398 protein-coding genes, 6 pseudogenes and 3 riboswitches (2 of these 407 cut by a window edge) are annotated in these 459015 nt (G+C 75.2%); of the genes and pseudogenes, 185 read left to right on the top strand and 219 right to left on the bottom strand.

Annotation, left to right across the window (positions count from 1 at the left end; genetic code table 11):
• A protein-coding gene (locus NRO40_RS02700) for a universal stress protein (protein ID WP_079046779.1) crosses the window boundary here: on the top strand, window positions 1–497 show its 3' portion. It extends 427 nt beyond the left edge of the window; 497 of the gene's 924 nt are visible here — the last part of the coding sequence; its start codon lies beyond the left edge, outside the window; the stop codon is at window positions 495–497.
• 64 nt (window positions 498–561) lie between these two features.
• On the opposite strand, the gene NRO40_RS02695 is transcribed toward NRO40_RS02700, so the two are convergent.
• From NRO40_RS02695 to NRO40_RS02670, 6 genes are all read right to left on the bottom strand, one after another.
• Window positions 562–1116, bottom strand: coding sequence for a DUF488 domain-containing protein (locus NRO40_RS02695; RefSeq protein WP_058940343.1), 555 nt, complete (start codon window positions 1114–1116; stop codon window positions 562–564).
• A gap of 510 nt (window positions 1117–1626) precedes the next feature.
• Complete coding sequence (locus tag NRO40_RS02690) at window positions 1627–2139, bottom strand: gluconokinase (protein WP_058940342.1); 513 nt, start codon at window positions 2137–2139, stop codon at window positions 1627–1629.
• Between the two features lie 169 nt (window positions 2140–2308).
• Window positions 2309–3232 (bottom strand): hypothetical protein, encoded by a 924-nt coding sequence (locus NRO40_RS02685; protein ID WP_058940341.1) that lies wholly within the window; start codon window positions 3230–3232, stop codon window positions 2309–2311.
• 216 nt (window positions 3233–3448) lie between these two features.
• Entirely contained in the window at window positions 3449–4495 is a 1047-nt protein-coding gene (locus tag NRO40_RS02680) for a glucose 1-dehydrogenase (RefSeq protein ID WP_058940340.1), read from the bottom strand.
• 307 nt (window positions 4496–4802) lie between these two features.
• Window positions 4803–6059: a cation:proton antiporter gene (locus NRO40_RS02675; protein WP_058940338.1), complete on the bottom strand. Its 1257-nt coding sequence runs from the start codon at window positions 6057–6059 to the stop codon at window positions 4803–4805.
• 331 nt (window positions 6060–6390) lie between these two features.
• Window positions 6391–8421, bottom strand: coding sequence for a potassium channel family protein (locus NRO40_RS02670; protein WP_058940337.1), 2031 nt, complete (start codon window positions 8419–8421; stop codon window positions 6391–6393).
• A 556-nt stretch (window positions 8422–8977) separates the two neighbouring features.
• Here NRO40_RS02670 and NRO40_RS02665 point away from each other — a divergent pair.
• The gene (locus NRO40_RS02665) at window positions 8978–9991 is read left to right on the top strand and encodes a 2-hydroxyacid dehydrogenase (protein ID WP_058940336.1); all 1014 of its coding nucleotides are present in this window, start codon (window positions 8978–8980) and stop codon (window positions 9989–9991) included.
• Window positions 9992–10426: 435 nt separating this feature from the next.
• Here NRO40_RS02665 and NRO40_RS02660 read toward each other — a convergent pair whose 3' ends face one another.
• From NRO40_RS02660 to rhaI, 6 genes are all read right to left on the bottom strand, one after another.
• On the bottom strand, window positions 10427–11083 hold the full coding sequence (locus tag NRO40_RS02660) for a LutC/YkgG family protein (protein WP_058940335.1): 657 nt from the start codon (window positions 11081–11083) through the stop codon (window positions 10427–10429).
• Complete coding sequence (locus tag NRO40_RS02655) at window positions 11080–12549, bottom strand: lactate utilization protein B (RefSeq protein WP_058940334.1); 1470 nt, start codon at window positions 12547–12549, stop codon at window positions 11080–11082. The genes NRO40_RS02660 and NRO40_RS02655 overlap by 4 nt, the downstream gene beginning before the upstream one ends.
• Entirely contained in the window at window positions 12546–13301 is a 756-nt protein-coding gene (locus NRO40_RS02650; protein ID WP_058940333.1) for a (Fe-S)-binding protein, read from the bottom strand. The genes NRO40_RS02655 and NRO40_RS02650 overlap by 4 nt, the downstream gene beginning before the upstream one ends.
• 73 nt (window positions 13302–13374) lie before the next feature.
• Window positions 13375–14775, bottom strand: a complete 1401-nt coding sequence (locus tag NRO40_RS02645) for a rhamnulokinase (RefSeq protein ID WP_058940417.1) — start codon at window positions 14773–14775, stop codon at window positions 13375–13377.
• Window positions 14776–14831: 56 nt separating this feature from the next.
• Window positions 14832–16883, bottom strand: a complete 2052-nt coding sequence (locus tag NRO40_RS02640; RefSeq protein WP_058940332.1) for a bifunctional rhamnulose-1-phosphate aldolase/short-chain dehydrogenase — start codon at window positions 16881–16883, stop codon at window positions 14832–14834.
• A gap of 279 nt (window positions 16884–17162) precedes the next feature.
• A complete protein-coding gene (rhaI, locus tag NRO40_RS02635; protein WP_058940331.1) occupies window positions 17163–18332 on the bottom strand; it encodes an L-rhamnose isomerase in 1170 nt (389 codons plus the stop codon).
• Window positions 18333–18476: 144 nt separating this feature from the next.
• Here rhaI and NRO40_RS02630 point away from each other — a divergent pair, with 144 nt between their 5' ends.
• The 4 genes from NRO40_RS02630 (at window position 18477) to NRO40_RS02615 (ending at window position 24428) form a co-directional block, all read left to right on the top strand.
• Window positions 18477–19523, top strand: coding sequence for a LacI family DNA-binding transcriptional regulator (locus NRO40_RS02630; protein WP_232790930.1), 1047 nt, complete (start codon window positions 18477–18479; stop codon window positions 19521–19523).
• Between the two features lie 246 nt (window positions 19524–19769).
• Entirely contained in the window at window positions 19770–21194 is a 1425-nt protein-coding gene (locus NRO40_RS02625; RefSeq protein WP_257375319.1) for a DEAD/DEAH box helicase, read from the top strand.
• Window positions 21195–21504: 310 nt separating this feature from the next.
• Entirely contained in the window at window positions 21505–22785 is a 1281-nt protein-coding gene (locus tag NRO40_RS02620) for a glycoside hydrolase family 16 protein (RefSeq protein WP_058940329.1), read from the top strand.
• Between the two features lie 572 nt (window positions 22786–23357).
• A complete protein-coding gene (locus NRO40_RS02615) occupies window positions 23358–24428 on the top strand; it encodes a glycoside hydrolase family 43 protein (protein ID WP_058940328.1) in 1071 nt (356 codons plus the stop codon).
• A 557-nt stretch (window positions 24429–24985) separates the two neighbouring features.
• Here the strand turns inward: NRO40_RS02615 and NRO40_RS02610 are convergent.
• The gene (locus tag NRO40_RS02610) at window positions 24986–26308 is read right to left on the bottom strand and encodes an ROK family protein (protein WP_058940326.1); all 1323 of its coding nucleotides are present in this window, start codon (window positions 26306–26308) and stop codon (window positions 24986–24988) included.
• 660 nt (window positions 26309–26968) lie between these two features.
• Between NRO40_RS02610 and NRO40_RS02605 the strand changes: the two genes are divergently transcribed.
• Window positions 26969–28105 (top strand): trypsin-like serine protease, encoded by a 1137-nt coding sequence (locus NRO40_RS02605; protein ID WP_058940415.1) that lies wholly within the window; start codon window positions 26969–26971, stop codon window positions 28103–28105.
• Between the two features lie 168 nt (window positions 28106–28273).
• On the opposite strand, the gene NRO40_RS02600 is transcribed toward NRO40_RS02605, so the two are convergent.
• The gene (locus tag NRO40_RS02600; RefSeq protein WP_058940325.1) at window positions 28274–28630 is read right to left on the bottom strand and encodes an STAS domain-containing protein; all 357 of its coding nucleotides are present in this window, start codon (window positions 28628–28630) and stop codon (window positions 28274–28276) included.
• 267 nt (window positions 28631–28897) lie between these two features.
• Here NRO40_RS02600 and NRO40_RS02595 point away from each other — a divergent pair, with 267 nt between their 5' ends.
• The 4 genes from NRO40_RS02595 (at window position 28898) to NRO40_RS02580 (ending at window position 35509) form a co-directional block, all read left to right on the top strand.
• The gene (locus tag NRO40_RS02595) at window positions 28898–33214 is read left to right on the top strand and encodes a SpoIIE family protein phosphatase (RefSeq protein ID WP_058940324.1); all 4317 of its coding nucleotides are present in this window, start codon (window positions 28898–28900) and stop codon (window positions 33212–33214) included.
• Window positions 33214–33501: an STAS domain-containing protein gene (locus NRO40_RS02590; protein ID WP_058940323.1), complete on the top strand. Its 288-nt coding sequence runs from the start codon at window positions 33214–33216 to the stop codon at window positions 33499–33501. The genes NRO40_RS02595 and NRO40_RS02590 overlap by 1 nt, the downstream gene beginning before the upstream one ends.
• Window positions 33502–33731: 230 nt before the next feature.
• Window positions 33732–34559: an MEDS domain-containing protein gene (locus NRO40_RS02585; protein ID WP_232790929.1), complete on the top strand. Its 828-nt coding sequence runs from the start codon at window positions 33732–33734 to the stop codon at window positions 34557–34559.
• Window positions 34556–35509, top strand: coding sequence for a sensor histidine kinase (locus NRO40_RS02580; protein ID WP_058940321.1), 954 nt, complete (start codon window positions 34556–34558; stop codon window positions 35507–35509). The genes NRO40_RS02585 and NRO40_RS02580 overlap by 4 nt, the downstream gene beginning before the upstream one ends.
• Before the next feature lie 335 nt (window positions 35510–35844).
• Here NRO40_RS02580 and NRO40_RS02575 read toward each other — a convergent pair whose 3' ends face one another.
• Entirely contained in the window at window positions 35845–36105 is a 261-nt protein-coding gene (locus NRO40_RS02575) for a GlsB/YeaQ/YmgE family stress response membrane protein (RefSeq protein WP_058940320.1), read from the bottom strand.
• Window positions 36106–36376: 271 nt separating this feature from the next.
• Between NRO40_RS02575 and NRO40_RS02570 the strand changes: the two genes are divergently transcribed.
• The 4 genes from NRO40_RS02570 (at window position 36377) to NRO40_RS02555 (ending at window position 42025) form a co-directional block, all read left to right on the top strand.
• Window positions 36377–38296 carry a CASTOR/POLLUX-related putative ion channel gene (locus tag NRO40_RS02570; RefSeq protein WP_058940414.1) on the top strand — a complete coding sequence of 640 codons (1920 nt, stop codon included), beginning with the start codon at window positions 36377–36379 and terminating at the stop codon, window positions 38294–38296.
• Between the two features lie 108 nt (window positions 38297–38404).
• Window positions 38405–40438 carry a flavin monoamine oxidase family protein gene (locus NRO40_RS02565; protein WP_058940319.1) on the top strand — a complete coding sequence of 678 codons (2034 nt, stop codon included), beginning with the start codon at window positions 38405–38407 and terminating at the stop codon, window positions 40436–40438.
• 265 nt (window positions 40439–40703) lie between these two features.
• Entirely contained in the window at window positions 40704–41441 is a 738-nt protein-coding gene (locus NRO40_RS02560) for a hypothetical protein (protein ID WP_058940318.1), read from the top strand.
• A 77-nt stretch (window positions 41442–41518) separates the two neighbouring features.
• Window positions 41519–42025 carry an SPW repeat domain-containing protein gene (locus NRO40_RS02555; RefSeq protein WP_107114981.1) on the top strand — a complete coding sequence of 169 codons (507 nt, stop codon included), beginning with the start codon at window positions 41519–41521 and terminating at the stop codon, window positions 42023–42025.
• 158 nt (window positions 42026–42183) lie between these two features.
• Here the strand turns inward: NRO40_RS02555 and NRO40_RS02550 are convergent, their stop codons facing one another.
• Window positions 42184–42789, bottom strand: a complete 606-nt coding sequence (locus tag NRO40_RS02550) for a hemerythrin domain-containing protein (RefSeq protein WP_058940316.1) — start codon at window positions 42787–42789, stop codon at window positions 42184–42186.
• A gap of 9 nt (window positions 42790–42798) precedes the next feature.
• Window positions 42799–43998: a hypothetical protein gene (locus NRO40_RS02545; RefSeq protein WP_058940315.1), complete on the bottom strand. Its 1200-nt coding sequence runs from the start codon at window positions 43996–43998 to the stop codon at window positions 42799–42801.
• A gap of 282 nt (window positions 43999–44280) precedes the next feature.
• On the opposite strand from NRO40_RS02545, the gene NRO40_RS02540 reads away from it, so the two are divergent.
• The 5 genes from NRO40_RS02540 (at window position 44281) to NRO40_RS02520 (ending at window position 48662) form a co-directional block, all read left to right on the top strand.
• Window positions 44281–44820, top strand: a complete 540-nt coding sequence (locus NRO40_RS02540; RefSeq protein ID WP_079046776.1) for a DUF2243 domain-containing protein — start codon at window positions 44281–44283, stop codon at window positions 44818–44820.
• The gene (locus NRO40_RS02535; RefSeq protein ID WP_232790928.1) at window positions 44817–45653 is read left to right on the top strand and encodes a cytochrome c oxidase assembly protein; all 837 of its coding nucleotides are present in this window, start codon (window positions 44817–44819) and stop codon (window positions 45651–45653) included. Before NRO40_RS02540 ends, NRO40_RS02535 begins: the two co-directional genes overlap by 4 nt.
• Before the next feature lie 142 nt (window positions 45654–45795).
• A complete protein-coding gene (gene ctaD, locus NRO40_RS02530; protein ID WP_058940314.1) occupies window positions 45796–47529 on the top strand; it encodes an aa3-type cytochrome oxidase subunit I in 1734 nt (577 codons plus the stop codon).
• A complete protein-coding gene (locus NRO40_RS02525) occupies window positions 47526–47852 on the top strand; it encodes a hypothetical protein (RefSeq protein ID WP_058940313.1) in 327 nt (108 codons plus the stop codon). Before ctaD ends, NRO40_RS02525 begins: the two co-directional genes overlap by 4 nt.
• A 309-nt stretch (window positions 47853–48161) precedes the next feature.
• The gene (locus NRO40_RS02520) at window positions 48162–48662 is read left to right on the top strand and encodes a DUF1360 domain-containing protein (protein WP_232790927.1); all 501 of its coding nucleotides are present in this window, start codon (window positions 48162–48164) and stop codon (window positions 48660–48662) included.
• A 130-nt stretch (window positions 48663–48792) separates the two neighbouring features.
• Here the strand turns inward: NRO40_RS02520 and NRO40_RS02515 are convergent, their stop codons facing one another.
• The 5 genes from NRO40_RS02515 to NRO40_RS02495 all read right to left on the bottom strand — a co-directional run bounded on the left by NRO40_RS02515 (window position 48793) and on the right by NRO40_RS02495 (window position 54185).
• The gene (locus tag NRO40_RS02515; protein ID WP_058940311.1) at window positions 48793–49632 is read right to left on the bottom strand and encodes a DUF1206 domain-containing protein; all 840 of its coding nucleotides are present in this window, start codon (window positions 49630–49632) and stop codon (window positions 48793–48795) included.
• Between the two features lie 55 nt (window positions 49633–49687).
• Window positions 49688–50782 (bottom strand): magnesium and cobalt transport protein CorA, encoded by a 1095-nt coding sequence (locus NRO40_RS02510; protein ID WP_058940310.1) that lies wholly within the window; start codon window positions 50780–50782, stop codon window positions 49688–49690.
• Window positions 50783–51190: 408 nt separating this feature from the next.
• A complete protein-coding gene (locus NRO40_RS02505) occupies window positions 51191–52021 on the bottom strand; it encodes an ABC transporter ATP-binding protein (RefSeq protein WP_058940309.1) in 831 nt (276 codons plus the stop codon).
• The gene (locus NRO40_RS02500) at window positions 52018–53142 is read right to left on the bottom strand and encodes a FecCD family ABC transporter permease (protein WP_058940308.1); all 1125 of its coding nucleotides are present in this window, start codon (window positions 53140–53142) and stop codon (window positions 52018–52020) included. The genes NRO40_RS02505 and NRO40_RS02500 overlap by 4 nt, the downstream gene beginning before the upstream one ends.
• Window positions 53139–54185, bottom strand: coding sequence for an ABC transporter substrate-binding protein (locus NRO40_RS02495; RefSeq protein WP_058940307.1), 1047 nt, complete (start codon window positions 54183–54185; stop codon window positions 53139–53141). The genes NRO40_RS02500 and NRO40_RS02495 overlap by 4 nt, the downstream gene beginning before the upstream one ends.
• A gap of 30 nt (window positions 54186–54215) precedes the next feature.
• A riboswitch (cobalamin riboswitch) is annotated at window positions 54216–54394 on the bottom strand.
• A gap of 397 nt (window positions 54395–54791) precedes the next feature.
• On the opposite strand from NRO40_RS02495, the gene NRO40_RS02490 reads away from it, so the two are divergent.
• Window positions 54792–55142 carry an SH3 domain-containing protein gene (locus NRO40_RS02490; protein WP_058940306.1) on the top strand — a complete coding sequence of 117 codons (351 nt, stop codon included), beginning with the start codon at window positions 54792–54794 and terminating at the stop codon, window positions 55140–55142.
• A 252-nt stretch (window positions 55143–55394) separates the two neighbouring features.
• Window positions 55395–56129 carry a restriction endonuclease gene (locus NRO40_RS02485; RefSeq protein ID WP_232790926.1) on the top strand — a complete coding sequence of 245 codons (735 nt, stop codon included), beginning with the start codon at window positions 55395–55397 and terminating at the stop codon, window positions 56127–56129.
• 226 nt (window positions 56130–56355) lie between these two features.
• Here the strand turns inward: NRO40_RS02485 and NRO40_RS02480 are convergent, their stop codons facing one another.
• From NRO40_RS02480 to NRO40_RS02435, 11 genes are all read right to left on the bottom strand, one after another.
• Window positions 56356–58608 carry a S8 family serine peptidase gene (locus NRO40_RS02480; RefSeq protein ID WP_058940305.1) on the bottom strand — a complete coding sequence of 751 codons (2253 nt, stop codon included), beginning with the start codon at window positions 58606–58608 and terminating at the stop codon, window positions 56356–56358.
• 453 nt (window positions 58609–59061) lie between these two features.
• Window positions 59062–60507, bottom strand: a complete 1446-nt coding sequence (locus NRO40_RS02475) for a glyceraldehyde-3-phosphate dehydrogenase (protein ID WP_058940304.1) — start codon at window positions 60505–60507, stop codon at window positions 59062–59064.
• A gap of 58 nt (window positions 60508–60565) precedes the next feature.
• The gene (locus NRO40_RS30505) at window positions 60566–61174 is read right to left on the bottom strand and encodes an ATP-binding cassette domain-containing protein (RefSeq protein WP_306674851.1); all 609 of its coding nucleotides are present in this window, start codon (window positions 61172–61174) and stop codon (window positions 60566–60568) included.
• Window positions 61077–62000 carry an ABC transporter transmembrane domain-containing protein gene (locus NRO40_RS02470; protein WP_306674898.1) on the bottom strand — a complete coding sequence of 308 codons (924 nt, stop codon included), beginning with the start codon at window positions 61998–62000 and terminating at the stop codon, window positions 61077–61079. Before NRO40_RS02470 ends, NRO40_RS30505 begins: the two co-directional genes overlap by 98 nt.
• Window positions 62001–62181: 181 nt before the next feature.
• Window positions 62182–62619: a lasso peptide biosynthesis B2 protein gene (locus NRO40_RS02465; RefSeq protein ID WP_058940301.1), complete on the bottom strand. Its 438-nt coding sequence runs from the start codon at window positions 62617–62619 to the stop codon at window positions 62182–62184.
• Window positions 62616–62870: a lasso peptide biosynthesis PqqD family chaperone gene (locus NRO40_RS02460; RefSeq protein ID WP_058940300.1), complete on the bottom strand. Its 255-nt coding sequence runs from the start codon at window positions 62868–62870 to the stop codon at window positions 62616–62618. The genes NRO40_RS02465 and NRO40_RS02460 overlap by 4 nt, the downstream gene beginning before the upstream one ends.
• Window positions 62871–63020: 150 nt before the next feature.
• Window positions 63021–64877, bottom strand: coding sequence for a lasso peptide isopeptide bond-forming cyclase (locus NRO40_RS02455; RefSeq protein ID WP_058940299.1), 1857 nt, complete (start codon window positions 64875–64877; stop codon window positions 63021–63023).
• A gap of 18 nt (window positions 64878–64895) precedes the next feature.
• Window positions 64896–65006, bottom strand: coding sequence for a keywimysin-related RiPP (locus tag NRO40_RS02450; protein ID WP_107114980.1), 111 nt, complete (start codon window positions 65004–65006; stop codon window positions 64896–64898).
• A 625-nt stretch (window positions 65007–65631) separates the two neighbouring features.
• A complete protein-coding gene (locus NRO40_RS02445) occupies window positions 65632–66195 on the bottom strand; it encodes a hypothetical protein (protein WP_058940298.1) in 564 nt (187 codons plus the stop codon).
• A gap of 286 nt (window positions 66196–66481) precedes the next feature.
• On the bottom strand, window positions 66482–67573 hold the full coding sequence (locus NRO40_RS02440; RefSeq protein ID WP_058940297.1) for a glutamate--cysteine ligase 2: 1092 nt from the start codon (window positions 67571–67573) through the stop codon (window positions 66482–66484).
• Window positions 67574–67711: 138 nt separating this feature from the next.
• Window positions 67712–68299: a DUF6328 family protein gene (locus tag NRO40_RS02435; protein WP_058940411.1), complete on the bottom strand. Its 588-nt coding sequence runs from the start codon at window positions 68297–68299 to the stop codon at window positions 67712–67714.
• A gap of 201 nt (window positions 68300–68500) precedes the next feature.
• Here NRO40_RS02435 and NRO40_RS02430 point away from each other — a divergent pair, with 201 nt between their 5' ends.
• The 3 genes from NRO40_RS02430 to NRO40_RS02420 all read left to right on the top strand — a co-directional run bounded on the left by NRO40_RS02430 (window position 68501) and on the right by NRO40_RS02420 (window position 70231).
• Entirely contained in the window at window positions 68501–68917 is a 417-nt protein-coding gene (locus tag NRO40_RS02430) for a CBS domain-containing protein (RefSeq protein WP_058940296.1), read from the top strand.
• Window positions 68918–69080: 163 nt separating this feature from the next.
• Window positions 69081–69299 (top strand): DUF5133 domain-containing protein, encoded by a 219-nt coding sequence (locus tag NRO40_RS02425; protein WP_306674897.1) that lies wholly within the window; start codon window positions 69081–69083, stop codon window positions 69297–69299.
• Window positions 69300–69379: 80 nt separating this feature from the next.
• Window positions 69380–70231, top strand: a complete 852-nt coding sequence (locus NRO40_RS02420; protein WP_058940294.1) for an RNA polymerase sigma factor SigF — start codon at window positions 69380–69382, stop codon at window positions 70229–70231.
• A 396-nt stretch (window positions 70232–70627) separates the two neighbouring features.
• Here the strand turns inward: NRO40_RS02420 and NRO40_RS02415 are convergent, their stop codons facing one another.
• The 3 genes from NRO40_RS02415 to NRO40_RS02405 form a co-directional block, all read right to left on the bottom strand.
• Window positions 70628–72961 (bottom strand): SpoIIE family protein phosphatase, encoded by a 2334-nt coding sequence (locus NRO40_RS02415; protein WP_058940293.1) that lies wholly within the window; start codon window positions 72959–72961, stop codon window positions 70628–70630.
• Window positions 72958–76986, bottom strand: a complete 4029-nt coding sequence (locus NRO40_RS02410) for a HAMP domain-containing protein (protein ID WP_058940292.1) — start codon at window positions 76984–76986, stop codon at window positions 72958–72960. Before NRO40_RS02410 ends, NRO40_RS02415 begins: the two co-directional genes overlap by 4 nt.
• 206 nt (window positions 76987–77192) lie before the next feature.
• On the bottom strand, window positions 77193–77570 hold the full coding sequence (locus NRO40_RS02405; protein ID WP_058940291.1) for an STAS domain-containing protein: 378 nt from the start codon (window positions 77568–77570) through the stop codon (window positions 77193–77195).
• A gap of 202 nt (window positions 77571–77772) precedes the next feature.
• Here NRO40_RS02405 and NRO40_RS02400 point away from each other — a divergent pair, with 202 nt between their 5' ends.
• Window positions 77773–78945 carry a PP2C family protein-serine/threonine phosphatase gene (locus tag NRO40_RS02400; protein ID WP_058940410.1) on the top strand — a complete coding sequence of 391 codons (1173 nt, stop codon included), beginning with the start codon at window positions 77773–77775 and terminating at the stop codon, window positions 78943–78945.
• A gap of 162 nt (window positions 78946–79107) precedes the next feature.
• On the opposite strand, the gene NRO40_RS02395 is transcribed toward NRO40_RS02400, so the two are convergent.
• Window positions 79108–79614: a MarR family winged helix-turn-helix transcriptional regulator gene (locus NRO40_RS02395; protein WP_058940290.1), complete on the bottom strand. Its 507-nt coding sequence runs from the start codon at window positions 79612–79614 to the stop codon at window positions 79108–79110.
• 788 nt (window positions 79615–80402) lie between these two features.
• Between NRO40_RS02395 and NRO40_RS02390 the strand changes: the two are divergent.
• Window positions 80403–81355 (top strand): annotated as a pseudogene (locus NRO40_RS02390) (anti-sigma factor RsbA family regulatory protein).
• 212 nt (window positions 81356–81567) lie between these two features.
• Here NRO40_RS02390 and NRO40_RS02385 read toward each other — a convergent pair.
• Together NRO40_RS02385 and NRO40_RS02380 are read right to left on the bottom strand one after the other, a co-directional pair.
• Window positions 81568–81972, bottom strand: a complete 405-nt coding sequence (locus tag NRO40_RS02385) for a hypothetical protein (RefSeq protein ID WP_058940289.1) — start codon at window positions 81970–81972, stop codon at window positions 81568–81570.
• Window positions 81973–82021: 49 nt separating this feature from the next.
• Window positions 82022–82219, bottom strand: a complete 198-nt coding sequence (locus NRO40_RS02380) for a hypothetical protein (RefSeq protein WP_157901778.1) — start codon at window positions 82217–82219, stop codon at window positions 82022–82024.
• 852 nt (window positions 82220–83071) lie between these two features.
• Here NRO40_RS02380 and arfA point away from each other — a divergent pair.
• From arfA to NRO40_RS02335, 9 genes are all read left to right on the top strand, one after another.
• On the top strand, window positions 83072–84601 hold the full coding sequence (gene arfA / locus NRO40_RS02375; RefSeq protein ID WP_058940287.1) for an arabinosylfuranosidase ArfA: 1530 nt from the start codon (window positions 83072–83074) through the stop codon (window positions 84599–84601).
• Between the two features lie 147 nt (window positions 84602–84748).
• A complete protein-coding gene (locus NRO40_RS02370; protein WP_058940286.1) occupies window positions 84749–86092 on the top strand; it encodes an extracellular solute-binding protein in 1344 nt (447 codons plus the stop codon).
• The gene (locus tag NRO40_RS02365) at window positions 86089–87051 is read left to right on the top strand and encodes a carbohydrate ABC transporter permease (protein WP_058940285.1); all 963 of its coding nucleotides are present in this window, start codon (window positions 86089–86091) and stop codon (window positions 87049–87051) included. Before NRO40_RS02370 ends, NRO40_RS02365 begins: the two co-directional genes overlap by 4 nt.
• Window positions 87048–87941, top strand: a complete 894-nt coding sequence (locus NRO40_RS02360; RefSeq protein WP_058940284.1) for a carbohydrate ABC transporter permease — start codon at window positions 87048–87050, stop codon at window positions 87939–87941. The genes NRO40_RS02365 and NRO40_RS02360 overlap by 4 nt, the downstream gene beginning before the upstream one ends.
• Window positions 87942–88061: 120 nt before the next feature.
• Window positions 88062–88997, top strand: coding sequence for a DUF72 domain-containing protein (locus NRO40_RS02355; protein WP_058940409.1), 936 nt, complete (start codon window positions 88062–88064; stop codon window positions 88995–88997).
• 43 nt (window positions 88998–89040) lie between these two features.
• On the top strand, window positions 89041–89391 hold the full coding sequence (locus NRO40_RS02350) for a PRC domain containing protein (RefSeq protein ID WP_079046772.1): 351 nt from the start codon (window positions 89041–89043) through the stop codon (window positions 89389–89391).
• Window positions 89392–89508: 117 nt separating this feature from the next.
• Window positions 89509–89652 (top strand): hypothetical protein, encoded by a 144-nt coding sequence (locus NRO40_RS02345; protein ID WP_198549246.1) that lies wholly within the window; start codon window positions 89509–89511, stop codon window positions 89650–89652.
• A 443-nt stretch (window positions 89653–90095) separates the two neighbouring features.
• Window positions 90096–91274, top strand: a complete 1179-nt coding sequence (locus tag NRO40_RS02340) for a serine hydrolase domain-containing protein (RefSeq protein WP_058940283.1) — start codon at window positions 90096–90098, stop codon at window positions 91272–91274.
• Window positions 91275–91362: 88 nt separating this feature from the next.
• Entirely contained in the window at window positions 91363–91758 is a 396-nt protein-coding gene (locus NRO40_RS02335) for a VOC family protein (protein WP_058940282.1), read from the top strand.
• A gap of 33 nt (window positions 91759–91791) precedes the next feature.
• Here NRO40_RS02335 and NRO40_RS02330 read toward each other — a convergent pair whose 3' ends face one another.
• Window positions 91792–94668 (bottom strand): helix-turn-helix transcriptional regulator, encoded by a 2877-nt coding sequence (locus NRO40_RS02330; protein ID WP_257375318.1) that lies wholly within the window; start codon window positions 94666–94668, stop codon window positions 91792–91794.
• 232 nt (window positions 94669–94900) lie between these two features.
• The gene (gene bdeA / locus NRO40_RS02325; protein ID WP_058945048.1) at window positions 94901–95803 is read right to left on the bottom strand and encodes a bis(hydroxyethyl) terephthalate hydrolase; all 903 of its coding nucleotides are present in this window, start codon (window positions 95801–95803) and stop codon (window positions 94901–94903) included.
• Between the two features lie 382 nt (window positions 95804–96185).
• Here bdeA and NRO40_RS02320 point away from each other — a divergent pair, with 382 nt between their 5' ends.
• Window positions 96186–96668 (top strand): cysteine dioxygenase, encoded by a 483-nt coding sequence (locus tag NRO40_RS02320; protein ID WP_058945046.1) that lies wholly within the window; start codon window positions 96186–96188, stop codon window positions 96666–96668.
• Window positions 96665–97075: a rhodanese-like domain-containing protein gene (locus tag NRO40_RS02315; protein ID WP_058945045.1), complete on the top strand. Its 411-nt coding sequence runs from the start codon at window positions 96665–96667 to the stop codon at window positions 97073–97075. Before NRO40_RS02320 ends, NRO40_RS02315 begins: the two co-directional genes overlap by 4 nt.
• A gap of 135 nt (window positions 97076–97210) precedes the next feature.
• Here the strand turns inward: NRO40_RS02315 and NRO40_RS02310 are convergent, their stop codons facing one another.
• Window positions 97211–97384, bottom strand: coding sequence for a hypothetical protein (locus NRO40_RS02310; protein WP_198549466.1), 174 nt, complete (start codon window positions 97382–97384; stop codon window positions 97211–97213).
• Between the two features lie 403 nt (window positions 97385–97787).
• Here NRO40_RS02310 and NRO40_RS02305 point away from each other — a divergent pair, with 403 nt between their 5' ends.
• From NRO40_RS02305 to NRO40_RS02295, 3 genes and pseudogenes are all read left to right on the top strand, one after another.
• The gene (locus NRO40_RS02305) at window positions 97788–98066 is read left to right on the top strand and encodes a hypothetical protein (protein ID WP_058945044.1); all 279 of its coding nucleotides are present in this window, start codon (window positions 97788–97790) and stop codon (window positions 98064–98066) included.
• Between the two features lie 271 nt (window positions 98067–98337).
• Window positions 98338–98451, top strand: a pseudogene (locus tag NRO40_RS02300) (ATP-binding cassette domain-containing protein); the annotation flags it as partial.
• 485 nt (window positions 98452–98936) lie between these two features.
• Window positions 98937–100268 (top strand): MFS transporter, encoded by a 1332-nt coding sequence (locus NRO40_RS02295; RefSeq protein ID WP_232791260.1) that lies wholly within the window; start codon window positions 98937–98939, stop codon window positions 100266–100268.
• A gap of 26 nt (window positions 100269–100294) precedes the next feature.
• Here the strand turns inward: NRO40_RS02295 and NRO40_RS02290 are convergent, their stop codons facing one another.
• Both NRO40_RS02290 and NRO40_RS02285 read right to left on the bottom strand, forming a co-directional pair.
• Window positions 100295–103369 (bottom strand): glycoside hydrolase family 3 protein, encoded by a 3075-nt coding sequence (locus NRO40_RS02290; protein WP_058945042.1) that lies wholly within the window; start codon window positions 103367–103369, stop codon window positions 100295–100297.
• Between the two features lie 165 nt (window positions 103370–103534).
• Window positions 103535–103747: an RICIN domain-containing protein gene (locus tag NRO40_RS02285; RefSeq protein ID WP_107115247.1), complete on the bottom strand. Its 213-nt coding sequence runs from the start codon at window positions 103745–103747 to the stop codon at window positions 103535–103537.
• 876 nt (window positions 103748–104623) lie between these two features.
• Here NRO40_RS02285 and NRO40_RS02280 point away from each other — a divergent pair.
• Window positions 104624–104983: a hypothetical protein gene (locus NRO40_RS02280; protein WP_408056970.1), complete on the top strand. Its 360-nt coding sequence runs from the start codon at window positions 104624–104626 to the stop codon at window positions 104981–104983.
• A 38-nt stretch (window positions 104984–105021) separates the two neighbouring features.
• Here the strand turns inward: NRO40_RS02280 and NRO40_RS02275 are convergent, their stop codons facing one another.
• Together NRO40_RS02275 and NRO40_RS02270 are read right to left on the bottom strand one after the other, a co-directional pair.
• On the bottom strand, window positions 105022–105807 hold the full coding sequence (locus tag NRO40_RS02275) for a DUF72 domain-containing protein (protein ID WP_058945041.1): 786 nt from the start codon (window positions 105805–105807) through the stop codon (window positions 105022–105024).
• Between the two features lie 63 nt (window positions 105808–105870).
• Window positions 105871–106656, bottom strand: coding sequence for a LysR family substrate-binding domain-containing protein (locus NRO40_RS02270; protein WP_257375317.1), 786 nt, complete (start codon window positions 106654–106656; stop codon window positions 105871–105873).
• A gap of 57 nt (window positions 106657–106713) precedes the next feature.
• Here NRO40_RS02270 and NRO40_RS02265 point away from each other — a divergent pair, with 57 nt between their 5' ends.
• Entirely contained in the window at window positions 106714–107106 is a 393-nt protein-coding gene (locus tag NRO40_RS02265) for a DUF5997 family protein (protein WP_058945040.1), read from the top strand.
• A gap of 216 nt (window positions 107107–107322) precedes the next feature.
• Here NRO40_RS02265 and NRO40_RS02260 read toward each other — a convergent pair whose 3' ends face one another.
• Both NRO40_RS02260 and NRO40_RS02255 read right to left on the bottom strand, forming a co-directional pair.
• Complete coding sequence (locus tag NRO40_RS02260) at window positions 107323–107769, bottom strand: DUF6083 domain-containing protein (RefSeq protein ID WP_058945039.1); 447 nt, start codon at window positions 107767–107769, stop codon at window positions 107323–107325.
• Between the two features lie 166 nt (window positions 107770–107935).
• A complete protein-coding gene (locus NRO40_RS02255) occupies window positions 107936–109291 on the bottom strand; it encodes a helix-turn-helix domain-containing protein (RefSeq protein WP_058945038.1) in 1356 nt (451 codons plus the stop codon).
• A gap of 138 nt (window positions 109292–109429) precedes the next feature.
• On the opposite strand from NRO40_RS02255, the gene NRO40_RS02250 reads away from it, so the two are divergent.
• Window positions 109430–110797, top strand: a complete 1368-nt coding sequence (locus tag NRO40_RS02250; RefSeq protein WP_232791259.1) for a M64 family metallopeptidase — start codon at window positions 109430–109432, stop codon at window positions 110795–110797.
• Window positions 110798–110894: 97 nt separating this feature from the next.
• Here NRO40_RS02250 and NRO40_RS02245 read toward each other — a convergent pair whose 3' ends face one another.
• A complete protein-coding gene (locus NRO40_RS02245; protein WP_257375316.1) occupies window positions 110895–111509 on the bottom strand; it encodes a hypothetical protein in 615 nt (204 codons plus the stop codon).
• A 243-nt stretch (window positions 111510–111752) separates the two neighbouring features.
• Window positions 111753–113837: an elongation factor G gene (gene fusA / locus NRO40_RS02240; RefSeq protein WP_058942776.1), complete on the bottom strand. Its 2085-nt coding sequence runs from the start codon at window positions 113835–113837 to the stop codon at window positions 111753–111755.
• A gap of 578 nt (window positions 113838–114415) precedes the next feature.
• Between fusA and NRO40_RS02235 the strand changes: the two genes are divergently transcribed.
• On the top strand, window positions 114416–116104 hold the full coding sequence (locus tag NRO40_RS02235; protein ID WP_079047146.1) for a serine/threonine-protein kinase: 1689 nt from the start codon (window positions 114416–114418) through the stop codon (window positions 116102–116104).
• 320 nt (window positions 116105–116424) lie between these two features.
• Here the strand turns inward: NRO40_RS02235 and NRO40_RS02230 are convergent, their stop codons facing one another.
• Window positions 116425–116613 (bottom strand): hypothetical protein, encoded by a 189-nt coding sequence (locus NRO40_RS02230; protein WP_157901881.1) that lies wholly within the window; start codon window positions 116611–116613, stop codon window positions 116425–116427.
• On the opposite strand from NRO40_RS02230, the gene NRO40_RS02225 reads away from it, so the two are divergent.
• Entirely contained in the window at window positions 116612–118204 is a 1593-nt protein-coding gene (locus tag NRO40_RS02225) for an alpha/beta hydrolase (protein ID WP_058942819.1), read from the top strand. The genes NRO40_RS02230 and NRO40_RS02225 overlap by 2 nt on opposite strands.
• Before the next feature lie 120 nt (window positions 118205–118324).
• On the opposite strand, the gene NRO40_RS02220 is transcribed toward NRO40_RS02225, so the two are convergent.
• Window positions 118325–119056, bottom strand: coding sequence for a polyamine aminopropyltransferase (locus tag NRO40_RS02220; RefSeq protein WP_058942777.1), 732 nt, complete (start codon window positions 119054–119056; stop codon window positions 118325–118327).
• Window positions 119057–119182: 126 nt separating this feature from the next.
• Between NRO40_RS02220 and NRO40_RS02215 the strand changes: the two genes are divergently transcribed.
• Window positions 119183–120199: a GerMN domain-containing protein gene (locus tag NRO40_RS02215; protein ID WP_058942778.1), complete on the top strand. Its 1017-nt coding sequence runs from the start codon at window positions 119183–119185 to the stop codon at window positions 120197–120199.
• A gap of 305 nt (window positions 120200–120504) precedes the next feature.
• Here the strand turns inward: NRO40_RS02215 and NRO40_RS02210 are convergent, their stop codons facing one another.
• Window positions 120505–121185 carry a hypothetical protein gene (locus NRO40_RS02210; RefSeq protein WP_058942779.1) on the bottom strand — a complete coding sequence of 227 codons (681 nt, stop codon included), beginning with the start codon at window positions 121183–121185 and terminating at the stop codon, window positions 120505–120507.
• 170 nt (window positions 121186–121355) lie between these two features.
• Between NRO40_RS02210 and NRO40_RS02205 the strand changes: the two genes are divergently transcribed.
• The 4 genes from NRO40_RS02205 to NRO40_RS02190 all read left to right on the top strand — a co-directional run bounded on the left by NRO40_RS02205 (window position 121356) and on the right by NRO40_RS02190 (window position 123589).
• On the top strand, window positions 121356–121793 hold the full coding sequence (locus NRO40_RS02205) for an Hsp20/alpha crystallin family protein (RefSeq protein WP_058942820.1): 438 nt from the start codon (window positions 121356–121358) through the stop codon (window positions 121791–121793).
• A 70-nt stretch (window positions 121794–121863) separates the two neighbouring features.
• On the top strand, window positions 121864–122259 hold the full coding sequence (locus tag NRO40_RS02200) for a DUF2267 domain-containing protein (RefSeq protein WP_058942780.1): 396 nt from the start codon (window positions 121864–121866) through the stop codon (window positions 122257–122259).
• A 74-nt stretch (window positions 122260–122333) separates the two neighbouring features.
• Complete coding sequence (locus NRO40_RS02195) at window positions 122334–122759, top strand: DUF2267 domain-containing protein (protein ID WP_058942781.1); 426 nt, start codon at window positions 122334–122336, stop codon at window positions 122757–122759.
• A gap of 176 nt (window positions 122760–122935) precedes the next feature.
• Window positions 122936–123589 (top strand): ATP-dependent endonuclease, encoded by a 654-nt coding sequence (locus NRO40_RS02190; protein WP_058942782.1) that lies wholly within the window; start codon window positions 122936–122938, stop codon window positions 123587–123589.
• Between the two features lie 216 nt (window positions 123590–123805).
• Here NRO40_RS02190 and NRO40_RS02185 read toward each other — a convergent pair whose 3' ends face one another.
• Entirely contained in the window at window positions 123806–125635 is a 1830-nt protein-coding gene (locus NRO40_RS02185) for a rhamnogalacturonan lyase (RefSeq protein WP_456243088.1), read from the bottom strand.
• A gap of 763 nt (window positions 125636–126398) precedes the next feature.
• On the opposite strand from NRO40_RS02185, the gene NRO40_RS02180 reads away from it, so the two are divergent.
• The 7 genes from NRO40_RS02180 (at window position 126399) to NRO40_RS02150 (ending at window position 133563) form a co-directional block, all read left to right on the top strand.
• Entirely contained in the window at window positions 126399–127454 is a 1056-nt protein-coding gene (locus NRO40_RS02180; RefSeq protein ID WP_058942783.1) for a glycosyl hydrolase 53 family protein, read from the top strand.
• 85 nt (window positions 127455–127539) lie between these two features.
• Entirely contained in the window at window positions 127540–128619 is a 1080-nt protein-coding gene (locus tag NRO40_RS02175) for a rhamnogalacturonan acetylesterase (RefSeq protein ID WP_058942784.1), read from the top strand.
• A gap of 38 nt (window positions 128620–128657) precedes the next feature.
• The gene (locus NRO40_RS02170) at window positions 128658–129671 is read left to right on the top strand and encodes an SGNH/GDSL hydrolase family protein (RefSeq protein ID WP_232791106.1); all 1014 of its coding nucleotides are present in this window, start codon (window positions 128658–128660) and stop codon (window positions 129669–129671) included.
• A 205-nt stretch (window positions 129672–129876) separates the two neighbouring features.
• Window positions 129877–130674 carry a DUF2382 domain-containing protein gene (locus NRO40_RS02165; protein ID WP_058942785.1) on the top strand — a complete coding sequence of 266 codons (798 nt, stop codon included), beginning with the start codon at window positions 129877–129879 and terminating at the stop codon, window positions 130672–130674.
• A 98-nt stretch (window positions 130675–130772) separates the two neighbouring features.
• Window positions 130773–131042, top strand: coding sequence for a hypothetical protein (locus NRO40_RS02160; protein WP_058942786.1), 270 nt, complete (start codon window positions 130773–130775; stop codon window positions 131040–131042).
• A gap of 277 nt (window positions 131043–131319) precedes the next feature.
• Window positions 131320–131622, top strand: a complete 303-nt coding sequence (locus NRO40_RS02155) for a hypothetical protein (protein WP_058942787.1) — start codon at window positions 131320–131322, stop codon at window positions 131620–131622.
• A gap of 1018 nt (window positions 131623–132640) precedes the next feature.
• Window positions 132641–132796: riboswitch (cyclic di-AMP (ydaO/yuaA leader) on the top strand.
• Window positions 132797–132801: 5 nt separating this feature from the next.
• Window positions 132802–133563, top strand: a complete 762-nt coding sequence (locus NRO40_RS02150) for a transglycosylase SLT domain-containing protein (RefSeq protein WP_058942788.1) — start codon at window positions 132802–132804, stop codon at window positions 133561–133563.
• Here NRO40_RS02150 and NRO40_RS02145 read toward each other — a convergent pair.
• From NRO40_RS02145 to NRO40_RS02135, 3 genes are all read right to left on the bottom strand, one after another.
• Complete coding sequence (locus NRO40_RS02145) at window positions 133547–134026, bottom strand: hypothetical protein (protein ID WP_058942789.1); 480 nt, start codon at window positions 134024–134026, stop codon at window positions 133547–133549. The two genes, NRO40_RS02150 and NRO40_RS02145, sit on opposite strands and share 17 nt — an antisense overlap.
• A 70-nt stretch (window positions 134027–134096) precedes the next feature.
• Window positions 134097–135116 (bottom strand): Gfo/Idh/MocA family protein, encoded by a 1020-nt coding sequence (locus NRO40_RS02140; protein WP_058942790.1) that lies wholly within the window; start codon window positions 135114–135116, stop codon window positions 134097–134099.
• A gap of 36 nt (window positions 135117–135152) precedes the next feature.
• Window positions 135153–136088, bottom strand: a complete 936-nt coding sequence (locus NRO40_RS02135; RefSeq protein WP_058942791.1) for a sugar phosphate isomerase/epimerase family protein — start codon at window positions 136086–136088, stop codon at window positions 135153–135155.
• 295 nt (window positions 136089–136383) lie between these two features.
• Here NRO40_RS02135 and iolC point away from each other — a divergent pair, with 295 nt between their 5' ends.
• The 3 genes from iolC (at window position 136384) to iolD (ending at window position 140431) form a co-directional block, all read left to right on the top strand.
• Window positions 136384–137379 (top strand): 5-dehydro-2-deoxygluconokinase, encoded by a 996-nt coding sequence (gene iolC / locus NRO40_RS02130; RefSeq protein ID WP_058942792.1) that lies wholly within the window; start codon window positions 136384–136386, stop codon window positions 137377–137379.
• A gap of 282 nt (window positions 137380–137661) precedes the next feature.
• Window positions 137662–138546, top strand: coding sequence for a 5-deoxy-glucuronate isomerase (gene iolB / locus NRO40_RS02125; protein ID WP_058942793.1), 885 nt, complete (start codon window positions 137662–137664; stop codon window positions 138544–138546).
• Window positions 138547–138553: 7 nt separating this feature from the next.
• Window positions 138554–140431 (top strand): 3D-(3,5/4)-trihydroxycyclohexane-1,2-dione acylhydrolase (decyclizing), encoded by a 1878-nt coding sequence (gene iolD, locus NRO40_RS02120; RefSeq protein WP_058942794.1) that lies wholly within the window; start codon window positions 138554–138556, stop codon window positions 140429–140431.
• Window positions 140432–140474: 43 nt separating this feature from the next.
• On the opposite strand, the gene NRO40_RS02115 is transcribed toward iolD, so the two are convergent.
• Window positions 140475–143186, bottom strand: coding sequence for a SpoIIE family protein phosphatase/ATP-binding protein (locus NRO40_RS02115; RefSeq protein ID WP_058942795.1), 2712 nt, complete (start codon window positions 143184–143186; stop codon window positions 140475–140477).
• Between the two features lie 186 nt (window positions 143187–143372).
• Between NRO40_RS02115 and NRO40_RS02110 the strand changes: the two genes are divergently transcribed.
• The 5 genes from NRO40_RS02110 (at window position 143373) to NRO40_RS02090 (ending at window position 151508) form a co-directional block, all read left to right on the top strand.
• Window positions 143373–145142 carry a serine/threonine-protein kinase gene (locus NRO40_RS02110; protein ID WP_058942796.1) on the top strand — a complete coding sequence of 590 codons (1770 nt, stop codon included), beginning with the start codon at window positions 143373–143375 and terminating at the stop codon, window positions 145140–145142.
• On the top strand, window positions 145139–146017 hold the full coding sequence (locus tag NRO40_RS02105) for a hypothetical protein (protein WP_058942797.1): 879 nt from the start codon (window positions 145139–145141) through the stop codon (window positions 146015–146017). Before NRO40_RS02110 ends, NRO40_RS02105 begins: the two co-directional genes overlap by 4 nt.
• A 98-nt stretch (window positions 146018–146115) precedes the next feature.
• Window positions 146116–147735 (top strand): MFS transporter, encoded by a 1620-nt coding sequence (locus NRO40_RS02100; RefSeq protein ID WP_058942823.1) that lies wholly within the window; start codon window positions 146116–146118, stop codon window positions 147733–147735.
• 84 nt (window positions 147736–147819) lie between these two features.
• Window positions 147820–150069, top strand: a complete 2250-nt coding sequence (locus NRO40_RS02095) for a cellulase family glycosylhydrolase (protein WP_058942798.1) — start codon at window positions 147820–147822, stop codon at window positions 150067–150069.
• A gap of 212 nt (window positions 150070–150281) precedes the next feature.
• Window positions 150282–151508, top strand: coding sequence for an ABC transporter substrate-binding protein (locus NRO40_RS02090; RefSeq protein WP_058942799.1), 1227 nt, complete (start codon window positions 150282–150284; stop codon window positions 151506–151508).
• Between the two features lie 118 nt (window positions 151509–151626).
• Here NRO40_RS02090 and NRO40_RS02085 read toward each other — a convergent pair whose 3' ends face one another.
• The 4 genes from NRO40_RS02085 to NRO40_RS02065 form a co-directional block, all read right to left on the bottom strand.
• Entirely contained in the window at window positions 151627–152550 is a 924-nt protein-coding gene (locus tag NRO40_RS02085) for a S1 family peptidase (protein ID WP_058942800.1), read from the bottom strand.
• A 601-nt stretch (window positions 152551–153151) separates the two neighbouring features.
• Window positions 153152–154381 (bottom strand): cytochrome P450, encoded by a 1230-nt coding sequence (locus NRO40_RS02080; protein WP_058942801.1) that lies wholly within the window; start codon window positions 154379–154381, stop codon window positions 153152–153154.
• Window positions 154382–155427: 1046 nt separating this feature from the next.
• Window positions 155428–156609, bottom strand: coding sequence for an anhydro-N-acetylmuramic acid kinase (locus NRO40_RS02070; RefSeq protein WP_058942802.1), 1182 nt, complete (start codon window positions 156607–156609; stop codon window positions 155428–155430).
• Window positions 156610–156743: 134 nt separating this feature from the next.
• Window positions 156744–158057 (bottom strand): MFS transporter, encoded by a 1314-nt coding sequence (locus NRO40_RS02065; protein ID WP_058942803.1) that lies wholly within the window; start codon window positions 158055–158057, stop codon window positions 156744–156746.
• A 386-nt stretch (window positions 158058–158443) separates the two neighbouring features.
• Between NRO40_RS02065 and NRO40_RS02060 the strand changes: the two genes are divergently transcribed.
• From NRO40_RS02060 to NRO40_RS02025, 9 genes and pseudogenes are all read left to right on the top strand, one after another.
• Window positions 158444–159943 (top strand): sensor histidine kinase, encoded by a 1500-nt coding sequence (locus NRO40_RS02060; RefSeq protein WP_058942804.1) that lies wholly within the window; start codon window positions 158444–158446, stop codon window positions 159941–159943.
• Entirely contained in the window at window positions 159940–160350 is a 411-nt protein-coding gene (locus NRO40_RS02055) for a roadblock/LC7 domain-containing protein (RefSeq protein WP_058942805.1), read from the top strand. Before NRO40_RS02060 ends, NRO40_RS02055 begins: the two co-directional genes overlap by 4 nt.
• On the top strand, window positions 160347–160709 hold the full coding sequence (locus NRO40_RS02050) for a DUF742 domain-containing protein (RefSeq protein WP_058942806.1): 363 nt from the start codon (window positions 160347–160349) through the stop codon (window positions 160707–160709). The genes NRO40_RS02055 and NRO40_RS02050 overlap by 4 nt, the downstream gene beginning before the upstream one ends.
• Window positions 160690–161340 carry a GTP-binding protein gene (locus NRO40_RS02045; RefSeq protein WP_058942807.1) on the top strand — a complete coding sequence of 217 codons (651 nt, stop codon included), beginning with the start codon at window positions 160690–160692 and terminating at the stop codon, window positions 161338–161340. The genes NRO40_RS02050 and NRO40_RS02045 overlap by 20 nt, the downstream gene beginning before the upstream one ends.
• Window positions 161337–162773 (top strand): cytochrome P450, encoded by a 1437-nt coding sequence (locus tag NRO40_RS02040; protein ID WP_058942808.1) that lies wholly within the window; start codon window positions 161337–161339, stop codon window positions 162771–162773. The genes NRO40_RS02045 and NRO40_RS02040 overlap by 4 nt, the downstream gene beginning before the upstream one ends.
• Before the next feature lie 163 nt (window positions 162774–162936).
• A complete protein-coding gene (locus tag NRO40_RS02035) occupies window positions 162937–164052 on the top strand; it encodes a selina-4(15),7(11)-diene synthase (protein WP_058942809.1) in 1116 nt (371 codons plus the stop codon).
• 460 nt (window positions 164053–164512) lie between these two features.
• Window positions 164513–165880, top strand: a pseudogene (locus tag NRO40_RS02030) (rhodanese-like domain-containing protein); the annotation flags it as partial.
• Entirely contained in the window at window positions 165878–166234 is a 357-nt protein-coding gene (locus NRO40_RS30500; protein ID WP_306674896.1) for a rhodanese-like domain-containing protein, read from the top strand. The pseudogene NRO40_RS02030 and the gene NRO40_RS30500, both read left to right, overlap by 3 nt.
• Window positions 166231–167052, top strand: coding sequence for a sulfite exporter TauE/SafE family protein (locus NRO40_RS02025; RefSeq protein WP_058942811.1), 822 nt, complete (start codon window positions 166231–166233; stop codon window positions 167050–167052). Before NRO40_RS30500 ends, NRO40_RS02025 begins: the two co-directional genes overlap by 4 nt.
• Before the next feature lie 41 nt (window positions 167053–167093).
• Here NRO40_RS02025 and NRO40_RS02020 read toward each other — a convergent pair whose 3' ends face one another.
• Window positions 167094–167375: a metal-sensitive transcriptional regulator gene (locus NRO40_RS02020; protein ID WP_058942812.1), complete on the bottom strand. Its 282-nt coding sequence runs from the start codon at window positions 167373–167375 to the stop codon at window positions 167094–167096.
• 268 nt (window positions 167376–167643) lie between these two features.
• On the opposite strand from NRO40_RS02020, the gene NRO40_RS02015 reads away from it, so the two are divergent.
• Both NRO40_RS02015 and NRO40_RS02010 read left to right on the top strand, forming a co-directional pair.
• Window positions 167644–169026: a cytochrome P450 gene (locus tag NRO40_RS02015; protein WP_058942813.1), complete on the top strand. Its 1383-nt coding sequence runs from the start codon at window positions 167644–167646 to the stop codon at window positions 169024–169026.
• Between the two features lie 54 nt (window positions 169027–169080).
• Window positions 169081–169359, top strand: coding sequence for a hypothetical protein (locus NRO40_RS02010; protein ID WP_058942814.1), 279 nt, complete (start codon window positions 169081–169083; stop codon window positions 169357–169359).
• Window positions 169360–169429: 70 nt separating this feature from the next.
• Here NRO40_RS02010 and NRO40_RS02005 read toward each other — a convergent pair whose 3' ends face one another.
• Window positions 169430–170578 carry a PEP/pyruvate-binding domain-containing protein gene (locus NRO40_RS02005; protein WP_079047149.1) on the bottom strand — a complete coding sequence of 383 codons (1149 nt, stop codon included), beginning with the start codon at window positions 170576–170578 and terminating at the stop codon, window positions 169430–169432.
• 132 nt (window positions 170579–170710) lie between these two features.
• A complete protein-coding gene (locus tag NRO40_RS02000; protein ID WP_058942815.1) occupies window positions 170711–171604 on the bottom strand; it encodes a universal stress protein in 894 nt (297 codons plus the stop codon).
• 257 nt (window positions 171605–171861) lie between these two features.
• Here NRO40_RS02000 and NRO40_RS01995 point away from each other — a divergent pair, with 257 nt between their 5' ends.
• A complete protein-coding gene (locus NRO40_RS01995; RefSeq protein WP_058942816.1) occupies window positions 171862–172164 on the top strand; it encodes a DUF1876 domain-containing protein in 303 nt (100 codons plus the stop codon).
• A 374-nt stretch (window positions 172165–172538) separates the two neighbouring features.
• On the opposite strand, the gene NRO40_RS01990 is transcribed toward NRO40_RS01995, so the two are convergent.
• Both NRO40_RS01990 and NRO40_RS01985 read right to left on the bottom strand, forming a co-directional pair.
• Entirely contained in the window at window positions 172539–173174 is a 636-nt protein-coding gene (locus NRO40_RS01990) for a CBS domain-containing protein (RefSeq protein WP_058942817.1), read from the bottom strand.
• A gap of 126 nt (window positions 173175–173300) precedes the next feature.
• Entirely contained in the window at window positions 173301–173759 is a 459-nt protein-coding gene (locus NRO40_RS01985; protein WP_257375315.1) for a Crp/Fnr family transcriptional regulator, read from the bottom strand.
• Between the two features lie 417 nt (window positions 173760–174176).
• Here NRO40_RS01985 and NRO40_RS01980 point away from each other — a divergent pair, with 417 nt between their 5' ends.
• The 3 genes from NRO40_RS01980 (at window position 174177) to NRO40_RS01970 (ending at window position 175833) form a co-directional block, all read left to right on the top strand.
• On the top strand, window positions 174177–174860 hold the full coding sequence (locus NRO40_RS01980; protein ID WP_058941933.1) for a helix-turn-helix domain-containing protein: 684 nt from the start codon (window positions 174177–174179) through the stop codon (window positions 174858–174860).
• Between the two features lie 120 nt (window positions 174861–174980).
• Complete coding sequence (locus NRO40_RS01975) at window positions 174981–175322, top strand: DUF3040 domain-containing protein (RefSeq protein ID WP_107115072.1); 342 nt, start codon at window positions 174981–174983, stop codon at window positions 175320–175322.
• Between the two features lie 19 nt (window positions 175323–175341).
• On the top strand, window positions 175342–175833 hold the full coding sequence (locus tag NRO40_RS01970; RefSeq protein WP_058941931.1) for a hypothetical protein: 492 nt from the start codon (window positions 175342–175344) through the stop codon (window positions 175831–175833).
• Between the two features lie 84 nt (window positions 175834–175917).
• On the opposite strand, the gene NRO40_RS01965 is transcribed toward NRO40_RS01970, so the two are convergent.
• From NRO40_RS01965 to NRO40_RS01955, 3 genes are all read right to left on the bottom strand, one after another.
• Window positions 175918–176139: a hypothetical protein gene (locus NRO40_RS01965; RefSeq protein WP_232791047.1), complete on the bottom strand. Its 222-nt coding sequence runs from the start codon at window positions 176137–176139 to the stop codon at window positions 175918–175920.
• A gap of 59 nt (window positions 176140–176198) precedes the next feature.
• Window positions 176199–176618 (bottom strand): DUF6193 family natural product biosynthesis protein, encoded by a 420-nt coding sequence (locus NRO40_RS01960; protein ID WP_058941930.1) that lies wholly within the window; start codon window positions 176616–176618, stop codon window positions 176199–176201.
• Window positions 176619–176909: 291 nt separating this feature from the next.
• Window positions 176910–177173 (bottom strand): hypothetical protein, encoded by a 264-nt coding sequence (locus tag NRO40_RS01955; protein WP_058941929.1) that lies wholly within the window; start codon window positions 177171–177173, stop codon window positions 176910–176912.
• Between the two features lie 343 nt (window positions 177174–177516).
• Here NRO40_RS01955 and NRO40_RS01950 point away from each other — a divergent pair, with 343 nt between their 5' ends.
• Entirely contained in the window at window positions 177517–177723 is a 207-nt protein-coding gene (locus NRO40_RS01950; protein WP_058941928.1) for a hypothetical protein, read from the top strand.
• A gap of 100 nt (window positions 177724–177823) precedes the next feature.
• Here the strand turns inward: NRO40_RS01950 and NRO40_RS01945 are convergent, their stop codons facing one another.
• Complete coding sequence (locus tag NRO40_RS01945; RefSeq protein WP_058941927.1) at window positions 177824–178108, bottom strand: hypothetical protein; 285 nt, start codon at window positions 178106–178108, stop codon at window positions 177824–177826.
• 215 nt (window positions 178109–178323) lie between these two features.
• On the opposite strand from NRO40_RS01945, the gene NRO40_RS01940 reads away from it, so the two are divergent.
• Both NRO40_RS01940 and NRO40_RS01935 read left to right on the top strand, forming a co-directional pair.
• The gene (locus tag NRO40_RS01940) at window positions 178324–181095 is read left to right on the top strand and encodes a SpoIIE family protein phosphatase/ATP-binding protein (RefSeq protein WP_079047015.1); all 2772 of its coding nucleotides are present in this window, start codon (window positions 178324–178326) and stop codon (window positions 181093–181095) included.
• Between the two features lie 378 nt (window positions 181096–181473).
• A complete protein-coding gene (locus tag NRO40_RS01935; protein ID WP_058941925.1) occupies window positions 181474–182205 on the top strand; it encodes a class I SAM-dependent methyltransferase in 732 nt (243 codons plus the stop codon).
• Window positions 182206–182239: 34 nt separating this feature from the next.
• On the opposite strand, the gene NRO40_RS01930 is transcribed toward NRO40_RS01935, so the two are convergent.
• Window positions 182240–182431, bottom strand: coding sequence for a DUF2795 domain-containing protein (locus NRO40_RS01930; RefSeq protein WP_058941924.1), 192 nt, complete (start codon window positions 182429–182431; stop codon window positions 182240–182242).
• Window positions 182432–182665: 234 nt separating this feature from the next.
• On the opposite strand from NRO40_RS01930, the gene NRO40_RS01925 reads away from it, so the two are divergent.
• The gene (locus tag NRO40_RS01925; RefSeq protein ID WP_058941940.1) at window positions 182666–182875 is read left to right on the top strand and encodes a DUF5133 domain-containing protein; all 210 of its coding nucleotides are present in this window, start codon (window positions 182666–182668) and stop codon (window positions 182873–182875) included.
• A gap of 333 nt (window positions 182876–183208) precedes the next feature.
• Here NRO40_RS01925 and NRO40_RS01920 read toward each other — a convergent pair whose 3' ends face one another.
• Entirely contained in the window at window positions 183209–184132 is a 924-nt protein-coding gene (locus tag NRO40_RS01920; protein WP_058941923.1) for a MurR/RpiR family transcriptional regulator, read from the bottom strand.
• Between the two features lie 129 nt (window positions 184133–184261).
• Here NRO40_RS01920 and NRO40_RS01915 point away from each other — a divergent pair, with 129 nt between their 5' ends.
• From NRO40_RS01915 to NRO40_RS01905, 3 genes are all read left to right on the top strand, one after another.
• A complete protein-coding gene (locus NRO40_RS01915; protein WP_079047014.1) occupies window positions 184262–186937 on the top strand; it encodes a SpoIIE family protein phosphatase in 2676 nt (891 codons plus the stop codon).
• A gap of 100 nt (window positions 186938–187037) precedes the next feature.
• Window positions 187038–189611 carry a SpoIIE family protein phosphatase gene (locus tag NRO40_RS01910; protein WP_058941922.1) on the top strand — a complete coding sequence of 858 codons (2574 nt, stop codon included), beginning with the start codon at window positions 187038–187040 and terminating at the stop codon, window positions 189609–189611.
• Window positions 189612–189801: 190 nt separating this feature from the next.
• Entirely contained in the window at window positions 189802–190833 is a 1032-nt protein-coding gene (locus NRO40_RS01905; protein WP_058941921.1) for a DNA topoisomerase IB, read from the top strand.
• Between the two features lie 32 nt (window positions 190834–190865).
• On the opposite strand, the gene NRO40_RS01900 is transcribed toward NRO40_RS01905, so the two are convergent.
• Complete coding sequence (locus NRO40_RS01900; RefSeq protein ID WP_058941920.1) at window positions 190866–191615, bottom strand: SDR family oxidoreductase; 750 nt, start codon at window positions 191613–191615, stop codon at window positions 190866–190868.
• 383 nt (window positions 191616–191998) lie between these two features.
• On the opposite strand from NRO40_RS01900, the gene NRO40_RS01895 reads away from it, so the two are divergent.
• A complete protein-coding gene (locus tag NRO40_RS01895; protein ID WP_058941939.1) occupies window positions 191999–193294 on the top strand; it encodes an MFS transporter in 1296 nt (431 codons plus the stop codon).
• Window positions 193295–193518: 224 nt separating this feature from the next.
• On the opposite strand, the gene rfaE2 is transcribed toward NRO40_RS01895, so the two are convergent.
• The 11 genes from rfaE2 to NRO40_RS01835 all read right to left on the bottom strand — a co-directional run bounded on the left by rfaE2 (window position 193519) and on the right by NRO40_RS01835 (window position 206027).
• Window positions 193519–194931: a D-glycero-beta-D-manno-heptose 1-phosphate adenylyltransferase gene (gene rfaE2 / locus NRO40_RS01890; protein ID WP_058941919.1), complete on the bottom strand. Its 1413-nt coding sequence runs from the start codon at window positions 194929–194931 to the stop codon at window positions 193519–193521.
• Window positions 194928–195605, bottom strand: a complete 678-nt coding sequence (locus tag NRO40_RS01885; protein ID WP_058941918.1) for a D-sedoheptulose-7-phosphate isomerase — start codon at window positions 195603–195605, stop codon at window positions 194928–194930. The genes rfaE2 and NRO40_RS01885 overlap by 4 nt, the downstream gene beginning before the upstream one ends.
• Before the next feature lie 85 nt (window positions 195606–195690).
• Complete coding sequence (locus tag NRO40_RS01880) at window positions 195691–196932, bottom strand: glycosyltransferase (protein WP_058941917.1); 1242 nt, start codon at window positions 196930–196932, stop codon at window positions 195691–195693.
• Window positions 196929–197894: a glycosyltransferase gene (locus NRO40_RS01875; RefSeq protein WP_058941916.1), complete on the bottom strand. Its 966-nt coding sequence runs from the start codon at window positions 197892–197894 to the stop codon at window positions 196929–196931. The genes NRO40_RS01880 and NRO40_RS01875 overlap by 4 nt, the downstream gene beginning before the upstream one ends.
• A complete protein-coding gene (locus NRO40_RS01870; RefSeq protein WP_058941915.1) occupies window positions 197891–199579 on the bottom strand; it encodes a carbamoyltransferase family protein in 1689 nt (562 codons plus the stop codon). The genes NRO40_RS01875 and NRO40_RS01870 overlap by 4 nt, the downstream gene beginning before the upstream one ends.
• Before the next feature lie 163 nt (window positions 199580–199742).
• A complete protein-coding gene (locus NRO40_RS01865) occupies window positions 199743–200717 on the bottom strand; it encodes a UDP-glucuronic acid decarboxylase family protein (RefSeq protein ID WP_058941914.1) in 975 nt (324 codons plus the stop codon).
• A gap of 174 nt (window positions 200718–200891) precedes the next feature.
• Window positions 200892–201986, bottom strand: a complete 1095-nt coding sequence (locus NRO40_RS01860; protein ID WP_058941913.1) for a carboxylate-amine ligase — start codon at window positions 201984–201986, stop codon at window positions 200892–200894.
• A gap of 300 nt (window positions 201987–202286) precedes the next feature.
• Entirely contained in the window at window positions 202287–203240 is a 954-nt protein-coding gene (locus NRO40_RS01855) for a glycosyltransferase family 9 protein (protein ID WP_257375314.1), read from the bottom strand.
• Window positions 203237–204247, bottom strand: coding sequence for a glycosyltransferase family 9 protein (locus tag NRO40_RS01850; RefSeq protein WP_058941912.1), 1011 nt, complete (start codon window positions 204245–204247; stop codon window positions 203237–203239). The genes NRO40_RS01855 and NRO40_RS01850 overlap by 4 nt, the downstream gene beginning before the upstream one ends.
• Window positions 204244–204834 carry a D-glycero-alpha-D-manno-heptose-1,7-bisphosphate 7-phosphatase gene (locus NRO40_RS01845; protein WP_058941938.1) on the bottom strand — a complete coding sequence of 197 codons (591 nt, stop codon included), beginning with the start codon at window positions 204832–204834 and terminating at the stop codon, window positions 204244–204246. The genes NRO40_RS01850 and NRO40_RS01845 overlap by 4 nt, the downstream gene beginning before the upstream one ends.
• 173 nt (window positions 204835–205007) lie before the next feature.
• Window positions 205008–206027, bottom strand: coding sequence for a glycosyltransferase family 2 protein (locus NRO40_RS01835; protein WP_058941911.1), 1020 nt, complete (start codon window positions 206025–206027; stop codon window positions 205008–205010).
• Between the two features lie 401 nt (window positions 206028–206428).
• On the opposite strand from NRO40_RS01835, the gene NRO40_RS01830 reads away from it, so the two are divergent.
• The 3 genes from NRO40_RS01830 to gap all read left to right on the top strand — a co-directional run bounded on the left by NRO40_RS01830 (window position 206429) and on the right by gap (window position 209215).
• A complete protein-coding gene (locus NRO40_RS01830) occupies window positions 206429–206842 on the top strand; it encodes an SRPBCC family protein (RefSeq protein ID WP_058941910.1) in 414 nt (137 codons plus the stop codon).
• A 309-nt stretch (window positions 206843–207151) separates the two neighbouring features.
• Window positions 207152–208108 carry a GlxA family transcriptional regulator gene (locus NRO40_RS01825; protein ID WP_058941909.1) on the top strand — a complete coding sequence of 319 codons (957 nt, stop codon included), beginning with the start codon at window positions 207152–207154 and terminating at the stop codon, window positions 208106–208108.
• 108 nt (window positions 208109–208216) lie between these two features.
• Window positions 208217–209215 (top strand): type I glyceraldehyde-3-phosphate dehydrogenase, encoded by a 999-nt coding sequence (gene gap / locus NRO40_RS01820; RefSeq protein WP_058941908.1) that lies wholly within the window; start codon window positions 208217–208219, stop codon window positions 209213–209215.
• A gap of 199 nt (window positions 209216–209414) precedes the next feature.
• On the opposite strand, the gene NRO40_RS01815 is transcribed toward gap, so the two are convergent.
• On the bottom strand, window positions 209415–210659 hold the full coding sequence (locus NRO40_RS01815) for an FUSC family protein (RefSeq protein ID WP_058941907.1): 1245 nt from the start codon (window positions 210657–210659) through the stop codon (window positions 209415–209417).
• A 139-nt stretch (window positions 210660–210798) separates the two neighbouring features.
• Between NRO40_RS01815 and NRO40_RS01810 the strand changes: the two genes are divergently transcribed.
• The gene (locus tag NRO40_RS01810; protein ID WP_058941906.1) at window positions 210799–211596 is read left to right on the top strand and encodes an SDR family oxidoreductase; all 798 of its coding nucleotides are present in this window, start codon (window positions 210799–210801) and stop codon (window positions 211594–211596) included.
• Window positions 211597–211675: 79 nt separating this feature from the next.
• Here NRO40_RS01810 and NRO40_RS01805 read toward each other — a convergent pair whose 3' ends face one another.
• The 7 genes from NRO40_RS01805 to NRO40_RS01775 form a co-directional block, all read right to left on the bottom strand.
• A complete protein-coding gene (locus NRO40_RS01805; protein WP_198549318.1) occupies window positions 211676–213307 on the bottom strand; it encodes a catalase in 1632 nt (543 codons plus the stop codon).
• An 84-nt stretch (window positions 213308–213391) separates the two neighbouring features.
• On the bottom strand, window positions 213392–214189 hold the full coding sequence (locus NRO40_RS01800) for a metallophosphoesterase family protein (protein ID WP_058941904.1): 798 nt from the start codon (window positions 214187–214189) through the stop codon (window positions 213392–213394).
• On the bottom strand, window positions 214186–214440 hold the full coding sequence (locus NRO40_RS01795) for a hypothetical protein (RefSeq protein ID WP_058941903.1): 255 nt from the start codon (window positions 214438–214440) through the stop codon (window positions 214186–214188). Before NRO40_RS01795 ends, NRO40_RS01800 begins: the two co-directional genes overlap by 4 nt.
• Window positions 214437–215090: a nucleotidyltransferase family protein gene (locus NRO40_RS01790; protein WP_058941902.1), complete on the bottom strand. Its 654-nt coding sequence runs from the start codon at window positions 215088–215090 to the stop codon at window positions 214437–214439. Before NRO40_RS01790 ends, NRO40_RS01795 begins: the two co-directional genes overlap by 4 nt.
• 191 nt (window positions 215091–215281) lie before the next feature.
• Window positions 215282–216091, bottom strand: a complete 810-nt coding sequence (locus NRO40_RS01785; protein WP_107115070.1) for an amino acid ABC transporter ATP-binding protein — start codon at window positions 216089–216091, stop codon at window positions 215282–215284.
• A gap of 11 nt (window positions 216092–216102) precedes the next feature.
• Window positions 216103–216933, bottom strand: coding sequence for an amino acid ABC transporter permease (locus NRO40_RS01780; protein WP_198549317.1), 831 nt, complete (start codon window positions 216931–216933; stop codon window positions 216103–216105).
• Window positions 216900–217733, bottom strand: coding sequence for an ABC transporter substrate-binding protein (locus NRO40_RS01775; RefSeq protein WP_257375313.1), 834 nt, complete (start codon window positions 217731–217733; stop codon window positions 216900–216902). The genes NRO40_RS01780 and NRO40_RS01775 overlap by 34 nt, the downstream gene beginning before the upstream one ends.
• A gap of 313 nt (window positions 217734–218046) precedes the next feature.
• On the opposite strand from NRO40_RS01775, the gene NRO40_RS01770 reads away from it, so the two are divergent.
• The gene (locus NRO40_RS01770; protein ID WP_058941899.1) at window positions 218047–220020 is read left to right on the top strand and encodes an NAD-binding protein; all 1974 of its coding nucleotides are present in this window, start codon (window positions 218047–218049) and stop codon (window positions 220018–220020) included.
• A gap of 179 nt (window positions 220021–220199) precedes the next feature.
• Here the strand turns inward: NRO40_RS01770 and NRO40_RS01765 are convergent, their stop codons facing one another.
• Both NRO40_RS01765 and NRO40_RS01760 read right to left on the bottom strand, forming a co-directional pair.
• Entirely contained in the window at window positions 220200–220487 is a 288-nt protein-coding gene (locus NRO40_RS01765; protein ID WP_232791046.1) for a hypothetical protein, read from the bottom strand.
• A 56-nt stretch (window positions 220488–220543) separates the two neighbouring features.
• Window positions 220544–221023 carry an NUDIX domain-containing protein gene (locus tag NRO40_RS01760; RefSeq protein WP_058941898.1) on the bottom strand — a complete coding sequence of 160 codons (480 nt, stop codon included), beginning with the start codon at window positions 221021–221023 and terminating at the stop codon, window positions 220544–220546.
• A 51-nt stretch (window positions 221024–221074) separates the two neighbouring features.
• On the opposite strand from NRO40_RS01760, the gene NRO40_RS01755 reads away from it, so the two are divergent.
• On the top strand, window positions 221075–221944 hold the full coding sequence (locus NRO40_RS01755) for a uracil-DNA glycosylase (protein ID WP_079047012.1): 870 nt from the start codon (window positions 221075–221077) through the stop codon (window positions 221942–221944).
• A gap of 103 nt (window positions 221945–222047) precedes the next feature.
• Here the strand turns inward: NRO40_RS01755 and NRO40_RS01750 are convergent, their stop codons facing one another.
• Window positions 222048–222785 carry a GntR family transcriptional regulator gene (locus NRO40_RS01750; RefSeq protein WP_058941897.1) on the bottom strand — a complete coding sequence of 246 codons (738 nt, stop codon included), beginning with the start codon at window positions 222783–222785 and terminating at the stop codon, window positions 222048–222050.
• Window positions 222786–222993: 208 nt separating this feature from the next.
• On the opposite strand from NRO40_RS01750, the gene NRO40_RS01745 reads away from it, so the two are divergent.
• The gene (locus NRO40_RS01745) at window positions 222994–224184 is read left to right on the top strand and encodes a zinc-dependent alcohol dehydrogenase (protein ID WP_058941896.1); all 1191 of its coding nucleotides are present in this window, start codon (window positions 222994–222996) and stop codon (window positions 224182–224184) included.
• 30 nt (window positions 224185–224214) lie between these two features.
• Here the strand turns inward: NRO40_RS01745 and NRO40_RS01740 are convergent, their stop codons facing one another.
• From NRO40_RS01740 to NRO40_RS01675, 14 genes and pseudogenes are all read right to left on the bottom strand, one after another.
• Window positions 224215–225630, bottom strand: a complete 1416-nt coding sequence (locus NRO40_RS01740) for an NAD(P)/FAD-dependent oxidoreductase (protein WP_058941895.1) — start codon at window positions 225628–225630, stop codon at window positions 224215–224217.
• Between the two features lie 224 nt (window positions 225631–225854).
• A pseudogene (locus tag NRO40_RS01735) lies at window positions 225855–226370 on the bottom strand (PadR family transcriptional regulator); the annotation flags it as partial.
• Window positions 226371–226564: 194 nt separating this feature from the next.
• Window positions 226565–228598, bottom strand: a complete 2034-nt coding sequence (locus tag NRO40_RS01730) for an oxidoreductase (protein ID WP_058941894.1) — start codon at window positions 228596–228598, stop codon at window positions 226565–226567.
• 135 nt (window positions 228599–228733) lie between these two features.
• Window positions 228734–229621, bottom strand: coding sequence for an energy-coupling factor ABC transporter ATP-binding protein (locus NRO40_RS01725; RefSeq protein WP_058941893.1), 888 nt, complete (start codon window positions 229619–229621; stop codon window positions 228734–228736).
• On the bottom strand, window positions 229621–230367 hold the full coding sequence (gene cbiQ / locus NRO40_RS01720) for a cobalt ECF transporter T component CbiQ (RefSeq protein ID WP_058941892.1): 747 nt from the start codon (window positions 230365–230367) through the stop codon (window positions 229621–229623). Before cbiQ ends, NRO40_RS01725 begins: the two co-directional genes overlap by 1 nt.
• 5 nt (window positions 230368–230372) lie before the next feature.
• A complete protein-coding gene (locus NRO40_RS01715) occupies window positions 230373–230720 on the bottom strand; it encodes an energy-coupling factor ABC transporter substrate-binding protein (RefSeq protein ID WP_058941891.1) in 348 nt (115 codons plus the stop codon).
• On the bottom strand, window positions 230717–231409 hold the full coding sequence (locus NRO40_RS01710) for an energy-coupling factor ABC transporter permease (protein WP_058941890.1): 693 nt from the start codon (window positions 231407–231409) through the stop codon (window positions 230717–230719). The genes NRO40_RS01715 and NRO40_RS01710 overlap by 4 nt, the downstream gene beginning before the upstream one ends.
• A 29-nt stretch (window positions 231410–231438) precedes the next feature.
• Window positions 231439–231640: riboswitch (cobalamin riboswitch) on the bottom strand.
• Window positions 231641–231720: 80 nt separating this feature from the next.
• Complete coding sequence (locus NRO40_RS01705) at window positions 231721–232134, bottom strand: PTS-dependent dihydroxyacetone kinase phosphotransferase subunit DhaM (protein ID WP_058941889.1); 414 nt, start codon at window positions 232132–232134, stop codon at window positions 231721–231723.
• The gene (gene dhaL / locus NRO40_RS01700) at window positions 232131–232748 is read right to left on the bottom strand and encodes a dihydroxyacetone kinase subunit DhaL (protein ID WP_058941935.1); all 618 of its coding nucleotides are present in this window, start codon (window positions 232746–232748) and stop codon (window positions 232131–232133) included. The genes NRO40_RS01705 and dhaL overlap by 4 nt, the downstream gene beginning before the upstream one ends.
• Before the next feature lie 5 nt (window positions 232749–232753).
• A complete protein-coding gene (gene dhaK, locus NRO40_RS01695) occupies window positions 232754–233746 on the bottom strand; it encodes a dihydroxyacetone kinase subunit DhaK (protein WP_058941888.1) in 993 nt (330 codons plus the stop codon).
• Window positions 233747–233798: 52 nt separating this feature from the next.
• On the bottom strand, window positions 233799–235400 hold the full coding sequence (locus tag NRO40_RS01690) for a polyamine aminopropyltransferase (protein WP_058941887.1): 1602 nt from the start codon (window positions 235398–235400) through the stop codon (window positions 233799–233801).
• Window positions 235401–235410: 10 nt separating this feature from the next.
• Window positions 235411–235848 carry a DUF350 domain-containing protein gene (locus NRO40_RS01685; protein WP_058941886.1) on the bottom strand — a complete coding sequence of 146 codons (438 nt, stop codon included), beginning with the start codon at window positions 235846–235848 and terminating at the stop codon, window positions 235411–235413.
• A 57-nt stretch (window positions 235849–235905) separates the two neighbouring features.
• A complete protein-coding gene (locus NRO40_RS01680; protein ID WP_058941885.1) occupies window positions 235906–236316 on the bottom strand; it encodes a DUF4247 domain-containing protein in 411 nt (136 codons plus the stop codon).
• Window positions 236313–236810: a DUF2617 family protein gene (locus NRO40_RS01675; RefSeq protein ID WP_058941884.1), complete on the bottom strand. Its 498-nt coding sequence runs from the start codon at window positions 236808–236810 to the stop codon at window positions 236313–236315. The genes NRO40_RS01680 and NRO40_RS01675 overlap by 4 nt, the downstream gene beginning before the upstream one ends.
• A 1596-nt stretch (window positions 236811–238406) precedes the next feature.
• On the opposite strand from NRO40_RS01675, the gene NRO40_RS01670 reads away from it, so the two are divergent.
• Together NRO40_RS01670 and NRO40_RS01665 are read left to right on the top strand one after the other, a co-directional pair.
• On the top strand, window positions 238407–240224 hold the full coding sequence (locus NRO40_RS01670) for a S8 family peptidase (protein WP_198549316.1): 1818 nt from the start codon (window positions 238407–238409) through the stop codon (window positions 240222–240224).
• Between the two features lie 206 nt (window positions 240225–240430).
• Window positions 240431–243319: a helix-turn-helix transcriptional regulator gene (locus tag NRO40_RS01665; RefSeq protein WP_058941882.1), complete on the top strand. Its 2889-nt coding sequence runs from the start codon at window positions 240431–240433 to the stop codon at window positions 243317–243319.
• Window positions 243320–243395: 76 nt separating this feature from the next.
• Here NRO40_RS01665 and NRO40_RS01660 read toward each other — a convergent pair whose 3' ends face one another.
• The 3 genes from NRO40_RS01660 to NRO40_RS01650 all read right to left on the bottom strand — a co-directional run bounded on the left by NRO40_RS01660 (window position 243396) and on the right by NRO40_RS01650 (window position 247538).
• Window positions 243396–243611, bottom strand: a complete 216-nt coding sequence (locus NRO40_RS01660; RefSeq protein ID WP_058941881.1) for a hypothetical protein — start codon at window positions 243609–243611, stop codon at window positions 243396–243398.
• A gap of 211 nt (window positions 243612–243822) precedes the next feature.
• Complete coding sequence (locus NRO40_RS01655) at window positions 243823–245382, bottom strand: glycoside hydrolase family 53 protein (protein WP_058941880.1); 1560 nt, start codon at window positions 245380–245382, stop codon at window positions 243823–243825.
• 110 nt (window positions 245383–245492) lie between these two features.
• Entirely contained in the window at window positions 245493–247538 is a 2046-nt protein-coding gene (locus NRO40_RS01650; protein WP_058941879.1) for a beta-galactosidase, read from the bottom strand.
• A gap of 187 nt (window positions 247539–247725) precedes the next feature.
• Here NRO40_RS01650 and NRO40_RS01645 point away from each other — a divergent pair, with 187 nt between their 5' ends.
• Genes NRO40_RS01645 through NRO40_RS01630 form a run of 4 tightly spaced genes read left to right on the top strand, consistent with a single transcriptional unit; the run spans window position 247726 to window position 251961 of the window.
• Window positions 247726–249048, top strand: a complete 1323-nt coding sequence (locus NRO40_RS01645; RefSeq protein ID WP_257375312.1) for an ABC transporter substrate-binding protein — start codon at window positions 247726–247728, stop codon at window positions 249046–249048.
• On the top strand, window positions 249045–250010 hold the full coding sequence (locus tag NRO40_RS01640; protein ID WP_058941878.1) for a carbohydrate ABC transporter permease: 966 nt from the start codon (window positions 249045–249047) through the stop codon (window positions 250008–250010). The genes NRO40_RS01645 and NRO40_RS01640 overlap by 4 nt, the downstream gene beginning before the upstream one ends.
• Window positions 250007–250933, top strand: coding sequence for a carbohydrate ABC transporter permease (locus NRO40_RS01635; protein ID WP_058941877.1), 927 nt, complete (start codon window positions 250007–250009; stop codon window positions 250931–250933). The genes NRO40_RS01640 and NRO40_RS01635 overlap by 4 nt, the downstream gene beginning before the upstream one ends.
• Window positions 250930–251961 carry a LacI family DNA-binding transcriptional regulator gene (locus NRO40_RS01630; RefSeq protein ID WP_058941876.1) on the top strand — a complete coding sequence of 344 codons (1032 nt, stop codon included), beginning with the start codon at window positions 250930–250932 and terminating at the stop codon, window positions 251959–251961. The genes NRO40_RS01635 and NRO40_RS01630 overlap by 4 nt, the downstream gene beginning before the upstream one ends.
• A 265-nt stretch (window positions 251962–252226) precedes the next feature.
• On the opposite strand, the gene NRO40_RS01625 is transcribed toward NRO40_RS01630, so the two are convergent.
• Window positions 252227–253294, bottom strand: a complete 1068-nt coding sequence (locus NRO40_RS01625) for a DUF6777 domain-containing protein (RefSeq protein WP_257375311.1) — start codon at window positions 253292–253294, stop codon at window positions 252227–252229.
• A 325-nt stretch (window positions 253295–253619) separates the two neighbouring features.
• On the opposite strand from NRO40_RS01625, the gene NRO40_RS01620 reads away from it, so the two are divergent.
• Window positions 253620–254927: a streptophobe family protein gene (locus NRO40_RS01620; RefSeq protein WP_058945523.1), complete on the top strand. Its 1308-nt coding sequence runs from the start codon at window positions 253620–253622 to the stop codon at window positions 254925–254927.
• A 150-nt stretch (window positions 254928–255077) separates the two neighbouring features.
• On the opposite strand, the gene NRO40_RS01615 is transcribed toward NRO40_RS01620, so the two are convergent.
• The 3 genes from NRO40_RS01615 to NRO40_RS01605 are packed head-to-tail and all read right to left on the bottom strand — an operon-like array spanning window position 255078 to window position 259670.
• A complete protein-coding gene (locus NRO40_RS01615; RefSeq protein ID WP_257375310.1) occupies window positions 255078–256088 on the bottom strand; it encodes a serine/threonine-protein kinase in 1011 nt (336 codons plus the stop codon).
• Entirely contained in the window at window positions 256088–257113 is a 1026-nt protein-coding gene (locus tag NRO40_RS30730; RefSeq protein ID WP_198549473.1) for a hypothetical protein, read from the bottom strand. Before NRO40_RS30730 ends, NRO40_RS01615 begins: the two co-directional genes overlap by 1 nt.
• Window positions 257114–257120: 7 nt before the next feature.
• The gene (locus tag NRO40_RS01605; protein ID WP_058945108.1) at window positions 257121–259670 is read right to left on the bottom strand and encodes an FHA domain-containing protein; all 2550 of its coding nucleotides are present in this window, start codon (window positions 259668–259670) and stop codon (window positions 257121–257123) included.
• A 106-nt stretch (window positions 259671–259776) separates the two neighbouring features.
• On the opposite strand from NRO40_RS01605, the gene NRO40_RS01600 reads away from it, so the two are divergent.
• The gene (locus NRO40_RS01600; protein WP_058945109.1) at window positions 259777–260667 is read left to right on the top strand and encodes an SDR family oxidoreductase; all 891 of its coding nucleotides are present in this window, start codon (window positions 259777–259779) and stop codon (window positions 260665–260667) included.
• A 145-nt stretch (window positions 260668–260812) separates the two neighbouring features.
• Here NRO40_RS01600 and NRO40_RS01595 read toward each other — a convergent pair whose 3' ends face one another.
• Window positions 260813–261871, bottom strand: coding sequence for a YihY/virulence factor BrkB family protein (locus NRO40_RS01595; protein ID WP_079047512.1), 1059 nt, complete (start codon window positions 261869–261871; stop codon window positions 260813–260815).
• 80 nt (window positions 261872–261951) lie between these two features.
• Here NRO40_RS01595 and NRO40_RS01590 point away from each other — a divergent pair, with 80 nt between their 5' ends.
• Complete coding sequence (locus tag NRO40_RS01590; RefSeq protein WP_058945110.1) at window positions 261952–263343, top strand: NADP-dependent succinic semialdehyde dehydrogenase; 1392 nt, start codon at window positions 261952–261954, stop codon at window positions 263341–263343.
• A gap of 149 nt (window positions 263344–263492) precedes the next feature.
• On the opposite strand, the pseudogene NRO40_RS01585 reads toward NRO40_RS01590, so the two are convergent.
• Together NRO40_RS01585 and NRO40_RS01580 are read right to left on the bottom strand one after the other, a co-directional pair.
• A pseudogene (locus NRO40_RS01585) lies at window positions 263493–264475 on the bottom strand (glutathione S-transferase family protein).
• Window positions 264476–264777: 302 nt separating this feature from the next.
• The gene (locus NRO40_RS01580; RefSeq protein WP_079047514.1) at window positions 264778–265602 is read right to left on the bottom strand and encodes an MmyB family transcriptional regulator; all 825 of its coding nucleotides are present in this window, start codon (window positions 265600–265602) and stop codon (window positions 264778–264780) included.
• 486 nt (window positions 265603–266088) lie between these two features.
• Here NRO40_RS01580 and NRO40_RS01575 point away from each other — a divergent pair, with 486 nt between their 5' ends.
• Window positions 266089–267009, top strand: coding sequence for a TrmB family transcriptional regulator sugar-binding domain-containing protein (locus tag NRO40_RS01575; protein WP_157901948.1), 921 nt, complete (start codon window positions 266089–266091; stop codon window positions 267007–267009).
• Window positions 267010–267385: 376 nt separating this feature from the next.
• On the opposite strand, the gene NRO40_RS01570 is transcribed toward NRO40_RS01575, so the two are convergent.
• The 3 genes from NRO40_RS01570 to NRO40_RS01560 all read right to left on the bottom strand — a co-directional run bounded on the left by NRO40_RS01570 (window position 267386) and on the right by NRO40_RS01560 (window position 272398).
• Window positions 267386–268405, bottom strand: coding sequence for a PHP domain-containing protein (locus NRO40_RS01570; RefSeq protein WP_058945115.1), 1020 nt, complete (start codon window positions 268403–268405; stop codon window positions 267386–267388).
• 8 nt (window positions 268406–268413) lie between these two features.
• Window positions 268414–270507: a SpoIIE family protein phosphatase gene (locus NRO40_RS01565; protein WP_058945112.1), complete on the bottom strand. Its 2094-nt coding sequence runs from the start codon at window positions 270505–270507 to the stop codon at window positions 268414–268416.
• Between the two features lie 193 nt (window positions 270508–270700).
• Entirely contained in the window at window positions 270701–272398 is a 1698-nt protein-coding gene (locus NRO40_RS01560; RefSeq protein WP_257375309.1) for a transcriptional regulator, read from the bottom strand.
• A gap of 330 nt (window positions 272399–272728) precedes the next feature.
• Between NRO40_RS01560 and NRO40_RS01555 the strand changes: the two genes are divergently transcribed.
• Entirely contained in the window at window positions 272729–275275 is a 2547-nt protein-coding gene (locus tag NRO40_RS01555) for an alpha-L-arabinofuranosidase C-terminal domain-containing protein (RefSeq protein ID WP_058940699.1), read from the top strand.
• A 243-nt stretch (window positions 275276–275518) separates the two neighbouring features.
• Complete coding sequence (locus NRO40_RS01550) at window positions 275519–276544, top strand: LacI family DNA-binding transcriptional regulator (protein ID WP_058940700.1); 1026 nt, start codon at window positions 275519–275521, stop codon at window positions 276542–276544.
• Between the two features lie 51 nt (window positions 276545–276595).
• On the opposite strand, the gene NRO40_RS01545 is transcribed toward NRO40_RS01550, so the two are convergent.
• From NRO40_RS01545 to NRO40_RS01510, 8 genes are all read right to left on the bottom strand, one after another.
• Entirely contained in the window at window positions 276596–277342 is a 747-nt protein-coding gene (locus tag NRO40_RS01545; protein WP_058940701.1) for a tyrosine-protein phosphatase, read from the bottom strand.
• Window positions 277343–277477: 135 nt separating this feature from the next.
• Window positions 277478–278209, bottom strand: coding sequence for a GH12 family glycosyl hydrolase domain-containing protein (locus NRO40_RS01540; RefSeq protein WP_058940702.1), 732 nt, complete (start codon window positions 278207–278209; stop codon window positions 277478–277480).
• A gap of 41 nt (window positions 278210–278250) precedes the next feature.
• On the bottom strand, window positions 278251–280524 hold the full coding sequence (locus tag NRO40_RS01535; RefSeq protein ID WP_058940795.1) for a glycosyl hydrolase family 95 catalytic domain-containing protein: 2274 nt from the start codon (window positions 280522–280524) through the stop codon (window positions 278251–278253).
• A gap of 62 nt (window positions 280525–280586) precedes the next feature.
• Window positions 280587–282560, bottom strand: a complete 1974-nt coding sequence (locus NRO40_RS01530) for a beta-galactosidase (protein WP_058940703.1) — start codon at window positions 282558–282560, stop codon at window positions 280587–280589.
• Window positions 282560–284791, bottom strand: a complete 2232-nt coding sequence (locus tag NRO40_RS01525; RefSeq protein WP_058940704.1) for a WD40/YVTN/BNR-like repeat-containing protein — start codon at window positions 284789–284791, stop codon at window positions 282560–282562. Before NRO40_RS01525 ends, NRO40_RS01530 begins: the two co-directional genes overlap by 1 nt.
• 112 nt (window positions 284792–284903) lie before the next feature.
• Window positions 284904–285818 (bottom strand): carbohydrate ABC transporter permease, encoded by a 915-nt coding sequence (locus tag NRO40_RS01520; RefSeq protein ID WP_058940705.1) that lies wholly within the window; start codon window positions 285816–285818, stop codon window positions 284904–284906.
• Entirely contained in the window at window positions 285818–286792 is a 975-nt protein-coding gene (locus NRO40_RS01515; RefSeq protein ID WP_058940796.1) for an ABC transporter permease, read from the bottom strand. The genes NRO40_RS01520 and NRO40_RS01515 overlap by 1 nt, the downstream gene beginning before the upstream one ends.
• Before the next feature lie 246 nt (window positions 286793–287038).
• Window positions 287039–288730: a type 2 periplasmic-binding domain-containing protein gene (locus NRO40_RS01510; RefSeq protein ID WP_058940706.1), complete on the bottom strand. Its 1692-nt coding sequence runs from the start codon at window positions 288728–288730 to the stop codon at window positions 287039–287041.
• A 353-nt stretch (window positions 288731–289083) separates the two neighbouring features.
• Between NRO40_RS01510 and NRO40_RS01505 the strand changes: the two genes are divergently transcribed.
• Window positions 289084–291954, top strand: a complete 2871-nt coding sequence (locus tag NRO40_RS01505; protein ID WP_058940707.1) for a glycoside hydrolase family 3 C-terminal domain-containing protein — start codon at window positions 289084–289086, stop codon at window positions 291952–291954.
• Between the two features lie 194 nt (window positions 291955–292148).
• Complete coding sequence (locus NRO40_RS01500; protein ID WP_058940708.1) at window positions 292149–294275, top strand: SpoIIE family protein phosphatase; 2127 nt, start codon at window positions 292149–292151, stop codon at window positions 294273–294275.
• A gap of 159 nt (window positions 294276–294434) precedes the next feature.
• Here the strand turns inward: NRO40_RS01500 and NRO40_RS01495 are convergent, their stop codons facing one another.
• From NRO40_RS01495 to NRO40_RS01465, 7 genes are all read right to left on the bottom strand, one after another.
• On the bottom strand, window positions 294435–295595 hold the full coding sequence (locus NRO40_RS01495) for an aldose epimerase family protein (RefSeq protein ID WP_058940709.1): 1161 nt from the start codon (window positions 295593–295595) through the stop codon (window positions 294435–294437).
• Between the two features lie 78 nt (window positions 295596–295673).
• A complete protein-coding gene (gene mmsB / locus NRO40_RS01490) occupies window positions 295674–296906 on the bottom strand; it encodes a multiple monosaccharide ABC transporter permease (RefSeq protein WP_058940710.1) in 1233 nt (410 codons plus the stop codon).
• A 9-nt stretch (window positions 296907–296915) separates the two neighbouring features.
• Window positions 296916–298451: a multiple monosaccharide ABC transporter ATP-binding protein gene (gene mmsA, locus NRO40_RS01485; protein ID WP_058940797.1), complete on the bottom strand. Its 1536-nt coding sequence runs from the start codon at window positions 298449–298451 to the stop codon at window positions 296916–296918.
• 38 nt (window positions 298452–298489) lie between these two features.
• The gene (chvE, locus tag NRO40_RS01480; protein WP_058940711.1) at window positions 298490–299605 is read right to left on the bottom strand and encodes a multiple monosaccharide ABC transporter substrate-binding protein; all 1116 of its coding nucleotides are present in this window, start codon (window positions 299603–299605) and stop codon (window positions 298490–298492) included.
• A 3-nt stretch (window positions 299606–299608) separates the two neighbouring features.
• Window positions 299609–300577, bottom strand: a complete 969-nt coding sequence (locus NRO40_RS01475; protein WP_058940712.1) for a hypothetical protein — start codon at window positions 300575–300577, stop codon at window positions 299609–299611.
• Between the two features lie 235 nt (window positions 300578–300812).
• Window positions 300813–301859 (bottom strand): zinc-dependent alcohol dehydrogenase, encoded by a 1047-nt coding sequence (locus NRO40_RS01470; RefSeq protein WP_058940713.1) that lies wholly within the window; start codon window positions 301857–301859, stop codon window positions 300813–300815.
• Window positions 301856–303019, bottom strand: coding sequence for a mandelate racemase/muconate lactonizing enzyme family protein (locus NRO40_RS01465; protein ID WP_058940714.1), 1164 nt, complete (start codon window positions 303017–303019; stop codon window positions 301856–301858). Before NRO40_RS01465 ends, NRO40_RS01470 begins: the two co-directional genes overlap by 4 nt.
• A 291-nt stretch (window positions 303020–303310) precedes the next feature.
• Here NRO40_RS01465 and NRO40_RS01460 point away from each other — a divergent pair, with 291 nt between their 5' ends.
• From NRO40_RS01460 to NRO40_RS01440, 5 genes are all read left to right on the top strand, one after another.
• Entirely contained in the window at window positions 303311–304081 is a 771-nt protein-coding gene (locus NRO40_RS01460; protein WP_058940715.1) for an IclR family transcriptional regulator, read from the top strand.
• A complete protein-coding gene (locus NRO40_RS01455; protein ID WP_058940716.1) occupies window positions 304078–304929 on the top strand; it encodes an SMP-30/gluconolactonase/LRE family protein in 852 nt (283 codons plus the stop codon). The genes NRO40_RS01460 and NRO40_RS01455 overlap by 4 nt, the downstream gene beginning before the upstream one ends.
• Window positions 304930–305102: 173 nt before the next feature.
• Complete coding sequence (locus NRO40_RS01450; protein ID WP_058940717.1) at window positions 305103–305636, top strand: SigE family RNA polymerase sigma factor; 534 nt, start codon at window positions 305103–305105, stop codon at window positions 305634–305636.
• Window positions 305636–306343, top strand: coding sequence for a hypothetical protein (locus tag NRO40_RS01445; protein WP_058940718.1), 708 nt, complete (start codon window positions 305636–305638; stop codon window positions 306341–306343). The genes NRO40_RS01450 and NRO40_RS01445 overlap by 1 nt, the downstream gene beginning before the upstream one ends.
• Window positions 306344–306449: 106 nt before the next feature.
• The gene (locus NRO40_RS01440) at window positions 306450–306656 is read left to right on the top strand and encodes a hypothetical protein (protein ID WP_058940719.1); all 207 of its coding nucleotides are present in this window, start codon (window positions 306450–306452) and stop codon (window positions 306654–306656) included.
• A gap of 285 nt (window positions 306657–306941) precedes the next feature.
• On the opposite strand, the gene NRO40_RS01435 is transcribed toward NRO40_RS01440, so the two are convergent.
• Complete coding sequence (locus NRO40_RS01435; RefSeq protein WP_058940720.1) at window positions 306942–308510, bottom strand: FAD-dependent oxidoreductase; 1569 nt, start codon at window positions 308508–308510, stop codon at window positions 306942–306944.
• Between the two features lie 103 nt (window positions 308511–308613).
• Here NRO40_RS01435 and NRO40_RS01430 point away from each other — a divergent pair, with 103 nt between their 5' ends.
• Both NRO40_RS01430 and NRO40_RS01425 read left to right on the top strand, forming a co-directional pair.
• Window positions 308614–308847, top strand: coding sequence for a DUF6480 family protein (locus NRO40_RS01430; RefSeq protein ID WP_058940721.1), 234 nt, complete (start codon window positions 308614–308616; stop codon window positions 308845–308847).
• Between the two features lie 278 nt (window positions 308848–309125).
• Window positions 309126–311468, top strand: coding sequence for a serine/threonine-protein kinase (locus NRO40_RS01425; protein ID WP_058940722.1), 2343 nt, complete (start codon window positions 309126–309128; stop codon window positions 311466–311468).
• A 118-nt stretch (window positions 311469–311586) separates the two neighbouring features.
• On the opposite strand, the gene NRO40_RS01420 is transcribed toward NRO40_RS01425, so the two are convergent.
• The 3 genes from NRO40_RS01420 to NRO40_RS01410 all read right to left on the bottom strand — a co-directional run bounded on the left by NRO40_RS01420 (window position 311587) and on the right by NRO40_RS01410 (window position 314103).
• Window positions 311587–311763 carry a hypothetical protein gene (locus tag NRO40_RS01420; RefSeq protein ID WP_157901785.1) on the bottom strand — a complete coding sequence of 59 codons (177 nt, stop codon included), beginning with the start codon at window positions 311761–311763 and terminating at the stop codon, window positions 311587–311589.
• A gap of 165 nt (window positions 311764–311928) precedes the next feature.
• Window positions 311929–312129 carry an antitoxin gene (locus NRO40_RS01415; RefSeq protein WP_058940723.1) on the bottom strand — a complete coding sequence of 67 codons (201 nt, stop codon included), beginning with the start codon at window positions 312127–312129 and terminating at the stop codon, window positions 311929–311931.
• Between the two features lie 147 nt (window positions 312130–312276).
• On the bottom strand, window positions 312277–314103 hold the full coding sequence (locus NRO40_RS01410) for a serine hydrolase (protein ID WP_058940724.1): 1827 nt from the start codon (window positions 314101–314103) through the stop codon (window positions 312277–312279).
• 265 nt (window positions 314104–314368) lie between these two features.
• Between NRO40_RS01410 and NRO40_RS01405 the strand changes: the two genes are divergently transcribed.
• Window positions 314369–315520, top strand: a complete 1152-nt coding sequence (locus NRO40_RS01405; RefSeq protein WP_079046827.1) for a calcium:proton antiporter — start codon at window positions 314369–314371, stop codon at window positions 315518–315520.
• Window positions 315521–315523: 3 nt separating this feature from the next.
• On the opposite strand, the gene NRO40_RS01400 is transcribed toward NRO40_RS01405, so the two are convergent.
• Together NRO40_RS01400 and paaK are read right to left on the bottom strand one after the other, a co-directional pair.
• A complete protein-coding gene (locus tag NRO40_RS01400; protein WP_058940725.1) occupies window positions 315524–317944 on the bottom strand; it encodes a penicillin acylase family protein in 2421 nt (806 codons plus the stop codon).
• Between the two features lie 50 nt (window positions 317945–317994).
• Window positions 317995–319290 carry a phenylacetate--CoA ligase PaaK gene (paaK, locus tag NRO40_RS01395; RefSeq protein WP_058940726.1) on the bottom strand — a complete coding sequence of 432 codons (1296 nt, stop codon included), beginning with the start codon at window positions 319288–319290 and terminating at the stop codon, window positions 317995–317997.
• 563 nt (window positions 319291–319853) lie between these two features.
• On the opposite strand from paaK, the gene NRO40_RS01390 reads away from it, so the two are divergent.
• Complete coding sequence (locus NRO40_RS01390; protein ID WP_058940799.1) at window positions 319854–320354, top strand: hypothetical protein; 501 nt, start codon at window positions 319854–319856, stop codon at window positions 320352–320354.
• Window positions 320355–320374: 20 nt separating this feature from the next.
• Window positions 320375–320773 carry an RNA-binding S4 domain-containing protein gene (locus NRO40_RS01385; RefSeq protein WP_058940727.1) on the top strand — a complete coding sequence of 133 codons (399 nt, stop codon included), beginning with the start codon at window positions 320375–320377 and terminating at the stop codon, window positions 320771–320773.
• Window positions 320774–320979: 206 nt separating this feature from the next.
• On the opposite strand, the gene NRO40_RS01380 is transcribed toward NRO40_RS01385, so the two are convergent.
• Window positions 320980–323199 carry a terpene synthase family protein gene (locus NRO40_RS01380; RefSeq protein ID WP_058940728.1) on the bottom strand — a complete coding sequence of 740 codons (2220 nt, stop codon included), beginning with the start codon at window positions 323197–323199 and terminating at the stop codon, window positions 320980–320982.
• A gap of 283 nt (window positions 323200–323482) precedes the next feature.
• Window positions 323483–324598 carry an aminoglycoside phosphotransferase family protein gene (locus NRO40_RS01375; protein ID WP_058940729.1) on the bottom strand — a complete coding sequence of 372 codons (1116 nt, stop codon included), beginning with the start codon at window positions 324596–324598 and terminating at the stop codon, window positions 323483–323485.
• Between the two features lie 231 nt (window positions 324599–324829).
• Here NRO40_RS01375 and NRO40_RS01370 point away from each other — a divergent pair, with 231 nt between their 5' ends.
• Window positions 324830–326326 (top strand): DNA-binding protein NsdB, encoded by a 1497-nt coding sequence (locus tag NRO40_RS01370; protein ID WP_058940730.1) that lies wholly within the window; start codon window positions 324830–324832, stop codon window positions 326324–326326.
• A 105-nt stretch (window positions 326327–326431) separates the two neighbouring features.
• Here the strand turns inward: NRO40_RS01370 and NRO40_RS01365 are convergent, their stop codons facing one another.
• Window positions 326432–327901 (bottom strand): PP2C family protein-serine/threonine phosphatase, encoded by a 1470-nt coding sequence (locus NRO40_RS01365; protein ID WP_058940731.1) that lies wholly within the window; start codon window positions 327899–327901, stop codon window positions 326432–326434.
• A 313-nt stretch (window positions 327902–328214) separates the two neighbouring features.
• On the opposite strand from NRO40_RS01365, the gene NRO40_RS01360 reads away from it, so the two are divergent.
• A complete protein-coding gene (locus NRO40_RS01360; protein ID WP_058940732.1) occupies window positions 328215–329249 on the top strand; it encodes an NAD-dependent epimerase/dehydratase family protein in 1035 nt (344 codons plus the stop codon).
• A gap of 159 nt (window positions 329250–329408) precedes the next feature.
• On the opposite strand, the gene NRO40_RS01355 is transcribed toward NRO40_RS01360, so the two are convergent.
• Window positions 329409–330218 carry a VOC family protein gene (locus tag NRO40_RS01355; RefSeq protein WP_058940733.1) on the bottom strand — a complete coding sequence of 270 codons (810 nt, stop codon included), beginning with the start codon at window positions 330216–330218 and terminating at the stop codon, window positions 329409–329411.
• Between the two features lie 222 nt (window positions 330219–330440).
• Here NRO40_RS01355 and NRO40_RS01350 point away from each other — a divergent pair, with 222 nt between their 5' ends.
• Complete coding sequence (locus tag NRO40_RS01350; protein WP_058940734.1) at window positions 330441–331940, top strand: DUF6056 family protein; 1500 nt, start codon at window positions 330441–330443, stop codon at window positions 331938–331940.
• A 66-nt stretch (window positions 331941–332006) separates the two neighbouring features.
• On the opposite strand, the gene NRO40_RS01345 is transcribed toward NRO40_RS01350, so the two are convergent.
• From NRO40_RS01345 to NRO40_RS01335, 3 genes are all read right to left on the bottom strand, one after another.
• Window positions 332007–332981: a glycosyltransferase family 2 protein gene (locus NRO40_RS01345; protein WP_058940735.1), complete on the bottom strand. Its 975-nt coding sequence runs from the start codon at window positions 332979–332981 to the stop codon at window positions 332007–332009.
• Window positions 332982–333285: 304 nt separating this feature from the next.
• On the bottom strand, window positions 333286–333495 hold the full coding sequence (locus NRO40_RS01340; protein ID WP_058940736.1) for a hypothetical protein: 210 nt from the start codon (window positions 333493–333495) through the stop codon (window positions 333286–333288).
• A gap of 354 nt (window positions 333496–333849) precedes the next feature.
• The gene (locus NRO40_RS01335; RefSeq protein ID WP_058940737.1) at window positions 333850–334119 is read right to left on the bottom strand and encodes a hypothetical protein; all 270 of its coding nucleotides are present in this window, start codon (window positions 334117–334119) and stop codon (window positions 333850–333852) included.
• A gap of 212 nt (window positions 334120–334331) precedes the next feature.
• Here NRO40_RS01335 and NRO40_RS01330 point away from each other — a divergent pair, with 212 nt between their 5' ends.
• Window positions 334332–335165, top strand: a complete 834-nt coding sequence (locus tag NRO40_RS01330; RefSeq protein WP_079046828.1) for a lytic polysaccharide monooxygenase auxiliary activity family 9 protein — start codon at window positions 334332–334334, stop codon at window positions 335163–335165.
• A 100-nt stretch (window positions 335166–335265) separates the two neighbouring features.
• Here the strand turns inward: NRO40_RS01330 and NRO40_RS01325 are convergent, their stop codons facing one another.
• Entirely contained in the window at window positions 335266–336042 is a 777-nt protein-coding gene (locus NRO40_RS01325) for an NIPSNAP family protein (protein WP_306674850.1), read from the bottom strand.
• Between the two features lie 89 nt (window positions 336043–336131).
• On the opposite strand from NRO40_RS01325, the gene NRO40_RS01320 reads away from it, so the two are divergent.
• Window positions 336132–337193, top strand: coding sequence for a helix-turn-helix transcriptional regulator (locus NRO40_RS01320; protein WP_079046829.1), 1062 nt, complete (start codon window positions 336132–336134; stop codon window positions 337191–337193).
• Window positions 337194–337200: 7 nt separating this feature from the next.
• Here the strand turns inward: NRO40_RS01320 and NRO40_RS01315 are convergent, their stop codons facing one another.
• The 4 genes from NRO40_RS01315 to NRO40_RS01300 all read right to left on the bottom strand — a co-directional run bounded on the left by NRO40_RS01315 (window position 337201) and on the right by NRO40_RS01300 (window position 344526).
• On the bottom strand, window positions 337201–339654 hold the full coding sequence (locus tag NRO40_RS01315; protein ID WP_058940801.1) for a SpoIIE family protein phosphatase: 2454 nt from the start codon (window positions 339652–339654) through the stop codon (window positions 337201–337203).
• A 111-nt stretch (window positions 339655–339765) separates the two neighbouring features.
• Window positions 339766–340560 (bottom strand): VOC family protein, encoded by a 795-nt coding sequence (locus tag NRO40_RS01310; protein WP_058940738.1) that lies wholly within the window; start codon window positions 340558–340560, stop codon window positions 339766–339768.
• A 124-nt stretch (window positions 340561–340684) separates the two neighbouring features.
• Window positions 340685–342364: an FAD-binding oxidoreductase gene (locus NRO40_RS01305; protein WP_079046830.1), complete on the bottom strand. Its 1680-nt coding sequence runs from the start codon at window positions 342362–342364 to the stop codon at window positions 340685–340687.
• 110 nt (window positions 342365–342474) lie between these two features.
• On the bottom strand, window positions 342475–344526 hold the full coding sequence (locus NRO40_RS01300) for an FUSC family protein (protein ID WP_058940740.1): 2052 nt from the start codon (window positions 344524–344526) through the stop codon (window positions 342475–342477).
• 123 nt (window positions 344527–344649) lie between these two features.
• Here NRO40_RS01300 and NRO40_RS01295 point away from each other — a divergent pair, with 123 nt between their 5' ends.
• Together NRO40_RS01295 and NRO40_RS01290 are read left to right on the top strand one after the other, a co-directional pair.
• Window positions 344650–344901 (top strand): hypothetical protein, encoded by a 252-nt coding sequence (locus tag NRO40_RS01295; RefSeq protein WP_079046831.1) that lies wholly within the window; start codon window positions 344650–344652, stop codon window positions 344899–344901.
• 82 nt (window positions 344902–344983) lie between these two features.
• Entirely contained in the window at window positions 344984–345721 is a 738-nt protein-coding gene (locus tag NRO40_RS01290) for a hypothetical protein (RefSeq protein ID WP_058940741.1), read from the top strand.
• 43 nt (window positions 345722–345764) lie between these two features.
• Here NRO40_RS01290 and NRO40_RS01285 read toward each other — a convergent pair whose 3' ends face one another.
• From NRO40_RS01285 to NRO40_RS01240, 10 genes are all read right to left on the bottom strand, one after another.
• Window positions 345765–346442 (bottom strand): hypothetical protein, encoded by a 678-nt coding sequence (locus NRO40_RS01285; protein ID WP_058940742.1) that lies wholly within the window; start codon window positions 346440–346442, stop codon window positions 345765–345767.
• Between the two features lie 142 nt (window positions 346443–346584).
• The gene (locus NRO40_RS01280) at window positions 346585–346866 is read right to left on the bottom strand and encodes a gas vesicle protein K (RefSeq protein ID WP_058940803.1); all 282 of its coding nucleotides are present in this window, start codon (window positions 346864–346866) and stop codon (window positions 346585–346587) included.
• On the bottom strand, window positions 346863–347048 hold the full coding sequence (locus tag NRO40_RS01275) for a gas vesicle protein (protein WP_058940743.1): 186 nt from the start codon (window positions 347046–347048) through the stop codon (window positions 346863–346865). The genes NRO40_RS01280 and NRO40_RS01275 overlap by 4 nt, the downstream gene beginning before the upstream one ends.
• Entirely contained in the window at window positions 347045–347851 is an 807-nt protein-coding gene (locus NRO40_RS01270; protein WP_058940744.1) for a GvpL/GvpF family gas vesicle protein, read from the bottom strand. Before NRO40_RS01270 ends, NRO40_RS01275 begins: the two co-directional genes overlap by 4 nt.
• Complete coding sequence (locus NRO40_RS01265) at window positions 347848–348165, bottom strand: gas vesicle protein (protein ID WP_058940745.1); 318 nt, start codon at window positions 348163–348165, stop codon at window positions 347848–347850. Before NRO40_RS01265 ends, NRO40_RS01270 begins: the two co-directional genes overlap by 4 nt.
• A complete protein-coding gene (locus tag NRO40_RS01260; protein WP_058940746.1) occupies window positions 348162–348398 on the bottom strand; it encodes a gas vesicle protein GvpG in 237 nt (78 codons plus the stop codon). Before NRO40_RS01260 ends, NRO40_RS01265 begins: the two co-directional genes overlap by 4 nt.
• Before the next feature lie 5 nt (window positions 348399–348403).
• Complete coding sequence (locus NRO40_RS01255; RefSeq protein ID WP_058940747.1) at window positions 348404–349117, bottom strand: GvpL/GvpF family gas vesicle protein; 714 nt, start codon at window positions 349115–349117, stop codon at window positions 348404–348406.
• A complete protein-coding gene (gene gvpJ / locus NRO40_RS01250) occupies window positions 349114–349515 on the bottom strand; it encodes a gas vesicle protein GvpJ (RefSeq protein ID WP_058940748.1) in 402 nt (133 codons plus the stop codon). Before gvpJ ends, NRO40_RS01255 begins: the two co-directional genes overlap by 4 nt.
• A 26-nt stretch (window positions 349516–349541) precedes the next feature.
• Window positions 349542–349805 (bottom strand): gas vesicle protein GvpO, encoded by a 264-nt coding sequence (locus NRO40_RS01245; RefSeq protein ID WP_257375308.1) that lies wholly within the window; start codon window positions 349803–349805, stop codon window positions 349542–349544.
• Window positions 349806–349904: 99 nt separating this feature from the next.
• Complete coding sequence (locus NRO40_RS01240; RefSeq protein ID WP_058940750.1) at window positions 349905–350183, bottom strand: GlsB/YeaQ/YmgE family stress response membrane protein; 279 nt, start codon at window positions 350181–350183, stop codon at window positions 349905–349907.
• A 242-nt stretch (window positions 350184–350425) separates the two neighbouring features.
• Between NRO40_RS01240 and NRO40_RS01235 the strand changes: the two genes are divergently transcribed.
• Window positions 350426–350683 (top strand): WhiB family transcriptional regulator, encoded by a 258-nt coding sequence (locus tag NRO40_RS01235; protein WP_058940751.1) that lies wholly within the window; start codon window positions 350426–350428, stop codon window positions 350681–350683.
• Between the two features lie 160 nt (window positions 350684–350843).
• Here NRO40_RS01235 and NRO40_RS01230 read toward each other — a convergent pair whose 3' ends face one another.
• The 3 genes from NRO40_RS01230 to pepN all read right to left on the bottom strand — a co-directional run bounded on the left by NRO40_RS01230 (window position 350844) and on the right by pepN (window position 355288).
• Entirely contained in the window at window positions 350844–352088 is a 1245-nt protein-coding gene (locus NRO40_RS01230; RefSeq protein WP_058940752.1) for a cation:proton antiporter, read from the bottom strand.
• 4 nt (window positions 352089–352092) lie between these two features.
• Window positions 352093–352563 (bottom strand): cation:proton antiporter regulatory subunit, encoded by a 471-nt coding sequence (locus NRO40_RS01225; protein ID WP_058940753.1) that lies wholly within the window; start codon window positions 352561–352563, stop codon window positions 352093–352095.
• 253 nt (window positions 352564–352816) lie between these two features.
• Window positions 352817–355288 (bottom strand): aminopeptidase N, encoded by a 2472-nt coding sequence (gene pepN, locus NRO40_RS01220; protein WP_058940754.1) that lies wholly within the window; start codon window positions 355286–355288, stop codon window positions 352817–352819.
• A gap of 173 nt (window positions 355289–355461) precedes the next feature.
• Here pepN and NRO40_RS01215 point away from each other — a divergent pair, with 173 nt between their 5' ends.
• Complete coding sequence (locus NRO40_RS01215; RefSeq protein WP_058940755.1) at window positions 355462–356082, top strand: L-threonylcarbamoyladenylate synthase; 621 nt, start codon at window positions 355462–355464, stop codon at window positions 356080–356082.
• A gap of 28 nt (window positions 356083–356110) precedes the next feature.
• On the opposite strand, the gene NRO40_RS01210 is transcribed toward NRO40_RS01215, so the two are convergent.
• The 10 genes from NRO40_RS01210 to NRO40_RS01165 all read right to left on the bottom strand — a co-directional run bounded on the left by NRO40_RS01210 (window position 356111) and on the right by NRO40_RS01165 (window position 367013).
• A complete protein-coding gene (locus tag NRO40_RS01210; RefSeq protein ID WP_058940756.1) occupies window positions 356111–356476 on the bottom strand; it encodes an MmcQ/YjbR family DNA-binding protein in 366 nt (121 codons plus the stop codon).
• Window positions 356477–356584: 108 nt separating this feature from the next.
• Window positions 356585–356920, bottom strand: coding sequence for an STAS domain-containing protein (locus NRO40_RS01205; RefSeq protein WP_058940757.1), 336 nt, complete (start codon window positions 356918–356920; stop codon window positions 356585–356587).
• Window position 356921: 1 nt separating this feature from the next.
• Window positions 356922–358163, bottom strand: a complete 1242-nt coding sequence (locus NRO40_RS01200) for a PP2C family protein-serine/threonine phosphatase (protein ID WP_058940804.1) — start codon at window positions 358161–358163, stop codon at window positions 356922–356924.
• Window positions 358164–358306: 143 nt separating this feature from the next.
• On the bottom strand, window positions 358307–359110 hold the full coding sequence (locus NRO40_RS01195) for an alpha/beta fold hydrolase (protein ID WP_058940805.1): 804 nt from the start codon (window positions 359108–359110) through the stop codon (window positions 358307–358309).
• Window positions 359111–359417: 307 nt separating this feature from the next.
• The gene (locus tag NRO40_RS01190) at window positions 359418–361541 is read right to left on the bottom strand and encodes a pectinesterase family protein (RefSeq protein ID WP_257375307.1); all 2124 of its coding nucleotides are present in this window, start codon (window positions 361539–361541) and stop codon (window positions 359418–359420) included.
• 93 nt (window positions 361542–361634) lie between these two features.
• On the bottom strand, window positions 361635–363560 hold the full coding sequence (locus NRO40_RS01185) for an ABC transporter permease (RefSeq protein WP_257375306.1): 1926 nt from the start codon (window positions 363558–363560) through the stop codon (window positions 361635–361637).
• Between the two features lie 161 nt (window positions 363561–363721).
• Window positions 363722–364543, bottom strand: a complete 822-nt coding sequence (gene modA, locus NRO40_RS01180; RefSeq protein WP_058940758.1) for a molybdate ABC transporter substrate-binding protein — start codon at window positions 364541–364543, stop codon at window positions 363722–363724.
• Between the two features lie 101 nt (window positions 364544–364644).
• Window positions 364645–365040: a TOBE domain-containing protein gene (locus tag NRO40_RS01175; RefSeq protein WP_058940806.1), complete on the bottom strand. Its 396-nt coding sequence runs from the start codon at window positions 365038–365040 to the stop codon at window positions 364645–364647.
• 151 nt (window positions 365041–365191) lie between these two features.
• Entirely contained in the window at window positions 365192–365917 is a 726-nt protein-coding gene (locus NRO40_RS01170) for a class I SAM-dependent methyltransferase (protein ID WP_058940759.1), read from the bottom strand.
• A 331-nt stretch (window positions 365918–366248) separates the two neighbouring features.
• Window positions 366249–367013 carry an SAM-dependent methyltransferase gene (locus NRO40_RS01165; RefSeq protein WP_058940760.1) on the bottom strand — a complete coding sequence of 255 codons (765 nt, stop codon included), beginning with the start codon at window positions 367011–367013 and terminating at the stop codon, window positions 366249–366251.
• Window positions 367014–367162: 149 nt separating this feature from the next.
• Between NRO40_RS01165 and NRO40_RS01160 the strand changes: the two genes are divergently transcribed.
• Entirely contained in the window at window positions 367163–368101 is a 939-nt protein-coding gene (locus NRO40_RS01160; protein ID WP_058940761.1) for a hypothetical protein, read from the top strand.
• Window positions 368102–368336: 235 nt separating this feature from the next.
• A complete protein-coding gene (locus NRO40_RS01155) occupies window positions 368337–368945 on the top strand; it encodes a response regulator transcription factor (RefSeq protein WP_198549264.1) in 609 nt (202 codons plus the stop codon).
• Window positions 368946–369039: 94 nt separating this feature from the next.
• Here NRO40_RS01155 and NRO40_RS01150 read toward each other — a convergent pair whose 3' ends face one another.
• From NRO40_RS01150 to lanKC, 4 genes are all read right to left on the bottom strand, one after another.
• On the bottom strand, window positions 369040–371172 hold the full coding sequence (locus NRO40_RS01150) for an ABC transporter ATP-binding protein (RefSeq protein ID WP_232790962.1): 2133 nt from the start codon (window positions 371170–371172) through the stop codon (window positions 369040–369042).
• A complete protein-coding gene (locus NRO40_RS01145) occupies window positions 371169–373166 on the bottom strand; it encodes an ATP-binding cassette domain-containing protein (protein ID WP_079046832.1) in 1998 nt (665 codons plus the stop codon). Before NRO40_RS01145 ends, NRO40_RS01150 begins: the two co-directional genes overlap by 4 nt.
• 326 nt (window positions 373167–373492) lie before the next feature.
• Complete coding sequence (gene ramS / locus NRO40_RS01140; RefSeq protein ID WP_058940762.1) at window positions 373493–373621, bottom strand: mycelium formation morphogenetic lantipeptide SapB; 129 nt, start codon at window positions 373619–373621, stop codon at window positions 373493–373495.
• A complete protein-coding gene (gene lanKC, locus NRO40_RS01135) occupies window positions 373618–376215 on the bottom strand; it encodes a class III lanthionine synthetase LanKC (RefSeq protein ID WP_058940763.1) in 2598 nt (865 codons plus the stop codon). Before lanKC ends, ramS begins: the two co-directional genes overlap by 4 nt.
• Window positions 376216–376570: 355 nt before the next feature.
• On the opposite strand from lanKC, the gene NRO40_RS01130 reads away from it, so the two are divergent.
• Both NRO40_RS01130 and NRO40_RS01125 read left to right on the top strand, forming a co-directional pair.
• Complete coding sequence (locus NRO40_RS01130) at window positions 376571–378073, top strand: MFS transporter (protein WP_058940764.1); 1503 nt, start codon at window positions 376571–376573, stop codon at window positions 378071–378073.
• A 540-nt stretch (window positions 378074–378613) separates the two neighbouring features.
• Window positions 378614–379570: a GNAT family N-acetyltransferase gene (locus NRO40_RS01125; RefSeq protein WP_058940765.1), complete on the top strand. Its 957-nt coding sequence runs from the start codon at window positions 378614–378616 to the stop codon at window positions 379568–379570.
• A gap of 79 nt (window positions 379571–379649) precedes the next feature.
• On the opposite strand, the gene NRO40_RS01120 is transcribed toward NRO40_RS01125, so the two are convergent.
• The 3 genes from NRO40_RS01120 to NRO40_RS01110 form a co-directional block, all read right to left on the bottom strand.
• Window positions 379650–380747 (bottom strand): chitinase, encoded by a 1098-nt coding sequence (locus NRO40_RS01120; protein ID WP_257375305.1) that lies wholly within the window; start codon window positions 380745–380747, stop codon window positions 379650–379652.
• Between the two features lie 167 nt (window positions 380748–380914).
• Complete coding sequence (locus tag NRO40_RS01115) at window positions 380915–381340, bottom strand: DUF5955 family protein (RefSeq protein ID WP_058940767.1); 426 nt, start codon at window positions 381338–381340, stop codon at window positions 380915–380917.
• Window positions 381337–383733: a hypothetical protein gene (locus tag NRO40_RS01110; protein WP_257375304.1), complete on the bottom strand. Its 2397-nt coding sequence runs from the start codon at window positions 383731–383733 to the stop codon at window positions 381337–381339. Before NRO40_RS01110 ends, NRO40_RS01115 begins: the two co-directional genes overlap by 4 nt.
• A 395-nt stretch (window positions 383734–384128) precedes the next feature.
• Here NRO40_RS01110 and NRO40_RS01105 point away from each other — a divergent pair, with 395 nt between their 5' ends.
• The 3 genes from NRO40_RS01105 (at window position 384129) to NRO40_RS01095 (ending at window position 386046) form a co-directional block, all read left to right on the top strand.
• Window positions 384129–384467 carry an STAS domain-containing protein gene (locus tag NRO40_RS01105; RefSeq protein ID WP_058940768.1) on the top strand — a complete coding sequence of 113 codons (339 nt, stop codon included), beginning with the start codon at window positions 384129–384131 and terminating at the stop codon, window positions 384465–384467.
• Between the two features lie 481 nt (window positions 384468–384948).
• A complete protein-coding gene (locus NRO40_RS01100) occupies window positions 384949–385335 on the top strand; it encodes a hypothetical protein (protein ID WP_058940769.1) in 387 nt (128 codons plus the stop codon).
• A 144-nt stretch (window positions 385336–385479) separates the two neighbouring features.
• Window positions 385480–386046, top strand: a complete 567-nt coding sequence (locus NRO40_RS01095; protein WP_157901787.1) for a hypothetical protein — start codon at window positions 385480–385482, stop codon at window positions 386044–386046.
• Between the two features lie 88 nt (window positions 386047–386134).
• Here NRO40_RS01095 and NRO40_RS01090 read toward each other — a convergent pair whose 3' ends face one another.
• The 3 genes from NRO40_RS01090 to NRO40_RS01080 are packed head-to-tail and all read right to left on the bottom strand — an operon-like array spanning window position 386135 to window position 388012.
• Window positions 386135–386347 (bottom strand): CDGSH iron-sulfur domain-containing protein, encoded by a 213-nt coding sequence (locus NRO40_RS01090; protein ID WP_058940771.1) that lies wholly within the window; start codon window positions 386345–386347, stop codon window positions 386135–386137.
• The gene (locus NRO40_RS01085; RefSeq protein WP_058940772.1) at window positions 386334–386981 is read right to left on the bottom strand and encodes a HemK2/MTQ2 family protein methyltransferase; all 648 of its coding nucleotides are present in this window, start codon (window positions 386979–386981) and stop codon (window positions 386334–386336) included. The genes NRO40_RS01090 and NRO40_RS01085 overlap by 14 nt, the downstream gene beginning before the upstream one ends.
• 23 nt (window positions 386982–387004) lie before the next feature.
• Window positions 387005–388012 (bottom strand): iron-containing redox enzyme family protein, encoded by a 1008-nt coding sequence (locus NRO40_RS01080; RefSeq protein WP_058940773.1) that lies wholly within the window; start codon window positions 388010–388012, stop codon window positions 387005–387007.
• Window positions 388013–388358: 346 nt separating this feature from the next.
• Here NRO40_RS01080 and NRO40_RS01075 point away from each other — a divergent pair, with 346 nt between their 5' ends.
• A complete protein-coding gene (locus NRO40_RS01075; RefSeq protein ID WP_058940774.1) occupies window positions 388359–389564 on the top strand; it encodes an FAD-dependent monooxygenase in 1206 nt (401 codons plus the stop codon).
• Between the two features lie 99 nt (window positions 389565–389663).
• Here NRO40_RS01075 and NRO40_RS01070 read toward each other — a convergent pair whose 3' ends face one another.
• Window positions 389664–390281 carry a TetR/AcrR family transcriptional regulator gene (locus tag NRO40_RS01070; RefSeq protein ID WP_058940775.1) on the bottom strand — a complete coding sequence of 206 codons (618 nt, stop codon included), beginning with the start codon at window positions 390279–390281 and terminating at the stop codon, window positions 389664–389666.
• 311 nt (window positions 390282–390592) lie between these two features.
• On the opposite strand from NRO40_RS01070, the gene NRO40_RS01065 reads away from it, so the two are divergent.
• Together NRO40_RS01065 and NRO40_RS01060 are read left to right on the top strand one after the other, a co-directional pair.
• Window positions 390593–391786 carry a cytochrome P450 gene (locus tag NRO40_RS01065; protein WP_058940776.1) on the top strand — a complete coding sequence of 398 codons (1194 nt, stop codon included), beginning with the start codon at window positions 390593–390595 and terminating at the stop codon, window positions 391784–391786.
• A gap of 4 nt (window positions 391787–391790) precedes the next feature.
• Entirely contained in the window at window positions 391791–392006 is a 216-nt protein-coding gene (locus NRO40_RS01060; RefSeq protein ID WP_079046835.1) for a ferredoxin, read from the top strand.
• A gap of 86 nt (window positions 392007–392092) precedes the next feature.
• On the opposite strand, the gene NRO40_RS01055 is transcribed toward NRO40_RS01060, so the two are convergent.
• The 3 genes from NRO40_RS01055 to NRO40_RS01045 form a co-directional block, all read right to left on the bottom strand.
• A complete protein-coding gene (locus tag NRO40_RS01055) occupies window positions 392093–393280 on the bottom strand; it encodes a GDSL-type esterase/lipase family protein (protein ID WP_058940777.1) in 1188 nt (395 codons plus the stop codon).
• Between the two features lie 244 nt (window positions 393281–393524).
• Window positions 393525–394094 (bottom strand): TetR/AcrR family transcriptional regulator, encoded by a 570-nt coding sequence (locus NRO40_RS01050; protein WP_058940778.1) that lies wholly within the window; start codon window positions 394092–394094, stop codon window positions 393525–393527.
• Between the two features lie 341 nt (window positions 394095–394435).
• On the bottom strand, window positions 394436–394918 hold the full coding sequence (locus NRO40_RS01045; protein WP_408056968.1) for a VanZ family protein: 483 nt from the start codon (window positions 394916–394918) through the stop codon (window positions 394436–394438).
• Between the two features lie 844 nt (window positions 394919–395762).
• Here NRO40_RS01045 and NRO40_RS01040 point away from each other — a divergent pair.
• The 3 genes from NRO40_RS01040 to NRO40_RS01030 all read left to right on the top strand — a co-directional run bounded on the left by NRO40_RS01040 (window position 395763) and on the right by NRO40_RS01030 (window position 399008).
• On the top strand, window positions 395763–397112 hold the full coding sequence (locus NRO40_RS01040; protein WP_058940780.1) for a hemolysin family protein: 1350 nt from the start codon (window positions 395763–395765) through the stop codon (window positions 397110–397112).
• A complete protein-coding gene (locus tag NRO40_RS01035) occupies window positions 397109–398131 on the top strand; it encodes a hemolysin family protein (RefSeq protein WP_058940781.1) in 1023 nt (340 codons plus the stop codon). Before NRO40_RS01040 ends, NRO40_RS01035 begins: the two co-directional genes overlap by 4 nt.
• Window positions 398132–398324: 193 nt before the next feature.
• Window positions 398325–399008 carry an adenosylcobinamide amidohydrolase gene (locus NRO40_RS01030; protein WP_058940782.1) on the top strand — a complete coding sequence of 228 codons (684 nt, stop codon included), beginning with the start codon at window positions 398325–398327 and terminating at the stop codon, window positions 399006–399008.
• Window positions 399009–399080: 72 nt separating this feature from the next.
• On the opposite strand, the gene NRO40_RS01025 is transcribed toward NRO40_RS01030, so the two are convergent.
• The gene (locus NRO40_RS01025; RefSeq protein ID WP_157901788.1) at window positions 399081–399230 is read right to left on the bottom strand and encodes a hypothetical protein; all 150 of its coding nucleotides are present in this window, start codon (window positions 399228–399230) and stop codon (window positions 399081–399083) included.
• A gap of 167 nt (window positions 399231–399397) precedes the next feature.
• Between NRO40_RS01025 and NRO40_RS01020 the strand changes: the two genes are divergently transcribed.
• From NRO40_RS01020 to NRO40_RS00985, 8 genes are all read left to right on the top strand, one after another.
• On the top strand, window positions 399398–399904 hold the full coding sequence (locus NRO40_RS01020; RefSeq protein WP_058940783.1) for a GNAT family N-acetyltransferase: 507 nt from the start codon (window positions 399398–399400) through the stop codon (window positions 399902–399904).
• 207 nt (window positions 399905–400111) lie between these two features.
• On the top strand, window positions 400112–400657 hold the full coding sequence (locus tag NRO40_RS01015; RefSeq protein ID WP_058940784.1) for a cytochrome b: 546 nt from the start codon (window positions 400112–400114) through the stop codon (window positions 400655–400657).
• Between the two features lie 340 nt (window positions 400658–400997).
• Window positions 400998–401348, top strand: a complete 351-nt coding sequence (locus NRO40_RS01010; protein ID WP_058940785.1) for a tetratricopeptide repeat protein — start codon at window positions 400998–401000, stop codon at window positions 401346–401348.
• Window positions 401349–401488: 140 nt separating this feature from the next.
• Complete coding sequence (locus tag NRO40_RS01005; RefSeq protein ID WP_058940810.1) at window positions 401489–401992, top strand: metallophosphoesterase family protein; 504 nt, start codon at window positions 401489–401491, stop codon at window positions 401990–401992.
• Between the two features lie 97 nt (window positions 401993–402089).
• On the top strand, window positions 402090–402755 hold the full coding sequence (locus NRO40_RS01000; protein WP_058940786.1) for a helix-turn-helix domain-containing protein: 666 nt from the start codon (window positions 402090–402092) through the stop codon (window positions 402753–402755).
• A complete protein-coding gene (locus NRO40_RS00995; RefSeq protein ID WP_198549267.1) occupies window positions 402745–402888 on the top strand; it encodes a DUF6126 family protein in 144 nt (47 codons plus the stop codon). The genes NRO40_RS01000 and NRO40_RS00995 overlap by 11 nt, the downstream gene beginning before the upstream one ends.
• Before the next feature lie 346 nt (window positions 402889–403234).
• Window positions 403235–404038 carry a pectate lyase gene (locus NRO40_RS00990; protein WP_058940787.1) on the top strand — a complete coding sequence of 268 codons (804 nt, stop codon included), beginning with the start codon at window positions 403235–403237 and terminating at the stop codon, window positions 404036–404038.
• Between the two features lie 400 nt (window positions 404039–404438).
• Window positions 404439–405014, top strand: coding sequence for a GNAT family N-acetyltransferase (locus tag NRO40_RS00985; RefSeq protein WP_058940788.1), 576 nt, complete (start codon window positions 404439–404441; stop codon window positions 405012–405014).
• A gap of 175 nt (window positions 405015–405189) precedes the next feature.
• Here NRO40_RS00985 and NRO40_RS00980 read toward each other — a convergent pair whose 3' ends face one another.
• Window positions 405190–405957: an SDR family NAD(P)-dependent oxidoreductase gene (locus NRO40_RS00980; RefSeq protein WP_058940811.1), complete on the bottom strand. Its 768-nt coding sequence runs from the start codon at window positions 405955–405957 to the stop codon at window positions 405190–405192.
• A gap of 492 nt (window positions 405958–406449) precedes the next feature.
• Between NRO40_RS00980 and NRO40_RS00975 the strand changes: the two genes are divergently transcribed.
• The 3 genes from NRO40_RS00975 (at window position 406450) to srmL (ending at window position 410310) form a co-directional block, all read left to right on the top strand.
• Window positions 406450–407622: an FUSC family protein gene (locus NRO40_RS00975; protein WP_079046836.1), complete on the top strand. Its 1173-nt coding sequence runs from the start codon at window positions 406450–406452 to the stop codon at window positions 407620–407622.
• 555 nt (window positions 407623–408177) lie between these two features.
• Complete coding sequence (locus tag NRO40_RS00970; RefSeq protein ID WP_058940790.1) at window positions 408178–408741, top strand: DUF3291 domain-containing protein; 564 nt, start codon at window positions 408178–408180, stop codon at window positions 408739–408741.
• Between the two features lie 447 nt (window positions 408742–409188).
• A complete protein-coding gene (gene srmL / locus NRO40_RS00965; RefSeq protein ID WP_058940791.1) occupies window positions 409189–410310 on the top strand; it encodes a PheS-related mystery ligase SrmL in 1122 nt (373 codons plus the stop codon).
• Window positions 410311–410470: 160 nt separating this feature from the next.
• Here the strand turns inward: srmL and NRO40_RS00960 are convergent, their stop codons facing one another.
• The 4 genes from NRO40_RS00960 to NRO40_RS00945 form a co-directional block, all read right to left on the bottom strand.
• On the bottom strand, window positions 410471–411121 hold the full coding sequence (locus NRO40_RS00960; RefSeq protein ID WP_157901789.1) for a helix-turn-helix domain-containing protein: 651 nt from the start codon (window positions 411119–411121) through the stop codon (window positions 410471–410473).
• Window positions 411122–411166: 45 nt separating this feature from the next.
• Window positions 411167–411493, bottom strand: a complete 327-nt coding sequence (locus tag NRO40_RS00955; RefSeq protein ID WP_157901790.1) for a hypothetical protein — start codon at window positions 411491–411493, stop codon at window positions 411167–411169.
• A 343-nt stretch (window positions 411494–411836) separates the two neighbouring features.
• Window positions 411837–412760, bottom strand: a complete 924-nt coding sequence (locus NRO40_RS00950; RefSeq protein WP_058940794.1) for a S41 family peptidase — start codon at window positions 412758–412760, stop codon at window positions 411837–411839.
• Window positions 412761–412976: 216 nt separating this feature from the next.
• Window positions 412977–414140 carry a S8 family peptidase gene (locus NRO40_RS00945; protein WP_058939976.1) on the bottom strand — a complete coding sequence of 388 codons (1164 nt, stop codon included), beginning with the start codon at window positions 414138–414140 and terminating at the stop codon, window positions 412977–412979.
• 440 nt (window positions 414141–414580) lie between these two features.
• Here NRO40_RS00945 and NRO40_RS00940 point away from each other — a divergent pair, with 440 nt between their 5' ends.
• Window positions 414581–415963 (top strand): helix-turn-helix transcriptional regulator, encoded by a 1383-nt coding sequence (locus NRO40_RS00940; protein WP_232790906.1) that lies wholly within the window; start codon window positions 414581–414583, stop codon window positions 415961–415963.
• Between the two features lie 9 nt (window positions 415964–415972).
• On the opposite strand, the gene NRO40_RS00935 is transcribed toward NRO40_RS00940, so the two are convergent.
• Both NRO40_RS00935 and NRO40_RS00930 read right to left on the bottom strand, forming a co-directional pair.
• Complete coding sequence (locus tag NRO40_RS00935) at window positions 415973–417367, bottom strand: RNA polymerase sigma factor (protein WP_079046718.1); 1395 nt, start codon at window positions 417365–417367, stop codon at window positions 415973–415975.
• Window positions 417368–417372: 5 nt separating this feature from the next.
• Window positions 417373–417723, bottom strand: a complete 351-nt coding sequence (locus NRO40_RS00930; protein ID WP_058939977.1) for a YciI family protein — start codon at window positions 417721–417723, stop codon at window positions 417373–417375.
• A gap of 265 nt (window positions 417724–417988) precedes the next feature.
• On the opposite strand from NRO40_RS00930, the gene NRO40_RS00925 reads away from it, so the two are divergent.
• The 3 genes from NRO40_RS00925 (at window position 417989) to NRO40_RS00915 (ending at window position 419673) form a co-directional block, all read left to right on the top strand.
• Window positions 417989–418159, top strand: a complete 171-nt coding sequence (locus NRO40_RS00925) for a hypothetical protein (RefSeq protein ID WP_058939978.1) — start codon at window positions 417989–417991, stop codon at window positions 418157–418159.
• Between the two features lie 428 nt (window positions 418160–418587).
• Entirely contained in the window at window positions 418588–418764 is a 177-nt protein-coding gene (locus NRO40_RS00920; RefSeq protein WP_198549232.1) for a hypothetical protein, read from the top strand.
• Window positions 418765–419013: 249 nt separating this feature from the next.
• Window positions 419014–419673 carry a DedA family protein gene (locus tag NRO40_RS00915; RefSeq protein ID WP_058939979.1) on the top strand — a complete coding sequence of 220 codons (660 nt, stop codon included), beginning with the start codon at window positions 419014–419016 and terminating at the stop codon, window positions 419671–419673.
• Between the two features lie 75 nt (window positions 419674–419748).
• On the opposite strand, the gene NRO40_RS00910 is transcribed toward NRO40_RS00915, so the two are convergent.
• On the bottom strand, window positions 419749–420624 hold the full coding sequence (locus NRO40_RS00910) for an alpha/beta fold hydrolase (protein WP_058939980.1): 876 nt from the start codon (window positions 420622–420624) through the stop codon (window positions 419749–419751).
• 461 nt (window positions 420625–421085) lie between these two features.
• Here NRO40_RS00910 and NRO40_RS00905 point away from each other — a divergent pair, with 461 nt between their 5' ends.
• The 7 genes from NRO40_RS00905 (at window position 421086) to NRO40_RS00875 (ending at window position 425203) form a co-directional block, all read left to right on the top strand.
• Window positions 421086–422390, top strand: coding sequence for a pectate lyase family protein (locus NRO40_RS00905; RefSeq protein WP_058939981.1), 1305 nt, complete (start codon window positions 421086–421088; stop codon window positions 422388–422390).
• 149 nt (window positions 422391–422539) lie between these two features.
• Window positions 422540–423037, top strand: a complete 498-nt coding sequence (locus NRO40_RS00900) for a DUF2975 domain-containing protein (protein WP_058939982.1) — start codon at window positions 422540–422542, stop codon at window positions 423035–423037.
• Window positions 423037–423270, top strand: coding sequence for a helix-turn-helix domain-containing protein (locus NRO40_RS00895; protein WP_058939983.1), 234 nt, complete (start codon window positions 423037–423039; stop codon window positions 423268–423270). Before NRO40_RS00900 ends, NRO40_RS00895 begins: the two co-directional genes overlap by 1 nt.
• Window positions 423271–423366: 96 nt before the next feature.
• Complete coding sequence (locus NRO40_RS00890) at window positions 423367–423843, top strand: hypothetical protein (protein ID WP_058939984.1); 477 nt, start codon at window positions 423367–423369, stop codon at window positions 423841–423843.
• Window positions 423840–424148: a transcriptional regulator gene (locus tag NRO40_RS00885; protein ID WP_058939985.1), complete on the top strand. Its 309-nt coding sequence runs from the start codon at window positions 423840–423842 to the stop codon at window positions 424146–424148. Before NRO40_RS00890 ends, NRO40_RS00885 begins: the two co-directional genes overlap by 4 nt.
• A gap of 104 nt (window positions 424149–424252) precedes the next feature.
• The gene (locus NRO40_RS00880) at window positions 424253–424522 is read left to right on the top strand and encodes a hypothetical protein (RefSeq protein WP_058939986.1); all 270 of its coding nucleotides are present in this window, start codon (window positions 424253–424255) and stop codon (window positions 424520–424522) included.
• Between the two features lie 309 nt (window positions 424523–424831).
• A complete protein-coding gene (locus NRO40_RS00875) occupies window positions 424832–425203 on the top strand; it encodes a phage holin family protein (protein WP_058939987.1) in 372 nt (123 codons plus the stop codon).
• Between the two features lie 97 nt (window positions 425204–425300).
• On the opposite strand, the gene NRO40_RS00870 is transcribed toward NRO40_RS00875, so the two are convergent.
• Complete coding sequence (locus tag NRO40_RS00870) at window positions 425301–425705, bottom strand: hypothetical protein (RefSeq protein ID WP_058939988.1); 405 nt, start codon at window positions 425703–425705, stop codon at window positions 425301–425303.
• Window positions 425706–426062: 357 nt separating this feature from the next.
• Between NRO40_RS00870 and NRO40_RS00865 the strand changes: the two genes are divergently transcribed.
• Complete coding sequence (locus NRO40_RS00865; protein ID WP_232790915.1) at window positions 426063–426659, top strand: DUF4230 domain-containing protein; 597 nt, start codon at window positions 426063–426065, stop codon at window positions 426657–426659.
• On the opposite strand, the gene NRO40_RS00860 is transcribed toward NRO40_RS00865, so the two are convergent.
• Window positions 426621–427616, bottom strand: a complete 996-nt coding sequence (locus NRO40_RS00860) for a helix-turn-helix domain-containing protein (RefSeq protein WP_058939990.1) — start codon at window positions 427614–427616, stop codon at window positions 426621–426623. The two genes, NRO40_RS00865 and NRO40_RS00860, sit on opposite strands and share 39 nt — an antisense overlap.
• 100 nt (window positions 427617–427716) lie before the next feature.
• Between NRO40_RS00860 and NRO40_RS00855 the strand changes: the two genes are divergently transcribed.
• Complete coding sequence (locus NRO40_RS00855; protein ID WP_058939991.1) at window positions 427717–428748, top strand: saccharopine dehydrogenase family protein; 1032 nt, start codon at window positions 427717–427719, stop codon at window positions 428746–428748.
• Between the two features lie 43 nt (window positions 428749–428791).
• Here NRO40_RS00855 and NRO40_RS00850 read toward each other — a convergent pair whose 3' ends face one another.
• On the bottom strand, window positions 428792–429028 hold the full coding sequence (locus NRO40_RS00850) for a hypothetical protein (protein ID WP_058939992.1): 237 nt from the start codon (window positions 429026–429028) through the stop codon (window positions 428792–428794).
• Window positions 429029–429222: 194 nt separating this feature from the next.
• Window positions 429223–430035 carry an ammonia-dependent NAD(+) synthetase gene (gene nadE, locus NRO40_RS00845; RefSeq protein ID WP_198549237.1) on the bottom strand — a complete coding sequence of 271 codons (813 nt, stop codon included), beginning with the start codon at window positions 430033–430035 and terminating at the stop codon, window positions 429223–429225.
• Window positions 430036–430228: 193 nt separating this feature from the next.
• Here nadE and NRO40_RS00840 point away from each other — a divergent pair, with 193 nt between their 5' ends.
• Together NRO40_RS00840 and NRO40_RS00835 are read left to right on the top strand one after the other, a co-directional pair.
• Window positions 430229–430543, top strand: coding sequence for a hypothetical protein (locus NRO40_RS00840; RefSeq protein WP_058939994.1), 315 nt, complete (start codon window positions 430229–430231; stop codon window positions 430541–430543).
• A gap of 86 nt (window positions 430544–430629) precedes the next feature.
• Complete coding sequence (locus tag NRO40_RS00835; protein WP_157901766.1) at window positions 430630–430989, top strand: hypothetical protein; 360 nt, start codon at window positions 430630–430632, stop codon at window positions 430987–430989.
• A 134-nt stretch (window positions 430990–431123) separates the two neighbouring features.
• Here NRO40_RS00835 and NRO40_RS00830 read toward each other — a convergent pair whose 3' ends face one another.
• The 3 genes from NRO40_RS00830 to NRO40_RS00820 all read right to left on the bottom strand — a co-directional run bounded on the left by NRO40_RS00830 (window position 431124) and on the right by NRO40_RS00820 (window position 432768).
• Complete coding sequence (locus NRO40_RS00830; RefSeq protein ID WP_058939996.1) at window positions 431124–431768, bottom strand: DUF305 domain-containing protein; 645 nt, start codon at window positions 431766–431768, stop codon at window positions 431124–431126.
• Window positions 431769–431890: 122 nt separating this feature from the next.
• A complete protein-coding gene (locus NRO40_RS00825; protein ID WP_058939997.1) occupies window positions 431891–432295 on the bottom strand; it encodes a DUF6153 family protein in 405 nt (134 codons plus the stop codon).
• Complete coding sequence (locus NRO40_RS00820; RefSeq protein ID WP_232790907.1) at window positions 432274–432768, bottom strand: NUDIX hydrolase; 495 nt, start codon at window positions 432766–432768, stop codon at window positions 432274–432276. Before NRO40_RS00820 ends, NRO40_RS00825 begins: the two co-directional genes overlap by 22 nt.
• Before the next feature lie 625 nt (window positions 432769–433393).
• On the opposite strand from NRO40_RS00820, the gene NRO40_RS00815 reads away from it, so the two are divergent.
• Window positions 433394–433846: a VOC family protein gene (locus tag NRO40_RS00815; RefSeq protein WP_058939998.1), complete on the top strand. Its 453-nt coding sequence runs from the start codon at window positions 433394–433396 to the stop codon at window positions 433844–433846.
• Between the two features lie 163 nt (window positions 433847–434009).
• On the opposite strand, the gene NRO40_RS00810 is transcribed toward NRO40_RS00815, so the two are convergent.
• The gene (locus tag NRO40_RS00810) at window positions 434010–434330 is read right to left on the bottom strand and encodes a hypothetical protein (RefSeq protein ID WP_058939999.1); all 321 of its coding nucleotides are present in this window, start codon (window positions 434328–434330) and stop codon (window positions 434010–434012) included.
• Between the two features lie 75 nt (window positions 434331–434405).
• Window positions 434406–435545 carry an alkene reductase gene (locus NRO40_RS00805; RefSeq protein ID WP_058940000.1) on the bottom strand — a complete coding sequence of 380 codons (1140 nt, stop codon included), beginning with the start codon at window positions 435543–435545 and terminating at the stop codon, window positions 434406–434408.
• A gap of 66 nt (window positions 435546–435611) precedes the next feature.
• Between NRO40_RS00805 and NRO40_RS00800 the strand changes: the two genes are divergently transcribed.
• On the top strand, window positions 435612–436007 hold the full coding sequence (locus NRO40_RS00800) for a MerR family transcriptional regulator (RefSeq protein ID WP_058940001.1): 396 nt from the start codon (window positions 435612–435614) through the stop codon (window positions 436005–436007).
• Window positions 436008–436043: 36 nt separating this feature from the next.
• Here the strand turns inward: NRO40_RS00800 and NRO40_RS00795 are convergent, their stop codons facing one another.
• Window positions 436044–436664, bottom strand: coding sequence for a tryptophan 2,3-dioxygenase family protein (locus NRO40_RS00795; RefSeq protein WP_058940002.1), 621 nt, complete (start codon window positions 436662–436664; stop codon window positions 436044–436046).
• A gap of 268 nt (window positions 436665–436932) precedes the next feature.
• Here NRO40_RS00795 and NRO40_RS00790 point away from each other — a divergent pair, with 268 nt between their 5' ends.
• Entirely contained in the window at window positions 436933–437451 is a 519-nt protein-coding gene (locus NRO40_RS00790) for a GNAT family N-acetyltransferase (RefSeq protein ID WP_058940003.1), read from the top strand.
• A gap of 174 nt (window positions 437452–437625) precedes the next feature.
• Here the strand turns inward: NRO40_RS00790 and NRO40_RS00785 are convergent, their stop codons facing one another.
• Window positions 437626–438135, bottom strand: coding sequence for a hypothetical protein (locus tag NRO40_RS00785; protein WP_058940004.1), 510 nt, complete (start codon window positions 438133–438135; stop codon window positions 437626–437628).
• On the bottom strand, window positions 438132–438884 hold the full coding sequence (locus NRO40_RS00780) for an alpha/beta fold hydrolase (protein WP_058940116.1): 753 nt from the start codon (window positions 438882–438884) through the stop codon (window positions 438132–438134). Before NRO40_RS00780 ends, NRO40_RS00785 begins: the two co-directional genes overlap by 4 nt.
• A 543-nt stretch (window positions 438885–439427) precedes the next feature.
• On the opposite strand from NRO40_RS00780, the pseudogene NRO40_RS00775 reads away from it, so the two are divergent.
• A pseudogene (locus tag NRO40_RS00775) lies at window positions 439428–440656 on the top strand (PP2C family protein-serine/threonine phosphatase).
• Between the two features lie 407 nt (window positions 440657–441063).
• Window positions 441064–442134, top strand: coding sequence for a right-handed parallel beta-helix repeat-containing protein (locus NRO40_RS00770; protein WP_157901767.1), 1071 nt, complete (start codon window positions 441064–441066; stop codon window positions 442132–442134).
• Window positions 442135–442454: 320 nt separating this feature from the next.
• Here the strand turns inward: NRO40_RS00770 and NRO40_RS00765 are convergent, their stop codons facing one another.
• Window positions 442455–443483: a hypothetical protein gene (locus NRO40_RS00765; RefSeq protein ID WP_058940006.1), complete on the bottom strand. Its 1029-nt coding sequence runs from the start codon at window positions 443481–443483 to the stop codon at window positions 442455–442457.
• 528 nt (window positions 443484–444011) lie between these two features.
• Between NRO40_RS00765 and NRO40_RS00760 the strand changes: the two genes are divergently transcribed.
• The 5 genes from NRO40_RS00760 (at window position 444012) to NRO40_RS00735 (ending at window position 450145) form a co-directional block, all read left to right on the top strand.
• Complete coding sequence (locus NRO40_RS00760; RefSeq protein ID WP_058940007.1) at window positions 444012–444227, top strand: hypothetical protein; 216 nt, start codon at window positions 444012–444014, stop codon at window positions 444225–444227.
• Between the two features lie 224 nt (window positions 444228–444451).
• Window positions 444452–446926 (top strand): aminotransferase class III-fold pyridoxal phosphate-dependent enzyme, encoded by a 2475-nt coding sequence (locus NRO40_RS30495; RefSeq protein ID WP_306674849.1) that lies wholly within the window; start codon window positions 444452–444454, stop codon window positions 446924–446926.
• 1 nt (window position 446927) lies between these two features.
• Window positions 446928–448355, top strand: coding sequence for an aldehyde dehydrogenase family protein (locus NRO40_RS00745; protein WP_079046723.1), 1428 nt, complete (start codon window positions 446928–446930; stop codon window positions 448353–448355).
• Between the two features lie 190 nt (window positions 448356–448545).
• Window positions 448546–449022 (top strand): carboxymuconolactone decarboxylase family protein, encoded by a 477-nt coding sequence (locus tag NRO40_RS00740; protein ID WP_058940008.1) that lies wholly within the window; start codon window positions 448546–448548, stop codon window positions 449020–449022.
• A gap of 184 nt (window positions 449023–449206) precedes the next feature.
• Window positions 449207–450145 carry an RNA polymerase sigma-70 factor gene (locus NRO40_RS00735; protein ID WP_058940009.1) on the top strand — a complete coding sequence of 313 codons (939 nt, stop codon included), beginning with the start codon at window positions 449207–449209 and terminating at the stop codon, window positions 450143–450145.
• A 63-nt stretch (window positions 450146–450208) separates the two neighbouring features.
• Here the strand turns inward: NRO40_RS00735 and NRO40_RS00730 are convergent, their stop codons facing one another.
• Complete coding sequence (locus tag NRO40_RS00730; RefSeq protein WP_058940010.1) at window positions 450209–450697, bottom strand: MarR family transcriptional regulator; 489 nt, start codon at window positions 450695–450697, stop codon at window positions 450209–450211.
• 88 nt (window positions 450698–450785) lie between these two features.
• On the opposite strand from NRO40_RS00730, the gene NRO40_RS00725 reads away from it, so the two are divergent.
• Window positions 450786–451157, top strand: a complete 372-nt coding sequence (locus tag NRO40_RS00725) for an HGxxPAAW family protein (protein ID WP_058940011.1) — start codon at window positions 450786–450788, stop codon at window positions 451155–451157.
• 76 nt (window positions 451158–451233) lie between these two features.
• Entirely contained in the window at window positions 451234–451467 is a 234-nt protein-coding gene (locus tag NRO40_RS00720; RefSeq protein ID WP_058940012.1) for a helix-turn-helix domain-containing protein, read from the top strand.
• A 140-nt stretch (window positions 451468–451607) separates the two neighbouring features.
• Here NRO40_RS00720 and NRO40_RS00715 read toward each other — a convergent pair whose 3' ends face one another.
• Window positions 451608–452474, bottom strand: a complete 867-nt coding sequence (locus NRO40_RS00715; protein WP_058940013.1) for an AraC family transcriptional regulator — start codon at window positions 452472–452474, stop codon at window positions 451608–451610.
• Between the two features lie 215 nt (window positions 452475–452689).
• Here NRO40_RS00715 and NRO40_RS00710 point away from each other — a divergent pair, with 215 nt between their 5' ends.
• Window positions 452690–453157, top strand: coding sequence for a hypothetical protein (locus NRO40_RS00710; protein ID WP_058940014.1), 468 nt, complete (start codon window positions 452690–452692; stop codon window positions 453155–453157).
• A 52-nt stretch (window positions 453158–453209) separates the two neighbouring features.
• Here the strand turns inward: NRO40_RS00710 and NRO40_RS00705 are convergent, their stop codons facing one another.
• Together NRO40_RS00705 and NRO40_RS00700 are read right to left on the bottom strand one after the other, a co-directional pair.
• Window positions 453210–454055 (bottom strand): PaaX family transcriptional regulator C-terminal domain-containing protein, encoded by an 846-nt coding sequence (locus tag NRO40_RS00705; protein WP_058940117.1) that lies wholly within the window; start codon window positions 454053–454055, stop codon window positions 453210–453212.
• 35 nt (window positions 454056–454090) lie between these two features.
• A complete protein-coding gene (locus tag NRO40_RS00700) occupies window positions 454091–454732 on the bottom strand; it encodes a GNAT family N-acetyltransferase (protein ID WP_058940015.1) in 642 nt (213 codons plus the stop codon).
• A 133-nt stretch (window positions 454733–454865) separates the two neighbouring features.
• On the opposite strand from NRO40_RS00700, the gene NRO40_RS00695 reads away from it, so the two are divergent.
• The 4 genes from NRO40_RS00695 to NRO40_RS00680 all read left to right on the top strand — a co-directional run.
• Window positions 454866–455993 (top strand): alpha/beta hydrolase family protein, encoded by a 1128-nt coding sequence (locus tag NRO40_RS00695; RefSeq protein ID WP_079046724.1) that lies wholly within the window; start codon window positions 454866–454868, stop codon window positions 455991–455993.
• Window positions 455994–456753: 760 nt separating this feature from the next.
• Complete coding sequence (locus tag NRO40_RS00690) at window positions 456754–458049, top strand: acyltransferase family protein (RefSeq protein WP_157901768.1); 1296 nt, start codon at window positions 456754–456756, stop codon at window positions 458047–458049.
• A 110-nt stretch (window positions 458050–458159) separates the two neighbouring features.
• On the top strand, window positions 458160–458489 hold the full coding sequence (locus tag NRO40_RS00685; RefSeq protein ID WP_058940017.1) for a hypothetical protein: 330 nt from the start codon (window positions 458160–458162) through the stop codon (window positions 458487–458489).
• Between the two features lie 117 nt (window positions 458490–458606).
• Window positions 458607–459015: the 5' portion of a 2'-5' RNA ligase family protein gene (locus tag NRO40_RS00680; protein ID WP_058940018.1), read on the top strand. 140 nt of this gene lie beyond the right edge of the window; the window shows 409 of its 549 coding nt (coding positions 1–409); its start codon is at window positions 458607–458609; its stop codon lies off the right edge, out of view.

Raw genomic sequence — 459015 nt, 5'->3', positions numbered from 1 at the left:
GACGGACCGCCCACCAGCCGCACGACCGCGTGGTGATCGGGGTGGACGTCGACGACGTCCGCGACGAGGCGCTGGACCTCGGCTACGCGGCGGCCGACCGCCGCGGGGCCCATGTGGACCTCGTGTACGCGCAGGACGCGCGCTTCCCGCCTCCCGCTCCGGTCGGCGTGGTGCCGCCGGTCTTCGGCCTGCTGCCTCCCGGTCCGATCGAACCGCTGCCGGAGGCCGGGGCCGGGCACGACGCGGCGTGCCACCTCCTCCACCGGGAGGTCTCCCGGTTCGGGAGCCGGTACCCGCGGGTGGACGCGGACGCCCACATGGTGCCGGGCCGGCCCGCGGACGTCCTGGTCGAGTGGGCGCGCGACGCGACGCTGCTCGTGGTCGGCTCGCGCGGCCTCACGGGCTTGCGCCGCCTCCTGCTCGGCTCGGTCAGCGCCGAGGTGCTGCACACGGCCGAGTGCCCCGTGGCCGTCGTCCCCGCTCCCGCACGGGACTGACGGTCCCGGCCACCGGGACCGCGGGGCGTGCGGCCACCACGACCGTGACGGTTCAGCCCCCCCGTCACGAACCGCCATGGTCGTCGCGCGGGCCGTCCTCGACGTCGTAGACGAGGAGGCCGTCCGTGCGCAGGCGCACCCCCGGCGTGGGGGAGTGCGGACTCAGCCGGCCGTCGTGCATGAGGTGGCCGACGGGGACGCCGCGTGCCAGGACGGCGAAGTCGGCGATGAGGCGCCGGTGGCACCGCCACCACACCGCTTCGCTGCACATCACCGCCGTGCGGTCCCGCTCCGCCTGCCGCAGCACCCGCTCCACGGCGGCGACGAACTCCGGTGTGCGGGTGTGCCCGGCGTAGCCCCGGAAGGAGGCGTTGCGCCAGACCGTGTCGGGCGAGTCCGGCGACGGCCTGCGGAATCCCCCCAGGTCCGGCTCCCACCGGTACGCGATGCCCTCCTCGGGCAGCCACTCGGCGAGCCGCTGCCGCGACACGTCCGGGTCCCGGCGGCTGCCCGGGGCCGTTCTGACGTCCACCACGGCCGTGACGCCGGCCCGACGCAGCAGCTCCGTCAGCACCGGCCGGCCGGCCGTGCTGTGACCGAAGGTGATCAGCTGCGCCATGGGTCTCCTCCCGGGTGCCGCGTACCGGTCCCGCGGTCGCCGCCGCGGCCGACGCGGCGGAGCGCCGGCCGGCCCCTGACGGGTATCACCGCTCGGACCGGCGCAAACGGAGGGGGGTGCTCGGACCGGCGGACCTCCCCGAGCGCACCACCGGCACCGGCACCGGCACACGGAGTACGGCTCCGACCGGGGTCGCGGGGTCGCCGGGGTCACCGGGGTCGCGGGCGGAGTCCTCGGCGCCGGGGTGGGACCGGCGGGCAGTGTCGTGGAGCGCCGAGGGGACGGGTGACGTGACGGGCGGCTTTCGAGCACGGGGCCACGCGTGAGCGTCTGAGACAGGAGCTGCCGGACCGGCTCACCCCGGTGACGAGCGGCCTCGGCCCGCCGCTCCCGCTCGTCGTCGTCGGCGAGCGCGTAACCGGGCCCGGAACGCCGCTGCACACCGCCTCGGAGGCGACGACGCCCCCGCGGCGGAGGGCCGCGTGGACCGCCCCGGCGCCTGACGCCGTTCTACGCCCCGCGTACGGCGGCGAGGGCCTCTCGCGTGGTCTCTTCGGCGCTGCCGCTGATGGGGACGCGAGCCCCCCGCTCGTCGGCGGCCAGGGGCTCCAGGGTGTCCAGCTGCGAGCGGAGCAGCGACACCGGCATGAAGTGGCCCCGGCGTGCCGCCATGCGTTCGGCGATGAGCTCCGCCGAGCCGTGCAGGTGGACGAAGAACACCGACGGCGCCGCCGACACGAGACGGTCGCGGTAGCGCCGCTTGAGCGCCGAGCAGGTGATGACCCCGCCTCGTTCGCGCTGCTCGTGCAGCCACTGGGCGATGGTGTCGAGCCACGGCCCCCGGTCGGCGTCGTCCAGGGCGACCCCGGCCCGCATCTTGGCCACGTTCTCCGGCGGGTGGAAGTCGTCCGCTTCCGCGAACGGCACCTCCAGGGACCGCGCCAGGGACTGCCCGACCGTCGTCTTGCCGGAGCCCGACACACCCATCACCACGACCAGCGGAGCAATCTCGTCCCACACCATCACCTCAGGCTAACGCAGCATCACGAACCGACGGCCGGCCGGGCCGTGACGACGGACGACCGGAGGGAAGAACTGAGGGACGAACTGAGGGACGACTGGAGGGGCCTGGCGACGATCGCCACGGGGGAGAGGACGAGGAGGCGGAGGGGGAACCCGGGGCGAGCGCGACTCAGAACCGGTACCCGATCTTCTTCTCCCGCATCAGCTCCTCCAGCTCCCTGTCCGTCAGCGGGTGCAGGGAGTCCAGGAAGCGGCGTAGCCCGGCTTCGTCGAGGGTCTGGCTGGTGACCTCGGCCTCCGCGTTCCGGTGGCGGCGCGTGAGGGTGACCGCGCGGGTGCCGCCCGGGAGGTCGCGGACCGTGCGCATCTCGCCGTGCGCGTCCACCGCGCAGGACACGCCCGGCTCCGGGAACTCGGGGCAGCGGAGTGCCGGCGTGAGCGCCGGGCGCATCGCCAGGGACACGTACGCGAACACGTCCTGCCGGACGGCGCGGTACTCGACGCCGAAGTACGCGGAGCCGGCCTCGGCGCGGGAGACCTGCATGCCGGGCGGTGCGGTGCCCAGGTGCATCAGCTCCGGGTTCTCCCGGAACCGCGCGACGTCGGCCTCGTGCCGGTGCCGCTCCGACTGCGCCGGACCGACGAAGCCTCCGTAGGCCACTGCGGCCGCCAACGCCGCCACCGCCCCCGGCCGCAGCCACCGGTCCGGCACGAAGAGCGCCGCGGCCACGGCGTACGGCACCCCCGTCAGCGCGATCCGGGTACCGGCGCTCCCCAGGTCGACGCCCTCGTCGTAGGCGGCCAGCCCTGCCAGGACGCCGAGGGTGCCGAGGACGAAGACCAGTACCGCCCACCCGAGCCGCCGCGGCACGGAGCCGCACAGCGGCACCACGGTCCGCGCCGGTGTGCCCGCCGCGGCCAGCAGGCCGACCGCCGCCGGCACGCCCAGCGCGAGGACCGGCACCGCCGCACCGGCCCCACCGCCCCAGGCCGCCCCCAGCACACCCAGGCCGAGCATCGGCACCGCGGCCGTCATCGCCGCCCACACCAGGAAGAGGTGCAGAACCGTCAGTGTCCTTCCAGCGCTCGTCATGTCGCGGATCCTGTCAGCCGGCGTCCCCGGGCACATGAGTTCCCGTACTCACTGCCGCGTCCGCTTGCCCGGGGCGCGTACCGCGGCGACGAGAACCGGGTACGCCAGTGCCGCCGTGACCGGGACGCGGGCGAGTTCGGTCCGGGGCCGAGGAACACGCACCGGCCGGTGCCCCGCGCGAGCGGTCCTCCCCGTCGGAGGATCCCGGGCCGGCCCCTACAGGTCGATCACGACCTTGACGTCGTCCGGCTGCCGCCGGAACGCGTCGGGGGCGCTTTCGAGCGGCACCCGCCTGGTGATCAGGCGTTCCAGCCAGACCAAATCGGCCTTCACCAGGGCGTCGGCGGCTTGCCGGTAGTGCCGCAGGTTCGCGTTGACGGACCCGACCACGGCGTCGTTCTCCAGCACGATGTCCCGGTTGATCGAGCCGGCGTCCACGGTGACGCGGCGGCCGGCGGGCGACACGCCGGTCAGGCACACCACCCCGTAGGAGGCGGTCCCGGTCAGCGCGGCGAGGACCAGGCCGCCGGCTCCGGTGGCTTCGATGATGACGTCCGGGCAGACCTTCTCGATCACCTGTGTGGCGTCCTCGGTGTGGTACACGGCACCCAGGTCCCGCACCAGCGCGGGCTTCGGCCCGTCGGTCACGCGGTCCAGGACGTGTACCTCCAGTCCGCGCTGCGTACCGAGCAGGGCGGCCAGCAGGCCGATCGGGCCGGCGCCGGTGACCAGGGCCCGCCGCGGCTCGAACCAGGAGCGCCGACCGACGCGCTCCACCTGCTCCCACGCCTTGGCCACGACGGAGGTGGGTTCCATCAGCACCCCGACGGGCTCCAGGTGCGGTTCGAGCCGTACCGCGTAGTCGCTCTCGACGCACCACAGCTGGGAGCCGCAGCCGTCGATCTCCTTGATGCCGCGCTCCGTGTAGCGGCCGTTGCGGCACATGTCGAACTCGCCGTGCGCGCAGGCGCCGCACGGTACCGGATCCGGTCGGCGCACCACCCCGGCCACCAGGTCACCGGCCGCGAAGCCGCTGCCGGGGGCGGCCCGCTCCACGCGGCCCAGTGACTCGTGCCCGAGGACGAGCCGGTCGCGTCCCGGCGGTGCCCATCCGTACCGGCCGTCCGCGATCTCGTGGTCCGTGCCGCAGACACCCATCGCCAGGCCGCGGACGAGGAGCTCCCCGTCCGCGGGGGAGGGGTCGGGGACCTGCCGCACCTCCAACGAGTCCTTCCGGCCGGGCCGTACGGTCAAGGCGCGCATGGGTCGTCCGCCTCCCTCTCCACTCGCTCGTCGTGTCCGTCCGTGCCGATCACGGCCGTCCGGCGCGGCGCTGCCGCCCCACGACCGGCCGTCCGCGAGTCCGGTCGGTCCGGCGGCGGGTGAGCGGCACGCCCAGCGGGACGTGTACCTGTTTCGGCGCCGAGTACGCACGCGCGCGGCGCCGGACGGCTGCCAGGCCCGTGCGCACCGGCTGCGGTTCGACCAGCGAACGTCCCACGGGGGACCCTGCTCCTGCCGCTCCTGCCGCTCCTGCCGCTCCTGCCGCTCCTGAGGCGGGGCCCGGGGCTCAGCGCCACCGGGTGGCGGCGTCGGCGTCGTGGTCGGTCCCCGTCCGCTCGGCCGGCGCGTCGTCCTCACCACCCGGAATGCCGGCGAGGTCGTCGACCTCGAAGAGCCGCGCGATGGGGACATCGGTGCTGCTGTGGGCGACGATCGAGAAGGCGATGCAGACCGCGATCAGGGTGTACGCCTCCTCGCCCTGCGGGATGCCCGCCTGGAGCACCAGCAGCCCGTACACGACGGACGCGAAGCCCTTGGGCCCGAACCAGGCGGCCACGAGCCGCTCGCGGCGGTCGAACGCCGTACCGATGAGCGACAGCAGGAGCGACGCCGGGCGGATGAGCACGATCGCCAGGACCACCGCGACGTACCCGCCCACGGAGAGGTTCCCGAAGAGGTGTGGCGTCAGCAACGCACCGAAGACCAGCAGGGCGGCGAACTTCGCCAGCTCCGCCAGTGCCTCGCCGAGGGGCTCGAACGCCGCCTTCGCCTCGGGCGACACGGCGACGATCACGGCGCCCGCGGAGAACGCCGCCAGGTACGGGTTGGCGTGGGTCAGGTGGCACAGGGCGTACAGGAGGATCCCGGTGGCCAGCGGAAGCATCGGCTGCAGCTTCGGCTCCGCGCCGAGCAGGCGGAACCGTACGAGCCCGTTGACCAGCAGCGGCAGCAGCACGCCGAAAGCCAGCCCCAGTCCGAGCTCCAGGGCGATCATCCCGAAGGACGTCTCGGCGTCGCCGTTGCTCGGGCCGGCCGCGGCGATGAGGACCAGGACGACCGGGAGCGCCAGTCCGTCGTTGATGCCGCTCTCCACGTTCAGCAGCTGCCGCAGCTTCGGGGGCACCTCCTTGCGACCCACGATCGCGGAGGCGAACACCGGGTCCGTCGGTGCCAGGACGGCGCCGACGAGGAAGGACGTCGTCCAGTCCAGGCCGACCAGGTAGTGGGTCACCAGCGCCATGCCGAGGAAGGCCAGCGGCATCCCGAGTCCCAGGGCCCGGGCCGGGCTCTTCCAGCCGGACCGCAGCTTGGGGAACGACACGTGCATGCCGTCGGTGAACAGCACCGCGAACAGGGCGAGGTCAGCGGTGACCGCGACGATGCCACTGTCCGGCGTGATGTGGATCAGTCCGAGGAACCCGTCGCTGACGAGCGCGCCGCCGACGAGGAAGAGGAAGGACGTGGACAGCACCGTCCGGGCCGCGAGCCCGGAGAGCAGCACCGCGACGAGCAGAGCGGCGCCGAAGACGGCTACGAGCACCATGCGAGAGACTCCCGTTCCAGCGAGGACAGCTGTTCCCTGTTCGCCGACCAGCCTTGCCGCCGGCACTCCGCCGCGGACCCTTCCCGTTCCTCACGCGTCCCTGACAGGGGGTCCGGCGTACGCCCGGCCCGGCCACGCCGCCGGCCCTCGGCAACGACCGCGCGCCTACCCGCTGACGGCCGGCTCATGAGAAGACCGGGACGACCGGGAAGACGGGGCCGGTCGGGGACGACCGGGAAGACCGGCCGAACACGCGGCACGCCACCGCGGGCACCGGAGAGGCGTGCCGTACCCCCGGACGACCCAGGCGGTATCCGCCGCTCCCCGCGACTCATGCCCCGGCCCCGGTCGGGGCCACCGGCGCGTCCCCCTGCCGGGGTGGCGCCGGCCGTCGCCGCGGACCGGTGGGCGTCCCGCGCGGCGCGGTGCCCCGGCCGAGGAGATCGGCGAGGCCGCCCCGCGTCGCGGCGACGACGACCCGGTCCTCGGGGCGCAACACGTAGCCCGGGTGGAGGTCCCACAGCAGCTGGGGGCGCTCACCGTCGCGGTGCGCCGAGGCGAGGTCGGGGCGGCGGGCGGCGGGGGCGGCCGTGTCGAGGGCGACGATCCGCCAGGCACCCGGCCGGAACGCCTCGGCGACCGTGCGGCCTTCGAGCCGGGGCTGCCCGGCCACGAGCAGGGCGGCGAAGACGAGGACCTTCCGTTCGACGGGGATCGCGCCCAGGACCTGGCGGCCCATCATGGCGCCGGCGAACGCGGGCGCGGCGAGGTGGGTGACGCTGCGGCTGCGGGTGAGCGCGTCGGGGTGCGCGGCGCGCAGGGTGCGGTGCACGGCGGTGGCGAAGTCGTCGTCGTACAGGCGGAGCGCCACCCGCAGGTCGGTCCTGAGGGTGCGTGCGGAGAGGGTGGCTTCGAGGTTCGTCGTGTCCGAGCTGGTGAGCGCGAGCAGCGCGTGCGCGCGGTGGACCTTGGCGGCCTCCAGGACGCCTTCCTCGGTGACGTCGCCGAGCACGACCGGTACGCCGAGGCGGCGGGCGAGCGGCAGACCGCGGGCGTCGGGGTCCTCCTCGACGCAGACGACGGGGATGTCGAGTTCCCGGAGGCGGGTGAGGACGCGGGCGCCGACCTTGCCCAGGCCGAGGAGCACGACGTGGCCGGACAGGCCGCGCGGCGGCCGGCGCAGCGCGCCCGTGGCGCGGAACGTGCCGAGCGCTTCGAGGGCGCCGGCGACGAGGAGGGGGAGCAGGGCGAGGCCGACGAGCCCGGCCAGCAGCTGGAGGACCTGACGGGTGACCGGCTCGTCGACGGCGGGGTCATTGATCGAGAACAGGTCGAGCAGAGTGAGGTAGGCGGCGTGCACGGGGTCGGCGTCGGTGAGCACGGTGGTGGTGACCGTCAGGGCGAGCACCGAGGCGACGATGCCCGCGAGCGCCCATCGCAGCCGGGCCGAGAACAGCTCGCCGAACCGGGCGCCACTCCGGGAGAGGCGGCGTGGCGGACGGACGGGGGCGGCGTGGCGGACGGTCTCCAGGACGACGGTGCCGCGCCCGGCGGCGGCCCGCACGGCCCGGTCGTCGGGCAGCAGCAGCGGTCCCTGGGAGCCGCTCGCGTCGGACCCCTCGGCGCCGGCGGGGTCGGACGTCGTCGACGACAGCAGAGCCAGCGTGCACAGGCCGGGGTCCGGCACCTCGCCCTGCCCGGGAGGGGTCCGTTCCGCCGCGCACAGGAGGAGGCCGTCGGCCTGGACGACCTTGCTCGTCCCGGCGACGGCGGTGGCGGCGAGCGCGGGAGCGGCGGTGTCCGCGTCGGAGAGCACCGTCGTGGAGGCCGCCAGGGCCGCCCGGTCCATGCCGGGCTCGGCCAGGAGGGCCGCCTGGTCGAGGAGTTCCTCCATATGCTGCCCGAGCTTGCGGTTGTACATGCGGACCACCAACCGGAGGCCCGGGCTGAGGCGGCGGGCGGCGAGCGCCGCGCGCAGGTTGGTCTCGTCGTCCTCGTACAAGAGGGCCAGGGCCGCGGCACGGTCGACCCCGGCGTGCAGGAGGGCCGCGTCCGTGGGGGAGTCGGCCGGCACCTCCCGGATCGGCGGGACGTGCCCGCCGTTCGCGTCGTCGGCGGCGGTGCCGACGGACCTCCTGGTCGCCGGGCCGGTCCGGCCCATCGGACCGGCCGCGTGCGACAGGACGCAGGGCTGCCCCTCCAGGCGGACTTCGGCGCCACCGCCGGGGACGACCAGGACGACCGGTTCGCGGTAGACGTCCCACAGTTCGCTGGCCAGACGCCGGGCGAGCCCGTCGTCCCCGCAGACGACCATGTGACCGGTCGGGTGTCCGCCCTGGTCCCGTCGCGGCGGCAGCGCCATGTCTCCCCCTTCGTGTCGGTGTCCCCCCGGACCCGGCCCCCGGACCCCCCGGACCCGGCCCCCGGACCCCCCGGACCCGGCCCCCGGACCCCCCGGACCCGGCCCGCGGCCTGGGGCCCGGTTTGCGGGCCCGGCGGAGTGGGCGAGTGGGCTCGTCGGTACGGCGATGCCCACCGGAGCGGGCGTTCGCGGCGCTCGGGAGGCGCTGCCGGCCGCTGTGGCGTGTGCCGTCCGGGGATCGTCCCACCTGGGTGGGTGGCAGGACACTGCCGGACCCCGGCAGTCTTGCCGCGCGCCCCATGCCGCTGCCGTGCGCCCGAGGGCCGCGCCCGGCCGGGGCGACCGCCCGGGGACCGGCAGGAAGGGAGCGGGCGCTCCGCGCCACCGGTGGCGGCCGGTGCCCCGCGTGCCGTAGGAAGGGACAGTGGGCGGTCGTCCGGGCTGTGGCCCGCCCAGCGGGTCCCGGCCGCCGGAGGCCCCACGCGACGCGCACCGGCACGGGCAGGGCCATGGGCAGGGGCTTGGGCCCGGGAACGCTCGGAAGAGGAGCAGGGGCATGGTCGAGGTCGTCGCGTACGGGGTGGTGCCCGACGAGCGTCCACTGCTGGAGGCGGCGCTCGCCGACCGGCACCGGGTACGGTGCCTCGACTTCTTCCTCGACGGGGACACCGCGTCGACGGCCGCCGGGTACGAGGTCGTCTGCAGCAGTGTGAACGACGTCCTGGACGCGACCGTCCTCGGGGCCCTCCGCGAGGGGGGCACGCGGATGGTCGTCCAGCGCTCCACCGGATACAACAACATCGACGTCGACGCGGCCCGCAGGATCGGCATCGGTGTGGCCCGGGTGTCGTCCTACTCGCCGTACTCGGTGGCCGAGTTCGCCTGGGCGCTGGCCCTCGCGGTGGACCGCCGGCTGGTCCGGGCGACCGGGCGGACCCGGGAGTTCGACTTTCGCCTGACCGGTCTGATGGGCCGGGACCTGCACGGCCGGACCGTCGGCGTCCTCGGCACCGGCAAGATCGGCACGGCGTTCGCACGGATCGCCCACGGCTTCGGCATGCGGTCGCTCGGCTGGGACGTGACGGAGAACCCCGAGTGTCGGGAGCTGGGCATGGAGTACGTGGAGCGAGACCACCTCTTCGCGGAGTCCGACCTGGTCAGCCTGCACGTACCGCTCGTCCCGCAGACCCACCACCTCGTGGACGCCGCCGCCCTCGCGCTCATGAAGCGGGACGCCATCCTGGTCAACACCAGCCGCGGCGGCCTCATCGACGCCCGCGCCCTGGTGGAGACCCTGCGCGACGGACGCCTCGACGGCGTCGGGCTGGACGTCTACGAGGAGGAGGCGGGGGTCTTCTTCCTCGACAAGTCGCTGGAGGTGATGACCGACGACGTTCTCGCCCGCCTGATGACCTTCCGGAACGTGCTGATCACCTCCCACCAGGCGTACTTCACCCGGGACGCCGTCGGGCAGATCGTCGACACCACCGCCCGCAACATCGACGACTACCTCGCCGGGCGCACCGGCGACGACGTCCTGGTACCGCCGGGACCCTCCGGCCGCCGGTGACCGCGGCCCCCGGTGACGGAGCCGGGTCCGTGCCGGTCGGGAGGTCCTACCGGTCGTCAGGTCCGTACCGGTCAGGCCCGTCCCCGTCGGGGGTCCGTGCCGGCCGGGCGGTCGGCGACGGGCCCGCCGGCGCGCACGGTCCGGATTCCCGGTCGACGTCCAGGACGTCCGACAGGGGCCGTCGCGGGCTCGCCGGGGTCTGCGGCCCGTAGCCGAGGCGGATCAGCGTCTGCGGGTAACCCGTCCCCGACACCGGATCGCGCAGGACCCAGCGCAGCTTCGGCCACTCGACGGCCTTCGAGTCGAGGGACGTGGAGAGCCCCTCCCGCGTCGCCCGCAGCAGCGTGGCGGGACCGGCCCGCCCCGACGGACGGGCCCGCGGGCCCGCGGGCCCGCCAAGGCCGACCGTCCCGTGGGGGCCGGCCGTCGGACCGGTCAGCCGTCCCGGTCCCCCGTGACCAGCACGACGTCCAGACGGCGCGGGCCGTGGACGCCCTCGACGCGGTCGAGCTCGATGTCGCTGGTGGCCGACGGCCCGGAGATCCAGGTCAGCGGACGCGTCGGATCGAGGCGGGCGAGGGCCTGCGACACGGAGGAGACGACCTGGTCGGGGACGCGGACCACGCAGACGTGGTGGTCGGGGACGAGCGTGATGCGCCGCCTGCCCTGGTCGGGCCCGCCGTCGAGGACGATCGTGCCCGTCTCCGCGACGGCCAGCGCGCACCCGGTGACCACGCTGTCCACGGCGTCCGACTCCCGTGCCGTCGCCTCCTCCCGGTCGTGCACCCGGGTCGCGTCCACCGCCGCCAGCCAGGAGGCCGGCAGCGCCGGCGGCACCAGCACCGACGCCGCGCCCCGGGCCGCGAGGAGCCCCGCCAGCAGCTCCGGCAGGCCGTCCCGCGCGACACGGTGCACGACCGCCCGGTACTCGGCGAGGTTGCGGGCCAGCAGGTCGACGGTCTCCTCGCCCCGCTCGCCGTGCACCCGCGCGTACGCGCGCTCCACCGGCACGTCCTCCGGCCGCTCGCCGCGCGGCACGTCGGCCAGGGCGCGGCGCACCCGGGCCAGGACCCGTTCCCTGTCGCCGTTCATCGCGTGCCTCCCCGCGTCCGCTGCCACCAGTCCCGGAACGACTCCGCCGGCACGTCGGGCAGCGCGCGGCTGTCCGTCCACGCCCGCCCGGGGCCCGGCAGCCGCCGGGGGTGCCACCGCCGGGTGCGGGCGGCCAGACGCTGCCCGGCGCGCAGGGCCGCCGGGTGGTCGAACACCCAGCGCGCGGCGCGCATCGCGGCCCGTTCCGCCGCGTGGCCCTTCGCCGGCCGCAGGGTGACCCGTACGCCGCGCCGTGTCGTCTCGCCGCCCTCGACGACCCGTTCACGCAGGTGCACCAGGACCTCGGGGATGTCGATGGCGACGGGGCAGACGTCGTAGCAGGCGCCGCAGAGGGTGGAGGCGTACGGGAGGGAGGCGTCGAGCGGCGTGGTCGTGCCGCGGAGTTGGGGGGTGAGGATCGCGCCGATGGGGCCCGGGTAGGTCGAGCCGTAGGCGTGGCCGCCGGCGCGTTCGTAGACGGGGCAGACGTTGAGGCAGGCGGAGCAGCGGATGCAGCGCAGGGCCTGGCGGCCGACGGTGTCGGCGAGGGCGTCGGTGCGGCCGTTGTCGAGGAGGACGAGGTGGAAGGCGCGGGGGCCGTCGCCGTCGCTGGTGCCGGTCCAGGTGCTGGTGTAGGGGTTCATGCGCTCGGCGGTGGAGGAGCGGGGGAGGAGCTGGAGGAAGACCTCCAGGTCCTGCCAGGTGGGGACGGTCTTCTCGATGCCGACGACGGAGATGAGGGTCTCGGGGAGGGTCAGGCACATGCGGCCGTTGCCCTCGGACTCGACGACGACGAGGGTGCCGGTCTCGGCGACCATGAAGTTGGCGCCCGAGACGGCGACCTTGGCGCGGAGGAACTTCTCGCGCAGGTGGAGGCGGGCGGCTTCGGCGAGGTCGGCGGGGGCGTCGGTGAGGTCGCCGGGCGCGGGACGGCCCCAGTCGGCCATGTGCCGGGTGAAGATGTCGCGGATCTCGGTGCGGTTGCGGTGGATGGCGGGGACGAGGATGTGGGACGGACGGTCGTCGCCGAGCTGCACGATGAGTTCGGCGAGGTCGGTCTCGTAGGCGCGGATGCCCGCCGCGGCGAGCGCTTCGTTGAGGCCGATCTCCTGCGTGACCATCGACTTGACCTTGACGACCTCGGTCTCGCCGGTCGCCCTCACCAGGTCGGTGACGATGCGGTTCGCCGCGGCGGCGTCGGCCGCCCAGTGCACCGTCCCGCCCGCCGCGGTGACGGCCTGCTCCAGCTGGACCAGGTAGTGGTCGAGGTGGCGCAGGGTGCGGTCCTTGATCTGCTTTCCGGCCTCGCGGAGTTCGGCCCAGTCGTCGAGTTCGGCGACGGCGGCGGCGCGCTTGTCGCGAATGGTGCGGGTGGCGTGCCGCAGGTTCCCGCGCAGGGTCTCGTCGCGCACCGCCTGCCGCGCCGCCTGCGGGAACGACGGCATGCCGAGGTACGTACCGCTCATGCGCGGGCCTCCTCTGCGGTGCTCGCGAGGATCTCGGCGATGTGCACCGGCCGGACCCCTGCCCCCATGCGGCGGATCATGCCACCGAGGTGCAGCAGACAGGAGTTGTCGGCCGCGCACAGGGCGTCTGCGCCGGTGGAGGCGGCGTGGCGCACCTTGTCCGCGCCCATCGCCGCGGAGACGTCGGCGTTCTTCACGGCGAACGTGCCGCCGAAGCCGCAGCACTCCTCGGCACCGGGCAGTTCCACGAGCCGCAGCCCCCGCACGGCCCGGAGCAGCCGGTACGGCCGGTCCCCGAGGCCGAGACCGCGCAACCCGTGGCACGTCGGGTGGTAGGTCACGGTGTGCGGGTAGTACGCGCCCACGTCCGTGACGCCCAGGACGTCCACGAGGAACTCCGTCAGTTCGTACGTCTTCGGGACGACGGGCGCGACGGCGAGGGCGAGCCCGTCCCCGCGGCCCTCCGCCCGTGCCCGCTCGCCCATGCGCGGGTACAGCTCGCGCACCATGGCCCCGCAGGAGCCGGACGGGGTGACCACCGCGTCGTAGCCGCCGAACACCTCGGCGAACCGGCGGGCGAGCGGCTCCGCCTGGCGCCGGTACCCGGTGTTGTACTGCGGCTGCCCGCAACACGTCTGCGCCGAGGGGAAGTCCACGTCGACGCCCAGGCGGGCCAGGAGTCTCACCACGGCACGGCCCGTGCCCGGATGGAGCGCGTCGTTGACACAGGTGAGGAAGAGGGCGACACGCATCGCGGCTCCTTCGGTCTCGATCGGTGGGGCTCCGGGTGGGCACGGTGTCAGGAGTCGTACCCACCCGGAGGTATCACGGCCGGGTCCGCCCGGCGACCCGTCGGGCCGCCGCGTCCCACGCGGCCCCGTCACCCGAGGGCTCGTACCGGCGCAGCGGCTGCGTGCGGGCGACGAGCCCGCGCATGGCGGCCCGGTCGCCGACGAGGCCGTGCGCGCGCGCCTGGACGAGGACGTTGCCGAGCGCGGCCGCTTCGGCCGGGCCCGCGACGACGGGCAGTCCGCACGCGTCGGCCGTGAGCCGGCACAGCAGGGCGTTGCGGGCGGCGCCGCCGACCACGTACACCACGTCGACCGGGTGGTCGGCGAGCCGCTGCGCCTCCTCGACCGCCCGGCGGTGTGCCAGCGCGAGCGAGTCGAGGACGCAGCGGGTCGTCTCCCCGCGCGTCGAGGGGACCGGCTGGCCCGTGGACCGGCACGCGTCGGCGATCCGCTCCGGCATCCGGCCCGGCGGGAGGAACGCGGGGTCCGACGCGTCCACCACCGACCGCAGGCCCGGCACCGCGGCCGCCTCCCGCAGGAGGGCCCCGACGTCGTCCTCGGCCCAGGCACGCATGCATTCCTGGAGCAGCCACAGGCCCGTGATGTTGCGCAGGTAGCGGACGGTGCCGTCGAGCCCGAGTTCGTTGGTGAAGTTCGCGGCCCTGCTCGCCGCCGTCAGGACCGGCGCGTCGAGTTCCAGCCCGACCAGCGACCAGGTGCCCGTGCAGATGTAGGCGAAGCGTTCGCCGTCGCGGGCCGGTACGGCGACCACGGCGGAGGCGGTGTCGTGCGACGCCACGGTCGTGACCGGTACGGGGTCCGCCCGGCCGAGGTGCTCCCGCACGTGCGGCAGGAGCGTCCCGGCCGGATCGCCCGGGTGCCGGAACGGCGCGAACAGGCCGAGGTCGATGCCGAACGCCTCCGCCACGTCGGCCGCCCAACGGCCCGTGCGGGGGTCGAGCAGCTGGGTCGTCGACGCGTTGGTCACCTCCGTGCCCGCCTCGCCCGTCAGCCAGTACGTGATCAGGTCGGGCACCAGCAGCAGGCGCCGCGCGGCGGTGAACTGGGCGCTGTCCCGGGCGGCCAGCAGCTGGTGCAGGGTGTTGAACGGGGCGTCCTGGACGCCCGTCCGGGCGTACAGCCGCTCCGCCGGGACCGTCCGCCGGGCCCGCGCCGCCACGCCCTCGGTACGGGCGTCCCGGTAGTGCGCCGGGGGGCCGAGGAGGTGCCCGTCGGCGTCGAGCAGGCCGTAGTCGACGGCCCAGCCGTCGATGCCGACGGACGCCACCGGACCGGCGGCGCGCAGCCCGTCCAGGACGCCCGCGTACAGGGCGAGGACGTCCCAGCGCAGCCCCTCGGGCAGCCGGGCCGGCCGGTTGGCGAACCGCAGGACCTCGGCGAGGTCCAGGTCGTCGGGTGTGACGCTGCCGACCATGACGCGTCCGCTGCTCGCTCCGAGGTCGACCGCGGCGAACGCCGCCGCGCCCCCGCTCACCGCAGGAACGCGGCGGCGACGCCGGCGTCGACGGGCACGTGCAGCCCGGTGGTGTGGGTGAGGTCGCCGCCGGTCAGGGCGAACACCGCGTTCGCCACGTGCTCGGGCAGCACCTCGCGCTTCAGGAGGGTGCGCCGGGCGTAGAACGCGCCGAGCTCCTCCTCCTCGATGCCGTACGTCGCGGCGCGCCGGGCGCCCCAGCCGCCGGCGAAGATGCCGGAACCGCGCACGACCCCGTCGGGGTTGACGCCGTTGACGCGGATGCCGTGCTCGCCCAACTCGGCGGCGAGCAGCCGGACCTGGTGCGCCTGGTCGGCCTTGGTGGCGGAGTAGGCGACGTTGTTCGGGCCGGCGACGACGGCGTTCTTGGAGACGACGTAGACGATGTCGCCCCCCAGGCCCTGCGCGGTCATGATCCGGGCGGCCTCCCGCGAGACGAGGAAGGAGCCCCGTGCCATGACGGCGTGCTGGACGTCCCAGTCCCGCGCCGTCGTCTCCAGGAGCGGCTTGGAGATCGAGATCCCGGCGTTGTTGACGACGAGGTCCACGCCGCCGAAGGCGAGCACCGCGCTCTCGAACGCCGCTCCGACCGCCTCCTCGTCGGTGACGTCGACCGTGACCGGCACGGCGGTGTCGGGGCCGCCGAGCTCCTCGGCGACGGCCGCGGCGCTGCGGGCGTCGACGTCGGCGACGACCACGCACGCGCCCTCGGCGGCCAGCCGGTGGGCGACGGCCCTGCCGATGCCGCTGCCGGCGCCCGTCACCAGGGCGACCCGCGTCGCCAGGGGCCTGGGCTCCGGCATGCGCCGGAGCTTGGCCTCCTCCAACTCCCAGTACTCGATGCGGAACTTCTCCGCCTCCTCGATCGGCGCGTACGTCGACACCGCCTCGGCCCCGCGCATCACGTTGATCGCGTTGACGTAGAACTCGCCCGCCACCCGCGCCGTCTGCTTGTCCCGGCCGAAGGAGAACATGCCGACGCCGGGGACGAGGACGATCGCCGGGTCGGCGCCGCGCATCGCGGGGGAGTCGGGGGCGGCGTGCCGGGTGTAGTAGGCCGTGTACTCGTCGCGGTACGCGGCGTGCAGTTCCGCCAGCCGGCCGACCGTGGCCTCCAGGGGAGCCGTGGCGGGGAGGTCCAGGACCAGGGGTCGCACCTTGGTCCGCAGGAAGTGGTCGGGGCAGGAGGTGCCGAGCGCCGCCAGGCGCGGGTGCCCGGCCCGGGAGAGGAAGTCCAGGACGACGTCCGTGTCGGTGAAGTGGCCGACCTGGGGCCGGTCGTGGGAGGCGAGCGCCCGGACGTACGGGGCGAGCGCGGCCGCCCGCGCCCACCGCTCGGCCGCCGGGAGCGCCTCGTACCCCTGGAGGACCGGGCCGAAGGGCTCGGGGCGGCCGCGCTCGGCGAGGAACGCCTCGGCGGTGCGGATGATGTACAGGGAGTTCGCCTCGCATTCCTCCGAGGTGTCGCCCCAGGCCGTGATGCCGTGGCCGCCGAGGACGCACCCCACGGCCTGCGGGTGGGCCTCCTTGACCGCGGCGATGTCCAGGCCGAGCTGGAAGCCGGGCCGGCGCCACGGCACCCACACGACGCGGTCGCCGAAGCACGCGGTGGTCAGCTCCTCCCCGTCGGCCGCGCAGGCCAGGGCGATGCCGGAGTCCGGGTGCAGGTGGTCGACGTGCGCCGCCTCGACCAGGCCGTGCATCGCGGTGTCGATCGACGGGGCGGCGCCGCCCCTGCCGTGGAGGCAGTGGTCGAAGGCGGCGACCATCTCGTCCTCCCGCTCGACCCCGGGGTAGGTGTCCCGCAGCGACCGCAGCCGGTCGAGCCGCAGCACCGCGAGGCCGGACGCGGTGAGCGTGGCGAGGTCACCGCCCGACCCCTTCACCCACAGCAGGTCGACGTCCGTACCGGTCACGGGGTCCGTGCCGGTGCCCTTCGCCGAGGTGTTGCCGCCGGCGTGGTTGGTGTTGCGCGGATCCGCGCCCAGGCGGTGCGAACGGGCCAGGAGGGCGGCCGGCGCGGGAGGCGGGGGGAGAGCGGAAGACATGCATCGTCCTTCGAGACGTGGCGAACGCGGGGGAGGAGGGAGTCGAACCGGTCGCGAGCGGGGCGGAGCCGTGGGCGGGGCGCGGCCGTGGGCGGGGCGTGGGCGGTACCGGGGTCGGGGTGGGGCGCCGCCGTGAGCGGGGCGGTGCCGGGGTCGGGGTGAGGCGCCGCCGTGAGCGGGGTGGCGGTACCGGGGGCGGGAGGGGGTCGAGGTGGGACGGGCCGCGGGGAGGGGGCCGCGCACGGAGGGCGCGGGCGCGGGGGACGGCGTGGGGCGCGGTCAGGCGCCCCAGCCCGCCGGAGTGCCGCCGACCCGCTCCTCGACGATCCTGCGGGCCCAGCCCGAGCGGGCGTAGGCGGCGAGGGGGTCGGGGTCGAGGCCGCACTCCTCGCGGACCTCGGCGAGCAGCGGGCGCACGTCCGTGGCGTAGGCGTCCATCAGCACGGCGTTCGCCCCGAGGACGTCGCCGTCCCGCTGGGCGGCCGCGAGTGCCCCGCGGTCCACCAGCAGCGCCTTCGCGGTGGCCTCCTGGACGTTCATCACGGAGCGGATGACCGCGGGGATCTTCGCCTCCACGTTGTGGCACTGGTCGAGCATGAAGGCCACGCCGGCCGCCGGCTCAAGACCGCCGCCCCGGACCACCTCGTACATGATCCGGAACAGCTGGAAGGGGTCCGCCGCGCCTGCCATCAGGTCGTCGTCGGCGTAGAAGCGCGAGTTGAAGTCGAAGCCGCCGAGCCTCCCCTCGCGCAGCAGCGTGGCGACGATGAACTCGATGTTCGTGCCGGGCGCGTGGTGCCCGGTGTCCACCACGACCCGGGCCCGGGGGCCCAGCTTCAGGCAGTGGGCGTAGGCGGTGCCCCAGTCGGGGACGTCCGTGGCGTAGAAGGCGGGCTCGAAGAACTTGTACTCCAGGAGCATCCGCTGCGCCCCGCCCAGCCGGTCGTACACCTCCCGCAGCGCGTCGGCCAGCCGGTCCTGGCGCGCGCGGACGTCGTCCTGGCCGGGGTAGTTGGTGCCGTCCGCGAACCACAGCTTCAGGTCCCGGGAGCCCGTCGCGTCCATGACGTCGACGCAGGCCAGGAGGTGGTCCACGGCTTTGCGACGGACCTTCGCGTCAGGGTGGCAGACGCTGCCGAGCCGGTAGTCGTCGTCCTGGAACGTGTTGGAGTTGACGGTGCCGAGGCGCAGGCCGCGCTCCCGGGCGTACGCGGCGAGGGCCGCGTAGTCCTCCACCCGGTCCCACGGGATGTGCAGGGCCACCGTGGGCGCGACGCCGGTGAACTCCTGCACCTTCGCCGCGTCGTCCAGCTTCTCCCGGGGCGTCCGGGGGACGCCGGGCTGGGCGAAGACCTTGAACCGGGTGCCGGAGTCGCCGTAGGCCCAGGAGGGCGTCTCGACGGTCTGGGCCTTCAGGGCGGCCTTCACGGCCTGCCGCACATCAGTCATGAGCCACCTCGGGGGCGCGCCGCGACCACGGCTGAATGAATCGTTTCACTGACCGTAGGGCCGGGGTCTGTCGACCGTCAAGAGGTTCCACCGGCCCTGTAGTGAAAGGATTCAGGTAGGCCGACGGCGTGCGGCCCGCTTAGGATGACGGCCGCGGACACCGGAGCGGACGGGGCGGACATGGCGGCGGGCATCAAGGACGTGGCACGGGAGGCGGGGGTCTCCGTGGGCACGGTGTCGAACGTGATCAACCGGCCGGACCGCGTGTCCGACGAGGTCAGGGCGCGCGTGCACGCCGCGATCCGGAGCCTCGGGTACGTGCGCAGCGAGTCGGCCCGCCAGCTCCGGGCCGGCCGGAGCCGCATGCTGGGACTGCTCGTCATGGACACCGCCAACCCGTTCTTCGCGGCGCTGGCGCGTGGCGCCGAGGACGTGGCGCGACGGGCGGACCTCGGGGTCATGGTGTGCAACAGCGCGGAGGACGTCTCCGCCGAGGAGTCCTACGTGTCCCTCTTCGCGGAACAGCGGGTCAGGGGCGCCCTGCTGGCCACCACCGACCCGCGCGGAACCCCCTGGCGCCTGCTCGGCCGGCAGGGCATCCCGTTCGTCCTGGTGGACCGCGTGGTGGACGAGGCCGAGGCGTGCTCCGTGGCGGTGGACGACGTCGCGGGCGGCCTCCTCGCCGGGCGGCACCTCCTCGACGCCGGGCACCGGCGTGTCGCGTACGTCCGCGGCCCCGACCGCCTGCAGCAGGTGCGGGACCGGCGCACGGGCCTCGTCCGCGCCCTGGAGGAGGCGGGCGGCGCCGCGGACGACCTCGTCGAGCTGGACGTCGACCGTCTCGACGTCGGCGCCGGCCGGGACGCGGGCGCGCGGCTCCTCGGACTCGCGCCCCGCCCCACCGCCGTCTTCTGCGCCAACGACCTCCTGGCGCTCGGCCTCCTCCAGACGGTCCACGCGGCGGGGGTCAGGGTCCCCGAGGATCTCGCGGTCGTCGGGTACGACGACATCGAGTTCGCCGAGGCGTCCCTGATCCCGCTCACCTCCGTCCGGCAGCCCGCCGCCGAGATGGGCCGCCTGGCGACGGAGCTGCTGCTGGAGGAGAGCGGGGCCGCGCCGGAGGAACACCGGCACCGCCGGATCGTCCTCCAGCCGGAGCTTGTGGTGCGCCGCTCCAGCCTCGGCCGCTGACCCCCGCCCCTCGGTGCGCCCCGCGCCGGGTCCCGCCGATTCCCGGGTCCCGTGGTGCCCCGCGTGCGGCTGTCCCCGGGCCGCGCTGCGGACCCGGCCGCGCTGCGGACCGGTACGGCGGCCGTGAGCCCGCCCGGCCGCCCGGGGCCCGCTGGTAAAATAGGGGCACGCTTCGCACCGCCGGGGCCCGTACCGAGGGGTACGGGCCCCGGCGCGTTCCGGGCGCCCCACCGAGGAAGGTCCCCCATGAACGCGAAGCCCCCGACCCCCGACCCCTCCCGCGCGGACGAGCCGCGGCGGGCGACCGCGCCGCGCGGCGGGGCCACCGTCCCGGACGCCGTGGACCCGACCTCGCCCCCGACGCCCGCCGCGTCCTTCGACGGGTTCGGGCTGCCGCCCGAACTGCTCCGGGCGATGACCGGCCTCGGGGTGTCGGAGCCCTTCCCGGTCCAGGCGGCGACCCTGCCCGACGCGCTGGCCGGCCGGGACGTCCTCGGCCGCGCCCGGACCGGCAGCGGCAAGACGCTCGCCTTCGGGCTGCCGCTGCTCGTCCGGACGGCGGGCCTGCGCGCGGACGCGAAGCGACCGCTCGGCCTGGTCCTCGTACCGACCCGCGAACTCGCCCAGCAGGTGGGCGAGGCGCTGGAGCCGTACGCGCGGGTGCTGGGCGTGCGCATGGCGACCGTCGTGGGCGGCCTGTCGATCAACCGGCAGCAGGCGCAGCTGCGGGCCGGGACCGATGTCGTCGTCGCGACCCCGGGGCGGCTGGCCGACCTCGTGTCGCGGCGCGACTGCCACCTCGACCAGGTGCGCACGACCGTGCTCGACGAGGCGGACCGCATGTGCGACCTCGGGTTCCTGCCGCAGGTGACGGACGTCCTGGACCGGGTGCGCCCCGGCGGGCAGCGGCTGCTGTTCTCGGCCACGCTCGACGGTGACGTCGACCAGCTCGTGCGTCAGTACCTCCACGATCCGGTGCGCGTGTCCGTCGACGGGGCGCCCGGCGAGGTGGGCACGATGGAGCACCACGTCCTCAACGTCCACCCCGCCGACAAGTACGCGGTCGCGACGGAGATCGCCGCCCGGGACGGCCGGGTGCTGATGTTCCTGGACACCAAGGCCGGCGTGGACCGGTTCACCCGCCACCTGCGCGCCGCCGGCGTACGGGCCGCCGCCCTGCACAGCGGGAAGTCGCAGCCGCAGCGCACGCACACCCTCGCCCAGTTCAAGGAGGGCGCGGTCACGGTCCTGGTGGCCACCGACGTCGCGGCGCGGGGCATCCACGTCGACGCGCTCGACCTCGTCGTCAACGTCGACCCGCCGGCCGACGCCAAGGACTACCTGCACCGCGGCGGGCGCACGGCGCGCGCGGGGGAGTCGGGGAGCGTGGTCACCCTGGTCACGCCCGGCGAGCGGCGCGACGTGAACCGGCTGATGTCCGACGCCCGGATCCGGCCGACGGTCACCCAGGTCCGCTCCGGCGAGCAGCAGTTGACCGTCATCACCGGCGCGAAGCGCCCGCCGACCGCGACGAAGCCCGCCGTGGGCAACGCCCCCTTCCGCGGCCTCGGCACCCGTACCGGCCGCCCCGCGAAGGAGTCCCGCAAGACCGCCGAGGCCCGCAAGGCCGCGGAGGCCCGCGCGGCGGCCCGCGTGCGCCGGGGCCGCTGACCCCCGACCTCACCTGCGCAAGGCGCGCGAACGACGGGGGATCCGACCGGGGGATCCGACCGGGGGAGCGCTGCGGCGGCGGTGCGGAAACGGGCCGCGTCCCGGTCCCGCTTCCCGCCGCGCTCTTGACACCGTGATCGGTCACTTCTTAAATCACGTACTGAACTAAGCGGCGCCCCGGCCCCGTTCCCGGCGCCCCCACCTGTCGGCGAAGCGGTCGGCCGGCCGCACCCACGCCGCTGCATGTCATGCGCATGCCATTACGCCCAGGCAGTCCCCCCGTCCCGACGTGCCCCACGAAGGGAGAGTCATGGACTCCCCGCGCTCACTCCGGCGTCTGCTGCTCCCGCTCGTCCCGCTCCTCGCCCTCACCGCCCTGGCCACCGGACCGGCCCTGGCGTCCCCACCCGCGGCGGCCCCCGCCCCGCGCACCGCGCCCGCCCCGGCCGCCGCCCCCGCCGCCGTCACCTTCTCCGACGACTTCGACGGGCCCGCGGGCTCCACCGTCGACGGCGCCAAGTGGCAGATCGAGACGGGCGACAACGTCAACAACCACGAGCGGCAGTACTACACCGCGGGCAACCGCAACGCCGCCCTGGACGGCCGGGGCAACCTGGTCATCACCGCCCGCCGCGAGAACCCCGGCAACTACCAGTGCTGGTACGGGCGGTGCGAGTACACCTCGGCGCGGCTCAACACGGCCGGACGGTTCACCACCACGTACGGCCGGGTCGAGGCCCGGATGAAGGTCCCGCGCGGGCAGGGCATGTGGCCCGCCTTCTGGATGCTCGGCAACGACATCGGCCAGGTCGGCTGGCCGGCCTCCGGCGAGATCGACGTGATGGAGAACGTCGGCTTCGAGCCGTCCACCGTCCACGGCACCCTGCACGGCCCCGGCTACTCCGGCGCCGGGGGCATCGGCGCCGGGTACACCCTGCCCGGCGGCCAGGCGTTCGCCGACGCCTTCCACACCTTCGCCGTCGACTGGAGCCCGGGCGCCGTCACCTGGTCCGTCGACGGCACGGTCTACCAGCGGCGCACCCCCGCCGACCTCGGCGGCCGGCAGTGGGTCTTCGACAAGCCCTTCTTCCTCATCCTCAACCTCGCCGTCGGCGGCTACTGGCCCGGGGACCCCGACGGCAGCACCGTCTTCCCCCAGCAGCTCCTGGTCGACTACGTCCGCGTCACCAGCGGCGGCGCCCAGCCGGCCGGCGGACCCATCACGGGCATCGGCGGCAAGTGCGTGGACGTGGCGGGGGCCGACACCGCCAACGGCACCCCCGTACAGCTCCACGACTGCAACGGCACCGCCGCGCAGCGGTGGACCGTCGGCTCCGACGGGACGGTCCGCGCGCTCGGCAAGTGCCTCGACGTGGCGTCGGGCGGTACGGCGGACGGGACCCCCGTGCAGCTGTGGGAGTGCAACGGCACCGCCGCCCAGCAGTGGGCCCTCCCCGCCGCCCGGGACATCGTCAACCCCCGCGCGGACAAGTGCCTCGACGCCACCGGCGGCGCCCCCGCCAACGGCACCCGCCTCCAGATCTGGACCTGCACCGGCGCGGCCCACCAGAAGTGGACGGCCACCCGCTGATCCCACCCCTCGGCGGGGACCGGCCGCACGAGGCCCGGCCGTACGAGGTCCGGCGGCCGGGCGGCCCCGCGGCTCGGCGCTGCACCGCTTCGCCGCCTCACCGGGAGGCGCTGAGGGGGCGCGTCCCCCAGGGCGGCCGGCAGGTCCGGCCGCTCCTCGACTCCCACCGCGAGGAGGGGGCCGGCCGGGTTCGCGACCGGCGTACGTGTGACCACGGCGGTCCCGGCGCACCAGGGGCCGCCGTGAACGTGTGCCCGGTGCGCCGTGATCACCGGTGACTCCGCCCTGGTCACGTACCGTCCATGGCTGCGCGTTCCGGGGCGCTCGTCGGCGTTTTCCGACCGGTCCGTGGCGCCATGTGGCCGGCGTGCGTGGCGCGTTGACAGGCTCCGGCGGGCGTCAGCAGGCTGTCGGGTGCGTTCCGCCGATGCGGACGCCGGTGGGAGCCGTGGTGTGTGCCGTCCGGGTCCCGCCGCTGCCTCCGCGCCGCCGCCCCCGACCGTACGCCGCCCTCCCGTCGGTGTTCCCCCGTCGCCCGGTGTCGTGGCGGAGGACCGACCAGGGAAGGGACCATGAAGCTTCCTCGCCGCCTGTCCGGCGCCGCCGCCCTCGTGCTGGCCGGCCTCCTCGCCACCGCGATGTCCCTGTCGTCCACCGGGTCCGCCCGCGCGGGCCAGACCGGCCTCCGTGCCGCCGACCCGAGCGTGCTCCGGGTCGGCGGCACCTACGTCGCGGTGCAGTCCGTCGGTACGGGCATCGTCGTGCGGCAGGCGTCGTCGCCGGCCGCCCTCGCCTCCGCGCCCGCCCGGCAGGTCTGGTCGGACACCCACGACCTCGGCGACGTCTGGGCCCCGGAGATCGTGCGGGACGGCGGCCGGTACCACATCTACTTCACGGCCGGCCGGAAGGCGGCCCACCGGATGTACGTCATCAGCTCCGCCAGCCCGGACAGCGGGTACGGCGCCGCGACGCGGATGGCCCTGCCGGACGACACGTGGGCCATCGACGGCACGATGTTCACCTTCGAGGGGCAGCGCTGGTTCGTCTGGTCGGGCTGGGCCGGCGACACCGACGGCGAACAGAACCTCTACATCGCCCGGATGAGCAGCCCCAGCACGACCACCGGCCCCCGGTACGTGATCTCGCAGCCGCGCGAGAGCTGGGAGCGGATCGTCGGCCACCCGTTCGTCAACGAGGGGCCCGAGCCGATCAAGGACCCGAACGGGCAGCTGCACATCGTCTACTCCGCCAACGGCAGCTGGAGCGACCAGTACTGCCTGGCCGACCTGCGACTGCGGGCCGGGGGCGACCCGACGCACGTGTGGGACTGGTACAAGTCGAACGGCTGCCTCTTCGGCTCCGACAGGGCCTCGATGATGCGCGGTTGGGACCCGACCCGGCACGTCAACGGGCCCGGCCACCACACCTTCGTGCTCCTCGACGGCGACATCGCCACGAGCCCTCCCGCCGGTCCGACGTTCCCGCTGATGTACCACGCGGTGCCCAAGGGGCAGCCGTACACGTGGGACAACCGCTACTGGTACACCGGCACGTTCGGCTGGTGGGGCGACACCACCTACAGCCGGTCCGGCGTCCCCGGCGCCGGGACCGACACCGGGTGGGGCCTGAAGTTCCTCGAGTAGACGGGCGGCCCGGCGGCCGTGGCACACCCGCGACAGCTCCATCGGTGGATGAGCCGACTCGGCGGGGAACCGGGCACCTGGTCCTCCCCGCATCGAGGCCGCCCCGGCCCCGGGATCGCCGCCCAGCCGCGCCCCCTGGACACCCTCCCGGTCCCGGCCGTCCGGCGGGCGGGCGAGCACTCCGCTCGTACGCGGCATACGTGCCGGGCCCCGCCTGACCGGGTCCGGCGGGGCCCTTCCTCGGCGGTCGCCGCGAGGCACGTGCCGTTCGCGTCAGCGCGGACGGGCGGGGGAGAACGGGGCCAGACCGCCCCCGGCGTCGTGACGCCCCGCCTCCGGCCACGACGTGACGAGCCCTGCCGTGAGCGGTTCCCGCACGCGTACCCGGACGGGAAGGGCGGGCAGGCCCTCCCCGGCGTGGAGCACGGCCGGGCCCCGGTCGTCGTGGAGCACGGCCGGGTGCAGGTCGTCGTGGCCGCCGACCTGCCGCCGTCAGCCCGGCAGGGTCACGGACGCGCACGTTGCCGTCTCGGCCTCGTGGCCGCTGTCCGGGCCTCTCACCGCGCCGCGCGGCCGCGCAGGCTCGCGCGCCAGGCCGGGTCGGGTTCCTCCGTCTCCGCGTCCTCCCGCCGGCCGCCGCGGGCGAAGAAGTCGGCGAGCGGCAGGATCGCGGCGCCGACGGTGACGGCGTCCGGGCCGAGGGTCCCGAGGTCGATCCGGACGCGGGCGGCCGGGTAGGCGAGCGAGTACGCGGTGGCGTGGGTCCGTACCGCGTCGAGGAAGCGCCGGCCGAGCTGGAGCCCCGCCCAGCCGCCGACGAGGATGCGCTCCGGCTGGAAGAGGTTGATCAGGTCGGAGAAACCCGCGCCCAGGTACTCGGCGGTCTCCTCCAGGACGGCCAGCGCCGTGGCGTCGGCCGCCGGGACCGTGCCGTCGGGGGAGGCGGCCGGGTAGGCGGCGTCGATCATCGCGCTCAGCGCGGTCTCCTCGTCGGCCCCGGCGGGCGGCCGGCCACCCGCCTCCGCCCAGCGCTCCAGCAGCGCCTCCGCCCCCGCGTACGCCTCCAGGCAGCCCTGGGCGCCGCAGCGGCAGCGGCGGCCGCGCACCCGCACGGTCAGGTGCCCCCATTCCACGGCCCGGCCGGGGCGCGTGTCGTCGGTGACGACGCAGGCGCCCACGCCGGAGCCGAAGAGGACCACCGCCGCGCTCTGCGCGCCCCGCCCGGCACCGAACCACATCTCCGCCTGGCCGAGCGTCTTGGCGCCGTTGTCGATGGCGTACGGCACCGTGTCGGGCAGGAGTCGCGACTCGCGCAGCAACCGCTCCAGGGGGACCGCGTCCCAGCCGATGGTCTGCCCGTGCACGACGGCGCCGTCCTCGGCGGTCCTGGCGACGATCCCGGGCACGCCGATCCCGACGCCGAGCAGCCGCTCCGCCGCGATGCCGGCCCGGTCCAGCACCTCCGGGATGCCCTCGCGCAGGTGGCCGACGACGACGCCGACGTCGTACCGGTCGACGCGGCGCGGGCCGGCCTCCGCCAGGGGCCTCTCGACCCGGGCGAGTTCGGTGAGGGTCAGGTCGAAGAGCTCGATCCGCACCCGCGTCTCACCGATGTCGACACCGATCATGTAGCCGCTGTTCGCGCTGATCCGCAGGAGCGTGCGGGGGCGGCCCCCGGCCGAGTCGACGCTCCCGGCCTCCTCCACCAGGCCCTCGGCGACCAGCTCGGACACGACGTTGCTGACCGAGCCGGAGCTCAGGCCGGTCGCCGGACCGAGCGAGAAGCGGCTCAGCGGCCCGTCGAAGTACAACCGTTGCAATACCGCGCTGCGGTTCTCCCGCCGCAGGTCACGCACCGTACGACCGCCGCGCACCTTCACCCTGCCCCCTCGCCTCGTGTTCCTCTCCGCAACCTACAGGGGACGGGGCCTTGACGCGACCTTCGCTTGGGCTTTAACTCATCCTCTAAATTAAGCCGGAGCGCTTCCGGGGCCGCGTGCCGGGCGCCGCGCCGTCCCGCACCGGCCTCGCATCGGCCCCCTCCCGGGCCGCTTCGTGCGGTCCGCGCACGCCTGATCATGGCCGCACTCCACTCCGGCCCGGGGCCGTGCCCACCCCGGGGCCGTGCCCACCCCGGGTCCGTGCCCACCCCGGGTCCGTGCCCACCCCGGGTCCGTGCCCGGCCGGGCCGCGCGGCAGCCGCCGGGGTGCCGCGCTCGCCGGCCGTGGGCGTCCGTGTTCCGGCTCGGTTCGAGGGGCTCTCGTCGCAGGGCTGATTTTGGTATGGACCTGACAATGACTGGTCGCTACGCTAGCCCTGCTGAGAGCGCTCTCAAGCAGCTCCCCGCCATCATCCGGGCCACCCGCGAAGGGCGCCGCGTCCGGGGCCTTCCCCGGACGCGGCGCCCTGACCGGCAACGGCCCGGCCGGACCGACGAAAGGTCTCCGCCGTGCGTCGTACCCCCGCCCCCCGCCCGCCCGCCCCACGCCCTGCCCCGCGCGCCCGTGCCCCCCGACCCCGGGCCCCCCGCCTCACCGCCCTGCGGGCCGCCCTGTCCGCGCTGCTCCTCGCCGGCGCCCTCCACGGCACCGCGCCGTCCGCCGCGACCGCCGCACCTGCCCCGACGCCGTCACCGTCGCGGGCGCCCGCGTCCCCCGGGATGGTCGAGGCCATGCAGCGCGACCTCGGTCTGACGAGAGGTCAGGCCGAGGCGCGCCTCGCCGCCGAACGCACCGCGACGGCCGTGGAGCCGGCGGCCCGCGAGGCCGCCGGGCAGGAGTACGCGGGCTCCTGGTTCGACCCCGCCCGGGGCCGGCTCACCGTCGCCGTGACCAGCCGCGCCAAGGCCTCCGCCGTGGCGGCCACGGGCGCCGACATCCGGCTCGTGCGCCACAGCGCCGCGCACCTCGACCGCGTCAAGGCGCGCGTCGACGCCCTGCCCGCGCCCGCCGGGATCGCCGGCTGGCACGTCGACCCCCGCCTCAACCGCGTCGTCGTCACCGTGGTGAGCGCCGCGCGCGACGAACCCGCCGTGCGGAACTTCCTCGCTCGGGCCCGCGCGGCCGGCCCGGTCACGGTCGCCGAACGCGCCGGGGTCCCCACCCCGTACGCCGCCGGGACCGTCGGCGGCGACCCGTACTACACCGGCAACGTCCGCTGCTCCATCGGCTTCTCCGTGCACGGCGGCTTCGTCACCGCGGGCCACTGCGGGCGTGCCGGGGCGGCCGTGCGGGGGTGGGACGGATCGGCGATGGGCACGTTCCAGGGATCGTCGTTCCCCGGGGACGACTACGCGTACGTGAGCGTCCACAGCGGCTGGTGGACGGTTCCGGTCGTCCTCGGCTGGGGCACGGTCCCGGACCAGTTGGTACGCGGCTCGGCCGTGGCACCGGTCGGGGCCTCCGTCTGCCGCTCCGGCTCCACCACGCGCTGGCACTGCGGGACCGTCCTGGCGAAGAACGAGACGGTCAACTACAGCCAGGGCGCCGTCCACCAGATGACCAAGACGAGCGTGTGCGCCGAGGGCGGTGACTCGGGCGGCTCCTTCCTCAGCGGCGACCAGGCGCAGGGCGTGACCTCCGGAGGCTGGGGCGACTGCCGCGGCGGCGGCGAGACCTGGTTCCAGCCGGTCAACGAGATCCTCGGGCGCTACGGGCTGCGGCTCCACACCGCCTGACACCACCCGGCCCCGCGACCGGCACCGCTCACCGCGCCACGGTCCCCGACTCCGCGCCCCGCCACCCCGTGCGGAGCCCGCCACCCCGTGCCGCACCCCGCCATCAGTGGTGCGGGCAACGGCCCCCGTCCTCCGGGCGGGGGCCCGACGGTGGTCACGCGTCCCGCGTCAGGCGCGCAGTGCCGCCACCGCGGCGTCGGTCGTGGGCCGCAGCGTGAACACCTGGTCGAGGCCGATGGTGTGGAAGACCCGGGTCAGGTCGTCACCGAGACCGGACAGGACGAGGGGGCAGCCGACGGCCCCGGCACGGTGGTAGGTGGTGACGAGCACCGTGATGCCGGTCGAGTCGCAGTAGGTGAGCCCGGACAGGTCGATCACCAGACCCCTGGTGGCGGACGACGGGACCCCGTCGAGCGCCTCGGTGAGCCGGGGGGCGGTGTGGTGGTCCAGCTCGCCGACCACCCTCAGCACGACGGGCCCGTCCCGGTGGATCTGCTGGTCGACGGTCAGGACGGGCTGGGTCACCGGTTCTCCTGTGGGGCGATGCGGGCGGTACGGGGTCGGCAGGGGCGGTGCCGTTCGCCGGTTCCCGGACCCGGCCCGTCGGGAGGCTCACCAACCCCGTGTGCGCCACGGCGGCCGGCACACCCTGCCGGATGTCGGCGCCCTGGCCGGGGACCTATCCTACGTAGGGATCGGCACGGGTGGGGAGCCGGCGGACCGCCGGGGGGACGGGTGCGCGGGCCGCGCCCGTTCCGCCCGGTCGCACGGGCGTGGAGGAAAGGGTTACCTGTGGCGCGTTCCGCGGACGCCGAGCACCGGCCGTCCACCGCGGCGGGGAGCGGCGTCTTCGCCGCCGACGAGGAGGTCGGACGCGACCTGGCCGCGGTCGACTGGGCCGCGACCCCCCTCGGACCGCCGGCCGACTGGCCGCAGAGCCTGCGGACGGCGGTGAGCATCCTGCTGTCGTCCCGGTTCCCCATGTGGATGGCGTGGGGCCCGGACCTGACGTTCTTCTGCAACGCCGCCTACCGCCGGGACACCCTGGGGCAGAAGTACCCCTGGGCGCTGGGCCGCCCGGCCGACGAGGTGTGGGCGGAGATCTGGGACGACATCGGCCCGCGCATCGACGCCGTGCTCGCCACGGGCCGGGCCACCTGGGACGAGGCGCTGCTGCTGTTCCTGAAGAGGTCGGGGTACCCGGAGGAGACCTACCACACCTTCTCCTACAGCCCGCTGCGCGACGACACCGGCGCGGTCGTCGGGATGCTCTGCGTCGTCAGCGAGGAGACCGAGCGGGTCATCGGCGAACGGCGCATGGCCACGCTCCGCGACCTCGGCTCGGACCCCAGCGTGGTGCGGACCGAGGAGGAGATGCTCGCCTTCGCCGGCCGGCAGCTCGGCCGCAACCCCCGCGACCTGCCGTTCACCCTCACGTACCTCTTCCAGCCGGACGGCACCGCGCGGCTCGCCGCCTCCACGGGGCTGCCCGCCGGCCACCCGGCGGCGCCCACCGTCCTGGCGGCCGGCGACGGGGCCGCGCCCTGGCCGGCCGCCGCCGCGGCCCGCGGCGAGAGCGCCGTACTGGCGCTCGACGGTGCCCCGTTCGGCGACCTGCCCGCCGGGGTGTGGCCGCAACCGCCCCTCCACGCCCTCGTCGTGCCCCTGCTGCGGCAGGGCGGAGACCCGTACGGCTTCCTGGTGGCCGGGCTCAACCGGTACCGGGTCCTCGACGCGGGCCACCGCGGCTTCGTCGAGCTGGTCGCCGGGCACCTCGCGGCCGGCGTCGCCAGCGCGCGCAGCTACGAGGCACAGCAGCGGCGGGCCGAGGAACTGGCCGAACTGGACCGGGCGAAGACCACCTTCTTCTCCAACATCAGCCACGAGTTCCGCACGCCGCTCACCCTGATCATGGGCCCGGTCGAGGAACTGCGCTCGCGGCTGGGCCGCGACGCCGACCCCCGCGTGCGCGAGGAGCTGGAGGCCGTCCACCGCAACGGCCTGCGGCTGGGCAAGCTCGTCAACAGCCTGCTGGACTTCTCCCGCATCGAGGCCGGGCGGATGCGCGCCAGGTACGAGCCGGTGGAGCTCGCGGCGGCCACGGCCGAACTCGCCAGCGTCTTCCGCTCCGCCGTGGACCGGGCCGGTCTCGCCTTCGACGTCGACTGCCCCGCGCTGGACGAGCCGGTGTACGTCGACCGGGGCATGTGGGAGAAGGTCGTCCTCAACCTGCTCAGCAACGCGGTGAAGTTCACCTTCGAGGGCTCCATCCGCGTCGCGGTCCGCGCCGACGGCGACCACGCCGTGGTCACCGTCGCCGACACCGGCGTCGGCGTGCCCGCCGGGGAGATGCCCCGGCTCTTCGAACGCTTCCACCGCATCGAGAACACCCGCTCCCGCTCCAACGAGGGCAGCGGCATCGGTCTCGCCCTCGTCAAGGAGCTCATCGGGCTGCACGGCGGGACGATCACGGCGGAGAGCGAGCCGGGCGAGGGCACGTGCTTCACCGTCCGGCTGCCCTTCGGCTCGGACCACCTGCCCGCCGACGCCCTCGGCCCGTCGGAGCCCGCCGCGTCCGTCGGGGCCGCACCGCCCGCCGCGTCGCCGCCGTCTGCGGCACCGCCCGCGGCCGCGCCCCCCGCGACGCCCTCCGGCGGGCTCCCGGCCTCCGCGGAGCCGTACGTCATGGAGGTGCGGCGCTGGCTGCCGGACCCGCCGTCCGACCTGGACGCCCCCGTGGCCCCCGTCCCCGCCGCCGCGCCCGCCACCGGCACGCGCACCGGGACCACCGCGCCCGGCACCGGCACCGGGCAGCGTCCCGGCGCCGAGGGTGGCGCCGCCGGGACCGTCACGCCGGCGCGCGTACTGATCGCCGACGACAACGCCGACATGCGCGAGTACCTCACCCGGATCCTCGGCGGCGCCGGCCACCACGTCGAGGCGGTCGGCGACGGCCGGGCGGCACTGGACGCGGTGCGCGCCCACGCCCCCGACCTCGTGGTCAGCGACGTCATGATGCCGGTCCTCGACGGACTGTCCCTCGTGCGGGAGCTGCGCGCGGACCCGCGCACCGCCGCCGTGCCCGTGCTGCTGCTCTCCGCCCGCGCCGGCCAGGAAGCCTCCATCGAGGGCCTGCAGGCCGGAGCCGACGACTACCTGGTCAAGCCGTTCGCGGCGGCGGAGCTCCTGGCCCGCGTGCGCGCCAACGTGGAGCTCTCCCGCATCCGCACCCACCACGCCCGCTGGCGCGCCGCGCTGATCGAGTCCCTCCAGGAGGCGTTCTACGTCTGCGACGAGGACGGCGCCGTCATCGAGATCAACACCGCGTTCGCCGACATCCTCGGCTACGGCCCCGACGGCCTGCCGTACGTGCCGATCCACCCCTGGTGGCCCGCCGCCGACACCGACCCCGAGGCGCACCGGCAGGTCGGCGAGGTGTTCAGCAAGCTCCTGCGGCACGGCCACGGCCGCCACACCATCCCCGTCACCCACCGCGACGGGCACCGGCTGTGGATCGACGTCGCCTTCAACCAGGCGCGGGACCCCGGCACCGGGCGCCGCGTCACCGTCGGCACCTTCCGGGACGTCACCGCGGAGCACTACGCCGTCCAGCGCGACGGCGCCCTCGCCGCGCTCGGCCTGCGGCTGTCGGGCGCCACCAGCCTGGACGAGGCCCTCACCGGCGCCCTGGACGAGCTGAAGGAGCTGTGGCGCGCCCGCCAGGTCCTGGCCGTCGTCTTCGGCCACCACGACGAGCCCGCACTCACGGCGACCGACGGCGCACCGCAGTGGCGGGAACTGCCCGCCGACCGCCGCGACGCGCTCGCCGCGCTGCGCGAACACGCCCCGCTGACCCCGGTCGGCGACCACTCCGGCGTGGGCGTCACCCTCGGACACCCCGACGGGTCGATGGTCCTGTGGGTGGACCTGGGCGAGAGGCGGCCCTTCACGGACGAGGACCAGCTGCTGCTGTCGCTGCTCGCCGGGCACCTCGCGCAGGGCCTGGTCCGCGCCCACCAGATCGACCAGCAGCGCGAGACCGCCATCACCCTGCAGCGGGCCATCCTCGGCCCCTCGCACCTGCCCGACGGCTTCGCCGTCCGCTACGAACCCGCCACCGAGCCGCTGGAAGTGGGCGGCGACTGGTACGACACGGTCACCCTGCCCGACGGGCGCATCGGCATCGTCGTCGGCGACTGCGTCGGCCGCGGCCTGGCGGCGGCCACCGTCATGGGCCAGCTGCGCAGCGCCTGCCGCGCCCTGCTGCTGCAGGACTCCAGCCCGTCCCGGACCCTGATGGCGCTGGACCACTTCGCGGCCGGCGTCCCCGGGGCGCTGTGCACCACCGTCTTCTGCGGGGTCCTCGACCCGGAGACCGGCCGGATGACCTACTCCAGCGCCGGACACCCGCCCGGCATCCTCGCCGACCGCGACGGCACGACCCGCCTCCTGGAGGACGGGCGGTCCGTCCCCCTCGCCGTCCGGCCCGGCAGGGAGCGCCCGGAGGCGGAGTGCACCATCCCCGCCCGCGCCACCCTGCTCCTCTACACCGACGGGCTCGTCGAGCGCCGCCGCCGCCCGCTGAGCGTCGGCATCGACCGCGCCGGCGAGGCCGTGCAGGACGGCAGGGACGCCGCCGTCGACGACCTCGCGACGCGGGTGATGTCCCGCCTGGCGCCCGCGAACGGCTACGACGACGACGTCGCCCTGCTCCTCTACCGCCACCCCGGCCCGCTGGAGGTCACCTTCCCCGCCGAGTCCTCGCAGCTCGCGCCGGTCCGCAATGCCCTGCGCACCTGGCTCGAACGGTGCGGTCTGCCCCGGCAGACCGCGCAGAACGTCCTCGTCGCGGCGGGCGAGGCATGCGCCAACGCCATCGAGCACGGCCACCGCCACAACCCGGGCCAACCCGTCGTGCTGCGCGCCGAGGCCCGCGTCGACGACCTGTGGCTGACCGTCTCCGACAGCGGCGAGTGGAGGACCCCCCAACCCGAGGCCAACGCCCACCGCGGCCGTGGCCTGACGTTGATGAAGGCCATGATGCAGCAGGTGACCGTCGTCCCCGGCGCCTCCGGAACCACCGTCCAGATGCACACGAGGATCGCGTGATGACCACTCCGCTCAGCCTGGCCCCGGGCCGGCGGCCCGACGGCACCGCCCTGCTCACGGCCGTCGGCGAGATCGACATGAGCAACGCCGACGCCCTGGCGGCGGCGCTGGACACCGCGCACGGCCCGGTCGTCCTCGACCTCACGGAGGTCGGGTACCTGGACAGCGCCGGTCTCAACGTGCTGTTCTCCCGGGCCGACCGGCTCGAACTGGTCACCGGCCCGCTGCTCGCCCCGGTACTGGCCGTCTCGGGACTCGCCGAGCTCACGATCGTCCGACAGGCGTAGGGGGCGCCTCGCCGGGCGGCTCCCGGCCGGCCACGCCGGGGTCGCCATGCACGGCGCCGAGGCCGGCGGTACCGCCGGCCGGGTGGCAGTAGGCTGGTCGCGCAGGTCGGCGAGCGCCGCGGCCTGGTGTGTTTCCATGGAGAGGCAAGCAGGCAGGCCGGACAGGACGAGGGGCGGGCAGCGTGGCGATGGTGCCTGAGGTGGCCGTACCCCCCGTGCGAGGGCCGGCCGTGGGACGCCACTCCAGCGTCGTCTACTCCGACGACCGGGCGTGGGCGCGCCACCTGTGCGCGTTCGTCCGCGACGGGCTGGAGCGGGACGAGCGGATCGAGTACTTCGCCGACGCCACGGACCCCGAGCGGGTGCTGCGCACCCTCGCCGACGACGGCATCGACGCCGCGGCGGCCGTGACCCGCGGACAGCTGTCCGTGGCGACCGCCGCGCGGACGTACCTCGCCGACACCGGCTTCGACCCGGACGCGATGGTCGGGCTCTGGCACGACGCGTTCGAGGCCGCCTCGGCGCGGGGGCACCGGGGACTGCGCGCGATCGGCGAGATGTCCTGGGGCACGCGCGACGTCGCCGGCGCCGACCGGCTGCTCGAGTACGAGCTGCGCGTCCACCACGAGGTCGTGGACCGGCTGCCGGTCACCGCCTGGTGCTTCTACGACCGGCGCCTGCTCCCCGACGCGTACGTGGACGTCCTGGCGGGCGCCCACCTGACGCACCGCGGCGACCCCTCCGCCAGGCCCGCGCTGCGGGTGGCCCCGCTCGTCGACCGCCCCGGTCTGGTGATGGCGGGCTCCGCCGGCCACGACACGCGTGACGTCGTCGCCGCCGCGGCCGCCGCCGTCAGAAGCGCGCCGGCACACCGGGTGGAGCTGGACCTGTCGGCCCTGCGCCACCTCGACGCCGCCTCGCTGGCCACCCTGGCCGGCGCGGCCACCGGCCGGCCGGACGGCGTGCCCCTGCGCGTCCGGCAGGCACCGCCGCACCTGCGGCGGCTCCTGGAACTCTTCCCCGAACTCGGCTCCGCCGTGGAGGTCGTGGGCCGATGACGTACACGCGAACAGCAGACGGGACCGACCGGCTCGCCGGCTTCCACCACCCGGCACTCTTCTACTCCACGGACGACGAGTACCGCGCCGGCGTCGGCGCCTTCGTCCGGGACGCCCTCGACGACGGGCACACCACCCTGGTGGCCGTCCCCGGCCCGCAACTGGCGCTGCTGCGGGACGCCGTCGGCGCCGACCACCACCGCGTCACATGGGTGGACATGACCGACGCCGGGCGCAACCCGGGGCGGATCCTGTCGATGCTGCAGGACTTCGCCGACCGCCACGAGGACACCGCGCCCGTGTCGATCGTGGGGGAGCCCATCTGGGTCGGGCGCACCCCCGCGGAGGCGTGGGAGGCGACCCGGCACGAGGCGCTGATCAACCTCGCGTTCGAGGGTCGCCGGGCCGCCATCCTCTGTCCCTACGACACGGCCCTGCCGGCCGAGGTCCTGACCCACGCGTACCGCACCCACCCGGTCGTCGGCGAGCCCGGCGCCTACCGCGCCAGCCACCGCTACACCGACCCGCACGAGGTCTGCCGCGACTGCGACGTCCCGCTGCCGGAACCGGTGGACGCGGTCGTCGTCGCCTTCGGCGAGTGGGACCTGGCGCGGACCCGGGACGAGGCCGACCGCTGGGCAGCGGCCGAAGGACTGCCGCAGGACCGCCGCACGGACTGGCTGCTCGCCGTCGCCGAGGCGATCAGCAACTCCGTGCGTCACGGCGGCGGCCGCGGGACCCTGCGGATGTGGCGCGCGGACGGCGGACTCGTCGCGGAGATCAGCGACCGGGGCCGGCTCGGCGACCCGCTCACCGGCCGCCGCCGGCCCGACCCCCTCGCCCCGACCGGCGGCCGCGGCGTGTGGATGATGCACCAGCTGTGCGACCTGGTCGAGATCCGGGCAGCCGCGCGGGGACTCGTCCTGCGCCTGCACATGGGGCTGAAGTGAGGACCGCGGTCGGGCACGCGGGGCGTCCCGCTCCGGTCCGCTGAAGACGGCGGGCCCGCCACCGGGACGACGGGCGCGCCCCGCCCGGGCCTGCGGCCCGCTGCGGGCCGCCTCCCTCGTGGAGGACACGGTCGCCCTGCTGGAGGCGTTTCCCGACGGGGCGGGGGACGACGTCGCCGTGCTGGCCCTGTCCGTTCCCGCCGACGCCACCGGTCGCGCCGGGGGGACTTCCCGAAGGGCCATGGACACGTGAGAAGCCCCGGCGGCCCGAAGGCCGCGGGGGCTTCTCACGTGTCCCGGCGCGGGGTGTCCGCGCGGGGTGTCCTGGTACCGGGTCAGGCGTGTCGTCGCGCCCACATCGGGCTGATGACGCCGATGAGGACGGCTGCCACACCGATCTGGAAGATGTGACGGATCCAGTCGATGCCGCCGGTGTCGCGCACGCCGACGGCGGAGGCGAGCGCGTTTCCCACGACGGCGCCGGCGATGCCGAGCAGCACCGTCATCCACAGCGGGATGGGCTGACGGCCGGGGAGGACGAGCTTGGCCAGAAGACCGATGATCAGCCCCGCGATGATGGCCCAGAGGAACGACACGACGACTCCTAACGTTGCTTGCCCGACCTTCGGGTAGTACTCCGCGTGCCCGCCGGACGCCGCCGTATGCGTCGCGTTCTCCGCGGTGCCGTCCCGGGGTCGCGGCGCGGCGCGGGGCCGTGGCTCGAAGGGATGAATCCCGGCCTTCCGGCGATCAGCGGGCGGGGCGGGGGACCACGCTGCTGGTGTGCAGAAGACGAGTGACGGATCCGGTGGTCGGTCGGAACCGGTGGCGGGCCACCGGCACGGGGGCGGTGCGCGCGGCGCCGCGGTGGAGGAGGGCGGAGGAGCGCCGGCGGGATCGGGGGGACGGTGGCCGTGGGCGCAGCGCGCGGTCTACTGGTTCGACAACACGCTCGCCGGAGGGACGTACGTCCTGGTCGGCTGGCTCGTCGTCGCCTGCCTGAGCGTGGTCCTCCCGGTGAGCGCCGTGCTGGTGTGGACGGACGGCCGGGCACCCGCCTCGCTGTCGGGGAAGCTCGCGGAGGTGTGGCGGAGCACCGGCCAGACGCTCCGGCTGGGCGGCGAGGTCGGACCCGCACCGCGCATCGCGCTGTCGGTGCTGCTCGCCCTCGTCACCCTGCTGTACGTCTCGACCCTGGTCAGCCTGATCACGACCGGGATCAGCGAACGGCTGCTGGCCCTGCGCAGGGGGCGCTCCCCGGTGCTGGAGCGGCGGCACGCGGTCGTACTGGGCTGGTCGGAGCAGGTGTTCACCGTCGTCTCCGAACTGGTCAGGGCCAACGCCAACCAGCGGCGTGCCGCCGTGGCGGTCCTCGCCGACCGCGGCAAGACGGAGATGCAGGACGCCCTCGACGCCAAGGTCGGCCCGACCGGGCGGACCCGGCTGATCTGCCGCAGCGGTCGCCTCACCGACCCCGACGACCTGACCCGCGTGGGCCCGGCGACCGCCGACTCCGTGATCGTGCTGCCGCGTGACAGTCCGTCAGAGGACGGGGAGGTCGTCAAGACGCTGCTCGCGCTGCGCGCGGCGGTGGGCGACGACAGCGGGGTGCGCGTCGTCGCCGCGGTCCGCGACGACCGCTACCGGCTGGCCGCGACGCTCGCGGCGGGGCCGGACGCGGCGGTGCTGGAGATCGACGACATCACCGCCCGGCTCGTCGCGCGGGCCGCGCGCCAGCCGGGCCTGTCCCTGGTGCACCAGGAGCTGCTCGACTTCGAGGGGGTCGAGTTCTACACGGTCGACGAACCGGCCCTGCTCGGCCGCCCGTTCGGGGAGACGCTGCTCGCCCACGCCTCGTCCTGCGTCGTCGGCCTCGTCCGGGACGGCGGGGCCCTCGCGCTCAACCCGTCGCCCGACACGGTGCTCGGCCCCGGCGACCGGCTCGTCGTCATCGCCGAGGACGACGACACCACCGTCCTGTCCGACGTGTGCGCGGCCGTCGACCCGGCGGTCATCGTCGACCGGCCCCCGGTCACCGCCCGTCCCGAGCGGATCCTGCTCCTGGGGTGGAACCGCCGCGCCACCCGCATCGTCACCCAGCTCGCCCGCTACACCCCGCCCGGTTCCGTCCTCGACGTCGTCGCGGACGGCGGGAAGCCGACCGCCGCGGCCGTCCGGTCGGCCGCGGCCGAGGCCGCCCCGTCCCTCGCGGTCCTCCTCCGCCGGGGGGACCCGACCAGGCCCGAGACGCTGGACGGCGTCGACGCCGCCTCCTACGACAGCGTCATCGTGCTCGGCCCCGACCACCGGCCCGGTCACGACGAACCTGACGACCGCACGCTCGTCACGCTGCTGCTCCTGCGCGCCATCGAGCGGGCGTCGGGCCGGGAGATCCCCGTGGTGACGGAGATGACCGACGACCGCAACCGGGTGCTCGCCCCCGTCAGCGCCGGCTCCGACTTCATCGTGAGCGGGAAGCTGGTCGGACTGCTGATGTCGCAGATCTCGCAGAACCGGCATCTGGCCGGTGTGTTCGAGGAGTTGTTCTCCCCGGACGGCAACGGCCTCCACCTGCGGCCCGCCGGGCACTACGTCCGCCCGGGGTGCGAGACCGCCTTCGCCACGGTCGTCGAGTCGGCCCGGCGGCGCGGCGAATGCGCCGTCGGGTACCGCAGCGCCCCGGACCGGCGGACGGGCGACGACCACGGGGTGCGCGTCAACCCCGCCAAGACGGCGGTGCGGCGGTGGACCGCGCACGACGAGGTCATCGTGCTCGCCGCGGACTGACTCCCGCCCCCGGAAAGGGAGTCAACCCTGCGCCGTGGCGTTCCCCTATCAGGATGATGCCCACGCATGGCTCCGTGTCCCGGCGCGCGGAACCACTAGGAAGGGCGCATGACTGAAGATCAACTCCAGGGGCGCCCGTCCGACGCCTCCCTGTCGCGGCGCCGGTTCACCACGGTGGCCGGGGCCGTCGCCGCGGCGGCGCCCCTCGCCGCCACCGCCGCCGGACCCGCGTCGGCGCTCACCCAGGCCGGCCCGGCCGCGCCGCCGGCTCCCGCGGCCCGGCCCCCCGCCGCACGCGGCGCGGACTTCGACCGCTGCCTGGCCGTGGCCCGCGCGCTGCTCGTCGTGGACGAACAGGACCGGCCCCTGGTGCCCCACTACCAGCGCGTCCTGCGCGACGGCCTGCCCCGGCGCCGCTCCGGCACGGGCCGGAAGGTCCTCGTCATCGGCGCCGGTCCGGCCGGACTGGTCGCGGCCTGGCTGCTGCTGCGCGCCGGGCACGACGTGACGCTCCTGGAGGCCAACGGCAACCGCGCCGGCGGGCGCATCAAGACGTTCCGCACCGGTGGCCACGAGGGGGCGGAGCAGCCGTTCGCCGACCCCCGCCAGTACGCCGAGGCGGGCGCCATGCGCATCCCCGGCAGCCACCCGCTCGTCATGGACCTCATCGACCGGCTGGAGCTGGCGAAGCGGCGGTTCCACTACGTGGACGTCGACGGGGACGGCCGCCCGGCCAACCGCACCTGGATCCACGTCAACGGCGTCCGCGTGCGCCGCGCCGACTACGCCCGCGCCCCCCGCCGCGTCAACCGCTCGTTCGGCGTGCCGCAGGCGTACTGGGACACGCCCGCGGGCGCCATCCTGCGCGGCGTGCTGGACCCGGTGCGCGACGAGTTCAGCACCGTCGGCCCGGACGGCAAGCGCGTCGACAAGCCGCTCCCGGAGCGGGTGCAGGGATGGGCGCGGGTCATCCAGCGCTTCGGCGACTGGTCCATGTTCCGCTTCCTCACCGAGCACGCCGGCCTCGACGAACGCACCGTCGACCTCATCGGCACCCTGGAGAACCTCACCTCCCGGCTGCCCCTCTCCTTCCTCCACAGCTTCACCGGCTCCTCGCTCATCAGCCCCGACACCACGTTCTGGGAGCTGGCCGGAGGCACCGCAGTCCTGCCCGACGCCCTGCTGCGGCTCGTCCGCGACAGCGTGCGCTTCGACCGCCGGGTGACGCGCATCGAGTACCTCCACCCCGACCGGCCCGCCGGCGACCTCCACCACGTCCGACCCGGCGGCCCCCGCGTGTGGGTGGACACGGTCTCCGAGGGCCGCGACGGCCCCCCGACCCGCCGGCAGTTCACCGCCGACGCGGCCGTCGTCACGGTCCCCTTCTCCGGTCTGCGGCACGTGCAGGTCGCCCCGCCGATGTCGTACACCAAGCGCCGCGCCGTCGCCGAACTCCACTACGACTGCGCCACCAAGGTCCTGCTGGAGTTCAGCCGCCGCTGGTGGGAGTTCACCGAGGCCGACTGGAAGCGCGAACTCGACCGCATCGACCCCGGGCTGTACGACGCGTACCGCACGGGCGGCGCCGCCACCGACGGCAGCCTCCTCGGCGCCCACCCCTCCGTGCCCCGCGGGTACCTCACCCCGGCGCAGCGGGTGCACTACGCCGCCAACCGGCACGCCGCCCGCGACCAGCCCGAGGCGGCCGGGGTGATCGGCGGCGGGTCGGTGTCGGACAACGCCAACCGGTTCATGTTCAACCCCTCCCACCCCGTTCCCGGCAGTGACGGCGGCGTGGTCCTGGCCTCGTACAGCTGGGCCGACGACGCCCTGCGCTGGGACTCCCTGCCCGACGAGGCCCGCTACCCGCACGCCCTCGGCGGACTGCAGCAGGTCTACGGACAGCGCGTCGAGGTCTTCTACACCGGCGCCGGCCGCACCCAGAGCTGGCTGCGCGACCCGTACGCGTACGGCGAGGCGTCCGTCCTGCTGCCCGGCCAGCACACGGAGCTCCTCCCCGCCATCCCCGAGCCGGAGGGCCCCCTGCACTTCGCCGGGGACCACACCTCCGTGAAGCCCGCCTGGATCGAGGGCGCCCTGGAGTCGGCCGTACGCGCCGCCCTGGAGGTCCACACCGGCTGACGCGGCCCGGCGGCCTGTCCGGGGCCGGGCCGGGTACCCGTGGCGCCATGAGGCAACGAGCACGCCGGCAGGGGCTCCCCGCCGGCCCCGCCGGACCCGTCGTCACGACACCGGCCGAGGGAAGCGTCGGCACCGGCCCCGGACGGCGCCACGCCGCGCTCCGGCCCGGGCGCGGCCCGGACGCCGGACCGCCGCACCGCGGCGGGCCGGCGCCCGACCGTCCGCCGCCCCGCGGCGCGGAGTGCGGCCGGTGAGGGGGCGGCGCGTGCGACGACTCCCCGCACCCCCGGCCGCCAGGGACGCCGCGGCGGCGGCGTCGCTCCGGCTCGCGCAGGCCGCGGCCCGGAACCTCGCACGGCTGCGGCGCGCCCCCGCGCTGCACCCGGACGGCCTCGTCTGCTCCGCCGTCCTGACGGTCCCCGGCTCGCCCCACCGCGCGTGGGGCGTGCCGCTCCTCGACGACCCGGGCACGTACGAGGTGACCGCCCGCTGGTCGCGCGCGCTCGGCCTGCCGCAGGCCCTCCCCGACGGCTTCGGCCTGGCGCTGCGCGTGGAGGACGCGGGCGGCCCGGGACGGCCGTGGGACCTGCTGCTCACCACCAGCGGCGGCGGGCGGCTGCTGCGTCACGTCCCCCTCCCACGCCGCCGTCCGCTGGCCGGGCCGTACGGGACGCTCACCGCCTACCGGGTCGGCCCCCGCACCTGCTGGCTGGCCGCCGTGCCCCGCGATCCGCACCACGCGGTGCGCGGCGGGCTGCCGGCCCTGCGACGGCACCTGCTCCGCACCGACGTGGTCCTCGACCTGTGCGTCGCCGCGCGCGGCCAGCCGTGGCGGCCGGTCGGCGTCCTCGTCCTCACCCCGCGCCTGCCCTGGACGGGCACGTCCCCCGGCTACGACCCCTACCGGCACACCGCCCCGGGACTCCGCCCGAGCGCCCGCCTGGGCCCGCTGCGGCAGGCCGCCTACGCCGGGTCCCGCGCCGGACGCCACCGGGCCGCCTGAGCGGGCCCGGGGCCGCCCGGCAGGGCCCCGGCGGGGAGGGGTGTTTCCCCGCCGCGGGAAGGGCTACCCGGTGCGGCATGGAACGCAAAGCGGCAGCAACGGTGGCGGCGACGTCGACGCGGACGCCGACGCCGGCTTCGGCCGCGGGAGGCCGGCAGCCCTCGGCGCCGGCCGCCCGCCGGATACTGCGGGAAGGGCAGCGCGACCAGATCATCAGCCTGCTGATGGGGCTCGTCGCGATCGCCCTGTTCGTCGCCCCCTGGGTGGCCGGCGAACCCGACACCGCCAAGGACGCCCACCGCAACGAGCTGGCGGTCGGCATGGTCGTCGTCTTCGTGGCGATGGCCCGTCTCCGGTGGCACCTCGGCCGCTGGTCCGACCTGGCGATGCTGGCGGCCGGCGCCTGGCTGATCGGCTCGCCCTGGCTGCTGGCCCTGCAGGACACCGTCGTCTTCGCCGACGGCGCGCACGTCTTCGACGTGGCGGCCGGGACGGTCCTGGTCGTCCTGTCCGTCGTCTCCCTCCTGCTGTACCGCCCGGCGGTCGGGGACGACCCCGAGCCGGACCAGCAGCGGGAGCACTGAGCCGGCCGGCCGCCCCACGCGCGGCGGCCACGGACCGGTGCACGCCAAGGACGCCGGTCCGTGGCGGAACCCGGGGTTCCGCCACGGACCGGCGCCCTCTTCGCGTACGGCGTCCGCCCGAGGTTCGCGCACGACGTCCGCCCGAGGCGTCCGGCGGGTCAGCCCTGCTTGCCGCCGTCCTTGCCCATGGCCGCGCGCACCGCGTCCCTCGTCCGGTCCATCACCGCGGCGACCGGGCCGAGCGCCATATTCGCCGCGGCCGACTGCACCCCCGGGTGCGGCCGGGTGGGCGCCATGGCCTCCGCGGCCTTGACCCCCTTCGCCATGGAGGCCAGCGCCGCCGCGTCCGCGCCGCGCCGGATGTGCGTGAACTCGTACCGCTCCTCCGACCGCGCGTGCTCCTGCACGTCGCGGCGCAGTTCCAGGAGCCGCGGCAGGAACTTCGGGTCGTCGGTGTCCATGTCGTCCAGCGCGGACAGCGTCTCCTTGGCCGCCCGCTCCTCGGCGAGCCGGTCCTCCACGACCTCCTCGCCGCCCGGGAGGTTGCGGCGCGCGAAGGGGTGCACGACCTCCTCCTCCGCGGTCTCGTGCACCGCGAGGAGGCGCACCAGCCGGCGGAACGCGTCGCGCCGCTCGTCGCCGTCGGTCCGCTCGACCTCGTCGAAGAGGTTGCGGATGTCCCCGTGCTGCCGCATCAGCAGGGACACCACGTCGTCGTCGACGGCGTGGTCGTCCCCGGCGTGCGGGGTCTCGATCCGGTCCATGCCGGCCTCCTACTTCTCGCGCATCGCGGGGTCGGGGTGCTCGCCCTCCGTCTGGACGCGGTACTCACGACCGAACATCTCGTCGTGCTGCGTGATGACCCGCTCGCTCGGCGGCTCCTCGCCGCCGTGGATCCCCGCCTGCATCTGCTCGAACCGCTCGTGCGCCTCCCGGACGTAGCCGGCGCCCAGCGTCGTCAGGTCCATCTGGGTGTCGAGCAGCTCGCGCAGGTACGCCTTGTTCGGTTCGAACGTCAGGACGTTCGGCAGCTCCGGCGCCAGCACCGACTCCGGGTCGCGCCCGTCGTGGCGGCGCATCAGGTCGCACGCCAGGTGCAGGTGCTCCAGCTCCATGTTGAGGTGCAGCTCCCAGATGGCCTTGACCTTCGGGTCGCTCTCCTGCTCCATGAACGAGTAGTACAGGTAGCACTCGTTGTACTCGTGGTTGACCAGCTGCTCCCACCACGTCTCGCCCGGGTCCACCAGGGACTCGTAGTGCGTGACGTGCTCCTCCTCGATGAGCCCGATCTCCTGGTACAGCTGGCGGGCGATGGGCTCCATGTAGGTGGGGCCGGTGTTCATGTAGAAGTTCATCGTCTGCTGCTCGGCCGACAGGATCGTCAGGGCGTGCAGCTTCGACAGCGGGCTGGTGGCCTCTCGGTCGTAGGGGTCGCGCACGTTGTCGAACGGGTGGCGGTGGTGGTACTTCGTCGGCCGGCCCGGGATGACCTCGGTGAGGCCGTCGACGATCGACTCGGCCTTGCGGTGCTCGATCATCTCGTACAGGTTCGCGTACCGGTACAGGTGGTCGAAGTCCTCCAGGACACCGAACTGGTACGCCTGCTTCAGGTACGGGTCCGGCTCCATCCGGGCCACCCACGCGGTGAGGTCCACGGCGACCTGCTCGTACGCGATGGTCGTCTCCAGCACCGACGACACACCGGGCAGGAGCCAGTTCACCACCTTCTGCTGCTGCGCCTCGATGTAGCGGGTCCGCGCCAACTGGCGCTTGACCTCCGGGTCGACGGTGTTGCGCGCCAGCTGGTGGCTGAAGAGGATCGCCTCGACCTCGATCCCGTTCATCGTGATGATGCGGCACCGCGTGTACGGGTCGCAGTGGTCGGGGTCGATGGGGCTCACGTTCAGCTCCCGCCAGTTCCGCAGCTGGCGGTCCAGCGGGATACCACGCTGTTGCAGGGGATTGAACGTCATCCACGCCTCCTCGTCGGGGGTTCACGGCTGGGTACCCCGAAACGCGCCGGCGGAACAGCACAGACGCCGGGGCATGACGATCCCTAGCCACCCGCGTGCCGTGCGCCCCGGCGGGCCGCCGCGTGCCACCCGGACGGCCGCACACCCGGGCCGGCGACCGCCCCGGGCACGGCCGCGCACGGCCACCGCTCGAACGGTTCCCGGCCGGGTACATGCCCCGGGGCACACGCCCCTCCCCGCCCGTCCGGCGCGCCCCACCGGGCAGACAGAAAGGCAGGCTCCATGAGCCGGCAGGTCCCTTCCCCCGCCACCCGCCGGGAGCCCCCGCGGCCCCGCGCGTCGACGGCCGTCTGCGCGGTCGTCGGAGCGGCCGTCATGGCGGCCGTGGACGAGATCGTCTTCCACCAGATCCTGGCCTGGCACCACTTCTACGACCGCTCCACGCCCCGGATCGGCCTGCTCTCCGACGGACTGCTCCACACGGCGGAACTGCTCGCCCTCGTCGCGGGCTTCTTCCTCCTCGCCGACCTGCGCCGCCGCGGCGCGCTGGCCCGCCCGTACGCCTGGTCCGGGTTCTTCCTCGGCCTGGGCGGATTCCAACTGTTCGACGGGATCGTGGACCACAAGGTGCTGCGCGTGCACCAGATCCGCTACGGCGTGGACACCGCCCCCTACGACTGGGCCTGGAACCTCGGCGGCCTGCTCCTGCTCCTGGTCGGCGCCGGCCTCGCCCTCCGCGCCCGCCGCCTCGACCACCGTCTCGACCGTCACCCGGACGGCGGCGCGGACGGCGGCGCGGACCGTAGGGGAGGGGGCGCGTGACGCCGCTGCACGGCCACACCGGTCCGGTCGCCGTCCACGCCGGCCCCGGCCTCGCGGAGCAGCTGACGGCCGCCGCCGCGGTGCTGGCCACCGTCGCGTACCTGTGGGCCGCCGCCCGGTTGCGGCGCCGCGGGGATGCCTGGCCTCGGGCGCGGGACGCGTGGTTCGCCTGCGGCGGCGCCGCCCTCGCGTGGGCGGCCGTGGGCGGCCTGCCGGGCGGTCCGTTCACGGCCCACATGACCCAGCACCTGGTCGTCGGGATGGCGGCCCCGCTGCTGTTCGTCCTCGCCCGTCCCTTCACGCTCGCCCTGCGCGTCCTGCCGCCGGGCCCGGCCCGGCGCCGCCTGCTCGCCCTGCTCCACTCGGGGCCGGCCGGCCTGCTGCTCCTCCCCCCGGCGACGGCCCTCCTGGACGTCGGCGGACTGTGGGTGCTCTACCGCACGGACCTGTTCGCCACCACCCAGCGCGAGACGCTGCCGCACGTCCTCGTGCACGTCCACGTCCTGGCGGCCGGGATGCTGTTCACGCTGGCCGTCTGCCGGCTCGAACCGGTACGCCGCCCCTGGGGCCTCGCCCTGCGCGGCGGCACGCTGCTGGCCGCCGGCGGCGCCCACGCGGTGCTCGCCAAGAGCCTGTACGCCGCCCCGCCGCCCGGTACCGCCTACGCCCTGGCGGACCTGCGCACCGGGGCGCAGCTCATGTACTACGGCGGCGACCTGGTCGAGGTGGCCCTCGCCGTCACCCTCGCGGTCCAGTGGTACACCGCCACCGGCCGGGCCAGGGCGAGGGCCCTTCGCAGGGAGCGGTCCGCCCGCATCCGTGCAGTCGCATGAGATGTCTTGTGCCCGAAACGGCTCGTCCACCGCGCCGGGGAGGGCGATGGTCCGTAACTTGTCCCTGGCGCGCCCCGTCGGAGACGGCCCCGCGTCCCGCGTCCCGTGCCCCGCCCCCGCCCCCGCCCGGATGAGGTCCCGCATGACCATGACCACCGAGCCCACCACGCTGGTCCCCGTGAAGGGGAGGGGGTGGGGGCGCGTCGTCGTGGACTGGCTGACGACGACCGACCACAAGAAGATCGGTCACCTCTACCTGATCACGTCGTTCGCGTTCTTCCTCTTCGGCGGCCTGCTGGCTCTGGTGCTGCGCGCGGAGCTGGCGCGCCCGGGTCTGCAGCTCGTCTCGGCGGAGCAGTACAACCAGGCGTTCACGCTGCACGGCACGGTCATGCTGCTGCTGTTCGCGACGCCGACCTTCGCCGGCTTCGCCAACGCGATCATGCCGCTGCAGATCGGGTCGCCCGACGTCGCCTTCCCGCGGCTCAACATGTTCTCGTACTGGCTGTTCCTCTTCGGCGGCCTCATCGTCGTCGCCGGTCTCCTCACCCCCCAGGGCACGGCGGACTTCGGCTGGACCGCCTACACCCCGCTGAGCGGCGGGGAGCGCACGCCGTACGTGGGCGGCGACATGTGGATCATGGGTCTCGCCCTGGCCGGCTTCGGCACGATCCTGGGCGCGGTCAACTTCATGACGACGATCATCTGCATGCGGGCGCCCGGCATGACGATGTTCCGGATGCCGATCTTCACCTGGAACGTCCTGCTCACGTCGGTCCTCGTGCTGCTGGCCTTCCCCGTCCTCGCCGCCGCGCTGTTCGCCCTGGAGGCGGACCGGCGGTTCGGGGCGCAGGTGTTCGACCCGGAGAACGGCGGGGCGCTGCTGTGGCAGCACCTGTTCTGGTTCTTCGGGCACCCGGAGGTGTACATCCTGGCGCTGCCGTTCTTCGGCGTGGTCAGCGAGGTCATCCCGGTCTTCTGCCGCAAGCCGCTGTTCGGCTACATCGGGCTGGTGGGGGCCACCATCGCCATCACGGGCCTCTCGGCGACGGTGTGGGCGCACCACATGTTCGCCACCGGTGCGGTGCTGCTGCCGTTCTTCTCCTTCATGACGTTCCTCATCGCGGTCCCCACGGGGGTGAAGTTCTTCAACTGGATCGGCACCATGTGGAAGGGGTCACTCAGCTTCGAGACACCGATGCTGTGGTCGGTGGGCTTCCTCGTCACGTTCCTCTTCGGCGGCCTGACGGGTGTCATCCTCGGCTCCCCGCCCCTGGACTGGCACGTCACGGACTCGTACTTCGTGGTGGCGCACTTCCACTACGTCCTCTTCGGGACGATCGTGTTCGCGATGTTCGCGGGCTTCCACTTCTGGTGGCCGAAGATGACCGGCACGATGCTCGACGAACGCCTCGGCAAGATCCACTTCTGGACCCTGTTCATCGGCTTCCACCTCACCTTCCTCGTGCAGCACTGGCTCGGCGCGGAGGGCATGCCCCGCCGGTACGCCGACTACCTCGCCGCCGACGGCTTCACCGCCCTCAACACCCTGTCGTCCGTCGGCGCGTTCCTCCTCGGCCTCTCCACGCTGCCGTTCCTCTACAACGTGTGGAAGACCGCCAAGGTCGGCAAGCGGATCGACGTCGACGACCCCTGGGGATACGGCCGCTCCCTCGAATGGGCCACCTCCTGCCCGCCACCGCGCCACAACTTCGTCACCATCCCGCAGATCCGCTCCGAGTCCCCCGCCTTCGACCTGCACCACCCGGCGATCTCCCAGCTGGTGAAGGCCGACACCGGCGGACGCCGGGACGTCGTCGAACCGGGGATGGGCGTGGCGCCCCTGACCGACGACGACCGCGACGAACGGCCGTGACCGCACACCGGGCCGCGCGCCGCGCAGGCCGCCCGCTCCACCGGACGCACTCGCGGGAGGCCCGCGCGGAGGGCGAGGCGTTCGCGCGCCGCATGCCGTGGCTGACCGCCGCCCAGCACGAGGAGGTCGCCCGGCTCTACGCCGAGGACCGCGTCGAGTCGTCGGCCCGGCTGCTGGGGAGGACCACCGCCCGCTGCGGGGAGCTGCGCGAGGAGTACGCCGCGCACTACGACCGCCTGCGCCGGCGCCTCCTGTGCGCCGGCGCCGCCACCCTCCTCACCGCCGCCGCCCTCTGCGCGGGGACCTGGTCGGCCCTCCGCTGACCCGGCGCCGGCGACGGCGACGGCCCGAAGGTCGCCCCTCCCCGGAGCCGCCCAGCGGGGACGGCGTGGCCGTCGCGGTCACGCCCTGGGGGGACGGGCGCACCGGTTCCGTTTGTGCCCGGGCGCCATGGGCACCGGGGAGGGGCAGGCGGCGTACCGCTTCCCGTCCCGTCCCCGTCCGGACCGTGTCCGTGCCGGGGGCGCGGGGGTGCGGGCCGGGCCGCCGTCCGTACCGGTCCGTGACGGGCCGGGACGAGCACGGAGAGGGCGCGCGGACAACCCGCCGCCCGAACGAGGAGAGGGGCGCTGGTGGGAGCAGACGAAGGCATCCGGGAGACCTACGAGGGAGACGCCGAGCGGCCGCTCGGCGGATACGCGGCCGCGATGGCCGGCTACGCGGCGTACGCCGGGGCATGGGCCGCGCTGATCCGGTGCCGCGGCCGGCTGCCCGAGCGGCACGACGCCATGGACGTCGCCCTGACCGCGGTCGCCACGTTCCGGTTCAGCAGGCTGGTGACGAAGGGGGCGGTCACCAGTCCGCTGCGAGCGCCGTTCACCACCTACCAGGGCCCGCAGGGGCCCGCCGAGGTGAGCGAGGAGTCGCGCGAGGGGCACCGGCACACCGTGGGGGAGCTGCTGACCTGCCCGTTCTGCATGAGCCTGTGGGTCGGTACCGCGCTCACCGCCGGCCGCTGCGTGTGGCCGCGGGCGACCCGCACCGTCACGGCCGTCATGGCGTCCCTGGCCGGCGCGGACGCCCTGCAGCTGGCCTACAGCGGGCTGATGGACAAGGTCACGGGCGGGGAGTGAGCCCGGCCCGCCGCGCCAGGGCGGGGGGCGGGGGACGGGTCAGGGGCCCGGCCGTATCGACGGCCGGGCCCCTGACCCACGCGGCGCACGCGGTGCCACGTGCGGTGTCGTGTGCGGCGTGGACCGCGGGTCACACGCGGCGCCACCGCGCCATCGCGAAGGAGAACAGCCCGAACAGCGTGAGCCCCGACGCGACCAGTACCAGCAGCCACGGGCCGACCGGAGTCGCGGCGAAGGACCGCAACGCGTCGTCCAGCCCCTTCGCCTCGTCCGGCTCGTAGGTCAGGGCGGCGCGCACCACGAAGACGCCGACCACCGCGAACACGGCGCCGCGCGCGACACCGCCGCCCACCCCGGTCACGTCCGTGAACTGACGGGCCCGCCGCGACATCGTGCCGACCTTCAGGTGCTTGCGGTACTTGCGCAGCGCCGCCCGGACGGCCATCCAGACGCCGACGACGACGATACCGACCCCGACCAGGCCCACGATCCACCGGCCGCCGGGCAGCTCCATCGCCCGCGCGGTGACGTCCTCGGACTGCTGGTCGCCCGAGCCGCTCCCGCTGCCGCCCTCCCCACCGGCGAACGCCAGCACCGAGTAGGCGACGAACCCGTAGAAGACGCAGCGGACGGCGGACATGAGGCGTTTGCGCGCCTTGTGCCCGCCTTCGCCCGCGGCGCCGAACAGGGCCTCCGAGAGCCGCCACAGCGCCATGCCCACCAGGCCGATGCCGACGGCCCACAGCAGCGGCGAGCCCATGGGCTGCTTCGACAGCTCGGCGAGCGCACCACCCCGGTCCGCCTGCTGGTCACCCTCGCCGAACGCGATCCGCACGGCGAGCAGCCCTATGAGTACGTAGAGAACACCCCTGGCGGCGAGCCCCCACCGCGCCGCGACACCGACCGCCGAACTGTTCGCCGCGCCGCGCGCCGACATGCGGCCGGGCAGCGAGAACATGCGTGTGTTCATTTCATCCTCCCGGGGTCGCCTGCCCCCGCCGGCGGCGCGGAAACGGGCACCGGTGTCACAGCCAGCCGTTGCGCCGGAAACCGCGGTGGATGAGGACGCAGGCCGCCGTGATCACGGCGAGCGTCAGGGGGTAGCCGAACCGCCAGCGCAGCTCCGGCATGTGCGTGAAGTTCATCCCGTACACCCCGCAGACCATGGTGGGGACGGCGATGATCGCGGCCCAGGCGGTGATCCTGCGCATGTCCTCGTTCTGCGCGACGGTCACCTGCGCGAGGTGCGCCTGGAGGATGGAGTCGACCAGGCCGTCGAAGCCCTGGATCTGCTCGGTGACGCGGGCCAGGTGGTCCGCGACGTCACGGAAGTACGCGCGTATCTCCGGGTCGACCACCCGGCTCGTGCCCGTCGACAGCAGGTGCAGCGGACGGCCGAGGGGGACCACGGCCCGCTTCAGCTCCAGCAGTTCCCGCTTCAGCTGGTAGATGCGGCCCGGGTCGACGGGCTTCGACCCGCGCGGCGCGAACACGTCGATCTCCACCTGGTCGATGTCGCTCTGCACGGCGTCGGCGGTGGCCAGGTACTCGTCGACGACGTGGTCCGCGATCGCGTGCAGCACCGCCGAAGGCCCCTTGGCCAGCTGCTCGGGGAGGGCCTCCAGGGTCTCGCGCAGCGGCCCCAGCGAGCCGTGGCGGCCGTGCCGGACCGTGACGACGAAATCGGGGCCCGTGAAGACCATGAGCTCGCCCGTGTCGACCACCTCGCTCACGGCGCTGAGCGCCTCGTGCTCGACGTAGGTGACGGTCTTGAAGACGGCGAACAGCACGTCCTCGTACTGCTCCACCTTGGGCCGCTGGTGGGCGTGCACGGCGTCCTCGACGGCGAGCGGGTGCAGGCCGAACAGCTCGGCGACGTCCGCGATCTGCTCCGTGGTCGGTTCGTGCAGACCCAGCCACACGAATCCGTCACCCTGCTTCCGCACCCGCCGTACGGCCTCCCCGACGCCCTCCGCGCACTCCTGCCGCACCCCGCCCCGGTAGACGACGCAGTTGACGACGCTGCTGCCGAGCGGCGACCGGGCGGGGTGGCTGAGGTCGACTCGCCGCCCGCCGCGGGCGAGGCGGGCGACCTTGCGCAGGCTGCCGACCATGGACATGCGGTTCTCCTTCGCCGGGACCCGCACAGTGTGCCACCGCCGGCCCCCCGCGCGCCTCCGTCCGGCCGACCGCCGGGGCCGGCGCCGGTGCGCGCGCCCGGGTCGTGCGTTCGCGGCGTGCGCCCGGGGCGCTCCCGGATCCGGTCGGGAAGGACACGCCCGGCCTCATCGAGGTGCCCGGTCGTCGACGCCGGACAGCCGGCTGCGGGCCGTCGCGACCACGGGCCCGTGACCGTGGCGCCCGGCTCCCACACCGCGCCGTCCCTGTCGGCGCGGTACCCGCCGGCGGCCCGCTGCCTACGCCCGGTACGGCCGTCGGCGGTGCGGCGGCCCTTTCCTGTCCGGGGCGGGCCGCACGTCCCCGCACCGGCCCCCCAGTGACCCGGACGGCGCCCCCGCGGGCGGGCCTCACGACCCGGCGTGCTCCCGTACGGGTGCCGCCGGTGCCGCCGGTGCCGGTGGTGCGTCCGGGAGGAAGGTCACGTGCGGCGCCCCCGTGCGCGGATGGACCTCGACCTCGGCGCTCACGCCGTACACCTCGGCCAGCAGGTGCGGCGTGAGCACGTCGACCGGTGTTCCGGCGGCGGTGACCTCGCCGTCGCGCAGCACGTACAGGCGGTCGCAGTGGTACGCGGCGAGGTTCAGGTCGTGCAGGGCCACCAGGACCGTCGCGGGCAGCCGCCTGAGCAGGCCGAGCACGTCCAACTGGTGCCGGACGTCGAGGTGGTTGGTGGGCTCGTCGAGGACCAGCAGGGACGGCTGCTGGGCCAGGGCCCGCGCGATCAGCACCCGCTGGCGCTCACCGCCCGACAGCCGGTCGAAGGACCGGTCGGCGAAGTCGACGGCGTCCACCGCCGCGAGCGCCGCCTCGACCAGCCGGACGTCCTCGGCGTCGTCGCCGTCGAGCAGCCGCTTGTGCGGGGTCCTCCCCATCGCGACGACGTCCCGCACGGACAGGTCGAAGTCCGCGGCGGACTGCTGCACGACGGCCGCCAGCGTCCGGGCGAGGCGCCGGGGCGGCAGGCGCCAGGCGTCGGCGCCGTCGACGCGGACCAGTCCCGCGTCGGGGCGCAGGACCCGGTAGACGGCCCGCAGCAGGCTGGACTTGCCGCTGCCGTTGGGGCCGACCAGCCCGACCACCTCGCCCGGGCGGGCCGTGAGGGAGACGTCCCGCACGAGCCGGTGGGCGCCGGCGGTGAGCGTGACTCCCTCGACGGAGAGCTCTGTCGCGGTGGTCATCCCACCACTCCCCGGTCGCTGGCGCGCCGGGCGTCGCGCCGCATCAGCCACAGGAAGAACGGCCCGCCGCACAGGGCCGTGAGGATGCCGACGGGGATCTCCATGGGCGCGGCCACGGTCCGCGCCGCGATGTCCGCCCAGACGAGGAAGACCGCCCCGCCCAGCGCGGCCGTCGGCAGGACCCGGCGGTGGTCGCCGCCGACGAGGACCCGCACCATGTGCGGCAGCATCAGCCCGACGAAGCCGATCGGTCCGGTCGCCGCCACCATGACCCCCGTCACCAGGGAGAGCAGCACGAACATCCGGGCCCGGAACCGGGCCACGTCCAGGCCCATCGTCGCGGCGGCCTCCTCGCCCGACAGCAGCAGGTTCAGCGACCGCGCCTGGACCAGCAGCACGCCGATCCCCAGCAGCAGCGCCGCCGCGGGCAGCCACAGGCCGGCCCACCGGACGCCGCCGAGCCCGCCGAGCGTCCAGGCGAGGACCGCGCGGGCCTGGTCGCCGGTGCCGGAGGTGAGCAGCAGCAGGTCCACGACCGCCGTGAGGACCGCGGCGACGGCCACGCCGGACAGCACCAGCCGCACGGAGGTGATCCGCCCGCCCGCGCGGGCGGTGGCGTACACGACGAGCAGGGCGAGCAGGGCGCCGGCGAAGGCGGCGACCGACAGGGACAGCGCCCCGAAGACGCCGAGGCCGAGGACGATGACGCTGACGGCGCCGAGCGCCGCCCCGGACGACACGCCCAGCAGGTACGGCTCGGCGAGCGGGTTGCGCACCAGTGCCTGCAGGGCGGCGCCCACCACCGCGAGACCCGCGCCCGTGACCACGCCGAGCAGTACGCGTGGCGCCCGCACGTCGAGCACGATCGTCTCGCGCGCCCGCGACCACGTCGGCTCGGACCAGTCCGCGCCCAGCGCGTGCGTCACGATGCCCCACACCTCGCCCGGCGGCACGCGCACCGAGCCGATGGCCATGCCCGCCGTCGCGGAGACCACCAGCAGGACGCCGAGGAGGACGAGGGTGAAGGCGAACGAGGCACGGCGGGGCCCGCCGCCGCCCGCCCGGCCCCGGGGGCCGGGGTCGGTGCGGTCGGCGGGGGCGGCGGGGGCGGTGGCCGTCACCGGAACCGCTCGGGGTGCAGGGCCTTGGCCAGGTCCCCGACCGCGTACGGCGGGCGGACGCCGACGAGCGTCGCCGTCAGCGGCAGCACCACGAACCGCTTGTTCCTGATCGCGGGCACGTCGGCGAGCGCCGGTTGCGCCAGCAGGAACCGCTTCTTCTGCTCGACGCCGCCCGCGCCCGCGTAGTCGTAGATCGCGATGACCTCGGGCTTGCGCGCGACGACCTGCTCCCACGACACGTCGCCGAAGACCTCGTCGAGGTCCGCGAAGACGTTCCGGCCGCCGGCCAGCCGGATGATCTCGGTGCCGAGCCCCTTGCCGCCGGCCGTGAACGCCGCCTTGTCGCCGCTGTCGTAGACGAACACCGGGACCTGCGGGGCGCCCTTCACCGCCCGCGTCGCCTCGTCGATGCGCGAGCGGAGGTCGGCGACGAGCGCGTCGGCCCGCTCCGGCACGCCGAAGATCGAGCCGAGGGTACGGATCTCCTCGTACGTGTCCCGCATGGACACGCTCCTGCCGCCGCAGTACTCGCGGTTCAGGTACGTGTCGATCCCCGCGTCCCGGAACGCCGCCCGGGAGCGGCCCGCCTTGTCGTCGAACGCGCTGGCGTAGCCGCCGTACACGAGGTCCGGTTCGGCGTCGAGGACCGTCTCGAAGGACGGCTCCTTCTCCGCGAGTCGGGGGACGGCCGCGAAGTCCTTCCGGTACTGGGGCAGGACCGCCGAGTCGGGGAAGGCGGTGCCCACCATGCGGTCCTTCAGACCGAGGGCCAGCAGCAGTTCGGCCGGGTGCTGGTGGATGGTGACCACCCGCTCCGGCGGCCTGTCGTACGTCGTGCGCGTGCCGCAGTTGTCGACGGTGACGGGGAAGCCCTTCGCGGGCCGCGCCGCCGCGGACGGGCGGCCGTCGTCCGCGCCGCGCGAGGTGCCGCAGCCGGACAGCAGGGTCGCGGAGAGGACGGCGGCCAGGGCCGCCGCGCCCAGGGCGCGCCCGCGCGCCCGGGCAGGGGTGGGGAAGGGGGGACGGGACGAGCCGTCGTACACGTGAAGCCTCCTGCGGAGTCCGCGCTCCTCGGATCGGGCCCGCGACAGGCCAGTGTCCTGACTCCCGGATCGACGTTCCCCCGGCCTTCCCGCGCGTGCGCAGTGGCCTTCCGGTGGGGTCCACTCCCCGGTCACAGTGGCGGGACCGTGCCGGAATCGCACCGGCTTCCTGTCTCCCGTCGCGGTGATGACCAGATGATCCTACGATTCGCCACGTCAGGGACGAAAGGGCGCACGGCCGGAACCGTGCGCCCCGCCGATCCGTCAGCCTGCCCGCACCGCACCACGAGCCGCTCGGCGTCCTGGTCGTAGGGCCGGCCGTCGAAGCCGCCGAAGAAGTTCGACCCGGGCGAACCCCGCCCCCTCCAGCAGTCGGCGCAGCTCCGCCGCGCTGCGGACGAACCGGACCAGGGTGGCCCGGGACACCCGCTCGCCGCGCACCAGCGCCCAGTCCCGCCGCGCCGGCCCGCCGCTCGGCCGTACGGAGTTGTACGGACCGCCGTACGGACCCGTCCGACCTGCGGGTCTCCCCTTCCCGAGTGCCCCACCCGGGTGACTTCCTGATGGGGCGCCACCGGGGCGCACACCGATCGGAAGGACACCACCATGCGGACACCCACCCTCCTGCGGACCCGTGCCGGACTGGCCACGGCGGCGGCCGTCGCCCTGACAGCCCTCACCGTCGGCGCGGGTACGGCCGAAGCGGCCGGCAGCCACATCTCCTCCAACAGCGGCGGCGCCAACCTCCGCACCTGCGCCTCCACCTCCTGCGGCTCCCTCGGCTACCTCACCAACGGCACCGGCGTGTCCATGCAGTGCTGGCTCGACAGCCAGTGGGTCTACCCGCCCAGCGCGAACTACGCGTCGAACCGCTGGTTCCGGGTGAGCAGCCACAAGGGCACCGGCTACGTCCACTCGTCGCTCGTGGCCAACCAGACGGCCGTCGGTCACTGCTGACCCGTCCCGCGCTCCTCGCCGGGCCGCCGTCCTCGCGACGGCGGCCCGGCGCACGCGTGTCGGTGCCCGCGGGCCGCCGGGCCGGAGCCGGTCCGGGCGGGAGCCGGTTCGGGCCGCGGGGTTTGGCGCCGGGCGGCGGGGCCAGACGGGGTGTCAGGGAGGGGGTGCCGCGTGACCGTACCGCAGAGGACGACGAGGGCGCCGAGGGCGCCGAGAGCCCAGAGGGTGCCGAGAGCGCGGAGGGCGCCGAGGGTGCCGGGGGCACGGCGGGCCGGCTGGCGGGACGTGGTGCTCGCCCTGGGGCTGGTCGGGGTGGCCGTCGGCGGGCTGGCGTTGCTGGTGCGCACCGTGTGGCACGTGCCCGACGGGGCGTTCGGCCCCGTCCTGCTGCTCGTCATGGTGGTCCTCGCGGCCGTCGTGGCGGGCCGGGCCGCCACGCGCCGCGCCCCCGGCCGGGCGGCGATCCCGGCGCAGGCCCCGCCCCCGGGCCCCGACGAGGTCACGGCGGTGCTCCCCGTCGAAGGCGCCGCGCCGGCCCCGCCGGTACCCCGGCTGGACGGCGACAGCGTCGACCACGAGGAGGTCGACGCGTACGGCTTCGAGCACACGGTGGCCGCGCTGTGCGTACGGGACGGCTGCACGCGGACGGAGGTGTCCGGCGGCCCGGGCGACCTGGGTGCCGACGTCGTGGCGACGGCACCCGACGGCCGCCGGCTGATCGTCCAGTGCAAGCAGTACGCCGCCGACAATCCCGTCGGCTCGCAGGACCTCCAGCGCTTCGGTGGCACCTGCTTCGCCGTCCACGGGGCGGAGGTCGCGGTCGTCGTGACGACCAGCACGTTCACGGCGCCGGCCGTCGAGTACGCCGAGACGATCGGCATCGTCTGCGTGGACGGGGAGGCCCTCGCCGCCTGGACCGACGGCCGCACGCCCCCGCCCTGGGAGGACCCGGCGGCGGCACCGGAACCACCCGACGAGGCGGGCTGAAACGGCGGGGGCTCCGGCCCCTGCCCCCGGGGGCCCGGCGCCGTCGCTTCCGCCCCGGGACCGGGTGCCCCGAGCGCCCGCACCCCGTGGCCCGCACCCTGTAGCCGGTGCCCCGTGGCCGGTGCCCCGGGACGGGCGGGACGGGCGGGACGGCGTTGGCGGGGCGCACGGGCGCGCCGCGATCGCGCCCGGTCCCCGGCCACCCGCTCGCCGTCCAGGACGCGGTTCAGCCGGTCGTGCGCCGCAGGGGGCCGGTCAGCCTGCCCGTCACCACCAGGGCGAAGTCCTGCGGGCCCTCCAGCAGATTGCGGGCGAACACCTGGATCAGGTACCGGCCCTGCGGGGCGTCCGGGAGGCGGACGACCTCGACGTTGTTCGTGCTGTCCGTCTGCAGAAGCCGGTTGGGCAGGGTGTCGTTCCCGGCGTGCCGGACGCCGTCGGGCGTCTCCACCAGCACGCTGAGGTCGTTCTGCAGGGACCGGCCCGGCAGGTCCGTGTACGCCAGGCAGAGCCGCAGGGGTGCGCCGGCCGCCACCTCCACCGTGAAGCGGCTGACGTCACCGGTCCGGGCGAGCTGCCGTGCGGGGGTCTGCCAGGTGTCGGCGAAGTCGAGCACCAGGTCCGGGACGGCCGGGTTCGGCAGGGTGGACGGCAGGTGCACCGCGCCGAACCCCTGGTGGAAGTGGGGGTCCGGGGCCGTGGCGTCCGGCGCGGTGAGCCGCCGGGCGCCGTTGATCAGCGTGGCCTTCACCAGGGCGGCGCTGGGGCTGGTGCCCCGCTCCCGCACGTAGTACTCGCGCACCAGCGCGGCGCAGCCCGCGACGAGCGGGGTGGCCATGCTGGTGCCGCCCATGAAGGCGTACCGGGGGTTGTCGTGGAGGCCCCAGAAGCTCTGCCGGGGGGCGCCGGCGGCGCGCGTCGACAGGATGTCCGTGCCGGGCGCCACCACGTCGGGCTTCACGCGCCAGTCGTCGCACGGGCCGCGGCTGCTGAACGCGGCCAGCGCCTCGGGGTCGCCCGAGACCCGCTCGCCGGCGATCGGGTCGTCGGGGAAGGGCGTGCCCCGGTCCCATTCGCCCCAGGTGAGGTCCCCACCGGGCCCGTCGGCGCGGCTGGTGCGCGCGGCGCCGACCGTCAGGGCGTTCTTGCTCGACCCGGGCGAGCCCAGCGACAGCCAGTCGACGAACCCCTCCTGCGCGTGGAGGCGGGCCGCCGCCGTGCCCTCGTTCCCCGCGGCGATCACGACGAGCATGTCGGGCCGCCGCCGCACGTAGGCGTCGACGTCGTCGGAGTTGGCGGTGTACGCGGCCTCGGTGGCGGCGCCCCAACTGTCGTTGTGGACGCGGGCCCCGGCCTGGTAGGCGGGCTCGAACAGGTCCTCCAGCGAGGCCGGCAGACCGCCGAGGCCGCCGTGCCGGTCCTGCACCGACTGGAAGTACAGCTTCGCCTCCGGCGCGACGCCCCGGAAGGCGCCCTGGGAGGCGCTGCCGTCGCCGAGGACGGACCCCGCCACGTGCGTGCCGTGTCCGTGGGGGTCGGAGGAGTCGCCGGGGCGGCCCAGGGCGGCCGTGCCGACCACGCGGCCGTCGAAGTCGGGGTGCGTGGTGTCGAAGCCGGTGTCGGCCACGGCGACGACCTCGCCCCGGCCCGTCAGCGGCAGGCCGCCCGCCGCCTCCGCCGGCGTCACGCCGAGCAGTGCGCGGGCGACGTCGTTGAAGAGCTTCGGCTCCACGTACTCGGTCACGGCCAGGACTCCCGGGACCCGGGCGACCTCCTCCTCCAGCGGCGATCCGGCGGGGAGCCGGACGCGCAGGCGGCGCCCGCCCTCGGCGACGATCTCCGGTCCGTGCGCGTCGGCGCGCGCCAGCAGCCAGGCGCGTACGCCCGCGCGGGCGTCGGCGTCGGCCGTCACCAGGTCCCAGGTGCGCAGGGCCGTCGTGCCGTGACCTTCCGTCTCCACCTCGGTGAGCTCCCCGGCCGACAACCGCAGCGGGGCCGCCGCGTCGGGGTCGTGGTGCCGTACGGATCTGACGTAGGGCAGGTTCAGGACGTCCTCGGCCTGCTCGGGGGTGGCCGTGACGAGGTAGGCGCCGCCGGGCAGGGCGCGCAGCAGGACCACGCCCTGGCTGACGATCCCGGCGCGGTACTCCTCCAGCAGCGGTTCGCCCAGGTGCAGCACCCACTGCGCGGACACCCCGGGCTCCGGGGGGAGCGGTTCGGGTCCACTGCCCTCCCGCGCGTCGGCCCCGGCCCCGGTTCCGGTGTCGTGGGCGCGGAGCGTGGCGCGGGCGGGGGAGGGCGGTACGGCAGCGGGGCCCGGGTCGAGCGGGTCGACCAGCAGGCCTGCCGCGGCGAGCCGCGGCAGGTCGTCCGCGTCGGCGTCGCCGACGACGAAACCGCTGGTGACCGAGGTGTTGCGGAGCACGCGCACGGCCTCGGCGGCCTCCCCCTCGTGCAGGTAATAGGCGATGACACGCATGGCGTTCGCCCCTTCCGGAGCAGGGCATGTCGGGTGAGCGTCCACGAGAGGGGCCCGTGGGGCCGGGCGGGCGCGGGGCGTGCGCACGGTCGCACTGCCAAGGTAACTCCGGCGCGGCAGGTCCGCCGCTCGGCCCGGCACCCGCCCCGCCCGGCCCGGCACCCGCCCCGCCCGGCCCGGCACCCGCCCGGCACGGGCAGCGCCGCTCGGAGCCGCCGTGCCGGGGCCGCCGCCGCACGCGGCCGCCGTCACGCAGGCCCCGCCGCGCTCGGGCCGTCGGGTCCGGAAGGCCGCGCTCGGGCCCCCGCCGGCTCGGGCCGTCCGCTCGGGTCGGCACGCCGACGGCCCGCGCCGAGCGGGCGGGGCGGGGGAGTGGGGGGAGCCGGGTCGACCGGCCGCCGCCCCACCGCCGCCCCGGCCGCGCGACGCGGGCCGGGAGGTGGTGACGCCGTGTCAGACTGCGGGCGCCGGGTACGTCGGGTACTCCACCCCGGAGACGTGCTGCACGACGCGGATCACCTGGCACGAGTAGCCGAACTCGTTGTCGTACCACAGGTAGAGGATGGCGTTGTCGCCGTCGACCTTGGTGGCGCCGGCGTCGACGATCGAGGCGTGGCGCGATCCGATGAAGTCGCTCGACACCGCGTCGGGGGCGGTGGTGAAGTCGATCTGACGCTTCAGCGGCGACGTCAGCGAGACGTTGCGGAGGTAGTCGAGGACCTCCTCGCGGGTGGTCTCGCGGCCCAGCCGGAGGCTGAGGATGGCGATCGACACGTCCGGCACCGGGACGCGGATGGAGCTGCCGGTGATCGGCGCCTTCAGCTCCGGCAGCGCCTTGGCGACGGCGGAGGCGGCGCCGGTCTCGGTGATGACCATGTTGAGCGGCGCGGAGCGGCCCCGGCGGTCCGCCTTGTGGTAGTTGTCCAGCAGGTTCTGGTCGTTGGTGAACGAGTGGACGGTCTCCACGTGCCCGCGCAGGACGCCGTACTCGTCCGCCATCGCCTTGAGCGGCGGGACGATCGCGTTGGTGGTGCAGGAGGCGCAGGACAGGACCTGCTCGTCCGGCTTGATGGTGTCGTGGTTGACGCCGTGGACGATGTTCGGGACGTCGCCCTTGCCCGGGGCGGTCAGGACGACCTTGTCGATGCCGGGTCGCAGGTGCTGCGACAGGCCCTCGCGGTCGCGCCACTTGCCGGTGTTGTCGATGAGGATGGCGTTCTTGATGCCGTACGCCGTGTAGTCGATCTCCGACGGGTCGCCCGCGTAGATCACCTTGATGGCGTTGCCGTTGGCGACGATCGTGCTGTTCGCCTCGTCGACGGTGATCGTGCCCTGGAACTGGCCGTGGATCGAGTCGCGCCGCAGCAGCGAGGCGCGCTTGACGATGTCCTGCTCGCCGCCCCGGCGGACCACGATGGCGCGCAGGCGCAGGCCGTTGCCGGAGCCGGCCTTCTCGATGAGGAGGCGCGCGACGAGGCGGCCGATGCGGCCGAAGCCGTAGAGGACCACGTCGCGGGGCTCGCTGCGCTCGATCTTGTCGGCGCCGGTCGCGCCGGCCACGGCCTCGGCGGTGAACTCCTCGACGGACAGGCCGCGGTCGTCGGTCCGGTAGGTCGCCGCGAGCATGCCGATGTCGATCTGGGACGGGCCGAGGTCGAGCGTGGTGAGGGCCCGCAGGAAGGGCATCGTCTCGGTGACCGAGAGCTCCTCACCGGCGATCTGCCGGGCGAACCGGTGGGTCTTGAGGATGCTGACCACCGACTTGTTCACCAGGGAGCGGCTGTGGAGCAGGACCGTGACGTCCCGCTCCCTGTGCAGCTTCCCGATGATCGGGATCATCGACTCCGCGATCTCCTCGCGGTTCTTCCAGCTGGTGAACGAGTCCTCATTGACAGTCACAGGTTCATCTTTCGAGCTAGGCGGTGCTCATATGCTAACCCGACAGCACTTTGACCTTTCAAGCGGTGCCCACCTGAGCGGACACCCAGCTCGAATGGGAGGAAAAAGCGCCTGTTTCGCCCTGTTTCGCTACGCGATGGCGCCCCTTTAGGGGCGCAATGAACGGAAGTCGCCTGTTCCGCCCCGGCCGGTGGGGGTACCGAGGGAGGCGCCCGCCACCACCGCCGGTCGGAGCACCTGCGCGGCAAGAGCAGGAGGGGCGCGTGAGCAGCGCCCGCGCGAGGGCGACGCGTTGGCGCTCGCCCCCCGACAGGGTCGCGCCGCGCTCGCCGACCGCTCCGCGCAGACCGCCGGGGAGCCGCTCGACGACGGCACCGAGCCGGGCCAGGTCGACGACGCGGCGGACCTCGGCCTCGCCGGCGTCGGGGGCGCCGTACGTGATGTTGTCCCACAGGGTGCCGTGGACCACGCGGGTGTTCTGGTCGACGACCGCGATGCGCGCGCGGCAGTCGGATCGGCCCAGCTCCGCCGCGGGCACACCGTCGAACGACAGGGTCCCCGCGTCCGGCTCATAGAACCGCGCCACCAGGGCGAACAGGGTGCTCTTGCCCGCACCCGAGGTACCGACCAGGGCCACCTGGCGCCGGGACGGCACCGTCAGCGACACCCCGCGCAGGACGGGCCGGCCCGACGTGTACGCGAAGTGCACGTCGTGCAGGGCGAGTACGGGTGCCGCCGCACCGGTAGCGTCCGCCCGCCGGGCGGAGGCGGGGACGCGGGGGGCGGCGGACGCCGTGGCGGGCGTGGCACCGGGACCGTGAGTGGCCGCCGTGGCCGTGGCGGGGGCAGGGGCGGCGTCGAGGACCTGGGCGGGGGGGTCCGGTGGCTCCGCCGGCAGGCCCAGGGCCTGCCGTACCCGCGCGTGGGCGCCGGCACCGCGCTGGAGTCCCGATGGCGGCCGCCTCGCGCTCCTCGGCACGGTGCACCCGCACCAGGGGCAGGGCACCCAGGGCCCGTTCCAGTTCCGCGGCGACCGCGCCGACCGAGTCCTGTGTGTGCGCCGACGCCGCGCGGATCCCCTTCAGCATCGAGGCGACCAGCATCGAGGCCACCACCACCGTCAACGCCACGAGGAGCAGCAGCGGGTCGAGCCACGCCATGAGCGCGATGGCCCCGGCCGCGACCAGTGCCCCCGTGACCAGGTCGACGAGCGCCTGCGAGACGACCTCGCGCAGGACGGTCGTGTCGGCGGTGACGCGGGAGGTCAGGTCACCGGCGCGGTGCCGGTGGTACTCGCGCACCTCCAGCCGCAGGAACCGGTCGACCAGCCCGTGGCGCAGCCGGCGGACCACGCCCTCGCCCGTGCGCTCCAGGAGGTAGCGGCCGACGGCGCCCGTCGAGGCCTCCGCGGCGAACACGGCGGCCAGGAGCAGCAGGACCGACCCGAACGCCCGCCCCCCGGCACCCCGTTCGACGGCCTCCCGGGCGAGCAGCGGCTGGGTGAGTCCGAGGGCCGCCGCCGCGAGGCTGAGGACGACAGCCAGGGCGATGGCGCGGCGGTGCCCGACCGTGAGGCCGTACAGGGTGGCGATGGACGTCCACGTGGACGTCGCCCCCGCGGCCGTCGCCGTCGCCCCTGTGGTGCCGTCGGGGTCGCGGGGCCGTGCGCGGCGCTCACCGGCGGGGCGGCCGGGGGGCGGGACCGATCGCCATCAGACGCGTGAAGTAGTCGTCCGGCGCGTCCTCGCCCACGGGACGCCCCTCCGCCTCGACCCAGGCGTGGGCCGTGAACGGGGGGACGACGCGCACACCGGTGCACCACGTGGGCCACGTGCCGCCGAGCCGGCAGAGCAGCGCCGCGCCGAGGGACCGCGGCAGGCAGCCCTTGGGGCCGGCGCAGCGCAGGCTCACCGCGCACACCGCGTCACGGGCGTCCGCCGCCTGCGCCGCGCTCGCCGGCGCGGCGCCCCGCCGCAACAGGTCGAGGACGCCGCGGATCCGGCGGGGCGGCAGGAGGGAGAGGGCGAGGGCGGGCAGCAGCACCAGCCGGGCGGCGCACCGCCGGGCGAACGGTACGCCCTCGGGCCGTTCGAGCGCGGACGGTGTCGTCATGCGGCCAGCCCCGCGGCCCGCAGCTCCCCGACGAGGGCCGCGACGTCCCGCGCGGCGCCCTGCGGATCGACGTCGAACTCCGCGACCAGCGCCGCCGCGGCGGCGTCCTCGTCACCACCCGACATCAGGACGCCGACCACCAGGGTCGCGCTCGGGTTCAGCTCCCAGTACTCACCGCCGCGTTCGTCCAGGAGGACGGTGCCGTAGTCCGTCTTCGCGGTGGACACGTCCGCCGAGAACCGCAGTGCCATGCGAGGGTCCTTTCTGGTGGTGGGCGCCGGGCGGCGCCGGAAGGGCCGGGCGCCGGGGGTGGCCGGGGCGGGCTGGGCCGGCGGGGCCGATCGGAGGGGGAGATGCGGGGGGAGCCGGCCGGGGGAGAGCCGGCCGGGGGTGGGAAGGGGTCAGGGGCGGGCGGGGGCCGTGCCGTCGCGGGCCGGTTCGAGGCCGCGGAGCCACACCTCCGCCGCGATGGTCGGGTAGAGGACCCCGTCGTGCAGCTCCGGCGTGGAGGGACGCTGGGCGAGACGGCGCAGGGCCACGCCGTCGACGAGCCCCAGCCGCTCCAGCCGGGAGTCCTCCCACAGGGCCATGAGGTCGGCGCGGTGCTCCCGCAGCCCGTCCGCCGCGTCCATGGAGGCGGCGGCCTTGTCGGTGCGCCGCAGGCACTCCTCCGGCACGATCCCGCGCATCGCCGCGGTGAGCAGGGGCTTGTACCGCCACGGGGAGACCCGCTCGGCGGGGCGCACCGCGAGGCAGGCCTCGATGACCCGGTCGTCCAGGAAGGGGGACGCCATGGGCAGCCCCGTCCGGGCGGCCATGTGGTCCCACTGGCGGATGATGCGGGTGCAGCCGCGGATCTGCTCCAGGTCGGTGTGGAGACCGCGGTCCGGGTGCAGGGGCCGGGCCCCGGCGGCCGCGTCGCGCAGTGCCCGCCCCGCCAGCTCCGCGGCGTCCGACGTGACCCAGTCGAACAGGCGGGGAGGCATGCCCCAGCCGAGGCTGGTGGTGACGGTGGCGGGCCGCGCCCCGCGCAGGTCGACCGTGCAGTCGCGGAGCCACCTGCCGTACGGCCGGTTGTCGGCCAGCGCCCGCAGTGTCCCGCCGAGCGGCCACTGCCACAGGGCGCGGAAGCCGCGCAGCTGCCGCAGGGCGAACAACGGCCGTGTCCGGGCGAGCCGGTGATAGTACGCCTCCGAGCACCAGGCGACGTGGTCCCCGCCGATGCCCGTCAGGTGGATGCGGCTGCCCCGGCGCGCCATGCCGGGCAGGTGGTGCAGGACGCGCGACCGGTCCATGACCCCGATCGTCGGCTCGTCCAGGAGATCGTCGATGCCGAGCAGGTCGTCGTAGACGAGTGGCGAGGCGTCGGCGTCCCACACGACGTGCTCCACGTCGGGCAGGGCGCGGGCGGCCCGGCGGGCCCACTCCAGGTCGGTGTCGGCAGGGTCGCGGCCCGGCCAGGTGCTCGCCACCACACGGGCCGGTGACCGGTCGGCGAGGAAGCAGACGGAGGTGGAGTCCAGCCCGCCCGACAGGTCGCAGCTGACGACGCCGCCGCCCCGGGTGCGGGCGTCCACGGCCTCGGCGAGGGCCTGTCGTACCCGCGGGGCCCCCTCCGCCAGGGCCTGGACCGGCTCCGGGGGCATCCACCACCGCGAGCGGCGCACCCCGCGCCCGTCCGCCGCGACGACGAGCGCCTCGTCCGGCGGGACCGCGTGGACCCCCTCCCAGAGGGAGGCCTCGGACAGTGGGTGCGGCACCGGCCACAGCAGCCGTACGGCCAGCTGCGCGCGGTCGGGCGCGCGGCCCAGGGCGGCGGCGAGCCAGTCGGCGCGGGTGGCGGCGACCGTCACCCCGCCGAGGTCGGCGTGGTGGACGAGGCGGAGGCCGGACGCGGTGCCCTGCACCCTGGTCCGGCCGTCGAGCGCGGCGACCAGGTGGAAGCTGCCGGGCAGGGACCGTACCCAGGCGTCCAGGTCGGCCAGGTCGCGCAGGCGGCCGGCGACCCGGCGCACCTCGGCGGCGTCGACGGGGCAGGTGCCGACCAGGGCGAGCGCGGCGGAGCCGGCGCGGGCGGTGACGAGTTCGTCGTCGTCCCACCGGCCGATCAGCCAGGGCCTCCCGGAGGCGTGGGCCAGGACGCGGGTCCCGGGGCGTCGGAAGGAGCGGGCCGCGGCGGCCGCGTCCGCGCGGTCGGTGAAGACCGCGAAGTGCGCGCCGCCGTGGCCCGTCCCCGCACTTTCGTGCAGTTCCGTCATGACGTCAGGTCGGGAGCGTCAGTTCTTGCTGAAGATCAGCCGGTCGTTGCCGGAGCGCTGCAGGAGCCCCGTCGTCTTGCGGAAGCTGCCCAGCCGGGCCAGGGTCGGAGCCTCGTACGCCTTCTTCATGACTATTCCTCCGGTCGGTTCGCCACCCACCCGGGCGGGGGGTGGCGGCTGTGCCGTGGGGGCCGACCCGGTGGTGGGCCCATCAGGCTCCACGACCGGGGTGGTCGCCCCGACCACCAGCTATCCGCACGGTCAGGCGGAATCACAACCCTGCAAGGCCTAGTCGGACTATCGGGCCAATCGGTCTTCCTTCGGTGGCCACTTGGGACTCGACTCGGTTGTGATCGACCGAGTGTGGCCACCGCTTCCCTGCTGAAACGATTCGACCTGCACCGGGATGGCCCGCGCCCTCCCTGAGCCCCGTCCGCCCGGCTGGAGACGACGAGCGGCGCCCGGCGCACCGCGTCCCCTCCGCGCGCCGTCCACGGGCAACCGCCCCACCCAAGTGAGCCGGTCGATTCTCGGGCACCGACCGGCTCCACCCGGGTCGCCGTCGACGCGAGGGGGCCGCTTCGCGCGTCCCCGCGCGGCGGTCGCGGTCGCCGGGACCCCGCACCGGGACCCCGCACCGGCATGCCCTGATCGGACGTGACCGGTGTACGGCGGGGCCGCCGTACACCGGACGCCGCCGGTGGTGTTCCGGGCGGTCAGGTGCCGGAAGGCGGCCGGGCCGGTGCGCGCCGGGTCACTGCCCCGCCGCGGCCCCGTCGGCCGACCTGCCGCGCGCCTGCCCGGCCCGCCGCGCCTGCCCGGCCGACGGAGGGATGGCCTGCGCGGGTACGGCCCGTGGTGGTGCCGGCTCGGTCGGCGCGGGGATCCCGGCCGCCCCGACCCGCGGGGGCGCGGCTGCGGCCGCCGCCTCGGCCTCGCGGAGGAGGGCCCTCGCCTTGCCCTCCGCCGCGTCGTAGCGGTCCGGGTGCGCCGACCGCTGCACCTCCTGGGCGGTGCGGCCGGCGGACAGGCCGGGTGACCGCCGCTCGACGCCCATCGCGCCGCGGAAGAACCGCTCGGCCGCGTAGGGCACGTCCCTGATCTGCTCGGGCGTGCCCCACCCCTGGCTGGGGCGCTGCTGGAAGACGCCGAGCGAGTCCTTGTCGCCGCAGTCCAGGTTGTTCATGTGCGACTCGACCCAGCCGGCTTCGAACGCGGCCAGCATGACCTTGTCCGACACGCCGAGGGTGAGGCCGACCCGGTGGACGGTCCTGATGACGTCGGGGTCGTGGTCCGGGGGGATACGGCAGGGCGTCAAGACGGCACCTCCTCGATGACGGGCGGGCGGCCGGCACGCCGCCCGCGCCGGGGCGGGGCACCCGACCACGCGCGGGCGGGGCACCCGACGACGGGCGCCCGGGAACCAGCGTCCGTACCGTCGGGTGGCCGTCACAAGGGAGCGCCGCGCCCGTCGCCCGAAAGGGGAGCGGTCGCGGTAGACCGGGCTCCGCCGCAGGTCGGCCGTCTCCCGTACGCACGGATCGGCCGGTCGCCGTAGGGCGACCGGCCGATCCGTCACGCCGCGGGGGGCGCGGTGCGGGGCGTCAGGCGAGCGTGCGGCGCACGCACTCCGCCACGACCTCCTGCAGGCTCCCGGTGCGGTGCAGCAGCGTCCGCTGGACGCGGGCGCCGTTGCCCGTGGCGAGCAGTCCGGCGAGGGCGTCCTGCGCGCCGAGGAGGTCGCCGTTCTCCTCCAGCGCGTCGCGCACGTGGTCGAAGAGCGCCCGCACCACGGCCTCGGCGGGCGCGGGGCGCATCGTGACGGGGTGGATCAGCTGGTCCTCCAGACCGGACCGGGCGGCCCGCCAGGACGCCAGGCGCAGCAGGGCGACGCCGTGCCGCGTGGGCGGCACCCCGTCGCGCCACTCCCGGGCCGCCGTGTCGACCAGGCCCCGGATCAGCGTGGCGATCAGGGCCGTGGTGGACGGGTCGAGGCAGACGTCCGCGACCCGGATCTCCACGGTGGGGTACGAGCGGGAGAGGCGGGCGTCGAAGTACACCATGCCCTCGTCCTTGAGGGCGCCGCTGGCCACCATGTCGGCGACCTGCTCGTGGTACCGGTCCGCCGAGCCGAACACCTCCACGGGACCGGCCGAGGGCCAGCGGCCCCACACGCGGTTGCGGTAGCTGGCGTACCCGCTGTCCTCGCCCTGCCAGAACGGCGAGTTGGCGCTCATGGCGAGCAGGGCGGGCAGCCAGGGGCGGATGCGGTCCAGGACCGCGACGCCCTCGTCGTCGGAGTCGACCGACACGTGGACGTGACAGCCGCACGTCAGCTGCTCCTGCGCCGTGAGGCCGAAGTGCTCCTTGAGCCACTGGTGGCGCTCGTCGTTCCCGATGGTCGGGCTCACCTCCAGCGGGGACGTCGCCAGCGCGGCGACCGAGGCGTCGACCCCTTCGGCGTGCCGGGCGGCCTCCGCCCGCCAGCGTCGGATCTCCTCCTCCAGATCCCGCATGTCCGTCTGCGGCTTCGTCGCGAACTCCAGCTGCTGGCGCTGCAGCTCGCTCTCGAAGACCTCCTCGTTGCCCTGCGGGTCCCGGGAGGCCGCCGCGAGGACCGCCGCGGACAAGGCACGCGGCTCCCCGGTACGGCCGTCCACCAGGAGCAGCTCCTCCTCCACACCCACACTCCGCACGTCACTCACCCTTCCTCGGCGCTGGGGTCCAGCCCGCCTGCCCCGATCGTCGGCTCCCACTCCTGCTCCGGCCCGCGCGGCGCCCGCCGCCCGACCCCGGCCCGTACGCGCCCTCGTGCGACCCGTACGCGCCGCCGCTCATCCGCGTGCCGCCGGGTCGTCGTCCCCGCGGCGGCCCGACCGGTGCCGCAGCCACAGGGGCAGGGCGTACCAGCACAGCGCGAACCACAGCATCACCCCGCCCACCAGGAGCTCCGCGAGCAGGCCCGGGACCACCACGTGGAGGATGAGCAGCAGGGTGCAGCCGATCGTCAGGGCGAGCAGCACCATGCCGCACATCATCAGCTTGTGCGCGGTCCCGACCAGCTCGTCCTTCATGCGCTGGCCGGACAGGAACCGGTGCAGGGAGACCGGGGCTATGAGGGCCGCGGTGGCGGACGCCCCGGTCACCACCGTCACGACGTAGACCGCCCGGTCGAACGTCCCCAGGTCACGGAAGACGGGGGTGAAGGCGACGCTCAGCAGGAAGCCGAAGAGGATCTGGACGCCCGTCTGGGCCACCCGGGTCTCCTGCAGGATCTCCTGCCACCTGCGGTTCACCCGGTCCCGGGCCGACTCCGGCCGGTCGTCGGGGGTGACGTCGTCGCGGGTGACGGAGTCGTCCCCCGTACGGCAGGCAGGGGGAGTTCTCGTGCCCCGGTCGACCGGCGGCTCTGTCATGGTCATGGCGTCCTCCACACTCGGGGGACGATCGTGTGCCCGTTACTCGTACATGCATGCCCATGCCGCCCTCCGGTTGCGGATCGGGGGAAACGGGGTTAGTCGGGCCGGATGGCGGGGGACCCGTCGTTCCGTCGGAACACCGGCCGCCGCGACCCACGGGACGGCGCGCGGTCGGGAGGTCATCGAAGGAGGGAAGGCCAGACCATGACGACGGCACGAGAGATCATGACCGAGGGCGCCGAGTGTGTCGGGGAGAACGAGAGCGTGCTCGACGCCGCCAGGAAGATGACGGACCTCGGAGTCGGTGCCCTGCCCATCTGCGGCGCGGACGACAAGCTCAAGGGCATGCTGACCGACCGCGACATCGTCGTGAAGGTGCTCGGCGCCGGCAAGGACCCGGCGAGCTGCAAGGCCGGCGAACTGGCCCAGGGCGAGGTCGTGACGATCGGCGCGGACGACGACGCGGACGAGATCCTGCGGACCATGACGAGCCACAAGGTGCGCCGCCTGCCGGTCATCGACGGCCACGAACTGGTCGGCATGGTCGCCCAGGCCGACGTGGCGCGGGCGCTGCCGGAGCCGAAGGTCGGCGACCTGCTGGAGGCGCTGTCCACGGACTGACGCCCCCTCAGCGACGGGCCCCGACCGAAACGATTCGGCCGAGGCCCGCGCTTTTGCGTCGAACCGGGGCACCGCACCGGCATGGGCGCGGGGGTCGGGGGTAGCAGCGCTTCCAGGCGAGGCGTAGGACGCCCGCCGGAGCGAGAGGAGACGAGCCGTGTTGATGGCCCACCCCGCCGTGCTGAGCAAGCTGGCAGAGGAGTACGCGTCGTTGGAGGCCCGGCGCGCGCAGGCCGACGGCCCCGAGGTGCGGCGCCGCATGGAGGACGTCGCGTACACGCTGTGCGTCTCGACCGGCACCCGTGACGTCGAGGACGCGCTCGCCGCGGTCCGACGCCGGCTCGCCGAGGTCCACGGGAACGACCCGGTCCTCGCGCTCTGACCGGCCGCCGGGCCCGGCCCGGCCCCGACCACCCACACGCGCGCCGGCACGGCGGGCACGACGGCAGAATCGGAGGGGACATGACGGTGATCGCGGCGGGGACGTCGACGGCGGCGGATCGCGAGGGGCGCATCCCTGGGGACGTCGAGCCGCAGCGGCTCTCCCCCCAGGACGCGCGTGAACTCTCCAGGACGTTCTTCGACCGGCTGGCGACGCTGGAGGAGGGCACCCACGACCACCAGTACGTGCGCAACACGCTCATCGAGATGAACATGTCGCTCGTCCGCTTCGCCGCGCGGCGCTTCCGCGGGCCGGGCAGCGACATGGACGACATCGTCCAGGTGGGCATGATCGGCCTCATCAAGGCGATCGACCGGTTCGACCTGTCCCGCGAGGTGGAGTTCACCACCTTCGCCATGCCCTGCATCCTCGGAGAGATCAAGCGGTTCTTCCGGGACACCTCGTGGGCCGTGCACGTCCCGCGCCGCCTCCAGGAGGCGCGTCAGGAACTGGTGCGCGCGACGGACGAACTCACCTCCCGGCTCGGCCGCGACCCGAAGGTCTCCGAACTCGCCGACCTGACGGGCATGACCGAGGACGAGGTCCGCAAGGCCCAGGTCGCCGCCGCCGGGTACAGCTCGGCCTCGCTCGACGCCGCCGTGCGCGGCGACTCACCGGACGGCGAGGCCGTGCTCGCCGACTTCATCGGCGTCGAGGAGCACGCCCTCGAACTCATCGAGGACTTCCACTCCCTCGCCCCCCTCGTCGCGGAACTCGACGAGCGGGACCGCACCATCCTGCACCTGCGGTTCGTCGAGGAGCGGACGCAGGCGCAGATCGCCGAGGTGCTCGGGGTGTCGCAGATGCACGTGTCGCGCCTGCTCGCCCGCACCGTGCGGCGCCTGCGGGAGGGCCTCCTGGCGACCTCCTGAGGCGCCGGGGGAGCCGGGACGCCAGGAGGGGGCCCGGGGAGGCCGGGATGTCGGGACGCCGGAGGGGACCGACCTGCCCGGCGAACCAGTGACCCAGTCCTGGCCCGCGCGGCCCCGACCGCTCGGGAGACCGCCCGGATTCGCCGGGCCCCGACCCGCCCGGCAAGGCTGCCGAGGCCCGCTCGGCCCCGGCCGCCGGGGCCCGCTCAGCCCCCGCTCGCCCGGATCCACCCGGCATCGCTCACCCGGCCCCTCAGCGGGCCCGCTCAGCCCCCGTCCGCCCGCAGTCCGCCCAGCCCCGACCCGCTCGGCAGGGCCGCCCAGGCCCGCTCGGCCCCAGCCCGCCGAGCTCCGCAACGGCCCCGGCCGCCCGGCCACGGCCCTCAGCCGGCCCGCTCAGCCGACCTGCACGCCGATCAGACACGTGTCGTCGTCCGTGTCGGACCGGCTGTGCGTCAGGAGCAGGTCCAGGTGCTCGCCCAGGTCGCGGGTGCTCTGCCCGGCGATGGGCAGCAGCTGCTGGAGCGAGTGCTCCACCGAACGGTCCCGCCGCTCGATCAGACCGTCGGTGTACATGAACAGCCGGTCGCCCAGTTCCATCGGCAGCCGGTGCTCCTCGTACTCCGCGTCCGGTATGGCACCCAGCAGCAGACCGCGCGGCAGCGGCAGCGTGAACGCCTCGCCGTCACGCACCAGCACCGGCGGCGGGTGTCCCGCCCTCGCCCAGCGCAGCACCCGCGTCTCCGGGTCGTACACCCCGCAGACGGCCGTGGCGGTCACGTGCTCCGTGAGGTGGTGCGCCACCGTGTTGAGCCAGCCGAGCAGCTGCGCGGGACCCGAACCGGTCGCCGCCAGTCCGCGCAGGGCGTTGCGCAGGACCACCATCCCGGTCGCCGCCTCGATGCCGTGCCCCGCCACGTCGCCGACGACGAGCAGCACCTTCTTCGTGGGCAGCAGCACGGCGTCGTACCAGTCGCCCCCGACGAGGTGCCCCTCCTCCGCCGGCCGGTAGCGCACCGCGACCCGCAGGTCGGCGAGATCCACCGGCGCCGACGTCGGCGGCATGATCGCCTGCTGGAGCTGGAGGGCGAGGCGGTTCCGCTCGGCCACGCGCTGCTCGGAGTCGGCGAGCCGGTCCCGGGTCGCGGCGAGCGCCACCTCCGTCCAGTGCTGCGCCGACACGTCCTGGTAGGCACCCCTGACGGCCAGCAGCGCGCCGTCCGGACCCGTCACCGGCTCCGCCACGATGCGGATGTGGCGCACCACGCCGTCGGCGCGCTGGAGCCGGACGGCCGTGGACGCCGCGTGCCGGTGGTACAGGACGGCCCGCAGGAACCGACCGATGGCCACGGCGTCGTCCGGGTGCGCGTGGTGGTGCAGCCGCTCCAGCGGCACGGGCGAGGAGCCCTGCGGCAGCCCGAAGAGCGCGAACAGCTGGCTGTTCCAGGTGATCTCGCCGCTGACGACGTTCTCCTCGAAGCCGCCGATCCGGCCCAGCCGCTGCGCGTGCTGGAGCAGCGCGGCGAGCCGGGTGGCCTCGTCCTCCAGCCGCCACGTGAGCAGCACCGAATCGCCGTACCGGCCGATGCCGACGGCCGCCACCGACGTGAGGGGCACCTCGCCGACCAGGGCGCTCAGCGCCATCCGCTCGGCGTGGAACGCCTCGCCCGTGGCGTGGACGCGCAGCACGTACTCGTACAGCCCGCCCTCGCGGGCGGTCAGCGGGTACGCCTCCAGCAGCCTCATGCCGATCAGCGTCGACCGGGCGCGGCCGGCGATGTCGCTGAAGCGCTCGTTGGCGTACGCGATGGTGAAGTCGGTGACCTGGTCCCGGTCGTCGAGCACGGGCCGCAGCACCATCGTCGGGTCGAGCAGGCTGTCGGCCAACTCCACCAGCGGGCCCGCGGGGTTGTCCGGGGTGCGCGGCTCGGCGAGGGCCGCCTCGGAGCCGGGCAGGGTGTGGGCGCACAGGTCGGCGAGGGCGTCGAGCTGCCGGGCCGCCATGCCGGACAGCGGCGGCTGGGTGTGCGGCCAGCACACCTCCAGGACACCCATGACGCGGCCGGACACCTCGGCGGGCAGCACGGCCCGGGCACCGGTGGTGCCGCGCCGCTGCCCGATGCCCGGCACGTCGGTGGGCAGGTCGCCGAACCACAGCGGCCGGCGCTCGGCGACGGCCCGCTGGGCGAGCGTGCCCACACCGGGCGGTACGTAGTGCCAGCGCTGCGCCTCGCCGTGGACGAAGCCGGCGTGCGCGGCCAGGACGAGCGCGCCGCCCGGGATCGCCGCCCACAGCGCGGCGGCCTTCGCCCCCAGTGGCGCGAGCGCCTGGTCGAGCATGGAGTCCACGACGGCCTGCGCGTCGCCGGTCAACGACCCGGCCTCGGCGGTGCGCATCCGCAGCACCTCGCCGGGGCCGGACTGTTCGGGGGCGAGGACCTGCCGCGCCGCCGCGGTCGCCACCGGCGCCGCCGCGGCGACATCGTCGCCCGCCGCGCCGTTGACGATGTCGGCGGCCAGCTCCAGCAGCGGCAGCCGCGCCGCCTGGGCCAGTTCCTCCAGGTGCCGGAAGGACTCCATCGGCCCGCCGTGGCCCCGCTCGACGAGGATGCCGGTCGCGATGCCGATCAGGGCCCGGGCGTCGGCCGACTGCTGCGCGAGGTCGAGGTCGCGCCGCAGCTGCTCGACGGTGCCGGCCAGGGCCTCCACCCGCTGTTCGTCGCCGCTCATCGGCGCAGCCAGCGACGCATGCGGTCCACGAGCGCGGCCGCGTCGACGGGCTTGGTGATGTAGTCGTTGGCCCCCGCCGCGAGGACCTTCTCGCGGTCACCGGCCATGGCCTTGGCGGTCACCGCGATGATCGGCAGATCGGCGTGGTCGGGCATGGCGCGGATGGCGGCGGTGGCGGCGTACCCGTCCATCTCCGGCATCATCACGTCCATCAGGATCAGCTCGACGTCCGGGTTGTTCGTGAGCATCTCCAGCCCCTGGCGGCCGTTCTCGGCGTGCAGGACGCGCATGCCGTGCATCTCCAGCATGCCGGTCAGCGCGTACACGTTGCGGGCGTCGTCGTCGACGACCAGGACCACCCGGCCCGCGAGGTCGCTGTCGCCCGGGGCCCCGGCGCCGTCCACCGCGGCGGCCGCCGGGCCGTGCACGCGGGGCAGCACGTCCGCCGGGTGGTCGGCCGTCAGGTGCAGGGCGATGCGCTCGCGCAGCTCGTCCAGGCTGGGCAGCAGCTCCCAGGGCTTGTCCGTCGCCCAGGTCTCCAGCTGGCGCTTCTGGTCCTCCTCCAGCCGCCGGGTGTGGTGGGCGAGCACCGGCACCTGGCGCAGCGCGGGGTCCCCGCCGACGGCCGCGAGGAAGCGCATGGCGGCGCCGTCGGGCATGTCGAGCCCGAGCACCACGCAGTGGCACGGCTCGGCGGCGAGCGCCGCGGCCGCCTCCTCGGGGCCGACGGCCGTGCGCACGTGGGCGCCGGGCAGGGAGTCGGCGACGCCGGTGTTGTCGGCCAGCTCGGCGACGGCGCTCTCGGCGACGAGCGACAGCAGTCCCCGTGGCCGGTCCTCGATGACGAGGACGCGGCGGCGGCCCGGCAGCCGGCCGGGCGCGCCGGACGACGCGTCCTGCCCGGACCGGGCGGCCTGCTGCGTGATCTGCGGCTGGTCCTTGTCCGACGGGCCGGCGGGGGCGTAGCGGGCGACCGGCAGGTAGAAGGTGAAGGTGCTGCCCTCGCCGAGGGCGCTCGTGGCGTGCACGGCGCCGCCGAGGAGGTGGGCGATCTCCCGGCTGATGGAGAGCCCGAGGCCCGTCCCGCCGTACTTGCGGCTCGTGGTGCCGTCCGCCTGCTGGAACGCCCCGAAGATGGACTCCAGCTGGTGTTCGGCGATGCCGATGCCGGTGTCGGTGACGTGGAAGGCGAGGGCCGGGCCGTGGTCCCGCATCTGCTCGGGCAGTTCGTCCTCGGTCGCCGGCGCGATGCGCAGCTCCACGGCGCCGGCCTCGGTGAACTTCACCGCGTTCGACAGGAGGTTGCGCAGCACCTGCCGCATGCGGGTGTCGTCCGTGACCAGCTCGTCGGGGACCCCCGGCGCGACGCTGACCAGGAACTCCAACCCCTTCTGCGTGGTCATCGGGCGGAACGTCGCCTCGACGTAGTCGAGGAGGCGCCGCAGCGGGACCTGCTCGGGGGAGATGTCCATCTTCCCGGCCTCGACCTTGGACAGGTCGAGGATGTCGTTGATCAGCTGGAGCAGGTCGGAGCCCGCGGAGTGGATGACCCCCGCGTACTCGACCTGCTTGGGCGTGAGGTTGCGGGTGGGGTTCTGCGCGAGGAGCTGGGCGAGGATCAGCAGGCTGTTCAGCGGGGTGCGCAGCTCGTGGCTCATGTTGGCCAGGAACTCCGACTTGTACTTCGACGCCAGCGACAGCTGCCGGGCGCGGTCCTCCAGCTCCTGGCGGGCCTGCTCGATCTCCTGCGTCTTCGCCTCGATGTCCCGGTTCTGCGCCGCGAGCAGCGCGGCCTTCTCCTCCAGGTCCGCGTTGGACTTGCGCAGCTCCTGCTGCTGCTCCTGGAGCTCCTCGGAGCGCGCCTGGAGTTCGGCGGTCAGCCGCTGCGACTCCTCCAGCAGCTCGTCGGTGCGGGCGTTGGCGACGATGGTGTTGACGTTGACGCCGATCGTCGCCATCAGCTGGTTGAGGAAGGTGCGGTGGACGTGCGTGAACGTGCCGAGCGTGGCCAGCTCGATCACGCCGAGCACCTGCTCCTCGACGACGATGGGCAGCACGATCAGGCTGGACGGCTCGGCCGTCCCGAGCCCGGAGGAGATGCTGACGTACCCGGCGGGCAGGTCGTCGATGGCGATCGTCCGCCGGCTGCGGGCGGCCTGGCCGACGAGGGACTCGCCCAGCCGGAAGCGGGCCGGCCGGTCGGAGCCGGCGACGGGCATGCCGTACGAGGCGATGAGGGACAGATCGATGCCGTCCCGGGCCTCCTGGGCCAGGTAGAAGCCGCCGTACTGGGCGCCGACGAGCGGGGTCAGCTCGTCCATGATCAGCTCGGCGACGACCGTGAGGTCGCGCTGGCCCTGCATGAGGCCGGACATCAGCGCGAGATTGGTCTTGAGCCAGTCCTGCTCCTGGTTCGCCCGGGTCGTCTCGCGCAGGGACTCCACCATGGCGTTGATGTTGTCCTTGAGCTCCGACACCTCGCCGGAGGCGTCGACGGAGATCGACCGGGTGAGGTCGCCCTCGGCGACGGCGCTGGTGACCTCGGCGATGGCGCGGACCTGCCGGGTGAGGTTTCCGGCCAGCCCGTTGACGTTCTCGGTGAGGCGCTTCCAGGTGCCGGAGACGCCCTCCACCTCGGCCTGGCCGCCGAGGCGACCCTCCTTGCCGACCTCGCGGGCGACGCGGGTGACCTCGGCGGCGAAGGAGGAGAGCTGGTCGACCATCGTGTTGATGGTGGTCTTCAGCTCCAGGATCTCGCCGCGGGCGTCGACGTCGATCTTCCGGGTGAGGTCGCCCTGCGCGACGGCGGTGGTGACCTGGGCGATGTTGCGCACCTGGTTGGTCAGGTTCTTCGCCATGGAGTTGACGTTGTCGGTGAGGTCCTTCCACGTGCCGGCCACGTTCGGGACGTGCGCCTGCCCGCCGAGGATGCCCTCGGTGCCGACCTCGCGGGCCACGCGGGTGACCTCGTCGGCGAACGCGGACAGCGTCGTCACCATGGTGTTGATGGCCCCCGCCAGCGCGGCCACCTCGCCCTTCGCCTCCACGGTGATCTTCTGGGAGAGGTCGCCGCGCGCGACGGCGGTGGCGACCTGGGCGATGGAGCGCACCTGACCGGTGAGGTTCGACGCCATCACGTTGACGTTGTCGGTGAGGTCCTTCCACGTGCCGGACACCCCGCGCACGGTGGCCTGGCCGCCGAGGTTGCCCTCGGTGCCGACCTCGCGGGCGACGCGGGTGACCTCGTCGGCGAAGGCGGACAGCTGGTCGACCATCGTGTTGATGGTGGTCTTCAGCTCCAGGATCTCGCCCCGGGCGTCGACGTCGATCTTGCGCGTGAGGTCGCCCTGCGCCACGGCGGTGGCGACCTGGGCGATCGACCGCACCTGCGCGGTGAGGTTGCCGGCCATGAAGTTCACGGAGTCGGTCAGGTCGCGCCAGGTACCGCCGACACCCGGCACCTGCGCCTGGCCGCCGAGGCGGCCCTCGGTGCCCACCTCGCGCGCGACGCGGGTGACCTCGTCGGCGAACGCGGACAGCTCGTCGACCATCGTGTTGATGGTCTTCTTCAGCTCGTGGATCTCGCCCTGGGCGTCGACGGTGATCTTCTGCGAGAGGTCGCCCCGCGCGACGGCGGTGGCGACCTGGGCGATGTCGCGCACCTGGGTCGTCAGGTTGCCGGCCATGGCGTTGACCGAGTCCGTCAGGTCCTTCCACGTGCCGTCCACGCCCGGCACGCGGGCCTGGCCGCCGAGGCGGCCCTCGGTGCCCACCTCGCGCGCGACGCGGGTCACCTCGGAGGTGAACAGGGACAGCTGGTCGACCATTCCGTTGAAGACCGACGCGATCTCGCCGAGCAGCCCGTCGTGGTCGTCCGGCAGCCGCGTGCGGAAATCACCGTCCCGCACCGCCGTCAGACCGGCGAGGAGCTGCCGGAGGTCTCGCTCCGGCACGGCGCCGGCGCGCTCGCCGTCGCTCTCGTGCTCCACCACCGTGCGCTCCTCCGTGCCCGGGCCCACAGTCATGGTTCCCGCCCCTCGTTTCGGTCCGGACGTGCCGTCGACCCCGGTGGCCGGCGGCTTCCTGGTCGGTGGCCGGACAGATGATCAGCCATCGCGTCGACTCATATTGCCATAGTTGTCGAGTGGCAAAGGTTGGTGACTGAAACCAGACAATAGGGCCATTGCGGTGCCGCCGCGCCAGGCGGGCCCCGGATGCCCGCCGGACCCGCTCAGGCCCCGGGTTCCGGGCTGTCGGAGGCCTCCTCGGGCCGCCGCCCCAGGGCTTCCTCCAGGGTGTCCGTCAACGTCAGGACCCGGTCCGTCTCCGTGATGCGCAACACGTGCCGCATGCTGCGCGGAGGGTCGGCCAGGACCAGCGGCACCCCGGCCCGGGACGTCACCGCCCGCAGCCGCAGCAGTGTGTTCAGGCCACTGGAGTCGCAGAAGCTCACCTGCCGGCAGTCCAGTACCAGCCGGTCCCACCCCTGCTCCACGGCGTCCTCGGCGGCGCACGCCAGCCACGGCCCGGCCTCGATGTCCAGCTCGCCGCGCAGGACCAGCACGCGGTCCGCCCCCACGGACTCGATCATGAAGCGACTGGTGGACACTGGCACTCACCTCACGAAGACCGTCGATACCCGTACATCCGGGGCCTTCCAGGTGACCCGGCTCGGCGTTCATCTATACCAACTGCCCGCCGTGGAGCGTAGAAGGTCCTTGCCGTCCGGCAACTGTTGTCGCCCCGGACATAGAATGCGCGTGATCGTCACGACCCGGACGGACCAGCCGGGCCTCCCAGAACAGGACGACGTGAACAAGATCACTAGTGTCGAGCGCGCCCTGCGCGCCGCGGAACCGCACCTGCTGCTCAACGTCGTCCGCATGGCCCTCACCGAGGAGTACGGCGCCGGACGGGTCGAGCTGCGCATGGCCGACTACGGGCTCAAGAACCTCCAGCCGGTCCAGGCGTCCGAGGGCGCCGCCGAGGCGGTGCCCCTCCACGACAGCCCCGAGGGCCGCGCCTTCGGCGCGCAGGAGCCGCACGTCGTCCACCGCGACGCGGCGGGCGTGGTGGACGTGCACCTGCCGGTCACCATCCGCGGCGACCGCCTGGGGGTGCTCTCCGTCCGGCTTCCCGTCGACCGCTACGCCCCCGCGGTCGTCGCCGACCTGGAGCACATCTGCCAGGCCCTGGGGCACGAGATCCTCGTCGCGGAGCGGGACACCGACCTCTACCTGATGGCCCGGCGCGCCGCCCGGCTGACGCTGGCCGCCGAGATGCAGTGGCAGCTCCTGCCCGGCCGCTCGTGCACGCGCGCCGAGTTCTCCCTCGGGGCGCAGCTGGAGCCCGCGTACGCCATCTACGGCGACAACTTCGATTGGTCGGCGTCCTCGGAGCACCTCACGGTCACCGTGACGAACGGCATGGGCCAGGGCATCGAGGCGGCCCTGCTGACGAACCTCGCCGTCAACGCCCTGCGCAACGCCCGCCGCGCCGGACTGCCCCTCGCCGACCAGGCGAGCCTGGCCGACCAGGCCGTGTACGCGCAGTACGGCGGCCGCGCCCACGTCGCGGTGCTCCTCATGCGGTTCGAGCTCGCCACGGGCGAGGTCGAGGTCGTCGAGGCCGGCTCGCCCCGCGTGTGGCGCAGGCGCGGACGCCAGGTGGAGGAACTCACCTTCGACGCCCAACTGCCCCTCGGCATGTTCGACGAGACCGTCTACGTCCCGGAGCGCTTCCGGGTCGAGCCCGGCGACCGCCTCCTGTTCGCCAGCGACGGCGTGTACGAGAGCGTCTCGCCGAGCCAGGAGCTGTTCACCGAACGGGCGCTCGCCCGGGCGCTCGCGGCGACGGGCCTGCTGCCCGCGGCGCAGGTCCCCGGAGCGGTCCTGCGGGCGGTCGCCGACCACCGGGGGGATTCGCCGCTCGGCGACGACGCGCTGGTGCTGTGCCTCGACTGGCGCGGCCGGCCCGCGACCTGAACCCGGCGGACGCCCGGCCGAAAGATCATTGCTATTTGACAACAGTGTCCCTGGGGCAACAGTCTTGGACTGTCAACCGCCGCCCGGGGGCCGGGAGGTGGCCATGGCGGGGGCGGTCGGCAGGATCACCGTTCCCCCTGTGCCCCGTCGGGGTGGAGCGGGTCAGGCGGATCTCGCCTCGTCGTCGGACCCGTCGGCCCGCCGTGCGGGCAGCTTGGTCCCGATGGCGTCGCGGAAGCCCCGCAGTCCCTTGGACAGCGCCTCGCGCGCCGTCGGCGTCATGCCCGCGATGGAGGAGAGCAGGACCTCCTCGCGCCGCGCCCGCAGTTCGCGCAGGTACGCCTTGCCGTGGCCCGTCAGGCGCAGCTCCAGCTCCCGGCGGCTGACGGGGCTCGGTCCGCGCTCGACGAAGCCCAGCGCCTCCAGCCGGTCGCAGAGCCGACTCACCGAGGAGGGCGCGGAGCCGAGCAGCTCACCCAACGTGCGGAGGTTGATGCCCTCTTCGCGGTCCAGGCTGTAGAGCACCCGCAGCTGCGAGGCCGACACGGGAGAGGATGAGACGGCGTCCCGGCCCCGCTCCCACAGCACCTCCAGCAACTCGATGACCTCGCATGCGGCCTCGGCGGCCGCCCGGGACCCGTCGTGAGAGGGTGCCGGATTCACTCCCATAACAGTGACACTCCGAATCAGCGCTGTCGGACCTCGTCGCCCGGCCCCGCGCGCCACGCCTCGATCCCGGGTCCCCGCCGAGCGATCGTGGACGGTGGGGCCGCGGGCCGTCGTACACCGCGCCCTGTGGGAAGCACCACCTCACGGTCTGCCGCACTCCCTCCGTGCCATCGTCGCCGAGCGTCTCCCGTCGCCCGCCCGCGAGCCGCCCCGGGCCGACGGACGGACCTTTCCACGCGGCGGCCGCCACCTCTCGGTGGCCCGTCGGTTCCATGTACGGCGCCCCGGCCGGGCCGTCCCGGGGTCACAACCATATCCCCGAGCCGCGCCGTGCCGGCCAGGCGTCGGCGGGGCGCCGCCCATGCCGTCCGCCCACGCCGTCCGGATGTGCCGCCGGCCACACTACCGGCCGCGCGGGCCCGCTCCCGGCCGCCGACCGGGGCGCCCTGCCTGCGGGTTTCCCCCTCACGCCGGTGTCGTGAGGTCGGTGGATCCTTTTTGGCATGACCTCGGCCGAACGGGAAACACGCTCCCGGTAGGCTCCGGGCGTCCGGAGGAGGGGCGTCGCCCACGCGACGGCGGAGCGGGAGCTGTATCGTCCGGTGCACGGGGATGGTGACACAGGTACGGAGCGGCCGGCGGCCGACCCCGCCGCCCGGCGGCGGACCGGGGCAGGGGCGGCACCGGTCGGGGGCGACGGGTGCCACGGAGCCCACGGGCGCGTCCACCACACCCGCGCCCTCCGGCACCGCCGGACCGGACAGGCCGAGGAACGGGGTGAGCCCGCGATGAACACCCGAAACGGGATGGACCCCTTCGTCCATCCCGCGCTCTTCTACCGTGACGACGCCGCCTACCTGGCGGGGACCGTACCGTTCGTCCTGGACGGGCTCGCGAAGGACGAGCCGGTGGCCGTCGCGGTCCCCGGCGACCGGCTGCGGCTGCTGCGCGGCGAACTCGGCACCGCCGCCGAACGTGTCCGTCTCCTCGACATGGCCGAGGTCGGACGCAACCCCGGGCGCATCATCCCCGGCGTCCTCATGGCCTTCGCCGACCGCTTCCCCACCGGCCGCGTCCGCATCATCGGCGAACCGATCTGGGCCTCCCGCAGCGAGGAGGAGTACCCGGCCTGCGTCCAGCACGAGGCCCTCATCAACCTCGCGTTCCGCGGCCGGTCCGTCACCGTCCTCTGCCCGTACGACGCCGCGGGCCTCGACGCCGACGTCCTCGCCGACGCGCACGCCACGCACCCCGTCGTCATCGACGACGGGATCGAGACCGCCAGCGCCGCCTACACGCCCGAGCGGGGCATCGCCGCCGGCAACCGCCCGCTGCCCGCGCCGGCCACCGCCACGTCCCTCGACTTCGACGAGACCACCCTCCCCGACGCCCGCTACTTCGCGGTCTCGGTCGCTCGCGGGTTCGGCCTCGCCGACCGCCCCCTCGACGACTTCGCCCTCGCCGTCGCCGAGCTGACCACCAACAGCGTCCTGCACGGAGGCGGTCGCGGCACCGTGCGGCTCTGGCACCACGACGAGCGGGTGTACTGCCAGGTGGAGGACGCCGGCCGACTCGGCGACCCGCTCGCGGGGCCCTCGCGCGCCGCCCCGAACAGATCGGCGGCCGCGGCCTCCTGGTGGTCAACCAGGTGTCCGAACTGGTCCGCGCCCACACGGCCGACACCGGCACGACCATCCGCTTCCGCCTGTCGCTCCGATCCGGCGGCGAAGTCACGGGATGACGGCGCGGCCGAACGGCCGCGCGCGGGGGCCGTCCGGCCGACGGGTCACCGTCGCGTCGATACGGGCCCCCGCCCCGGGCCGCGGGGGTCCGGGCGAGGGGGTGGGTGGGCCGGCCGGAGCCGCCTCACCCCGGGTCGTTCGGCTTCGGCCCGGCCTCAGAAGAACGGTCGGAACGCCTGACTGCATCCCGACCGCCCCAACGGCGTCAGCCTCAGGCGTCGGGGTTCTCGCCCTCCATGGTCTTCTTGAGGCGGTCGACCTGGAGCCTGGCGAGTTCGCCGTAGGGCTCGTTCTCCTTCAGCTGCATGCTCTCCATGCGGATCAGAGCGCCTCCGAGACGCATCATGACCTCGGTGTGCTCGCCGGTGAAGGCATCAGTCTCGTCCGCGCCTGCCGAGATCTTCAGCGGCTTCACATCGGCCCATCCCTGTCGCTGTTCGGCTGCCATGCCCTTCAGCGCGACCTTCGCATCGTCCGTCGACCGGAACGACAGGATGGTGAACCTGATCATCGGGGTCTTCGATGCCCCGCCATCGTCTTCGAGAACCAGCAGCGTCGACCCGATCGTGACGAACCCGCCGCAGTTCGTCCCCGTCTGCTCCTCGCAGTCTCGCATCCTGTCGCCGGCGTCCTCGTCGATTCTGGCGTCTTGCCGGCGCCAACCCTCACGGGGCCGTGGCCTTGCTGATGAGGGCTGTGCGGATCATGTCCTCGGTCACGACGACCTGGGCCTCGTCCTGGCCGCCGCCGGTGTCGCCGGCAGCACCCGCTGCGCCGCCGTCACCGGCGCCGCCGCTTCCGCATGCCGTCAGCGCGCCTGTCAGCACTGTTCCCCCTGCAAGCCCCCGTACCAGCTTGAGCACCCTCAACCCCTCCGACTCCTGCAGTACTTGACGTGCACACTCAATCGCATCGCGACATCGCGTGCCCACGGGTCCGAGTCGCGGACGGTGCCTCATGGCGGGACCCGCGAGGCGGAGCCGGATGGGGACACCCTGTAGCGGTGGCTCCTCCGTCTTGCCCCTGGGCCACAGACGGAAGCCAGAGCCGTACGCACTGGCGGGCCTGGCCGGTGCTCCAGGGGGTGCTCGGCATGGGAATGGGGCGAGAATCCGAAGACATCGAAGCGTGGCTCGAACGAGAGTCCACGAACCGCTTCGGCCGAACCGGTTCCTCTCCATGCGTCACGCGCCCGACAAGCGGATCACCGTCTGAACCGCGTGGACGGGTCCGCGCCCCTGGACGGGTCCCGCGACCTCGGCCGGGGTTCGGGTGCGCCGGGTCACGAGGACACTCCTGTTCTGTATGTCGAACAATGGTCGTTCATTCGGACGGACCGTAGAGTCGATCGCCTTGCGCGTCACCTCCCCCAGGGTGGCGGCAGTGGCGCGGACGCTGCGAGTGCCCCTCTCGGTGAGCTCTCCGTTCGACAGATCGGACATCGTCCGTGATCTCGGTGAAAGTCATTGACGGTTCATCGACCCACGTCTACGGTCCCGTTCGAAGTAGCGTGCGGCTGACGGTATGTCGAACGATTCGCGGCCGCTCCCTTCCGTCCCGCCGAGCGAAGGAGCCGCCCTTCATGGACGCCGCGCGATCAGGACGGCCCGGCGGGCGACGGCCGGCGACCAGCCCGGTCCCGGCCCCCTGCCCCCGTTCGGTGACGGCCGGTCCGGTCGTCACCCCCCGACACCCCCGCCTCCCGGAAGGACACCATGCCCGACAGCATCGCCCGTTTCACGCTCGATCCGGCCTTCACCGTGGGAGAGGTGAACGCCCGTCTCTTCGGCTCCTTCGTCGAGCACCTGGGCCGCTGCGTGTACACCGGGATCCACGAACCCGGCCATCCGGCCGCCGACGAGGCCGGACTGCGGACCGACGTGCTGGAACTGATCCGCGAGCTCGGCGTCACGGTGATCCGCTACCCCGGCGGCAACTTCGTCTCCGGGTACCGGTGGGAGGACTCCGTCGGCCCCGTGGGGGAGCGGCCGCGCCGCCTGGACCTCGCCTGGCGGTCCACCGAGACCAACCGGTTCGGACTGAGCGAGTTCATCGCCTTCCTGAAGAAGATCGGCCCGCACGCCGAACCCATGATGGCGGTCAACCTCGGCACACGGGGCGTGGCCGACGCGGTCCGGCTCCTGGAGTACGCCAACCACCCGGCCGGCACCGAGCTGTCCGACCGGCGCGTCGCCCACGGCGACGAGGAGCCGTTCGGCATCCGCCTGTGGTGCCTCGGCAACGAGATGGACGGCCCCTGGCAGACCGGCCACAAGACGGCCGAGGAGTACGGCAGGCTGGCGGCGGAGACGGCCCGCGCGATGCGCCAGATCGACGGCGGCCTGGAACTCGTGGCCTGCGGCAGCTCCAGCCAGGCCATGCCCACCTTCGCCGCCTGGGAGGCCACCGTCCTGACGGAGGCGTACGACCTGGTCGACCACGTCTCGCTGCACGCCTACTACGAGGAAGTCGACGGCGACCGCGACTCGTTCCTCGCGTCGGCCGTCGACATGGAGTCCTTCATCGAGAACGTCGTCGCCACCTGCGACCACGTCGGCGCCCGGCTCAAGTCGAAGAAGAGGATCCAGCTCTCCTTCGACGAGTGGAACGTCTGGTACCAGAGGCGCTTCCAGGCGGAGGCCGAGGAGAACCCGCTGGACTGGCCCGAGGCGCCGCGGCTGCTGGAGGACCAGTACAGCGTCACCGACGCCGTCGTCTTCGGCTCGCTGCTGATCGCCCTGCTGCGCCACGCCGACCGGGTCACCGTCGCGTGCCTGGCCCAGCTCGTCAACGTGATAGCCCCGATCATGACCGAACCGGGCGGTCCCGCCTGGCGGCAGACGACCTTCTACCCCTTCGCCCAGGCATCCCGGTACGGACGCGGCGTCGTCCTCGACGTACGGGCCGAGTCGCCCACGTACCGGACCGCCGCCTACGGCGAGGTGCCGCTGCTGCACGCCACCGCCGTACGAGACCCGCAGAGCGGCACCGTCACCGTCTTCGCCGTCAACCGCGACCGGAGCCGGCCGCTGCCGCTGCGCGTGGCGCTGCCCGGACTGGACGTGAGCCGGATCGTGGAGCACAGCGTCCTCAGCGACGCCGACCCGGACGCGCGCAACACCCTGGCCGAACCGGACCGCGTCGTACCGCACGCCGGCCACGGCGCCCGGCTCGACGCGGGCACCCTCGACGTCGCCCTCGAACCGCTGTCGTGGAACGTGATCCGGCTGGCCCCCGACGCCTGACCCCCCGTCCGCCCGGTCCCGGCACGACCCGCCGCCCGCCCCCGGCCCCCCGGCCGCCCGCAAGGCCCGGGGGAGGACGGCGGGCAGCTCCGACGCACCCCGCCGCGCCCCCGGCCGGCGACCGAACCCCCGCAGAGACGAGCCACCATGCACCCTTCCCTCCCCACCCGGCGCCGGGCCCTCGCCGGCGGCATCGGCGCGGCCCTCGGCGGCGCCGCCACCCTCGGTGCCCTGTCCGGTTGCGCCGCCCCGTCCGCCACCGCCGGCCCCGGACAGACCCGCCTGCGGTTCTGGCACCTGTTCGGCGGCGGCGACGGAGTCAACATGCAGGGCATGCTGGACGACTTCCGCGCCCGGCACACGGACGTGGCACTGGAGGCCGTGACCCTCCAGTGGGGCGCCCCCTACTACACGAAGCTCGGCATGGCCGGCGCCGGCGGACGCGCTCCGGAACTGGCCGTGCTGCACCTGGCCAGACTCGCCGGATTCGCCCCCGGGCGGCTCCTGGACCCCTTCGACCTGGACCTGCTCGCCGACCTCGGGGTGCGCGAGCAGGACTTCCCGCCGGACATCTGGCGACGCGGCCGGATGGCCGGCGGACAGTACGCCGTGCCGCTCGACACCCACCCCATGGTGCTCTACTACCAGACCGACGTCTGCGAGAAGGCCGGGCTCATGGCGGGCGGTCGGCTCAAGCCCATCGTGGGGGCCGACCAGTTCGCCGACGCGCTGCGCGCAGCGAAGAAGGCGACCGGGCTGCCCGGCCTGGTGACGGAGACCCTCGGCCCCGACTGCATCACCCCCTGGCGGTTGTTCGCCACCTTCTACGCCCAGACCGGCGGCAAGGTCCTCTCCGACGACGGCCGGCGCCTCGCCCTGGACGACACGAAGGCGCTGCGGGTGCTGACGTACATGGCCAGGCTCGCGGAGGAGGGCCTGATGGTGCGCCGCGTCGACTACGGCGCCTCCGTCGGGGTCTTCAACGGCGGGAAGACCGCCTTCCACCTCAACGGCGAATGGGAGATCAGCACCTTCCGCACGGCCGGCATCCCCTTCTCCATGACCCGCGTGCCCGCCCTCTTCGGCGGCGCCGGCGCCCAGGCCGACTGCCACGCCTTCGTCCTGCCGCACCAGGCCGGCCGCGGCGGTGCCGCGAACCTCGCCGCCCACACCCTCGTCGCCTGGATGCTGCGCAACTCCGTCGCCTGGGCCGAGGGCGGCCACGTGCCCGCGTACCTGCCCGTCCTGCGGGATCCCGCCTACCTCGCGCTGAAGCCGCAGTCCGAGTACCGCGACGTCATCGACGACGTGGCGCTCGACGAGCCCGCGTGGTTCGCCGGCTCCGCCTCCCGCATGTGGATCGAGCTCGGCGCCGTCTTCTCCGGTGTCCTCACCGGCTCCCGCAGCCCCCGGGGGGCCCTGACCGAGGCCAAGGCCCGCCTCAGGAACCTCCTCGACACCCGCAATCCGCTTCCCGGAGTCGCGTCATGACCACCACCACCGCGGCACCCCCGCCACCGGTGACCGCGCGGCACACCGCCGCCGGCCGCGCGCCGGTCCGCTCCGTCCACCGCAGGTGGACCGAGCACGGCCTGGTGTTCGTCGCCCCCTTCCTGCTCCTGTACGCCATGTTCCTGCTGTGGCCCCTGGTGTCCGGTGTCGGCATGAGCCTGACGAGCGAGAACATCACCGGGACCGGGGGCGAGTTCGTCGGCCTCGCCAACTACGCCGAGGCCGTCCGCGACCCGGACGTCTGGTCCTCGCTGTGGAACACCGTCTGGTTCACCGTGCTCTCCACCGTCCCCCTCGTCCTGGTGGGCCTGGGGCTGGCGCTGCTCTCCCACCAGCTGCGGGTGGTGCAGTGGCTGTGGCGGCTCAGCTGGTTCGCCCCGTTCCTGCTGCCGTCCGGAGTGGTCTGCCTGCTCTTCGCGCAGATGATCTTCCCGTCCGGCTTCGGCCTCGCCGACCAGACGCTCGCCGCCGCGGGACTGGAGCCTGGCATCGGCTGGCTCAGCGAGGAGCGCTACGCGATGCTCTCCATCGTGGCGACCACCGTCTGGTGGACCGTCGGCTTCAACTTCCTGCTCTACCTCGCCGCGCTGCAGGCCATCCCGGTGCACCTCCACGAGGCCGCCGAACTGGACGGGGCCGGGGCGTGGCACCGGCTGCTCCACATCACGCTGCCGATGCTGCGCCGCACCACCGCACTGGTGGTGGTCCTCCAGGTCCTGGCCTCGCTCAAGATCTTCGACCAGGTGTACATCATGACCGGCGGCGGTCCCGACGAGTCCACCCGGCCGATCCTGCAGTACGTGTACCAGCAGGGGTTCACCGGATACCGCATCGGCTACGCCTCGGCCGTCTCCTACCTCTTCTTCGCCCTGATACTGATCGTCTCCCTGGTGCGGCCCGCGCTGTCCCGACGCCGAGCCGAGGAGGCCGCGAAGTGAGTGGTTCCGCCACCGTGAAGACCCCCTCCGTACGGCCGGCCGCCACCGGCGCCGGCGGCCGGAGGGCCCGCTGGACCGGGGGGAGGGCCGCCCTGCTGGTGCTGGCCCTGATCCTGGCGGCCGCCTGGCTCGTCCCGCTGGCCTGGGCCGTCGCGACCTCGCTGAAGCCCGAGGCGGAGACGACGAGCACCCCGCTCGCGTGGATCGGCTCACGCGTCACGTTCGACGCCTACGCCAAGGTGTGGGAGTCAGGCGACCTGACGCGCTGGATGCTGAACTCCGTGTTCACCTCCCTGATGACGACCGTGCTGACCGTCCTGACGTGCGCGATGGCCGCCTACGGCTTCACCCGCACCGACTTCCGCGGCCGCAGAACGCTGTACGGGCTGGTCCTCGCGGGCATCATGGTGCCGCCGCAGGTCCTGATCGCGCCGCTGTTCACCGAGATGGTGCAACTGGGCCTGGTGGACACCTACTGGGGCGTGATCCTGCCCCAGGTGGCCGTACCGGCCATGGTCTTCATCCTGGTGAAGTTCTTCGAAGGGGTCCCGCGGGAACTGGAGGAAGCGGCCTTCGTCGACGGCGCGGGACGCTGGCGGGTCTTCTGGACGATCGTGATGCCGCTGTCCCGGCCGGTGCTCGCCGCCGTGGCGATCTTCACCTTCATCTCGACCTGGAACAACTTCCTGTGGCCGTTCCTGGTGACCACCGACCCCGCCGGCATGACGCTGCCCGTCGGCCTGGTCAACGTCCAGTCGTCGTTCGGCGTGCGGTACGCGCAGATCATGGCGGCGCTGGTGATCGCCGGACTGCCCCTGCTGATCGTCTTCATGCTGTTCCAGCGGCAGATCGTGCGCGGCATCGCGCACACGGGCCTCGCCGGGCAGTGACCGCCCGTCGAGGGCCGGGCGGCGCGGACCGGTGCGCTTCCCGGCACCCCCGGCCGGGGAACGTCCCGAACCCGGGCTCTCGACCGCCCGGCAGCGGGTATGCGCGGCCGCATGGGTGACATCGGTGACATCAGGATCGGAACGTGCTCGTGGACGGACCCCGCGCTCGTCTCCAGCGGCTGGTACCCGTCGGGGAAACGGGACGCGGAGGGACGGCTGCGGCACTACGCCGAACGGTTCCCCGTCGTCGAGGTCGACTCGACCTACTACGGCCTGCCGAGCGCCCGCAACAGCCGGCTGTGGGCCGAGCGGACGCCGGACGGCTTCCGCTTCGACGTGAAGGCGTTCTCCCTGCTGACCGGCCACCCCACCAGGCCCACCGCGGTCCCCGCCGACCTGCGGCCCGCCGTGGCGCGGTACGGCGGCGGGTACCGCGGCGTGCCCGACCCGGGCCTCCTGGACGAGGTGTGGCGGCGGTTCGGCGAAGCGCTGCTGCCGCTGCGCGAGGCCGGCCGTGTGGGCGCGCTGCTCTTCCAGCTGCCGCCCTGGGCCGGGCCCGGTCCGACCGCACGCGGGTTCCTGGAGCAGTGCCGCGCCAGGACCGCCGGCTGGCGGCTGGCGGTCGAGTTCCGCCACCCGGACTGGTGGCGGCCGGAGGCGCGCGCCTCCACCGCGGCGCTGCTGCGGGAACTGGGGGCGGCGGCCGTGGCGGTGGACACGGCGCAGGGCCTCACCGGCTCCATCCCGCCGGAGGCCCCGGTCACCTCCCCCGACCTCGCCGTCGTCCGCTTCCACGGACGCAGCGCCGCCTGGGGGACCGGCAGCAAGGAGGACCGCTTCCGGCACGGCTACACGGCGGACGAGCTGCGCGAGTGGCTGCCCCGGGTGCGGGCGATGGCCGAGCGGGCCGCCGAGGTCCACGTCCTGTTCAACAACTGCTGCGGGGACGCCGCCGTACGCGCCGCCGCCTGCCTGCGGGAGCTCCTCGCCGGTGGCGCCCCGCAGGAGGCACGCGCGGGGGGACATGGGAACGCCGCGGCGGGGAAGACGGGGTGACATGCAGCCCCCCGCACGGGGCACCGGACCAGAGGAGTTCACTGTGCACGCGGACATGTGGTCGTGTCCCGACACGACCGGTTACGTGACCGGCACCGACCTGACCGGCTTCACGGTCGAGGCGACGGACGGATCCGTCGGCAAGGTCGGCAAGCACTCCGCGGACGCGGGCGCCTGCTACCTGGTGGTCGACACCGGCCCGTGGATCTTCGGCCGGGAGGTGCTGCTCCCCGCGGGGATCATCACCGCCGTCGACATCGAGCAGCGGAGCGTGCACGTGGGCCGCACCAAGGACGAGATCGAGAGCGCCCCCGAGTACGTGCCCGACAGGCACGACCGGGACGACTCCCAGCGGATGGAGTTCGCGGACTACTACCTCGCCTTCTTCCGCTGACGCGACCGCCACCGTGACCGACGTCAGGCGCCGGGTCCCGGTCCACACGGACGCGGGCACCGGCGGGGACACCGGCACGAACACGAACACGGAACACCGAGACACACAGGAGGCGTCATGTCCCAGCTGATCTCGCGCATCAGGAAGTTCGGCCGCAGCCCGCAGGGGCGCAGGCTCATCGACTCGGCGCGGCGGGCCGCCACCGACCCGCGGCGGCGCACGCAGAGCCGCAGCCTCCTCGGCCGGCTCCGCCGCCACTGACGGTACGGCGGCACCGACACCGTGGTCCCCGCCGGGCGCCCGCCCGGCGGGGACCACGCGCGTCCGGCGGGCGACACCCGCCGGCGGCGCCGTCTGACATATGTCATGGCTCCCCGGTGACCAAGGTCGTTCGCCTGGAGGAGAGTTGAGTGCACGTCAGGACGTGAGGATGGGAGTACGGGGGCGCACACGGCGCCCCGCACCGGACTCCAGGAGCATCCCATGCACCCCTCCCCGCGTGCCGCCCGTCGCCGCCTCCACCACGCCGCCCTGACATCGAGCGCCGTCCTGCTCGCGCTGGCCGCCGGCGCGCTGCCCGCCCAGGCGGCGCCCGCGGCCCCCGCCGCCCCGCCCGCCGCGACGGCCGCGCGACGGCCACCACCGGCCGGGGCCTCGACCGGGCGGCGCTGCGTGCCTCGCTGGAAGCCGTCCACGAGGCCGGCATGTACGGCACCTTCTCGGCCGTCCGCGACGGCTCGTCGCAGTGGCGGGGCGCCGCCGGCGTCGCCGACGTCGACACCCGGCGTCCCGTCCGGCCCGGCTTCCGGCACCGGGTCGGCAGCATCACCAAGTCGTTCGCCGCCGTCGCCGTGCTCCAGCAGGTCCGCGCGGGCCGCGTCGACCTCGACGCCCCGATCGGCCGCTACCTGCCCGAGCTGGTCCCCGGCGAGCGCGGCCAGGCCATCACCGTACGCATGCTGCTCAACCACACCAGCGGCATCGGCGACCACATACTCCCCGCCTTCCCCGGTCTCCTGGAGGACCCGGGCAAGGCACTCGACGCGGGCCGCTTCCGCCACCACGCCCCCGAGGAACTCGTCCGCCTCGGGCTCGCCGCGCCCCCCCGGGCGCCGCGCGGCACCTACGCCTACTCGAACACCAACTACGTCATCATCGGGCTGCTGCTCCGCGAGGTCACCGGCCAGGAGCCCGAGGATTACATCACCGACAACGTCATCCGCAAGGCGGGGCTGCGGCACACGTACTTCCCGCGCACCCCCCACCTCATCGGCCCGCACGCGAAGATGTACGAGTCGATGTACGGCACCATCGCGCCCGCCCGGGACTACAGCGTCTACGACATGTCGTGGGGCGGTATCGCCGGCTCGCTCGTCTCCACCACCGAGGACCTCAACTCCTTCTACCGGCAGCTGCTCGGCGGCAGGCTCCTCGGCCCCGCCGAACTGCGCGCCATGAAGACCACCGTCCCGGCCCACCCGGTCGAGCCGGGCGAGGAGGCCGTCATGCGCTACGGCCTCGGCCTGTCGGCGGTGCGGATGGCCGACGGCCGCTGGTACTGGGGCCACGACGGTGCCGTATTCGGCGCGGGCACGCTGGCGCTCTCCTCCGAGGACGGCCGCCGGCAGCTCGCGGTGGCCCTGAACCTGATGAAGTACCAGCACGTCAACGAGGACGGCACGATCGACCCGCACCCCATCGACCTGGCCCTCAACCGGCACATCGAGACCGCCCTCGGCATCACCCGGCCGGCCGCCCCCGCCGCGCCCTTCGCCGCCCCGGACGTCGCCGCCCCGGGAGCCGGCGCCCCCGCCGCGCCCGCGCCGGCGGCCGCCACGGTGGCGACGCGGCCGTTCGAGGTGCTGAGCCGGCTCCGGGGGTGAGCCGACGCGGCCGCCCACCGCACGGCGGGCGGCCGCCACCGGCCCCCCGCGCGTGCGTGCCCGCCCGCGCAGGGGGCAGAAGGACCTCATGACGGTAGCGAAGACGAGCGTCCTGGTACTGGACAGCGCCGAACCGGAGGCGCTGGCGGAGTTCTACGCCGAGCTGCTGGGGGCCCGGGTGCAGCGGGGCACCGACCCCGACTTCATCGAGGTCGTCGGGCACGACGGCGTGCGCCTCGCGGCACGGCGCGACCACGGGTACGCGCCGCCCAGCTGGCCCCGACCCGACGACTCGCAACAGGCCCACCTGAGCATCCTCGTCGCGGAGGCCGACATGGACGAGGCCGAGCGGGAGGCGGTCGGCCTGGGGGCGCGTCCCGTCGAGGCCAAGGACAACTCCGGCCCCAGGGACGTGCGCACGTACGCGGACCCCGCCGGCCACTCCTTCACCCTCGCGGCCCGCGAGGGCCGGTCCGCCCTCTAGGACACCACCGCGGCGCCTCCGGGCCCGCCCCGGTCACGGGGCGGGCCCCGGGGGGTGAGCGGGCGCGGGTTCCGCGCGGTCGACCAGCCGGGCCAGGTCCACCCGCGACCTGACGCCGAGCAGGGCGAACACGTTGCGCAGGTGGTGGTCGACGGTGCGGGGGCTCAGCGACAGCCGCACCGCGACCTCCCGGTTGGTGGCCCCCTCGGCCACCAGCCGCGCGATCCGCGCCTGCTGGGCCGTCAGCCGCGACAGCGCGCCCGCGTCGGCGTCCCGGGGCGCGCTGCCCGACGCGCGCAGCTCACCCGCGGCCTGCTCCGCCCACCCCCGGGCACCGCAGTGCTCGAACGCCACCAGCGCCTCCCGCAACCGGTCCTGCGCCTCCTTCGGCCGCCGCCGGCGGCGCAGCCACTTCCCGTACAGCAGCAGCGTCCGCGCCCGGTCGAACTCGCCGCCCACCGCCTCGTAGGCGCCGAGCGACCGCTCGTACCAGGCGTCCGCCTCCCCGGGCGCCAGCAACGCCCGGCAGCGCGCCAACTGGGCGGGGGCCAGCGGGTCGGCGCCGAGGGACGCCCACACCGCGAACTCGTCCACGGCCGCCCGCGCGTCGTCCGGCCGCCCCGACAGCGCCGCCGCCTCGGCGAAGCACGGCACGGCCAGGATCCGCACCGCGAAGTGCCCACCGCCCACGCCGGCACGGACGACCGGTCCGAGCCGCGCGGCCGCCTCGGGCAGGCACCCGCGGCTCAGGTCGGCCCGCGCCGAAGCCCACCGCGCCAGGGTGGCCGCCTGGGTCAGCCCATGCCGGCGCGCGGTGTCCAGGGCCGCCGCCGCGTGCCCGGCCACACCCGCCGCGTCGCCCTCGACCGACAGGGCGAGCGCCAGCACGGCGTGCAGGTGGGCGGCGAGGTTGCGCTGGCCGGTCCGGCGGGCGGCGCACAGCCCCTCCTCGGCGTGCGCGCGGGCCCGCGCGTGCTGCCCGGCGCGCAGCTCCGCGTACGCCAGGTACTCCAGCGCCCTCGGCACCAGCGCGGCCGACCCCCGTGACCGCGCCGCGGCCAGGGCCCGCGCGGCGACCCGCGTGGCCGCGGCGAAGTCGCCCATGAGGAGCGCCGCGGCCCCCGCCCGCAGCAGCGGCTCGGGCGCCTCGTCCGCGTCCGCCCGGTCGACGGTGCGTCGCAGCGGTGTCCGCGCGACCGCGAACCGGCCGTCCAGCGCGGCCCGCAGCCCCGCCACGTACTCCTCCAGCGGATCCCCCGGCCGGGGCGGCGCGGGCCGGCCGTCCCGGGGGCCGGTGTGCTCCCCGCCGGCCACGGCGACCAGTTCGGCCGTGCACGCGGCGACGTCACCCGCCGCCCACGCCGCGTCCGCCGCGGCGAGCCGCGCCACGCGCGTGTGCCGCGGGTCGTACGGGGCGAGGAGCGCGGCGGCACCGCGCAGCACCTCGTGCGCGTCGACCACGGGGCCGTCGTCCAGCTCCAGGACTCCCCGCACCAGCTCGATCCTGCCGCGTACGGCGCCATGCGCGCCCGCTGCCTCGGCACCCGCCAGCAGTTCGCGCGCCTGCCGCACCGCGCCCGCCAGCCGGGCCTGTTCGGCCGCCGCCGCCAGCCGTTCCGCCCGCGCCCCGGCCGCCGCCGTCAGCCCCGCCGCGCTGCGCAAAGCGGCGGCCCGCTCGCGGTGCGACCGGCGCGGGTCCTCGCGGGAGGCCTCCGCGGCCAGCGCCGCCGCCACGCCCGGCGCGGGACCCCGTACCGACAGCGCCGTGTGCGCGAGGCGGGCCAGGGCGGACGGGTCCGGGAGGGAACGGTCCGGGAGGGAACGGTCCGGGGCGGACGGGGCGGGGCGGGGGGAACGGTCCGGTGTGAGGGCGGCGGCGAGGGCCCCGTGCGCGGCCCGCCGCCGGGCGGGGTCGGCTCCGGCGTACACCGCCCGGCGCAGCAACTCGGTGGAGCACCGCACACGGCCACCGTCCCACCCCACAAGACCCGCCGCCTCCGCGTGGGCGAACGCCGCCGCCGGCAGCCCGAGCCGCCGCCCGGCCCGCAGCACCAGCGCGGCCTCCGCGCCGCCGCCGGGCTCCCCGGCCGCCGCGACGAGCAGCAGCAGGTCACGGACGGCGGGCGGGAGTTCGGACGGGCGCGGGCTCACGACCCGGGCGAGCGCCGCCGCGTCCGCCAGCGGGCGCGGCAGCGGGGCACGGCCCTCCAACTGCGCCGCCGACAGACGCTCCAGCAGGAAGGTGAGGAGCGCCGGGTTCCCCCCGGCCTCCGCCACCAGCTCCTCGCCCACCGGCGGGTCGATCCGACCGGCGGTCAGCTCGTCCACCAGTCCCGCCGTCACCCCGTACGGCAGCGGGTCGAGGACGACGGACGGCAGGTCGGCGAAGTCCACGGCGCCCGCGTGCCGGTGGACGACCGACACCAGGACGCCGACCGGGCCCGGCCGCCACGCCCGCCGCACGGCCCCCGCCAGCGCCCGCCGGGACGGGCCGTCCCACAGGTGCGCGTCGTCGACGCAGACCAGCAGGGGAGCGGCGCCCGCGGCGGCCCGCATGGCCGTCTCCAGGGCCCCCGCGTCCACCACACCGCCCGGGTGCCGCGTGCCTGGCCCGCCCCCGCGGCCCGTGACCGCCGCCAGGGCGCGGTGGAGCGCCCGGACCCCGCCACCGGGCACCCGGGTGCCGCCCGGCGTGCCCCGTACGGACACGACGGGGCCGGCGTCGAAGGCCGCCGCGCCCGCGTCCAGCAGGGCGGTGCGGCCCAGCCCCGGTGCGGCGGTGACCACGAGCACCCCGCCGTCGCCGTGGCGCGCCCCCTCCAGCACCGCGGCCACGGCCCGCAGCTCCTCCTCCCGGCCGCGCACACCGCGCGCACCCGGGGCCCCCTGCCAGGTCGGCTCTCGTGTCATCCTCGGGACGCTAATGTCCGGCGGCGCGTTCCGGAAGCCGTCGGTCCGTCCCCCCTGCGCCCCACCGTCCGAAGGTCACCGGTCGGCACCCGACGGCACGGGAACGCCGGAGGCGGCCGCGCACCGGGCGCGGCCGCCGGGGGACGGGGCGGATCGAGGGTCACGGTGCGACGGCCGGCGCGGCGACGGGTGCGGGGGTACGGGTGCGGCGCGGACCGTCGGCACCCGTCGGTCAGGAGGTGTGCGGGCAGTTGCCCCGGTACTCCTCGATGGTGAGGCTCGGCCGCGGCAGCGGGCACAGGAACTGCTCGTACCGGGTGTCGTCGTCGATGAACCGCTTCAGCCACGAGACGCTGTACTTGGCGATCGTCGTGTTCGACGAGTTCGGCGCGAAGTGCGACGCCCCGTTCAGCTCCAGGTACGCCCGGTCCAGGGCGGACGGCAGGCTCTCGTAGAACGGCTCGGAGTGGCTGGAGACGGGGGCGATGCTGTCCCCGTCGGCTCCGACGATCAGCGTCGGCGTCCTGAGCTCCGGCCAGGTCTTGTCCAGGTTCCACGGCGTCAGGGGGACCGCGGCGCGGAGCGACGGCCTGCTCTTGGCCGCCTCCAGGCTGCCGCCGCCGCCCATGGAGTGCCCCATCACGCCGAGGCGGGTGCTGTCGACCCGCGTGCGCAGCGGGCTGACGCGCGTGAGGTGGTCCAGCGCGGCGAGCAGCTGGCGGCCCCGACTGTCCGGCTGGTCGACCGTGGTGAGGGTGTCGATGGTGAACACGACGAACCCCTGCGAGGCGAGGCGGGGGCCGAGCCACGCTATCGACGACTGGGTGCCGGTGTAGCCGGGGGAGATGGCGACCGCCCCGAACGTGCCGTCGGCGGTCGTGGTCGGGTAGTAGATCGTCCCGCCGCCGAAGCCGGTGACGGAGAGCGAGGAGACGGTCGACTGGGACACGGCGTAGTGGCCGCGCACCGCCTCGATGCTGGCGTTGGTGGGCGCGGGGCCGCGCTCGTACGGGTTGTCCGCGGCGTGGGCGCCGGGCGCGGGGCCGAAGCCGATTCCGGCGACGACGGCGAACGACGCGAGGGCGGCGCCGAGCGAACGGCGGATCCGGTGCCCGGTGGGGGGGAGCGTGTGCACGACGGGGTCGTCCTCTCTGTCGTGGCGGGCCCCGGGGCGCACACCGGCGGACGTCCGCCGCCGGCGCGCTGCCCCGGGCGGCTGACCCGCCGCGGGTGGGGATGCCACTGTCACCGCGCCCCGGCGGCCCGGGCATCGGCGATATCACCGGTCCTCGAGTGCCGCGCCTGACCCGCCGGGTGCCTTGACCGCCGCTGTCCCGTGGTGCGAGCCTTCCTCCCATGTCGACCAGCAGGCGCTTCTTCGCGCGGCACCACGTGGACCTCGTCCGCGTGGCCAGCGCGCTGTGTCGCAGCGACCGTCCCTGACGGTCGCGCCCGGTGTCCCGAGGCGCGGCTCCCGCCCGTGCGCCCACCCGCCTCGACACCCTTCGGGAACCTCCATGTCCGTCGTGCCTTCCCCCGCCCTGCTCGGACCCGCCCGCCTCGCCGGGCTCGCCGCGTCGTTCGCCGCGCGCCGCGACCTGTGGCTGCCGGCCGTCCGCTTCACCCACCCCGACCGCCACTACACCCGCCTCGAACGCGCCGACACCCACGAGGTGTGGCTGCTGACCTGGCTGCCGGGCCAGGGCACGGAGATCCACGGCCACGGTGGCTCCAGCGGCGCCTTCACCGTGGTGCGCGGCGAACTGACCGAACGGGTCTTCCCGCCGTCCTCGCACCCCTCGCACCCCGTGCCGCGGCGGCTCGGCGCGGGCGCGACGCGCTCCTTCGGCCCGCGCCACGTCCACAGCGTGGTCAACGGCGGCGCGTCGCCCGCCGTCAGCGTCCACGCCTACGCGCCCGCGCTGGCCACCATGACGTACTACCGCCGGCTGCCCGACGGGCGGCTGGTGACCGACCGCATCGAAGGAGTGGACGCGTGACCGGGATCGACCGCCACCTCGCCGACGTCCGCGCGGGCCTCGACCGCCTCGGCCCGCACGACGCCCTGCGCGCCGTACGGGAGGAGGGCGCGCTGCTCGTCGACACCCGGCCCGAGGCCACCCGCCGCGCCGAGGGAACCGTTCCGGGCGCCCTCCTCATCGAGCGCAACCATCTGGAGTGGCGGTGCGACCCCGCCTCCGAGGGCGCGCTCCCACAGGCCGCGCGGACCGACGTCCGCTGGATCGTCTTCTGCGACGAGGGGTACGCCTCGTCGCTCGCCGCGGCCTCGCTGCGCACCATCGGGCTCTCCCGCGCCACGGACCTCGCGGGCGGGTTCCGCGCCTGGCGGGCGGCGGGCCTGCCGGTCACGCCGCCCGCCGCGGACGCGGGCGCGGATGCCGGCTGACCGGCACACCGTACGCGCCGTGCCCCGCGCGCTGCCGGGGGCTGTCGCGGGGCCGCCGCCCGGGCACACGGGCGGGCACCGGGGAGGGAGCCCCGACCACCACGTGGCCGGGCCCCCGCCGTCACGGTCGGCCGGTCAGGCCGCCGCGGGCGGGCAGTGCGCCGCGTCGTCACCCTCCAGGACGTGGCTGCGGCCGCCGCCCACCCCGATCGGCGTGTCGCCGACGGTGACGCGGTGCAGCAGACGGGGAAGGTCACCGCAGTCGTCGGGGGCGTGGTGCTGGGTGACGCGATGGTCGAACAGCGCCACGTCCCCGACGTTCCGCGTGATCCGGACGATGGTCTCCGCCGGGTGACGTACCCCTGCAGGATCGGCAGCAGGCGGCGGGAGTCCGACGGAACCAAGCCGACGGGGCTCTGCGCGAACCCGCCGATGAACAGGCCCCGTTCCCGTCTGGGCCGTCCGGTACGTGCGGGACACGAACCGCCTGCGGTGCTCGGCGGTCTTCTTTCGGCTCCGCGTGGTCGCAGGGGTTCGTGTGCCCGGCCCACAGCCGTTCGGCGGCCGCCGGTGCCGTCCCGCCGGCCGAGGCACCGCGCGACCCGTCGGCCGCGCCACCGGCTGACCGGCCTGGCGTGGACCTGCCGCCGCCGGCGCGCCGCGCGGGCCGCGCGGTGGTCGACTGGAAGGGGGGCCGGCGGAAGGAGCCACCATGTACGTCGTCCGCATCGAACACGCGGTCCCGGAGTACGAGGCGTGGAAGGAGGCCTTCGACGGTGATCCCCTCGGCCGATCCGCCTCCGGCGTCCGCGGTTACCGCATCATGCGGCCGGTCTCCGATCCCGGCCGGGTCATGATCGACCTGGAGTTCGACGACGTCGAGCGGGCCGAGGCCATGGTGACGCGACTGCGGGAGCTGTGGACCCGCGTCACCGTGGCCGTGGACCCGCAGGCGGAGATCACGGAGGTCACCGACACCGGCCGCTACTGACCACCCCGAGCCGGGCCCGCCGCCAGCGGGAGCCCGCAGCCCGCCGCCACCCGGGCCCCCTGAAGTCGGAGCCGTCACCCGGGCCCGCCTCACGCCGGGGTCGCCACCCAGGGCCCGGGCCCGTCCGTCCGGCCGGAAGGCCCGGTCGGTGCCCGCCCGTACCGCCCCGGGGCCGGCCCCCTCTGCCGCCCCGTACCGCCCGGCCGGGCGGTAGTACGCGTCCGCCCGGGTAGTCCGTACCCCGCCCCGGCCGTCCGTACCGGCACGGCCTCGTCCGGCCGGGTCGGACGCCTACGTGGTCCGCGATCTGTCGTTCCGCGTCGAGAAGAACCAAGTCCTCGGCCTGCTCGGCCCCGACGGCGCCGGCAAGACCACCTCGCTGCGATGCTCATGGGTCCGCGTGCGGTCTGGGAGGGGGCGTGGGGGGTTGCCCCCGCAGGGGTTGGCGGCGTCGGGTGGGTTCCGTCGTCCAGTGCCCAGGGCCGCCGACCCCGAGGAGGTGACCCCGCGCGGCCCCGACCCCACCCACCGGCCTTGCGGCGCAGTGCCCCCGAGGGCGGCGGACGCCCCGTTACGCGCGCGGGGGCGCCGTCGACGCGCGATCCGAGGCCCCACCCCGCCCCACCCCGCCCCACCCCGCCCCACCCCGCCCCACCGCGTCCGGGGCGGCCGGGCCCGGACGTGCTGTTTCCGCAACGGCGTTGGGGCCCGCGCGTCCCTGCGTCCGACGATGTCCGGGAAGCCCTTCCCGGACACGAGAGGCAGGCCGTGACCACCACGACCCGACCCGTCGGAACCCCATCCACGGCCAATGCGCGCAGACGGTGGACGGTGCTGGCCGTCTGCTGCCTGAGCATGTTCCTCGTGGGCATGGACACCACCATCGTCAACGTCGGCCTCCCCGCCATCGGGCAGGCGCTGGACATCGGCACCCGCGGCCTGGAGTGGACCGTGGACGCCTACACGCTCGTCCTGGCGGCGCTGCTGATCTCCGCCGGTGCGCTGGCAGACCGGTTCGGGCGGCGACGGGTGTTCCAGTGGGGACTGGCCGTCTTCGGCGCCGCCTCGCTGGCGTGCGCCGTCGCCCCATCGGCGGGAGCGCTCGTCGCGGCCCGCGCCCTCCAGGGGGTCGGTGCCTCGATGCTCAGCCCCGTGGCCCTGGCGATCGTGGTGAACGCGATGCCCGACCCGCGGGAACGCGCCCGGGCGATCGGCGTCTGGGCGTCGGTCTTCGGGCTGAGCATGGCCGCCGGTCCCGTCGCGGGCGGCGCCCTCATCGACGCCTTCGGCTGGCGGTCGGTGTTCTGGGTGAACGTGCCGGTCGTCGTGGTGGCCCTCGTCCTCAGCGCGGTGTTCGTCCCGGAGTCCCGGGCGCCGCGACCGCGACGGCTCGACCTCCCGGGGCAGGTCCTGCTGACGGTGGTGATCGGGGCGTCGGTCGGCGTGCTCATCGAGGGCCCGCGCGTCGGGTGGACGTCACTGCCGGCGGTCGGCGCCTATGCCTGCGTCGTGCTGAGCGCGGTGGCGTTCGGCGTGGTGGAGTCCCGCAGGAGCGAGCCGCTCATGGAGCCGGCGTTGTTCCGCGGCCCGGCCTTCACCGGCGCGGTCGTCGGCGCCGTGGCGGTCTTCGTCGCCCTCAACGTCACGCTGCTGCTGGAGACCTTCCATCTCCAGCACGCCCGTGGCTGGACGCCGCTGGCCGCCGGGGCGGCGACTCTGCCCATGGCGGTCGGCGCCACCCTGTGCGCGCCGTTCTCCGGCCGTCTGGTCGGCCGTTCGGGTCCGCGGCTCCCGCTCACCCTGGCGGCCGGCTTCCTCACCGCGGGCGGGCTCTGCCTCGTCGGGCTCGACGACGACACCGGCGTAGCACTGCTCCTGCTGGCCAACGGGCTCGTCGGCGTCGGCTTCGGCTTCGCCAACGCCCCGATCACCAACACCGCCGTGAGCGGGCTGCCCGCCCAGCGGGCGGGCGTCGCCGGGGCGATCACGTCCACCGCGCGGCAGTTCGGCGCCGCGGTCGGCATCGCCGTCGCCGGCGGGCTGGTGGCGGGCGTCCCCCCGGCCGGGCTGGCGCACGCGTCCCGGCCGGGCTGGTTCGTGGTCGCCGCCTGCGGCGCGCTGTTGTTCCTCGTGGCCCGCGCCTCACGGCAGGCGCCGGGGGTCACCGCCCCGCGGGACGGCCGTACGCGGGGTGCCGTCTGACCGGCGGCACCCCGCGCGACCGCCGGTCAGGCGGCCCGGCACGCCGTCGTGAGCCGGGCCATCGCGGCCGACGGCTTCCCGCTCAGCAGCAGGTGCTCCGCCTCGGCGAACGGCTTCGCGGAGGCCGCCGACACCCCGGCGCCGATCTCGGCCTGGACGATCAGCCTCGCCCTGCCGACCAGCTCCGCGGCCGCCGGCGAGTCGCCCCGCCCCGCCGCCTCCAGGGCCCGGACGGCCAACGACACCGCCTTCAGCGTCCGTTCTCCACCGGGCGACGGCTTCGCGAGGGTGGTGAGCCCCCAGCCGTACGGGAACTGCGGGTCGTACACCGCGTCACCGACGTTGACCGGCAGTTGCTCCACGGACTTCGGCCACGTCACGGGCAGCCGCCCGGTGAACGGGCGGGTGCCGTAGAGGACGTCGGCGACGCCGTCGCCCTCCGTCCCCGGCAGCCACGACGCGACCAGTGCGTCGACGGCTCCCAGCCGGTCGCCGACGAGCTGGGGCCGGCCGGAGACCACCAGGACCGCGCAGCGCATCGCCGCGCACACCCGGTCGACGGCCGCCTTGTCGGCGTCGGACAGTTCCAGGTCGTGGCCGTTGCCGACGTCGCCGACCCCTTCCGCGTACGGGGTCTCGCCGACGACCACGACACCGACGTCGTGGCCCGCCGTGGGCGCCGAGGCGTCCTTCGAGTAGGTGAGGGCGGCGTCCGGGGCGGCCCTGCGCATGCCTTCCAGGATGGTCGTGCCGGTGGTGGTCCGGCCCGACGCGCCCTGCCAGCTGATCGTCCAGCCGCCGGCCTGGTTGCCGAGGTCGTCGGCGTTGGACCCGGCGACGTAGACCTTCTGCGACCGCCTCAGCGGCAGCACGGCCCCGTCGTTCTTCAGCAGGACCTGCGACTTCGCCACCGCCTCCCGCGCGACGGCGCGGTGGGCGGCCGAACCGACCCGGTCGAGGTGGGTGGTGTCGGCGTACGGCTGCTCGAACAGGCCGAGTCGGAACTTCTGCGTGAGGATGCGCTTCACCGCGTCGTCGACGCGCGCCGGGCTGATCCGTCCCGCCGCCACCTCCGCCCGCAGGACCCGGGTGAACTCCTGGTACGCCGTGGGCACCATGATCATGTCGAGGCCCGCGTTGACCGAGGTGCGGACGTCGCTCGGGTAGTCGCCGGGGATCTGGTCGATGGCCTGCCAGTCGCTGACGACGAAGCCGTCGAAGCCCATCCGGCCCTTGAGGACACCGTTGATCATCGCGGCGTCGGCGTGCATCTTCACCGGACCGGCGTCGTCCCCGATGATGTCGAGCGACGAGTACGACGGCATGACCGTGCCCGTCCCGCGCTTCACCGCCTCGGCGAACGGCGCGAGGTGCACGGCCTCCAACTCCTGGCGGGTGACCCGCGTGACGCCCTGGTCGATGGTGTAGGAGCCGGTGGTGGACGAGCCGAACTCCGTGCCGCCGTCGCCCACGAAGTGCTTCGCGCTCGCGAGGACCTTGTCGTTGCGGTCCAGGTCCCGGCCGGACGGCGCGCCCTGCATCCCCTCGATGACGGTCGCCATGGCGGTGACCAGCGCCGGGTCCTCGCCGAACGCCTCGTAGGAGCGGCCCCATCGCTCGTCCCGGGTCACGCACAGGCACGGCGCGAAGTCCCACGGCACGCCCGTGGCGCGCACCTCCTTCGCCGTGACCGCCCCCGTCCTGCGGGCCAGGTCGGGGTCGCGGGCGGCACCGATCCCGATGTTGTGCGGCATGATCGTCGCGCCGACGACGTTGTTGTGGCCGTGCACGGCGTCCACGCCGTAGATCAGCGGGATCTGCAGCCGGGTCTCCTGGGCGCGCAGCTGGTAGGCGTCGACCATCCGCGCCCACGCCTCGGGCGTGTTGGGCGTGGGGACGGAGCCGCCGCCGGACAGCAGCGAGCCGAGGGCGTGGGAGGCGATGTCGCCCGGGGACCGCAGCGCGTTGCGTTCGGCCTGCGTCATCTGGCCGGCCTTCTCGGCCGGGGTCATGCGCGAGAGCAGGTCGGCGACGCGCCGGTCCACCGGCAACCGCGGGTCGAGGTAGGGCAGCCCGTGCGCGTTCACCACCACCCGCGGGTCCTCGGCCGGTGCCCGGGCGCCGGTGACGGTCAGCTTCAGCGGGACCGTCTCGGCCGCCTCGGCCCTGCCGTCGCGCCGCGTGGGGACGGCGACCGAACGGGACGTGCCGGAGGGGGCCCCCGCCGGGAAGGTCACCGTCCCGGACACGGGCGTGAAGTCCTCACCCGGACGGGCGGTACCGCCCTCGGTGGTGTAGGCGACCGTGACCGGCTCGGGGAGCGGGCCGGACCCGGTGGTGGCCACGGAGATCCGGACCCGGGCCGTGCCGCCCTCGTCGACGGGGTGGACGACCGTGTCGGTGACGACCCTGGCGCTCAGGGCCGGGTCGGCCTTCCCGTACAGCTCGACGCCGTCGACGGCGAAGGAGCCGGGTGCCCCGGTGGGCAGCGTGAAGGCGTAGCCCCACATCTCCTTCAGGCCGAGGACCTGGTCGATGCCGCCGACGGGCTGGTAGTCCGCGCGGTACTGGAAGTCGGCAAACGGGATCTCGACCAGGTGCCACCCCTGCCAGTCGTCCGTGAAGGACGTCGTCCACAGCTCGGACGTCCCGCCGCTGGTGCCGCCGTCCTTGATCTCGAAGTGGACGCGCGGGCCCGAACCGGGCGGCAGGGGCGCGGTGTTCTGCCCGTACCACCAGAAGCGCACGCCCTTGTGGGCGCTCCAGTCGTGGGCGGGCCGGTTGGTGGCGAACTCATGGCTGAAGCCGCCCCAGCCGCTGATGTCGTAGCGCCCTTCGAGGACCTTGTCGCCCTCGGGAGCGTCGGTGCGCGCCGCCAGGGTCAGCGCCGGCCGGTCGTCGGCGTCGCTGCCCCATGTGAAGATCCCGTCGGCGGGCGGGTCGGCGAAGGGCACCTCCCCCTCGAACCGGTCCACGGGGACGGGCGGCGGCGCCTCGTCCGCGGCGGTGCTGGGGGGCGCGCCGGCGAGGAGGCCGGCGAGGACCGCGGTGGCCGCGAGCACCGCCGTCCGTGCTCTCCCACGGTGGCGTCGTACGGGCATCCGGGACTCCTTGGGTGGTGGTGGGTGGTCTGCGGTGTGCGGTCTGAGGTTCGTGGCGGGTGGCCGGGGGTCGGCGGCCGGGGTCCGGCGGCGGGAGCCGGGGTCCGGGGGCCGGGTCCGACACCGGGGGCTCGGGCCACGGGCCAGGGGCCCAGGGGTCAGGGGTCAGGGGGAGGCGAGGATCCACTTCCGGTGGGCGCCTCCCGTGCAGCTCCGGATCCGTGTCCGTGCCCCGTCCGCCGCCGACCGGTCCTTCACGTCCGGGCACTTGTCGGCCGCCGTGACGACCAGGTCGTGGGTGGCGGCGTCGTAGGACCAGTGCTGCGCCCCGGTCCTGTTGCAGGTGTACAGCCGGACCGGCGCGGGCGGCCGTGCCAGGCGATCCCGCCGAACAGTGGGTCCTCCCGCGCGCCCGGGTCGGCGAGGACGGCGGAGCCGAAGCCCGCGTGGTCGCCGTGGTCCCCGTCGTGCAGCCGTGGTCCCCGTCGTGCACGATCAACCTCGGTGGTGAGGCCGGCGGCGCACAGGGCGGGGTGGACGTGGTTCCTGGTGAACTCCACCAGGCCGGACGGGTTCCGGCTCATGCCCGGGTGGTCCATCGCGGTGGGGTTGCCGGCCTGGCGGCGGTTCGGCTCGTTCGCATGGTGCTCCTTCCGGTGTGGACGCACCCGCGCCCCGCCGCGGTGTGGGCCGCGGCGTGCCCCGCCGCGCCGGTGCGGTACGGGGGCGGTACGGCGTGGTGCGGAGCGGTGCGGTGTGGGGAGGGGCCGGGGGAGGGGAGCCGGCTGTTGCCGGGTCGGGGGGAACCGGGGACGGGCAGGTCCACGACCCTTCAGATCGTGAAAGCGTGTCAGCTCTTAACTTGAGCCGTGATTTAAGTGGCGCGCGGGACGGGCGTCAAGACGTCTCACACGCGTGGTCCCGGGACCGTCCCCGCCGCCCGGCGGCGTGGGGGCCGCGCGGACCGGCCTGAACTGGGCGGATGCCGTCAGAGGTGCGGTCCGTCGCCGCGCCGCGCGCGGCCGACCGTCGACCGGGGCGGTCGACGCCGGCCCGCCGGCCCGGGCCGGCGGAAAGCGGGCCGCCAGGGCCGGGGGGCGATACCGGCCGGTCGGCTGACTTCGACCTGTGGACGCCGGTCCCCGCGGTCGTGGTCGCCCACCACTGGCCTGAACGTGCCGTCGGTCGCCCGCGTACCTCTCGGGGAGCGCGTCGACGACGGGAGCGGAGATGACGGAGCGTGGGGGACCCGCGGTGCGAGGACTTCCCGACGGCGGAGCGGAACTGACCGTCGTCCTCAGCCTGCGCTGGGAGGACGTCGCCGCGCTCGGCCGTGAGGCGAGCCGCCTGGCCGAGCAGCGCGGCGCCCCCGTCACGCTCGACGAGGCGGCCAGTCACCGCCTGCGCACCTGGTCGTCCGTGGCCAACGGACCCGAGCCCCGCACCAAGGCGGCCCCCGCGGGGCCCTCGCCCGCCGTCACCGCCCCCGACCGGTCCCGTCCCCACGTGGCGCCCCTCGGCGAGACGGCCCCGATGACCGCCCTCGCGTCGTCCCCCACCGCGGGGCACGGCCACGCCCGGCCGCCCGCCACGACGGGCGGCGGACCGACCTGACCGGCCGCCCGCGACGGCGGCCCGGCCGGGCGCACCCCCTACCCGTCGGCGGGCGCGGCCGACGGCAGCCGGGGCGGCGTGCGCGTCACGGTCAGCCCGGCGGCCACGGCGGCGCGGGCGAACACCACGGCGTCCCGGACGGCCGCGCCGTTCGGGTCGTTGTTGAAGTAGGCGTACACCTCGCCCTCACCGGTCCACGTCTCCGCGACGCGCCGCGCCCACGTCTCCAGCGAGCGCCGGCCGTAGCGCGGCCACGACCGGGCCCGGCCCACGTGGAAGCGCACGTACCCCCAGTCCGCCGTCCGCCACAGTGGCGTCACCGGCCGGGCCCGTACGTCCGCCCAGCACAGCGCGGCGCCCCGCGCCTCCAGCACGCCGCGCACCCCGGGCGTCCACCACGACGGGTGGCGCGGCTCGACCGCGACCCGCACACCCGGCGGGAAGCACCCCAGGCAGGCGTCGAGCAGCGCCGCGTCGGCTCTCAGCGTCGGCGGGAGCTGGAGCAGGACCGGCCCCAGCCGGTCGCCGAGCCCGGCCGCGTGGGTCAGCAGCCGCCGCACCGGCTCCTCCGGCTCCCGCAGCCGCTTGACGTGGGTGAGGAACCGGCTCGCCTTGACCGCCACCACGAAGTCCGGGGGCGTGCGTTCCCGCCACGCCTCGAACGTGGCGTACGACGGCAGCCGGTAGAAGGCGTTGTTGACCTCCACCGTGGCGAAGGCGGCGGCGTACGCCTCCAGCCAGAGCCGCTGGGGCGTCCCCTCCGGGTACAGCACGTCGCGCCAGTCCTTGTACTGCCACCCCGACGTGCCGACGAGAAGCCTCATGGCCCCATGAAACCAGGCGGACCGGATGTGAGGCCCGCAAGCTCCCGCCCGCGTTCGTCCGCGTCAGGACCGCCGGCGGGGCTTTCCGCGGCGGGCTCCCTGCGGCGCACCGGCACCGCGCCGCGCGCCCTTGGCGGCGGGCTTGCCGCCCCCGCCCCCGCGCCGCTGTCCGCCGCCGGCTCCGGCCGTCCCGCCGGAACGCGGCGCGGCCTTCCTCGGCTCCTCCGCCGCGTCGGGCCGGCGGCCGCGCGTGCTGTTGACGGTCCGCCCCCGGACGATCCCGATGAAGTCCTCGACCCGGTCCGTCGTCCGCTCCTCCGGCCACGAGAGCGCGACCCGCGACTGCGGCACGTCGGTGAGCGGCCGGTACGTGAGGTCCCGGCGGTGGTGCAGCCGGGCCAGCGACTGCGGGACGACGAGCAGCCCCACCCCCGCCGCCACCAGCTCCACCGCGTCCCCCGTCGTGGCGGGGCGCTCGAAGGCGGGGAGGCCCGGGGGCCGCTCCCACTCCAGGGTGTCGTCGAGCGGGTGGAAGACGATCTCCTCGGCGAGGTCCTCGGCGGACACCTCGTCGACCGCCGCGAAGAGGTGGTCCTTCGGAATGACGACGACCGTCGTCTCGGTGTAGAGCGGGATGGCGCTCAGGTCCGTCCGGTCCACCGGCAGCCGTACGAAGCCGGCGTCCGCGTCACCGCGGCGCAGCGCCTCGGGCGCCTCCGCGGCGGACACCGCGACGAGCTCCAGCGGCACGTCCGGCAGCCGCTCCCGCCAGATCCGCACCCACTTCGCGGGTGTCACACCCGGGACGTACGCGAGCCTGAACGAGGAGGGTGCTTCCGAGCCTGTCACCGGGCCAGATTACCGGGCGTGGTCAGGGGCCGCGCACATGCTCGATATCCTGGACGCATGACGTCGCACCGCACCACCCAGACGATGAAGCCCGCCACGGCGGCCAAGAAGCTGGGTGTCCACCTCGAGGCCACCCCCGCAGAGTTCCAGGAGGGCTCCGTCTCGCGCGACGAGCTGAACGCCCTGCAGACAGATCCGCCGGAGTGGCTGCGCGAGCTGCGGCGCAACGGCCCGCACCCCCGGCCGGTCGTCGCGGCCCGCCTGGGCGTCTCCATCTCGGGCCTCGCCCGTGGAGGCGTCACCGAGGCGCTCACCACCGAGCAGATCGAGGCGCTGCGGGACGAGAACCCCGAGTGGCTCCAGAAGGAGCGCGCCACGCAGGCCGAGGTGCGCAAGGAGGCCGAGCGCCTCAAGGAGAAGCGCGCCAAGGAGGCCGCGGCGGACTCCTGACCCCGCCCGGGCCCGCACCTACCGGTCGCGGGCCCGCCGGTCCTCGGCGCCGCCGGCTCCTCGCCCGCCCGAACCCCTCGCCCAGCCCGGCCCCAGCCGACCCCGCCTCGCACCGGCCCGCACGGCACCGCACCGGCCCGCACGGCACCGCACCGGTGCACCCGGCCCCGGTCCGGCCCGCACGGCACCGCACATCGGGTGCGGTGTCGCCGGCCGTCACCCGCCCGGCTCCGCCCCGCCGTCGCGCCCCGCCACCCCGCACGGACGCCCCGCCACCTCGGGTGGGCCGCCCGCGCGGCACACCAGGGTGTGCGGGATCCGGCACAGCGTCCCGGGCCGCGGCGGGCCGCTGCCACCGTTCCAGGCGCGGCCGCCCGCGTCGACGTACCAGCGCCGCCACGGCGGAACGCCCTCCGCGGGGGCCCGCACCTCCGGCTCCAGCAACACGTACGCCTCGTAGTACGTGCCGCGGCGGTCGCCCCGAGCCCCGCACCGGTCGCACACCGGTGGCGCGGGAGGCGGCGCCGCCACGGCCCCCTCCCGTACCGCCTGTGCCCGGTCCTCGCCCTCCCACGGCCCCGACCCGCGCGGCGGGACCGCCCGGTACGCGTCCGGGCCGCAGCCCGCCACCCCGCCGGCCCCCTGCTCCTCCACGTCCCCCACACGTCGAGCATCCCCACCCCGGGCCCGGCCCGAGCAGCCGGATCCGGGCGTGATCCCGGCGGCGCGTGGTGCGCGAGCGCGCCGCCCACGGCACACGGGGCGTGCGCCGACCCCCGCGTTCCGCGCCACGGTGGCCGGGACGGCACCCCGACGCGGCGCGCCCCGGCTAGCCGACCCCGCCGCCGGCCGGGCGGAGCGCGGGGGCGGCCGGTGCCGGGCCGAGCGTCGTCGTGCCGGGCGCCGCGCGGTGGCCGAGGCCGGTACGGTACGCGTCCAACGCGGCCTCGGTCCGGCCGGTGCGCCGCAGCAGGTCGCCCAGCAGTCGGCACAGGTCCGCCAGGTCGCCCGTCGCGCCGCTGCGCTCCAGCAGGCCCAGCGCCAGGACGTAGTGCTCCTCGGCGGACTCCGTCTCCCCCCGCTCCTCGGCGATCAGCCCGAGCAGCCGGTGCGCGCCGCCCGCGTGCACGGCGCCGCGCCGGTCGTCCAGGTCGAGCAGGGCGGACAGCAGCCCGGCGGCCTCGTCGTACCGGCCGAGCCGCCGCAGCACGTCCGCCAGCTCCACTTCCACCTGCGCCGTGTACAGCGCCGCCCCGCGGGTCGCCAGCATGTCCCGCGCGGTGCGCAACTCCCGCTCGGCGGCGTCCAGTTCGCCGCTCTGCGCCTTGACGTACCCGCGCATCCAGTGGCAGTGCGCCAGGTCGGTGCGCAGCCGCAGTTGCCGGTACATCGACTGCGCCTTGGCGAGTGACGCGTCGGCGTCGGCGGTGCGCCCCTCCGCGAGGAACGTCCGCGCCACCTGCCGGTGCATGCCCGCCACCAGCGCCGGGTCGGCGACCTGCGGAGCCAGGGCGAGGGCCAGCTCCGCCGCGTGCGCGGCACGGGCGTGCGCCCCCATGTCGATGTACGGGCCGATGACCGCCGCGTACAGCATCACCAGCGCCTCCGGGTCGGCGAGGCCGCTCCCCGTCAGCTCGTCGATGGCCGACTCCAGGAGGTAGCAGGCGTACCGCAGCTCGCCGGCGAGCAGATGGGCGACGGCGCGCCCCCGGACCGCCCGGGCGCGCCGGGGCGCCGGTTCGCCGGCCAGCAGCCGCTCCGCCTCGGCGAAGTGCCCGCCGGCGTCGGCGAGGTCACCGGTCTCCAGGGCGCAGTCGCCCAGCCCGAGGAGCGCCTCCGTCCGCTCGGCCGCCAGGCCGTGCCGCTCGGCGTCGGCGAGCAGCGCCCGGTACCGGGCGGCGGCCCCGTCGGCGGACCCGGTGGCCAGCATGCTCTGCGCCTCGGTGAGGCCGAGGCGCACCTCCGTGGCCAGGTGGGCCGGGCGCCCGGTCGCCAGCTCCTCGTACGACGCGCCCAGCCGGTCGGCGAGGAACCGCAGCGCCGTCTCCGACGGTCGCACCCTGCCGGACTCCAGCGTCGACACGTACGCCGCGGTGTACGACGGCTCCGCCAACTGCCGCTGCGTCAGCCCGCGCTCGGCGCGCAGCCGCTGGACCCGGCGGCCGATCTCGGCCGGTTCGTCCATGACAACCCCCTGGTAGCTCGAACTCCCCAGTATCCAGCGGCTCCTGGCCATTGCGCAGCCGCCGCGGGCCCCCTACCTTAAGCGGCCTGTTCACCGGATTTAAGTCCGCGATTAACCCCCCACTTCGAAGGAGGGCTCGTGCGCACCACCCTGCGCAGCTCCCTGACGGCGGCCGGCCTGGCCGCGGCCGTCGTCGCGTCACTCGCCGCCGGACCCGGCACCGCGGCGGCGGGCCCGGCTCCGCTCGCCGCGCCGGGCCGGCACACGGAGGTCGTGGAGGTCGAGATACCCGGCCCCGAACACGGCACCGTCGCCGGCTCGGGCCACCTCCGCGTCCCGGCCGCCGGCCAGGACCGGCCAGCGGCGCGGCTCTCCGCGGCCGAGGAGCGGGCCGACGGGACCGTCACCAAGCTGGTCGACAACGGCCCCACCGCCGACCGGCTGGACGTCGTCGTCATCGGCGACGGCTACACCGCCGCCGAGCTGCCGCGGTTCCGCGCGGACGCCCGCGACAAGTGGGCGGAGGTCGCGGCCGTCGAGCCGTACACCACCTACCAGGGCCTGTTCAACGTCTGGGCGGTCGACGCGGTCTCCCGCGACTCCGGTGTCACCGGCGACCCCGACCGCGCCACCGTCCGCGACACGGCCCTCGGCGCCCACTTCTGGTGCGGCGACATCGAGCGGCTGCTCTGCGTCGACCAGGACGAGGTGGACACCTACGCCGCGCTCGCCCCCGACGCCGACCTCGTCCTCGTCCTCGCCAACAGCGCCAAATACGGCGGCGCCGGCTACAACGAGCCGAACGCCACCATCGGCTACGACGGGATCGCCACCGCCTCCGCCGGGAACGCCAAGTCCGGTCAGGTCGCCATCCACGAGACCGGCCACTCCCTCGGCCGGCTCGCCGACGAGTACTTCTACCCCGGCACGCCGGGCTACGAGCGGTACACCGGCAAGGAGCCGACCGATCCGAACACGTCGACGCTCGACGCCGCCCGCATGGCCGAGCGGCGCGCCAAGTGGTACCGCTGGCTGGGCGAGGAGTCGCCCGACGGGGGCACGGTCGGCGCCTACGAGGGCGGCGGGTACTACGTCGCCGGCCTCCACCGGCCCACCGACAACTCCCTCATGCGCGTCCTGGACCGGCCGTTCAACCTGCCGGGCGTGGAAGCGATGATCGCCGGCTTCTACCGGCACGCCGAGCCGGCCACCGCGCTCACCCCGACGGGCGGCACGCTCCGCGCCGACGACGCGGCGCGGATCGCCGTCCCCCGCCTGACGGGGGCGGACGGCCACCAGCTCACCGTCCGCTGGTACCTCGACGGCCGCGAACTGCGGCACCTGGCGGGCCGCACCGAGGTGCCCGTCGCCCAGCTGGGGCTGCGTCCGCACGACTTCCGGTCGCACAAGCTGTCCGTGACGGTGGTGGACCGTACGTCCTCGGTCCGCGACCCGGCCGTCGAGAAGACCCTGCGCACCGTCTTCGACTGGCGCGTCCGCCGGTAGTCCCGTACCGGGCGGGGTCCGGGCCGGTCACCTCCCCGCGGGCCGGGTGGGTGGGCCCGTCGGCACCGGCGCGCGGTGCCGGCGGAGCTGCCGGGGGTCACCCCGCCGCGCCCGTCGTCCGGGTGTCGGGGCGGGCGCCGGAGCCCGGTACGAGGTCGTGCAGCAGGTCGCCGAGCGAGCCGACCGGCCCGGCCGGCGCGGAGGGCCGCGGCGCCGGGTCGCCCGAGGGCGCCGGGCCGTCATCCGGCGCGCCCGGCGCGGCGGGCGCGCCCGGCGGCGGGCCCGGTGCGTGCGGCCCGGGTCCCGGCTCCGGCCCGCGCTCGGCGGCCGGTCCCGGCGTCGAGGGAGCGGCGTCCCGTCCCGCCGTCCGGGCCTCGGGCCGAGGTGCGTCCGGCACCGGAGCCCAGCCGCCGCCGACCGGCCGCCGTGGCTCGGCGCTGAGGGCGGGCAGCAGCGTCGGCCCCGCCGCCCCGCCCGGTCCCGCTCGCCCCGGCCCCGTACGCGCCCCGTCCGGGCCCCCGGCGGGGACCACCGGGCCGCCCGCACCGGGCAGCGGGCCCCGTGGCGACTCGGGCCGCGCCCGGGACGCCGGGGCGTCGGGTGAGGACTGGAGCGCCAGAGCCAGCGCACCGGCCACTCCCAGCGCGGTCGTGGTCCTCACCAGGGTGTGGCGGGCGCCGCTCGCCCCGCCCGCCTGCCTGTGCCTGCCCATGTGGTCCCTCCGGGGGCCGTGGTCACTCGATCCGACGGTCGGACAAGGGGCGCCGAGGGGCGAAAGTGACGGGTGATCCACTCGCCGTCACCACCTGTGACGAATTCGTGACACGTATCCCGCGCGCCGCCCGCCGGACTCCTCGGCCGCCGTGCCACGGAACCCCGGGCGCCCCGGCCGTTCCGATCCCGTCCGCCGGGCGGCGAACGTCACCGGACCGGACCGGCCGGGGCACGGCGCGGGTCAGCCGGGCAGGAGGCGCGCGGAGACCGCCGCCGGGACCGGGGCGTACCCGCACGGGCGGGTCGTGAACGTGCCCCGGCCCTGGGTGCGGCCCCGCAGCCGGGACGCGTAGCCGAACAGCTCCGCCAGCGGTACCGTCGCGGTGACCGTCGTCGTCCCGGCCCGCGCGGTCGAGCCGGTGACGCGGCCGCGCCGTGCCGCCAGGTCGCCGAGCACCCCGCCCACGGCGTCGTCCGGCACGGTGGCCGTCACCTCGGCGACGGGCTCCAGGAGCGCCGTCACCCCCGTACGCAGGGCCTCGCGCAGGCCCAGACGGCCCGCCGTGCGGAACGCGAGCTCCGAGGAGTCCTTGGGGTGCGTCGCCCCGTCGGTCAGCGTGACCCGCAGACCGACCACCGGATGACCGGCGAGCGGCCCCTCGGCCAGCGCGTCCCGGCAGCCCGTCTCCACCGCCCGCACGAACTCCTGCGGCACCCGGCCCCCGACGACCACCGACCGGAACTCGAAGGCGCCCGCCGTGCCCGGCGCCACGTCCAGCGGTTCCACGTCCAGCACCACGTGGGCGAACTGACCCGCCCCGCCGTCCTGTTTGACGTGCCGGTACACCGACCCCGTCACGCCACGGGCCACCGTCTCGCGGTAAGAGACCCGCGGGCGGCCCACCGCGACCTCCACCCCGTGGCGGCGCAGCGTCTCCACCGCGACCTCCAGGTGCAGTTCACCCAGCCCCGACAGCACGGTCTGCCCGGTCTCCGGATCGGTCCGCACGACGAGCGAGGGGTCCTCCTCCGCCAGCCGGCCCAGCGCGGTCGCCAACCGGTCCGCGTCCGGGGCGCGGCGCGCCTCGACCGCCACGGACACCACCGGCTCGGCCGTCCCGGGCGGTTCGAGCACCAGCGGCGCACCGGGCGCGCACAGGGTCGTCCCCGCGCGTGCCGCCTTCGGCCCGACCACCGCGACGATGTCGCCGGCCACCGCGACGTCGGTCTCGGCGTGCCGGTCCGCCCGCACCCGCAGGATGCGGGCGATCCGCTCCGTGCGGCCCGACACCGGGTCGAGCACGACCTCCCCCTTGCGCAGGGTGCCGGCGTACGCGCGCAGGAAGGTGAGCCGGCCGGTCGGGGTCGACTGCACCTTGAACACGAGACCGCAGAACGGCGCCGCCGGGTCGGCGGCCCTCTCCCGCACCTCACCGTCGAGCGTGCCGCGCACGGCGGGCACGTCCAGCGGCGAGGGCAGGTACGCGACGACGGCCTCCAGCAGCGGCTCGATCCCGCGGTCGCGGTACGCCGACCCGCACAGCACCACGACGCCCCCGCCACCGCGCGTCAGGTCACGCAGGGCGGACGCGAGCGTGCCGGCCGAGACCCCGCCGGCGGCGCAGTACTCCTCCAGCGCGGCCGGGTGCAGCTCCGCCACGGTCTCCTCCAGCAGCGCGCGCCGCCGCGCCGCCTCCTCGCGCAGCGCCCCGGGCACCGGGCGGTCCTCGTACCCGTCCCGGCCGTCCGCCCAGACCAGCGCCCGCATCCGCAGCAGGTCCACGACGCCGGTGAAGCCGGACTCGCGCCCGATCGGCAGCTGCGCCACCAGCGGGACCACGCCGAGCCGTTCGCGGATCGAGGCGACCGCCGCGTCGAGGTCGGCGCCCGCGCGGTCCAGCTTGTTGACGAACGCGATCCTGGGCACGCCCTGCCGGTCGGCCTGGCGCCACACGGCCTCGCCCTGCGGCTCCACGCCCGCGACCGCGTCGAACACCGCGACCGCCCCGTCGAGGACGCGCAGCGAACGCGTCACCTCGTCGGTGAAGTCAACGTGGCCGGGCGTGTCGATGAGGTTGATCCGGTGGCCGTCCCAGACACAGCTGACGGCCGCCGCGAAGATGGTGATGCCGCGGTCGCGCTCCTGCGGGTCGAAGTCGGTCACGGTCGTCCCGTCGTGCACCTCGCCCCGCTTGTGGGTGGTGCCGGTCAGGTACAGGATCCGCTCCGTCACGGTGGTCTTCCCGGCGTCGACGTGGGCGAGCACGCCGATGTTCCGTACGGTGCTCAGGGGAGAGGTGATGCGGTGTCGCGGGTCGGTACGCACGGCCGTGTGGCCTTTCTTCTGGGTCCGGCGAAGACGTGGGGCGCGCGATTCCCGTGCGGCCCCCCCGCCCCTGAGCGGGGCCCGACTCCACTCCCGGTGCCCCGGTACCGGTGTCACCGGTGTCCGCGGCGTCCGTGGACACGGCGATCGCCGTGCCGCCGCGGGCACGGCGACCCCGTCGCACGTAGGCGCTCGATGACGCACGCCGTCACCGCGTGACGGCGCACATGGCGCACACGGCGCACACGGCGGCCCGGAAGCGGGAGGGCACAGGGGGAGAGGGAAGGGGGAGGTACGGAGGTACGTCCTGTCACGGGCTCCGGTGCCGGCCGCGCGGCCGGCACCGGGCCTACGAGGACACCAGGATCACGTCGTACCGCGACCAGGGGGCGTCGACAGCGGTGTGGTCCCGCATGGTCCGCCCCCTTCGACTCGTCGTCCGGTCACCCGTCGGGCGCGCCCCGGACGGTGTGCCGGCGGCGCGCACCGCGAGTGTAGTGAGCGCGTGCGGGCCCGGGCACCGGGTTTTCGGCGCCTGCCGCACGGGCGGGCGCGCGCCCCGCCTACGATGACCCGCCATGAGCATGAGTGAGGGCGGCAGACCCCTGGTCGACGCACGGTTCGAACTGGTCTCCCGCTTGGGCAGCGGCGGCATGGGCACGGTCTGGCGGGCGCGGGACGTCGCCCTGGACCGTGAGGTCGCGCTCAAGGAGGTCCGCCCACCCGACCCCGCCGTCGAGGAGGCCGACCCCGGCCTCGCCGCGCAGCTGCGCCTGCGCGCCGTCCGCGAGGCCAGGGCGCTGGCTCGGCTGTCGAACCCGCACGTGGTGACGATCCACCACATCGTCGAGCCCGCCGACGGCTCCCACCCCTGGATCGTCATGGAGCTCGTCGAGGGACGCTCCGTCTACGAACGGCTCGCCGAGGGCCCCATGCCCGTGCCCGAGGTGATCCGGCTCGGCCTGGAGGTCCTGTCCGCGCTGCGCGCCGCGCACTCCGCGGGCATCAACCACCGCGACGTGAAGCCCGCGAACGTCCTGCTGCGCCCCGACGGCAGCGCCGTCCTCACCGACTTCGGCATCGCCGAGTTCTCGGAGGCGACGTCCCGGCTCACCTCGACCGGCGACCTGATCGGCTCACCGGAGTTCATCGCGCCCGAGCGCGTCCGCGGCGAGGAGGGCAACCCGGCCTCCGACCTGTGGTCGCTCGGCATGCTGCTGTACGTGGCGGCCGAGGGGCACCATCCGTTCCGCCGGGCGACCAGCCTCGCGACCGTCGTCGCCGTCCTGGACGACCCGATCCCGCCGCCGGTCAGGTCGGGCGCCCTCGGACCCGTCCTGGACCGGCTCCTGGTCCGCGACCCCGCCCGGCGCCCGGACGGCGCGGAGCTGGAGCGGCTGCTGCGGGAGGCGGCGGCGCCCGCCCCGACCACGCCGCCCCACGGACCGGGCGCCGGCGCCGCTCCGTACGGGCAGCACCCCGCGTACGCCGGGCCGCAGGCCCACCGTCCGGCCTGGACGCCGCACGCCACGGTGCCCAACGGCGCGTTCGGCCCGCCGGTACCGCCCGTGCCGCCCGCCCGCCGGCCGGCGGGCCGCCGTGCCGCCCTCTCCGTCGCCTCGGCAGCGGCCGTCGCCATCGCGGTCGTCGCCGCACTGAACTGGCCGTTCGCCGGGGGCACGACCGACGACGGCCGGGGCACCGCGCCCTCGTCCGGCTCCGCCTCGCGCGACCCGGTGTCCGGGGCGCGCGGCACCACCGGCGGCGGTACGGCTTCCTCGGCGGACGGGGTGCCCGCGTCGACCAGGGGCTCGCTCCTGACGACGGCGAACGTCCGCACCGTCCTCGGGGCGTTCCGCGAGGCGAGCGGCAACCCGCAGGTCAAGCAGGTGACCTTCTACGAGGAGTACGCGCTGGCCGACATCCCCACCAAGCCGGGCGCGAGGACGTACGACCGGTACCAGTACCGCGACGGCGTGGCGGCGAAGACCGGTCCTGGCGGCACCATCGACCCGGACTCGCCCGACGAGCAGCCCTTCGACGCGGCCGCGCTCGCCTGGGACACCCTCCCGGCGCTCATGCGGCGCGGGGAGAAGGACCTGAAGGTCGACGATCCGAACCTGCGGTACGTGATCGTCGACCGGTGGACGTTCAACGCCGACCAGCCCACCGTGCGTTACTACCTCACCAACGAGTACCGGGCGACCGGCTACCTCGCCACCGACGCCCGCGGCAAGGTCGTGCTCTCCCACCCCGCGTCGTCCTGACCCGACGCGCGCCGGTTCGACACGCGCCACCCTCGGCCCCGCGCGGACCGGGACGGACCGGACCGGGGCGGGCGGTCGCCGGCCGCGTGACGGGCGCGACGCGCACGGCAGGCACGGCAGGCACACGGCGGACCCGGCGACGGCGCCGGCCGGCCCGGCGGTCGGTCAGCCCCCGTCCGGCAGGGGCGAACACGTCAGGTCCGGTCCGGGCGGCGGCACCGACGTCCCCGGCGCGTGGGTGGCGGGTGGGTGTCACCGGGCCCGTCGGCCGGGGTGCCCGTGCCGGCCGGCACGGCCGCCACGGCCGCGCTCGACGCCGGTCACGTCGCCGCCGACACGGAAGCGGCGCTCGCCCGCCACCGGGAGGCGCGGCGCCGCCCGTCCGGCGGCGGCGTCCGGCCCTTGAACCTCCCCCACGGGGAGCTCCTAGCGTCCGTCGCACGGGCGGCCGACAACCGGACGGACACGTCGGGGTCGGCGGCGACAGCGACGACGAAGAGGAGGGTCATGACGGCGTTCGTACTGGTGGGGGAGGTCTTCACCGGCGGATGGGTCTGGGACGGTGTGGTCGAGCGGCTGCGGGCCGCGGGGGCCGAGGTGCACGCGGCGACGCTGTCGACGGACCCCGGGGCGGACCTGGACACGCACGTCCGGGACGTGGTGCGGCTCGTCGACGCGGCCGCCGCCGCGCAGGTGGTGCTGGTCGGGCACGGCTACGGCATCCACCCGGCGCTCGGCGCCGCCGACCTGCGCGCGAGGCGGATCGCCCGGATCGTCCATCTGGACGCGGGCCTGCCCCAGGACGGTGACCCGCCCGTGCAGCTCCTGCCCGACGAGGAGGTCCGCGACCGCCTCACCCGCGCCGTGACCGACGCGGCCGGGACCGCCGACGACGGCGGCACCGCCGACGACGGCGGCACCGGCGACGCGGGCGGGAACGGCGGCGTGGGGAACGGCGGCGTCGCCGCGAGCGGTGGCGTCGCCACCGTGGCGCCGCCGGCCACCCCCGGCGAATGGGGCCGCTGGGGCAGCACGGCCGGTGTCCCCGCCGAGGAGTTGGAGCGGCTCACCCGGCTCGCCGCACCGCAGCCGCCCGGCACGCTCACCGCGCCGCTCCGACTGACCGGGGCCGCCGCGGACGTGCCGACGAGCGGGGTGCTGTGCACCGGCAACGGGGCGGGCATCGCCACCGTCCAGGCCCTCGTCGGACTGGGCGACCCACGCCTGAGCGCCCTCGCCGACCCCCGCGTCACCTTCTTCGAACTGGCCACCGGCCACTGGCCGATGCTGGCCGTGCCCGGCGAACTGGCGGACGTCCTGCTGCGGGCCGCCGCGGGAGAGGGGCACCGGCTGACCCCGCCCGGGGACGGGCCGCCGCCGCATCTGCGACCGTTCCTCCTCGACGTCCCCGAGCGGCCCCGCGAGCGGATCGGCCGGGTGGACCTGTACCCGCCCGCGGGGGAGGCCTCGGGCCGGCCCGCCCCGGCCGTGGTCCTCGTCCACGGCGGGCCGGTACCGGCGGGGGTGACGCCCACACCGCGCGACTGGCCGGCGTTCGTGGGGTACGGCCGGTACCTGGCCGGGCTCGGCGCGGTCGGCGTCACCCTGGACCACCGGTTGCACGAGATCACCGACTTCGGCCGGGCCGCCGAGGATGTCGTGGAGGCCGTCGAGCTGGCGCGGGCCGACCCCCGGGTCGACGCCGACCGGATCGCGCTGTGGTTCTCGTCCGCGGGCGGGCTGCTGTCGGCGGACTGGCTGGCCGCCCCGCCGCCCTGGCTGCGGTGCGTGGCACTGACGTACCCGGTCCTCGCCCCGCTCCCCAACTGGGGCATGTCCGGGCAGCGGTTCCGCCCGGCCGCCGCGGTGCGCGCGGCGGGGTGCCCACCGGTCGTCCTCACCCGGGTGGAGCGGGAGCGGCCCGAGATCGCCGCGACGGTCGAGGAGTTCCTCACGGCCGCCGGGGAGTGCGACGCGGCCGTCGAGGTGGTCGACGTGCCCCTCGCCCACCACGGGTTCGAGACGGTCGACCACACACCGCAGGCCCGGCAGGCCGTCGAGCGGGCGGCCCGGGCCGTCCTGCGCCACCTCCGCGCCTGACGGTCCACGCGCCCGCGCCGCCTGACGGTCCGCGCCGCAACCGCAGGGGCGCCGGCCCCGACGGCCGGCATCGGCAGCGGTGCCGGCCGCCCGTGCGGGGGCGGGGCCGGAGGGCCGGACCTACCGGGTGCGCGCCACGTACACGGTGTTGGCCGCGGGGCCGCCGTCGGGGCTTCCCGCGGGGCGGGGGAACGTCACCACGTGCGACGCGTACGTGGCGAAGACCTCGGCGAGCGCGGCGGTGAACGCCCCGTCCGGCGGGTCGTTCGACCACAGCGCGAAGACGCCGCCGGGCCTGAGGTGGCGGGCGAGGGCGCGCAGCCCGTCGGGCCGGTACAGCGCCGCGTGCCGCGGGTGGAGCACGTGGGCGGGGGAGTGGTCGACGTCCAGCAGCACCGCGTCGAAGCGCCGGCCCGGCCGGTCCGGGTCCAGGCCGGACGGGTCGGCGGCCAGCGCGAAGAAGTCGCCGCGCGCGAACCGGCACCGGGGGTCGGCGGTCAGGGCCGCGCCGAGCGGTACGAGGTGCCGCTGGTGCCAGTTGATGACCTCGCCGAGCGCCTCCACCACCAGCAGGGAACCGACCCGCGGATCCGTCAGCGCGGCGTGCGCGGTGTGACCGAGCCCCAGACCGCCGACGGCGACGTCCAGCGGCCGGGAGTCGTCGGGCAGGGCGGCGAGCCCGAGCCGCGCCAGCGCCACCTCCCCCTCGGTGAAGAGACTGGACATCAGGTACGCGTCGTCGAGCTTCACCTCGTACACGTCCTCGCCCGACGCGGGGTCACGTCGGCGCCGCAGGCTGATGTCACCGATCGGGGTCGGTCGCCAGTCGATCTCCTGGAATCGCACGCTCACGATCCGGACGCTACCGGAGGATCACTGGCGAACGGGGCTACAACGCACGAAAGATGGGGTACCCGACTCTTCCCCGGCGAGGTGCGACGGTGTCCCCTCGGCCGAAGGGGTCGCGAGGAGGCTGCCATGGCATTTCCCACCCGTACGACATCCGCACCGGCCCGGCGTCCCCGGGCGGCGCCGCTCGTCTCCGCCCTGGTCCTGGCGCTGACGCTCACCGCGTGCGGGGAGGGCGCCGGCGGGGCGACAGCGCCGGGGGAGGCGCCGGACACCGAGACCGGGTCGACCGTGCCGGCGGACCCGGTCGGCACGACCGTCCCGCCGTCGGCCTCCGGCGCGTCGTCCCCGGGCCGCACCATCCCTCCCGCGTCGACGACCCCGCCGACGGCACCCGCCACGACGCAGCCCACCGCGCCGCCCGCGGGTGGCAAGCAGGTACGCGTCGCCGTCTACTTCCTGCACGGCGAGCGGGTGTCGCCAGCCCCCCGCTCCGTGACCGCCCCGGCCACCGCGGCCGGCGCCCTGCGCGCCCTGCTGGCGGGGCCGAACGGCTTCGAACGCGGCCACGAGCGGACGACGGCCATCCCCGCCGGGACGGAACTGCGGTCCCTCGCCGTGCGCGACGGCGTGGCCACCGTCGACCTGTCCGGCCGGTACGACGACGGGGGCGGCGCCCTGTCGATGCGCGCCCGGCTCGCGCAGGTCGTCTACACGGCCACGCGCTTCCCCTCGGTGACGTCGGTCCGCTTCGCCCTCGACGGCAAGCCGGTCCGCCACTTCGGCGGGGAGGGCGTCGACCTGACGCGTCCGGTCGGCCGGGCCGACTTCGAGGACCTGACACCGGCCGTGCTCGTGGAGTCGCCGATGATCGGCGACACGATCGGCAGCCCGGTGAGGGTGTGGGGCACGGCGAACACGTTCGAGGCGGCCTTCGGCCTGCGGATCGTCGACGCCGCCGACCGCACCGCGGCGCAGGTGCACGGCATGGCGTCGTCGGGCAGCGGCACACGCGGCACGTTCGACCTGACCGTCCCCTTCCGGACCGCGCGCGGGGGGCCCGGGGAGCTGACCGCCACCTGGGACTCGGCGGAGGACGGCCGTCTCGTGGCCACCGCCGAGGTCCCCGTGACCCTGCGACGCTGACCGGATCCGGCCGGTGCCCGGGCCCCCTCGGAGGCCCGGCCCGGGACGGGGCGGGGAGGAGACAGAGGGCGTGCGGGCGCCCCGCGGACGGTGTGGGACGGCCGTCCGCAGGGCGGGGCGGTCAGAGGCCGTCGGCTCGCCTGGATGACGAGACGTCAGACGCCCGCAGCCGGCGCGGCTCCGGCTGTGGCCACTGGGTGCGACGTGGTGCAGAGGCGCCGGGGCGTCGGTGCGCCGGGCGTCAGGGCGCCGGGGCCCGTCGGCCCGCCGGGCGCGCACCCGGTGGGGCGCGCACCCGGCGGGCGTCAGTCGGTGGTACGGCGGCCCTGGTCGCTCGCGCGGCGCAGCTCGTCCGCCCGGCGCGTCACGTCGGCCACGCGCGCGGCGAGCTCCGGGTGCCGCCGCAGGTGCGGTCCGGCGTCGGCGAGGGGGCCGACGAGCCCGGCCGCGTCGTCCCCGGCCAGCGCCTCGGTGAGCCGGTCGATCGGCGAGCGCGCCTGACGGGTGAGGTCGTCGAGGGCCGTGATCTGTCCGGCCAGCTGCCGCAGGTCCGCGGCGTTGCGCCGGGCCCACGCGCCGACCGTGCGGTCGGCGGCGCGCCGGTCCCGGGTCGCCTTCACCCGCTCGTCCCCGGTGGTCCCGTGGTGGTCGCCCGGCCGCAGGCGCAGGTACCGCCGCTCGGCCGCCTGGCGGCTGGCCACCCCGAGCGGCCCGGCGAGCTCGGCCCAACTGGCCCCGGCCGAGCGGGCCGCCTCGATCAGCCGGGGCTCCCAGTCGGCGAGCCGCCGGCGCACCTCGCGCAACGTCAGCAGCGCGGCCAGCGCCTCCTCGGCGGCGGACGGAGCCTCCGGGACGGGGTTCCCGTCGACCGCCGGCGCGTCCTGTGCCGTGCGGATCGCGTCGTCGATCGCGCTCAGCGCCGCCGCGGCGGCCAGGAAGGACCCGGGGGTCGGGGAGCAGGGCGTCGACTGCTCGGCTTCGCTCACAGGGCCTCCTCCGAGTGCGGGCGGACGGTGCCGTCGAGGTCATGGACCGCCTCGCGTGAGTGTCATCGCGAGGACGACATCAGCGCTTGTCATCGTTACGACGACATGCTACAACGGGAGTCAGGTGAACGCATTGGCATGAGTCGACCGAGCCGATGGAGGTGTTCAGGATGTTGATGCGCACCGACCCGTTCCAGGAGTTCGACCGGATCGCCCAGCGCCTCGCCGGCGCGTCCGGCACGTGGTCGCGGCCCGCCGCGATGGCCATGGACGCGTACCGCGACGGCGACGAGTACGTGATCGCCTTCGACCTGCCCGGTGTGGACCCCGACGCGATCGACGTCGACGTCGAGCGGAACATGCTGACGGTGAAGGCCGAGCGCAGGCCCCAGCCGAGGGCGGAGGCCGTGCAGATGGAGCTGTCCGAGCGGCCCCTCGGCGTCTTCTCCCGCCAGGTCATGCTGGCCGACACGCTCGACGTGGAGAACATCCGGGGCGACTACGACGCGGGCGTCCTGACCCTGCGCATCCCGATCGCCGAGCGCGCCAAGCCGCGCAAGGTCGCCATCAGCGCCGGCCAGGGCACGCGCAAGGAGATCAGGGGCTGACCCGCCCCCGCTCACAGCGCGAACCGGAGGGCGGACGCCTCCGCCCTCCGCCGGCCGGAAGGGGTGCGCGATGCGGATGAGATGGGAACCGTTCCTGGAGGCCGTCCGGGAACGCGGTGAGTACCCCACGCGGCAGGAAGCGGAGCGCGCGGCCAGAGTGGTCCTGGCACTGCTCGGCGCGCACCTCGTCGGGGACGTGCGCGTCGAGCTCGCGGCCCGGCTGCCGGAGACCTTCGAGCTGATCCTGCTCAACCCCCTCCAGGCCGCGGAGCCCCTCGACCCCCAGCGGTTCGTCCGCGCCACCGCGGCATGGATCGAGGGGGCCACCGAGGAGACCGCCCTGTGGGACGTCGGCGCCGTACTGAGCGTCGTCGCCGACGCCGCCGGCGAGGACCTCATGCGGGGCGCGCTCCTGCAACTCCCGCCGGGGTACGACCTCCTGTTCGGCCGTCCCCGGGCGGACTGATCCACCACACGACCGACGGTCGCCGCCGCGCGACCGGGAAGACCCGGAAGACCGGGAAGGAAGGCACTCCGACCATGACGTGGCACGCACTCGTGCAGCAGATCCGCACCGCCGGCCGCTACGACTCCGACGCGGAGGCCGAACGCGTCCTGCGGGCCGTCCTGACCGTCCTCGGCGGCCACGTCATCGGCGACGAGCGGTGCGAACTGGCGCGCCGCCTGCCCGCCGAGGCCGGAGTGCTGCTCGCCGCCCAGGTCCCCGTCACCGAACCCGTCACGGCGCCCGGCTTCGTCGGGCGCGTGGCCTCGGCCCTCGCCCCCCTCACCCCCGCCGAAGCCCGGTGGGCCACCTCCACCGTCCTCACCGTCGTCGCCGACCACGTCGGGGAGGACCTCACGCAGCGGATCCTCGCCGGGCTGCCGCGCGGCTACGCCCTCCTCTTCGGACGCGTCGAACTGGCACCCGCCGCACCTGGCCGACACTTGGCGCCCGCTGCCTGACCGGCGTCCGGTGCCCGCGGCGCCCCGCCGCCCGAGGCCGGCCGCCCGCCGTGCCGCCGCCCGACGCGCCCCCGTCCCAGGGCGCGGGCGCCGACTCTCCGGCCCGCCGGCACGGGAAAACGCGTGTGCGTACGGGATCACGACCGTGCCAGGATGGCGGCGGGAGGCGAGGTCTCGTGGACGAGGTGACGCGGTTTCGCGCCGCACTGGTCGCCTGGGCGGCCGGCGGGGCGGCGGCGGAGGCGGCGGCCGTCCGGGCGCGGCGGCTGGCCGACGGCGTACGGACGATCGTGCTCGTCGAGGGCGGCAGCGATCAGGCCGCCCTCGAAGCGCTCGCCGCGCGCCACGGCCGTGACCTCGGCGCGGAAGGCGTCGCGGTCGTACCGCTCGGCGGCGCGACCAACATCGGGCGCTTCCTCGACGTGTGCGGCCCGCCGGGCCTCGGCCTCCCTCTCGCCGGACTCTGCGACATCGGCGAGGAACGGCACTTCCGGCGCCACCTGGAGCGGGTCGGCCTCGGTACCGGCCTCACCCGCGCCGGCCTGGAGGCACTCGGGTTCCACGTGTGCGTCGCCGACCTGGAGGACGAGCTGATCCGCGCGCTCGGCCCCGTAGGCGTACAGCAGGTGATCGAGGCCCAGGGCGAGACGCGCTCCTTCCGCACCTTCCAGGGCCAACCGGCCCAGCGAGAACGCCCCGTGGACCACCAACTGCGACGGTTCATGGGTACGCACAGCGGCCGCAAGGCGCTCTACGCCCGGGCACTCGTCACCCATCTGACCCCGGCGCGTGTCCCCCGGCCCCTGGAACGCCTCCTCACCCACGTGTGACCGGGAGCCGGCCCCTGCGGTGTCCGAGCGACGGACGCCCGCCCCGCCGCGTCGTCCCCGCGTCCCGGCGGGTACTGCGGCGGGCCGGCCCTCACCGCCCACGGAAGGCCGCCCCGCGACACCGCGGTACCCGGTCGACCGGCAGCGAGGAGGGCACGGCGGCCGGCCCGGCCCGCCGTCGCCCTCCTCACTCCCGAACTCCCGACGGCCGGACCCTCAGGGGGTGCGGACGGTGGGACGGGGCGGCGTGGCCATGTTGCCGCCGATGAAGAAGCTCGGGTGCGGCGGCTGGTTGTAGGCGGTGTTCTGCCAGGCCAGCGCGGTGCGGTACTGGGTGTCGTGGAGCAGCGTGGTGATGCGCGTGTGCGTCTGGTGGGGTGTGCTGTAGATCCGCAGGGCGCGGTTGTCGCCGGTGCGCCAGACGACTTCCTCCCGCCAGTCGCCGAGGATGTCCCCGGACAGCGCGGGCGTCGACTTGGTGCCGTTGTTGGAGGAGACGCCCGAACCGGTCAGCAGGCGGGTGTCGCCGGACGTGCCGTACTTGTCGATGCGGGTGCCGTCCAGGAGTTCGCGGACCGTGTCGCCGTCCCACCAGGACAGGAAGTTCATGCTGGACGGTTTCCGGCCGACGGAGGCGCCGGTCGCCGAGCGCAGGGTGCCGTCGGAGGCGGACCAGGCCTCGGCGCCCGGGCTGCCGGCGTGGACGTCACCGGCCACACCCCGCCCGTTGTCGGCTCCGGAGGCCGTCTGCCACAGGACCTGGCCGGTGCGCGCGTCGGCCATCCAGGAGCCGGGCTTGCTCTTGTCCTCGGACACCTTGAAGTACTCCGGACCCGGCCGCGCCGGGTTGAGGTCCCCGACGTGTCCCGCGTCGCCGTGGCCGAGCCTGGTGGTCCACAGGCCGTTGCCGTCGTCGTCGACGGTCATGGCCCCGTAGACGATCTCGTCCCTGCCGTCGGCGTCGACGTCGGCGACGGACAGGCTGTGGTTGCCCTGGCCGTCGTAGCCCTTGCCGCTGTGGGGGGCGGCGCTGGTGTCGAAGGTCCAGCGGCGCGTGAACTGGCCGTTCCGCCAGTCCCAGGCGGCGATGACGGTACGCGTGTAGTAGCCGCGGGCCATGACGAGGGAGGGGCGCGAGCCGTCCAGGTAGGCGGTGCCGGCGAGGAAGCGGTCGGCGCGGTTGCCGTAGCTGTCGCCCCAGGACGCGACGTTGCCGCGGGCCGGGACGTAGCCCACGGTCTGCATGGCCCTGCCGGTCCGGCCCTCGAACATGGTCAGGTACTCCGGTCCGGCCAGGACGTAGCCGCTGGAGGTGCGGTGGTCGGCGGAGGGACTGCCGATCACCGCGCCGGTGCCGTCCCGGGTGCCGTCGGCGGTCTTCATCGCGACCTCGGCCCTGCCGTCGCCGTCGTAGTCGTAGGCCTGGAACTGCGTGTAGTGGGCGCCCGAGCGGATGTTGCGGCCCAGGTCGATGCGCCACAGGCGGGTGCCGTCGAGCGTGAGGCCGTCGATCACGGTGTTGCCGGTGTGGCCGGAGTGGGCGTTGTCCTTGGCGTTGGTCGGCTGCCACTTCAGGACCAGGTCGAGCCGTCCGTCGCCGTCGAGGTCGCCGGTACTGGCGTCGTTGGCCTCGTACGTGTACGCCACCCCGTCGGGGGTCGTACCGCCCGCCGGCGGGGAGATCGGCACGTCCAGGTACCCGGACCGGAACCGGAGCGCGTGCGCGGAGGGCGCCTGCTCGGCGCCGTTCACCACGGCGCGCACCGTGTAGTCGGCCGACGCGGGGGCGCCGGCGTCGAAGTAGTTCGTCGAGGTGCCGAGGGGCGTGGAGTTGAGCCGGGTGGTGCCACGGTAGACGTTGAACGTCACGTTGTCCGGGTCGGTGGCCAGCCAGCGCCACGACACCAGGTTGCCGCTGCCGGTGTGGGTGCTGGTCAACCCCCGGTCGAGGCGTTCCACCTGACGGGCGGTCGCGGCCTGCGCGGCCGGGGGGACGGCGGTGAGGGCGGAGACGGCCAGCGCGGTCGCGGCCGCGATGCCGCCGATCAGCCGGCCGCCCGACCGCCCGCGGAGCCGCCACGGTCGGATCGCGGCGCGCGGGCGCCAGGGTGCGTCGGTCACGATGACCTCCGGGAGTGGGGGGGCGGGAGCGCCCGGGGAGGACGACCCACTGGGCGGGACGTGGGAACGCTCCCATGCGCCGGGAGCGTAGGAAGGCGCCGAGGGGGCGTCAAGCCTTCTCGCATACTTCTCTGTTCGACCCTGTTCGGTCTCGCGGGAATCCGGCGACCGGCGGTCCGAGGGGGGCCACTGGCCGAGTGCCGCTGTCCGAGGCCTACGACCAGGGGTGTTCCTCCGATCCGCCGAGGGCGTCGGCCGATGGCGGTGTCATCCCGTCGGTCACGCGAGCAGTGCGGACCCGACGGCGGATGTTGAGTACTGGTTGACAGTCGGGTGCGCGATCGGGAAGCTTCCTGAGGCACCTGAAGCTCATTCGTACCTCCTTGCCCCTCGCCCCTGTGCACGATCACAGCGGTGAGCGGTCCGTGTGCACCATCGGAGCCGACCGGATGGGTGCGCAGGGGCGGCGCCGCGGGTCGACGGAGGGGCGTCCCGCTCTCTCGCACACGCCGGGGCCGCGCCGTGCCCACCCGTGGGACCACCGACCATCGGCGCCCCTTCCACCGCCGCCGGGCCCGTCACCGACCGCCTCTGCCCATCCGCACCAGTGCCCGGCGGCGCCTCCCCCACGACGAACCGCGCCGCCCGCCGCGTCCCGCGTACGGCGGGCGCACGAGAAGGAGCGAGCATGTCCCCGACCCCCGCGCCCGGACACGGGCGGATCAGCCGCCGCACGCTGCTCAAGGCCACCACCGCGACCGCCGGGGCCATCGCCACGGCGGCCGCGCTCGCCGAACTCGAGGCGCCGGCCCACGCCGCCGCGGGCTTCGTCAAGGGCGTCGACATCAGCTGGGCACCGCAGATGGAGGCACACGGTCACTCCTGGCGCAACGCGAGCGGGCAGCAGCAGGACCTGCTGGCCATCCTCAAGGGGTACGGCATCACGGCGGTGCGGTTGCGCACGTTCGTGAACCCGTCGAGCGACCCGGCCAACGGGCACTGCGGCATCCACGAGGTCGCCGCCTTCGCCAGGCGGGTCAAGGCCGCCGGGATGTCGATCATGCTGGACTACATGTTCGGCGACACCTGGAACTCCGTCGGGGTGCAGAACCCGCCCGCCGCGTGGAGGAACATGACCTACCAGCAGATGGTCGCCGCGATGAGCGGCTACGTGCAGCGGACCATGGGCGTGATGAAGGCCAACGACGTCCTCCCGGCCTGGGTGCAGATCGGCAACGAGATCAACAGCGGGATCTGCCGCCCCGTCGGCGGCGTCTCCCAGCCGGCGCAGATGACGGGTCTGCTCAACGCGGCGTACACCCAGGTCAAGGCGGTCTCCCCGAACACGACCGTCTGCATTCACCTGGCCCAGCCGCAGAAGTACGACGTGATGACGACGTTCTTCAGTCGCTTCGCCGCCAACGGCGGCAAGTGGGACATGTCGGTGTTCTCCTCCTACGGCAGCGCCGAGTACGCCCCCGGCATCGTGGCGAACATGCAGAGGATCTCCGCGGCCTACGGCAAGCCCTTCCTGCAGAGCGAGTTCGGCGGGCGGGTGGACAGGGCCTCCTCCACGCAGGCGGCGCTGGTCGCCTACATCAAGGCGCTGAAGGCCAACGGAGGGCAGGGCATCTTCTACTGGGAGCCGGAGTGCATGTCCCCGTTCACCGGCTACGCCATGGGCGCCTGGGACTCCGCCACCAAGCGCCCCACCGTCATCATGAACGGTTTCACCCAGGCCTGAGCGCCGGAACGCCGGCCCTCGTCCCCCCTCGACACACCCCCTGACATCCATCCGACCGAGAAGAGGACCCATGTTTGTCATAGCCATGACACCGCGCGGCCGGGGCGGGAGCCGGCCCCGGCTGGCGGCAGCCGGTCTCCTGACCCTCGCGACGCTCGCGGGGACGGGAGCGGCGCACGCCGGTACCGCCGCGTCACGGGCCCTCCCGGCCGGCTGTTCCGGCACCGCCCCGATCACCTGCCACTACGCCGTCCCCCCGGGCAGCTACGACGTGGCGGTCTCCCTCGGCGGCGGTGCCGCCGCCGGGCGGACCGAGATGTGGGTGGAGGCCCGACGGCTGATGCTCCCGGCGACGGGAACGGCGGCCGGTGCCGTCGCCACGTACGCGTTCACGGTGGACGTGCGGCAGCCGGAGGGGCAGCCGACCGGCCAGGGCGGGACCGGGAACCCCGGTCTGGACATCCGCTTCACCGGGCCCGCCCCGCAGGTCTCGGCCGTCTCGGTGAAGCCGGCGACCCGGCCGCTGGTCGCCCACCTGGCCGGCGACTCCACCGTGTGCGACCAGCCGACCGCTCCGTACACCGGTTGGGGCCAGATGGTCACGGCCGCGGTGCGCCCCGGCGCCGTCATCGCCAACCACGCGGACTCCGGCGAGAGTTCGGGCAGCTTCCTGGGAAACGCGGCGCTCTTCCCGGCGCTGCTGTCGAAGGTCAGGGCGAACGACCCGGTCTTCATCCAGTTCGGCCACAACGACAAGCAGACCGGCGCGTCCGCTTTCCGGAACAACCTCACGACCATGATCACCCAGGTCCGGGCCAAGGGCGGCGTACCGGTCCTGGTCACGCCACCGGTCCGGCGGCTGTTCGACGGCGACCGACTCACCCCCACGGCGCTCCACGTCAACGGCGCCGGTGTGAACCTGCCCGGCGAGATGCGCGCGCTCGGCGCGGCGCGGAACGTGCCGGTCATCGACCTGACCGCCCGGAGCAAGGCGCTCGTCGAATCCCTGGGTCCGACCGCCTCCGCACAGCTCTACCTCCGCTCCTCCGTCGACGGCGTCACCGACAACACCCACTTCTCGCAGTACGGCGCGACGCGTATCGGCGGGCTGGTGCTCCAGGGCGTCCGGGAACAGAACCTGCCCCTGGCCGCGTACCTGCGCTGACCGGCCGCCGAACGCACCCCGACCCGGAAGGGAACCCGATGGAGAACGCACCGAGCGCACCGAGCGCACCGAACGCGGCCGGCGAATGGAACCCGCCGGACGTGCCGAGCGAACCGAACCCACCGAGCGAACCGAACCCACCGAGCGCGCCGGACTCGTGGAAGCCGCCGAGGTGGTGGACGTCGCGGAGGTCGCCGACGCGGACGCTCCTCACCGCCGCGCTGGTCATCGCCCTGTCCGGCCTCGGCGTCCGCGCCGCCTCGGCGGCCGACGCCACCGCGGCGCACTGCGCCGGCGCCTCCGGCGCGGCGGCCCCCGCCGCACGGGCCGCGGCGCAGCCGGTCACCGTCTGGCTGGCCGGTGACTCCACCATGGCCAACCCCAACGGCCGTTGCCCCGTCGGCTGGGGCAGCCAGTTCGGCGCCCTGTTCGACAGTGGCGTGACCGTCAGGAACCAGGCGGTGGGCGGCCGCAGCATCCAGACGTGGCTGTACGAGTCGAACGTGAGCGGTACGAAGGGCTCCGACGGCGAGTGCGTCATCACCTCCCCGACGTACTCCGCCCGCTGGCAGGCGATGCTGAACGCGAGCACCGGGATGAAGGCCGGCGACTACCTGTTCATCCAGTTCGGCATCAACGACTCCTCCTCCACCTGCCCGCGGCACGTCGGCCCGGCCCGCTACCAGCAGCTGATGACGATGATGGCGAAGGCCGCCCTCGCCCGGGGCGCCCACCCGGTGCTGCTCACCCCCGTCGCCGCCCTCACCTGCTCCGGCAGCACGGCGACCAGGAACCGCGGCTTCGTCGAGCAGACCCACGCCGCGGGGACCGCCGCCCGGGCGCCGGTCGTCGACCTGCAGACGCTGAGCGTCTCGCTCTACAACAGCCTGCGCTTCTGCCCCCACAACGGCGACTACGGATCGGGACCCGTAGGGGCCTTCTTCTGCGACGACCGCACCCACTTCGACACCCACGGCGCCCAGCAGGTGGCCAGGCTCGTCGCCGGTGACGTGCGCCGGCAGAACCTCCCGCTCGCCGCGCGCCTCAGGTAGCGGGACACGGCCCGGCGGGGCCAGATCCGGCCCCCCTGCCCGTCGCCGACCCCTGCCCGTCGCCGCCCAGCAGGCCGCGACGGGCAGGGGGACACGTGCGTCACCCACAGGGAAATGTCGTTTTTGTGCACTCCAGAGATGTTTCGTCCCATCGGGATCGGTGAGCCGGACGGGGAAGCCCCGATGAGGAAGCAGGAGGGTCCACATGATCACCCGAGAGCAGATCCCGAGCGTGCTCGACCATCCCGTCTACGACCCCGACGGGAGCAAGATCGGCGAAGCCAGGCACGTCTTCCTCGACGACGCCACCGGCCGCCCGGAGTGGGTCAGCGTCAAGACCGGAATGTTCGGCACCAGTGAGTCCTTCGTGCCGGTCAAGGACGCCGCCGTGGTCGGTGACCACTTGGAGGTGCCCTACGACAAGAGCAAGGTCAAGAACGCGCCCAACGTGGACGTCGACGCGGGCGGGCACCTGTCCGAGGACGAGGAGCACCGGCTGTACGAGCACTACGGCATCGCGTGGGACGAGTCGTGGGAGCAGGCCAACCGGTCCGGTGAGGGAGGCTGGGCCCGCTCCGAAACCGACAGGGGGACCAGGCCGGCCGCGACGGACCGCGGTGGTGACGACGCGATGACCCGCTCCGAGGAGCGGCTGCACGTCGGCACCGAGAGGCAGGAAGTGGGCCGGGCCCGCCTGCGCAAGTACGTGGTCACGGAGGAGGTCCAGAAGACCGTGCCCGTGCGGCACGAGGAGGTCCGCGTCGAACGCGAGCCGATCACCGACGCGAACCGCGACGCCGCGCTGTCCGGCCCCGAGATCACCGAGGCCGAGCACGAAGTCACCCTGCACGCCGAGCGCCCCGTCGTCGAGACCGAGGCCGTCCCGGTGGAGCGGGTGCGCCTGGAGACCGACGAACACGTCGAGGAAGAGGAAGTCCGCGGCCAGGTCCGCAAGGAGCACATCGAGACCGATGCGCCCGACCGGCGGCGCGACGACCGTTGACCACGAGCGTTCCGTAGGCCGAGGGCGAGACCCGGTCGCCCCGGCACCCACCGGAGTCCTCCCGCAGGGAGCATCGCCCGTCGCACGAGGAGAAGCACATGGCCAAGGTCGAGCAACCGCTCACCGACGACAGCATCAAGGTCCGCCAGCTCAGCCACTACCAGTTCAGCTGGGTCGCCGGCGACCCCGCCGCTCCCGGTACCTTCACCCTCCAGCTCGTCCTGGACGAGGGGGCCTGGGAAGAGGTGCTGACCGTGGACGCCGCCGACGCCGACGTCCTGCAGGACCTGCTGTCGAACACCGGAACCGTCCACTACGACGTCGCCCGTCGCACCCTGATGTTCGGCGTCACCCGCGTCGGCGGCTGAACAGGGGCCGGCGGCGGCGTCGTCGCGGGCACCACGAGCAGGGCGGCCGCGTACCACGACCGGAGCGCGGTCGCCCCGCTCCACCCGCCCTCGGGCCACGGATCGACCCTGGGACGCGTTCGACGTACTGCTCGGCCCCGGTGCGAGGGCGCGCGGGCCCGCCGGTGGGACGGGAGGACCCCGTTCCGCCGGCGGGCCCGCGCGTCGGCGTGCCGGGGCCGGCCGCGCACCGGCCGGAGGTACCCCGCCCGGCGCCCGGGCCGCCACCTGTCGGCCCGTGGCGTCGGCGACCACGTCGGCCGTGCGGGTGTGGACGCCCGCCCGCCCCCGGGCGTCGATGGCGTCCTGGTCGTCGTGGCGGGCGTGGGTGCGGGCGACCTTCGCGACGACCGACGTGATGCGCAGGTCCGGCCGCGGGCTGCCGGACAGCAGGGTCGGCGTCCGGGTCGGCGCGCCGGCCGTGGCGGCGTGGCCGCTGCGCTGGTCGGGGTGCGCGGGGGTTTCGAGGAGCGGCTGCCGGCCGGGGGCGGGCTCGGTGCGCGGGCTGCCGTCGGTCGCCGCCTCGTGGAGGGGGCGGTGACGGGTCGCCAGGAGCCGTGGCGGAGTCCCGCGTCCCAGGCGGCGATGACGGTGTCGGCCTGCACGGTGTTGACGGCGGCGTGCGGGCGGGCGGTGTCCACCAGGTCGAGGCGCGGCGGGCGGCGCGGTCGGCCAGGGCGCCCTGGAGGTCGAGCTTGGTGGAGAACGGCGCGGTGGAGGTCTGCTCCGGGGTGTGCCGTGAACCGGTCCTCGAGCCGAAGGCCTCCACCTCCGCGGGGTCGGCGGCGTGGCGGGCGGAGGACAGCCCGGGAGGCGGTCCCGGGCGGAAGCGCTCGGGGCGGTCCGTGAGCAGGGGGCGGAGCCGGCCCAGCCGCGCGCCCGCGAAGGGCGCGCGTTGTGGACGTCGGCCGGGACGAGGGCCCGAGCACATCCTCGGACGCGTACCCCCCCCTGGCCGGCGGTCTCCGCGGTGGTGCGCGCCCAGTCGACGACGGGGCGGGCCGACGCGGGCGCGGCGGCGCGGGTGGATTCCGGCGCCGCCGCAGAGGGCGTGGTCGTGACCGCCGGCGCCGTGAGGCCCGGAAGCACCGCCCAGGTCGCCCACACCCGACGGTGAGCCATGAGAAATGCCGATTTCTGTACGATCCATCCCTTTGTCGGCTGTTTCCGATCGATTCAGCCTGGAACGCCCGTCGGGGCGGCGCAACCGCTCGGCGCTCCCCGGACCCGCCCGGGCGGCGCTCACCTCAACGGCTGGGACGCGCGGTCATGTCCGTTTCGTTGATGTCCGTGTTTATTGTGGGCCTTTAGGGGGAGAGGAGCGAATTAGCCGAGCTTTAGGGCGGATTGTGCCGCCCGGTCGCGGCCGGCGCGTCCCGTGACGTCCGTCACGCGGGGAACCGCCCGTCATTCCCGGACGGCCTGCGGTGTCAAGGAATTCACGCGAAATGGTCTTGGGAATTGATCACCCGCGGGAATTCCGGGCCTTGTTCCCGCCGACCGCCGTCGTCTACGGTCACCGCATTCCGGAGGGAACGCCGAATCCTGCCGCCTTCCGGACTCCGCACCCACTCACGCACGGCAGGAGCGGGGGAACCAGGTAAGTCGCCGGTCCGGTCCCCGGAGCGGCTCGGGGTGGAGTGGTGGCCGCGGCCACCGCCGGACATCTCCCGTCCGAACCCGACAGCTCACCTCGCAGGCGCCGGAGAGGAACGCCCCCATGCCCGCACAGGGTAAGCACCGCCGTCCCAGGAACAACCGCCTCGTCCGTACCCTCGCCGTCGCGAGCGCCGGTGGAGCCGCTCTCGCCCTGCCCCTGGCCGGCGCCGCGACCGCTTCGGCGGCGCCCGTCACGACGCAGCTCGTCACCGCGGCGCAGGTCACGGCCGCGCCGGCCGCCGCCGTGACCGCGGCCAAGCCCACGACGTACTCCGTGGCCGCAGGCGACACGCTCTTCCGCATCGCCGCCGACCACGCGGTCACCGGCGGGTGGAAGAAGCTGTTCCAGGACAACCGCCCGGTCATCGGTGACGACCCGTCACACATCCGGCCCGGCATGAAGCTCACGCTCGGCGCGAAGGCCGCAGAGCGCCCCGCGCCGGCCCGCGCCGACCGTTCCCAGGCCCGCCCGGCCGTGGCCCCCGTGCAGACGAAGACGTACACCGACGACCTCGACGGCTGGATCAGGGAATCCCTGGACGTCCTGGCGCGGCACGGAATTCCCGGCACCTACGAGGGAATTCACCGGAACATCATGCGTGAATCCTCGGGAAATCCGCTCGCGATCAACAACTGGGACTCCAACGCGGCCGCCGGAACGCCTTCCAAGGGCCTTCTCCAGGTCATCGACCCGACCTTCACCGCGTACCACGTGCCCGGCACGCCGCTGGACCCGTACCACCCGGTCGCCAACATCACCGCCGCGTGCAACTACGCGGCCGACCGGTACGGCTCCATCGACAACGTCAACGGCCCGTACTGACCGTCCCTCCGGGGCAGGTCCCCGAGCCCTGCCCCGGAGCCGGCGACGCGGTGAGGTCGGACGCGTCCGCGGACCAGCCCCGGCCGTCCAGATTGCCGCAGTGATTCACCGGCCGGTGCTCCGGCCGCTGTACGACGTTGCCGACGCCGAACAGGAGACCGCCCGTACCCGGGGCGTCCGCACCTGTGCCGTCCGAGCCGGGGAGGCCCCTCCCCGGAAGCTCCGTACCGGAGGCGTCCGTACCGCGGGGGTCCGTGTGGGCGCTGATCGTGCCGCGGTCGTCCGTGCCCCGGTCGTCCGTGTCGGTGACGGCCGCGACGGCGGCCGCGGCGGCACCCGCGGTCACCGCGAGCGCGCAGACCAGGGCCGGGACGGCGAGCGGGATGCTTCCACGCAGGGGGACCCCCTTCGAGGAGACGGTGTCCCGGCCCTGTGCGCGCCACCGCCCCGGCCACGCGCCCATTGCTCCGTCCGGCGGCGCGGTACCCGTCCCACCCGCCGGGCCGACGGGCGCGTACCGGGGCGGCCCCCGGTCAGGCGTAGAGGGCCGGGCGGTCGGCGAGCGCCACCTCCACACGTCCCCCGCCGACCTGCGCGCGCACCCCCGCCTCGCACACGGCCGCCGCCGCGTACCCGTCCCAGCAGCTCGGCCCGGTGACCTCACCGCGCCGCGTGGCGTCCACCCAGGCCCGCACCTGGCGGTCGTACGCGTCCTCGAACCGCTCCTCGAACCCCGCCGCGACCCGGCCGCCCCAGCGGCCCGCCGTGTTGAGGAGCATGCCGTGCGCGTCGCCGATCCGCGCCGTACCGCTCTCGCACACGGCCTCGGCCTGCACCTGGTACCCGAAACGGCAGTTGAGGTAGACCTCCACGTCGGCCAGGGCGCCGCCGTCCGTCTCGAACACCACGAACTGCGGGTCGGCGAGCCCCTCCGGGGCGTTGCCCGACGCCCTCGGGCGCAGCACCGTGACCGCCGCGACCTCCTGGCCCAGCAGCCAGCGCGTCACGTCCACCTCGTGCACCACCGAGTCCTCGACGAGCATCGCGTCGGTGAACCCGGGCGGTGAGGCGGCGTTGCGGTGCCGGTGGTGCAGCATCAGCGGACGCCCCAGCCCGCCCTCGTCCAGCAGGGCCTTCAGCCCGAGGTACTCCGCGTCGTACCGCCGCATGAAGCCCACCTGGACCAGCCGCCGCCCGAGCCGCTCCTCGGCGCGCACCACCCGCAGCGCCGCCGCCGCGTCCGGGGTGAGGGGCTTCTCGCACAGCACCGGAAGCCCGTACTCCAGCGCCGTGAGCAGCGCCGCCTCGTGCGCCGGGCCGGGGGAGGCGACGACGACGGCGTCGACGCCCGGCGCTGCCATCGCGGCGGCCGGGTCGGTGTGCACCGAGCAGCCGTCCACGCCCGCGGCGACCGCCGCGGCCCGCCCGGCGTCCACGTCCGCGACGGCGGCCACCCGCGCCCCGGGGATCACCCGGTCGATGCGGCGGACGTGGTCGGCGCCCATCCGGCCGGTGCCGACGACGGCGACGCCGAGCGTCCCGCGCTGGGTCATGGTCCAGGGTTCCTTCCGGGTCGGCGGGGGGCGCCGTCAGGCGCCGCAGGAGCGCAGGAACCGCCGTGTCCGCACGGCGATGGGCAGCGGCTTGTCCGGTGGGCACGGGTACATGTCCTGCTCCACGATGGCGAACAGGTCCACGCCCAGGCGCTGCGCCGCCGCCAGGACCGGGGGGAGGGCGGGCACCCCCGACGGCGGTTCGCACATCACGCCGCGCCGCACGGCCGGCCCGAAGGCGACGCCGTTCGCCACGACGTCGGCGAGGACGGCCGGATCGACCTGCTTGAGGTGCAGGTAGCCGATGCGCTCGCCGTACGTCTCGATCAGCTTGACGCTGTCACCGCCGCAGTAGGCGTAGTGCCCGGTGTCCAGGCACAGGTCCACCAGCCCCGGGTCCGTGGCGTCGAGGAACCGCTCGACGTGCTCCTCGGTGTCGAGGTGCGTGTCGGCGTGCGGGTGGACGACGATCCGCAGGCCGTACCGGTACCGCACCTCGTGGGCGAGCCGCTCCGTGCCGCGCGCGAGGTGCGTCCACTGCTCGGCGGTCAGCTCGGGCGGCTCGACGAGCGCCGCCGTGCGGTCGTCCCGCCAGAACGACGGGATGACCACCAGGTGCCCGGCCCCCACCGCCCGCGCGAGCGCCGCCACCTGACGGACGTGCGCCCAGGTGGCGTCCCAGACGGCGGGCCCGTGGTGCAGCGAGGTGAAGACCGTGCCGGCCGAGACCCGCAGGCCGCGCCGGGCCGTCTCGTCGGCGAGCCGGGCCGGGTCGGTGGGCAGATAGCCGTACGGGCCCAGCTCGATCCACTCGTACCCCGCCCCGGCGACCTCGTCGAGGAACCGCTCCCAGGGCACCTGCCGCGGGTCGTCCGCGAACCACACCCCCCACGAGTCGGGGGCGGAGCCCACCCTGATGCGGTCCAGGAGCGGGGTACCGGCGGGGCCCGACACGGGGCCGGCGGCGTCCATACGGCGGTCCTTTCACCCGGCGGGCGGTCGGCGGGGCGGGGAGGGACGACGACGGGGCCACGGGGGTGAGGGGAGCCGCCCGCGTGCGCGCCCGGTCCCCGGCCGGCCGCCCCGGTCGCACGGTTCGGATACAAGTGGGTGGGCGGCGCCCTGTCAACACCTTGTCAGGACATCCTCTCAGGACGAGGTCAGGATGTCCGTACATGGCGTTGACACCACCCCGGGCACCCCGTAGACCTGGGGACAGCGGTCACCGCCCCCTGCCCCCCGCCCGCCGGCACCAGGAGCGACGCGCATGCCCCACTCCGCCGAGACCTTCGACCTGATCACCATGGGCCGCATCGGCGTCGACCTCTATCCGCTCCGGACCGGCGTGCCCCTGTCCGAGGTCGAGACGTTCGGGAAGTTCCTCGGCGGTTCGCCGACCAACGTCGCCGTCGCCGCCGCCCGACTGGGGCGCTCCGCCGCCGTCGTCACCCGCACCGGGGACGACCCCTTCGGCACCTACGCGCACCGGGCGCTGCGGGACTTCGGCGTCGACGACCGCTGGGTCACCCCGGTCGCCGGCCTCCCCACCCCGATCACCTTCTGCGAGCTCTTCCCGCCCGACGACTTCCCGCTCTACTTCTACCGCCGACCCAAGGCCCCCGACCTGGAGATCCACCCCGACGAGCTCGACCTCGACGCGCTCCGCGCCGCCCGAATCCTGTGGACGACCGGCACGGGACTGAGCGCCGAACCGAGCCGCACCGCGACGTTCACGGCGCTGGAGGCCCGCGACCGGGCCGGCACCACCGTCTTCGACCTCGACTGGCGCCCGATGTTGTGGGACGACGCTACCGAGGTCCGCCGCCACTACGCCCGCGCCCTGCGCCACGCCACCGTCGCCGTCGGGAACGTCGACGAGTGCGAGGTGGCCACGGGCCTGCGCGACCCCCTCGCGTGCGCCCGCGCCCTGCTGGACGCGGGGGTCGACCTCGCCGTCGTGAAACGGGGCCCCGGGGGCGTCCTCGCCCTGCACCGCGACGGCACGGCCGCCGAGGTCCCGCCCGTACCGGTCGACGTGGTCAACGGCCTCGGCGCGGGCGACGCGTTCGGCGGCGCCCTGTGCCACGGGCTGCTGGCAGGCTGGGAGCTGGAGCGGACACTGCGGTACGCCAACGCCGCCGGCGCCCTCGTCGCCTCCCGCCTCGCCTGCTCCGAGGCGATGCCCACGGCGGCCGAACTGGACGACCTCCTCGCCGGCGGACCGGCGCACACCGCGCGTACCGCCCGCACCGCCCACGGCTGACCGCACTGCCGTGCGACCGACCGGCCCCCCGCCCCCGGGCCCCGCCACCGGACGGTACGACCGCGCCCGCCCCGGGCCCGTACGCCGTACCCCCGCCCGCGCGGCCCGCACCCACGCGGGCCCGCACCCGCGCGGCCCGCACCCGCGAAGGCCCCCGCACCACGTACGGCCGGCCGCACCCGCGCCCAGCGCGTACCGACACCCCCGAGACCCCCGGCACGCCGGCATCCCGGCGACACCGCCATCGACACCGCCATCGACACCGGCTCCCAGGGAGCAGACATGACCGCCTCCGACCACCTGCCCGCCGGGGCCGCGGCGCACGGCCCGTACGCCGTCGAGGTCACCCCCGAGTCCGCCGGGTGGGGCCACTGCTCCCTGCGCGTCCTCGCCCTGCCCCCCGGCGGGCGGCACGCCTTCGACGCCGGCGGCAGCGAGTGGATCGTGCTCCCGCTCGCCGGCGCCTGCACCGTCGAGGTCGACGGGCTCACCCTCCCGCTCGCCGGCCGGGCCGACGTCTTCACCGCCGTCACCGACTTCGCCTACGCCCCCCGGGACGCGCGCGTGGAGCTGACCTCGCGCGGCGGCGGCCGGTTCGCCCTCGCCGGCGCCCGCTGCGAGCGGCGCCTGCCCGCCCGCCACGGCCCCGCGACCGGCGTCCCCGTCGAACTGCGCGGCACCGGCACGTGCAGCCGCCAGGTCAACAACTTCGCCGCGGCCGACGTGTTCGACTGCGACCGGCTCATCGCCGTCGAGGTGCTCACCCCCGGCGGCAACTGGTCCTCCCACCCGCCGCACAAGCACGACGAGGACCGCCCCGGCGAGGAGTCCGTCCTGGAGGAGATCTACTACTTCGAGGTCGCCCCGGGCCGGCACGGCGCCCCCGGCCTGGGCTACCACCGCGTCTCCCCGTCGGGGCACGGGCGCGGCACCGACCTCCTCGTGGAGGTCCGCGACGGCGACACCGTCCTCGTCCCCGACGGCTGGCACGGCCCGTCCGTCGCCGCCCCCGGGCACGACATGTACTACCTCAACGTCATGGCCGGGCCGGGCGCCGAACGGGCCTGGCTGATCAGCGACCACCCCGACCACGCCTGGGTCCGCGCCACCTGGCGCGACCAGCCGGTCGACCCCCGCCTGCCCCTGTACGCCCCGCCGAGCCCGTGAGGTGCCGATGAGCCCGTCGACCCGCCGCCTGACCGTCGCCCAGGCGCTGGTGCGCTTCCTGACGGCCCAGTACACCGAACGCGACGGGGTGCGGCGCCGGCTGGTCGCCGGCACCTGGGGCATCCTCGGGCACGGCAACGTCGCCGGGATCGGCCAGGCGCTGCTGGAGGCGGGCGGGGCGGCCATGCCGTTCCACCAGGGCCGCAACGAGCAGGCCATGGTGCACGCCGCGGTCGGCTACGCCCGGCAGTGCAACCGGCTCTCCGCCCAGGCGGTCACCACGTCCATCGGCCCCGGCGCCACCAACCTCGTCACCGGCGCCGCCCTCGCCACGATCAACCGCCTCCCCGTCCTGCTGCTGCCCGGCGACGCCTTCGCCACCCGCACCGCCGAGCCGCTCCTCCAGCAGCTGGAGCACCCGGTGCACGCCGACGTCTCCGTCAACGACACCCTCCGTCCCGTCTCCCGCTCCTTCGACCGTGTCACCCGGCCGGAGGCGCTGGTGCCCTCGGCGCTGCGCGCCATGCGCGTCCTCGCCGACCCCGCCGCGACCGGTGCGGTGACGCTCGCCCTGCCGCAGGACGTGCAGGCCGAGGCGTACGACTGGCCGGAGGAGTTCTTCGCCGAACGTGTCTGGCCCATGCGCCGCCCCGCCCCCGACCCGGCCGAGCTCGACGCCGCGGTCCGCGCGGTGCGGGCCGCCCGGCGCCCGCTCGTCGTCGCGGGCGGCGGCGTCCACCACAGCGAGGCGGAGGACGCCCTCCGGGCGCTCGTCGACGCGACCGGCATCCCCGTCGCCTCCACCCAGGCCGGCAAGGGGTCCCTCCGCCACGACCACCCCGCCGACCTCGGCGGCGTCGGCCACACCGGCACGGCCGCCGCCGACGACATCGCCCGCACCGCCGACCTCGTCCTCGGCGTCGGCACCCGCCACACCGACTTCACCACCGCGTCCGGCACCCTCTTCGCCCACCCGGACGTCCGGTTCGTCAACCTCGACGTCAACCCCGCCGACGCGCACAAGATGGCGGCCCGCACCCTCGTCGCCGACGCCCGCTCCGGGCTGGAGGCGCTCACCGCGGCCCTGGCCGGGTACCGCGTCGACGCGGCGTACGAGGCCGAGTACCGCGCGGGCCGCGAGCGCTGGGAGGGCGCCGTGACCGCCGCGTTCCGCGCGGACGACGACGGGGCCGTCCCGACGCAGAGCCAGGTGCTCGGCGTCCTCGACTCGGTCGTCGGCGACGAGGACGTCGTCGTCAACGCCGCCGGCTCCCTCCCCGGCGACCTGCACAAGCTGTGGCGCGCCCGCTCCCCGCGCCAGTACCACCTGGAGTACGGCTACTCCTGCATGGGCTACGAGATCCCGGGCGCCATCGGCGTACAGCTCGCGGCGCCCGGCACGCCGGTGTGGGCGCTCGTCGGCGACGGCACCTACCTGATGATGCCCACCGAGCTGGTGACCGCCGTGCAGGAGGGCCTGCCGATCAACGTCGTCCTCGTCCAGAACCACGGCTACGCCTCCATCGGCGGCCTCTCCGAGCGGACCGGCGGCGAGCGCTTCGCCACCGCCTACCGCTACCGGGCCGCCGACGGCTCGTACACGGGCGACCCGCTCCCCGTCGACCTGGCCGCCAACGCCGCGAGCCTCGGCATGGACGTCCTGCGGGCGGCCACCGTCGGCGAGCTGAGGGCCGCGCTGACCGCGGCCCGCGCCTCCGACCGGCCCACCTGCGTGTACGTCGAGACGGGTGAGACGGGGCCGGCCGCCCCGGGCGCGGCCGCCTGGTGGGACGTGCCGGTCGCCGAGGTGGCCACGCGGGAGGCGGCCGTCACGGCCCGCGCGGCGTACGAGCGGCAGGCGTCCCGCGTCCGCCGCCACCTGTGACCGGCACCGGGCGCCCCGCCCGGGGCCGGCGCGCGGGCCGCCCTCACCACGCGGCGTCGTCGAAGAGGGCGGACGCGTCCGGTGGCGGCGCGCCGCCCGTCAGTGACTGCTCGGTCCACATGACCTTGCCGCTCGGCGTGTACCGCGTCCCCCACCGGCCGGCGAACCGCGAGACCAGGTACAGGCCCCGCCCGCCCTCGTCCGTGGTGGCGGCCCTCCGCAGGTGCGGCGAGGTGCTGCTGCCGTCCGACACCTCGCAGATCAGGCTCCGGTCGCGCAGCATGCGCACGTGGATCGGATCGGAGCCGTACCGGATGGCATTGGTGATCAGCTCGCTCAGCATCAGCTCGGTGCTGAAGCCGATCTCCTCCAGCCCCCAGCGCTCCAACTGCCGTACGCACGCGGCCCGCACGGGTGCCACGGCCGACGGGTCCCTCGGCACGTCCCAGTCGGCCACGCGGTCCTCCGGCAGCAACCGGGTGCGGGCGACCAGGAGGGCCACGTCGTCGTCGCGGCTGGGCGGCAGCAGAGCCCCGAACACCGCCCGGCACGTCTCCTCCGGCGTCCGCCCCGGGCCGTCGGCCAGCGTCTCGCGCAGCAGCCGCAGCCCCGTGTCGAGGTCCCGTTCCCGGTGTTCGATCAGCCCGTCCGTGTACAGCACCAGACTGCTGCCCTCCGGCAGTCGCACCTCGTACGTCTCGAACGGTCCGCCCCCGAGCCCCAGCGGCGGGAACACCGGCACCTCGGGCAGCTCCACCGACCCCTCGGGCAGCGCCACCGCCGGCGCGAAGTGCCCCGCGGACGCCATCGAACAGCGCCCCGCCACCGGGTCGTAGATGGCGTACAGGCAGGTCGCGCCGGAGATCCCGGCCGCGCCGTCGCCTGTCTCCTCCTCGTCGATCCGCGACACGAGCTCGTCGAGGTGGCCCAGCAGCTCGTCCGGCGGCAGGTCGAGCGTGGAGAAGTTGTGCACCGCCGTGCGCAGCCGGCCCATCGTCGCGGCGGCGTGCAGCCCGTGCCCGACCACGTCGCCGACGACCAGCGCCACCCGCGCGCCCGGCAGCGGGATCACGTCGAACCAGTCGCCGCCCACCCCCGCCTGCGCCGGCAGGTACCGGTAGGCGATCTCCAGCGCGTCCTGCTCCGGCAGCACCCGCGGCAGCAGGCTGCGCTGGAGCGTCACCGCCATGGCGTGCTCCCGGGTGAACCGGCGGGCGTTGTCGATCGCCACCGCCGCCCGCGCCGCCAGCTCCTCCGCGAAGGCGAGGTCCTCCTCCTCGAACCGCCCCGAGTGCGTCACGCGCCAGAAGTTGGCCATGCCCACGACGACACCCCGTGCCTGGAGCGGCACGGTCACCAGCGAGCGGATCCCGTACGCCACCGCCACGTCGGCCCCGGCCGGGTCCTGTGCGCGCCAGCCGTGCGCCACCGTCAGGTCCGCCTCCAGCACCGCCCGGCCGCTGTCCAGGGCCGCCGCCATCGGGGTCGTCGGCACGTCGAAGCGGATCAGGTCACCGGCCGGCTGGAGCGGGTGGTCCGTCCGCACGCCGCTGACCGCGGCCCGGCGCATCACCGAGTGCGCCCCGGTCGGCTCCTCGCCGCGCAGCACCGGGTCCAGCAGTTCCACCGTCACGAAGTCCGCGAACCGCGGGACCGCCACCTCCGTCAGCTCCTCGGCCGTGCGGACGACGTCCAGGGTCGTGCCGATCCGCACCCCCGCCTCGTACAGCAGCGTCAGCCGCTCCCGCGCGACCTCCGCCACGCCGGTCACGGCGCGCAGCTCCGTCGTGTCCCGCAGCGTCACGACGGTGCCGGACGGCCCGCCGTACGGACGGGTACGGCGGGTGTTGACCGCGAGCAGCCGGTCGCCGGTCAGATGGACCTCGTCGGTCACCGTGCGCCCGGAGGTGAGCAGCCCCGCCGTGTCGCCGGCCAGGCCCAGGTCGGTGACGCGGCGGCCCTCGGCGTCCGGCGGCAGGGCGAGCAGCCGGCGCGCCTCGTCGTTGGCGAGGGTCAGCCGCCCGTCCTCCCCGACGATGAGCACTCCCTCGCGGACGGCGTGGAGCACGGCGTCGTGGTGCTCGTACATCCGCGTCATCTCCGCCGGGCCCAGGCCGTGCGTCTGCCGCCGCAGCCGCCTGCTGACCAGCGCCGAGCTGACCGTCGCGAGCGCGAGGGCGGCCCCACCCGCGCCCAGGAACACCGGCAGCTGCCGGTCGACGGCGTCACCCACGCTGTCGATGCTGACGCCGGCGGAGACCAGGCCCACCACCGTCCCGTCGGCGTCCGCGACGGGGACGACGGCCCGCGCCGCTTCGTCGGGGTCGCCCTGGAAGATCTCGGTGAACGGCGTGCCCGACGCCGCCCGCTCCACGTCCTCCGCGCGGGTCCCCACGAGCGAGGGGTCGCTGTCGGCCAGGCGGGTGCCGTCCGGCGCCATCACCGCCACGAAGTCCACGCCCGACCCCTTCCGCGCGGCCTCGGCGTGGCGCTGGAGGGTGGCCGGATCGGGGGGGCGCAGTGCCGCGAGGGTCCCGGGGGCGTCCGCGAAGGACTCGGCCGAGGCGAGGGAGCGGTGACGCGCGTCGCGCTCGCCGTCGTACCGCGCCTGGAAGGCGAGGGCGACGACCGCGGCGGCGATGAGCACCACGGCCACCACGATCTGGAGGAAGAGCACCTGTCCGGCGGCGCTGCGCACCCCGAGGAACCTCTCCCGGCGCGCGGGCCGTCCGAGACGTCCACTCTTGCCCCTCATGACCTATTTCTAGCACCGCGCGTGTCGCCGTCGCGACCGCGCGCACACCGCCCCGGAGGCCGCCGGCCCGGGGAGAGCGCGCGTCCGGAGAGGTCGGGAACCAGCCGTAGCCGAAAGGTGTCCCTGTGGGGGAGCGGTCGTGAAGACCGCGTGAGGGCCACCGCGCGAGGACCTGGGGGAGGCCGTATGGACGGCTGGTCGGTACCCGGCTACACCGACGTCCGCGAGCTCGGTTCGGGGGCGTGCGGGCGCGTCGTGCTCGCCGTCCACGACGCCACCGGGCTGCCGGTGGCCGTGAAGTACCTCGGCGAGGGCCTGCGCGGCGACCCGGCGTTCGTCCGCGGCTTCCGCGACGAGGCCCGACTGCTCGGCACCCTCGCGTCACCGCACGTGGTCGGGCTGTACGAGTACGTGGAGGCCCCGGAGGGCGCCGCCATCGTCATGGAGCTGGTCGACGGCCTCGCCCTGCGCGCCCTGCTCCGCGAGTACGGCGCGGTCGGCCCCGAGGCCGCGCTCACCGTCCTGAAGGGCTCGCTGCTCGGACTCGCCGCCGCCCACGCGCGCGGTGTCGTCCACCGCGACTACAAGCCGGAGAACGTCCTCGTCACCGCCGACGGCGCCTCCCGGCTCGTCGACTTCGGCATCGCCACGGGCGACGGCGCCGTCGTGGCCGTCGCCGGCACACCCGCCTACATGGCGCCCGAGCAGTGGACCGGCGCGCCCGCCTCGCCGGCCTCCGACGTGTACGCCGCCACCGCGGTCTTCCACGAGTGCCTCACCGGCCGCAAGCCCTTCACCGGCGAGAACATCGCCGAACTCGCCCTGATGCACGTCGAGGCGCCCGTACCCGTCGAGGGCGTGCCCGAGCCGCTGCGGGCGCTTGTGCGGCGCGGCCTGGCGAAGACACCGCGGGAGCGGCCCGGCGAGGCCGCCGCCTTCGTCGCGGAGCTGGAGGCGGCCGCCGCCGCGGCCTGCGGACCGGGCTGGGAGGAACGGGGCCGTGGCCGCCTGGCCTCCCTCGCGGCGCTGCTGCCGTTGCTGTTCCCCTCCGCCGGGGACCGGGCGGGCAGCGCGACCGACCTCGCGACCACCTCCCTCGGCGACGGTGACGGCGGTGGTGACGGCGGCGGCTGGTGGCGCGCGTGGCTGCCCGGACCGCTCGGCTGGGCCGCGGTCGCGGGCGCGCTGCTCCTCGGCCTCGTCCCCCTCCTCGGCGGCGCGTCGCAGGCGACTTCCGGACCCGCGGGCACGGGCGTCGAGGCCGTGGCCACCACCGGGGTGCGCCCGGTGGGCGACACGCCGGCCCCGTCACCCACCGGCGGCGCGTCCCCCGCCCCGACGCCCTCCGCCCCGACGCCCTCCGCCCCGACGCCCTCCGCCCCGACGCCCTCCGCCGCGGCGTCGACCGGACCGGCGCCCTCGCCGACCCCGACCGGGACGGCGACCGGGGCCACGGACGCCCCGTCCGGCACACCGGACGCACGGGAGACGGCTGCCCCGTCCACGACGGGACCGCCCGCCACCGCGCCCCCGCCGTCCGGGGAAGCGCCCGCCCCCGCCGCCCCGGCCGCCCCGACGGGACCGCGACCGGGCACGTCCGCGCCACCACCGAGCACGGCACCACCGGCCACCGGCGTCCGGTCGGTCGCGGTCCGGGACTTCCGGCAGTCCGGCCCCGCCACCGCGACCGCCACCTTCGACGTCACCACCGACGGCCCCGGGCCCGTCACCCTCCACGTCACCTGGTACGCCGGGGACGCCTGGGGCAACCCCGGGACGCAGGACGGGCCGACGGAGACGTACCGCCGCGGTGGCGCCGACATCCACACCCTCACGCTCACCCACACCTTCCGGACCGCCGGCTGCCACTGGACCGCCGCGGTCACCACCGACCCGGCGCCCGCGGGCGGCGCCTCGTCCCGGCAGCTGCGGACCCGAAGGTGCGAGATCCGGTGAGCGCTCCCCGCGTCCCCGACCCGGCGCGCCCCGCGGACGACCCGGCGTACAGCGCCACCGCCCTCGCCGCCCACTGGTCCGACCACCCCGTCGACCCCGACCGCCCCGACCGCTCCCACGGGCCCACCGTCCACCCCGCCCCCACCGCCGACGACGCCGTGGACCGTCCCGAGTGGCCCGCCGGGCCCGCCGCCCAGCCCGTCGGCGACGCCGTGGACCGCCCCGACCGCCCCGCGGGGCCCTCGGACCGCCCCGGGTGGCCCGCCGGCCCCGCCGGCCCCGACGGCAGTGCGAGGGCGGTCGCCGCGTCCCGCCCGCCGGTCCCCGCGCGGCCGGACCGCGTCGAGGGCACCGTGCTCCGCTTCGGGCCCGGCGTCACGGCGGCGGCGCGGCCGAGGGGCTCCGCCCCGACCGTGGTCCTGCCGCACGTACCGCCCGCGCCCGGCCCCGCGCCCCGGCGGCGGGTACGCGGCCGCCGGTACGCCCTGCCCGCGCTGGTGTTCCTGGGCGTCCTCGCCCTGCTCGCCTGGCAGCGGTCCGGGCCCACCGTCGCCGTCCACGGCGTGGCCGTCCGCACCGACGGGGTCGTCCCGGCGGGCGGCGCGACGTGCGGCGGCACCGCCGACGTCGTCGGCGTCGTCCGCACCGACGGCCGCCCCGGCACGCTCACCTACCGCTGGCTGCGCGGCGACGGCACCGCGTCCGGCGTGCTCACCGAGCACGTCCCCGACGGCCGGCACGAGGTCCGGCTCCACCTGCTGTGGACGTTCGACGGTGAGGGTGCCTACCCGGCCCGCGCCGACCTGGAGGTCCTCTCGCCGGGCAGGCACACCGCCGGCACGGCCTTCACCTACGCGTGCGCCGCCGCCCGCTGACCCCGACGCCACCCGAGTGGTGGACTCCCGGACCCGGGCTTAGCGTTGAACGGTGGACGGCCCCCGTCCACGGCCCCTCAGCGAGGGCGATGAACGCCATGACGCCTCCCCGGCCCGCCCCGACCCCGCGGGCCGCCGCCCCGGAGCGGGGCCGCGGCAGCGGGATCGCCCTGCTGGTCATCGCCAGTTGCCAGCTCATGGTGGTGCTCGACATCACCATCGTGAACATCGCCCTGCCGCAGATCCAGCGGTCCCTCGGCTTCTCCACCACGGGGCTGTCCTGGGTCGTCAACGCCTACACGCTCGCCTTCGGCGGGCTGCTGCTGCTCGGCGGGCGCGCGGGCGACATCCTGGGACGGCGACGCGTGTTCATGGTGGGCGTCGCCCTGTTCGTCCTGGCGTCCCTGCTCGGCGGACTCGCCCAGGAGTCCTGGCAGTTGCTGGCGGCGCGCGCCCTGCAGGGCGTCGGCGGCGCCATCGCCTCGCCGACCGCGCTCGCCCTCATCAGCACGACGTTCCCGGAGGGCCCCGAGCGCAACCGCGCCTTCGGCGTCTTCGCCGCCGTCTCGGCGGGGGGCGGCGCGATCGGCCTCCTCGCGGGCGGCATGCTCGTCGAGTGGCTCGACTGGCGCTGGGTGCTGTTCGTCAACGTGCCGATCGGCCTGCTCATCCTGCTGGCCGCGCCCCGCTGGATCAGGGAGTCGGACAAGCTGCCCGGCCACTTCGACGTCGCCGGCGCCCTCACGTCCACGCTCGGCATGGTCGTGCTGGTCTACGGCTTCATCCGCGCCGCGCAGGAGGGCTGGAGCGACGCGCTCACCCTGGCGTCGTTCGGGGCGGCCGTGGTGGTCCTCACCGCCTTCGTGCGGCTGGAGCGCCGGTCCCGGCAGCCCATCACCCCGCTGCACATGTTCACGGACCGCAACCGGGCCGGGACGTACGGGATGATGCTCAGTCTGGCGGCGGCCATCTTCGGCATGTTCTTCTTCCTGACGCTCTTCGTGCAGAACGTGCTGGGCTTCGGACCGCTCAAGGCGGGACTTGCGTTCCTGCCGGTCAGCGCGGTCATCGCGGTCGGCGCCGGCGTCGCCTCGCAACTGCTGCCGCGGTACGGGCCCAAGCCGTTCATGGTGACCGGCGCGCTGCTGGCCGCGATCGGCCTGGGCTGGCTCACGCTCACCGACGTCGACTCGACGTACGCGGGCAGCATCCTCGGACCCATGCTGGTCCTCAGCCTCGGCATGGGCATGCAGTTCGTGTCGCTGACGCTGATGGCGCTCTCCAACGTGGCGCAGGACGAGACGGGGGCGGCGTCCGGGCTCCTCAACGCCACGCAGCAGGTGGGCGGTTCGCTGGGCCTGTCCATCCTGGTCACGGTCTTCGGCACGGCGAGCGCCGACGAGGGGGAGCGGCAGGTCGCCGACTTCCTCGCCCGGGCGAGCGCGCCGGAGCGGCTGCGGTTCCGGCGCACCGGTGAACTGCCGCCCCCCTGGGCGCAGGAGGTGCTGGCGGCGGGCGTGTCGGCGGCGTTCGTCCTGGCCGCGGCCTTCGCCGTGATCGGCGCCCTGATCGCGCTGTTCGTGGTCCAGGTGCGCCCCGGCGACCTGGAACGCCTCCAGGGCGGGCCGGGCCCGGCGGCCCCGGCCACGGCTGACGCCTCCGCCCGTACCCGCCGGAGCCGGCGGTCCCCGGGAAGCGGTTCGCGCGAGGACGGTTGACAGTCGCCGGACGGGCTGGCTTGATGGCGTCATGGGAGCGCTCCCATATGTGGTATTGACATGTACTCGACATACGGAGACGCAGTGGGACAGTCACTCACGACCCGCCCGCACCGTGACCGGCACGTGCGGGTGCGCGCGGCGCTCGCGGCGGTCCTCGCCGGCGCGCTGCTCTGGGCCGCCGGACCGGCCGCCGACGCCACCGCCCGCCCCCCGGACGCCCGGAGCTCGCCGGCCCAGAGCCCGACCGCCGACGGCCCGACCGGCCCGAACACGCTCGCCCCACCGGCCGCGGCCGCCCCGTCCACCGCGGTCGCCGCACGGTCCGGCGGGGGAGCGGCGGCGGCGCCCGCACCCGGCGACGACTGGTTGCGCACCCGCGGCAACCGCATCGTCGACGCCCGGGGCCACGAGGTCTGGCTCACCGGCACGAACTGGTTCGGCTTCAACACCACCGAGCGCGTCTTCCACGGCCTGTGGTCCGCGAACATCACGGACACCACCCGGTCCATGGCGCAACGCGGCATCAACATCGTCCGCGTCCCCGTCTCGACCCAGTTGCTCCTGGAGTGGAAGGCGGGCCGGGCCGCCGTGTCCAGCGCCGTCAACGCGCACGCCAACCCCGAGCTCGCCGGGATGACCACCCTGGAGGTCTTCGACCACTGGCTCTCCCTGTGCAAGCGGTTCGGCATCAAGGTCATGCTCGACGTGCACAGCGCGGAGGCCGACAACGCCGGCCACGTCCACCCGGTGTGGTGGAAGGGCGCCATCACCGTCGAGGACTTCCACACGGCCTGGGAGTGGGTGACGGCCCGCTACCGGGGCGACGACACCGTCGTCGCGATGGACATCAAGAACGAGCCCCACGGCGGCGCCGGCGAGAACCCGCGCGCCAAGTGGGACGGCAGCGGGGACCAGGACGACTTCAAGCACGCCTGCCAGACGGCCGGACGGCGCGTCCTCGCCGTCAACCCCCAGCTGCTCATCCTCTGCGAAGGCGTCCAGATCCACCCGAGGAACGGCTCCGACTGGTCCTCGACGAACGCCGCCGACTACCACTCCACCTGGTGGGGCGGCAACCTCCGCGGCGCCCGCACCCACCCCGTGGACCTCGGCGCGGGCAACGACCGGCTCGTCTACTCACCCCATGACTACGGGCCGCTCGTCGCCCCCCAGCCGTGGTTCACCGGGGACTGGAACCGCACCACCCTCGAACGGGACGTCTGGGACCCCAACTGGCTCTACCTCCACAAGGAGAACACCGCGCCCCTCCTCATCGGGGAGTGGGGCGGCCTCCTGGACGGCGGCCCCAACGAGAAGTGGATGAAGGCCCTGCGCGACCTCATCGTCGAGCACCGCATCCACCAGACGTTCTGGTGTCTCAACCCCAACTCCGGTGACACCGGCGGGCTCCTGCTGGGGGACTGGAAGACCTGGGACGAGGAGAAGTACGCCCTGCTCAAGCCCGCCCTGTGGCAGCACCGCGGCAAGTTCGTCAGCCTGGACCACCAGGTCCCCCTCGGCGGCGCCGGCAGCGCCACCGGCCTCAGCCTGACCGACGTGTACGGCGGCGGGGGCGACCCCGCCGACACCGCGCCGCCCACCGCCCCCTCCCGGCTCACCGCGACGGCGACCGGCCCCACCTCCGTCACCCTCGGCTGGGCCCCGGCGGACGACGACACGGGCGTCACCGGCTACGACGTCCACCGTGACGGGGTGAAGGTCAACGCCGCCCCCGTGACCGGCACGACGTACACGGACACCGGGCTCGCCCCCTCCACCCGGTACGGCTACACGGTCCGCGCCCGGGACGCCGCGGGCAATGTCTCCGTGTCGTCGCCCGGCGCCACCGCCACCACCCCGCCCGCCGGCGGCCCGTCCGGCGCGGTCAGGGTCCTGCACCGCACCACCGACCAGGCCCCCACCGACAACGCCGTCCGGCCGGAGCTGCGCGTCGCCAACACCGGTACGGCGCCGCTCGACCTGTCCGCCCTGACCCTCCGCCACTACTTCACCCGCGACGGGGGAGCACCCGGGGTGAACGCCTGGTGCGACCACGCCGCCGTGGGCTGCGAACGGATCCGGCTCAGGGTGGTCCCACTGTCCGCACCGGTCGCCGGCGCCGACGCCTACCTGGAGGTCGGCTTCACCGGCGGCACCCTGGTGGCCGGCCGGGACACCGGCGACATCCAGCTGCGGATGAGCAAGACCGACTGGTCGTCCTTCGACGAGCGTGACGACCACAGCCGCGCACCGTCGGCCACCCACACCGACGCCCGCACCGTCCCCGCGTACACCGGCACCACCCTGGTCTGGGGCACACCTCCCACCTGACCGCCACAGCCACGCGCGCCCGCGCCGGCCCCCACCCGCGCTCCCCGCGCCGCCCCACCCGCGCCCGTCCCGTCCCCACCGCCCCGGCACGAGCTGCGGGCGGTCGGTGCGTGACCTCCCACCCGCTCCACCGTTGTGACCGGCGGACACCACGGACGCACGGACGTACGCCCGGCGGACCGGACACCGGACACCAGGGAACGGGAGCGGGCATGGCGGAGCAGGGTCGGGAACTGACGGTGGGGGTGGTGGTGGCGCGCTCGGGGCGCCTCGCGAAGCTGGGGGACCCGCTGGCGTTCGCCCTGGACCTGCTGCGGCCGCTGCTGGAGCGGGAAGGGGTGCGCAACGGCGGCCGCCGGCACCCGGTGCGGCTGGTCGCGCGGGACAGTCGGTCCACGGCCGAGGGGGCACGGCAGGCGGTGCGGGAGCTGCTCGCCGAGGAGGACGCGCGGATCGTCCTGACCCTCGCGGGCACGGAGGTCCTGCCGGCCGTCGCGGACGCCTGCGAACGCGCCGGTGTGCCGTGCCTGTCCTCGACCTTCCCCTGGCAGGTGTACTACTACGGGCGCGACGCCCACGGGCGACGGCCCTTCCGGTGGACGTACCACTTCTGCTGGGGCCTCGACGACATCGCCGAGACCTTCGCCGACCTGTGGGAGCACGCCGCGGGACCGGGCCGGACGGTCGGGTGCCTGTGGAACGACGGCCCGCAGGGGACCTGGTCGCGCGACGCCGAGCGGGGCTTCGCCCCGGTGGCCCGGGCGCGGGGCCACCGGCTGGTCGACCCCGGCGGCTACCGCGAGCCGGCGGACGGCCTCGACGCGCTGGTCGACGCCTTCCGCGCGGCGGACGCCGACATCGTGACCAGTGCCGCCACCGCCCGCGACCTGGCGGTCTTCCGGGCCGCGGTGGCCGGGCGGGGCGGCCCGCAGCCCCGGATGATCACCTGCTCGCGGTGGCTGGCCTACCCGCCCACGACGACGGGCGGCGGCGACCGGCCGGCCCAGGACCGGGTGGCGACCCTCGTGTACTGGACGCCCGCCCACCCGTACCGCTCGTCCCTCGACGGCATGACGGCGGCGGAGCTGGCCGAGGCGTACGAGCAGGGGACCGGGGGCCAGTGGCTCCAGCCCCTGGGGCTGGCGTACGCGCTGTTCGAGGTGGCCCGCCACGCGCTCGCCACCGCCGACGACCCGGGTGACCCCGCGGCCGTCGCGGCGGCCGTCGGCCGGACCCGGCTGGAGACGGTCGCGGGGCCCCTCGACTGGACGGCCGGGCCCGTGCCCAACGTCGCCACGATCCGTCTCGCCGGCGGCCAGTGGCAGCCGGGCACCCGCCACCCCTACGAGCTCGCGGTGGTGACGAACCGCCGGGTCGAGGGCCTGCCGGCCGCCGCCGACCTGCTGCCCCTGACGGCCTCCGACGGCCGGTCCGGGTGACGGCCGCCGGGCGGCGGCGGAGCCGAGCCGGTACGGGACCACCGCCGCCCCGCGACCCCGACGCGCGGGGCCGGTGACCCGCGGGAAGCGGGCCACCGGCCGTGGTGGGGACGGGAGATCAGATGATGCTCACGCCGTAGGCGCTCAGGGCCTCGGTGACGGGCTGGAAGAACGTGGTGCCGCCCGAGGAGCAGTTGCCGCTGCCGCCGGACGTCAGGCCGAGGGCGGTGGAGCCGGAGAACAGGGCGCCGCCGCTGTCACCGGGCTCGGCGCAGACATTGGTCTGGATCATGCCGTAGACGACGTCGCCGCCGCCGTAGTTCACCGTGGCGTTGAGGCCGGTGACGCGGCCGCTGTGCAGGCCGGTGGTGGAGCCGCTGCGCTGGACCGACTGGCCGACGGTCGCGTTGGCGGCGCCGGTGATGTCCCGGTAGCTGCCGTTGTACAGGTACACCCGTCCGTCGGCGGCGGAGGAGTTGGAGTGGCGGATGATGCCGTAGTCGTTGACCGGGAAGCTGGAGCCGGTCCGCGAGCCGAGCAGGGCGGTCTGCCCGGAGTTGGTGTACCAGGTGCCGGCGATCTCGGTGCAGTGGCCGGCCGTCAGGGCGAAGGTGGTGCCGCTGCTGTTGCGGACGTTGAAGCCCAGCGAACAGCGGCCGCCGCCCGCCGCGTAGATGGCCTGGCCGCCGGCGATGAGCTTGTTGAACTTGCCGGGCGTGCGCTTGATCTCCAGGGCGCCGGCGCGGTCGCCCGCGGCCTTGCGCAGCTCGGCCAGCTCGGCGGCCGACACGGTGGAGTCGGCGGTGACGACGAGCTTGCCGGACTTGGCGTCCGTGTACCAGGCGGTGCCCGGCACGTCGGCGTCCAGGACGGCCTCGCTGACCTGGGCGAGCTCGGCGGTGGTCGCCCGGGTGGCCTCGGCGGTCTCCGCCCCGGCGCTCGGCGCGGCGAGCGCGGTGGCGGTGACCAGGGCGGCGGCGACGGCGGTCAGCCGGGCGCCTCTCGCGAAACCGCCGCGGGGGGTGAAGCGCTTGACGTTCACTGCGTCCTCCGGTGGGGGATGAGTGAGGCCCGTTGGGTGGACGGGCCCGTCAGGTCAGTGCCGGCCCGGCGGTTCCCGGGGCGGTCATGTGCCTGACAAGTGGTGACCCGGGAATCGTGGCGTCCGGTTCACCCTCCCCACAAGACCGGCTTTCGGTCGCTCTACGCGCGTCCTGTCGAAGGGGCGGTCGAATGACCTGTTTCGCCGCGACACGCCGCCGCCGCGCCGCGCGCGCCCCGACCGCGCGGCCACGCCGCGGACGGCCCCGGGAGAGGAGCGGCGCGGCGGCGCGCGGCGACGGCCGGCACGCGGGCCGGGTGACGGGGCGGGCCCTCCGTTCGAGCTGTTCAGCGTTGAACGGACGGCCCGTCACCCCCCGTTCACCCACCCGCGCTCCACGGGTCCGGCGACCCCCGCGCCGCCTCGCGCGTCCCGCCGCGCCGGGCGGCGGGGCCGGCCGCGCGGCCCCTCCGGACTCCGTGGGAACGGTCCCACGCGCCTCTCCCTTATGCGTCAATCACGCCCGTTCGCCCGGGACGGCGCGTGTCCGGATTCCGACCCTCCCCCTCCGGCGACCGGAACCGATGGGGCGGACACGCCGTCACCACGTGACGGGCAACGCCTCCGGACCCCGGATCAGGGCGCTGCGCCGCCACGGCACCCGCTCGGCGGGCACGGCGAGACGCAGGTCCGGCAGCCGGTCCAGGAACGTCTCGACCAGCAGCTCGATCTCCATCCGCGCGAGCAGCGCCCCGGTGCAGAAGTGCGGCCCGTGCCCGAACGACACGTGCGGGTTGGGCGAGCGGTCGACGTCGATCCGCTCCGGGTCGGGGAAGACCTCCGGGTCGCGGTTGGCCGCCAGGTACGACACGTACACCGCGTCCCCCGCCGCGATCCGCACGCCGCGCAGCTCCACGTCCTCCAGCGCGATCCGCGCCAGCCCCACCGACGAGCGGTGCGGGATGTACCGCAGCAGCTCGTCCAGGGCCCGGGGCCGCGCCTCCGGCTCCTCGCGCAGCCGCTCCCGCAGCTGCGGCCGGGTCAGCAGCAGGTACAGCATGTTGCCGCAGTTGTTGGTGACGGCCTCGCCGCCGATCTGCACGGGGCCGACCAGCCCCACCGCCTCCTCCTGGGTGATGTCACCGGCGGCGACGGCCGCGCCGAGGAGCGACAGGATGTCCTCGCCGGCCCCCGGGTCCGCCGCGCGCGCGGCGATCTCCCGGGCGAACCACCCGTACATCTCGTCCTTGGCCCGGCCCGTCGCCGCGGCGCCCTTCGCGGTGAAGAGGATGTCGCTCACCCATCCGCTCATCCGCTCCCGGTCGGCGTCCGGCACGCCCATCAGCTCGCAGATCACCGTGGTCGGGAACGGTTGCAGCACCCGGTCGACCAGGTCCGCCGGGGGCCCGTCGCGCAGCGTGTCGGACACCAGCTCGTCGAGCATCTCCCGGGCCCCCTCCCGCAGCCGCTCCACCGCGCGCGCGGAGAACGCCGGCGCGACGGCGCGGCGCAGCCGGTGGTGGTCCGACGACTCCGCGAACGCCAGCGACCCGGGCCGGGGCTTGAAGTGCGGGGTGATCCTGGTGACCGTCATGTCCGGCACCGGGGCGCGGCTGAAGCGCGGGTCGTTCACTACCGCCTTCACGTCCTCGTACCGGGTCACCAGCCACGCCCAGCCGTCGCCGTGCGGCAGCTGGATCCGGCTCACCGGCCGCTCCCGCATCAGCTCTTCGAGCACCGGGTCGAAGTCGGTGGCCTTGAGGTCGAGCGCCGGCCAGGAGCGCACGGGCGGCGGCTCCAGGGGCGGTGGTGCGACGGTGTCCTCGATCACGCGCGTGTCTCCGTTTCCTGACGATCTCTCCCGACGGCGCCGGCCGACGGCGACGCTGGCCGACGGCGCTGCCCGACGGTGTCCTGGACGGCCCCCTCCCTCACCTTCGGCCCCGGCCGCGCGGACCACCCGCTGGACTACTCCGGACGGTCCGTCCCACCGCCCGGACCGCGACCCGCCGGCCCGGGGCCCGCGTGGGGGCGGGGCCCGGCGGCGAACGGGTGAATGCGGCCGCGTCACCGCCCGCGGGCCCTGACGCTCCCCGGGTCCCCGGGTTGGCAGGGCGGCCCGGGATCCGGGCCCTCGCCGAGAAGGACGGATCGTGATCAAGAAGGTCGTCGCCACCGCCGGCGTCGCCGCAGCCGCCCTCGGGTTCTGCTCGCCCGGCGGCCCTCGCCGTCGGCGACCACGCCGTCGACACGCAGAACGGCAACCACTCCCAGCAGGTGTACGGCAACACCGTCACCGGCGGTGTGGCGAACCCGCGGCTCGGTCTGGCCCAGGGCTCCCTGAACAAGCCGTGCGCCGGCGTACCCGTCGCGGCCGACGTGCAGAACATCCTGCTCGTCAACATCGGCGTCCGGGACCCCCTGACGACACGCAGGACCAGCAGTGCGCGGAGAACTCGACGGCGGTCACGGGTGACAGCGCCCTGTCACACCTCCTGGGGAACGTCCCTCCGGAGAACGGCTCCGCCTCCGTCCGCTGACGCGCGTCCCGCGACGGGCCGACCAGGACCTCGCCGGCCGGCCCGTCCGCGTGTCCGCGTGTCCGGTCGGGGAGCCGGCGGCCGTCGCGCGGGCACGGGCCCGGCACCGGCGGCCGGTGACGCGCCCACGGCCCGGCACGGGCGGGCCGGTGACGCGCGCGTACGACCACGCACCGGCGGTCCGTCGCGCACGGGAGGGCCGCGGACCGGCGAGGCGCGAGCGGGCACGACCACACGGGCGGTGGGCCGCGCGGGTACGGCCGCGGACCGGCGAGGCGCGGCGCGCGGGTGCGCGCCGGACCCCGCGGGCGTCGCGTGCGTGCGCGGCTGCGGGGACCTACCGGCGGGGCGGCAGGACGTCGAGCCGCACCGGTGGCGCCGGGGCCGGCTGCGGCAGCCGCAGACCGTGCGCGCCGGGGGTGACCGAGCCGAGGACGCGCGCGTGGCGGGCGCCGGTGCACCCCGGCACGGTGCCGGGCAGGCCGAGGATGGTGAGGAAACCGAGCACGGCGAAGGCGTACGCCTCCTTGGCCGCCGCGGGCAGCCCCAGCTCGTCCGAGACGCGCAGGGGGATGCGCCCCAGCGCGGCCCGCAGCATCGCCGTCAGCGTCGGGTTGCGGACGCCGCCGCCGGACGAGACGACCTCGGTGCCGCCGAGTCCGCGTACCGCCCCCGCGACCGTCTCGGCGGTGAGCCGGGTGACCGTGGCGACGAGGTCCTCGGCGGCGACCGGGGCGCCGTGCGCCGCGAGTGCCGCCCGCAGGTACTCCCCGTGGAACAGCTCCTTGCCGGTCGTCTTCGGCGCCGGCGCCGCGTAGTACGGCTCGGCGAGCAGCCGCCGCAGCAGGGCGGGGTCCACACGGCCCCGCGCGGCGAGCACGCCGTCCTCGTCGACGTCGCGCGCGCCGCCCGTGACGAGCCGGACGGCGGCGTCGACGAGGGCGTTGCCCGGTCCGGTGTCGAAGGCCACCGGCCCCGCGGGGCCGGTCGCGACGGTGACGTTGGCGATGCCGCCCAGGTTCAGGGCGACCGGCCGCCCCGGGCGGCCGCGCAGCCACAGCACGTCCACGAGGCTCACCAGCGGAGCCCCCTGACCGCCTGCCGCGACGTCCCGGGTGCGCAGGTCGGAGACGACCGTACGGCCGGTCGCCTCGGCGATCCAGGCCGGCGCCCCGAGCTGCAGCGTGCCGTGGACGCGGCCCCGCTCCACCCAGTGGTACACGGTCTGGCCGTGGGAGACGACGAGGTCGGCGCGCCCGCCGCACAGCTCCCGGTCGGCCCGTACGGCGACGTCGGCGAAGGCCCGCCCGATGCCGGTGTCCAGTCGGCAGACCTCGTGCAGCGTCGTCGCGGCCGGGGGCAGCGCGGCGGCCAGCGCCGCGCGCAGGGCGGGCGGGTAGCCGGCGCTGACCATGCCGAGGGGCCGCAGCGCGAGGGTGTCCCCGGTGAGCGTCAGCTCCGCGGCGGCCGCGTCGACCGCGTCGTACGAGGTGCCCGACATCATCCCGATGACCCGCATCCCTCCACCTCTCCGCGGACCTCTCCCGTCCGTCTTTCGCGTCCGGCCGGCCCCACCCGGTGGGTGAGCCTCCGTTCCCCCCGTCTGCCCGGCTTCACCAGCGACCGCCGGGCCCCCGGCCGGCCGGGGCGTGGTCACTCCCGCAGCGCGCGCCGGTGGTCGTCGCCCCGCAGCGTCGCCAGGGCGAGGGTGCCGACGGCGCAGCAGACGATGACGTAGTACGCGGGGACGTCGGCGCTGCCGGTCCGCCGGGCCAGCTCGGTGACGAGCAGTCCGGCGCAGCCCGAGAAGACCGCGTTGGCCAGGGCGTACGTCACGCCGAGCCCGGTGTGGCGGACGCGGGTGGGGAACATCTCCGCGAGCATGGCCGGACCGGGCCCGGCCATGAGGCCCACCACGGCCCCGGCGGCCGCGACCGCGACGCCCTTCGCCCACGGCGGTGCGTCCGGGGCCTGGAGCAGGCGCAGCAGGGGCAGCGCCGCCACCGCCGCCAGCAGTGCGCCGCTCACCATGACGGCCCGTCGGCCGACCCGGTCGCTCAGCGCGCCGGCCGGCAGGATCGCGGCGGCGAAGCCGAGGTTGGCCACCACGGTCGCGGCCAGCGCCTCCCGCAGGCTCGCTCCGAGGGACGCCTGGAGGTAGGAGGGCAGTACCACGAGGAAGGTGTAGCCGGCCGCCGACCACGCCATCAGCCGCCCCGCGCCGAGGACGACCGCCACCGCCGCCTCCCGTGCCGACGCGGCCGGCCGGGCCGCGGGCGCGGTGGCGCGGGCCCGGCGGAACGCCGGCGTCTCCTCCAGGGCCAGCCGCAGCCACAGCGCGGTCAGCCCCAGCGGCAGCGCCAGGAGGAACGGCAGCCGCCACCCCCACGCCTCGACCTGCGGGCCGGTCAGCGCCGTCGCGACGAGCGCGGCGGCCCCGGCCCCGGCGAGCAGCCCGAGGGCCACCGTGAACGACTGCCAGGCCCCGTACAGGCCCCGCCGCCCGGGTGGCGCCGACTCGGTCAGCACCGCGACCGCGCCCCCGAACTCACCGCCCGCCGACAGGCCCTGCACGACCCGCAGCGCCGTCAGCAGCCAGGGCGCGGCGGCCCCCGCCACGGCGTACGTGGGCAGCAGGCCCATCAGGGTCGTCGCGCCGGTCATCAGCGAGAGCACCAGGATGAGCGTCGGCCGCCGCCCGATCCGGTCGCCCAGCCGGCCGAAGACGACGGCGCCGACGGGCCGGAAGAAGAAGGCCAGCGCGAAGGCGGCGTAGGTGCGGACGAGCGCCTCTGCCCCGTCGCCGCCGTCCGGGGTGAAGAAGTTCCGGGCGACGACCGTCGCGAGGTACCCGTACACGCCGAACTCGTACCACTCGATGAAGTTGCCCACCGACGCGGCGACGAGCGCCCGGGGCGAGCGCGCCGCCCCGGGGGCCCCCGCCGGGTCCCGTACGGACGTGGTCATGGGCAGAGCCTGCCACGCGGTGGGGCGTTCACGGGAGCAACCGCAAGGCCAGCGCGTCGCCGCGGGCCGTGCCCGCGCGGCCGTCGCGCCGGGGCGCGGAGCGGGGGACCACCGCCGCGCCGCGGACCGGGGCCGGGCCCGTGCGGCGGCCGGTGGGCGTTGCGGTGAGCGAAGGGCACCGCGCTGACGGGGTGTCCGGCACGGGGGCGCGGGAGAACCTCGCCAAGGGGATCAAGTCCCGCCCTCTGCACCGGATTCACAAGAAGCGGAACCTTGGGCAAACATCGGGCCATTACGTGACCCTGCGTCAAGAGTGCTCACCCGAACGGGCTATGCTCGGCGCTCGTCGTCATTGATCTTTTTCGTCGATGGGTTTGAGGGTGCTGATGGTCCGCGAGGAATCGTCGCCCGGAAGTGGAAGCCCGCGGTCCGCGGCATCTTTCGTGTGGCTGCTGCCCGCCGCTCTGATCGCCGTCGCCACCGGGGTCGCCGTGACCCTGGTGCCGACTGCCGCACGGGGGCCGGTCGTGGCCTGCGGGGTGGTGTCCGCCCTGGCGCTGGCCCTGCTCGGCGCCGAGGTCGCACGCCGGGGGCGGGTGATCGGGGAGCTGCGCCGTACGGTCGCCGCCCGCGACACTGCCCTGGCCCGACGGCACGCCGAGACCGCCCACCTGGCGGGCACGCTGCTCCCGGACGCCGTGCGGCGGCTGCGCGAGGGGGAGTTCCCCGAGGACGTCATCGGTTCGCTCACGGCCCCTGAGGAGCACCAGGCCGTCGTCCGTGTCGTCGTCGACGCCGTCGTCGCCGAGGAGGACCTGCGCGAGTCCGCGCAGCGCGCCTTCGTCAACATCGCCCGCCGCGTCCAGGCGATCGTGCACCAGCAGGCCCAGGAGCTGCGCGAGATGGAGGACCGGCACGGCAACCGCCCCGAGGTCTTCGGCGACCTGCTCCGCATCGACCACGGCACCGCCCTGATCGGCCGCCTCGCCGACTCGATCGCCGTCCTCGGCGGTGCCCGCCCGGGCCGCCAGTGGAGCCGGGCCGTACCGCTGTACAGCGTGCTGCGCGGCGCCATGTCGCGGATCATCGACTACCAGCGCGTCGAACTGCACTCCGTCACCGAGGTCGCCGTCACCGGCCCCGCCGTCGAGCCCCTCATCCACGCGCTCGCCGAGCTCCTCGACAACGCCACCCGCTACTCGCCGCCGCAGACGAAGGTCCACCTGACCGCCGTCGACGTGCAGTCCGGCATCGCGGTCGAGATCGAGGACGGCGGCGTCTCCATGAGCGAGGAGGCCCGCAAGCGCGCCGAGCGGATGCTCCGTCAGGCCCAGCAGGGCATCGACCTCAACGACCTGGGTGAGACCCCCCGCCTCGGCCTCGCCGTCGTCGGCCGGCTGGCGCAGGCGTACGGCTTCCAGGTCTCGCTGCGCTCCTCCGCCTACGGCGGTGTCCGCGCCGTCGTCGTCGTGCCGCAGGAACTGATCACCACCGTCGCCGCGGCCTCCGGCCTCGCCCACGGCATCGGCGCCTCCTCCGTGCCCCGCACCGCCGTCCCGGCCGCCCCGGCCGTCCCCGCCTCCCTCCCGGCCCGCGCGGAGCGTCCCGCGACCGGCCCGATGGTGGACGGCGAGGTCCCGCCGACGGTCGAGCGGGCCCCGAACGGCCTGCCGCAGCGGCGCCGCAGGCAACCGCTCGCCGAGCCGCCGCAGTCCGCGGCCGCCGCACCGGCCGCACCCTCGGAGCAGGCGTCGCCGGCGCCCGCGACCCCGGCTCCCGACCAGGAGCCGTCACCTCAGGTGCAGCCCGGGATGTGGCTGGCCGCCTTCCAGAGCGGCCTGACCGGGGAGCCCAACGACGCAAGCAAGGGGAACTCGCAGCAATGATCAAGCAGCAGGCCAATATGGACTGGATGCTCAAGGACCTCGCGGAAGGCGTGCCGCAAACCCGACACGTGGTCGTGCTCTCCGCCGACGGTCTGCGCATGGCCCAGTACGGCACCGACGACGACACCGCCGACCGGCTCGCCGCGGCGTGCGCCGGGCTCCAGTCGCTCGCCGGCGCCGTCGCCTCGGAGCTGCCGCACAGCGACGGGCGCATGCGGCTCGTCGTGATCGAGATGGACGGCGGCTTCTTCTACCTGATGGCCGCGGGCGTCGGCGCGTACCTGGCCGTGCTCGCCGGCGAGGGCGTCGACGCGGGGCTGATGGGCCAGCGCATGCGGGACCTCGTCCTGCGGATCGGGGAGCACCTGAGCAGCCCGCCGCGCCAGGATGGGCAGGGCGCCAGGTGAGCGACGCGGGCGGCGGTGACTGGGAGGAAGCCAGTCCCGAGCGGCTCTACGTGATCACGGGGGGACGCAGCGGCGGGTCGGCGCCCGCCGAACTGGACCTCGTCACGCTCATCGTGGCGAAGTCCGGGGCGAAGCCCGGGATGCAGCCCGAACACGCGGCGATCGTGCGGCTGTGCCAGTCGCCGCTGTCGGTGGCGGAGATCTCCGCCTACCTGGGCCTCCCGATCAGTGTCGTCACGGTGCTGCTCGGCGACCTCCTCGCCGACAACCGCATCGTCGCCCGCGCTCCCGTCCCACCCGCCCGACTCCCCGACCGCGCGTTGATTGAGGCAGTGATCGATGGACTACAGAAGCTCTGAGCAGCACGGCTCCGAGCAGCACGGCGACGGCGCGGTGCGGGGGCCGCGCAGCGAGGACGTGCTGCCGGAGACGGCCACCACCGCCGTCAAGGTGGTGATCGTCGGCGGGTTCGGCGTCGGCAAGACCACCTTCGTCGGTTCCGTCAGCGAGATCCGTCCCCTCACCACCGAGGAGACGATGACGCAGGCCGGGGTCGGCGTCGACGACACCTCCGGTGTCGACGGCAAGACCTCGACGACCGTCGCCATGGACTTCGGCCGGATCAGCATCAACCAGGAGCTGGTCCTGTACCTGTTCGGCACGCCCGGCCAGGAGCGCTTCTGGTTCCTGTGGCGGGGCCTGTTCGAGGGCGCGCTCGGCGCGGTCGTGCTCGTCGACACCCGCCGCCTGGAGGTGAGCTTCGACGTGCTCGGCCGGCTGGAGGAGCGCCGTGTGCCGTTCGTGGTCGCCGTGAACACCTTCCCGGACGCGCCGGCGTACCCGGTCGAGGACCTGCGCGTCGCCCTCGACCTGCCCGCGTCCGTGCCGATCGTGCCCGTCGACGCCCGCGAGCGCGCCTCCAGCCGGGACGTCCTGATGACGCTGATGCGCTACCTCCAGACCCTCGCCATGACCCAGGAGGCGTCATGACCACCCGCGGGACCGACCCGGCCGCCGGCCTCACCCCGCCTCCCGGCTGCCCCGCCCACGCCCTCGGGGCCGGTGCCCCGCGCCGCATCTACGGTCCCGAGGCCGAGCGCGACCCGCGGGCCCTGTACGAGGAGCTGCGCCGCCGGCACGGCCCGGTCGCCCCGGTCCTGCTCCACGGCGACCTTCCCGCCTGGATCGTCCTGGGCCACCGGGAGAACCTTGAGGTCATGCGGTCGCCGTCGCGGTTCTCCAACGACTCCCGGCTGTGGCGGATGTTCCAGGAGGGGCGGGTCCCCGCCGACTCGCCGCTGCGCCCCATGGTCGAGTGGCAGCCGATGTGCGTCTTCGCCGACGGGGCCGAGCACGAGCGCCTGCGGTCGGCCGTCCGCGACAGCGTGGAGCAGTTCGACCGCCGGGGCGTGCGCCGCTACGTCATCCGCTACACCGACCAGCTCGTCGACGCGTTCGCGGCGGAGGGCCGGGCCGACCTCATCGAGGACTTCGCGGAGAAGCTGCCGATGCTGGTGATGACCCAGCTGCTCGGCATGCCCGAGGAGTACGGGCCGCAACTCGTCGAGGCCACCCTCGACCTGTTGAAGGGCACCGAGACGGCGGTCGCGAGCAACGAGTTCGTCGTCCGGACGCTGCGGACGCTCATGGAGCGCAAGAAGGCCGAGCCCGGGCACGACTTCGCCAGCCGGCTCCTCGGCCACGAGGCCGACCTCACGGACGACGAGGTGCTGGAGCACCTGCGGCTCGTGCTGATCTCCGCCAACGAGACCACCGTCAACCTCATCGCCAACACGCTGCGGCTGGTCCTCACCGACCGCCGCTTCCGCGCGAACCTGGCCGGTGGCCACATGACGCTGCCGGACGCGCTGGAGCAGGTCCTGTGGGACGACCCGCCGCTGTCGGCGATCACCGGGCGCTGGGCGACCGGGGACACCGTCCTCGGCGGCCGGCAGATCAAGGCCGGGGACATGCTGCTGCTCGGGCTCGCCGCCGGCAACGTCGATCCGGAGATCCGCCCCGACCTCGACCGGCCGCTGCTCGGCAACCGGGCGCACCTCGCCTTCAGCAGCGGGCCCCACGAGTGCCCCGGCCAGGACATCGGCCGCGCCATCGCGGACACCGGTGTGGACACGCTGCTGTCGCGCCTGCCGGACCTGCGGCTCGCCGTGCCGGAGAGCGAACTGCGCTGGTCCGCCGCGTGGTTGTCGAAGCGGCTGGCGGCCCTCCCCGTGCGGTTCACGCCACCCGCCTCCGCGGTGGCGCCGAGCGGTCCGGCCGCGCCGAAGGACTTCGCGTCGACCGCGCCGGGGCCCCTGCCCGCACAGGTACCCGGCCCGAGGTCGGACGCCCAGGCGGCGCCGCGGTCCTCGGCGTCCGCCCGCAGGAGCTGGCGGAGTGCTTTCTTCCGCTCCGCCGACTGACGTCGGGGGGTATGTCCGGGTCGGCGGGGATCGTCCCGGTGGGAACGGCGGCCATGGGTGGCTACTATGCGCCGTAGTTGATCACTTCGGCGCGCAAGTGGCGTGTTCTGACGCTTCGTTGCCCCGGAACGACACGTCGCACCGCGACGAGGAGGAGGCCGCAGTGGGGCCCGGTCCGACAGTGCCGCCGCTCTTCTCTCCCATCCCGCCGGCCATCCACCCGTGCCACGCCCGGGCCGACGCCCGGACGGCGGCCTGGGCCGAGATCTTCCGCATCGGCTCCGACGAACTGCGCGGGCGGCTCGTCTCCCGGTCCATCGGCACCTTCGCCGCCCGTGTCCTCCCCGAGGGGCGCGAGGAGGTCGTCTCGCTCCTCGCGGACTTCGTCCTGTGGCTCTTCGGCCTCGGCCACTGCGAGGAGGGCGAGCGCGGCCGCCGCCCCGGCGACCTCGCCGGGGAGCTGCACCGCCTGCTGCGCGTCGCCCAGAACCCCGAGGTGCCGCTGCTCCTCGACGACCCGCTGGCGGCCGGCCTGCGGGACCTGCGGCTGCGCATCGACCGGTACGGCACCCAGGGCCAGGCGGCGCGCTGGGTGGACGCCCTGCGCGAGTACTTCTTCTGCCTGGTGTGGGAGGCGGCCCACCGCCGGGCCGGTACGGTCCCGGACCTCGACGACTACACCCTGACGCGCCTCTACGACGGCGCCACCTCGGCCGTGCTGCCGCTCCTGGAGATCGGCCACGGCTACGAGCTCCAGCCGCACGAGCGGGACCGCACGGCGGTGCGCGCGGCGGCGGAGATGGCCTCGTTCGTCATGACCTGGGACCACGACATCCTCTCGTACGACGAGGAGAGGAAGGGCGGGGGCGCCACCGGCTCCCACCTCACCGTGCTCCGCGTCCTGGAGCATCACGAGGGGCTGACGCCACAGCAGGCCCTGCGCGTGGCGATCTCCCAGCGGGACCGGGTCACTTGCCTGTACTTGCGTCTCACCGAGCACCTGGCCGCACACGGCAGCCCACAGCTGCGCCAGTACCTGCGCACCCTCGGCAGCTTCATCCGGGGTGCCCAGGACTGGGGCGTCGGCTCCGCCCGGTACACGCGCCCGGGCGACCCGACCGGGACGTCCTCCACCTTCCGGGACACCCCCGTGGACGGTGGCGGCGAGCCCCTCGACATCCCCGCCGTCTCCTGGTGGTGGAACCTCCTGCCCCCCGGCGGGGACGCGGACGCCACAGCCGACCCGTCGACGCGCGCAGCCGCGCGCGGGACCCACTAGGGCCCCCGGCGCAGCCAGGCCTACGCGCCCCCCGCGAGGTCGCCTCGGCGGTGGCGCACCGCGACCGGGTGCCCGTGACCGTCGGGCCGCGCCACGGCTGAGGCGTGCGTAGGTGCGGCGCGGGGTCCGCCACACGGCGGTCCGGGGCCGGGGTCCGGATCAGGGTCCGTGGGCAAGGCGGGCGCGGGCCTGGGGCGGGAGCCTCGGCTTCCGGGGGGCGTGCGTCGCGCGCGGAGGGGGCGACCCGTTCCGTCGCCCCGCCGGATCCCCGGCCGACCCGCCCGATCCCGCCGCCTTCCGGCCGACCCGGCCCGTCCCGTGGGCGGTGGGGACGGCTCGATCTCCCCTTGTGCGGCACCGGCGCACGGCGAACGATACCCCCGGGGGTACCGGGCCACGCTCGCCCGGACACCCCCGGAGGTACGTTCCGCGACCCGGAAGCGCCGAAAGGAGTGTGCTGGTGTTCTTCGTCGACACCATCAGGACCGAAGGGCTCGGCAACCGCAGCTATCTGGCGGGAGGGGCGGAGCACGCGGTCGCCGTCGACCCGCCGCGCGACGTCGACCGGGTGCTCGCCGCCGTCGCGGCGCGCGGCGTGCGCCTCACGCACGTCGTCGAGACGCACGTCCACAACGACTACGTCACCGGCGGTCCCGACCTCGCCCGCCTCACGGGCGCCGCCTACCTCGTCCCCGCCGCCGCGCGGGTCTCCTGCGCCCACGTCCCGGTGACCGACGGCGACCGCACCCCGATCGACACGGGACTGGTCCTGCGGGCCCTCGCCACCCCCGGCCACACCCCGCACCACACCGCGTACGTCCTGGAGGACTCGGGCACCGCGGTCGCCGCCTTCACCGGCGGCTCCCTCCTGATCGGCACCGTCGGCCGCCCCGACCTCGTCGAGCCGGGACTCACCGAACGGCTCGCCCGTGCCCAGTACGCCTCCGCGCACCGGCTCGCCGCCGAACTCCCCGACGACACCGCCGTCCTGCCCACGCACGGCTTCGGCAGCTTCTGCGCCTCCGCGAGGAACGGCGCCGGCGGCGAGACGTCGACCATCGGCGCGGAGAGGGCCGGCAACGCCGCCTTCGCCGCCGCGGACGTGGACGCCTTCGTCGCCGACCTCATCGCCGGCCTCGACGACGTCCCCGCCTACTACGCGCACATGGGCCCGCTGAACGCCGCCGGCCCGGCCCCCGTCGACCTGACACCGCCCGCCGTCGCCGACGCCGACGGGATCGCCGCGCGCCTCGCGGCGGGGGAGTGGGTCGTGGACCTGCGCAGCCGCGTGGCCTTCGCCGAAGGGCACGTCGCCGGGTCGTTCAACTTCGAGGCGGAGGGCCAGCTCGCCACCTACCTCGCCTGGCTCGTCCCCTGGGGGCGTCCCGTCACCCTGCTCGCCGCGACCCCCCGGCAACTCGCCGAGGCACAGCGCGAACTCGTCCGCGTCGGCGTGGACCGCCCCGCCGCGGCCGCCACCGGCGATCCGACCGGCTGGGTACGGGACGGCGAGGCCCTCGTCTCCTACCCCCGCGGCACCTTCGCCGACCTCGCCGAGGCCACCGCCCGCGCACCGCGGGACACCGTCGTCCTCGACGTGCGCCGCGACCGCGAGCGCGCCGCCGCGGGCCACGTCGAGGGCTCCGTACACATCCCCCTGCACCTGCTCCGCGCGCGCCAGGGGGAGATCCCCGCCGGGAGGGTGTGGGTGCACTGCGCGGCCGGGATGCGGGCCGCCGTGGCCGCGTCGCTGCTGCACGCGGCGGGACGCGACGTCGTCGCCGTCGACGACTCCTTCGACGCCGCCGCCGAGGCGGAGCTGCCCGTGGTGCGGCCCCTCTGCGAGCGCGTGACGGCCCGCCAGGCCCACCACCGGACCGCCGCGGCCGGCGGGGCCGTCCTCCTCGACGTGCGGGAGGAACCGGAGTGGCGGGCGGGCCACGCGCCCGGGGCGGTCCACGCACCGCTCTCCGCCCTCCGCGCCGGCGCCCCGGTCCCCGCCGCCGCGCTCGACCGGCCGCTCGTGGTGATCTGCCGCTCCGGGCAGCGCTCCCAGCACGCGGCGGCACTCCTCACCCGGCGGGGGCGGCGGGCCGTCGACGTCGAAGGCGGCATGCACGCCTGGGCGGGCGCCGGCCTCCCGGTGGTCGACGCGGGCGGGAACCGCGGCTCGATAGCGTGACCGTCCTCGTCCTGGCCCTCACCGCGGGCGCCGTCGTCGGCCTGGCGCTCGGGGCGCTCGGCGGGGGCGGCGGCGTCCTGGCCGCACCCGCGCTGATCTACCTGCTCGGCTTCGGCCCCGTCGAGGCCACGACCGCCGGGCTCGTCGTCGTCGCCGTCACCTCCGCGACCGCGCTCTACGGGCACGCCCGCGACGGCCGGGTGCGGTGGACGGCCGGCGCGCTCTTCGCCGCCGCCGGCGCGGTACCGGCCGTCCTCACCGCGTCGCTCGCGGACGGGGTGCCGCGGCCCGTCCTCACCCTGGCGTTCGCCGCCGTCGCCGCCCTGGCGGCCCTCCGGATGCTGCGCCCCGCCGCCGACCCGGACGACGACGCCCGGGACCCGGCCGAGCCCCCGGCCGCCGAGCCCCCGGCGCGCGACGGTCCCACGCCTGGTGCCCCGCGGCCGCGGCCGCTGCGGGCCGCCGGGGCCGGGGCAGGGGTGGGCGCGTTGACCGGCTTCCTCGGCGTCGGGGGCGGCTTCCTCGCCGTACCGGCCCTCGTCGGCATGGTCGGCCTGCGCATGCGCGCGGCGGTCGGCACCAGCCTGCTCGTCATCACGGCGAACGCGCTGACCGCGCTCGTCGCCCGCGCCGGTACGGCGGCCCCCGTGGACTGGGCCGTGGTGGCGCCCTTCACCGGCGCCGCCGTCCTCGCCGCCTGGGACGGCCGGCGTCTCGCCGCGCGGGTCCCGGCCACCGCCCTGCGTCGGATCTTCGGGAGCGCGCTGCTCGCGGTGGCCGCGCTCATGGCCGTCGACGGGACCGCCCGCCTCCTGTGACCCCCCGGCTCCTGTGACCCCCCGGCGGCGCCGGGCGGACCTCAGGCGAGGGAGAGGAACAGCTTCTCCAGGCGGGTGCGCGCCTCCTCGCGGTCGCCGGCCGTGCCGCCACCGTCGCCCGTCATGCACTGCCGCAGGCCCGTGGCGATGATCGCGAAACCCGCCCGGTCGAGGGCGCGCGCCGCCGCGGCCAGCTGGGTCACGACCTCCTCGCAGTCGCGGCCCTCCTCCAGCATGCGGATCACCCCGGAGATCTGCCCCTGCGCCCGCCGCAGCCGGTTCAGCACCGACTTCAGCTCCGCGCCCGTGAGTTCGAGCTCCACGACCCCTCCTCACCGATGCTCCGGCCACCCCGGCCACCCCGGATACCCCAGGGGGTAAGGTACCGCGCCCCGCCGCTCCGGCGGGGGCGGACAGGCGGGTCGCCGGGGCGGTGCGGCGGTCGCCGGGGCGCAGGTCACAACGGCCGGAAAGGCGCCTGCCCTGACGCGATCATGACTCCCCCGTGGGGGCTTCTGCGGAAGAATCGCCCCGTGCGCGGCCGCCCGCACCGGGTCGTGCCCCAGGTCCGACCGGCGCAGGGAGAGATCGATGACGACCATCACCAGCAGGCGCGTCCCCGGCCCGTCGGGCCTGCCCCTCGTCGGCTCGCTCCTCGACCTCAAGCGGGACCTCCTCGGGACCCTCCTGGCCGCCCACCGGGCACACGGCGACGTCGTACGGATCACGGCGGGACCACCGGGGCTGCGTTCGGAGTTGTACGCCGTGTTCTCCGCCGAGGGCGCCCAGCAGGTGCTGGCCACCTCGTCCGCGAACTTCCGCAAGGACAACGTTTTCTACCAGGAGGTGCGCCTGTCGCTCGGCAACGGCCTGCTCACCAGCCAGGATGACGAGTACCTGCGCCAACGGCGGCTGGTGCAGCCGTTGTTCACGCCCCGACGCGTCGACCGCTACGCCGACGCCCTCACCGCCGAGGCCACCGCCCTCACCCGTGCCTGGCGGGACGCCCCCGGCGCCACCGTCGACCTCGCCGACGAGACGAACGAGCTGACGCTGCGCTCGGTCGCCCGCGTCCTGTTCGGCACCGACGTCGAGTCCGCCGTCGACGTCATCGCGCGCTGCTTTCCCGTCATCAACGACTACGTCCTCGGCCGCTCCTACGCGCCCGTCACCCTCCCGCGCGAGTGGCCCACGCCCGGCAACCGCCGGGCCGCCGCCGCGGTGGCCGAACTGTACGCCGAGTGCGACCGCATCATCGCCCGCCGGCGCGCCGACGGAGCACCCGCCCAGGAGGACCTGCTCACCCTCCTCACCCAGGCCGGCAGCGAGGACGGCGACCGCCTCGACCCGTCCGAGGTCCGCGACCAGGTGCTGATCTTCCTGCTCGCCGGCCACGAGACCACCGCCAGCTCGCTCTCGTTCGCCCTGCACCTGCTGGCCCGCCACCCGCGCGAGCAGCGCCTCGCCCGCGAGGAGGTCCACCGGGTCCTCGGCGGCCGCGCGCCGCGCGCCGCGGACCTGACCGCGCTGCCGTACCTCGGCCGGGTCGTCAAGGAGGCCCTGCGCCTCTACCCGGCCGGTCCGATCGTCAGCCGGCGCGCCGTCACCGCCACCCCGGTCGGGGACCACGTCATCCCGGCCGGCGCCGATGTCTTCGTGGCCCCGTGGGTCACCCACCGCCACACCCGCCACTGGCCCGACCCGGAGCGCTTCGACCCGGGACGGTTCACGCCCGAGCAGGAGAAGAATCGTCACCGCTACGCCTGGTACCCCTTCGGCGGCGGCCCCCGGGCCTGCATCGGTCAGCACTTCTCGATGCTGATGTCGGCCCTCGCCCTGGCGGTGGTCCTCCAGGAGTACGAACTGGAGGCGGAGGAGCACGACGTGCCGGTCGACACGGGGCTGACGCTCCACTCCACGGTGCCCCTGCGCTGCCGGGTGCGGCCCTCGTCACATTCCCGCCCGCGGACGTGACCCCGGGGCCCGGCGTCTGCTCTTCCTGGTGTGAGCGAAGGAGACGGGAGTCCGATGAGCGGTGTGAGCGACGAGGAGATCGTCGGCGCGGTGCGCGCGATCGCCGAACTGGAGGAGCGGCGCGAGGCCCTGGCCGAGCGGGTGGGGGAGCTGCGCCGCGCCGTGACGCCCGAGGACCTGGCGGAGCGGGACCGCTTCGGCACGGAGATGGCCGTGGTGACCGACCTGATCCTGCTGGAGTGCGTCGAGACGCTGGACAGGCTGGGCCTCACGACGGCGGCCCAGGCGGTCCGGCGCGTGCTGGACGAGGAGGGCCCCGCCGGCCAGGGATGACAGCCCGCCCGCGAGGCGGCCGGCCCGCACCGAGTCCGGCCGCCCTGGGCTCGGCCCGGCCGCTCGGGCCTCAGTCCGGCCGGTCGTCCTTTGTCCGCCCGGGTGCCGCGCCGTCGGCGGCGGGCCGCGCCGCCGCGCCGGCCGTCGCCGCCCGAACGGCCGGCTCGCCGACGAAGCTCCGCAACGTCCACAGCCTGCCGCGTTCGACGGTGAACGCCACGCCGCACACGTCCCGGTGGTGCTCCTCCAGCCGCCGCAGGTGCCCGCACAGCGCCGCGTACGCGTCCGGGTCGAGCCGCGCGAACTCCGCCAGCGGCAGCGGGTCGCGTGTACCGGAGGCGACGTCCTCGCCCTGCGCGCCGGGCAGATAGCCCCCGTACACCCCGGGCCCGCCGGCGACCGGGTCGCGGGTGAGGGCCACGCCGCTGCCCGACGCGGCGTCCCGGTTGCCGAAGACCATCGTCTGCACGGTCACGGCCACGCCCGGCTCGTCCGGCAGCCCCGCCCGGCGCCGGTGGAGCCGGGCGGGCTCGCCGGCCCAGGAAGCGAACGCCGCCCGCACGGCCCGGTGCAGCTGCTCGACCGGGTCCTGCGGGAAGTCCTCCCCGGTCCGCTCGCGGACCACGTCCTTGTACGTCTCGACGATCCGGATCAGGTCGCAGGCGTCCAGCCGCGAGTCGTCGGCGACATGGTGCTGGTCCTCGATCCGGTGCAGCACGCCGTCGAAGAGCGCCGGGTCCACCCCCATCACCGCGGTGCCGAACGCCCGTACCAGGCGCCGGTAGGAGTCCCACGCGAACCGCTCCCGCGCCGGGGTCCCGGCCAGCCCCAGCACGGCGTGATCGTTCAGCCCCACGTCGAGGACCGTCGGCATCAGCCCCGGTACGGCGACCCGTGCCCCGGGCCGCACCGAGAGCAGCAGCGGGTCGTCCACGCGTCCCAACCGCCGCCCGGCGGCACGTTCCAAGCGGGCCAGGTGCGCCGCCAGCTCCGCGTCGAGTCCGGGGGGCGGCGCCCCGGTCGCGAGGAACACCCGACACGCCTCGCTGGTCACGGTGAAGCCGGCCGGTACCGGCAGCCCCAGGCGCAGCAGCCCGGTCAGATCGGCGCCCTTCTCGCCCAGCAGCCCGACGGGGTCGACGCCCGGACCGCCCGGCGGACCGGACCCGTCGCGGCCGTCTCCCGGCTCCTCGGCGACGTCGTACACGTAACGGACCATCGCTGCACGTCCTCCGGCTGAAGTGGGTCGGTGCGAACGGGCGGGTTCCCTCCAGGACCAGCGTGCCACCGCGGGTGCCCGGACCGCCCGCCCCGCGCCGGAGCGGTCACGGCACCGTGCGGCGGGAGCCGGTCAGGCGTGCGGCACGACCGCGACCGGGCCCGGCGCGTGGTGCAGCACCGCGTGCGCCACCGAACCGATCCTCGTCCCCACCGGCGCGCGCCGCACCCGGCGGCCCACGACGACCAGGCCCGCGCCGGTGACCACCGACAGCAGCACCTGGCCCGCGCTGCCCAGCTCGACGTGCTCCCTCACCGGCACGCCCGGGTACCGCTCCCGCCACGGGGCCAGCGCCTCCGCCAGCGCCTTCTCCTCGTACGGCACCAGACCCCCGGCCTCGTCGACCGGGCGCAGCGCCCCGGGGGTGTAGGCGTACACCGACGGCAGGCTCCAGGCCCGTACCGCGCGCACCCCGACGCCCCGGGCCGCCGCGGCCGCGAAGGCGAAGCCCAGTACCGCCGCGCTCTCCCGCGCGTCGCCCTGCTGTCCCACGACGACCTCGCCGCCGTCCGCGCCGGTCCCCGGCCCGTCCTCGCGCGGCGAGCGCACGGCCACGACCGGGCGGTCCGCCTCCGCGATGACCTGCTGCCCGGACGACCCGAGCAGGAAGCCGAGCAGCGCGCCGTGCCCGCGTGACCCGATGACCAGCATCTCCGCCGCGTTCCCGGCGGTCAGCAGCGCGGGTACGGGGGGCGCGGGCAGGAGCGCGGAGGTCACCTCCAGCCCGGGGTGCCGGGTGCGGACCTCCGCCGCCACCTCCTCCAGCAGGTGGCGCGCCCGCAGCTCCTCGGCGGCGCCGTCCCGCTCCGGCGCGCCGTCCACGGGCTGCCGCAGCCAGGCCTGCACCAGACGCAGCGGCAGCCCGCGCAGCGCGGCCTCCCGTGCCGCCCACTCGGCGGCCGCGAGGCTCTCGGGCGAGCCGTCCACTCCCACCGCGACCGCGCGGTGCGCCGGGGCCTGCGCCATGGGTTCCTCCTCCGTACGTCACGTCAGGTCCGGGTGCCGCGTCACCCGACGGGCGGGAGCGGCCGCGGGCCGCTCCCCAAGGGTCGGAGGGCCCCGGTTCCCCGGCACTGGGGCGGCAAACCGGGGGCCGCCCCGAACGCGCCCGGACGGGGACGGCCGACGTTCCGGCTCGTCCATCCGGGGCATACGGGTGGATCCTGAAGTCGGGGCCGGCAGCGCACCGGCCCGCACCCGATCGACGTGTCGAGGAGGACACCATGGCCCGGACGCTCGAGTGGAAGATCAACATGGAGTTGGTGGAGGAGGGGGACACCACCGAGGCGCGCGCGGTGCTCGACACCGGCAAGGCCACCGTCACCGGCCGCGGCTCAGCCCGCCGCAACCCCGAGGACGCCGACGTCCCGCTGATCGGTGACGAACTGGCCGCCAGCCGCGCGATGGGCGATCTGTCCCGGCAGCTGATGCGCCTGGCCTACAAGGACATCGGCGAGGCGGGCGCGGGCCTGTCGGGCGAGGTCGAGGAGGACGCGCCGTACGGCTGGTCGACGCCGGTCAGCTGAGGTGCCGGGACGAGTGCCGCCGCACGAGCGCAGGGGCCGCGGCGTACGGTCGCGCGGCCGCACCCGGGCGGGGAGGGGCCGCGGACGCGGAGATAGGCGCGGGCGCCCGCCGGCCGTGCGCCCGCTCAGGGGCCGGCAGGCGTGGGCCGGTGTGGGCCGCCCGGCAGGGGTCCGGCAGGCGTGGGCCGGTGTGGGGCCCGGCAGGGCTCCGGCGCCGGGCCCGTGCGCCGTTGTGGGCCCCCGGCACCCCGTGCGCCGGTGTGGCCCCGGCGACGCGTGCCCGGTGCGCGTGTGACCGGGGACGCGGCCCGCCCGCCGGCGGCCTCGGCCGGGGACCGGCGGGGCGGCGAGGGTCCCCGCCGGGTCGCCGGCCCTCAGCCCGTCATGTCGCCGGACGCCAGCGCGCCCGTGTCATCCGTCTCGTAGGCGAGCCGGTCGTCCACGTCCACCACCCCGTCGACGGTCTCGCACAGCCGCACCAGTATCGGCACGAGGCTGCGGCGCTCCAGCATGCCGCTGAGGGTGACCGTCCCGTCGTTCACGTCGACCGTGACGGCCGACGGCGCCAGTCCCATCGTGCGGGTCACGACGTCCTCCAGGATCTCCTCCTGGATCGCGCGGTCGCGCCGCAGGAACAGCTGGAGCAGGTCCCTGCGGCTGAGCACCCCGATGATCCGCCCCGTCCCGTCCACGACGGGCAGCCGCTTGATGCGCCGGCGCTCCATGACGCGGGCCGCCTCGACGGCGCTCCAGTGGGGCCGCGCCACGACGGCGGGGCTGGACATCAGCCCCTCGGCGGTGTTCGTGTTCGGTCCCTGCTCGCCGGAGGTGTGCCGGTGCAGCAGGTCCGCCTCGGAGACCACGCCGACCGGCCGGCCGTCCCCGTCGACCACGGGGACAGCGGTGATGCCGAACTCGTCGAGCAGCCGCGCGATCTCCTTGAAGGACGTGCCGCGCTGCACCGCGACGACCTCCGGCGTCATCAGATCGGCCACGCTGCGGTGCCTCATTCGCTCGCTCGTCCCTTCGCTCGGTCCCCCCACCGAGGATGGGGGACGCGCCGCTCGCGCGCGGCCGGCACTCGCCGGTGACACCCGGGAAACGGACGGAACGCCGCAACCGTCCCCGCCCGGCCGTCAGAGAACGCCGCTGCCGTGCGGGGCGTACATGTCGAGCAGCCGTTCCCGCGTCGCCTGCAACCGGTGGGACAGCACCTGCCCGACCCACTGCGTCAGCGCCAGTCCGAAGGGCGGCTCCGCCTCGCACAGCGTGCGCACCACCGCCGCGTCGAACTCGTAGGCCCGCACCAGGCTCATCGCCTCGGCGCCGAGCTCCCACTCGTACGGCGGGAAGAGCCACGACAGGCCCACGAGCTCGCCGTGGCCGAGCATCTCGATGACGGCGGGACGGCGGCTGCCCGGCACGCGCGAGTCCAGATTGACCGCGCCCGTGCGGACCACCCAGAACCGGTCCGCGGGGCGGTGTTCGTCGAAGACCCGCTCGCCCGGTTCGAACGACACCTCCTCGGCGAGCGCCAGCAGCCGCTCCCGGTGCGGAGCGGGCAGGGCGTTGATCCTCGGTGCTGTGCTGCTCATGTGAACCTCCTGGTGGACCCGCGCACCAGCGTCGTCCGCGCCGCCGGAGCCCGGCGGTGCCACCGGGTGCGCCGGGCGCGCGACCGGACCCGTCCGCGCGCCCCGCCCGGTACGACGGTGTCTTTCGAGCCTACTCACCAACCGGCCGGTAGGCCCCGCCCGCGGGCCCCGGCCCTCGCCCGGGCGATCGGCCGGCTCGCCGACGTCCCCGATCCGGCTCCCGGGCCTTCCCGGCCGCTCCGGGGCGCCCACTGGGGGCGCGCACGGCCGGTCCGGAGCCGCCACGGCCGGTCCGGAGCCGCCACGGCCGGTCCGGAGCCGCCACGGCCGGTCCGCGGTCCCCGGACGGGTTCGTGGGCGCCGCCCGCCCGCGGGCGTCGCCGTGCGGCCGCCCGGGGGCGCGGCTAGCGTGAGGCCATGTCCGGACCCGAGCCACTGAGGAGCGACATCGGCCGCCGCGTGGCCGCCCGCCGCGAACAGCTCGGGCTGTCCCGCGAGGAGGTCGCCCTGCGCTCCGGGTCGGCCCCGGGCTACATCCAGTACCTGGAGGAACAGGCGGCAACCCCCGGCATGGGCTTCCTGCTGCGCCTCGCCGACGCCCTGGAGACCACCGCCGTCGCCCTCGCCGGCGGCACCACGGACCTACCGCCCGGGATCGGGCACGCGGCCCTCCACCCGGAACTCGTCGAACTGACCCCCGCCCAGTGCTGGACGCTGCTCGGCACCCACGGGGTCGGCCGGGTGGCCGTGACCACCCACGAGGGGCCCGCGATCCTCCCCGTGAACTACCTCGTCGCCCAGGGCGAGGTGGCGTTCCGCACCTCCTCCGGGTCCCTCCCGGCCAGGGCCGCCGGCGCGGAGGTCGCCTTCGAGGTGGACCACATCGACGACGCGTTCAGCCGGGGCTGGAGCGTCCTCCTCGTCGGGGACGCCCGCACCGTCACGGAACCGGGTGCGGTCCGCGAGCTGGCGGAGCGGGCGTACACCACTCCGTGGGCGGGCGACGGGCGTGACCTGTGGGTCGCCGTCACGCCCCACCGGGTCAGCGGGCGGCGCGTCGACGTCCGGCACGGCGACGACGCGCCGCTCCCCGAGGTCTGACGCACGAGGTCGGGAAAGGGCCGTGCGGGTGGGCTCGGGACGGGTACCCGGTGCGGGCGACCGGGCGCCGCCCGGCGCGGAGACCCGTCCCAGCAGGAGAACGCACCGGAGGTGGTCGTGATGGCGTCCGGCATGGACGAGGACCGCCTGCTCGCCGAGATCGAGCGGCTCCTCGCGCGCGAGGACCCCGAGCTCGACGCCCGGATGTCGGCCCTCGGCAGGCAGCTGACCGGAGACCCCTTCGAACACGGCGGCCCGGCCGACCGCCCGCGCGACCGCCCGGCCGACGGACCGGGCGGGCGGGACCCCCGCGACTGGCGCAAGGTCACCTTCCTCGTGGCGGTCGTGGTGGCGGTGGTCGGGCTGGTCCTCACGGCGGTGCTGACACAGCCCACGGACCCCGGGACCGACCCGTCGCCACCGCCCGCACCGCCACCCGCCGGGGCGCCCCTCCATCCCTGACCGCCGGCGCTGGTTCTTGGTGCGCCGCCTGCTGAAGGGCGAGGTCACCGGCAGCGCGGACGCGCTGTGGGTCCCGGTGCGCGGCAACCACTGCGGCACCGTCGAGGAGGAGACCGGCCCGCAGCACCGGCCCGCCGGCACCACCCGGCAGCCGCGGGGCGCCGGACGGGCGTACACCGCGGCGTTGGCCAAGGTGAACACCGAACTCGCCGGCGTCGAGGGCTGGAGCCCGCTCCCGGAGCGGATGGAACAGCTGCGCCGCGGCGTCGCCGCCCCGAGATCCACCTCGTGCCGCCGCGCCCCGACGCCGAGAAGGCCGCCGACCTCATGGGCCGCCCGGAGAAGGCCGGTCGCCGGCTCGCCGCCTCCCCGAGGCCCGAGCCACCGCGACCACCGGCCGCGCCGCCCGCGACGAGGCCCGGCACATCCGGGCAGCACTTCGACGGCGCTTCGGGAGGCAGTCGGCGGTCACCGCCTGGCCGGAATGTTCACGAGTTTCGACAGCACCTGAGCCTGCCAAGGCGTTCCTGCTGACCAGGAGCGCGGGGCCGGTAAGAGCCCGCAGCCGCCGGGCAGGGCCGCGCCGTGCTGGGCCCTAGGAGTGCACCTGCCACCAGCGGTCCGCCTCAGCACGAGCCACTTCGGCGTCGTACTGACTCGCGTCGAAGTGGAGCTCCGGCGGAGGGTGCGGCATGTCCGTGTGCGCCGCCCACGGAACCTCCCAGTCCGACCACTGCACGATCTCCCCGAACCGCTGCACGACCACGGTCAGGAAGCCGCAGCACCCGCCGGTGCACTCGCGCTCCCCCAGCTCCAAGCGGCGAGCACGGTGCGCTGTGATCGGCGGTGTCCCGTCTCACCGAAGACTGAGCAATCTCACCGTAGGTCGTCCGGTATGTGCCGTCCGGCCGGGCCGAGACGCTCCGGGAGGTTGGCCACGACCAGCGCAATGGCCTCGTGGGCGGAGTCGGTCTCGCCGATGATGTCGCCCCATCGATCGGTCTTCACCTCGAACCGGCCATCAAGTTGAGCCACCACAGCCGGCGCCTCCGCAAGGGAAGGCTTCTCGATGTTGGAACTGAAGCACAGGACCCACATGCTGGTGAACGGGAAGAGCTGCCGCAGCCTCGGTTCGGAAGCCGCCGCATCCAGGAGGACGAGGAAGTCGGAGTAATCCGCTTCGACAGCCTGTTCCCGCAGTCGCCGCCACTGCAGGTCGACGACGTGAGCAGGGCCGCGCTCACGCGCCACAGCGAGTTCAGCCTCCCGAGCCTCTGTATCGGTCTTCCAGTCCATGCCCACAGTGTGACCGCCGACTCCGCATCGGCTGTCGGCAGGTCACGGTCGACGTTCGATGAGATCGGTCAGCCTTCGGTGACGGGACACCTGATCGGTCGGGCCGTGGCGGGCGGCGGGCAGTTCCGTGCCGGAAGTGCCGACCGGGACCTGAGGGCCGCACAGGGCCGCACAGGGACGCCCGCCCCGCAACGGGCCCTCGCGCTCATTGCCGGCCGGTGTCGTCCGGCGTGTGACCTGCCGTTTCCGGCGATCCGCCGTCCCTGGCCCGGGTCACTGCAGACCGGGACGTCACACGGCGGCCGGGGCTCCGCCGTCCGCGCCGCCGTCCGCGGGTTCCGCCTCGGAGCCGTCCGGCAGGCCGGGCAGCAGCAGGAGCAGGTCCGGTACCCCGCACACCCGTACGTACGGCGACAGCCCCGCCAGCACCGCGACGGCCTCCGGGCGGGCGCCCGCCGCCCGCGCCGCCGCGCACAGCCCGTCCCTGCCGACCCAGCCCGAACCGAACGCCCCCCGGGTACAGGCGGTGATCTCCTGCCGCGTCACCCTCGCCATGACTGTCGTCCTCCCACCGCGTCCGCCCCGTCACCGAACGCGATCGTACCGTCACGGGCAGGGAGGCTCCCCGGCCCTGCGGCCGGAGGTCCGGTGAACGCCGCGGGACGTGCGGGCGGCCTCCCCGCGACCGCGCGGGGAATTGCCCGGAGCACCCCGCCCAGCGGTCCGTCGCCCCGCTCAAGGGCCGCTCGGCTGCGCTAGATTGATGCGCGCGCCGACTCCCGCCCCGTACGGCCGGGACGGCGCCCGAGCCGCCCCCGGCGGCCGCACCGACCACTTCGCGAGACCCCACCGCCACCCACGCCGCCGACCTCTTCGCGCGCTCACACCTGGGGGAGCCATGGCAGACGACGTCACCCGTACCGAGATCGCCGACCACCTGTCCGCCGTCTTCGCCAACGGGGCGCTGAGCCGGAGCGACCTGCTCATCGCCGCCGCCGGGGCCCGCCCGGAGGTACGCGCGGTCCTGGAGGCCCTGCCCGACCGCCGCTACACGGAACTGCGGCAGGTGTGGGAGGACCTTCCCGCGCTCCCCGTCGGGTCCTGAACCGGCGACTACACCGGCGCCCCCTTACGCCGGCGACCGGGTTCACCGGCGGGGGAGCGGCGGGCGGGAGAACCACCGGGGACACGCCTCCTGCGGGTGTCTAGCCCCGCGCCCGGTAGGCGGCCTCGGCGACGTCCCGCGCGCGGGACGGCGGCAGCCGCAGCAGGTACACGGTTCTCCCCAGCACCGCGCGGACGCAGCCGCGGGGCACGTACCACGGCTCCCGGAGCCGCACCTCGGACAAGGGCGCGCTGTCGATCTCGCTGCCCCGACTGTTGAGCAGCGTCAGCCGTCCTCCGGCGACCCGGATCCGGCCGGCCGTCGTCAGTTGGCGCCACCCCCGCCGGATCAGCACGCCCCGCTCCTCGAACTCCCGCTCGGCCACGCCGCGCCCCCAGTCCCCACCGTCGGCCCTGCGGGGACCATACCCGCGCCAGGACGGCGGGAAATGCACCCTCCGAACCTCATCGGCGCCACGCCCGGCACCCGCGGGGCCGCCCGGAGGGGACGCGGGGGAGCGGCGCCCACCGGCACGAGATGCGCCCGCCGGCACTGTTGGTCCCCCTGATCTGGCGCCGGACGAGGGGGACAGTGTTACAAATGAGCGTGGCCGCATTCACAGACCGGTTCCGGGGCGTGTCGGTCCGGTCACTGGCCGAAAGGCTTCCCCGCAGCGTCGCCGGGCAGGTGTTCGCCCTGCAGGTGACGCTGATCGTGCTGCTGGTGCTCGGCGCCGTCCTCGCCCTCCTCCTGCAGTCGCGGTACGACGGCGAGCGCGAGGCCCGCAACCGGTCCGTCGCCGTGGCCGAGACCTTCGCCCACTCCCCGGGCCTGCTGGAGGCGCTGGAGGCCCCCGCCCCGTCCCAGGAGCTCCAGCCGCTCACCGAGACCGCCCGTGAGCGGGCGGGCGTGGACTTCATCGTCGTCATGGACACCGACGGCATCCGCTACACCCACCCCCAGCCCGAGCGGATCGGGCAGCGCTTCGTCGGCACCATCGAGCCGTCCCTCGCCGGCCGGGTCCTCACCGAACGCGTCCAGGGGCCGCTCGGCGACGAGGTGCAGGCCGTCGTCCCGGTCACGGACGCGGACGGCCGGGTGGTCGCCCTCGTCTCCGCCGGACTCAAGGTCGCCAACGTCACCGGCGTCGTCAACCGCCAGCTGCCCGTCATCCTCGGCACGAGCGCCGCCGGGCTCGCCGTCGCGACCGCCGGCTCGGCCCTCGTCACCCGGCGCCTGCGCCGCCAGACCCACGGCCTGGGCCCCGCCGAGATGACCCGGGTCTACGAGCACCACGACGCGGTCCTGCACGCCGTGCGCGAGGGCGTCGTCATCGTGGGTCGCGACGGTCGCCTCGTCCTCGCCAACGACGAGGCGCTACGGCTCCTGAAACTCCCGCCGGGGGCCGAGGGCCGGCACGTCTCCGAGCTGCCCGGCCTCGACCCCCGGATCGCCGAGCTGCTCGTGTCCGGGCGGCCCGCCACCGACGAGGTCGTGCCCGCCGCCGGCCGGCTCCTCGCCGTCAACCAGCGCCTCACCCACCCCTACGGAGGGCCGGGCGGCACCGTCGCCACCATCCGGGACACCACCGAACTGCGCGCCCTCACCGGTCGCGCCCAGGTCGCCCGCAAACGCCTCAACCTGCTGTACGACGCCGGCGTGGGCATCGGCACCACCCTCGACGTGGGCCGCACCGCCGAGGAGCTGGCCGACGTCGCCGTGCCGCGCTTCGCGGACTACGTCACCGTCGACCTCGCCGACCCCGTGCTGCGCGGCGAGGAACCCACCGGCAGCAGCACCGAGATGCGCCGCACCGCCTCCCGCGGCATCCGCGACGACCACCCGCTCTACACGGTCGGCCGCATGATCGCCTTCGTGGCGTCGACGCCCCAGGCCAAGGGCTTCGGCTCCGGCCGCGCCGAGCTGGTGCCCGACCTGTCCCGCGCGCCCGGCTGGCAGGCGCAGGACCCGGAGCGGGCGGGGCGGATCGTCGAGTACGGCATCCACTCCCTGATCACCGTGCCGCTCAAGGCCCGCGGGGTGGTCCTCGGCGTCGCCAACTTCTGGCGCTCCGAGAAGCCGGAGCCCTTCGAGGACGAGGACGTCACGCTCGCCGAGGAGCTCGTCGCCCGCGCCGCGGTCGCCATGGACAACGCCCGCCGCTACACGCGCGAGCACGCCATGGCCGTCACCCTCCAGCGCTCCCTCCTGCCGCGGGCGCTGCCCGAGCAGAGCGCCGTGGAGGTCGCCCACCGGTACCTGCCCGCCCAGTCCGGCGTCGGCGGCGACTGGTTCGACGTGATCCCGCTGCCCGGCAGCCGGGTCGCCCTCGTCGTGGGCGACGTCGTCGGGCACGGCCTCCACGCCGCCGCCACCATGGGCCGGCTGCGCACCGCGGTCCACAACTTCTCCACCCTCGACCTGCCGCCCGACGAACTCCTCGGCCGGCTCGACGACCTCGTCGGCCGCATCGACCAGGACGAGGCCGAGGCCGGCTACGGCGGCCCCGACGGCGGCGCCGGCATGACCGGGGCCACCTGCCTGTACGCCGTGTACGACCCGGTCACGCGGCGCTGCGCGCTGGCCCGCGCCGGGCACCCCATGCCCGCCCTGGTCCACCCCGGCGGCCACGTCGAGTACCCCGACCTGCCGGTGGGCCCCCCGCTGGGGCTGGGCGGCATCCCGTACGAGACGGCCGAGCTGGAGCTCGCCGAGGGCAGCCAGCTGGTCTTTTACACGGACGGCCTCATCGAGGAGCGCACCCGCGACATCGACGTCGGCCTCGACCTGCTGCGGCTGGCCCTCGCCCCGCCCGACGGAGTCGACCGCACCCCCGAGGAGAGCTGCCGGGCCGTGCTCGACGCCCTGCTGCCCGCCCGCCCCAAGGACGACGTCGCGCTCCTCATCGCCCGGACCCGGAGCCTCGGCCCCGACCGCGTCGCCGACTGGGATGTGCCCTTCCACCCCGGCGCCGTCTCGGGACTGCGGGCCGCCGCCGCGGAGCAGCTCGCCGCCTGGGGCCTGAGCGACGTGGCCTTCACCACCGAGCTGATCCTCAGCGAACTGATCACCAACGCCATCCGCTACGGCACGGCCCCGGTCCACGTACGCCTCATCCACGACCGTGTCCTCACCTGCGAGGTGTCCGACGGCAGCAGCACCTCCCCGCACCTGCGGTACGCGGCCACGACCGACGAGGGCGGCCGGGGGTTGTTCCTCGTGGCCCAGCTCTCCGAGCGCTGGGGGACCCGCTACACCGGGCAGGGAAAGGTCATCTGGGCCGAGCAGCAGCTGACCGGTCCGGGTGCCGCGTTCGGCGCCGGGCGCGGAGCGGAGTTCTTCCTCGACGCCCTCGACGCCGACCCCCTCTGACGGATCCGACACGGCACGGCCCGAGCCGACCACCTCGACCCGACCGCCTCGACCCGACCGCCTCGACCCGACCGCCTCGACCCGACCGCCTCGACCCGACCGAACCCGCCCCCGACCGAACCCGCCCCGACCCGAGCCGACCGACCACGACCCGCGCTTCCCGAGGACGGCTGCCGCCCGGTCGACCCGACCGGCGCGACACCCCCTGGGGCACCGGGCCGATCAGGCCGGGCTCGCGGCGCCCGGCACGCGCCCTCGCGGCGTTGTCGCCGGTCGCCACGGCTCCGCCCTGACCCTCCTCCGCCGTGCGATCGCACGCACCGGACACCGCTCCCCGATCCGACCCGACCGGCACGACACCCCCTAGGCTCGGCAGGCATGTTCACCCCCACCGGACCGACCGCCGTGGAGCTGGCCGTGCAGGCGCTCTCCTCCACCCAGCGGGGATACGACCTGCTCGCCCCGAAGTTCGACGAGACGCCCTTCCGCACGCCGCCTCGGGTCCTCGACGCCGTGGCCGACGCCCTGCGCCCCCTCGGCCCCTTCCGCTGCGGGCTTGACGTGTGCTGCGGCACCGGGGCCGGCACCGCCGTCCTGCGGGGGCTGTGCCGCGAGCGGGTGACGGGGGTGGACTTCAGCGCGGGGATGCTCGCGCGGGCCCGCGCCTCGCTCCCGCCCGAACAGGGCCGCCCGGGCCCTGCCTGGGTACGGGCGGACGCGCGGGCGCTGCCGTTCCGGGAGGCGTTCGACCTCGCCGTGAGCTTCGGCGCGTTCGGGCACTTCCTCCCCGCCGAGCGGCCGGGGCTCTTCGCCGGGGTCCACGCGGTGCTGCGGCCCGGCGGGCGGTTCGCGTTCCCCGTGGCGGCGCCGCCGCGCCCGGCGTCCGCGGCCTACTGGGCGCTGTGGGGCTTCGACGCGGCGATGCGCGTGCGCAACGCGCTGTGGCGGCCGCCCTTCGTGATGTACCACCGCACCTTCCGGCTCCCCGACGTCCTCGCGGACCTGGGCCGGGCCGGCTTCGACACGGCGCTCCTGCCCCTGCCCGCGCTCGGTACCCGCGCGGACGGGGCGCCGCGCTGCCGCCTGGTCGTGGCGCGCCGCCCCGGCTGACGGCGGGGCGGCGCGACGCGGGACGGGACCGGTGTCAGGAACCTCTGCCGACCTCCTTGTTCACGGCGGCGGGGGAGTCGTACTCCTTGTCGGGCATGGACTTCAGCGCGTCCACGACCTTCTCGCTGGCGCCGTGCTCCTCGGCCTGACGGACGATCTCGTCCTTGGAGGCCGGGTAGCTGACGCCGCCCAGGTTCTTCTGCATCTCGATGGGGTTCACAGCCATGGCCGCCGAGTACCACCGGCATGTGTGGTCACACCTCCCGGCGTTCCGCAGGGCGAAGCCATCACGGTTGCATCACAATGTCGTGTGAAGGTCGGTCAGTGCGGGCATATCCCCGCGGGGGGCGGTGCCCCGCGTCCGGGCGCCGCCGTGTCGCCCGACCTCTTCGCAAGCCCCCGGGAGACGCGCGTCGCCGTCCTCCCTCACTCCATGGCGTCGGAAAGGCAGGTACGCCCCATGCTGTTGGCGCATCCCGCTGTGCTTCGCGAGCTCGTGGCCCGGTATGAATCCCTCTGCGCCGCCGCGCAGGAGCGCGCCATCGCGCCGGATCTGCAACGCCGCCTGGAGGACGTGACGTACACGCTGTGCGTGACCACCGGGACCCGGCAGCTGGAGCACGCGCTGGCCGCCGCCCGCGCCAGGCTCGCCGCGACGGCGGCCGGCTGACGACTGACGGGAAGGGTTCGGCGGCCCCGGCCCAGGGGTAGACCGGGGCCGCCACGGGTGTCCGCAGGGGAGAGCGGAGCACCCGGTGACGAACACGAGGGCGGCGCGAGGAGGGAGCGCCGCCCCACCGTGTTCGGTCAGCGGGCACCGCGTGGCGCCTATCGGTGCCGCGGTGTCGTGCGAGCAGTAAATATATATACCGTTGAGTAAGCAAGAGCATGAAAAATTTCATGCTCGCCGATGGCCGGAAAAAGCCGGTGCCACCCGACCGTACCGGGCCCACCGGGACACCCGCCGGAGCGCCGGACGGAACCGCCCGCGCACCGGCCGCCCTCAGTCGTCGATGAAGAAGTCGTGCTGCATCGCGACCTGCTCGTACCCCTCCAACCGTGCCTGCGTACGCTCCGGTTCGGCGTCGGCCATCGCCTGGAGCACCGCCGCCGACAGCACCCCGGGTGCCGCGTAGGAGTCGAACACCAGCCGCGCGCCGGCCGGCGCCGTCAGTGTCACGTCCGCGGCCTCCACCAGCGGTCCCATGGTCAGATCAGTGATCAGCGCCACACGCAGCCCCGCGCTGCGCGCCGCCCGCACCGCCGCCAGCGTCTCGTTCGCGTGCCGCGGCATGGCGAAGGCCAGCGCCCACGAACCGCCCGCCTCCCGCGCCTGGAGCAGCGTGTCGTACGCGACGCTGCCGCCCCGCGTCACCACCCGCACGTCCGGGTGGATCCGCCGCGCCGCGTAGGCGAAGTACTCCGCCAGCGACACCGAGATCCGCAGCCCCACCACCGTCAAGGGCACGGAATGAGCCAGCTGCCGGCCCACCTCCAGCACCTGCCGGGGATCGGCGAGAACCCGCCGCAGGCTCTCCAGGTTCTCGATCTCCGCGTCGATCGCCGCCTGGAGCTCGTTGTGCCGCACCCCCTCGCGCGCGTCCGGGGAGCCCGCCACCGCGCTCAACGCGATCGGCTGGAGCGCCTCCCGCAGCGCGGGGAAGCCGCTGTACCCGAGCGAGGTGGCGAACCGCGTCACCGACGGCTGGCTCACCCCGGCCCGGTCGGCCAAGTCCGTGATCGACAGGAACGCCGCCTCCGTCAGGTGGTCGACCAGGTACTGCGCGATGCGCCGCTGCCCCGGGGACAGCCGGTGCCCCGTGAACAGGGCCCGTACCCGTTCCGCCGGTGTCGGATCCGGCTCCGGGGCCTGCCGCCCCTGCCTGATCGCGGCCGCCTGCGCTCGCGCCTGCTGCCCGGATGGCACTGATGGCACGATCCGCCTCCTTCTCGTCCCAATTGCGCACAACATAACGCACGCCCGGTCCGCCCCCACCGGGACCGATCCCCCGCCACCGGAGTGCGGCCGCCCCCCGACCGGGCGCATCCTGGCTGTGTGACCCGGTACGGAGCCCCCGGCCACGTCCCGCCCCCGCCGGACGGTCCGGGACGGGGCGGCGGGCCGCCGGACGACGGCCGCGCCACCGACACCCTGGCCATGGCGCTGGCGCCCGCCGCCGTCGACGCCATCGACTCCGTCGGCGGCTACGCCGGCGGCGTCTACCTGCGCTCCCGCACCACGGGCCTGCTCCGCCTGGCCGTCCTCGCCGGACTGCCCGTGGACCTCTTCCGGCCTTGGTGGCGCATGCACATCAACCGGCCCTTCCCGGTCGCCGAGGCGTTCCGCTCCGGACACCCCGTCCACCTCGCCGACGCGGAAGAGTCGATGCGCCGCTTCCCCCAGCTCATGGCCGGCCTGCCCTACCCCTTCGGCTCCCTCTACGTGCCCGTCGCCGCCGGCCGCGACCGGTACGGCGTCCTCGTCGCCCTGCGCCCCGCCACCCCCGGCCGGCCCGTCGACGCCGCAGACCGCCAGCGCATGCGCAACGCCGCCTCCCGCCTCGGCGCGGACCTCGCCCGCCTCGACGCCGCCGGCACCCGCGTCGCCTGGGACCGCGAACCGGCGCCCCTCCAACTCCCGGCGAGCGCCACGCCCCCCGTCCGCGTCGGGCACCTGGAGTGGCACGTCGACAGCGGCACCCTGACGGCCGACGCCGAACTGTGCCGCATCCTCGGCGCCGACCCCGACGACTTCCCCGGCACCGTCGCCGGACTGGAGGCGCTCCTCGCCCCCGAGGACGTCTACGGCCTGTGGGCCACCGCGCACCAGATCACCACGGCCACCGACCCCGACCGCCCGGCCGGCCGCCGGGTCTGGCTGAGCGGCCGCGACGGCAGGCCCCACCTGCTCGAACTGACCCGCCGCCGCCTCCCGCCCACGGCCCACGGCCCCGACTCCCACCCGGCGCACCTCACCGGCGTCCTCGTCGACCCCGGCACCGGCCCGATCGTCGCCGCCGCCGCGGACCGGCTGGCCACCGGGGTCCTCTCCCTCGACCGGCTAGGCCGCGTCACCTACGTCAGCCGCCGCGCCGAGACCCTGCTCGGCCAGGGCCGCCCGACCCTCCTCGGGCGCGTCCTGTGGGACGCCGTGCCCTGGACCGGCCGCCCCGCCTACGAGGACCACTTCCGCGCCGCGCTCATCTCCGCCGACCCCGTGCACTTCCTCGCCCACCGCGCCGACTCGTCCTGGCTGTCGCTCTCCCTCCACCCCGGCCACGACGGCCTCACCGTCACCCTCTCCGCCGTCGACGAACCCGCCTACGCCCCCCGCTCCGTCGCCGCCCCCGGCGGGGGCCTCGGCTCCCCGGCCGACCGCGCCGCCGTCCTCTACCGGCCCGTCGCCCTCGCCATCGCCCTCACCGAGGCCGTCACCGCCCGACAGGTCTCCGAGGTCGTCACCGAGGAACTCCTGCCGGCGTTCGGCGGCCGGCAGCTCGCCATCTACCTGCTGAGCGAACGCCACCTCCACCTCGCCTGGGAGACCGGCTTCCCCCAGGGCTTCCTCGACCGGTTCGACGGCGTCGGCCTGGACGCCCGACTGCCCGGCGTCGAGACGCTCACCTCCGGCCGGCCGATTTTCTTCGAGTCCATGCAGCGCCTCGCCGCCGCCTATCCCGGCATCCCCCTCGACGCGCACGTCGGCGCCCGCGCCTTCCTCCCCCTCATCGCCTCGGGCCGGCCGGTCGGCTCCTGCATCCTCGGCTTCGACCAGCCCCGCGGCTTCAGCCCCGAGGAGCGCACCGTCCTCACCGCCCTCGCCGGGCTCATCGCCCAGGCCCTCCAGCGGGCCCGGCGCTACGACTCCGAGGCCGCCCTCGCCCGCGGACTCCAGGACGCCCTCCTGCCCCACCGGCTGCCGCGCCTGCGCCACGTGAACACCGTCGGCCGCTACCTGCCCGGCACCCAGGGCATGGACGTCGGCGGCGACTGGTACGACGTGGTCGAGACCCCGCGCGGCCTCGCCCTCGTCATCGGCGACGTGCAGGGGCACGGCGTGTCCGCCGCGGCCACGATGGGCCAGCTGCGCAGCGCCGTACGGGCCTTCGCCCTCGCCGGGCACGACCCGAGCGAGGTCATGAGCGGTACCAACCGCCTCCTCATCGACCTCGACCCCGGCCAGTTCGCCAGTTGCTGCTACGGCGTGCTCGCGCCGGAGACCGGACATCTCCAGGCGGTGCGCGCCGGTCACCTCCCGCCGCTGCTGCGTCACCCGGACGGCCGAACCGAGGTCGTCGACCTTCCCGGCGGGGTCGTCCTGGGCGTCGACGCGGACGCCCGGTACCCCGTCACCGACCTGCGGCTGCCACCGGGCGGGGTGCTCGCCCTGTTCACCGACGGACTCGTCGAGCAGCCCGGCGTCGACATCGACGTGGGGATCGAACGGGTGCGCGCCGCGCTGTCCGCCGTCGGCCCCGCCTCCCTCGCCGCGACGGCCGACGCCCTCATCGCCGGGGCCGGCCAGGACGAGGACCGGGCCGACGACATCGCCCTGCTCCTTGCCGCCCGCTGGTCCGACCGCGCCGCACCCGGCCCCGCCGCCGCTCCCCGTGCCGCCGTACCCGGTGCGGACGGGGGCGGCCCGGGACTCGGCTGGGACGGTCCGCACGGTGCCGGGGGCGGTCCGCGGGCCGATGGCCGCGGTCCGCACGGCGGAGGGGCCGGCCGGTGAACCGGCGTCCGCGCGGCCGGCCGGTGACCCGGCCGGACCACCGCGGTTGTGACCCCGTGAGCGGCGGCCGACGATGAGGACGACGGACGAGGCAGGTGCCATGGGCGCGGTGAACGCAGCGGAGGGCTCCGACTTCCGAGGCCCCCTGGACGCGACGAGAGCGGCGACGGCCGTACTGGACGCCGACAACCGCATCGTGGGCTGGAGCCCCGCGGCCGAACGGCTGCTCGGCTACCCGCCCGACGAGGCGCTCGGCCACCCCATCGGCCGCCTCGTCGTGGACCGCGCGGGCGCCTACCAGGTCGCCACCGAACTCCCCGGCGCCGCCCACGCCCGCCGCCAGGTGCTCCACATGCGCCACCGAGACGGCCGCATCGTCCGCGTCACCACCGCGACCCTGCCGCTCTCCCACGGCGAGGCGGGCCCCGCCCGGCTCCTCGCCGTGGCCGACGCCGACGACACCGAACGCTGGGAAGCCCTCCAGTCGATGCTCCGGGGCCTGGCCACCCAGTCGCCCGTGGGCCTGGCCATCTACGACACCGAGCTGCGCGTCGTGTGGACCAACTTCGCCCTCTACCGCGAGATGGGCAGTTCCCAGTACGCCGGCCTCGGCCCCGACGACATGGTCACCGCCGGCGAGGTCCTCTCCGCCGGGTACCCGCCGACCCTGGAGGAGACCATGCGTCGGGTCCTCGACTCGGGGGAGCCGGTCATCGAACTGCACTACCGGGGCCGCCCGCCCGTCGACCCGGACCACGACCATGTCTGGTCCTGCTCGTACTACCGGCTCCAGGACACTGACGGCACCGTCCTCGGCGTGTGCGAGGAGACCGTCGACATCACCGACCGCTACCTCGCCCAGCAGCGCCTCGACCTCCTCGTCCGGGCCGGCGGTCTCGTCGGCACCACCCTCGACATGAGCCGCACCGCCCGGGAGCTGTCCGCCGTCGCCGTCCCGCAGTTCGCGGACAGCGTCACCGTCGACCTGGTCGACGCCGTACTGGAGGGCGACCAGCCCGCGCCGGGCACCGCGCGCTCCGGCCGGCTCGTCCGGGTCTGGGGGCGACCCGACGCCGCGGCGGACCCCGCCGCGCCCGCCGACGGCCCGGACGGCGCGGCGCCGCCCACCGGCGCCGCGCGGGCGCCGGCCCCGGACGGCCCGGCGACCAGCCCCGATGACACCGGGCCCGATGACCCCGGTCCCGACGGGAGCAGCGCGATCGCCGTCGGCCCCGCCGCGCGCGAGGCCGTCGAGTACCCGCCCGACGCGCCCCAACTGCGCTGCCTGGCCACCGGTCACGCCGTCGTCACCGGGCGGGGCCCCTCCTCCCTCGTCGTTCCGCTGCGCACCGACGGCGCGCCCCTCGGCGTCGTCACCTTCCGCCGTGAACGGCACCCCGACCCGTTCGACGCCGACGACCTGCCCGTCGCCGACGAGCTCGTCGCCCGCACCGCCGTCTGCATCGACAACGCGCGCCGCTTCACCCGGGAGCACACCGCCGCGCTGACGCTCCAGCACAGCCTGCTGCCCCGCAACCTGCCCCGGCTCTCCGCCGTCGACTTCGCCCACCGCTACCTGCCCGCCGACAGCAAGTCCGGCGTCGGCGGCGACTGGTTCGACGTCGTCACCCTCTCCGGCGCGCGCGTCGGGCTCGTCGTCGGTGACGTCGTCGGCCACGGCCTCGGCGCCGCCGCCACCATGGGCCGGTTGCGCACCAGCGTCCGCGTCCTCGCCCGGCAGGACCTCGCCCCCGACGAACTGCTCACCCGCCTCGACGACCTCATCACCCAGGCCGCCGAGGAGGAGGCCGCCGCGCCCGGCTCCGTCACCGGCGGCCCCCCGCCCGCCGCCGTACGCGGATCCGGCGACATCCCCGACGACCAGGCCGTCGGGGCCACCTGCCTGTACGCCGTGTACGACCCGGTCACCGGCGTCTGCCGGCTCGCCCGCGCCGGACACCCCGCGCCCGTCGTGCTCGACGCCGCGACCGGCGCCGTCACCGTCCCCGACGTCCCGCCGGGGCCGCCGCTGGGCCTCGGCGGCCTCCCCTTCGAGACCGTCGAGCTCCACCTCCCCGAGGGGAGCCTCCTCGCCCTGTACACCGACGGACTCGTCCGCGTCCGCGACCGAGACCGCGACCCCGACACCGGGCTCGACGGCCTCGGCGTCCTCCTGGCCGACCACCGGGACCGCCCCCTGCCCGAGCTGTGCGACCGGGTCGTCACCGCCCTCCTGCCGGGCCCGGTCGAGGACGACGCGGCCCTGCTGTTGGTCCGCACCCGGATGCTCGGCGGCGACAGCATCGTCACCTGGGACCTCGCCGCCGGACCGGAGGAGGTCGGACGCGCCCGCGCCCTCGCCGCCCGGCAGGTCGCCGCTTGGGGGCTGGACGAGCTCGGCTTCACCACCGAGATCGTCGTCAGCGAACTCGTCACCAACGCCCTGCGCTACGCCGCCGGCCCCGTCCAGCTGCGTCTCGTCCGCGATCGCTCCCTCCTGATCTGCGAGGTCTCCGACACCGGCCACACCGCGCCCCACCTGCGCCGCGCCGCCATCGACGACGAGGGCGGCCGCGGGCTCTTCCTCGTCGCCCAGATGACCCAGCACTGGGGCACCCGCTACACCGCCACCGGCAAGACCATCTGGGCCGAACAGGCCCTGCCCGCGCCGTAGGGGGCGTCCTCGCGTTCCGCCGGGTTTGCGGACCGAAACGACGGCAATCCGTTGAGTGCGCACCGCGCCCACCGCGCGCACGCGCACCGCGCGTACACCGCGCGCCGCGCAGACGCCGTACGAACGACGGGAGCCCACCATGGCAGCGTCCGCCCCGACCACCGCCGCCCGGCGGGCGTGAGCGACGTCCGTGCGCCTCGCCCACGTGCGTCCCACGGACCCCGGCTACACCCGCGTCCGCCACGGGCGCGGCTTCCGCTACCTGGACACCGCGGGCCGGCCCCTGCGCGACCCGGCCGAACTCGACCGCGTCAAGGGCCTCGTCATCCCCCCGGCCTGGCAGGACGTCTGGATCTGCGCCCGCCGCAACGGCCACCTCCAGGCCGTCGGCACCGACGCCGCGGGCCGCCGCCAGTACCTCTACCACCCGGCGTTCCGCGCCCGGCAGGAACAGAGCAAGCACGACCACGTCCTCGACGTGGCCGAGGCGCTGCCGCGCGTGCGCGAGGCGGTGGAGGCGGCGCTCGGAGACCGGGGCCTCACCCGCGAGCGGGTCCTCGCCACCGCCGTACGCCTCCTCGACCTCGGCTTCTTCCGCATCGGCAGCGAGCGGTACGCCGACCGGAACCAGACCTACGGCCTGACCACCCTGCTGCGGGACCACTCCCGGTGCAGCCGCGGCGAGGTCCTGCTGAGCTACCCCGGCAAACACGGCAAGCAGCGCCTCCACGTGGTCGCCGACCCGCCCACCTGCCGCAGCCTCACCGCGCTCATCCGCCGCCGCGACGACGGCGAGCGGCTCCTCGCCTACCGGGAGGGCCGCACGTGGCACGAGGTGAACGGCACCGACGTCAACGCCTACCTGCGTGACCTCGCCGGCGTCGAGGTCACGGCGAAGGACTTCCGCACCTGGCACGCCACCGTCATGGCGGCCGTCGCCCTCGCGGTCTCCCGGGCCGTGGCGCACAGCGAGACGGCCCGCCGCCGCGCCATCGCCCGCGCCGTCCGCGAGGTCTCCGGCTACCTGGGCAACACGCCCGCCGTGTGCCGCGCCTCCTACATCAACCCGCGGGTCATCGAGCTGTACGAGGAGGGCGTCACCGTCGCCGCCGCCCTCCCGGGGCTCGGCGCCGACACCACGCACGGCGTGCCCGCCACCCAGGGACCCGCCGAACAGGCCGTCCTGCGCATGCTGCGCACCGGACGCCCGCCCGGCGCCTGACCGCCGCCCGCCGCCCCGACCGGCACGTCGCCCTACGGCCAGGACGGCTCCCTGCGCGGGACGACGACGATCTCGCCCGCCACGCTGCCGGCCGGTACCGACAGGGCGTAGAGCACCGCGTCGGCGACCACGTCCGGGCTCTGCAGCATCGACACGTCCGTGTCGGGGAAGCGGTCCATGATGAACGGCGTCTCCATGCCGCCCGCGATGATCCCCGTCACGCCGATGCCCGGGCAGTCGCGCTGCGCCTCCTTGAAGAGCGTGTGGGTGAACGCCCGCAGCCCGGACTTGCCCGCCGCGTACGGACCGGCCTCCGTCCAGGTGCGGTTGGCGGCGGTCGACAGGATGTTCACGATGTGCCCGCCGCCGCGGGCCACCATCCGCCGGTAGGCCTCCAGGCAGAGGTACACCGGGCCCAGCAGGTTCGTGGTGACCACCCGGGTGACCTCGTCGGCCGTCAGGTGCTCGATGGGCTTCGACACGTCGACGGCGGCGTTGTTCACCAGCACGTCCACGCCCCGGCCGGCGCCGTCCAGCTCGCGGAAGACCCCGGCCACCGCGTCGGGGTCCCGCACGTCCAGTTCCACGAAGCGGGCGTCACCCCCGTCGCCGTTGAGCTCCTCGCACAGTTCCCGGGCCAGCTCCTTGCGGACGTCCGCCACCAGAACCGACGCCCCCGCCCCGGCCAGCCGCCGGACGATCGACGCCCCGAGGCCCCGCGCGCCCCCCGTCACCAGGGCCTGCCTGCCGTGCAGGTCCACGCGCACTCCACCGCTGCTCATGCCGCCTCCGCCTTCCGTGGGTGTGGTGCCAGTGCCACCCACTGTGACCCGGGCGTCGCGCTCCGGCACCCCGGACGGTCACTGTGAGCAACCCCACCCGAGGCGCCGGAACCCAGGCGGCACAAGGGCCCCACCTCCCGCGCGCCCGGCCGGCGCCCTCCGGAGCGGCGCAGGTCACGGCCGGGGCGGCGGCCGGCCTGCCACCATGGGCGACGCACATTTCCCGGTGGCGGGGCCGCGCAGCGCGGCCGGTGTCGACCGTCCGCCCCGATCCGCCATTCGAGCCCCCGATAGACGTGTCACTCTCTCCTGCCCCCGTGCCCTCCTCCGCCCCCACCGCGTCCGCCGACCGCTCGCCCTGGCGTTCGCTCCGGTACCGCAGCATGCGCTGGTGGTCCGTCGCCAACTTCGTCTCCAACGCCGGTACCTGGATGCAGCTGACCGTGCAGAACCTGCTGGTCCTGCAGATCACCGGCTCCGCCGCGGCGACCGGCCTGTCCCTCTCCGTGCAGGCGGCACCCGGCCTCCTGATGGGCGTGGCCGGTGGCGCGGCCGTCGACCGCTGGCCCCGCAAGGTCACCGCCGCCGTCAGCCAGGCCCTGCTCGGCGCCGTCGCCTTCACCACCGCCGTCCTCGTCGCCTCCGACCGGCTCGGGCTGGGCGTGCTCATGGCACTCGCCGCCGTCACCGGCCTCATCGCCACCGTGGACGGCCCCGCCTGCGCCCTGCTCGGCAACGACCTCGTCCGCACCGAGGACGTGCCGTCCGCCATCGGCGTCGGTTCGCTGGTCCACAACGCCGGCCGCCTGGCCGGCGCCGGCCTCGCGGGGGTCACCGTCGCCTTCCTCGGCACGGCCGCGGCGTACACGGCGAACGGCCTGTCGTTCCTCTTCGTGGCGGCCGTGATCCCCTTCCTGTGCCCCCTGCGGGCCGCCGCCCCGGCGGCGCCGCGCACCCGGCGTCCCGGCGCCGGTGCCGGGCGGCGCGGCAAGGACGGCGGGGCTCGTGGCGCGGGCCGCGACGGGGGCATGACGCTCCGGCAGGGCCTGGTCTTCTTCGCCCGCCGCCCGCGGCTCGTGGGCCTCGCCGTGGTCACCGGTGTCAGCTCGGTGCTCGGGCGGAACTACGGCCTCACCCTCGCCGTACTCGTCACCGGACCGCTCGCCGGCGGGGCGGAGGCCTTCGGCGCCGTCTCCACCGTCCTCGCGGTCGGTGGCATCGTGGGCGCCGTGCTGGGCGCCCGGCTGCGCAGGCCCTCCGTGCGCCTGGTGGGCGTGCTCGCCGCGTCCGGCGGCCTGCTCCAGGCCGCCGCCGGCCTGTCGCCGTCCCTGGCGGTGCTGATGGTCCTCGTCCTGCCCATGGCCGTCGTGGAGTCGCTCTCCGACACGGCCGGCACCACCGTCCTACAGACCGACCCGCCGCCGCACCTGCGCGGCCGCGTGCTGGGCGTCTGGGGCAGCGTGCGCACGGTGTGGGCCCTCGCCGGGCCACCGGCGCTGGGTCTGCTCCTGGAGCTGGCCGGGGCCCGCGGCGCCCTCGTGGCGGGCGGCCTGCTGATCGCCGCGGTCATCGCCGCCGGGTACGCCACCCACACCCGCCGCGCCCCGGTCCCGGTGCCCGTGCCCGCCGCCGTGCCGGTCCTCGCCGAGCGCCCGACGGCGCTGGGCACCGCGGCCTGACCGGGCGGGCCCCGCACGGCACGGCCCGCCCCGGTGGGCACACGGCCACCGGGGCGGCGCGGAAGGGGCCGGGAGGGCACCGCCCGGACCACCGGACGCCCGGGCCCCGTTCCCGCCGGGCCGGTGCGCTCCGGCCCACCGGTGCGCACCGGTGGGCCGGCCACCGGGCCGGGTACGCGCCGGCGCCGGTGGCCGGCCCGGTGGCGCCCGGTGGCGTCGGCCCGTCAGCCGGTGGGGTGGCGGGCGGAGGTCGCCGCCGCCCGCGCCGCGCGGTGCGCCAGCTGGGTCGTGGAGCGCCCGTCCAGGTAGGGGAGGACCACCGCCTGGCCACCCCACGCCCGCAGCCCCTCGGCTTCCGGCAGGTCCTCCGCCGAGTAGTCGCCGCCCTTCACCCACACGTCGGGCCGCAGCCGCGTCAGCAGCTCCGCCGGGGTGTCCCCGTCGAAGACCGCCACCGCGTCGACGCTGCCCAGCCCCGCCAGGACCCGCGTACGGTCCGCGATCGGGTTCAGCGGCCGGCCCGGCCCCTTCAGCCGGCTCACCGACGCGTCGGAGTTCACGCAGACGATCAGGCAGTCGCCGATCCGCCGGGCGCTCTCCAGCAGACCCACGTGGCCGGCGTGCAGCAGGTCGAAGCAACCACCGGTCGCCACCACGGTCCCGCCGCGCGCCCGTACCCGCTCCGCCACCGCGAACGGGTCGGTCACCGGCGCCACGTGGCGCCCGGCCGACGGCGGCGTCCGCCACAGCGCGGGGTTGCCCGCACCGCCCGCCGCGACGAACGCCGCCGCCTCCGCGACGCCCCGCTGCACGGCCTCCTCCGGCAGCGCGCCGTCCGCCAGCGCGGCGGCCGTGGCCGCGGCGAAGCAGTCACCGGCACCGCACGGGTCACCGGACGCCCGGTACGGCGCCGGCACCAGCATCGGCGTACCGGCGTCGGGCCCCGGCCGGGTCAGCAGCACGCCCCGCTCGCCGAGCGTCACGGCGACGGCGGCGGCCCGCCACCGCTCCGCGAGCCCCGAGCCGCGCTCCGCGTACGCCCGCAGGGACTCGCCGCCCGCGCCCGGCTCCAACGACCGGGTCTCCGCGGCGTTCGGCGTGACGATCCGCACGCCCGGCACCGGCGCCCCGCCCCGCGGGTGCGGGTCCCACACGAGCGGGACGCGCGGGGCGATGGCCGCCAGTTGCTCGCGGACCGCGCCCGCCGTGCGCCGCCCGTAGTCGGCGACGAGCACCGCCTGGGCCGCCGCCAGCGTCTCGCGCACCGCGTCGTCCGGCCGCCCCGGGGCGCCGCCGCCCCGGTCGATCCGCACCAGCGGCCGGCCCGACGCCAGCACCCGGGTCTTGACCGGCAGCGTCCCGCGCAGGGGCAGTTCGACGAGCCGGACGCGGCCCTCCAGGGAGCGGCGCACCGCGTCGCTCGCCGGGTCGTCGCCCAGCGCGGTCACGAGGACGACCTCGCGGCCGCCGCGCGTGGCCAGCGCCGCCGCCAGCGCGGCGCCGCCGGGCCGCCGGTGGTCCCCCGTCACGTCCACGACCGGAGCGGGCGCGTCCGGCGCCAGCCGCGTCGCGACGCCCTCGACGTCCTCGTCGAGCAGGGCGTCCCCGACCACCACCAGCGGACGGCGGGCGCTCACGACATCCTCCGCCGGGCCGCCGCCGGCGCGAACGCGCCCGCCGCCCGGCCGCCGCGCACCGGCGGGCCCGCCGCGACCGCCATGTCGAACGACTCGCACAGCACGTGCACGGCCACCAGGTGCGCCTCCTGCACGGTCGCCGTCGTCGCGGCGTCGACGCACAGCGCCTCGTGGGCCGCCTCGGCCAGCGGGTTGGGCCCGGGGCCCGTCAACGCCCACACGCGCAGGCCCGCGGTGCGCGCGGTCGCCGCCGCCGCGATCAGGTTCGCGCTCCGCCCGGACGTCGACAGCAGCAGCAGCACGTCCCCGGGACGGCCGTGCGCCGCGACCTGCCGGGCGTACACCTGGTCGAATCCGTAGTCGTTGCCGACGGCCGTCAGGCTGGAGGTCTCGGCGTGCAGGGAGATCGCGGAGTACGCCGGCCGCTCGCGCCGGTAGCGGCCCACGAGTTCGGCCGTCAGGTGCTGAGCCTGGGCCGCGCTGCCGCCGTTCCCGGCGGCGAGCAGCCGCCCGCCGCCCGGCAGGACGGCCGCGAGCCGCCCGCCCCAGTGGGCGATCCGGTCCAGGTGGTCGACGCGGAACCGGCCGAGCGCGTCCTCGAGTGACCGGCAGTGCCGTCTCGCCGCCTCCAGGGCGGCGGCGGGGAACTCATCGGAGAGGGGGAGTTCGGTCATGTCTGGTCGGGGCGCCTGCTCCGGCGTGGCCGCCGCGGCGGACCCGCACCTCCTTCTGTCCGTTGGCTGCTGCTGGTCCGCGGCGTCAGACCGCGTCGGTGACGGCGGGCCGGGCGGCCCGCACCCGCGCGTACACGGCCTCGGTGGCCGCCCCCACCCGCGCCCAGTCGTACCGGCTGAGCACCCGGCGCCGCCCCGCCGCCCCGCACCCCGCGCGCAGCGCCGGGTCGGCGAGGAAGTCGGCCACCGCGCGCGCGAGTGCCTCCGGGTCGCGCGGCGGCACGAGACGGCCGCACTCCGGGTCGGCGACGGTGTCGAGCTGCCCGCCCACGGCGCTGGCCACGACGGGCCGGCCGCAGGCCATCGCCTCCAGCGGCACGATGCCGAACGGCTCGTAGTCCGCCGGGCACACCACCACGTCGGCGCTGCGCAGCAGCGGCGCCACCTCGTCCCGGGACACCGCCCCGGTGAACCGGACCCGGTCGGCGACCCCGGCGAGCCGGGCCACGTCACGCAGCCGCCGCACCTCCGGGTCCCCGTCGAGCCGGTCCGCGGGCGGGCCGCCCACGACGACCAGTTCCGCTTCGGGCAGCCGCGTCAGCGCGGTGATGGTGACCGCCGCCCCCTTGCGCGGCACCAGCCGGCCCAGCTGGAGCAGCCGGAAGCGGGCCGGACCGCGCTCGGCCGTGGGGCCCGCCGGGCAGAACTGCTCGGTGTCGACGCCGCAGGGCACGACGCTCACCCGCTCCGGCGGGATGTGCATCCGGGTCAGCTCCCGCACCTCGTCGCGGCAGGTGGCGATGATCCGGTCGCAGGCCAGACCCACCTCGCACTCGGCGGCGATCCGTTCCGGCGGGCTCGTGTCGGACGCCCGCTGATGGCGCCGCTTCACCGTGCCGAGGGCGTGGTACGTGTGCAGCAGCGGCACTCGCAGCGTGCGCGTCGCGAGGACGGCGGCGACGCCCGACATCCAGAAGTGGGAGTGCATCACGTCGGGCGGCCGCGACTCCAGGACCCGCGCCACATACCGGCCGAACGCGGGCATGTACGGCAGCAGCTCGTCCTTCGGGACGGGCTCGGACGGTCCCGCCGGCACGTGGTGGACGACGACGCCGGGCCGCATCGCGACGCGTTCCGGCGTCGCGGCGTCGTCCCGGCGGGTGAACACCGTCACCTCGTGGCCCCGGTCGGCCAGGGCGGCGGCGAGCCGCGCGACGTGCACGTTCTGGCCGCCCGCGTCCACGCCGCCGAGCGCCGCGAGCGGGCTCGCGTGCTCCGAGACGAGCACGACCGACAGGGGTTCCGCGGAACCGTGGGTGGTCGTCATGAGCGCACCTCCGTCAACACGCGCTCCCAGTCCGCCAGGAAGCGCTTGAGCCCGTACCGTTCGAGGGCCGCCTGCCGGGCCCGGGCACCGTCCTCGGCGGCCGCGCCGGGCTCCGCCACGTACCGCCGCACGGCCTCGGCGAGCACCTCGGGCCGGGTCGACACGGTCCCGGCGCCCGCCGGGACCGCCTCCACCGCCTCCGTGGTGGCCAGCGCCACCACGGGCATGCCGAGGTGCATCGCCTCCAGCAGGGACAGTCCGAGCGACGTCCACCGCACCGGGTGCAGGTACACCCGCCGCTCGGCCATCGCGGCGTGCAGCTCCCGCTGGGGCAGGTCCTGGGCGCGGCACCGGTCCCCGGCGAGGCCCAGGTGGGCGGCGAGGCCCTCGGTGCGCATGCCGAACACGTCGAGCGGCGCCGCCTCCGCGAACGCGGGCAGCAGGTCCGTACCGGTGTACCGGCCGCGCCGCACCGGTTCGTTGACGACGACCGCCGCCCGGGGCAGCCGCCCCGTGTACAGGTGACCCGGGTCGACCACGCCGTGCTCGATCACCACGGCGCGGGTCCTGCCGCTGTCCCAGAACAGCCGGTTGAAGTGGGTGACGTGGACGAGCGTGAGGCCGTCGCGGTCGGCGCACGGGTGCCGGGTATCGGGCACGTCGCCGTCGGGGGCGTTGTGCTCCAGGTACACGACGGGTACGTCGCGGCCGGGGCGGCGCCCGCCCAGCCACCGCTCCGCGAGCGCGAACTCCTCGGGCCGCTGCAGCAGGACCACGTCGACGTGCTCCCCGCGCAGCTGCTCCGGGGTCACCTCCCGGACGCTGTCCGGCCAGCTGAAGGTCCGGGCCCGTCCGCGCCCGTCGGGGCCGCGGTCGGGCAGCACGGGGACGAGGTAGGTGTGGGGGCCCTGGACGAACGCCGTCGTCCACGAGCCGTGCACGTGCCAGAGCAGGATGTTCACCGCGCGGCCCTCCTCACGGACTGGGAGTCCTGCGAGTCGGAGGTGAAGAAGGCGCCGCGGCGCACCGCGTACGGCCCGATCGCCAGCAGGTCGACGGGGGTGGAGCCGAAGCACTCCAGCGCGTCGCGGGGGTCGTCGACCATCGGCCGGCCGGCCGTGTTGAGGCTGGTGTTGACCACCACCGGCAGGCCGCTGAGCCGTTCGAACTCCTCCAGCATCCGCGCCACCAGCGGTTCCGCGGTCCGGTCCACGGTCTGGACGCGCGCCGTGCCGTCGACGTGCACGACGGCCGGGATGCGCTCGCGCCACTCGGGCGCCACCTCGTGCACGAAGAGCATGTACGGGCTGGGCAGCTGCCCGTCGAAGATCTCCGGCGCCCGGTCGGCGAGCACCATCGGCGCGACGGGCCGGAACTGCTCGCGGCCCTTCACGTCGTTGAGCCGCTCCAGGTTCCCGGCGTGGCCGGGGTGGGCCAGCAACGAGCGGTGGCCCAGCGCCCGCGGCCCGTACTCGGAACGCCCCTGGAACCAGGCGACGATCGCGTTGTCGGCGAGCGCCCCGGCCACGGTCGCCGCGATGTCCGGTGGCCGCTCGAACGGTACGGCCGCGGTCTTGAGCCAGGCGCCGAGCTCCGCGTCGGACCAGTCGCGGCCGAGGTCGGCGCCGGCCATCGGCAGCACCTCGTCACCACCGCCCGCGGCGAGCAGCATCGCCCCGCCCAGCGCGGTGCCGGCGTCGCCGGCGGCGGGCTGCACCCACACGTGCGAGAAGGGGCCCTCGCGCGCGACGCGGGCGTTGGCCACGCAGTTGAGGGCGACGCCGCCGGCGAGGGTCAGCAGGGAGTCGTGGGTCTGGCCGTGCAGCCAGCGCACCAGGTCGAGCAGTGTCTCCTCCAGCACCGCCTGCGCGCTGGCCGCGAGGTCCGCGTGGCCTTGCGTCCACGCCTCCTCCGCGCCGCGCGGCGGGCACAGCTCGCGCCAGGGGACGCCCGCCGCGTGGAAGCCGCCGTCACCGGTCGGGTACACGTACCGGCGCAGCTCCTCGCGCAGGCGGGGCCGGCCGTACGAGGCGAGGGCCATGACCTTGAACTCGTCGGAGGAGCGCAGGAACCCGAGATGCTCGGTCAGCTCCTCGTACACCAGGCCCAGCGAGTGCGGCAGGTCCTGCGCGGCGAGCGGCTCCAGCCGGTGGTGCACGCGCCGGGCGGCGAGGTGCGAGGCCCGCTCGCCGCGGCCGTCCAGCACCAGCACGGACGACATGTCCGCCCCGGCGCCGTCCGCGGCGAAGGCGCTCGACGCGGCGTGCGCCATGTGGTGGGGCACGAACCGGACCGCCTCCGGGTCGAGGCCGGGCAGCGCGGTCCGCAGGAACCCGGGCGCCTCGCGCGCGTAGGTGAGCCGCAGGTGGTCCCACGGGTCGTCGAGCCCCATCTCGTCCGCGGGGCGGGCGAGCGCCGGGTCGAAGGAGTACGCGACGGCGTCCAGGTCCTGCGGGCGCAGCCCGGCCCGTTCGAGGCACCAGGCGGCGGCCTTCTCCGGGAGCTCCCAGGCGGAGAACGGCAGTGGTCGCTTGCCGTGCTTGCGCCGTGAGAAGCGTTCCTCCTCCGCGGCGGCGACCACACGTCCGTCGACGACCAGCGCGGCGGCGGGATCGTGGAAGAGGGCGTTGATTCCGAGAATGCGCATGGGGTCCCTGTCTTTCGGCACGTCGGCCGGGGAGGCGACGGCGGGTGAAGGGGAGGAGGGAGGGGGAGGTGAAGCGGGGAGGGGGCGCCGGGGGTCCGGCGCGGGTGTCAGGAGGCCCGGGTCGGGCGTGGGCGCCAGGGCACCGGGGGCAGGACGCCGGCTGTCAGGTGGCCGGGTCCGCGGTCGTGGTCGAGCGGAACCAGTCGATCGTGCGGCGCAGCCCGTCCTCGGCCGTCACGCGCGGCTCCCACTGGAGCTTGTCGCGGGCCAGGGTGATGTCGGGGCAGCGCACGGCCGGGTCGTCGGTGGGACGCTCGATGTAGCGGATCTCGGAGGAGGAGCCGGTCAGTTCGATGACCAGCCGCGCCAGTTCCAGCATGGTCAGCTCGGTCGGGTTGCCGATGTTCACCGGGCCGCGCAGCCCGTGCGCCGCGGCGGCGAGCACCCCGCGCACGGTGTCGTCGACGTAGCACAGCGAGCGCGTCTGGCGGCCGTCGCCGGTCACGGTCAGCGGTTCACCGGCGAGTGCCTGCCGGACGAACGTGGGCACCGCGCGCCCGTCGCGGCCGCGCATCCGGGGGCCGTAGGTGTTGAAGAGCCGCACGATGCCGACGTCCGTGCCGCACGCCTCGGCCTGGGCGGTCGACAGCGCCTCCGCGAACCGCTTGGCCTCGTCGTACACGCTCCTCGGGCCGACGGGGTTGACGTTGCCCCAGTACCGCTCGTTCTGCGGGTGCTGCTGCGGGTCCCCGTACACCTCCGACGTGGAGGCCAGCAGGAAGCGCGCCCCCGCGCGGTGGGCCAGCGCCAGCGCGTGCCGGGTGCCGGAACTGCCCGTCTCCAAGGTGTGGATGGGCAGCCGCAGGTAGTCGGCGGGCGACGCGGGCGAGGCGAAGTGGAGCACGAGGTCGGGCGGGCGGTCGACGTCGAACGGTTCGGCGACGTTCGCCTCCAGGAGGGTGAACCCGGGGTCGCCCAGCAGGTGGGCGACGTTCTCACGGCGCCCGGTGCTGAAGTCGTCCACACAGGTCACGGCCGTGCCGGCGGCCAGCAGCGAGCTGCAGAGGTGCGAACCCACGAAGCCGGCGCCGCCCGTCACGACGGCGTGCTGCCACTTCTGCGCGGGGGACGTGCTCATGCGTGCTCCTTCGGTCGTCGGTGGGTCGGTCGGTCGTCGGTGGGTCGTTCGGTGGGTCGGCCGGCCGATCCCCGTCCGTCGTCGGCCGGCGGTGGGCCCGGTCAGTCGTCGGAGCTGGCCGGACGGGTCGTCGGGGCCGGGGCCGGTCGGAGCGGGGCGGGGCGTTGCGTTCGGTCAGGGGGCCACCGTCTCGGAGATGAGCAGGTCGGTCAGTGCGGACGTGCCGCCCTCGGCGAGCACCCGGCGTTGCAGGTCGGCGGGGGTCCCCTGTTGGAGGAGCCGGTGGACCAGCGAGGCGACCTCCCGGTCGTCCCCGGCCTCCTCCAGGGCGGGCGCAACGGAGTCCAGGAGCCGGGCCAGCACGTCCCCGGAACGCCGGCTCCTGCCCTCCGGGTCCATGAGCAGGTCGCTCAGGCCGTGCCGGGCGGCGTACCAGTTCGCGGCCTGGAGCCGCTCGGGCGGGCAGTCGGGCGGGGGCTCCCCGGCCGCGTGGGCGCGCAGGGCGGTGGTCACCATGGCCCGTACGAGCCCCACGAACATGACCGCGGCGTCCGCCCTCAGCTGCACGTCGGTGCAGCGCACCTCCAGGGTGGGATACCGCTCGGAGAGCCGCGCCTGCCAGTAGATCTGGCCGGTGTCGCTGATCACCCCGGAGTCGAGCAGGACGCGCACCCGACGGTCGTGGTCCGCGGAGTCGGCGAAGGACGGCGGCGGGCCGCTCACCGGCCACCGGCCGAAGATGACCGTCCGCCAGCTCGCGAACCCGGTGTCGTGGCCGTCCCAGAGCGGCGAGTTCGCGGACATCGCGACGAGGACCGGGAGCCAGGGCCGGATGCGGTTGAGGACGGCGACGGCCCGGGCCCGGTCGGGGACGGCGACGTGCACGTGCATGCCGTTGACGAGCTGCTCGTCGACCAGCTGCGGCGCCTGGGAGCGCATCGCCAGGTACCGGGCGTTCTCCGTGACGGGTTCGGGGCCGGGCCCCCGGAAGGGGGCGGTGCCGGTCGCCACGATCCGGCAGCCGTTCTTCTCGGCGGCCGTCCCGAGGGCGTGCCGGAGGCGCAGGAGGTGGCCGCCCACCTCGTCGAGGTGGGAGCAGACCGGCGTGGCGACCTCGATCTGCGACTGCAGGAGCTCCGACTGGACCTCCTGGTCGTCCACGATCGGGCCCAGCCCCGCCGCCGCGCGGACCTCGTCGGCGAGGGGCACGGGGAGGCAGGTGACCGGATCGACGAGGAAGTACTCTTCCTCGACCCCAACTGTGATCATGTGGCGTCGGGTACCCGTAAAAACCCTCACAAATCGGGCATGAGCTGCGAAGCGTCCCGCTCACTCGAACGGCTCATGATGGCGTGCGGACCGCGGCCGCGCAGGTCAGCGCGGTGCGGCGGACCCGGCCCCAGGCCCCCGGCTCGCGGCCCCCGGTCTCTGCCATGGCCGGCCGCCGCGTGAGCCGGCCACGGCGGAGCCGGCAGGCGGGCGGAGGTGCCGGCGCGGGGCCCCGCGGGGTGCCGTGGTCGCCGGGGTGGCGCAGCGCGGCTGTGGGGGGCACCGGGCGCGGGCCCGGGGTCACGTCCGGCGCCCGTCCAGGCGGGCCAGCACGGCGCCGAGGACCTCGTCGGGCCCGATGCGCAGCAGCCGCGGGTCCGGCCGGCGGGCGTGCGGGTCACCGGGCGGCCCCGGGTGCCACAGCGCCGCGTGCCGCGGGTCCGGCGGGGGCCCCCACAGGTGCGGCGGCACTGGACCGAAGAGGGTCACCGACGGCGCGCCGTACGCCACCGCGACATGGGCGACACCGGTGTCCCCGCTGACCACGACGGCCGCCCCGGAGCACAGCGCCGCGAGCCGCCGGAACGGCAGCCCGCCCGCCAGCACGTCCGCGCCGTCCAGGCCGGCGGCGCCGGCGATCCGCGTGAGCAGCGCGTCCTCCCCGGGCCCGCCGGTCAGCACGACGCGGTGGCCGCGCCGCCGCAGCTCCCGCACGACGGCCGTGTACCGCTCCGGCGGCCAGCGCCGCGCGTCCGCGTCCGCGCCCGGGTGCACGACGACCGCCCCGGGCGCCGGGGACGGGCCGCCCGGGGGCGGCAGCCGGAGGTCGCCGGGGTCCGCGGGGGCGCCGTACCACGCCAGCAACCGGCACCAGCGGTGCCGCTCGTGCTCGTCCGCCGTCCACGTCGGGCCCGCGACGTGCGGGGTCCCGGGATGGGCGAAGGCCAGCAGCCGGCCCGCCCGCGTCCGCTCCAGCAGCAGATGGCTGGAGGGCCCCTTGCCGTGCAGGTCGACGGCGACCTCCGGCGGCGGGCCGGACCACGGCAGACGCACGGGCACGGCCCGCCCGGGCGCCGAGGCGGGCAGCAGCGTGTCCACGGCGTCGACGGCCGCCACCACGTCACGCAGCGCCTCCGGCGCGGCGAGGACCACCTCGTGCCCGGGGAAGCCCCGCCGCACGGCGCGCAGCGCGGGCACCCCGGCCAGCAGGTCGCCGAGCCCCAGCGCGCGCAGCACCAGGACGCGGGGCCTCACGCCGCCCCCGTCTCCAGCAGCTTGTCCACTGCCGCGACCACGTCCTCCGCCGTCACCCCGTCGAGGCAGGGGTGGCCCGCCACCGGGCACACGCGCGCGCGGGTGCCGGCACAGGGCGCGCCCTGGTCGCCGAGGAGGACGTGCGGCACGCCGTAGGGGCCCCAGCGCTCGGCCGGGACGACCGGCGAGAAGAGCGACACGACGGGGGTCTCGACGGCCGCCGCGAGATGGGCCGGGCCGGTGTTCCCCGTGACCACCGCGCCCGCCCCCGCCAGCACCGCGGCCAGCTCCGGCGGGCGGGTACGGCCGCCCAGGTCCACGCCGTGGGCGCCGGCGACGTACGCGGTCAGCTCCCGCTCGTCGGGGCCGCCCGTGACCACGACCCGGTGGCCGGCCACGGCGAGCAGCCGGACCGCCTGCGCGCACCGCTCGGCGCTCCACCTGCGCGCGGGGACGCTCGCTCCCGGGTGCACCACGACATAGGGGCCGGGGCCCGTCAGCTCCGGCGCGGCCCGGGCGTGCCGCACCCGCAACCGCCCGTCGTCGCCCGGCGGGCGGGGGTGGCCGGCCGCCTCGGCGAGGGCGAGCGCCGCCTCCGCCTCGTGGGCGTGCGGCGCCCGCCGGTGGCGCACGTCCAGCAGCGATCCGGGCGCGTCGACGCTGTCCGCGGCGATGTGCGCGACGCCCGCCATGCGCAGCAGCAGAGCCGCGGGCAGCGGACTCTGGTGGAACGACGTCAGGACCAGCGCCGCGTCGAACCGGCCGGCGGCCACCCGGTCCACGAGCCGGCCCACGTCCCTCCGGTCCACGGCGGGCGGGTCGAACCCCACCCAGGGCGCCTCCCACACCAGCACCTCGGCGACGCCCGGCAGCAGCCGCGCCGCCGGCGCCCCCTGCGGGCCGCACAACATCGCCACCCGCTCCGACCGGTGCGCGACCGCGCGGACGGCGGGACCGGCGAGGAGGACGTCGCCGAAGCTGTCCAGCCGGACGACGAGCGTCCTCATACGGGCCTCCGGACAGTAGAGGGGTGCCCGAGCACGTGCCGGACCGCGCCGAGCAGGTCCCGGCAGACGTCCGGCGCCTCCGCCACCTCGACGGGCAGCGTCCGCGTCGTCGGGACCAGTACGCCCCGGGCGCCCGCCGCGCGCGCGGCCCCCATGTCCGCACCGATGTCGCCGATCACGACGCACCGCTGCGCCGCCACGCCCAGCGCGCGCGCCGCCCGCAGGACGAGGCCCGGGGCGGGCTTGCGGCACGCGCAGCCGTCCTCCGGCACGTGCGGGCAGTGCACCCACACGTCCAGGGGGCGGCCCAGCAGGGCGTCGACGCGGGCGTTCACCTCCCGCACCTGCGTCTCCGTGATCAGCCCGCGGCCGATCCCGGACTGGTTGGACACGACGCCCACGGGTACGCCTCGGGCCCGCAGCAGCCGCACCGCCGCGCGCGCGCCCGGCATGAGCCGCACGCGCTCAGGGTCGCCGTTGTAGGGCACGTCCACGACGAGCGTGTCGTCGCGGTCGAAGAGCACCGCGCCGGGCAGCCCGCCGTCCCCGCACCCCTGAGCGCCGCCCTCACCGGCCCGCGCGGCCACCCCGTCCACCGCACGCCGCCCGCTACGGCCGGCACGTGCGCCGGCGATGCCCGTACCCGCTCCGGCGCCACGGCCGGCACCCGCCCCGGCGAGGTCCCTCCCCGCCTGGGCGCGGCCCGCACACCCCTCGGCGAGGCCGCCGTCCGCCGCCCCGCGGCCGGGGCACGGCCCGCTCACGCGCCGCCGCCGTCCCAGCACCCGGCCGAGCGGTGCCGTACCTCGCCCGCCAACCGGTGCCAGGTGGCAAGGACGGGGATCGCGGCGCTGGTCAGGGCCATGGTCACCACCTCGTCGCGGGTGCGCGGCCCCGGGAGGATGCGGGCGCGGGCGAACTCCGCCGTGCCGAGCAGCCAGGCGCCCGCCGCGCAGGCGGCCGCCGTGCGCCGCCCACCGGCCGCCAGCACCACGGCGAGCGCGCCCGCCGCGGTGATCGCCGCGTGCCGCCGGATCCGGCCGCGCGGGGCCGCGGCGCGTTCCCACCAGTCGGGGCCGTGCAGCCGCGCCATGAGCGCGTCGTCGGCGTTGCCCCGCTGCACCCGCAGGGAGACCCACCGGTCGGCGGGCCGTACCGGGTGCTCGGTGCGCCGGGTGCCGCGCCGGATGGTCCAGCCGGCGTCGATCAGCCGCAGGGCGAGGTCCGCGTCCTCGCGGAAGGCGCGCGGAAACCGCTCGTCGAAGCCGCCCACGGCGCGCAGCGCCTCCGTGCGGTACGCCATGTCGGCGGTCGCCCACAGCGCGCGCTCCAGACCGGCGGTGTTGCGCTCCCAGTCGGTGGGGGGCCGCCCGTCGGGGAGCGGGACGCGCAGGACGCCCTGGACGCCACCCGTGCCCGGGTCCGCCCCGGCGAGGTCGCGGGCGAGCTCGGTCCGCCAGGCGGGGCCGACGCGCACGTCGTCGTCGAGGAGGACCGTCCAGGGCTCCTGCACCGCCCGCAGCCCGGTGTTGCGGGCGGCCGCGGGACCGCGGCCGCCGCTGCGCAGCACGACCGCCCGGTCGGCGAGCGGACCGAGGGCGTCCAGGGGAAGGGGGGCGGGGCATTCACCGGGCGGCGGCTCGCCCGGCCGGTCGTCGACGAGGACGACACGGGCCGGCGCGGGTCCCTCCCCGGCCGCGAGGGCCCGGAGGCAGTCGGCGAGGCAGGGCCGCCCGAGGGTGGGGACGACCACGGCGTACGGGGCGGGCGGAGAGCTCATGGGGCGGCGCCTCCCGATCCTGTGCCGGTCATGAGGGCGGGAAAATGCCCGTTTCGGTCACCTTATGCATGGATCACGCGGTTCCGCAGGGCGATCCACGCCGCCCGGGCGCCGCCGGGGTGGGGGACAGGTGGGGCCTCGACGGGGTGGTTTCGGCCGATTGGCTCGATCGGACAGGGATGGTTTATCGTTCATCCATGCGGTGGTGAAGGAGCCCTTCACATCCCGCGTGAGCTGCCCCGGCTGGTCCCCCCGTCCAGCCGGGGCTTCTCCCTTTCCGGGCCCGGTGGCCACCGTCCCACCACCCGGTCTCTCTCCCCCCCGCGGCGTCCGGTTCCCGCCGTCCCGTCCTCCCCCTCGCCTTCCGGCATGACTTCGGCGTGCCGAGGAACTGTGGAGGGATGACCGAATACGAACGCTCCCGCACCATGCCCGCCCCGCCCGAGCAGGTCTTCGACCAGGCCGCCGACGTCAGCCGGCTGGGCGAGTGGCTGCCTGGGGACCTCCACGTCCGGGCCGGAGACCCGCCCGCGGTCACGGTTCACGAGGACCGCACCGACGAGGACACCCCCGCGCTGCTGCGTCCGCGCAAGGAGCAGATGCGGCTGGAGTGGGGCACCCGCGAGCAGGGCTCCTACGCCGGCTGGCTCCAGGTCGCCGGCATCGACAGCGGCGCCAGCGAGGTCACCGTGCACCTGTCGTTCTTCGACGGGTCCCACGACCCCGGCGAGGAGCGGGTGAACGAGGCCCTGGAGGGCAGCCTGAGCAGCCTCGCCGAGCTCGTCCGGCTGCGGATCGAGACCCCCGGCGGCTGACGGCCCCCGCGCACCGGCCCGCCCGCCGCCGGCGGCGGCCCGCCCCGCGTGCCGGTCCCGGCGCGTTCCGGTGTCGGATCGTCCGGGGCCGGCGGCCGGCGGCCGGCGGCGGGCGGCGGGCGGCGGGCGGCGGGTGCGACGGGCGGTGGACCGCGACGTGGACCGGGCGGACGACCCGTCCGGCGGGTCGTCCGCCCGGTCGTCCGGACCGCCCGTTCGTCCGGACCGCCCCTTCGTCCGGACCGCCCACCGCACGGTCCGGACCGCGCGGTGGGCGGAGCGCGGTCCCGCCCCACGTAACCTCTTCCTGTGCCCGCACCCCGTCTGCACCGCGTCGCCGTCCTCGTGCTCGAGGGGGCGAAACCGCTCGACGTCGGCATCCCCGCGCAGGTCTTCACGACCCGCGCGAGCATGCCGTACGAGGTGCGGGTGTGCGGGGCGACACCCGGCCTCGTGGCCGGCGGTGACGGCCTCGCGTACGACGTCGCCCACGGCCTCGACGCGCTCGCCTGGGCCGACATCGTCTTCGTCCCCGGCTACCGGTTCCCGGACCGCGACGACCCGCCACAGGCGGTCGTCGAGGCGCTGATCGCCGCCCACGACCGGGGCGCGCGGCTCGCCGCCATCTCGACGGGCGCCTTCGCGCTCGCCGCCACGGGCCTGCTCGACGGCAGGCGCGCCACGACGCACTGGCACTACGCGCGGGCACTCGCGGCCAGGCATCCGCTCGTCCGGGTCGACGAGAACGTGCTGTTCGTCGACGAGGGCAGCGTGCTCACCTCGGCCGGCGCCGCCTCCGGCATCGACCTGTGCCTGCACATCCTGCGCGGCGACCTCGGAGTGGCCGCGTCCAACCACGCGGCGCGGCGTCTGGTCGCGGCCCCCTACCGCAGCGGCGGCCAGGCCCAGTACGTGCCGCGCAGCGTCCCCGAACCGCTCGGCGAGCGGTTCGCCGCCACCCGCGAGTGGGCGCTGCACCGACTCGGCGAGCCCCTCACCCTCGACGTGCTGGCCCGGCAGGCGGGGGTCTCGCCGCGCACGTTCTCCCGGCGCTTCGTCGAGGAGACCGGGTACACGCCGATGCAGTGGGTGATGCGGGCCCGCGTCGACCTGGCCCGCGAACTGCTCGAGCGCTCGCAGCGCAGTGTCGAACAGATCGCCGCCGACACCGGGCTCGGCACCGGCGCCAACCTGCGCCTGCACTTCCAGCGCATTCTCGGCACCACACCGGGTGACTACCGGCGCACCTTCACCCGGGGCGAGTGACCCCCGCTCGGCACCCTATGGCGGGATCCTTTCGAACCGTGGCGATCCCGCCACTGTCCGCGCGGCCGGTCGCGGGCGAGTCTGGTGGGGAAGGAAGGGACATCACTCATGACTCGCATCGCCATCAACGGGTTCGGCCGCATCGGACGCAACGTGCTGCGCGTACTGCTGGAGCGCGACAGCACCCTGGAGATCGTCGCCGTCAACGACCTGACGGAGCCCGCCACCCTCGCCCGGCTGCTCGCCTACGACAGCACGGCCGGCCGGCTCGGGCGCCCGGTGACCGTCGACGGGGACGCCCTCGTCGTCGACGGTCGTCGGATCAGGGTGCTGGCCGAGCGCGAACCGGCACAGCTGCCGTGGGCCGAGCTCGGCGTCGACGTCGTCCTGGAGGCCACCGGCCGCTTCACCTCGGCCAAGGCCGCCCGGGCCCACCTCGACGCGGGCGCGAAGAAGGTACTCGTCAGCGCGCCGTCGGACGGCGCCGACGTCACGCTCGCCTTCGGGGTCAACACCGACGCCTACGACCCGGCGGTGCACACGATCGTCTCGAACGCCTCCTGCACCACCAACGCGCTCGCGCCGCTGGCCGCGGTCCTCGACGAGCTCGCCGGCATCGAGCACGGGTTCATGACGACGGTGCACGCCTACACGCAGGAGCAGAACCTGCAGGACGGTCCGCACCGCGACGCCCGTCGCGCCCGGGCCGCCGGCGTCAACATCGTGCCGACCACGACCGGCGCCGCCAAGGCGATCGGCCTGGTGCTGCCGAACCTCGACGGGAAGCTGGCGGGCGACTCGATCCGCGTGCCGGTGCCCGTGGGTTCGATCGTCGAACTCAACACGACCGTCGCCCGCGACGTGACGCGCGACGACGTGCTGGCGGCCTACCGTGCCGCGGCGGAGGGGCCGCTCGCCGGCATCCTCGAGTACTCCGAGGACCCGCTCGTCTCCTCCGACATCGTGGGCAACCCCGCCTCGTCGATCTTCGACTCGGCCCTCACCCGCGTCGACGGCCGCCACGTCAAGGTGGTCGCGTGGTACGACAACGAGTGGGGCTTCTCGAACCGCGTGATCGACACGCTGGAGTTCCTCGCCACCCGTTGATCGGAGCCGGCGCGGCGTCCCGCCTCCGGCGACCGCGCCGACGGTACTTCCCCCGCGGGCGCTCCGGTCGGCCGGCCGGGTCGGCCAGGGCGCTCAGTCACGGAAGCGGCCCCGCCCGGTTTCCGGAGGGTGCCGGGAGCGCCCGGGCCCGGCGGCGACCCCGCCCGCCCCCGGGCCCGGGTCCACGGCGCCCTCGCCGTCAGGTCTCCACGCTGGGCCGCGAGGGCGCCGAGCCGGTGCCCCGCAGCCGGGCGGCCAGCGCCGCGAGGCGGGGGTGGCGCTCACCGAGCTCGGCCGCCCTGCGGTCGAGCTCCTGCATCAACCGCTCACCGCGCTTGTCGACGTCCAGCTCGTCCAGGATGCGGTCGACCTCGCTGAGCAGCGCACCGTGCAGCTGCCACTGGCGGGGGTGCTCCTGCACGTCCTCCAGGAGCAGGTCGGCGACCCGGTCCCGTACGGCGCGCCCCGCGGCGAGTGCCTCGGTCAGCCGGGTCTCCGCCTCCTCGGCGTTGGCGGCGACCTGGGTGGTCGTCAACCGGGCGAAGCTCTCCACGGCCCGCGCCATGTGCCCGAACAGCTCGCGCAGCAGCGCGGCCACGTCCGCGGGGAACAGCGACTCGTCCGTTCGGAACTTCGCGAGGTCCGTCATCGTGCGCGACAGCACGCGCAGCACCACGGCGCAGATCTCCAGGGTGTCCAGACCGGTCCGCAGCACGACCCGGGCGAGCAGTCCCTGCCGCACCCGCGGGTTGAGCAGGAGGCTTTCCTCCGCCTGCCGCAGCGACGCGTCCACCTCGACGATGGCGTGGTCGAGGCGGCGCGCCTCGTGCAGCCGGGCCGCCGCGTGCGCGACCGGCACGTGCCCGAGCCCGGCGACGTCGTCGCCCATGGCCCGCAGCATCCGCCCTATGTCGTCGGCCAGGCCCTCGATGGACGCCCCGGCGGGCTGCACCCACACGGGCGGGGCGAGGAGCAGGTTGAACAGCAGCCCCACACCGGCGCCGATGAGGGTCTCCAGGATCCGGTGCCAGGCGGCGGAGCCCACCTGGGTGACGCCGAGGACCAGCATCGCGCTGATGGCCACCTCGGGCACGAACTCGCTCACCCGCACCAGGTGACCCACGATCAGGGCCGCGAAGATGGTCAGGCCGAGGCTCCACCAGGTGAGGCCGACGAGCGCGCTGAACCCGATCGCGACGACCACACCGGCGACGACCGAGTTCACCCGGCGGATCCCGGTCGTGAGCGTGGCGTAGAGCGTCACCTGCACCACGAGGAGCGCCGTCAGAGGGGCCGTCAGGGGAGCGGGTTGCGCGGGCAGCACCATGAGGGCCACCACGTAGGAGATGACGGCGGCCACCGTCGAGCGGAGTGTCTGCGCGGCGACGGGTTCCCTGGTCCGTCGCACGAGTTTGAACACGGGGGCTGTCGATACGTCCGGCATCCCGTTCCCCTGCCCTCTCGTGTCGACCTGTCACTCGTGTCACTCCGGTTAATTCGTGTGTATGACTGTCACCCCTGTCACGTCTGCCACTCGCACCACGGGGTGTTTACCGTCGACCGGGCGTGGTACCGGCCGCCACATGAACCAAGGCACGCGCGTCGCCGTCGTCACCGGCGCCGACTCCGGGATCGGCCGGGCCACCGCCGTCCGGCTCGCCCGGGACGGCATGGACGTCGGCATCACCTGGCACACCGACCAGGAGGGCGGGCAGCGCACCGCGGAGGAGGTGCGGTCGCACGGCCGCCGCGCCGCCGTGGCGCGCATGGACCTCACCGACCTGCCCGGGGCCGCCGGGGCCGTCGACGACCTGGCCGAGGAGCTCGGCCGGATCGACGTCCTCGTGAACAACGCGGGCACCGGCACCGCCACGCCCTTCCTCGACATCGACTACGAGACCGTGCGGGAGGTGGTCGACGTCGACCTGATCGGTCCCTTCCTCTGCGGCCGGCTCGCCGCCCGCCGCATGATCGCGCAGGGCGGCGGCGGACGGATCGTGAACGTCACGTCGGTGCACGAGCACCAGCCGCGCGTCGGCGCCGCCCCGTACTGCGCGGCGAAGGGCGGACTGGGACTGCTCACCCAGGTCATGGCCCTGGAGCTGGCCGAGCACGGCATCACCGTCAACGCCGTCGCGCCCGGCGAGATCGCCACGCCGATGACCGGCCAGGAGGACCGGGACGTGCACCGGGAGCGCCGGCCGGGCATCCCGATCGGCCGCCCGGGGGACGCCCGCGAGGTGGCCGCGGTGATCGCCTTCCTGGCGGGGGAGGAGTCCTCCTACGTCACCGGCGCGTCATGGGCCGTGGACGGCGGCATGCTCCGCATGGGCCCGATGGCCGGCTCCCACCTGGAGGGCGACGCCTGGCGCCGCCCCTGACCCGTACGGCACCCCGGTCCCTGGACGGACGCGGCCCGCCCCCCGGGACACCGGGGGACGGGCCGCATCCGTACACGGGTCACCGCGTGACGACGAACCTCTCGTTCGGCACGCAGTGGGTCATCGTCAGCCCCGACACGTCCCGCGGCGGGTTGTTCCCGAGGTTGGCGAGCCGCTTGCGGTCCTCGTCGGTGAGGCTCTGGTGCGGCAGCGGCTCCAGCCCCGCCACGTCCTGCGGGGAGATGCCGATGCCCTCACCGACCCGCAGCCCCAGCTCGTTCTCGACCAGCAGGAAGTGCCACACCATGCGCTCCTGCACCGGGCGGTCGCACTCCTTCAGCAGGGTGACGAAGTTGTGCACCAGGTCGTCCCGCTCCCACTCCTCCAGGAGCCGGAAGCGCTGCCCCGCCTGCAGGTAGTCGTTGGTGCGCGGGATCCGCTGCCGGGTGAGCCGGCCGTGGATCTCGGGGCCCTGCTCGTCGTGGCCCGGGTGGTCCGCCTCCCTCAGGCCGCCCGTCACGGACGGCTCGTAGTTGACGATCGGGTTCTCCCCGGCGCCGTCCACGTGGTACGTCATCTGGCCGTCGCGCTGGTTGGTGCGCACCTGGGCGTTCCTGGCCTGGTTCACCGGGAGCTGGAGGTAGTTCGGGCCCACCCGGTAGCGCTGGGTGTCGCTGTACGAGAAGGTCCGTCCGACCAGCATCTTGTCGTCGGAGAAGTCCAGGCCGTCGACGAGCACGCCCGTGCCGAAGGAGATCTGCTCGTTCTCCGCGAAGAAGTTCTCCGGCATGCGGTCGAGCACCATGCGTCCCACCGGCTTCGGCGGGAACTCCTGCTCGGGCCAGGTCTTGGTGTCGTCCAGCGGGTCGAAGTCCAGCTCCGGGTGCTCGTCGTCCGACATGATCTGCACGAGCAGCTCCCAGTCGGGGTACTCGCCGCGCGCGACCGCCTCGTACAGGTCCTTCGTGGCGTGGCCGAGGCCCTGCGCCTGGACGTTCGCGGCGTCCTCCTCGGTCATGCTGCGGACGCCCTGCTTCGGCATCCAGTGGTACTTCACCAGCACCGTCCCGCCCTCGGCGTTCACCCACTTGTAGGTGTTCACGCCGAAGCCCTGCATGTGGCGGTAGTCCGACGGGATGCCGCGCGGGCTGAAGAGGTTGATGAGCATGTGCATGCTCTCCGGCGTCTGGGACATGAAGTCGAAGATCCGCCGCGGCTGCTGCTCGAAGGTGACCGGGTCCGGCTTGAGCGAGTGGATCACGTCCGGGAACTTGATCGCGTCCCGGATGAAGAACACGCCCAGGTTGTTGCCGACCAGGTCCCAGTTGCCGTCCTCGGTGTAGAACTTCACGGCGAAGCCGCGCGGGTCGCGGGCCGCCTCCGAGGAGTCACGGCCGCCGATCACGGTCGAGAACCGCACGGCCAGGTCCGTGCGCTTGCCGCGCTCCTGGAACAGCTTCGCCCGGGTGTAGCGGCTGATCGGCTCGTCGCCCCACGACCCGTAGGCCTCGAAGAACCCGTAGGCGGTGACGCCGCGGGCGTGGACGACGCGCTCCGGGATGCGCTCCCGGTCGAAGTGGCTGATCTTCTCCAGGAACTGGTAGTTCTCCAGCGTGGCCGGGCCCCGGGCCCCGACCGTGCGCTGGTTCTGGTTGTCGTGGACCGGGTGCCCCTGGCGGTTGGTGAGCACCTTCCGGCTGTCGTCCGTCACGATGTCCGGCTCCTCTCGGGGTACTGCGCTGTCGGAATAATCCGAAATGTCGCAGTACCCCCGTTACCCACCCCGAGGGCGGACCTAACGGGCCGGGCCGCCCCGACCGGCCCCGGCCCCCTCCGCCGCGCCACTTCCGGCCACCGACGCGGCGGGCTCGGACACGGGCAGGTGGTACACGGCGAAGGCCCGCCCGAGCACCGGCTGCGCGACGTTGCGCACCCGGACGCCGCCACCGGTCATCCCGTGCTCGGAACCCATGTGCGCGTGGCCGTGCACGGCCAGGTCCGCGCCGGCGGCGTCGACGGCCTCCGCCAGCAAGTAGCTGCCGAGGAACGGGTAGATCTCCAGCGGCTCGCCGGCCAGCGTGTCCGGCACGGGGGAGTAGTGCGTCAGCGCGATCCGCACGGCGCAGCCGTCGTCCTCCAGCCGCCGCAGCGACGCGCCCAGCTCGTCCGCGCACCGCCGGGTGTACCGGATGAACGACTTCATCTCCGGCTCGCCGAACTCCCCGCCGCTGCGTCCGGCGAACCCGCCGCCGAACCCCTTCGTACCGGCGATCCCCACGCGCGTCCCGTCGACCGGCACGACCGTGCCGCCGCCCTCCAGGACGATCACGCCCGCCTCCTCCAGGAGGCCGGTCACCTCGTCCTCCAGGTCGCTCTGGTAGTCGTGGTTGCCCAGGACCGCCACCACGGGCACCGGCAGCCCGGCGACCTCGCCGGCCACGACCCGGGCCTCCTCGACCGTGCCGTGCCGGGTGAGGTCCCCGGCGAGCAGCAGCAGGTCCGCGCAGTCACCGAGCGTCTCGAACGCCGGCCGCAGGGCACCGGCGCTCTCGGGGGACAAGTGGATGTCACCGACCGCGGCCACCCTGATCATGAGAGCTCCTCGGGGTGCGTCGGGGCGTCGGAGCAGGCCACCATCAGGTCCTCGTGGAGCGCCAGCCCGGCCAGTTCCTCCCGGGCGATCCGCAGGACCTCGCGGCGGCAGGCGTCGCTGGACACCGTCCCGTACAGCATGACGCCCGCGCCGCGCTGCTCGATCCTCACGCCCAGCTCCGCGATGTCGTCGCTCGCCAGCCGGTCCCGCAGGTGGGCGATGCGGTACTCGGCCGTGTCGGCACCGCTCATGCGGATGCCTCCCTCCGCTCGATCACGTTCAGCCGCTCCAGCAGGAAGAGGAACGCCTCCGGCATCGGGGCGCCCTCGTTCTCCCGGCGCAGCAGGTCCCAGTCGATCTTCTCCCGCAGGACCCGGGCGATCGGCAGGACCGACCCGAAGTCACAGTGGTGCTCGGAGAAGGCCGCGAGCTGGCTGGCCATGAGGTCGGTCGGCGCCAGCACCGGCATGTGCACCGAGTCGACCGGCAGGACCTCCGCCCGCTGCAGCATCTCCACGGTGACCGGGTGCCGGGCCAGCTCGAAGATCAGGTCGATCTCCTCGCCGCGGCAGGTGGCCTTGATCAGCCAGTCCTCCGGCGGCTTGCGCACCTTGATGCCCGCGTTCTCCAGCTCCCGCGTGACGGCCTCCTCGTCCTCCCGCAGGATGGCGAAGTCGGTGTCGTGCTGGAACCTGGCGGGCACCCCGTGCCCGTACGCGGCGACGCTGCCGGCGAGCGCGAAGCGGTGCCCCCCGGCCTTGAGCAGCCCGGCGACCTGCTTGGTCGCCTCCAGGATGGACTGCGTGCGGTCCGGTGGCAGGGGCAGGGGCGCCCCGCTCGCCAATTCGCCGGGCGTCGGTGCCACGGCCAGGTACGCGGCCTCGTCTGCGCGGTCCTTCACGGTCTCCGCCCCCTTCGTCGGACTGGGAGGGCGATCGGGTACCCCGCCCCGGCCCGGCGTATGCTGCCCGCCCCGCGATCACTCGCCCGTACGGCGGACGGACCACCGGGCCCCCGGGTGCGACGGTCGCACTCCGCCGGGTTCCCGCCGGTCCCGCGCCCGGTCCCGCGACCGGTCGCGGGGGACGGCCCTCACGCGGTCCCGTCCGCCGGATCCTGATCCGGCCCCGGCGGGGCGGCGGCGGCCGGGTCCAGGACGCGCAGGAGGAAGTCCCGCGTACGGGCCTCCCGGGGCGCGCCCACGACCTGCCGGGCCGGACCCTCCTCCACCACGCGCCCGGCGTCCATGAACACCACGCGGTCGGCGACCTCGCGGGCGAAGCTCATCTCGTGGGTGACGACCATCATCGTCATGCCGTCCCGGGCGAGCCCCCGCATCACGGCGAGCACGTCGCCGACCAGCTCGGGGTCGAGGGCGGAGGTCGGCTCGTCGAACAGCATGACCTCCGGGTCCATCGCCAGCGCCCGCGCGATGGCCACCCGCTGCTGCTGCCCGCCCGACAGCTGCGCCGGGTGGGCGCCGGCCTTCCCGGCCAGCCCGACCCGCTCCAGGTTCGCCCGCGCGACCCGTACGGCCTTTGCCCTGTCCCGCCGCAGCACCCGGCGCTGGGGCAGGACGAGGTTCTCCTCCGCCGTCAGGTGCGGGAAGAGGTTGAACTGCTGGAAGACCATCCCGATCCGGCGCCGCACCGCGTCGATGTCGACGTCGGGGTCGGTGACCTCCGTACCGCCGACGAAGACCCGCCCCGCCGTCGGCTCCTCCAGCAGGTTCACGCACCGCAGGAGCGTCGACTTGCCCGACCCGGACGGTCCGATGACGCACACCACCTCGCCCCGCGCCACCTCCAGGTCGATCCCGCGCAGCACCTCGGTGTCGCCGAAGGACTTGCGCAGGCCCCGGACCTCGATCTCGGCCCGCCCGCCCGCGTCCGTCCCCTCCATGGTCACCCCCGTCACCCGGCCTTCCTGGTACGCGCCTCGAGGCGGCGCACCACGAGGCTCAGCGGAACCGTCACGAGCAGGTAGCACAGGCCCGCGACGAGGATCGGCGTGGAGTTCGCCGTCTGGCTGGCCAGGTCCCGCCCGAACTTGGTCAGCTCCCGCTCCGTCAGGGTGACCCCGAGGAACAGCACCAGGGACGAGTCCTTGAAGAGCAGCACCAGCTCGTTCGTCAGCGGGGGGATCACGATGCGGAACGCCTGCGGGATGATCACCGACACCATCGCCCGCGCGTGGGAGAAGCCGAGCGACCGCGCGGCCTCCATCTGCCCCCGGGGCACCGCCTGGATGCCCGCGCGGATCGTCTCCGCCATGTACGCGGCGGCGACCAGCCCCAGCCCCAGGGCGACCTTGCCGTACGTCCCGCCGGGGATCGCCGTGCCGGGGAACGCCAGCGGCACGGCGACCCCGACGAAGATGAAGATCAGCAGCGCCGGCAGGCCGCGGAAGAGCTCGATGTACACCGTGGCCAGCCACCGGTACGGAGCGACCGACGACAGCCGCATCAACGCCACCAGCAGCCCCAGCACCAGGCCGAAGACGAACCCGGAGACCGTGTAGACGACCGTGTTGCGCAGCGCCGTGGTGATGATCTCGGGGAACAGCTGCCGCGCCAGGTCCTCCTGCGCGAACTGGTTCTGCAGCCGCCCCCAGTCGGCCTTCAGGGCGACGGCCACGACGACGGCGACGAAGAGCGCGTACTGCAGGCCCTGCGACACCCGGCGCCGCTGGCGCCTGGTCAGCCGGGAGGTCACCGGCGCGCCTCGGGCAGCGGGCCGATCCACTCCTCGTACAGCTTGTCGTACGTGCCGTCGGCCTTCGCGTCGGTGATCGCCTTGTCGATCGCGGCGCGCAGCCGGTCGTTGCCCTTCTTCACCGAGAACCCGTACCGCTCGCCGGTGTCGACGTTCTCGCCGAGGACGAACGCGGCGGCGTTCGCCTTGTCCTTCAGCCACCCCTGCACGACGGGGTAGTCGATGACGACCGCGTCGACCTGCCCGGTCCGCAGCCCGTTGAGGACGGCGTCCGAACTCTCGAAGGCGACCGGATCGAATCCCTGGCTCTTGGCGTAGCTCTCGCCGGTCGTCTCGGCCTGCGCGCCCAGCCGCAGCTTGCGCGCCTTGATCTCCGCGAGCGTCCGCACACCGCTCCGCTTCGACGCCAGGACGGCCTGGGTGGCGTCGAAGTACGGTACGGAGAAGTCGACGTTCTTCTCGCGCTCGTCGGTGATGGTCATGCCGGCGGCCGCCAGGTCGCACTCGCCGGAGTTCAAAAACGCCCCCGTCTTGAAGTTCTCGAACGGCGTGTCCAGGATCTTCTGCTCGACGCCGAGGTCCTCCGCCACCAGGTCGACCAGCGCCACGTCGAACCCGACGACCTTCCCGCCCCGTTCGAACTGGAACGGCGGGTACGGCAGGTGCGTGCAGGTGGTCAGCCTGCCCTTCTCCACCACGGGGACGCCGCCCGCGGCCTCGCCGGGCCCCTCGCCGTCGGACGAACAGCCGGCGGTGAACAGCAGCGCCGCCGGGACGGCGGCGAGGGCGGCGCGGAAGCGGGGGCTCTTGCGGCCGGCAGTCGTCGACACGGTTGACCTCCAGGGGCGGCATGGGCGGCGGACGCGTGGGGGAGCCGCCGGCGGCGATCGTATGCCACGAACGTCACGACATGGCGGAGATCGCCCGATTCCACCGTCCGGTTCCGGCCGGGTGATCCATCCGGTCGACGCACGGCCCCAGGGAGACCCGGCGGGGCCCCGTCCCTCGTCGGCCACACCCCGCCCGCAGTGATCACCGTCACCTCCGGCGGCACCCCGTGGACAGGGCCCACAGGGGCGGCGCCATGCTGGGACCGTGTTTCCGATACCCCCTCAGATCCCGGACCCCGCCGACCGCGGCCACATGGTCGTCTGCGGCGACGACGCGCTCGCCGACCGCCTCGCCGACGAGCTGAACGACGTCTACCGCGAGCGGGTGACCCTCGTCGTGGCCGGCCGTCGCGAGGCGGCCCCGCGGCACCCCGACGGCGGCACGGGCCGCGGTCCCTTCGCCCTGTTCGGCCGGGTCTCCGCGGCGATGACCCGACCCCCCGGCGCGATCGACCCCCGCACGGGCCAGACCGGGCGCGGCGGCAGCAGGACGGCGCCGGCCCCGGGACCGTCCGCCTCCCCGTACGACACGCTCGGCGGCCGGGGGCTCCGGCGGGCGGTCGAGGTCGTCCACGTCCGGGAGACGGACGAGGCGGCGCTCGTCGCGGTGGGCGTCGAGCACGCCGCCGCGCTCGCCCTGGTCCACGAGGACGACGAGACCAACATCCGCACCGCGCTCCTGGCCCGCCGCCTCAACCCCCGGCTGCGCCTGGTCATCCGCATGTACAACCGCAGACTCGGCCAGCACCTGGAGCAGCTCCTCGACCAGGCCGCGGCCGTCGCCGTCCCGGACATCGACGCGGAGGTGCTGGACGCCTCCACCACCGTCCTGTCGGACGCGGACACCGCGGCCCCCGCCCTGGCCGCCACCGCCGTCGCCGGCACCAGCAAGATCGTCCACGCCGGCGGGCTGCTGCTGCGCGCCGTCGAACGCACCCCGCCCGCCCCCGGCGAGGTAGCCGACCCCGGCCTGTGCACCCTCGCCCTGCTCTCCTCCACGGCCAGCGACCCGGCGGGCAGCGAGGGCGCCGACAGCAGCGGCGACCAGGGCCCCCGCCTCCTCCCCGACGACCGCGCGGCCGCCACCGCCACCGGGCGCGGCAGCGTGGTCCTGGAGGCGATCACGTACGCCGGACCGACCCTCCCCGCGACCCGGCTGCCCACCTCGTCCGTCCCGTTCGGCTCGCTCTTCTCGCGCCGTCTGCGCTGGTCGCTCGCCGGCCTCTTCTGCGCCGTCGCCGCCATCGCCGTGGCGACCTGGCTCACCACCGACGACCACCCGCTGCACGCCGCCTACCTGACGATGCTGGACATCTTCGCCATCGGCGACCCCGCACTGGAGGCCCCCGCCGAGCGGCAGGTCCTGCAGATGCTCGCCGGGTTCGTCGGACTGCTCCTGCTGCCGATCCTCGTCGCCGCGCTCCTGGAGGCGCTGGGCACCTTCCGCACCGCCACCTCGCTGCGCCGTCCGCCGCGCGGTCTCTCGGGCCACGTCGTGCTGCTCGGCCTCGGCAAGGTCGGCACCCGCGTGCTGACCAGGCTGCGGGAGCTCGGCATCCCCGTCGTCTGCGTCGAGTCCGACCCGGAGGCCCGCGGCATCGCCACGGCCCGGCGGTTGCGCGTGCCGGTCGTGCTCGGCGACGTCACCGAGGACGGCGTCCTGGAGTCCGCCCGCATCCACCGGGCGCGCTCGCTGCTCGCCCTGACGAGCGTGGACGTCACCAATCTGGAGGCCGTGCTGTACGCCCGGTCCGTCCGACCCGACCTGCGGGTGGTGCTGCGCCTGTACGACGACGACATCGCCACCGCCGTCTACCGCACCCTGCGCGCCGCCCACCCCGAGGCCCTCACCCGCAGCCGCAGCGTCTCCCACCTGGCGGCCCCCGCCTTCGCCGGAGCCATGATGGGCCGACAGATCCTCGGCGCCATACCGGTGGAGCGGCGCGTCCTGCTCTTCGCCGCCGTGGTCGCGGCGCGCCACCCGGAACTGGCCGGCCGCACCGTCGCCGAGGCGTTCCGCCCGGGCGCCTGGCGCGTCATCGCCCTGGACCCCACTGCGCCGGGCGAGCGCCGCCCCGACCTGACGGCTCTGGACGCCGACGACAGCGACCGGCGGGCCGGCCTCGTGTGGGACCTGCACCCCGGCTACGTACTGCGCCCCGAGGACCGGGTGGTCCTGGCCGCCACCCGCCGCGGCCTCGCCGAACTGCTCGGCCGACGGCCGTAGTCGGTGCCGGGCAGCCGGTGGCGCCGGCCGCCGCCCGTGGCCGTGCCCGGCGGCCCGCGCGGCGGGCGGGCGCGGCGGGCGGGCGCCCCGCGGGGCGGACGGTCCGGCGGCCCGTGCGGCCGGCGTGGTTCGTACGGGCCGGCGTGGTTCGTACGGCCCCGGCGGTGCCGCCCGGACCGTCAGGGGCCGTCCAGACGGTGTCCCGCGCCGTGCCCGGCGCCGTCCCGCGACGGCTCCGGTGCCGCGTCCGAGCCGCGCAGGGCCGCCGCGAGGCTCAGCAGCCGCGCCTCGTTGCCCGCCAGGCCCGCCCGGCGCAGCGCCTCGTCGGCCTCCGCCATGGGCGAGGACAGGTACACCCCGGCCAGGGGCGCGAGGCCCGGGTCCGCCAGCACCGCCCGCGCCGTCTCCACCAGACGGAGGTAGGCCTGCGCCGCGGCACGCTCCCGCATCGTGAGGCTGGTGGTCATCTCTCGCTCCCTGTCGACGGGTCCCTGCCCCCCACTGTCCCGCACGGCACTGACAGTCATCCCGCGTCGCGCCCACGCAGGTGCGCCGACAGCCGCTCCACGAACACCCGCTGACCCGCCACCAGTCGCTCGGCCGCCTCCTCGGGGGTGCACCAGGCGACCCGGTCGACCTCCGGGAACGCGCGCGTCTCACCCGACCCGCGCGGCCACTCCATGGTGAACGTCCCCGGCACCACCAGCTCCGGGTCCAGGTCCCCCTCGACGGCCCACACCGTGACGACCTTGCCGCCGGCCTGGCGCGCCTCCCCGAGCGGCACCGGCGGCCCGTCCGGCGCGGGGAGGCCCAACTCCTCGGCGAACTCCCGGCGCGCCGCGGCCTGCGCCGTCTCGTCGTCCCCGTACTCGCCCTTGGGAACCGTCCAGGCCCCCGCCTCCCGCGCCGCCCAGTAGGGGCCGCCCATGTGGGCGAGCAGCACCTCCAGGCGGCCGCCGGACGTACGGAACACCAGCAGACCCGCGCTGCGCTTCACGACCATGGCGCCAGTCTGCCCGCCGCTCCCCGCCGTGCCGCGTTACCGTCGTCCGGTATGCGACACGACCACCCCGAAGGCTGCGACACTCCCACGGACGGCCCTCGCGAACCCACCGGCCCCGGCGGCCCCCCGGCCACCGGCGGTGTCTCCGACCCTGGGAGGCTTTCCGGCACCGACGATCCCGCGTTCCCCGGCCGTGCGGGGCGCGCGGCCGTATCGCTGGACGTCCTCGACGCGGAGGTGGCGCGGTGCCGGGCCTGCCCGCGACTGGTCGCATGGCGCGAACAGGTGGGCAGGGAGGGGCGCCCCGCCTACGCGGGGTGGGAGTACTGGGCCCGCCCCGTCCCGGGGTACGGCCCCGACGACGCCGCGCTGCTGGTCGTCGGCCTCGCCCCGGCCGCGCACGGCGGCAACCGCACGGGACGCATGTTCACCGGCGACCGCTCGGGCGACGTGCTGTACGCCGCGCTGCACCGCCTCGGCCTCGCCAGTCAGGCGGAGGCGACGCACCGCGGTGACGGGCTGCGCCTGACGGGCGTGCGGGTGACCGCGCCCGTCCACTGCGCGCCGCCCGCGAACCGGCCCACGCCCGGCGAGCGCGACACCTGCCGCCCGTGGCTCGCCCGGGAGCTGGAGCTGCTGCGCCCCACCGTGCGGGCCCTCGTCGTGCTGGGGGCGTTCGGCTGGCAGGCGGTGTTCCCTGCGCTCGCGGCGGGCGGCTGGGTGGTGCCGCGCCCGAGGCCGCGCTTCGCGCACGGCGCCCGAGCGCGGTTGCCGGCCCGGGACGGCGGGCCGGACCTGGAGGTGTTCGGCTGCTACCACGTCAGCCAGCGCAACACCTTCACCGGAGTGCTCACGCCGGACATGCTGACCGACGTCCTGGGTGACGCCGCACGCGCGGCCGGCCTCCCCCTCGCCCCGTGACCGCCCCCGGGACCGTGACCGCCTCCGGGATCCTGACGGTCCCCGGGACCGCGTCCGCCCCGGGGCCGTGGCCGGGCCGGCGGGTGGCCGGGGGCGGCGGGCGTCAGCCCGTGAACTCGTACGTCAGCGGCGCCGATTCGGGTGCGAACCGGATGTCGGTCACCTCCAGCACGTGGCCGTGCTGGTCGTGCACCTCCCGGTGGACCGTCAGGCACGCCGTCGCCGCGGGCGCCCGCACGCCGATCGACTCGCGGCGGGTGAGCCGCAGTCCGGCCCGGTGCATCCAGTGGTACAGCAGCCGGAGGTCCGGACGGCGCCCCACCCGCGCCTCCGACCGCCGGTAGCGCCCGAGTTCGGGCACCTCCGCCAGCGCGTACCGGGAGAAGCGCGAGACGGCGTGCCGTTCGACGGAGCCGTCGGCGCCGAACACCCGCTGCCGGTGCACCAGGGAGGACTCGCCGGGCAGCAGCCCGAGCAGCCCCGCGGTCTCCGCGGGGGGCGCCTCCCAGGTCAGTGCCGCCTCGGCGGGACGGTCGCGGCCGCTCCGGCCGCTGGGGAACTCCAGCAGCCCGGGTGCCAGGACGGGGCCGGGGCCGCCGCCTGCCGCGTCCGAGGCCGCCGCGTAGGTGCCGCGCCGGTCGGTGACCACGAGCCCTTCGTCCCGCAGCAGCCGCAGCGCGCTGCGCACGGTCTGGCGGTTGACCTGGAAGCGGTCCACCAGGGAGCGCTCCGACGGCAGTCGGGAGCCGGGGGCGACGCGGCGCCCGGTGAGATCGTCGCGGAGAGCCGCCGCGACCTGGAGGTAGAGCGGAAGCGCCGCGGAGGCGTGGGGTTCAGCCATGTTCAACCCTCAAATTTCGCTCAGCGTAGCTGAATGAGCCGTGTCGGTGAGCTCATCCCTATCATTGGTCTAAACCTATGGGGAAGGGGAGTCCTGGCATTCCCCGGCACTCCGCCCGAACTCTGGCCGAAACGGATTCGCGGAGAACCGCCCGGGTACCCGGGCCAGCGCATGCAGCAGGGAGACCCGACGGAGGGAGGACGGCGCCATGAGGGCCGTGACCTGGCAGGGAAAGCGCGACGTCCGGGTCGAGGACGTCCCCGATCCGCGCATCGAGCAGCCCACGGACGCCGTCATCCGTGTCACCTCCACCGGACTGTGCGGCTCCGACCTCCACCTGTACGAGGTGTTCGGCCCGTTCATGACGCCCGGTGACGTCCTCGGCCACGAACCCATCGGCATCGTCGAGGAGGTCGGCCCCGACGTGCCGGACCTCCGGCCCGGCGACCGCGTCGTGGTGCCGTTCCAGATCGCCTGCGGCAGCTGCTGGATGTGCGTGCGCGGCCTGCCCACCCAGTGCGAGACGACCCAGGTGACCGGGGAGGGCATGGGCGCCGCGCTGTTCGGCTACTCCCGGCTCTACGGCTCCGTCCCCGGCGCCCAGGCCGAGTACCTGCGCGTCCCGCAGGCCCAGTTCGGCCCGATCAAGGTGCCGGAGGGCCCGTCCGACGACCGCTACCTCTACCTCTCCGACGTGCTGCCGACCGCCTGGCAGGCCGTCCGGTACGCCGACGTGCCGCCCGGCGGCTCCCTCGCCGTCCTCGGGCTCGGCCCGATCGGCGAGATGTGCTGCCGCATCGCCCTCCACCAGGGCGTCGACCGGGTCATCGGCATCGACCTCGTCCCCGAGCGGATCGGCAGGGCCCGGGCGCGCGGCGTGGACACCCTGGACCTCACCGCCTTCGACGACCAGGACGAACTGGTCGCGGCCGTGCGGGACCTCACCGGCGGCCGGGGCCCCGACGCCGTCGTCGACGCCGTCGGCACCGAGGCCCACGGCAGCCCGGTCGCCAAGGCCCAGCAGCAGGTGGCCGGTCTGCTGCCGCGCGCCTGGGCGGCCCGCCTCCACCAGAAGGCCGGCTCCGACCGGCTGGCGGCGCTGTACCTGGCCATCGAGCTCGTGCGCCGCGGCGGCACCATCTCGCTGAGCGGCGTCTACGGTGGCGCCGCCGACCCGCTGCCGCTGCTGACCCTCTTCGACAAGCAGGTCCAGCTGCGCATGGGCCAGGCCAACGTCCGCCGCTGGGTGGACGACATCCTGCCGTTGCTCACCGACGACGACCCGCTCGGCGTGGACACCTTCGCCACCCACCACCTGCCGCTCTCCGACGCGCCGCACGCGTACCGCATGTTCCAGCGCAAGGAGGACGGCGTCAGCAAGGTCGTCATGCGCCCCTGACCGGGTCGGCGGTCGGCGCCCCGGCCCCGGTCAGCGGTCGCCCGGGTCCCGCCACAGGGGCGGCTGCTCCGGGCCGCGCGGCGCCGCCCCGAAGAGCACCGCCCGCGCCACGGACGGGGTGAACAGCACCGTCGCCGGATCGGTCAGCGTCACCACCGACCGGAAGGCCCGTCCCACCTCCGGGACGCGCGGCGCCCGCTCCACCACCCGGCCCATGTACCAGTCGGCGGCCCGGCCCAGCGGCCCGGCGGCGCCCGTCCCCCCGGTGACACCCGGCATCCTCCTGTCCCCGCCCGCGGAGATGTCCCACGCCTGCCGGGACGCCGCGAACAGCGCCCGCTGCACGCGCAGTGTCGTCGGCGTGCGGCGGCGGTCCGCCAGCGCGTCGCGCAGGGCCACCGCCGCCAGCGCCGCGACCGCCATTCCCTGACCGTAGACCGGGTTGAAGGTGCACAGGGCGTCGCCCACGGCGAGGAAGCCCGCCGGTCGGCGCCCGGGCCGGTCGTAGCGGCGCCGGACGTTGGCGGTCCCGCGGAACCCGTGCGCCGCGGACACCGGTTCCGCCTTGGCCAGCCAGTCGCGCACCAGCGGATGGGGCAGCCGGCCCGCGAACTCCTCGAAGGCCGCGCCGTCCGTCGGCGGCTCCTGGCCCCGCAGGCCGGACAGCGTGACGACGAAGCGACCGCCCTCGACCGGCAGGGCCACCCCGCCGTACGTCTGCCGCGGATTGGGGATGATGTTGAAGCCCAGCGCGTCCATGTCGGCGCTGTGCCGCTCGTTGCGGTAGAACCGGGTCGCGTACGCCAGTCCCGTGTCCAGTACCTCCTCGCCGGGTGGCTCCGCGCCGAGCGCGGCCAGCCACCGGGGTGCCCGCGAACCCCGCCCGGACGCGTCCACGACCAGGTCGGCGGCGATCGTCCGGGGCTCCGCGTCGCGGCCCGTGCCCCGCTCGCGCACGAGGACGCCGCGCACCCGGGTGGCGTCCCCGGCGAGGCCGACCACCTCTGCGCCCTCCACGGCGGTGATCCTCGGGTCGGCCAGTACGCGCCGCCGGACCACGTGCTCCAGCAGCGGCCGTGACGCGCTGAGGATGTGCACGGTCGCGGGCGTGCGCCGGTACCACCGGCCCGCCTGCCACTGGACCATGTCCGAGGGCATGCCCACGCGGGGCGCGCCGGCCGCGGCGAGCTCGTCCACGACGCCCGGCAGGAGCCGCTCGATCGCCCGTCGGCCCCCCTCCAGGAGCACGTGCAGGTGCCGGCCCTGGGGCACCCCCGGCCGCGGTTCGGCCTCCGCCGGGAAACGGTCGCGCTCCACGACGGTGACCTTCTCGGCGTGGTCGGCGAGCGCTCTGGCCGCCAGGAGCCCGGCGACGCTGCCGCCGATCACCACCGCGTGCCGTGTGCCGCGCGCCGTCCGGTGACCGCTGCCCAACTCGTCCGACATGTCAGCCCCTTCGCGTCGGAGATCCGGGAGCGACCAGTATCCACGGTCCGTCAGGGCGCGGTGGGTGACCGGGCCGGAACCGCTCAGTTCCCCGCGCCCCCTCGACGTCCCGCGCCCCCCGCGCGCTCCGAGCCCCCCGTGTCCGCCGTGTTCGTCGGGTCCGCCGTGCCCCTGGTGTCTGTCGTGTCCGTGGCGTCCGCCGCGGCTCCGAGGTCCGCCACGCCCGCCAGCGCCTCCGTCAGCCAGGCCACCCAGAAGCGCTCCAGTTCGATGCCGCCGCGCAGGACGAGGTGGCGCAGCCGGTCCGCTTCCGTGTCGCGTTCCGGAGGGAACTGGCGCCGCTCCATGGCCAGGTACTCGTCCAGCTGCGTCCGGTGTAGCCGAAGGTGGCGGCGCAGCTCGTCGGCCATCCCCTCGGTGCCGACCACCGCCGCGGCGCGCAGTCGCAGCAGCAGGGCGCTGCGGATGGGCTTCGGGTCCTCGACGCGCCGGGTCCAGTCGGCCAGTTCGGCCCGGCCGGCGGGCAGCACCTCGTACTCCTTGCGCTGCCCGCGCGCCGGCGCCGTGGCCGACAGGGCGCGGATGTGACCGGCCTGCTCCAGTTTTCCCAGCTCGCGGTAGATCTGCTGATGGGTCGCCGACCAGAAGTAGCCGATGGACCGGTCGAAGCGGCGGGTCAGTTCGAGACCCGAGGACGGCTTCTCGAGCAGAGCGGTGAGGATCGCGTGCGGGAGTGACATGCCCGCATCCTAGGGACCCGGCCGCCCGGGCCGGCGGGCACGGCGACCGCCGCGACCGGACGCCTCGCCGGCGGGGCGCCCGGCCCCGCCGCGTCCGGCCATCGGACCACCCGGGCGGTAGCGTCCGGCCGCCGTGCCGCCCGCCCACCCGGGCGGCGGGGTGTCCGGCCGCCGGGCCGCCCGGGCGGCGGTGCCTACAGGGTCGCCGCCAGGCGGGTGCCCTGGTCGATCGCCCGCTTGGCGTCCAGCTCCGACGCGACGTCGGCGCCGCCGATGAGGTGGGCGCGGATCCCCGCGGCCGTCAGCTCCTCGTAGAGGTCGCGGCGCGGCTCCTGGCCGGTGCACAGCACGACGGTGTCGACCGGCAGGGTGCGGGCCTCGCCGTCGACCGTGATGTGCAGGCCCTCGTCGTCGACGCGCTCGTACGACGCCCCGGCGACCGTCTCCACCCCCCGGTGCCTGAGCTCCGTGCGGTGGATCCAGCCGGTCGTCTTGCCGAGCCCCGCGCCCACCTTGGTGGTCTTGCGCTGGAGCAGGGTCACCTGCCGGGGGGCCCGCGGCCGCTCGGGGGCGCGCAGGCCGCCGCGCTCGGCGTAGGAGGTGTCGACGCCCCACTGGCGGAAGTACGTCTCGGCGTCGCGGCTCGCGCCCTCGCCGCCGTCCGTGAGGTACTCGGCGACGTCGAAGCCGATGCCGCCGGCGCCGAGGATCGCGACGCGCTCGCCGACCGTCGCGTCGCCCCGCAGCACGTCCAGGTAGCCGACGACGCTCGGGTGGTCGACGCCGTCGAAGTCCGGGACGCGGGGGGTGACACCGGTCGCGACGACCACCTCGTCGTACCCGTCCAGCATGTCCGCCGAGACGCGGGTGCCCAGGCGCACCTCCACGCCCCGCAGGTCCAGCTGGGTGCGGAAGTAGCGCAGGGTCTCGTCGAACTCCTCCTTGCCGGGCACCCGCCGGGCGACGTTCAGCTGGCCGCCGACCTCGTCGGCGGCGTCGTAGAGGACGACCTCGTGGCCGCGCTCGGCCGCCGACACCGCACAGGCGAGGCCGGCCGGGCCCGCCCCGACGACGGCGACGCGCCGGCGCAGCCGAGTGGGGGAGAGCACCAGCTCGGTCTCGTGACAGGCGCGCGGGTTGACGAGGCAGGAGGTGATCTTCCCGCTGAAGGTGTGGTCCAGGCACGCCTGGTTGCAGCCGATGCAGGTGTTGATCGTCTCGGGCCGTCCCGCGCGGGCCTTCGCCACGAACTCCGGATCGGCGAGGAAGGGGCGGGCGAGGGACACCATGTCGGCGCGGCCGTCGGCGAGGACCTCCTCGGCCACCTCCGGCGTGTTGATGCGGTTGCTCGTGACCAGGGGCACGGAGACCGCCCCCATCAGCCGCTTCGTGACCCAGGTGTACGCGGCGCGCGGCACGGACGTGGCGATCGTGGGGATGCGCGCCTCGTGCCAGCCGATGCCGGTGTTGATGATCGTCGCGCCCGCGGCCTCGATCTCCTTCGCCAGCGCGACCACCTCGTCCAGCGACGACCCGCCGGGCACCAGGTCGAGCATCGACAGCCGGTAGACGAGGATGAAGTCCTCGCCCACCCGCTCGCGGGTGCGGCGGACGATCTCCAGCGGGAAGCGCACCCGGTTCTCGTACGAGCCGCCCCACCGGTCCTCGCGGTGATTGGTCGCCGCGGCGATGAACTCGTTGATGAGGTACCCCTCCGAGCCCATGATCTCGACGCCGTCGTAGCCGGCCGACTTCGCCAGCTCCGCCGCCCGCACGTAGTCCTCGACGGTCTGCTCGACCTCGGCGTCCGTCAGGGCGTGCGGGACGAAGGGGCTGATCGGCGCCTGGAGGGCGCTCGGCGCCACCAGCCGCGGGTGGTAGGCGTAGCGGCCGAAGTGGAGGATCTGCATCGCGATCCTGCCGCCGGCCGCGTGTACCGCGTCCGTCACGACGCGGTGCTGCTCCGCCTCCTGCGCGGAGGTCAGCTTGGCGCCGCCGTCGTAGGGCCGGCCCGCCTCGTTCGGGGCGATGCCGCCCGTCACGATGAGGGCGGCCCCGCCGCGGGCGCGGGCCGCGTAGAAGGCGGCCATCCGCTCGAAACCGTTCTCCGCCTCCTCCAGGCCGACGTGCATCGACCCCATGAGCACCCGGTTCGGCAGGGTGGTGAAGCCCAGGTCCAGGGGGCGCAGCAGGTGCGGGTACCGGGACGGGGTCGGGGTCGGGGTCATGAGGGGCGCCTCCTCGCGCGCGGTGTCATCGCCCCTGTTGTAGACGACCGCGCCCCCTTTATGCAACAAGTTGCACAACGGTCGGGGCGTGAGGTGCGCTACGTACGCCGGGTGCGCCCGCACTCCCCGCCGCCGTCAGCCGCGCTGAGCGAGGTCCGCCCCCCAGGCGTCCAGCCCCTCCGGCGTGCACGGCACCGTCCCCCACGGCGTCGCCTTCCCGCCGCCCGGCGGGGTCCCGGCCCCCGGGTCCGGCAACCCGTGCGCCCGCAGCAGCCGCGCCACCGCCATCGCCCACGGCCGCCGCAGCCGTGCCGCGTCCAGCAGTTCCCCGTCCGCCAGCAGCTCCTCCACCGGGCCCGTGCGCACCCCGTCCGGTGTGAGCACCGCCGCGTCGTCCGCCCACCGCAGCGCCAGGTCCACGTCGTGCGTGGCCATCACCACGGTCGTCCCCGACACCCGCAACCCCTCCAGCACCGCCAGCAGCCGCTCCTGCCCGTGCGGGTCGAGCCCGGCCGTCGGCTCGTCGAGGATGAGGACCCGGGGCCGCATCGCGACGGCCCCCGCGATCGCCGCGCGCTTCCGCTGCCCGTACGACAGCAGGTGCGTCGGCCGGTCCTCCAGCGCCACGATGTCCAGGGCCTCCAGCGCCTCGCGGACCCGGGCGCGGACCTCCTCCTCCGGCAGGCCCAGGTTCATCGGGCCGAACGACACGTCCTGCCCGACCGACGCGGCGAAGAGCTGGTCGTCCGGGTCCTGCACCACCAGCTGCACCGCCGTCCGCAGCCGGGTCAGGCCTCTGCGGTCGTACGTCACGTCCTCGCCGGCCAGGCGCAGCCGCCCGCTCGCGCACCGCAGACCGCCGCTCAGCAGCCGCAGCAGCGTCGTCTTGCCGCCGCCGTTGCGGCCCAGGACCGCCAGGGACCGCCCCTCCGGCACGGCGAAGTCGACCCCGCTCAGCACGGCGGGTCCGCCCTCGTAGGCGAACCCCGCCCCCACCAGCTCCACCACCGGCGACCCGGTCATCACACCACCCGTTCGAGTCCGAGGGCGGCCGCGACCAGCGCCGCCAGCAACACCGCCGTCGCCGCCAGGAAGCGGCGGTCCAGTCGCGCCGCGGGCACCAGCACCCGCAGCGTCCCGTCGTAACCGCGGCCGGCGAGACCGCTCTGCAGCCGTGTCGCCCGGTCGAAGGCGCGGACGAACGCGGTGGCCCCGAGCCCGGCCGCCGAGCGCCACGCCGCGGCCCGGCTGGTCGTCCCCAGCCGCGCGGCCTGCGCCTGCCGGATCCGCGCCACCGCGTCCAGCAGCAGGAAGCCGATGCGGTACATCACCAGCGCCACGTCCACCACCGGCGCGGGCACGCCCGCCCGCACCAGCCGGGGCAGCACGTCCGACACGGGCGTCGTGAAGGCGAAGAGCAGCACCCCCAGCGACGCCGCCGACGACCGCAGCAGCAACTCCCCGGCCTGCACGGCCCCACCGGGCGCGGGCGCCACCCAGCCCGCCGGGCCGCCCACTTGGAACAGCAGCGGCACCGCGCCCGTGACGCAGAAGCCGAGCGGCACCCGCCACGCCCGCCACAGCTGCCGCGGAGCCACCCCGGCCGGCCCCAGCAGCACCACGACGGCGACCACCGCCACCAGTGCCGCGCCCGGCCACGGCGGCAGGGACACCGCACAGACCGTCAGGCCGAGACCGAGCACGGCCTTCTCGCCCGGGTGGCGGCGGCGCCAGCGGCTGCCGTGCGCCGCCACGTCGATGGGCAGCACCCCCGCTACTCCCCGGACGCCGCGGGCGGCTCGGCCGCCCCGCCGGCCCCGGCCCGCTCCTCACCCTGGCGGCGCCCGCGGCGCAGCCCGAAGTAGTACGCCAGCACTCCGGCGCCCAGCGCGGCCTGCAGGGAGAACAGCGCCGACTCCACCTCACCCGACGGCGGCTCGTACAGCGGGCTGAACCACGGCTCGTAGTCGGGGGCGTTCTCGGTGATCGCCACCTCCGCCTGCGCGTCCGCGCCCGTGAACGGCTCCTCTTTGTGATCGCCCAGGCCGAGCGCCAGCGGCAGCACCGCCAGCGCCACCACGACGAGCAGCAGCAGGGTGTTGATCCTCGCGTTCCGGCTCATCGGACCGCCGCCTCCTTCGCCGCGCCCGACGCCGGGAGCACGCCGAGCCGGGCCAGCTCGCCCCCGCTCGACTGCCGCAGCAGCCGCATCACCAGCACCGTCAGCAGGCCCTCGCTCACCGCCAGGGGGAGCTGCGTCACCGCGAAGATCCCGCCGAACTTGGCGAGCGCGCCCGTGAAGCCGCTGCCCGGGTCGGGGAACGCGAGCGCCAGCTGCACGCTCGTCACGCAGTACGTGGACAGGTCCGCCGCGAACGCGCCGAAGAAGACGGCCACCATCAGGGGCGCTCCCGTGCGGCGCAGCAGCCGGTACAGCCCGTACCCGGCCCACGGTCCCACGACCGCCATCGAGAAGGCGTTCGCGCCGAGCGTCGTCAGACCGCCGTGCGCCAGCAGCAGCGCCTGGAACAGCAGGGTGATCGTGCCGAGCACGGCCATGATGGGCGGCCGGAACAGGATGGCGCCGAGCCCGGTACCGGTGGGGTGGCTGCAGCTGCCCGTCACCGACGGGATCTTCAACGCGGACAGGACGAACGTGAACGCCCCGGAGGCGCCGAGCAGCAGCGTCGACTCGGGGTTGGCCCTGACCTCCCGGGTCAGCGCCCGGACGCCGTGGACGACGAACGGAGCGGCCGCCAGTGTCCAGGCGACCGCGTGTTCCCGGGGTAGGAACCCTTCGGCTATATGCATGTGGGGGAGACCCTCTCCAGCACCTCGTGGATGGACAACGCGCCCTGGCCGGTCTCCTGGCTGACGGGTACTACCGCCTCGACCCCGCCTTCCCGGACGCCGCGGTCTCCCGCGGCGGTCCAGTGGCTTCCCCGCTTGCGCGGGGGGTGGGGCCGGACTTCCCGATCACAGTGGCGAGGGCCGCGCCGGTTCCACACCGGCTTCCCGTACACCAAGGCCCTGCGACACTAGTGCGTTGACCAGGTACATCACAACCGCGCGCACGGGGGGCCTCGCCGCACGGGCAGGCGCTCGCGGGCACCCGCCACGCCCTACCGCTTGCGGTAGCCGTACGCCTCCGAGGCCGCCGTCTCCACCGCGTCGAGGTCGCCGCCCGCCGCCGCGGTGACGACGGCCGCCACCGCGCCCTCCACGAACGGCGCGTCCACCAGCCTCGTCCCCGCCGGCAGTTCCCCCTCCTCCTCCAGCAGCGCCTTCACCGTCAGGACGGCGCTGCCCAGGTCCACCAGGACCGCGACGCCGGCGCCGCCGTCGACCTCCGCGGCCGCCCGCGCGACCAGCTCGGCGCTCGTACCGAGCCCGCCGTCCGGCCCGCCGCCGGCCGCCGCCACCGGTACCCCGCCGGCGCCCCCGGCCAGTCCCCGGGCGAGCGCGGCTACGGCCTCCGCGACCGGGGCGCTGTGCGAGACGAGCACGACACCCACGGGCGCCCCCGCCCCGCTCACGCCGCCTCCCCCGTGGCGTCGGCGAGTGCCGCGAAGAGCAGCGCGGCCGACGTGGCGCCCGGGTCCCGGTGTCCCACCGACCGCTCGCCGAGGTAACTGGCCCGTCCCTTGCGGGCGCGCATCGGCCCGGTCGCCGCCGCGCCCTCCGCGGCGGCCCGCGCGGCCGCCGCGACGGCGTCCGGCCGGTCCTGGCCGAGCGCGGCCACGGCCGGCTGCAGCGCGTCCAGCATCGTCTTGTCCCCGGCCCGCGCCCCGCCGAGCCGGGCCACCGCCGCGACACCGGCGTCCAGCGCCTCCGCCAGTCGCGCGGGCGCCACCTCGGGCTCGTCGCCCAGGGCCTTGCCGGCGCTCCGCAGCAGCGTGCCGTACAGCGGCCCCGACGCCCCGCCCACCGTGGAGATCAGCCGCCGGCCGGCCAGCACCAGGACCGCGCCGGGCGCCCGCGGCGGCTCCTCCTCCAGCGCGGCCGCCACCGCCGTGAAGCCGCGCCGCAGGTTGGCCCCGTGGTCGGCGTCGCCGATCGCGGAGTCCAGCTCCGTGAGGAGGTCGGCGTCCCGGTCCACGGCCGCCGCCATCGCGGCCATCCACCGCAGGAACGTCCCGGAGTCCAGCACCGCGCTCACCACCCCCACCGCAGCGCCGGTGTCCGCACCGGCGCGTCCCACAGCCGCAGCAGCTCCTCGTCCGCCCGGCACAGCGTCACCGAGGCACCGGCCATGTCCAACGACGTCACGTAGCTGCCGACGAGCGTGCGGGCCACCGGCACCCCGCGCTCGCCCAGCACCCGGTGCACCTCGGCGCCGAACCCGTACAGCTCCAGCAGCGGCGTCCCGCCCATGCCGTTGACCAGCAACAGCACCGGACCCGAGGGCCGCAGGTCGTCCAGCACGACGTCCACCGCCACGTCGGCGATCTCCCGCGACGTCATCATCGGGCGCCGCTCGCGCCCCGGTTCGCCGTGGATGCCGACGCCCAGCTCCAGCTCGCCGGGCGGCAGGTCGAAGGTGGGGCCGCCCTTCGCGGGCGTGCTGCACGCGCTCAGCGCCACCCCGAAGCTGCGGGACGCGGCGTTCACCCGGCGCGCGATCGACTCGACCCGCTCCAGCGGCGCGCCCTCCTCGGCGGCGGCGCCGGCGATCTTCTCCACGAACAGGGTCGCCCCCGTACCGCGCCGCCCGGCCGTGTACAGGCTGTCGGAGACGGCCACGTCGTCGTCGACGAGAACCCGGGCGACCTGCACGCCCTCGTCCTCGGCGAGCTCCGCCGCCATGTCGAAGTTCAGCACGTCACCCGTGTAGTTCTTCACCACGAACAGCACGCCGGCGCCGCTGTCCACCGCGGCCGCGGCCCGGACCATCTGGTCGGGCACCGGCGACGTGAACACCTCGCCCGGGCACGCCGCGGAGAGCATCCCCGGGCCGACGAACCCGGCGTGCAGCGGTTCGTGCCCCGACCCGCCGCCCGACACCAGGGCGACCTTCCCGGCGACCGGCGCGTCCCGGCGGACCACCACCCTGTTCTCGACGTCGACGGTGAGTTCCGGATGCGCCGCCGCGAAGCCCCGCAGGGCGTCGGCGACGACGGTCTCGGGCACGTTGATCAGCATCCTCACGGCTACTCCTCACGAGACGTACCCGCACAGTACCGAGAGGAGGACGCGGCCCTCAGTAGTTCTGCCACTCGTGCCGCGCGTACTCCAGCACCACCGGGTCCAAGAGGGTGCTGGCCCGGACGTCCAGGGGGCGGCGGTCGCGCGGGAAGACCGTGGCCGCCTCCAGCACCGCGCCGTCCAGGAAGCGCAGCGGCGGCGCGTCCCGGGCGAGGCGCGGCGTCGGCGGCGGCCCGTCCGCCCCCGGGGTGGCGAGGACGAAGCCCCAGTTGCCGAAGCTCGGCACGTCCACCTGGTACGCGGTGGTCGCGTACCCGGCCTCCCGGATCGTCGCGGCGACCGACCAGTACGTCCGGGGCGCGAAGAAGGGCGACCCGGCCTGCACCACGACCCGTCCCTCGGGCTCCAGGACCCGGCCGAGCAGGTGGTAGAACTCCACGCTGTACAGCTTCGCCAGCGCGGCCGTGTCCGGGTCGGGGAAGTCGACGACCACCGCGTCGTAGCGCCGGCCGGCGTCACGCAGCCAGGTGAACGCGTCGGCGTTGACGACCGTCACCCGCGGGTCCTCCAGGGCCCGACCGTTCAGGTCGACAAGCGGTGTGAAGGTGCGGGCCAGCCGGGTCACGGCCGGGTCGAGGTCGACGAGCGTCACCTCCCGGACGTCGCCGTAGCGCAGCACCTCCCGCAGCGCCAGGGCGTCGCCGCCGCCCAGCACCAGCACGGACGCGCGCTTCCCGGACAGGGCGGGGTGGACCAGCGCCTCGTGGTACCGGTACTCGTCGACGGACGAGAACTGCAGGTCGCCGTTGAGGAACAGCCGCGTGTCCGGCGCCCCGGTGAACGCCGTCGACCGGGTGACGACGACGTCCTGGTACGGCGTCGTCTCGGCGTGCACGATCGGGTCGCGGTACAGCCGCTGCCGCGCGGTGACCTCGATGTCGTCGGCGAGGACGTACACCGTCCCCAGCACGGCGAGCACGGCGCCCACCCCCGCGAGCAGCCCCGCCCGCACGGCGCGGCGGGTCTCCCGCCGGAAGATCCACAGGACGACCCCGCCCCCGGCGACGGCGTTCACCGCGCCGACCACCAGGGCGCCCTTCAGCTGCCCGAAGGCGGGCAGGAGCAGCAGCGGGAAGCACAGGCCGCCGACGAGGGCGCCGACGTAGTCCGCGGCGAACAGGTCGGCCACGGCGCTGCCGGCCTCCTGCCGCCGGATCCGCTGGAGGAGCGTCATCAGCAGCGGTATCTCCGCGCCGATCAGCAGGCCGACGACGAACGACGCCACGACCATGGCCGGCATGTAGATCCGCAGCCAGGAGAACGCCACGTACAGCAGGAGGACGGAGAGGCCGCCGACGAGCCCCAACACCAGCTCCACCAGGGCGAACGCGCCGACGGCGCGCCGCTGGAGCGGTTTGGCGGCCAGCGAGCCGACGCCCATCGCGAAGACCATGACGGAGATGACCACGGAGGTCTGCATCACGGAGTTGCCGATGAGGTAGCTGCCGAGGGCGGTCAGCGCCAGCTCGTAGACCAGTCCGCAGGCGGCGCAGACGAACACCGCGAGGAGCAGCAGCACGCGGGTGCCCCGCGGGTGGGACGGTGGCGGGGCGGTGGGGGAGGGGGAAGGGGCCGGGGCGGTGGTGGTGGTGCTCATGGCGGGGAGGTCAGGAGACCGCGGCGCCGACCATGAAGGCCGTACCGAGGTACAGGGCCGCCTGGACCCAGGCGGCGGGGTGCGGGCGGTCGCCCTGATCGTCGAGGACGGCGGCGCCGAGCCTGCCGGGCGTCAGGGTGCCGACCACCAGCGAGACCAGCGTCATGACGACGACCCCGGCGAGCCCGTACAGCAGGGTGCTGAGCAGCCCCAGGCCGAGACCGAGTTCCGACTCGCTGGCCCGGATCGACTGCTCGATGACGAGGCCGACGGCGACGGTCTGGCCGGCGAGGAGCACCGCGGCGCCGCGGTTGCGCTCGGTCCACACCACGTGGAAGAGCTTGCCGGGGGTCACCCAGTCGAGCGCGACGAAACCGGCCACCATCACGGCGAAGCCGACCAGGCCGTACAGCACGGCCGTGCCGGCCGACTCGAGGATCTCTGCCACGGGGGTTGCCTTTCGGGGACGTCGTCGGGGGTCACGGGTGCGCGGCGGGAGCGCGGGTCACTTGCCGGCGCCGGGCCCGCCACCGCGGAAGCCGGCGCCGTCCGGGTCCGGCCACACCGACCGCAGGTGCGACTTCCAGCGGCGGTAGCCGGTCCGGTAGTCCGTGACCTCGATCCGGCTGCCGGTGCGGTGCGGGCTGATGGCGACGATGTCGTCGCGGTAGCGCAGGAAGACGCGGTCGCCCGAGTCGAACCGGGAGGTGGCCCCGGCGTGGCCGTCGATCTCCCGGGCCACCGCCGCCGGCGCGTCCCGCGGGTCGAGGCGGTCGGCGCCGAGGGCGCGGTACTGTCGGCTGATCCAGGCGGACGGGACGGAGTTGCCGTCGTCGTCGCGGTCGGGGTCGCCGCCGCACCCACCGAGGGCGGCCGCGACCAGCAGCAGCGCGCAGACGCGTCGGGCGGTCCTCATCGTGCCTCCAGCCGGGAGCGGGTCGCCACGATCCGGCGGCTCCCCGGGTACGTGTGCCAGGTGCGCCAGCTCAGCCCGGTGTCGTCGGCGTCGACGGTCAGCGCGGTGACCGCGTCGACGGAGCCGGGGAACAATCCGTACAGGGCCCTCGGGTGGGCGTCCGCCCGATCCCGTATCCGCGCCACCTCGGCGCCGAACGCGGCGGCGTCGAGGGTTTGTGTGCGGGCGCCGAAGGAGTAGCGCCGGCCGTCGAAGTCCCGCGCCGCGCTCTCGGGCAGCCCCCGGGGCGCGGAGCCGGGCAGGCAGGCGACGGTCTCGCGGACCGGGCCCGCGAACACCTGGTGCGAGGCCCCGAGGAGGCGCAGGTGCACCTCGACCCCGGCGACGGTGACGGTGCGCTCGGCCAGCGCCCCACGGGAGGGGAGCCCGAGGGCGAAGGACAGCTGGTCGGCGTCGGTGTCCAGGTAGGGGGTGTCCAGGACTATGCCGTTCATGATCCCCCGAGAGCCGTACCCGCATCTGAGCGCCGCCGAGTATGGCACAGCGCGCGGGCGCCGCCGCGCCGGGGGACCGCGCCCGGCCGCACGGGGGGCCGGGCCGTCTTCTTGCGGATCATCCGATGGTGGGAGGCGGTCGCGGTTCGGGTGCGCCCCTCGGTGAGCGCCGCCCCGGTGGGGGACGGTCGTGGTCGAAGGGGTGGACCCGTCGGGGCGGGGTGCCGCTCGCACAACGCCTCGCGGGCACGGCCGCCTCCATGGGGGCGGAGAGCGGGCCGTGGAAGCCGCTCGGCTGCCGGTCCACTCGGGCGGGGCCGGGCCTGCCGCCGCGCGAGCCCCAGCCAGCGCGGTACGTCGCCGTGCAGCCGGCGAAGGCCGGCCGGACGGGGCCCGGTGAAGGACGGGGCCCGTGGAGAGACGGGGCCCGTCGGGAGGGGCCACGGCCGACCAGCCGGACGGGCTCGCCATCGGTCGTTCCCGCGGTGGACCGGTCACGGCGACGCACCTCGCCGCCGACGCGCACCGCCGCCTCCTCGCCTTCGTCCGCCTCCTCGCCTTCGTCCGTCCCCTTGCCTTCGTCTGTCCCCTTGCCTTCGTCCGTCCCTGCGCCGGACAGATCGGTGCGGCACCCGCCGGCGCGCAGGTGACGGCCCCCCTGCGTGGTCCCCGCCGACGCGGACGGTCCCGCACCAGGACAGGCGGGGGCGGCCGACAGGGCGTACTCATCACGCGCCGTCCGCGAGCACCCGCGCGAGCGGGGTGTCCGGGCGGTGATCACCGTCCCGGCGGACCGACGTCGGACCGTGCCGGTCCATGACGGTCGTCCAGGTACTGACCGACAGGGGCGGGTTCCTCCCGATCCGTATGCGGTCGGCGGTGCCCTGCCGGCCGCACCGGTGGGGGCCGGCTGCGCGTGCGCCGGTCGACGGGGCGTCACGTGGGCGATGCCGGAGCGGGCGCCGGGCCGGTGGGGGCCGGACCGCCGTACCGGCCGGCCGCGGACGGCCGCGCCCGGGCCGGACCGCCGTACCGGCCGGCCGCGGACGGCCGCGCCTGCGGTGGCCGGGGGCGGGGCCCGCCCGTCGGCCGCCGCCGACCGACGGCGGACACGGGGCGGGTGGCCGGTACACGGGCCCCGCGGTGGCCGCCGGTACCCTCGCCGCGGCGCACCGCGCCGGGGCGGCGCGGCGGGAAACGCCTGGTGCGCGGCGCCCCCGGCGGGGGTACCCCCGCCCCCCGCCACCCCCCGCCCGTGGGTGACAAGGGTTTTCCCCGTATCGGCTTCATGGCGCGTTTCCCTACTGTTCCCGCACCGGTGGTTCCCCCCTCTGACACGTGAATGTCAGGTGCATGCAACCCCATGCGTGCGACCCCAGGAGGGCACCACCGGGGACGGCCCCGATGACGAGGCCGTCGCGCCGGCGGCGGCGCGGGGGGCGCACCCGGCCCCAGGGACTGTGGAGGCACCCCACAAGCAGCCAGAGTCCCGCGCCGCCGCCCGCGCTCCGCACCGTCAGCTGCTCCGGGAGTCGCCGGAGACGCCCCTTGAAAGGGAACACCTTGAACGGTTCCAGGCGGAGACTCATATCCGTCGTGGCAGCGAGTGCCACGATCCTCGGCGTCACGGCCACCTCCGCGGTGGCGCTCGCCGCGGAGGCCACCCCCTCCCCGAAGCCGGCCGCGCCGGCCTCGCAGGCCATGAACCCGGCCACCACCACGCCGACGGCGCCCGTCGAGAAGGTCATCGTGACCTACAAGGCGCGTACGGCGGAGGCCACGTCGAACACCGCCGCGAAGACCGACACCGCCGAGAAGGCCGCCGAGACCGGCGAGCGCCTCTCCTTCGAACGCCGCCTCGCCGGCGGTGGCGCGCTCGTCGACCTCGGCACCGCGCCGACCCGGCAGGACGTCTCCGAGGTCATGGACGCCTTCCGCGCCGACCCGGCCGTCGCCTCCGTCGAGGCCGACATCCGCGCCTACCCGATGGCCGTCACCCCCAACGACGCCGACTACGCCAAGCAGTGGGACCTCTTCGAGCCCACCGGCGGCATGAACGTGCCCGGCGCCTGGGACAAGACCACCGGCAGCGGTGTCACCGTCGCCGTCATCGACACCGGCTACGCGGCCCACACGGACCTGGCCGCCAACACGGTCGCCGGCTACGACTTCATCTCCACCTCGGCCGACGCCCGCGACGGCAACGGCCGCGACGCCGACCCCAAGGACGAGGGCGACTGGAACGCCACCGACGGCGAGTGCGGCACCGGCTCCCGCGCGAGCAACTCCTCCTGGCACGGCACGCACGTCGCGGGCACCATCGGCGCGGTGACCCACAACGCCAAGGGCATCGCCGGCATCGCGTACGGGGCGAAGGTCCAGCACGTCCGCGTGCTCGGCAAGTGCGGCGGCTCGTCCTCGGACATCGCCGACGCGATCACCTGGGCCTCCGGCGGCAGCGTCCCCGGCATCCCGGTGAACCCGAACCCGGCCAAGGTCATCAACATGAGCCTCGGCGGCGCCAGCTCGACCTGCCCGACCGTCTACAAGACCGCCATCGACGGGGCGGTCGCACGGGGGGCCACCGTCGTCGTCGCGGCCGGCAACAGCAACGCCAACGCGTCCGGCTTCACGCCCGCCAACTGCGCGAACGTCATCAACGTGGCGTCCACCAGCCGCGAGGGCAACCGTTCGTACTACTCGAACTACGGCACCATCATCGACGTCTCCGCCCCGGGCGGTGAGACCCGCCGCGCCACCGACACGCCCGGCACCGTCACCACCCCGGAGAACGGCATCCTCTCCACGCTGAACGCCGGCACCACCACCCAGTCGCTGGAGAACTACAAGCCCTACCAGGGCACCTCCATGGCCGCCCCGCACATCGCCGGGCTCGCCGCGCTGCTCAAGTCGGCCAAGTCGACCCTGACCCCGGCCCAGATCGAGTCCGCGATCAAGGGCAACGCCCGACCGCTGCCCGGCACCTGCTCCGGCGGCTGCGGCACCGGCATCGCCGACGCCGCGAAGACGGTCGAGGCCGTCACCGGCGGCGGGGCCACCACCCCCGGCGGCGCCACCTTCACCAACGCGGCCGACGTGACGATCTCGGACAACGCGACCGTCACCTCCCCGATCGCCGTCACCGGTGTCACCGGCAACGCCCCCGCCACCCTCAAGGCGGCCGTGGACATCAAGCACACCTACCGCGGCGACCTGGTCGTGGACCTCGTCGCCCCCGACGGCACCGCCTACCGGCTCAAGGGCTCCAGCGGCAGCGACTCCGCCGACAACGTCCTCGCCACCTACACCGTCGACGCCTCCTCCGAGGTCGCCAACGGCACGTGGAAGCTCCAGGTCCGCGACGTCGCCACGGGTGACACCGGATACATCGACTCCTGGAGTCTCACCTTCTGAGACCCCGGTCCGATTCGCATCACCGCAGGTCAAAGGCGTGCCCCCGGCGTTCCGCCGGGGGCACGCCCGGTTCTGTGAGCGGTGCCCGACGTCCACATGCCGGACACCGGCCCTGGACTCCCCGCCCCTACTTCGTATCCTCACAGGGCGCGGGCAGGGGGCCCGCCGCGTGCGGGCGGGGCCCACGCGCCGGAGGGTGGTGGCACATGAGGACGACGCCGTACCGCGCCGCGCCGGTCGGGCGTGCGCACCTCCTCGACCGTCTCGACCGCACCCTGCACACCCGGGGCCGCGCCGTCCTCACCGGACCGGCCGGCGTCGGCAAGACCGAGGTCGCCCAGGCGGCCGCCGCCGAGGCGGCGGCCCGTGGCGAGACGGTCCTGTGGCTCGCCCCGCAGCCCGCCGACCGGGACATGCCCGGCGCGGCCGCCGCCGCGCTCGTCGCCTCCGTGCCGCCCTCCGCGCTCGACGGCCTGCCCGGACCGCAGCGCGCCGCCGTCGCGGTGCTCTGCCGCGAGGCCGCCGCCCCGGACACCGGCCGGGACCCCATCGCCCTGCGGCTCGGCCTCGCCCGCGTCCTGCGCACCCTCGCCGACAAGGGACCCGTCCTCCTCGTCGTCGACGACACCCGCCACGTCGACCCCGACAGCGCGGACCTCCTCCGCTTCGCCCTCCACCTCGCCCCGCCGGACCTGCGCGTCCTCGCCGTCGAGACACCCGCCCCCTACGGCCCCGACGCCCCCTACGGCGAGCCGGGCACCGGTCCGTGGCGGGAGCAGGGCGCCGTCGGCGCCGACCCCGAGGCCGGCGCCGACGGCGCGCCCGTCGCCCTGTGGGTGCCCTCCGAGGCCGACGTCCTGCTGGTCCCGCCGCTCCAGGCGGACGAGATCGCCGAACTCCTGGTCCACCACCGCCTGGCCTCCCGCATGGCGGGGCGCATCCACAAGGCGAGCGGCGGCAACCCCCGCCTCGCCCTCGCCGTCGGCCGCTCCCTCGCCGACTCCCGCACCCCGGTGCACCACGCGGAGGCGCTGCCCCTGTCCGGACGCGCCCGCGACCTCGCCCGGCGCATGCTCGCCCCCGCGCCACCGCCCGTACGCGCCGCGCTGCTGCTCGCCGCGCTCGCCCTGCGCCCCACGGCCGCCCTGGTGCGCCGCGCCGGCCGGCCGACCGCCGAGGCGGAGCTGGCCGCCGCCGAACGCGCCGGGCTCGTCGCCCTCACCGAGGACGGCGCCGTCACCTTCACCGCCGGACTGCTCCCCACGACCCTCGTCCACGACACCTGCTGGACCGAGCGCAGCGAGGCGCACACCGCCCTGGCCCGCGTCGTCGACGACCCCGTCGAAGCGGTACGGCACCGGGCGCTCGCCACCGACGTGCCCGACGAGCGGCTCGCCGCCGAGGTCGCCGCCGCGGTGGAGACCGTACGCCGCCGGGGCAACAGCGCCCTCGCCGCCGAACTCGCCCTGCTCGCCGCCGAGTCCACCCCCGTCCACCTGGGCCGCCGCCGCATCGCGCGGCTCGCCGACGCCGCCGAGGAGGCCGCCCGCGCCGCCCGCGCGGACCTCGCCGTGCGCGCCGCCGCCGACCTGCTCGCCCGCGACGCCTCCCCGGAGGACCGGGTACGGGCGCGGCTCGCCGTCCTCGACACCGCCGGGCAGGGCCTCACCGACCTCGACGAGCTGTACGTCCACGCCATGGAGGACTCCGAGGACCACCCCGCGCTCCGCGCCGCCGTACAGCTGCGCCTGGCCGTCAAACACGTCCTCGCCGACGGCGACCCGGTCCGCGCCCGCGCCGCCGCCGTCGAGTCGGCCGCGCTCGCCACCTCCGTCGGCGACCGGCACACCGCGGCCCGCGCCCTCACCCAGCAGGCCCGCATGGACCGCGTCCTCGGCTCGCCCGACGCCGAGCGGACCCTCGCCGAGGCGCGTGCCCTGGAGACGGCCGACCGGCCCCTCGGCGTGCACAACGCCGCGCAGATCCTCACCATCCGGCACGCCCTCTTCGACGACCGGCTCACCGAGGCCCGCGACCGCGTCAACGCCCTGCTGCCGCTGGTCGAGCGGCGCGGCCCGGTCGAGGACACCATCGAACTGCTCCACACCCTCGCCGCCGTCGAGGCCCGCCGCGGACAGTGCGCCGCCGCCCTGCAGCACGCCCACCGGTCCCTCGCCCTCACCCTGGAGGCGGGGCTGTCGCCCGGCCCCGCCTGGTACACCCTCGCCCTCGCCGAGACCGCGGGCGGCTCCTTCGCCCGCGCGGCGAGCTACGCCCGGCGCAGCGCCCAGGCGTCGGAGGAGGAGGGGGACCACGTCTTCCTCTCGCGCAGCCTCTACGCGCTCGGCCGGGTCCAGCTGGTGACCGGCGACGTCGCCGGCGCCCTGGAGACCCTGCGCCGGGTGCGGGAGGGCGAGCGGGCCCAGGGGAGCGTCGACCCGTCGATGCTGCGCTGGCACGAGGAGCTGGCCGAGGCGCTGCTCGCCCACGACGCCCGGGAGGAGGCCGAGACGCTCCTCGCCGACGTCGGCCCGGTCGCCGAACGCCTCGGCCGGACGACGGTGCTGCTCGGCTGCGACCGTGCCTACGCGCAGTGCCTGGCGGCGGGCGGGAAGTCGGAGGAGGCGGCCGGTCTGCTGGTGGAGACGGCGGAACGGTTCGCCGCGCACGGCCTCGTCCTGGAGCAGGGACGCTGCCTGATCGCCCTGGCGCGGGTGGAGCGGCGCCGCCGCAGGCGCTCCGCGGCCCAGCAGGCGCTGCACGCCGCGGCCGCCGTCTTCGAACGGGCCGGGGCCGTGCCCTGGCTCGACCTGGTGGCGGAGAGCCCCGCCCGGACGGAGGCGGTCACGACGGGGGACGGCGCCCTGGCGCGCCTCACGGAGGCCGAGGTGCGCCTGGCGCGGATGGTGGGGCAGGGGGCGAGCAACCAGGAGGCGGCAGCCCGGCTGTACCTCAGCGTCAAGACCGTCGAGGCGCGGCTGACCCGGATCTACCAGAAGCTCGACGTGCGGTCCCGGGCCCAGCTGGCGACGGTCATCAACACCGGCCCGGCGCCCCGGTCGTCCGGTGCCGCGGCGGGCGACGAGACGGGCTGACCCGGCCCGGTCCCGCCCGGGCCCGGGCACGGCTCCGCCGCGCGGCACGGGCATGCCACGCGGCGGAGGGGGTGTGTCAGTGCCGTACGGTCTCGCCGCCCGCGTGGGCGGTGGAGTCGGCGTTGTCGTCCGTGGCGCCCTCCATCAGGGAGCTGACGGTGTCCGAGCCCACCAGGGAACCGGGGTCGGGCAGGGCTCCGCCGCCGACGACGGCGTGCGAGGAGGGGGTGACGAGGGCGGTGACGACTCCGGCGGCCAGGGACGCCACGGCGAGCATGCTGCGCTTCTTCATGCCCAGAACAACTGCCGAGGCGCCCGGGGGTCACGGTCGGGACCGGGGAAATTCTCCCCCGCTCCCCGTCCGGGCCCGGACGACACGCCGTCCGGGCCGCCGCAGGGGGTACGGCGAAGGCTGCCGGAGGGGCTGCCGCGCAGGTCACCGGAGGGGCGTGCCCCAGCGGTGGCGCGGCCGCGCGGGTCGCCGCGAGGCCGCGCGGTCGGGCTCAGCGGTGGCGGAGCCAGGCCATCGCGGGCAGCGGCCGGTCGGCGTAGTCGAACAGCGCCTGGTTCTCCCAGCCGTTGCCGGACGCCGGGTCCGCCGGATCCCACCCGTTGCCCCGCACGGCCGTCCACGTCGGCTCCCAGTACACGACGCCCAGCCCGCGCCCGTGCGGCACGGCCTCCACGACGTTCATGACGTCCCGCAGCCAGGTCGCCTGGCCGGCCGGGGTCGCCGGGTAGCCGTCGACCAGCTCGTCGGTCCGGTCGATGATGTTCTCGTGGCCGTCCTCGTCGTCCAGCCGGAACGGGTAGGCCGTCTCCACGACGAGGACGGGCTTGCCGTACCGGGCCGACACGTCGTCCAGGTTCGCCTGGAGCGCGGAGAGCGGGCCGTGCCAGTAGCCGTAGAAGGAGAGCGCGATGACGTCGAAGCGCACGCCGTGCGCGGTCGCGGCGTCGAACCACCACCGGTACAGGGCGTTGTCCCCGCCGTGCGCCAGGTGCAGGGCGACCCGGGTGGAGGAGGAGACCGACTTGGCGGCCGAGGCCCCCGCGTTCAGCAGCCCCGCCAGCCGTGACCAGTCGGTGGTCGAGCCCTCGGGCCACAGCATGCCGGTGTTGGTCTCGTTGCCGATCTGCACCATGTCGGCCGTGGTGCCCTGCGCCTTGAGGGCGGCGAGCACGTCACGGGTGTGGTCGTACACGTCCGCGCGCAGTTGCTCGTAGGAGTGGGAGGCCCAGGCGGCGGGCTTGGTCTGGGCGCCGGGGTCGGCCCACGTGTCGGAGTAGTGGAAGTCCACCAGCAGTCGCATGCCCCGGGCCTTGATGCGGCGGGCGGTCTCCAGGACGCGGGCCTTGTCGTGGTAGCCGTCCGCCGGGTCCACCCACACCTTGAGGCGCGCGTGGTCGGCGCCGGCCGCGCGCAGGACGGCCAGCGCGTCGGCGGGGGCGCCGGAGGCGTCGCGGTAGACGCCGCCGAGGTCCTCGCTCTTCTTCAGGGACGACACGTCGACGCCCCGCACGGACAGCCCGGTGGAGCCGGGGGTCAAGGTCACGTCGTCGACGTTGATCCAGCCGCCCGCGTGGGCGTCGGAGGTGACGGCGACCGTGCACCGGCCGGACGTGACCCGCACCGAGGTGACGATCCGCATCCACCGCCCGTCCGGGGTGGCCGGCAGGTCGGTGCGCTGCTCGGGCGCACCGCAGTCGCGCAGGGAGAGGTAAGCGGCGTGCCGGCCGCCGCCGGACCGCACCCAGGCGGTCAGCGTGTGCGGGCCGTCCGCCAGGCCGGTCAGACTCTGGTACGTCTCCACCCGGTAGGCGGTGGACGCCCAGTGCGACAGCCGGGACGCGCCGCTGCGCCCGCCGGCCTCGACGAACGACGCGGAGTGGTGCCCGGTCGCCGAGCGGGTGGACCAGCCGGCCGTGCCGGACTCGAAGCCCGGGTTGGCGAGCGTGGCCGCGGCGTGGGCGGCGGGGGCGGGGGCGGTCAGGGCCAGGCCCGCGACCAGGGGGAGGAACAGGGCCCGCACCGTGCGGGTCAGGCGGCTCGCTGGGAACATCGTCGTCCCTTCGACGGGGTGAGGGGGGCGGGGGACCGGCCCGGACGCCCCTCGTGCGTCCGGGCCGGGGTCGGTGGGGCGGGCGCCTGCGGGGCCCGCCCGGGGGCCGGTCAGCCGTCGAGCCGTACGACCCGCACGGCCCCGGCGGGCACGGTCAGCGCGGCGTCGACGCGGGCGCCGCCGAGCAGTTCGGTGCCGGGCGCCTCCAGCGGCACGTCGGCCGCCGCCTGGGTGTGGTTGACCACGAAGACGAAGCGGCCGGAGTCGCCGCTGCGGCGGACCACCTCCACGTCCCGGGCCAGTGCGGTGCGCGGGGCGATGCCCGCGTCCGCGGCGGCCAGGTCGAGGACCGCGCCGAGCCCGTCGGCGTCGAGGCGGGTCGACACGTACCAGGCGGTGCCGTCGCCGAGGCGGTGGCGGGTCACGGCGGGCCGGCCGGCGGCGGGTCCGTCGGCGTACTCCCACACCGTCCGCGCGCCGCGCTCCACGACGAACTCGGTCCACACGTCGCCGGTCAGCTCCGGCGGCGCCGCCCCGGCCCCGCCGTCCCCGCCGGCCGGTGGGGCGAGCCGGACCCGCTCCCCGGGAAGCAGGGGGGAGAACTCCTCGACGGTCAGCCCCAGCACGTCGCGCAGCGCGCCCGGGTAGGGGCCCTCGTGCACGGCGTCGTGCTCGTCGACGATGCCGGAGAAGTACGACACGACGAGCGTGCCGCCGCCCTCCACGTACGCGCGCAGGTTGCGCCCCGCCGCGGGGGTCGTCAGATACAGCGCGGGCACCACCACCAGCGGGTAGGCGCCGAGGTCGGCCTCCGGCGCGGCGAAGTCGACGGTCAGGTGCCGGTCGTACAGGGCCTCGTACGCGGTGTCGGCCCGCTCGCGGGCGTCGTGGTCCTCGCTCGGGCGCCACTCCAGCTGCTGCGCCCACCAGGACTGCCAGTCCCACACCACGGCGACGTCGGCCTCCGTGCGCGTGCCCCGGACCTCCGCCAGCGCGCCCACGTCCGCGCCGAGCCGTACGACCTCCCGCCAGACGCGGGAGTTGGTGCCGGCGTGCGGCACCATCGCGGAGTGGAACTTCTCGGCGCCGCGCCGGGACTGGCGCCACTGGAAGAACATCGCGCCGTCGGAGCCGCGTGCGACGTGGGCGAGGGAGTTGCGCGCCATCTCGCCCGGCGCCTTCGCGGGGTTGCGGGGCTGCCAGTTGACGCCGCTCGTGGAGTGCTCCAGCAGCAGCCAGGGCGCCCCGCCCGCCACCGAGCGCGTCAGGTCGGCGGCCATGGCGAGGTTGACGTGGGTGCGCCGGCCGTCGGTGATCAGGTAGTGGTCGTTGGTGACCAGGTCGACCTCGCGGCCCCAGGCCCAGTAGTCGACGGAGTCGCACTGACTCAGCGCCGTCATGAAGTTGGTGGTCACCGGGACGCCGGGGGAGTGCCGGTGCAGGATGTCGCGCTCGGCGACGAAGTTCTCCCGCATGGCGGCGTCGGCGAAGCGCCGGTAGTCCAGCCGCTGGGCCGGGTTGGCGACCGTGGGGGTGAGCCGGGGCGGGGTGATCTGCTCCAGGTCGCCGTAGCGCTGTCCCCAGAAGGCGGTGCCCCAGGCGTCGTTGACCGCGTCGACCGTGCCGTACCGCCCGGCCAGCCAGACGCGGAAGGCGGCGGCGCAGGTGTCGCAGTAGCAGGCGGAGACGGGGACGCCGTACTCGTTGTGGACGTGCCACAGCGCCAGCGCCGGGTGGTCGGCGTAGCGGCGGGCGAGCCGCTCGGTGATGTCGGCCGCGGCGGCCCGGTAGGCGGGCGAGGTGTGGCAGATCGCGCCGCGCGAGCCGAACGAGAGGCGCACGCCCTCACGGGTGACGGGCAGGGCGTCGGGGTGGGCGCGGTAGAACCAGGCCGGCGGGCAGATCGTGGGCGTGCCGAGGTCGGCGCGCACACCGTGGTCGTGCAGCAGGTCGAGGAGCCGGTCGAGCCAGCCGAAGTCGTGGACGCCCGGTTCCGGTTCGAGGAGCGCCCAGGAGAAGATGCCGACGCTCACCATGGTGACCCCGGCCTCCTGCATCAGGGCCATGTCCTCGCGCCAGACGCTTTCCGGCCACTGCTCGGGGTTGTAGTCCGCACCGAAGGCGAGCGGTGTCAGGGACCGGGGTGCATCCGGCATGGGGTGATCTCCTGGATCCTGTGTGACTGGGAACGTTCACAGACGCCATGGTGAGCGCGAAGCCAACATAACCGCACAGCAGCAACCATTGACAAGTGTCTCGAATGTTTCTCTACTGTGAACGCTCACAGAAGCTTGGCAGGCCCCCGCGATACACCCGGGGGCCCCGGGTCAGGGAGAAACATCCATGCCGTTCACGCTGCGCCGCCGCCTCGTGGCCTCATCCGTCGCCGCCCTCCTCGGCGCCTCCGCCCTCACCGCCTGCGGCTCGTCCGGCGACGACGGGACGGCGGCCGGGGCGGGCCCCGCCGCCCTCACCTACTGGGCGTGGGCCCCCGGGATGGACAAGGTCGCGGCCCTGTGGAACGAGGGCCCCGGCAAGGAGGCCGGGATCACCGTCACCGTGAAGAAGCAGGCGTCCGGCGACGACCTCGTCACCAAGATCCTCACGGCCGCCAAGGCACACCAGGCCCCCGACCTGGTCCAGGCCGAGTACCAGGCCCTGCCCACCCTCGTCAGCAACGACGTCCTCGCCGACATATCCCGGGAGGTCGCGGGCGTCGAGAAGAAGTTCGCCCCCGGCGTCTGGCAGCAGACGACCCTCGGCACGGACGCCGTCTACGCCGTGCCGCAGGACTCCGGGCCCATGATGTTCTACTACCGGCAGGACCTCTTCCGGCAGTACGGCCTGACCGTCCCCACCACCTGGGACCAGTTCGCCGCGACCGCCCGCGCCCTGAAGCAGAAGGCGCCGGACAAGTCCCTCACCACCTTCTCCGCCAACGACGCCGGCCTGTTCGCCGGCCTCGCCCAGCAGGCCGGCGCCCGCTGGTGGACCACCGAGGGCGACACGTGGAAGGTCGGCATCGACGACCCCGCCACCCGCAAGGTCGCGGAGTTCTGGGGCGGCCTGGTCGAGGAGGGCGCCGTCGACAACCAGCCCATGTACACCCCCGCCTGGAACAACGCCCTCAACACCGGCAAGCAGATCGCCTGGGTCAGCGCCGTGTGGGCCCCCGGCACCCTGACCACCGCCGCCCCCGACACCCGCGGCAAGTGGGCGATGGCCCCGCTGCCGCAGTGGACCGCCGGCGCCCGGGCCACCGGCAGCTGGGGCGGCTCCTCCACCGCCGTCACCAACGACAGCAAGCACAAGGCCGCCGCCGCCAGGTTCGTCACCTGGCTCAACACCGACCCCACCGCTCTCGCCGCCCTCGTGAAGGAAGGCGGCATCTACCCGGCCGCCACCGCCGCGCAGACCGGCGGCGCCCTGGCCGAGGCCCCCGACTTCTTCGCCGACCAGCCGGACTTCTACGAGCGTGCCGCCGCCATCGCGGGGACCACCGCCCCCTCCGCCTGGGGCCCGAACGTCAACGTCGCCTACACCGCCTTCCGCGACGCCTTCGCCCGCGCCGCGAAGAACCGCTCCGACTTCGGCGCCGCACTGCGCACCGTCCACGACACCACCGTCGCCGACCTGCGGAAGCAGGGATTCGAGGTCGCCGAGTGACCACCGCCGCCCCCGGGGCGACCACCGCCGCCACGGCCGCCGCCCGCCGCACCGGCGCGCGGCGGCGCGGCCGCGGCGCGCCGTACGCCTTCCTCGCCCCCGCCGCCGTCCTCTTCCTGCTCTTCTTCGCCCTGCCCATCGGCTACGCGGTCTGGCTCAGCCTGCACAAGGTCGAGGTCAAGGGCCTCGGCCTCGGCAAGGGCGCCCGCAGCGAGGTGTGGGCGGGACTCGGCAACTACACCGACGCCCTCACCGACCCCGAACTCCTCGACGGCGCGCTGCGCGTACTCGGCTACGGCGCCATCGTCGTCCCCACCATGCTCGGCCTCGCCCTGCTGTTCGCGCTGCTGCTCGACGCCGAACGGGTCCGCCTCACCCCCTTCACCCGGCTGGCGATCTTCCTCCCGTACGCCGTGCCCGGCGTCATCGCCGCCCTCCTGTGGGGCTTCCTCTACCTGCCCGACGTCAGCCCCTTCTTCCACGTCCTCGACGCGGCGGGGCTGCCGCGGCCCGACCTGCTCGACGGCGGACCGCTGTTCCTGTCGCTGGCGAACATCGCCGTCTGGGGCGGCACCGGCTTCAACATGATCGTCATCTACACCTCCCTGCGGTCCATCCCCGCCGAGGTGTACGAGGCGGCCCGGCTCGACGGCTGCTCGCAGCTCCAGATCGCGCTCCGCGTCAAGATCCCCATGGTGGCGCCGTCGCTGGTGCTGACCTTCTTCTTCTCGATCATCGCCACGCTCCAGGTCTTCGCCGAGCCGACCACCCTCAAGCCGCTCACCAACTCCGTCTCCACCACCTGGAGCCCCCTGATGAAGGTCTACCAGGACGCCTTCGGCAACGGCGACCTCCACACCGCCGCCGCCACCGCCGTGATCATCGCGGTGGTCACGCTCGCCCTGTCGTTCGGCTTCCTCCGCGTCGCCGACTCCCGCCGCACCCAGGGAGAACCCCGATGATCGGCCTCGCCGAGCGCAAGTCCGCCCCCGCCGCCGGCACCACCCCCGGCACCGCCCAGGGACCGCCGCCCGCCGCGCCGCGCCCCCCGCTCCGCCGCCGCGTCGCCCTCCTGCCCACCGCGACCCTGCTCCTGGGCGCCCTGTACTGCCTGCTGCCGGCCGCCTGGGTCGTGGTCGCCGCCACCAAGTCCGGCCGCGAACTCTTCTCCACCTTCACCTTCCTGCCCGGCACCGGCTTCACCGAGAACCTCACCGACCTGCACGCCTACCGCGACGGCATCTACTGGCGGTGGATGGCCAACTCCGCCTTCTACGCCGGTCTCGGCGCCCTCCTGTCCACCGCCGTGTCCGCCGTCTCCGGCTACGCGCTGGCGCTGTACCGCTTCCCCGGCCGCGAAGCCCTCTTCAAGGTCCTCCTCGCCGGGGTGCTCGTACCGCCGGTGATCCTCGCCGTCCCGCAGTACCTGCTGCTCGCCGAGGCGGACCTCACCGACACCTACCTGTCGGTGCTGCTGCCGTTGCTGCTCTCCCCGTACGGCGTCTACCTCGCCCGCATCTACGCCGCGGCGGCCGTGCCCACCGACGTCGTCGAGGCCGCCCGGATGGACGGCGCGGGGGAGTGGCGGGTCTTCACCCGCATCGGGGTGCCGATGATGGCCCCCGGACTGGTGACGATCTTCCTGTTCCAGTTCGTGGCCATCTGGAACAACTTCCTGCTGCCCTACATCATGCTCGGCGACGACGAGAAGTTCCCGATGACGCTCGGCCTCTACACGCTCCTCGCCCAGGGCTCCAACACCCCCGCCCTCTACACCCTGGTCATCACGGGGGCGCTGCTGGCCCTGCTGCCGCTGATCGCCCTGTTCCTCTTCATCCAGCGGTTCTGGAGCCTGGACCTGCTGTCGGGAGCCGTAAAGTCGTGACCATGCAGCAGACGGGGGGCAGGCGCAGGCCGCCGACGATCCACGACGTGGCCCGTGAGGCGGGCGTCTCACGGGGCACGGTCTCACGCGTCCTCAACGGCGGGCACTACGTCAGCCCCGCCGCGCAGGAGGCCGTCAACGCCGCCATCCGCCGGACCGGGTACGTCGTCAACCGGCACGCCCGCTCCCTCATCACGGGCCGTTCGGACTCGGTGGGCTTCCTCCTGACCGAACCCCAGGAGCGGTTCTTCGAGGACCCCAACTTCAACGTCCTGCTGCGCGGCTGCACCCAGGCCCTCGCCGCGCACGACATCCCGCTCCTGCTGATGATCGCGGGGACGGAGGCCGAACGGCGGCGCATCACCCGCTACATCACCGCCGGGCACGTCGACGGGGTCCTGCTCGTCTCCAGCCACTCCGGCGACCCCCTCGCCGAGCGGCTGCGTGACGCGGGCGTGCCCCTCGTGGCGTGCGGCAAGCCGATCGGACAGGCTTCCAGGATCAGTTACGTCGCCGCCGACGACCGCGACGGCGCCCGGTACATGGTCCGCCACCTGCTGTCCCTCGGACGCCGCCGCATCGGCACGATCACCGGTCCGCTCGACACCCCCGGCGGCGTGGACCGCCTCGGCGGCTACCGGGAGGTCCTCGCCGAGGCGGGCGTCGCCCTCGACGAACGGCTCGTCGCCACCGGTGACTACAGCCGGGCCGGCGGCGAGGCCTGCGCGGCCCGGCTGCTCGACCGCGTCCCCGACCTGGACGCCCTGTTCGTCGCGTCCGACCTGATGGCGCGGGGCGCGCTGACCGCCCTGCAGCGGGCGGGACGGCGGGTGCCCGAGGACGTCGCGGTCGGCGGGTTCGACGACTCGCCCGCGGCGACGGCGACCGAGCCGGCCCTCACCACGATCCGCCAGCCCTGGGACCGGATCAGCTCCGAGATGGTCCGCGTGCTGCTCGCCCTGATCGGCGGCGAGGACCCGGCGGCGGTCATCCTCCCGACGGAACTGGTCCGCCGCGCCTCCGCCTGAGCCCTTGCGTACTTTCGCGGGCCGGCGGGCCGGCGGGCCGCCGCGCGGTCCTGGCGTGTGACTCCGCCGTACGTCCGCGTCGATGCGCCGGCTGCCGCGCCTGCCCGCGCCTGCCCGCGCCTGCCGCGCCGGACTGTGCCCGCTCGCGCCCGGCCGTGTCCGGCTGCGCCTGACCGTGTCCGCCCGGGTCCGCCGCGCGCCCGCCCGTGCCGCCGCCGGACGCGGGACCCCGTCGTGGGGGACCCGCGGCCGGCGGCGTCGCCCGTCAGCGGGTGCCGCGCGGGAGCTCGACCGCGGCCGCCCCGGCCCCGGTGGCCGGCTCCGAATCGGGTGCGGTGTCCGCACTCGTGCCGGTCTCCGTGCTCGTGTCCGTGTCCGTGCTGGTGTCCGTGTCGGTCCGGTCGGACGGCGAACCGGGGCTGGAGGGCGGCTCGGGGGGCGGGGCGACCGGGGGCGAGGTCTCGCCCGGGCTCTCCGGCACCCTCCGCTCGTCCGGCGGTGTGTCGGGGGACGGCGGGTCGGGGGAGACCGGCGGTTCCGACGGCGGGGGCGCGGGGGGCTCCGGCGTCCGCGGCGACACCGGGGGCGACGCGGGCGACGCGGGTGAGGAGGGCGACGAGGGCGACGAGGGCCGCTCCGGGCTCGCCGACGGGCTGGTCCGGCCCGCGTGGGGGCGTTCGGTGCGCTTGCCGTTCCCCACGTCGACGATGGTGAAGGTGGGCACCGGCGTCGGCGCCGGCACGACGACCACGATCTCCTCCTTCCGGAAGCCCGGCCAGGTCTTCCCCCGGATCTCGTCGGGCCGTCGGACGCGGGGCCGGTCCAGCGGGTTGCCGCAGGCGCAGCGCACCCGCGGTACGCCGTACTCGTCGATGAGGACGGCCGTCCCGGCCTGGAGGACCGCCTGGTAGGGCCGCGCCCGGCCGTCCCGGTAACCGTGGTTGGTGACCAGGGTGTCCAACCGCAGCTGGACCGACGTCAGTCCGCGCAGGTGCCCGGGGAGGGACTCCGGGGCCACACCGAGCACCGAGGCGAAGGCGCGCGTCTTGGCCGGGTCGGACTCCAGGTACGCGATCTGCCGCTCCACGTCGCAGGCCGCGCGGTCGCCGCTGCCGCCGTACAGCTCGGGGGCCGATCCCGCGTACTGGTGGCGCTGCTGCGTCGGCAGCCGCTCGACGCCGCGGTTGGCCGAGGTCGCGGTGCTGGGCGTCCAGCTGTCGGGAGGCCGGTAGGAGACGCTCTCGGCGTTGACGGCGGCCTCGGCCTCGTCGGGACGCGACAGCACGACCGCCAGCGCCACCGCGGCGACGACCACGCCCGCCAGGGAGGCCACCACCGGGACGGACCGCCACCAGGGGCGGCCACTTCGGCCGCCTCCCGCGCCGCGCCTCGCGCCCCCGTCACCGCCGGTACCGCCGTCACCGCCACCGGCACCGCCGCCACCGCCGCCCGTGGGGGGTGGCGGCGGGGCAGGGGGCTGCCCGGTGGCCGAGGGATCGGGGCTGGGGTGGGAGAGCGGGCCCGACGGGGGACCCGTGGGGCGGCCGGATGCGGGGTCGGAGCTCACATTCGTCCCTTTCTTCCGTTCCGCGTCATTGTGTGCCCCGTCCGGGTGCCGTCCGCAAGCCGAGCGCCCGCGACGGGCCTAGCGTGGCAGCGTGAGCAGCCAGAGAGCCGCCGAGCGCGGCACCCCACCGGACGGCGCGCGCCCGGCGGTGCGCGGGGTGGGGGACGCCCTCGTGGCCGTGCTCGCCGCCGTCGCCGTGATGGCGGCCACCGCCGCCCTCGGCCTGTGGGCCGCGGGCGCGACCGCCCTTCCGGGCGGCGCCTTCCCGCGGATCGTCGCCGCCGTCGTCGTCATGGCGGCGGGCGGTGACGTCGGGATCGCGGGCGGCGCCGGCGACCTCGCCCGCACGGACGCCGAACTGACGGCGATGCCGCTGTCCGTGTCCCTCGTCGGCGCCCTCACCCTGGGAGCGGGCTTCGTCCGGCCGCTGCGGCACCGGGCCGTCGTCCCCGCGCGCGAGCTCCTCGCCCGGGTGGCGGCCACGGCCGTCCTCTGGCTGGTGGCGCTGGCCGTGCTCAGCGCCACGGCCCGGCACACCTTCACCGACCTGCTGCCGGCCGACTCGCCCGCCGACCTCTTCGGGGAGCTCCTCGACGCCTCGCCGACCATCGGCTTCCGCGCCGACACCGGCGTCACGCTCCTCTACGGCCTCCTCTGGGTGCTCGGCGTCCTCGCCGTGACGCTGCTGGTCTCCCGGCGCGCGCCGCTCCCGCCCCGCCTGCTGCGCTACCAGGAGCCGGTGCGTCCGGCGGCGTCCGCGATGCTCCTGCTGCTCCTCGCGTACGTCGTCGCCGGCCTCGTCGCGGGGCTGTTCGTGGCCGCCACGCGCGGTCACCCGGCCGACACCTTCGCCGTACTCCTCCTCGGCCTGCCGAACGTCGCGTGGCTCGCCCTGGGCCTGGGGATCGGCGGGTCCTGGGACGGCCGGGTCGACGGGCCGTTCGGCCTGCCCATGCCCCACGTCCTCGACCAGGTCCTGCGTGGCCCCCGGAACACCACCCTGGACGTGCGGTCGCTCGCCGCGCACGACGAGCGCGCGTGGTGGCTGCTGCCCGTGGCGGCGGTCCTCCTCCTCGTCGCCGGCTGGGTGACGGCGGTGCGCTCGCCGACCCGCACCCGGCCGTGGCGGCACGCGCTGCACCTCGCGGTGGCGTTCGCCCTCACCCTGCTCGTCGTGCTCCCGCTGACCCGGCTCGACGCGCGGCTCGGCCTGTCCCTGCTCGGCATCTTCGAGGTCGAGGACATCGGTGGGCACGTGGCCCTCCACCCGCACCTGTGGACGACTGCCGGCCTGGCACTGCTGTGGGGTGCGGTCGCCGGGCTCCTCGGCGGGCTCCTCGCGACCCGGGCACGACACCACGGCGAGGTCGACGGCCGGCCCGACCACCCCTCCGGGTGACCCCTGCCCGGCCGCCCGCCCCGCCACACGCCCCGCCCGCCCCGCCACACGCCCCGCCCGCCCGGCCCGGCCCACGCCCCCGCTCGGGCGCCGCTCACCCGCCGGGGCCGCCGCTCCCCGCCCGCGGCCCCGGCCCGGGCGCCGCGCCGTTCACCGCGGTGGGCCGCCGCCGCGGAACACCGGCAGCGCCCACTCCGGTGGCGCCGGCGGCGGGGGCGGCGGCCCGGCGGGCGGCGTCCCGCCCGGAAGGCTCCGCGCGCGGTCGCCCCCGCCGCCCGGCCGCTGCTCCAGCGCCACCCGCCGCAGTTCGGTCACGAACCTCAGACACGAGGCGTACCGGTCGTCCGGGGCCTTCGCCAGTGCCTTGGCGAGCACGTCGTCCACGCCCGGCGCCAGGCCCGGGCGCTCCCCGCTCAGCGGCGGCGGCGGGTCGTACTGGTGCGCCCACAGCAGCGCCATGTCGTCGTCCCGGCGGAACGGCGGGGCGCCCGCCAGCGTCTCGTACACCACGCACCCGAGGCTGTACACGTCGCATCGGCCGTCGACCGGCCGCCCGGAGATCTGCTCCGGCGCCACGTAGTCGAGGGTCCCGACGAACTGGCCCACGCTGGTGAAGCCGGTCAGCGACAGGGACTTCTTCGTCAGCCCGAAGTCCGTGAGGTACACGTGCTCGGGCCGGTCGCTGTCCGTGCCCTCGGCGACGAGGACGTTGCCCGGCTTGACGTCCCGGTGCACCAGGTCGTGGGCGTGCGCCGCGTCCAGCGCCGAGGCCACCTGCACCGCGATGCGCACCGCGGCGGCGACCGGCAGCGGGCCGGTGCGGTCCAGCAGCGCCCGCAGGTCCTGCCCGGGGACGTAGCGCATCGCGATGTACAGCAGCCCCTCCGTCTCGCCCGCCTCGAAGACCGGCACGATGTTCGGGTGGTCGATGGCGGCGGCCACGCGCGACTCGTGCGCGAACCGCCGGCGGAACGTGTCGTTGCGCGCCAGTTCCGGCGCGAGGAGCTTCAGCGCCACCGTCCGGCCGAGCCGCAGGTCCGTCGCCCGGTACACCACGGCCATGCCGCCGCGGCCGATCTCCGCCTCGATCCGGTACTCGGCGACCTGCCGGCCCACGAGCCCCGAGGCCCGCCCGGCGGGCAGCCCCGCGTCCGGGTCCATCAGCCGTCACCCGCCGGCGCGTCCCCGCCCCCGGCGCCCGGCGCGCGCCCGGGAGGCCGGGCGACCGCCCGGGTGGGCTGGGCCGCCGACGGATCCACCGACCGGTCCGCCGGGTCCCGCGCGCGCCGACCCTGCGCCTCCGGCCCGGGCGCGTACGCACCGTCGGCGCCGTACGTACCGTCGGTACTGTCCTTACCGTCCGAGCCGTCCTTACCGTCCGAGCCGTCCGAGCCGTCCGAGCCGGCGCTGGGGTCCGGGCCGTGCCGGCCGTCCGGGTCGTCGGGGGTGCCCGGTCCGGTGATGCGGACGGGGCCTCCGGCGCCGCCCGGCCCCTCGGGCAGCGGCACCACCTGCGTCGGTTCGGGCGCGGCACCGGGCACCGCCGGGCCGGTCGCCACCACGCGGGTCGGCTCGTGACCGGCGCCCGGCCCGGGCGCCGCGCCCACCGCCGGCACGCCCGGCGGCGGGGTCACCGGCGGGCTCGCCGGCCGGGCCACCGAGGGGGTGAGCGACGGGGCGGCCGCCCCGGCGTACTCGGCGAGCCGGGAGCCGTCGCAGTACAGCCAGCGCTCGTGCCCGGCGTCGTACAGCCACATCGCCTCGCCGTCGACGACCACCCCGATCCGCAGCCCGCCCGTGTTCCGCCGGAACCGCTCGCCGTCCGAGCGGCCCGCGGCCAGGTCCTCGACGGCCCGCCGGTACCGGCCCAGCGACTCCTCCGCCCGGGTGAGCAGCGGCCGCGGATCGGCGGCGCGGGCGGTGTCGCGCGCCGCCGCGGGCGGGTCCTCCGGCACGGACACCAGCAGCCGCCCGTCCACCCACGCCGCCCAGCCGTTGGCGCACAGGACCCGCGCCCAGTCGCCCGTGCGCTCCAGGAGCCGCACCGGCAGGAACGGATCGAGCGGTACCGTCGGGCGGGCCGTGTCCGGCGACTCCCACGTCGCCATCCCGTGGCGCGGCACCACGTGCGTAGGGCGGAAGTCCCGGACGGCCGGCTCGTCGGCGGGGACGGCGGCAGAGGCCATGGGGCGCCTACTTTCGCATGATCACCGGTTCGTGGCGGCGCAGCAGCCGCACCACCACGAAGCCGAGGACGACGGCGAGCGCCACGAGCGCGCCCATGTCGAGGAGCCAGGCCGACAGCGTGTGGTCGAACAGCGGGTCCTGGGCCCGCTCGCCCGGCACCGTCGCCCCGAGGTCGACCGTCGCCGCCATCGCGGCGAACGCCCACCGGGAGGGCACCAGCCACGCCAGCTGCTCCAGGACGGGCGTGCCGCGCACCGACAGCAGCGCCCCGCAGAAGACCACCTGCACGATCGCGAGGAGGACCAGCAGCGGCATGGTGACCTCCTCCTTGCGCACCAGGGCGGAGACGAAGAGGCCGAGCATCATCGCCGTGAACGACAGCGCCGCCACGGCCACCGCCACCTCCACGAGCGGCGGCAACAGCACACCGCGCCCGTCGGGCACGCCCATCGGCACGCCGACGAGCGCGACCAGCGTCAGCACGACGGCCTGCACGACCGTGACCAGCCCGAGCACGGTCACCTTCGACATCAGGTACGCCGACCGGGACAGGCCGACGGCCCGTTCCCTCCGGTAGATGGTCCGCTCCTTCACCAGCTCCCGCACGGCGTTGGCCGCGCCGGTCAGCACGCCGCCCACGCACAGGATGAGCAGCACGTTCAGCGTGGACTCCGCACCGAGCCGCCCCTCGGACAGCGCCCGGGCCATCGCGCCCATCACGAACGGCAGCGCCACCATGATCGCCAGGAATGTGCGGTCGGCGCTCAACGCGGCCGCGTACCGCCGCACGAGGGTGCGCCACTGGGCGCCCCAGCTCTGCGGCTTGGGCGGCGGCGCCGGGGGCGGCGCGGCCGCTCCGGGGGAGTCCGGGACGGGGCGCCGCATCGCGGCCTCGACGTACCGCTCGTGGTACGCGGAGGCGCGGAACCTCCCCGCCCAGTCCTGCTCCCGGTCGTTCTCGAACGCCTCGAACGCCTCCGGCCACTGTGCGCAGCCGAAGTAGTCGAGCGCCTCGCCGGGCGGCCCGTAGTAGGCGATCCGGCCGCCCGGCGCGAGGACGAGCAGCCGGTCGCAGACGTCCAGGCTGAGCACGCTGTGGGTGACGACGACGACGGTCCGCCCGTCGTCGGCGAGCCCGCGCAGCATGTGCATCACCGACCGGTCCATGCCCGGGTCCAGGCCGGACGTCGGCTCGTCGAGGAAGAGCAGCGACGGCTTGGTGAGCAGCTCCAGGGCGACGCTCACCCGTTTGCGCTGGCCGCCCGAGAGGCTGTGCACGGGTTGCCCGGCCCGCTGGTCCAGGCCCAGTTCGCGCATCACCTCGTCGACCCTGGCCCGGCGTTCGGCCGGGCGGGTGTCCTGCGGGAAGCGGAGCTCCGCCGCGTACCCGAGGGCGCGCCGCACGGTCAGCTGGAGGTGCAGGATGTCGTCCTGCGGGACGAGGCCGATGCGCTGGCGCAGCTCGGCGTACTGCCGGTACAGGTCCCGCCCGTCGTACAGGACGGTGCCCCGGTCGGCGGGGCGCAGCCCGGTCAGGGCGTTCAGCAGCGTCGACTTCCCCGCGCCGCTGGGGCCGACCACGCCGAGGAGGGTGCGCTCCCCGACGGGGAACGACACCCCGTCGAGCAGGGTCCTGCCGCCGTCGACGGTCACGGCCAGCTCCTGCACGTCGAGGGAGACCTCGCCGGTGTCGGTGTACTCCACCAGCCGGCCGCCGACGACGCAGTACGCCCGGTGGCCGATGCCGATGATGTCGTCGGCCGTCACGCGGGCGTCGTCGACCGGGTGGCCGTTGAGGTACGTGCCGTTGTGGCTGCCCAGGTCGTGGATGCGGTACGTGCCGTCCGGCAGCGAACGCAGTTCCGCGTGGTGCCGGGAGACCACCAGGTCGTCCACGACCACGTCGTTGTCGGCGCTGCGGCCGATGCGGACGGCCCGCGACGGCAGGGGGCGTACGGAGGTGGGGCGCCGGAAGGTGCCGGTGGCGCCCGGCAGTGAGACCGACGACGGACGGGCCGCGGACCCCGGCCGGGCGGCGCCCGGCTCCGGATGCCCCGGCTTCGGACGCCCCGGTTCGGCCGGTCCCGGCTCGGGCTCCGCGACGACGGGCCCGGGCTCGGGCCCCTCGAAGGCGGGGAGCGGCGGCGGCACCGGCGGCGGGGCGGCGGGCCGAGGCGGCGCGGGGTCGGGATCGGGCGGCACGGAGGGCGGCCCCGGCGCCGCCGCGGGCGCGTCCGCGGCGGACACCGTCGCCAGGGGCCCGTCCGCCGGGTGGCCGAACCGCAGGGTGGTGCCGGGCCCGACCTCGTGCGCGGCGCCGACCCGCGCCCCGCCGGCGAACGTGCCGTTGGTGCTGCCCTCGTCGTACACCGTCCACCGGCCGTCCTCCGGTCGGAAGACGGCGTGGTGCCAGGAGACACGGACGTCCGCCAGCGCGATGTCGCTGGCGGGGTCGCGCCCGACGCGGTAGTCGCGGTCGGGACGCAGCACCGTGAGGTGCCCGCCGACCTCGACGACCAGCTCGGGTGCGGTAGGCATGCCGGGCCGCTCTCCCATGAGGGAATTTTATCTTTCCGTCCCGGAATGCGCCTGATGCGCTGTTTGTGCGAGGGGGTCCCCGGGGAACGCGAACACGGAACCCGACACGTGACAGGAGGCCCCCGTGCCGCACGAGCAGACGCCGCGCCCCGACCCCACGACCGCCCACCCGCGTCCCGACTACCCCGAACAGCAGCAGGAGCACCCCGGCCGCACCGAGGAGATGAGCCCGCGCCCCGACCACGGCGAGGAGTCCTACCGCGGCAGCGGCCAGCTCAAGGACCGCGTCGCCCTCGTGACCGGCGGCGACTCCGGCATCGGCCGCGCCGTCTGCCTCGCCTTCGCCCGCGAGGGCGCCGACGTGCTCTTCGCGCACCTCCCGGAGGAGGCCGAGGACGCCCGGGAGACCGCCCGGCTCATCGAGGACGCGGGCCGCAAGGCCGTCGCCGTGCCGTGCGACATCCGCGACGAGGAGGCGTGCCGGGCCCTCGTCGACCGGGCCGTCACCGAGTTCGGCCGCATCGACGTGCTGGTCAACAACGCCGCCTACCAGATGGCGCAGCAGGAGGGGATCGAGGCCATCCCCACCGAGCAGTTCGACCGGGTCATGAAGACGAACCTGTACGGCATGTTCTGGATCACCAAGGCCGCCCTCCCGCACATCCCGGCGGGCGGCTGCGTCATCAACAGCGCTTCCGTCCAGGCGTACAAGCCGAGCCCGCCGCTGCTCGACTACGCCATGACCAAGGGCGCCATCGTCACCTTCACCCAGGGGCTCGCGCAGGACCTCGCCCCGCGCGGCATCCGTGTCAACGCCGTGGCGCCCGGGCCCGTGTGGACGCCGCTGATCCCGGCGACCATGCCGGACACGTCGGAGTTCGGCAAGCAGTCGCCCCTCGGGCGGGCCGCGCAGCCGGTCGAGATGGCACCCGCGTACGTCTTCCTGGCCTCGCCGGGGGCGAGCTACATCACCGGCGACATCGTCAACGCCACCGGCGGCACGCCGCTGCCCTGAGCCGGGCGTCCGGTCGTTCGCCGGACCGGTCCCGCCGGACCGGTCCGGCACGGCCGCGGTCCGGCGCCGGTGTCCCCTCGTCCGGTGTCCCCCCGTCCGGTACGGCGGGCCGGGCGGCGGGCCGGCGAGGACCGCGGATCGGGCGTCAGGCGCGCCGTCGGCCGCCGTGGCGGCGGAGCCGGTCCCTGAGCCGGTGCCCGCCGGTTCCCCCCGGACCCCCGTCGGCCTGCGCGCCGCGTTCCCGCTTCCACAGGGCGGCGCGTCCGCGGAGCCCGGACGGCCACTTCCTCGTGTCGCGCGGCTCCACGTACGGCTCCTCCGTGGGCGGCAGGCCACCGCGGATGGCCCGCTGCCGGGCCAGCTCGGCGTTGAGCTCCAGGCCCAGCAGGACCGCCAGGTTGGAGAGCCAGAGCCAGACCAGGAAGACCACCACACCGGCCAGCGTCCCGTACGTCTTGTTGTACGCGCCGAAGTTGGCGACGTACAGGGCGAGGCCGCCGGACGTCAGCAGCCACAGGAAGACCGCGAGCACGCTGCCGGGGCCGAGCCAGCGGAGACCGGGCCCCCGCACATTGGGCGCGCGCCAGTACAGCAGCGCCACCATCAGCACCACGAGCACCACCAGCACCGGCCACTTGGCGATGTCCCACGTGACCACGGCGGCCTCGCCGGCGCCGATCGCCTCCCCGGCGCGCCGCGCGACCGGCCCGGTGAAGACCACGATCACCGCGCTGACCGCCAGCAGCACCATGAGCACCAGGGTGAGGAAGACCCGCAGCGGCGTCAGCTTCCACACCGGCCGGCCCTCCGGCAGGTCGTACACGGTGTTGGCCGCGCGGATGAACGCCGCCACGTACCCCGACGCCGACCAGACGGCCGCCACCAGGCCCACGATCGCCATGACCCCGCTCGTGGACCCGCTGCCCTGCAACTGCCGTACCGCGTCGCTCAGCAGGTCCCGCACGGCGCCGGGCGCCAGCCCGCCCAGGTTGTCCAGTACCGACCGGGTGGCCGAGTCGCCGACCACGCCCAGCAGGGAGACCATAACGAGCAGGGCGGGGAAGACCGACAGGACGCCGTAGTAGGTCAGCGCGGCGGCCCGGTCGGGCAGCTCGTCGTCGAAGAACTCCTTGGCCGTGCGCTTGAGTACCGTTCGCCACGAGCGGGCGGACAGGTCCGCCGGCCCTCCGCCAGGGTTCGTCATACGGGCAAGGGTTACCCGGTACGGGTAGCTCAACCAGGCCGCCGGCGGCTGCCGCGCGGCCGTGACGAGAGAGGACCTCCATGCCCATCGCGACGGTGAACCCCGCGACCGGTGAGACGCTCGAGACCTTCCGGCCGCTCGGACCCGACGGGATCGAGGAGCGGCTGGCCGCCGCCGACCGCGCGTTCCGCGCCTACCGCACCACCGGCTTCCCCGAACGCGCGGCGCTGCTGCGCCGTGCGGCCGACCTGCTGGAGGCGGACGTGCCGGAGATCGCCCGGACCGTCACCACCGAGATGGGCAAACCGGTGACGGCGGCCCGTGCCGAGGCGGCCAAGTGCGTCAAGGCCATGCGCTGGTACGCCGACCGCGCCGAGGAACTCCTCGCCGACGAGCGGCCCGACGACGCGGACGTGCGCGACGCGGGGGCGACCGCCGCCCGGGTGCACTACCGGCCGCTCGGCCCCGTCCTGGCCGTCATGCCGTGGAACTTCCCGCTGTGGCAGGTCGTGCGGTTCGCCGCGCCCGCCCTGATGGCCGGCAACACCGGGCTGCTGAAGCACGCGTCGAACGTCCCTCGCACGGCCCTGTACCTGGAGGAGCTGTTCCGCAGGGCGGGCTACCCCGAGGGGGTCTTCCAGACGCTGCTCACCGGTTCCGACGCCGTCGAGGGCGTCCTGCGCGACCCGCGCGTCGCCGCGGCCACCCTCACCGGCAGCGAGGCCGCGGGCCGCGCCGTCGCCGCCGTCGCGGGCGACGAGGTGAAGAAGACGGTGCTGGAGCTGGGCGGCAGCGACCCCTACCTCGTCCTGCCCTCGGCCGACATCGCCCGCGCGGCCGCGACGGCCGTCACGGCCCGCGCCCAGAACAACGGCCAGTCGTGCATCGCCGCGAAGCGCTTCATCGTGCACACGGACGTCTACGACGACTTCGTGGAGCGGTTCACCGCCGGGATGGCCGCCCTGGAGGTGGGCGACCCGCTGGAGGAGTCCACCGAGGTCGGCCCGCTCGCCACCGAGCGCGGGCGCGCGGACCTGGAGGAACTGGTCGACGACGCCGTGGGGCGCGGCGCCGAGGCCCGCTGCGGGGGCCGCCGCCCGCGGGACCTGGAGCGGGGCTGGTACTACGAGCCGACGGTCCTCACCGGCGTGACGCCCGCCATGCGCGTCCACCAGGAGGAGACGTTCGGACCGGTCGCCGCCGTCTACCGCGCCGAGGACCTGGACGAGGCGCTGCGCATCGCCAACGACTCGCCGTTCGGGCTGAGCTCCAACGTCTGGACGAGGGACGAGGCCGAGGTGGCGCACTGCGTGCGCGAGCTGGAGGCGGGCGGCGTCTTCGTCAACGGGATGACCGCCTCGCACCCGGCGCTGCCGTTCGGCGGGGTCAAGCGGTCCGGGTACGGCCGTGAGCTGGCGGGCCACGGCATCAAGGAGTTCTGCAACGCCACGACGGTCTGGCAGGCGGACTGACCCCCGCCGGACGGCAGACGGCGCCGACGGCCGGACGGCGCCGAGGGCCCGCGGGGCGGTCACCCGACGGTGGCCGCCCCCCGCCGACCCTGTGAGGCCCGGACCTCCGCCGCCCTCACGGCGGTCGGGCCGCAGCGGAGGGCCGGACCTCACAGGGGTACGACCACCTCGTCCGACGGGGGCGGCGGGGGAGGGGCCCGTCGCCGAAGGGCCGGCCGCCCAGTTCCTCGCGGTGGTGCGGGGAGCGCCAGCCCCGCAGGTCCGGTCCGCGCGGCACGATCCCCGTGGGGTTGATGTGCTCGTGCACCCGGTAGTAGTGGCGTTTGATGTGGTCGAAGTCCACGGTGTCGCCGAACCCGGGCGTCTGGAACAGGTCCCGCGCGTAGGCCCACAGCACCGGGTCCTCGGTCAGCTTGGTGCGGTTGCACTTGAAGTGCCCGTGGTACACGGCGTCGAACCGGACCAGCGTCGTGAACAGCCGTACGTCGGCCTCCGTGAGGGTGTCGCCGACCAGGTAGCGGCGGGTCGCCAGGTGGTCCGAGAGCTGGTCGAGCCGCGCGAACAGCCGGGCGTACGCCTCGTCGTAGGCGTCCTGCTCCGTGGCGAACCCGGCCTCGTAGACGGCGTTGTTGACGTCCCGGAAGATGTCGTCCATGAGCGCGTCGATCTCGTCGCGCAGGTGCTCGGGGTACAGATCGGGGGCGCCCGGCCGGTGCAGCGCGGTCCACTCCGTCTCCAGGTCGAGGGTGAGGCGCTGGTAGTCGTTGGTGACGAGGCGGCCGCTCGGCACGTCCACGACCGCCGGGACGCTCACGGCCTCCGCCCGCTCCGGGTCGCGGGCCTCGTACGCCTCGGCCAGGTACCGGATGCCCAGCACCGGGTCGCGTCCGTCGGGGTCGAGCGTGAACCGCCAGCTCCGGTCGTCCTGCACCGGGTCCGCGACGCCGAGCGACAGGGCCTCCTCCAGCCCGAGCAGCCGCCGCACCACCAGCGACCGGCTCGCCCAGGGGCAGGCGCGGCTCACCACCAGCCGGTAGCGTCCCGCCTCCACGGGCCAGCCGTCCTCGCCGTCTGCCGTGATGCGGTCGGTGAAGCGCCCGGGGGCGCGCCGGAACCGTCCCTCGTCTGCCATGCACCGCGGGTACCCGTCCCGCACGGCCCGAAGCCGCCCGGTCCCGCCCGGGAGCCGGCCCGGGGCCGGCCGGAAGGTGCCCGAGGACCCGCCGCACTCTCCCGGGCCGGCCGCACCTCCCGGACCCTGGGCCGAAGCCGAAGCCGAAGCCGAAGCCGAAGCCGAAGCCGAAGTCGAAGTCGAACCCAGCCGAGTCGAGCCAGGTCGGTGCGATCCGCACCGCCGAACCGCACCGAACCGCACGGCACTGCACCGCACCAATCCGGGCCGGCCGGGCGGGCGGGCCGGTCGTGAGCCCCCCGTCAGCCCCTGGCCCGCAGGGGCCGCAGCCGTCCCCCGGAGTGGTGCTCCCCGGCGCGGAACGGCAGGATCAGCAGCCGGGCGCGGGGCGCCGCCATGGGCTGCGCGGCGCACACGGTGATCCACCCGGGACCGTGCTCGGCGTGGTGCACCGGGCGCTCGCTCCCGTCGGGGTGGACGTACGCCCTCGCGGACTCGTACACGCGCGCGGCCGGCGGGTCGTCGAGCACCTCCTTCTCGATGCCGCACAGCGTCGGGTCCTCCGGGTCCGCCGCGATGGCGGCGCGCAGCTGTGGCAGGACGAGCGGCGCCCACGAGGTCTCCCAGTGCCGCAGCACCGACCGGGCCTCCGGCTCGACCGTCATCCACCGCATCACGTTGGCCGGCACCCGGCGGCCGGGAAAGAGCGCGGCGAACGGCTCGTTGTACGCCAGCAGGTTCCACGACCGATCACTGATGTACGCCATGTGGGTGACGCCGTCGAGGGCAAGTTGCCACGTGCCGGGGACCGCCTCGCCGGCCCGCGCGTTCAGCGGGTGCGGCGGGTCCTGGCCGAGGGCGTACCGCCACAGGGCCACCCACTCGTGCTCGTTCATGCCGAGCAGCCGCGCCACGTCCTCCAGCAGGTCCACCGGCGGGTTGGCGTACCGGCCCGACTCCAGGCGGCCGTACGTGTCCGGCGCCCGGTGCAGCAGCTGGTCGATCTGCGCCTGCGACAGGCCCGGGGCCCGCCGGCCCTGCCGGGCGGGGCGCGACAGCCCATGGCTCTCAGGTGCGATCAGGGCACGGCGCTCCCGCAGCAGGAAACGCAGGGCGACCTTGTCCAAGACGGGTCCCTCCCCCAGAGGGACGGCCGCCCGGTGGTCGTCGGTCGGCGGCCGTCGCGGCGAACGGTGTGGCGGTTCAGCGGTGCGGCGCCGGTTCCGGTGCGTGGGCTGCCGGGCCGTGGGCGGTCGGGGGGTGGCGGGTGGCGGGGGCGGGAGCGGGGCGTTGCATCGGGGGGCGTCCGTTCATGGGCATGCGGAAGGGACGGCACCCACCACCGCCCTCCACGGGGCGCGGGGCGTGGGCAGCCGCACCGGTACGCTGACCCGTCGTGCGCCGGCGATCAAGTGCCCACGTGGTGCGTACCTGCGCACGGCGCACACACGCAGTCGCGAACGGGGGCAGAGATGGGCGAAAGGGATGGTACGGCTCACCCGGCGGGTCCGTTGTCAGAGGCCGCCAGAGCGCTCTACGCGCGGGTCACCCGGGGGGAGCCCGTCGGGCCGGGGGATGCCGACGCGCTGGCCGAACTGGTCGGGTGGCGGCTCGTGACCGTCGACCCGGACGGGCCCGGCCCGCCGATCGCCCTGGATCCGCAGGAGGCCGGCCGCCGCAGGCTCGACGAGGAACTGCGCGACATGGCCGCCCGCGCCGCCCGGATCGCCGCCATCCCCGGCGTCAGCGACGAGCTGGGCCTGCACTTCGAGCGGGCCAAGTGGCGCGCCGGCAGCGGCAGCGAGTTCCTCGCCGGCCGGGAGCAGGTGTCCGCGCGCATCGGGGAGGCGGTGGACCGGGCGGAGAGCGAGGTCCTCACGGCGCTGCCCGCCGGGCCCGCCTGCCCCGACCTCCTCGACGACGCCACCGTCCGCGCCTCCCGCGCGCTCGCCCGCGGCGTGCGCCTGCGGACCCTGTTCGGCGACGGCGTGCGCGACGACGCGGCGGCCCGCGCCTGGGCCAGCGTCATGTCCGGGCGGGGGACGCGTTTCCGCACCCTCCTCGCCCCGTTCCAGCGGTGCGTCATCGTCGACCGGCGCCAGGCGTTCATCTCCGACCACGTCGTCGGGGGCGACCCCGAGCGGACCGCCTGGCACGTCATGGACCGGGCGTTCGTCGCCTTCGTCGCGGAGGGGTTCGAGGACGCGTGGCGCCGCGCGGACGTCTGGCACGGCGACCCGCGCCGCGCCGCGACCGACGACGGCACCGGTGCGCTGACGGACCGCCAGCGCGAGATCCTCATCGACACGGCCGCCGGCGTGGACCAGCGCATCACCGCCCGCCGGCTCAACATCGGCCTGCGCACCCTCACCAAGGAGCTGGGCCGGCTCCGCGCCCGCTGGGGCGCCACCACCCTCGCCGCCCTCGCCTACCAGTGGGCCCTCTCCCCGGAGCGCCTGGGGGCGGCCGACACCGGTGGGGCGGGCGGTGACCAGGGCGAACGGGGGGACGGGAGCGGCGACCCGACCGGGTGACCCCACGCGCCCGGTCGGTTTTTAAATGAAAAAGCATCAGAGGAAAAACGGGCCGGGGCTGCTGCATCCTGGAGGAGGTCGGGAGGTCAACCGGCCCTTCGAGGAGCGCCGAGACTCCACGGAGCCGTTATTACGGGGGTCGTTATCCGCGCCTCATGCCAGAACCGGGCAGAGCAGGGCACGGGCAGCGTGTCCTGCCGGGCATCGTGCGGATACCGCAAGGTCACTGCCAGGGCCTTCCGGACGCAAAACCGATCCTCTCGGTACGTCCCCCGTGATACGGCCTCCCCCTCGGCGCCCGCGCCCGCCCCGGCCCCGCAGTGCGCGTCCGTTCCGTCGTACGCCCCGGCCCCGCTGTACGCCCCGGTCCCGCGCCTCACACGGGTGGTGTCCGGGTCCGCGTCCACTCCAGGAGCTCCGCCGCCGACCAGGTGGTGACCACCCGCTCGGCCGGGACGCCGCACTCCTCCGCCCGCGCGCACCCGAGGATCTGCCAGTCCAGCTGCCCCGGCGCGTGGGCGTCCGTGTCGATCGCGAAGTACGCCCCCGACGCCACCGCGAGGCGCAGGAGGCGACGCGGCGGGTCGAGCCGCTCCGGGCGGCTGTTGATCTCCACCGCGGTACCGGCCTCAGCGCACGCCGCGAAGACCCGCTCCGCGTCGAACTCCGACTCCGGCCGGCGCCCCGACACCAACCGTCCCGTGCAGTGCCCCAGCACGTCCACCAGCGGGTCGGAGACGGCCCGCACCATCCGCCGGGTCATCGCCGGCGCGTCCATCCGCAGCTTCGAGTGGACCGACGCCACCACCACGTCCAGCCGGTCGAGCAACTCCGGTTCCTGGTCCAGCGACCCGTCGGGCAGGATGTCGCACTCGATCCCCGTCAGCAGCCGGAACGGCGCCCAGCGCGCGTTCAGCTCGGCGACCACGTCGAGCTGTTCGCGCAGTCGCTCGGCCGACAGGCCGCGCGCCACGGTCAGCCGGGGCGAGTGATCCGTCAGGACCGCCCACTCGTGACCGAGCCCCGCCGCGGTACGCCCCATCTCCTCGATCGGGCTGCCGCCGTCCGACCAGTCCGAGTGCAGGTGGCAGTCGCCCCGCAGCAGGGCCCGCAGCTCCGCGCCGGCCCCGCTCGCCGGCCGCTCCGCCTCCTCCTCCAGCCGCCGCAGGTAGGCGGGCACCTCCCCGTCCAGCGCCTCGCGCACCACCTGCGCCGTCTTCGGGCCGATCCCCCGCAGCGCCTCCAGCGTCCCGGCCCGCGCCCGCTCGGCCACCTCCCGCGCGTCCAGCGCGCGCAGCGCCCCCGCCGCCGTGCGGAAGGCCCGCACCCGGTACGAGGGGGCCAGTGACCGCTCCAGCAGGAAGGCGATCCGTTCCAGCGCCTCCACCGGCTCCACCCGTTCCATCACGGCACCACCCTCGCGCCGTCCCGCCCGGCGACCGGGCCGATCTCGCACCACACGGCCTTGCCCTCGCCCCGCGGCTCCACCCCCCAGCGCGCCGCCAGCGCGTCGAGCAGCAGCAGCCCCCGCCCCGACGTCGCCGCCTCACCCGGGGTGCGCCGCCGGGGCCAGGCGCTGGACCGGTCCTGGACCGCCAGCCGCACGCGGCGCACCGGCTCCGGCAGGACCTCCAGGGTGAGCACCGCGCCGCCCTCGGTGTGCAGCAGCACGTTGCCCAGCAGCTCGCCGGTGAGCAGCTCCGCGTCGTCGGCGTACTCCCGCATCCCCCAGTCGCGCAGCGCCCGCCGCACCACCGCCCGTGCCTCCGAGAGCCCCTCCGGGTCGGCCTGGTGGATGTACTGGTGGATGCGCGGGGCCCGCGTCGTCCCCGGGTCCGGGCTGCGCCGCAGCACCAGCAGCGCCACGTCGTCACCCGCGCCCCACCGTTCCCAGAACCGCTGCGACAGGTGGTCGGCGAGCGCCTCCGCGCCCGGCGGACCCGCGCCGATCGCCTCCGCCAGCGCCTCCATGCCCTGCCCGATGTCCGTGCCCGGCTCCTCGACGAGGCCGTCGGTGCACATCACCAGCGTCTCGCCCGGCACGAGGTCGAGCCGTGTCTCGGGGTACTCCTCGTCCCCGAAGACCGACGCGATGCCGAGCGGCAGCCCGCCCTGGAGCTTCGGCGACCCGACGCGGCCGTCGGTGTGCCGGATCAGCGGCCCCAGGTGCCCCGCCCGTACCGCACGGGCGGTGCCGCTGCCCAGGTCGACCTGGGCGTACGTGCAGGTCGCGAACCGCTCCGTGTCCAGCTCGGCCAGGAAGCGGGAGGCCCGGGCGAGCACCGTCGACGGCGCGTGGCCCTCACCGGCGTACGCCCGCAGCGCGATGCGCAGCTGACCCATGATCGCCGCCGCGTGGGTGTCGTGGCCCTGTACGTCCCCGACGACGATCCCGACGCGTCCCTTCGGCAGCGGGATGACGTCGTACCAGTCGCCGCCGACCTGTCGGCCGCTCCACGCGGCGTGGTACCGCACCGCGATCTCGCCGCCGCGGATCTCCGGGATGCGGCGCGGCAGCATCGTCGCCTGGAGGCCCGTGGCGAGCTCCCGCTCCTCGTCGAAGAGGATGGCCCGCTGGAGCGACTGGGCGACGATCGCCGCGAGGCCCAGCGTGAGGTTCCGCTCGTCGGCGGTGAACGTCGTGTGCCGCCGGTACAGCAGGGCCATGCCGCCCAGCGTGCGCGCCTGCGCGACCAGCGGCAGGTACGCCGCCGCCCGGAACGGCAGCCGCCCGGCGTGCGGGGCGAGCAGGGGATAGCCCTGGATCAGCTCCTGGAAGGCGCTCGTGAACAGCGGCCGTCCGCTCAGCACGGTCTCGTGCAGCGGGAGCCCCTCCTCCAGGCGGCGCAACCGCAGGTCGTCCAGGACGTCGAGGGACTCCCCGCTCAACGCGATGATGTTCAGCGAGCCGTTCTCCACCAGACCCAGCGCCAACCCGTCGGCGCCCAGCCGCGCGAGCCCCCCGGGCCCGGTGAGCGCCGCCGTCACGTCGTCCACGGTCACCGCCCGCGACAGCGCGCGCGTCGACCGCTCCACCATGTCGGTCTGGCGCTTGCGGCGCTTCTCCAGCTCCCGCACGAACTCGGAGTGGGTGACCTCGGAGGTCGCGTCGCGGACGATCCCGACGATCCGGTGCGCCCGGCCGTCGCGGGTCCGCAGGATGCGCGCCTGCACGTGCGTCCACTGCTCGGAGCCGTCGTCGCGCTCCAGCCGGAAGTACGCGGCGTACGAGGACCGGCCGCTGGTCAGGGCGTCGCGGATCACGGTGTCCAGCCGCTCCCGCTCCGGCTGGTCGAGCCGGCGCACCAGGGTCGCCGGCCGCGCGTCGAACGTCTCGGGCGCCTGCCCGAACACCAGCAACCCGGCGTCGTCCACGTCGATGGTGCCCGCGTCCACGTCCCAGTCGAAGCTGCCGGTGCGGTTCATGGCGAGCCGCTCGGTCGGCTGGATCTCGCCGCCGTGCTCCCGCTCCGCGCCGAGTGCCCGGTTGTCCGTCATCCCCCTCATTGTCGAGCCCGGCCCCGGCGAACGCCAAGGCATCGGTGGGCGCGTCGGGCCGACCGGGTGGCGGACGCTCCCGGCGGACCGCCACCCGGTCGCCCGCGGGGTGCGGGCCCGACCGGTCCGCCGGTCCGCCGGCCCGCCGGGCGGCTCGGCGACCCGCCGGCCCGGTCAGCCGGGGGCCGGTCGGTCAGCCGGCCGCGAACGGGCCCCAGCCGCCGGCCCCGGGCGGGAACTGGTACGTCGGCACGCCCCGCGCGGCGCTGGTGGAGAAGGGCCGCCCCCGGTCGTCCAGCCGGAGCGTGCCGCTGCGGCCGCCGCTGCTCCACTCCAGCTCCAGGTACCAGCGCACGTGGCGGGCGCTCGTGTGCGCGGTGATCTTCAGCACCTGCGGGTCGTCGCGGGACACCGTGTACGGGAAGTCCGAGGCGGGCAGGAAGCGGTCGCCCTGGTACCCGGCCACCGGCACCGGGCGCGGCCGGGCCGCGTCCAGGTTGACGTCGTGGCCCTGCAGCCGCGCCTCCCCGCCGCAGCCGACGCCCATCACGTAGGCGTTGCCGGGCAGCGGCTGCGACGTCTCCACCGTCCGCACGTGCAGCGCCTTGAGGACGACGGTCTCGTCGCCGACCCCCTGGAGCGACACGCCGATCACCATCTCCCCGCCGGGTGCCCCGCCCAGGGCGGTCACCCAGCCGCGGGCCCCCTGCTCGGACGGCGGAGGCGGCATCCCGGCCGGCGGCCGGTCCACGACGTAGACCTGACTGCACGGGTCCTTCCAGACGTACGGGTCGACGTCGGCCGTCAGCGGCACGGCGGGCACCTGCCGGACGCCGGCGCCCCCCGGCGCCGCACCGCCCCCGCCGGAACCGCCGGGCCCGCCGGGTCCGCCGGGAGAGGGGCGGGCGGGCGCCGTACCGCCGACGGGCGCGGAGGCGGCGGCCGGGGGCGAGGTCGCGGGCCGCCGGGCGGGGGTCGTCGGGCCGGCGCCGGGGCGGGCGTGGGTGGAGGGCGCGGCGGAGCCCTCCACCACGGTGGGCACGTCCGGGCCGGCGGGGGAGGGGAGCGAGCGGTGGGTCAGCGCGACGGCGGCGCCGGACACCGCGAGGACGGCCGTCCCCGCCACGGCGGCCAGCAGCCGTACGCGTCGGCGGCGGCCCGCCGCGTGGTCGGGGCGCTCCGGCGGGGCCGCTTCCGGTTGCCGTCCTGCGCGCGCCTCCGCTTCCGGCCCGCTCGCGGTACCGTCGGCCCGGTTCTCGCCGGCCGGGGATCGCTCGCCGTCGGCGAGGGCGCCCCCGGACGCGGGCGGCGCGGGCGTCGGGTCCGGAGCCGGTACGGGGGCCGGCGCCCCTTCCGGCCGGGGTCCCGCTGCCCGGGCCGGCGCGGGCCCCGGAGCCGACGCCGCCTCCGGGCCGGACGCCGGTCCCGCTGTCGGCCCCGTCGTGGCTGCCGGCTTCGGGTCCGTCCCGGACGCCGCCTCCGGCCCCGCCCCGGGTTCCGCCTCCGGCCCCGCCCCGGGTTCCGCCTCCGGCCCCGCCCCGGCTTCCGGTACCGGCGCCGGGCCCCGGTCCGGTAGCGCGGCGGGCGCCGTCGCGGTGCCCACGGGCGGCACGGACGGCTCGGCGGCGGCCGACGCGGCGGCCTTGGCCCGGCGCCGTGCCTCGTCCGCCACGATCCAGCTCCGGTGCAGCCGCAGCAGCTCCTCGCGGTCCGCCCCGCACAGTCGCGCCAGCCTCTCGACGGGGGCGAACTCCGTCGGCACCGCGTCCCCGTTGCAGTACCGGTGCAGCGTCGACGTGCTCATGTGCATCTGCTTGGCGAGCGCCCCGTAACTCCGCCCGGACCGCTCCTTGAGCTCCCGCAGGAGGTCCGCCAGACCTGCCCTCTCCATCCCCACCCCGTGTGTTCCCTTTCGTTCCGCCGTACCCGGAAGGCGCTGGGGGACGAACGTTCCCCGAGGTCGGGCGCCGCGTGCGAGCGTTCCGGTCCCTCCCATTGTCGCCGCGGCTCACCGCGGCCGGCGACCGGCCCGCGCGGCGCGCCCCACGACCGTCGCGACGCCCGGCCGGTGACGGAACGTCAGTGCCGGAGGCGGTGTCGTGGCCGTCGGAGCCGATCCGGTCCGGACCGTTGACGCGTCAACTCCCCGTGCCTATCTTCCTGTTCGAAGTCCTGGTCAATGTCCGACATATCGAACAGATGAGATTCCAGGAGCACCCACATGACCTCCATACGGCCGAGGCTCGTCCTCGCGCTGGCCGCCGCCCTGGTCGGCACCCTGCTCGCCGCCCCCACCCGGGCGGACGGCACCCCCGCGGCCGATCCGGTCGACCACACGCTCACCGTCCATCCGGGCCGCGCCGGCCCCGCCATCGACCGCACCATGTACGGCGTCTTCTTCGAGGACATCAACAACGCGGCCGACGGCGGGCTCTACGCCGAGCTGGTGCGCAACCGGTCCTTCGAGTTCTCGACCACCGACAACCGCGCCTACACCCCGCTCACCGCCTGGCGGGAGACGTCGCACGGCGGCGCCACCGGCACCGTGCGCGTCGTCGACGACGCCCACCGCCTCAACGAGCGCAACCGCGCCCACGCGCGTCTGGACCTGTCCGGCGGCGGGGCGCCCGGCTCCGGGTACGGTCTGGTCAACACCGGGCACGGCCCGGGGGTCGCCCTGCGCGCCGGGGCGCGCTACGACTTCTCCGTCTGGGCCAGGACCGACCAGCGTCGCGGCACCCGTCTCACCGCGCGGCTCCAGGACGCGGCCGGCGCGGCCCTGTCGGAGCCGCTCACCCTCACCGTGCGCGGCGACCGCTGGGCGAAGTACACCGGCACCCTCACCGCCCGCGCCGCCGCGTCGGGCGCGCGCCTCGCCGTCACGGCGCAGGGCACCGGTGTGCTGCGCCTCGACATGGTGTCCCTCTTCCCGCGCGACACCTACAAGGGCAGGCCCGGCGGCCTGCGCAAGGACCTCGCCGAGAAGATCGCCGCGCTGCGGCCGGGCTTCCTGCGCTTCCCGGGCGGCTGCCTCGTCAACACCGGCTCCCACCAGGCGTACGAGGCCCCGAACTGGGAGCGCGCCCGCTCCTACCAGTGGAAGGACACCATCGGCCCGGTCGAGCAGCGGGCCGTCAACGCCAACTTCTGGGGCTACCACCAGAGCTACGGTCTCGGGTACTACGAGTACTTCCAGTTCGCCGAGGACATCGGCGCCATGCCGCTGCCCGTCGTGCCCGCCCTCGTCACCGGCTGCGGCCAGAACCGCGTCACGGACGACCCGGCCCTCCTGCGGCGCCACATCCAGGACACCCTCGACCTCATCGAGTTCGCCAACGGGCCCGTGACCTCGCCGTGGGGCCGCAAGCGCGCCGAGATGGGCCACCCCAGGCCGTTCGGCCTCACCCACCTCGCGGTGGGCAACGAGGAGAACCTGCCCGACGCCTACTTCGAGCGCTTCCAGCAGTTCCGCGCCGCGATCGAGGCGAAGCACCCGGACGTCACCGTCGTCGGCAACTCCGGCCCCGACGACTCCGGCACCACCTTCGACCGCCTGTGGCGCCTCAACCGCGACGCGGGTGTCGCCATGGTCGACGAGCACTACTACAACGGCCCGCAGTGGTTCCTGGAGAACAACGAGCGGTACGACGCCTACGACCGCGGCGGCCCCGACGTCTTCCTCGGCGAGTACGCCTCCCGTGGTGACCGCTTCTCCAACGCCCTGGCCGAAGCCGCCTTCATGACCGGCCTGGAGCGCAACGCCGATGTCGTCAAGATGGCCTCCTACGCCCCGCTGCTCGCGGACGTGGGCGAGAACCAGTGGCGGCCCGACATGATCTGGTTCGACTCGACCCGCTCCTGGGGCTCCACCAGCTACGAGGTCCAGAAGCTGTTCATGAACAACACGGGTGACCGGGTCGTCCCCAGCGAGGCCACGGGCACACCGCAGTCCGCCGCCCCGATCACCGGAGCCGTGGGGCTGTCGACCTGGGCGACCAGCGCCGCCTACGACGACGTGCGCGTCACGGGGGCGGACGGCACGACCCTGCTCGCCGACGACTTCTCGGCCGGCGACGGCCGGTGGACCCGGGCCGCGGGGCGCGGCACGTGGAGCGTCCGCGACGGGGCGCTCGTCCAGTCCGACGAGACCGCCCAGGACACCCTCGTCACGGCGGGCGACCCCTCGTGGCACGACTACGACCTGCGGGTCAAGGCCACCAAGAAGGCCGGCAGCGAGGGCTTCCTCGTCGCCTTCGGCGTCCGCGACACCGGCAACCTCCACTGGTGGAACCTCGGCGGCTGGAACAACACCCGCTCCGCCGTGGAGAAGGCGGTCGACGGTGCCAAGGAGACGCTCGTCGAGGACACCACCACCGTCGAGACCGGGCGCACCTACGACCTCCACGTCCAGGTGCGCGGCCGTCAGGTGACGCTGTACGTCGACGGGCAGCGCTGGGGCGGCTTCACCGACGACAACCGCGCCGAGCCGTTCCGGCAGGTCGTGACCCGCGACGCCGCCACCGGCGAGCTCGTCGTCAAGGTCGTCAACGCTCAGGCCGCCCCCGCTCGCACCCGGATCGACCTGGGCGCGGACCCCGCCTCCGGCACCGCCCGGGCGACGACGCTGAGCGCCGCGCCGGACGCCGTCAACACCGCCGACGACCAGCCGGTCCGGCCGGTCGCGTCGACCGTGACGGGGGTGGCGAGGACGTTCACGCACACCTTCCCGCCGCACTCGGTCACCTTCCTGCGGATCGCCACCCGGTAGCGGGCCGCCGCCGGCCGCCGCACCGGGCGGCCGGAAGGGACCGCAAGCCCGGTCCCTTCACTACCCTGGGCCGGGGAGGACCGTCGTCCTCCCCGGCCCCTCCCCGTGCCGGGGACGGCGTGGCACAATCTGTCGAAGCGCTTCGACGGACACTCTGGACAGGGGTCGGCGGCGCCCTTAATGTCAGTGCACAGTCAGTCGAAGCGCTTCACTTCGCCTGTGCCCTACCGTCCGGGAGAGCCGATGGTCACCCTCGCCGATGTCGCTCAGCACGCCGGAGTCTCCGCCAGCACGGTGAGCTACGTCCTGAGCGGCAAGCGGTCCATCTCCGCCTCCACCCGGGCCCGCGTCGAGCGCAGCATCGCGCAGCTCGGCTACCACCCCAACGCCGGCGCCCGCGCCCTCGCCAGCAGCCGGTCCAACATCATCGCCCTGATGATCCCGCTGCGCACCGACATGTACGTCCCGGTGATGATGGAGATCGCCATCGCCGTCGCCACCACCGCGCGCGCCCACGGGTACGACGTACTGCTGCTGACCGGCGAGGAGGGGCCGGCCGCGGTGCGCCGCATCGAGGGCAGCGCGCTCGCCGACGCCATGATCCTCATGGACGTCCAGCTGGACGACGACCGCCTGCCCCTGCTCCGCGGGGCCACCCGCCCCGGCGTGCTCATCGGCCTGCCGGCCGACCCGACCGGCCTCAGCTGCGTCGACCTCGACTTCGAGGCCGCGGGCGCGCTCTGCGCCGACCATCTGGCAGGGCTCGGCCACCGGGAGATCGCCGTCATCGGCGAGGCCGCCGCCGTCTACGAGCGCCACACCGGCTTCGCCGAACGCACGCTGAACGGGCTGCGGGAGCGCAGCGGCGCACTCGGCCTGAGACTCCTGCACCGGCCCTGCGAGGGCAGCTACGCGGCCGTCGCCGCGACCCTCGCCCGCGTCTACGACGAGCGCCCCGGCACCACCGCCTTCGTCGTGCAGAACGAGGCGGCGACCGATCCGCTCCTCGCCCTCCTGCGCCAGCAGGGCCGTGCGGTCCCCGAGGACGTCTCGGTGGTGGCGATCTGCCCCGAGCAGGTCGCCGCGCACGCCTCCGTCCCCCTCACCTCCGTCGCCGTGCCGGCCCAGCGGATGGGCCGGCACGCCGTCGAGCAGGTCGTCGCGAAGCTGGAGGGACGCGGTGCCGACGAGCTCGTCCTGCTGGCGCCGGAACTGACCGTCCGGGAGAGCACCGGCCCCCGCCCGGTCGTCCCCGTCCCCCGCCCCTGACGCGCCGGGCGTCTCGACGGGCGGGGGCCAGGGGCGGCCGGCCGGGTGGCCTCAGCGGACGGAGGCCGGCTCCAGCAGGTTCCGGCGCAGCGCGTCCACGAGGGCGCCGTCCACGCCCAGGCGCTCGGTCGCGTAACCGGCCGGCGACCCGTACCGCGCCGCCAGGCCGTCCAGGAACAGCCGCATCACCTCGCCGGGCGCGCGCCCGAAGTCCGGCCAGGTGAGCTCTCGGCCGGGGTGGTTCGCGCGCCAGTCCGCGACCAGCCGCTCCGTGGCCAGCCCCGTCAGGGCGAAGTCCTCGACCACGGCGTCCTCGGGCACCCGCAGCAGCCCCAGCACCAGCGCGGCCAGCAGGCCGGTGCGGTCCTTGCCGGAGGCGCAGTGGAAGACCACCGGTCCGCTCCCCGCGTCGGCGATCAGCTCCAGGGCGCGGCGCAGCTCGCGCACCCCGTCCTCGGCCACCTCCAGGTAGCGCTCGGCCAGGTACGGCCCGATCGCGACGTCCGCGGTGAGCCGCGACTGGTCGTAGGGACGGTGCTCCACGCTGAGGTTGTGGTACGTGAACGACGGGTGGGCCGGCACCCGGCCCCGCCCGTCGATCTCCCACGGGTAGCGCAGGTCGATGACGGTGCGGACGCCGAGCCCGAGAAACCGGTCCCAGTCGGCGCCCCCGCGCAGCTTGCCCAGCGAGTCCGACCGGTAGAGCCGCCCCCACCGTACGACGTGCCCGTCCTCGGTCGCGTAACCACCCAAGTCCCGGAAGTTGTGCAGCCGTTCGAACACCAGGTGTCTGTCCATGCGCCGATCATGGCACCCGCGGGGCCGGCGGATCCCGGGCCCCGGCCCGGGGCGGGCCGCCGCCGCGCGTCCCCCCTCGAAGACGCACGGCGGCGGCGGTACGGACCGGGCGCGCGCGGCGCGCCCGGACACCTCCTAGCGGGCGGAGACCGTCAGGTTCCGCGTGAGGAACTCCAGGCCCCCCGGCGACGAGGTGATCTCGAAGCCGAACTGCACGTCACCGATGGTCTCGTCGCCCCACCAGCCCTTCACGTCCCTGATCCACCGCAGGACGGGCAGGATGTCGACCGTGCCGGAGGTCGAATCGGAGGTCCGCACGAACGAGAACACGTCGTGGTACGAGCCGTCGGGGTCGGTCACCCGCCCCTTGTAGACGTTCCAGCCGTGCCCGCCGAGCGTCGCGGAGCCCTGCGGGCTGCCCAGCGGGCCCACCGGGCCGTGGTGGTTCATCCAGAGCATGACCTCGTAGTCGTAGTCCGTGTCCCAGATGTCGTACGCGGTGTTGTAGGCGCCGGTCGTCGGGACGGTGACCCGGTAGTCGCTCGAGAGGGAGGACAGTCCGCTGATCTTCCGGTCCAGCCTCTTCTTGGCGTTCGGGTACGACTTGATGCCGCCCGTGCCGGGGTGGTCGGCCCAGACCCCCCAGCTCGCCGGGGAGTCGGCCCAGGTGCACTGGGCGCCGGCGCCCCTGCCCCAGATGTTGTTGTACAGCGTGTAGCCGCCCAGTGAGGTGTTGCCCCACTGCTCGCAGCTGTGCCAGGCGGCGGCCTGTGCCGGGGCCGCCGTGAGGCCGAGCGTCACGCCGAACGCCAGCACCGGTGCGAGGAGCGCCCTGCGGATCCGGCGGCGGGGGATGTGTCGTGCCATGGTGTCCTTCCCATGGGTGGGGGGATGGGGTGGGGATGGGGTCAACCGGTGCGCAGCGTCAGCACCAGGTCCTCGCCGGCGGTCAGCTCCAGCGGATGCCCGCCGGCGGGGGTGCGGAGGTCGATCCGCGCCGACCTGGACGGCCGGATCGAGGCGGTGCAGGTGCCGTCGCGCCACTCCAGGTCCACGCGGGCGCCGCACCGCGTGCGCACGCCGCTCAACGCGCCCCGCGTCCACCCCTCGGGCAGTGCCGGCAGCAGCACGAGGCGCTCCGGCGTCGACTGCACCAGCAGCTCGACCAGCAGGGCGGGCAGGGCGTGCGCGGCGTCGGCGTTGTACACGTCGCGGCCCGGGTAGTGCGCGCTCATCAGCGACGCGTGGAAGAAGTCGCCGCGCAGCACCCGCCCCAGCGCGGCCGCCGCCCGGTCGCCGTCCCGCAGCCGCGCGGCGACCAGGGCGTGGTGGAGGTGGCCGTGGGCCGAGTCGTTCTCCGCGCCCCGCAGCTCCAGGGCCCGGTGCGCGGCCCGCGCCAGGGCGGGGGTGTCGTACGGGGTGATCTCGTGCAGCGGCCAGACCGGGTAGAGGTGGCTGAGGTGGCGGTGGTCGTAGCGGTCGGCGAGCCCGGGCCACGCCCACTCGGCGAGGGCCCCGTCGTCGTTGATCCGGTAGTCGGGCAGGCGCGCGGCGAGGGCGCGCAACCGGTCCGCGTCGTCGGGCAGGTGGTCGGCGGCGGTCGTCAGGGCGTGCCGGGCGGCGGCGATGTCCATGGTGGCGTCGAGGGTGACCCAGCCCGCGTTGGCCGGGCGGTTCTCCGGCGAGTAGGACGGTACGACGACGACCCTGCCGTCGGGGCCGGTGCGGGTGAGGAAGTCCTCGTAGAACCGGGCCACTTCGGCGAGGGCAGCCACCAGACGCGGGTCGGTCGCCCCGGTGGTCTCGGCGTGCTCGACGAGCGGCACCAGCAACCAGTCCGCGCCGGCCGTCCACACGTGCAGCGGGTAGTCGCGCCGGAAGTGGTACGCGTGCCCCGACGTCCCGTCCGTGTGGGACGGCGCGACGACCCCGCGCGTCCCGAACACCTCGCGGGCGTTGTCGCGCCAATCCGGCAACTGCCCGTACACGAACGCCGCGTGCGCCTCCGTGACCTCCGGCAGCGCGGCCGCCGCGGCCGAAGCCGTCTGCAGGTTCAGGTTGGCGTTGGTGGTGAACGCCCCCGACCAGGCCGTGTCCCAGTCGCCGGTCCACAGGCCGACCAGGCGCGGCGGCAGCATCCCGCTCGACGACAGCAGGTGGTACCGCCCGGCCGCGAAGAGCCGCTCCAGCAGCGCCGCGCTCTCCGGCCGGCGGAGCAGGGCGCTGCCGGGGAGGGCCCGTTCCTCCGGGAGCCCCCCGAGGTCCAGGGCCACGCGCTCGTAGGCGGTGCGGTGCGCGGACTCGTGCCGGGCGAGCAGCCGCCGGTACGCGTCCCCCGGCGGGGTGCCCTCCGGTGAGGCGTCTCCCGGTGAGGCGTCCGCGGCGAGCAGGGCACGCAGCGCGGCCGCCGTCCCGCGGGCGTCGGCGTCGCCGGTGTGCCGGCGCACCCGGGTGAGCAGCAGCGCCTCCCGGGCGCCGGTCACACGGACGCCGTCGCCGTCGACCGCCGTCGTCCCGCCGGCCGCGACGACGAGCGTGACACCGGTGAAGGACTCCTCACCGCCGGGGTGGCGGGCCCGCAGGGTGAGGAGCGCGCCGTCCGGCGCCGGTACGACGCCCCGGCCGACGGCCAGCCCCGCCGGTGCGCCGGGGAGGTCCGGATCGAGGGTGATGTGGGCGTCGAGCGGGGCACCGGTGACGTACTGGACGATCACGTCGTCGGCGCGCGAGACGAACGACCGGCTCGCGCGCCCGGCGCACTCGGCCCGGACGACGCCGGTCGTGAAGTCGACGTCACGCCGGTACCCCGCCGGCACGCCCCGCACCCCGCCGGCCGTGCCCGCCTCACCGGCCGTGCCCGCCCCGCCGGGGCCGGGGCGCCGCAGGCGTACCGCGAAGGCCGGGTGGAACGCCCCCACCCAGCGCAGTCCGCGCCCGTCCGTGAACGCCTCCCCGGCCGCGGTGTCCCCGGCCAGCAGCCGGTCCCGCAGCCCCTCCAGCCCCGACGCCAGCCGGGGCGGCAGCGTGTCGCCCCGCGGCACCGGGCGGACGAGCGTGTGATGCGTGACGACGAGCCGGTCGTCGGCCGGGTCGCCGAAGACCAGGGCTCCGTGGCGGCCGTTGCCGGCGAGGAACGCGTCCTCCCACCGCGCCGCCGGCTCCGGCTCCCACGTGCCGTGCACCGGCCCCCCGCCGCCCGTGGCGGAGCCGTCCGAGTGGGCGCCGTCCGCGAGGGCGCCGCCCGTCACGCGGCCCCCTCGCGGAGCACCGCCACCCCGTACCGCTCCAGGGCGAGCGTCCCGGTGACCGGCGTCCCCGCCAGCAGCTCCCGGTACTCCCCGGGCACCGGCACCTCGACCGGTGTCCGCCCGTGGTTGAGGACGAACAGCAGGTCGCCGCGCCGGACCGCCTCCACCCCCGTGGGCAGCCCGTCGAGGACCGGCCGCACCCCGGCGCCGTCGGCGATCCGCGCCAGCAGGTCGCGCAGGGCGGCGGGCTCGGGGAGAGTCGACAGGTACCAGGCGCGGTCCCGGCGCAGCACCGCCGGCAGGCCCGCCAGCTCCCCGTCCCGGTACGCGGCCACCACCTCGGCGTCCGGCGCCTCCAGCTCCTCCGACCACAGGGTGCCCGCGAAGCCGTCGCACGCGACCTTCTCGTCCCGGTCCAGCGGCCACCACTCGTGCAGGGTGCCGATCCCGAACAGGGCGCGCAGCCGCTCGTCCATGCCGCCCGGCCGGACCCGGTCGTCCTCGTCGGCCACCCCGGTGAGGAACCCGCACACCAGGGTGCCGCCCCCGGCCGCGTACGCGACGAGGTTGTCGACGGCCGCGTCGGTCAGCAGGTACAGCTGGGGCACGACGACCACGCGGTAGCCGCCCAGGTCGTGCTCGGGGTGGGCGAAGTCCGCGGTGAGCCCGCCCTCCCACAGGGCCCGGTGCCAGGCCCGCACCACCTCCGGGTACGCGACCTCCCGCGAGGGCCGGCCCTCCTGCTCGGCGGCCCACCACGCGTGCCAGTCGTGGAGGACCGCGACGTCCGACGCGACCCGCGTGCCCGCGACCCGCGGACCGAGGGCGGCCAGCTCGGCACCGATCCGCTTGACCTCCCCGAAGGTGCGGCCGTGCTCACCGGCGTGCGACACCATCCCCGAGTGGAACTTCTCCGCCCCCTGCCGGGACTGCCGCCACTGGAAGTAGCAGACGGCGTCCGCGCCGCGCGCCACGGACTGCAGGGAGTGCAGCCGGTTCAGGCCGCGCGGCTTCGGGTGGTTGACGCCCCGCCAGTTGACCGGACCCGCCGCCTGTTCCATCACCATCCACGGCCCGCGCGCCTGGGAACGGGTCATGTCGCCGATCATCGCGTTGTACTGGCCGCCGAGCGGGTCCTTCGGGTCCGGGTACACGTCGACCGAGACGGCGTCCTCCTCGGCGGCCCACCGCCAGGCGTCCTGGCCCGTCCAGAACGGCATGAAGTTCGTCGTGACCGGCACGTGCGGGGAGTGGCGGGCGACGATGTCGCGCTCCGCCACGTAGCACTCCAGCAGCGCGTCCGAGGTGAACCGGCGGAAGTCCAGCAGGTGCGCCGGGTTGCGCAGGTACTGGGCGCGGCGCGGCGGGATCACCTCGTCCCACGTGTCATACCGCTGCGACCAGAACGCCGTGCCCCACGCCTCGTTGAGCGCGTCCACCGTGCCGTACCGGGCCTCCAGCCAGCGGCGGAAGTGGCGCGCGGTGGCGTCGCACCAGCAGAACGTGCAGTACTCGTTGTTGACGTGCCACAGGGTGAGCGCCGGATGGTCGCCGTAGCGTGCCGCCAGGTCCTCGGTGAGCGCGGTCGCGTACGCCCGGTAGGTGGGCGAGCTGGGGCAGAAGTGCTGGCGGGACCCCCACCACACGGTCCGCCCGTCCTCGTCACGCGGGAGCGTGTCGGGGTGCCGGGCGCCCATCCACGGCGGGGGCGAGGCGGTCGGCGTGGCCAGCACCACGCCGATGTCGTGGGAGTGCAGCAGCTCCGTCAGCCGGTCGAGCCAGCCGAATTCGCGCACCCCCGGACGGGGTTCGATCCGCGCCCAGGAGAAGACGCCGACGGTCACCGAGTTGACGCCGGCGTCCCGCATCAGCCGGACGTCGTCGGCCCAGGTCTCCTCGGGCCACTGCTCCGGGTTGTAGTCGCCGCCGAAGAGGATCCGGCCCCGGGTGGCGTCGCCGAGCGCGGGCATCAGACGGGGTCCCCGTACTGGACGCCGCGGCCGTTCGTGCCGAGGTAGACCCGGCCGTGGACGCGCGGGTCGCCGGTGACGACCTCGCCGGTCCACCCCCACTGGTGGGCGTCGTCGTTGATCCGCACCCAGCCGCGCCCGGCGTCGTCCGACCGGTACACGCCGGTGACGTCGCCGACCGTGCCCGTCTGGAAGACAGCCGGGTAGCCGCCGCCGCGGGGCGCCGCCTTGCCGAAGCCGAGCGCGTACGACGCCCGGCAGCCGGCCACGCGGGTGAAGGCGCGCCCGCCGTCCGTGGAGCGGAACAGGCCGTGCTCCTTGGCGGACAGCCACAGGTCGCCCCGACGCCCCGGCGCGGCGGCGATCCGGTACTGGACGTCCCCGGCGGGCAGTCCGGTCGCGCCCGCCGTGAAGGTGGCCCCGCCGTCCGTGCTGACGTACACGGTGCCCGCGGCGGTGTCGTAGGCGTAGAAGCGGCGCGGGTCGGCCGGGTCGGCCACCGGGACGGCCCCCTTCGGGAAGGTCGCGACCTCGGCCCAGTGGGCGCCGCCGTCGGTGGAGCGGTGCGTGGGATGCCGGGTGCCGTCCCAGTGCGTGAACGACCACAGCAGCACCCGGCCGTCGGCGCCGGCCGCGATCGGTCCGGGCGCGGTGGCGGCGACGGCGGGCTGGTCGGCGAACGGCGCCCACGTCCGGCCGCCGTCCGTGGAGTACGCGCCGTTCCCGCCCTCCCCCCAGCCCGCGCGCACCACGTACTCCGGCCGCAGCGGCGCCAGGGACAGGCCCGTCACGGTGCCGAAGACCGGGTTCGCGGCCATGCCCCGCGACGGGGAGGCCGTCAGCCGCTCGTGGTACATCACGCCGACGTCGCCCAGACCGCTCAGCAGGTGCGCCCGACCGCGCGGCGGCGACACCAGCTGGCGGACGGAGCTCTCCTCCAGGCCGCGGACCTCCGGCGCCCACCGGCGCAGGTCCCGGGTGCCGTACAGGGTGGCGCCGGTGCCGAAGACGATGTGCCGGGAGTCGAACGGGTCGAGCGCCAGCGCCTGGATCCACCAGCCGAACTTGGGCCCCTCACCGCCCCACTCCAGGAAGGGCGTCTCGGTGACGTCGAGGACGGCGGAGTCCTTCAGCGACGTCCAGGTCGCGCCGCCGTCCGTGGACCGGAACAGCGTGTCGACCTGCCCCCAGCGGTTGTTGGTGGAGACGACGACCGTGCCGGGGCGGCGCGGGTCGGTCGCCGCGCCGCCGTACCCGAACGTGTCCCCGGGCCCCGGCCGGACCGGCGTCACGTCGGTCCAGGTGCCGCTCGCCGTGTCGAGCCGGTGCACGGACCCGTCCGCCTGGCCGTTGGGGCCCGGGGCGTCCGCGTACGTCACGTACAGGGCGCGGGCCCCCGCGTCGTACGCGGCGCGGACCGGCACCCGGGCGGACGGGCCGTCCGGCCGGCCCGGCACCGCCTCCCAGGCGCCGCCGGCCGTGGTGCGGTAGAGGGCGCCGTCGCCGTCGCCCCAGCCGGCGTACACCGTGCGGCCCGCCGCGACCAGCAGGGTGACGCCCTGCCCCGTCGGGGACGGCGTCGCCGGGAAGGGCGCCGACGACCAGGTGGCGCCGCGGTCGCGGGAGACGAGCAGGCCGTCGTGGCGGGTGCCCAGCCACAGCGTGGCCGGGTCGCGCGGGTCGACCAGCAGCCGCTCGCCGGTGCCCCGCCCGTCCTCGTTGGCGCCCAGCTTCACGTCGAGGTCGGTCCTGGCCCACGTGGCGCCCCGGTCGTCGGAGCGCAGCACCGCCCCGTTGCCGGACCACGGCTGCGTGTACGTGCCGAGCGCCAGGTACAGCCGGTCGGGGTGGGCGGGGTCGACGGCCATCGCCTCGACGCCCAGCAGGTTCCAGTCGTCCCAGCCCAGGTGGTCGGTGAGCGGCGTCCACCGGGCCGTGCGGTCGTCCCACCGGTAGGCGCCGCCGATGTCCGTCCGCGCGTAGGCCAGGCCGCGCACCCGCGGGTGGAAGAGCACGCCCGTGACGAAGCCGGTGCCGCCGATCACCGCGGTACGCCAGCGGTACGGCGCCCTGCCGGCCGCCGCGCTCGCCGCGCCCGTCGTGGGGGCGGTGGCCGGGGCGGCGCCGGGGGAGGCCGGGGCGGCGTGGGCGGGGACGGACACGGCGGCGAGCGCCGCGGTGGCGGCCCCGCCGGCGAGGACGGACCGCCGGCTGAGCGGGGAGAGACACATGACACGCCTCGATCTCTGGGGGAGGTGGGGTGGGGGAGGGGGCCCGGCGGGGGCGGCGTCCGCCGGGCCGGGTGGGGAGGGGCGGGCCGAAGGGGGCGGGGACGGCCCCGGCTCAGCCCTTGACCGCGCCGGTCAGCATGCCCTTCTTGAAGTGCTTCTGGACGAACGGCGACGCGACGGCGACCGGCAGGAGCGCCAGCACCATGACGGCCATCTGCACGGAGAGCGGCGACAGCTGGTTGGTCCTGATCATCTGGGCCAGGCCGGTCGGCGGCTCCTGCTTCTGCACGATCTGGATCATGACGTTCTGCAGCGGCATCATGTCCTGGTCGGTCAGGTAGATGGAGGCGTTGAACCACGCGCTCCAGTACCCGACCGCGTAGAACAGCGCGATCACCGCGATGACCGCCCGCGACAGCGGCATGACGATCTGCCAGAGGATCCGGAAGTCGCCCGCCCCGTCGATGCGCGCGCTGTCCACGAGCTCCTGCGAGATGTTCATGAAGAACGCCCGCAGCACCAGGATGTTGAAGACGCTCACCGCACTCGGCAGGATCAGCGCCGCGTACGTGTCGGTCAGCCCCAGCGCCTGCACCAGCAGGTACGTCGGGATCAGCCCCGCGCCGAAGAACATCGTCGCCAGCAGCGCCATCAGGATCCAGCGGTGGCCCAGCGACCCCGACCGCGACAGCCCATAGGCGCACAGCACCGACACCGCCATGCTGAACAGGGTGCCGACGACGGTGACGCCCACGCTGACCAGCGCCGCCCGCTGCACCTGGCCGCCGCTGAGCAGCTCCTGGTAGGCGATGAACGTGATGTCCCTCGGGATGACGACGAGACCCCCGGCCTCCGTGATCGTCTGACGGGACGACAGGCTGGTGACGACGACGATCCACAGCGGGAAGAGGACCGCGAGGCACGCCCCGGCCAGCACGATCCCCTTGGCCGCGAGCCCCGCCTTGCGGGGCTCCTCCTCCCACACGGGGCGGGGCGTCGCCGCCCACCCCCTGCGCAGTGCCGGCATCACTTCCGGTACACCCCCTGCTCGCCCATGAGGTGGGCGATCTTGTTGGCCGTGAGGACCAGTCCCACTCCGACGACGCCCTTGACGAGGCCCGCGGCGGCCGCGTAGCCGAAGTCCTGGTTGCGGATGCCGTTCCACCACACGTACGTGTCCAGCACCTCGGCGGCGTCCGGACCCACGGCGTCCCGTTGCAGCAGCAGCTGCTCGAAGCCCACGGTGAGCGCGTCGCCGACGCGCAGCACCAGCAGCAGGGCGATCACCGGGCGCAGCGCGGGCAGCGTCACGTGCCACATCCGCCGCCACCGCCCGGCGCCGTCCATGGCAGCCGCCTCGTACAGGTCCTGGCTGACCGCGGAGAGCGCGGCGAGGAAGACGATGACCCCCCAGCCGGCGTCCTTCCAGATGCCCTCGGAGGTCACCAGGAACTTGAAGATCCCCGGGTCGGTCATCAGGTCGAAGCCCTCGACGCCGTACTGCCGCAGCGTCTGCGCGATGATGCCCGCGCCGCCGAAGATCTGCTGGAAGACGGTGATGACCAGCACCCACGAGAAGAAGTGGGGCAGGTACACGATCGCCTGGGCGACCGCCCGCACCCGCGGCCGGACGATGCTGTTGATCAGCAGCGCCAGCACGATCGGCACCGGGAAGAAGAGCACCAGCTGGAGGAGGAAGAGCACCAGGGTGTTCTCCACCGCGCGCCAGAACGCCGAGTCGGCGAGGATCCGGTCGAAGTTCTCCAGCCCGATCCACGGGCTCTCCAGCATCGCGGTGAAGCCGTTCTCGCTGAGGTAGGGGTCGTAGTCCTGGAAGGCCACGACGTTGCCGAGCACGGGGACGTAGTGGAAGACCGCGACCAGCAGCAGGGCCGGCAGCGTCATCAGGACGAGCGTCCGGTCGCGCCGGAACCGCACCCGCAGGGGCAGCTTCCGTCCCCGGCCCCCGGCCCCCTTCCCGCTCGCCATGCCGGCGGCGATCCCGGTGCCGCGGGGGCCGCCGGCCGGCGGGCCGGCCCGCGTGACGGCGGCCGCGGCCCGGGCGGGTGGGACGGCGCCGGTGGCGGAGTCGCGGGCCGCCGGCCCGCGGGGCGGCGTCCCCTCCGGTGCGGCGCCGTCCCGGCCGGAATCGGCGCCGGGTACCGTGCGGTGCTGCGACACGGTTCTCTCCTTGCGTGTCGGTCTGTCGGGCTGTCGTCGAACCGTCGACGGTGGGCCGGGGGCGGATCAGCTCGCGGAACCGGTGTCGTCGAGGAGCTTGCGGTACCAGTCGCGCAGCTTGTCGCCGCCCTTGCTCTTCCACTCCGACACGGCCTGCTGGACGTCGCCGATCTTCTTCCGGCCTCGCACGACGTCGTCCTCCAGTTGCTCGAAGTCGTCCGCGAGGTTGGTCCAGCGGCCGGGCTCGGTGACCGTCAGCCCGTAGAAGGAGGTCTTCGTCGTGAAGGCGCCCATCCGCTGCTGCCACTCCACCTGCGCCTTGACGAGGTCCGGGCGGTCCGGGTGGGCGTTGTACGGGGCGGGGTCGCCGACCAGGTCGAACGCGCCCGTCACCTGGAGGTGGCCGGTGTCGTTCTTGACCGGCATGCCGTCGCGCAGCGTGTGGTGGGTGCCCTCGACGCCGTAGTCGGTGAGCAGCCGCTCCTTCGTCCCGTAGGGCGCCGCGCAGAAGTTGGCGACGGCCAGGAAGTCCCGGACGACCGCCTCCGAGGCCTTCGCGCTGACGAAGGTGAAGATGTTCGCCGGCTGCTGGGCGTAGAGCTTCGGCGCCGACCCGTCGTGGCCGAAGACGTCCATCGCGGCCATCCGGAACTTCGGGTTCTGGGCGGCCTGCTCGATGCTCTTGACGTACCAGTGGGAGAGGTCGTTGTTGTAGACGAGGACCTGGCCGGCGGTGAACCGGTTGCCGGCGTCGCCCTGGTTCTGCGCGCGGGCGTCGGGGTGCACGACGTTCGCCGCGTACAGCTTGCGCACCCACTCCAGGGCCTCGAGGTACTCCTCGGTCTCGATCCGGTTGACGAGCTTGCCGTCGACCAGGTTCCACCACAGCGCCTTGTCGCTGCCCGGGAGGACCCCGAAGACGTTGAACGCCGTCCACTTCATGTCGTCGCAGGCCCACACCTTCGCCTTGGCGCTGGTGGCCTCCTTCGCCCAGGCGAGGAACTCGTCGGCGCTCTTCGGCACCCGGTAGCCGCGCGCTTCGAAGACGTCCTGCCGGTAGTACGGCGCGATGTTGGTGACGTACGAGGCCGGCATCGGGATGCCGCGCAGCGCGCCGCCGAAGATGGAGCGCTGCCAGGCGTCCGTGGGCACGGCGGCGAGGTTCGGGTAGTCCTTGACCTTGTCGCCGGACAGGTAGGGGCCCAGGTCGGCGAACTTGGCGTTGACGGCGCTGGGGATCTTGCCGGTGAGGTTCCAGCCCGGTACGACGACGACGTCCGGGATGTCGCTGGAGGCCAGGACGGCGCCGAGCTTCTCGTCGTAGGTGTTGCCGTCCTGGTTCTGCCACCGCGTCCGCACGCCGATGGCGGCGTCCATCGCCCGGTAGTAGGGGTTGTCGCTCTTGGGCGGCGAGCCCCACAGCGGCGCCATGATCCGCACGGTGCCGCCCTTGCCGAGCTTCTCCGGGACGGAGGTCTTGAGCCGGGCGGCCGCGAGGGCGCTGGTGAAGCCGGCGGCCGAGCCGTTCCTCGCCGGGATGTCCGGCCGCACGACGTCCTGCGCCACGTACGTGGGCAGGAGCTTCTCGGCGTCCTTCCCGCTGGTGGCGCCGTCCTTCCGCTCGCCGCGCGAGCCGCCCCCGCACGCGGAGAGCAGGGGCACCCCGCCCGCCACCGCGGCGGCGGCGACCGCCGTCGAGGCGAGGAAGCCCCTGCGGCTGGGGCCGGAGGTGCGGGCTGAGGGGGAGTTCGGCGTCATTGCGTCAACCCTTCGTGGCGCGCCAGGACACCCGGCGTCGACCGCCGGTCGGCTGCGGTGTCTGAGACGGGACGTGCGGAACTGACCGATCCGAAGCGGTCCGCCGCGTCGCGGCCGAAAGTCGGCCACCTCAGTCGAAGCGCTTCGATGTTGCTGCGAGGTTAAGTGAACACATCCGGCCGCACAAGGGTGGTCGGCAAGATTCCTCGGACCCGGAACATCCCGAAACTTCCCACGGCTCCCGGACGCCATCGAGATGTTGCCGGGGTGTGTCTTGACACCCGTGCGTCACGGCACCCAGCATCGAAGCGCTTCGAAAGACCGCTCCAGGAAACCCACAAGGGGAACCCCACGTGACCGCAGACCGGCTGCCCTTCCGTGACCCGCAGCTGCCGTTCGGCAAGCGCGTCGACGACCTGCTCGGGCGGCTCACGCCCGACGAGCGGATCGCGATGCTCCACCAGTTCGCACCCGCCGTGGAGCGTCTGGGCGTCGCGCCCTTCCGCACCGGCCAGGAGGCCCTGCACGGCGTCGCCTGGATGGGCCCCGCCACCGTCTTCCCGCAGGCCGTCGGCCTCGGGGCCACCTGGAACGAGGAGCTCGTCCGCCGCGTCGGCGAGGCCGTCTCCACCGAGGCGCGCGCCATGCGCGCCCACGACGACCGGGTCGGGCTCAACGTCTGGGCCCCCACCGTCAACCTCCTGCGCAACCCCCTGTGGGGCCGCGGCGAGGAGGGATACTCCGAGGACCCCGCGCTCACCTCCGCCATCGCCACCGCCTACACCCGCGGGCTGCGCGGCGACCACCCCGTCTACTGGCGCACCGCCCCGGTCCTCAAGCACTGGCTCGCCCACAACAACGAGACCCGCCGCGACACCACCTCGTCCTCCGTGCGCCCCCGCGTCCTGCACGAGTACGACCTGCGGGCCTTCCGCCCCGCCGTCGAGGCGGGCGCCGTCGCCGGCGTCATGCCCGCCTACAACCTCGTCAACGGACGCCCCAACCACCTCTCGCCGTACCTCGCCGAGCACCTGCGCACCTGGACCGACCAGGAGCTGCTGGTCTGCTCCGACGCCGGCGCGCCCAGCAACCTCGTCGACACCGAGCACTACCTCGACACCCACGAGGAGGCCGTCGCCGCCGCCCTGCGCGCCGGCGTCGACAGCTTCACCGACCACGGCACCGACAGCGCGCCCACCACGGCCCGGGTGCGCGGCGCCCTCGACCGCGGCCTCATCGACGCGTCCGACGTCGACACCGCGGTCCGCCGGCTGCTCCACGTGCGCTTCGCGCTCGGCGAGTTCGACCCCGAGCTCGACCCGTACGCCGGCACCGGCGCCTTCGACACCGCCGAGCACCGGGCCCTTGCGCGCGAGGCCGCCGAACAGGCCGTCGTGCTCCTCGCCAACGACGGCACCCTCCCCTTCGACCCGGCCGCCCGCCCCCGTGTCGCCGTCGTCGGCCCCCTCGCCGACACCTGCAAACTCGACTGGTACAGCGGCACCCTGATCCACCGCTCCACCCCCCTCGACGGCGTGCGCGACCGCTTCGGCGCCGACCGCGTCACCCACGCCGAGGGCGTCGACACCGTGCGCCTGCGCTGCGCCGCCGGCCTCCTGCGCGTCCCCGAGGGCGCCGGCGCCGACGGGCCCGACCTCGCCGAGCGGGTCGCGCTCGACCCGGCCCTCCTCGCCGGGCGCACCGACCTGCCGCCGCTCACCGCCGACGACCGGGGCAGCGAGTTCGCCCTCACCGACTGGGGCGGCGGCGTCCTCACGCTGCGCGCCCCCGACGGGCGCCACCTCTCCGTCGCCGACGATCGGTGGGTGCGCGCCTCCGCCGACCGGCCGGGTGGCTGGGTGGTCCAGGAGACGTTCCGGCTCGAACCGCACGGTGACGGCCACCTCCTTCGGCACATCGGAACGGGTGGTCACGTCCATGTCGCCGCCGACGGCGTGAAGGTTGCCGCCGCGGACGAGGAGCCCCCGACCCCCTTCACCGTCGAGACGGTCCGCCGCGGCGTGGACGAGGTCACCGCGGCGGCGGCGGACGCGGACGTCGTCATCGTCGTCGCGGGCAACGACCCCCACATCAACGGCCGCGAGACCGAGGACCGCGCGACCCTCGCCCTGCCCCCGGACCAGGACCGCCTGTGGCGCGCCGCCCGCGCGGCCAACCCGCGCACCGTCCTCGTCCTCACCTCGTCCTACCCCTACGCCGTGCCCGACGCCGCCGCCGAACTGCCCGCCCTGCTGTGGACGGCCCACGGCGGCCAGGCCGCCGGCACCGCGCTCGCCCGCGTCCTCGCCGGCGACGTCTCCCCGGCGGGCCGGCTGCCCCAGACCTGGTACGCCGCCGACGACGACCTGCCGGACCTGCTGGACTACGACGTCATCGGCGGCCGCCAGACCTACCTCTACTTCGACGGCCGCCCCCTCTACCCCTTCGGCCACGGCCTGACGTACACGTCCTTCGCCTACGCCGACCTCGCGGTCGAGCGCCGCGGGGACGCCTTCCGCGTGGCGTTCACCGTCACCAACACCGGACCGGCCGCGTCCGACGAGGTGGCCCAGGTGTACGTCCGCGCCCTCGCCCCGGCCGTCGCCCGCCCGCACCGCGAACTCGCCGCCCACCGCCGCGTCCACCTCGCCCCCGGGGAGGCGTGCCGACTCGCGTTCGACGTGCCCGTCACCGCGCTCGGCTGCTGGGACGTCGCCCACGGCCGCTGGACCGTGCCGGCGGGGGAGTACGCCTTCCAGGCCGGCGCCTCCAGCGCCGACATCCGCCTCGACACCGTGGTCCGCGTGGACGGACCGCCGCCGGCGCCCCGCCCCGTCCTCACCCGGGGTCTGGCCGCCGCCGACTACGACGAGCAGCACGGCACGGTCATCGCCGACCGCAGCCGGACCTCCGGCGACTGCGTCACCCCCGCCGGCGCGCGCCCGGGCGAACTGCTCTTCCGCTCCTGTGACCTCGGCGCCGGCATCGGCGGGGTCACCGTCGAGGTCTCCGGCACCGGCACGGTCGCCCTCGCCGTCGCGGACGGCCCCGACCCGGTCCCCCTGGAGGTGGCCGTGCCCGGCGGGCCGTACGACTACGCCGTCCACCGCCTGCCGGTCGCCGCGGGCGGTGTGCGGGAGCTGCGCGGTGTGCGGGACCTGCGCGTCACCCTCACCGGGTCCGTACGCCTCGCGGAACTGCGCTTCACCCCCGCGGACGCCTGACCGCGCGCCGGGCGCCGCCCGCCCGGCCGCGACCCGGCTCGCCCCGCCGCGCCAGGCGCCGGCCCGACCCCGCCGCCGTGGGTCGTGCGGAGCCCGGCGCCGGCCCCGCCTCGCCCGCCGCGTGCCGTGCGGCGCCCCGCCGTCCGGGACGCGCCCGGACTGCGGCCCTCCGCCGGGCACGGCACGCTGGAGGCGTGGAGCGGAGCGTACGGCGGGAGACGCGGGAGCTGGGCGCGGCCCTGACGGCCGCCATGGAGCGGACCGGTGCCTCCGTCGGCATGGTGTACCTCCTGCCGCCGGAGGGCCGGGCCCTGCGCCTCGCCGTCCTCAGCGGCGTCCCGCTCGACATCGCCGCCCCGTGGACCCGGGTGGCGCTCGGCGATCCCGTCCCCGTCGCCGACGCGGTGGCCCAGGCCCGGCTGGTGTGGTTGGCCGACCAGGAGGAGATGGCCCGCCGCTATCCCCGGCCCGGGCTGGTCCTGCCGTACCGTTTCTCCCTCGCGGCCCTGCCCCTCACCGCGGACGGCACCCCGTGGGGCGGGCTGGTCGTGCTCTGGCCGGCCGGTCATCCGCCGACCCTCTCGCCGGAGGAGGCCGAGGCGCTGCGGACCGGGGCCGGGCGGATGGCGGACGTCCTGCGGACGGCCGCCGGCGCCGGCGCCCCCCTGCTCCCGGGCCCGCAGCCGTTCCTGGCCCACTCACCCGGCCCCGCCTCCGATGCCGGGCAGGCCGCCGCCGCCCTCGCCTTCGCCGACCGGCTCCCCGGCGGCAGCTGCGCCCTCGACCTCGACGGCCGCGTCACCTTCGTCACCCGGACCGCCGCCGAGCTGCTGGGGCTGCCCGAGGAACGGCTCGTCGGCACCTTCCCCTGGGAGGCGCTGCCGTGGCTGGACGCCCCCGTCGTCGAGGACCGCTACCGGGCGGCCCTCATCAGCCGGGAGACCACCGCGTTCACCGCCGTGCGCCCGCCCGGCCACCGGCTCCGCTTCCGCCTCCACCCGGACGCCACCGGCATCAGCGTCCGCGTCATCCCGCTGCCCGACGCCCCGGAGGCGGGGTCCCGGCCCCGGTCCGCGCGGGAGCCCGCCCGGCGGCGGTCCGCGACGCCCGCCGTACCGGGCCGGGCGGGCACCCTCTACCACCTGATGCACCTCGCGGCGATGTTCACCGAGGCCGTCGGCGTACGGGACGTCGCCGAACGGACGGCCGAGCAGATGACCCCCGCCCTGGGGGCACGGTCGCTCGCCCTGCTCCTGGCCGGGGACGGCCGGCTGCGGCTCGTCGGCCACAGCGGCTGTGACCCGGACCTCGCCGAGCGGCTGCACTCCGTCCCCGTCGGCGCCGGCACCCCGGAGGTCCGGGCCTTCACCGGAGGGACCCCGCTGTTCTTCCAGAGCGCCCGGGAACTGCGCGCCGCCTACCCCTCGGCGGGTGAGCGGACCCCCGAGGGCGCCTGGGCCTTCGTCCCGCTCATCGCCTCCGGCCGGCCGGTCGGCTCCCTCGCCCTCGGCTTCGACCGGCCGCGCGGGTTCCACTCCCCGGAGCGGGCCGTCCTCAGCTCCCTCGCCGGCCTGATCGCACAGGCCCTGGACCGGGCCCGGCTGTACGACGCCAAGCACGACCTGGTGCACAGCCTCCAGGCCGGGCTGCTGCCGCACGGCCTGCCGCGGGTGTCCGGCCTCGACGTGGCCGCCCGCTACCTGCCCGCCGCCGTCGGCATGGACGTCGGCGGCGACTTCTACGACGTCATCCGGCTCGGCGACACCACCTGCGCGGTGACCATCGGGGACGTCCAGGGGCACAACGTCGACGCCGCCGCCCTCATGGGGCAGGTCCGCACCGCCGTCCACGCCACCGCCGGGGCACCGCCCGGCGAGGTGCTCGCCCGCACGAACCGGCTCCTCCTCGACCTGGACCCGGGCCTCTTCACGAGCTGCCTCTACGCCCAGCTGGACCTCGCCCGGCACAGCGCCGTCCTCGCCACCGCGGGCCACCCGCCGCCCCTGTGCCGCCACCCGGACGGCCGCACCGCGAGCCTGGACGTCCCGCCCGGCCTGCTCCTCGGCATCGACGCCACCGCCACGTACCCCGAGACGGAGGTCCCCCTGCCGCCCGGCACCCTGCTCGCCCTGTTCACGGACGGGCTGGTGGAGGTGCCCGGCGTCCACTTCGACACGACCACCGCCGACCTCGCCGCCCGGATCAGCCGCGGCGACCCCACGGACCTGGACGCCCTCGCCGACGCGGTCGTGGAGCACGCCTGCAGGACCGCCCCGCGCAACGACGACATGGCCCTGGTCCTGCTGCGCACGCACCCGTGACGGCACCCCGCCCCGTTCCCGCCCGCACGTGCGCCCACGCGCGCGGCGGCACGACCCCGCCGGGGGCCGTGCCGCCGCACGCAGAACCGTCACCGGCCGCCCGGCACCGGCCGCCCGTCACAGGCCGTCCGGCACCGAACGCCCGTCACCGGCCGCCCGTCACCGGGCCGAGAAGCCGTGCACCGTCGTCGACCGGTACGTCTCGCCCGGGCGGAGCACCGTCGAGGGGAAGTGCGGCTTGTTCGGCGAGTCCGGGAAGTGCTGGGTCTCCAGGCACAGCCCGTCGCCCTGCCGGTAGGTGCGCCCCGAGGGCCCGGCGAGCGTTCCGTCCAGGAAGTTCCCCGAGTAGAACTGCGTCCCCGGCTCCGTCGTGGAGATCCGCATGGTCCGCCCGGACCCCGGGTCGCGCAGGGTCGCCGCGTACCCGGGGGTGCGGGTGGCGCCCTTGTCGAGGACCCAGTTGTGGTCGTATCCCTTGGCCGTCACGAGCTGCGGGTGCGCCTCGCGTATCCGCCGGCCGATCCGCTCCGCGCGCCGGAAGTCGAACGGCGTGCCCGCCACCGGCGCCAGCTCCCCGGTGGGGATCAGCGTCGCGTCGGTCGGCGTGTACCGGGACGCGGCGAGCCGCAGCTCGTGGCCGAGGACGTCCCCGCTGCCCTCGCCGGCCAGGTTGAAGTAGGTGTGGCCGGTCAGGTTGACGACGGTCGGCCGGTCCGTGGTGGCCACGTAGTCGATCCGCCAGTCGCCGTCACCGGTCAGGGTGTACGTGACGGTGGTGTCGAGCCGGCCCGGATAGCCCATCTCGCCGTCCGCGCTCACGTACCGCAGCACCAAGCCGACGCCGCTCGGGCCGCTGAACGGTGAGACGTCCCACACCCGCTTGTCGAAGCCGGCCTCGCCGCCGTGCAGGCTGTTCGGCCCGTCGTTCACCGACAGCCGGTGCTCGCGGCCGTCGAGCGTGAAGCGCCCGCCGGCGACGCGGTTGCCGTAGCGGCCGATGAGCGCCCCGAAGTAGGGGCTGGCGGCCACGTAGTCCTCCAGGCGGTCGAAGCCCAGGGAGACGTTGGCGTACCGGCCGTGCCGGTCGGGCAGTTCCAGTGACTGGACGATGCCGCCGTACGACAGCACGCGCATGCGGGTGCCGCCGTTGGCCAGCGTCCAGCGGTGGACGACCGTGCCGTCGGCGAGCGTGCCGAAGACCTCCCGCACGGGCCGCCGGCCCCCGGCGCCGTTCCCGCGGGCGTGGGCGGTGCCGGGGGCGGCGACCGCGGTGAGGCCGGCGGCGGCCGCCGCCAGGAGGGTGCGCCTGTTCGTGTCCATCGCGGCTCCAGACGAGGGAGAGGGAGGGAGAGGGAGAGAGGGTGGATGAGGCGGGTGGGGTCGGGGTGGTGGAGCGCCTCACGTGCCGGCCTTGCGCTTGTTCCACACGTCGAAGCCGACGGCGGCCAGCAGCACCAGGCCCTTGATGACCTGCTGGTAGTCGGTGCCGATGCCGACCAGGGACATGCCGTTGTTGAGCACGCCGAGGACGAGCCCGCCGATGACGGCGCCCATCACGGTGCCGACGCCGCCGCTCATGGACGCGCCGCCGATGAACGCCGCGGCGATGGCCTCCAGTTCGAAGTTGAGGCCCGCCTGCGGGGTGCCGGCGTTGAGCCGGGCCGCGTACACGCACCCCGCGAGGGCGGCCAGCACGCCCATGTTGACGAAGACGAGGAAGGTGACCCGCTTGTCCTTGACGCCGGACAGCTTGGCGGCGGCCTTGTTGCCGCCGAGGGCGTACACGTGGCGGCCGATGACGGCGTTGCGCATCACGAAGCCGAGGCCGATGAGCAGCGCGCACATGATGAGCATCACCACGGGCACGCCGTGGAAGGACGCCAGCGTGAGGGTGAACGCCACCACCGCCGCGGTGATCGCCACGCACTTGAGGACCCACACGCCGGTCGGCGGCACGTCCAGCGCGTAGGCGAGCTGCCGGCGCCGGTCCCGCCACTCGCGCAGCAGCAGGACGACGACGGCGGCCAGCCCCAGCAGCAGCGTCGGGTTGTGGTACTGGGTGTACGGCCCCATCTCCGGGAGGAACCCCTTGGCGAGGTTCTGGAAGCCCTCGGGGAAGGGCGCGATCGACTGGCCCTCCAGCACGATCTGGGTCAGGCCGCGGAAGAGCAGCATGCCCGCGAGCGTCACGATGAAGGACGGGATGCCGAGGTAGGCGATGAAGTACCCCTGCCAGGCCCCCGCGACCGCGCCGATGAGCAGCGCGAGGAGCAGGGCCGGCACCCAGGGGATGTCGTGCCTCACCATCATCACGGCCGACATGGCGCCGACGAAGGCGACGAGCGAGCCGACGGAGAGGTCGATGTGCCCGGAGATGATGACGATCATCATGCCCATGGCGAGGATGAGGATGTAGCTGTTCTGCTGGACCAGGTTGGAGACGTTGTTCGGCAGCAGCAGCGTGCCGTCGGTCCAGATCTGGAAGAGCAGGACGATGGAGGCAAGGGCGATGAGCATGCCGTACTGGCGCATGTTGCCGCGCAGCCCGCGCAACAGGACCTCGCGCGCCGACGGCTGGCCGGGCGCCGCGCCGGGCGCCGCGTCCTTCGGTGGGGTGGTCGTGGTGGTCATGGCGGGGCCTCAGCTTCTGTTCATGGTCATCTGACGCATCAGGACTTCCTGGGTGGCGTCGGCGCGGTCGACCTCGCCGGTCAGCCGGCCCTCGGCCATCGTGTAGATCCGGTCGCACATGCCGAGCAGCTCGGGGAGCTCGGAGGAGATCAGGAGCACCGCCTTGCCCTGCGCCGCCAGCCGGTCGATGACGGTGTAGATCTCGTACTTGGCGCCGACGTCGATGCCGCGCGTCGGCTCGTCGAGGATCAGCACCTCGGGGTCGGCGTGGATCCACCTGCTGAGGACGACCTTCTGCTGGTTGCCGCCGGACAGCCGGCCCACCTGCTCGAAGACGGTCGGAGTCTTGATGTTCATGGTGGTGCGGTACCGCTCGGCGACCTGCCGCTCGTGGTGCTCGTCCACGACGCCGCGCCGCCGCATCCCGGGCAGGGACGCGAGGGAGATGTTCCGGTTGACGGTGTCGATGAGGTTCAGGCCGTACTGCTTGCGGTCCTCGGTGACGTACGCCAGGCCCGCCCCGATCGCGGCCGGCACGTTCCGTATCACCACCTCGCGCCCGCCCACCTCGACCGTCCCGGCCACGTACCGGCCGTAGGAGCGCCCGAAGAGGGACATCGCGAGCTCCGTGCGGCCCGCGCCCATCAGCCCCGCGACACCGACGATCTCGCCGCGCCGCACGGTCAGCGACACGTCGTCGACGACCGTGCGCTCGTGGTCCACCGGGTGGCGGACCGTCCAGCCGCGCACGTCCAGCGCGACCCGGCCCGCGTCCTCGCCCTCGTAGGGCGTGCGGTCGGGGAAGCGCTGGTCGAGGTCGCGGCCCACCATGCCCCGGATGATCCGGTCCTCCGAGAGGCCGGACCCGCCGTCGGGCGTCGCGCGCACCGGCAGGGTCTCGATGGTGCGTCCGTCGCGCAGGATCGTCACCGTGTCGGCGACGCGCCGGACCTCGTTCAGCTTGTGCGAGATGACGATGCAGGCGATGCCCTGGTCGCGCAGCTCCAGGACCAGGTCGAGGAGCTTCGCGCTGTCCTCGTCGTTGAGCGCGGCCGTCGGCTCGTCGAGGACGAGCAGCTTCACCTCCTTCGCCAGCGCCTTGGCGATCTCCACGAGCTGCTGCTTGCCCACGCCGATCTCCGCCACGGGCGTCTGCGGCTTCTCCCGCAGCCCCACCCGCTCCAGCAGGGCGCCGGCCCGGCGCAGCGTCCCGTTCCAGTCGATCACGCCGCGCGTGGCCCGCTCGTTGCCGAGGAAGATGTTCTCGGCGATCGACAGGTAGGGCACGAGCGCCAGTTCCTGGTGGATGATCACGATGCCGTGGCGCTCGCTGGCCCGGATGTCCCGGAAGGCCACCGGTTCGCCCTCGAAGCGGATCTCGCCCTCGTACGAGCCGTGCGGGTGGACGCCGCTGACCACCTTCATCAGCGTCGACTTGCCCGCGCCGTTCTCGCCGCAGATCGCGTGGACCTCCCCGGCCCGCACCGTGAGGTCCACACCCGAGAGGGCCGTGACGCCGGGGAACCTCTTGGTGATCCCGCGCATCTCCAGCACGGGCGGCGCCACCCCGTCCGTCCCCGGCCTCACTTCAGCTGCCCGGCGGTGAAGTACCCCTCGTCGACGAGGAGCCGGGTGTTGGTCTTGTCGATGCTGACGGGGTTCAGCAGGAACGACGGCACCGTCTTCTTGCCGTTGTCGTAGTCCGTGACGTTGTTGACCTCGGGCTTCTTCCCGTTGAGCACGGCGTCGCCCATCTTCACCGCCTGCGCGGCCAGCTTGCGCGTGTCCTTGAAGACGGTCTGCGTCTGCTCGCCCCGGATGATCGACTTCACGGAGGCCAGCTCCGCGTCCTGCCCCGTGACGACGGGCAGCGGCCGGCTCTTCGTGCCGTAACCGGCGCTCTTGAGGGCCGAGATGACGCCGATCGAGATGCCGTCGTAGGGGGAGAGGACCGCGTCGACCCGCTGCGCGCCGTAGTTCTTGCTGATCAGGTCGTCCATGCGCTTCTGCGCGGTGCCGCCGTCCCAGCGCAGGGTGGTCGCCTGGTTCATGCGGGTCTGCCCGCTGCGCACGACGAGCCGGCCGCTCGTGAGGTACGGCTGGAGGACCTTCATGGCGCCGTTCCAGAAGTACCGGGTGTTGTTGTCGTCGGGGGAGCCCGCGAAGAGCTCGATGTTGTACGCCTTGCCGGCGGAGCCCGGCGGGCCGAGCTCCAGCTTGTCGACGATGTACCGCGCCTCCAGCTCGCCGACGCGCTCGTTGTCGAACGAGGCGTAGTAGTCGACGTGTTCGGTGCCCATGATGAGGCGGTCGTAGGCGATCACGGGGATGCCGGCGTCCTCGGCCCGCCGGAGCACCTCGGTGAGCGCCGAACCGTCGATCGCGGCGACCACCAGCAGCGTCCGCCCTTTGGTGATCATGTTCTCGATCTGGGCGATCTGGTTCTCGACCTTGTCGTCGCCGTACTGGAGGTCGGTGGCGTAACCGGCCTTGCGGAACTGTTCCGCCATGTTCTCGCCGTCGGCGATCCACCGCTCCGACGCCTTGGTCGGCATGGCCAGGCCGACGGTGCCGCCCCCACCGGCCGGCGGCTGGTAGCGGCTGCCGCCCCGGGCCTCCTGGCCGCAGGCGGTGAGGGAGACGGAGAGCAGGGCCGCCGCGAGGGCGGCGCCCGCGAGGCGGGCTGTGCGGGTGCGCATGGGTCAGTCACCTTCCGGGACGGGGAAACGCCGGAGTTCGCCCGGCAGTCGGGTGCCGAGCGGCGACATGCCGCCGTCCGCGCCGTGCCGGGCCAGCAGGTCGAGGGCGAGGCGCCCGCGCCGGACCCGCTCCCGCGCGGTGGCGAGCGCGGTGTCGCGCAGTTGGGCGCCGTACGGGTAGATGCCGGGCGACCGGCTCAGCCCGAACTTGAGGTACAGGGGCGCGCCCCGCCGGATCAGTTCGGCCACTTCGTACATGCGGACGTAGCCGCCGAGGTCGTCCGGGGCCTCCACGTACATGTCCATGGGCGCGCCGCTGACCCGGCGGATCTCGGTGAGGTGGTCGAGCGTCAGGTCGGAGGGCACGTTGAGGGAGTCGGCGCCGAGCCGCTCGTAGACGGCGTACGCGGCCGGGTTGACGGGGCCGGTGAGCGCGGACAGCTTGAAGGTGGTGTCGGCCGGCAGCGCGCCGGAGGCACGCAGCCGGTGCAGGGTCCACAGCACGCCCTCGTCGGCGACGAGCAGGCAGCGCACGCCGAGCGCGGTGGCCCGCAGGGCGTCCTCGACGCAGCCGGCCAGCGCGTCGTGGCCGCGGGCGCGCAGCCCCGCGCCGCCCGAGTCGGTGCGCGTGCCGGCACCGATGTCCCAGGTGCCGCGCGGGCCGGTGAACAGGCACAGCTCCACGTCGCGGGCCGCGCAGGACTCGACCATGTCGGTGATCTCGGCGTCGGTGAGCATCCACACGCCGCTGCCCTGGCTGACCCGGTGGACGGGCACGTCGAGGCGGGCGCTCTCCTTCAGGACCACGGCGAGCGCCTCGGGCCCCTCCACCGAGGGGATCTCGGTGCGCCACGTCCCGCCGTCGGGGAAGGTGTGCGGGGAGGCGTCGGCCGGGTCGGGGCCGGGGGAGGGGTGGCCGATGCGGGCGAGCGCGTCGGCGCCCGGTCGGCGGGGGGCGGACGGGGGAGTCACGGGTCTCCTCGGGGTCGGGTGCTGCGACAGGTCGGTTCGGCACCGGGTCGTCGGACGGGCCGGTGCGGGGTGGGCCGTTGGCGGGCGGGTGCGGCGGCGGGCCGTTCGGCGGGTCGGTTCGGGGGCGGGTCGTTCGGCGAGTCTGTTCGGTATGTCGGACGTCATTCGGATCGGTGGGTACGCGGCGGTACGGGGGCCGGGCGCCGCCCGTACCGCCGCGCGTTCGAGGCGCCGGTCAGGGGCGCAGCAGCACCTTCCCGGTCGCGGGGTCGCCGCCGCCCACCAGCGCGACCGCGTCCCCGAACCGCTCCAGCGGGAACTCGTGCGTGACGAGCGGCGCCGGGTCCAGCAGCCCGAGGGTGAAGGCGCGCACCGCGTCCGACCACGCGGCGGAGGACGCGCCGAAGACGCTGCGGACCTCCAGCTGGCTCACCGACAGGTGCACCGGGTCGATCCCGGTCGCGCCGGCCGTGAACATCCCGGTCAGCACCACCCGCCCGCCCCGCCGCGCCAGCAGGCACGAGGACGCCGCCGTGGAGGGCGCGCCCGCCGTCTCCACCACCAGGTCGTACCGGCCGTGCAGCGCGTCGGCGCCGTCCGGCCCGAGCGACCGCGTGGCCCCGAACCGCAGGGCCGCGTCGGCGCGCGCCGCCCGCGGGTCGATCACGGCGAGTTCGGCGGGGGAGGTCGCGGCCAGCAACTGCACGGCGAGCAGCCCGAGGGTGCCCGCGCCCACCACCGCGATCCGCTCCGCGGGCCGCGGCCGCCCGGCCCGCACCGCCGCGGCGACCACCGCGGCCGGTTCCAGGAGTGCCGCGGCCCGCAGGTCGGCGTCGTCGGGCAGCGGGTGCAGCAGCCGCGCGGGCACCACCAGGTGGTCGGCGAAGGCGCCCGGCTCGGTGAACCCGGTCTCGGCGTACCCGCCCAGGCACAGGCTCGTCTCGCCGCACCGGCACCGCTCGCAGGCGCCGCACGCCCGGAACCCCTCGGCCACCGTGCGCCGGCCCACCAGCGCCGGGTCGACCCCGTCGCCCACGGCCAGCACGGTCCCGGCCCACTCGTGACCGGGGGTCACGGGATAGCGGACGTACCCGGCGGCGCGGTGGCCGTCGAGCACCTCCCGGTCGCTCAGGCAGATCCCGGCCGCGGCGACGCGCACCAGCACCTCGCCCGGGCCCGGCACGGGCACCTCCCGCCGCACCAGGCGGTGGACGCCCGGCCGGTCGACGACGACGGCCCTGCCGGCGGCGTCCCCACCGCCGGCGGGGTCGTCCGCGGTCACCTGCCGCCCTTGGGGGCGCGCTTCTCCCAGCCCTCGGCCCACAGGTCGAACCGGGCCTGCTGCTGCGGGAACTCGGCCGCCGCGTCCACGTCCAGCTCGACGCCCAGCCCCGGTGCGTGCGACACCTCGAAGCAGCCCGACTCCGGGTCCACCTGCGGCGCGCCCTTGACGACCTTCTTGATCTCCGCGTCGGCGAAGTCGTTGAAGTGTTCGAGGATCTTGAAGTTGGGCGTGCAGGCGGCGAGCTGGAGCGACGCCGCGGTCAGGACGCTGCCGCCGACGTTGTGCGGCGCGACCAGCATGTAGTGCGTCTCGGCGGTTGCCGCGAGCTTGCGGGTCTCCAGGATTCCGCCGATGTGCCCCAGGTCCGGCTGGATGATGTCGACGGCCTGTGACTCGAACAGCTCCCGGAACTCGATCCGGTCGTGGATCCGCTCGCCGGTCGCCACGGGCGCGTCGACCTTGTCGGCGAACTTCGCCAGTGCCTTGAGGTTCTCCGGCGGGACCGGCTCCTCCAGCCAGGCCGGGTGGTACGGCGCCAGCTCCCTGGCGAGCCGTACGGCGGTGGCCGGGCTGAACCGGCCGTGCATCTCCACCATCAGCTCGGCGTCGGGACCGATCGCGTCCCGCACCGCCTCGATCAGCGACACCGCGTAGCGGGTCTGCTCGGCGTCGAGTTCGAGGTGGCCGGTGCCGAACGGGTCGATCTTCAGCGCCCGGTAGCCGCGGGCCATGACCTCCCCGGCGGCCTTGTGGTACGCCTCCGGGGTGCGCTCGGTGGTGTACCAGCCGTTCGCGTACGCCTTGACGCGGTCGGTGACCTTGCCACCCAGCAACTGCCACACCGGGACGCCGAGGGCCTTGCCCTTGATGTCCCAGCAGGCCATCTCGACGACCGCGATGCCGGACATCACGATCTCGCCGGCGCGGCCGTAGTCGCCGTACTTCATCCGCCGGACGAGGTCCTCCACCGCGAAGGGGTCCGACCCCGCGATGTGGTTGACCTCCGCCTCGCGCAGGTAGCCGAGCAGGGCGTCCGTGTGGCCGAGCATGCGTGTCTCGCCGACGCCGGTCAACCCCTCGTCGGTGTGGACGAGTACGTAGGTGAGGTTGCGCCAGGGGGTCCCGACGACATGAGTGGTGATTCCCGTGATGCGCACGGTAGTTGCCCCTAGGGTCCGTTCGGTACGTTGAGTGTGTTCGGTATTTCGTCACACGTTCGAAATCGTGGCGTGACCGTAATCAGCCCCCGCACGGGGTGTCAATGGCCCGCGCACATCGCGTCGTTCGACACCGGGTGACGGCGCCGGGTCGGGATGGCGGCGCGGGTGCCGGGCCGGAGCGGAGGCCCCGGGCCGGTCCGGCGATTGCCCGCGAACGCCGCCGTGAGTAGCCTGTGTTCGTCATGCCGGTCACTGGCCGGGGTTTCGAACGAAGGGGTGGGTGGCGTCATGGGACGTCTGGTTCCCGCGGTGACCAGGGCGCTCGACATACTGGAGCTCTTCCTCGACGGGGACGGCACGCTCTCCGCACCCGAGATCACCAGAAGGCTGGCGCTGCCCCGCACCACCGTGCACGAGCTGGTCACCACGCTCGCCGCCCGGTCCTACCTCGTACCCGCCTCCGGCCGGCCCGGCCGCTACCGCCTGGGCGTGCGCGCCTACCAGCTCGGCAGCCGGTACGCCGAACAGCTCGACCTCGCCGCCGAGGGGCAGCGCGTGGCCCGCGAGGTCGCGGAGACCTGCGACGAGACCGTCCACGTCGCCGTCCTGGAGGACCTGGACGTCATCTACATCGCCAAGGTCGACTCCACGCACGCCGTGCGCATGGTCTCCGCCGCCGGCCGCCGGCTGCCCGCCCACTGCACCTCGGTCGGGAAGATGCTGCTCGCCTCGCTCCCGCGGGACGACTTCGACGCCCGCGTCGACGGGCGCGAGCTCGTCGCGATGACCCCGAACAGCATCACCGACCACGACCGGCTGCGCGCCGTGCTCGCCACCGTCCGCGAGCGCGGCGTCGCCACCGAGCACAGCGAGTCCAACCCGGACGTCAGCTGCGTCGCCGCCCCGGTCCGCGACGGCGCCGGCCGGGTCGTCGCCGCCCTGTCCATCTCCGTCCCGATGATCCGCTGGAGCGAGGAGCGCGAGGCGGAGCTCGCCGAGCTGGCCGCCAAGGGCGCCGCCGACCTCTCCGCCAGCCTCGGCCACCGGGGCGGCCGGTGAGCGCGCCCCGCGCCGAGGTGGCCGTCCGGGAGGCCGCGGCCCTCGGCGAGGGACCGACGTGGGACCCGGCCGGCGGACGGCTCGTCTGGGTCGACGTCCTCGGCTCCCGCGTGCACACCCACACCCCCGCCGACGGCCGGCGCGGCGTGCTGCTCACCGGCCAGCACGTCGGCGCGGCCAAGCCCCGCGCCGGCGGCGGACTCGTCGTCAACCTCCGCGACGGCATAGGGCTCTACGACCCCGACGGCGCCTTCCGCTGGCTCGTCCACGCGCCGGTCCCCGGGCGCCGCGGCAACGACGCCGCCGTCGCCCCCGACGGATCCCTGTGGGCCGGCACCATGCGCTACGACGAGGCGGACGGCGGCGGCGCCCTCACCCGCGTCGCCCCCGACGGCACCACCACCACCGTCCTGCCCCGGGTCACCGTCAGCAACGGCACGGACTGGAGCCCCGACGGCCGCCTCGTCTACTACGTCGACAGCCCCACCCGCCGCGTCGACGTCCTGCGCGCCGACGGCGGGCACCTCGTCGAGCGGCGCACCTTGGCGACCGTCGAACCCGGCGCCGGCTTCCCCGACGGGCTCACCGTCGACGCCGACGGCTGCGTATGGGTCGCCCTCTGGGACGGCGCGGCCGTCCGCCGCTACACCCCCGACGGGCGGCTGGACCGGATCGTGCCCCTGCCCGTACGGCGTCCGACCGCGTGCGCGTTCGGCGGCCCGGGCCTGCGCGACCTGTACGTCACGACCGCCCGCACCGGCCTCGCCGACCCGCACCCGCTCTCCGGCTCCCTGCTCGTCCTCCCCGATGCCGGACAGGGGCGGGAGGCACACGCGTTCGCCGGGTGACCGTCGCCTGCGCTAACATCCTCCGCCATCCCCGGTGATCACCGGCGCGGACGATCCGCGCCGCGGTCCGACCGACTACCGACCGGGGCGCACACCGGCCACGCCGCCGACGGCGGCACCCGTGGCAGCACCGCGACGAAACACGCGCGTCGAAGCGCGGGGAGAGGGCGCCCGTGGGCACATCCGCCGATGACGCCGCCACCGAGTTTCACGACTTCTTCGAGCGTCACCACGCCGAACTGGCCCGCTTCGCCCACCTCCTCACCGGCGAGGCGGACGCCGCCGACGACCTCGCCGCCGACGCCCTCCTCGCCCTCTGGCACCGCTGGGACCGCGTCCGCGCCGCGCAGCACCCCGTCGCCTACGCGCGGGGCGTCGTCGCCAACCTCGCCCGCAGCCGCATCCGCAGCACCGTGCGCGAGCGCCGCCGCGTCGCCCTGTTCTGGTCGCAGCGCGCCGAGCACGTCGACGGCCCCGACGTCCCGGCCGTCCTGGACGTCCGCAGCGCCCTGCGCCGGCTGCCCTTCCGCAAGCGGGCCTGCGTGGTCCTGCGGCACGCCTTCGACCTGTCCGAGCGGGAGACCGCGCTGACCCTCGGCATCTCGGTGGGTACGGTGAAGAGCCAGACGTCGAAGGCCGTGGCACAGCTGGAACAGCTGCTCGGCCACGGGGCCGCCGCCTCGGAACTGGTCGGAGGAAGGAAGTAGTGGACGAGCTCCAGCGGGCCCTCAAGGAGGCCGCGCGGACCCACCGGCCCGACCGCGCCCGCATCCTCGCGCGGGTCGAGCGCGGGATGGCCGCCCCGCCCCCGGTACCCGCCCTCCGGCGCCCGGCCGGCCCCCGGTGGGCCCGGATCGCCGTGGCCACGGCCGCCGTCGCCGCGGTCGTCGCCGCCGGCGGACTGACCGCGCGGGCCGTCCTGCACGAGGACCCGGCCCCCGCGCACGTCGCCGTCCCGGCGCCCGACGACCCCACCTCCCCGCTCGCCGGGCGCGCCGTGGACGGCTTCCTGCGGGGCGCGGCCGTCGTCGACCCGCACAGCAACCGCTACTGGGCCCAGTCCAACATCACCTTCAGCACCACCACGGCTTTGCGGGAGCTCACCGTGGAACTGCGGGTCGCCCAGACCGGCCGGGTGGCCCCGACCGGCAACTGGCGCACCCTGCCCGCCGACGACTTCGCCGTCTCCACCCGCGAGGAGGCCGGCGCCCTGGTCTACACCTGGACCCTGCGGCCCGGCCGGGGCGTCCCCGCCGGGCAGCACGTCTTCGCCGCCCAGTACAACCACGCCGAGGGCGGCCGCGACGCCGGGGACGACCGGTACACGGTCACCGCGACCTCCACCGGCGGCGGGCACGCCTCCGTGACCGGCGGCGTCACCCCCGTCACCGGCGCCCCGCGCGGGTCGCGGTGACCTGACGGGCCCGCCGGCCCGGCCGCCCGCCGCGCGGTCGGCGAGGGGATGCGTGAGCGCGGGGCGGGGACGACAATGGCGAGTGCCGGACGAACAAGGAGGCGGCATGAAAGAAGAGCCCGAAACGACCTCCAGGCCCCGGCAGGGTGGCGTCTCCCCGGACGCCATCCTGCACAGCGGCGCCGAAGGCGAGTTCACCGCCGAGGACCTGGTCCTCGCCTCCGGGCGCGACGTGAACCCGAAGAACATGGCCTGGGCCGAGCGCAGGCTCGCCGAGAAGGGCAGGGCCGCGCTCGACGAACTGCTCCCCTGACCCCTTCCGCCCCCGGGGCCGTGCCGCGGCACCGCCGCGGCACGGCCCCTTCTTCCCCGCACGCGCCCCCGCGGGGCACGCGTCCTTCCACGCCGGGGCCGCCGACCCGCGCGCCTGGCGCCCCCGGGGCCTGCGCCTCCTTACAACAGCGGCCCCGCCCCGACCACAGGACGCGCAACCACGCCCAACCCCGCCCACACGATGGCGGCCCCCGGTACCGGCGCGTCCACCGCACCCGGTACCGGGGGCCGCAGTCCGTCCGGCCCGCCCGTCAGGACGTCCGCGTCACCGCCCGCCGTCCTCCTCCTGCCGCCCCTCACCGTCGTCCACGCGCGTCCGCTCCAGCGGGCGCGTCGCCGGGCCCTCGACGACCCGCCCGTCCACGGCGAAGCGCGATCCGTGGCACGGGCACTCCCAGGACGTCTCCTCGTCGTTGAAGTGCACCACGCACCCCAGGTGCGTGCAGCGCGCCGACACCGCGTGCAGCGCTCCCGCCTCGTCCCGGTGCACCGCGAGCAGCCGCCCGCCGACCCGCACCACCGCGCCCTGGCCCGGTCCCACCTCGTCGACCGAGTCGACGTACGCGCCGGGCGTCCGGTCGCCGACGAAGTGCTTGGCCACGTGCGCCTGGAGCTTCAGCATCGCCGGGACGTCCCGGGTCGGGTGCAGCCGCACCGGGTCGTACAGCGACGTCCACGCCGGTTCCCTGCCCCGGATGCGGGCCGCCAGCAGCGATCCCGCCATGACGCCGCTGCTCATGCCCCAGCCGGCGAACCCGGTCGCCACGAACACGTGCCGCGTCCCGGCGTGCAGCCGGCCCACGTACGGCACCCGGTCCGTCGTCGAGTTGTCCTGCGCCGCCCACCGGTGGCTGAACTCCACCTCGCCGAACCGCTCCCGCGCCCACCGTTCCAGCCGGGCGTACCGCTCGCCGACCTCGCCCTCCTCGGTGGTGCCCGGCGCGAACTGCTCACCGGTCACGATCAGCGTGCGCGTCCCCTCACGCCCCGAGGGCGCGGTCCGCACGGACCGCGTGCCGCCCTCGGAGGTCAGGAACACGCCGCCCGGATCCCGGTCGGCCGCGATGGGACCCGCCACCACCAGCTCGCGCTTCGGCTCCAGACGGGTGAAGAGCAGAGACCGGTCGAACACCGGGTAGTGCGTCGCGACCACGACGTACTGGGCCACGATCGTGTGCCCCCGCTCGGTGGTCAGCTCGCACGGCGAGCCCTCCTTGAGCCGCGTCACGCGCGTCCGCTCGTAGATGCGCGCGCCGAGCCGCTCCATGTGCGCCGCGAGCCCCAGCAGGTACTTGCGCGGATGGAACTGGGCCTGGCTCTCCAGCCGCACCGCGCCGGCCACCGGGAACGGCAGCGACGTCTCCGTCACGTACGAGGCGGGCAGCCCCGCCTCCAGCGCGGCGTCCGCCTCCGCCCGCAGCTCGTCGGTCCGGCCGGGGTCCTCCGTCCAGGTGTACGCGGGGAGGCGCTCCAGGTCGCAGTCGATGCCCAGCTCCTCGCTGACCTCGGCGACCCGCTCGACGGCCAGCTGCTGCGAGTGGGCGTACAACCGGGCGCCGCGCGCGCCGTGCACCTTCTTGACCTCGGCGTACACCTGGCCGTGCAGGGCCGAGAGCTTCGCCGTGGTGTGGCCGGTCACGCCGGTGGCGATCCGGTCGGCCTCCAGCAGGACCACCGAGTGCCCCGCCCGGGCCAGCTCCCACGCCGTGCAGATACCGGCGATGCCACCGCCCACGACGGCGACCTCGGTCTCCACGGCCCCGTCGAGCGCGGGACGCGGCGGTCCCGGCGCGTACTCCAACCACAGCGAACCGGTAAGGGCGTCGTAGGCCATGAGCGCACTCCTCGTCGACGGCCGGACCGCCACGCGGTCCCGGAGAGATCCGAGGTACCCGGAGATCGCGCATGAAACCCCCGGAGCTGCGCACTCGTACCCCATGACGTACAGCAACCCCGACCCTGACCCGGACCGCACGACCGGCCTGGACGCCGGCGGCGGCGTACCGCCCGGCGAGACCCCGCCCGCCGAGGGCAGCACACCGGGGGCGGGTCCCCGGGAGACCCACAATCCGCCGACGGGCTGGGCGAAGGCCCCGCTCGCCATGATCCTGGTCATCGTCGTCCTGGTCGCGGCGCTCTTCGCGGTGATGGCGATCATGATCGCGATGTGACCGCCCGGCCCGGACCGCCGCGGGCGAGGCACCCCTGACGGCCACGCGTCCCCGGGGGCGGCGCGCCCCTGCCGCCACGGACCGCAAGGGGCGCGCCGCGGCCGCGCCCCCCGCGGCACTGCCCCGCGCCCGCCGCCTGGCGGACGCGGCACCTACGGCCCGCGCCGCCCGGCCCGAGGGGCCGACACCCGCTCGGCCCCGTACGAACTTCGCAGACAGGGCGCCATACTGGACGGGCCGGGGAGGGCGGAGCGGACCGACGGGGGCGACAGCGGGCGATGGCGGACACCAGGCTGATCCACGGCCGCTACCGGTTGCTGGAGGTGATCGGGCGGGGCGGCATGGGCGAGGTGTGGCGCGCCACCGACGAGTCGCTCGGGCGGCGGGTGGCCGTCAAGTGCCTCAAGCCCCTGGGCCCGCAGCACGACCCGGGCTCCGTCCGCGTCCTGCGCGAGCGCTTCCGCCGCGAGGCCCGCGTCGCCGCGTCGCTCCAGCACCGGGGCGTGACGGTGGTCCACGACTTCGGCGAGTGCGACGGCACGCCCTTCCTCGTCATGGAGCACCTGGAGGGCCGCAACCTCAGCCAGCTGCTGGAGGACAACAAGCACCACCCGCTGCCCGTGGACGACGTCGTCGACATCGCCGAGCAGGTCGCCGACGCCCTCGCCTACACCCACCGGCAGGGCATCGTCCACCGCGACCTGAAGCCGGCGAACATCATGCGGCTCGCCGACGGCACGGTGAAGATCTGCGACTTCGGGATCGCGCGCCTCGACGCGGGCCCCGGCCACTCCTCCCGCCTCACCAGCGGCGAGATCACCCTCGGCACGCCGCACTACATGTCACCCGAGCAGATCGGCGGCGGCCGCGTCGACCACCGCAGCGACCTCTACTCGCTGGGCTGCGTGCTGTACGAGATCTCCACCGGCGTCCCGCCGTTCGACCAGGACGACGCGTGGGGGATCCTCGTCGGCCACCGCGACACCCCTCCGGAGCCGCCCCGTACGCACCGCGCGGAGCTGCCCGCGCCGTTCGAGCGGATCGTGCTGGACCTGCTCGCCAAGACGCCCGACGCCCGCCCCGCCGATGCGGGGGACGTCCGGCGCCGCATCAGCGACGCCCGCCGGGCCGTACCGGCCGGCGCCACTCCGCTGCCGGCGGTGCCACCGCACCCGGCGACGCCACCGCACCCGGCAACGCCACCGCACGGCGCGCCCGTCCTCCTGGCGACCCCACCCGGCCCGGACACGGGCGCCCAGGGGCGTGCCGCGCGGCGGACCGACCCGCCGTCCGCCGTGCCCGCGCCGCGAGCCCCGGCGTGGACGCGCACCATGACCACCGGCCGCAAGGCGGTCGGCACGCACCACCCCCGCCCCGTGCCCCCGCCGGACGACGACGATCCGGTGACGACGCTCACCGGCACGTGGACCACGGGCGCGGGTACGTCCCACCTCGGTACCGGCGCGCGTACGGGTCCGGGCGCCCTCGGCACGGGTGGCGGTCCGTGGCGGCCCCAGGGGGCCGCTCCCGACGCGCCCGCAGCGGGGACGGACTCCGGCACGCACCGGTTCACGCTCCCCCCGCCGCCCGGCCGGCCGCCCCGGGGGTCGGAGCCGCAGGCCGCCCTGGCCGACCGGCACGGCGCCGCGCTGCGCCTCGCCCGGCTCGGCCGCTGGGCCGAGGCGGGCGAGGCGCACCGCGCCGTCGCCGCCGAACGCGAACGGGTCCTGGGCGCGGACCACCCCGACACCCTGACCAGCCGCCACGAACGCGGCGTCGCCCTCAGCCGCGCCGGTCGGGTCGCCGCGGCGCTGCGCGAGCTGGACCGCGTCGCGGAGGCCCGGGACCGCGTCCTCGGCCCGGACCACCGCGACACTGTGGCGACCCGTCAGGAGTCGGCGTACGTCCTCACCCGGCTCGGTCGCCACGCCGACGCCCACCGGGTGCACGCCGCCGTCCTCTCCGCCCGCGCGCGCGTCCTGGGCGCCGGCCACCCGGACACCGTGGCCGCGCTCCAGGAGGTCGCCCACGCGCTCGGCCGACTGGGCCGCTGGGAGGAGGCGCTGCGCACCTGCCGTGAGGTCGCCGACGCGCGCGCCCGCGCGCGGGGCGCGGACCACCCCGACACGCTCGCCGCCCGGTACGAGGTCGGCATCGCCCTCGGCCGCCTGGACCGGGGCCACGAGGCGCTGGAGCTGTACCGGGACCTGACGGCCGCCCGCAGCCGGGTGCAGGGACCGGAGCACCCCGAGACGCTGCGCGCCCGGCACGGCCTGGGCGTCAACCTCGGCCGGCTCGGCCGCTGGGAGGAGGCCCTGCGCGAGGCCCGCGACGTCGCGGCGACCCGCGCCCGCGTCCTGGGCCCCGACCACCCGGACACGCTGGTCAGCGGCCGGGAGGTCGCCGTGTGCCTGGGCTGGTTGGGCCGCTGGGCCGAGGCGCTCACCGGCTACCGGCTCGTGTCCGGGGCCCGCGAGCGGGTGCTCGGGCCGGACCACCCGGACACGCTCGCCAGCCGGAACGACGAGGCCCAGTGCCTGGAGCAGCTGGGCCGGCACACCGAGGCGGTGGAGCTGCACCGGCGGGTGGCGGCCGCCCACCGCCGGCGCACCCCGGGCTGAGGGACACCGTCCGCGCCCCCTGGGCCGACGGCACGGCGTCGACCGCGCGGCGCGTGCGGGGAAACGGTTCGGGTGGGCACCCCGTGGGGCGCCCACCCGCGACCGTGCGACAGCCGTGTCAGCCGACGCGCCAGCAGGTGCCTTCGAATCCGGCGACGTGGACGTCGCCCGCCGAGACGTGGCCGCCGGACACCCAGCAGCCCTTGACGCCGTCCGAGTCGGCGGCGGCGGGGGAGGCGGTGAGGAAGCCGACAGCGAGCAGACCGGCCAGAGCGATCGAGATGCGCCGAAGCATGTTTCTCTCCTTCGAGTGTGGGGACTCGGCACGACTCTCCATCAGCCGCGGGCGCACCGCACGCCGGGGCGCTCGACCGGGTGGCGCGGGCACCGCACACGCGCGGAGGTCCCCGGTCCGTCCGTGACGGCGGACCGGGGACCCGGACGTGGTGCGCGAGGTGGGTCAGGGCCGCGGCGGCTCGCCGCCGTGCCCGCCCCGGCGCCGGCCCAGCTGGTCCTTGAGCCGTTCCTGGGCGGTGCCGACGTGGCGGCTGTGCTTGCCGCGGGTGCGGCGGCCGACCATGTCGCCCACCTTGTCGACGCCCCTGCTGCTCTGCCCCTCGTGCCCCTTGAGCATGCTCTTGAGCTTGTCCATCATGGCCATGGGTCGTCCTCTCGCCGAGTGACCCCCTGGCCTCCAGTCTCCCCGCCCGTCCCGGCCCGCGCATCCGCGCGCTCACCGCGCGGGCCGTCGGCCGGGCCGCCGCCTCTCCGTCGGCGCGACGGGGCCGCCCGGCGACCGCGACCCCGGTCAGTCGGCCGACGGCACCCAGCCCCGTGCCTCGACGCGCGCGGCGTCCGCCGGCCGGGCCTCGTCGAACAGCGCGTCGTCCCCGTCCAGGACGCGCAGCCGGTCGACGTACGCGCCCCGCCCGACGTACCGGCCGTCGGTCGTGTACCGCCAGCGCAGCCGCACCGGGCCGGAGCCGGACCAGGCCGACAGGTCCGCCTCCGCCCGGTGCCACACCCGCCCCGACCAGCCCGACACCGCGCCGCCCGGGTGCGCCGCGGGCTCCCCGCCCGGCGGCACGGTGGTGAACGGAACCGGCCGCCACACCGCCCCCTCCGAAGCGTCCGTCGCCGACGCCTCCAGCACCAGGGCGTCCGTGCCGGGTTCGGTGTCCCACCACAGGGCGCACCGCAGCCTCGCCCGCGCCGTGGCCGGCCGCACGGCGGGCAGGGTGAGCGTCGCCGTCGTCGCGGACGCCATGCCGGAGAACCAGGCGGTACGGCCGTGTGCCGCCCGCACCGGTACCGCCCGCGCCAGCCGGTCGGCCACCGCGACCCGCGGCGCCGACCCGGAGCGCCACGTCCGCACCGGGTGCACCGAGTTGCCCAGCAGCACCAGGAACGCGTCGGTCGTCGGGTCCAGGACCAGGCTCGTCCCGGTGAACCCGGTGTGCCCCGCCGAGCGGGGCGTCGCCATCGCCCCCATGTACCAGTGCTGGTACAGCTCGAAGCCGAGCCCGTGCTCGTCCCCGGGGAACGCGGTGTTGAAGTCGGTGAACAGCAGCTCGACGGAGTCCGGCCGCAGGATCCGGGCGCGGCCGTACGCCCCGCCGTTCAGCAGCGTGCGGGCGAGGACGGCCAGGTCCCACGCGCGGGAGAACACCCCCGCGTGCCCGGCGACCCCGCCGAAGGCGTGGGCGTTCTCGTCGTGCACCTCGCCCCACACCAGCCCCCGGTCGAGCCCCGACCACGGCGGCCGGGCGTCCTCGGTCGCGGCGATGCGCGGACGCCAGGAGGCCGGCGGGGCGAACCGGGTGCGGCGCATGCCGAGCGGCCCGGTGATCCGCTCCCGCAGCAGTACGTCCAACGGCCGGCCGGTCACCTCCTCCAGCAGCAGCTGCAGGGCGATCAGATTGAGGTCCGAGTAGCGGTACAGCGTGCCCGGGGCGTCGGTCGGCCGCTCCTCCCACAGCATCCGCAGCCTGCCCTCGCGGGTCGGTTCCCGGTACAGCGGCAGCCAGGCCCGCAACCCCGACGTGTGCGTCAGCAGCTGGCGGACCGTCACGCCGCCCTTTCCGCCGCCCCCGAACTCCGGCAGCCGCTCCGCGACCCGGCCCTCCAGCTCCAGTTCGCCGCGCTCCAGCAGCTGCACGACGAGGAGCGAGGTGAAGAGCTTGGTGAGGGACGCCAGGTCGAACACGGTGTCCTCGTGCATGGGGATGCGCCGTTCGGGTGGCAGCTCCACGCCCCGGTCCGTCGTCTCGTCGTACGCCGCGTACCGCAGCGCGTACCCGACCGCCCGGTGCAGGGCCACGGTGGTGCCGCGCCCGGCGAGGACCACCGCGCCCGCGTACCAGGGGTGCGTGGGGGAGGGGCCGAGGAACCGCTCCGCGTCGTCGACGAGCCGGTCGAGGTGGTCCGGCAGCAGTCCGGCCCGCTCGGCCGTCCCGCGCCGCAGCACCGGCCCCGCCCCGTGCCCAGCCCCGTGCGGGCCGCTTCCGGGCCGCTCCGGCTGCGCCCCCCGGACCCCCGGAACCGGACCGATCACCAGCGCACCTCCCAGTGCCAGAACCCCGCCGCCGAACGCCCGCCGTCCGATCCCGTGCCCGCCCGCCGGCTCCCGCCCCATGCCCCGCCCTCCCCGCCTGAAGGAAACCTCGACCCTCGCGCGTACCGGGTGAAACGTTCTTACCGCCGCACCCACCCGTCAAGGAGGCGGGCGGGACGACCTCGCCGCCGCACCCGCCCGGGGCCCACCGGACGCCCGCCGTCGGCGCCCCGCCGGTACCACCGTCGGCGCCCGCAGGAACCGGCGCCGCGGACGTCGCCGCCGACCGGAGCAGCCGCCGCGCCGACCGGGTGCGGCCCGCGCACCGCTCTGGCAGCGTGGCCGCATGGGCAAGCAGACGGACGCGGACCGGGGCGGCCCCGGCGGCGCCGACGGCGGGGCCGCCACGCCGCGCCCCTGGCGGGAACGGACCACCTGGGTCCCGGCCGTGGCGGTGCTCGTCCTCGCGCTGTGCTGGGGCCGGGACCTGCCGGGCGTGCTCGTCGCGGTCGTCGGGCTCTGCCTCGCCGGGGCCGTGCTGTCCGCCGTCCACCACGCCGAGGTGGTCGCGCACCGGGTCGGCGAACCGTTCGGCTCCCTCGTCCTCGCGGTCGCCGTGACGGTCATCGAGGTGGGCCTCATCGTCATGCTGATGGCCTCGGGCGGCGACAGCGCGGCCACGTACGCCCGCGACACCGTCTTCGCCGCCGTGATGATCACCTGCAACGGCATCGTCGGCGCGTCCCTGCTCGTGGCGACCCTCCGGGGCCGCCGCGTGGCCGTCTTCAACGCCGAGGGGTCCGGCGGGGCCCTCGCCACGGTGACCACCCTGGCCACCACGACGCTCGTGCTCCCCACCTTCACCACCGGCAGCCGCGGCCCGGAGTTCACCGGGGCGCAGCTCGCCTTCGCCGCCGTGGCCTCGCTCTGCCTGTACGGGCTCTTCGTCACCGTGCAGACGGTCCGGCACCGTGACTACTTCCTGCCGGTCGCCCGCACCGGGGAGCCGCTCGACGCGGTCGCCCACGCCGTGCCGCCCACCCGCGCCGCCACCTGGTGGAGCCTCGGGCTGCTGGCGGTGGCCCTGGTGGCCGTCGTCGGCCTCGCCAAGGTCGTCTCACCGACGATCGAGTCCGGGGTGGAGACGGCCGGCCTGCCCACGGCCGTCGTCGGCGTCGTCATCGCCCTCATGGTGCTGCTGCCGGAGACCCTGGCGGCCGTGCGGGCGGCCCGCGGGGAACGCGTCCAGACCAGCCTGAACCTCGCCTACGGCTCGGCGATCGCCAGCATCGGCCTGACCGTGCCGGTGATCGCGCTCGCCTCCCTGTGGCTGTCCGGGCCCCTGGTGCTGGGGCTGGGCCCCGTCCACCTGGTGCTGCTGGCGCTCACCGCGGTGGTGAGCGCCCTGACCGTGGTGCCCGGACGCGCCACACTCCTGCAGAGCGGCGTCCACCTGGTGCTGTTCGCCGCCTTCGTCTTCCTGTCGTTCAGCCCCTGAGGGTCACTGCGCCACCCGCACCACCCGCAGTGCGGGGTCGCTGAGGATGTCCCGCTCGCAGAACCGCGCGGTCACCCACCGCTCCTGGGAGTACAGCCGCGTCTGGTCGGCGTGGTGCGGTGAGCCGGGGTCCGACGACTGCGCGTACGACAGCAGCGTCCGCGCCACCGGGCAGCGGCTGTCGTCCCAGCCCACCGCCTGGACGTGGCTCGTACCGTGCTGCACCTCGGTGTAGGCGCCGCGCGCGGCGTCCCACACGGGCACCGTCATGTTCCACACGCCCGTCCCCGTACCGCCGTGCACCGGGATCCGCTCCCCGCCGCGCACCACGTACTGGTGCTCGCCGAGGGGCGCGTCGAACGGGATGCCCGCCGCCCGCACCTCGGTGACCGCGCCCCGCAGCGCCGTGGCGAAGCCGGGGGCCGCGGTGTTCAGCGACCGGGGCGTGCCCACGGGGTCGGCAGCGGAGAACGGCACCTTCCAACGGTCGGGCCCCGGGACCTCCCGCTGCAGGCGCAGCCAGAACCGGTCGAAGAGCAGCGCGCCCCTGCTCGTGGTGTCCACCCGGCGGTCCCAGCGGGCGAGGGCCCCGCACGCCGCGGGCTCGTCCGGCAGGGCCGCCGGGCACGCCCGTACGACGTCGTCGGCCGTGAGGTCGGCGGCCGGCACCCGGTTGGCGAACTGCTGGCGCTGGAGGTCGGCCACCGTCAGCCCGCCCCGGTCCGCCATCGCCGCGACGTCCTCGATCGCGCCGCGCGTGCGCAGCGACCGCTCCGTCCCGATGTCGCCGAAGACCCGCTCGTACCGGGTGAACGGCCGGTCCGCGTTGGCCAGCCAGGCGCTGTCGTTGGAGTTCTCGGCGTACGCCGCGTCCCTCAGCACCGGCCAGCGGGACGGGCCCATGATGCCCGGCTGGACCGCGTCCCGGTCCCTGCCGAGGGCGCATGCGCCGCGCGACCCGTCGAGCACGGCGATGCCCGCCGCCGGGTAGAGGGCCCGCCCGAGCGGCGTCGAGCAGCGTTCGGCCAGTTCGTCGGTGATCCGGGGCAGCACCTGGGCCTGCGCGAACAGCGTGCCGCCGTTCCGGTCGGACGCCACGGTGTTGACCCACGGCAGGCCCTGCGTGCGGCGCAGCGCCCGCTCGACGTCCCGCGTGGAGCGGGCCTTGGCCAGGCCGAGCGAGGTGTCGGCCATGCGGAGGTTCTCGGCGTTGGGGTCGTGCAGCGCGTACGCGGTGGTCGCCGTCCACGGCAGCGGGTCGCCGGCGAAGGCCGTGACGACCGGCCCGTACCGGGTCCACCACTGCGTGCGCGTCACCGGATCACCGCTCGCGACGGGCACCGTGACGGTGCGGCGCACCATTCGCTCCGACCGGCCGTCCACCACGTACGCCGTGGGGTCGGCGGGGTCGAGGGACAGCTGGTGGAGGTTGAAGGTGCGACCGGTCGCCACGGTGTGGCTCCACGCCACCTTGTCGCTGAAGCCGATCTGCACCAGCGGCGCGCCGAGCAGGGAGGCGCCCTGGACGTTCAGCTCGCCCGGGATCGTCTGCTGCGACTGCCAGAACCGCCGCCCGCCGTGCCAGGGGTAGTGCGGGTTGCCCAGCAGCAGGCCCCGGCCGTTCGCCGTGGTGCCGCCGGCGAACGCGACGGCGTTGGAGCCCATCGTCGCGGTCCGCTCGTCGAACATCCCGCGGGCCGCCTCGGCGAGGCGCCGCGCGTCGGGCGCCGGGCCCGCGGCCGGGCCCGCGGCGGGCGGGGCGGCGGCCGTGATGGCCTCCACGGCGGCTCCCTGGCCGCCGAGCACCGCGAGCGCGTAGCTCCGCCGTGCGACGTCCAGCGGGGTCACCGGGCGGACCCACGGCTTGCCCGCGCACGCCGGGTCGGTCACCCGGTTCTTCGCCAGCCAGGCGTTGTACCCGGCCGCCCAGCCCCGCATCAGCTCCTTTTGCGTCCGGCTCGGACCGGCCGGCGCGGGCCGCGCCAGGAGCCGTTCGACGGTGCGCGCTTCCCGTACCCCGGTGAAGTACAGGTCACTGGAGAGGTTGCGGCGGGCCGACGACAGCGATCCGTCCGGTACGGCGTCCGGCCCGAAGTACCGCGACCGCTCACCCCGCACGGTGACGAACCCGTCGGCGAGGACGCACGCCTGGTCGGCGGCCTGCGCCCAGCCCGTGCCGAAGCCGAGCCCGGCGTAGTCCCGGGCCAGGATGTGCGGGATGCCGTACTCGGTGTAGCGGATCGTGGCCGACAGGCCGCCCGCCGAGGGGTTCCTCCCCTCGGCGGGCGGTCCGGCCGCGGTGGCCGGAAGCGTGGTCGCGGCGGTCGCCAGTAACGCGACGGCAGCCGGCAGCAGACGTCTCAGATGGGTGCGGAGGAGCACCGTGCCTCCCAACAGAACTGCGGACGAGGTCAGTTGGTCCATGCACTCATCCGTGACGGCCCGGTGTCATCCTCCCTGGGACGGATACGCGATCAGCCTTGGGTACGGAGGTCCACGATCCGCTTGATCTTCCCCACCGAGCGCTCCAACGTCTCCGGGGCGACCACGTCCACCGTCACCGTCACTCCGACGCCCTCCTTCACCGCCGCCTCGACCTCGCGGGCGGCCTCGGCCCGCCGGGGCGGCGCCGTGCCGGGGCGGGCCTCGACCCGCACCGTCAGCGCGTCGAGCCGGCCCTCGCGCGTCAGTCGCAGCTGGAAGTGCGGCGCCAGCCCGGGGGTGCGCAGGACGACCTCCTCGATCTGCGTCGGGAAGAGGTTCACGCCCCGCAGGATCACCATGTCGTCGCTGCGGCCCGTGACCTTCTCCATCCGCCGGAACGCCGGCCGCGCCGTCCCCGGCAGCAGCCGTGTCAGGTCGCGGGTCCGGTACCTCACCAGTGGCATGGCCTCCTTGGTGAGGGAGGTGAACACCAGCTCGCCCCGCTCGCCGTCCGGCAGCACCTCACCCGTCACCGGGTCGACGACCTCGGGGTAGAAGTGGTCCTCCCACACGTGCAGCCCGTCCTTCGTCTCCACGCACTCCTGGGCGACGCCCGGCCCGATCACCTCGGACAGCCCGTATATGTCGACCGCGTCGATCGCGCACCGCTCCTCGATCTCCCGCCGCATCTCCTCGGTCCACGGTTCCGCCCCGAAGATCCCGACCTTCAGCGACGTCGAGCGCGGATCGACGCCCTGCCGCTCGAACTCGTCCAGCAGCGTCAGCATGTACGACGGCGTCACCATGATCACTTCCGGCCGGAAGTCCTGGATCAGACGCACCTGGCGGGCCGTCATCCCCCCGGACGCCGGAACCACCGTGCAGCCCAGCCGCTCGGCTCCGCCGTGCGCGCCCAGCCCGCCGGTGAACAGGCCGTACCCGTACGCCACGTGCACCACCTGCCCCGGACGGCCCCCGGCCGCGCGGATCGAGCGGGCCACCACGTCCGCCCACACGTCGAGGTCCCGCTCGGTGTAGCCGACCACCGTCGGCTGCCCGGTGGTGCCGCTCGACGCGTGGAGGCGCCGCACCCGCGACCGCTCCACCGCGAACATCCCGAACGGGTACTGGTCCCGCAGGTCCGCCTTGGTGGTGAACGGGAAGCGGGCGAGGTCCGCCGGTGACGCGCACTCCTCCGGCCGCACCCCCGCCGCGTCGAACGCCCGCCGGTAGAACGGCACGTTCTCGTACGCGTGCCGCAGGGTGGCGCGCAGCCGCTCCCGCTGCACCGCGGCGAGCTCGTCACGGCCCATCCGCTCCCCGGCGTCGCGCAGGTCCTCCACCATGTGCCGTCCTTCCTCCCGGGCAACCGACCGTTCGGTCGCCACACCTCCACCTACCCCGCCGCCCCCCGCAGCGGCAAGCCCCCGGACCCGACCAAGCCCGACGCATCCCACGCCCCGCGACCCGGACCCGACCAAGCCCGACGCATCCCACGCCCCGCGACCCGGACCCGACCAAGCCCGACGCATCCCACGCCCCGCGACCCGGACCTGATCAAGCCGTATACGACCCACGCCCCGGCGCTCCACGGCGGTCGGGAGGGGGCGTGGTGGGTCGCCCCCGCAGGGGTCGGCGGCGACAGCGGGTCCACTTCCGCGGTACCCGAGGCCGCCGACCCCGAGGAGGTGACCCGCCGCGGCCCCGACCCCACCCACTCACCTGGGGCACGACACGCGTGCCGCACCGGCCGCCCTCCCCGGCCACCGCCGGCCCCCACCCGGCCCGCACGCCGTCCCCCGAACCGGTGAACCACCCGGCGGCGACAGGCCGTCCGGGCGGTACGGCGCCCCGCCCGCGCCGCCGCCCCACCCGCCGCGCGCCGGTCCCGGCCACGTACCATGGCTCCATGTCCTTCCTCCGCCGCCGCAGCCCCGCCACACCCGCGGGCCCGGACTTCGACGTCCTGGCCATGGATCCGGGCGACTGGCCCGGGAACCTCGGCGCCGGCCTGCTGCCCGCCCCCGACGGCAGCTGCCAGGGCGTCTTCCTCCGCTACGACCTCTTCGGCGGCCGCGGCCCCGCGATGATCATCGGCAACCTCCCGGAGGGCTCCCCGGCCCGGGACATCGCCAACGGGCAGATCCCCTTCGAGGTGGCCCAGCTCCTCGCGGCCCTGGACATGGACGACCACGTCGAGGTCGCCGAGACGGAGGACGTCCCGGTGATGCAGGGCGACAACCTCCTCATCGTGCGCCGACTGAAGCTCACCGAGAGCCGGATCTCCTGCGTGCAGTTCGACCGCAGCGACAACGTCCTCGTGACCATCGCGAGCTGGGACCGCCCGATCACCGACGACCTGTACGCGCTCCTCAAGCCCCTCCCCGCGGAACTCTTCCAGCAGGGCTGACCCGACGGGGGACCGAATCCATGGCAGTGACGGACGAGGCCCAGGCGAACGCCGGCGTGCGCGTCGACAGCTGGATCTGGGCGGTACGCCTCACCAAGACCCGCTCGCAGGCGGCCACCGCCTGCCGCGCCGGCCACGTCCGGGTCAACGGCGACCGCGCCAAGCCCGCGCAGACGGTCAAGCCGGGCGACGAGGTCCGTGTGTTCCACGCCGGCCGCGAGCGCGTCGTCGAGGTCCGGCGGGCCCTCGCCAAGCGGGTGGGCGCCCCCGTGGCGGCCGAGGCGTACACCGACCGCACCCCGGCCCCACCGCCCCGTGAGCACGTCGCCCTCGCCGCCGTCCGCGAGCGGGGCGCCGGCCGCCCCACGAAGCGCGAGCGCCGCGAACTGGATCAGCTTCGCGGCGCCCGCCGCCCGTAGACGGCCCGGCAGCCCGAAGACGGCAGCCGTCCGAAGGGCAACCGGCCACCCCGTAACCGGGCCGGCCGCCCGTAGACGGCCCGCAGCCCGAAGAGGGCCCTGCCCCCGTAGACGGCCGGCCGCCGGCAGAGAACCGAGCCGCCCGTGAACGGCCCGGAAACAGCCCCGCCGCCCGTAGGCGGCCGGCCGCCCGGAACCCGCCCCGGCTAGGGGACGAGCAGCGCCGCGACGCGGGCCGCAGAGGTGCCGAGGCCCGTCGGCCCGCCCAGGGAGGGCGCCCCCGCCAGGGCCTCGGCCCGGTCCTGGAGCAGGACCTCCTCCTGGTACCGCTTGCAGTCGCGGTGCCAGGTGTGGATGCCGGCCATCCAGTTCTCCAGCTCCCGCACATACCCGTCGAGGACCGCGCGCGTCTCCCGGTCCAGCCCGAAGTCCTCGTACAGCACGGGGAACTCGTGTGCGGCGACATGCTGGAACTGCCGCATCCGGGAGTTCATCAGCTCCCCGGTCATCGCCACCGCCGTCGGGTGGTCGACGTCGAAGAACCGCTGCACGACCAGCACGCAGTTGTGGACCTCGCCCTCGAACTCGATCTCCTTCTGGTACGAGTAGAGGTCGTTCAGCAGCGTCGCGAAGTCGATCGCCGCGTTCTCCAGCGACCGCACCGGGCCGCTGAGGTAGACCTCCGGCGGCACGCGGTTGCCGTGGCCGATCCGGCACAGCGCGATCGTCATGTCGGAGCCGAAGGTGGCCCGCCGCATCTCGATGTAGTCGACCGGGTCCGGGATCCGGTGATGGGCCTGGTTGACCAGTTCCCACTCCCAGCTGTCGATCATGACGCAGACGGCGTCGCGGAACGCCGCCCGGTCCCGCTCCGCCATGGGACCGACCGTCCGCGGCCACAGGTCCGCGAGCCCCCGTTCCAGCGCGTTCGCCGGGGCCGGCACGTCGGTCGCGGCGGCGTCCAGCGGCATGAGGGACTTCAGACGGTCGTTCTGCGCCCGGGCCGAGGCCAGGTCACTGGTCCTGCCGTACACCACCGGGTACAGGTCGTCGCCGTACGTGCCCCAGGCCAGCCAGTGCGAGGCGAGGTCCAGGTCGTCGGCGCTCGCCGTCGGGTGCAGCCCGGCCGCGCACAGCGGCAGGTCGTACCCGGCGATCTTCCGCTCGTTCCAGACGCCCGACCCCGGCTGCCCCGGCTGCTCCCGCAGGAATCCCATGGCGCGGCCCCACTCCACGCACCGTCCCCGCGCGCCCTCCAGGTGCCGGTTGTGCGTCACCTGGAACGGCATCTCGACGTGCGGCAGCAGGGACGGTCCGACGCGCTGGAAGGGCACGTGGGAGAAGCCGCGCCACCGCGCGGCCTCCGCGCGCGGCGTCAGCCGGATCGACGCGGCCGCCATGCCGAAGGCGCCGCCGCCCGGGTCGGCGCCGACGGCCCCCTCGTTCATGTACCGGCTGGAGCGCATGTGCCACTCGTGGCCGCCGGACTGCCAGTCCTGGAGCCCCTTCGCGTACGCCAGCACCGCCGCCGTCTCCCGCGGGTCGAGCCCCTTCTCGGCGCACAGCGGGGCGACCTCGGTGAGCGCCGTGTGCTCGAACTGCTGGAGCCGCGACGTCAGCAGGTCGTTGACGGCGTCCGCCGCCTCCTGCGTCGAGCAGCCGAGGAACCGTTCGAGCACCAGCACGCCGTTGCTGTTCTCGCCCTCGTCCTCCACCTCGCGCTGGTACGAGAACAGGTCGTTGCGCAGGTGCACGGCGTCGGAGAAGGCGTCCCGCAGCACCCGCAGGGGCCGCGACTCCGCCACGGAGGCCGGCACCTCGGCCCCCGCCGCGTACTCGACCAGCCCCGCCGACCAGGGGGCGCCCCCCACCTTGCGGCGCATCTCGATGTACTCGACGGGGTTGGCGATCCGCCCCTCGTCGATGTTCGACAGCTCCCACAGGGACTCGTTGAGGAGGTTCTCGGTCGCCACCGCGAACCGCTCCCGCCACGCCGACGACATCGCCGGCACCGTCCGGGCCCACAGATCGACGAGGCCCGCCTCGACCGGGTTCTCCGGCTCCGGCACCGGCGCCGACGGGTCCGTCGGCATGAACGCCGGCAGCCGATCCAGGTACGCCTTGCCGCCCGCGCGGTCCAGGGTCCGCTTGAACGTCTCCAGGAAGTGGTCGTCGAAGAAGAACACCCACACGTACCAGTCCGTGACCAGCGACAACGCCTCCGCGTCACAGTCCGGGTGGGTGTACGCGCACAGCAGCGCGTAGTCGTGGGAGTCCAGGTCGTCCTGGTCCCAGATCCCGGATCCCTCCAGCATTCCCATGTGGCGGGCCCACTCCCGGGTGTGCACGCGGGCCGCGTCCACATGGGGGTTGAGGCGTGCCGGGTACGGCACGTAGAACTCCGGGAGTGCGAACGGCTGTGCCATGCGTGTCATGCCTTTCGATGAACGTAGCCCTACCGCGCGAGCCCCTACCCGTGGCACGGGAGACCCACGCGAAACGCGCGTCAGTCGTATGAACGCCGGCATCGGGGTGGAGGTCACGATCCGCCCGGGGGCCGGCGCGGGCCCGCGGAACGCCGCCGCCCCGCAGGACACGCCTCCCCTCCGCTCTCCTCCGCCCGGGATCGGCGTCCGCGCACGACGGCGCGCCGTGCGCCCGGTGGTGGGGGTCACCGGGCGCACGGCGCGCCATCCGCGCGGTGCGGTCTCAGCGTGTGCCGACCGCCGCCCGCACGGCCCGCCGCGCCAGCGCGCAGTCGTCGTGCAGCCGTCGCAGCAGCAGCCGCTGTTCCTCCCCGGGGGACACCGCCCCGGGCTGGATCGGGATCGAGCCGGCCGGCGGTGCCTCCCGCATGGTGCGCTGCACCGCCGTCTCGTACGTCCGTATTTCCCGCGTCAGCACGAGCATCAGGTTCACCAGGAACGCGTCACGCGCCGCGGGCCCGGCCGCCTGGGCGTGCTGGCTGATCTGCCGCCGCGCCACCGGCGCGTCACCGAGCACGGCCCACAGGGTCGCCAGGTCGTACCCCGGCAGGTACCAGCCCGCGTGCTCCCAGTCGACGAGCACGGGGCCGGCCGGCGACAGCAGCATGTTCGACAGCAGCGCGTCGCCGTGGCAGAACTGGCCCATGCCCTGCCGGCCGCCGGCCTGCGCCAGGCCGTGGAGCAGTTTCTGCAGGTCGTCGCGGTCCCGGTCAGTGAAGAGCCCCAGCTCGTGGTAGCGCGAGATCCGCGACGCGTAGTCGAGGGGCGCGTCGAACGTCCCGGCCGGCGGCCGCCACGCGTTGAGCCGGGCGACCGAGCCGAGGACGGCGCGGATGTCCGCCCGCGGCGGCGCCTCGACCGGGTGGCGGCTCAGCGCCGCGGCCCGCCCGGGCATCCGCTCGATGACGAGCGTGCCGTTCTCCGGGTCCGCCGCGATCAGCCGGGGCACGCGCACCGGCGGACGGTGCCGCACGAAGGTCCGGTAGGCGGCGATCTCGTGCTGGAACCGCTCGACCCACACGGGGGAGTGGTCCAGCAGACACTTCGCGACCGCCGTGGCCCGACCGGTCGTGCCGACGAGCAGGACGGAGCGCCCGCTGCGCCGCATCACCTGCACCGGGTTGAACTCGGGGCAGATGCGGTGGACCGACGCGATGGCCTTCCGCAACTGGGCCCCCTGCGGACCGGACAGGTCGATCCTGCCGCTGAGCGGGCCGGTCACCGTCCCCGCCCAGCGCCTGGCCCGGCCCGCCTGGGCGGGGCCCAGGTACGGTCCGCCGCCGACCGGGACGGTGCGGGGCCGGGGCGGGGCGGACACGGAGGACGATGCTGTGTACATGGGCGAAACAGATCCCTTCGTGTGCCGACGACTGCGTACGCTGCCCCGTCCCGTCGCCGGTCGACACCCTGGGGAATGAGGGCCGTCGCCGGGACGGGGTGGCGCTTTCCTACCTGACACCCGCCCGCGGGTGGCTAACCATCTTGCGCACCCTGGCGAACCCTGGCGAATAGTCGCCACCCCCATGGCGGCGGGCTACTGTCAACTCAGCCGAGAACCTGGGGGCTTGACGTGACAGGACAACCCAACGCCCGCCTCTGCGACCTGTTCGGCCTCGCCGGCTGGTCCAAGGGCGAACTCGCGCGGCTGGTGAACCGGCAGGCGGCGGCCATGGGCCACCCGCAGCTGGCGACGGACACCTCGCGGGTGCGGCGCTGGATCGACATGGGGGAGATCCCGCGCGATCCGGTGCCGAGGGTGCTGGCGGCCCTGTTCACCGAGCGACTCGGCCGTGTCGTGACCATCGAGGACCTCGGGTTCGTACGGCACGGGCGCGCCGGGAAACGGCGGGATGTCAGGCAGACCGACAACCCTGACGAGCTGCCCTGGGCGCCCGAACGCACGGCCACGGTCCTCACCGAATTCACGGGAATGGACCTCATGCTCAACCGACGCGGCTTGGTGGGCGCGGGTGCCGCGCTCACCGCGGGCTCCGCCATCGCCAGCTCCCTGCACGACTGGCTCCGTACCGACCCCCGGAAGACCGACACCCCCGGCCACGGCCTGTCCGATCCCCTGCACGCCGACCCCGCCGGACACGACCGCTACGAGGCCGCTCCCATCGGGTGGCAGGAGATCGACGAACTGGAGACGTCCGTCGAGGTGTTCCGCGCCTGGGACGCGGCCAGGGGTGGCGGCCTCCAGCGCAAGGCCGTCGTCGGCCAGCTCAACGAGGTGGGCGGGATGCTCGCCTACCGCCACTCCGAGCCCATCCAGCGGCGCCTGTGGGGCGTCGCCGCCAACCTGGCCGTCCTGGCGGGCTGGATGTCCCACGACGTCGGCCTGGAACCGACGGCGCAGAAGTACTTCATCATCGCCGCGCACGCGGCCCGCGAGGGCGGCGACCTGCCCCGCGCGGGCGAGGCCCTGTCCCGCGCGGCCCGCCAGATGGTCCACCTCGGCCGCCCCGACGAGGCGCTGGACCTGATGCAGCTCGCCAAATCCGGTTCGGGCGAGCAGGTCCTGCCCCGCACGCAGGCGATGCTGCACACCATCGAGGCGTGGGCCCAGGCCGCCATGGGACGCGGCCAGGCCATGCGGCGCACCCTCGGCGAGGCGGAGGACCTGTTCGTCTCCGACCGGGGCGACGTCCCGCTGCCCAGCTGGATGCAGACCTTCAAGAACGAGGACCTGTACGGCATGCAGGCGCTCGCCTACCGGACGCTCGCCGAGCACGAGCCGGCCGCGGCGAAACAGGCGCAGTACTACGCCCAGAAGGCCATGGAACTGCGCGTCGACCACCGCAAACGGTCGCTCATCTTCGACCACCTGTCCATGGCCTCCGCCTGCTTCATCGCCGACGACCCGGAGCAGGCCGACCGGTACGCCCGTCTCGCCCTGTCGGCGATGGGCGCCAACTCCTCCCAGCGCACCTGGGACCGGCTGCGCGAGATGTACCGGCTCACGGCCCGGTACGCGGACTACGCCAAGATCAAGGACCTGCGGGAGCGCATCGAGGTGGCCCTGCCGAAGGACCAGGCCAGGAAGCTCGGCCCGCGCTCCGTCTAGCCGGGACGGCCACCGGCCGCTCCCGCCACTCACCCGTACGCCCCACCACACCCATCCGCACGCCGCACCACGCACGCCGTCCCCCGCGCCGGGGGCGCGACCGGCTTACGACGGGGCGCCGATCCTGGCGACCACGACGCAGGCGTCGTCCGTGCGCTCCCCGTCGCCGAACTCCTCGACCACCGCCCGCACGCACTCCTGCGCGTCGCGCGCGCGGGCGAACCGCGGGGCCAGTCCCAGCAGGCGCTCCGTGCCGGGCGCGTCCTGCCCGGGTCCGGCCGCGCCGCGGGTGAGCCCGTCCGTGTGGAGCAGCAGCACGTCACCGGGGCGCAGCCGGGCCTCGGCCTGCTCGTAGGCGGAGCCCGGCGTCGCGCCCAGCAGGACGCCCTTCGGGGCGGTCAGCGCGCACCCCGTCCCGTCGCGGAAGAGCAGCGGGGCGGGGTGTCCGGCCTGCGCCCACCGCAGCGTCCCCGTCCCCGGTGCGTAGCGGCAGCACAGGGCGCCGGCGAGCGCGGGCTGGGCCGAGGACTCCATCAGCCGGTTCAGGTGACCCAGGAGCGCCCCCGGCTCGATGCCGGCGACGGCGAGCCCCCGCAGCGCGCCGAGGAGCATGGCCATGGCGGAGGTCGCGAGGACCCCGTGGCCCGTGAGGTCGCCGACGGAGAGGAGCACGTCCCCGTCGGGGAGCTCCAGCGCGTCGTACCAGTCGCCGCCGATGCGCGTGCTGCTGCCGGAGGGGAGGTAGTGCCCGGCGAGGTCCAGCGGTGCGGGGGCGTCCCCGGCGAGCGGCAGGGGGCCGCGCCACGGCGGCAGGACCGCCTCCTGGAGCTCCACCGCCGCGCGGTGCTCTGCGTGTTCGACCTCGCGCCGGCGGCGCAGCGAGTCCCCCGACTCGCGGACGGCGCGCTCGCTGCGGCGCAGTTCGCTCACGTCCCGCAGGACGGCCCACATGGACGCCGTGCGGCCGTCGCCGTCGAGCACCGGCTCACCGACCATGTGCAGCGTGCGCACCCGACCGTCGGCCCGTACGACGCGGAACTCCCCGTCGATGGGCTTGCCGTCGACCAGGCAGCCCGTCACCAGCTGGGTGAGCCGCGGCTGGTCCTCGGCGAAGACCACCGACGGCAGCTCGTCGAGCGACATCGGGCCCGCCGCGGGCGGGCGCCCGAAGATGGCGAACAGCTCGTCGGACCACCTGACCTCGTCCGTGAGGAGGTTCCACTCGGCGCTGCCGACACGGCTCAGGAGGGAGCCGGTGGCCGCCTCCCCCGACGGGCGGCCGTCCCGGGCGCTCGCCCCCGAGCCGCGGGCCGCCACGCCGTGGGGCGTCAGGTGCTCGGGAACGCCGTCCCGGAGCTGGCCGAGGTGGGCCCGCAGGTCGTCGAGCTGGTGGACGGCCAGGTCGCACAGGGCGCGCCGCCAGCGGAGCCGGGGGTCGTCCTCGTCGGCCCCGGCGTCCCGCCGCACGGCGTCCACCTCGCCGCGCAGACGGCGCGTCTGCGAGATGAGGGCGTCCACCGCGCCGCGCCGCGGCGGCTGCGGGCTGGGACGGTCCGCGAAGAGGGGGGACGGCATCTGGTACTCCGATACGGGCGCGGTGGCCGGGGCCTGGAGAGCAAGGACCGGCTATCGACTCTGACACAGCTCAGGACCGGTCGTAAGGGATTTCGCCACACTCGATCCGGTGGTGCTCATGGCATATGCCTGCGGCCGACGGGCTTCCGGCCACGCTGGCCGGATCCCTGGTGACGCACGCGCCGGACCGGCGCTCCACGGCCCGGCCGCGACCCGCGGTGCCACCGGAGGTGAACCGGCGCGAACCGGGTACTCGGCACCCCCGGGGCGCGCGTCCGCGTGCCCCGGCGGAGCAGGACGGAGGGACGCAGCCGTGACCGCACCCCAGGGCAAGAGGATCGTCGTCACCGGTGCCACCGGGAACGTCGGGACGAGCGTCGTCACCGCGCTCACCGCGGACGACCGGGTCGCGTCCGTCCTCGGGCTCGCCCGCCGGCGCCCCGACTGGTCACCGCCCCGCACCGAGTGGGCGCGGGCCGACATCGAGAAGGACGGCGACCGGGAGTTCGCCGAGCTCCTCGCCGGCGCCGACGCCGTGGTCCATCTGGCCTGGGCGTTCCAGCCCACCCACGACCCGCTGGCGACCTGGCGCACCAACGTCCTGGGCGGCATGCGCGTCTTCCGCGCGGTGGCCGAGGCGGGCGTGCCCGCGCTGGTGTACGCCTCGTCCGTCGGGGCCTACTCGCCGGGGCCGAAGGACCGGTACGTCGACGAGTCCTGGCCCACCCACGGCTGGCCGGAGGCCGCGTACAGCCGCGAGAAGGCGTACCTGGAGCGCGTGCTGGACGGCTTCGAGGCGCGCCACCCGGAGGTCCGCGTGGTCCGCCTCCGCCCCGCCTTCCTCTTCAAGGAGGCGGCCGCCCTCGAACAGCTGCGCATCTTCGCGGGGCCCTGGGTGCCCGGCCGCCTCGCGAGCCCCCGGTTCCTGCCGGTCGTGCCCGACATCGAGGGCCTGCGCTTCCAGGCCCTGCACACCGACGACGCCGCCGACGCCTACCGCCGCGCGGCCCTCGACGACGACGCCCGCGGCGCGTACAACCTCGCGGCGGAGCCCCCCGTCGGCCCGGAGGAGCTCGCCGCCCTCCTCGACGCCCGCGTGGTCCGCCTGCCGCGCCCCGCCGTCCGCGCCGCGCTGAGCGCCGCCTGGCGGCTGCGCCTGGCGCGGTCCTCGCCGCAGCTGTTCGACGCCTTCCTGCGGCTGCCGCTCATGGACGCCTCCCGCGCCCGCGACGAGCTGGGCTGGCGGCCCCGGTACACCGCCCTGGAAGCGGTCGGGGAACTGCTCCGGGGCCTGCGCGGAGGGGCCGGCATGCCGACCGCGCCCCTGCACGGCCGCGGGGGTCGCTGACCGCCCGGCCCCGCGCCCCGGCGGACGCGCCAAGCCGGAGTCTTCGCCCCGGCGGACCCGCGAGGCCGGCCCCTCGCCCGGCGGCGCGCCGGCCGCCGGGGAGAAACCGCGGGGTCACCGGCGGTCGGCCGTCAGCCGTCAGCCGTCAGCCGTCAGCCGTCAGCCGTCGGCCGCCGCGGCGTCCGTCAGGGTGAACAGCCCGCCGTCCGGGTCGCGCAGGGTCGCCTGCACCCCGGGCTCGTGGGTGATCACCGTGCCGCCGTGCCGCAGCGCGACCGTGACGCCCCGCTCCACGTCCGAGACGGGGAAGTGCACCTGCCAGCGCGGCCGGATGGCCGGGTCGGGGGCCTCGCCCAGCGCGCCGGACGACAGCCGCGCCACCGCCCGGTCGCCACTGCGCAGCACGACCTCGTCGCCGACGTACTCCACGTCACAGCAGCCGGGCCGCCCGCACGCCCAGTCGAGGATCTCCCCGTAGAAGATCGCCGCGTCGAACGCGTCCCGGGTGTGCAGCCGCACCCACGCGGGCGCCGTCGACCGCCACGCCTCCCACCCGGTGGGCAGCTCGCCCTCCCAGATGCCGAACACCGCCCCGTCGCGGTCCGCGGCCAGCGCCCCGCGGCCCAGGACGAACGCGACCGGACCGACCGCGACCGTCGCGCTGCGCTCCCGGATGCGTGCCGCGGTCTCGTCCGCGTCCCGCACGGCGAAGTACGGCGTCCACGCCACCGCCACGTGGAAGGCGGACGCCAGCGCGCCGATCCCGGCGACGGCCCGGCCGCCGGAGAGCGCGACGCTGAACCCCTCGCCGAGCCGCGCGGGGCGGAACTCCCACCCCATGACGGCCCCGTAGAAGTCGTGCGCCGCGCGCAGGTCCCGGGTCATGAGCGTGACCCAGCACGGCGCGCCGTAGACCGTGCTGCTGGATGTCGCCGCCTCTGTCGCGGCAGGTGTGGGTTCTGTCGTCATGTGCTGCCAACCGTCCCGGTGTCGCCTCGCGCGTCGCGCCCGCACTCCATCCTTCCACCGTTTACACGCCGAATGCCCCTTTCGCCTCCTTTCATCGCACCGACGCACCGACGCACCGACGCACCGACGACGCGGCGTGCCGCGCCATGGACGGAACGGGAGCGCGGCGAATGCCCTCTACGGTGGCGGATCAGTGTTTCCCCCCGAAAGGCAGTGGTGAGAATGGCCGTCGGCGCGCCCCGCGTCACCGACCGCGACGACGAGGACACGGGGCGGGGGGACGGCCCGCCGCCCACCGGGCGCACGGTGCCCGCGGCGCTCCTCGCCCTCGCGGCCCTGCCCCTGGGGCTGCTGGTGATGGCCTCCGTCCTCGGCCGCCACGTGCGCCCCGGAGCGGACGAGTGGTGCTTCCTGCCCGTGGTCCGCGACCACGGCATCGCCGGCCTCGTCGAACAGTTCTACGTCACCGACAACGGCCGCCTCGCCAACGGCCTGCTCGTCGGCCTCTACGCGAAGTTCCCCGTGGCGGGGCACCAGTGGTACGGCCCCGTCAGCGGCGCCCTGATGCTCGGCCTGCTGTGGGCGCTCACCGCCCTGCTCCTGCGCCGCGCCGGGCTCGCCGCCCCGCGCGGCACGGCGCTCGCGGTGGCCGGGATGACCACCGCGGTGTTCCTCTTCGCGACCCCCAACACGTACAAGACCTTCTACTGGCCCGCCGCCTCCGTCTCGCACACCCTCGCCCCGGTCCTGGCCGCCGCGGCCGCCCTGCCGCTGCTGCGCGCCCGGGGCCGCCGCGGCCGGATCGCGGCGCTCGTGACCGTCCTCCTCGCGGGGGTCTTCATGGGCACCCTGTCGGAGGAGGCCTCGGTCGTCGCCCTCGTCGTCCTCGCAGCCGCCACCGTCCTCGCCCCCCTCGTCCTCGTCGAGCGCGTCCGGCGCCCGTTCCGCGTCTGGGCGCTGACCGGAATGGCGGGCGTGGCGGTCGGCACGCTGCTGCTGGTCACCTCGCCCGGGTCGCGCAACCGCAGGGAGCGCTACGACGCCGAGACCGTCTCCATGCTCGCCCCCGACTCCCTCGTCACCTCGCTGAAGCTGTTCGCCCGGATCGCGGAGACCGTCCTGACGACCTGGCAGTACGCGGGGGCCGTCGCCGCGGGCGTCCTGCTGGGGCTGCTCGTGCGGCGCCGCCCGGACGCGGGCCCCGCCGTCCTGCTGCCCTGGCGGCCGGTGCGGCTGCTCTCCCTCGGCGCCCTGGTCGTCCTCGTCTGCGGATACCTGTGCACCGTGATCACCTACCCGGTCTTCGGCACCCGGGTCCTCACCACGGAGCGCACCTGGAACGACTACCTGCTGCTGTACGTGCTGCTGCTCGTCGCCGCGGGCGCCGCCCTGGGCCGGTCCGTGCGCCGCGCGCGGCGGCCCGTGGTCCTCGCCGCCGCGGCCGCGTCGGCCGCCGTGTGCGCCGCGACCGTCCTGGGGCTGGCCGTGCCGCTGCACCACCTCGGCGACGACATGCGGGCGCGCGCCGAGCGCTGGGACCGGCAGGACCGCCACCTGCGGGAACAGGCCGCGAGCGGCGCCCGGACCGTCCCGTACACCCCCAACTCCGTCGCCCGGATGCTGGAGCCGTTCGGCGCGGGCGGCAAGAAGCGGTGGCCGGCGGGGTGCGTCGCCGACTACTACCACCTCGACCGGGTCACCTACGGCGGGCCGACCCCGTAGGCCCCGTCCGGGAAGACCCGGCGGGCCGGCGGCGTCCGGCGGTCCCCCGGGGAGCGGACCGCCCGGTCAGGGGCGGCCCGCCCGGGCCGTGGACCGGCCGGCCCCCGCCCGGCGCCCGGCGTCCCGCTCGGTCTCCCGCACCACGTAGTGCGGCCGCCGTTTGGACTCGTGGTAGATCCGCCCGACGTACTCGCCGATCACGCCGAGCGTCGCCAGCTGTACCCCGCTCAGCCCCACGATGGCCGTGATCAGCGTCGCGTAGCCGGGGGTGTCGACCCCGTCCAGCAGCGCGTTCGCCACGATCCACAGGGCGTAGGCGAACGCCGACAGGAACAGCCACAGCCCGGTGTGGATGGCCAGCCGCAGCGGCCGGCTGTTGAACGACAGCAGCCCGTCGATGCCGTAGTTCAGCAGCCGTCTGCCGCCCCACTTGGACGCTCCGGCGGCCCGCTCCACGTTCTCGTAGCGGAAGCTCACGGTGTCGAAGCCGATCCACGAGAACAGACCCTTGGAGAAGCGGTTGCTCTCCGGGAGGGTCAGGACCGCCTCGACGGCGCGGCGCGACAGGAGCCGGAAGTCACCGGCGCCGTCGACGACCTCGACGTCCATGAACCGCCGCACCAGGCGGTAGTACGTCCGGCTGAACGCCTTGCGGACCGCGCCCTCACCGGACCGGTCCCGCTGGGCCACCACCTGGTCGTAGCCGTGCTGGTGCAGCTCCAGCATGCGGGGCAGCAGCTCCGGCGGGTGCTGGAGGTCGGCGTCCATCAGCACCACGGCGGCGCCCCGCGCCATCCGCATCCCGGCGAGCATCGCCGCCTCCTTGCCGAAGTTCCGGCTGAAGGACGTGTAGCGGACGCGCACGTCGGCGCGGGCCAGTTCCCGCAGCCGGTCGACGGTCGCGTCGCGGCTGCCATCGTCCACGTAGCAGAGCTCGAAGTCCGCCCCCGTCGGCTCCAGCGCGGCCAGCACCGTCTCGTGGAAGACGTCGATCACCTCGCTTTCGTCGAAACACGGAACGACGACCGAGATCTCCACCATTGCTGACCCACTCCATGCACGCCGATGCGGGACGCCCCTCCGGTACCCGCCGCACGGGGAAGATGCGGGCCGGGCCGCCGAGGTTGCCTTCACCTCGCTACCAGCGCCGCACACCCGCGCGCCCGCCACCACCCGGGTCACCCACCCGGGTGCCCCCCGCACGGTTGCGCGTGTGGTCGGGCTGCCCCGCGCGTACGCGAACGGCCCCGGCCCCCCATCAGGGGGACCGGGGCCGGGTATCGGCGCTCACGGTGTCCGCGCGGAAGGCGGCGGGATCATCCGCCGGCCGCCCGCGCGGCCCTCCTCACCGCAGCGCCCGCAGGAGGGCGCGAGCCGGCTCCGCGGTGCGGAGCGGGGTCTCGGCCTCGTCGGTACCGGTGTTGCCGTAGGACTGCTCGGAGTGGTTGCCGAGCTGCGTGCTCACCCGGTCGTCGCCCACGGCGGAGGCCGCCGGCGCCCAGGCGCCCACGGCGACCGCGGCGAGACCGGCCGTGGCCAGCACCTTCTTGATCATGGTTCATCCTTCGTGTCGGGGACCCGGTCCCCGGGTCCCCCTGCCCAACCGGCGACCGGGCCGCACGGCACGCGGAGAACCGCGTGCCGACCCGGCATTCACCCGTTCGCCGCCCTCCGTCGCCGCGGGGAGGCCCCGGGGGAGGGGCCCGGCGGACGCCGGCCGGCGGGACGGGTGCGTGTCCCGCTGGGATGACCGCCAGTGAAGCGCGCGCCGCCCGCACCGGGAAAGAGGGAAACCCCTGGCCCACCCCTACACCCCCCTCGCCGCCGCGTACGACGGGTCCGGTCGGGTGCCGGCGGGCTCGGCCGACGGTCCGCGGGCGGGCCGGTCCCGGGCGCCCGCGGCGGGCGGTCAGCCGAGGGGGAGGGCGGGCAGGGCGCCGGTCGGCAGGCCGCCGAGGAGCCCGCCGCCGATCGGCAGCCCGGCCGGCTTGCCCGTGTGGGCGCCCTCGCCCTGCGCGGGGCTGCCCAGGAGGCCGGTGGTGTTGAGGTTGGACACCACCGGCGCGCCGACCGACGCGGGCGGCGCCTCGGCGGCCGCGGCGGGGACGGCGGCGGCCATTCCCGCACCGGCGATGCCGGCGCAGACCGTGAGGAGGCGGGTGCCGGTACGGATGCTCATGTGTCGCTCCAGATGTGAGGTACGCGCGGTACGTGAGATACGTGAAGTACGGGCTGGATGGGTGGTCTTCCAGCCGTGATGTGCAACGACCGGCGGGAGGCGACGACACGGTCCGAGTGCCGCACCACCCCTTGAACTTGGTCTAGTCCAATGCGAAGCTGCTTGTGAGCCGCCCCACTTGTGTCCCCCGGGGAAAAGAAGGGACCCCCCACATGACAGCGAGAACGTTCACCCGCCTGGCGGCGGTAGCGGCCACGGTGCCGCTGCTCGTCGTCCTGACCCCCACTCAGGCGAGCGCCCACGGCACCATGTACGGCCCGGTCAGCCGGGTCGCGACGTGCTACGCCGAGGGCCCGGAGCACCCGGACACCCAGGTCTGCAAGGACCTCGTCGCGACGAGCGGCACCCAGCCGCTCTACGACTGGAACGAGGTGAACATCGCCAACGCCGACGGCCGGCACCGCCAGTTGATCCCGGACGGCAAGCTCTGCTCCGCCAACCGGGAGAAGTACAAGGCACTGGACTGGGCGCGCACCGACTGGGCCGCCACGCCGGTCTCCGCCGGCCCGCTCGCCTTCAAGTACCGCGTCACGGCCGCGCACCCCGGCACCATGACCGTCTACATCACCAAGGAGGGCTACGACCCCACGAAGCCCCTGAAGTGGTCCGACCTCGACGAGAAGCCGGTGGCCGTGGCCAACGTGGCGAGGACGGCGCCGAGCGGCTGGTACGAGTTCGGCGGGACGCTCCCCGACCGCACCGGTCGCCACCTGCTGTACAAGATCTGGCAGCGCAACGACAGCCCGGAGGCGTTCTACAGCTGCTCGGACGTCACCTACGCCAAGGCCGCGGCGGCCGCACCGCAGGCCCCCACGGAGAAGCAGATCGAGGCGGGGCTGTCCAAGTCGACCGTGAGCCACCACGGCCACGGCGGCGACCTGCCCGGCGAGCAGCAGACCGTCCTGCCCCAGACCCTGGCCAGCGTGGCCGCGGTGGGCATCACGGCCGCCTGCTTCCTCTCCACCCGCCGCCGCAGGACCGACTGACGGCGCGGCCGGCCGGCGCGTGACCCCCCGGGCCGTGCGCCGGACCGGCCGGCCCGTGCCGGCCGGTGGCTCCCCGCCACCGGCCGGCACGCGCGTGGGGTCAGCGCAGGAGCGAGCGGGCCGTCGGCCCGAGCCGCAGCACCTGGGGAGGCGCGGTCAGCTCCCTCTCCAGGGGGACGAGCACCTCCTCCCGCGCGCCCCTGTCCCCGTGCAGACGGGCCAGGTGGCGCCGCCGGGCCGCCTCGTCGGGGTACGGGGTCAGCGCGACGACGACGTTCTCCCCGGTACGGACCGGGAGCCGGGGGAAGGTGTTGGCCGCCGGCTCGGTGGCCAGCACGGCGACCGGCGCCGGGCCGGTCCGCCGCAGCGCCGGCAGCAGCCCGTCGCGGACCAGGTCGACGCCCTCGCGCCGACCGGGCGGGAAGGACCACACGACGGCCGACACCACGCCGCCCGGGTCCGGGGCGCCCACGGCCGGCCGCGGCGCCACGCGCGCGGTGAGGCCCGCCCCGGCGAGGGGCCGCAACAGCAGCACGTCGTCCGAGGACACCATCGTGGCGTTGGCCGCCGGCCCGTGCCGCGCCCAGACCGGGCCGCCGTAGAAGGCGCCCAGCCCCAGGTGCCGGCCCTCCATGTCGCGAAAGCCGCGCAGCCAGACGAACCGGTCCGGGTCGTCCAGGTCGCGGAACTGGCCGAGGACGGCCATCCCCACCTCCTCCTGGGACTCCACGAACTCCCGGTCGAAGAGCTCGACCAGCTCGTCACGCCGACCGGGCCGCAGCGTGTACTGGCGCAGCTCGACCACCGACGGGCGGCGGGGCCCCACAGCGGGCGCCGCCACGGGCGCCCCGGTGGCGGGCAGGGGGGGTTCGGGCACGGTGGTCTCCTCGTCGACGCCGGTGTGCGGCCGACGGTAGGGGAGGGGCGTGCCAGGGTCTGTCAGTGTTCCCGGGCACAATCACCGGCATGTCCGCCGGCCGTCTGCTCTCGTTGTTGCTGCTGCTCCAGTCCCGCGGCCGGGTGACGGCCCGCGGCGCGGCGAAGGAGCTGGACGTCTCCGTCCGCACCGCCTACCGCGACCTCGCCCGCCTGCGCGACGCCGGTGTCCCGCTGTACGCCGAACCGGGACCCGGTGGCGGGTACGGGCTCGTCGACGGCTACCGCACCCGGCTGACCGGCCTCAGCGAGGGCGAGGCGCGCGCCCTGTTCCTCGCCGGGCTGCCCGGCCCCGCGGTGGACCTCGGGCTCGGGGCGGAGGTCGCGGCGGCCCGCCTGAAGCTCCTCGCCGCCCTGCCGGCGGGGCACCGGCAGGAGGCGGCGAGGACCGCGGCGGTGTTCCACCTGGACGCCCCCGGCTGGTACCGCGCATCCGAACCCGCCCCGCACCTGCCGGTCCTCGTCGACGCGGTCCTCGGCCGCCGGGCGGTGGACGTGCGTTACCGGCGGTGGCGCACCCCGCGGGAGGTGAGCCGACGGCTGCGCCCCTACGGGCTGGTGCTGAAGTCGGGCACCTGGTACCTCGTGGCGGCGGGCGGCCGGGTCGCGACCTACCGGGTCGACCGGGTGCTCGACGCCGTACCGACGGGGGAGGTCTTCGACCGGCCGGGCGACTTCGACCTGGAGGCGTACTGGACGGCGTACCTGGAGGACTTCACGGCGCGCCGCCACACCGGTACGGCGACCGTGCGGTTCTCCCCGCGCGGCCGGGCGAGGCTGCCGGACAACGCCCCGCCGGAGGTGGTGCGGGCCGTCGACGCCACGGCCGTGCCCGTGGGGGAGGGCGGCTGGGTGGAGGCGGTCGTCCCGACCGAGGGCGTCGAGCACGCCTGCGGGGAACTGCTCCGGCTGGGGGCCGACGTCGAGGTCGTCGCACCCCCCGAGCTGCGCCGGGCGATGGCCGCCACGGTGCGCGCCCTCGCCCGCGCCTACGACACCGGCCCGGCCCCGGCCGACGTGGCGGATGGCACGGGGACGGGCGGCGTGGCGGACGGGGCGGGGACGGGCGACGGTCGGCGCGGTGGCCGTTGACGTACGGTCACGCGTCGGACAGGAGGGCGGCGAGGGCCTCGGCGCGCCCGTCCAGGGCCTGTTCCGTCCAGACCGTCTTGCCGTCGCGGGTGTACCGGGTACCCCAGCGGTCGGTGAGCTGGGCGACCAGGAACAGGCCGCGGCCGCCCTCGTCGGTGCTGCGCGCCCGGCGCAGGTGGGGGGCGGTCGTGCTGGCGTCCGACACCTCGCAGACGAGCGCCGAGTCCCGGATCAGCCGCAGTTGCACCGGGCCGGCCGCGTACCGGTAGGCGTTGGTGACCAGCTCGCTGACGACCAGCTCCGTCGTGAACGCGTACTCCTCCAGCCCCCACTCCGCCAGCTGGGCCGCCGTCAGCCGGCGCGCCAGCTGGGCCGCCGTCGGGTCCGTCGGCAGCGTCCACGTGGCGACGTTCCCCGGCGGCAGGACGCGGGTGCGGGCCAGCAGCACCGCCACGTCGTCGGTGGGGCGCTCCGGCAGCACGGTCCGCGTCACCCGGCCGCAGAGCGCGTCCAGGTCGGGTTCGGGAGCGTCGAGCGCCGCGTACAGCAGTCGCAGCCCCTCGTCCACGTCGTGCCGGCCCGACTCGATGAGGCCGTCCGTGTAGAGGGCGATGAGGCTGCCCTCCGGCAGTTCGAACTCCGCCGCCTCGAAGGGCAGCCCACCCAGTCCGAGCGGCGGCCCCGCCGGCAGGTCGACGAGGGCCGCCCGTCCGCGCGGGGTGACCAGGACGGGCGGCGGGTGCCCGGCCCGCGCCAGCGCGCAGCGACGCGAGATCGGGTCGTACACCGCGTACAGGCAGGTCGCGCCGACGATCTGGTCCCCGGTGACCGGGCCGGTCGCCTCCTGCTCCCGGGCGATCCGGCCGACGAGGTCGTCCAGCTGGGACAGCACCTCGTCGGGCTCCAGGTCGAGCCCGGCGAGCGTGTGCACGGCCGTGCGCAGCCGCCCCATGGTCGCCGCCGCCGGCACGCCGTGGCCCACGACGTCACCGACGACGAGCGCGACCCGGGAGCCCGACAGGGGAATCACGTCGAACCAGTCCCCGCCCACCTCCGTGGCGCCGCCCGCCGGCAGGTAGCGGTGCGCGACCTCGACCGCCGGGTGCTCCGGCACGTCCGACGGCAGGAGGCTGCGCTGCAACGACAGCGCCGCCTCGCGCTGCTGCGTGAACCGGCGCGCGTTGTCGATGGAGACGGCGGCCCGCGCGGCGAACTCCGCCGCCAGCGTCAGGTCGTCGTCCTCGAACGGCTCGGGCCGGTACGCCCGCCACAGGCTCACCACCCCCAGCAGCACTCCCCGGGCGGTGAGCGGGACCGCCATCATCGAGTGGGCGTCCGGGGCGTGCCCCGCCGCCTCCGGGGCGCCACCGGCCGCGGACGCCCCGACCACCGCCTCCCGGACAGGCCGCCGTTCGCGCAGGGAGCGCGCCTGGGTCGAACCGGGCGCGAACGCGTCCTCCCCGTCGGCCCGCCGGGCGGCCGGCGGCGGCTCGGACGTGACACAGGCCAGCGCCACCCGGCACAGCCGCCCCGAGGCGTTGCGCGCGGGCTCCCAGCCCCGCACCACCGGCTCCAGGAGGTCCACCGCCACGCAGTCGGCGAGGCCCGGCACCGCCACGCGGGCCAGCTCCTCGGCCGTCCGGGTGATGTCGAGGGTGGTGCCGATCCGCGCGCTGGCCTCGTTCAGCAGCGCGAGCCGCCGGCGGGCGAGCGCCCGGTCGGTCACGTCCTCGATGAACTGGGTGACGCCGAGCACCTCCCCGGCGGGGTCCTCCATGCGGAAGGCCGACACGGCGACGACCCGCTCCCGGCCGGGCGGATCGGTGCGCAGGCGGCAGGGCTGTTCGGTGAAGATGAGCGGACGGCCGGTCTCCAGCACCGACCGCAGCCCCCGTTCGGCGGTCAGGGCGTCGGGCGCGACCAGGAAGTCGCCCATGCGCAGGCCGCGGATGTCCTCCGCGGACGCGCCACCGAACGTGGCGATGGCGCGGTTGACCCGCAGGATCGACAGGTCGGGGCCGTGTACCGAGACCCCGATGGGGCAGCGGCGGAAGATCCCGTCGAGCAGGGAGCGGTCCGTCTCCCACTGGATGACGTCGTCCGCCGGGGCGCCCACGAGGAACCACTCCTCACCGCGCCCGGCGCGGACGATGAGCCGGGACCGGAACCCCATCCGCAGCCGCCGCCCGTCCCGGCGCCGCACCGGCAGGACGCCGAACCAGCCGCCCCCGGCGACGCACGCGCCGATCGCCGTCACGGCCGCCGTCCGGTCCGCCGCGTCCACCAGCACCTCCAGCGCCCGCCGGCCGATCACGTCCTCGGGCCGGTACCCCAGCAGTCGTTCGGCGAGGGGGCTCCAGCCGACGACCGTGCCCCGCCCGTCGAGGACGGCCGTGGCGGCGCGGTGCAGCGCGAAGGGGTCCTCCGGGCTCTCGCTGAACGTTCGCAGCGGCGTGTCCATCGCCATCACCCTCGTACGGGAGGCCGGCCGCGGCCTCCGCGGCCGGGGTCCGGCGGGCGGGGGCCCGCGGTCCGGGTGCCGGGCGGGGCCGTTCCTTCCGGCCCCACCGGCTCAGCTGGGGGAGGGCGTCAGGACGACGAAGTCCGCGCCCGCGGGGTCGAGGCAGACGGCCAGCCGCCCGACGCCCTCCGCGTCCTCGGGGCCCATCTGCACGCTGCCGCCGGCCGCCGTGACCCGGGCGACGGTGGCGTCGCAGTCCTCGCTCGCGAAGACGGGGTGCCAGTAGGGGCGGCCGCCGGTCGGCTGCAGCTGCTCCGCCGGCAGCTCCATCAGACCGCCGTGCATGCGCTCCTCCGGCAGGTCGGCCGGTGTGATCAGCGCGTACGTGCCGCCCCCGCCGGGCAGGTCCATGTCCTGCGTCCGCCAGCCGAACAGGTCGCCGTAGAACGCCTTCGCGGCGGCCGCGTCCGTCGTGTACAGCTCCACCCAGGACAGCGACCCCGGTTCGTCCACCGCGTCGAGGCCCTTGTGTGTACCGGGCTGCCAGACGGCGAACTGCCCACCCTGCGGGTCGGTGTACTGCGCCATCCGGCCCTCGCCGTCGGCCTCCATCGGCTCCACCCGCACGGAGCCGCCGGACCGGCGCACCGCCTCCGTCGTCGCGTCGGCGTCCCGCGTGCAGAAGTAGATCATCCACGCCGAACGGGCACCCTCCTCGGAGAGCGCGCCGAGCCCGGCCACCGTCTTGCCGTTCAGCTGGAAGAAGCCGTATTCGCCCGCCTCCTCCCCGAACGACCGGTACTCCCAGTCGAAGACGGACCCGTAGAACGCGGCCGCGGCGCCGACGTCGGGCGCGCCGAGGTCGAGCCAGCAGGGGGATCCGGGGACGAAGTCGGTGGTGATCACGGCGCGGTTCCTTCCGTCACGGGCGGGGGAGGGGCCGCGGGTGCGGCGGGGCCCACGGGACCAGCGTCGCACCGCCGCCCCCCACCCGCGCCCCGTGACGGACGAACCGGTGACGCCGGAGCGGTCAGAAGGAGTGCGGGTGGCGGAAGAGCCGCGCCGGGTCGTAGGCCGCCTCCACCCGCGCCAGGCGGTCGGCGTTCGCACCGTAGTAGGCCCGGCGCCAGTCGCGCAGCGCCGGGTCGGTGTAGTTCTGGTAGGCCCGGCCGCTCGCCCACGGGCGCATCGCGTCGTACGTGCCGTCCAGCCACGCCCGGTGCCGGGCGACCGTGCCCGCCGCCGCCCGGTCGGGCCACGAGACGATGTACTGCGCCAGGAAGAGCGCGTCCCGGTGGACGAACGCCGTGTCACCCGGCCGGACCCGGTTCACCGCGCCGCCCATGGCGTCCAGGGCCACGCTGCCCGCCCCGCCCCCGCCCAGTCGGGCCAGCCGCTCCACGCGGGCCAGGAGCGTTGCGACCCCGTCGGCCGGGACGGCCCGCGTGTAGAAGTCGGAGCGCGCCGCGTACGACTCGCGCGCCACCTTGCCCTGCGTGGTGCGGCCGGGCAGGTCGCCCTTCTGGTGGGCCTGCGCGATCGTCCACCCCGACACGCCGCCCATCACCTTCATCGCGTCCATGAAGGGCCGCGTCCGCACCGAGGACGACGAGGGCGCCGTGCCGACCGCGTCGGCGAGCCGGTCGAGCCGGTTCTCCAGGTCCGCGCGGCCCGTGAGGGCCAGGCCCCCCACCCGTACGGCACCGGGCCGCCCGCCCACCGGGGCCGACAGGTGGAGGTTGGCCCAGATCCCGTCCGGCGCGGTGGGCGCCCAGCGCTGCCACTCCCGGACCACCGCGGCCGCCCGGGCCCACGGCCAGCGGAGGAAGAACGTCGTGCACTCCGGGGCCGCGTGCGTGCGCATCCGCAGCTCCGTGACCACACCGAACCGGGCGTTGCCGCCGCCGCGCAGCGCCCAGAACAGGTCGGGGTCGTGCCGGGCGTCGACGTCCCGCACCCGCCCGTCGGCCGTGACGATCCGGGCGCCGGTCACGTTGTCGCTGGTCAGCCCGTACGCCCGACTGACCACGCCGATCCCGCCGCCCAGCGCCAGCCCCGAGACGCCCACCGTCGGGCACGAGCCGGCCGGTACGGTCCTGCCGCGGGCGGTCAGCCGGTCGTACACGTCGATCAGCTTCGCCCCCGCGCCGATCCGCGCCTCGCCCCCCGACAGTGTCACCGACGCCATCCGCTGCACGTCCACCACGAGCCCCGGCCCCGACGACCAGCCCGCGTACGAGTGGCCGCCGCTGCGCACCGCCACCGGCACCGCGTGGCGGCGGGCGAACTCCAGGCAGGACCGCACGTCCTCGGGCCGCGCGCAGTAGGCGACACCGGCCGGGCGGACGGCGTCGAAGCGCGGGTTGAACAGCGTCCGCGCGGCGTCGTAGGCGCGGTCACCCGGCCGCACCAGCGACCCGTCCAGACCCCGCGCGAGGGCCGCCCAGTCCGCGGCCCGCGCCGGCCTGCGCGCCGTGCGCACAGGCCGGCGCGCCACGCGCCCCGCCGCGGGCGCCGGGGACCCGCCCCCCGCCCCCGGCGGGACGATCCCGGCCGTGAGGAACGCCCCCGACAGGGCCGCGGCGCCCGCGCCCAGCACCCGCCGCCGGCTGCTCCCACCGCTCTCGGAGGTCACCCCACCGCTCCCCGGGGCCGTGCCACCGTCCTCCCGGCCCGTGCCGGCTGCCCCGCGCCCCCGCGTCCGCTCCATCGTCCTCGCCCCGCTGTCCCGTCGACGTCGTCTCGCCGTGGAGGATGAGCGGACGGCCCGTCAGGTTCCCCGGTTCACGGGCCAGGCGTCCGGCGCGGGGCGCGCAGCGGTCAGGAGGCGGTCTCCAGCGCCTCGGCCAGTTCCTCCAGCGCCTCCAGCAACTGCCGGCCACCCGCCCGTACGACCGGATCGACGTCGGGTCCCGCCCCGTCGAGCGCCGCGCGGACGTCGCCCCAGTCCGGCACCCGCCCCTCGTGGACCTCGCCGGCACCGCGCTCGGCCGCCCGCCGCACCGCCTCCGCCAGTGCGGCGGCGCCGGGCGAAGAGGCGGCGGCGGGGTCGGGCAGGTGGGCCTCCAGGAGCATCGCCGCCCGGGCGAACCGGGCGAGGGCCGCGCCGGCCGCGTCGGCGGCCGTGTCGGACAACCCCCGGTGCCGCACCGGTTCGTGGGCCGCGCGGTCGACCGCCTCCTGCCAGGAGAGGCGGGCGGCCCGGGCGCCCAGGAGCGCCTCGCGCACCGCCCCGCGCGGCGGCAGGTCCGGCCGCGCGTACCCCTCCAGCACCTCGGAACCGTACCGCCCCGCGGCCACCAGCCACTCCGCGAGCCGGGCCCGCAACCGGGGCGTCTCCCAGGCCGGGTAGAGCGCGTACGCCAGCATCGCGAGCACCCCGCCCAGCAGCGTCAGCACCACCCGCTCCGGGACCGTCTGCGTCCACTGCTCGCCCGCCATGCCCAGCAGGAACACCACGTACGCCGAGATGCACACCTGCGCGGCGGCGTACCCGCTGCGCATCAGCAGGTACGCCCCGAACGCGCTGGCCACGGCGAGCGCGGCCGACGTGTACGTGCCGGGGCCGGCCGCCCGCACCACCGCCGTCGCCAGCGCCACGCCCACCAGCGTGCCGGCGAACCGGGCCACCGAACGGGCGTACGTCTGGCTGAAGTCCGGCCGCATCGACATGACGGCGGCGAGCGGCGCCCAGTAGCCGTGCCCGAACGGCAGGGCCGTGCCGAGGAGGTACCCGGTGGCGGCCACCGCCGTGAGCCGCACGGCGTGTCGCAGGTACGGAGAGTCGTGCCGCCGCAGCTCCTCGCGCACGTCACGGGCGACGACCGGGACGAGACTGACCAGGCTCGGCCGGGTGCGCAGCTCGTCGGGGCCCGCCCCGCGGCCCCTCGGGGCGGCCGCCTCCACCACGTCCTCCAGGAGCGCCGCCAACCGCGCCGCGGCCCGCCGCGCGGGGGCCGCGCCGAGCAGCGCCCCGGTGTCGGGCGTGCGCAGCGCGGCGAGGGCGCCGGGCGGCACGTCGAGCGGGGTGCCGGCCCGGATCGACCGGGCCGCCGCGTCGAGCACGGCCCCCGCCGCGTCGAGCAGCTCCCGCACCCGGGCACGGGCCGGGCCCTCCGGCGGTACGCCCACCGCCGGGTCGGCGAGCGAGGCGAGGACGGGCCGGATGCGCTCGGCCACCCCCCGGGCGCCGTGCAGCTCGGCGGGGCGGCGGCGCGCCTGCCGCGGCGTGACCGCCGCCGCGCTCCGGGCGGTCATGAGGGGGACCGGGTCGAACGGCGCGCACGGGTCCTGGCGCAGCCGCCGCGCGTAGTCCGCCTCCGCCGCCAGCGCGTCGGCGAGCGCGTCACGCTGCGGACCCCAGCGGCGGACGGGCAGCAGCACGATCAGTCCCGCCTGGACGACGCCGCCCGCCGCGATGACCAGGGCGTGCACGGCGGCGTCGGCGACCGACGTGGGCAGGGTGACGGTCACCAGCATGATCGCCACGTTGGACGAGGCGATCAGCCCGGCCGTGGGCCCCGCCCTCCAGGCCAGCCCCGACAGGAACGTCCACACCACCAGCAACGCGAGGAAACCCACCAGGTGGGCGGCGCACAGGTAGCCGGCGAACGTCGACACGGCGAGGCTCGTCCCGGAAACCAGCGCCAGCGTCGGCCGGGGCCGCCAGCTGCGCTGGAACGTGGCCATCGCCGCCTGGAACGCCCCGAACGCCGAACTCGCCGCCATGCCCGGCCCGCCCAGGGCGAGGCTCGCCGCGACGACGAGGGCCAGCCCGGCGGCCGCGCGCAGCGCGACGAGCGGCTCCAGCCGCCCCCGGCGTACGGCGAGGCCCGAGCGGGCGGTCGCCCCGAGGGCGCGCAGCCACGTCATGGCACCGACGTTAGGTCGTGTCCGCCCGGTCGCCCGCCCGCCGGCCCGGGTGTGTCGGAGCGGGGGCGTACCGGCTCCCGTCCACGGGTACCCGGCGGGGCCCACACCGACATGGGAGGCGACATGAACCAGCACGACGCCGCACGCGACGACGCGATCCCCGGGCGGGCCGCGGACCGGGCAGCGGAGCGGGCCCGCGAGCGGGCCGCGGAGGCACCGGGGGCGGGCTCGGGGGCCGAGCGCGACGCCGGCCGCCGCGACGTGCCCGGCACGGCGAGCACCGCGGAGGGCTACCGCCCCGGCGAGGGCACGGCGGGCGGCGAAGCGCTCGCGGGCGTGGAGAAGGACCCCCGCGAGGACGACCGCGAAGAGTGACCGGGCGGGCGCCGGCGCCCTGAGGGCAACCATCACCGGCCCGCGCGGGTCGAACCGCGTGGACCGATGAAAGGGGCCCGCCATGGGGACCGATGACACGAAGCCGTCCGCGACCGCCGTACGGCGCCCGCGCGTACTGACGGTCGCGGGCGCCGCGGCGCTCGCCGTCCTGGCCGGCTTCCTCCTCCACACCGCGACGTCCGGGGAGGCCGAAGCGGACACCCGCGGTCACCGGCTCGCACCGCCCGACCGGGTGGGCGACTACCGGGCGGAGCGCGTCTTCCGGGACACCTACGTCGGCAGGATCCGCTGCTCCGATCAACCCTCCGACACCGACTGCGAGCTGTACGCCACCGAGGTCCGCGGCATCGGTATCACGCCCGGGGACGCCGACAGGATCGCCCGTGGGGCGGTGGGCAGCGGAGCCCTCTACCGGCAGGGCGAGCCGGACGCGAAGGACGCGTCGTACATGAGCTTCCGAGGACTGCAGGGCCGGGTTGCCGACCCCGGCGCGGCGGTGGGCCGGATGTTCCGCTCCCTGCGCGCGAACGAGCACTACTCGTTCCGCTTCGGAGCGTGGGACGGCCCGCCGCGGTCCTTCCCTCTCCCCGGTTTCGAAGGGGCGGTCATGACCTGCCGCCGCGCGGTCACCGTCAAGGAGACGGCCACGGACCCCGCACACCGCAGGACCGAGGAGGAGGTGTACTGCGTCTGGGCCGACCACAGCACGGTCGCCTTCGTGAACCGTCCCGGCGGCTCCCTGACCGAGACCGCCGACCTCACCGCCGAGCTGTACCGGACCGCGCGCGTCCGCCGCTGACGCCGCTTCCCGTCAGCGGGCAGCCCCGAGGCGAGGCTCCCCGTCAGCGGGCCGTCCCGAGCGGGCGTCGGCCGGTGAGGCCCGCCCGGTCCGCCAGGTCCAAAGCCTTCCGCAGCCGCTCTTCGGACACTCCGCCGGGGCGGGTCGCCGCCAGCAGGGCCGTGACGGCCCCACCGTCGGCCGCGCCCTCCTCCGCCCCTGCCAGGAACGCGGACAGGGCGTCGGCGAAGACGGCCTCCTGCCCGGGCGCCATCCCGTCGCCGCACTCCCCGAGGGCGGTGACGAGGAACTCCTCCGCGGACCCCGCCCACGCGGCGGTGCCGACCATGCCGTCCTCGCGCAGCTCCCGCGGGTACGCGATCCGGTGCCAGGCGCCCTCGTCCCACCAGTAAACGAAGCCGAGGAGGTTGCCCTCGGCGTCATCGCGCAGCCGCTCCCACGGCAGCCAGTCGGGTCCTCCGGCCAGGAAGTCGATCTGCTCGCCGCCCACGTGGGTGTGGCTCCCGTCGGGGTCCTGGCCGCAGATCACCGCGCGGTCGGCGTCGAGCAGCGCGACCCGCCACCAGCCGCCGGCACCGGTGGTGTGGCACCACACCCCCTCGTCGTCCAGGTCGTGTTCCCTCCGCCGCGAACAGGCCCGCTCCAGCAGGGCGAGCGTCACCGCCCGCGCCCACACGCGGGCGGGGCGGTCCAGGTCCTCGGGCAGGCTCGGCACGTGCACGGGAGGCGTTCTCCGCGTTCTCTTCGTCGGGTCGTCCGGCGCCAGCCTGGCACGGACGGCCGACGGCGCCGCGCGCGGGGGTCCGCGGCGGCGCCGTGTCGGAGGTACGTGCCGTCGGTGTGCCACCGACGGTGAACCGGGGTCAGAGGAGGGGGCCGAGCGGTCCCAGGTCGATGTTCAAATCCTCGGGGGTGAGACCGAACTTGTCACGGAGGACCTCCATGCGGTCCTCCAGCAGCATCAGCGTGAGACCGATCCGCTCCTCCTGGTCCTCGCTCAGCTCACCGCTCTCCACCCGGCGCAGCGCCTGCCGCTCCATCAGCTGCCGCAGCAGCTCGACGACGGTGAGGACCAGGCAGGCCAGGTCGCGCTCGACGCTGTCCGGGTCGAGCTCCACGCGGCGGCGCGGCTCGTCGCCGCTCACAGCGGCCGCCCCCACGGCGACGGCACCTCGGCGCTGACCGAGCTGATCAGGGCCTTCAGGTCGACGCGCACCAGGTCCACGTCGGCGATGCTCAGGGTCAGGTCGCCCCCGATGACGACCCCGCCGGCCAGCAGCCGGTCCAACAGGTCGACCAAGGCGACTCTGCGCTGTTCGATGCTCACACCGGGTCCTCCTCCGCGATCCCGGCGAACGAGTACGGCGCCCACGGCCCCGTGAGCTCGACCCGCACCCCGTCCCCGGACGACTCCCCGACGAGCCCGACGAACGCCTCGCTGCGGTCCCGGCCGACCAGGTACGCCGCGTTGAGCACGTTCACCCCGGCCGCGCCGCCCGCCAGGCGCGGGTCCTGCGGCTGGTGCAGGGCGGCGGCCTCGGCGTGGCCGGAGAGCCGCTCGTGCAGCGCGCGCGCGACCGCGTCGGCGCGCCGCATGCCGTCCTCCCGGCCGTTGCGCTCGCGCAGCCGGCGCCGCAGGTAGTCGCGACCGGAGCCGGCCGCGCCCGCGGCGCCCGCCGACACCGGCTCCCGCGGCGCGGGAGCCGGCGCGTCGGCCACCTGCTCCGCGTACACCTTCACCCCCCACTCGACCCGCCCGTCCAGCCGGTCCAGCGCCCGCACGAACCGGTCGTGCCCCTCCTGGAGCAGCCGCCGCACCCCGCTGTCGTCGCGGCACACCGTGGCGAGCCGCAGCGGCAGCGGGGAGGTGACGGTGGTCAGCGCGGCCAGCACGGCGTCGTGGCCGCGGGCCGTGTCCGCCAGCCAGTCCAGGTCCTCCAGACGGGCGCGCAGCGGTCCCTCGTCGAACTCCTCCGCCGGCACCGAGCCGACCACGGCGACCAGGTCGTCGTGGTGGAGCAGCCGGGGAGGGTCCCCGGCGATCCCGGCGGCACCCTCGGGGAGGACGCCGTCGAAGGGCCGGCACACGGCGTACACGTACCGCAGGCGCGGGTTCGTCGGGGTGGTCATGACGTGCGCTCCTCCAGTTCGGTGAGGCGGCGCCGCAGCTCCGCGTTCTCACTCGCCAGCTCGTCGCGGTGGGCGCGCGAGGAGAGCGCGGGGTCGCTCTCCCACCAGTCGATGCCCATCTCCTTCGCGCGGTCCACGGAGGCGACGACGAGCCGCAGCTTGATGGTCAGCAGCTCGATGTCGAGCAGGTTGATCCTGATGTCGCCCGCGATGACGACGCCCTTGTCGAGGACGCGTTCGAGGATGTCGGCGAGGTTGGCCCCGCCGCCGCTGTCGGACGGGTAGGAGGCCGGGAGGCGGCCGGGGGTGGTCATGTCTGTCTGGTGCCCTTCTCCAGTCGGTCGAGCAGCTCGTCCTCCTGGCGGTCGAAGGTGGCCTCGTCGATCTCGCCGGCCTCCAGCCGCTCGGCCAGACGGGCGAGTTCACGGTGGACGGCCGCCGGGTCGTAGTACTGCCGCTCCGCCTCCTCGACCACCTGGCGCAGTACCCAGGCGGTGCCGCGCAGCGGCGCCGCGGGCAGCATGAGCAGCTCTCCGAGCAGGCCCATGGCGGCTACTCCACGAAGCTGTACGGCGGGAGCGGCCCGTTCACCTGCACGACGAGGTGCCCGTGCTCCCTGCGGAAGGCGTCGACAGTGGCCGTGAACTCGTCGGCCCTGTCGCGCTCCACGAGGAAGGACAGGTTCGCCAGGCGGCCGGTGTCGGGGGCGGGCCGGCAGTCGGCGGCCGCCTCCTGCAGGGCCTCCTGCACGAGGACCGCGTCCTGCGCCTCACGAGCGCGCACCGCCGCCGCGACGCGTTCGCCGAGGGCCAGCTTCTGCTCGTAGGACCCGCCGCCGGCGGACCGGCTCTCCTGGCTGAGGGCGCGCAGCTCCGGGTTGTCGATGAGGACCTGGTGCAGCACGGCCTCCTCGTCATGGACGGCCTTGACGTTGTACTCGACCTTGCCGTCGAGCGCCCGCAGCCGCTCCAGGTAGTGCGACTCGCGTTCGCGCAGCACGGCGAGGACGGCGTCGTCGTCGGGGGACACCCCGCCGAACCGCAGCGGCAGTACCGTGCCGGCCGAGCCGGCCTCGGCGAGCACGCCCTGGTGGGCGAGGAGGTCGCGCCGCTTGGGCCGCAGGTCCTCGGGCGCGTCGCTGACGAGGGCCGCCAGTTCGCCGTGGGTGAGGACGCGCACGGGGCGGGGCGGTTCGCCGATGCCGTCGGCCTTCTCCGGGAGCGCGGGGTGCGAACGCCGGGTGATGCCGTAGACGTAGGTGCTCACTTCTCCTGCTCCTCCTTCTTGCCGGACGACGACGTCGACCGGGACGACGACCGGCCGCCGAGCGTGTCGGAGAGCGACTGCGCCGCCCCCTGTATCGCGCCCTTGGTCTTGCCCCGCGCGCCGGACTCGGTCATGCCGTCGACGAGTTCGGGCAGGCCCGGGTTCTTCCGCGGGCCGGACTCCAGGTCGAGGCGGTTGCACGCCTCGGCGAAGCGCAGGTAGGTGTCGACACTGGCGACCACGACGCGCACGTCGATCTTGAGGATCTCGATGCCGACGAGCGAGACGCGGACGAACGCGTCGATGACGAGCCCGCGGTCCAGGACGAGCTCCAGGACGTCGTACAGGCCGCTGGAGCCGCCGGAACCGCCCGCGGCGGTCCTTGCCTCAACAGTCATGTGCTTGCTCCCTCTCTGATCGGTGGTCAGCGGGACCGGTCGTCGGCCTTGCCCCGCTCGTACCGGCGGACCCGCCGGTACCCGGTGAGTTCGCCCTCCTCGTCGAGCTCCACCTCGTACGAGGCGAGCAGGCTCGTGGTGTCGGGGATGCGGGACAGTTCGACGACTTCGACGGTCAACCGCCAGCCGTCGTCCGTGCGCTGAAAGGAGGACACGGACTCGGGGGCCTGCCCGGTGAGTTGGGAAAGCTGCTCACAGGCGAGGCGCAGGGTTTCTGATGCGTTGGCCATGTCTGCCTCCGGGTTGCCGCCCCGCCCGTGCGCAAACCTGGGGCGGAGACGACGGCGGCGGCTCCCCGGGGACGGGGAGCCGCCGCCGGTGGACGACGGTCAGGCGTGCCGGTGCGTGGACCGGGCGCCGGTGAGCATGCGGTAGACGGCGAGCAGGATCACCGAACCCACCACCGCGGCCACCCAGGTGGACAGGTCGAAGAAGCCGTCGATGGAATCCACACCGAAGAGGACCTTGCCCAGCCAGCCGCCCAGGAGCCCGCCGGCGATACCGATGAGCATGGTGATGAGGAGGCCGCCGGGGTCGCGTCCCGGCATCAGGGCCTTGGCGATCAGACCGGCGGCCAGACCGATCAGTATCCACGCGATGATTCCCATGGGATGTCCTCCGTCGTCTCGGGCCGTTGCCTCTCAGGGGACCGCTTGCGCCGTCGCGGCGGATCCAAACCCGCCCCTCACGAAGCCCCTTACCGCACTCACGGCTGGCATGTGCTTGTTTGCCCACTTTCACCAACTCGGACCGTCTCGCCCGTTTCAATGCGGTGGAGGCGGTCAGGCGCACACAGTGCGCGGTGTGCGATCCGGAACCGCGCCACCGACGAACGGAGGAGGAGACTCCCGTGGAGAACTGGCGACAGGCGGCCGCGTGCCGTCACGAGGACCCTGACCTGTTCTTCCCCGTGGGGACCAGCGGGCCAGCCGTCATGCAGGCCGAGGAGGCCAAGAAGATCTGCGGCCGCTGCCCCGTACGGGAGCAGTGCCTGCAGTGGGCCGTGGAGACGGGCCAGGACTTCGGTGTGTGGGGAGGCGCCAACGAGGACGAACGGCGCACCCTGCGGCGACGCGCGGCCCGCGCCGGCCGCCGGAACAGCGGCTGACCGGCCGCGCCGACACGAGCCCCGGTACCGGCCCGACGACGCCGTGCCCGACGCGAGGACGCGGCGGCCGCGGGACGCGGGTGGGGCCCCGGGCACGTGAACGCGGCCGCCCCCGGCCGGGAACGGCCAGGGGCGGGGGAGCGGGGGCAGGGCAGCCGGGTCAGGTCCGGCCGGCCGTGCCGTCCTCCACCGGTTCGAGCATCTCCTCGCGCGGCGGGGACACCGCGGCACCGGCGGCGCCACCCCGGAAGCGCGCGGTCAGACGCGTGGCCACGGGCTCGGTGTAACGCGCCGTGAGCGGTCCCACGATGACGAGGATCAGGACGTAGGCGGTGGCCATGGGGCCGAGCGAGGGCTCGATCCCGGCGGTCACGGCCAGCCCGGCGATGACGATGGAGAACTCGCCTCGCGCCACCAGCGTCCCACCGGCCCGCCACCGGCCCTTGGCGGATATTCCAGCCCGCTTCGCCGCCCAGTACCCCGTCGCGATCTTCGTGCCGGCCGTCACCACGGCCAGCGCCAGGGCGGGCAGCAGCACGGGCGGGATGCTGGCGGGGTCCGTGTGCAGGCCGAAGAAGACGAAGAACACCGCGGCGAACAGGTCCCGCAACGGGCTCAGCAGGTGGTGGGCGCCCTCGGCGGCCTCCCCGGACAGCGCGATGCCCACCAGGAACGCGCCGACCGCCGCCGACACCTGGAGCTGCTGGGCGATCCCCGCCACCAGCAGCGTGAGGCCGAGGACGACCAGCAGCAGCTTCTCCGGGTCGTCGCTGGAGACGAAGCGGGAGATGACCCGGCCGAAGCGCAGCGCCAGGAAGAGCACCACGCCCGCCACGCCCAGCGCGATGGCCAGCGTGAGACTGCCCGCCGCCAGCCCCACACCGGCCAGCAGGGCCGTGACGATCGGCAGGTACACGGCCATCGACAGGTCCTCCAGGACCAGGATGCTCAGCACGACCGGTGTCTCCCGGTTGCCGAGCCGCCCCAGGTCGCCGAGGACCTTGGCGATGACCCCGGAGGAGGAGATCCAGGTGACGCCCGCCAGCACGACGGCGGCGACCGGCCCCCAGCCCAACAGCAGCGCCATCGCCGCCCCGGGCAGCGCGTTGAGCGCGGCGTCGACGAGACCGGCCGGGTACTGCGTCTTGAGGTTGGTCACCAGGTCGCTGGCCGTGTACTCCAGACCCAGCATCAGCAGCAGCAGGATGACGCCGATCTCGGCGCCGATCGCCACGAACTCCTCGCTCGCGCCGAGCGGCAGCAGCCCGCCCGTGCCGAACGCCAGCCCGGCGAGCAGGTAGAGGGGGATCGGGGAGAAGCGGAACCGTCCCGCCAGCCGGCCGAGCACGCCGAGGCCGAGGATGATCGCACCGAATTCGATCAGGAAGAGGGCGGAGGAGTGCATGCGCTCACTCCCGTCCGAGTATCGTCGCGGCGGCCTCGACGCCCTCACGGGTGCCGATCACGATGAGCGTGTCACCTCCGGCGAGCCGGAAGTCCGGCGCCGGCGACGGGATCGCGTCGGCGCGGCGCAGGACGGCCACCACGGACGCCCCCGTCTCCGTCCGCATCCGCGTGTCTCCGAGGACCCGCCCGCTCCAGTGGGACGACGAGGGCAGTTCGACGCGCTCCGCGACCAGGCCGAGGTCGGTGGTGGAGAGCAGGTTCGGGCTGTGGTGCGCCGGCATGAGCGCGTCGATCAACGCCTCGGCCTCGCCCGCCGTCAGCTTCAGCGACATCGCGCACTCGTCGGGGTCGTCGACGCGGTAGGTACTGAGCACCCGCCCGCCGTCCCGCTGCGCCACCACCGACAGGTGGCGGTGCTCGCGGGTCGTCAGGTCGTAGCGGACCCCGATCCCTGGCAGAGGCGTACGGCTCATACGCGGAGCGGGCACGGCGGAACTCCTTCGTGGACGACGCGAACGACGAGCCACCCGGCAGGAGGCGTCGTTTTGACCAACACTTTACGTGTTCGGCGCAACGACCTCGCGTTCGTGACGCCGTCGGGTGGACGGGCCGCCGCGGACGGGTCCGCCGGGGAGCCGGCCGCCGACCTGCGGCCGGACACCGAGGGGGAGCCGACCGCGGGGGCGGCCACCGGCACCGGGGACGGCGTAGGAGGCGTCCCCTCGCTCAGGGACGGTCGACCCCGGCGGACCGGGAGCGCAGCATGCGCCGTACCACGTCGGCCTGTTCGGTGAGGGTCTTCCGCACGACCGGCGCCGCCCCCACCGCGCGCGCCAGCGCCTCGTCGAGGTAGCCGTCGTCGACGGTGTACCGGGGCAGCAGACGGCCCGTGTACACCATGGCCGGGGTCATGCCGCCCCGGTCCAGGTCGGGGATCAGCTCCAGGTAGCGGTCGGCGTAGGGCGCGAGGACGGCGTCCTGCCCGGGCCTCCAGAACGCCGCCGCGACCCGGCCCACCCAGGCCACGGGCACGGCCCGCTCCGTCACGAGGACCCGCCACGCGTCGGCCTTGCCCTCGGCGTCCGGAGCGGCGGCGCGGACGCACAGCTCCCGCACCCACGCCTCCGGGTCGGGGTCGGCGGCCAGCAGCCGGGCCGCGTCCGCCGCGGCGGCGCCGCCGAGTTCGGCGGTGCGGGCGAGCACCCGCCACCGCAGGTCACGGTCGTCGCCGGCCTCCGTCTCGGCCCGCAGGCGCTCCAACGCGTCGCCGGACGCCGTCCGCGCCAGGGCGCGCAGCGCCACCCGGCGGCGGGCGGGGTGCGGCGCGCCGTCGGCGATCCGACGGCAGGTCGTGGCGAGCACGGAGGTCAACCCGGCGCGGTGCTCCTCCGGCGCCCACAGCTCGGTGATGTCCCCGGCGAGCGTCAGGTACGGCTCGACGACCGCGTCGCACGTCTCGGTCGCGACGACGGCGCCGACGGCGCGCGCGGCCTCGGCCGCGGTGGCCTCACCGGTGAAGAGCATGTCCCACACGGTGGCGACGGCCACGCCCCGCGGCAGCGCGCCGGGCAGCCGCGCTGCCTGGGTGAGGAGGGTGTCGCGGGACGCGGCGTCGGGCCGGGCGGTGGCGAAGGTCAGATCGTCGTCGTTGACCAGGTACAGGTCCGCGCCGGGGGGCAGGGCGAGCGGCGTGCGGGGCCCCTCCACCTCCACCGTCGCCTGCGCGGTGCGCTCCAGCCCGCCGTCGGACGTGCGGTGGTAGGCGCCCACGGTCAGCACCTGCGGGCGGGGCGCGCCACCGCCCGGCCCCGTGGCGTGGAGCACCGGTCCGTCGGGGCCCTTCTCGAGGGTGAGCCGGTCGGTGCCCGCGGTGTCCAGCCAGCCGGCGCGCCACGCGTCGAGGTCGCGCCCGGACGCCTCGGCCAGCACGTCGGTGAGGTCCCGCAGGGTGGTCGTCCCCCACGCGTGCCGGGCGAAGTACCGGCTCATGCCGGCGGTGAACGCCTCCTCGCCGACGTATTCCATCAGCTGCCGCAGGACGGAGGCGCCCTTCGGATAGGTGATGGCATCGAAGATCGACGCCGCTTCGGCGACGTCGCGCACCGGCTGGCGGATCGGGTGCGAGGTGGGGCCCTGGTCGGCGAGGTACGCCCGCAGCTTCCCGACGGCGAGGTGGCCGGCCCAGGCGTCGGTGTGGGCCGTCGCCGCGGTCGCGGCCCAGTGGCAGGCGAACTCCGCGAACGCCTCGTTCAGCCACAGGTCGTCCCACCAGCGCATGGTGACGATGTTGCCGAACCACATGTGCGCCATCTCGTGCAGCAGCACCTTGGCGAGCAGCTCCCGCTCGGCCGGGGTGGGCTCCGCGGGGCTCAGGAAGTCGTCGGACCAGGTGACGCACCCGTAGTTCTCCATCGCGCCGCCGTACTCCGGCACGAACACCTGGTCGTACCGGCGCTGCGGGAACGGCATCGCGAAGGCGTCCGCGTAGAAGCCGAGGCCCTGGCCGGTGAGGGTGAGGATCTCGTCCGCCTCCCGCTCCAGGACCGGGGCGAGGGACTTGCGGGCGTACAGCCCCAGGTCGTACCCGGCGGTCTCGCGGCGCACCTCGTGGAACGGGCCGGCGTTCACCACGGTGTTGTACGGCGACAGCGGCGGCGTGTCGGGGAACTTCCACCGCCGGGTACCACCGTCCACCGGCTCCGTGCGGGCCGCCCCGGCGTTGCTGGTGACCGTCCACGCGGCGGGCGCGGTGACGGTGAAGGCGTGCGGTGCCTTCAGGTCCGGCTGGTCGAAGCAGGCCCACACGTACCGCGCCTCGTCCGGCTCGAACGACGTCCACACGTAGACCTCGCCGTCCGACCGGTCCACCGCCCGGTGCACCCCGGGGCCCCGCGCGGTGTCCGACTGCACGCTCTCGACGCGCAGGACGTTCCTCGCGGCCAGGGCCGGCAGGGCGATGCGGCCCCCGGCCGGCGGCGGCAGCGGCACGCCGTCGAGGGTGGCCGAGACGACGGTCGCGGCACAGTCGACGAACGTCCCGGCGCCCGGTTCGGCGCAGGTGAACGTCACGGTCGACACGCACCGCACGTCCGGGCCGCTGAGCAGGCCGGTGAAGTCGACGGACACGTCGTAGCGTTCGACGCGGACGAGCGCCGCCCGCTCCTCGGCCTCGGCGCGGGTCAGGCTGCGGATGGTCATCGCCCCTCCATACGGTCCCCGGCACACCGACGTGCCGGAACGTCGAAGTGCCCACCCTAGGGGGTGCCTTGCCGATCGGATCGGGTCCGCGGCACCCGGCCCGACGTGCCGGCCCCGGAGGCGTGCGGGCGCCCGACGTGCCGGGGCGGACGGTGCGGGCGTAGGCTCGGCGGATGGCGAAGTACTTCGACGTGCACCCCGACGATCCCCAGCGGCGCATCATCGGCACCGTGGCCGACAGCATCCGCTCCGGCGCGCTCGTCGCCTACCCCACCGACTCCTGTTACGCGCTGGGCTGCCGGCTCGGCAACCGCGAGGCCCTGGACCGCATCCGCACCATCCGCTCCCTGGACGACCGCCACCACTTCACCCTCGTGTGCGAGAACTTCGGCCAGCTCGGCCAGTTCGTGCACATCGACAACGACGTGTTCCGGGCGCTGAAGGCGGCCACTCCCGGCCGGTACACCTTCATCCTGCCGGCGACGAAGGAGGTGCCGCGCCAGCTCCAGCACCCGAAGAAGAAGACCGTCGGCGTGCGCATTCCCGACCACCGGGTGACGCAGGCGCTCCTCGCGGAACTGGGCGAGCCGCTGGTGTCCAGCACGCTGCTCCTCCCGGGCGAGGAGGACCCGATGACCCAGGGTTGGGAGATCAAGGACCGTCTCGACCACGTCGTCGACGCGGTGGTCGACTCCGGCGACTGCGGTACGGCCCCCACCACCGTCGTCGACTTCTCGGGCGGCGCGCCCGAGATCGTCCGCCGCGGAGCGGGCGACCCGGCGCGCTTCGAGTAGCCCCGGCGCCGCTAGCCCCGGCGCCGCGTCAGCCTCCGTGGGGGGCGCCGGGCCGCAGGTCGGGGTGGTCCTCGGCCAGCCGGTCCGGCGCGGCCTGCCGCCACGAGTCCACGATGACGTCACGCAGCTCGTCCAGGTCCTCCAGCGAGGCCAGCCGCACCCTGACCCACGCGGAGGACACCTCGTGCGGCGGCACCCAGAACTTGTGCGGCTCGGCGGCGATCAGCTCGCCGCGCTCGTGGCGGGGGCAGCGGACGGCGACGGACGTCCCGTCGTCGGGGACCGTCAGGAACATCTTCCCGGCCACCCGGAACGTCGGCATGCTCCACGCCTCCTTCTCCACGGTCTCGGGAAGGGACAGGGCGACACGGCGCACCACCTCGGCATCGATCATGGCGTCACCGTAGCGGCGGACACCGACACGGCCGCGGGCCGTGCCGCAGGACCGCCGCAGCCCCGCGCCCCGGGCCGACGGCGCCGCGGCGGGCGTGTCCGCGTGCCGTCAGGACGCGGCCGGCGCGCTGTCCGGGCGGATGGTGAAGATCTGGTCCAGACCGACGATGCGCAGGATCCGCATCGTGTGGTCCGGTACGGCCGTCAGGGCGACGTCCGCCCCGGCCGCCGTGGCGTGGTGACGGGCCACGAGCAGTGCCGTGATGCCGCTGGAGTCACAGAACTCCATCCCGCCCAGCTCCAGGACGAGGCACTGGCCGGGCTCCAGACGGAGGCCGGTGACGTGCGTGCGCACATCCTCGGAGGTGGCGTAGTCCAGGTCGCCGGCGATCCGCAGGAGGGGGCCGGTCGCGGTCGTTCGCGTGGTGATGGTCAGCCGGCTCATCTCAGGTGTCCGTCGCAGGGTCGGGGGAGGGGTGGTCACCGGCCGGGACGCCCAGGGCGAGCAGGGCGGTGTCGTCGTCCAGACCCTCGCCGAACCCTTCGAGGAGTCCGGTGAGCGCCTCGACCAGCGCGTGGGGGGAAGCCCCGGCGTGCCGGGTGACGAAGTCGCGCAGCGCTTCGTCGCCGTACCGGGCCCGATCGGGCCCCGTGCGCGCCTCGGTGAGCCCGTCCGTGTACAGCAGCAGTGTGTCACCGGGCTCCAGGATCGTGGAGGCGCCGGTGAAACGCGGCTCCGGCAGGATACCGACGAGCAGGCCGCCGGGCGTGCTGACCAGCTCGCTGCGGCCGTCGGCGCGCACGACGACGGCCGGCGGGTGCCCACCGGAGGCCAGGCGCACGATGACCCGGTCGCCGCCTTCGCCGGGCCGGCGTTCGAGGGTGCCGAAGACGGCCGTGCAGTAGCGGGGGTCGCCGCCCCCGCCCGCGTACCGCTCGTGCAGGACGGTGTTGAGGGTGGCCAGGACGGCGACCGGGTCCCTGTCGTGGAGCGCGGCGGCGCGCAGCGTGTAGCGGGTCAGCGAGGTGACGGCCGCCGCCTCGGGGCCCTTGCCGCACACGTCGCCCAGGAAGAAGCCCCAGCGTTCGCGGTCGAGGGGGAACAGGTCGTAGAAGTCGCCGCCGAGCCGATCGGGTGAGGCCGTGTGGTAGTACGCGGCCGCCGCGAGGCCCGGGACGTCCGGCAGGGTCGTCGGCAGCAGGCTCCGCTGGAGGGCCGCCAGCGCCTCCTGGAGCCTGGCCCGGTCCGCCTCCGCCCGCCGGGCGGCCTCCTCGGCGGCCCGGCGGCCGCGCAGCAGCTCCTCCTCGTACGCCCGGCGGTCGCGCGCGTCGAAGACGGTGGTCCGGATGAGCAGCGGCTCGCCCTCGCTGCCGTACTTCACCGCCGACGACACGAGGACCGGCAGCCGCCCGCCATCGGCCCGCCGCATCTCCAGGGCTATGCCGCCCACCTCGCCCCGCATGTGGAGGAGCGGCGCGTAGTGCGTCTCGTGGTACAGCCTGCCGCCCACCGACAGCAGGTCGGTGAAGCGCATCCGCCCCACCACGGCCGCGCGGTCGAGGCCGAGCCAGGTGAGCAGGGTGGTGTTGATCCTGGCGATGGTGCCGTCCATGAGGGTCGACAGGTACCCGCACGGTGCCGTCTCGTACAGCTCTTCCGCGCTGACGTCCATCAGCGCGGCGAACACGGCCCCGTCGGCCGTCGCCCGGTCCCGTGGGTCCGGCCGCTCCGCCCGGTCCCGCCGCTCCGCCCGGTCCGGCTGGTCCGCCTGGTCCCGCTGGTCCGTCCGGTCCCGCTGGTACGGCCCCCGGAGGTCGCCGGTCCGGGGGTTCACCGCAGGTCCGCGAGGAACCCGGTGAGGGCGGCGTTGGTGGCGTTCGGCGCGGACAGGTGCGGGCAGTGGCCGGTGGCGTCGAGCGTGACGAGCCGGGACCCGGGGATCGCGGCGTGCACATAGGCGCCGACCCCGCGGGGTGCGATGGCGTCCTCGGAGCACTCCAGGACGAGCGTGGGCACGGTGACCGTCGCGAGGTCCTCGCGCGAGTCGGAGAGGAAGGTCGTCCGGGCGAAGACCCGTGCCATGTCCGGGTCGGTGGCGCAGAAGCTGTGCGTAAGCTCCTCGCCGAGCTCGGGCCGCTCGGGGTTGCCCATGATCACCGGTGCCATCGCCGCGGACCAGCCGAGGTAGTTCGACTCCAGCGATCCCAGCAGCTCGTCGATGTCCCGCGCGTCGAAGCCGCCGCGGTACCCCTCGTCGTCGAGGTAGCGCGGGGAGGGCGCGACCATGACGAGCGCGCCGATCCGCTCGGGTGCCTCCCGCGCCGCCAGGACCCCGACCATGGCACTGACCGAGTGGCCGACGAAGGTCGCCCCCCGCAGGTCCAGCGCCTCGCACACCTCCACGACGTCCCTGGCGTAGCCGTCCAGCGAGGCGTACCGCTCCTCGCGGAAGGCGGAGGGGTCCGACCGGCCCGCCCCCACGTAGTCGAACAGCACCACCTTGTACGTGTCGGCCAGCGCGGGGACGGTCAGGCGCCACATGTTCTGGTCGCAGCCGAAGCCGTGGGCCAGGACCACGACCGGCCCGTGCGGGTTGCCCGTGACGGTGACGTTGTTCCTGCGCAGGATGTCCATGACGTCCATCCTCGCATCCCCGCCACGACCCGCTGCCCCGGTCGGTGCTGTATGCAGTCATATCCCTCACCCGGCCTGTGAACCCGGTGAGGGACGCTCGATTCCGCGGAACCCCTCCGCCCGCCGTGAGCGCGTCATACAGGGGCCCGGCCGGTACGGTGCCGGGCCGCCGCGCCGCCCGCCGCGGGACTTCCTCAAGGCCCGGCCGCAGGGCCCGTGCCCCGGCGCGACGTGGCGCCACGGACCGCCGGCCCGACGGTGGACGCCGGTGCCGGCCCCGGGGCGCGCCGCCCCGGGGCCGGTGGTGTCAGGAGGTGGTGGGCCGCCAGCCGGCCAGCCAGTCCGCGACCTCCTGGTCGGCGGCCTGGACGGGCGTGAGCTCCGGGCGGTCGGTCGTACCGGCGCCCGCCGCGCCCGGACCGGTGTTCGCGTACTCGGCGAACCGGTCGCCCTTCCACGAGAAGCCGCCCATGTCCGTCCAGGGCTTGGTCCTGATCGCGGCGCTGAGCCTGCTGTCGCGGACGGTGGTCTGCGGATCGAGCGACGCGTCGCCGCCCGCGTGCCAGGGGCGGCCCAGGAAGAAGCTCCCCGGGGTCACGTCACCCTCGATCACCGACCGGTTGATCAGCAGGCCCCTGCGGCCGGCGGCCGTGCTGGGGGCGGTCACGTACCCGGCGGACGTGCCGTTCCAGCGCTTCTTCAGCGTCAGCACCGACTGGTCGATCACCGCGGTGGCCCGGCCGAAGACGAAGTCGACGTTGCCGGAGACGTAGGAGTTCCTGACGTACACCCGCCCGAGCCGCTCCTTGGCCGCGGTGTCCAGCAGCAGGGTGTCCTGGTCACCGTCGACGATGAGGCCGTCGATGACGATCTTGTCGGCGGCGGTGCGCAGGGCGACGGCCTGGTGGCCGTCGACGTGCTGGTTGCGGGCCTCGTCGAAGTCGTTGCGGACGGTGAGGTTGCGCAGCTGGACGTCGTCGGCCTCCACGGCCACGGTGGCGCTGCCGCCGGTGCCGTACGTGCCCGAGCCGTCCGGCCGGGGGGTGCCCGAGGCGTTGCCGTACACGATGACGGTGTCCCGGCGGCTGGAGCCGGAGCCCTGGAGGGTGACGTGCCGCTTGTTCGCCGGGATCCTGACCGTCTCCCGGTAGGTGCCGGGGGCGATCGAGATCACCACGCGCGCGGTGTTGCCGGCGGGGACGGCGTCGACGGCCTTCTGGACGCTGGTGTACCGGCCGGAGCCGTCCTTCGCGACGGTCAGCGTGGTGGCGGCCCCGGCCGCGGCGCCCCCGGCGGCCATGGTCCCGGCCGCGGCGCCCCCGGCGGCGGTGGCCGCGGTACCTGCGGCGGTCGTCGTCCCGATCGAGCCGCGCGGGCCCGCCCCGGCCTTCACGACCGCCGGGACGTCGGCGGTCCGGTCGAGGGTGTAGGCGTAGTACGCCTTCGGGTCGAACGCCGTGCCGCCGCTCTCGTTGCGCCCGCTCGTCCGGGAGAAGGCGTTGCCGCGCTGCACCAGGGCGGCGGTGGCATCGCGGGTCACGGGGTTGCGGAGGCCCTCGAAGTACGAGTTCTCCAGCACCATCCGGGTCCGGCCGCGGGCGTAGTTGCCGTAGGACGACGTGACGGCGGTGCCCGGCTCGTCCTGGAGGTAGTTGTTGTACAGGTGGGCGTGGGCCGCGTTGTCCGTGGAGGGGTTGCGCTGCTCCGTCTCGCGGATCCAGTTGTGGTGGACCGTGATGTCGGTCTTCACGTTGGTGGTCCAGCCGATGCCGAAGGCCTTGTTGGCCTGGCTGAGCCGGTTCCAGGAGACGGTCACGTACGTGCTGTCCTTGCGGACGTCGATCAGGCCGTCGGCGGTGCGCCGCAGGTCGTTGTGGTCGATCCACACGTGGTGGGCGCCGTCCATCTGGACCGCGTCGAAGTCGTGCTCCTTGTCGTTCCACACGCCCTGGTACGAGTCGCGGATCGTCAGGTTGCGGATGATGACGTTGTGGACGCCCCGGCCGAGGAAGAAGCCGCCGCCGACGATGTGGCCCGAGGTCCCCGCACCGACGATGGTCTTGTCGGAGGCGACCCTGATCTCCTTGCCCACCGGCTGCACCGTGATGGCCGCGGCGACCACGATGACGTACGGCTCGGGGGCGGTCGCGTACTTCTCCAGGTCGGCGAGCGTGCGGACGGTGACGGTCCGTCCGCCCCGGCCGCCGTAGGTGCCGTTCTGTCCGAGGGCGTTGACGGAGGCGAACCCGTCGGCCGCCTCGGTCGCCCACGCCGGCGCGGCGGCCGCCGCGCGCGGCCGGGAGTCCTCGCCGAAGAGACCGAACGCACCGCCGTAGGCCATCGACCCCGCCGCGACCACGGCCAGGGGGAGTCCGATGGCGAGGCCCTTCGCGCGTCTCCGGTGGCGTCCTGTGCCCGGGGTGGTGTTCATGGAGCGGCTCCACTACTGGGGGGCGTGCGCGGTGGCAGGCCCGGTTGCTGGTCACCCCCCAGTCGCCGCGGCGGCCCGGAAGGTTGCCGCCCATCAGCGCGTGACGAGGGTCACCTCGGTGGCCTTGACGCTGGTGAACACCTCCGTGCCCTCGGCCAGCCCCAGGTCGCAGGCGGCCGCGGGGGTGATCTCGGCGACCAGGTCGGGGACGAGCGGCGAGACGACGAGCACCCGCAGGCGGCTGCCGACCGCGGTGATCTCGCGCACGGTGCCGGGCCAGCTGTTGCGGGCGCTGCCGGTGGGCCGCTCCCGGTGCAGGGAGACGGCCTCGGGGGCGATGACCGCGAGGGCGTCGGCGCCCGCCGCCACCGGCTCGGCGGCGACGACGGTGGCGCCGCCCGGCAGGGCGAGCCCCCCGGCGGTGGCCGTGCCGGGCCAGGCGTTGCGCCCGAGCATGCGGGCCACCCACGGTGAGCGGGGGTGCCGGGTCACCTCGGCGGGGGCGGCGTCCTGGAGGGTGCGGCCGTCCTCCAGGACGAGGACGCGGTCAGCCAGCGACACCGCCTCGACCGGGTCGTGGGTCACCAGGAGGCAGACGCCGCCGAAGCCGTCGAGGTGGCGGCGGAGCGTGTGGCGGACGTGGGCGCGGGTGGTCTGGTCGAGCGCGGCGAGCGGCTCGTCGAGGAGCAGCAGGCGCGGCCGGGCGGCGAGCGCGCGGGCGAGCGCCACGCGCTGGGCCTGCCCGCCGGACAGCCGGCCGGGCCGGCGGTGGGCGAGGTGCCCGACCCCGAGGCGGTCGAGCCACTCCCGGGCGTCGGCCCGCGCCCGGGCGCGCGGGACGCCCTGGGCGCGCAGTCCGTAGGCGGTGTTCGCGAGGGCGGACAGGTGCGGGAAGAGCGCGCCGTCCTGCGGCACCCAGGCGACCCCCCGGCGGTGTGCGGGGAGGGCGGTGACGTCCGTGCCGCCGAGGACGAGCCGGGCGTGGGAGCGTGCGGTGAGGGCGAGCAGGGCCCGCAGCAGGGTGGTCTTGCCGGCGCCGTTGGGCCCGACCAACGCGATGGTCGTGCCCGGCGGGGCGTCGAGGACCAGGTCGTTGAAGCCCGTCACCTCCGCGTGCAGCGACCACGACCCGGTCGCGGTGGGCGCGCCGGTCGCCGCCTCGGCCCGCGGCGGGGGAGGGGTGTCGTCGCCGTCGGGGAGGTCGCGCGGGCCAGCCGCCGCGCGGTCGGCGGGGGCCGCGCTCCACCGGCCGCGCAGCGCGACGAGCACGGCCATCGCGAGCGCGAGCAGCAGCAGTGACACGGAGGTCGCCGCCTCCGGCTGCTCCTGCAGCAGCAGGTACACCTGGAGCGGCAGTGTCTGGGTCGCGCCGGGCAGGTTGCCGGCGAAGGTGATGGTGGCGCCGAACTCGCCCAGCGCCCGCGCCCAGGTCAGCGCGGCGCCCGCGACGAGCCCGGGGGCGACCATCGGCAGCGTCACGGTGCGGAAGACCCGCAGCGGCCCGGCGCCGAGGGACGCCGCGGTGTCCTCGTACCGCCGGTCCAGACCACCGAGGGCCCCCTCCAGGCTGATGACGAGGAACGGCATGGCCACGAACGTCGCCGCGAGGACCGCGCCGGAGGTGTGGAAGGGCAATGTGACGCCCAGCCGGTCCTCCAGCCACGGCCCGAGCAGCCCGCGGCGTCCGAAGGCGAGCAGCAGCGCGACGCCCCCGACGGTCGGCGGCAGCACCATCGGCAGCAGCACCAGCGACCGCACCAGCGCCTTCCCACGGAACGGCACCCGTGCGAGCAGCCAGGCCAGCGGCACGCCGAGCGCCAGCGACAGGCCCAGCGACCACAGCGACACGACGAACGACAGCCGCAGCGCCTCGACCGCCGCCGGGTCGGTCAGGTGCGCCCGGAGGTCACCCCACGCCGTGCGGGCGAGGATGCCGACCAGGGGGAGCAGGAGGAAGGCGATCGCCGCGATCGCGGGCAGGGCCAGGGCGGCGGGCGTACGCGGCCGGAGGCGTCTCATGGCAGGTCCTGTCGGTGGTGCGGGGCGCGGGGTGCGGGGGACGTCCTCCCCGTCGGGCGGGGCCGGGCGGTGGCCGCGGCCGGGGGCTGTCGGGCGGTGGCCGCCGGGCCGGGGCTGCCGGGAGTGTCCCGCGGACCCGCTCGGCGAGGCGGCCCCGAGGGTCAGGGCTGCTGGAAGCCGGCGGCCCGGAGGATGCGCTGTGCCTCCGGCCCGGACAGCCACGCCACGAACGCGGCGGCGGCCCCCGCGTCGTCGGAGCCCTTCAGGGTCGCCGCCGGGTAGGAGGCGACGGCGTTCCGGTCGTCGGGGACGGCGACCGCGTCGACCTTGTCGCGGGCGCTCTCGGTGTCGGTCCGGTAGACCACCCCGGCGTCGGCCTCGCCGAGCTCGACCTTGCTCAGGACGGCGCGGACGTTCGGCTCCTGGGAGACCGGGGCCACGGCGACGCCTTGTGTGTCGAGGACCTGCGCGCTGTACTTCCCGGCGGGTACCTCCGGCGCGGCGAGGACCACCTTCAGCTTCGGGTCGCCGAGGTCCTCCAGCGCGTCGACGCCCCGGGGGTTGCCCTCGGCGACGGCGATGACGAGGCGGTTCCTCGCGATGACGGCGGGGGTACCGGTCTCGCCCCGCACGCTCTCCATGCTCTTGGTGTCGGCGGTGACCAGCACGTCGGCGGGGGCGCCCTGCCGGACCTGCGCGACGAGCTCCTGGGAGCCGGCGAAGGAGAAGGTGACCTCCGTCCCCGGGTGGGAGCGCTCGTACGCGTCGCCGGCCGTGGCGAAGACGTCGGTGAGGGACGCGGCGGCCAGGACGGTGAGCCGCACGTCCTCGGCGTCCTTCGCGCCCTTCGTGCCGTGCGCGGACGGGCCCTCACCGCCGGTCCCGTCCGCGCCGCAGGAGGCGAGCGGCACGAGCAGGACGGTGGCGAGGAGGGCCGCGGCGCGGCGCCGCAGGACGGACCGCTTGGTGGTGGTGCGGGACATGGCGATGGACTCCGGTGTGTGGCGTGCGCACGGGCGGGGCCGCCGGTGCGCGGGCGGAGGGCCGTGCGGGGGACGGGCGGCTTCGCCGTGCGGGCGCGCGGTCAGACGCGGTCGATGTGCACGCTGGTCGACTTCACACGGGCGGTGGCCCGCATGCCGACTTCCAGCCCCAGCTCCTCGACGGCCTCCCGCGTGAGCAGGGAGACGAGCCGGTGCGGCCCGGCCTGGATCTCGACCTGGGCCGCGACGTCACCGAGCTTGACCGCGGTGACGATGCCGGGGAAGGCGTTGCGGGCGGAGGTGTACGGGGTGTCCTCGTCCTCCGTTCCGCCCTGGGCGACCTCGATCGAGAAGGCCGCCAGGTCGCGTCCGTCGATGAGGCGGCGGCCCGCCTCGTCACGGTGGGTCGCGACCCGGCCGGCGTCCGCCCAGCGCCGCACGGTGTCGGGGCTCACCCCGAGGAGCCGCGCGGCCTGACCGATAGTGTAGGACTGCATGTGCGCCACGCTAGGCCCCTGTGGGCCGCACCTGCAAGGATTGTCGGCTTTCTCCATGGCATCTGCGGTTTGCTTGGAGGAAGCACCGAAGGCGTGCCGGGGGCGGGGGGCGGGGTGTGCGAGGGGCAGGGGAGGCCGCGGTGGCGCCGGTTCAGGGCCGCCGGGCCACGAAGACGAACTCGCGGCCGGGCCGGTCGGGGGCGTCGCGCACCTCGAGCGGCACGTACCCCTCGGCGAGCAGGTCCGCCTCGACCTCCGGGCGCCCGCGGAACCGCAGCGTCGAGTCCGAGGTGAGGACCTGCCCGTCGGCGGCGAAGCGGTAGGTCCAGCGGAACGTCACCAGGGGCAGGCTCACGTCGGTCACCTCGACCCAGCTCTCGACGGCGCCGGTGCCCGGCACCTCCGTCACGCGGTACGACGCCTCCCGGTTCCACTCCTCCCAGGCGCGTGCCGCCGGATCGCGCGTCTCGAACACGAGCCGGCCGCCCGGCCGCAGCGCCGCGCGGGCACCCCGCAGGGTCCGCCGCCACGCCTCCGGACCGACCACCTCCTGGGCGGCGTTCGCCGTCATCGTGGCGAGGTCGGCCCCCACGGGCGGCAGGTCCGACGCGTCGCCGAGGACCCACCGCACCGCCGCGGCCCCCGGCTTGCGGCGGGCCACGTCGAGCGAGGCGGCGGCCGGGTCGACCCCGACCACCTCCACGCCCGCGCCCGCCAGGAGCAGGGCGAACACCCCCGTGCCGCACCCGATGTCCACTACGCGGCGGGCACCGAACTCCTCGACCATGCGCACGTAGGCGTCGAGGTCGCTCCGGTCGGGGTCGAGCGGGTCGTGGAGCGCGGCGAGCCGCGGGTCCGTGAAGCCTTCGTCAGCCATATGACGCAGGCTACGGAGCCTCGGCCCGACCGGCCCGACCGGCCCGACCGGCCCGACCGACCGAGCGCACCGAGGACGGCCCCAGACGTGCTGGCGGGGTTCGCGCAGGGGTCGATGACGGCGGGGGGACGGGCGGGGATGGCGGGCTCCCTCGGCCCGGGCCGCGCGGTCTCCCTGGTCCGGCAGCACGTGAGCCGCTTCCCCGAGCGTCACCTGTCCTCCGGCTGAGCGGCGCCCCCTGCCGTTCCCGCGGGCCGGTCCCCCAGCCACGGGCCCGGTCCCGGGGCCGGGCCGTGGGACTGCGGCCGGGCGTCGGGGGCGGGGCACCGGGTCAGTGCTTCCGCGCGGTCACCAGGGCGAAGCCCAGGTGTTCCCCTCCGTCCGCGATGAGCATGTCGATCACCGGCTGGTGCGCGGACCGCCCCTCCGGCCGGTGCGCGGCGCAGGCCCGCGCCCACAGCAGCCAGTCCTGCCAGCCGTCCTGCTGCATGCGGGCCGAGGTGACCGTCACGAGTTCGGTGATCTCCCACTGGAAGCGCCACCACGCGGGGGTGTGCCAGGCGAGGGCCTCCCAGCCGACGAGCGCCTTCACGTGCGCCGGGATCGCCCCGAGTTCGCGGACCTCGTGGCGCATCGCCGGGGTGGCGACGCCGAGCTGACCGCCCGGGCGCAGGAACCGCGCGAGGTAGGGCAGGTAGCCGTCCGCCGTGCCGAAGTACTCGAACGCGTCGATGCTCACGATCGCGTCGAAGGCCCCCTCCTCGAACGGCAGGACGTGGGCCTCGGCGTGTACCGCGGAGACGCGGTCGGTGACGCCGGCCGCGGCGAAGACGGCCGTCGCCTCCTCGGCGCCGATCCACCAGTCCGCGGCCACCACCTCCACGCCGAACTCGCGGGCGAGGAAGACCGAGGTGGCGCCCTTGCCCGAGCCGAGGTCGAGGACCCGCATGCCCGGACGCAGGTCGAGGTCCCTGGCGAGGTCCTCCAGCAACCACAGCGGGTGCGGCCCCATGTCGAGGTCGAGCAGCCAGTCGGGGTCGTACCGGGAGGAGCGCGGGTAGCGGTCCGGGCGTACGAGACGGTCGATCGCGTTCATGATCGGACACCCAAGCGCATCGCCCGGGGGAGGACAACCGGCTTTCCCCGCACCTACGGTGGCGGGGCACCCGCCCGTACGGCCTCGCCCACAGGTACGGCCCCACCCCGCGCCGGTCCTTGTCAGTGGCCGGCGTTAGGTTGCCGATCATGGGTTACGACACGAGCTTCCACCCCGTCGACCTCCGGCTGATCGAGGAGCGGCTGCTGCCCTACCTCGCCGGTCTGGGGGAGGACGACGCCATCGACGACCTGGTGGCGCAGGCCGTCGAGACGCGCAAGGTCCGCTTCCGCGCCAAGGCGTGGGCCCTGGGTCTCCTCGCCCACGCCCGGGACCGCGACGACCTGCCCTTCGACTCCCATCTCCACGTGTGGGGGCGCCCGTTCCTCATCGTCGGCGACGGGCCGGAACGGATCGCGGAGGACATACGCCGGTACCTGGCGACGCCGGTCGAGGGGGTGGACGCGCTCGCCTCGGAGATGGTGGGCCGGCTCGACCCCGCGCTGCGCGACCGCGTCCGACCCGACGAGGGCGGCCGGCTCCCCGCCGACGACGTGCTCGCCGAGTCGCTGGTCGGCCCGCTGCGCGTCCTGCGCGGCGCCGCGCGGGCCCTGCGCGCGGGCGAGCGCACCGTGCGCCGCCCGGGGGACGGGCGGGAGCTCGACGCGGCGGCCCTCGTGACGCGCGAGGTCCCCTTCAACGTCCTGGACTTCGCCGCGGCGCTGCTACCCGGCTGGATGTCGCGCGGTCACACCTGGCCCACCCGGCTGTGTGCCGACGCGGGTGTCCCGGCCGAGGGCTTCGAGGCGCCCACGGCCCTCACCGGGCTGCTGCGGGAGCGCTTCCCCGCCCTTGAGTGGCCGCCCGCGCCCGCGAGCATCACCGGGAACTACACGGTGGGCGCGCTCGTGCCCGCGTCCGCGGTGCCGGGGGCGCGGTCCCGGCTCCTGACCCACCGCGACCGGCTGGACTGCGAGAAGCGCGAGCTGCGGAAGATCGACGAGGCGATGGGCGTGGCCGAGGTGTTCGGCGTCGCCTTCTGCGAGGCGACCGAGATCTACAGCGGGCTGGAGGGCAACCTGAACTGACGCCGCGTCCGCCGCGTGATCCCGGGCACGCGTACGCCGGTTGACGTAAGGGGCGCACACAGGGCGCACATTTGCATGAGGGGCGCCCGCGTGGCCATATCGCGCGCCCCCATACGCCCCACAGCGATGTTCCCGCGCGGCGCAGCGGGGCAGTCGCATGGGTGGTATGCGCGCGGCAGTGCCGTGTGCCAGCGCCCGGCCCGTCGGTCGGGTGTCCACCGGGAGGGGAACCGCCATGACGAAGGTCCTTGTGCTGCACAGCGTCGGCCTGATGCGGTCCGCGTTGTCGGCATTGCTCAGATCGGAGGAGTCGTTCGACGTGTTCGATTCGGGTTGGCGCACCGCGCGCCGGAGCGCGGAGTCCTTACGCCCGGACGTGTGCGTGGTGGACCTCGACTGTCCGGGTGCCGCGGGCATCCTGGAGGGCGGGCAGGAGGACGGGGGAACGGCGTTCGACGCGCGCACGCGACTGCTGGTGCTGGCCTCCGCGGCCAGACCGGGGGCGCTGCGGAAGGCGTTCGAGGCACGGGCGCTGGGGTTCGTGGACAAGAACGGGTCCCCACGCCGGCTCGTGCGGGCCATCCGCGCGGTGGCGCGGGGCGAGCGGTTCGTCGACGAATCGCTCGCCTTCGGCTTTCTGGAGGCGTCCAGGATGCCGCTGACCGCCCGCGAGCTGAGCGTGCTCGCCAGGGCGGCCGAGGGGGACACGATCGCCGAGATCGCCAGGGGCCTGCACCTGTCGAACGGCACGGTGCGCAACTACATGGCGTCGGCCACGCGCAAGGTCGGCGCGCGCAACCGCATCGACGCGATACGGATATCCCAGGGGGCGGGATGGGTGTGACCGGCGCCGGGAGGTTCCGGCCCCGGCGGCCCCGAGCCCGGTGGACGCCCTTCGGGTGGCGTCAGGCGGGGGAGGAGACACCGGCCGGGCCGCTTCAGACCGGGGAGACACCCACCAGGTCGCGGTAGAGGGGCGAGACCTCGAGCAGGGCCTCGTGCGGGGCGCACGCCGACCGTGTCCCGTCCAGCACCAGCACGCGATCCGCCCGTACCGCCGACGACAGCCGGTGGGCCACGACGACGAGCGTGCCGGGACGTGCCGCGAGCGTGCGCTCCGCGTGCTCCTCCGCCTCCGGGTCGAGGTGACAGGTCGCCTCGTCCAGGAGGAGGAGGGGAGCGGGGGAGAGGTGGGCCCGGCCGAGCGCCAGGTGCTGCCGCTCGCCCTGCGACAGGGCGGACGGGTCGACCGTGGCGTCCAGGCCGCCGAGCCGCCGCACCAGCGGACCGAGGCGCAGCGCCTCCACCGCCGCCCCGACGTCACCGGGCGGCGCGTCGGGCCGCAGGTAGCGGAGGTTGTCGCGGACGGTCCCGGTGAAGACGTACGCCTCCTGGGGCAGCAGGGCGCGGCGCGGGTCCGGTCCCGGCGCCCCGGCCGGACGGGCCGGGGAGCCGGCGACCAGGACGGTGCCGCGGGACGGGTCGAGCACCCCGGCGAGGACGGCGAGGAGCGTGGACTTGCCCATGCCGCTGGGGCCCACGACCGCCAGGTGCTCCCCGGGCTCCACCAGAAGGTCCAGGCCGTCGAGGACCGGCCGCGCCCGGGGGCCGTAGGCGAAGGTGACTCCGCGCAGTTCGACCGCGGCGGCCCGCCCGCCGCGCCGGGCCCGCCGCTCGGCGTACCCGGCCGGCGCTCCGGGGGGCGCCCCACCCGGAGTCCCGGCGGCCGCTGCGGCGGCGGGTGGCGGGGCGCCGGTGCCCGGTTCCCGGCCACCGGGTTCCGCCCCGGGCCCCGCATCGGCTTTCGCCCCGGGCCCCGCGCCCGGCCCCGCGTCGGCTTCCGTGCCCGGCTGCGTGCCGGTCTCCGCGCCGCGCTCCGCGCCCGGCCTCGCGGCGGCTACCGCGTCGGCTTCCGTGCCCGGCTTCGTGCCCGGCCCCGCGTCGACTACCGCGCCGGTCTCCGCGCCCGGCTTCGTGTCGGCTTCCGTGCCTGGCTCCGCACCGGGCCCCGCGCCCGGCCCCGCGTCGGGTGCCGTCCCGGCGCGATCGGCCGTGCCCGCGGGGGCCGGTGACGGGGTGTCGCCCGGCAGGGTCGGCTCGCAGGTGCCGAACCGGTCCAGGACCACCACCAGCCGCGTCCCCGCCGCGCCCAGGGCGCTCATCAGCGCGTGCACCGCCGGCAACAGCGACTGGACGAGGTACGTGAGCGCCCCCAGCAGCGCGCCCGCCGTGACCCCCCGCGCCAACAGCCACGGCGTCGCCACCACCAGCGCGACGACGGGCAGCCTCCCCGCCGCGCCGAGGGCCAGGGTCCGCACGCCCGCCCAGCGGGCCAACCGGCGTGCCAGGCGCTCCTCCGCGACGACGAGCCCGCCCACCTCCTCGGCGACCAGCCGCCGCCCCCCGCACGCCACCACGTCCCGCAGCCCCGCGCCCACGGCGCCGACCCGGGCCGACAGCGCCTCGTCGGTGTCCAGGAAGGCGCGCTGCGCGGCGGCCATCGGCGCGAGCGTCGCGAGGAACAGCCCCAGTCCCAGCAGCAGCGGCGGCAGGACGACCAGCACCAGCGCGGGCGCGAGCGACGCCAGGCCCAGCAGCGCGCCGAGCGCGGTGAAGAGGAACGACCGCCCGGCGAGGACGAGCCCCGCGAAACCGTCCCTGGCCATCTCCGTCTGGTGGACGAGCCGGGACACCGCCGCACCGTCCGCGGACGCGCCACCGGCCCGCACCGGGTCGGCGACCGCCGAGGCCAGCGCCTGCGCCACCGCCCGGCGCACCAGGCCGTCGCGCAACGGCTCGACGAGCCCGGCGAGCCCGTCGAAGACCCCGCGCATCGCCAGGCCGCCGACCAGCGCCGCGCCCGCGGCGACCGACAGCCACCACAGCCCGGTGGCGGGGCGGCCGGCGAGGAACCCGTCGTCCAGGGCGCGGGCCACCCCGTACCCCAGGAGGAAGGTCTGCACGGACTCCAGCAGGGACCAGCCGGTCAGGACGAGGAGCGCCCGCCGCCGGCGCAGCAGGAACCGGCGTGCCTGGGGTGCGAGGCGGCGCAGCGCCCCCCGCCCCCTCACCGGGCCGCCCGGCGACCCGCTCGCGCCGCACGGCCGGCCCCCGGCGCGCCCTCGGACGGCGCGGCGCCGGACACCTCCGCGGCGCCCCCGGACGGAGCGCCCCCCTCCACGTCGGGGGCACCCGCGATCTGCCCGGCTCCCTCGACCTGCACGACTCCCGCCACCTCTCCGCTCCCCGCTCCCGCCCCCTCCGTCGGAGGCCGGGACCCGTGCCCCTCCCCGTCCGCGTCCCCGCGCCCCCCGGCCGGCCCGTCACCGCCCGACGGGTCCCGTACGGCGAACACCGCGCGGTACTCCGGGTCCCGCCACAGCACCGCATGGGCACCCACCGCCCGTACGCGCCCCTCCTCCAGCCACACCACCAGGTCGGCGCGGGTGGCGGAGGACAGCCGGTGCGCGACGACGAGCCGCGTACCGGGACGCACGTCACGGGCCAGTGCCCGCTCGACCTGCCGCTCAGTGACCGTGTCCAGGCTCGACGTGGCGTCGTCCAGGATCAGCAGCCGGCCCGCGTGGGCGAACGCCCGGGCCAGGCCCAGGCGTTGCAGTTCGCCGCCGGACAGCGGTGCCCGCGTGACGGGCGTGTCGTACCCGGCGGGCAGTCGTTCGACGAAGCCGTCCGCGTCAGCCGCCCGCGCGGCCGCGCGCAGCGCCCCACCCGGTGGCGCGTCCACCCCGAACGCCAGGGCGTCGCCGACCGTCGCGCCGAACAGCGCCGGGCGCGCGAACGCGTACCCGACCTCCCTGCGCAGGCACTCCTCGTCCAGGGCGTCCAGACGCGCTCCGTCGAGCAGCACCTCGCCCGCGTCGGGGTCGGTGAGCCGGCCCGCCACGGCGGCGAACACGGATTTCCCCGCGCCCGAGCGGCCCACGACGGCCACCCGCGCCCCTCCCGGCAGCACGACGTCCACGTCCCGCAGGACGGCGGTGCCGTCGCGCACCACCGACACGCCGCGCAGCTCCACCGTGCCCGGACCGTCCGCCGGCAGGGCGCCGTCCCCGTACGGCAGGGGCGCCAGCGCCAGCGGGGCGGCCACGCGCCGGGCGGCGGCGCGGCCATGGACCAGCGCGCCCAGCAGCCCGGCCACCGCGCCCACACCCGCCGCGAGCGCCGCGTACCGCGACACGGCGAGCAGCTCGCCCACGCCCATGGCCCCGGACGCCAGGCGCAGGCCGCCCACGGCGAGGACCAGGCACACCAGCAGCGGCAGCAGCATCCCGCTGCGGGCCACCGCCCGGCCGTACACCCGCCACATCCGCCGCCCCTCGCGGGCCACTTCGGGCAGCGGGCCGAGAACGCGCCGCCGTTCGTGCGCGGCCGTCCCGGCGGCGGCGACGGTCCGCGCCCCGGCGAGGGCCTCCACGAGGCGCGCGGCGATCCGCGACTGCGCCGCCTGGTAGTGCTTGACGCTGTCGGAGGAGTCGGTGGCGAAGGCGCGCAGCAGCAGCCACAGCGCCGGGACGCCGGCGAGGAACGCGGCGCCGGTCCGCCAGTCGATGAGGAACAGGGCGACCAGCCCGCCCAGCGGAGGCAGGACCGAAGCGGCGGCCGCCGCGGCGCCGGCGGGCACGGTTCCCGCCTCCGCGGCGTTGGCGGTCAGCCGGGTCGCGAGGTCACCGGGCGGGAGGCGGGCGGCGTCGTGCGGCGCGGCCCGCAGCAGCCCCGCCACGCCGCGGGTGCGCAGCCAGCGCGTCGTACGGGCGTTGGTGACGCCGGTCAGCTGGGCGACGGCGGCGTCGAGGAACAGGTCGGCCGTGATGAGCGCCGCGCACAGGGCGGTCCAGCGCGCCGCCCGTGCGTCGCCGGCGAGCAGCAGGTCGAGGGTGCGGCCCAGGACCGCCGGCTCGGCGAGGGTGGCGGCGGCGGAGGCGAGGGAGCAGAGCAGGAGGGCCGCGGTGTGCCCGGCGCCGTGCCGGAGCGCTCCGCGGAGCACTCGGTCTGCGGCGGTCCGGGCGGGATCCGGCGGTGTCTGCGGGGTGCGCGCGGCGGGCATGGTGGGCGGCTCCTTCCTCTCCCGGCCGGCACGGGCCCGGGACGGCGGCCGGAGCGTCCCGCGCACGGGCCGCGCGCGGCGAGCGCCGTGTGCGCCGAGGGGTACCGCACGGGCCGTGCGGGTTCTGCGTGTCGTGCGTGTCGGTACGAGCCCATGACCGACCCGGCCCCGCGCCTGTCGTACCGGGATGGCCCCGTCCGGGCAGAACGAGCCGGGGCGGGCGGGAGCAGGGCCGCGGCCCCGGGCGGATGGAGACCGCCCGGGGCCGCAGCCGCTGCCGGCCGACCCGCGCGGTGCGAACACCGCGCGGTCCGGCCGGGACCGGCTCAGTTACAGGTCGTGACGCTGAGGCTGCTGTCACCGCAGAGCAGCAGGCTGGCCCGGCTGCCGGTGGCGACGTCGCCCGTGGCCTCTTCCTTCGGGGTCTCCATCGACTGCAGGTCGAGAAGCGTCATGATCGATTCCTTTCCTTCATGGGCACGGTGTGCTCTTCCGCGGTCCCTGACTGGGACCGGGTCTGGGGCCGCCGCAGCGGCGGGAGGAACGGCAGGTGCGCGCGGCCGTCGGTCGCGGCGCTGCCGAGGGCCAGCAGACAGCCGGCGGTGCCCGTGGCGAGATCCATGGACAACCGCATCATCTGCTCGCCGGGGAAGGCCAGATGTCCCTGGTACGGCACCGCGTGGCGGGCCAGGGCGTCGATCTGGCGTCGTACGTCCGAGGGGTGGGTGCCGGGACCCGGGGTGGTGGTGCGGCTCAGGTGCAGGACCATGCCCGCCGCGCCCCGGAACAGCCCGGGCTGGGCGTAGAACGTGGCCTGTGCGGCCCGGACGATCTCGCCGCGCGCCCGCTCGAACCGCTCGTCGGTCCGGTGCGCGGCGAAGTCGTCGAGCACCATGCCGATGCCCACGCTGCCGGCGCCCAGGTACGGCATGGTCCGCCATCCCTCGTCCACCTGGAGTGTCCCGCCGGCGCTCACGACGCAGCGGTCCAGGTCGCGGCCGAGCGCGTCGGCGGCCAGGTCCAACAGGGCGGCGTCGCCGGTGCGTTCATACAGGCGGATGAAGAGCAGCGCGGGTCCGGACGCCCCGTACAGCAGGCCGGCGCGGGTGATGCCGGGCAGCGCGCGGGCGACGAGTTCCGCGCAGCGCAGGGCGGCGTCCCGGTGGCCGAGGGCGTCCAGGGCCAGGCCGACCCCCGCGAGGCCGCTGTGCAGGTCGGGCGCGACGCCCTCCCAGGGGCGGGCCATCGCCAGTCCGGCGAGGTCCGCGGCCGGGGCGGGATGGCCCAGGCGGTCCAGGGCCCAGGCGATGCCGGCCAGGCCGTCGTACAGCCCGAGGGGGCTGCCCGACGGCGGCTCCTTGACCCGCCGCAGGAGCCATTCCTGCGCGTCAGGGTGGGCCGGCGCGCCCGTCTCGGCCAGGGCGTACAGCACGCCCGCGGCGCCGTAGCCGAGCGTCAACCCGCCGCCCGCGGTGGCGAACTGGGCGATGTCGCCGGGGAAGAAGCGGTCCTCCCGGTCGGGCGACGCCGACGCGGTCACGGCCCGCGCCATCGAGTCGCGGCTGCGGGGCCAGTCACCCGGTTCCACCGGCAGGTACGGCCCGTCGCCGACCGCGTCCGGCCGCCCCTTGAGGATCTCGGCCACCGCCTCGTCGAGGAAGGCGCGCGGTACCGGGAACTGGGCCGCGGCCACGTCCGCGAGGTGCCGGGCCTTCTCCGGGTCCAGCGGGAGGAGGCTGGTGAGCGGGAGGAAGAGCGCGATGCGCAGACAGGCCAGGGCGTACCGGTCGACGTCGAAGCCGCGCCGGTCGGCGGGGGCCACGAAGGCCGGGTTGGCGACGGTCTGGCGGCGGTTGTCGTCGATGTGCGCGGCCGCCTCGAAGTCGAGCAGGACCACGGACGACTCGTCCTCGGAGAGCATGATGTTGAAGAGGTGCAGGTCGTTGAAGACCACGCCGCGGGCGTGGACCGCCGCCACGGCCTCCTCCACCATCCGGTGGACGCGCAGGGCCCACGCGGTGTACTCGGCGAGGGACTCCGGCGTCGGGTCCGCCTCGATCAGCGGGTGGCGGCGGGCGAAGAAGGTGTTGAGCGGCTTGCCCTCGATGTACTCCATCGCGAGGAAGTGGTGGCCGCCCAGTTCGAACCCGCCGCGCACCTCGGGCGTGCAGGGGAGCCCGGAGAGCCGTTCCAGGGCCTCGCGCTCCCGCTGCAGCCGGGTCACGGCGTCGGCGCCGTCGGCGGCCAGCCCGGCGTGCGGCCGGGCCTCCTTGAGGACGACCTTCTCGCCGGTGCGGGAGTCGTGGCCGACGTAGACGCCGCCGCCGTTGGAGAAGTGCAGGGCCCGCTCGACGGTGTACGGCACGTCGGCGAGGGTCACGGCGTGGCGGTCCGCCAGGTGCGGCCGGAGGAAGTCCGGCACCCGCACCCAGGGCGGCGTCCGGAAGACCGGCCCCCGCAGGTCGGGGACGAGCTTCCCGTCCGGGTCCTCCACGGCGGGGCGCAGCTCGCCGTCCTCGTCGTAGCAGTGCCGCTGCGTGAAGCTGCCGTACCTGAGGTACACCGGGCCCTCGCCCCAACGCAGGTCGCTGAGGATGTACGGGCCGTCCTCGCCGGCGAGGAGCGCGTCCAGGTCGCGGGCGACGCGGTGGCACTGGTCGTCGTCGGCCGGGTAGACGGTGATGAACTTGCCGCTGGCCGCGCGGTCGGCGTACTTGGCGTTGCGGGTGTGGAGCAGGTAGCGGCTCGGGACGAACTTGAAGGCGATCCGGTGGGTGAGGCAGTACTCCGACACCCGGGCCAGAATCGTTTCCGCGTTCTCCAGGCAGGCCGACACGTGGATCTTCCACCCCTGCGCCGGCAGTTCCGCTCCGACCGGGCGCAGCGCCAGCCAGTCACCGCTGCGGTTGCGCCGCCAGCCCTCGGGCACCGGCGTCAGCGCCGCCGCGTAGAGCGCACCCCTGCCCCCCTGGCGTTCCGCGGACAGCCGGTGCGGTGCGTCGTAGAAGTGGCGGTCCGCGTCGCAGAAGGTGGCGTATCCCTTGATCACACCTGCTCCTTCGGTCAGCGACGGCGACAGGAAGAACGTTGCCACCCGGCACAGGGCCGCCGACAGTCGCAGCTGTCAGCAATGAGCCGTGCGGAACGCACGAGTAACCTCGGGCGCCCCAGCACCCCGACGCCCCACGGGCACTACTGGTCACACCCGGCCCCAGCCGTACCGCGGGCCCCGTTCCCACCGGCCCGGGCCCCTCCGCCCGTACCGTGCGCTCCGGCCTGCCCGTCCCGTCCGCTCCGACCCTCCCGCCCCGCCCCGGAGCGTCAGGCCGCACGGGTGAGGCCCCGTTTCCCCGGATTGATCATGGGGTACGTGGATGCGGCCCCTTACGCCGTGGAGGTAAGCGATGAGAGAAGACGGGCAGGCGCTGGACGGGACCGTCACGACGCAGATCCCCGCCCGGCTGGACCGGCTGCCGTGGTCGCGGTGGCACTGGATGATCGTCATCGGGCTCGGCACCGTGTGGATCCTCGACGGGCTCGAGGTCACCATCGTCGGCAACATGGCGGGCCGGCTGTCCGAGGAGGGCAGCGGCCTCGCCATCAGCAGCACCCAGGTCACCGGTGTCGCCGCCGCCCTGTACGTGGCGGGCGCCTGCTCGGGCGCCCTGCTCTTCGGCTGGCTGACCGACCGCTACGGCCGCAAGAAGCTCTTCCTCATCACCCTCGCGGTCTACCTCGGCGCCACCGCGATGACGGCGTTCTCCTACTCGTCCTGGTGGTTCTTCCTCTTCCGCTTCCTCACCGGCATGGGCATCGGCGGTGAGTACGCGGCCATCAACTCCGCGATCGACGAGCTCATCCCCAGCAAGTACCGCGGCCGCGTCGACCTCGTCATCAACGGCAGCTTCTGGCTCGGCGCCATGGGCGGCTCGCTGCTGTCCGTCGTGCTCCTCGACACCGACATCCTCCCCAAGGACATCGGCTGGCGCGTCTCCTTCGGGCTCGGCGTCGTCCTCGGCCTCGCCGTCCTGCTCGTCCGGCGGCACGTCCCGGAGAGCCCGCGCTGGATGTTCATCCACGGCCGTGAAGAGGGCGCCGAGGCGATCGTCGCGGACGCCGAGCGGCGGGTCGAACGGGACACCGGCAAGGCGCTCGCCCCGCCCGCCGGCTCCATCACCATCAAGCAGCGGCACAGCATCGGCTTCGCCGAGATCGCCCGGACCCTGGTACGCACCTACCCCCGGCGCGCCGTCCTCGGCTTCGCCCTCTTCGTCGGGCAGGCGTTCCTCTACAACGCCATCACCTTCGGCTTCGGCGCGATCCTCGCGACGTTCTACGACGTCCCGAGCGGTTCGACCGGCTACTTCTTCGCGGTGATCGCGCTCGGCAACTTCCTCGGCCCCCTGACGCTGGGCCGGCTCTTCGACACCTGGGGCCGCCGCCCGATGATCGCCGGCACGTACCTGCTGTCGGGCGCCCTGCTCTTCGTCACCGCGTGGCTCTTCGGCCAGGAGGTGCTGACCGCGACGACGCTCACCGCCTGCTGGTGCGTGGTCCTCTTCTTCGCCTCGGCGGGCGCCAGCTCGGCGTACCTGACCGTCAGCGAGATCTTCCCGATGGAGACCCGAGCCATGGCCATCGCGTTCTTCTACGCGGTCGGCACGGCGGCCGGCGGCATCTCCGGCCCGCTCATCTTCGCCGAGCTCACCGAGAGCGGGGTGGTCGGCGACACGGTGCTGGCCTTCTGCCTCGGCGCGGCCGTGATGGTCGTGGGCGGTCTCGTCGCCCTCTTCTTCGCCGTCGCGGCGGAGCGCAAGTCCCTGGAGGAGATCGCGACACCGCTGTCGGCCCACGCCGCCGGCGGCACCCCCGACGCCCCCACCGAGCCCGTCTCCCTGCGCCCCTGACCCTCCCGTCCACCGCCCGCACGCCCCCGTCCGCGGCCCCGGCCGACCGGCCCCGTGCGACCCGCCCGGCCTGCCGACGGCACCCCGCGCACGTCCGCCGCCCCGGCGGACGTGCGCGCCGTCGTCTCGACACGCTTCGTGGCGCGCACCCGTCAGCAGGGCGTCGGACCGTCTCCCCGGGGCGATGCTCCCCTTCGAGAACGCCGTGCACGGCACCGGCGGCCGGGGACCGCGTCACCCGGGTCGGGATCCCGGCCGCCACCACCGCCGACGGGTCGTGCCCCGGTACGGGACCGCGCGCGTGACCGACCGCACGGGCCCCGTGCACGACGACGAGCGGGCGCGCACGGACGAGGCAGTGGCCCGGACGACGTCCCGTGAACGGCGTCGCCCGCCGGTGTGCGCTGCGGGCCCCTGGCGGAGGCGTGACGCCGGCCGGTGGCCCTCGCTCCCGGTTCGGTACCGATCGGGCATGGGGGAGGGGCGTCGGGTGCGGGAAATCGTTTGCCGGGGACGTGGCCACGGTCCGAGAGTGGCCTGATGCATTCGGAAGCCCCCTACGCCGTCCGCCCCGCCACCACCGGGGACGCGTCGCTCATATGCGCGCTGCTCAACGAGATCGACACGATCGAGACGGGCAGGCCCGACACGGACCTGCACTCCGTCGAGGCGGACCTCGCCCACCCCGAGGTCGACCTCGCCCGGGACTCCTGGCTCGCCTTCGACGGCGACCGGCTCGTCGCCTACGCCCTCGTGTGGGACGAGTCCCAGGGCGAGCGCATCGACGCCGACCACTACGTGCTGCCCGGTCACGAGGCCGCCGGGGAGCGGCTGCTCGCGTTCGCCGAGGACCGCGCCGCGGACCGGGCCCGCGCCAACGGCGCGTCCCGCGCGGTGCTCCACCTGCACCTCAACGCCGAGCCCACCACCGACCTCGACATGATCGCCCGTCGGGGCTGGCGCCGGGTGCGGCGCTACCACGTGATGACCCGTCCGCTCTCCGCCGCCGACCAGGCCGCGCCCGAGCCGCCCGCCGGTGTGGTGCTGCGCGACTGCCGGGACGACGTGGACCGGCAGCGCGCCCACGCCCTGCTCCAGGAGACGTTCTCGGAGCACTTCGACCACCAGCCCCGCACCTACGCGCAGTGGCTCGACGACATCGGGGGCGGTGACCGCATCGACTGGTCGCTCGTGTGGATCGCCTCGGTCGGGGCCGAGGACGCCGCCGTGCTGTTCTCGCGCGACGACCGCAAGAACATGGCCTGGATCGGCAACATCGGGGTGCGCCGGTCGTTCCGGGGCCGGGGCGTCGCCGGGCACCTGCTGCGCCACGCGTTCGCCGTCTACGCGGCGCGGGGGCGCGACACGATCGGCCTCGGTGTGGACACGCAGAACGAGACGGGCGCCCTGCGCGTCTACGAGGCGCACGGCATGCGCACGCTCCACGCGGTGGACACGTGGGAGGTCGTGCTCCCGGCCGGGGTGGCCGTCGCCTGAGGCGGGGCCCGGCCCGCGCCGGGCGGATCCCCGCGCGCGTACCGGGCAGACACTCGGCCGGGCCGGTCCCGGCGGTCCGTCAGCGGCCCTGGAGGGCCCGGACGTTGTCGCCGAAGGTCCAGTTCCGTGACCCGTCCCAGTTGAGCGACCAGGTCATGAGCCCCTTCAGCCGGCCGCCGTACGCCTTCCACGCCTGGGCGACGGTGGCCGGCGGCATGTAGCCGCCACCGGCTCCCCGCTGCGCGGGCAGCCCGGGCACCTGCCGGTCGTACGGGACGCGGATGGTGGTGCCCTGCACGACGAGCCCCCGGTCCAGGCAGTCGGTCTGGGCGGTGAAGCCGGCGACCGTGCCGGCCTCGTAGGAGTCGCCGGAGCACCCGTACATGCTGCCGTTGTAGTACTGCATGTTCAGCCACCACAGACGGCCGTTGTCCGCGTACTTCTTCACGAGGGGCAGATAGGCGCCCCAGATGGAGCCGTAGACCACGCTTCCGCCGGTGACGTAGGCCGTCTCCGGGGCCATGGTCAGTCCGAAGCCCGGGGGCATGCGTTCCAGGATGCCGTCGATGATGCGCATGAGGTTGGCCTGAGAGGGCGAGGGCCGGGTGACGTCGCCGCTGCCGACGAGGCCGGTCTCGATGTCGATGTCGATGCCGTCGAAGTTGTGGGCCTTCAGGATGGGCACGACCGTGGCGACGAACCGGTCCGCGACGGCGGTGGAGTTCAGGTCGATCCCCGCGGTGGCGCCGCCGATGGAGAGCAGCACGGTGAGCCCGGCCGCCTTGGCCTCGCACATCTCGGCCGGCGTGGGCACCTTCACGGTGGTGTCCATGCCGTTCTCCCACAGCGCCGTGCCGTCCGACCGGATCACGGGAAAGGCGGTGGTGACGACGTTGTAGCCGTGCGGCCTGATGCGCGGGTCGGTGATCGGGGTCCAGCCGAAGGGCGGGTGGACGCCGTTGGCGGCGCCGTCCCAGTTCTCCCAGTACCCCTGGAGGACCTTCCCGGCGGGCCGTGGCTTGAGCGGGCACGTCGCCGGGGCGGGCACCCCGCCGGCGGGCGCCCCGGCACCGACGGGCGCCGGCCGGGCGGCCGCGGGGAGCGCCGCGGCCGGCAGGTGCGCGAGGACCGCCGCGGCGAGCCCCAGAGCCAGTGACGTCCTTCCGTGTCGCGGCATGTCCGCGCTCCTTCCCCGGCGTCCCTCGACGTCCCCCGGGCGCCACCCTCGACGGCGCCCGACGGATGCGACAGGCGCTCGACGGCACTCGACGGAAGGCCAGGGTCTTCTGGTCCAGACCTTTCGTCAAGAGGTCTGGACCAGAAGCCCGCACGAGGTGAGCGGCGTCAGAAGGACTGCACGACCCGCGTCAGTTCGGCCACGGCGGCCGCCAGCGGCGCCGCGGGCTGGGCGAACAGCGCCAGCCGCTCCAGGGCCCGCCGCACCACCCCCGGCTCCGGCTCTCCCTCGTCCAGCTCCTCGCGCAACCGGCGCAGTTCGGTACGGGGCGACTCCTGGTCCGGCAGCGCGGCCCGGTGCTCGTCCAGCAACCGCTCGACGAGCAGCAGCAGGGCCTCCACCTCGGCCCGCTGGTCCGCCGACGGCGCCTGCACCGAGACATGGGCGGCCACGGCGCGCGCGCCCGGACCGACCGCCTGGTTGCCGACGGAGCTCTGCCCCCCGTACTGCTGGACGCCGAAGTTGAGCACGCGGGCCTCGCCCGGCTCGCCGGGCGACGGATCGGCTTGACGGGGCACGTTCCCTCCTGTCATCGGGTGGCCGTGGGGCCGGACGGCGGCGGCGGGCCACCGGCCCGCGCCGTGGTCGACTTCGCGGTCGCCTGGGCGCCGGTGCCGACGGCCTGGTTCCCGACCACGCTCACCCCGCCCGTCTGCAGCACGCCGTGGTTGAGGATGGTCTGGGTCTGGGTCCGGAAGTCGGTCGTGTCGACCCCGTGGTCGTCGAGGAAGTCCCGGACGGCCGCCAGCGCGTGCCGGTCGAGGGCGTTCAGCGTCCGCAGGGCGTCGACCAGCTGGAAGTGGTGGAAGTACTCGGGCCCCTGCGCGGCCTCGCGGACGCTGATCCGCGCGCCGCGGTCGTACGCGGGGTCGTCGCCCGCGGCCCGCGCCTCGTGGCGCCGACGCACCCGCCTGCGCCGGTCGGCGAGGGCGTCCGACAGGCACGACCGCGGCGCCGCCCACAGCGCGCCCCCCGACCGCCGCAGCGCCCGCAGCGCCAACGAGCGGCGCCGCCGTGCGGTGGGGGCGCCCGCCGGCAGCAGGTCCACCACATGCAGGTCACGCCGTACCGGCCCCAGGACGAACCGCTCGCACCGCAGGTGCAACGTCCTACCCTCCACCGCCACGTGCAGGAAGTGCGTCGGCACGATCTCCCCGCCCCACAGCGGTACGTGGGAGGCGAGGAAGTGCCGCGCGACACCGTCCGGGCGCCGCGCGATCCACCGCAGCGCCTCGGTGGGCAGCCGCGTGGCGGGCGGCCGCAGCGGGTCGGGCAGCAGCCGCCCGTCCCGTACGACCTCCCTGCCGCTGACGAACACCCGGTCCTCCACCACCAGCCCCTCGATGCGCCCCTCCGCGCCGGGCCGCCCGCCGAGGCCGTCCCGCCCGCCCGCGCCGTCCCACCCACCGGCCCCGTCACGTTCCGCGGCGGCCCGTCCGGTGGCCCGATCCCCGCTTCCGACGCCCCGCAGGGGCGCCCCCGGCTCCTGTGCCGCCCCGCGCAACCGGTGCCGCAGCCGCTCCACGACGTCCCAGGCGTCGAAGCCGCCGACGGTCCGGGGACCGCGCTCCCCGCCCGGACCCGGGTCGGCGGGCAGCAGCGGCACCGACAGCGTCCACTCCCCGTCGCGCCTGCCGTACCCGACGAACGGTGAATGGCCGCTGTAGCAGCTGACGTTGCCCCGCTGGGCGTCGGCCACGGCCGCGATCCGCGCGGCCGCCCACGGCTCCAGGTGCCCCGGTCGCGGCAACCTCTCCGGGTCGAACGTGTCGCGCCGCAACGCGCCCCGCAGTCGCGCGTCCACGTCCAGCTCCTCGTCCACGACGGTCCGCACCACCAGGGCGCAGCAGGCCACCACGGCGAGGAGCGCGGGGACCCCCCACAGGTAGCCGCCGGTCAGCCAGGCCAGCGGCCCGGGGAAGGGGACCGCCGACAGGGCGGCGCCCAGCAGCACCCCGGCGACGAGCAGCGCGCCCGCCGTACCGGCAAGTCGCCACGACGTCGCCGACGTGGGCGGCAGCTCCCGCCCCCGCACCGCGCGCCGACGCGTCCGCGACGCCGACCCGAGCGCCCCCAGGGCGAGCCGCGCGAACAGCAGCCACAGGGGGGCGAACACCGCGACGAGACCGAAGGCGGCGGTCAGCCTGCGGTCCCGCTCGCGGCGCAGCCTGCCCGCGGTCAGGCTGTGCCGCGCCACCGGCACCAGGTCGACGCCCGGCGAGGCGGCGATGGCGCCGAGCCCGTCGCCCAGCACGTCCTCCACGACGCGGTCGGCGAAGGCCGGGTCGGTGTACGCGGCGGCGCACAGGTAGCGGGTCACGTCGCCGGGCGACGTGCCGGTCGCGACGGCCACCGGCCGATCGTCGGGTAAGTCGGACACGGCGGCACTCCGTTCACGGTTGCGGGACGCCGCGGGGCGCACGGCGCCCGGGGCCTTCGGGGCCCGGCCGTACCCGACGACGGCGATGAGGAGGCCCAGCAGCACGCCGAAGACCAGCCCGTCGACGAACAGCACCGGGAAGGAGCCGCCCTGGCCGAAGGCGAGGAGGAGGCCCGGCTCGACGGTCTCGACGGCCAGCCAGGCCAGCGTGCTGCTGCCCACCGAGAGGAACACCCCGGTACCGGCGGAGGCCGCCCACCGCACACCGCCCGCGGGCGCCCGGCCCACCAGCCGGGGGACGAGCAGCAGGATCCCGGCGATCAGCCCGATCAGCGTCAGCCCGCCCAACCAGGCGTAGGCGCGCAGGAAGGGGTGCGACCCGGGCTCCGGCTGCCATCCCGGTACGAACAGTGCCCGGCGCAGCAGCTCCAGCCCGACGTGGTCCGTCGACCATTCGAGGAGTACGTCACGTGACCACGGACCGCCCAGCACCACCAGGAAGACACAGAGGAGGACGAGTCGCCCCCTGCCGGCCGGTTGTCTCATGGCACCCCCCGGAACACCTGAGACCCGTAACTCTAGGAAGTCGGCGGCCACATGTCAGCCGAACGGACCACACCGGTGGGGGAACGCGCCCCGCCCACGCCCCGGGGCGCCCGCACGGCGGCCGTCCCGCGCCCCCGCGCACGGGTCGCCGGCCGTGCCCCGCCCCGCGCGCGTACGGAGGCGGGAGCCACTGGCACCGGGCGCTCGCGGTGTGTCACTGTGGCAGGAGCCAGCCTGGTCTGGCGGGGGAACCCCGCGCCGTCCCGGGGTCACGGTCGGTGGCCCGGTCACGGTACGGGTGGTTCTCGCTCGGCTGCGCGCGGCCCGACGCCGCGCGCTCGACGGGCGCCCCCCGAGGCGGCCGTCATGGGCTCGATCCCCGAGAGGGGCGAACCATGTCCGATACCTTCACCGTCGCCGTCACCCACCACCCATACGGCACCGTCGTCGCCGTCACGGGCGAGATGGACCTCACCACCTGCCCCCGCGTCGAGGAGGCGTGCACCGTCCTCCCGGTGGGCGGCAAGACGCTGCGCCTCGACCTGTCGGGTGTCTCCTTCATGGACTCCACCGGCCTCAACCTGCTGCTGAGGCTGCGCCGTCGCGTCCAGGGCGACGGGAGCCGCATGGTCCTCACTGGCCTCCAGGACCAGCCGAGGCACCTGCTCGACCTCACGGAGGCGTACTCCCTCTTCGACACCACGGGCGCCGGCGAGCCGGCCGGCCGTCGCTGACCCCACCCCACCGACGGTCCCACGCCCCTCCCTCCCACGACTCCACCTCTCGCCCTCCCCAGGACTTCCCCCACGGGTCCGTTCCGCGGCCCTCCCCGCGTGGCGCGACGCACTCCGCCCGCGACCCCCCCTTCCCCACGGCGCCGGGCGGCTACCTGCCTTTGGCGCCGAGGACGGCCGGTACACCGGCCCGCCCTGCCGGAGACCCCGTACGGCGACGACGCCCGCGCGGGTGCGGCGCCCGACACCCTCCTCCCCACCACCGCCTTGGGCGAGCCCGCACCGGGCCGCACGCACCCGCACGCACCCGCCCGCACCGGGTCGGACGCACCCGCCCGCACCGGAGGGCGGACAACTCACCGGCGCCCGAGCGGAGTCGGCAGCCGGAGCCACGAGCGGGGCGGGCGCCCGGGAACCCGTCCACTTCAAGCCGCCTTACCTGAACCGGTTTTCGCGGCTGAAGACGGGTTAGGCGCACCCCATGAGTGAAACGGACAAGAACAAGAGCAGCGGCAAGGACACGGCCACCGACACCAGTGCCGCGAACGGGCGGGCCCGCACCGCCACCAGCACGGCCAGAAGGACGGCCCGCGACACGACCCGCGCCGCCACCGACGGCGCGGGCGAGGCGGGCAAGGCGACCGGGGGCGTGCTCGCCACCCAGGCCCAGGCCCTGACGTCGACGGTCAACGGCGTGTGGCGCAAGGCCGCCGTACCGGCGCTCGGCCTCCTGAAGGCCAACGCCGTCACCGCCGGCGGTGTCGCGGCGGCCGCGACAGCCGTGGCCGTCGGCGCCTACGCCGGTGGGCGCAGGTCCGTCCTGCGCGCCCACGGCCCGGTCACCCGTCTGACGGGCGGCCGCATCTGAGTCCCGGCGGCACGCCCGGCTCCGGCGTGCCGGCACCACCAGCAGCGCTGTGCGCGCCACCCGTGTCGGGGGCCGCGGCCGTCCGGCCGCGGCCCCCGACACGCGTTCGGTGGGGGCTCCGGCGGCCCCGTAGGGTGGGCGGCCATGAGACTGATCAGGGCGGAGGCTGCCCGCCACGACTGGGAGCGCATGACGTGCGGGTGCGGCGCCTCCGCCGCCCACCTGGCGCGGGACCTCCTGGAGTCCGCCCGGGAGACTCCCGCCCCCGGCGGCCCCGACGGTCTCCTGGAGGGCCACGTATGGTCCCCGGCCACCCTGTGGGAGCCGGCCCCCGCGGTGACCTCTGTCGCCCTCGCCGCCCTCGCGGACACGATTCCGCCGGCGGCCCGCACTTGGTTCCTGGACCTCCTGCAGCTCACGGTGGCGGGTGAGGGCACCGACCCCGTGTCCGCCCGGCGCGGCCTCGACCTGCCGGAGCGGTGCCGGACCATCACCCGGCAGGGCCTGTGGTCGCTGTACGGGGAGGTGGTGTCGGGCCGCTGCGTGGGGGACGCCGGGACCGCCTTCGAGATCCTCACCGTGGTGGAGCCCGACCGGGCCCGGCTGCGGCGCGTCCGGGAGGCCGTCCCCGACCTCCTGCCCGTCTGCTGCCGGACCGGCTTCTGCGACGGGCCCCCGGAGCCCGAGCCGGCGGCATCAGGGGCCGAGTGACCGCGGAACGGCCGCCGGGGAGCACCGAACACGGCGGCGCCCGCCCCACCGGGTGGGCGGGGCGGGCGGTTCGTCCGGGGCGGGCGGCCTACTGGCGGGTCTCCCGGGGTGGGGCGGAGCGGCGGTGGCTGGTGTCGCACCAGGGGTAGCGCCGACTGCGGTGACAGGTGCACAGGGCGACGCGGAAGCGGTCCGACGAGACCACCGTTCCGTCCTCCAGCTCGACCTCGACCGGTCCCTCCACCAGCATCGGGCCCTTGCGCGGCAGGGTGACGCGGCGCGGAGCGTCATCGTTGGGCACGGATCACCACCAGCTCTTCCTTGTCGTCGTCGTGGGAGAGCAGGCCGCGCTCGCGCAGCCAGCCGTGCCGGGAGCGCAGGACGGGCCCGAAGGCGACCCAGCGGCGGTCCGCCACCTCGGCCCGCAGCCCCGCGGACCGGAGGTGCTCCAGGGTGCGGTCCGGGTCGCTCAGTACCGAGTGCACCAGCAGCAGCGTGCCGTCCGGACGCAGCAGCCCGGGAGCCTCGCGACAGATCCGGTCCAGGATCAGGCGGCCGTCGTGGCCCGCGTCCCAGGCGCGTGCCGCGCCGCGCGGCCGGCGGGCACCGTCCGGGTCCGGTACGTAGGGCGGATTGGCCATGATCAGGTCGAACGACTCGCCGGCCACGGGGGACAGCAGGTCGCCGCGGACGGCGCGGACCCGGACCCCGGCGAGCGCGGCGTTGAGACGGGTCGCGAGCACCGCCCTGCGGGAGACGTCCACGGCCGTGACCCGCCCGCCTCGACGGGCGGCCTCCAGGGCGAGGGCGCCCGACCCCGTACCGATGTCGAGTACCCGCGTGCCCTCACGCAGCGGCACGGTGTCGAGCGCCTCCGTCAGGAGGGCCGTGTCATCCTGCGGGGTGTAGACCCCTGGCGGTACCAGCAGATTCATGCGTCTCCGAGTACCCGGCATTCTCATACGGCAACAGAATTCTCTTGGGTCGTCTTGAGTGACGACCGTCCCTCACGCCACAGGCCCAACAGATGGTCGCCGAGCCGCCGCTCCAGGTACTCGGTGACGTCGATGCCGAACACGACGTCGTCCGCCAGGTGCGGTTCCTCGGCGAGCAGCCCGCCGATGACGTCCCTGCGCACGATCTGCTCGTGCACCGCGTCCGCCTCGACGTGCTCGTCGTAGAAGAACTCGGCGGCCCGGCCCGCACCGGTGCGGCGCATGGCCTCCGCCAGCCTGCGCGAGCCCGGCGACGAGGTGATCTCGACGTCGGCGAAGTGCCCCACCAGGGCCCCGCGCAGCGAGCGGTGCAGGCCGAGGAGGGACATGAGGTTGACGAGGGCGAGCATGGGGGCGCAGCCGGCGTCGAGGTAGCGGCCGTAGGCGGGGTCCAAGCCGAGGTCCTCCATCAGGTCGGCGAAGAGCCGCGCGTGGACGCGCTCGGGCCGGCCGCCGCCGTACTCGTCGAATTCGACCGCCGCCATGCCGGCCTTGGCCCGCCCCCACAGGCGGGGCAGCACCCAGGCGTGCGGATCGGCCTCCTTCAGGTGGTACAGCGAGCGGTGGACCGCGTACTCGCGCAGCTGCCACAGCTGCCCCTCGTCCCGCAGGTAGTGGGAGACGCCGGTCCCCTCGGCCGGCTCCACCAGCAGTTCCTTGAGCGCGTCCTCCACCGTGTCGTGCACGGGCGTGTCCGCCCGCAGCGCGGCGAGGAAGCGCCGCTCCATGGCCCGGCGGGTCCCCAGGAGTCGCGGCTCCCACTCAAGGTCGGGGTCGACACCGGCGAAGCCGCGGTAGTGCAGCTCGTAGCAGAGGTACAGGGCGAGCTGGAGGTCGTCACCGTAGACGTCCGCGGTGTGTACCGCCTCGTCCGAGGGCAGGGGGCCGGTTCCGCGCAGGTACGCGGCGACGGCGCCGGATACCGGTCCGCGACCGTCCGGCAGGGCGGGCCCGTGGCTGTCGTGTGTCATCCCCACCGTGTACCCGCCGCCCGCCCCCTCATCCACCTGCCCCGCCCCCCCGCGACCCCTCCGACCTGCCCGGACCCGGGACCGGGACCGTGTGTCCGGCCGCCCGGGCGCCACCCGGAGCACGCCCTGCCGGGGCGGCCCCGGGCAGCCGGAGTCCCGGCCCGGACGCGGCCGCCGATCCGGCGCGTTCGCGGCCCGGTGTGGCCGCCCGCCCCCACGGCGCCTCCCGGTCACGGGACCCTGCCGCCCGACGGTGGACGGTCCGGCGAGCTGTCCGGGCCGCCGCGATACCGACTGGTACATTCCACGGCGAACCAGGCGTATCGGGCAGGCGGTGGGAGGGCACATGAAGGTCGTCTGCGTCGGTGGAGGCCCCGCCGGGCTCTACTTCTCGATCCTCATGAGGCGGCAGGACCCGCGCCATGACGTCACCGTCCTCGAACGCGACCCGGCCGGCTCGACCTATGGGTGGGGCGTCACCTACTGGGGCGGGCTCCTCGACCGGCTGCACGCCCACGACCCCGCGTCCGCCCGCGCCGTCCGCGACGCCTCGGTCCGCTGGAGCGGCGGAGTCGCCCACATCCGCGGCACCACGACCGCCCGCCCGGGCGACGAGGGCTTCGGCATCGGCCGGCACCGGCTGCTCGACGTCCTCGCCCACCGCGCGCGGGAGCTCGGCGTGCGCCTGGTCCACTCCCACGAGGTCACCCCCGCCGACGGACCGCCCGACGCGGACCTCGTCGTCGCCGCCGACGGCGTGCACAGCGCCCTGCGCGCCCACCACGCCGACCACTTCGGCACGGAGATCGAGACCGGCCGGAACACGTACGCGTGGCTCGGCACCACGAAGACCTTCGCGACCTTCACCTTCGCCTTCGCCGAGACCCCGCACGGCTGGGTGTGGTGCTACGCCTACCCGTACGGTCCGGACGGCAGCACCTGCGTCGTCGAGTGCCCGCCCGAGGCGTGGCGGGGCCTCGGCCTCGACCGGGTGTCCGACCCGGAGGGCCTGCGCCTGCTGGAGGAGCTCTTCGCCGGGCCGCTGGACGGCCACCGGCTGATCGGCGGCCCCCAGGGCGAGGGCGGCGCCCGGTGGCGGTCCTTCCGCACCCTGACCAACCGGACCTGGCACCGGGACAACCTCGTCCTGCTGGGCGACGCCGCCCACACCACCCACTACTCCGTCGGCGCGGGCACCACCCTCGCCCTGGAGGACGCCATGGCGCTGGCCGGCGCGCTGCGCACCGCGCCGTCCCTGCCCACCGCCCTCGCCCGGTACGAGCGGGAACGCACCGCCGCGCTCCTCCCGCTGCGCAGCGCGGCCCGCTACAGCGCCCGCTGGTACGAGAACCTGCCGCGGTACGCGCGGCTCGACCCGGCGCAGATGTTCGCCCTGCTCGGGCAGCGGCACTCCCCGCTCCTGCCGTACGTCCCGCCCCAGCTCTACTACCGGCTCGACCGTGCGGCCCACGGGCTGGAGCCGCTGCGCCGCTTCAAGCGGTGGCTGGGGCCGCGGCTCGCGCGCACCCTGGAGGCGACCCGCGCGCGGTAGCGACCCCGGGCGCCGGGGACGCACGCGCGCACCTCAGCCGTGCGCGCCCCCGTCGAGGACGACCTCGCGAGGGCGACCTCGCGGGGGCGCCGCCGGGCGTCAGCGCGGGGGCTCCGCGCGCCCGTCGACGGGCGGCATCCCCTCCAGCAGGCCGCCCAGCGCGCCCACGACGAGCCGGCTGACCTCGCCCGGATCCGCGTCCGCCAGCGGGCGCTTGCCTACCACGACGCGCATCAGCCCGATGCCGAGCAGCCACGACAGGGCGAGGTCCGCCCGCAGCCCGCGGTCGTCGGCGTCGCTGAGAGTGGCGAGCACCCGGGCGTACTCGTCGCCCAGCGTCGTGACCGCCGCCGACACCTCGTCACCCGCGCCCACCGAGCGCAGCAGCGTCTCCAGCGACCGCGCGGCCCCCGTCCGGCCGTCGTCCGCCGCGCCGTCGTCGTCCGCGCCGTCGCCCACCGGGGTGAGCATGCTCGCCAGCACGGTCTCCACCAGGCGCTCCGGCGGGGTGCCCCGCAGCTGCTCCAGTCCGTCCCGCGACACCACCTCGCCGAAGAGGGCCCGCTTCGAGCCGAAGTGACGGAAGAGCAGTGCCTGGTTGAGTCCCGCCCGCCCGGCGATGTCCCGTACCGTCGCCCGCTCGTAACCCCGTTCGGCGAACAGCTCGGACGCGGCCGCGAGCAGCCGCTCGCGCGTCGTCCCGCCCGACGCGCGCACGACACGGCCACCACCGCCCGCCTCCGCAGCCGCCTCGGCACCCTCCCGACCCCGACCCGCCCCGGGCCCGGCCGCTCCCACCGTCCGGCCCGCTCCCACCGTCCCGCCCGCTCCCACCGTCCCGCCCGGCTCCGTCCGTACCGCTCCGTCACCGCACCGCGCCGTTCCGGCACCCGCCCACCCGCCCACCGGCCGCCCCCGTCCCGTCGTTCGAAGGCGCGTTCCAACCCCGTCGGCCGGAGGCGCCGTTGACCGCTCTCGGGGCCAACTCTAGGTTGGTAAGCAGCTGCTTACACCAGGGAGGTTTCCCCGTGACGACCGCTCGCGAGCAGGCACCGCTGGCCTACCCCTTCAACGAACCGGAGGGTCTGGGCCTGGCCGACGCCTACACCGACGCCCTGGACCACCCGGGGCTCTTACGCGTCCGCATGGCCTACGGCGAGCCCGCCTGGCTCGCCACCCGCTACGCCGACGCCCGCCTCGTCCTCGGCGACCGGCGCTTCGGCCGGGCGGACGCCGTGTTCCACGACGAGCCGCGGCAGTCCCCCGCGCAGCAGGACTCCGGCATCCTCGGCATGGACCCGCCGGAACACACCCGCCTGCGCACCCTCGTGGCGAAGGCGTTCACCGTGCACCAGGTCGAGAAGCTGCGCCCGCAGGTGCGGGACCTGGCGCACGGCTTCCTCGACGGGATGGAGGCCGCCGGCCCGCCCGTCGACCTCGTCGAGCACTACGCCCTGCCCATCCCCGTCGCCGTCATCTGCCGGATGCTCGGCGTCCCGGAGGAGGACCGGCCGAAGTTCCGCGTCTGGAGCGACGCCGTCCTGTCGACCAGCTCCCTGACCGCCGAGGAGTTCCAGCGCAACCGCGAGGAGCTGCGCGCGTACATGTCCGGGCTGATCCGCGACCACCGCGAGCGCCCCCGGCAGGACCTCATGACCGCGCTCATCGACGCACGCGACTCGGGCGACCGCCTCACCGAACTCGAACTGGTCGACCTGTGCGTCGGCATCCTCGTCGCCGGGCACGAGACCACGGCGAGCCAGATCCCCAACTTCCTGTACGCCCTCCTCGAACACCCCGACCAGCTCGCGCTGCTCCGCGACCGCCCCGAACTCCTCGCGGGCGCCGTCGAGGAACTCCTGCGCTTCGTGCCGCTGGGCAGCGGCGCCGCCTTCCCCCGGTACGCGAAGGAGGACATCGAGGTGGGCGGCACGCTCGTGCGCGCCGGGGAGCCCGTCCTCGTCGCGGTCGGGGCCGCCAACAGGGACGCCCTGAAGTTCACCGCCCCCGGCCGGCTCGACATCACCCGCACCCACGTGCAGCACCTCGGTTTCGGCCACGGCGTCCACCACTGCCTCGGTGCGCCCCTCGCCCGCCTCGAACTCCAGGAGGCCCTGCGGGCGCTCCTCACCCGCTTCCCCGACCTCCACCTCGCCGGCGACATCGTCTGGAAGAACCAGATGCTGGTCCGCGGCCCCCGCGAGATGCCGGTGGGGTGGTGACCCGGTGACCTGGACCACGGAGGTCGACCAGGGCCGGTGCATGGGCTCGGGCATGTGCGCCGCGCTGGCGCCCGACCTCTTCCGCCTGGAGGACACCCACGCCGCACCGGTGCACGCCCGGATCCCCGCGGACGAGCGCGCCCTGGACGCCGCCGACTCCTGCCCCGCCCTGGCCATCGTCGTCCGCGACGGCCCCCACACCATCGGCCCCCGCCCGTGACCCCCGGGCGCCGGCGGCTCGACGTCCGCCGGCGCCCGGGCGGGCTCGTCACCGTCCGAGGCGGTGGGGTGGGGCAGGGGGTCGGGTCAGAGCGTGGGGCAGAGGGCGAAGGGGCCGTCGGGGGCGAAGGCGAGGGCGGCGAAGCGTTCGCCGATGCGGCGGTGGCTCGCGGCGTCGGGGTGGAGTTCGTCGGGCAGCGGCAGTTCGGAGTAGTCCGCCGCGCCGTACAGGGCCTGGCCGTCGAGGAAGTGCAGGTGCGGGTCGTCGGCCGCGCGGCGCTCCGCGATGCGGGCCAGTTCCTCGCGGATGACGCGCAAGGTCAGCTTGCCGTTCGCGCGCTCGGCGGGGTCACCGGTCGCGCGGAACCGCAGCCGGCCGGTGGCGAGCGCCGCGGTGTCGAAGGCGGCCGGTCCGGGGGTGTCCTCGTGGATGGGGCAGTGGAGCGGGGAGACGACCAGCAGGGGAGTGGTGGGGTGGCCGTCGCGGAGGGTGTCGAGGAAGCCGTGGACGGCCGGGGTGAAGGCGCGCAGCCGCATCACGTCGGTGTTGACGAGGTTGATGCCGATCTTGACGCTGATCAGGTCGGCGGGGGTGTCCCGCATGGCGCGGGCGGTGAAGGGGTCGAGGAGGGCACTGCCGCCGAGACCCAGGTTGACCAGTTCGACGCCGCCGAGCGCGGCGGCGACCGCCGGCCAGGTGGCGGTGGGGCTGCCCGCGTCGGACCCGTGGCTGATGGAGCTGCCGTGGTGCAGCCACACCCTGCGGCCGTGGTCGGGCACGGGCTCGACGGGCGCGTCGGTGCGCAGGGCGATCAGCTCGGTGGTCTCGTTGTGCGGCAGCCACAGCTCGACGTGCTTGTCGCCCCCGCCGAGCCCCGCGAAGCGGACGGTGGCGATCGGCCCCGCCCGGTGCTCGGCGGTACCGGCGACCATGTCGATGGTGAGGGTGTCGCCGCCGCTCGCGCCGGCCTGGCCGGTCAGACGGCCGTCGACGACCAGGTCGTAGACGCCGTCCGGGCGGGGCGGGGCGCCCGCGTACACCCGCTTGGTGGGGAGCGTGTCCAACTCGACGACGGTGGCCCGGGTGCGGAACACCAGGCGGACGCCGGAGGGCTGCGACTCCGCCATGGCCAGCTGCCCGTCGTCGCTCTGGGCGCGGGCCCGTGCGGGCAGCCGGTGCGGCAGGACGCCACGCTCGGTGCGCTCCAGGTCCAGGGCACCGCGCAGGAGGTCGGCGGTGAGGGGTGTGGTGATCCAGCGGTGGTCGGAGTTCATCGTCCCTGCTTGTGGGTCGAGGGGTACCGTACGGGTCCCGGCCGGCCCGGGAGGGCGTGCCGCCGGCGGTGCGGGCGGGGGAGCGGGAGCCGTCGGTGGCGGGGTCTTGGGCGCTGCGGGCCGCAGGCGGTGCGGGTCGCCCCGGGAGGGCGTGCCGCCGGCGGTGCGGGTCGCGGAGACGGCGGACCGCCGGTGGTGCGGTTCCTGGGAGCGGCGGGCCCGTCGGACCGGTGCGGCGGGCGGGTCAGGGCGCGGGCCAGTCGCGCAGCAGCGCGTCGAGCGCGTCGAGGATCCGGGCCCACGTCTCGTCGGTGTCCGGGGCGCTGTGGCTGAAGCCGCCGCCCAGCTCCAGGCTGACGTAGCCGTGGAAGACGCTGCCCAGGAGCCGGACGGCGTGCGTCCGGTCGGGTTCGGCGAGGTCGTAGCCGCGAAGGAGGGCCCGGGTCATCGAGGCGTGCCGCACACCGGCGCTGGTGGCCGCGGTCCCCGGGTCCAGGGGCGTCCGGGTGGCCGCGTACCGCCCGGGGTGCTCGCGCGCGTAGTCGCGGTAGACGTTCGCCAGCGCGACCAGGGCGTCCTTGCCGGCCCGGCCGGCCAAGGCGTCCGCCGCGCGGTCGGCGAGCTCCTCCAGCGCGAGGAGCGCGATCCGGGTCTTCAGGTCCTGTGAGCTCTTCACGTGGGAGTACAGGCTCGCCACGCGCACGTCGAAGCGCCGCGCGAGCGCCGAGACCGTGACCTGCGCGAACCCGACCTCGTCGGCGAGCTCGGCGCCCGCGCGGGTGAGCCGCTCGACGGTCAGCCCTGCCCGTCCCATCGGGCCCACCTCCCTGCCGTGCCTGAAGTCATCATGCATGTGCCTAAAGCCTTTAGGCAAATGCCATGTCCGTCTCGGCCGGTCCGGGCCGGTCCCATCCGGTCACGCCGTCGGTGGCCTTCGCCTTCTGTGTCGGCGCGCCAAGCGACGGGCCGGCCGGCGCGCGTCCTGCCCGCATCGACCGACACCTCACGCGGGCGTACGGCCCGGGCGGCACCGGCGGGACCGGGACCGCCGCCGTCCCGCTCCCGGAACGAACGGAGGCCCGGCCGCGGGTGTCGACACCCGCGGCCGGGCCGGGCCCAGCGCCACCGCGTACGCGCCGGCATTCCGGACGGACGTCAAGCGACCGGGTGCTTGCGGAACCGGTGCCACCAGTGCCGCCGCCGGGGATGGACGGCACGGCCGAGCCTGCGGCCGAGGAGCGCGTACCCCAGCAGGGCACCCGAGCTGTTGAGGATCACGTCGTCGACGTCGAAAGCGCGCCCCGTCACCAGGGCGCCCTGCACCAGCTCGACGAGCGTCATCACGACCGCCGTCACGAACACCACCCGCAGCAGTCCCCGCGTGCGGGGCGCCAGGACGGGGAGCAGCAGCCCGAAGGGCACACCCAGGGCTATGTTGCCGCCGATCTGCTTCACCGTGTCGCGGAAGGCGGGCTGCGACAGGTACTGGTTGATGGAGTCGCCCGGACGCAGGTTGCTGTGCGTCAGCTGCTCGGAGGCGATGGACGGTTCCAGCGTCAGTCGCGCCAGGACCACGGCGAATACCACCATGCCCGCGAAGGCCAGCAGCATGGCCAGGACCCGGCTGCTCCGCGACAACCGGGGACCGGGGGCCGGCGCGCCGTCCTCCGGTCCACGCCCCCCACCCGCTCCGTACTTCTCGTACCCCTCCCGTCCTTCGGGCCCTTCTCGCCCGTCGTAGTCCCGATGACCTTCGTGTTCGTGCGCGGCGGTACTCCGCCGGACTGTCCACGGCATGGCCGAACAGCCCCCCTTCTTGAGACCGGACCTCCAGGACGCCCGGTTACCCCGGCCCTTGTCGCGTACGCCCCACGCGACCGGCGTCGCGGCCGGACCGCGTCCCGTGCGAGGCGACGGGCCCGGGCGTCCGGAAGTGGCCCACGAGGAACAGGCCGAATCGCCCGGCGTACCCGTGCCACCGGATCCATGAGCCCGTCCGCCCGGGCGGACGGCCCACCGACGCCCCTCCCACGGCCCCCTCCCGCCCCCTGCCCACCCGCCACGCCGAAGCGGAGACCCCGACGACCGACCGGGTGCCGCGAGGAGCGCCGGCCCGGCGGAGTGCCGAGTCCGCCGAGCGGTTCCACAGTGCGTCGACAGCCCTCGTGCGGCGCGCGGAACCGGAGTCCTCCGGCCGCCGGTCCGCGCGTGGCGCCCGCGTCCTGCGCGGGTGCGGGAAGAACACCGCGGGTGTCCGCGTTCCGTACACGGGTACGGAGCGGCGGGGGAGGACTTCACAGGTCATTTGCCCCTCCTTTACCCTTGGTGGAGGGGATCACCTGGCATCCCCGGAGGATCACGCGTGGCCGCCCGGGGCGGCCCGCCCAGCGAGAAGGAGCAGCAGACCCGCAATGGGTGAACCTCCCAGTACCAGCCGTGCCGCGTTCCGCCCGCTCGAGGCCGAGGGACGGGAGGTGGCACGGTGACCGAAGTGCTCCTGCTGCTCCTGGCCCTCGCGCTCACCCTCGCCTGTGCGGTGTTCGTCGCGGCCGAGTTCTCCCTCACCACGGTCGAGCGCGGCGAGCTGGAGCGCGCCGCCGAGGCCGGTGAGCGCGGCGCCGGCAGTGCCCTGGCCGCCGCCAAGCGCCTCACCTTCCAGCTCTCCGGCGCGCAGCTCGGCATCACGGTGACCTCCCTCGTCATCGGTATGCTCGCCGAGCCCGCCGTCGCCACCCTGCTGCGCGGCCCCCTCCTGGCCGCGGGGCTGCCCGAGGGGGCCGTCTCCACCGTCGCGACCCTGCTGGGCGTCGCCGCCTCCACGGTCGTCCTGATGGTCGTCGGCGAGCTCGTACCGAAGAACTGGGCGATCTCCCGCCCGCTCGCCGTGGCCAAGGTGGTCGCCGCACCGCAGCGCGGCTTCACCGCCGCCTTCGGCCCGCTGATCCACCACCTCAACGACACCGCCAACCACCTCGTGCGCCGTTTCGGGCTGGAGCCGGCCGAGGAACTGGCCTCCGCCCGCACCCCCGAGGAACTGGTCGCGCTCGCCCGACACTCCGCCCGCGAAGGGGCGATCGAGGCCGACGCGGCCGAGCTGTTCGTCCGCACCCTGCACCTCGGCGACCTGACCGCCGAGAACGTCATGACGCCCCGCGTCGACGTGAAGGCCCTGGAGGTCCACGCGACCGCCGCCGACGCCGCGAACCTCACCCTCGCCACCGGCCTGTCCCGCTTCCCGGTCTACCGCGACACCCTCGACGAGGTCGTCGGCACCGTCCACATCAGGGACGTCCTGGCCCTCGACGAGGACAAGCGCCGCCTCGTCACCGTCGCCGACCTGGCCACCGAGCCGCTGCTCGTCCCGCACTCCCTGCCGGTCGACCGGCTGCTCGGCCGTCTGCGTCGGGCCCGCACCATGGCCGTCGTCATCGACGAGTACGGCGGCACGGCCGGCGTCGCCACCGTCGAGGACATCGTCGAGGAGGTCGTCGGCGAGGTACGCGACGAACACGACCCGCACGAGACGCCCGACCTCGTCGAGACGGAACCCGCCGCCGACGGGCGCCGCGTCTGGCGCGCCGACGGCAGTGTCCGCGTCGACCAGCTCGCCGAGATCGACTTCACCGCCCCCGACGGCCCGTACGAGACACTGGCCGGCCTCATCGCCACCCGCCTGGAGCGCATTCCCGCCGTGACCGACCGCCTGGACATCGACGGCTGGCGACTCGACGTGCTGCACGTCGAACACCACCGCGCCGACCGCGTCCTGCTCACCGCGCCCGCCCCGACGGCCGCGCATGCCACCGCCACGGGCCGCGAGGTGTCCCGATGACCGCCGTCCAGCTCCTCATCGGCGCGTTCACCCTCGTCACCAACGCGTTCTTCGTCGGCGCCGAGTTCGCCCTGATCTCGGTGCGGCGCAGCCAGATCGAGCCGGCCGCCCTCAAGGGCGACCGCCGCGCGAAGAGCACCCTGTGGGGCCTGGAGCACCTGTCGGCGGCGATGGCCACCGCCCAGCTCGGCATCACCGTCTCCTCGCTGGTGCTCGGCGCCGTCGCCGAACCGGCCATCGCCCACCTGCTGGAACCGCCGTTCCACGCCGTCGGGGTGCCCGAGGGGCTGATCCACCCCATCGCCTTCGTCATCGCCCTGACCCTGGCGACGTACCTGCACATGCTCGTCGGCGAGATGATCCCGAAGAACATCGCGCTGGCCGCCCCGGCGCCCACCGCCCTGCTCCTCGGCCCGCCGCTCGTCGCCCTCACCCGCGCCCTGCGCCCGGTCGTCTTCGGCATCAACGCCCTCGCCAACGCCATTCTGCGGCTGATGAAGGTCGAGCCGAAGGGCGAGGTGACGGCCGTCTTCACCGACGACGAACTGGTCCGTCTGGTCAAGGACTCCAGTGAGGCCGGCCTCCTGGAGCCCGAGGACGGCGACCGCCTGCGCGACGCCCTCGAACTGGGCACCCGCCCGGCCGGCGAGGTCATGGTCCCCCTCAACCGCATGGTGACCGTCGACCACGGCGTCACCCCGCAGGAACTGGAGCGGACCGCAGCCCTGCACGGCTACTCCCGCCTGCCGGTCACCGGCCCCGGCGGGACCCTGCTCGGGTACCTCCACATCAAGGACGCCCTCGGCGTCGCCGACCGGACGAAGCCGTTCCCGCGCGGCGCCCTGCACCCCATGACGAAGGTCGCCCTCGACACCCCGCTGGACGACACCATGACGGCCATGCGTGCCGCCGGCACCCACCTGGCGGCGGTCACCGGCAACAAGGGAACCGTCATCGGCTTCGTCACCATGGAGGACGTCCTGGAGGAGCTCGTCGGACCCGCCCCGACGACCGACTGACGGCCCCGTTCGAGCGCCGGCGCCCGCGAGGCGTCCGGCCGGTCGGCCTCAGAGGCCGCCCGGCCGGACGGTGCTCGCCGGCAGGGCCGCCTCCCCGGCCGGGCGGTGTTCGCCGGTTGGGCGGATCCTTCCGTGCCGGGCGAGCCTCTCCGGCCGGGCGGGCCTCTCCGGCCACCGCCTAGGATGTCGGCACGTGACCGCCCTGCTCCCGTCGCCCCGCATCGCTCCCACCCGCCACCTCGCCGTCCGGCGGCTGACCCGCACGGAGGAGGGGGAGCGGCTGCACGGTCTGCTGTGGGACGCCGGCCCGGGCTGGCGCATGGTGAGCAGCGCGGTGCTCGGCGGCGGGCTCGGCGAGCGCGGCTGGGTGCTCAACGCCCAGGTCGCCCACGGCTACCGGCGCACCGACCCCGACCGGCACCTCGCCGAGCTGGCCGCCGGCGCGGGGGCCCCGGGAGCGGGGGTGGGGCTGATGACGGCGGCCGACGTGTCGTCGTACGCCCACGCGTACGACGGCGGGGCCGAGGCCCTCGCCACCGCGGGCGTCGAAGTCCGCGGCTGGGCCGCCGCCCCCGACCGGGGCCCCACTGTCCCGGCCGGGCCCGGCACGATCAACATCATCGCCGTCCTGCCGGTGACGCTCACCGACGCCGCCCTGGTCAACGCCGTTGCGACGGCGACGGAAGCCAAGGTCCAGGCCCTGCTGGACCGCGGGTACGACTGCTCCGGCACGCCCACCGACGCGGTGTGCGTCGCCGCCCGCTCCCCCCTGCCCGGCGACCGGCCCCACGCCTTCGCCGGGCCGCGCTCCGAGTGGGGCGCCCGCCTCGCGCGCGCCGTCCACCGGGCCGTCCACGACGCGACGCCCACGCCGTAGGGCCCGCCGGAAGGGAGCCGCCCGGCAGGCGGTGCTCCTCTCCGACGGGCCCCAGGGCGCCCGTGCTGTCGCTCAGCGGTGGCGCGCCAGACTCCGCGGCCTGCCGCCCGCGGCGCGCAGCGTGGACGAGCCGGGCTTGCGGTGCCTGGCGGTCTGCGTCGGAACGGCCACGAGGGCGAGGGCCAGCACGAGGGGCGTCACGAGAAGCAGAAGGGTGGTCATCACGTGTCTCCTTCTGGTCGGCTTCCTCGACGCCTGACCGCATGTCGCGGGTGGCAAACCCCACCGCGCCGTTCGGTCGTCCCGTTGTCCCCGTACGCCGGACCCGGGCGCGGGTGGACGCGGAAAGGACTCGCGGGCCCCGCACCCCGGTTCGTACCCTCGTCCTTGTGATCGATTGCGGGCGGGTGGACGGGCGGGGACGGCGGATCTCCCTGCACGAGGTGCACGACGAGAACTGGCGGGCCGTCGCGGACGTCGCCCCCCTGGACGGCCAGCGCCGCTTCGTCGCCGCGCTCGCCGCCCGCTACCTGCTGCTGTCGGCGCGCGAACAGGTCTGGCACTCGCTGGCTGTCTGCGCCGACGGGACCGTGACCGGACACGTCATGTGGGGCCGCGACGAGGACGGCTCCCACTGGATCGGCGGCATGGTCGTCGACGGCGCGGAGCAGGGCAGAGGCGTGGGCCGGGCCGCCCTGCTCACGCTCATGGCCTGGCTCGCCGGTGCGGACGGCTGCCGGGAGCTCCGCCTCGCGTACCACCCGGAGAACACCGCGGCCCACCACCTGTACACCTCGGTCGGTTTCCGGCCGACGGGCGAGACGGAGGGCGACGAGGTGGTGGCCGCCGTACCCGCGGAGACGGCGCTCGCCGTGGCGCGCGAACCCTCCGACTGACACCCCGCCCGCCACCCGCCGGGGTACCGCCCACCTCCGCCCCGCCGTCCGCCGGAGTACCGCCCGACCGGCCTCTCGCAGCACGCGGCGCCCTGCTGCGGCGAACCGGTGTCGTGGACTCACCGACCGCTCCGGCTCTCCCCGGGGCCACCGGCCGGGCACGCGGCCCCGCAGGACGGCGCCCAGGGGCCGCCGCACACTGGGACCATGAGCGGCAGCGCCGGGTACCGGCCCCTCACCAAGGTCCTGCACTGGAGCGTGGCGGTCGCGTTCGCCGCGCAGTTCGCGGTGGGGTACCTCCTCGACGCCGACGGGCCGGGGCGGGGGCGCGGCCGGGGCCGGGGCCGGGGCGACGACCCGGGGCGCGGACGCGGCCGGGGCGGCGAGGACCGCGGCTACGAGGTCCTCGGCGACGATCCGCTCCTGACGGCGCACGTCCTGCTCGGCGCGACGATCGTCGTCCTCGGCGCCGTGAGGCTGGCCCGGCGCCGCATGACGCCGCTGCCGCCGTGGGCGCCGACGCTCTCCGCCGCCGAACGCCGCCTGGCCCACCACACCGAGACCGCGTTGTACTGGCTGACCTTCGTCGTACCCGCCACCGGACTCGCCCTGCTGGCCGCGGACGACGATGCCGTCCTCCCGGTACACGTCGCCGCCCAGGCGGCGTTCTTCGCGGCCCTCGCCCTCCATGTGGGCCTGGTGCTGAAGCATCAGCTCGTCGACCGCGACGGCCTTCTCCGCCGCATGCTCTGACCCGCGCCGCGCCGCAGGCGGTGACGGCGGCGGCCAGTTCCGCGTCCTCGCCGACTCGGACGTCACCTCACGGACGGAGCTCGCGTACCACTGACCGGCCCACCGCACGTCACCCGCCACACCCATACGCCACGCCCATACGCCACGCCCATACGCCACACGCCGGCCGCCGGTGGCCGGTTACCGCGCGCCGGTCGGCCGGTCGCCGGTGGCCGGTGGCCGGAACAATCCCCGCAGCAGCCGGGTTGGAGTGGACCTGACGGCACGCCGCCCGAGGACGGGGGGGCGGCGCGGCCCGTGGCCGACCGGCCGGCAGGTGCGAGAACGGGAGAAGAGGGACATGGACGCGACGACGGCCTACACCAGCAGCACCTGGGGCACCGCGGCCGAGCGCTGGGAGCGGGCGGGGCGGTTCTTCGCCGCCAAGGACTACCTGACGGCGGCCGGCCTCCTCGACGGCCTCGTGCGCGAGTTCCCCGAGCAGGACGCCGCCCGGTTGCTGCTGGCCCGCTCCTACTACCACTCCGCCCGGCTGGGCCGGGCGGAGGCCGAACTGCGCGCCCTGCTCGACCGCGACCCGGCGGACGCCTACGCGCACCTGCTCCTCGGCCGCACGCTCGAGCGCCAGGGGAGGGCGGCCGAGGCGGGGCCGTACCTGCGGATCGCCGAGCTGTGGGGCGTGACCGCCTGACGGCCCCGTCCAGCCCGACGGCCGGCCCCGCCCGCGGCGCTCCGCGGGCGGGGCCGGCGGGCGGAGGCGGCACGCCCCGGACCGGACCGGTGCCGAGCGGGCCGCCGCGCACCTCCCGCCGACCGGCTACCGTCGACCGGGTGGAACTGCTGCTGATGTCCGACACGCACGTCCCGGCGCGGGCGAAGTCCCTGCCCGTCGAACTCCTCGACCTCGTGCCCCGCGTCGACGTGGTGGTCCACGCCGGGGACTGGATCGACACCCCGACGCTCGACCTCCTGGAGGAGCGCGCCCGGCGGCTCGTCGGCGTGTACGGCAACAACGACGGGCCGCCCCTGAGGGCGCGGTTGCCGGAGGTCGCCTACGCCGACCTGGGCGGGGTGCGGTTCGCCGTGGTGCACGAGACCGGTCCGGCACAGGGGCGGGAGCGGCGCTGCGCCGAGCGCTACCCCGACGTGGACGTGCTCGTCTTCGGGCACAGCCACATCCCGTGGGACTCCACGGCGGGCGACCGCCTGCGGCTGCTCAACCCGGGCTCGCCGACCGACCGGCGGCGCCAGCCGTTCTGCACCTACATGACGGCGCGGGTCGCGGACGGACGCCTGGACGACGTACGGCTCCACCGCCTGCCCCGGGCGCGGTGAAGGGGCGGGCCGGGAGGCAGGCGCGGCGCCGCCGGGAAGTTTTTGCCTCTGAGGCAACTTCTTTGCCTCTGGGGCACGAACGTGGCTCAATGGGCACATGGGACAAGAAGCAGCCGGTGCGGGCGTGGAACTGTCCGGCGTCGCGCCGAGGCTGCGTGACCTGCGGCGGCGAGCCGGCCTCACCCTGGAGGCGGCGGCCAGACGACTGCAGATGTCGCCGGCCCACCTGTCCCGGCTCGAGACCGGGCAGCGGCAACCGTCGCTGCCCCTGCTGCTGACCCTGGCCAGGAGTTACGGCACCACGGTATCCGACCTCCTCGGCGAGACGGCACCCGAGCGGGAACCCGTCATCCGCGAGGGCAGCGTGGAGCCGGTGGAGGTGGACGGCTGGGTGTACTGGCAGGCCGGCGGGCCGCAGCGGGCCATGCAGGCACTGCGGGTGCACGTCCCGCCGAGCGGTCCTCAGAACGAGCTCGTCCGCTCGCACCCGGGCGAGGAGTGGCTGTACGTGCTGCGGGGCCGCCTGCGGTTGTTCCTCGGCGGGGTGGAACACCACCTGGCGGCGGGGGACTCCGCCCACTACGACAGCCTCACTCCCCACCGGCTCGGCGCCATGTCGCCCGGCGGCGCCGACCTCCTCTTCGTCCACACGCTGCTGCAGAGCCACACCGGCGACCTCTGCCTGGGCGGCGCCGACCGTCCGTTCCCCGGTGCCGCGCCGCGGCACACCAACCCCTTCGAAGGTGGCACCCATGCCTCGTGAAGACACCGGCGTCGAACGCGGAGACGGCCGTTTCCCCCGTGGACTGGTCCTCCGGCTGTTCGCGTACATCGTGGCCGGCCATCTGTTCTCCGGATTCCTGTACCTGCTGTTCACCCTGGGCGGCGACAAGTAGCCCCCGCCGACTCCCGCGTGCCCGTGTCACGCCACGGGGCGCCCTTCTCAAGGGGGCGTCCCGTCCGTCGTCGTTCACGGGTTTCTGTGCGGAGCGTTGACGGGAAAGCGCTTGCACTCTACCTTCCGTTCAGAAATGTGATTCCCCCACGGGTTGCGTGGCGGGTGGGTGGGGTCGTGTGCCTGGGTGTACGTGGTGGGAGATGTCCCGCCGTGGCCCTCGCGGTGCGGCTCTCCTGCAGGAGTGCTTTGCCTGGTGAACGCCGTTCACAAACATGAACGCCGTTTCGGTGAGCGCCGCACCCCCTCCGCCCGTCGCGACGCACCACGACAGAAGGAGTCGGACCATGAGGTCTGCGGCACGGCCGCGCCGACACGGGCGCGTACTGACGGGAGCCACCGCCACACTCACGCTCAGTATTGGCATGCTCATGACTGGCGGGTCGTCCTCGGCGAGCGCTGCTACCTGGCCGACGCCCAACGGAAGCCAGGCGGTGGCCTCCACCATCTCCCTGTCCGGCACCAAGGACTACGGGATGAAGCGCCTCTACGGCACGGGGGACCTCGGCTCGGGGAGCCAGGACGAGGGCCAGGGACCGATCCTCCAGCTGGCTGCGGGCACTGTCCTGAAGAACGTCGTCATCGGCTCGCCCGCCGCCGACGGCATCCACTGCCTCGGGAGCTGCACCCTGCAGAACGTCTGGTGGGAGGACGTCGGCGAGGACGCCGCCACCTTCCGCGGCACCTCCGCCTCCAGCGTGTACACGATCAACGGCGGTGGCGCGAAGGAGGCCGGCGACAAGGTGTTCCAGTTCAACGGCGCCGGCACGCTCAACGTGTCGAACTTCGCCGTCAAGAACTTCGGCACCTTCGTCCGCTCCTGCGGCAACTGCAAGACGCAGCACAAGCGGACGATCAACCTCGACACCATCGAGGTGAGCTGGAAGGGCAGCAGGATCGTCGGCATCAACACCAACTACGGCGACTCCGCGACCCTCCGGAACATCACCGTGGTCGGTGACACAGACAGGAAGATCGTCCCCTGCCAGAAGTACATCGGCAACAACACCGGCAAGGAGCCGACCACCAACGGCAGCGGTCCCGACGGCACCCACTGCCGGTACGCCGCCTCGGACATCACCTACCGGTAGCCACCCGCCCCGCCGCTCGCCGCCCGCCCGGACCGGCCCGCCGTCCGGGCGGGCGGCTGGACGCCGACGGACCCGGGCGCGCCCGGGAGGCCGCCCCGGTCCGGCTCCGGTCCGGCCGCCCCGGCCCGGCTCCCCGGGCGGGGACCCGCTGGGTACGGCCGCCCCGGTCCGGCTCCCCGGTCCGGCTCCGGTCCGGCTCCCCGGCTCCCCGGCCCGGCTCCCCGGGCGGGGACCCGCCGGGTGCGGCTGCCGCGCCCGGTGCCGGGATCCCGGGCGCGGCAGCCGGCGCGCGCCCCGTACGCCCCGTTCGCACGCGCAGACCCGCGACGCCGTCGGGTGGGCCGTCGGACAGGGAGTGGAAACCGTTGCCGTCCCGGGCCGGCCGTACGATCATCCTCGGATGGACCTCCCCCCGGAAGTGATCGAGCTCGACGACCTCACCCTGCGCGCCTTCGACGGCGGGGCGGACCTCCCGGAGCTGTTCCGGGTCATCGAGGAGTCGCTGGAGCACCTGCGCCCCTGGATGCCCTGGGTCGCCGAGCACAGCCGGGCGAGGACCGCCGGTTTCCTGGCGGACCGCGCCGCGTGCTGGGCAAGCGGCGAGGAGTACACCTACGCCGTGGTGCTGGACGGCGCCCTCGTCGGCGCCGCCACGCTGCTGCGGCACGACGACACCCCGGACGACACCCGCGAGATCGGCTACTGGCTGCACCCCGCCGCCACCGGTCGCGGCGTGGCCACCCGGGCCGCGCGCGCCCTGACCGAGCAGGCCCTCCGTCTGCCCGGCGTCGACCACGTCGAGATCGTCCACGCGCCGGCCAACACCGCCAGCGGCGCCGTACCGGTCCGCCTCGGCTTCACCGAACGGCCCCGCCGCCCCGCGGAGAGCCTCGCCCCCGGGGAGACCGGCGAGGTGCGCGTCTGGCGGCTGTCCCGCGACCGGGCCGGGTCGGCGGTGGCCGCGGACACCCGATGACCCCACGGCCGCGGCCGTGCCGCCCGGCGAACGGGGCTGCCCGTGGCCGGGCGGGTGCCCCCGGCCGCGCCGGGCGCCCACGCCCCGCCGCTCGGGTGCCCCTGTGGCCGCCGCTCCGATGCCGGCTGCGGCCGGGGCGGGTCGGATGTCGCGCCGGGGCGCGCCGGGTGTCGCCCTAACTGCGCAGGTGCGAGGCGCCGTTCAGGTCCAGGATGGTGCCGGACGCCCACTCGGCGGCGGGGGAGGCCAGCCACAGCACCGCTGCGGCGATCTCTTCGGGTGCCGCCACGCGGTTGAAGGGGCTCTGGGCGCGGATCCGGGCACCCTCCGGGCCGTCGAGGCGCGGCGACACCCGCTCCGTGGCGAAGAAGCCGGGGGCGACCGAGGCGACCCCGATCCCGTAGGGCGCCAGGGAGACCGCGAGGGACTGGCCCAGTGCGTGGACGGCCGCCTTGGTCGCCCCGTAGGCCGGGTGGTCGGGTTCGCCGCGGAAGGCGCCGCGGGACCCGACATTGACGATCCGGCCGCCGCGGCCCCGGTCGATCATCCGCCGGGCCGCGAGGTGGCTCAGGTTCGCCGTGGCCAGCAGATTGACGGCCACGTGCTGCTGCCACACCGCCACCCACTCCTCGTACGGGGTGTCCGGCAGTGGATGGCGCACGTTCACGGCGGCGTTGTTCACCAGCACGTCTATCCCGCCGAGCGCCTCGGCCGCCGCGTCCACCACGGCCGCCGCGCCCGCCGGGTCGGCGAGGTCGCCGCCGGTGAGGACGTGGCCCGTGCCGGCGAGGGAGTCGAGGGTCGCGCGGGCGTCCTCGGCGCGCGAACCGAAGTGGACGGCCACCCGGTCACCGTTGGCCGCGAACGCCTGGGCCACTGCGCGGCCCAGCCCCCGTGACGCGCCGCTGACCAGGACTCGCCTGCCCGTCGCTGCCGGCTCCATGGACGTTCCCCTCTCCACTGCGTGAGCGCGGTCCACCGCCGCGCCATCCTCCCACCCCCCCCGGGGCCCCAGCCGAGGCCCCCGCGTGCGAGGAAGGTCCACGGCCCGCCGGCAGGGCGGCCACGTGGACGGCCGTGAGAGCGAACGGCTCGACGCCACCGCCGGAGCCGGGCACGGGGCCCGGGACGGAGCCGCCGCCGCAGCCCGCGGCCGGGACGGGTGAGGCGTAGGGGACGTCGTCGTCCGGTACGCGCGCCACCCGCTCGCAGTGGGGGCAGCGGACGTCCCGTCCGGCACGTTCGGCCGGAGCCGCGACGAGGTGCCCGCACGCGGCGTGGAACCGCACCTGCCCACCCGGACCCACGGACCACTCCTCCTGCCGCGCCGACCGGCGCCACCGGTGCCCGTCGGCCTCCGGGTCCCAGGCCGGAACGATAGGTATGCCACACCGTCGGGGTGCATACGTCGCCCGCACCGGGCACCCGCACTCCCATGCATCCGATACCAGCCACGGCCCGACAGGCAGGGCGCCATCTCAAGACCGTGGGCCGGACCCTCACCCGGGCGTTCGCCGGGCCGGGGCGGGAACGCGACGTGGCCGTGCAGGCGGTGAAGGCGGCGCTGGCCGCCTGGATCGCCTGGGCGGTCGCGGGCCTGTGGCTGGAGGCACCCATGGCGTTCGTCGCGCCCTGGGTGGCGATCGTCCTGGTCGAGTCGACCGTGTACCGGTCCATCGCCCACGGCCTCCAGCAGGTCGCGGCGATCACGACCGGCACGGTCGCGGCCACCGCGGTCGCGCTGTTGCTGGACAGCAAGATGGCGGCGATGGCCCTCGTGCTGCCCACCGTCGTGCTGCTCGGCAACTGGCGGCGCCTCGGCAGCCAGGGCATCTACGCCGCCACCGGCGCCCTGTTCGTCCTGACCGGACCGTCCGTCAGCGTCGCCACCTCCACGGCCCGGATCGTCGAGACCCTCTTCGGAGCGGTGGTCGGCATCACCGTCAACGCCGTCGTCCGGCCCCCGGTGTACCTGCGCGACACGCGCGCCGCGCTCCAGGACGCCACCCGCGAGGCCCACGACATCCTCCACGCGGTCGCCGACGGCCTGGACGCGGACCGGTGGGACCCGGACGAGGCGGACGCCTGCCACGAGCGCGCCCTGCACCTGCACCGCCTCGTCGACCAGGCCCGCGAGGCGATCGGCCGCACCCGGGAGAGCCTGCGCGCCAACCCGCGCCGCCGCGCGTACGGCACCGCGACACTTGACAAGGACTACGACGACGCCGTCCTGGTCCTCGACTACGCGGCCGTCCACACCGCCGAGGTGACCCGCGCCGTCCGCGACGCCGCCTCCGAGAAGCGCGCCGCGGCCCGTCCCGACACCGCCCTCGCCCGGCGCTACGCGAGCTTCCTGCGCCAGACCGCCCACACCCTGCGCCTCTACGGCCACAGCCGCTTCGGTGAGCGGTGCGAGCAGGAGCTGGGCGAGGCGGTCGAGGAACTGCGCCGCTCACTCGACGAGCTCCGCCACGACGCGGCCCGGTCGAGGCCGGACGACCCTGACGCGGTGGCGACCTACGGCACCCTGCTCGTACAGGCGCACCGCCTGGCGGACCGCCTCGTCGTCTCCGAGCCCGAGGCGCCGGAACACTCCCCGCGTGGCTGACTGAGTGGTCGCCTCCGTACACCCTTCGGGGGTCGTCCACGCTGCCGGGATGGCGGCACCGTGGCGTTGTGGCGGTCCTCGCAGGTGCTGAACCGGTCCCTGACCTCGGTGAGGTCGTGAGGTCGTGAGGTCGGTGACGGCGTCGGGCGGGAGGGCCTTGCGCCGGACGGCGGAGAAGTGGACCTCGACGTGGTCGAGCCAGGAGGCGTGCACGGGCGTGTGGACCATGACCGCGTTCGGGAACGCCGCGGTGAGCCGGCCGCCCGAAGTGGATCACTGGTACCCGCAGCCCGCCCCGCCCGTCACCGCCCCGCCCCAGCCCCGCAATGTCCGGTGGAGGAGGCCACTCGGACGGGGAAAACGCAACTTCGACATGGCCCGCGGAGGCGGCTACTTTCACCTGGTCCTCGGCGATCGCCCACGATCGCTCGCACAGGAGTTCCTCCGGCTGAGCCACCCGCGACGGGACGAGTCGGTCACGCCCCACGAATCCTCGCCCCTGTGCGTAGGCCACCGAAACGGGTCCACCAGGCACCCCCGACCAGGGAGAGACGCATGCCCCATCTCGCGCTGTACACCTTCGGCGTCCTGAAGTCACCTCTCGCCGATCCCGCACCTCTCACACGCGAGCTCCACGACAGCGGCGAGGCCATCTATCGGACGATCAGCCGACACCCCGGATACCTCGCTCATGCCGAAGCGGCGGCCGGCGACCGGAGCACACACTTCGACTTGGACTGGGGTGCATGGGGAGAGTTCGCCGTACCGACCTGGTACGGCAAGGGCCGAACGGTGGAAACCACCGCCCTGGCCACGACCCTCTCACTCTGGACCGACCTGCGCCCCGCCTTCGACGCCGTCTACACCGGTCTGCACCGACAGGCGCTGAACCGGCGTCACGACTGGTTCGAGAGGACAGGACACCCCAATCACGTGTTCTGGTGGGTCCCCGACGGCGTGATACCCACCTGGCAGGACGGGGTTTCCAGGCTGGAACACCTCCACGACCACGGCTCCGCGCCGCACGCCTTCACCTTCCACCACTCGTTCGCCCCGGAGGGAACCCCGACCAGGATCAAAGGCCTGGGCATCGGGCCGAAGAGCGACCAGGCTCGCTGACAAGGAAGCCTGAACGAGGACGACGCGAGCCCGCCCGGGTCAGCCTCGCCGGCGATCTCCACCCGTACCTGTTCGCCCTCCGGGGCGCAGCTCCGCTCCCCGTCCGGGCCCGACGCTCGGCCGCGACCTCGCGGAGGAGGCGCTCGGCGCGGTCGTCCTGGCCGACGCGCGGCGGCTCACGGAGTGCTTCGTCCGGCGCCCCCGGGACGACGCCCACGGGTGAGATAACCCGTGGCGGTCGGGACGGGCCCGCGCTTACGCTGCGTCCGTGGCCGTCGTGGCGAACTCGCGTCGATTTACCGGCCCCCCGGCCCCCCGAGGGCGCCGCAGGGGTCGGAGTTCGCCGCGTCCGCGCACGCGCCGGGTGAACTGACCCGTCGAGCGGTGGACCCAGGGGCCGGGGGGTGATCCCGAACCACCACCCGCCACCGCTCCCCAGGAGTCACCGTGCACGCCCACCTCTCCGCCGCCCGACTCGCCGACGCCCTCGCGGTCCGCGACCTCACCGACCCCGCCGCCGGCCCCCACGCCCTCCAATCACTCCTCGAACGTGCCGTCGGCGCGCTCGCCGACCACTGGGGGTGTGAGGTCCGCTGGTGGCGCGGCGAGCGGATCGTCGCCGTCGCCGACAACTACGACCACCTCGGCTACGGCGCCGACGACATCAGCCGCGACGCCCGCTACACCCGGTACGTCGACGACCGGCGGATGCTGCGCAGCCACTCCAGCGCGCTGGTCCCGGGAGCGCTGCGGGCGCTGGCCGCCGACCCGTCCGACGACGTGCTGCTGGTCTGCCCCGGTCTGGTGTACCGCCGCGACTCCATCGACCGGCTGCACACCGGCACCCCGCACCAGCTCGACCTGTGGCGCGTCACCCGCCGCCCCGCCCGCCTGACCCCGGACGACCTGGACGAGATGGTCACCGTGCTGCTGGGCGCGCTGCTCCCCGGGTCGCCCCACCGCTGCGAGGAGCGCGTCCACCCCTACACCCTGGCCGGCCGGCAGGTCGACGTGGCCTCCGGCGACACGTGGGTGGAGGTCGCCGAGTGCGGGCTCGCCCACCCGGAGGTGCCGGCGCGCGCCGGCCTCGACGGCGAGTGGAGCGGGCTGGCCCTCGGCATGGGCCTGGACCGCGTGCTGATGCTGCTCAAGGGCATCCCCGACATCCGCCTGCTGCGGTCGACGGAGCCGTCCGTCGCCGCGCAGATGACGGACCTCACGCCGTACCGGCCGGTCTCGGCGATGCCCGCCGTCCGCCGCGACATCTCCGTCGCCGTGGACCGCGACGACCTCGTCGAGGACCTGGGCGACCGGGTCCGCGACGCGTTGGGCGCGGACGCCGACTGCGTCGAGTCGGTGGAGATCCTGGCGGAGACGCCGTGCGGGGAGCTCCCACCCCAGGCCCTGGCGCGCCTCGGCGCCCGGCCCGACCAGAAGAACGTCCTGCTGAAGGTGGTACTGCGGCCCTTGGGCCGGACCCTCGCCGACCGTGAGGCGAACCGGCTCCGCGACCGGGTGTACGCCGCGGTCCACCAGGGCGGCGCCCATCAGTGGGCGGCGAACGACTGACAGCGGGCCGTCCACCGTCCCGGGCGGTACGGGCCGGGACGGCGTGCGGTCCCGGCCCGGACGCGCCCGGGCGTACGGGCCCCGAGCGCCCGCCCACCGGGGGTCGGCCCCGGGCCGCTCGCGGGGGCCGTCTGTGCGACGGCATCCGTCGAGCGGTCGGTCACGGAGACCGGAGCGAGCCGAGCGCCCGCTCGTACTCCAGCCGGGACCGGCCGGCCCAGGCCGCCTCGGCCGCCCGTACCCCGCTCAGCCGCCGCTTGGCGAGGGTGCGGCTGCGGTGGGCGCGACGGTGCGCCCGCAGCCACCGCGGGAACGTCTCCTCCGGCACCCCGCACGCGGTGAGGAAGGCCAGCATCCGTCGTTCCGACAGGGGCGCGCCCGCGAGGACGCGCCCGATGGTGGAGCGGGACAGGGGCGGCAGGTCCCGGGCGCGCCTGGCCCTGCGCTCCAGCTCCCGGTACGACGGTGCCCCCGCCTCGTCGTACGCGTCGGCGAGCACGGCGCCGAGGCCCGCGAAGCCGCACACCGAGCGCAGCTCCGCCGACAGGTCCGGCGCGGCGGGGGCGCGCCGGCGGCGGTCGGCCCGGCGGGCCCGCTTCCACAGGATTTCCACCTCGTCCGGGTCGACCCCGCAGGCGGCGGCGTGGGAGCGGGCGATGGGGAGTTGCGGGAGCGTGTCCCCCGCCTCGGCGCGGCGGACGGTGGCGAGGGAGCAGGCCATCGCCTTCGCGACCTCCTCCCGGGACAGGCCCCGGTACCGCCGGGCCAGGCGCAGCCGCTCGGCGAACTCGCCGATGGGTCCCGGGGGCACGGGTTTCACGGGACGGCCCCGGTGGCCGACCACGCCCGTCACCGCCTAGGCCAGGGGGAACGGCTCGGTGACGTACGCCAGCCGCAGCCGCAGCCGCAGCCGCAGCCGCAGCCGGATCGCGGTGCGGCGGACCGGCGGCGCGGCGACGAGACGCGCGACGGTGACCGCCGACAGGCAGGTGCCGCACCACCACGGCAGCGGGGGCATCGGCCATGCGCCGGAGACGGCCGGGACGACGAGGACGGCCGCGACGACGATCACGAGGACGGCGACGGCGACGGCGACGGCGACGGCGACGGCCGGACGGTGGCATGACGCCCCATCACACGGGGCGGGCGACGTCGTCGTCGGGCGGGAGCGGTGCGAGGGCATGGGCTCTCCAGGGCTGGTGCGCGGGATCGACGGGACGCGGCGGCCACCCTGCCGCTGAGGGCCCGGGTACGCCGGGCCGTGTGCGGCGGTCGGTCCGGTGGCGGTCGCGGTGCGCAGCATCGTGCCACCGGCCCGCCACACGGAGGCGGCGTTCGGTCACGACCGTCCCGCGTGACGCGCCGCACGAGGGGCCCCGCCCTCCCCACCCGCCGGCGTCCCGCAGCCGCCCGCCGTGCCGAACCGGCGCGCCCGCACCCCCCTGGACTGCGGTGTCGGCAGCGGAAGTCCGGTCAGCCGCTGCCGGACGGCGCCGGCGCCCCGCCGCGCCGGCGCCGTGCTTCGGTCAGCTCCGTCCCGAGAGGCCCGGTTGCCGTCGAGCACCGAGGTGTGCCAGGGCCGCCTCGACGGCCCTGTCGAGGGCCTGGGCCGCCGGGACGGACACGTCCGGGACCACGCCGACGCCTTCCCAATTGGTGCCGGTGACGGCGCTGACGGTCCGGGCGGTCGGCACGGTCACGAGGATGTGTTCCGTCACCGCGTGGCGGGCCGTCGGGTGCGCGCCGCCGGGTGTCCTCTCACCGACGAGGACGGCGCGGCCGTGCGCTTGGAGGGTGTACGCCACGTCCTCGCCCCCGGAGAAGGTGACGGGGCCGGTGAGCACGTAGACCGGGCGGTCCGGGTAGCGCGGTGCGGGGAGGTGTGCGGCCGTCCAGAACTGGCGCGTGGCGCCGGTGGAGCGCTCGTATATGTCGTTGAGGTGGACCTGGTCGTCGCGGAAGAAGTAGCTGCACCACATCGCGGCCCCTTCCGGGGCCCCTCCGCGGCACTCGCGCAGGTCGAGCACGAGCGCCGCGCTGTGGGCGACCAGGTGCATGGCCGCGCCTATCGCGTGGGCGCCCGTGTCGGCATACGGGATGCGCCGGACGTCGATGAGACCGATGTTCCCGTCCAACTGCTCGACGCGGCGGATCCCTTGGTTCTCCGCCCTGAGCACATCCAGGAACGCGGCCCGTCCCTCGTCCTCGTCCGCCGGGTCCGGCGACTGCGGCCGGTCCGTCCAGAGCAGCCGCAGGTGCTTGTCCGGGCACACCTCCTGGAGGTGCGCGGTCACCGTTTCACACAGGGCGCGACCGTCCAGGTGGTCGTAGTCGCCTGCCGCGAGGCGACGCCGGATCGCGGTGTCCACGGCCGTGGCTTTCTCGGGGAAGACGTACCCGGCCGTGATGCGCCCCAGGGCCGTTTCGATGATCTGTCCGTTCGATGGCATGGCGGGTCACGGTAGACCTCGGGCGCCTTCGCCACCACTGGTTTCCCGTCCCGGACGCCCCGGGCGGGCGCCGGCCCGGGGCGACGCCCGACCGGGCCCGGTCGGCGGTACGCGCCGACCGGGCCCGGTGCCCGGTGCCCTCGCCCTCACCCTGCCGGAGGTCCCGTGGTCGGATCCGTGCTCGGACCCGCCGTCGGCCGCGCCGGCGGGCGGGGGTCAGAGCGTGGACTTGAACAGCAGCCGGTTCGGGGTGCTGCCGACGTTGCCGCCGATGACGTTGGTGGTGCTGTTGGCGGTGAGCCAGTTGTTGACGGTGGAGCTGGAGGCGTCACCGTACGTCGACTTGTACAGGGCCGCCACGCCGCTGACGTGCGGCGAGGCCATCGACGTGCCGCTCATCGCCGTGGAGCCGCCGCCCGCCCGGGCCGAGGAAATGCTGACGCCCGGCGCGTACAGGTCGGTGCAGCTGCCGTAGTTGCTGAAGCTCGCCTTGCGGTCGGAGGAGTCCGACGCGGCGACCGTGATCGCACCCGAGGCGCTGGCGGGGGAGACGTTGCACGCGTCCTGGTTCTCGTTGCCCGCGGCGACGGCCAGGTGGACACCGGAGTTGGCCAGGGCCGTCGCGGCGTTGTTGAGGGCCGCGGAGTAACCGCCGCCCAGCGAGGCGTTCGCCACCGCCGGCTTGACCGCGTTCTGCCGGACCCAGTCGAAGCCGGCGATGATGCCGGAGAACGAGCCGGAGCCCTGGCAGTCGAGCACGCGCACACCGCGCAGCTGGACGCCCTTGGCCACGCCGTACGTCGTACCGCCGACGGTGCCCGCGACGTGCGTGCCGTGGCCGTTGCAGTCCTGGCCGTTGCCGCCGAAGGCGTCGAAGACGTTGCGGGCACGGCCGCCGAAGTCGCTGTGCGCCGTGTCGATGCCCGTGTCGATGACGTACGCCGTCACGCCGGAGCCGTTGCGCGTGTAGGTGTACGTGCCGTTGCGGCCGCTGCGCTGGTCTATGCGGTCCAGTCCCCAGGGGGCGTTGGTCTGGGTCGCCGAGGCGCTGATCTTCTGGTCCTCCTCGATGGAGAGGACGCGCGAGTCCCGCCGCAGCTCGTCGAGCTGCGTGGCGTTCAGGTCCGCGGCGAAGCCGTTGAGGACCTTCCGGTACACGTGCCGGGTCCGGACGGACTCGCCCTTGGCGAGACCGGCCGGGTCCGCGCCGGCCTTGAGCGTCACGATGTAGCGGCCCTTGATCTCCTGGGCGGCCGGAGCCTGGGCGACCGTGAGGAGGGGAGCGGGCGTCGGCTCCACGGCCGTGGCGGCGGAGGCGGCGGCCGGGATCATGGCCACGGGGAAGGCGAGGGCGAGGGCGGCGATGTGAATTCTGCGCATGGGGAAGCGAACACCTCATCGTGAGGCCGGCTGAGGGGTGCAGCCGGTGTGGGGGCGCACGGCGCCGAGCGGGCGGGCACCGGGGTGACCGTCCCGTCGGGGACGGCGGCGTGCGGGGGATGGGCCAGCGCGGCACGGCGGCGGACGTCGTGCGGCTGGGGTGCGGCGTGCGTCAGCGGGTGCGTCGTCGGTGCGGGACGAGGGCCCGCACCGGCCGGGCACTGCTCCTCGTCGCGGCGCCGGCGCGCACCGGGAGGACGGACCGTGAGGCGGGGTCGCCGCCCGGCCGGTCCGCGCGTTTCTCGGCGCGGCCCCGAACATAGCGACGCGGACGGCGGGTTGACCACGGCCGAATCAGGCGTGACCGGGGGCGGACACGCGGGTGTCGGCGGGGGACCGGCCATGGCCAAGGCGCCGACCGCCGCTCTAGGGTCCTGTCCATGTCACGCAAGACCGCGCGTCTCCGCCCCGGGGAACCACCCTTCGCACCGCCCGCCGCGGCTCCCGACACACCCATCGGCGCGCCGGGGGAGTCCCGGGCGGAACCGAGCGCCGGACACGGCGATGTACTGGCGGCGGCCCGAGCCGCCTACGAGGTCCTCCTGCACCGGCACGACCGGAGCCACGAGCCCGACCGGCACGCCCCGGACGACCGTGGCCGCCGCCCGGACGACCGTGACCACGGTGACCGGAGGGAGGACCGGCACGCCCCGGACGATCCGGCCCCCGGACACCAGCGGCACCACCAGGACGACCTGACCCGTCGGCACACCCCGGACGACCGGGAGGACAGCACGGCAGCGGGCCCCCCTCGCGTCGGCGAGACGGCCGCCCGCACGGAAGCCGCCGCCCGCACGGAAGCCGCCGCCCCCGCGGGAGCCTCCGCCCCGCCCCCCGCGGCCGGTGCGGCCGGCACCGTCCCCGGCGACGTGGCGCTGCTGCCGCCCGAGGTGCGGCGCTGGCTCACCGAGCGGCGCCTGCTCGACGAGCGGCGCCGGCAGGTCCAGTCGCCGCAGCGCGCGCTGCACGAGCTCCTCGCCGAGCACCGGTCACGGATCGACCGGTACCGGGAGGACCTCCACCGCGGCCTGGAAGCCTTCGACGACGTCCTGCGCCTCCTCCCCGTCATGGCGCCGGCGACGCGGCGGGAGACGGTCGAGGCGGAGTTCTTCGACGACCGGGCCCGGCTGCGCGGGCGGATCGAGGACCTCGACGCGCTCTGCCAGGAGCAGGTCCTCGGCATGCGCACCAGTTTCCCGGAACGGGACGTCCTGGAAGACGGCCTGGAATCCGACCTGCGGATGCTGGCACGCGGCGTGGAACTCCGGCTGCTCGTCTCCGCCCGCGCCCTGCGGCGCACCGGTGTCGCCCACTACCTCTCGGCGCTGATGGACCACGGCGCCCAGGTGCGGGTCGCCTCGACCGTGCCGCTCCACCTGAACGTCGTCGACCGCACCGTCACGGTCATGGCCGTCGGAACGGTGGAGGGCCGGGACGGCTCCTCGGGTGACGTCATCCTCCACAGCCCCCGTCTCGCCGACTGCTTCGCCCGGGTCTTCGACCACCACTGGGGCGTGGGCCGCCCCGCCACGGCGGACGTGAAACCGGCCGGCACCGGTGCCGCGCCGGAGGACTACTCGCCCAGGGAGCGCGAGGTGCTGGCCCTGCTCGCCGCCGGGGCGAAGGACGAGGCGATCGCCCGCCGACTGGGCTGCTCCGAACGCACCCTGCGCCGCCTGCTGACCGCGCTGGTGGGCAAGCTCGGCGCGGACAGCCGCTTCGCGGCGGGCGTACAGGCGGTACGCCTCGGCCTGCTCGACTGACGCCCCGCCTCAGGGACCCCCCGGACCGTCCGCGCCGACCGGGCGCACGTCCGTCCCGCCGCTCCGGTGCGCCCGCGCCCCGTCCGGGCGTGGTGGTGCCTCCAGGGCGTCGAGGACGCGCCGCAGGCGGGTGCGCTCCGCCGCCGTCCCGGCGAGTTCGAGCGCCCGCCGGTAGCTTCGCGCGGCCTCCTCCCGCCGGCCGAGGCGTTCCAGCAGGTCCGCCCGCGCGGCGTGGAACGGGTGGTAGGCGCGCAGTCGCCGCCCGTCGGCCCGGTCGCCCGAACCGCCGTCCGGCGGGCCGGGCCGCCCGTCCACCAGCGCGTCGAGCAGCGCCAGCCCCGCCGCCGGGCCGTCGCGCATCGCCACCGCCACCGCCCGGTTGAGGGCGACGACCGGTGACGGGTCCAGGCCCAGCAGCACGTCGTAGAGCGCGGCGATCTGCGGCCAGTCGGTGGTCGCCAGGTCCGGCGCCTCGTCGTGCAGGGCGGCGACGGCCGCCTGCACCCCGTACGGGCCCGGCGGGCCACCGGTCAGCGCGGCCGGCACCAGGGCGAGGCCCTCGTCGATCATCGCGCGGTCCCAGCGCCCGCGGTCCTGTTCCGCCAGCATCACCATCTCCCCGCCCGGGCCCGTGCGGGCCTCCCGCCGCGCGTGGACCAGCAGCATCAGGGCCAGCAGTCCGGTGACCTCCCGCTGCGCCGGCAGCAGCCGCCGCAGGATCCGCGTCAGCCGGATGGCCTCCCCGGCGAGCTCCGGCCGCTGGAGGTCAGGCCCCGAGCTGGCCGCGTACCCCTCCGTGAAGAGGGAGTACAGCACCTGGAGCACCCCGGGCAGCCGCTCGGGCAGCTCGTCCGGGCCGGGCACGCGGAACGGCACGCGGGCCTGGCTGATCTTCTTCTTGGCGCGCACGATCCGCTGCGCCACGGTCGCCGTCGGCACGAGGTAGGCCCGGGCGACCTCCGGCGTCGTCAGCCCGGCGAGGCAGCGCAGCACCAGCGCCCCGCGCACCTCGTCCGGCAAGGCGGGGTGCGCGCACGTGAAGAACAGCCGCAGACGGTCGTCGGGCAGGTCGGCGCCGGTCCCGGTGCCGGCGTCGGCGGGCGGGGCGGGCTCCGCCCGCTCCGCCTCCGCCCGCAGGACACCGAGCCGTGCGGCGTACGCCCGGTCCCGCCGCAGCCGGTCCACGGCCCTGCGCCGGGCCGTGGTCAGCAACCAGGCGCCCGGCCGCTCGGGGACGCCGCGCTCCGGCCAGTGCACCAGCGCCGCCTCGATCGCCTCGGAGGCGGCCTCCTCGGCGAGGTCCAGATCCCCGAAGCGGCGGACGAGCGAGGCGAGGAGCCGGCCGTGCTCCTCCCGGAACACCGCCTCCACGGCCCGGTCCGCCCCGAGTGCCCGGTCTCCCACGGCGCTCAGGCCCCGAAGTCGGCGACGGGCCGCACGACGACCGCGCCACCGCCGCGCGCACCAGGGCAGCGCGCCGCCCAGTCGAGCGCGGCGTCCAGGTCGGGGACGTCGATCACGTAGAAACCGCCCAGTACCTCGCGGGTCTCGGCGAACGGACCGTCGACGACCGACCGCCGTCCGTCCTCGCCGACCCGGACCGTGGTGGCGGTGACCAGGTCCGCCAGCGACTCACCCGAGACGAGGACGCCCGCGTCCCGCACCTCCTCGTCGTACGCCATCCACTCCCGGACGTCGCAGCCGGCGGCGGCGCCGCTCCCGTCGACGGCACCCGCGTTGATCAGCAGCATGTACTTCACGGTCAGAACTCCTGTCACCTTCGTGGCTCGCGTGCGGCGGGGGCCGCACACCATGACGACGAACGCCCCACGGCCGGATCGACAAGGCGGGGAAAAAAAATCTCCACGCGGTCCGCGGCCCGGCTCACCCCCACCCACGGGCCCCGCCCGCCCCCGGTCCGCTGTCCCCACCTGCGCTCTCGGAGCCACGCCGCTGACGGCACGGGCAAGCAGAACGTGTGCATGGGGCGAGGCGGGGCACACGTGGGAGCGGAGGTTGATAACTATGGTTCCCCTGCTTCTTGTCCTTCTGCTCGCGCTCGTCCTGTTCGGTGCGGGCTTCGCGCTCGAGGCGCTGTGGTGGGTCGCGGTCATCGTGCTCGTGGTGTGGCTCCTGGGCTTCGTCATGCGCTCGGCCGGTGCCGGCGGCAAGCGTGGACGCTGGTACCGCTGGTAGACGGCGTCCCCGTATCCGACGCCGCGGCCCGCACTCGAACCCTCGAGTGCGGGCCGCGGCGCTTTCGCGCGCGCCGGGTGCCGGTCCGGCCACATCGACCCCCGTAAGAGGCCGCCGACGGGGTAGCCGACAAGGCACGGCCCGGGGCGGCGGCCGTGCCATCGCAGGGACCGGCACCTCCAACGGCCACCGCCCCGGGTCCCTTGGTGCCGCCGCGCCCGGAACAGCCGCGGACGCGCACGGTCACCCTGAGGCAGCCGTGCGCGAGACCGATTGTCGGCAGAGCCGTGCGCCACGCCCGGACGCCGGGCTCCGGGCTCCTGCGGCCGGAGGACACCGGTGCGCCTGATCGACATCCCCCGCCCGGCCGGTCTGAGCGGGCGAAGCCGGGGAAGACGAGCAGCACCACGACGACGAATGGGGTTCCCATGCTGGGTATAGCCGCAGCGGTGCTGTTCTTCATCGCGTTCCTGATCAACGCCGCCGACATCGCGACGAACGACGTGTTCTCGTCCGGGAACATCATGCTCCTCGGTCTCATGGCGCTTGCCCTGCACGTGGCGGGCATCGGCGGCAGCCGGATGGGCCGGGGCCGCGGACGCTGACCGGGCCGCGGCCCATCCGGGGCCGAGGCGCCCTTGGGGTGCCCCACCCGGGGTGCCCCACCCGGGGCGGGCCGGCCGGCCGGCGGGGTGAGGCCCGCATCCGGTACGGCGATCGGCGTGGCATGGCCGCCGCGGACCGCCCTGCCGGCCGTCGGACGGCCTCACACCGGCGCCGAACGGTTCATTCTCACTTCGGAGGCGGATCGGGGCGAGGGGCCCCGGCGACCGAGAGCCAGCTGGGAGTCTCGTATGCAGCACATGTCCGTGGCCGCGGCACACCAACCCGAGGGCGGCATCGCGGGGTGGGTCGTCGATCTCGTCGACACCCTGGGCGGGCCGGGAGCCGGCCTGGCCATCGCGCTGGAGAACCTCTTCCCACCCCTGCCCAGCGAGATGATCCTGCCGCTGACCGGGTTCGCCGTCACCCGGGGCGTGCTGTCACTCGCCTCGGCGCTGTTCTGGACGACCCTCGGATCGGTCGTCGGAGCCGTCGCGCTCTACTGGATCGGCCGGCTCTACGGCCGTGACCGCGTGCGGGCGATCTGGGGGAAGCTGCCGCTGGTGAAGGCCTCCGACCTGGAACGCACCGAGGCGTGGTTCGCCAGGCACGGCACCAAGGCGGTGTTCCTGGGCCGGATGGTGCCCGTCTTCCGCAGTCTGATCTCCGTCCCCGCCGGCGTGGAGCGCATGCCGCTGCCCGTGTTCGTCGCGCTGACCGCGCTCGGCAGCCTGATCTGGAACTCCGTCCTCGTCCTGGCGGGCTACTGGCTGGGGGAGCAGTGGTCGGTCGTCGACACCTACGTCGGCGTCTTCACCAAGGTCGTCCTCGCCCTGCTCGTCCTCGCCCTCGTGGCGTACGTCGTCGTACGGCGCCGGGACGGCAGGAAGGCGCACCGGCACACCTCCTGACGGGCCGCCCGCCGCCCGCGGGAAGGCCGCCCGCCGCCACGCCCCCTGGGGGAAGGCGGCGGGCGGCCCGCGGGGTCACTCCGGGACGGTCCGCCAGAAGCCGTGCAGCGCCGCGGCGAGTGCGTCGGGGGCCTCCTCCGCCATGTGGTGGCCGGACTCGATCGGGCCGCCTTCCAGCCGGTCGCCGGCCCAGTCCCGCCAGACGCCCAGCACGTCCCCGTACAGGTCGACCATGTCGTCACGGGTGGCCCACAGCATCTGTACGGGACAGGCGACGCGGCGGCCGGCCCGGCGGTCGGCGTCGTCGTGTTCCCGGTCCACGCCGAGCCCGGCCCGGTAGTCCTCGCACATCGCGTGCACGGTGGCCGGGTCGTGGATCGCGCGGCGGTAGTCCTCGTACGCCTCGGCGCCCATCCGCTCCGGACTGCCCCCGTACCAGGCGTCGGGGTCGGCGTCGATGACCCGTTCGGCGGGCTTGTCGGTCTGCCCGAGGAAGAACCAGTGCCACCAACGGGTGGCGAAGCCCGGCCCGCAGCGCCGCAGCGCCTCACCGATGGGCACCGCGTCCAGCACGCTGAGCGAGCGGACCGCCTCCGGATGGTCCAGCGCCAGACGGGTCGCCACGTAGGCGCCGCGGTCGTGGCCGACGACGGCGAACCGCGGGTGCCCGAGGCCGCGCATCACCGCCAGGACGTCCCGCGCCATGGCCCGCTTGGAGTACGGGCGGTGCGCGTCGTCGGTCGGCGGCTTCGAGGACTCGCCGTACCCCCGCAGGTCGGGGCAGACCACGGTGTACCCGGCGGCCGTCAGCAGCGGCGCCACGCGGTGCCAGGTGGCGTGGGTGCGCGGATGGCCGTGGAGGAGCAGCACGGCGGGACCGTCCCCGCCGTGGCGCACCCTCAACTCCGCCCCGTCACCCGCACGGCGCGTCAATGCGAAACCCTCGAACACGGCTACCTCCACCGACTCGACCTGTCCCTTGAGCCCTGGGCCCGGATACTGGGCCCCGGCCCTGCCGCTACCCCTGAGCCCCTGCCGCGGCCCTCGGCCCCGACTCCGGCCCCGACTCCGGCCCGGACCTCTGAGCGCACCTGCCCCATGGCGCCCCTCCCACACGGCCCCGGCCGCGCGACCCGAGCGGTGGGAGGGCAGGGGCCGGTCGGGGAGCCCGGGCCGCCTGGGGAGGGTCGGGCGAGGACGCCTCGCCGAGGCGCCGCAGCGTCGCCGAGTCCCGGCGGGCGGCCACGGGCCGGGTGTCTCGCGACTTCGGGCGGCGAGGGCGGCAACCTTTCGCGCCGCCGTGGCGACCACAGGGCGGACGCCCCGACAGCCGGGGCGTGCCTCGACTTCGTGAGGACTCATCTGTGGCATCCCCCACCCATCGCCGGTCGTCCCGCCGGCGACGTACGGTCATGATCTCCGCTGCGGCCGTGGTGGCCGCCGGGCTCGGCGCCGTCCCGTTCGTCACCACCGCAAGCGCCGCCGTCGACCTGGCCCACCAGACGCTGCCCGCCGGCGACGGCTGGGCGGCCTCCGGCTCCGGTACGACCGGCGGCGCCAAGGCCGACACGGCGCAGGTGTACACGGTCTCCGACCGCGCCGGGCTGGCGAAGGCGCTCGGCTCCGGATCCGGCACCACGCCGCGCATCATCCGCGTCAAGGGTCTGATCGACGCGAACGGCGGCAGCTCCTGCGACGACTACGCGGCCGGGACCGGATACTCGCTCGCCGCGTACCTGAAGGCGTACGACCCGGCCGTGTGGGGCCGGTCGAAGGCGCCGTCCGGTACGCAGGAGAACGCCCGCAAGGCCGCGGCCGCCAAGCAGGCGAAGAACATCGTGTTCCGCGTGCCGTCGAACACCACCCTCGTCGGCGTGCCCGGCACGGGCGCCGGCATCAGGGGCGGCAGCCTCATGGTGGCGAACGCGGACAACGTCATCATCCGCAACCTCACCTTCAGCGCCACCGAGGACTGCTTCCCCCAGTGGGACCCGAAGGACGGGTCGAAGGGCGAGTGGAACTCCGCGTACGACTCCGTCACCCTGCGCGGGGCCACGCACGTGTGGGCCGACCACAACACCTTCACCGACGCGCCCCGCCACGACGCCACCCTCCCCACGTACTTCGGGCGGAAGTACCAGGTGCACGACGGGGCGCTCGACATCACCAACGGCTCGGACCTGGTGACCGTCGAGCAGAACGTGTTCAGCAACCACGACAAGACGATGCTCATCGGCAGCAGTGACACCGACAGTGTCGGCAAGCTGCGCGTCACCCTCCACCACAACGTGTGGAAGGGCGTCACGCAGCGGGCGCCGCTGGCCCGGCTGGGCCGCATCCACCTCTACAACAACCACTACGACACGACGCCGCTCAACGGCTACGCGCACGGTTACAGCGTCAACGCCCGGGCCCGCGCGCAGATCGTCGCCGAGCACAACGCCTGGACGCTGTCGGGCGACCGGAAGACGTCCCAGCTGCTGAGCGGTGACGGCACGGGTGTGGTCGCGGGCCGGGGCAACGTCGTGAACGGCGCCGCCACGGACGTCGTCGCCGCCCACAACGCGGCGAACCCGTCGAAGAAGCTGGGGACGACGGCCGACTGGACGCCGACCCTGACGGCGGGCCTGGGCTCGGCGGCGGCGTCGCTCCCCGCCGAGCTGGCGCGCACGGCGGGCGCGGGCGTGCTGACGGAGCAGGGCACGGTCAAGCGCTGATCGTCCCGCCTTCCGCCGGGGGCGGCCGCCACACGGTGGCCGCCCCCGGTCGTCTTCCCGCCCACCCGGACCTGCCTCCCTGACTCCCGCCTTGTTCTACCTATCGAATTTCGATAGATTCCCATCGTGACTCGATCGAAGGGAAGATGATGGGAAAGCTCGCCGTGCTCGCCCTACGTGCCGTCCTCGTGGCGCTGCTCACCGGATCGCTGTTCGTCCAGGCGGTGATGGTGCCGCTGCTCGCCGCCGATCTGGAAGGGCTCGACGCGGACGTGGCGCACCTGCGCGCGCCGATCGTCGTGATCACTCTCCTGGGGCTGGTCTCGGCGCAGGTCATCCTCGTCTGCGTGTGGCGGCTGGTGACGATGGTGCGCCGCGGGACGGTGTTCTCCCATGCCGCCTTCCGCTACGTCGACGTGGTGGCCGGCGGGTTCGTGGCGGTCGCCCTCCTGGTGTTCGCCCTCGGGGTGGTCCTCGCGCCCGGTGAGGCCGTCGCGCCGGGCGTGGTCCTGCTGCTGGGCGGGGTCGCCCTGGCCGTCCTCGGCGTCGCGCTGATCGTGGTCGTGCTCCGCACGCTGCTCGCCCAGGCCGTCGCTCGGGACGTCGAGGCCGCGCGGATGCGGGCCGAGCTGAACGAGGTGATCTGATGCCGATCGTCGTGGACATCGACGTGATGCTGGCCCGACGGAAGATGTCGGTCGGTGAGCTCGCGGACCGTGTCGGCATCACTCCCGCCAACCTGGCGGTGCTCAAGAACGGCCGCGCCAAGGCGGTGCGGTTCACCACTCTCGCCGCGCTCTGCGAGGTCCTCGCCTGTCAGCCGGGGGACCTGCTGCGGTGGGAAGCGAAAGGGGGCGGGCTGGAGGCCGACGGCGCGTAGACCCCGGCCCAGGTGCGGCGCCCCACGCGGGAAAGTACTTTCCTACCCGGAAAGTACATGCCATGATGGAACGAGAGATCGACGAGAGGGAAGATCATGGCGATCGAGGGTTCCGGCACGACACTTCCGGCGGCGCGGGCGCTCGCCCTGGCGGAGAGCGCCCGCGCCGCCGCCGGGGCGCCGCGGCCCACCCCGCGCTGGTACGGCCCCGTCTTCGCGGTGGCCTTCTCCGTCTACGGCGTCGCGGTCGGCCAGGCCCTGGGGACGGGACGCGGCTGGCTCGTCGGTGTCCTCGCCGCCGTGTTCGCCGCGGGCAGCGGGGCCGTCGCGGCCGTCGCCGTGCGCAGCGGCGGCGTGGCCAAGCGGTGGGCGCCGGAGCTCGGCCTCCCCGCCGCGCTGGCGGTGCTCGGCGTCCTCGCGGCGGGCGGGCTGGCCGCCGGCGTCGCGTGGGCGGTCGGCGGCGACGTGCGGTGGATCGCGGGCGCCGCCGGGGTGGCCGCGGGCGCGGCGTTCTGGCTGGGGTGCGCCACGCTGAACGCCCGCATCCGGCGCGGCCGTGCGGTGGCCGCGTGACCGCGCTGGAGCCGCTCCTCCAGCACCCGACGCGGCTGACCGTGCTGGCCTTCCTCAGTGGGTGCACCGAGGCGGAGTTCTCCGCCGTGCGCGACTACTGCCAGGTGTCGGACTCGGTCCTCAGCAAGACGGCGACCGCGCTGGAGGAGGCCGGCTACGTCACCGTGAAGAAGGGGTACGTCGGCAAGCGCCCCAAGACGTGGCTGGCCGCCACCCGCGCCGGCAACAAGGCCCTGGCCGGCCACCTGGCGTCCCTGCAGGCGATCGTCGCCGCCGCGGAGGCCGCCGGCGCGGCCCACGGCTGAACCCGCGGTGGTGCGCGCGCACCGCCTGAGGGCGGGTGCCCGGACCGGGCGCCGGGGCGGCGGACGGGCGGCCCTTGTCAGTGGTGGCTGCGACGCTGGCCGGTATGGACGAGCAGATCATGCGGCGCCGTGTCTACGGCGCCGACCACGACGACCCCGACCCCGGCCCGCGGCCCGGCCGCGACTACGCCGAACTCGTCGGCGGCCCCCTCGACGGACTCCTCCTGGACGTCACCGGCCGCGGCGACGCCGAAGGGGCCGGGGGCGTCGCGCTGAGCACCGAGATCGGCCGGTACGGACCGGGCGGCCACGCCCTGTACGGCCCCCGGCCCGGTGACCCCCGGAGATTCGACTGGCAGGGCGACACCCCCTGAGCGCCGGCCCCCGCCGCTCCTCGGACCGCTGACCCCCGGCCCCCCCGCCGCGCTGACCCCGGCCGGGCCCCGGCCCCGGTCGCCCCCTGCCGGCCCCCGGCTCCGCCGGCCCCTGGGTCGGCGGGGCCCTGGGTCGGCGGAGCCCCGCAGCGCTGCCTTGCGCACGTCACCGAACAGGTCGGGCACCCGTATGGCCCTGCCACCGGTACGCGACCGGGCGACCACGAGCGGGCGACGACGACCGGGACCGGGGCACGACCGCGGCCGGGGGCACTGTATGAGCGGGGGTGGGGCGGGTAGGCGCGACGTATGTCGGAAGCAGCCGAGAACGTCGTCGCCGTCGTGGTCGAGTCGGCGATGAGCGCGCGCGAGGAGTTGGGTGACACCGTGACGGAGGCCGTCACCGAGGGCCGCGGCGGTCTGTCCGCCCTGGCGGCGGGAGGGGCATGCGGCTTGCTGGCCACGCTGACCGCCCACTCGGCGATCCAGCAACGGTTGTCCCGGGCCTGGTCGCCGGAGGTCGCCGCGGGGGTGCTGACCCTGGCGTACGCCACCGGCGCCTCCGCGCTCGTACGGTACGGGCGGACCAGGCTGCGCCGCGCACGCGAGGCGTCCCGCGAGACTGTCGACCTGTCACGGGAGACGGTCGTGCGGACGGTGGACGAGCTCGCGCGCGGCTGACCGGGCGGACCGCGGCGCGGGCCCGGGACACGACGGACGCCTCCTCCCGGTGAACCGGTGGAGGCGTCCGTCGTGTGTGCCGTTGCGGCTCCCGCGTTCAGCGCACGAAGACGTCCATGACCGGGGAGACGACCCGCCTGCTGTTGTCGACCAGGCGCAGCTTGTTGTGCCCCTTCATGCCAAGCACCACGCGCATGTTGTACTTCGAGCGGGAGTTGGTGTTCATGGACGCGGGCAGGGTCGTCCAGGAGCGCCCGCTCAGCTTCTGCTGAAGGGTGACCCGGCTGCCCGGGGCCAGGTTCCTGGCCACGCCGCGGACCCGGAACTGCTCCCAGGCGCGCACGCTCTTCGTCGAGGCCTTGGCCGTGAAGGCCGGGGCCGCGGCGGCCGGCTGGTGCCGCACGGGGGACGGCGAGGTGACGGCGACCGCCGCGCCGACCGAACCGGCCACCACGGCCGCGGCGGCGATACCGGCACCCCAGATTCGTACGGACTGACGCATGCTCTCTCCCAGGTGAGTAGGGGGGAAGGGCTACGGCAGAAACATAGGCACATGGGGCGATAACAGGATTATTCGACACGAGCAAATCGAGCCGTGTACCCCGTCCAGCCGTGTGGACCGGCGGGGAGACGCGCCCGAGGACCGGAATCCACGCCCACCGCCGGCCGCCCCGCCTTCTGATAGGGCGTCAAAACAGGGGCGGGGCAGTGGTACCCGCGTCACCCCACGGCCCGGGCCCGCGTGACTACTCCCGGCCGTCGCGGGCATCCGCACCCCGTGGAGACCTCCGACGACAAGCTCCCGCGTGCCACCGCCGCGCGCCGCCGCACCCCCTGGTGGTTCACCGTCCCCGCCGTCCTGCTGGCCCTGGTGCTCCTCTTCACCGCCGCCGGACGGTTCGACATCGTCCCCGGCTGGGGCGATCTCTTCGGTGAGGAGACACGGGACCGGTCCGGGCCCGCCCTCCTCCAGTCGATCCAGGACCTCAGCCGCTACGAGGGCGCGGCGGGCTCCTACCAGATCGTGGTGGACCTGGAGAAGGACGCCAGGTTCCTGCCGGACGCGCTGCGCGGCACACGGACGCTGTACGTCGCCGCCGGAACCGTCGGGGCGTACGTGGACCTCGGGAAGGCCGGGCCCCAGGACGTCACCGTGAACGAGGAGCGGACGTCCGCCGTGATCCGACTGCCGCACGCCCGGCTGGGCGCGCCCGCCTTGGACCCCGAGCGCTCCTACGCCGTGTCCAAGCAGCGCGGACTGCTGGACCGGCTCGGCGACCTCTTCTCCGACAACCCGAACGACGAGCGCGCGGTGCAGCGCCTCGCGGCCCGGCGCATCGGTGAGGCCGCCACCGAAAGCGGCCTCACCGCGCGCGCCGAGCGGAACACCACCGCGATGTTGAAGGGGCTGCTGGGCTCACTGGGGTTCGAGCGGGTGACGGTGACGTACACCTGAGCCGTCTCCCGCCGCGGGCCGGGAGCGGAAGGTACGGCGGTAGGTGTCGGGAGGCACGCCGACCGTGCGGTGGAAGTGCCGGCGCAGCGTCGTGGCCGTGCCCATCCCGGTGGCCGCGGCGATGGTGTCGACGCTGTCGTCCGTGGCCTCCAGCAACTCCTGGGCGCGGCGAATCCGTTGGGTCAGCAGCCACTGCAGCGGGGTCGTACCGGTCACCGCCCTGAAGTGGCGGCCCAGGTGCCGCGAACTCATCCGTGCCCGGCGGGCCAGGTCCTCGACGGTCAGCGGGCGGTCGAGGCGTTCGATCGCCCACGGGAGCAGCGCGGCCAGTGGGTGGTCGTCCCGTGCGGGCACCGGCGCGGCGACGAACTGCGCCTGGCCGCCCGCCCGGTGCGGTGGCACCACCAGGCGGCGGGCGACGGCGTTGGCGACCGCCGGGCCGTGGTCCAGGCGGACCAGGTGCAGGCACAGGTCCAGCGCGGCGGCCTTCCCGGCGGACGTGAGCACGCTGCCGCCGTCCACGTACAGCACGTCCGGGTCGACCTCGACGTCCGGGTGACGGGCGGCCAGCACCGCCGTGTGCGCCCAGTGCGTCGTCGCGCGTCTCCCGTCCAGCAGACCGGCGGCGGCCAGGACGAACGCGCCCGTGCACAGGGACGCCACCCGCGCGCCCGCCTCGTGGGCCGCGCGCACCGCGTCGACCAACTCCGCCGGCGGGTCGGCGTCGACGTCCGCCCAGCCCGGGACGATCACGGTGTCGGCGCGCGGCAGCCGGTCCAGCCCGTGGTCGGGCCGCAGCCCGAACCGGCCGACCCGCACACCGTCCTGCGCCCCGCACACCTCGACGTCGTACCAGGGGACGTCCACCGAGGCCGGCGCGGCACCGAACACCTCGTACGCCACGGCCAGTTCGAAGTGCAGCATCCCGTCCGTGACGGCCAGCGCGACAGTACCCATGTCCGGAAGTGTACGGGTCATGTCGTTCCGGACACTCACGTCGGGGGGTCCGCCCTCGACAGGATGTCCGTGGCGGATCATCCGAGCGTGGGGAGAGGTCATGGGAGAGCGGCAGACGGTGGCGGTGTACGGCGCGTACGGGCACACCGGGCGGTTCGTGGTGGCGGAGCTGCGGGAGCGCGGGTTCGTCCCCGTCCTCAGCGGCCGGGACGCCGGGAGGCTGGCGGAGATGGCGTCCGCCGCACCGGGAACCGTCGCCCGGCCGGCGCCGGTGGACGACGCGGCGGCGCTCGACCGCGCCCTCGACGGCGTCGCGGCGGTGGTCAACTGCGCCGGGCCCTTCGCCGTGACCGCCGCCCCGGTGATCGAGGCGGCACTGCGCGCCGGGATCCCGTACGTGGACGTGGCGGCCGAGATCGAGGCCAACGCCGACACGTTCGCCCGCTTCACGGACCGCGCCCGCGCCGCCGGAGTGCTGGTCGTCCCCGCGATGGCCTTCTACGGCGGGCTCGGCGACCTGCTGGCGACCGCCGCGATGGGGGAGTGGACGGAGGCCGACGAGGCGCACGTCGCGTACGCCCTGAGCCACTGGCACCCCACGCCCGGCACGCGCGCCGCGGGCCGCGTCTCCCGGGAGCGGCGCGGCGGTCGACGCGTCCGCTACACCGAGGGCCGGCTGGAGTACCGTACCGACGCCGCGCCGACGCTTCAGTGGCCCTTCCCCGCGCCGACCGGTCCGCGCGCCGTCATCGGCGAGTTCACGATGGCCGACGTCGTCACCCTCCCCAGCCACCTGTCCGTCCCGGAGGTCCGCACGTACATGACGGTCGAGGCGGCCGCGGACCTGTCCGCCCCGGACACCCCCGCCCCGTCCGCGGTCGACGCGCGCGGGCGGTCCGGGCAGACCTTCGTCGTGGACACCGTCGTTCGCCGCGGCGGCACGGAACGCCGCGCCGTGGCGACGGGCCGTGACATCTACGCCGTCACCGCGCCGCTCGTGGGGGAGGCGGTGCACCGCGTCCTCACCGGACGGACCAGGACGGTCGGCGTCGCCTCGGCCGGCGCGGCCTTCGACGCCCCGGACTTCCTCCGGTCCCTGTCGGCGCACCTCACCTGCACACCCCACCCGTGAACCGCGGGCGGGCACGGGCTCCGGGTGCTGCGGAGTGGTGCGGCTACATCGCGGACAGCAGGGCCAGCAGCAGGCCGCACACGCAGGTGACGGCCCCGAGCCAGCGGAAGCCCGCGGCCGACACCCACCGGTCGGGCGGGTCGAGCGCGCCCCGCGCCCGCAGCTCGACGCTGCGCCGCTGGTACCGCTCCAGGGCCGACGCGGCGCCGCGTATGTCGCACGCGACCCAGGAGCCCGCTCCGGAGGCGGCCAGGCCGAAGACGAGAAGAAAGACGTGCACGAGCCCTCCAAGGCGACGGCGCCCACGCACCGTGGGCGCCGTCAACGGTCAACGGACGCCGGCAGCCCCGACTGATGTGCCCACCCGCCGACTGTCCCGGGCCGCGACACCCGAGGCCGACACCCGAGGCCGGCGGGCGGGCGCCGCCGACCGACCGGCCGCCGCAGGGGCCGATCGGTCACGGCGGGGTCGGGTCAGGGGGCGATCGGGAGCTGTCGCTTGTGCTCGGTGAGGCGGTAGCGGCGGACGATCGCCTCGAAGGCGGCCTCGCCGACCGGCTTGCCCTCCAGGAAGTCGTCGATCTCGCCGTAGGTGACGCCGAGCGCCTCCTCGTCGGGCTTGCCCGGGCTGAGGCTCTCCAGGTCCGCGGTCGGAACCTTGCCCACCAGCGACGACGGCGCGCCCAGCGCCTCCGCCACCGCGCGGACGCGCCGCTTGGTGAGACCCGTCAGCGGGACCACGTCCGCCGCCCCGTCACCGAACTTGGTGAAGAACCCGGAGACCGCCTCGGCGGCGTGGTCGGTGCCCACGACGAGGCCGTCGTGCGCGCCCGCCACCGCGTACTGGACGATCATGCGCTGCCGCGCCTTGATGTTGCCGTGCACGAAGTCCTGGTGGTGCGCGTCGCGGAAGACGGTGTCACCGGCCAGGAGCGCCTCCAGCGCGGCGTCGCTCGCGGGCTTCACGTCCACGGTGAGGACGCGGTCGGGCCCGATGAACTCCAGCGCCAGCTGCGCGTCGGCCTCATCCGCCTGGGCGCCGTACGGCAGCCGCATCGCGAAGAACGTCGCCTCGTGCCCGGCGGCCCGCACCCGCTCCACCGCCAGCTGGCACAGCCGGCCCGCGGTCGTGGAGTCGACACCGCCGCTGATGCCCAGGACCAGTGCGCGCAGACCCGCGGACGTCAGCCGGTCGGCGAGGAACGCCACCCGCCGCTCGATCTCCTCCTTCGCGTCGAAGGACGGACTCACGTGGAGATCCCGGGCGATCTCCTGCTGAAGGGACATGGGCGCCAGGCCGGTCACGGTTGCTCCTCGGTCAGGCCCGTGGCGGGATCGGCACGCGCCGCCGGGCCGACACCACGGCACGTGTAAGGGACAGTGGCACTCTAGAGGACGCCCCCGACGCCCTGCTCGACGCCTCTCACCGGGAGGCGGGCGCGACCCGGTGGGGACCGTCCCGGCGGGGTAGTCGCAGGGTATGGCGACACGACGACGGCAGTACGCGGTCGCGGCCTCCGGGCAGTGGACCGACGAAGAGGACGGGCTCCGCCGCAGGCTCCCCGCCGGGGAGGTCCACGCGTGGGAACCGGGTCGGAACGAGACGGTGTGCGGGCTCTCGCTCAGCCGCTCCCAGCTGGCCCGCTTCTCCCACGTGCCGTGGGCCGACACGATCCCCGAGTCGGGCGGCTCCGCCGACCGGGTCCAGCGGCTGTGCCACCGCTGCGCCGCCGTGGCGGGGCGCCGCGGCACGGACGCGTCGCCCCGGTGGGAGCGGAGCAACCCCCGGCCCTGAGCGGGGCAGCGGGGCGCGCGCGACCGGCGTAGGCGCGGGGAGTGGTGGGTTGCCGGGACGGTACCGCGTCCGCGACCATGCCCGGTGTGACGATGTGGAGAGCACCGGAGGGGCGCCCTCGATGGCGCAAGTCCGGGACCTGGGAGACCGTTCCGGACGGCGACCGGCGGATCTGCGCGACCTGCGGGACGGCCGTCCGCTCGTACCGCCACCGCTTCCACCCGCCCGCATCCCCCGCGTTCGAACGGTGCGTCGCCCTCGCCTGGTGCTCCCGCTGCCGGGTCTACTCGGGCGCCATGGCGCACGTCCCCCGGGACCAGGTCCTGGTCGACGTCCTCGCCCCGCTGCCCGCCGAGCGGCGGGAGCGGCTGGAGCGGAGCGAGACGCGGCTGATCGAGTACCTCGACGGACAGCTCGGGCCCGAGAGCACGCGGCCGCGCCGCTGACGGCCCGCCGGCGGCGAGGCGCCCGGTGGCCGGCCGACGTGACGGCACGTCGCCGCGACCGGCCCGACGGGACGCCCCGGCCCGCGGCGGGGCCGGGCACCGCGCCCGGCCCCGCCGCCCGGCTCGCTCCCCGCTCAGTCGCGGGCCAGCAGCCTCTTCATCTCCGCGATCTCGGCGCTCTGCGAGGCCGCGATCGCGTCGGCCATCTTCGTGGCCGCCGGGTACGCGCCCCGGTCCCGCTCGGCCTTGGCCATGGTGACGGCCCCCTCGTGGTGCCTGATCATCATCTCCAGGAAGGCGGTGTCGAAGGCCTTCCCCGAGGACTTGCCCAGTGCGGCCATGTCCTCGGCGCTCATCATGCCCTCCATGCCCGCGTGGTGGGAGTGGTCCGCGGAGCCCTCGACGGGCACCGTCTCGCCCCAGGAGACGAGCCACTCGGAGAGCGTCCTGATCTCCGGGTCCTGCGCCTTCTTGATGTCCTCGGCGAGCTTCCTCACCTCGGGAGACGCGGCCCTCGACGGCGCCAGGTCCGCCATCTGCACCGCCTGCCGGTGGTGGGGGATCATGCCCTGTGCGAAGGCGACGTCCGCGGCGTTGTGCCGGTCCTGCGACGCAGGCCCGGACGCCGGGGCGGAGGAGGCCGACGAGGGGGTCGCGCCGTGCTCGTCGTGCCCGGTCGATCCGCTGCCGCTCCCGCCGCAAGCGGCGAGGGCGAGCGCGGCCGCGCCCGCGGTCAGGGCGGCGGCGGTACGGCGGTGGAGGGAACTCCTGCTGTTCATGGGTGCTGCTCCTTCGCACGCGGCGACGCGCGCCGCGCGGGGTGTCACGGACGGAAGACGTACGTACCGGGGCACGGCGCTCCACCGGCCGGTGCCGGAGGGCGCGCGTGCGGCGCGTCGGTCTATATCCGCAGGAGTTGCAGCTCGGACAGGTCGGGAGGGCCCCTGCCGCTCGCCGTCGAGGCCCGAAGGCCGTCCCCGGGTGCCACGGCGGTGGGGACCGCTGACACGGTGGCGGTGAGCGCGGGCGGCGTGTAGGCGGAGCCGGTACCGGCCGCCGCGCACGTCCCGTCGGCGTGGGCCACGTGGCCCGCCCCGCCGTCGGAGTGCGAGCAGTCACCGACCAGCCGGGGCACCTCCGCCGCCGTGGCCGGCGCCGTGTGGTGACCGGTGTGGGCGGCCGCCACGGGCATCGATCCGGGCACCAGGCCGTGCATGCCCAGCACACCGGCCAGCACAGCGAGCACCAGCGACGACAGCAGGCACCCGACGGGGTGCCTGCTGGTCACGGTGCGCGTGCTCGCCATGGCGCCATCGTACGCGGGCGCTGACGACGAACCGTGCCGGTGGCGGGGGCCCGGCCGGCGCGGTCGTCGGCGGACCCGCCGGGGTCCGGCCCGTCGCCCGGTTCGTCCGACTCGTCGAACTCGTCGGGCGCGCGCAGGGGGCCGAAGCGGCGGGAGCAGCCGGCACCGTCACCCGTGGCGACCGGACCGGCTCCCGAGCATGCGGCCGCCGGCGACAGCGTCGACGTCCGCAGGTCCGCCGGCGGTACCCACACGGCCGCGTCGGTGGAGCCGTCGGTCTCGGTCACGACCGGTGCCCCGCCCGGGAGGTCGACGGCGTGGAAGAGCGCCGTGAGGTGCCAGCTCACACCGTGCCGCCGCACGCCGTAGCTCCGTGCGTCGAGCAGATGGGCGGAGGGGAGCTCCAGGCCGGTCTCCTCCCGGAGTTCGCGGGCCAGGGCCTCCACGGGCTGCTCGCCCGGGGTCGATGCCACCGCCCGGGAGGTGCCAGAGCCCGGGGGCGAACACCGGGGACGCGTCCGACAGGCGGGCCGGCAGCAACCGGTCGTCGTCCACGGCGACCGCGTACGCCGAGTCCTGTGTCCGCACATCCGTGTCCACTGTTCCCCGTCCTCCCCGTCCCGCCCTGCCCCGTCCCGCCCTGCCCCGCGCCCGCCTTGCCCCGCGCCCGCCCCACGCCCGCCCCCGCCCCGCCTCGCGCCAGCACCACGCCGGCTCCGGCACCGTGACCCGACCAAGATCGACCCGTCAGGAGGCAAGCGGAGGCGGGCGGCCTCGCCGCACGGGCCGGGCAGTGCCCCCCCGACGCCGCCACCGCCCGGGCCGGGGCCGGCGCTTCCTCCGAGGACGTGGCGAAACCGGCCGTCCACGTCCTCGACCGGACGCCCGACGAGATGCGCCTCCTGCCGGAGTGCGTCGCCCGGGGCGACCGTGCGGCCGGGCGTCACACCGGGCGTCACACCGGCACCACCGGCCAAACTGCCGGCCGCCGCGGCGCTGGTAGGTGCCGGACCATGTGGGTACAGGGCGGAGCTCTCGCGGCCGTCGGTTTGGAAAGCCGGGTTGCGCGGGACCCCGGACGGCACGTCAGATGGGCACATGCCCTTGCACTGGAAGCTCGTCATCGACAGCACGAACGCGCCCGCCCTCGCCGACTTCTGGGCCGCGGCACTGGAGTACGAGGTGGAGGACCCCACTCCTCTGGTCGAGCAGCTGCTGGCCGCCGGCCACCTCCCGGAAGGCGCGGTCGTCGAGCACCGCGGCCGCAAGACCTTCCGCGGGTACGCCGCGATCCGTCACCCCGAGGACCCCTACGACGCGACCAGCGGCGTCGGCCACGGCCGGCGGCTCCTCTTCCAGGACGTGCCCGAGCCCAAGTCCGCCAAGAATCGACTGCACCTGGACGTCCACGGCGGGCCCGGCGGCCTCGACGACCTGGTGACGAGGTTGGAGACCCTGGGAGCGATTCGGGTCCGCGAGGTGGACAAGGGGCCCGCCGGCCACTGGTGGGTCATGCAGGACCCGGAGGGCAACGAGTTCTGCGCGACCTGACCCCGAGACTCCGGCGCGCTCACCCGGTCACCCGTGTGGCGCACGTGGTGCACGGCCCGGGCGACCTGCCGCCCCGGTGGCCGGGATACCTTCCCGCGTGACCGCGACCGGCGGTGCGTCCCGCCCGCCCGGCGTCGGGGGGGGGCTCGGCGGACGTCACCTGTCAGGCCCAGGCGTTGAAGAGCACCCCGCCCAGCGTGTCCACGCCGTGGCAGTGGACCTGCCGCCGTTCCGCCTTGGTCAGCACCGATGTGTCCGCGTCCGTAAGTGGCGTGGTCAGCCGTTCGCGCGTGAGGAGGACGAGACCCGCGTCGGAGAAGGCCCGGGCCCACGCGGGTGGGGTCACGAACTGGTTGCGGGCGGCGGCGTGGGGTGCGGTGCGGAAGGCGCGGAGGCCGGTCCGGGGGAGCGGGCCGTCCTCCGGGCGGAAGAAGCCGGTCGCTCCTCGCGGCAGGGCGAAACCCGCCGCCTCGTCATGGCGCATGCGCCCATCCTGCCCCGGCGGCGCGGCGGGCCGAGTGGCGGCCGCCGCCGTCTCCCTCACCGGCCTGCCACCGGCTCACCGGCCCACCGGCTCCGGGGACCCGCTGCCGGCGTGGTCGGGGGCCAGGAAGGGGTAGTCGGTGTACCCGGTCTCCCCTCCCGTGTACATCTGGTACGCCTCGCGCACCGGATTGAGCGGAGCGCCGAGGCGTATCCGCTCGACCAGGTCGGGGTTGGCGATGAACGCGCGGCCGAGGGCGATCAGGTCCGCGCCGGCGGCCAGCAGCCGTTCGCCCGCCCGCCGGCCGCCATCGGCGGGGAGCGGCGTTCCCCACCCGAGGGCCGGGTTGGCGATCAGCGTGCCCGGCCAGCCGTCGCGGAGCGTGCGGAAGAGCGGCTGGTCCGAATCGGCGGCCACGACGTGCAGGTAGGCCGGTCCGCTGTCCGCCAGGGCTTCGACGAGCGCCGGGTAGATGCTGTCGGTGTCGTCCTCCCGTACGCCGTTCACGGTGTTGCCGGGGGAGACGCGCAGTCCGACCCGATCCGGTCCGATCGCGTCGGTGACGGCCCGCACCACCTCGACGACGAACCGGATCCGGTGGGCAACCGGGCCGCCGTACGCGTCGCCGCGCCGGTTGGTGTTCCCGGCCAGGAACTGGTGCAGGAGATGCCCGTTGGCGGCGTGCACCTCGACGCCCTCGAAGCCGGCGTCGACGGCGTTGCGGGCGGCCGACGCGAAGTCGGCGACGGTGGACCGGATGTCCCGGGTCGTCATCTCGCGCGGTACGACGGCGGGCCGGCGCCCGGAGGGCGTGTGGAGGGTTTCCGGCAGCGGCACGGGGGAGGGGGCGAGGGGAGTGAGGCCGCTGGTGTCCGGGTGCCCGACCCGGCCCCCGTGCTGGAGCTGCAGGAACATCCGGCCGCCCGCCGCCCGCACGGCCCGTGTGACCCGCCGCCACCCGTCGACGTGCGCCTGGCTGTGGATCGCCGGGATGTTCGGGTACGTCTGCCCGACGGCGTTCGGTGTCGCGGCCTCGGCGATGATCAGTCCGGCGGAGGCGCGCTGTGCGTAGTAGGTGGCCATGAGCGGCTGCGGGACGCCGTCCGCCCCCGCGCGGTTGCGGGTCAGAGGCGCCATCACGAGACGGTTCGGCAGGTGGAGCGGGCCGAGGCGGGCGGGTTCGAGGAGCTGCGGGATGCGGGGTGTCTGCGTCATGCCGGTACCGTAGGAACTGACATCGGTGTCAGGTTCAAGTGCCCGTCGGGCGGCGTGGGGTGAGGCATGAGGATCGGTGAACTGGCCCGGCGCAGCGGGGTGAGCGAGCGCTCCCTGCGCTACTACGAGCAGCAGGGGCTCCTGCGGAGCGAGCGGACCCCGGGCGGGCACCGGGAGTTCGGCGCGTGGGCCGTCGACCGCGTCGTCCGGATCCAGGCACTGTACGCGGCGGGCCTGAACAGCAGGAAGATCGCCCAGTTGCTCCCCTGCATGCGCGACGCGGACGGCGGACCCAACGCGTCCGCCACCTCGCGCCTGGTCGGCGAGCTGCTCGCCGAACGTGAGCGGATCGACCGCATGATGGCCGACCTGGCCCTCACGCGCGGCGTCCTGGACGAGGTCATCGAGGCGGCGTCCGGCGACCGGGGCGCCGCAGCGGACCGCGGGGCCCGGGCGTCCTGAGCCTCCCTCCCACCTCCGCCGCTCCCCGGACGCCCGTCAGACCGGGGGGCGGTGCGGTGGCAGGTGGATCCGGGAACGCAGGTACTCCAGCCCCGTGGTGCCCCCGGTGCCGGCCCCGTCGCCGATCATGCGCTCCACCATCAAGAGGTGCCGGACGCGCCAGCGCGTGACCGCGTTGTGGAGGGCCCGCCAGGACGGGGCCGGTTCCTCCTGCTCCTCGCCGCGGACGGGTGGCGTGCCGGCCGCGCCCCCGGTGTCCGTCGTACGCCCGAAGTGGCCGTGTTCGTCGACCAGGTCGAACAACGCGGCGAACTGGGGTGACTGCGACCCGCTCGCCTCCTCCAGGAGCGGACGGAAAGCGCCGAAGCCGGCCGGATCCAGGTGGTCGAGCAGGACCAGGTGCTGGTCGAGGGCTTCGACCAGGGCCGTCACGCGCCGCAGCGACGTACAGGCCGGCCGCACCCGACCCGCCTCTGTGTGCTCCAGGGCGGTGCCGAGGTCCACCAGCGCCTGGCCGACGAGCAGCTCGGCCGACTGGTGGACGACGATGAAGAGACGCTCGTCCGGCCAGCGCGCCGTGTCGTCCCGGGAGGTCCGAGGCTGCTGGAGGGACAGCAGCGCGGGAAGGCGCAGATAGCGCTCGTAGGGTGTTTCCACATCGCGCTCCGTCGCAGTTCGTCCGGGAGTGGGGGAAGGCGGCCGGCGCCTCCTGGCACTGTTACCGGAAGCGGGGCGGAAATCACCTCCGGGCCTGTCGGCGCTGCACCGACCGGCGGAACGCGCCCCTGTCCTGCCGCGCGCGACGCGCCACGCCCCCGCGCTGCCCGGAACGCGCCGCGCCGCTGCCCGGAACGCGCCGCGCCGCTGCCCCGCCGCGGGGAATTCCAGGGGCGCGGGCCTGCCCGTTGGCGTACCGTTCCCGCCCATGACCGTGTTGCGTGGCGCCTCCGTCGTCCTGCGCCCCACCGTCCGCGAGGACATCCCCGCCCTGGCGGCCATCCGGGCGACACCCGAGGTGCGCGCCCGGTGGAGGGGAGGGGACGACCTGGGGGCGGAGATGGCGCGGGAGTTCGACGACCCCGACAACCGGTGGCTGACCGTCGAGCACCGGGACCGGATCGTCGGCATGATCCAGTGGTACGCCGAGGACGAGCCGGACTACCGGCACGCCGGCATCGACCTCTTCCTCGACCCCGCCGCGCACGGCGGGGGGCTGGGCACCGACGCCGTACGGACCCTCGCCCGCCACCTCGTCGACGTCCTTGGCTACCACCGGCTCGTCATCGACCCGGCGGCCGACAACGCCGCGGCGATCCGCTGCTACACCAAGGTCGGCTTCCGGCCGGTGGGGGTCATGCGGCAGTACGAACGCGGCGCCGACGGCACCTGGCACGACGGGCTGCTGATGGACCTCCTGGCGGCGGAGCTCGTCCGCCATCCCTGACCGGCACCGGAGGCGCCGCCCCCACCCGGCGCCGCTCCTCCCGCGCGGTATCCGCCCTCCGGCGCGCGTCCGCCGTCCCGCGGGTGCCCGCCGTGCCTTCCGCGCGCGTCCGCCGTCCCGCGGTGCCTTCCGCGCCCGCCGCCGCGCACCGCTCCTCGCCCTCAGCCGTCGCCCTCAGCCGTCGTCCCGGTGACGCGCCGCCGAGGAGCCGCGGTCCCGCGTGACCGCCAGGACGCCGCCCGCGACGGCGATCACCCCGATGGCCAGGGCGATGCTGACGCCGCCCTCGGTGTCCCAGTACACGTCCTCCAAGCTGATCAGCAGCGCGGCCTCGTCCACCACCAGCGCCAGGCCGACCCCGTAGGCCAGGCCCATCCACGCGCGTGCCCGGGCGGAGCGCTGGACCAGGCCCGCCACACCGACGGCCGCGAGCAGCAGGATGCCCCACACGTAGTGGTGGAGGTGGACCCCGCCGGCCTGGACGTCACCCATGCCGGCCACGTCGATGTGGATGAGCCAGGTGAGCAGACGCATACCGCCGAAGGTGAGGGCGAACCCCCACCAGGCCAGCACCAGTCCGCGCCGCTCCGGTGAGACACCGGGCAGGACGCGCAGCCACGGCGAGGGCTTGCCGCCGTCCTCCTCGGACCTGGGCGTGCGGGTGGTGGTCTTCGACGGCTTCACGCGCGTCCTCCTGTCACGAACGTCCTGATCAGCGCGGCCATGGCGTCCGGCGCGCTGTAGTGGGCCGCGTGCGCGGCGTTCCGCACCTCGGCGAGGTGCCCGTCGACGACCGTGCGCGCCACCCGCCGTACCCAGGCGCCGGAGGCGAGGGGGTCACGCGCACCCCGTACCACGAGCGTCGGCGCCCGGACCCGGGCGAGGTTCCCCTCGAACGACGTGGCCGCGTCCCGCAGGGCGTGCCGGAACGACGCGGCGAAGCGCAGCGGGCCCGTCAGCAGGTAGTCGGCCGTCGCCACGGCGAGCAGCGGGAGCGGCTCGCGGGGCGCGTCCGCGAGGAGCCGCCCCGCCTGGCGCCAGCCGGACGCCCCCGGTTCGAGCGCGGGGCCGACCATCACCGCCCGGTCCACCCGGCGGGGGTGGCGGGCGGCGAAGGCCGCGACGACCTGGCAGCCGACCGAGTTGGCGACGAACGTGCACGGCCCCAGGGACAGCCCCCGGTGCCAGTCGCCGACCGCCTCGGCGAGCGCACCGACGTCCGGCATGCGGCGTACGGCGGACCGTGACCGTGCGTTGCCCGGCAGGTCCGGTACGAGCACGCTCGCCCCGCCCGCCGCCAGCCGTCGCGCGAGCGGCACGAAGTACCGGCCCGACAGCCCGAGCCCGTGCACCAGCACCACGACCGGAACGTCGTCGCGCGGCGGGGGCCCGAACCGGCGGGTGAAGATGCCGGGGGTCGTCGTCTGTCCCATGCGACCACCATCGCGTCCGCGGAGGCCGGAGACGGGGAGGTGCCGTGTGTCGTCCATGGTGTCCCACCTGCCCCGATGGGCCGCCCACCATCACCCGCCCCTGCCCTCGGGGCCGCTCCGGCACACCCGCCTCCGCCGGCGCACCCGCCCTCCGCCGGCGCACCCGCTGCGGCGCCCCTGGCTCCGCCGCCGCAGCCGTTCCGAAGCCCCGCCCGACGCGCCGCACGCGGTCAGCCCCTGCGGACCCGTCGACGCCGTGGACGGCCCGGGGAGCGTGCGGCGGGGGGCGTGCGCCCCTGCCGTCCGTCCGGCCGGGGCGGGCACCCGCGCGGACGGCGGAGCCGCGCGGACGGCGGAGCCCGGGGCGATGAGACCTTCCCGAGGGGGTAATGGTCCAGCGGGAGGTGGGGAGGCGGATCGGGTGCCACGTACACCGGGCCCGTCCACGGGGCCGCACGACGGAAAGCAGCCGTCCCGGGGCGGACGGCGAGGACGACCGGAGGTGCCCGGGTGGGGCGAGGGAGCAGCGAGGGCGGACGGCTCATGCTCGCGGACCTGCTGGCCGCCAGCCATCTGATGCCCGTCGAGCTGCTGCCGGTCAAGGCGTCCGAGGTCGCCCGCGCCGCCGGCTTCCACCGGGTGGCGATCTACCTGGCCGACGTGCAGCGCACCATGTTGTGCCTGCTCACCGGCGAGGAGGAGCAAGCGGACCCGCCGTACGAGGCGATGGTGCCGGTCGAGGGGACCGCCGCGGGACGGGCCTACCAGTACAGCGACGTCCTGCCGGCCGCACCGGCCGCCGACGGCGGGTGCGAGTGGTGGGTGCCGCTTCTGGACGGCACCGAGCGCATCGGCCTGCTCCGGGTGAGCGCCGAACGCGACGGCCCGGACGTCCGTGACGACATGGAGGCGCTGGCCGGGCTCATCGCGTTGATCCTCGTCAGCAAGCGCGGGACCAGCGACGCGCTCGCCAAGCTGGTGCGTGTCGAACCCATGAGCGTCGCCGCGGAGATGCAGTGGAACCTGCTGCCGCCCCGCACGTACGCGGACGGGCGGGTGGCGATCGCGGCGTCCCTGGAGCCCGCGTACCGCACGACACCGCCGCCGGCCTGTCCGGGACGCTGGCGCTCGGCGCGTGCCGCAACGCCCGCCGCCAGGGCGCCGACCTCGTCGGCAGGGCCGAGGCCGTCGAGGCCGCGCTCATCGAGCAGTACGACCGCCGACGGTACGTCACCGGCATCCTGGCCACCCTCGACACCCGTACCGGCCTGCTGCGGTGGGTCAACCGCGGCCACCACCCGCCGATCGTCATCCGCGACAACCGCTGGACCACGAACCTCGCCTGCCCGCCGGCACACCCCATGGGCACCGACCTCGGCCTGCCCAGCACCGAGTGCCGGGAGCAGCTGCAGCCCGGCGACCGCATCGTGCTCTACACCGACGGCATCACCGAGGCCCGCAGGCCCGGCGGCCCGGAGTTCGGCCTGGAACGCTTCACCGACTTCCTCATCCGCCACCACGCCGACGGCCTGCCCGTCCCCGAGACGCTGCGCCGGCTCGTCCACGCCGTGCTCGCCTACCATGACGGCCACCTCCAGGACGACGCCACCGTCCTGCTGTGCGAGTGGATCGGCCCGCGGCTGGAGCCGGCCCACAAGGCGGCCGACCTGACCGGTCTCTCCTCCCACGGCCCCCACGCCTCCCGCCGCCCGCAGGGTTCCGTCGGCTCGGAGGGTTCCGGCGACGCCGGCTCCCCGCACCGTCGGGGGTAGTGCCCCGGGGTCCGGCTCGTCCCGACCCGGGGCGTGGCGGCGCGGGGGAGCGGCGGCACGTGGGCACGCAGATCGCGGCGAAGTGGCTCAGCGGGCGCCGTCGAAGACCCGCTCCAGATGGTGGTTCCTCCGGCGTTCGGCAAGACGGCCTTCTCGGCCGGAGTGTCCCGCTCGTGCCGGTACGCCGGAGCGGGTACGCGCCCGTCGACCCGGCGGCGCCGGCGCGCGTCACCGGGGGATTCGCCCGCCGCGTTCGCGTCCGTCGGGGTGTGGGGGCGCGGGGGAGGGGAAGGCGGAGCCGGGAACGGGGCGGGTCTGGAGTGGTTTTGCGCCGGTATGCAGCCAAAAACCCATTCCGTGATCTTCGTCCTACTTGTCGGTAGCTTTCGGGGATAACGTCCTGCCCCATGATCAAAACCAAGGGGACATCAGCACAGACGACGGTCCGCGCGACGGCCGTGGCCGGCGCGGTCCTGGGTCTCGCCGCGGCCCTGGTGCCCGGCCAGGGCACGGCGCACGCGCAGACGGCACAGGCCCAGCGGATCGTGGTCGACAGCCGTACCGACGCGCCCGACGCGTCGCGCTCCGACGGCAAGTGCCTGTCGACGAAGGGTGGTTGCACGCTGCGCGCGGCGATCATGGAGGCCAACGCGCACCCGGGCTCGACGATCGTGCTCCCGGCAGGCCGGTACGACCTCGCCATCCCGCCCCTCCTCGGACGGGCCTTCACCGACTACACGCTGGCCGACACGGCACACGGCAACCTGAAGGTCTTCGCGCCCACCACGATCACCGGGGCCGGAGCGGGCAGGACGGTCATCGACGGCCACGGCATCGACCGGGTGTTCACCGTGATGCGGCCGTCGACGATCTCGGACCTCACCATCACCGGGGGCCGTTCGGAACCCACGGCGTCCCTCTACAACTACTACGGCGGCGGCGCGGTGCTGAACTCGTCCGACCTGACGATGGAGCGCGTTCACCTCACCCGGAACACCGGGAGGATCGGCGGCGCGGTCCAGAACATCCCGCTGAGCTCCTTCGCCCTGCGCGACAGCCTCGTGGACCACAACGAGGCCGGCGAGGCCGGCGGCATCCGGTTCGACTCGGCGGGGCTGGTCGAGCGGTCCACCATCACCGGCAACCGCGTCGTCGACCCCCACGACCCCACCCGCCCCGGTGAGCTGGCCGGTTACGGCGGCGGCATCGACGTGCGGGGCATCCGGGACGTCACGCTCGTGGACACCAAGGTGACCGGCAACCACGCCGACAAGGGCGGCGGCGGCGTCAACATCACTCTCGCCTACGTGCCCGGCCCGCCCGTGCCCGTCGGCCCCGGCAGCGTCCGGTTGAAGAACAGCACCGTCACCGGCAACACCAGCCTGGCGGGCCCGGACGACTGCCGTGCCGTACTCGCCAAATTCGTCGACCTCGGCGGCAACACGGTCTCCGACGACGGCTGCGGCGTCAGCCGGTGAGCCGCCGGGCCGCCCACGACCCGTGACCGTGGGCCGGCCCGAAGCTGCCGGGCCGGGGCGACGTGACCTGACCGGGCCGACGTGACCTGGCGCAGCCGACCTGACCGGGCGCGCTCGTGATGGCAGCGGCCGGGCCGGTGTACTGCCGGGCCGCCTACTGCCGGGCAAGGCGTGCCGCCGGCCCCGCCCGGGACCGGGCGGGCCCGGCGTCGTCAGCCGCCGTACGCCCCGCCGGCCCGGCCGCCCCGCCGCCGCGGGCGGCCGGGCGGCCGAGCCCCTAGCGGGCCCGCGTTCTCGTGGCGCGGGCCTCGCGCGGAGGGTTACGCGGTCTCCTCGACGAACCCCTCGTCCGCGAAGCCTTCCTCGGGGAACTCGCTCCCGGTGGGCCCTTCCGCGCCCATCCCCGGGCCGGCGAAGAGGTTCTCCATGAGCTCCTCGATGTCCAGCTCCGTGGCGCCGGTCGGGGCGGTGGGCTTGACGCCCCCGCTCATCCGCACCACGAGGCCGAGCTTCTTGACCTTGGCGTTCTCGGCGAGCTTGGCGAGGTCGACGCGGACCTCGGTCAGCTCACCGTTCTTCAGCGTGAAGTCCGCCGTCACCTTGGTGTTCGGGGCGTCCTTCAGGTCCTTGTCCGTCGGCAGTTCCACACCCGGCGGGAGGTCCTTCGCCAGCGGGCGGATCTCGCCGATCATCTCGGTGATCAGCGTGCGGAAGGGGGCCGTGGCGGTGATGTGCTCGGTGCCGCCCTCGCCTCCGGCCGTCGCGAAGTCGACCTCGCGCGCGACGACCTCGCGCAGGGCCTCCACGAGCTTCTTCTGTGTCGCGGCGTCGAGGCTGGGCTCCGGCGAGGGCTTCGCACCGGGCTCCCCGCCCTTCTCGGCCGCGAGCTCCTCCATCTTCTTGTTGTCGATCTTCACCCACTCGCCCTCGAGCACCTTCTTGAGCGCGCCGGCCTCCGGGGGCAGGTCCCCCGCCTTCGGCAGGGGGCTGCCCATGGCCTTGCCGAGAGTGTCCACGTCGGAGCGGAAGTAGGTGTGGTCGCCGACGACCCGGTACTCCAGGAGGTCCCCGTCCGGGGTGCTGACCTTCATGGCCATGCCGTCGAAGTCCTTCTCACCGGCCTCGCCGAACGGCTTCTTCGACTGCACGGTGACGCTGACCTTCGCTCCGCGGAGCAGCTCCACCGCCTCGTCCGGGATCTCGTCGCCGGGCTCGGGGTCCGACGTGTCGTCCAGCGCCTTCAGCGACGCCGCGTCGGTGTCCAGGGACAGCTCGAAGGAGAGCGACTTCTCCTTGTCGAGCTTCTCGAAGGCCCGGTCGAGCTTCTGTCCCGCGGACAGCTGCTCCACCGTGCCGCACGCGGCCGAACCCGCGAGGACGGCGCCGACGACTGCGGTGGCGGTGAGGGTCTTGCGTATGGCGGTGATGGTGGTCTCCTCGTAGATGTGATCGGTCCGTAGACTCGCGCCCCCCGCAAAAGGTTGCCCTGTTCCTGCCAAGACGGAGGGAGAGTGACGGGCCGAGGACGTCGCCCCGCACATACTGGGCCCCAACGGCGGTGCCCGCACCGGAATTTCTGGCGAGCCCGGCCGGAGCGCGCACCCCGGGACGCCGTGACAGGAGCGCGCCCGCACCGGCTCCCCGCCGCGGGCTCCCACGGAAGGGTGGCGGTCGCCGGGCGGCATCCCCGTCACGCCGTCGCGCTGTGAGACTGGAGGGGACCGGACGGGTGCGACCGGCGGCGACCGATCGGAGGACGGATGTGAACTGTCAGCGGTGCGGTGCGCAGGCGTTACAGCAGGGCCCGCGGTGGACGTGCTCGCAGGGCTGCGGCTGGTCGCGCGTGACCCCGTCGCCGGGGGGAGGGTCGAGCGGCGATGGCCAGGAGGTGGGAGCCGGAGCGTGAAGCGGCCGGGACGCGGCCGACCACGCCGGAGATCACGACGACGATGTGCGAGGCGTGCGGGTCACAGGTGTCCGGGCTCAACGGCCGGTACGCGTGCGGGGTGTGCGGTTGGGTCGACGACTGGGCCCAGGGCCAGGCGCGCCTCCCGACGGCCGACGAGGACCCGAACGCCCCGTCGCCCCCCTGACCGGATCGGGAATCGGTGTTTTTCGCCGCCGTGCGGAATTCACCGCCGATCGCCGCGCCGTAGTCTTCGGGAGATCCGAAGCGGCACGGGGGAATCCACCCGTCCGTATTCCCTCGGGAACCGCTTCACTTGAACAGCGTTTCCCTTCCTTCCACCGCGCACTAGCATCCACGCGGAGAACGCCTGGAATGGAAAATTCGGCCGATTCCCGATGTGAGGATGCGATGACGGGACCACTGGTAGAAGCAGACGCCCTGGTCAAGAAGGATCGATCCCGGTTGATCCACCCGCACCTGCCCGGTGACGTCACCGATCGCATCGTGATGGTGGCGGGTTCCGGTTGTCGCTTACGCGACGCGCACGGCCGCGAGTACCTGGACGCCACCGGCGGGCTCATGCTGGCGCACGTGGGCCACGGACGGCGCGAGATGATCGAGGCCGCGGCCGGGCAGATGGGGAAACTGGAATACTTCAGCAGCTTCCACGAGTTCACCAACGAACCCTCGATCAAACTGGCCGAACGCCTCATCGATCTGGCGCCGTCCCCGATGGAGCGCGTGTACTTCACCAGCGGCGGTGCGGAATCCGTCGACGCCGCGCTGCGCATGGCCCGCCTCTACCACCACCGGCGCGGCGAACCGGAACGCACCTGGGTCCTCGCCCGGAACTTCGGGTACCACGGAATCACCTACGGCGGCGGCGCGGCGACCGGAATGCCGATGTTCCACCAGGGTTTCGGACCCATGCTGCCCGACGTCCGGCACCTGACGCCCCCGATGCCCTTCCACCCCGAGATGTACGGCGGCGAGGACCCCACCGAATTCTGCCTGCGCGAGCTGCGGGAGACCATCGAGGAGATCGGCGCCCACCGTATCGCCGTCATGATCGGCGAGCCGATCCTCGGCGTCGCCGGCGTCATCGAACCGCCGGCCGACTACTGGCCGCGGGTCCGTGAACTCCTCGCCGAGCACGGGATCCTCCTCATCCTCGACGAGGTCATCACGGCGTTCGGCAGGACCGGGCACTGGTTCGCCGCCGAACGGATGGGCGTCACACCGGACTTCCTCGTCACGGCCAAGGGGCTGACCTCCGGCTACTTCCCGATGGGCGCCCTGCTCGTCGCCGACCACGTCGTCGACGTCGTCACCCGCGACGAGGGGTTCATCGGCGGCTACACCTACAGCGGCCACGCGACGGGCTGCGCGGTCGCCCTGGAGAACCTCGACATCATGGAGCGGGAGGGCCTCCTCGGGGCCGCCGTGAAGGTCGGCGACCACCTCGGCACCCAGCTGCGCCGCCTGGAGGAGCTGCCCACCGTCGGCCAGGTACGGCAGGTCGGCCTCATGATCGGCATCGAGCTGGCCCAGGACCCGGCCACCGGGGAACCGCTGTCCGCCGACTGGGTACCGCCCCTGGTCCGGGAGCGCAGCGGCATCATCATCCGCAACAACCCGAACACCGTCCTGCTGAGCCCGCCGCTGGTGATGGGGCTCGACGAGGCCGACCAGGTCGCGGCCGCGGTCATCGACGTCCTCACCGAGCACTCCACCAGGGCCGCCCGCACACGCGCGGCCGGGGGCAAGGCCGGCGTATCCGGCGCGCCGACCCGCGAGCCGTCGGTGCTCGACGCGCCGTGGGACCGGCCGCCGTCGATGCCGGACCTGCTGGCCGCCGCCATGGAGTGGCACTTCGACCCGAAGACGGGCTCCCGGTTCTGGCTGGAGCGGGCCAGGACCCTCGACTTCGACCCGCGCAAGGACGTCCACACCGAAGCCGACCTGGCGCTGTTCCCGAACGTCGTCGACGAGCTGCGCGACGTCCGCGCCGAGGACCTCGTGCCGCGCGGGTACGGGGACGGGCCGATCCCGCTGGACGTCTTCGAGAGCGGCGGCACGACCGGCGCGCCCAAGCGCGTCGCCTGGCTGCCCGACCTGCACGAGCAGCTGAACGCGTGGCACTGCGGCGTCCTGGACGACCGCGGTGTCCCCCGCGGGGTCAACTGGCTGACGATCGGCCCGAGCGGACCGCACATGTTCGGCCCCATGGGCCGGACCCTGGCACACCGCCGCGGCGGCCACCCCCTCACCGTCGACCTGGACCCGCGCTGGGTGAAGAAATGCGTCGCCGAAGGCCGCCACGACGACACCAAGAGGTACCTGGAGCACGTCCTCGACCAGGTCCGGTGGATCCTGCGAAGCCAGGACGTCGGCGTCGTCTTCACCACTCCGCCCCTCCTGGAGGCCCTGGCGGGCGACGAGGAGCTGGCCGACCTCGTCAACCGGAAGGTCCGCACCCTCATCTGGGGCGGCGCCTCCATGGACGTCGACACCCGCAGCCTGTTCCGCACGGAGGTGTTCCCCGAGGCGCAGCTGCTCGGCTTCTACGGCAGCACCATGGTCGGCTGCGGCATGTACGAGCGGGCGGGACTCGCCGAGGACGAGCCGTCGACGTTCGACCCGCCATACCCGTTCGTCAGCATGCGGGTCGTCGACCCGGACACCGGGGAGACCGTGCCGTACGGTGAACGCGGCCAGGTCGTCATGCACCACGTCAGCCGCAGCATGCTCATACCGAACAACCTCGAACGGGACACCGCGATCCGCAGGCCCCCCACCGCGGGGTTCGGCGGGGACGCGGTCGCCGACATCAAGCCGGTCCCGACGTTCGACGGCACCACCGTCATCGAGGGGGTGTACTGACGTGCCCGGCTCTCCGGCAGTCGTCCACCTCGACGCCCTCGGCCCCGGCGGGCCCTACCGGGCGCAGGCGCGGGAGGTCGTCACCGACGTCACCGGCCGACCGGTCGCCGAGCTGAGCATGGTGCCGCGGCTGTACGTGCGGCGCGGCCTGACCGCCCTGAAGCGGGCCCGCACGCTCCCCACCGACGAGCGGACGGCGGCGCTGGCCGAGGCCGGCCGGCTGTTCGCCACCGCCACCCTCGGCGGCCTGAGCGTCGACGAGTACGAGCACGCCGTCGCCCGCGTGAGCGGCCTGCCCGTCGCGCTGGTGCGGGAAGCCACCGGGAACACCGCCGCGGGCCTGGCCGGCGCGTACGGCTCCGCCGGCCAGGCCCGACCGCGCGGCAGCCGCGACACGTCGAACGGGGCCGGCACGGCGGTGTGGATCCGCCGCGCCGACGTCCTCGCCGTCGTCACCGCAGGCAACCACCCCGGGATCCACGTGCAGTGGGTGGAGGCGCTGGCACTGGGCTACCGCGTCGCCGTACGCCCCTCACGCCGCGAACCGCTGACCGCGCACCGCCTGGTCACCGCCCTGCACGCGGCGGGCTTCGGCACGGACCACGTCGTCATGCTGCCCACCGACCATGGCGTCGCCGACGACCTGGTCGACGGCGCCGACCTCGCCATGGTCTACGGCGGCGACGACGTCATCGCCAAGTACCGCGGCAGCACGAGCGTGCTGCCGCACGGACCGGGACGCGCCAAGATCCTCCTCACCGCCGACACCGACGTCACCCGGCACCTCGACACGATCGTCGACTCGATCAGCCGGCAGGCCGGCGCCGCGTGCGTGAACGCCACGGCCGTCTTCGTCGAAGGGGACCCCGCGCCGGTCGCCCGGGCCATCGCCGAACGCCTCGCCGCCCTCCCCTCGCTGCCGCCGGAGGACGACCGGGCCGTGCTGCCGGTCCGGCGGCTGGACGCCGCCCGGACCCTGGAGAAGTACGTGCGCTCCGAGGCCGCCGGTGCCAGGGCGTGGCTCGGCGGCGACACCATCGTCGACGAGCTCGGGGACGGCTCCGCGGTGCTGCGCCCGGCGGTGTTCCAGCTGGACCGCGCCGACGCGCCGCAGACCCGCGCGGAGATGCCGTTCCCCTGCGTGTGGGTCGCGCCGTGGACCCGCGCCGACGGCGTGGCCCCGCTGCGCGACACGGTGGTGCTCACCGCCCTGACGTCCGACCCGGAGCTCGTGGGGGAGCTGCTCGACGAGCCGACCATCCGGAGCCTCCACGTCGGCGACCACCCGACGCACGTGCTGGTCCCCGGGCTGCCGCACGACGGTTACCTGGGGGAGTTCCTGATGCGCTGCAAGACGTTCACACCCGCCTCGGCGTCCACCGCGCCGGTGGCGTCCGCTTCGTCCGCGACACCGGGGGCGGGGCGGTAGCGCGGCCACGGCCCCAGCGGAGCACACCCCGGCCGGCGCCGGGGGTGGAGACCTCGACTCCACCCCCGGCGCCGGCCTCGGCACGCCCCCTTCGGTGCGTGAGACTCAGGTCACAGCCGGCCGTGTCACAGGCGGTCGGTCTGTGTCGTCTCGGGTGTGTCAGCCACTTCGCCACCGCAGGGAGCACACGATGGACACGCGACTGGACTTCTTCGCCCACCGGACGTCGGGCACGGTCCTCAAGCACTTCATGTCGGCGGGCAGGGTGTTCAAGGAGGCGCCGCTGCCGGCCGCGACGCAGGAGCTGGTGGCGCTGCGCGTGAGCCAGATCAACGGCTGCGCCGTCTGCATCGACATGCACACCAAGGACGCCACCGCCGCCGGCGAGACGCCGGTGCGGCTGCACCTGGTCGCGGCGTGGCGGGAGGCCACCGTCTTCACCGAGGCCGAACGGGCCGCGCTGGAGCTGGCGGAGGAGGGCACCCGTGTCGCCGACGCGGTCGGCGGGGTCGGCGACGCCGTGTGGGAGCGGGCCGCCCGGCACTTCGACGAGGAGCAGCTCGCCACGCTGGTGCTGCTGATCTCCTTCATGAACGCGGCGAACCGGATGAACGTCATCACCAGGCAGCCGGCCACCGGCACGTACGAGTCCGGCCGGGCCCACTGACGGGGCGCCGGCACCCGGGTCACCGACGGGGCGCCGGAACGAGCGGCACGGGCCCGGTCGGCGGGCACCGTGCCCGGCTCGGACCGGCGCCGCGCCGCGGCCCGGTACCGGCCGGCCGATCGACGGGAGCCGCCCGCGCCGCCGCGTACGGCCGGGTGGGAAGGTGTGCGGGGAGGAAAGACGCATGCGCGTGAACCACGCGAGCAAGGTCGAGGAGTTCGAGGAGCTGCGGCCGCTGCTGTTCTCGATCGCCTACCGGATCCTGGGCGGGGTGGGGGAGGCCGAGGACGCGGTGCAGGAGACGTGGCTGCGTTACGACGGCGCGGCCACCCGGCCCACGTCGACGAAGTCCTTCCTGTCGGCGACGGTGACGCGGATCGCGATCGACGTGCTGCGTTCCGCACGGGTGCGGCGGGAGCAGTACGTGGGCCCCTGGTTCCCCGAGCCGCTGCTGAGCGACCCGTACCAGGACCCGGCGCGGTCGGCGGAACTGGCCGACTCCGTGTCCATGGCGGCGCTCCTCCTGCTGGAACGCCTCAGCCCTCTGGAGCGGGCGGTGTTCGTGCTGCGGGAGGTCTTCGGCTTCGGGTACGACGAGGTCGCCTCGGCGGTGGGGCGGTCGGAGGCGGCGTGCCGACAACTGGTCGTACGGGCGCGGCGGCACATGGAGGACGCGCGGCCCCGGTTCACGGCGGACCGTCGGGAGCGGCGGGAGCTGGCGTCGCGGTTCCTTGTCGCGCTGAAGGACGGGGACGTGGACGGGTTGCAGGACCTGCTCGCCGCCGACGTGCGGCTCGTGGGGGACGGCGGGGGCAAGGCCCCCCAGCTGCCGAGGACCCTCGTCGGCGCCGGGAGGACGGCCCGGCTGCTCGCCTCCGCCTTCCCCGCGATGGCCCGGGCCGGCGTGACGTTCGAGTCGCGCGAGGTCAACGGCCAGCCGGGTGTCATCTCCCGGGACCGGGACGGCAGGGTGCTCAACACGCTGGTGCTCGACGTGGTCGACGGGCGGATCATGACCGTCCGCTGCGTCCTCAACCCGGACAAGCTTCGGCACGTGGGCCCGGTGGCCGACGCCTGGGCCCTCTCCCGCGAGGTGAAGCGGGCCCGCCGGCAGCCGCGCTGAGCCGATCCGCCCGCCGGCGCGGGGTCGGACCACGCCGCTGACGGGCCGCCCGGCGACGGCCCGTCAGCCGGCCCCGCCGTCGCGGACCTCGCGCAGGGACGCGCGCAGGATGTCGGTCGCGCGGGTGAGCCAGTCGGACAGGACCGCGAGCTCCTCGGGGGTGTACTCGGCGAACAGCTGCGCGATCCGCCGGTGGTTGCCCTCGTAGACCTCGTACACGCGTGCCGCCGCGGTGGCGTCCGCGACGACGCGGACGCGCCTGCGGTCGCCGGGGTCGTTGCGGCGGTGGGCGTAGCCGGCGCGCTCCAGCCGGTTGATGACGCCGGTGATCGCCCCCGTCGTCAGGTTCGCCCGCTGGGCCAGGTCGCCGGCGCTGATCGGTTCCCCCGCTCCCTCCGCCTCGAGGACGAAGCCGAGGCAGGTGAGGTCGGTGACGTTCAGCCCCAGCCGTTGGGCGATGTCGTGCTGGGCCACGATGCCGGACGCGACGAGGCGATCCATCTGGGCGTGAGCCTGTGCCGCCGTGGCGGGGGAGCGCCGTTTGCCATCCACCGGAAGATTCCCTTAGTCTCTAAGTAACTTAGCTTGCGAGATAAAGCGCCTTCGAGGTGAGCGTATCTCCGGACCGGGAGGGCATGCCATGAGCGCACACGGGGACGTCGACCTGGGCCACACCGTGGCGGGCTGGACCGGTACGGCGATCGGCCTCGCCGGCCTGTGCGTCACCGGCCTCGCCGTGGTCGCCGTGTCGCTCCCGCTCGCCCTCATCGGCGCCGGTGCCCTGACCGGGGCGGTCCTCGTCACGTGGGCGCTGCACCTCGCCGGCTGGGGGAAGCCGAGCGGTCCCCGTCCGCCGGAGGAGTGGCCCTGGCGCGTGCGGGACCGGGGGGCGCGGCACGGGCACCGCGACTGCCTCGGCTGCCGCCTGGCGGGCCGGCGCCCCGCGGAGGACCCCGTCCCCGCGCGTGCCGCCCGGCCCCGGCCCGCGCCGGCCACCGCCGCCACCCGGTGAACCCCTCGGCGGCGCCGGGGTGGGCCGGGCGGGCCACTGACCGTGTGAACGCCGCCTCCGGGGGCAGGCGGGGAGAATGGCCGAACTGTCGCACGTCCTCCAAGCAGCGATGCGCCGCCGGCACCTCAGTGTGCAAGGGCTCGCGGACCGCACCGGTATCCGGACCCCGCGCATCAGGGTCTTCGTCCAGGACGGGGCCGAAGGGCCCGTCCACCCCACGGAGCAGGAGTTGCGCGAACTCGCCGACGCCCTCGACCTGCCTCTCACGGAGCTCCTCCCCGGCACCCTCGCCGGCGCCCCCACCGGCTGACGTCGGCGCCCCCACCGGCTGACGCCGGACCCTGGCCGCGCTGGCGGCCGCTCCTGGCCGGTCCCGTGACCGCGTGACCGCCCACGCGCCGCGCGGCGCGCGGTGACGGATCACCCCGGCCCGCCGACGGGCCGTGCGGTTCACCCCTGTTCCCGCTCCACGGGCAGCCACAGCTCGGCGTCAGCCTCCGCCCCGTCCGGCGACAGCCGGGTGCGCAGGATCTCCGGCCCGGGGCGGCTGCGGTACGGGTTCGAGGGAAACCACTCCGTGAACACGTCCCGCCACAGTTCCTGGATGGCGCCCGGTGCCGGACCGGACGTGCCGAACACCGCCCAGGTGCCGGCGGGGACGGCCAGGGACGTCGTACCCGCCGGAGCGGCCGCGGACGTGACGACCCCGTGGTGGTAGTCGAGCTCGGTGCCCTCGGCGCGGCTCGGGTCCAGGTCGTCACAGACCGCGACGAGGCCCCGGGGCTCCTGGTCGGACAGCTCCTCCAGACGCTTCAGGGTGCGCGGCGCGAGTCCGCGCACGAAGTCGATGATCGCCTGGTTGGGCCCCGCGTGTACCAGTGGCACCCGGGCCTTCAGGCCGACGACGGTGAACGCCGGCCGGTCCACCACCCGGTAACGCATGCTGCCGCTCCCCTCGACGGTGAGGCGAAAGGTCAACCGGGACTGGGAGACGAGCGCCGCACCGGTGCGCCGGGCCTCGCCGGGCCCCACGCCGTGCACGGCGCGGAAGGCCCGCGCGAAGGCCTCACCCGAGCCGTAGCCGTACCGCACCGCGATCTCCAGCAGCGACCCGCGCCCCGCCAGCACTTCGGCGCCCGCGACGGTCAGCCGCCGGCGTCGGACGTACTCCGACAGCGGCATGCCCGCGAGCGCGGAGAACATCCGGCGCAGGTGGTACTCCGACGTGGCCGCGACGCGCGCCAGGCCGGCCACGTCGATCGACTGGTCGAGACGGCCCTCGATGTGGTCCATGACCTCGTTGAGCCGCTCCAGCACGCGCGGTCCCCTTCCTCCTCGTGCCCATCACGCCGGGCGGCGCGCACCCGACCGGACCCGGCAGCGCGGCACCCTGTGCCCGACGGGGCCGGGACCTGCGGCGGACCGTCCGACGCGGCGCGGGGGCCGCCCGCCCTCGGCCCTCCCGCGGTGGGGTGCCACCGGGCGCCCCCGCCCCTCGGGGGACCGGCCGGCCGTCGTGGCATTCTGTCCCGGTGATCATACGAACGCGGCTCACCGCGGCGTTGCTGCCGTTCGCCCTGCCGGTCGCGGGGTTCACCGGCTGCACCGGCCCGTCGGGCGCGTCCGCCTGCGACGGCACGGCGGAGCGGGCCGAGCAGCTGCGTGCCGAGCCCGTCCTTGACGTTTTCCCGCGCGGCGCGGAGCCGGCGGGCCGCGACGCGGGGTGCACCGACGACGGCGGTGAGGCATCCGTGTACGCCGACCGGTCGTACACGTTCTCCGGCTCGCGGGGCGAGGTGTACGACTTCTACAGGTCCGCCGCCGCCGCGAAGGGCTGGACGCCCTCGGAACCACCCGACTCGTGGGGCCGCCTGTGCTTCGCCCGGGAGGACCAGGGCGACCGGGTCCTGCTCCTCGTCTTCGCCACGGACCGCGGACCGACGTCGGACTACGGCATCGTGGCGTCGGGCCCGCCGGACGGCGCGGACACGCGCTGCTGAGCGGGACAAGGGGCGGCGGGACAAGGGGCGGCACGGACCGGGCGACGCTCCGTCAGCCCGTGGTCCGCGCCGCGGCTTCCCGGGTGATGTCGGCGTAGAGGCGGAAGAGGGCCGGGCGGGCCCCGTCGTGGTCGCGCCGGTGCAGGGCCGCCCAGCACCGGGCGACGACCTCACGGGCGCGGGCGCCGGGCCACGGTCGCGGAAGGAGCTTGGGCGGGAGCAGCGGGTCGGGTTCCATGGCCCGGGTGAGCTCGGCGGCCAGCTCGACCGCGATGGTCAGGAGCGCGGGCGGCGTGAGCTCGGCGGTGCCGGTGAGCCGGTCGAGGCGGGCCCGGGCGACGCGGTCGAGGCGGTGGTAGCGGTCGGCGACCTCCTCCAGGGGCCACAGGCTCCGCGCGAGCGCGGCGGGGTCCCGCGTGTCGCCCCTGCGCAGGTCCGCCGTGGTGAGGAGGGTGAGCGCGTCGTGGGCGCCCAGTCGGTGGGCGGCCTCCTCGACGTACGGCTCCCAGGCGTTGGCGCTGACGTACAGCCCGCCCTGGAGCGGGGCTCCGCCCAGGTGGACGAGCGCCTCCCGCAGGCCGTCCCGTGCGGCGCGCGCCGACTCCGGGACCGCGAAGGCGGCCAGGTGCCACACCCCGTCCCAGGGCGCGAGCCCGGCGTCCTGCCGGAACGCGTGCCGGACGAAGTCCGCGCGGGGGGCGAGGGCGCGCGTGGTCTCCTCGGCCGCGTGCAGCGTCGCCCGGCGGCCCCGGCCCTCATGGGTGAACCGCCCCTCGGCGACGAGGCGTTTGACGCACAGCCGCACCTGCTGGTCGCTCATGCCGAGGGTGGCGGCGACGGTGTACAGCTCGTCCGCGGCGACGGTGCCGTCCTCGCGTACCAGCGCGTGGACGAGCATGCGGGTGGGTACCTCGACGTGGTCGCTCCCGGCGCTCACAGCGCTCCCTCCTCTCGCACCGCGACGGCGCGGCGCATGGTGGTCACCGCGCCGAACCCCAGCAGCCCGCGCAGGTAGGGCGTCCGTTCGGTCCGCACGGCCCGGAAGCCACGCCGCTCGTACAGGGCCCGGGCGCGCGGGTTCGTGTCGATGACGTCCAGTCTGACCTCCCGGCAGCCGGACTCCGCCGCGACGGCCGCCACCTCCTCCAGGAGCAGTCCCCCGATCCCGCGGCCGCGCACGCCGGCGTCGACGGCGATGCCGTCCATGACGAGCTGCCCGGGTGCGGGGCGGCGTTCGAAGAGCGCGAGCAGGGCGAGGCGGTGCAGTCCCCGGAGGTGCCCGTACGCGCGCAACACGTCGGAGGCCGATCCTCCGGTGAGGGACCGGCCGTCGAGCCCGTAGCCGGCGAGGCCGACGAGCCGCCCGTCGACGAGGGCGCAGACCGCGCGGTCGGCGTTCAGGTGCGCGGCGAGAAAGGGCACCGCCTTCTCCGGCGGGTCGAGGGCGGGGCCGAGCTTGCGGCCGAAGGCCTCCCAGTAGAGGTCGGCCGCCCGACGCTCCGCCCCCGCCGGAACGCCCCGCCGGACCGTCACCGGTCCCGGGTCGGTGCCCGCCTCCGTCGCGTCCCCACCCATGTCCCGCTCCCTCCGCTCGACGAGCTCCAAAACTATCACGCATGGAACGATCGTGAGAGAGATGATAGTTTCACGCTGTCGGGCAGCCCGTGCGGTCCGACCCAAGCCACCCGAGCAGAGGCGGTCAGATTCCATGCGCCCCCCGACCTGGCCCTCACGGCGCGCGCTCCGCACCCTCACGTGGATACTCGTCGCGGTCCTGGCCGTGGCCGCCGGGCCGACCGGTGTGGTGCTGTGGCAGCACTCCTACGCCATGGACGAGCGGCGGGTCTCGATCCGCCACGGCGGCCACACCCTCCACGGCGTACTGGCCACCCCCAGGGACGGCCGCACCCGCCACGGCCTCGTCGTGTACCTCCACGGCGACGGCCCCGTCGACGCCACCCACGACGGCGGGTACCGACCCCTGTGGGAGGCGAACGCGCGAGCCGGGTACGCCTCCCTCTCCTGGGACAAGCCCGGCGTCGACGGCGCACCCGGCAACTGGCTCCACCAGTCCATGGACGACCGCGCCGACGAGGCCGCCGCCGCCATCGCCTGGGCACGCGCCCGCCCGGACGTCGACGGCGACCGGATCGGGCTCTGGGGCGCGAGCCAGGCGGGCTGGGTCCTGCCGAAGGTGGCCGCCAGGACACCCGTGAGCTTCGTCGTCGCCGTCTCACCCGCGGTCAACTGGCTGCGCCAGGGTCGCTACCACCTGCTCGCCGAGCTGCGCGCCGAGGGCGCGCCCCCCGCCCGCGTCGAGGCCGAGGTCGCCAGGAGCGACGCCGTCCGCCGCCTGCTGCGACGCCGCGCGACCTTCGAGGAGTACGCCGCGGCCGTGCACGGCGACACACGCGGCATGACCGCCGACCGCTGGCGCTTCGTCTCCCGGAACCACACCGCGGACGCCACCCGGGACCTCGACGCGCTGCGTGGCGTACCGGTGCTCCTCACCCTGGCGGGCCACGACGTCAACGTCGACACCGCCGACACGGAACGCGTCTACCGCCGGATACTGGACCCGGGTGGCGCGCTGACCGTCGAGCACTACCCGGACGCGACCCACGCCCTGGTCAGGCACTCCGTCGAACGGTCGGAGCTCCGGACGGTGCTCACCGCGCTCTTCCGCCCGCGCGCGCTCTTCGCCGACCGGTTCCTGGAGGACCAACGGCGGTTCCTGCAGGGGCGTCACGGGGAAGGCGCCGCCGTCCACGAGTCCCGGGCGGGGCGTCGGGCGTGGACGCACGGGTGGAGCCCCGGCTCCGCGTCAGGGCGGTAGAGCGCGGCGTGGTGGTGGAGGACCTGCAGTCCGGTGCCCCCCGCACCCGCAGGTGGTCCCCGGTGGTCAGGCCGCTGACGGTGGCCCGGTGTCCAGGCCGCTGACGGCGACCCGGTGACCCGGCGGGTGGCCCCTCCGCACGATGTGCGCCACGGCCCGCCGGGCGGCGCCGAACTCCGGGAAGTCGGCGCGGCGAACCGGGCCGCGGCGGCCGGGCGTCCCTGCTGGGCGCCGTTGCCCTCGGCCTGCGGATCCGTGCTCGCCCCGGTGGGCGCAACCGGTGCACGCGGAGGGGGCGAGGTGTTCTGCGTCACCTCGTGTTCACCGTGCCGTCGGGCTCGCGTCACCGTCTGCCGGTCGTCAGGAGGGCTGCGGCCGGGAGCCGGGGCGTGCCGGAACGTCGACAACGGGCCCTTGTTTCCGCCGCGTTGGGGGAGCGGTGGCCGCGCCCGCCGTGTCCCGGGGCCGGCCGTGCGCCGTCGGCGTCCGCCGTCCGTCGCCGTCCCGCGGCCGAAACGCGCGGCGGGACGGTGACGGGGGCGCTGTGTAGCGTGCGGGGACAAGTCGTTGTCCAGCGCACAACCGTTCGCGTGCACCGGCTGTCATACGGGTACAAGGCGCTGCCGGGAGGATGTGACCGACTCCCCGGTCGCCCCTCCGTGTCGACGCACATCCGGAAAAGGGTGGCGACGCCCCGCGCCGACACGCACGTGACGTCTGGCGCGGCCGGTTCCGGGGCCGGAGAACATGAGGATCTTCCGTGGTACAGCTTTCCCGTCCGGTTCGGCCGCCCGCCCCCCGGCGCCGTCCACGGCTGGCGGCGCTCGACGGTCTGCGGCTCGTCGCCGCGTTGATGGTGGTGCTCTACCACTACGTGGGCCTCGGCCACGGGTGGCGGATCGACAGTGGGGTGCTGTTCCCGCACGTCTTTCCGTTCGCGGCCTACGGGTGGCTGGGGGTGCAGCTGTTCTTCCTCATCAGCGGGTTCGTCATCTGCATGAGCTGCTGGGGCCGTTCGCTGGGGGACTTCTTCACGTCGCGGGTCGTGCGGCTGTACCCGGCGTACTGGTTCTGCGTCCTGGCCACCACGGCCGTCCTGGTGCTCGTGCCGGGCGGGTACACCCGGCTCGCGTGGGCCGACGTGGTGACGAACCTGACCATGGTGCAGGCGTTCCTCGGGGTGGAGCCGGTGGACCCGGTCTACTGGACCCTCTTCGCCGAGCTGCGGTTCTACCTGCTGTTCGCGATCGTGGCGTGGGGCGGCCTGACGTACCGGCGCGTGCTGCTGTTCTGCTGCCTGTGGGGATCGGCCGCGCTCGCGTTCAACCGGTTCGGGTGGGGCTCGTTCGGCCAGTTCCTCATGCCCGAGCACTGCTGGTACTTCATCGCCGGCATGGCGTTCTACCTCATGTACCGCTTCCGGCCCACGGTCGTCCTCTGGGGCGTCGTCGCGGTGTCGTTCGCGGCCGCGGTGCCGAGCGCGCGGCTGACGTGGCGGGCGTCGATCAGGAACATGGAACAGTGGGTCCCCTTCTGGCCGGTCATGGCCGTGCTGACGGTGTCGTTCCTGATGATGGCCCTGGTGGCGACCGGGAGGACCGGCTGGATCACGTGGCGGTGGCTGCCGGTCGCCGGATCGCTCACCTACCCGCTGTACCTGCTGCACCAGTACATCGGGTGGGAGGTCGTCACGTACGTCGAGAACACCTACCAGGTCGACCCGACCGTCCTGCTCGGTGGGCTGATCGGCGCCATGATGACGGCGGCCTACCTGGTCCACCGGATCGTCGAGGAGCCCCTCGGCCGGTGGCTGAAGCCGCGGGTCCGGGCCGGCATCAAGGACGCGGCGGGGCGTGCCGAGCAGGTCGGCGCACGCGGGAATCCGGGCGTCCCCGGGGCGCGGGCGGCGCAGGCCCCGGTGGCGGCGTCCGCGGTCGTTCCCGGTGCCGCGGCGCCGGGCCGGCGCCGGGAGCCGGTCGTGGTCGGAGCCTCGGTCGGCTCCCTTGGGGACGGCGCGGGCCGCACGGCGGGCTCCGGTCACCACACGACACCCTGAGGCCGCTCCCGGACGTCCTCGCGTACGTACGGAGGGGCGGCGGGGAGGGTCGGCCGTGGCCGCCGTGTGCCGGGCCGTTGCCGGGCCGTTCCTCTGGCAGGGTGGTGCGGGTGACAGCCGACGCGCGGCAGCCCGACCGCACACCCGACGGGCGGTACATCGTCGTCGACGGGAGGCGATGGCGGGCGACCGACCCGGACGTTCCCGACGACGCGGCCGCGCGCCTGCGAGCCCACCTGATGGCGGCGCGCCGCGCGGTCGGCGCCGCCCGGCGCGCCCGGGACCCCGAGGCGGAAAGCGCCGCCCGGGCCCGGGTGCACACGGCGAAGGTCGCCCTCGGCGAGCGCGGCACGCCCTGGTGGGAGCAGGACGCCGCGCAGCGCCGCACCCGCTGGAGCGAGGGCCTGGCGGCGCTCGACCGGGAGGCGCCCGGCACGTGACCCCCGCACCGCGGGCACGCCCGCGGGGAAGTGGACGGGGGCCGGAGAGCCGGCCGCACGAGCCGGCCGGCGAGCCGCGGCCCGAGGGGGCGTGACCGGCGGACGTACGCTGACCCGGTGCACAGTGTGGAGCTGCTGCCCGACGAGGCGACCGAGCGGGCCGTCCGCGCCGTGTGGGACCGGCTGCTGCACGCGGGCCTGCCCAGCCAGGCCGCCCACCGGCACCCGACCAACCGCCCGCACCTCACCCTCGCCGCGGCGGACACCCTCGCACCGGCGACCCGCACGCGGGTGGGCGAGCTGCTCACGGCCCTCCCGGTCCCCCTGGTCCTCCGGGGCAGCGTCCGGTTCACCGGGCGGACGCACGTACTGGCCTGGGCCGTCCGGCGGGACGACGCCCTGCTGCGCCTGCACGAAGCGGTGTGGCGCGCCCTGCGCGACGCGCCGGCGTGCGGACGGCTCCATCCGCTCCACGACCCCGCGCGGTGGAACCCCCACGTCACCCTCGGCCGTGGGCGAGGCGCCG

The sequence above is a fragment of the Streptomyces changanensis genome (assembly GCF_024600715.1).
GTDB classification, from domain to species: domain Bacteria; phylum Actinomycetota; class Actinomycetes; order Streptomycetales; family Streptomycetaceae; genus Streptomyces; species Streptomyces changanensis.
The sequence above is the reverse complement of the archived record's forward strand: the minus strand, read 5'-3'. Positions and strand labels throughout refer to the sequence as shown.

Coding starts and splice junctions, on each gene's coding strand:
- NRO40_RS02695 (WP_058940343.1), bottom strand. CDS start 1,116: ATGGCGCAGCTGATCACCTTCGGTCACAGCACGGCCGGCCGGCCGGTG.
- NRO40_RS02690 (WP_058940342.1), bottom strand. CDS start 2,139: ATGGTGTGGGACGAGATTGCTCCGCTGGTCGTGGTGATGGGTGTGTCG.
- NRO40_RS02685 (WP_058940341.1), bottom strand. CDS start 3,232: ATGACGAGCGCTGGAAGGACACTGACGGTTCTGCACCTCTTCCTGGTG.
- NRO40_RS02680 (WP_058940340.1), bottom strand. CDS start 4,495: ATGCGCGCCTTGACCGTACGGCCCGGCCGGAAGGACTCGTTGGAGGTG.
- NRO40_RS02675 (WP_058940338.1), bottom strand. CDS start 6,059: ATGGTGCTCGTAGCCGTCTTCGGCGCCGCTCTGCTCGTCGCGGTGCTG.
- NRO40_RS02670 (WP_058940337.1), bottom strand. CDS start 8,421: ATGGCGCTGCCGCCGCGACGGGACCAGGGCGGACACCCGACCGGTCAC.
- NRO40_RS02665 (WP_058940336.1), top strand. CDS start 8,978: ATGGTCGAGGTCGTCGCGTACGGGGTGGTGCCCGACGAGCGTCCACTG.
- NRO40_RS02660 (WP_058940335.1), bottom strand. CDS start 11,083: ATGAACGGCGACAGGGAACGGGTCCTGGCCCGGGTGCGCCGCGCCCTG.
- NRO40_RS02655 (WP_058940334.1), bottom strand. CDS start 12,549: ATGAGCGGTACGTACCTCGGCATGCCGTCGTTCCCGCAGGCGGCGCGG.
- NRO40_RS02650 (WP_058940333.1), bottom strand. CDS start 13,301: ATGCGTGTCGCCCTCTTCCTCACCTGTGTCAACGACGCGCTCCATCCG.
- NRO40_RS02645 (WP_058940417.1), bottom strand. CDS start 14,775: ATGGTCGGCAGCGTCACACCCGACGACCTGGACCTCGCCGAGGTCCTG.
- NRO40_RS02640 (WP_058940332.1), bottom strand. CDS start 16,883: ATGTCTTCCGCTCTCCCCCCGCCTCCCGCGCCGGCCGCCCTCCTGGCC.
- rhaI (WP_058940331.1), bottom strand. CDS start 18,332: ATGACTGATGTGCGGCAGGCCGTGAAGGCCGCCCTGAAGGCCCAGACC.
- NRO40_RS02630 (WP_232790930.1), top strand. CDS start 18,477: ATGACGGCCGCGGACACCGGAGCGGACGGGGCGGACATGGCGGCGGGC.
- NRO40_RS02625 (WP_257375319.1), top strand. CDS start 19,770: ATGAACGCGAAGCCCCCGACCCCCGACCCCTCCCGCGCGGACGAGCCG.
- NRO40_RS02620 (WP_058940329.1), top strand. CDS start 21,505: ATGGACTCCCCGCGCTCACTCCGGCGTCTGCTGCTCCCGCTCGTCCCG.
- NRO40_RS02615 (WP_058940328.1), top strand. CDS start 23,358: ATGAAGCTTCCTCGCCGCCTGTCCGGCGCCGCCGCCCTCGTGCTGGCC.
- NRO40_RS02590 (WP_058940323.1), top strand. CDS start 33,214: ATGACCACTCCGCTCAGCCTGGCCCCGGGCCGGCGGCCCGACGGCACC.
- NRO40_RS02580 (WP_058940321.1), top strand. CDS start 34,556: ATGACGTACACGCGAACAGCAGACGGGACCGACCGGCTCGCCGGCTTC.
- NRO40_RS02565 (WP_058940319.1), top strand. CDS start 38,405: ATGACTGAAGATCAACTCCAGGGGCGCCCGTCCGACGCCTCCCTGTCG.
- NRO40_RS02555 (WP_107114981.1), top strand. CDS start 41,519: ATGGAACGCAAAGCGGCAGCAACGGTGGCGGCGACGTCGACGCGGACG.
- NRO40_RS02550 (WP_058940316.1), bottom strand. CDS start 42,789: ATGGACCGGATCGAGACCCCGCACGCCGGGGACGACCACGCCGTCGAC.
- NRO40_RS02545 (WP_058940315.1), bottom strand. CDS start 43,998: ATGACGTTCAATCCCCTGCAACAGCGTGGTATCCCGCTGGACCGCCAG.
- NRO40_RS02540 (WP_079046776.1), top strand. CDS start 44,281: ATGAGCCGGCAGGTCCCTTCCCCCGCCACCCGCCGGGAGCCCCCGCGG.
- ctaD (WP_058940314.1), top strand. CDS start 45,796: ATGACCATGACCACCGAGCCCACCACGCTGGTCCCCGTGAAGGGGAGG.
- NRO40_RS02515 (WP_058940311.1), bottom strand. CDS start 49,632: ATGAACACACGCATGTTCTCGCTGCCCGGCCGCATGTCGGCGCGCGGC.
- NRO40_RS02510 (WP_058940310.1), bottom strand. CDS start 50,782: ATGTCCATGGTCGGCAGCCTGCGCAAGGTCGCCCGCCTCGCCCGCGGC.
- NRO40_RS02505 (WP_058940309.1), bottom strand. CDS start 52,021: ATGACCACCGCGACAGAGCTCTCCGTCGAGGGAGTCACGCTCACCGCC.
- NRO40_RS02490 (WP_058940306.1), top strand. CDS start 54,792: ATGCGGACACCCACCCTCCTGCGGACCCGTGCCGGACTGGCCACGGCG.
- NRO40_RS02480 (WP_058940305.1), bottom strand. CDS start 58,608: ATGCGTGTCATCGCCTATTACCTGCACGAGGGGGAGGCCGCCGAGGCC.
- NRO40_RS02465 (WP_058940301.1), bottom strand. CDS start 62,619: ATGACGACACCGTCCGCGCTCGAACGGCCCGAGGGCGTACCGTTCGCC.
- NRO40_RS02460 (WP_058940300.1), bottom strand. CDS start 62,870: ATGGCACTGCGGTTCTCGGCGGACGTGTCCACCGCGAAGACGGACTAC.
- NRO40_RS02455 (WP_058940299.1), bottom strand. CDS start 64,877: ATGACGGAACTGCACGAAAGTGCGGGGACGGGCCACGGCGGCGCGCAC.
- NRO40_RS02450 (WP_107114980.1), bottom strand. CDS start 65,006: ATGAAGAAGGCGTACGAGGCTCCGACCCTGGCCCGGCTGGGCAGCTTC.
- NRO40_RS02435 (WP_058940411.1), bottom strand. CDS start 68,299: ATGACCATGACAGAGCCGCCGGTCGACCGGGGCACGAGAACTCCCCCT.
- NRO40_RS02430 (WP_058940296.1), top strand. CDS start 68,501: ATGACGACGGCACGAGAGATCATGACCGAGGGCGCCGAGTGTGTCGGG.
- NRO40_RS02425 (WP_306674897.1), top strand. CDS start 69,081: ATGGCCCACCCCGCCGTGCTGAGCAAGCTGGCAGAGGAGTACGCGTCG.
- NRO40_RS02420 (WP_058940294.1), top strand. CDS start 69,380: ATGACGGTGATCGCGGCGGGGACGTCGACGGCGGCGGATCGCGAGGGG.
- NRO40_RS02415 (WP_058940293.1), bottom strand. CDS start 72,961: ATGAGCGGCGACGAACAGCGGGTGGAGGCCCTGGCCGGCACCGTCGAG.
- NRO40_RS02410 (WP_058940292.1), bottom strand. CDS start 76,986: ATGACTGTGGGCCCGGGCACGGAGGAGCGCACGGTGGTGGAGCACGAG.
- NRO40_RS02395 (WP_058940290.1), bottom strand. CDS start 79,614: ATGGGAGTGAATCCGGCACCCTCTCACGACGGGTCCCGGGCGGCCGCC.
- NRO40_RS02385 (WP_058940289.1), bottom strand. CDS start 81,972: ATGCGAGACTGCGAGGAGCAGACGGGGACGAACTGCGGCGGGTTCGTC.
- arfA (WP_058940287.1), top strand. CDS start 83,072: ATGCCCGACAGCATCGCCCGTTTCACGCTCGATCCGGCCTTCACCGTG.
- NRO40_RS02370 (WP_058940286.1), top strand. CDS start 84,749: ATGCACCCTTCCCTCCCCACCCGGCGCCGGGCCCTCGCCGGCGGCATC.
- NRO40_RS02365 (WP_058940285.1), top strand. CDS start 86,089: ATGACCACCACCACCGCGGCACCCCCGCCACCGGTGACCGCGCGGCAC.
- NRO40_RS02345 (WP_198549246.1), top strand. CDS start 89,509: ATGTCCCAGCTGATCTCGCGCATCAGGAAGTTCGGCCGCAGCCCGCAG.
- NRO40_RS02340 (WP_058940283.1), top strand. CDS start 90,096: ATGTACGGCACCTTCTCGGCCGTCCGCGACGGCTCGTCGCAGTGGCGG.
- NRO40_RS02335 (WP_058940282.1), top strand. CDS start 91,363: ATGACGGTAGCGAAGACGAGCGTCCTGGTACTGGACAGCGCCGAACCG.
- NRO40_RS02330 (WP_257375318.1), bottom strand. CDS start 94,668: ATGACACGAGAGCCGACCTGGCAGGGGGCCCCGGGTGCGCGCGGTGTG.
- NRO40_RS02320 (WP_058945046.1), top strand. CDS start 96,186: ATGTCCGTCGTGCCTTCCCCCGCCCTGCTCGGACCCGCCCGCCTCGCC.
- NRO40_RS02305 (WP_058945044.1), top strand. CDS start 97,788: ATGTACGTCGTCCGCATCGAACACGCGGTCCCGGAGTACGAGGCGTGG.
- NRO40_RS02295 (WP_232791260.1), top strand. CDS start 98,937: ATGGACACCACCATCGTCAACGTCGGCCTCCCCGCCATCGGGCAGGCG.
- NRO40_RS02290 (WP_058945042.1), bottom strand. CDS start 103,369: ATGCCCGTACGACGCCACCGTGGGAGAGCACGGACGGCGGTGCTCGCG.
- NRO40_RS02275 (WP_058945041.1), bottom strand. CDS start 105,807: ATGAGGCTTCTCGTCGGCACGTCGGGGTGGCAGTACAAGGACTGGCGC.
- NRO40_RS02265 (WP_058945040.1), top strand. CDS start 106,714: ATGACGTCGCACCGCACCACCCAGACGATGAAGCCCGCCACGGCGGCC.
- NRO40_RS02255 (WP_058945038.1), bottom strand. CDS start 109,291: ATGGACGAACCGGCCGAGATCGGCCGCCGGGTCCAGCGGCTGCGCGCC.
- NRO40_RS02245 (WP_257375316.1), bottom strand. CDS start 111,509: ATGGGCAGGCACAGGCAGGCGGGCGGGGCGAGCGGCGCCCGCCACACC.
- NRO40_RS02235 (WP_079047146.1), top strand. CDS start 114,416: ATGAGCATGAGTGAGGGCGGCAGACCCCTGGTCGACGCACGGTTCGAA.
- NRO40_RS02225 (WP_058942819.1), top strand. CDS start 116,612: ATGACGGCGTTCGTACTGGTGGGGGAGGTCTTCACCGGCGGATGGGTC.
- NRO40_RS02230 (WP_157901881.1), bottom strand. CDS start 116,613: ATGACCCTCCTCTTCGTCGTCGCTGTCGCCGCCGACCCCGACGTGTCC.
- NRO40_RS02215 (WP_058942778.1), top strand. CDS start 119,183: ATGGCATTTCCCACCCGTACGACATCCGCACCGGCCCGGCGTCCCCGG.
- NRO40_RS02205 (WP_058942820.1), top strand. CDS start 121,356: ATGTTGATGCGCACCGACCCGTTCCAGGAGTTCGACCGGATCGCCCAG.
- NRO40_RS02200 (WP_058942780.1), top strand. CDS start 121,864: ATGCGGATGAGATGGGAACCGTTCCTGGAGGCCGTCCGGGAACGCGGT.
- NRO40_RS02195 (WP_058942781.1), top strand. CDS start 122,334: ATGACGTGGCACGCACTCGTGCAGCAGATCCGCACCGCCGGCCGCTAC.
- NRO40_RS02180 (WP_058942783.1), top strand. CDS start 126,399: ATGTCCCCGACCCCCGCGCCCGGACACGGGCGGATCAGCCGCCGCACG.
- NRO40_RS02175 (WP_058942784.1), top strand. CDS start 127,540: ATGACACCGCGCGGCCGGGGCGGGAGCCGGCCCCGGCTGGCGGCAGCC.
- NRO40_RS02170 (WP_232791106.1), top strand. CDS start 128,658: ATGGAGAACGCACCGAGCGCACCGAGCGCACCGAACGCGGCCGGCGAA.
- NRO40_RS02165 (WP_058942785.1), top strand. CDS start 129,877: ATGATCACCCGAGAGCAGATCCCGAGCGTGCTCGACCATCCCGTCTAC.
- NRO40_RS02160 (WP_058942786.1), top strand. CDS start 130,773: ATGGCCAAGGTCGAGCAACCGCTCACCGACGACAGCATCAAGGTCCGC.
- NRO40_RS02150 (WP_058942788.1), top strand. CDS start 132,802: ATGCCCGCACAGGGTAAGCACCGCCGTCCCAGGAACAACCGCCTCGTC.
- NRO40_RS02145 (WP_058942789.1), bottom strand. CDS start 134,026: ATGGGCGCGTGGCCGGGGCGGTGGCGCGCACAGGGCCGGGACACCGTC.
- NRO40_RS02140 (WP_058942790.1), bottom strand. CDS start 135,116: ATGACCCAGCGCGGGACGCTCGGCGTCGCCGTCGTCGGCACCGGCCGG.
- NRO40_RS02135 (WP_058942791.1), bottom strand. CDS start 136,088: ATGGACGCCGCCGGCCCCGTGTCGGGCCCCGCCGGTACCCCGCTCCTG.
- iolC (WP_058942792.1), top strand. CDS start 136,384: ATGCCCCACTCCGCCGAGACCTTCGACCTGATCACCATGGGCCGCATC.
- iolB (WP_058942793.1), top strand. CDS start 137,662: ATGACCGCCTCCGACCACCTGCCCGCCGGGGCCGCGGCGCACGGCCCG.
- iolD (WP_058942794.1), top strand. CDS start 138,554: ATGAGCCCGTCGACCCGCCGCCTGACCGTCGCCCAGGCGCTGGTGCGC.
- NRO40_RS02115 (WP_058942795.1), bottom strand. CDS start 143,186: ATGAGGGGCAAGAGTGGACGTCTCGGACGGCCCGCGCGCCGGGAGAGG.
- NRO40_RS02110 (WP_058942796.1), top strand. CDS start 143,373: ATGGACGGCTGGTCGGTACCCGGCTACACCGACGTCCGCGAGCTCGGT.
- NRO40_RS02100 (WP_058942823.1), top strand. CDS start 146,116: ATGACGCCTCCCCGGCCCGCCCCGACCCCGCGGGCCGCCGCCCCGGAG.
- NRO40_RS02090 (WP_058942799.1), top strand. CDS start 150,282: ATGGCGGAGCAGGGTCGGGAACTGACGGTGGGGGTGGTGGTGGCGCGC.
- NRO40_RS02070 (WP_058942802.1), bottom strand. CDS start 156,609: ATGCGGGTCATCGGGATGATGTCGGGCACCTCGTACGACGCGGTCGAC.
- NRO40_RS02065 (WP_058942803.1), bottom strand. CDS start 158,057: ATGACCACGTCCGTACGGGACCCGGCGGGGGCCCCCGGGGCGGCGCGC.
- NRO40_RS02060 (WP_058942804.1), top strand. CDS start 158,444: ATGGTCCGCGAGGAATCGTCGCCCGGAAGTGGAAGCCCGCGGTCCGCG.
- NRO40_RS02055 (WP_058942805.1), top strand. CDS start 159,940: ATGATCAAGCAGCAGGCCAATATGGACTGGATGCTCAAGGACCTCGCG.
- NRO40_RS02045 (WP_058942807.1), top strand. CDS start 160,690: ATGGACTACAGAAGCTCTGAGCAGCACGGCTCCGAGCAGCACGGCGAC.
- NRO40_RS02040 (WP_058942808.1), top strand. CDS start 161,337: ATGACCACCCGCGGGACCGACCCGGCCGCCGGCCTCACCCCGCCTCCC.
- NRO40_RS02015 (WP_058942813.1), top strand. CDS start 167,644: ATGACGACCATCACCAGCAGGCGCGTCCCCGGCCCGTCGGGCCTGCCC.
- NRO40_RS02010 (WP_058942814.1), top strand. CDS start 169,081: ATGAGCGGTGTGAGCGACGAGGAGATCGTCGGCGCGGTGCGCGCGATC.
- NRO40_RS02005 (WP_079047149.1), bottom strand. CDS start 170,578: ATGGTCCGTTACGTGTACGACGTCGCCGAGGAGCCGGGAGACGGCCGC.
- NRO40_RS02000 (WP_058942815.1), bottom strand. CDS start 171,604: ATGGCGCAGGCCCCGGCGCACCGCGCGGTCGCGGTGGGAGTGGACGGC.
- NRO40_RS01995 (WP_058942816.1), top strand. CDS start 171,862: ATGGCCCGGACGCTCGAGTGGAAGATCAACATGGAGTTGGTGGAGGAG.
- NRO40_RS01990 (WP_058942817.1), bottom strand. CDS start 173,174: ATGAGGCACCGCAGCGTGGCCGATCTGATGACGCCGGAGGTCGTCGCG.
- NRO40_RS01985 (WP_257375315.1), bottom strand. CDS start 173,759: ATGAGCAGCACAGCACCGAGGATCAACGCCCTGCCCGCTCCGCACCGG.
- NRO40_RS01980 (WP_058941933.1), top strand. CDS start 174,177: ATGTCCGGACCCGAGCCACTGAGGAGCGACATCGGCCGCCGCGTGGCC.
- NRO40_RS01975 (WP_107115072.1), top strand. CDS start 174,981: ATGGCGTCCGGCATGGACGAGGACCGCCTGCTCGCCGAGATCGAGCGG.
- NRO40_RS01960 (WP_058941930.1), bottom strand. CDS start 176,618: ATGGACTGGAAGACCGATACAGAGGCTCGGGAGGCTGAACTCGCTGTG.
- NRO40_RS01955 (WP_058941929.1), bottom strand. CDS start 177,173: ATGGCGAGGGTGACGCGGCAGGAGATCACCGCCTGTACCCGGGGGGCG.
- NRO40_RS01950 (WP_058941928.1), top strand. CDS start 177,517: ATGGCAGACGACGTCACCCGTACCGAGATCGCCGACCACCTGTCCGCC.
- NRO40_RS01940 (WP_079047015.1), top strand. CDS start 178,324: ATGAGCGTGGCCGCATTCACAGACCGGTTCCGGGGCGTGTCGGTCCGG.
- NRO40_RS01935 (WP_058941925.1), top strand. CDS start 181,474: ATGTTCACCCCCACCGGACCGACCGCCGTGGAGCTGGCCGTGCAGGCG.
- NRO40_RS01930 (WP_058941924.1), bottom strand. CDS start 182,431: ATGGCTGTGAACCCCATCGAGATGCAGAAGAACCTGGGCGGCGTCAGC.
- NRO40_RS01925 (WP_058941940.1), top strand. CDS start 182,666: ATGCTGTTGGCGCATCCCGCTGTGCTTCGCGAGCTCGTGGCCCGGTAT.
- NRO40_RS01910 (WP_058941922.1), top strand. CDS start 187,038: ATGGGCGCGGTGAACGCAGCGGAGGGCTCCGACTTCCGAGGCCCCCTG.
- NRO40_RS01900 (WP_058941920.1), bottom strand. CDS start 191,615: ATGAGCAGCGGTGGAGTGCGCGTGGACCTGCACGGCAGGCAGGCCCTG.
- NRO40_RS01895 (WP_058941939.1), top strand. CDS start 191,999: ATGCGCTGGTGGTCCGTCGCCAACTTCGTCTCCAACGCCGGTACCTGG.
- NRO40_RS01885 (WP_058941918.1), bottom strand. CDS start 195,605: ATGACCGAACTCCCCCTCTCCGATGAGTTCCCCGCCGCCGCCCTGGAG.
- NRO40_RS01880 (WP_058941917.1), bottom strand. CDS start 196,932: ATGACGACCACCCACGGTTCCGCGGAACCCCTGTCGGTCGTGCTCGTC.
- NRO40_RS01870 (WP_058941915.1), bottom strand. CDS start 199,579: ATGCGCATTCTCGGAATCAACGCCCTCTTCCACGATCCCGCCGCCGCG.
- NRO40_RS01865 (WP_058941914.1), bottom strand. CDS start 200,717: ATGAGCACGTCCCCCGCGCAGAAGTGGCAGCACGCCGTCGTGACGGGC.
- NRO40_RS01860 (WP_058941913.1), bottom strand. CDS start 201,986: ATGATCACAGTTGGGGTCGAGGAAGAGTACTTCCTCGTCGATCCGGTC.
- NRO40_RS01850 (WP_058941912.1), bottom strand. CDS start 204,247: ATGAGGACGCTCGTCGTCCGGCTGGACAGCTTCGGCGACGTCCTCCTC.
- NRO40_RS01835 (WP_058941911.1), bottom strand. CDS start 206,027: ATGAGCTCTCCGCCCGCCCCGTACGCCGTGGTCGTCCCCACCCTCGGG.
- NRO40_RS01830 (WP_058941910.1), top strand. CDS start 206,429: ATGACCGAATACGAACGCTCCCGCACCATGCCCGCCCCGCCCGAGCAG.
- gap (WP_058941908.1), top strand. CDS start 208,217: ATGACTCGCATCGCCATCAACGGGTTCGGCCGCATCGGACGCAACGTG.
- NRO40_RS01815 (WP_058941907.1), bottom strand. CDS start 210,659: ATGCCGGACGTATCGACAGCCCCCGTGTTCAAACTCGTGCGACGGACC.
- NRO40_RS01810 (WP_058941906.1), top strand. CDS start 210,799: ATGAACCAAGGCACGCGCGTCGCCGTCGTCACCGGCGCCGACTCCGGG.
- NRO40_RS01800 (WP_058941904.1), bottom strand. CDS start 214,189: ATGATCAGGGTGGCCGCGGTCGGTGACATCCACTTGTCCCCCGAGAGC.
- NRO40_RS01795 (WP_058941903.1), bottom strand. CDS start 214,440: ATGAGCGGTGCCGACACGGCCGAGTACCGCATCGCCCACCTGCGGGAC.
- NRO40_RS01785 (WP_107115070.1), bottom strand. CDS start 216,091: ATGGAGGGGACGGACGCGGGCGGGCGGGCCGAGATCGAGGTCCGGGGC.
- NRO40_RS01770 (WP_058941899.1), top strand. CDS start 218,047: ATGGTCGTCTGCGGCGACGACGCGCTCGCCGACCGCCTCGCCGACGAG.
- NRO40_RS01765 (WP_232791046.1), bottom strand. CDS start 220,487: ATGACCACCAGCCTCACGATGCGGGAGCGTGCCGCGGCGCAGGCCTAC.
- NRO40_RS01760 (WP_058941898.1), bottom strand. CDS start 221,023: ATGGTCGTGAAGCGCAGCGCGGGTCTGCTGGTGTTCCGTACGTCCGGC.
- NRO40_RS01755 (WP_079047012.1), top strand. CDS start 221,075: ATGCGACACGACCACCCCGAAGGCTGCGACACTCCCACGGACGGCCCT.
- NRO40_RS01750 (WP_058941897.1), bottom strand. CDS start 222,785: ATGGCTGAACCCCACGCCTCCGCGGCGCTTCCGCTCTACCTCCAGGTC.
- NRO40_RS01745 (WP_058941896.1), top strand. CDS start 222,994: ATGAGGGCCGTGACCTGGCAGGGAAAGCGCGACGTCCGGGTCGAGGAC.
- NRO40_RS01740 (WP_058941895.1), bottom strand. CDS start 225,630: ATGTCGGACGAGTTGGGCAGCGGTCACCGGACGGCGCGCGGCACACGG.
- NRO40_RS01730 (WP_058941894.1), bottom strand. CDS start 228,598: ATGACCCCGACCCCGACCCCGTCCCGGTACCCGCACCTGCTGCGCCCC.
- NRO40_RS01725 (WP_058941893.1), bottom strand. CDS start 229,621: ATGACCGGGTCGCCGGTGGTGGAGCTGGTGGGGGCGGGGTTCGCCTAC.
- NRO40_RS01715 (WP_058941891.1), bottom strand. CDS start 230,720: ATGAGCCGGAACGCGAGGATCAACACCCTGCTGCTGCTCGTCGTGGTG.
- NRO40_RS01710 (WP_058941890.1), bottom strand. CDS start 231,409: ATGCATATAGCCGAAGGGTTCCTACCCCGGGAACACGCGGTCGCCTGG.
- NRO40_RS01690 (WP_058941887.1), bottom strand. CDS start 235,400: ATGAGCACCACCACCACCGCCCCGGCCCCTTCCCCCTCCCCCACCGCC.
- NRO40_RS01680 (WP_058941885.1), bottom strand. CDS start 236,316: ATGAGGACCGCCCGACGCGTCTGCGCGCTGCTGCTGGTCGCGGCCGCC.
- NRO40_RS01675 (WP_058941884.1), bottom strand. CDS start 236,810: ATGAACGGCATAGTCCTGGACACCCCCTACCTGGACACCGACGCCGAC.
- NRO40_RS01665 (WP_058941882.1), top strand. CDS start 240,431: ATGAGGACGACGCCGTACCGCGCCGCGCCGGTCGGGCGTGCGCACCTC.
- NRO40_RS01660 (WP_058941881.1), bottom strand. CDS start 243,611: ATGAAGAAGCGCAGCATGCTCGCCGTGGCGTCCCTGGCCGCCGGAGTC.
- NRO40_RS01655 (WP_058941880.1), bottom strand. CDS start 245,382: ATGTTCCCAGCGAGCCGCCTGACCCGCACGGTGCGGGCCCTGTTCCTC.
- NRO40_RS01650 (WP_058941879.1), bottom strand. CDS start 247,538: ATGCCGGATGCACCCCGGTCCCTGACACCGCTCGCCTTCGGTGCGGAC.
- NRO40_RS01645 (WP_257375312.1), top strand. CDS start 247,726: ATGCCGTTCACGCTGCGCCGCCGCCTCGTGGCCTCATCCGTCGCCGCC.
- NRO40_RS01635 (WP_058941877.1), top strand. CDS start 250,007: ATGATCGGCCTCGCCGAGCGCAAGTCCGCCCCCGCCGCCGGCACCACC.
- NRO40_RS01615 (WP_257375310.1), bottom strand. CDS start 256,088: ATGGACCCGGACGCGGGGCTGCCCGCCGGGCGGGCCTCGGGGCTCGTG.
- NRO40_RS30730 (WP_198549473.1), bottom strand. CDS start 257,113: ATGGCCTCTGCCGCCGTCCCCGCCGACGAGCCGGCCGTCCGGGACTTC.
- NRO40_RS01605 (WP_058945108.1), bottom strand. CDS start 259,670: ATGGGAGAGCGGCCCGGCATGCCTACCGCACCCGAGCTGGTCGTCGAG.
- NRO40_RS01595 (WP_079047512.1), bottom strand. CDS start 261,871: ATGACGAACCCTGGCGGAGGGCCGGCGGACCTGTCCGCCCGCTCGTGG.
- NRO40_RS01590 (WP_058945110.1), top strand. CDS start 261,952: ATGCCCATCGCGACGGTGAACCCCGCGACCGGTGAGACGCTCGAGACC.
- NRO40_RS01565 (WP_058945112.1), bottom strand. CDS start 270,507: ATGACGGACAACCGGGCACTCGGCGCGGAGCGGGAGCACGGCGGCGAG.
- NRO40_RS01560 (WP_257375309.1), bottom strand. CDS start 272,398: ATGGAGAGGGCAGGTCTGGCGGACCTCCTGCGGGAGCTCAAGGAGCGG.
- NRO40_RS01555 (WP_058940699.1), top strand. CDS start 272,729: ATGACCTCCATACGGCCGAGGCTCGTCCTCGCGCTGGCCGCCGCCCTG.
- NRO40_RS01550 (WP_058940700.1), top strand. CDS start 275,519: ATGGTCACCCTCGCCGATGTCGCTCAGCACGCCGGAGTCTCCGCCAGC.
- NRO40_RS01545 (WP_058940701.1), bottom strand. CDS start 277,342: ATGGACAGACACCTGGTGTTCGAACGGCTGCACAACTTCCGGGACTTG.
- NRO40_RS01540 (WP_058940702.1), bottom strand. CDS start 278,209: ATGGCACGACACATCCCCCGCCGCCGGATCCGCAGGGCGCTCCTCGCA.
- NRO40_RS01530 (WP_058940703.1), bottom strand. CDS start 282,560: ATGCCCGCGCTCGGCGACGCCACCCGGGGCCGGATCCTCTTCGGCGGC.
- NRO40_RS01525 (WP_058940704.1), bottom strand. CDS start 284,791: ATGTGTCTCTCCCCGCTCAGCCGGCGGTCCGTCCTCGCCGGCGGGGCC.
- NRO40_RS01520 (WP_058940705.1), bottom strand. CDS start 285,818: ATGCCGGCACTGCGCAGGGGGTGGGCGGCGACGCCCCGCCCCGTGTGG.
- NRO40_RS01510 (WP_058940706.1), bottom strand. CDS start 288,730: ATGACGCCGAACTCCCCCTCAGCCCGCACCTCCGGCCCCAGCCGCAGG.
- NRO40_RS01495 (WP_058940709.1), bottom strand. CDS start 295,595: ATGGACACGAACAGGCGCACCCTCCTGGCGGCGGCCGCCGCCGGCCTC.
- mmsB (WP_058940710.1), bottom strand. CDS start 296,906: ATGACCACCACGACCACCCCACCGAAGGACGCGGCGCCCGGCGCGGCG.
- mmsA (WP_058940797.1), bottom strand. CDS start 298,451: ATGCGCGGGATCACCAAGAGGTTCCCCGGCGTCACGGCCCTCTCGGGT.
- chvE (WP_058940711.1), bottom strand. CDS start 299,605: ATGCGCACCCGCACAGCCCGCCTCGCGGGCGCCGCCCTCGCGGCGGCC.
- NRO40_RS01460 (WP_058940715.1), top strand. CDS start 303,311: ATGGGACGTCTGGTTCCCGCGGTGACCAGGGCGCTCGACATACTGGAG.
- NRO40_RS01440 (WP_058940719.1), top strand. CDS start 306,450: ATGAAAGAAGAGCCCGAAACGACCTCCAGGCCCCGGCAGGGTGGCGTC.
- NRO40_RS01435 (WP_058940720.1), bottom strand. CDS start 308,510: ATGGCCTACGACGCCCTTACCGGTTCGCTGTGGTTGGAGTACGCGCCG.
- NRO40_RS01430 (WP_058940721.1), top strand. CDS start 308,614: ATGACGTACAGCAACCCCGACCCTGACCCGGACCGCACGACCGGCCTG.
- NRO40_RS01425 (WP_058940722.1), top strand. CDS start 309,126: ATGGCGGACACCAGGCTGATCCACGGCCGCTACCGGTTGCTGGAGGTG.
- NRO40_RS01420 (WP_157901785.1), bottom strand. CDS start 311,763: ATGCTTCGGCGCATCTCGATCGCTCTGGCCGGTCTGCTCGCTGTCGGC.
- NRO40_RS01415 (WP_058940723.1), bottom strand. CDS start 312,129: ATGGCCATGATGGACAAGCTCAAGAGCATGCTCAAGGGGCACGAGGGG.
- NRO40_RS01410 (WP_058940724.1), bottom strand. CDS start 314,103: ATGGGGCGGGAGCCGGCGGGCGGGCACGGGATCGGACGGCGGGCGTTC.
- NRO40_RS01405 (WP_079046827.1), top strand. CDS start 314,369: ATGGGCAAGCAGACGGACGCGGACCGGGGCGGCCCCGGCGGCGCCGAC.
- NRO40_RS01400 (WP_058940725.1), bottom strand. CDS start 317,944: ATGGACCAACTGACCTCGTCCGCAGTTCTGTTGGGAGGCACGGTGCTC.
- paaK (WP_058940726.1), bottom strand. CDS start 319,290: ATGGTGGAGGACCTGCGCGACGCCGGGGAGCGGATGGGCCGTGACGAG.
- NRO40_RS01390 (WP_058940799.1), top strand. CDS start 319,854: ATGTCCTTCCTCCGCCGCCGCAGCCCCGCCACACCCGCGGGCCCGGAC.
- NRO40_RS01385 (WP_058940727.1), top strand. CDS start 320,375: ATGGCAGTGACGGACGAGGCCCAGGCGAACGCCGGCGTGCGCGTCGAC.
- NRO40_RS01380 (WP_058940728.1), bottom strand. CDS start 323,199: ATGGCACAGCCGTTCGCACTCCCGGAGTTCTACGTGCCGTACCCGGCA.
- NRO40_RS01375 (WP_058940729.1), bottom strand. CDS start 324,598: ATGTACACAGCATCGTCCTCCGTGTCCGCCCCGCCCCGGCCCCGCACC.
- NRO40_RS01365 (WP_058940731.1), bottom strand. CDS start 327,901: ATGCCGTCCCCCCTCTTCGCGGACCGTCCCAGCCCGCAGCCGCCGCGG.
- NRO40_RS01355 (WP_058940733.1), bottom strand. CDS start 330,218: ATGACGACAGAACCCACACCTGCCGCGACAGAGGCGGCGACATCCAGC.
- NRO40_RS01350 (WP_058940734.1), top strand. CDS start 330,441: ATGGCCGTCGGCGCGCCCCGCGTCACCGACCGCGACGACGAGGACACG.
- NRO40_RS01345 (WP_058940735.1), bottom strand. CDS start 332,981: ATGGTGGAGATCTCGGTCGTCGTTCCGTGTTTCGACGAAAGCGAGGTG.
- NRO40_RS01340 (WP_058940736.1), bottom strand. CDS start 333,495: ATGATCAAGAAGGTGCTGGCCACGGCCGGTCTCGCCGCGGTCGCCGTG.
- NRO40_RS01335 (WP_058940737.1), bottom strand. CDS start 334,119: ATGAGCATCCGTACCGGCACCCGCCTCCTCACGGTCTGCGCCGGCATC.
- NRO40_RS01330 (WP_079046828.1), top strand. CDS start 334,332: ATGACAGCGAGAACGTTCACCCGCCTGGCGGCGGTAGCGGCCACGGTG.
- NRO40_RS01320 (WP_079046829.1), top strand. CDS start 336,132: ATGTCCGCCGGCCGTCTGCTCTCGTTGTTGCTGCTGCTCCAGTCCCGC.
- NRO40_RS01315 (WP_058940801.1), bottom strand. CDS start 339,654: ATGGACACGCCGCTGCGAACGTTCAGCGAGAGCCCGGAGGACCCCTTC.
- NRO40_RS01305 (WP_079046830.1), bottom strand. CDS start 342,364: ATGGAGCGGACGCGGGGGCGCGGGGCAGCCGGCACGGGCCGGGAGGAC.
- NRO40_RS01300 (WP_058940740.1), bottom strand. CDS start 344,526: ATGACGTGGCTGCGCGCCCTCGGGGCGACCGCCCGCTCGGGCCTCGCC.
- NRO40_RS01295 (WP_079046831.1), top strand. CDS start 344,650: ATGAACCAGCACGACGCCGCACGCGACGACGCGATCCCCGGGCGGGCC.
- NRO40_RS01290 (WP_058940741.1), top strand. CDS start 344,984: ATGGGGACCGATGACACGAAGCCGTCCGCGACCGCCGTACGGCGCCCG.
- NRO40_RS01270 (WP_058940744.1), bottom strand. CDS start 347,851: ATGACCACCCCGACGAACCCGCGCCTGCGGTACGTGTACGCCGTGTGC.
- NRO40_RS01265 (WP_058940745.1), bottom strand. CDS start 348,165: ATGACCACCCCCGGCCGCCTCCCGGCCTCCTACCCGTCCGACAGCGGC.
- NRO40_RS01260 (WP_058940746.1), bottom strand. CDS start 348,398: ATGGGCCTGCTCGGAGAGCTGCTCATGCTGCCCGCGGCGCCGCTGCGC.
- gvpJ (WP_058940748.1), bottom strand. CDS start 349,515: ATGACTGTTGAGGCAAGGACCGCCGCGGGCGGTTCCGGCGGCTCCAGC.
- NRO40_RS01245 (WP_257375308.1), bottom strand. CDS start 349,805: ATGGCCAACGCATCAGAAACCCTGCGCCTCGCCTGTGAGCAGCTTTCC.
- NRO40_RS01240 (WP_058940750.1), bottom strand. CDS start 350,183: ATGGGAATCATCGCGTGGATACTGATCGGTCTGGCCGCCGGTCTGATC.
- NRO40_RS01230 (WP_058940752.1), bottom strand. CDS start 352,088: ATGCACTCCTCCGCCCTCTTCCTGATCGAATTCGGTGCGATCATCCTC.
- NRO40_RS01225 (WP_058940753.1), bottom strand. CDS start 352,563: ATGAGCCGTACGCCTCTGCCAGGGATCGGGGTCCGCTACGACCTGACG.
- pepN (WP_058940754.1), bottom strand. CDS start 355,288: ATGACCATCCGCAGCCTGACCCGCGCCGAGGCCGAGGAGCGGGCGGCG.
- NRO40_RS01215 (WP_058940755.1), top strand. CDS start 355,462: ATGGCGAAGTACTTCGACGTGCACCCCGACGATCCCCAGCGGCGCATC.
- NRO40_RS01210 (WP_058940756.1), bottom strand. CDS start 356,476: ATGATCGATGCCGAGGTGGTGCGCCGTGTCGCCCTGTCCCTTCCCGAG.
- NRO40_RS01205 (WP_058940757.1), bottom strand. CDS start 356,920: ATGAGCCGGCTGACCATCACCACGCGAACGACCGCGACCGGCCCCCTC.
- NRO40_RS01195 (WP_058940805.1), bottom strand. CDS start 359,110: ATGGACATCCTGCGCAGGAACAACGTCACCGTCACGGGCAACCCGCAC.
- NRO40_RS01190 (WP_257375307.1), bottom strand. CDS start 361,541: ATGAACACCACCCCGGGCACAGGACGCCACCGGAGACGCGCGAAGGGC.
- NRO40_RS01185 (WP_257375306.1), bottom strand. CDS start 363,560: ATGAGACGCCTCCGGCCGCGTACGCCCGCCGCCCTGGCCCTGCCCGCG.
- modA (WP_058940758.1), bottom strand. CDS start 364,543: ATGTCCCGCACCACCACCAAGCGGTCCGTCCTGCGGCGCCGCGCCGCG.
- NRO40_RS01175 (WP_058940806.1), bottom strand. CDS start 365,040: ATGCAGTCCTACACTATCGGTCAGGCCGCGCGGCTCCTCGGGGTGAGC.
- NRO40_RS01170 (WP_058940759.1), bottom strand. CDS start 365,917: ATGGCTGACGAAGGCTTCACGGACCCGCGGCTCGCCGCGCTCCACGAC.
- NRO40_RS01165 (WP_058940760.1), bottom strand. CDS start 367,013: ATGAACGCGATCGACCGTCTCGTACGCCCGGACCGCTACCCGCGCTCC.
- NRO40_RS01160 (WP_058940761.1), top strand. CDS start 367,163: ATGGGTTACGACACGAGCTTCCACCCCGTCGACCTCCGGCTGATCGAG.
- NRO40_RS01155 (WP_198549264.1), top strand. CDS start 368,337: ATGACGAAGGTCCTTGTGCTGCACAGCGTCGGCCTGATGCGGTCCGCG.
- NRO40_RS01145 (WP_079046832.1), bottom strand. CDS start 373,166: ATGCCCGCCGCGCGCACCCCGCAGACACCGCCGGATCCCGCCCGGACC.
- ramS (WP_058940762.1), bottom strand. CDS start 373,621: ATGACGCTTCTCGACCTGCAGTCGATGGAGACCCCGAAGGAAGAGGCC.
- NRO40_RS01130 (WP_058940764.1), top strand. CDS start 376,571: ATGAGAGAAGACGGGCAGGCGCTGGACGGGACCGTCACGACGCAGATC.
- NRO40_RS01125 (WP_058940765.1), top strand. CDS start 378,614: ATGCATTCGGAAGCCCCCTACGCCGTCCGCCCCGCCACCACCGGGGAC.
- NRO40_RS01120 (WP_257375305.1), bottom strand. CDS start 380,747: ATGCCGCGACACGGAAGGACGTCACTGGCTCTGGGGCTCGCCGCGGCG.
- NRO40_RS01115 (WP_058940767.1), bottom strand. CDS start 381,340: ATGACAGGAGGGAACGTGCCCCGTCAAGCCGATCCGTCGCCCGGCGAG.
- NRO40_RS01110 (WP_257375304.1), bottom strand. CDS start 383,733: ATGAGACAACCGGCCGGCAGGGGGCGACTCGTCCTCCTCTGTGTCTTC.
- NRO40_RS01105 (WP_058940768.1), top strand. CDS start 384,129: ATGTCCGATACCTTCACCGTCGCCGTCACCCACCACCCATACGGCACC.
- NRO40_RS01100 (WP_058940769.1), top strand. CDS start 384,949: ATGAGTGAAACGGACAAGAACAAGAGCAGCGGCAAGGACACGGCCACC.
- NRO40_RS01095 (WP_157901787.1), top strand. CDS start 385,480: ATGAGACTGATCAGGGCGGAGGCTGCCCGCCACGACTGGGAGCGCATG.
- NRO40_RS01085 (WP_058940772.1), bottom strand. CDS start 386,981: ATGAATCTGCTGGTACCGCCAGGGGTCTACACCCCGCAGGATGACACG.
- NRO40_RS01080 (WP_058940773.1), bottom strand. CDS start 388,012: ATGACACACGACAGCCACGGGCCCGCCCTGCCGGACGGTCGCGGACCG.
- NRO40_RS01075 (WP_058940774.1), top strand. CDS start 388,359: ATGAAGGTCGTCTGCGTCGGTGGAGGCCCCGCCGGGCTCTACTTCTCG.
- NRO40_RS01055 (WP_058940777.1), bottom strand. CDS start 393,280: ATGAACTCCGACCACCGCTGGATCACCACACCCCTCACCGCCGACCTC.
- NRO40_RS01050 (WP_058940778.1), bottom strand. CDS start 394,094: ATGGGACGGGCAGGGCTGACCGTCGAGCGGCTCACCCGCGCGGGCGCC.
- NRO40_RS01035 (WP_058940781.1), top strand. CDS start 397,109: ATGACCGCCGTCCAGCTCCTCATCGGCGCGTTCACCCTCGTCACCAAC.
- NRO40_RS01025 (WP_157901788.1), bottom strand. CDS start 399,230: ATGACCACCCTTCTGCTTCTCGTGACGCCCCTCGTGCTGGCCCTCGCC.
- NRO40_RS01015 (WP_058940784.1), top strand. CDS start 400,112: ATGAGCGGCAGCGCCGGGTACCGGCCCCTCACCAAGGTCCTGCACTGG.
- NRO40_RS01010 (WP_058940785.1), top strand. CDS start 400,998: ATGGACGCGACGACGGCCTACACCAGCAGCACCTGGGGCACCGCGGCC.
- NRO40_RS01000 (WP_058940786.1), top strand. CDS start 402,090: ATGGGACAAGAAGCAGCCGGTGCGGGCGTGGAACTGTCCGGCGTCGCG.
- NRO40_RS00995 (WP_198549267.1), top strand. CDS start 402,745: ATGCCTCGTGAAGACACCGGCGTCGAACGCGGAGACGGCCGTTTCCCC.
- NRO40_RS00990 (WP_058940787.1), top strand. CDS start 403,235: ATGAGGTCTGCGGCACGGCCGCGCCGACACGGGCGCGTACTGACGGGA.
- NRO40_RS00985 (WP_058940788.1), top strand. CDS start 404,439: ATGGACCTCCCCCCGGAAGTGATCGAGCTCGACGACCTCACCCTGCGC.
- NRO40_RS00980 (WP_058940811.1), bottom strand. CDS start 405,957: ATGGAGCCGGCAGCGACGGGCAGGCGAGTCCTGGTCAGCGGCGCGTCA.
- NRO40_RS00975 (WP_079046836.1), top strand. CDS start 406,450: ATGCATCCGATACCAGCCACGGCCCGACAGGCAGGGCGCCATCTCAAG.
- NRO40_RS00970 (WP_058940790.1), top strand. CDS start 408,178: ATGCCCCATCTCGCGCTGTACACCTTCGGCGTCCTGAAGTCACCTCTC.
- NRO40_RS00955 (WP_157901790.1), bottom strand. CDS start 411,493: ATGCCCTCGCACCGCTCCCGCCCGACGACGACGTCGCCCGCCCCGTGT.
- NRO40_RS00950 (WP_058940794.1), bottom strand. CDS start 412,760: ATGCCATCGAACGGACAGATCATCGAAACGGCCCTGGGGCGCATCACG.
- NRO40_RS00945 (WP_058939976.1), bottom strand. CDS start 414,140: ATGCGCAGAATTCACATCGCCGCCCTCGCCCTCGCCTTCCCCGTGGCC.
- NRO40_RS00940 (WP_232790906.1), top strand. CDS start 414,581: ATGTCACGCAAGACCGCGCGTCTCCGCCCCGGGGAACCACCCTTCGCA.
- NRO40_RS00925 (WP_058939978.1), top strand. CDS start 417,989: ATGGTTCCCCTGCTTCTTGTCCTTCTGCTCGCGCTCGTCCTGTTCGGT.
- NRO40_RS00920 (WP_198549232.1), top strand. CDS start 418,588: ATGCTGGGTATAGCCGCAGCGGTGCTGTTCTTCATCGCGTTCCTGATC.
- NRO40_RS00915 (WP_058939979.1), top strand. CDS start 419,014: ATGCAGCACATGTCCGTGGCCGCGGCACACCAACCCGAGGGCGGCATC.
- NRO40_RS00905 (WP_058939981.1), top strand. CDS start 421,086: ATGATCTCCGCTGCGGCCGTGGTGGCCGCCGGGCTCGGCGCCGTCCCG.
- NRO40_RS00900 (WP_058939982.1), top strand. CDS start 422,540: ATGGGAAAGCTCGCCGTGCTCGCCCTACGTGCCGTCCTCGTGGCGCTG.
- NRO40_RS00895 (WP_058939983.1), top strand. CDS start 423,037: ATGCCGATCGTCGTGGACATCGACGTGATGCTGGCCCGACGGAAGATG.
- NRO40_RS00890 (WP_058939984.1), top strand. CDS start 423,367: ATGGCGATCGAGGGTTCCGGCACGACACTTCCGGCGGCGCGGGCGCTC.
- NRO40_RS00880 (WP_058939986.1), top strand. CDS start 424,253: ATGGACGAGCAGATCATGCGGCGCCGTGTCTACGGCGCCGACCACGAC.
- NRO40_RS00875 (WP_058939987.1), top strand. CDS start 424,832: ATGTCGGAAGCAGCCGAGAACGTCGTCGCCGTCGTGGTCGAGTCGGCG.
- NRO40_RS00870 (WP_058939988.1), bottom strand. CDS start 425,705: ATGCGTCAGTCCGTACGAATCTGGGGTGCCGGTATCGCCGCCGCGGCC.
- NRO40_RS00860 (WP_058939990.1), bottom strand. CDS start 427,616: ATGGGTACTGTCGCGCTGGCCGTCACGGACGGGATGCTGCACTTCGAA.
- NRO40_RS00855 (WP_058939991.1), top strand. CDS start 427,717: ATGGGAGAGCGGCAGACGGTGGCGGTGTACGGCGCGTACGGGCACACC.
- nadE (WP_198549237.1), bottom strand. CDS start 430,035: ATGTCCCTTCAGCAGGAGATCGCCCGGGATCTCCACGTGAGTCCGTCC.
- NRO40_RS00840 (WP_058939994.1), top strand. CDS start 430,229: ATGGCGACACGACGACGGCAGTACGCGGTCGCGGCCTCCGGGCAGTGG.
- NRO40_RS00830 (WP_058939996.1), bottom strand. CDS start 431,768: ATGAACAGCAGGAGTTCCCTCCACCGCCGTACCGCCGCCGCCCTGACC.
- NRO40_RS00825 (WP_058939997.1), bottom strand. CDS start 432,295: ATGGCGAGCACGCGCACCGTGACCAGCAGGCACCCCGTCGGGTGCCTG.
- NRO40_RS00815 (WP_058939998.1), top strand. CDS start 433,394: ATGCCCTTGCACTGGAAGCTCGTCATCGACAGCACGAACGCGCCCGCC.
- NRO40_RS00810 (WP_058939999.1), bottom strand. CDS start 434,330: ATGCGCCATGACGAGGCGGCGGGTTTCGCCCTGCCGCGAGGAGCGACC.
- NRO40_RS00805 (WP_058940000.1), bottom strand. CDS start 435,545: ATGACGCAGACACCCCGCATCCCGCAGCTCCTCGAACCCGCCCGCCTC.
- NRO40_RS00800 (WP_058940001.1), top strand. CDS start 435,612: ATGAGGATCGGTGAACTGGCCCGGCGCAGCGGGGTGAGCGAGCGCTCC.
- NRO40_RS00790 (WP_058940003.1), top strand. CDS start 436,933: ATGACCGTGTTGCGTGGCGCCTCCGTCGTCCTGCGCCCCACCGTCCGC.
- NRO40_RS00780 (WP_058940116.1), bottom strand. CDS start 438,884: ATGGGACAGACGACGACCCCCGGCATCTTCACCCGCCGGTTCGGGCCC.
- NRO40_RS00770 (WP_157901767.1), top strand. CDS start 441,064: ATGATCAAAACCAAGGGGACATCAGCACAGACGACGGTCCGCGCGACG.
- NRO40_RS00760 (WP_058940007.1), top strand. CDS start 444,012: ATGGCCAGGAGGTGGGAGCCGGAGCGTGAAGCGGCCGGGACGCGGCCG.
- NRO40_RS30495 (WP_306674849.1), top strand. CDS start 444,452: ATGACGGGACCACTGGTAGAAGCAGACGCCCTGGTCAAGAAGGATCGA.
- NRO40_RS00740 (WP_058940008.1), top strand. CDS start 448,546: ATGGACACGCGACTGGACTTCTTCGCCCACCGGACGTCGGGCACGGTC.
- NRO40_RS00735 (WP_058940009.1), top strand. CDS start 449,207: ATGCGCGTGAACCACGCGAGCAAGGTCGAGGAGTTCGAGGAGCTGCGG.
- NRO40_RS00725 (WP_058940011.1), top strand. CDS start 450,786: ATGAGCGCACACGGGGACGTCGACCTGGGCCACACCGTGGCGGGCTGG.
- NRO40_RS00720 (WP_058940012.1), top strand. CDS start 451,234: ATGGCCGAACTGTCGCACGTCCTCCAAGCAGCGATGCGCCGCCGGCAC.
- NRO40_RS00705 (WP_058940117.1), bottom strand. CDS start 454,055: ATGCTCGTCCACGCGCTGGTACGCGAGGACGGCACCGTCGCCGCGGAC.
- NRO40_RS00700 (WP_058940015.1), bottom strand. CDS start 454,732: ATGGGTGGGGACGCGACGGAGGCGGGCACCGACCCGGGACCGGTGACG.
- NRO40_RS00695 (WP_079046724.1), top strand. CDS start 454,866: ATGCGCCCCCCGACCTGGCCCTCACGGCGCGCGCTCCGCACCCTCACG.